General features: G+C 60.8%; 436 protein-coding genes, 1 tRNA gene, 1 other RNA gene, 7 pseudogenes and 1 riboswitch (2 of these 446 only partly in view). Of the genes and pseudogenes, 187 read left to right on the top strand and 258 right to left on the bottom strand.

What is annotated here, in order from left to right:
* The 6 genes from ACXADQ_RS12390 to ACXADQ_RS12365 all read right to left on the bottom strand — a co-directional run.
* On the bottom strand, window positions 1–249 hold the start of the coding sequence (locus ACXADQ_RS12390; protein ID WP_475320677.1) for a nickel-dependent hydrogenase large subunit. 1,542 nt of this gene lie to the left of the window's left edge; the window shows 249 of its 1,791 coding nt (coding positions 1–249); its start codon is at window positions 247–249; the stop codon falls past the left edge of the window.
* Between the two features lie 3 nt (window positions 250–252).
* Window positions 253–1,341 carry a hydrogenase small subunit gene (locus ACXADQ_RS12385; protein WP_475320675.1) on the bottom strand — a complete coding sequence of 363 codons (1,089 nt, stop codon included), beginning with the start codon at window positions 1,339–1,341 and terminating at the stop codon, window positions 253–255.
* 213 nt (window positions 1,342–1,554) lie between these two features.
* On the bottom strand, window positions 1,555–3,792 hold the full coding sequence (gene hypF / locus ACXADQ_RS12380) for a carbamoyltransferase HypF (RefSeq protein WP_475320671.1): 2,238 nt from the start codon (window positions 3,790–3,792) through the stop codon (window positions 1,555–1,557).
* A 2-nt stretch (window positions 3,793–3,794) separates the two neighbouring features.
* Window positions 3,795–5,225 carry a nickel-dependent hydrogenase large subunit gene (locus ACXADQ_RS12375; protein WP_475320667.1) on the bottom strand — a complete coding sequence of 477 codons (1,431 nt, stop codon included), beginning with the start codon at window positions 5,223–5,225 and terminating at the stop codon, window positions 3,795–3,797.
* Window positions 5,222–6,214 carry an NADH-quinone oxidoreductase subunit B family protein gene (locus ACXADQ_RS12370; RefSeq protein WP_475320662.1) on the bottom strand — a complete coding sequence of 331 codons (993 nt, stop codon included), beginning with the start codon at window positions 6,212–6,214 and terminating at the stop codon, window positions 5,222–5,224. The genes ACXADQ_RS12375 and ACXADQ_RS12370 overlap by 4 nt, the downstream gene beginning before the upstream one ends.
* Window positions 6,211–7,518 carry a PAS domain-containing sensor histidine kinase gene (locus tag ACXADQ_RS12365; RefSeq protein ID WP_475320658.1) on the bottom strand — a complete coding sequence of 436 codons (1,308 nt, stop codon included), beginning with the start codon at window positions 7,516–7,518 and terminating at the stop codon, window positions 6,211–6,213. Before ACXADQ_RS12365 ends, ACXADQ_RS12370 begins: the two co-directional genes overlap by 4 nt.
* A 236-nt stretch (window positions 7,519–7,754) precedes the next feature.
* On the opposite strand from ACXADQ_RS12365, the gene ACXADQ_RS12360 reads away from it, so the two are divergent.
* Window positions 7,755–8,990, top strand: a complete 1,236-nt coding sequence (locus ACXADQ_RS12360) for a Tm-1-like ATP-binding domain-containing protein (protein WP_475320653.1) — start codon at window positions 7,755–7,757, stop codon at window positions 8,988–8,990.
* 10 nt (window positions 8,991–9,000) lie between these two features.
* Here ACXADQ_RS12360 and ACXADQ_RS12355 read toward each other — a convergent pair whose 3' ends face one another.
* Window positions 9,001–10,614: an ABC transporter permease gene (locus tag ACXADQ_RS12355; protein ID WP_475326075.1), complete on the bottom strand. Its 1,614-nt coding sequence runs from the start codon at window positions 10,612–10,614 to the stop codon at window positions 9,001–9,003.
* Window positions 10,615–10,767: 153 nt separating this feature from the next.
* Between ACXADQ_RS12355 and ACXADQ_RS12350 the strand changes: the two genes are divergently transcribed.
* Window positions 10,768–11,643 carry a hypothetical protein gene (locus tag ACXADQ_RS12350; RefSeq protein ID WP_475320649.1) on the top strand — a complete coding sequence of 292 codons (876 nt, stop codon included), beginning with the start codon at window positions 10,768–10,770 and terminating at the stop codon, window positions 11,641–11,643.
* A gap of 16 nt (window positions 11,644–11,659) precedes the next feature.
* Here the strand turns inward: ACXADQ_RS12350 and ACXADQ_RS12345 are convergent, their stop codons facing one another.
* Window positions 11,660–11,920: a DUF2312 domain-containing protein gene (locus ACXADQ_RS12345; protein ID WP_475320644.1), complete on the bottom strand. Its 261-nt coding sequence runs from the start codon at window positions 11,918–11,920 to the stop codon at window positions 11,660–11,662.
* 165 nt (window positions 11,921–12,085) lie between these two features.
* Between ACXADQ_RS12345 and ACXADQ_RS12340 the strand changes: the two genes are divergently transcribed.
* Window positions 12,086–12,301, top strand: coding sequence for a hypothetical protein (locus ACXADQ_RS12340; protein WP_475320640.1), 216 nt, complete (start codon window positions 12,086–12,088; stop codon window positions 12,299–12,301).
* A gap of 8 nt (window positions 12,302–12,309) precedes the next feature.
* Here the strand turns inward: ACXADQ_RS12340 and ACXADQ_RS12335 are convergent, their stop codons facing one another.
* From ACXADQ_RS12335 to ACXADQ_RS12325, 3 genes are all read right to left on the bottom strand, one after another.
* Window positions 12,310–14,382, bottom strand: a complete 2,073-nt coding sequence (locus ACXADQ_RS12335; protein ID WP_475320637.1) for an enoyl-CoA hydratase-related protein — start codon at window positions 14,380–14,382, stop codon at window positions 12,310–12,312.
* A 124-nt stretch (window positions 14,383–14,506) separates the two neighbouring features.
* A complete protein-coding gene (locus ACXADQ_RS12330) occupies window positions 14,507–14,722 on the bottom strand; it encodes a hypothetical protein (RefSeq protein WP_475320634.1) in 216 nt (71 codons plus the stop codon).
* 25 nt (window positions 14,723–14,747) lie between these two features.
* Window positions 14,748–15,161, bottom strand: a complete 414-nt coding sequence (locus ACXADQ_RS12325; protein WP_475320629.1) for a TraR/DksA family transcriptional regulator — start codon at window positions 15,159–15,161, stop codon at window positions 14,748–14,750.
* Between the two features lie 61 nt (window positions 15,162–15,222).
* Between ACXADQ_RS12325 and ACXADQ_RS12320 the strand changes: the two genes are divergently transcribed.
* From ACXADQ_RS12320 to ACXADQ_RS12305, 4 genes are all read left to right on the top strand, one after another.
* Window positions 15,223–16,086: an MBL fold metallo-hydrolase gene (locus ACXADQ_RS12320; RefSeq protein WP_475320625.1), complete on the top strand. Its 864-nt coding sequence runs from the start codon at window positions 15,223–15,225 to the stop codon at window positions 16,084–16,086.
* A 94-nt stretch (window positions 16,087–16,180) separates the two neighbouring features.
* Window positions 16,181–16,606: a YeeE/YedE family protein gene (locus ACXADQ_RS12315; protein ID WP_475326074.1), complete on the top strand. Its 426-nt coding sequence runs from the start codon at window positions 16,181–16,183 to the stop codon at window positions 16,604–16,606.
* The gene (locus ACXADQ_RS12310; RefSeq protein ID WP_475320621.1) at window positions 16,606–17,040 is read left to right on the top strand and encodes a DUF6691 family protein; all 435 of its coding nucleotides are present in this window, start codon (window positions 16,606–16,608) and stop codon (window positions 17,038–17,040) included. Before ACXADQ_RS12315 ends, ACXADQ_RS12310 begins: the two co-directional genes overlap by 1 nt.
* 9 nt (window positions 17,041–17,049) lie before the next feature.
* Window positions 17,050–17,466, top strand: a complete 417-nt coding sequence (locus ACXADQ_RS12305; RefSeq protein ID WP_475320616.1) for a protein tyrosine phosphatase family protein — start codon at window positions 17,050–17,052, stop codon at window positions 17,464–17,466.
* 16 nt (window positions 17,467–17,482) lie between these two features.
* On the opposite strand, the gene ACXADQ_RS12300 is transcribed toward ACXADQ_RS12305, so the two are convergent.
* The 5 genes and pseudogenes from ACXADQ_RS12300 to ACXADQ_RS12280 all read right to left on the bottom strand — a co-directional run bounded on the left by ACXADQ_RS12300 (window position 17,483) and on the right by ACXADQ_RS12280 (window position 23,425).
* On the bottom strand, window positions 17,483–18,589 hold the full coding sequence (locus ACXADQ_RS12300) for a FliM/FliN family flagellar motor switch protein (RefSeq protein WP_475320614.1): 1,107 nt from the start codon (window positions 18,587–18,589) through the stop codon (window positions 17,483–17,485).
* A 104-nt stretch (window positions 18,590–18,693) separates the two neighbouring features.
* Window positions 18,694–21,382: pseudogene (locus ACXADQ_RS12295) on the bottom strand (ATP-binding protein).
* A 12-nt stretch (window positions 21,383–21,394) separates the two neighbouring features.
* On the bottom strand, window positions 21,395–21,661 hold the full coding sequence (locus ACXADQ_RS12290) for a hypothetical protein (RefSeq protein ID WP_475320612.1): 267 nt from the start codon (window positions 21,659–21,661) through the stop codon (window positions 21,395–21,397).
* Complete coding sequence (locus tag ACXADQ_RS12285; protein WP_475320610.1) at window positions 21,661–22,026, bottom strand: response regulator transcription factor; 366 nt, start codon at window positions 22,024–22,026, stop codon at window positions 21,661–21,663. Before ACXADQ_RS12285 ends, ACXADQ_RS12290 begins: the two co-directional genes overlap by 1 nt.
* Before the next feature lie 79 nt (window positions 22,027–22,105).
* Window positions 22,106–23,425 (bottom strand): annotated as a pseudogene (locus tag ACXADQ_RS12280) (short-chain fatty acyl-CoA regulator family protein).
* Window positions 23,426–23,646: 221 nt separating this feature from the next.
* Here ACXADQ_RS12280 and ACXADQ_RS12275 point away from each other — a divergent pair.
* The 6 genes from ACXADQ_RS12275 (at window position 23,647) to acs (ending at window position 30,893) form a co-directional block, all read left to right on the top strand.
* Window positions 23,647–24,984, top strand: a complete 1,338-nt coding sequence (locus ACXADQ_RS12275; RefSeq protein ID WP_475320607.1) for a substrate-binding protein — start codon at window positions 23,647–23,649, stop codon at window positions 24,982–24,984.
* A 106-nt stretch (window positions 24,985–25,090) separates the two neighbouring features.
* Entirely contained in the window at window positions 25,091–26,122 is a 1,032-nt protein-coding gene (locus ACXADQ_RS12270) for a branched-chain amino acid ABC transporter permease (RefSeq protein WP_475320603.1), read from the top strand.
* Between the two features lie 3 nt (window positions 26,123–26,125).
* Window positions 26,126–27,328, top strand: a complete 1,203-nt coding sequence (locus ACXADQ_RS12265) for a branched-chain amino acid ABC transporter permease (RefSeq protein ID WP_475320597.1) — start codon at window positions 26,126–26,128, stop codon at window positions 27,326–27,328.
* A 13-nt stretch (window positions 27,329–27,341) separates the two neighbouring features.
* Window positions 27,342–28,097, top strand: coding sequence for an ABC transporter ATP-binding protein (locus tag ACXADQ_RS12260; RefSeq protein ID WP_475320593.1), 756 nt, complete (start codon window positions 27,342–27,344; stop codon window positions 28,095–28,097).
* Window positions 28,098–28,109: 12 nt separating this feature from the next.
* Window positions 28,110–28,865 (top strand): ABC transporter ATP-binding protein, encoded by a 756-nt coding sequence (locus ACXADQ_RS12255; protein ID WP_475320589.1) that lies wholly within the window; start codon window positions 28,110–28,112, stop codon window positions 28,863–28,865.
* 78 nt (window positions 28,866–28,943) lie between these two features.
* Window positions 28,944–30,893: an acetate--CoA ligase gene (acs, locus tag ACXADQ_RS12250; RefSeq protein WP_475320585.1), complete on the top strand. Its 1,950-nt coding sequence runs from the start codon at window positions 28,944–28,946 to the stop codon at window positions 30,891–30,893.
* Between the two features lie 66 nt (window positions 30,894–30,959).
* Here the strand turns inward: acs and ACXADQ_RS12245 are convergent, their stop codons facing one another.
* Window positions 30,960–31,730 (bottom strand): helix-hairpin-helix domain-containing protein, encoded by a 771-nt coding sequence (locus tag ACXADQ_RS12245; protein WP_475320582.1) that lies wholly within the window; start codon window positions 31,728–31,730, stop codon window positions 30,960–30,962.
* A 29-nt stretch (window positions 31,731–31,759) separates the two neighbouring features.
* Here ACXADQ_RS12245 and ACXADQ_RS12240 point away from each other — a divergent pair, with 29 nt between their 5' ends.
* From ACXADQ_RS12240 to aat, 4 genes are all read left to right on the top strand, one after another.
* On the top strand, window positions 31,760–32,302 hold the full coding sequence (locus ACXADQ_RS12240) for a LuxR C-terminal-related transcriptional regulator (RefSeq protein ID WP_475320579.1): 543 nt from the start codon (window positions 31,760–31,762) through the stop codon (window positions 32,300–32,302).
* A 170-nt stretch (window positions 32,303–32,472) separates the two neighbouring features.
* Window positions 32,473–32,973: an acetyl-CoA carboxylase biotin carboxyl carrier protein gene (gene accB, locus ACXADQ_RS12235; RefSeq protein WP_475320577.1), complete on the top strand. Its 501-nt coding sequence runs from the start codon at window positions 32,473–32,475 to the stop codon at window positions 32,971–32,973.
* A gap of 10 nt (window positions 32,974–32,983) precedes the next feature.
* Window positions 32,984–34,333 (top strand): acetyl-CoA carboxylase biotin carboxylase subunit, encoded by a 1,350-nt coding sequence (gene accC, locus ACXADQ_RS12230; protein WP_475320575.1) that lies wholly within the window; start codon window positions 32,984–32,986, stop codon window positions 34,331–34,333.
* A 48-nt stretch (window positions 34,334–34,381) separates the two neighbouring features.
* The gene (aat, locus tag ACXADQ_RS12225; protein ID WP_475320573.1) at window positions 34,382–35,032 is read left to right on the top strand and encodes a leucyl/phenylalanyl-tRNA--protein transferase; all 651 of its coding nucleotides are present in this window, start codon (window positions 34,382–34,384) and stop codon (window positions 35,030–35,032) included.
* On the opposite strand, the gene ACXADQ_RS12220 is transcribed toward aat, so the two are convergent.
* The 18 genes from ACXADQ_RS12220 to ACXADQ_RS12135 form a co-directional block, all read right to left on the bottom strand.
* Entirely contained in the window at window positions 34,996–35,382 is a 387-nt protein-coding gene (locus tag ACXADQ_RS12220; RefSeq protein WP_475320570.1) for a DUF2155 domain-containing protein, read from the bottom strand. The two genes, aat and ACXADQ_RS12220, sit on opposite strands and share 37 nt — an antisense overlap.
* Window positions 35,379–35,825, bottom strand: coding sequence for an outer membrane lipid asymmetry maintenance protein MlaD (mlaD, locus tag ACXADQ_RS12215; RefSeq protein WP_475320565.1), 447 nt, complete (start codon window positions 35,823–35,825; stop codon window positions 35,379–35,381). Before mlaD ends, ACXADQ_RS12220 begins: the two co-directional genes overlap by 4 nt.
* A 10-nt stretch (window positions 35,826–35,835) precedes the next feature.
* Entirely contained in the window at window positions 35,836–36,219 is a 384-nt protein-coding gene (locus ACXADQ_RS12210; protein WP_475320562.1) for an NADH:ubiquinone oxidoreductase subunit NDUFA12, read from the bottom strand.
* 113 nt (window positions 36,220–36,332) lie between these two features.
* Window positions 36,333–36,692 (bottom strand): RidA family protein, encoded by a 360-nt coding sequence (locus ACXADQ_RS12205; protein WP_475320561.1) that lies wholly within the window; start codon window positions 36,690–36,692, stop codon window positions 36,333–36,335.
* Between the two features lie 110 nt (window positions 36,693–36,802).
* The gene (gene clpX / locus ACXADQ_RS12200) at window positions 36,803–38,068 is read right to left on the bottom strand and encodes an ATP-dependent Clp protease ATP-binding subunit ClpX (protein ID WP_475320560.1); all 1,266 of its coding nucleotides are present in this window, start codon (window positions 38,066–38,068) and stop codon (window positions 36,803–36,805) included.
* Window positions 38,069–38,205: 137 nt separating this feature from the next.
* Entirely contained in the window at window positions 38,206–38,838 is a 633-nt protein-coding gene (locus tag ACXADQ_RS12195) for an ATP-dependent Clp protease proteolytic subunit (RefSeq protein ID WP_475320559.1), read from the bottom strand.
* Between the two features lie 223 nt (window positions 38,839–39,061).
* Window positions 39,062–40,285 carry a 5-aminolevulinate synthase gene (gene hemA / locus ACXADQ_RS12190; protein ID WP_475320558.1) on the bottom strand — a complete coding sequence of 408 codons (1,224 nt, stop codon included), beginning with the start codon at window positions 40,283–40,285 and terminating at the stop codon, window positions 39,062–39,064.
* 77 nt (window positions 40,286–40,362) lie between these two features.
* Window positions 40,363–41,631 (bottom strand): FCSD flavin-binding domain-containing protein, encoded by a 1,269-nt coding sequence (locus ACXADQ_RS12185; protein WP_475320557.1) that lies wholly within the window; start codon window positions 41,629–41,631, stop codon window positions 40,363–40,365.
* Window positions 41,632–41,664: 33 nt separating this feature from the next.
* Entirely contained in the window at window positions 41,665–42,381 is a 717-nt protein-coding gene (locus tag ACXADQ_RS12180) for a c-type cytochrome (protein ID WP_475326073.1), read from the bottom strand.
* A 218-nt stretch (window positions 42,382–42,599) separates the two neighbouring features.
* Window positions 42,600–43,661, bottom strand: a complete 1,062-nt coding sequence (locus ACXADQ_RS12175; protein ID WP_475320556.1) for a c-type cytochrome — start codon at window positions 43,659–43,661, stop codon at window positions 42,600–42,602.
* A complete protein-coding gene (gene soxC, locus ACXADQ_RS12170) occupies window positions 43,645–44,931 on the bottom strand; it encodes a sulfite dehydrogenase (RefSeq protein WP_475320555.1) in 1,287 nt (428 codons plus the stop codon). Before soxC ends, ACXADQ_RS12175 begins: the two co-directional genes overlap by 17 nt.
* A 79-nt stretch (window positions 44,932–45,010) precedes the next feature.
* Window positions 45,011–46,708, bottom strand: coding sequence for a thiosulfohydrolase SoxB (gene soxB, locus ACXADQ_RS12165; RefSeq protein WP_475320554.1), 1,698 nt, complete (start codon window positions 46,706–46,708; stop codon window positions 45,011–45,013).
* Between the two features lie 149 nt (window positions 46,709–46,857).
* Window positions 46,858–47,712: a sulfur oxidation c-type cytochrome SoxA gene (gene soxA / locus ACXADQ_RS12160; protein WP_475320553.1), complete on the bottom strand. Its 855-nt coding sequence runs from the start codon at window positions 47,710–47,712 to the stop codon at window positions 46,858–46,860.
* Between the two features lie 66 nt (window positions 47,713–47,778).
* Window positions 47,779–48,108, bottom strand: coding sequence for a thiosulfate oxidation carrier complex protein SoxZ (soxZ, locus tag ACXADQ_RS12155; RefSeq protein ID WP_475320552.1), 330 nt, complete (start codon window positions 48,106–48,108; stop codon window positions 47,779–47,781).
* A 21-nt stretch (window positions 48,109–48,129) separates the two neighbouring features.
* Window positions 48,130–48,546 (bottom strand): thiosulfate oxidation carrier protein SoxY, encoded by a 417-nt coding sequence (soxY, locus tag ACXADQ_RS12150; RefSeq protein ID WP_475320551.1) that lies wholly within the window; start codon window positions 48,544–48,546, stop codon window positions 48,130–48,132.
* A 29-nt stretch (window positions 48,547–48,575) separates the two neighbouring features.
* Window positions 48,576–49,049: a sulfur oxidation c-type cytochrome SoxX gene (gene soxX, locus ACXADQ_RS12145; protein WP_475320550.1), complete on the bottom strand. Its 474-nt coding sequence runs from the start codon at window positions 49,047–49,049 to the stop codon at window positions 48,576–48,578.
* A 116-nt stretch (window positions 49,050–49,165) separates the two neighbouring features.
* On the bottom strand, window positions 49,166–49,744 hold the full coding sequence (locus tag ACXADQ_RS12140; RefSeq protein WP_475320549.1) for a thioredoxin family protein: 579 nt from the start codon (window positions 49,742–49,744) through the stop codon (window positions 49,166–49,168).
* A gap of 21 nt (window positions 49,745–49,765) precedes the next feature.
* The gene (locus ACXADQ_RS12135) at window positions 49,766–50,503 is read right to left on the bottom strand and encodes a cytochrome c biogenesis CcdA family protein (protein ID WP_475320548.1); all 738 of its coding nucleotides are present in this window, start codon (window positions 50,501–50,503) and stop codon (window positions 49,766–49,768) included.
* Window positions 50,504–50,575: 72 nt separating this feature from the next.
* On the opposite strand from ACXADQ_RS12135, the gene ACXADQ_RS12130 reads away from it, so the two are divergent.
* The 3 genes from ACXADQ_RS12130 to ACXADQ_RS12120 all read left to right on the top strand — a co-directional run bounded on the left by ACXADQ_RS12130 (window position 50,576) and on the right by ACXADQ_RS12120 (window position 52,509).
* A complete protein-coding gene (locus ACXADQ_RS12130) occupies window positions 50,576–50,947 on the top strand; it encodes a thioredoxin family protein (RefSeq protein ID WP_475320547.1) in 372 nt (123 codons plus the stop codon).
* Window positions 50,948–51,041: 94 nt separating this feature from the next.
* A complete protein-coding gene (locus ACXADQ_RS12125; RefSeq protein ID WP_475320546.1) occupies window positions 51,042–51,380 on the top strand; it encodes an ArsR/SmtB family transcription factor in 339 nt (112 codons plus the stop codon).
* A 70-nt stretch (window positions 51,381–51,450) separates the two neighbouring features.
* Window positions 51,451–52,509, top strand: a complete 1,059-nt coding sequence (locus tag ACXADQ_RS12120; protein ID WP_475320545.1) for a YeeE/YedE family protein — start codon at window positions 51,451–51,453, stop codon at window positions 52,507–52,509.
* Between the two features lie 94 nt (window positions 52,510–52,603).
* Here ACXADQ_RS12120 and ACXADQ_RS12115 read toward each other — a convergent pair whose 3' ends face one another.
* The 4 genes from ACXADQ_RS12115 to ACXADQ_RS12100 form a co-directional block, all read right to left on the bottom strand.
* Entirely contained in the window at window positions 52,604–53,833 is a 1,230-nt protein-coding gene (locus ACXADQ_RS12115) for an acyl-CoA dehydrogenase family protein (RefSeq protein WP_475320544.1), read from the bottom strand.
* 106 nt (window positions 53,834–53,939) lie between these two features.
* On the bottom strand, window positions 53,940–55,250 hold the full coding sequence (locus tag ACXADQ_RS12110; RefSeq protein ID WP_475320543.1) for an O-antigen ligase domain-containing protein: 1,311 nt from the start codon (window positions 55,248–55,250) through the stop codon (window positions 53,940–53,942).
* Window positions 55,247–56,716: a GumC family protein gene (locus ACXADQ_RS12105; protein WP_475320542.1), complete on the bottom strand. Its 1,470-nt coding sequence runs from the start codon at window positions 56,714–56,716 to the stop codon at window positions 55,247–55,249. The genes ACXADQ_RS12110 and ACXADQ_RS12105 overlap by 4 nt, the downstream gene beginning before the upstream one ends.
* Before the next feature lie 113 nt (window positions 56,717–56,829).
* Window positions 56,830–57,444 carry a response regulator transcription factor gene (locus ACXADQ_RS12100; RefSeq protein ID WP_475326072.1) on the bottom strand — a complete coding sequence of 205 codons (615 nt, stop codon included), beginning with the start codon at window positions 57,442–57,444 and terminating at the stop codon, window positions 56,830–56,832.
* A 259-nt stretch (window positions 57,445–57,703) separates the two neighbouring features.
* On the opposite strand from ACXADQ_RS12100, the gene ACXADQ_RS12095 reads away from it, so the two are divergent.
* From ACXADQ_RS12095 to ACXADQ_RS12080, 4 genes are all read left to right on the top strand, one after another.
* Window positions 57,704–59,137: a WecB/TagA/CpsF family glycosyltransferase gene (locus tag ACXADQ_RS12095; RefSeq protein ID WP_475320541.1), complete on the top strand. Its 1,434-nt coding sequence runs from the start codon at window positions 57,704–57,706 to the stop codon at window positions 59,135–59,137.
* Between the two features lie 19 nt (window positions 59,138–59,156).
* Window positions 59,157–60,044: a UTP--glucose-1-phosphate uridylyltransferase gene (locus ACXADQ_RS12090; RefSeq protein ID WP_475320540.1), complete on the top strand. Its 888-nt coding sequence runs from the start codon at window positions 59,157–59,159 to the stop codon at window positions 60,042–60,044.
* Between the two features lie 124 nt (window positions 60,045–60,168).
* Window positions 60,169–60,675: a putative pterin-binding protein gene (locus ACXADQ_RS12085; protein WP_475320539.1), complete on the top strand. Its 507-nt coding sequence runs from the start codon at window positions 60,169–60,171 to the stop codon at window positions 60,673–60,675.
* A gap of 21 nt (window positions 60,676–60,696) precedes the next feature.
* A complete protein-coding gene (locus ACXADQ_RS12080; protein ID WP_475320538.1) occupies window positions 60,697–63,213 on the top strand; it encodes a hybrid sensor histidine kinase/response regulator in 2,517 nt (838 codons plus the stop codon).
* A gap of 274 nt (window positions 63,214–63,487) precedes the next feature.
* On the opposite strand, the gene ACXADQ_RS12075 is transcribed toward ACXADQ_RS12080, so the two are convergent.
* Complete coding sequence (locus ACXADQ_RS12075; RefSeq protein ID WP_475320537.1) at window positions 63,488–64,699, bottom strand: polysaccharide biosynthesis/export family protein; 1,212 nt, start codon at window positions 64,697–64,699, stop codon at window positions 63,488–63,490.
* Window positions 64,700–64,941: 242 nt separating this feature from the next.
* Between ACXADQ_RS12075 and ACXADQ_RS12070 the strand changes: the two genes are divergently transcribed.
* From ACXADQ_RS12070 to ACXADQ_RS12055, 4 genes are read left to right on the top strand one after another with little or no spacing between them, the layout of a single operon-like run.
* Window positions 64,942–66,180, top strand: coding sequence for an oligosaccharide flippase family protein (locus ACXADQ_RS12070; RefSeq protein ID WP_475320536.1), 1,239 nt, complete (start codon window positions 64,942–64,944; stop codon window positions 66,178–66,180).
* Between the two features lie 2 nt (window positions 66,181–66,182).
* Window positions 66,183–67,106, top strand: a complete 924-nt coding sequence (locus tag ACXADQ_RS12065; protein ID WP_475320535.1) for a glycosyltransferase family 2 protein — start codon at window positions 66,183–66,185, stop codon at window positions 67,104–67,106.
* A 12-nt stretch (window positions 67,107–67,118) separates the two neighbouring features.
* Window positions 67,119–68,102 carry a glycosyltransferase family 2 protein gene (locus ACXADQ_RS12060; RefSeq protein ID WP_475320534.1) on the top strand — a complete coding sequence of 328 codons (984 nt, stop codon included), beginning with the start codon at window positions 67,119–67,121 and terminating at the stop codon, window positions 68,100–68,102.
* Window positions 68,103–68,116: 14 nt separating this feature from the next.
* Complete coding sequence (locus tag ACXADQ_RS12055) at window positions 68,117–69,157, top strand: glycosyltransferase (RefSeq protein ID WP_475320533.1); 1,041 nt, start codon at window positions 68,117–68,119, stop codon at window positions 69,155–69,157.
* On the opposite strand, the gene arsJ is transcribed toward ACXADQ_RS12055, so the two are convergent.
* From arsJ to ACXADQ_RS12040, 3 genes are read right to left on the bottom strand one after another with little or no spacing between them, the layout of a single operon-like run.
* Window positions 69,154–70,419: an organoarsenical effux MFS transporter ArsJ gene (gene arsJ, locus ACXADQ_RS12050; protein WP_475320532.1), complete on the bottom strand. Its 1,266-nt coding sequence runs from the start codon at window positions 70,417–70,419 to the stop codon at window positions 69,154–69,156. The genes ACXADQ_RS12055 and arsJ overlap by 4 nt on opposite strands.
* Window positions 70,416–71,414: an ArsJ-associated glyceraldehyde-3-phosphate dehydrogenase gene (locus ACXADQ_RS12045; protein ID WP_475320531.1), complete on the bottom strand. Its 999-nt coding sequence runs from the start codon at window positions 71,412–71,414 to the stop codon at window positions 70,416–70,418. Before ACXADQ_RS12045 ends, arsJ begins: the two co-directional genes overlap by 4 nt.
* Window positions 71,411–72,250, bottom strand: coding sequence for an arsenate reductase/protein-tyrosine-phosphatase family protein (locus tag ACXADQ_RS12040; protein WP_475320530.1), 840 nt, complete (start codon window positions 72,248–72,250; stop codon window positions 71,411–71,413). Before ACXADQ_RS12040 ends, ACXADQ_RS12045 begins: the two co-directional genes overlap by 4 nt.
* Window positions 72,251–72,399: 149 nt before the next feature.
* Between ACXADQ_RS12040 and ACXADQ_RS12035 the strand changes: the two genes are divergently transcribed.
* The 5 genes from ACXADQ_RS12035 (at window position 72,400) to ACXADQ_RS12015 (ending at window position 79,594) form a co-directional block, all read left to right on the top strand.
* The gene (locus ACXADQ_RS12035) at window positions 72,400–73,320 is read left to right on the top strand and encodes a LysR substrate-binding domain-containing protein (RefSeq protein ID WP_475320529.1); all 921 of its coding nucleotides are present in this window, start codon (window positions 72,400–72,402) and stop codon (window positions 73,318–73,320) included.
* 165 nt (window positions 73,321–73,485) lie between these two features.
* A complete protein-coding gene (locus ACXADQ_RS12030) occupies window positions 73,486–75,159 on the top strand; it encodes a sulfatase-like hydrolase/transferase (RefSeq protein WP_475320528.1) in 1,674 nt (557 codons plus the stop codon).
* Window positions 75,160–75,183: 24 nt separating this feature from the next.
* Window positions 75,184–76,233 (top strand): TAXI family TRAP transporter solute-binding subunit, encoded by a 1,050-nt coding sequence (locus ACXADQ_RS12025; protein ID WP_475320527.1) that lies wholly within the window; start codon window positions 75,184–75,186, stop codon window positions 76,231–76,233.
* Window positions 76,234–76,316: 83 nt separating this feature from the next.
* Window positions 76,317–78,653, top strand: coding sequence for a TRAP transporter permease (locus ACXADQ_RS12020; protein WP_475320526.1), 2,337 nt, complete (start codon window positions 76,317–76,319; stop codon window positions 78,651–78,653).
* 194 nt (window positions 78,654–78,847) lie between these two features.
* Entirely contained in the window at window positions 78,848–79,594 is a 747-nt protein-coding gene (locus ACXADQ_RS12015; protein ID WP_475320525.1) for an SDR family NAD(P)-dependent oxidoreductase, read from the top strand.
* 69 nt (window positions 79,595–79,663) lie between these two features.
* Here the strand turns inward: ACXADQ_RS12015 and ACXADQ_RS12010 are convergent, their stop codons facing one another.
* From ACXADQ_RS12010 to ACXADQ_RS12000, 3 genes are all read right to left on the bottom strand, one after another.
* Window positions 79,664–80,773, bottom strand: coding sequence for a hypothetical protein (locus ACXADQ_RS12010; protein ID WP_475320524.1), 1,110 nt, complete (start codon window positions 80,771–80,773; stop codon window positions 79,664–79,666).
* Between the two features lie 102 nt (window positions 80,774–80,875).
* Window positions 80,876–82,474, bottom strand: coding sequence for a hypothetical protein (locus ACXADQ_RS12005; protein WP_475320523.1), 1,599 nt, complete (start codon window positions 82,472–82,474; stop codon window positions 80,876–80,878).
* 143 nt (window positions 82,475–82,617) lie between these two features.
* Window positions 82,618–83,400, bottom strand: a complete 783-nt coding sequence (locus ACXADQ_RS12000) for an SDR family NAD(P)-dependent oxidoreductase (RefSeq protein ID WP_475320522.1) — start codon at window positions 83,398–83,400, stop codon at window positions 82,618–82,620.
* 116 nt (window positions 83,401–83,516) lie between these two features.
* Between ACXADQ_RS12000 and ACXADQ_RS11995 the strand changes: the two genes are divergently transcribed.
* The 4 genes from ACXADQ_RS11995 to ACXADQ_RS11980 all read left to right on the top strand — a co-directional run bounded on the left by ACXADQ_RS11995 (window position 83,517) and on the right by ACXADQ_RS11980 (window position 87,553).
* The gene (locus tag ACXADQ_RS11995; RefSeq protein WP_475320521.1) at window positions 83,517–84,455 is read left to right on the top strand and encodes a LysR family transcriptional regulator; all 939 of its coding nucleotides are present in this window, start codon (window positions 83,517–83,519) and stop codon (window positions 84,453–84,455) included.
* 67 nt (window positions 84,456–84,522) lie between these two features.
* A complete protein-coding gene (locus ACXADQ_RS11990; protein WP_475320520.1) occupies window positions 84,523–85,407 on the top strand; it encodes a fumarylacetoacetate hydrolase family protein in 885 nt (294 codons plus the stop codon).
* Window position 85,408: 1 nt separating this feature from the next.
* Window positions 85,409–86,404: a VOC family protein gene (locus ACXADQ_RS11985; RefSeq protein WP_475320519.1), complete on the top strand. Its 996-nt coding sequence runs from the start codon at window positions 85,409–85,411 to the stop codon at window positions 86,402–86,404.
* Window positions 86,405–86,416: 12 nt separating this feature from the next.
* Entirely contained in the window at window positions 86,417–87,553 is a 1,137-nt protein-coding gene (locus ACXADQ_RS11980; protein ID WP_475320518.1) for an FAD-dependent oxidoreductase, read from the top strand.
* A gap of 110 nt (window positions 87,554–87,663) precedes the next feature.
* On the opposite strand, the gene ACXADQ_RS11975 is transcribed toward ACXADQ_RS11980, so the two are convergent.
* On the bottom strand, window positions 87,664–88,626 hold the full coding sequence (locus ACXADQ_RS11975; RefSeq protein WP_475320517.1) for a fumarylacetoacetate hydrolase family protein: 963 nt from the start codon (window positions 88,624–88,626) through the stop codon (window positions 87,664–87,666).
* 10 nt (window positions 88,627–88,636) lie between these two features.
* Window positions 88,637–89,551 carry an NAD-dependent epimerase/dehydratase family protein gene (locus ACXADQ_RS11970; protein ID WP_475320516.1) on the bottom strand — a complete coding sequence of 305 codons (915 nt, stop codon included), beginning with the start codon at window positions 89,549–89,551 and terminating at the stop codon, window positions 88,637–88,639.
* A gap of 224 nt (window positions 89,552–89,775) precedes the next feature.
* On the opposite strand from ACXADQ_RS11970, the gene hisD reads away from it, so the two are divergent.
* Genes hisD through ACXADQ_RS11950 form a run of 4 tightly spaced genes read left to right on the top strand, consistent with a single transcriptional unit; the run spans window position 89,776 to window position 94,064 of the window.
* A complete protein-coding gene (hisD, locus tag ACXADQ_RS11965) occupies window positions 89,776–91,113 on the top strand; it encodes a histidinol dehydrogenase (protein ID WP_475320515.1) in 1,338 nt (445 codons plus the stop codon).
* A 3-nt stretch (window positions 91,114–91,116) separates the two neighbouring features.
* A complete protein-coding gene (locus ACXADQ_RS11960) occupies window positions 91,117–91,881 on the top strand; it encodes an SDR family NAD(P)-dependent oxidoreductase (protein WP_475320514.1) in 765 nt (254 codons plus the stop codon).
* A gap of 15 nt (window positions 91,882–91,896) precedes the next feature.
* Window positions 91,897–93,051 carry an alpha/beta hydrolase family protein gene (locus ACXADQ_RS11955; RefSeq protein WP_475320513.1) on the top strand — a complete coding sequence of 385 codons (1,155 nt, stop codon included), beginning with the start codon at window positions 91,897–91,899 and terminating at the stop codon, window positions 93,049–93,051.
* Window positions 93,048–94,064, top strand: a complete 1,017-nt coding sequence (locus ACXADQ_RS11950) for an SMP-30/gluconolactonase/LRE family protein (RefSeq protein ID WP_475320512.1) — start codon at window positions 93,048–93,050, stop codon at window positions 94,062–94,064. The genes ACXADQ_RS11955 and ACXADQ_RS11950 overlap by 4 nt, the downstream gene beginning before the upstream one ends.
* 10 nt (window positions 94,065–94,074) lie before the next feature.
* On the opposite strand, the gene ACXADQ_RS11945 is transcribed toward ACXADQ_RS11950, so the two are convergent.
* Window positions 94,075–94,482: a hypothetical protein gene (locus ACXADQ_RS11945; protein ID WP_475320511.1), complete on the bottom strand. Its 408-nt coding sequence runs from the start codon at window positions 94,480–94,482 to the stop codon at window positions 94,075–94,077.
* 103 nt (window positions 94,483–94,585) lie between these two features.
* Between ACXADQ_RS11945 and ACXADQ_RS11940 the strand changes: the two genes are divergently transcribed.
* Complete coding sequence (locus ACXADQ_RS11940; protein ID WP_475320510.1) at window positions 94,586–95,179, top strand: TetR/AcrR family transcriptional regulator; 594 nt, start codon at window positions 94,586–94,588, stop codon at window positions 95,177–95,179.
* 52 nt (window positions 95,180–95,231) lie between these two features.
* Here the strand turns inward: ACXADQ_RS11940 and ACXADQ_RS11935 are convergent, their stop codons facing one another.
* The 5 genes from ACXADQ_RS11935 to ACXADQ_RS11915 all read right to left on the bottom strand — a co-directional run bounded on the left by ACXADQ_RS11935 (window position 95,232) and on the right by ACXADQ_RS11915 (window position 99,898).
* The gene (locus ACXADQ_RS11935) at window positions 95,232–96,194 is read right to left on the bottom strand and encodes a branched-chain amino acid ABC transporter permease (RefSeq protein ID WP_475320509.1); all 963 of its coding nucleotides are present in this window, start codon (window positions 96,192–96,194) and stop codon (window positions 95,232–95,234) included.
* Window positions 96,195–97,058 (bottom strand): branched-chain amino acid ABC transporter permease, encoded by an 864-nt coding sequence (locus tag ACXADQ_RS11930; protein WP_475320508.1) that lies wholly within the window; start codon window positions 97,056–97,058, stop codon window positions 96,195–96,197.
* A gap of 4 nt (window positions 97,059–97,062) precedes the next feature.
* The gene (locus ACXADQ_RS11925; protein ID WP_475320507.1) at window positions 97,063–97,764 is read right to left on the bottom strand and encodes an ABC transporter ATP-binding protein; all 702 of its coding nucleotides are present in this window, start codon (window positions 97,762–97,764) and stop codon (window positions 97,063–97,065) included.
* An 18-nt stretch (window positions 97,765–97,782) separates the two neighbouring features.
* Entirely contained in the window at window positions 97,783–98,508 is a 726-nt protein-coding gene (locus ACXADQ_RS11920; RefSeq protein WP_475320506.1) for an ABC transporter ATP-binding protein, read from the bottom strand.
* An 85-nt stretch (window positions 98,509–98,593) separates the two neighbouring features.
* Window positions 98,594–99,898: an ABC transporter substrate-binding protein gene (locus ACXADQ_RS11915; RefSeq protein WP_475320505.1), complete on the bottom strand. Its 1,305-nt coding sequence runs from the start codon at window positions 99,896–99,898 to the stop codon at window positions 98,594–98,596.
* Window positions 99,899–100,089: 191 nt separating this feature from the next.
* Here ACXADQ_RS11915 and ACXADQ_RS11910 point away from each other — a divergent pair, with 191 nt between their 5' ends.
* A complete protein-coding gene (locus ACXADQ_RS11910; protein ID WP_475320504.1) occupies window positions 100,090–100,728 on the top strand; it encodes a TetR/AcrR family transcriptional regulator in 639 nt (212 codons plus the stop codon).
* Here ACXADQ_RS11910 and ACXADQ_RS11905 read toward each other — a convergent pair.
* From ACXADQ_RS11905 to ACXADQ_RS11895, 3 genes are all read right to left on the bottom strand, one after another.
* Window positions 100,694–101,188: a winged helix-turn-helix transcriptional regulator gene (locus ACXADQ_RS11905; RefSeq protein ID WP_475320503.1), complete on the bottom strand. Its 495-nt coding sequence runs from the start codon at window positions 101,186–101,188 to the stop codon at window positions 100,694–100,696. The two genes, ACXADQ_RS11910 and ACXADQ_RS11905, sit on opposite strands and share 35 nt — an antisense overlap.
* A gap of 118 nt (window positions 101,189–101,306) precedes the next feature.
* Entirely contained in the window at window positions 101,307–101,549 is a 243-nt protein-coding gene (locus ACXADQ_RS11900) for a hypothetical protein (protein ID WP_475320502.1), read from the bottom strand.
* On the bottom strand, window positions 101,549–103,129 hold the full coding sequence (locus tag ACXADQ_RS11895; protein ID WP_475320501.1) for a phytoene desaturase family protein: 1,581 nt from the start codon (window positions 103,127–103,129) through the stop codon (window positions 101,549–101,551). The genes ACXADQ_RS11900 and ACXADQ_RS11895 overlap by 1 nt, the downstream gene beginning before the upstream one ends.
* 216 nt (window positions 103,130–103,345) lie before the next feature.
* Between ACXADQ_RS11895 and ACXADQ_RS11890 the strand changes: the two genes are divergently transcribed.
* From ACXADQ_RS11890 to ACXADQ_RS11875, 4 genes are all read left to right on the top strand, one after another.
* Window positions 103,346–103,957 carry a cupin domain-containing protein gene (locus ACXADQ_RS11890; RefSeq protein WP_475320500.1) on the top strand — a complete coding sequence of 204 codons (612 nt, stop codon included), beginning with the start codon at window positions 103,346–103,348 and terminating at the stop codon, window positions 103,955–103,957.
* Window positions 103,950–104,438, top strand: coding sequence for a VOC family protein (locus ACXADQ_RS11885; protein ID WP_475320499.1), 489 nt, complete (start codon window positions 103,950–103,952; stop codon window positions 104,436–104,438). The genes ACXADQ_RS11890 and ACXADQ_RS11885 overlap by 8 nt, the downstream gene beginning before the upstream one ends.
* Window positions 104,439–104,559: 121 nt before the next feature.
* Window positions 104,560–105,366, top strand: a complete 807-nt coding sequence (locus ACXADQ_RS11880; RefSeq protein ID WP_475320498.1) for an SDR family NAD(P)-dependent oxidoreductase — start codon at window positions 104,560–104,562, stop codon at window positions 105,364–105,366.
* Window positions 105,336–105,644 (top strand): antibiotic biosynthesis monooxygenase family protein, encoded by a 309-nt coding sequence (locus ACXADQ_RS11875; protein WP_475320497.1) that lies wholly within the window; start codon window positions 105,336–105,338, stop codon window positions 105,642–105,644. The genes ACXADQ_RS11880 and ACXADQ_RS11875 overlap by 31 nt, the downstream gene beginning before the upstream one ends.
* Before the next feature lie 61 nt (window positions 105,645–105,705).
* On the opposite strand, the gene ACXADQ_RS11870 is transcribed toward ACXADQ_RS11875, so the two are convergent.
* The 8 genes from ACXADQ_RS11870 to ACXADQ_RS11835 form a co-directional block, all read right to left on the bottom strand.
* Complete coding sequence (locus tag ACXADQ_RS11870; RefSeq protein WP_475320496.1) at window positions 105,706–106,038, bottom strand: cupin domain-containing protein; 333 nt, start codon at window positions 106,036–106,038, stop codon at window positions 105,706–105,708.
* On the bottom strand, window positions 106,028–106,696 hold the full coding sequence (locus ACXADQ_RS11865; RefSeq protein WP_475320495.1) for a cysteine hydrolase family protein: 669 nt from the start codon (window positions 106,694–106,696) through the stop codon (window positions 106,028–106,030). Before ACXADQ_RS11865 ends, ACXADQ_RS11870 begins: the two co-directional genes overlap by 11 nt.
* Window positions 106,696–108,228, bottom strand: coding sequence for an ABC transporter ATP-binding protein (locus ACXADQ_RS11860; protein ID WP_475320494.1), 1,533 nt, complete (start codon window positions 108,226–108,228; stop codon window positions 106,696–106,698). Before ACXADQ_RS11860 ends, ACXADQ_RS11865 begins: the two co-directional genes overlap by 1 nt.
* A complete protein-coding gene (biuH, locus tag ACXADQ_RS11855; RefSeq protein WP_475320493.1) occupies window positions 108,225–108,902 on the bottom strand; it encodes a biuret amidohydrolase in 678 nt (225 codons plus the stop codon). The genes ACXADQ_RS11860 and biuH overlap by 4 nt, the downstream gene beginning before the upstream one ends.
* Before the next feature lie 9 nt (window positions 108,903–108,911).
* Window positions 108,912–109,841, bottom strand: a complete 930-nt coding sequence (locus ACXADQ_RS11850; RefSeq protein WP_475320492.1) for an ABC transporter permease — start codon at window positions 109,839–109,841, stop codon at window positions 108,912–108,914.
* Window positions 109,838–110,944, bottom strand: coding sequence for an ABC transporter permease (locus ACXADQ_RS11845; protein WP_475320491.1), 1,107 nt, complete (start codon window positions 110,942–110,944; stop codon window positions 109,838–109,840). Before ACXADQ_RS11845 ends, ACXADQ_RS11850 begins: the two co-directional genes overlap by 4 nt.
* Before the next feature lie 2 nt (window positions 110,945–110,946).
* Complete coding sequence (locus ACXADQ_RS11840; RefSeq protein WP_475320490.1) at window positions 110,947–112,071, bottom strand: BMP family ABC transporter substrate-binding protein; 1,125 nt, start codon at window positions 112,069–112,071, stop codon at window positions 110,947–110,949.
* Window positions 112,072–112,225: 154 nt separating this feature from the next.
* Entirely contained in the window at window positions 112,226–113,128 is a 903-nt protein-coding gene (locus ACXADQ_RS11835) for a LysR family transcriptional regulator (RefSeq protein ID WP_475320489.1), read from the bottom strand.
* 136 nt (window positions 113,129–113,264) lie between these two features.
* Between ACXADQ_RS11835 and atzF the strand changes: the two genes are divergently transcribed.
* The 4 genes from atzF to ACXADQ_RS11815 all read left to right on the top strand — a co-directional run bounded on the left by atzF (window position 113,265) and on the right by ACXADQ_RS11815 (window position 120,617).
* Complete coding sequence (atzF, locus tag ACXADQ_RS11830) at window positions 113,265–115,055, top strand: allophanate hydrolase (RefSeq protein ID WP_475320488.1); 1,791 nt, start codon at window positions 113,265–113,267, stop codon at window positions 115,053–115,055.
* A gap of 164 nt (window positions 115,056–115,219) precedes the next feature.
* A complete protein-coding gene (locus ACXADQ_RS11825) occupies window positions 115,220–117,160 on the top strand; it encodes a DEAD/DEAH box helicase (protein ID WP_475320487.1) in 1,941 nt (646 codons plus the stop codon).
* A 164-nt stretch (window positions 117,161–117,324) separates the two neighbouring features.
* Window positions 117,325–119,193 (top strand): cation:proton antiporter domain-containing protein, encoded by a 1,869-nt coding sequence (locus tag ACXADQ_RS11820; RefSeq protein WP_475320486.1) that lies wholly within the window; start codon window positions 117,325–117,327, stop codon window positions 119,191–119,193.
* Window positions 119,190–120,617 carry an MATE family efflux transporter gene (locus tag ACXADQ_RS11815; RefSeq protein WP_475320485.1) on the top strand — a complete coding sequence of 476 codons (1,428 nt, stop codon included), beginning with the start codon at window positions 119,190–119,192 and terminating at the stop codon, window positions 120,615–120,617. The genes ACXADQ_RS11820 and ACXADQ_RS11815 overlap by 4 nt, the downstream gene beginning before the upstream one ends.
* A 23-nt stretch (window positions 120,618–120,640) precedes the next feature.
* Here the strand turns inward: ACXADQ_RS11815 and ACXADQ_RS11810 are convergent, their stop codons facing one another.
* The 14 genes from ACXADQ_RS11810 to ACXADQ_RS11745 all read right to left on the bottom strand — a co-directional run bounded on the left by ACXADQ_RS11810 (window position 120,641) and on the right by ACXADQ_RS11745 (window position 136,323).
* Window positions 120,641–121,690, bottom strand: coding sequence for a phosphotransferase family protein (locus ACXADQ_RS11810; protein WP_475320484.1), 1,050 nt, complete (start codon window positions 121,688–121,690; stop codon window positions 120,641–120,643).
* Window positions 121,687–123,297: an AMP-binding protein gene (locus ACXADQ_RS11805; RefSeq protein ID WP_475320483.1), complete on the bottom strand. Its 1,611-nt coding sequence runs from the start codon at window positions 123,295–123,297 to the stop codon at window positions 121,687–121,689. Before ACXADQ_RS11805 ends, ACXADQ_RS11810 begins: the two co-directional genes overlap by 4 nt.
* On the bottom strand, window positions 123,290–124,498 hold the full coding sequence (locus tag ACXADQ_RS11800) for an acyl-CoA dehydrogenase family protein (RefSeq protein WP_475320482.1): 1,209 nt from the start codon (window positions 124,496–124,498) through the stop codon (window positions 123,290–123,292). The genes ACXADQ_RS11805 and ACXADQ_RS11800 overlap by 8 nt, the downstream gene beginning before the upstream one ends.
* A 9-nt stretch (window positions 124,499–124,507) precedes the next feature.
* Window positions 124,508–125,251 (bottom strand): SDR family NAD(P)-dependent oxidoreductase, encoded by a 744-nt coding sequence (locus ACXADQ_RS11795; RefSeq protein WP_475320481.1) that lies wholly within the window; start codon window positions 125,249–125,251, stop codon window positions 124,508–124,510.
* 84 nt (window positions 125,252–125,335) lie between these two features.
* A complete protein-coding gene (locus ACXADQ_RS11790; protein ID WP_475320480.1) occupies window positions 125,336–126,826 on the bottom strand; it encodes a flavin-containing monooxygenase in 1,491 nt (496 codons plus the stop codon).
* 18 nt (window positions 126,827–126,844) lie between these two features.
* A complete protein-coding gene (locus ACXADQ_RS11785) occupies window positions 126,845–127,714 on the bottom strand; it encodes an alpha/beta fold hydrolase (protein ID WP_475320479.1) in 870 nt (289 codons plus the stop codon).
* Between the two features lie 196 nt (window positions 127,715–127,910).
* Window positions 127,911–128,681, bottom strand: coding sequence for an SDR family oxidoreductase (locus tag ACXADQ_RS11780; protein ID WP_475320478.1), 771 nt, complete (start codon window positions 128,679–128,681; stop codon window positions 127,911–127,913).
* A gap of 16 nt (window positions 128,682–128,697) precedes the next feature.
* Window positions 128,698–129,453 carry an SDR family NAD(P)-dependent oxidoreductase gene (locus ACXADQ_RS11775; RefSeq protein WP_475320477.1) on the bottom strand — a complete coding sequence of 252 codons (756 nt, stop codon included), beginning with the start codon at window positions 129,451–129,453 and terminating at the stop codon, window positions 128,698–128,700.
* A gap of 183 nt (window positions 129,454–129,636) precedes the next feature.
* Window positions 129,637–130,353, bottom strand: a complete 717-nt coding sequence (locus tag ACXADQ_RS11770) for an ABC transporter ATP-binding protein (RefSeq protein ID WP_475320476.1) — start codon at window positions 130,351–130,353, stop codon at window positions 129,637–129,639.
* Window positions 130,350–132,077, bottom strand: coding sequence for a branched-chain amino acid ABC transporter ATP-binding protein/permease (locus ACXADQ_RS11765; RefSeq protein WP_475320475.1), 1,728 nt, complete (start codon window positions 132,075–132,077; stop codon window positions 130,350–130,352). The genes ACXADQ_RS11770 and ACXADQ_RS11765 overlap by 4 nt, the downstream gene beginning before the upstream one ends.
* Window positions 132,064–132,933, bottom strand: coding sequence for a branched-chain amino acid ABC transporter permease (locus ACXADQ_RS11760; RefSeq protein ID WP_475320474.1), 870 nt, complete (start codon window positions 132,931–132,933; stop codon window positions 132,064–132,066). Before ACXADQ_RS11760 ends, ACXADQ_RS11765 begins: the two co-directional genes overlap by 14 nt.
* Before the next feature lie 67 nt (window positions 132,934–133,000).
* Window positions 133,001–134,182, bottom strand: a complete 1,182-nt coding sequence (locus tag ACXADQ_RS11755) for an ABC transporter substrate-binding protein (protein WP_475320473.1) — start codon at window positions 134,180–134,182, stop codon at window positions 133,001–133,003.
* Window positions 134,183–134,230: 48 nt separating this feature from the next.
* Window positions 134,231–135,019: a 3-ketoacyl-ACP reductase gene (locus ACXADQ_RS11750; RefSeq protein WP_475320472.1), complete on the bottom strand. Its 789-nt coding sequence runs from the start codon at window positions 135,017–135,019 to the stop codon at window positions 134,231–134,233.
* A 320-nt stretch (window positions 135,020–135,339) separates the two neighbouring features.
* Window positions 135,340–136,323 carry a helix-turn-helix domain-containing protein gene (locus ACXADQ_RS11745; protein ID WP_475320471.1) on the bottom strand — a complete coding sequence of 328 codons (984 nt, stop codon included), beginning with the start codon at window positions 136,321–136,323 and terminating at the stop codon, window positions 135,340–135,342.
* Between the two features lie 414 nt (window positions 136,324–136,737).
* Here ACXADQ_RS11745 and ACXADQ_RS11740 point away from each other — a divergent pair, with 414 nt between their 5' ends.
* From ACXADQ_RS11740 to ACXADQ_RS11725, 4 genes are all read left to right on the top strand, one after another.
* The gene (locus tag ACXADQ_RS11740; RefSeq protein ID WP_475320470.1) at window positions 136,738–137,541 is read left to right on the top strand and encodes a FadR/GntR family transcriptional regulator; all 804 of its coding nucleotides are present in this window, start codon (window positions 136,738–136,740) and stop codon (window positions 137,539–137,541) included.
* 482 nt (window positions 137,542–138,023) lie between these two features.
* On the top strand, window positions 138,024–138,524 hold the full coding sequence (locus ACXADQ_RS11735; protein ID WP_475320469.1) for a flavin reductase family protein: 501 nt from the start codon (window positions 138,024–138,026) through the stop codon (window positions 138,522–138,524).
* Window positions 138,525–138,620: 96 nt separating this feature from the next.
* Entirely contained in the window at window positions 138,621–139,778 is a 1,158-nt protein-coding gene (locus ACXADQ_RS11730; RefSeq protein WP_475320468.1) for an ANL family adenylate-forming protein, read from the top strand.
* Window positions 139,775–140,875, top strand: coding sequence for a thiolase family protein (locus tag ACXADQ_RS11725; protein WP_475320467.1), 1,101 nt, complete (start codon window positions 139,775–139,777; stop codon window positions 140,873–140,875). The genes ACXADQ_RS11730 and ACXADQ_RS11725 overlap by 4 nt, the downstream gene beginning before the upstream one ends.
* Here the strand turns inward: ACXADQ_RS11725 and ACXADQ_RS11720 are convergent.
* Entirely contained in the window at window positions 140,872–141,546 is a 675-nt protein-coding gene (locus ACXADQ_RS11720; RefSeq protein ID WP_475320466.1) for a nitroreductase, read from the bottom strand. The two genes, ACXADQ_RS11725 and ACXADQ_RS11720, sit on opposite strands and share 4 nt — an antisense overlap.
* 273 nt (window positions 141,547–141,819) lie before the next feature.
* Here ACXADQ_RS11720 and ACXADQ_RS11715 point away from each other — a divergent pair, with 273 nt between their 5' ends.
* The 3 genes from ACXADQ_RS11715 (at window position 141,820) to ACXADQ_RS11705 (ending at window position 144,794) form a co-directional block, all read left to right on the top strand.
* Entirely contained in the window at window positions 141,820–142,827 is a 1,008-nt protein-coding gene (locus ACXADQ_RS11715; protein ID WP_475320465.1) for an ABC transporter substrate-binding protein, read from the top strand.
* Between the two features lie 67 nt (window positions 142,828–142,894).
* Window positions 142,895–143,782 (top strand): ABC transporter permease, encoded by an 888-nt coding sequence (locus ACXADQ_RS11710; RefSeq protein WP_475320464.1) that lies wholly within the window; start codon window positions 142,895–142,897, stop codon window positions 143,780–143,782.
* Window positions 143,739–144,794, top strand: a complete 1,056-nt coding sequence (locus ACXADQ_RS11705; protein WP_475320463.1) for a quaternary amine ABC transporter ATP-binding protein — start codon at window positions 143,739–143,741, stop codon at window positions 144,792–144,794. The genes ACXADQ_RS11710 and ACXADQ_RS11705 overlap by 44 nt, the downstream gene beginning before the upstream one ends.
* Before the next feature lie 55 nt (window positions 144,795–144,849).
* Here ACXADQ_RS11705 and ACXADQ_RS11700 read toward each other — a convergent pair whose 3' ends face one another.
* Complete coding sequence (locus ACXADQ_RS11700; RefSeq protein ID WP_475320462.1) at window positions 144,850–145,635, bottom strand: IclR family transcriptional regulator; 786 nt, start codon at window positions 145,633–145,635, stop codon at window positions 144,850–144,852.
* 141 nt (window positions 145,636–145,776) lie between these two features.
* Here ACXADQ_RS11700 and ACXADQ_RS11695 point away from each other — a divergent pair, with 141 nt between their 5' ends.
* The 7 genes from ACXADQ_RS11695 (at window position 145,777) to ACXADQ_RS11665 (ending at window position 152,099) form a co-directional block, all read left to right on the top strand.
* Window positions 145,777–146,565 (top strand): HpcH/HpaI aldolase family protein, encoded by a 789-nt coding sequence (locus ACXADQ_RS11695; protein ID WP_475320461.1) that lies wholly within the window; start codon window positions 145,777–145,779, stop codon window positions 146,563–146,565.
* Window positions 146,558–147,475 carry a cupin domain-containing protein gene (locus ACXADQ_RS11690; RefSeq protein ID WP_475320460.1) on the top strand — a complete coding sequence of 306 codons (918 nt, stop codon included), beginning with the start codon at window positions 146,558–146,560 and terminating at the stop codon, window positions 147,473–147,475. The genes ACXADQ_RS11695 and ACXADQ_RS11690 overlap by 8 nt, the downstream gene beginning before the upstream one ends.
* A 3-nt stretch (window positions 147,476–147,478) precedes the next feature.
* Window positions 147,479–148,390 carry a DUF6282 family protein gene (locus ACXADQ_RS11685; RefSeq protein ID WP_475320459.1) on the top strand — a complete coding sequence of 304 codons (912 nt, stop codon included), beginning with the start codon at window positions 147,479–147,481 and terminating at the stop codon, window positions 148,388–148,390.
* A gap of 62 nt (window positions 148,391–148,452) precedes the next feature.
* Window positions 148,453–149,448, top strand: coding sequence for a TRAP transporter substrate-binding protein (locus tag ACXADQ_RS11680; protein ID WP_475320458.1), 996 nt, complete (start codon window positions 148,453–148,455; stop codon window positions 149,446–149,448).
* Window positions 149,449–149,504: 56 nt separating this feature from the next.
* On the top strand, window positions 149,505–150,089 hold the full coding sequence (locus ACXADQ_RS11675; protein WP_475320457.1) for a TRAP transporter small permease: 585 nt from the start codon (window positions 149,505–149,507) through the stop codon (window positions 150,087–150,089).
* A complete protein-coding gene (locus ACXADQ_RS11670) occupies window positions 150,089–151,360 on the top strand; it encodes a TRAP transporter large permease (RefSeq protein WP_475320456.1) in 1,272 nt (423 codons plus the stop codon). The genes ACXADQ_RS11675 and ACXADQ_RS11670 overlap by 1 nt, the downstream gene beginning before the upstream one ends.
* Before the next feature lie 10 nt (window positions 151,361–151,370).
* Entirely contained in the window at window positions 151,371–152,099 is a 729-nt protein-coding gene (locus tag ACXADQ_RS11665; RefSeq protein WP_475320455.1) for an NAD(P)H-dependent oxidoreductase, read from the top strand.
* 17 nt (window positions 152,100–152,116) lie between these two features.
* Here the strand turns inward: ACXADQ_RS11665 and ACXADQ_RS11660 are convergent, their stop codons facing one another.
* The 8 genes from ACXADQ_RS11660 to ACXADQ_RS11625 form a co-directional block, all read right to left on the bottom strand.
* Entirely contained in the window at window positions 152,117–153,169 is a 1,053-nt protein-coding gene (locus tag ACXADQ_RS11660; protein WP_475320454.1) for a heme-dependent oxidative N-demethylase family protein, read from the bottom strand.
* A gap of 9 nt (window positions 153,170–153,178) precedes the next feature.
* A complete protein-coding gene (locus tag ACXADQ_RS11655; RefSeq protein ID WP_475320453.1) occupies window positions 153,179–154,126 on the bottom strand; it encodes a PDR/VanB family oxidoreductase in 948 nt (315 codons plus the stop codon).
* Window positions 154,123–154,725 (bottom strand): dimethylamine monooxygenase subunit DmmA family protein, encoded by a 603-nt coding sequence (locus ACXADQ_RS11650; protein WP_475320452.1) that lies wholly within the window; start codon window positions 154,723–154,725, stop codon window positions 154,123–154,125. Before ACXADQ_RS11650 ends, ACXADQ_RS11655 begins: the two co-directional genes overlap by 4 nt.
* An 88-nt stretch (window positions 154,726–154,813) precedes the next feature.
* Complete coding sequence (locus tag ACXADQ_RS11645) at window positions 154,814–155,947, bottom strand: aminomethyl transferase family protein (protein ID WP_475320451.1); 1,134 nt, start codon at window positions 155,945–155,947, stop codon at window positions 154,814–154,816.
* A 69-nt stretch (window positions 155,948–156,016) separates the two neighbouring features.
* Window positions 156,017–156,193, bottom strand: a complete 177-nt coding sequence (locus tag ACXADQ_RS11640; protein WP_475320450.1) for a hypothetical protein — start codon at window positions 156,191–156,193, stop codon at window positions 156,017–156,019.
* Window positions 156,194–156,219: 26 nt separating this feature from the next.
* The gene (locus tag ACXADQ_RS11635) at window positions 156,220–157,599 is read right to left on the bottom strand and encodes an ammonium transporter (protein ID WP_475320449.1); all 1,380 of its coding nucleotides are present in this window, start codon (window positions 157,597–157,599) and stop codon (window positions 156,220–156,222) included.
* 69 nt (window positions 157,600–157,668) lie between these two features.
* Window positions 157,669–160,023, bottom strand: coding sequence for a DUF1989 domain-containing protein (locus ACXADQ_RS11630; protein WP_475320448.1), 2,355 nt, complete (start codon window positions 160,021–160,023; stop codon window positions 157,669–157,671).
* A 62-nt stretch (window positions 160,024–160,085) separates the two neighbouring features.
* Window positions 160,086–161,429, bottom strand: coding sequence for an NAD(P)-binding domain-containing protein (locus ACXADQ_RS11625; protein ID WP_475320447.1), 1,344 nt, complete (start codon window positions 161,427–161,429; stop codon window positions 160,086–160,088).
* A gap of 171 nt (window positions 161,430–161,600) precedes the next feature.
* Between ACXADQ_RS11625 and ACXADQ_RS11620 the strand changes: the two genes are divergently transcribed.
* Complete coding sequence (locus tag ACXADQ_RS11620; RefSeq protein ID WP_475320446.1) at window positions 161,601–162,908, top strand: ABC transporter substrate-binding protein; 1,308 nt, start codon at window positions 161,601–161,603, stop codon at window positions 162,906–162,908.
* Here ACXADQ_RS11620 and ACXADQ_RS11615 read toward each other — a convergent pair.
* From ACXADQ_RS11615 to ACXADQ_RS11520, 20 genes are all read right to left on the bottom strand, one after another.
* Window positions 162,856–163,518 carry a FadR/GntR family transcriptional regulator gene (locus ACXADQ_RS11615; protein WP_475320445.1) on the bottom strand — a complete coding sequence of 221 codons (663 nt, stop codon included), beginning with the start codon at window positions 163,516–163,518 and terminating at the stop codon, window positions 162,856–162,858. The genes ACXADQ_RS11620 and ACXADQ_RS11615 overlap by 53 nt on opposite strands.
* A gap of 159 nt (window positions 163,519–163,677) precedes the next feature.
* Window positions 163,678–164,562 carry a formyltetrahydrofolate deformylase gene (gene purU, locus ACXADQ_RS11610; RefSeq protein WP_475320444.1) on the bottom strand — a complete coding sequence of 295 codons (885 nt, stop codon included), beginning with the start codon at window positions 164,560–164,562 and terminating at the stop codon, window positions 163,678–163,680.
* Between the two features lie 79 nt (window positions 164,563–164,641).
* The gene (gene folD / locus ACXADQ_RS11605) at window positions 164,642–165,544 is read right to left on the bottom strand and encodes a bifunctional methylenetetrahydrofolate dehydrogenase/methenyltetrahydrofolate cyclohydrolase FolD (RefSeq protein ID WP_475320443.1); all 903 of its coding nucleotides are present in this window, start codon (window positions 165,542–165,544) and stop codon (window positions 164,642–164,644) included.
* The gene (locus ACXADQ_RS11600) at window positions 165,541–166,098 is read right to left on the bottom strand and encodes a sarcosine oxidase subunit gamma (protein ID WP_475320442.1); all 558 of its coding nucleotides are present in this window, start codon (window positions 166,096–166,098) and stop codon (window positions 165,541–165,543) included. Before ACXADQ_RS11600 ends, folD begins: the two co-directional genes overlap by 4 nt.
* Complete coding sequence (locus ACXADQ_RS11595; protein ID WP_475320441.1) at window positions 166,091–169,024, bottom strand: sarcosine oxidase subunit alpha family protein; 2,934 nt, start codon at window positions 169,022–169,024, stop codon at window positions 166,091–166,093. Before ACXADQ_RS11595 ends, ACXADQ_RS11600 begins: the two co-directional genes overlap by 8 nt.
* Window positions 169,021–169,311 carry a sarcosine oxidase subunit delta gene (locus tag ACXADQ_RS11590; protein WP_475320440.1) on the bottom strand — a complete coding sequence of 97 codons (291 nt, stop codon included), beginning with the start codon at window positions 169,309–169,311 and terminating at the stop codon, window positions 169,021–169,023. Before ACXADQ_RS11590 ends, ACXADQ_RS11595 begins: the two co-directional genes overlap by 4 nt.
* Window positions 169,312–169,320: 9 nt before the next feature.
* Entirely contained in the window at window positions 169,321–170,571 is a 1,251-nt protein-coding gene (locus ACXADQ_RS11585; protein WP_475320439.1) for a sarcosine oxidase subunit beta family protein, read from the bottom strand.
* A gap of 33 nt (window positions 170,572–170,604) precedes the next feature.
* Window positions 170,605–171,921: a type III glutamate--ammonia ligase gene (glnT, locus tag ACXADQ_RS11580; RefSeq protein WP_475320438.1), complete on the bottom strand. Its 1,317-nt coding sequence runs from the start codon at window positions 171,919–171,921 to the stop codon at window positions 170,605–170,607.
* Between the two features lie 56 nt (window positions 171,922–171,977).
* The gene (locus ACXADQ_RS11575; RefSeq protein ID WP_475320437.1) at window positions 171,978–173,303 is read right to left on the bottom strand and encodes an FMN-binding glutamate synthase family protein; all 1,326 of its coding nucleotides are present in this window, start codon (window positions 173,301–173,303) and stop codon (window positions 171,978–171,980) included.
* Window positions 173,304–173,313: 10 nt separating this feature from the next.
* Window positions 173,314–173,997 (bottom strand): protein GlxC, encoded by a 684-nt coding sequence (locus ACXADQ_RS11570; protein WP_475320436.1) that lies wholly within the window; start codon window positions 173,995–173,997, stop codon window positions 173,314–173,316.
* Between the two features lie 3 nt (window positions 173,998–174,000).
* The gene (locus tag ACXADQ_RS11565; RefSeq protein WP_475320435.1) at window positions 174,001–174,891 is read right to left on the bottom strand and encodes a class II glutamine amidotransferase; all 891 of its coding nucleotides are present in this window, start codon (window positions 174,889–174,891) and stop codon (window positions 174,001–174,003) included.
* A gap of 161 nt (window positions 174,892–175,052) precedes the next feature.
* Window positions 175,053–175,709, bottom strand: coding sequence for a helix-turn-helix domain-containing protein (locus ACXADQ_RS11560; RefSeq protein ID WP_475320434.1), 657 nt, complete (start codon window positions 175,707–175,709; stop codon window positions 175,053–175,055).
* 158 nt (window positions 175,710–175,867) lie between these two features.
* Window positions 175,868–177,313, bottom strand: coding sequence for an aldehyde dehydrogenase (locus ACXADQ_RS11555; RefSeq protein WP_475320433.1), 1,446 nt, complete (start codon window positions 177,311–177,313; stop codon window positions 175,868–175,870).
* A gap of 15 nt (window positions 177,314–177,328) precedes the next feature.
* Window positions 177,329–178,108, bottom strand: coding sequence for a coniferyl-alcohol dehydrogenase (locus ACXADQ_RS11550; RefSeq protein ID WP_475320432.1), 780 nt, complete (start codon window positions 178,106–178,108; stop codon window positions 177,329–177,331).
* A 22-nt stretch (window positions 178,109–178,130) separates the two neighbouring features.
* Window positions 178,131–178,859, bottom strand: coding sequence for an ABC transporter ATP-binding protein (locus ACXADQ_RS11545; RefSeq protein WP_475320431.1), 729 nt, complete (start codon window positions 178,857–178,859; stop codon window positions 178,131–178,133).
* Window positions 178,859–179,590 carry an ABC transporter ATP-binding protein gene (locus ACXADQ_RS11540; RefSeq protein ID WP_475320430.1) on the bottom strand — a complete coding sequence of 244 codons (732 nt, stop codon included), beginning with the start codon at window positions 179,588–179,590 and terminating at the stop codon, window positions 178,859–178,861. The genes ACXADQ_RS11545 and ACXADQ_RS11540 overlap by 1 nt, the downstream gene beginning before the upstream one ends.
* On the bottom strand, window positions 179,587–180,513 hold the full coding sequence (locus ACXADQ_RS11535; protein ID WP_475320429.1) for a branched-chain amino acid ABC transporter permease: 927 nt from the start codon (window positions 180,511–180,513) through the stop codon (window positions 179,587–179,589). The genes ACXADQ_RS11540 and ACXADQ_RS11535 overlap by 4 nt, the downstream gene beginning before the upstream one ends.
* On the bottom strand, window positions 180,510–181,370 hold the full coding sequence (locus ACXADQ_RS11530) for a branched-chain amino acid ABC transporter permease (protein WP_475320428.1): 861 nt from the start codon (window positions 181,368–181,370) through the stop codon (window positions 180,510–180,512). The genes ACXADQ_RS11535 and ACXADQ_RS11530 overlap by 4 nt, the downstream gene beginning before the upstream one ends.
* Before the next feature lie 65 nt (window positions 181,371–181,435).
* Window positions 181,436–182,653: an amino acid ABC transporter substrate-binding protein gene (locus tag ACXADQ_RS11525; RefSeq protein WP_475320427.1), complete on the bottom strand. Its 1,218-nt coding sequence runs from the start codon at window positions 182,651–182,653 to the stop codon at window positions 181,436–181,438.
* A 34-nt stretch (window positions 182,654–182,687) separates the two neighbouring features.
* The gene (locus ACXADQ_RS11520; RefSeq protein ID WP_475320426.1) at window positions 182,688–184,109 is read right to left on the bottom strand and encodes an aldehyde dehydrogenase family protein; all 1,422 of its coding nucleotides are present in this window, start codon (window positions 184,107–184,109) and stop codon (window positions 182,688–182,690) included.
* Window positions 184,110–184,216: 107 nt separating this feature from the next.
* On the opposite strand from ACXADQ_RS11520, the gene ACXADQ_RS11515 reads away from it, so the two are divergent.
* Window positions 184,217–185,080 carry a helix-turn-helix transcriptional regulator gene (locus ACXADQ_RS11515; protein ID WP_475320425.1) on the top strand — a complete coding sequence of 288 codons (864 nt, stop codon included), beginning with the start codon at window positions 184,217–184,219 and terminating at the stop codon, window positions 185,078–185,080.
* Window positions 185,081–185,096: 16 nt separating this feature from the next.
* On the opposite strand, the gene ACXADQ_RS11510 is transcribed toward ACXADQ_RS11515, so the two are convergent.
* From ACXADQ_RS11510 to urtA, 7 genes are all read right to left on the bottom strand, one after another.
* Complete coding sequence (locus tag ACXADQ_RS11510) at window positions 185,097–185,426, bottom strand: FmdB family zinc ribbon protein (RefSeq protein WP_475320424.1); 330 nt, start codon at window positions 185,424–185,426, stop codon at window positions 185,097–185,099.
* A 52-nt stretch (window positions 185,427–185,478) separates the two neighbouring features.
* On the bottom strand, window positions 185,479–186,711 hold the full coding sequence (gene fmdA / locus ACXADQ_RS11505; RefSeq protein ID WP_475320423.1) for a formamidase: 1,233 nt from the start codon (window positions 186,709–186,711) through the stop codon (window positions 185,479–185,481).
* A gap of 20 nt (window positions 186,712–186,731) precedes the next feature.
* Window positions 186,732–187,421, bottom strand: a complete 690-nt coding sequence (urtE, locus tag ACXADQ_RS11500; protein ID WP_475320422.1) for an urea ABC transporter ATP-binding subunit UrtE — start codon at window positions 187,419–187,421, stop codon at window positions 186,732–186,734.
* Between the two features lie 11 nt (window positions 187,422–187,432).
* A complete protein-coding gene (gene urtD / locus ACXADQ_RS11495; RefSeq protein ID WP_475320421.1) occupies window positions 187,433–188,182 on the bottom strand; it encodes an urea ABC transporter ATP-binding protein UrtD in 750 nt (249 codons plus the stop codon).
* A gap of 11 nt (window positions 188,183–188,193) precedes the next feature.
* Entirely contained in the window at window positions 188,194–189,324 is a 1,131-nt protein-coding gene (gene urtC / locus ACXADQ_RS11490) for an urea ABC transporter permease subunit UrtC (RefSeq protein ID WP_475320420.1), read from the bottom strand.
* A 12-nt stretch (window positions 189,325–189,336) separates the two neighbouring features.
* Window positions 189,337–190,263: an urea ABC transporter permease subunit UrtB gene (gene urtB / locus ACXADQ_RS11485; RefSeq protein ID WP_475320419.1), complete on the bottom strand. Its 927-nt coding sequence runs from the start codon at window positions 190,261–190,263 to the stop codon at window positions 189,337–189,339.
* 88 nt (window positions 190,264–190,351) lie between these two features.
* A complete protein-coding gene (gene urtA / locus ACXADQ_RS11480) occupies window positions 190,352–191,626 on the bottom strand; it encodes an urea ABC transporter substrate-binding protein (protein WP_475320418.1) in 1,275 nt (424 codons plus the stop codon).
* A gap of 236 nt (window positions 191,627–191,862) precedes the next feature.
* On the opposite strand from urtA, the gene ACXADQ_RS11475 reads away from it, so the two are divergent.
* Together ACXADQ_RS11475 and ACXADQ_RS11470 are read left to right on the top strand one after the other, a co-directional pair.
* On the top strand, window positions 191,863–195,201 hold the full coding sequence (locus ACXADQ_RS11475) for an ATP-binding protein (RefSeq protein WP_475320417.1): 3,339 nt from the start codon (window positions 191,863–191,865) through the stop codon (window positions 195,199–195,201).
* Window positions 195,191–196,102, top strand: coding sequence for a response regulator (locus ACXADQ_RS11470; protein ID WP_475320416.1), 912 nt, complete (start codon window positions 195,191–195,193; stop codon window positions 196,100–196,102). The genes ACXADQ_RS11475 and ACXADQ_RS11470 overlap by 11 nt, the downstream gene beginning before the upstream one ends.
* Window positions 196,103–196,108: 6 nt before the next feature.
* Here the strand turns inward: ACXADQ_RS11470 and ACXADQ_RS11465 are convergent, their stop codons facing one another.
* Window positions 196,109–197,740, bottom strand: a complete 1,632-nt coding sequence (locus ACXADQ_RS11465) for a thiamine pyrophosphate-binding protein (RefSeq protein WP_475320415.1) — start codon at window positions 197,738–197,740, stop codon at window positions 196,109–196,111.
* A 162-nt stretch (window positions 197,741–197,902) separates the two neighbouring features.
* Here ACXADQ_RS11465 and ACXADQ_RS11460 point away from each other — a divergent pair, with 162 nt between their 5' ends.
* Window positions 197,903–198,370, top strand: a complete 468-nt coding sequence (locus tag ACXADQ_RS11460) for an Lrp/AsnC family transcriptional regulator (RefSeq protein WP_475320414.1) — start codon at window positions 197,903–197,905, stop codon at window positions 198,368–198,370.
* Between the two features lie 38 nt (window positions 198,371–198,408).
* On the opposite strand, the gene ACXADQ_RS11455 is transcribed toward ACXADQ_RS11460, so the two are convergent.
* The 3 genes from ACXADQ_RS11455 to nhaA form a co-directional block, all read right to left on the bottom strand.
* The gene (locus ACXADQ_RS11455) at window positions 198,409–198,771 is read right to left on the bottom strand and encodes a DUF5368 domain-containing protein (protein WP_475320413.1); all 363 of its coding nucleotides are present in this window, start codon (window positions 198,769–198,771) and stop codon (window positions 198,409–198,411) included.
* Window positions 198,772–198,782: 11 nt separating this feature from the next.
* On the bottom strand, window positions 198,783–200,093 hold the full coding sequence (locus ACXADQ_RS11450) for an FAD-dependent oxidoreductase (RefSeq protein ID WP_475320412.1): 1,311 nt from the start codon (window positions 200,091–200,093) through the stop codon (window positions 198,783–198,785).
* A gap of 318 nt (window positions 200,094–200,411) precedes the next feature.
* Complete coding sequence (gene nhaA, locus ACXADQ_RS11445; RefSeq protein WP_475320411.1) at window positions 200,412–201,605, bottom strand: Na+/H+ antiporter NhaA; 1,194 nt, start codon at window positions 201,603–201,605, stop codon at window positions 200,412–200,414.
* A 98-nt stretch (window positions 201,606–201,703) separates the two neighbouring features.
* Between nhaA and ACXADQ_RS11440 the strand changes: the two genes are divergently transcribed.
* The 5 genes from ACXADQ_RS11440 (at window position 201,704) to ACXADQ_RS11420 (ending at window position 204,871) form a co-directional block, all read left to right on the top strand.
* Window positions 201,704–202,609 (top strand): hydrogen peroxide-inducible genes activator, encoded by a 906-nt coding sequence (locus ACXADQ_RS11440; protein WP_475320410.1) that lies wholly within the window; start codon window positions 201,704–201,706, stop codon window positions 202,607–202,609.
* Window positions 202,610–202,878: 269 nt separating this feature from the next.
* Window positions 202,879–203,097: a translation initiation factor IF-1 gene (gene infA, locus ACXADQ_RS11435; protein ID WP_224826370.1), complete on the top strand. Its 219-nt coding sequence runs from the start codon at window positions 202,879–202,881 to the stop codon at window positions 203,095–203,097.
* A complete protein-coding gene (locus ACXADQ_RS11430) occupies window positions 203,098–203,673 on the top strand; it encodes a Maf family protein (protein WP_475320409.1) in 576 nt (191 codons plus the stop codon).
* Window positions 203,670–204,692, top strand: a complete 1,023-nt coding sequence (locus ACXADQ_RS11425; RefSeq protein WP_475320408.1) for a ribonuclease E/G — start codon at window positions 203,670–203,672, stop codon at window positions 204,690–204,692. The genes ACXADQ_RS11430 and ACXADQ_RS11425 overlap by 4 nt, the downstream gene beginning before the upstream one ends.
* Window positions 204,689–204,871, top strand: coding sequence for a DNA gyrase inhibitor YacG (locus ACXADQ_RS11420; protein ID WP_475320407.1), 183 nt, complete (start codon window positions 204,689–204,691; stop codon window positions 204,869–204,871). The genes ACXADQ_RS11425 and ACXADQ_RS11420 overlap by 4 nt, the downstream gene beginning before the upstream one ends.
* A gap of 50 nt (window positions 204,872–204,921) precedes the next feature.
* Here the strand turns inward: ACXADQ_RS11420 and ACXADQ_RS11415 are convergent, their stop codons facing one another.
* The 6 genes from ACXADQ_RS11415 to ACXADQ_RS11390 form a co-directional block, all read right to left on the bottom strand.
* Window positions 204,922–205,074 (bottom strand): hypothetical protein, encoded by a 153-nt coding sequence (locus ACXADQ_RS11415; protein WP_475320406.1) that lies wholly within the window; start codon window positions 205,072–205,074, stop codon window positions 204,922–204,924.
* Window positions 205,071–205,529 carry a hypothetical protein gene (locus tag ACXADQ_RS11410; protein WP_475320405.1) on the bottom strand — a complete coding sequence of 153 codons (459 nt, stop codon included), beginning with the start codon at window positions 205,527–205,529 and terminating at the stop codon, window positions 205,071–205,073. The genes ACXADQ_RS11415 and ACXADQ_RS11410 overlap by 4 nt, the downstream gene beginning before the upstream one ends.
* A complete protein-coding gene (locus ACXADQ_RS11405; protein WP_475320404.1) occupies window positions 205,529–206,743 on the bottom strand; it encodes an agmatinase family protein in 1,215 nt (404 codons plus the stop codon). The genes ACXADQ_RS11410 and ACXADQ_RS11405 overlap by 1 nt, the downstream gene beginning before the upstream one ends.
* A 156-nt stretch (window positions 206,744–206,899) precedes the next feature.
* A complete protein-coding gene (locus tag ACXADQ_RS11400) occupies window positions 206,900–207,667 on the bottom strand; it encodes an ABC transporter ATP-binding protein (RefSeq protein ID WP_475320403.1) in 768 nt (255 codons plus the stop codon).
* Window positions 207,664–208,476 carry an ABC transporter permease gene (locus tag ACXADQ_RS11395; protein WP_475320402.1) on the bottom strand — a complete coding sequence of 271 codons (813 nt, stop codon included), beginning with the start codon at window positions 208,474–208,476 and terminating at the stop codon, window positions 207,664–207,666. Before ACXADQ_RS11395 ends, ACXADQ_RS11400 begins: the two co-directional genes overlap by 4 nt.
* A gap of 64 nt (window positions 208,477–208,540) precedes the next feature.
* Window positions 208,541–209,608, bottom strand: coding sequence for a putative urea ABC transporter substrate-binding protein (locus tag ACXADQ_RS11390; RefSeq protein WP_475320401.1), 1,068 nt, complete (start codon window positions 209,606–209,608; stop codon window positions 208,541–208,543).
* Between the two features lie 95 nt (window positions 209,609–209,703).
* Window positions 209,704–209,814: riboswitch (guanidine-I (ykkC/yxkD leader) on the bottom strand.
* A 379-nt stretch (window positions 209,815–210,193) separates the two neighbouring features.
* Here ACXADQ_RS11390 and ACXADQ_RS11385 point away from each other — a divergent pair.
* The 10 genes from ACXADQ_RS11385 to ACXADQ_RS11340 all read left to right on the top strand — a co-directional run bounded on the left by ACXADQ_RS11385 (window position 210,194) and on the right by ACXADQ_RS11340 (window position 219,846).
* A complete protein-coding gene (locus tag ACXADQ_RS11385) occupies window positions 210,194–210,985 on the top strand; it encodes an enoyl-CoA hydratase/isomerase family protein (RefSeq protein WP_475320400.1) in 792 nt (263 codons plus the stop codon).
* 11 nt (window positions 210,986–210,996) lie between these two features.
* Complete coding sequence (locus tag ACXADQ_RS11380; protein WP_475320399.1) at window positions 210,997–212,163, top strand: thiolase family protein; 1,167 nt, start codon at window positions 210,997–210,999, stop codon at window positions 212,161–212,163.
* 1 nt (window position 212,164) lies between these two features.
* Window positions 212,165–212,584, top strand: coding sequence for a Zn-ribbon domain-containing OB-fold protein (locus ACXADQ_RS11375; RefSeq protein WP_475320398.1), 420 nt, complete (start codon window positions 212,165–212,167; stop codon window positions 212,582–212,584).
* 236 nt (window positions 212,585–212,820) lie between these two features.
* On the top strand, window positions 212,821–213,873 hold the full coding sequence (locus ACXADQ_RS11370; RefSeq protein WP_475320397.1) for a TRAP transporter substrate-binding protein: 1,053 nt from the start codon (window positions 212,821–212,823) through the stop codon (window positions 213,871–213,873).
* A 5-nt stretch (window positions 213,874–213,878) separates the two neighbouring features.
* Window positions 213,879–214,412: a TRAP transporter small permease gene (locus ACXADQ_RS11365; RefSeq protein ID WP_475320396.1), complete on the top strand. Its 534-nt coding sequence runs from the start codon at window positions 213,879–213,881 to the stop codon at window positions 214,410–214,412.
* Window positions 214,412–215,731 (top strand): TRAP transporter large permease, encoded by a 1,320-nt coding sequence (locus ACXADQ_RS11360; RefSeq protein WP_475320395.1) that lies wholly within the window; start codon window positions 214,412–214,414, stop codon window positions 215,729–215,731. Before ACXADQ_RS11365 ends, ACXADQ_RS11360 begins: the two co-directional genes overlap by 1 nt.
* Window positions 215,732–215,825: 94 nt before the next feature.
* Window positions 215,826–216,428 (top strand): TetR/AcrR family transcriptional regulator, encoded by a 603-nt coding sequence (locus ACXADQ_RS11355; RefSeq protein ID WP_475320394.1) that lies wholly within the window; start codon window positions 215,826–215,828, stop codon window positions 216,426–216,428.
* A 98-nt stretch (window positions 216,429–216,526) separates the two neighbouring features.
* A complete protein-coding gene (locus tag ACXADQ_RS11350) occupies window positions 216,527–217,741 on the top strand; it encodes a cytochrome P450 (RefSeq protein ID WP_475320393.1) in 1,215 nt (404 codons plus the stop codon).
* Between the two features lie 115 nt (window positions 217,742–217,856).
* Window positions 217,857–219,419, top strand: a complete 1,563-nt coding sequence (locus ACXADQ_RS11345; RefSeq protein WP_475320392.1) for a class I adenylate-forming enzyme family protein — start codon at window positions 217,857–217,859, stop codon at window positions 219,417–219,419.
* A complete protein-coding gene (locus tag ACXADQ_RS11340) occupies window positions 219,412–219,846 on the top strand; it encodes a GFA family protein (protein WP_475320391.1) in 435 nt (144 codons plus the stop codon). The genes ACXADQ_RS11345 and ACXADQ_RS11340 overlap by 8 nt, the downstream gene beginning before the upstream one ends.
* On the opposite strand, the gene ACXADQ_RS11335 is transcribed toward ACXADQ_RS11340, so the two are convergent.
* On the bottom strand, window positions 219,847–220,731 hold the full coding sequence (locus ACXADQ_RS11335; protein ID WP_475320390.1) for a LysR family transcriptional regulator: 885 nt from the start codon (window positions 220,729–220,731) through the stop codon (window positions 219,847–219,849). It lies immediately after the preceding gene.
* Window positions 220,732–220,831: 100 nt separating this feature from the next.
* Here ACXADQ_RS11335 and ACXADQ_RS11330 point away from each other — a divergent pair, with 100 nt between their 5' ends.
* Genes ACXADQ_RS11330 through ACXADQ_RS11320 form a run of 3 tightly spaced genes read left to right on the top strand, consistent with a single transcriptional unit; the run spans window position 220,832 to window position 222,771 of the window.
* Entirely contained in the window at window positions 220,832–221,194 is a 363-nt protein-coding gene (locus tag ACXADQ_RS11330; RefSeq protein ID WP_475320389.1) for a Rieske (2Fe-2S) protein, read from the top strand.
* A complete protein-coding gene (locus tag ACXADQ_RS11325) occupies window positions 221,181–221,543 on the top strand; it encodes a hypothetical protein (protein ID WP_475320388.1) in 363 nt (120 codons plus the stop codon). Before ACXADQ_RS11330 ends, ACXADQ_RS11325 begins: the two co-directional genes overlap by 14 nt.
* The gene (locus tag ACXADQ_RS11320; RefSeq protein ID WP_475320387.1) at window positions 221,533–222,771 is read left to right on the top strand and encodes an amidohydrolase family protein; all 1,239 of its coding nucleotides are present in this window, start codon (window positions 221,533–221,535) and stop codon (window positions 222,769–222,771) included. Before ACXADQ_RS11325 ends, ACXADQ_RS11320 begins: the two co-directional genes overlap by 11 nt.
* A 136-nt stretch (window positions 222,772–222,907) precedes the next feature.
* Here the strand turns inward: ACXADQ_RS11320 and ACXADQ_RS11315 are convergent, their stop codons facing one another.
* The 10 genes from ACXADQ_RS11315 to ACXADQ_RS11270 all read right to left on the bottom strand — a co-directional run bounded on the left by ACXADQ_RS11315 (window position 222,908) and on the right by ACXADQ_RS11270 (window position 232,402).
* Entirely contained in the window at window positions 222,908–223,231 is a 324-nt protein-coding gene (locus tag ACXADQ_RS11315) for a 2Fe-2S iron-sulfur cluster-binding protein (protein WP_475320386.1), read from the bottom strand.
* 3 nt (window positions 223,232–223,234) lie between these two features.
* Window positions 223,235–224,668: an NAD-dependent succinate-semialdehyde dehydrogenase gene (locus tag ACXADQ_RS11310; RefSeq protein ID WP_475320385.1), complete on the bottom strand. Its 1,434-nt coding sequence runs from the start codon at window positions 224,666–224,668 to the stop codon at window positions 223,235–223,237.
* Window positions 224,668–225,489, bottom strand: a complete 822-nt coding sequence (locus tag ACXADQ_RS11305) for an alpha/beta fold hydrolase (protein WP_475320384.1) — start codon at window positions 225,487–225,489, stop codon at window positions 224,668–224,670. Before ACXADQ_RS11305 ends, ACXADQ_RS11310 begins: the two co-directional genes overlap by 1 nt.
* Window position 225,490: 1 nt before the next feature.
* The gene (locus ACXADQ_RS11300) at window positions 225,491–225,940 is read right to left on the bottom strand and encodes a CoxG family protein (RefSeq protein ID WP_475320383.1); all 450 of its coding nucleotides are present in this window, start codon (window positions 225,938–225,940) and stop codon (window positions 225,491–225,493) included.
* A gap of 1 nt (window position 225,941) precedes the next feature.
* Window positions 225,942–226,925 (bottom strand): amidohydrolase family protein, encoded by a 984-nt coding sequence (locus tag ACXADQ_RS11295; protein ID WP_475320382.1) that lies wholly within the window; start codon window positions 226,923–226,925, stop codon window positions 225,942–225,944.
* Entirely contained in the window at window positions 226,922–229,315 is a 2,394-nt protein-coding gene (locus ACXADQ_RS11290) for a xanthine dehydrogenase family protein molybdopterin-binding subunit (RefSeq protein WP_475320381.1), read from the bottom strand. The genes ACXADQ_RS11295 and ACXADQ_RS11290 overlap by 4 nt, the downstream gene beginning before the upstream one ends.
* Window positions 229,308–229,799 carry a (2Fe-2S)-binding protein gene (locus ACXADQ_RS11285; RefSeq protein WP_475320380.1) on the bottom strand — a complete coding sequence of 164 codons (492 nt, stop codon included), beginning with the start codon at window positions 229,797–229,799 and terminating at the stop codon, window positions 229,308–229,310. Before ACXADQ_RS11285 ends, ACXADQ_RS11290 begins: the two co-directional genes overlap by 8 nt.
* The gene (locus tag ACXADQ_RS11280; protein WP_475320379.1) at window positions 229,796–230,731 is read right to left on the bottom strand and encodes an FAD binding domain-containing protein; all 936 of its coding nucleotides are present in this window, start codon (window positions 230,729–230,731) and stop codon (window positions 229,796–229,798) included. Before ACXADQ_RS11280 ends, ACXADQ_RS11285 begins: the two co-directional genes overlap by 4 nt.
* The gene (locus tag ACXADQ_RS11275; protein ID WP_475320378.1) at window positions 230,728–231,204 is read right to left on the bottom strand and encodes an NIPSNAP family protein; all 477 of its coding nucleotides are present in this window, start codon (window positions 231,202–231,204) and stop codon (window positions 230,728–230,730) included. The genes ACXADQ_RS11280 and ACXADQ_RS11275 overlap by 4 nt, the downstream gene beginning before the upstream one ends.
* Before the next feature lie 151 nt (window positions 231,205–231,355).
* Entirely contained in the window at window positions 231,356–232,402 is a 1,047-nt protein-coding gene (locus tag ACXADQ_RS11270; RefSeq protein WP_475320377.1) for a hypothetical protein, read from the bottom strand.
* A gap of 143 nt (window positions 232,403–232,545) precedes the next feature.
* Here ACXADQ_RS11270 and ACXADQ_RS11265 point away from each other — a divergent pair, with 143 nt between their 5' ends.
* From ACXADQ_RS11265 to ACXADQ_RS11245, 5 genes are all read left to right on the top strand, one after another.
* Window positions 232,546–233,322, top strand: a complete 777-nt coding sequence (locus ACXADQ_RS11265; protein ID WP_475320376.1) for a response regulator transcription factor — start codon at window positions 232,546–232,548, stop codon at window positions 233,320–233,322.
* 342 nt (window positions 233,323–233,664) lie between these two features.
* Window positions 233,665–233,946, top strand: coding sequence for a hypothetical protein (locus ACXADQ_RS11260; RefSeq protein ID WP_475320375.1), 282 nt, complete (start codon window positions 233,665–233,667; stop codon window positions 233,944–233,946).
* A gap of 1 nt (window position 233,947) precedes the next feature.
* Window positions 233,948–235,588: an FAD-binding oxidoreductase gene (locus ACXADQ_RS11255; RefSeq protein WP_475320374.1), complete on the top strand. Its 1,641-nt coding sequence runs from the start codon at window positions 233,948–233,950 to the stop codon at window positions 235,586–235,588.
* Window positions 235,589–235,592: 4 nt separating this feature from the next.
* Complete coding sequence (locus ACXADQ_RS11250; RefSeq protein WP_475320373.1) at window positions 235,593–235,949, top strand: c-type cytochrome; 357 nt, start codon at window positions 235,593–235,595, stop codon at window positions 235,947–235,949.
* A 161-nt stretch (window positions 235,950–236,110) separates the two neighbouring features.
* Window positions 236,111–237,223, top strand: coding sequence for an NAD(P)-dependent alcohol dehydrogenase (locus tag ACXADQ_RS11245; RefSeq protein WP_475320372.1), 1,113 nt, complete (start codon window positions 236,111–236,113; stop codon window positions 237,221–237,223).
* 4 nt (window positions 237,224–237,227) lie between these two features.
* On the opposite strand, the gene ACXADQ_RS11240 is transcribed toward ACXADQ_RS11245, so the two are convergent.
* The 15 genes and pseudogenes from ACXADQ_RS11240 to dctP all read right to left on the bottom strand — a co-directional run bounded on the left by ACXADQ_RS11240 (window position 237,228) and on the right by dctP (window position 253,071).
* Window positions 237,228–238,367 carry a CaiB/BaiF CoA transferase family protein gene (locus tag ACXADQ_RS11240; RefSeq protein ID WP_475320371.1) on the bottom strand — a complete coding sequence of 380 codons (1,140 nt, stop codon included), beginning with the start codon at window positions 238,365–238,367 and terminating at the stop codon, window positions 237,228–237,230.
* 63 nt (window positions 238,368–238,430) lie between these two features.
* Window positions 238,431–239,231 carry an enoyl-CoA hydratase/isomerase family protein gene (locus ACXADQ_RS11235; RefSeq protein ID WP_475320370.1) on the bottom strand — a complete coding sequence of 267 codons (801 nt, stop codon included), beginning with the start codon at window positions 239,229–239,231 and terminating at the stop codon, window positions 238,431–238,433.
* Window positions 239,232–239,252: 21 nt separating this feature from the next.
* Window positions 239,253–240,401: an acyl-CoA dehydrogenase family protein gene (locus tag ACXADQ_RS11230; protein WP_475320369.1), complete on the bottom strand. Its 1,149-nt coding sequence runs from the start codon at window positions 240,399–240,401 to the stop codon at window positions 239,253–239,255.
* A 20-nt stretch (window positions 240,402–240,421) separates the two neighbouring features.
* Window positions 240,422–241,684, bottom strand: a pseudogene (locus tag ACXADQ_RS11225) (TRAP transporter large permease).
* Between the two features lie 37 nt (window positions 241,685–241,721).
* Window positions 241,722–242,192 carry a TRAP transporter small permease gene (locus ACXADQ_RS11220; protein WP_475320368.1) on the bottom strand — a complete coding sequence of 157 codons (471 nt, stop codon included), beginning with the start codon at window positions 242,190–242,192 and terminating at the stop codon, window positions 241,722–241,724.
* 216 nt (window positions 242,193–242,408) lie between these two features.
* Entirely contained in the window at window positions 242,409–243,194 is a 786-nt protein-coding gene (locus tag ACXADQ_RS11215) for a helix-turn-helix domain-containing protein (protein ID WP_475320367.1), read from the bottom strand.
* 64 nt (window positions 243,195–243,258) lie between these two features.
* The gene (locus tag ACXADQ_RS11210) at window positions 243,259–243,810 is read right to left on the bottom strand and encodes a MarR family transcriptional regulator (RefSeq protein WP_475320366.1); all 552 of its coding nucleotides are present in this window, start codon (window positions 243,808–243,810) and stop codon (window positions 243,259–243,261) included.
* A gap of 38 nt (window positions 243,811–243,848) precedes the next feature.
* Window positions 243,849–245,750 (bottom strand): TRAP transporter permease, encoded by a 1,902-nt coding sequence (locus ACXADQ_RS11205; RefSeq protein WP_475320365.1) that lies wholly within the window; start codon window positions 245,748–245,750, stop codon window positions 243,849–243,851.
* Between the two features lie 94 nt (window positions 245,751–245,844).
* On the bottom strand, window positions 245,845–246,837 hold the full coding sequence (locus ACXADQ_RS11200) for a TAXI family TRAP transporter solute-binding subunit (protein ID WP_475320364.1): 993 nt from the start codon (window positions 246,835–246,837) through the stop codon (window positions 245,845–245,847).
* A gap of 239 nt (window positions 246,838–247,076) precedes the next feature.
* Window positions 247,077–248,603, bottom strand: a complete 1,527-nt coding sequence (locus tag ACXADQ_RS11195) for an AMP-binding protein (protein ID WP_475320363.1) — start codon at window positions 248,601–248,603, stop codon at window positions 247,077–247,079.
* Window positions 248,603–249,751, bottom strand: coding sequence for a thiolase C-terminal domain-containing protein (locus ACXADQ_RS11190; RefSeq protein WP_475320362.1), 1,149 nt, complete (start codon window positions 249,749–249,751; stop codon window positions 248,603–248,605). The genes ACXADQ_RS11195 and ACXADQ_RS11190 overlap by 1 nt, the downstream gene beginning before the upstream one ends.
* Complete coding sequence (locus ACXADQ_RS11185; RefSeq protein WP_475320361.1) at window positions 249,748–250,176, bottom strand: Zn-ribbon domain-containing OB-fold protein; 429 nt, start codon at window positions 250,174–250,176, stop codon at window positions 249,748–249,750. Before ACXADQ_RS11185 ends, ACXADQ_RS11190 begins: the two co-directional genes overlap by 4 nt.
* On the bottom strand, window positions 250,173–251,033 hold the full coding sequence (locus ACXADQ_RS11180; protein ID WP_475320360.1) for a MaoC family dehydratase: 861 nt from the start codon (window positions 251,031–251,033) through the stop codon (window positions 250,173–250,175). The genes ACXADQ_RS11185 and ACXADQ_RS11180 overlap by 4 nt, the downstream gene beginning before the upstream one ends.
* A complete protein-coding gene (locus ACXADQ_RS11175) occupies window positions 251,030–251,953 on the bottom strand; it encodes an SDR family oxidoreductase (RefSeq protein WP_475320359.1) in 924 nt (307 codons plus the stop codon). Before ACXADQ_RS11175 ends, ACXADQ_RS11180 begins: the two co-directional genes overlap by 4 nt.
* 89 nt (window positions 251,954–252,042) lie before the next feature.
* Window positions 252,043–253,071: a TRAP transporter substrate-binding protein DctP gene (gene dctP, locus ACXADQ_RS11170; RefSeq protein ID WP_475320358.1), complete on the bottom strand. Its 1,029-nt coding sequence runs from the start codon at window positions 253,069–253,071 to the stop codon at window positions 252,043–252,045.
* 379 nt (window positions 253,072–253,450) lie between these two features.
* On the opposite strand from dctP, the gene ACXADQ_RS11165 reads away from it, so the two are divergent.
* From ACXADQ_RS11165 to ACXADQ_RS11150, 4 genes are all read left to right on the top strand, one after another.
* Window positions 253,451–255,082 (top strand): FAD-dependent monooxygenase, encoded by a 1,632-nt coding sequence (locus tag ACXADQ_RS11165; RefSeq protein ID WP_475320357.1) that lies wholly within the window; start codon window positions 253,451–253,453, stop codon window positions 255,080–255,082.
* Between the two features lie 61 nt (window positions 255,083–255,143).
* Window positions 255,144–255,926 (top strand): IclR family transcriptional regulator, encoded by a 783-nt coding sequence (locus ACXADQ_RS11160; protein ID WP_475320356.1) that lies wholly within the window; start codon window positions 255,144–255,146, stop codon window positions 255,924–255,926.
* A 15-nt stretch (window positions 255,927–255,941) separates the two neighbouring features.
* A complete protein-coding gene (locus ACXADQ_RS11155; RefSeq protein ID WP_475320355.1) occupies window positions 255,942–256,808 on the top strand; it encodes a fumarylacetoacetate hydrolase family protein in 867 nt (288 codons plus the stop codon).
* Between the two features lie 12 nt (window positions 256,809–256,820).
* Complete coding sequence (locus tag ACXADQ_RS11150) at window positions 256,821–257,777, top strand: cupin domain-containing protein (protein ID WP_475320354.1); 957 nt, start codon at window positions 256,821–256,823, stop codon at window positions 257,775–257,777.
* Window positions 257,778–257,867: 90 nt separating this feature from the next.
* On the opposite strand, the gene ACXADQ_RS11145 is transcribed toward ACXADQ_RS11150, so the two are convergent.
* Genes ACXADQ_RS11145 through ACXADQ_RS11125 form a run of 5 tightly spaced genes read right to left on the bottom strand, consistent with a single transcriptional unit; the run spans window position 257,868 to window position 264,771 of the window.
* Window positions 257,868–258,581: an SDR family NAD(P)-dependent oxidoreductase gene (locus tag ACXADQ_RS11145; RefSeq protein ID WP_475320352.1), complete on the bottom strand. Its 714-nt coding sequence runs from the start codon at window positions 258,579–258,581 to the stop codon at window positions 257,868–257,870.
* 43 nt (window positions 258,582–258,624) lie between these two features.
* Window positions 258,625–260,109, bottom strand: a complete 1,485-nt coding sequence (locus ACXADQ_RS11140) for an aldehyde dehydrogenase family protein (RefSeq protein ID WP_475326071.1) — start codon at window positions 260,107–260,109, stop codon at window positions 258,625–258,627.
* Between the two features lie 55 nt (window positions 260,110–260,164).
* Window positions 260,165–261,790, bottom strand: coding sequence for a flavin-containing monooxygenase (locus ACXADQ_RS11135; protein ID WP_475320350.1), 1,626 nt, complete (start codon window positions 261,788–261,790; stop codon window positions 260,165–260,167).
* A 47-nt stretch (window positions 261,791–261,837) separates the two neighbouring features.
* The gene (locus tag ACXADQ_RS11130; protein ID WP_475320346.1) at window positions 261,838–263,730 is read right to left on the bottom strand and encodes a TRAP transporter permease; all 1,893 of its coding nucleotides are present in this window, start codon (window positions 263,728–263,730) and stop codon (window positions 261,838–261,840) included.
* A 36-nt stretch (window positions 263,731–263,766) separates the two neighbouring features.
* Window positions 263,767–264,771, bottom strand: coding sequence for a TAXI family TRAP transporter solute-binding subunit (locus tag ACXADQ_RS11125; protein ID WP_475320343.1), 1,005 nt, complete (start codon window positions 264,769–264,771; stop codon window positions 263,767–263,769).
* Between the two features lie 278 nt (window positions 264,772–265,049).
* On the opposite strand from ACXADQ_RS11125, the gene ACXADQ_RS11120 reads away from it, so the two are divergent.
* The 3 genes from ACXADQ_RS11120 to ACXADQ_RS11110 are packed head-to-tail and all read left to right on the top strand — an operon-like array spanning window position 265,050 to window position 268,465.
* Window positions 265,050–265,871, top strand: a complete 822-nt coding sequence (locus ACXADQ_RS11120) for an IclR family transcriptional regulator (protein ID WP_475320339.1) — start codon at window positions 265,050–265,052, stop codon at window positions 265,869–265,871.
* Window positions 265,868–266,854, top strand: a complete 987-nt coding sequence (locus tag ACXADQ_RS11115; protein WP_475320336.1) for an alpha/beta hydrolase — start codon at window positions 265,868–265,870, stop codon at window positions 266,852–266,854. Before ACXADQ_RS11120 ends, ACXADQ_RS11115 begins: the two co-directional genes overlap by 4 nt.
* An 18-nt stretch (window positions 266,855–266,872) precedes the next feature.
* Window positions 266,873–268,465 (top strand): GMC family oxidoreductase, encoded by a 1,593-nt coding sequence (locus ACXADQ_RS11110; RefSeq protein ID WP_475320333.1) that lies wholly within the window; start codon window positions 266,873–266,875, stop codon window positions 268,463–268,465.
* Between the two features lie 21 nt (window positions 268,466–268,486).
* Here the strand turns inward: ACXADQ_RS11110 and ACXADQ_RS11105 are convergent, their stop codons facing one another.
* Both ACXADQ_RS11105 and ACXADQ_RS11100 read right to left on the bottom strand, forming a co-directional pair.
* Window positions 268,487–270,145, bottom strand: a complete 1,659-nt coding sequence (locus ACXADQ_RS11105; RefSeq protein WP_475320330.1) for an amidohydrolase — start codon at window positions 270,143–270,145, stop codon at window positions 268,487–268,489.
* A 4-nt stretch (window positions 270,146–270,149) separates the two neighbouring features.
* Window positions 270,150–270,830, bottom strand: coding sequence for a TetR/AcrR family transcriptional regulator (locus tag ACXADQ_RS11100; RefSeq protein ID WP_475320326.1), 681 nt, complete (start codon window positions 270,828–270,830; stop codon window positions 270,150–270,152).
* A gap of 224 nt (window positions 270,831–271,054) precedes the next feature.
* Here ACXADQ_RS11100 and ACXADQ_RS11095 point away from each other — a divergent pair, with 224 nt between their 5' ends.
* Genes ACXADQ_RS11095 through ACXADQ_RS11065 form a run of 7 tightly spaced genes read left to right on the top strand, consistent with a single transcriptional unit; the run spans window position 271,055 to window position 276,878 of the window.
* Window positions 271,055–272,173, top strand: coding sequence for a class II histone deacetylase (locus ACXADQ_RS11095; RefSeq protein WP_475320323.1), 1,119 nt, complete (start codon window positions 271,055–271,057; stop codon window positions 272,171–272,173).
* Between the two features lie 16 nt (window positions 272,174–272,189).
* On the top strand, window positions 272,190–272,828 hold the full coding sequence (locus tag ACXADQ_RS11090; RefSeq protein WP_475320320.1) for an ABC transporter substrate-binding protein: 639 nt from the start codon (window positions 272,190–272,192) through the stop codon (window positions 272,826–272,828).
* Window positions 272,829–272,873: 45 nt separating this feature from the next.
* Entirely contained in the window at window positions 272,874–273,509 is a 636-nt protein-coding gene (locus tag ACXADQ_RS11085; protein WP_475320317.1) for a hypothetical protein, read from the top strand.
* 8 nt (window positions 273,510–273,517) lie between these two features.
* The gene (locus tag ACXADQ_RS11080; protein ID WP_475320313.1) at window positions 273,518–274,285 is read left to right on the top strand and encodes an ABC transporter ATP-binding protein; all 768 of its coding nucleotides are present in this window, start codon (window positions 273,518–273,520) and stop codon (window positions 274,283–274,285) included.
* A complete protein-coding gene (locus ACXADQ_RS11075) occupies window positions 274,282–274,995 on the top strand; it encodes an ABC transporter ATP-binding protein (protein ID WP_475320308.1) in 714 nt (237 codons plus the stop codon). The genes ACXADQ_RS11080 and ACXADQ_RS11075 overlap by 4 nt, the downstream gene beginning before the upstream one ends.
* Before the next feature lie 3 nt (window positions 274,996–274,998).
* Window positions 274,999–275,877: a branched-chain amino acid ABC transporter permease gene (locus ACXADQ_RS11070; protein WP_475320304.1), complete on the top strand. Its 879-nt coding sequence runs from the start codon at window positions 274,999–275,001 to the stop codon at window positions 275,875–275,877.
* Window positions 275,874–276,878: a branched-chain amino acid ABC transporter permease gene (locus ACXADQ_RS11065; RefSeq protein WP_475320301.1), complete on the top strand. Its 1,005-nt coding sequence runs from the start codon at window positions 275,874–275,876 to the stop codon at window positions 276,876–276,878. The genes ACXADQ_RS11070 and ACXADQ_RS11065 overlap by 4 nt, the downstream gene beginning before the upstream one ends.
* A 102-nt stretch (window positions 276,879–276,980) precedes the next feature.
* On the opposite strand, the gene ACXADQ_RS11060 is transcribed toward ACXADQ_RS11065, so the two are convergent.
* From ACXADQ_RS11060 to ACXADQ_RS11045, 4 genes are all read right to left on the bottom strand, one after another.
* Window positions 276,981–277,997, bottom strand: coding sequence for an AbrB family transcriptional regulator (locus tag ACXADQ_RS11060; RefSeq protein ID WP_475320297.1), 1,017 nt, complete (start codon window positions 277,995–277,997; stop codon window positions 276,981–276,983).
* 33 nt (window positions 277,998–278,030) lie between these two features.
* Window positions 278,031–279,545, bottom strand: coding sequence for a tripartite tricarboxylate transporter permease (locus tag ACXADQ_RS11055; protein WP_475320294.1), 1,515 nt, complete (start codon window positions 279,543–279,545; stop codon window positions 278,031–278,033).
* An 11-nt stretch (window positions 279,546–279,556) separates the two neighbouring features.
* Window positions 279,557–280,039, bottom strand: coding sequence for a tripartite tricarboxylate transporter TctB family protein (locus ACXADQ_RS11050; protein ID WP_475320290.1), 483 nt, complete (start codon window positions 280,037–280,039; stop codon window positions 279,557–279,559).
* Window positions 280,040–280,301: 262 nt separating this feature from the next.
* The gene (locus ACXADQ_RS11045) at window positions 280,302–281,273 is read right to left on the bottom strand and encodes a tripartite tricarboxylate transporter substrate binding protein (RefSeq protein WP_475320286.1); all 972 of its coding nucleotides are present in this window, start codon (window positions 281,271–281,273) and stop codon (window positions 280,302–280,304) included.
* Between the two features lie 118 nt (window positions 281,274–281,391).
* On the opposite strand from ACXADQ_RS11045, the gene ACXADQ_RS11040 reads away from it, so the two are divergent.
* The 3 genes from ACXADQ_RS11040 to ACXADQ_RS11030 are packed head-to-tail and all read left to right on the top strand — an operon-like array spanning window position 281,392 to window position 284,416.
* On the top strand, window positions 281,392–282,057 hold the full coding sequence (locus ACXADQ_RS11040) for a response regulator transcription factor (protein WP_475320283.1): 666 nt from the start codon (window positions 281,392–281,394) through the stop codon (window positions 282,055–282,057).
* Entirely contained in the window at window positions 282,054–283,430 is a 1,377-nt protein-coding gene (locus ACXADQ_RS11035; protein ID WP_475320280.1) for a sensor histidine kinase, read from the top strand. The genes ACXADQ_RS11040 and ACXADQ_RS11035 overlap by 4 nt, the downstream gene beginning before the upstream one ends.
* A complete protein-coding gene (locus ACXADQ_RS11030; protein ID WP_475320277.1) occupies window positions 283,400–284,416 on the top strand; it encodes an ABC transporter substrate-binding protein in 1,017 nt (338 codons plus the stop codon). The genes ACXADQ_RS11035 and ACXADQ_RS11030 overlap by 31 nt, the downstream gene beginning before the upstream one ends.
* 86 nt (window positions 284,417–284,502) lie before the next feature.
* On the opposite strand, the gene ACXADQ_RS11025 is transcribed toward ACXADQ_RS11030, so the two are convergent.
* From ACXADQ_RS11025 to ACXADQ_RS10990, 8 genes are all read right to left on the bottom strand, one after another.
* Window positions 284,503–284,910 carry a hypothetical protein gene (locus ACXADQ_RS11025; protein WP_475320276.1) on the bottom strand — a complete coding sequence of 136 codons (408 nt, stop codon included), beginning with the start codon at window positions 284,908–284,910 and terminating at the stop codon, window positions 284,503–284,505.
* A 63-nt stretch (window positions 284,911–284,973) separates the two neighbouring features.
* Window positions 284,974–285,111: a hypothetical protein gene (locus tag ACXADQ_RS11020; RefSeq protein WP_475320273.1), complete on the bottom strand. Its 138-nt coding sequence runs from the start codon at window positions 285,109–285,111 to the stop codon at window positions 284,974–284,976.
* A 44-nt stretch (window positions 285,112–285,155) separates the two neighbouring features.
* Complete coding sequence (locus tag ACXADQ_RS11015) at window positions 285,156–286,130, bottom strand: TAXI family TRAP transporter solute-binding subunit (protein WP_475320270.1); 975 nt, start codon at window positions 286,128–286,130, stop codon at window positions 285,156–285,158.
* A gap of 38 nt (window positions 286,131–286,168) precedes the next feature.
* Window positions 286,169–288,079, bottom strand: coding sequence for a TRAP transporter permease (locus ACXADQ_RS11010; RefSeq protein ID WP_475320267.1), 1,911 nt, complete (start codon window positions 288,077–288,079; stop codon window positions 286,169–286,171).
* Window positions 288,080–288,264: 185 nt separating this feature from the next.
* Entirely contained in the window at window positions 288,265–289,059 is a 795-nt protein-coding gene (locus ACXADQ_RS11005; RefSeq protein WP_475320264.1) for a transporter substrate-binding domain-containing protein, read from the bottom strand.
* A gap of 35 nt (window positions 289,060–289,094) precedes the next feature.
* On the bottom strand, window positions 289,095–289,784 hold the full coding sequence (locus ACXADQ_RS11000; RefSeq protein WP_475320260.1) for an amino acid ABC transporter permease: 690 nt from the start codon (window positions 289,782–289,784) through the stop codon (window positions 289,095–289,097).
* On the bottom strand, window positions 289,781–290,467 hold the full coding sequence (locus ACXADQ_RS10995) for an amino acid ABC transporter permease (protein WP_475320256.1): 687 nt from the start codon (window positions 290,465–290,467) through the stop codon (window positions 289,781–289,783). Before ACXADQ_RS10995 ends, ACXADQ_RS11000 begins: the two co-directional genes overlap by 4 nt.
* Before the next feature lie 9 nt (window positions 290,468–290,476).
* Complete coding sequence (locus ACXADQ_RS10990) at window positions 290,477–291,247, bottom strand: amino acid ABC transporter ATP-binding protein (protein WP_475320251.1); 771 nt, start codon at window positions 291,245–291,247, stop codon at window positions 290,477–290,479.
* A 208-nt stretch (window positions 291,248–291,455) separates the two neighbouring features.
* Between ACXADQ_RS10990 and ACXADQ_RS10985 the strand changes: the two genes are divergently transcribed.
* The gene (locus tag ACXADQ_RS10985; RefSeq protein WP_475320247.1) at window positions 291,456–292,292 is read left to right on the top strand and encodes a MurR/RpiR family transcriptional regulator; all 837 of its coding nucleotides are present in this window, start codon (window positions 291,456–291,458) and stop codon (window positions 292,290–292,292) included.
* Between the two features lie 58 nt (window positions 292,293–292,350).
* Here ACXADQ_RS10985 and ACXADQ_RS10980 read toward each other — a convergent pair whose 3' ends face one another.
* The 4 genes and pseudogenes from ACXADQ_RS10980 to ACXADQ_RS10965 all read right to left on the bottom strand — a co-directional run bounded on the left by ACXADQ_RS10980 (window position 292,351) and on the right by ACXADQ_RS10965 (window position 298,534).
* Window positions 292,351–293,331: a DUF1214 domain-containing protein gene (locus tag ACXADQ_RS10980; RefSeq protein WP_475320245.1), complete on the bottom strand. Its 981-nt coding sequence runs from the start codon at window positions 293,329–293,331 to the stop codon at window positions 292,351–292,353.
* Window positions 293,328–295,469 (bottom strand): annotated as a pseudogene (locus ACXADQ_RS10975) (acetate--CoA ligase family protein). The gene ACXADQ_RS10980 and the pseudogene ACXADQ_RS10975 overlap by 4 nt, the downstream one beginning before the upstream one ends.
* Window positions 295,470–295,540: 71 nt before the next feature.
* Complete coding sequence (locus tag ACXADQ_RS10970; protein ID WP_475320242.1) at window positions 295,541–296,569, bottom strand: TAXI family TRAP transporter solute-binding subunit; 1,029 nt, start codon at window positions 296,567–296,569, stop codon at window positions 295,541–295,543.
* Window positions 296,570–296,614: 45 nt separating this feature from the next.
* The gene (locus ACXADQ_RS10965; RefSeq protein WP_475320237.1) at window positions 296,615–298,534 is read right to left on the bottom strand and encodes a TRAP transporter permease; all 1,920 of its coding nucleotides are present in this window, start codon (window positions 298,532–298,534) and stop codon (window positions 296,615–296,617) included.
* A 152-nt stretch (window positions 298,535–298,686) separates the two neighbouring features.
* On the opposite strand from ACXADQ_RS10965, the gene ACXADQ_RS10960 reads away from it, so the two are divergent.
* Window positions 298,687–299,331 carry a TetR/AcrR family transcriptional regulator gene (locus ACXADQ_RS10960; protein ID WP_475320232.1) on the top strand — a complete coding sequence of 215 codons (645 nt, stop codon included), beginning with the start codon at window positions 298,687–298,689 and terminating at the stop codon, window positions 299,329–299,331.
* Between the two features lie 8 nt (window positions 299,332–299,339).
* On the opposite strand, the gene ACXADQ_RS10955 is transcribed toward ACXADQ_RS10960, so the two are convergent.
* The 5 genes from ACXADQ_RS10955 to ACXADQ_RS10935 form a co-directional block, all read right to left on the bottom strand.
* Entirely contained in the window at window positions 299,340–299,774 is a 435-nt protein-coding gene (locus tag ACXADQ_RS10955; protein ID WP_475320229.1) for a DUF1254 domain-containing protein, read from the bottom strand.
* Between the two features lie 94 nt (window positions 299,775–299,868).
* The gene (locus tag ACXADQ_RS10950) at window positions 299,869–300,477 is read right to left on the bottom strand and encodes a DUF1214 domain-containing protein (RefSeq protein ID WP_475320226.1); all 609 of its coding nucleotides are present in this window, start codon (window positions 300,475–300,477) and stop codon (window positions 299,869–299,871) included.
* Window positions 300,478–300,503: 26 nt separating this feature from the next.
* Window positions 300,504–301,367 (bottom strand): SDR family NAD(P)-dependent oxidoreductase, encoded by an 864-nt coding sequence (locus ACXADQ_RS10945; RefSeq protein ID WP_475320224.1) that lies wholly within the window; start codon window positions 301,365–301,367, stop codon window positions 300,504–300,506.
* Window position 301,368: 1 nt separating this feature from the next.
* Entirely contained in the window at window positions 301,369–302,298 is a 930-nt protein-coding gene (locus ACXADQ_RS10940) for an alpha/beta fold hydrolase (RefSeq protein ID WP_475320220.1), read from the bottom strand.
* Window positions 302,295–303,806: a flavin-containing monooxygenase gene (locus tag ACXADQ_RS10935; RefSeq protein WP_475320218.1), complete on the bottom strand. Its 1,512-nt coding sequence runs from the start codon at window positions 303,804–303,806 to the stop codon at window positions 302,295–302,297. The genes ACXADQ_RS10940 and ACXADQ_RS10935 overlap by 4 nt, the downstream gene beginning before the upstream one ends.
* A 74-nt stretch (window positions 303,807–303,880) precedes the next feature.
* Between ACXADQ_RS10935 and ACXADQ_RS10930 the strand changes: the two genes are divergently transcribed.
* Entirely contained in the window at window positions 303,881–305,083 is a 1,203-nt protein-coding gene (locus ACXADQ_RS10930) for a PucR family transcriptional regulator (protein WP_475320214.1), read from the top strand.
* A 115-nt stretch (window positions 305,084–305,198) separates the two neighbouring features.
* Here ACXADQ_RS10930 and ACXADQ_RS10925 read toward each other — a convergent pair whose 3' ends face one another.
* A complete protein-coding gene (locus tag ACXADQ_RS10925) occupies window positions 305,199–305,888 on the bottom strand; it encodes a TetR/AcrR family transcriptional regulator (protein WP_475320211.1) in 690 nt (229 codons plus the stop codon).
* Window positions 305,889–306,000: 112 nt separating this feature from the next.
* Here ACXADQ_RS10925 and ACXADQ_RS10920 point away from each other — a divergent pair, with 112 nt between their 5' ends.
* Window positions 306,001–307,209 (top strand): serine hydrolase domain-containing protein, encoded by a 1,209-nt coding sequence (locus ACXADQ_RS10920; protein ID WP_475320207.1) that lies wholly within the window; start codon window positions 306,001–306,003, stop codon window positions 307,207–307,209.
* Between the two features lie 147 nt (window positions 307,210–307,356).
* Here the strand turns inward: ACXADQ_RS10920 and ACXADQ_RS10915 are convergent, their stop codons facing one another.
* Both ACXADQ_RS10915 and ACXADQ_RS10910 read right to left on the bottom strand, forming a co-directional pair.
* Entirely contained in the window at window positions 307,357–307,809 is a 453-nt protein-coding gene (locus tag ACXADQ_RS10915) for an MAPEG family protein (RefSeq protein WP_475320203.1), read from the bottom strand.
* A gap of 10 nt (window positions 307,810–307,819) precedes the next feature.
* Window positions 307,820–308,137: a YciI family protein gene (locus ACXADQ_RS10910; RefSeq protein WP_475320201.1), complete on the bottom strand. Its 318-nt coding sequence runs from the start codon at window positions 308,135–308,137 to the stop codon at window positions 307,820–307,822.
* Between the two features lie 105 nt (window positions 308,138–308,242).
* Between ACXADQ_RS10910 and ACXADQ_RS10905 the strand changes: the two genes are divergently transcribed.
* Window positions 308,243–308,863 (top strand): TetR/AcrR family transcriptional regulator, encoded by a 621-nt coding sequence (locus ACXADQ_RS10905; RefSeq protein ID WP_475320200.1) that lies wholly within the window; start codon window positions 308,243–308,245, stop codon window positions 308,861–308,863.
* A gap of 35 nt (window positions 308,864–308,898) precedes the next feature.
* Here ACXADQ_RS10905 and ACXADQ_RS10900 read toward each other — a convergent pair whose 3' ends face one another.
* From ACXADQ_RS10900 to ACXADQ_RS10890, 3 genes are all read right to left on the bottom strand, one after another.
* Window positions 308,899–309,765, bottom strand: coding sequence for a beta-keto acid cleavage family enzyme (locus ACXADQ_RS10900; protein ID WP_475320197.1), 867 nt, complete (start codon window positions 309,763–309,765; stop codon window positions 308,899–308,901).
* 80 nt (window positions 309,766–309,845) lie between these two features.
* The gene (locus ACXADQ_RS10895; protein ID WP_475320194.1) at window positions 309,846–310,652 is read right to left on the bottom strand and encodes a TIGR03084 family metal-binding protein; all 807 of its coding nucleotides are present in this window, start codon (window positions 310,650–310,652) and stop codon (window positions 309,846–309,848) included.
* Window positions 310,653–310,806: 154 nt separating this feature from the next.
* A complete protein-coding gene (locus tag ACXADQ_RS10890; protein ID WP_475320191.1) occupies window positions 310,807–311,616 on the bottom strand; it encodes an enoyl-CoA hydratase/isomerase family protein in 810 nt (269 codons plus the stop codon).
* Window positions 311,617–311,961: 345 nt separating this feature from the next.
* Here ACXADQ_RS10890 and ACXADQ_RS10885 point away from each other — a divergent pair, with 345 nt between their 5' ends.
* The 9 genes from ACXADQ_RS10885 to ACXADQ_RS10845 all read left to right on the top strand — a co-directional run bounded on the left by ACXADQ_RS10885 (window position 311,962) and on the right by ACXADQ_RS10845 (window position 320,463).
* Complete coding sequence (locus tag ACXADQ_RS10885) at window positions 311,962–312,600, top strand: TetR/AcrR family transcriptional regulator (RefSeq protein WP_475320186.1); 639 nt, start codon at window positions 311,962–311,964, stop codon at window positions 312,598–312,600.
* 54 nt (window positions 312,601–312,654) lie between these two features.
* Complete coding sequence (locus tag ACXADQ_RS10880) at window positions 312,655–312,816, top strand: hypothetical protein (protein WP_475320184.1); 162 nt, start codon at window positions 312,655–312,657, stop codon at window positions 312,814–312,816.
* 12 nt (window positions 312,817–312,828) lie between these two features.
* The gene (locus ACXADQ_RS10875; RefSeq protein WP_475320182.1) at window positions 312,829–313,236 is read left to right on the top strand and encodes an SCP2 sterol-binding domain-containing protein; all 408 of its coding nucleotides are present in this window, start codon (window positions 312,829–312,831) and stop codon (window positions 313,234–313,236) included.
* Window positions 313,233–314,768, top strand: coding sequence for an aldehyde dehydrogenase family protein (locus ACXADQ_RS10870; protein ID WP_475320180.1), 1,536 nt, complete (start codon window positions 313,233–313,235; stop codon window positions 314,766–314,768). Before ACXADQ_RS10875 ends, ACXADQ_RS10870 begins: the two co-directional genes overlap by 4 nt.
* A complete protein-coding gene (locus ACXADQ_RS10865; protein WP_475320178.1) occupies window positions 314,761–315,861 on the top strand; it encodes an NAD(P)-dependent alcohol dehydrogenase in 1,101 nt (366 codons plus the stop codon). Before ACXADQ_RS10870 ends, ACXADQ_RS10865 begins: the two co-directional genes overlap by 8 nt.
* A 23-nt stretch (window positions 315,862–315,884) precedes the next feature.
* Entirely contained in the window at window positions 315,885–317,462 is a 1,578-nt protein-coding gene (locus ACXADQ_RS10860; protein ID WP_475320174.1) for a long-chain-fatty-acid--CoA ligase, read from the top strand.
* A gap of 309 nt (window positions 317,463–317,771) precedes the next feature.
* Window positions 317,772–318,404 (top strand): TetR/AcrR family transcriptional regulator, encoded by a 633-nt coding sequence (locus ACXADQ_RS10855; RefSeq protein WP_475320170.1) that lies wholly within the window; start codon window positions 317,772–317,774, stop codon window positions 318,402–318,404.
* A 44-nt stretch (window positions 318,405–318,448) separates the two neighbouring features.
* Complete coding sequence (locus ACXADQ_RS10850; protein WP_475320169.1) at window positions 318,449–319,291, top strand: CPBP family intramembrane glutamic endopeptidase; 843 nt, start codon at window positions 318,449–318,451, stop codon at window positions 319,289–319,291.
* Entirely contained in the window at window positions 319,288–320,463 is a 1,176-nt protein-coding gene (locus tag ACXADQ_RS10845) for a serine hydrolase domain-containing protein (RefSeq protein WP_475320167.1), read from the top strand. The genes ACXADQ_RS10850 and ACXADQ_RS10845 overlap by 4 nt, the downstream gene beginning before the upstream one ends.
* Window positions 320,464–320,615: 152 nt before the next feature.
* Here the strand turns inward: ACXADQ_RS10845 and ACXADQ_RS10840 are convergent, their stop codons facing one another.
* On the bottom strand, window positions 320,616–322,004 hold the full coding sequence (locus tag ACXADQ_RS10840; RefSeq protein ID WP_475320164.1) for a calcium-binding protein: 1,389 nt from the start codon (window positions 322,002–322,004) through the stop codon (window positions 320,616–320,618).
* Between the two features lie 283 nt (window positions 322,005–322,287).
* Here ACXADQ_RS10840 and ACXADQ_RS10835 point away from each other — a divergent pair, with 283 nt between their 5' ends.
* The 7 genes from ACXADQ_RS10835 to ACXADQ_RS10805 all read left to right on the top strand — a co-directional run bounded on the left by ACXADQ_RS10835 (window position 322,288) and on the right by ACXADQ_RS10805 (window position 330,299).
* The gene (locus ACXADQ_RS10835; protein WP_475320162.1) at window positions 322,288–322,851 is read left to right on the top strand and encodes an ImuA family protein; all 564 of its coding nucleotides are present in this window, start codon (window positions 322,288–322,290) and stop codon (window positions 322,849–322,851) included.
* Entirely contained in the window at window positions 322,793–324,271 is a 1,479-nt protein-coding gene (locus ACXADQ_RS10830) for a Y-family DNA polymerase (protein ID WP_475326070.1), read from the top strand. The genes ACXADQ_RS10835 and ACXADQ_RS10830 overlap by 59 nt, the downstream gene beginning before the upstream one ends.
* Window positions 324,268–327,651, top strand: coding sequence for an error-prone DNA polymerase (locus tag ACXADQ_RS10825; RefSeq protein ID WP_475320160.1), 3,384 nt, complete (start codon window positions 324,268–324,270; stop codon window positions 327,649–327,651). Before ACXADQ_RS10830 ends, ACXADQ_RS10825 begins: the two co-directional genes overlap by 4 nt.
* Window positions 327,652–327,861: 210 nt before the next feature.
* Window positions 327,862–328,746 (top strand): MotA/TolQ/ExbB proton channel family protein, encoded by an 885-nt coding sequence (locus ACXADQ_RS10820; protein ID WP_475320158.1) that lies wholly within the window; start codon window positions 327,862–327,864, stop codon window positions 328,744–328,746.
* A 4-nt stretch (window positions 328,747–328,750) separates the two neighbouring features.
* On the top strand, window positions 328,751–329,122 hold the full coding sequence (locus ACXADQ_RS10815) for an ExbD/TolR family protein (RefSeq protein WP_475320155.1): 372 nt from the start codon (window positions 328,751–328,753) through the stop codon (window positions 329,120–329,122).
* A 2-nt stretch (window positions 329,123–329,124) separates the two neighbouring features.
* Complete coding sequence (locus ACXADQ_RS10810; protein WP_475320152.1) at window positions 329,125–329,508, top strand: ExbD/TolR family protein; 384 nt, start codon at window positions 329,125–329,127, stop codon at window positions 329,506–329,508.
* Window positions 329,505–330,299, top strand: coding sequence for an energy transducer TonB (locus ACXADQ_RS10805; RefSeq protein ID WP_475320151.1), 795 nt, complete (start codon window positions 329,505–329,507; stop codon window positions 330,297–330,299). The genes ACXADQ_RS10810 and ACXADQ_RS10805 overlap by 4 nt, the downstream gene beginning before the upstream one ends.
* A 108-nt stretch (window positions 330,300–330,407) precedes the next feature.
* Here ACXADQ_RS10805 and thyX read toward each other — a convergent pair whose 3' ends face one another.
* Window positions 330,408–331,313 carry an FAD-dependent thymidylate synthase gene (thyX, locus tag ACXADQ_RS10800; protein ID WP_475320147.1) on the bottom strand — a complete coding sequence of 302 codons (906 nt, stop codon included), beginning with the start codon at window positions 331,311–331,313 and terminating at the stop codon, window positions 330,408–330,410.
* Window positions 331,314–331,515: 202 nt separating this feature from the next.
* Here thyX and ACXADQ_RS10795 point away from each other — a divergent pair, with 202 nt between their 5' ends.
* The 3 genes from ACXADQ_RS10795 (at window position 331,516) to ACXADQ_RS10785 (ending at window position 334,445) form a co-directional block, all read left to right on the top strand.
* Window positions 331,516–332,541 carry a hypothetical protein gene (locus tag ACXADQ_RS10795; protein ID WP_475320145.1) on the top strand — a complete coding sequence of 342 codons (1,026 nt, stop codon included), beginning with the start codon at window positions 331,516–331,518 and terminating at the stop codon, window positions 332,539–332,541.
* Between the two features lie 53 nt (window positions 332,542–332,594).
* Window positions 332,595–333,929 carry a tetratricopeptide repeat protein gene (locus ACXADQ_RS10790; protein ID WP_475320141.1) on the top strand — a complete coding sequence of 445 codons (1,335 nt, stop codon included), beginning with the start codon at window positions 332,595–332,597 and terminating at the stop codon, window positions 333,927–333,929.
* Window positions 333,930–334,016: 87 nt separating this feature from the next.
* A complete protein-coding gene (locus ACXADQ_RS10785) occupies window positions 334,017–334,445 on the top strand; it encodes a VOC family protein (protein ID WP_475320138.1) in 429 nt (142 codons plus the stop codon).
* 3 nt (window positions 334,446–334,448) lie between these two features.
* Here ACXADQ_RS10785 and ACXADQ_RS10780 read toward each other — a convergent pair whose 3' ends face one another.
* From ACXADQ_RS10780 to ACXADQ_RS10770, 3 genes are all read right to left on the bottom strand, one after another.
* Window positions 334,449–334,946 carry a MarR family winged helix-turn-helix transcriptional regulator gene (locus tag ACXADQ_RS10780; RefSeq protein ID WP_475320137.1) on the bottom strand — a complete coding sequence of 166 codons (498 nt, stop codon included), beginning with the start codon at window positions 334,944–334,946 and terminating at the stop codon, window positions 334,449–334,451.
* 90 nt (window positions 334,947–335,036) lie between these two features.
* Window positions 335,037–335,339: an FAD assembly factor SdhE gene (locus tag ACXADQ_RS10775; RefSeq protein WP_475320132.1), complete on the bottom strand. Its 303-nt coding sequence runs from the start codon at window positions 335,337–335,339 to the stop codon at window positions 335,037–335,039.
* Window positions 335,336–335,728 carry a helix-turn-helix domain-containing protein gene (locus tag ACXADQ_RS10770; RefSeq protein WP_475320128.1) on the bottom strand — a complete coding sequence of 131 codons (393 nt, stop codon included), beginning with the start codon at window positions 335,726–335,728 and terminating at the stop codon, window positions 335,336–335,338. The genes ACXADQ_RS10775 and ACXADQ_RS10770 overlap by 4 nt, the downstream gene beginning before the upstream one ends.
* A 91-nt stretch (window positions 335,729–335,819) precedes the next feature.
* Between ACXADQ_RS10770 and ACXADQ_RS10765 the strand changes: the two genes are divergently transcribed.
* The 3 genes from ACXADQ_RS10765 to ACXADQ_RS10755 all read left to right on the top strand — a co-directional run bounded on the left by ACXADQ_RS10765 (window position 335,820) and on the right by ACXADQ_RS10755 (window position 338,265).
* Complete coding sequence (locus tag ACXADQ_RS10765; RefSeq protein ID WP_475320124.1) at window positions 335,820–337,022, top strand: pyridoxal phosphate-dependent aminotransferase; 1,203 nt, start codon at window positions 335,820–335,822, stop codon at window positions 337,020–337,022.
* Between the two features lie 74 nt (window positions 337,023–337,096).
* Window positions 337,097–337,861 (top strand): DUF4344 domain-containing metallopeptidase, encoded by a 765-nt coding sequence (locus ACXADQ_RS10760; RefSeq protein ID WP_475320121.1) that lies wholly within the window; start codon window positions 337,097–337,099, stop codon window positions 337,859–337,861.
* The gene (locus tag ACXADQ_RS10755; RefSeq protein ID WP_475320118.1) at window positions 337,861–338,265 is read left to right on the top strand and encodes a hypothetical protein; all 405 of its coding nucleotides are present in this window, start codon (window positions 337,861–337,863) and stop codon (window positions 338,263–338,265) included. The genes ACXADQ_RS10760 and ACXADQ_RS10755 overlap by 1 nt, the downstream gene beginning before the upstream one ends.
* On the opposite strand, the gene ACXADQ_RS10750 is transcribed toward ACXADQ_RS10755, so the two are convergent.
* The 3 genes from ACXADQ_RS10750 to ACXADQ_RS10740 form a co-directional block, all read right to left on the bottom strand.
* Entirely contained in the window at window positions 338,262–339,620 is a 1,359-nt protein-coding gene (locus tag ACXADQ_RS10750) for an MATE family efflux transporter (protein ID WP_475320117.1), read from the bottom strand. The two genes, ACXADQ_RS10755 and ACXADQ_RS10750, sit on opposite strands and share 4 nt — an antisense overlap.
* A 72-nt stretch (window positions 339,621–339,692) precedes the next feature.
* Entirely contained in the window at window positions 339,693–340,634 is a 942-nt protein-coding gene (locus ACXADQ_RS10745; RefSeq protein ID WP_475320113.1) for a nickel/cobalt transporter, read from the bottom strand.
* Window positions 340,616–341,248, bottom strand: coding sequence for a DUF1007 family protein (locus ACXADQ_RS10740; RefSeq protein WP_475320109.1), 633 nt, complete (start codon window positions 341,246–341,248; stop codon window positions 340,616–340,618). Before ACXADQ_RS10740 ends, ACXADQ_RS10745 begins: the two co-directional genes overlap by 19 nt.
* 145 nt (window positions 341,249–341,393) lie before the next feature.
* Between ACXADQ_RS10740 and ACXADQ_RS10735 the strand changes: the two are divergent.
* Window positions 341,394–342,035, top strand: a pseudogene (locus ACXADQ_RS10735) (DUF2461 domain-containing protein).
* A gap of 3 nt (window positions 342,036–342,038) precedes the next feature.
* On the opposite strand, the gene ppk2 reads toward ACXADQ_RS10735, so the two are convergent.
* Window positions 342,039–343,043, bottom strand: a complete 1,005-nt coding sequence (gene ppk2 / locus ACXADQ_RS10730) for a polyphosphate kinase 2 (protein ID WP_475320105.1) — start codon at window positions 343,041–343,043, stop codon at window positions 342,039–342,041.
* Window positions 343,044–343,235: 192 nt separating this feature from the next.
* Here ppk2 and ACXADQ_RS10725 point away from each other — a divergent pair, with 192 nt between their 5' ends.
* On the top strand, window positions 343,236–344,120 hold the full coding sequence (locus tag ACXADQ_RS10725; protein WP_475320101.1) for an alpha/beta fold hydrolase: 885 nt from the start codon (window positions 343,236–343,238) through the stop codon (window positions 344,118–344,120).
* Between the two features lie 15 nt (window positions 344,121–344,135).
* Here the strand turns inward: ACXADQ_RS10725 and ACXADQ_RS10720 are convergent, their stop codons facing one another.
* Complete coding sequence (locus ACXADQ_RS10720) at window positions 344,136–344,840, bottom strand: redoxin domain-containing protein (protein ID WP_475320097.1); 705 nt, start codon at window positions 344,838–344,840, stop codon at window positions 344,136–344,138.
* Window positions 344,841–345,082: 242 nt separating this feature from the next.
* Here ACXADQ_RS10720 and ACXADQ_RS10715 point away from each other — a divergent pair, with 242 nt between their 5' ends.
* The 6 genes from ACXADQ_RS10715 (at window position 345,083) to ACXADQ_RS10690 (ending at window position 351,706) form a co-directional block, all read left to right on the top strand.
* A complete protein-coding gene (locus ACXADQ_RS10715; RefSeq protein ID WP_475320094.1) occupies window positions 345,083–345,367 on the top strand; it encodes a DUF2218 domain-containing protein in 285 nt (94 codons plus the stop codon).
* A gap of 104 nt (window positions 345,368–345,471) precedes the next feature.
* A complete protein-coding gene (parE, locus tag ACXADQ_RS10710) occupies window positions 345,472–347,430 on the top strand; it encodes a DNA topoisomerase IV subunit B (RefSeq protein ID WP_475320090.1) in 1,959 nt (652 codons plus the stop codon).
* A 24-nt stretch (window positions 347,431–347,454) separates the two neighbouring features.
* Window positions 347,455–348,186 (top strand): hypothetical protein, encoded by a 732-nt coding sequence (locus ACXADQ_RS10705; protein ID WP_475320086.1) that lies wholly within the window; start codon window positions 347,455–347,457, stop codon window positions 348,184–348,186.
* Between the two features lie 116 nt (window positions 348,187–348,302).
* Complete coding sequence (locus ACXADQ_RS10700) at window positions 348,303–348,446, top strand: hypothetical protein (protein WP_475320083.1); 144 nt, start codon at window positions 348,303–348,305, stop codon at window positions 348,444–348,446.
* 263 nt (window positions 348,447–348,709) lie between these two features.
* Window positions 348,710–350,923, top strand: a complete 2,214-nt coding sequence (locus ACXADQ_RS10695; RefSeq protein ID WP_475320080.1) for an NADP-dependent isocitrate dehydrogenase — start codon at window positions 348,710–348,712, stop codon at window positions 350,921–350,923.
* A gap of 96 nt (window positions 350,924–351,019) precedes the next feature.
* A complete protein-coding gene (locus ACXADQ_RS10690; protein ID WP_475320076.1) occupies window positions 351,020–351,706 on the top strand; it encodes a hypothetical protein in 687 nt (228 codons plus the stop codon).
* Between the two features lies 1 nt (window position 351,707).
* On the opposite strand, the gene ACXADQ_RS10685 is transcribed toward ACXADQ_RS10690, so the two are convergent.
* Both ACXADQ_RS10685 and ACXADQ_RS10680 read right to left on the bottom strand, forming a co-directional pair.
* The gene (locus ACXADQ_RS10685) at window positions 351,708–352,127 is read right to left on the bottom strand and encodes a c-type cytochrome (protein ID WP_475320073.1); all 420 of its coding nucleotides are present in this window, start codon (window positions 352,125–352,127) and stop codon (window positions 351,708–351,710) included.
* 16 nt (window positions 352,128–352,143) lie between these two features.
* Window positions 352,144–352,539 carry a c-type cytochrome gene (locus ACXADQ_RS10680; protein WP_475320070.1) on the bottom strand — a complete coding sequence of 132 codons (396 nt, stop codon included), beginning with the start codon at window positions 352,537–352,539 and terminating at the stop codon, window positions 352,144–352,146.
* A 153-nt stretch (window positions 352,540–352,692) separates the two neighbouring features.
* Here ACXADQ_RS10680 and ACXADQ_RS10675 point away from each other — a divergent pair, with 153 nt between their 5' ends.
* Window positions 352,693–353,103 carry a PaaI family thioesterase gene (locus tag ACXADQ_RS10675; protein WP_475320066.1) on the top strand — a complete coding sequence of 137 codons (411 nt, stop codon included), beginning with the start codon at window positions 352,693–352,695 and terminating at the stop codon, window positions 353,101–353,103.
* Window positions 353,104–353,112: 9 nt separating this feature from the next.
* The gene (locus ACXADQ_RS10670) at window positions 353,113–353,556 is read left to right on the top strand and encodes a DMT family transporter (RefSeq protein ID WP_475320064.1); all 444 of its coding nucleotides are present in this window, start codon (window positions 353,113–353,115) and stop codon (window positions 353,554–353,556) included.
* Here ACXADQ_RS10670 and ACXADQ_RS10665 read toward each other — a convergent pair.
* The 5 genes from ACXADQ_RS10665 to ACXADQ_RS10645 all read right to left on the bottom strand — a co-directional run bounded on the left by ACXADQ_RS10665 (window position 353,553) and on the right by ACXADQ_RS10645 (window position 358,628).
* Entirely contained in the window at window positions 353,553–354,236 is a 684-nt protein-coding gene (locus ACXADQ_RS10665) for an ABC transporter ATP-binding protein (protein ID WP_475320060.1), read from the bottom strand. The genes ACXADQ_RS10670 and ACXADQ_RS10665 overlap by 4 nt on opposite strands.
* Window positions 354,229–355,515, bottom strand: a complete 1,287-nt coding sequence (locus ACXADQ_RS10660) for a lipoprotein-releasing ABC transporter permease subunit (protein ID WP_475320057.1) — start codon at window positions 355,513–355,515, stop codon at window positions 354,229–354,231. The genes ACXADQ_RS10665 and ACXADQ_RS10660 overlap by 8 nt, the downstream gene beginning before the upstream one ends.
* A gap of 51 nt (window positions 355,516–355,566) precedes the next feature.
* Window positions 355,567–356,076 (bottom strand): DUF2937 family protein, encoded by a 510-nt coding sequence (locus ACXADQ_RS10655; RefSeq protein WP_475320055.1) that lies wholly within the window; start codon window positions 356,074–356,076, stop codon window positions 355,567–355,569.
* Window positions 356,077–356,197: 121 nt separating this feature from the next.
* Window positions 356,198–357,550: a proline--tRNA ligase gene (gene proS, locus ACXADQ_RS10650; protein WP_475320053.1), complete on the bottom strand. Its 1,353-nt coding sequence runs from the start codon at window positions 357,548–357,550 to the stop codon at window positions 356,198–356,200.
* Window positions 357,551–357,815: 265 nt separating this feature from the next.
* A complete protein-coding gene (locus ACXADQ_RS10645; RefSeq protein ID WP_475320050.1) occupies window positions 357,816–358,628 on the bottom strand; it encodes a helix-turn-helix transcriptional regulator in 813 nt (270 codons plus the stop codon).
* A 137-nt stretch (window positions 358,629–358,765) separates the two neighbouring features.
* On the opposite strand from ACXADQ_RS10645, the gene ACXADQ_RS10640 reads away from it, so the two are divergent.
* The 4 genes from ACXADQ_RS10640 (at window position 358,766) to ACXADQ_RS10625 (ending at window position 364,389) form a co-directional block, all read left to right on the top strand.
* Window positions 358,766–359,842 (top strand): AI-2E family transporter, encoded by a 1,077-nt coding sequence (locus tag ACXADQ_RS10640; protein WP_475320048.1) that lies wholly within the window; start codon window positions 358,766–358,768, stop codon window positions 359,840–359,842.
* Window positions 359,842–360,513 (top strand): P-loop NTPase family protein, encoded by a 672-nt coding sequence (locus ACXADQ_RS10635; protein ID WP_475320045.1) that lies wholly within the window; start codon window positions 359,842–359,844, stop codon window positions 360,511–360,513. The genes ACXADQ_RS10640 and ACXADQ_RS10635 overlap by 1 nt, the downstream gene beginning before the upstream one ends.
* Before the next feature lie 104 nt (window positions 360,514–360,617).
* Complete coding sequence (locus tag ACXADQ_RS10630) at window positions 360,618–362,792, top strand: RNA degradosome polyphosphate kinase (protein WP_475320042.1); 2,175 nt, start codon at window positions 360,618–360,620, stop codon at window positions 362,790–362,792.
* Between the two features lie 52 nt (window positions 362,793–362,844).
* Window positions 362,845–364,389 carry a Ppx/GppA family phosphatase gene (locus ACXADQ_RS10625; protein ID WP_475320039.1) on the top strand — a complete coding sequence of 515 codons (1,545 nt, stop codon included), beginning with the start codon at window positions 362,845–362,847 and terminating at the stop codon, window positions 364,387–364,389.
* On the opposite strand, the gene ACXADQ_RS10620 is transcribed toward ACXADQ_RS10625, so the two are convergent.
* The 4 genes from ACXADQ_RS10620 to scpA form a co-directional block, all read right to left on the bottom strand.
* The gene (locus ACXADQ_RS10620; RefSeq protein WP_475320037.1) at window positions 364,390–364,782 is read right to left on the bottom strand and encodes a hypothetical protein; all 393 of its coding nucleotides are present in this window, start codon (window positions 364,780–364,782) and stop codon (window positions 364,390–364,392) included.
* Between the two features lie 31 nt (window positions 364,783–364,813).
* Window positions 364,814–365,842, bottom strand: coding sequence for an endonuclease/exonuclease/phosphatase family protein (locus ACXADQ_RS10615; protein ID WP_475320036.1), 1,029 nt, complete (start codon window positions 365,840–365,842; stop codon window positions 364,814–364,816).
* Window positions 365,842–366,522, bottom strand: a complete 681-nt coding sequence (locus ACXADQ_RS10610; RefSeq protein ID WP_475320034.1) for a TerB family tellurite resistance protein — start codon at window positions 366,520–366,522, stop codon at window positions 365,842–365,844. Before ACXADQ_RS10610 ends, ACXADQ_RS10615 begins: the two co-directional genes overlap by 1 nt.
* A 233-nt stretch (window positions 366,523–366,755) precedes the next feature.
* Window positions 366,756–368,885 (bottom strand): methylmalonyl-CoA mutase, encoded by a 2,130-nt coding sequence (scpA, locus tag ACXADQ_RS10605; protein WP_475320032.1) that lies wholly within the window; start codon window positions 368,883–368,885, stop codon window positions 366,756–366,758.
* Window positions 368,886–369,038: 153 nt separating this feature from the next.
* On the opposite strand from scpA, the gene ACXADQ_RS10600 reads away from it, so the two are divergent.
* Entirely contained in the window at window positions 369,039–369,497 is a 459-nt protein-coding gene (locus ACXADQ_RS10600) for a DUF4174 domain-containing protein (protein WP_475320028.1), read from the top strand.
* A gap of 7 nt (window positions 369,498–369,504) precedes the next feature.
* On the opposite strand, the gene ACXADQ_RS10595 is transcribed toward ACXADQ_RS10600, so the two are convergent.
* From ACXADQ_RS10595 to ACXADQ_RS10565, 7 genes are all read right to left on the bottom strand, one after another.
* Entirely contained in the window at window positions 369,505–370,023 is a 519-nt protein-coding gene (locus tag ACXADQ_RS10595) for a hypothetical protein (protein WP_475320024.1), read from the bottom strand.
* A gap of 3 nt (window positions 370,024–370,026) precedes the next feature.
* Complete coding sequence (locus tag ACXADQ_RS10590) at window positions 370,027–372,075, bottom strand: acetyl-CoA carboxylase biotin carboxylase subunit (RefSeq protein WP_475320021.1); 2,049 nt, start codon at window positions 372,073–372,075, stop codon at window positions 370,027–370,029.
* 390 nt (window positions 372,076–372,465) lie between these two features.
* On the bottom strand, window positions 372,466–372,822 hold the full coding sequence (locus tag ACXADQ_RS10585) for a hypothetical protein (protein WP_475320017.1): 357 nt from the start codon (window positions 372,820–372,822) through the stop codon (window positions 372,466–372,468).
* A 78-nt stretch (window positions 372,823–372,900) separates the two neighbouring features.
* Window positions 372,901–373,041, bottom strand: coding sequence for a hypothetical protein (locus ACXADQ_RS10580; RefSeq protein ID WP_475320014.1), 141 nt, complete (start codon window positions 373,039–373,041; stop codon window positions 372,901–372,903).
* A 208-nt stretch (window positions 373,042–373,249) separates the two neighbouring features.
* Window positions 373,250–373,660: a DUF6497 family protein gene (locus tag ACXADQ_RS10575; protein ID WP_475320012.1), complete on the bottom strand. Its 411-nt coding sequence runs from the start codon at window positions 373,658–373,660 to the stop codon at window positions 373,250–373,252.
* A 7-nt stretch (window positions 373,661–373,667) separates the two neighbouring features.
* Window positions 373,668–374,021 carry a hypothetical protein gene (locus tag ACXADQ_RS10570; protein WP_475320010.1) on the bottom strand — a complete coding sequence of 118 codons (354 nt, stop codon included), beginning with the start codon at window positions 374,019–374,021 and terminating at the stop codon, window positions 373,668–373,670.
* Between the two features lie 100 nt (window positions 374,022–374,121).
* Window positions 374,122–375,654 (bottom strand): acyl-CoA carboxylase subunit beta, encoded by a 1,533-nt coding sequence (locus ACXADQ_RS10565; protein ID WP_475320009.1) that lies wholly within the window; start codon window positions 375,652–375,654, stop codon window positions 374,122–374,124.
* 190 nt (window positions 375,655–375,844) lie between these two features.
* Here ACXADQ_RS10565 and ACXADQ_RS10560 point away from each other — a divergent pair, with 190 nt between their 5' ends.
* The 3 genes from ACXADQ_RS10560 (at window position 375,845) to ACXADQ_RS10550 (ending at window position 379,335) form a co-directional block, all read left to right on the top strand.
* Window positions 375,845–377,062, top strand: coding sequence for a multidrug effflux MFS transporter (locus ACXADQ_RS10560; protein ID WP_475320008.1), 1,218 nt, complete (start codon window positions 375,845–375,847; stop codon window positions 377,060–377,062).
* Window positions 377,063–377,134: 72 nt separating this feature from the next.
* Complete coding sequence (locus tag ACXADQ_RS10555; RefSeq protein WP_475320004.1) at window positions 377,135–378,532, top strand: helix-turn-helix domain-containing protein; 1,398 nt, start codon at window positions 377,135–377,137, stop codon at window positions 378,530–378,532.
* Window positions 378,532–379,335, top strand: a complete 804-nt coding sequence (locus ACXADQ_RS10550; RefSeq protein WP_475320000.1) for an alpha/beta hydrolase — start codon at window positions 378,532–378,534, stop codon at window positions 379,333–379,335. Before ACXADQ_RS10555 ends, ACXADQ_RS10550 begins: the two co-directional genes overlap by 1 nt.
* Before the next feature lie 5 nt (window positions 379,336–379,340).
* On the opposite strand, the gene ACXADQ_RS10545 is transcribed toward ACXADQ_RS10550, so the two are convergent.
* The 5 genes from ACXADQ_RS10545 to betI all read right to left on the bottom strand — a co-directional run bounded on the left by ACXADQ_RS10545 (window position 379,341) and on the right by betI (window position 384,196).
* Window positions 379,341–379,583, bottom strand: a complete 243-nt coding sequence (locus tag ACXADQ_RS10545) for an HP1242/YdcH family protein (protein ID WP_475319998.1) — start codon at window positions 379,581–379,583, stop codon at window positions 379,341–379,343.
* A gap of 101 nt (window positions 379,584–379,684) precedes the next feature.
* Window positions 379,685–380,242 carry a hemerythrin domain-containing protein gene (locus ACXADQ_RS10540; protein WP_475319997.1) on the bottom strand — a complete coding sequence of 186 codons (558 nt, stop codon included), beginning with the start codon at window positions 380,240–380,242 and terminating at the stop codon, window positions 379,685–379,687.
* A gap of 84 nt (window positions 380,243–380,326) precedes the next feature.
* On the bottom strand, window positions 380,327–381,973 hold the full coding sequence (gene betA / locus ACXADQ_RS10535; RefSeq protein ID WP_475319993.1) for a choline dehydrogenase: 1,647 nt from the start codon (window positions 381,971–381,973) through the stop codon (window positions 380,327–380,329).
* Between the two features lie 91 nt (window positions 381,974–382,064).
* On the bottom strand, window positions 382,065–383,525 hold the full coding sequence (betB, locus tag ACXADQ_RS10530) for a betaine-aldehyde dehydrogenase (protein ID WP_475319990.1): 1,461 nt from the start codon (window positions 383,523–383,525) through the stop codon (window positions 382,065–382,067).
* Window positions 383,526–383,608: 83 nt separating this feature from the next.
* Complete coding sequence (betI, locus tag ACXADQ_RS10525; RefSeq protein ID WP_475319987.1) at window positions 383,609–384,196, bottom strand: choline-binding transcriptional repressor BetI; 588 nt, start codon at window positions 384,194–384,196, stop codon at window positions 383,609–383,611.
* Window positions 384,197–384,269: 73 nt separating this feature from the next.
* Here betI and ACXADQ_RS10520 point away from each other — a divergent pair, with 73 nt between their 5' ends.
* The 3 genes from ACXADQ_RS10520 (at window position 384,270) to choV (ending at window position 387,224) form a co-directional block, all read left to right on the top strand.
* Entirely contained in the window at window positions 384,270–385,193 is a 924-nt protein-coding gene (locus ACXADQ_RS10520; RefSeq protein WP_475319985.1) for a choline ABC transporter substrate-binding protein, read from the top strand.
* A gap of 169 nt (window positions 385,194–385,362) precedes the next feature.
* A complete protein-coding gene (gene choW / locus ACXADQ_RS10515; RefSeq protein WP_475319983.1) occupies window positions 385,363–386,199 on the top strand; it encodes a choline ABC transporter permease subunit in 837 nt (278 codons plus the stop codon).
* Window positions 386,196–387,224: a choline ABC transporter ATP-binding protein gene (choV, locus tag ACXADQ_RS10510; protein WP_475319979.1), complete on the top strand. Its 1,029-nt coding sequence runs from the start codon at window positions 386,196–386,198 to the stop codon at window positions 387,222–387,224. The genes choW and choV overlap by 4 nt, the downstream gene beginning before the upstream one ends.
* Here choV and ACXADQ_RS10505 read toward each other — a convergent pair.
* From ACXADQ_RS10505 to ACXADQ_RS10495, 3 genes are all read right to left on the bottom strand, one after another.
* Window positions 387,221–388,126: a DMT family transporter gene (locus tag ACXADQ_RS10505; protein ID WP_475319975.1), complete on the bottom strand. Its 906-nt coding sequence runs from the start codon at window positions 388,124–388,126 to the stop codon at window positions 387,221–387,223. The two genes, choV and ACXADQ_RS10505, sit on opposite strands and share 4 nt — an antisense overlap.
* Before the next feature lie 39 nt (window positions 388,127–388,165).
* The gene (locus tag ACXADQ_RS10500) at window positions 388,166–388,759 is read right to left on the bottom strand and encodes a LysE/ArgO family amino acid transporter (protein ID WP_475319972.1); all 594 of its coding nucleotides are present in this window, start codon (window positions 388,757–388,759) and stop codon (window positions 388,166–388,168) included.
* A gap of 156 nt (window positions 388,760–388,915) precedes the next feature.
* Window positions 388,916–389,656: a YebC/PmpR family DNA-binding transcriptional regulator gene (locus ACXADQ_RS10495; protein WP_475326069.1), complete on the bottom strand. Its 741-nt coding sequence runs from the start codon at window positions 389,654–389,656 to the stop codon at window positions 388,916–388,918.
* A 121-nt stretch (window positions 389,657–389,777) separates the two neighbouring features.
* On the opposite strand from ACXADQ_RS10495, the gene ACXADQ_RS10490 reads away from it, so the two are divergent.
* Window positions 389,778–391,550 carry an SLC13 family permease gene (locus ACXADQ_RS10490; protein ID WP_475319970.1) on the top strand — a complete coding sequence of 591 codons (1,773 nt, stop codon included), beginning with the start codon at window positions 389,778–389,780 and terminating at the stop codon, window positions 391,548–391,550.
* A gap of 4 nt (window positions 391,551–391,554) precedes the next feature.
* Here the strand turns inward: ACXADQ_RS10490 and ACXADQ_RS10485 are convergent, their stop codons facing one another.
* From ACXADQ_RS10485 to mgtE, 4 genes are all read right to left on the bottom strand, one after another.
* The gene (locus tag ACXADQ_RS10485) at window positions 391,555–393,333 is read right to left on the bottom strand and encodes an SLC13 family permease (protein ID WP_475319968.1); all 1,779 of its coding nucleotides are present in this window, start codon (window positions 393,331–393,333) and stop codon (window positions 391,555–391,557) included.
* Between the two features lie 109 nt (window positions 393,334–393,442).
* A complete protein-coding gene (locus tag ACXADQ_RS10480) occupies window positions 393,443–394,255 on the bottom strand; it encodes a TIGR00282 family metallophosphoesterase (RefSeq protein WP_475319965.1) in 813 nt (270 codons plus the stop codon).
* A 120-nt stretch (window positions 394,256–394,375) separates the two neighbouring features.
* Entirely contained in the window at window positions 394,376–394,936 is a 561-nt protein-coding gene (locus tag ACXADQ_RS10475) for a 5-formyltetrahydrofolate cyclo-ligase (RefSeq protein WP_475319961.1), read from the bottom strand.
* On the bottom strand, window positions 394,933–396,330 hold the full coding sequence (gene mgtE / locus ACXADQ_RS10470; protein WP_475319957.1) for a magnesium transporter: 1,398 nt from the start codon (window positions 396,328–396,330) through the stop codon (window positions 394,933–394,935). Before mgtE ends, ACXADQ_RS10475 begins: the two co-directional genes overlap by 4 nt.
* A gap of 128 nt (window positions 396,331–396,458) precedes the next feature.
* Between mgtE and guaD the strand changes: the two genes are divergently transcribed.
* The gene (gene guaD, locus ACXADQ_RS10465) at window positions 396,459–397,757 is read left to right on the top strand and encodes a guanine deaminase (RefSeq protein WP_475319955.1); all 1,299 of its coding nucleotides are present in this window, start codon (window positions 396,459–396,461) and stop codon (window positions 397,755–397,757) included.
* 65 nt (window positions 397,758–397,822) lie between these two features.
* On the opposite strand, the gene ACXADQ_RS10460 is transcribed toward guaD, so the two are convergent.
* The 3 genes from ACXADQ_RS10460 to ACXADQ_RS10450 form a co-directional block, all read right to left on the bottom strand.
* Window positions 397,823–399,184 (bottom strand): 8-oxoguanine deaminase, encoded by a 1,362-nt coding sequence (locus ACXADQ_RS10460; RefSeq protein ID WP_475319952.1) that lies wholly within the window; start codon window positions 399,182–399,184, stop codon window positions 397,823–397,825.
* Between the two features lie 105 nt (window positions 399,185–399,289).
* Window positions 399,290–400,081, bottom strand: coding sequence for an inositol monophosphatase family protein (locus ACXADQ_RS10455; RefSeq protein ID WP_475319948.1), 792 nt, complete (start codon window positions 400,079–400,081; stop codon window positions 399,290–399,292).
* A 57-nt stretch (window positions 400,082–400,138) separates the two neighbouring features.
* A complete protein-coding gene (locus ACXADQ_RS10450; RefSeq protein ID WP_475319944.1) occupies window positions 400,139–400,510 on the bottom strand; it encodes a helix-turn-helix domain-containing protein in 372 nt (123 codons plus the stop codon).
* Between the two features lie 255 nt (window positions 400,511–400,765).
* Here ACXADQ_RS10450 and ACXADQ_RS10445 point away from each other — a divergent pair.
* A pseudogene (locus tag ACXADQ_RS10445) lies at window positions 400,766–401,726 on the top strand (NADPH:quinone oxidoreductase family protein).
* Between the two features lie 6 nt (window positions 401,727–401,732).
* Here the strand turns inward: ACXADQ_RS10445 and ACXADQ_RS10440 are convergent.
* Window positions 401,733–402,605 carry a LysR family transcriptional regulator gene (locus ACXADQ_RS10440; protein ID WP_475319941.1) on the bottom strand — a complete coding sequence of 291 codons (873 nt, stop codon included), beginning with the start codon at window positions 402,603–402,605 and terminating at the stop codon, window positions 401,733–401,735.
* Between the two features lie 122 nt (window positions 402,606–402,727).
* On the opposite strand from ACXADQ_RS10440, the gene ACXADQ_RS10435 reads away from it, so the two are divergent.
* Both ACXADQ_RS10435 and ACXADQ_RS10430 read left to right on the top strand, forming a co-directional pair.
* Complete coding sequence (locus ACXADQ_RS10435) at window positions 402,728–402,949, top strand: DUF1127 domain-containing protein (protein ID WP_475319937.1); 222 nt, start codon at window positions 402,728–402,730, stop codon at window positions 402,947–402,949.
* A gap of 122 nt (window positions 402,950–403,071) precedes the next feature.
* The gene (locus ACXADQ_RS10430) at window positions 403,072–403,809 is read left to right on the top strand and encodes a Bax inhibitor-1/YccA family protein (RefSeq protein WP_475319935.1); all 738 of its coding nucleotides are present in this window, start codon (window positions 403,072–403,074) and stop codon (window positions 403,807–403,809) included.
* Between the two features lie 82 nt (window positions 403,810–403,891).
* On the opposite strand, the gene ACXADQ_RS10425 is transcribed toward ACXADQ_RS10430, so the two are convergent.
* From ACXADQ_RS10425 to ACXADQ_RS10385, 9 genes are all read right to left on the bottom strand, one after another.
* Window positions 403,892–404,578, bottom strand: coding sequence for a VIT1/CCC1 transporter family protein (locus tag ACXADQ_RS10425; protein ID WP_475319932.1), 687 nt, complete (start codon window positions 404,576–404,578; stop codon window positions 403,892–403,894).
* Window positions 404,579–404,673: 95 nt separating this feature from the next.
* Window positions 404,674–404,841 carry a 50S ribosomal protein L33 gene (rpmG, locus tag ACXADQ_RS10420; RefSeq protein WP_037309480.1) on the bottom strand — a complete coding sequence of 56 codons (168 nt, stop codon included), beginning with the start codon at window positions 404,839–404,841 and terminating at the stop codon, window positions 404,674–404,676.
* A 143-nt stretch (window positions 404,842–404,984) separates the two neighbouring features.
* Window positions 404,985–405,710 (bottom strand): DUF533 domain-containing protein, encoded by a 726-nt coding sequence (locus ACXADQ_RS10415; RefSeq protein ID WP_475319928.1) that lies wholly within the window; start codon window positions 405,708–405,710, stop codon window positions 404,985–404,987.
* Window positions 405,711–405,800: 90 nt separating this feature from the next.
* Window positions 405,801–406,197: RNase P RNA component class A (gene rnpB, locus ACXADQ_RS10410), an RNA gene on the bottom strand.
* A 33-nt stretch (window positions 406,198–406,230) separates the two neighbouring features.
* On the bottom strand, window positions 406,231–406,878 hold the full coding sequence (locus ACXADQ_RS10405) for an N-acetylmuramoyl-L-alanine amidase (RefSeq protein WP_475326068.1): 648 nt from the start codon (window positions 406,876–406,878) through the stop codon (window positions 406,231–406,233).
* Window positions 406,879–406,959: 81 nt separating this feature from the next.
* Window positions 406,960–407,733, bottom strand: a complete 774-nt coding sequence (locus ACXADQ_RS10400; RefSeq protein WP_475319926.1) for a hypothetical protein — start codon at window positions 407,731–407,733, stop codon at window positions 406,960–406,962.
* Window positions 407,734–407,768: 35 nt separating this feature from the next.
* The gene (gene gatA, locus ACXADQ_RS10395) at window positions 407,769–409,256 is read right to left on the bottom strand and encodes an Asp-tRNA(Asn)/Glu-tRNA(Gln) amidotransferase subunit GatA (RefSeq protein WP_475319923.1); all 1,488 of its coding nucleotides are present in this window, start codon (window positions 409,254–409,256) and stop codon (window positions 407,769–407,771) included.
* Complete coding sequence (gene gatC, locus ACXADQ_RS10390; RefSeq protein ID WP_475319920.1) at window positions 409,256–409,543, bottom strand: Asp-tRNA(Asn)/Glu-tRNA(Gln) amidotransferase subunit GatC; 288 nt, start codon at window positions 409,541–409,543, stop codon at window positions 409,256–409,258. The genes gatA and gatC overlap by 1 nt, the downstream gene beginning before the upstream one ends.
* Window positions 409,544–409,626: 83 nt before the next feature.
* Window positions 409,627–410,271 (bottom strand): hypothetical protein, encoded by a 645-nt coding sequence (locus tag ACXADQ_RS10385; RefSeq protein ID WP_475319918.1) that lies wholly within the window; start codon window positions 410,269–410,271, stop codon window positions 409,627–409,629.
* 104 nt (window positions 410,272–410,375) lie between these two features.
* On the opposite strand from ACXADQ_RS10385, the gene ACXADQ_RS10380 reads away from it, so the two are divergent.
* Window positions 410,376–411,068 carry a metal-dependent hydrolase gene (locus tag ACXADQ_RS10380; RefSeq protein WP_475319915.1) on the top strand — a complete coding sequence of 231 codons (693 nt, stop codon included), beginning with the start codon at window positions 410,376–410,378 and terminating at the stop codon, window positions 411,066–411,068.
* A gap of 25 nt (window positions 411,069–411,093) precedes the next feature.
* On the opposite strand, the gene ACXADQ_RS10375 is transcribed toward ACXADQ_RS10380, so the two are convergent.
* Window positions 411,094–413,055, bottom strand: a complete 1,962-nt coding sequence (locus tag ACXADQ_RS10375; RefSeq protein WP_475319912.1) for an AMP-binding protein — start codon at window positions 413,053–413,055, stop codon at window positions 411,094–411,096.
* Entirely contained in the window at window positions 412,962–413,825 is an 864-nt protein-coding gene (locus tag ACXADQ_RS10370) for an AMP-binding protein (RefSeq protein ID WP_475319908.1), read from the bottom strand. Before ACXADQ_RS10370 ends, ACXADQ_RS10375 begins: the two co-directional genes overlap by 94 nt.
* Window positions 413,826–413,937: 112 nt before the next feature.
* Here ACXADQ_RS10370 and ACXADQ_RS10365 point away from each other — a divergent pair, with 112 nt between their 5' ends.
* A complete protein-coding gene (locus ACXADQ_RS10365) occupies window positions 413,938–415,059 on the top strand; it encodes an amidohydrolase family protein (protein ID WP_475319905.1) in 1,122 nt (373 codons plus the stop codon).
* A complete protein-coding gene (locus ACXADQ_RS10360; protein WP_475319903.1) occupies window positions 415,013–416,215 on the top strand; it encodes a cytochrome P450 in 1,203 nt (400 codons plus the stop codon). The genes ACXADQ_RS10365 and ACXADQ_RS10360 overlap by 47 nt, the downstream gene beginning before the upstream one ends.
* Here ACXADQ_RS10360 and ACXADQ_RS10355 read toward each other — a convergent pair.
* Window positions 416,212–416,661, bottom strand: coding sequence for a nucleoside deaminase (locus ACXADQ_RS10355; protein WP_475319901.1), 450 nt, complete (start codon window positions 416,659–416,661; stop codon window positions 416,212–416,214). The genes ACXADQ_RS10360 and ACXADQ_RS10355 overlap by 4 nt on opposite strands.
* Before the next feature lie 84 nt (window positions 416,662–416,745).
* Between ACXADQ_RS10355 and ACXADQ_RS10350 the strand changes: the two genes are divergently transcribed.
* The 10 genes from ACXADQ_RS10350 (at window position 416,746) to ACXADQ_RS10305 (ending at window position 426,473) form a co-directional block, all read left to right on the top strand.
* Window positions 416,746–417,720 carry a pseudouridine synthase gene (locus ACXADQ_RS10350; RefSeq protein WP_475319899.1) on the top strand — a complete coding sequence of 325 codons (975 nt, stop codon included), beginning with the start codon at window positions 416,746–416,748 and terminating at the stop codon, window positions 417,718–417,720.
* A 163-nt stretch (window positions 417,721–417,883) separates the two neighbouring features.
* Window positions 417,884–418,765, top strand: coding sequence for a 5-bromo-4-chloroindolyl phosphate hydrolysis family protein (locus tag ACXADQ_RS10345; protein WP_475319895.1), 882 nt, complete (start codon window positions 417,884–417,886; stop codon window positions 418,763–418,765).
* Window positions 418,766–418,792: 27 nt separating this feature from the next.
* On the top strand, window positions 418,793–419,992 hold the full coding sequence (locus ACXADQ_RS10340; protein ID WP_475319890.1) for a toxic anion resistance protein: 1,200 nt from the start codon (window positions 418,793–418,795) through the stop codon (window positions 419,990–419,992).
* 6 nt (window positions 419,993–419,998) lie between these two features.
* Window positions 419,999–420,925, top strand: coding sequence for a DUF2927 domain-containing protein (locus tag ACXADQ_RS10335; protein WP_475319887.1), 927 nt, complete (start codon window positions 419,999–420,001; stop codon window positions 420,923–420,925).
* Between the two features lie 17 nt (window positions 420,926–420,942).
* A complete protein-coding gene (locus ACXADQ_RS10330) occupies window positions 420,943–422,064 on the top strand; it encodes an SPFH domain-containing protein (protein ID WP_475319884.1) in 1,122 nt (373 codons plus the stop codon).
* A 97-nt stretch (window positions 422,065–422,161) separates the two neighbouring features.
* Window positions 422,162–423,034, top strand: coding sequence for a sulfotransferase family protein (locus ACXADQ_RS10325; protein ID WP_475319880.1), 873 nt, complete (start codon window positions 422,162–422,164; stop codon window positions 423,032–423,034).
* Between the two features lie 451 nt (window positions 423,035–423,485).
* On the top strand, window positions 423,486–424,601 hold the full coding sequence (locus ACXADQ_RS10320) for a TFIIB-type zinc ribbon-containing protein (RefSeq protein ID WP_475319876.1): 1,116 nt from the start codon (window positions 423,486–423,488) through the stop codon (window positions 424,599–424,601).
* Between the two features lie 20 nt (window positions 424,602–424,621).
* Window positions 424,622–425,182 carry a nitroreductase family protein gene (locus ACXADQ_RS10315; protein WP_475319875.1) on the top strand — a complete coding sequence of 187 codons (561 nt, stop codon included), beginning with the start codon at window positions 424,622–424,624 and terminating at the stop codon, window positions 425,180–425,182.
* 132 nt (window positions 425,183–425,314) lie between these two features.
* A complete protein-coding gene (dtd, locus tag ACXADQ_RS10310; protein WP_475319872.1) occupies window positions 425,315–425,752 on the top strand; it encodes a D-aminoacyl-tRNA deacylase in 438 nt (145 codons plus the stop codon).
* A 578-nt stretch (window positions 425,753–426,330) separates the two neighbouring features.
* Window positions 426,331–426,473, top strand: a tRNA-OTHER gene (locus ACXADQ_RS10305).
* A 109-nt stretch (window positions 426,474–426,582) separates the two neighbouring features.
* On the opposite strand, the gene ACXADQ_RS10300 is transcribed toward ACXADQ_RS10305, so the two are convergent.
* From ACXADQ_RS10300 to ACXADQ_RS10275, 6 genes are all read right to left on the bottom strand, one after another.
* The gene (locus ACXADQ_RS10300; RefSeq protein WP_475319867.1) at window positions 426,583–426,993 is read right to left on the bottom strand and encodes a globin family protein; all 411 of its coding nucleotides are present in this window, start codon (window positions 426,991–426,993) and stop codon (window positions 426,583–426,585) included.
* The gene (locus ACXADQ_RS10295) at window positions 426,983–427,393 is read right to left on the bottom strand and encodes a c-type cytochrome (protein ID WP_475319866.1); all 411 of its coding nucleotides are present in this window, start codon (window positions 427,391–427,393) and stop codon (window positions 426,983–426,985) included. The genes ACXADQ_RS10300 and ACXADQ_RS10295 overlap by 11 nt, the downstream gene beginning before the upstream one ends.
* Before the next feature lie 68 nt (window positions 427,394–427,461).
* Window positions 427,462–428,037: a Tll0287-like domain-containing protein gene (locus ACXADQ_RS10290; RefSeq protein ID WP_475319862.1), complete on the bottom strand. Its 576-nt coding sequence runs from the start codon at window positions 428,035–428,037 to the stop codon at window positions 427,462–427,464.
* A 50-nt stretch (window positions 428,038–428,087) separates the two neighbouring features.
* On the bottom strand, window positions 428,088–429,581 hold the full coding sequence (locus ACXADQ_RS10285) for an ammonia-forming cytochrome c nitrite reductase subunit c552 (protein WP_475319858.1): 1,494 nt from the start codon (window positions 429,579–429,581) through the stop codon (window positions 428,088–428,090).
* A 9-nt stretch (window positions 429,582–429,590) separates the two neighbouring features.
* The gene (locus tag ACXADQ_RS10280) at window positions 429,591–431,585 is read right to left on the bottom strand and encodes an FAD-dependent oxidoreductase (protein WP_475319855.1); all 1,995 of its coding nucleotides are present in this window, start codon (window positions 431,583–431,585) and stop codon (window positions 429,591–429,593) included.
* 411 nt (window positions 431,586–431,996) lie between these two features.
* Window positions 431,997–432,503, bottom strand: a complete 507-nt coding sequence (locus ACXADQ_RS10275; protein ID WP_475319852.1) for a tetratricopeptide repeat protein — start codon at window positions 432,501–432,503, stop codon at window positions 431,997–431,999.
* Between the two features lie 116 nt (window positions 432,504–432,619).
* Here ACXADQ_RS10275 and ACXADQ_RS10270 point away from each other — a divergent pair, with 116 nt between their 5' ends.
* The gene (locus ACXADQ_RS10270; protein ID WP_475319849.1) at window positions 432,620–433,369 is read left to right on the top strand and encodes a rhomboid family intramembrane serine protease; all 750 of its coding nucleotides are present in this window, start codon (window positions 432,620–432,622) and stop codon (window positions 433,367–433,369) included.
* A gap of 126 nt (window positions 433,370–433,495) precedes the next feature.
* Here the strand turns inward: ACXADQ_RS10270 and ACXADQ_RS10265 are convergent, their stop codons facing one another.
* Together ACXADQ_RS10265 and ACXADQ_RS10260 are read right to left on the bottom strand one after the other, a co-directional pair.
* The gene (locus tag ACXADQ_RS10265) at window positions 433,496–434,290 is read right to left on the bottom strand and encodes an inositol monophosphatase family protein (RefSeq protein WP_475319847.1); all 795 of its coding nucleotides are present in this window, start codon (window positions 434,288–434,290) and stop codon (window positions 433,496–433,498) included.
* Window positions 434,291–434,371: 81 nt separating this feature from the next.
* Window positions 434,372–435,277, bottom strand: a complete 906-nt coding sequence (locus ACXADQ_RS10260; protein WP_475319844.1) for a LysR family transcriptional regulator — start codon at window positions 435,275–435,277, stop codon at window positions 434,372–434,374.
* A gap of 95 nt (window positions 435,278–435,372) precedes the next feature.
* Here ACXADQ_RS10260 and metF point away from each other — a divergent pair, with 95 nt between their 5' ends.
* Together metF and ACXADQ_RS10250 are read left to right on the top strand one after the other, a co-directional pair.
* Window positions 435,373–436,239, top strand: coding sequence for a methylenetetrahydrofolate reductase [NAD(P)H] (metF, locus tag ACXADQ_RS10255; RefSeq protein ID WP_475319841.1), 867 nt, complete (start codon window positions 435,373–435,375; stop codon window positions 436,237–436,239).
* Between the two features lie 66 nt (window positions 436,240–436,305).
* Window positions 436,306–436,794 carry a PaaI family thioesterase gene (locus tag ACXADQ_RS10250; protein WP_475319838.1) on the top strand — a complete coding sequence of 163 codons (489 nt, stop codon included), beginning with the start codon at window positions 436,306–436,308 and terminating at the stop codon, window positions 436,792–436,794.
* Here the strand turns inward: ACXADQ_RS10250 and ACXADQ_RS10245 are convergent.
* The 3 genes from ACXADQ_RS10245 to ACXADQ_RS10235 form a co-directional block, all read right to left on the bottom strand.
* The gene (locus tag ACXADQ_RS10245) at window positions 436,791–437,846 is read right to left on the bottom strand and encodes a DUF2235 domain-containing protein (protein ID WP_475319835.1); all 1,056 of its coding nucleotides are present in this window, start codon (window positions 437,844–437,846) and stop codon (window positions 436,791–436,793) included. The two genes, ACXADQ_RS10250 and ACXADQ_RS10245, sit on opposite strands and share 4 nt — an antisense overlap.
* Window positions 437,827–440,121 carry a xanthine dehydrogenase family protein molybdopterin-binding subunit gene (locus tag ACXADQ_RS10240; protein ID WP_475319831.1) on the bottom strand — a complete coding sequence of 765 codons (2,295 nt, stop codon included), beginning with the start codon at window positions 440,119–440,121 and terminating at the stop codon, window positions 437,827–437,829. The genes ACXADQ_RS10245 and ACXADQ_RS10240 overlap by 20 nt, the downstream gene beginning before the upstream one ends.
* Window positions 440,122–440,189: 68 nt before the next feature.
* Window positions 440,190–441,311, bottom strand: a complete 1,122-nt coding sequence (locus ACXADQ_RS10235) for a type III PLP-dependent enzyme (protein ID WP_475319828.1) — start codon at window positions 441,309–441,311, stop codon at window positions 440,190–440,192.
* Between the two features lie 123 nt (window positions 441,312–441,434).
* Between ACXADQ_RS10235 and ACXADQ_RS10230 the strand changes: the two genes are divergently transcribed.
* Together ACXADQ_RS10230 and ACXADQ_RS10225 are read left to right on the top strand one after the other, a co-directional pair.
* Window positions 441,435–441,863, top strand: coding sequence for an Lrp/AsnC family transcriptional regulator (locus tag ACXADQ_RS10230; protein WP_475319825.1), 429 nt, complete (start codon window positions 441,435–441,437; stop codon window positions 441,861–441,863).
* A 153-nt stretch (window positions 441,864–442,016) separates the two neighbouring features.
* Complete coding sequence (locus ACXADQ_RS10225) at window positions 442,017–444,914, top strand: valine--tRNA ligase (RefSeq protein ID WP_475319822.1); 2,898 nt, start codon at window positions 442,017–442,019, stop codon at window positions 444,912–444,914.
* A gap of 160 nt (window positions 444,915–445,074) precedes the next feature.
* Here ACXADQ_RS10225 and ACXADQ_RS10220 read toward each other — a convergent pair whose 3' ends face one another.
* Complete coding sequence (locus ACXADQ_RS10220; protein ID WP_475319817.1) at window positions 445,075–445,872, bottom strand: crotonase/enoyl-CoA hydratase family protein; 798 nt, start codon at window positions 445,870–445,872, stop codon at window positions 445,075–445,077.
* Window positions 445,873–445,996: 124 nt separating this feature from the next.
* Here ACXADQ_RS10220 and ACXADQ_RS10215 point away from each other — a divergent pair, with 124 nt between their 5' ends.
* Entirely contained in the window at window positions 445,997–447,106 is a 1,110-nt protein-coding gene (locus tag ACXADQ_RS10215) for a pyridoxal phosphate-dependent aminotransferase (protein WP_475319813.1), read from the top strand.
* Window positions 447,107–447,155: 49 nt separating this feature from the next.
* Window positions 447,156–447,314 carry a hypothetical protein gene (locus tag ACXADQ_RS10210; RefSeq protein ID WP_475319809.1) on the top strand — a complete coding sequence of 53 codons (159 nt, stop codon included), beginning with the start codon at window positions 447,156–447,158 and terminating at the stop codon, window positions 447,312–447,314.
* On the opposite strand, the gene ACXADQ_RS10205 is transcribed toward ACXADQ_RS10210, so the two are convergent.
* On the bottom strand, window positions 447,311–448,516 hold the full coding sequence (locus ACXADQ_RS10205) for a pyridoxal-phosphate-dependent aminotransferase family protein (protein ID WP_475319805.1): 1,206 nt from the start codon (window positions 448,514–448,516) through the stop codon (window positions 447,311–447,313). The two genes, ACXADQ_RS10210 and ACXADQ_RS10205, sit on opposite strands and share 4 nt — an antisense overlap.
* 184 nt (window positions 448,517–448,700) lie before the next feature.
* Between ACXADQ_RS10205 and ACXADQ_RS10200 the strand changes: the two genes are divergently transcribed.
* A complete protein-coding gene (locus ACXADQ_RS10200; protein ID WP_475319801.1) occupies window positions 448,701–450,593 on the top strand; it encodes an ABC transporter ATP-binding protein in 1,893 nt (630 codons plus the stop codon).
* On the opposite strand, the pseudogene ACXADQ_RS10195 reads toward ACXADQ_RS10200, so the two are convergent.
* Window positions 450,529–451,137, bottom strand: a pseudogene (locus tag ACXADQ_RS10195) (glycosyltransferase); the annotation flags it as partial. The gene ACXADQ_RS10200 and the pseudogene ACXADQ_RS10195 overlap by 65 nt on opposite strands.
* A 68-nt stretch (window positions 451,138–451,205) precedes the next feature.
* Here ACXADQ_RS10195 and ygfZ point away from each other — a divergent pair.
* Window positions 451,206–451,943: a CAF17-like 4Fe-4S cluster assembly/insertion protein YgfZ gene (gene ygfZ, locus ACXADQ_RS10190; protein WP_475319798.1), complete on the top strand. Its 738-nt coding sequence runs from the start codon at window positions 451,206–451,208 to the stop codon at window positions 451,941–451,943.
* Between the two features lie 92 nt (window positions 451,944–452,035).
* Here ygfZ and efp read toward each other — a convergent pair whose 3' ends face one another.
* Window positions 452,036–452,599, bottom strand: coding sequence for an elongation factor P (gene efp / locus ACXADQ_RS10185; protein WP_475319795.1), 564 nt, complete (start codon window positions 452,597–452,599; stop codon window positions 452,036–452,038).
* Between the two features lie 216 nt (window positions 452,600–452,815).
* Between efp and ACXADQ_RS10180 the strand changes: the two genes are divergently transcribed.
* Together ACXADQ_RS10180 and ACXADQ_RS10175 are read left to right on the top strand one after the other, a co-directional pair.
* Window positions 452,816–453,136, top strand: a complete 321-nt coding sequence (locus tag ACXADQ_RS10180) for a DUF6280 family protein (RefSeq protein ID WP_420568247.1) — start codon at window positions 452,816–452,818, stop codon at window positions 453,134–453,136.
* A 115-nt stretch (window positions 453,137–453,251) separates the two neighbouring features.
* A complete protein-coding gene (locus ACXADQ_RS10175) occupies window positions 453,252–454,709 on the top strand; it encodes a cobyric acid synthase (protein ID WP_475319789.1) in 1,458 nt (485 codons plus the stop codon).
* Here ACXADQ_RS10175 and ACXADQ_RS10170 read toward each other — a convergent pair.
* Window positions 454,694–454,921, bottom strand: partial view of a hypothetical protein gene (locus ACXADQ_RS10170; protein WP_475319787.1) — the final stretch only. The gene runs 681 nt beyond the window's last position; only the last 228 of its 909 coding nucleotides appear in the window; the start codon falls outside the window, past its right edge — the gene reads right to left on this strand; the stop codon is at window positions 454,694–454,696. The two genes, ACXADQ_RS10175 and ACXADQ_RS10170, sit on opposite strands and share 16 nt — an antisense overlap.

The following is a 454,921-nucleotide window of genomic DNA, read 5'->3' as shown; positions in this document are numbered from 1 at the left end:
CAGCGCGTGAGTCCCGGTGCAGACCCCGCAGATGCGTTCGGTAAAGGCCCAGGCGTCGCGCGGATCGCGACCTTTCAGGATGACTTCCAGCCCCCGCCACATGGTGCCGGTGCTGACGGCGTTGCGAATGACGCCTTCGTCATCCACGTTCACTTCGCAACGCATATGGCCTTCGATGCGGGTGACCGGATCCACCACGATGCGGCGGCCGGAATTGTCTAGGTCGAAACCGTTCGGAGTCGTTACCATCTATCAGGCCTCCTCTTTCCTGGATTGAGTTTTCTTCTGTGCTGCCTTGAGCGCGGTGATCGCGGCATGTGCTGCCACACCCGCCCCCACAACACCCGCAGCGGCCATCCCGACCTTGTCGGCATTCGCTTCGACACCGAACTGGGTCAGATCTGTCACACGGTCATAGAAACTGCCCTGATCCCAGAACCCGTCCTCGGAACAGCCAATACAGCCGTGACCGGACTGGATCGGAAAGCTGACACCATCGTTCCAGCGCATGGTCGAACAGGCGTTATAGGTGGTCGGGCCCTTGCAGCCCATTTTGTACAGGCAATAGCCTTTGCGCGCGTTCTCATCGTCCCAGGCCTCAACAAACTGACCGGCATCAAAATGCGGACGGCGGTAACATTTGTCATGGATACGCTGGCCATAGAACATCGCCGGGCGGCCTTGTCGATCCAGCTCGGGCATACGGTCGAAGGTCAGCATATAGGTGATTACCCCGGTCATGACCTCGGCGATGGGCGGGCAGCCCGGCACCTTGATGATCGGCTTGTCAGTGATGACCTTGTGCACGGGCGTGGCCTGCGTTGGGTTCGGCTTGGCAGCCTGCACACAGCCATACGAGGCGCAAGCCCCCCAACTGATCACGGCCTTGGCGTCTTTGGCCGCGTATTTCAGCTTTTCCACAAAGGGCTTACCGCCCGAAATGCAGAACATACCGTCTTCGTTCAGCGGCGGATTGCCCTCGACCGCAAGAATATAGTTGCCCTTGTACTTCTGGATCGTGTCCTCGAACGCGGCCTCGGCGGCGTGCCCCGCGGCAGCCATCAGCGTGTCGTCATAATCCAAAGAGATCATCGACAGCACCACATCCTTGGCCAGCGGGTGGGCCGAGCGGATGAAGCTTTCCGAGCAGCAGGTGCATTCCAGCCCGTGCACCCAGATCACCGGGGTGCGCGGCTTGGTTTCCATGGCCTGGGCAATCTTGGGCACCATTGCGGGGCTAAGACCCAGCGCGGCCGCCGTCAGCGAGCAATATTTCATAAAGCTGCGCCGGGTAATCCCCTGCCGACGCATCACGTCATAGAAGGTTTCGATTTGGCTCAAGGCTGGTCCTCCCGAAGGTCTGTCCTGTCCGGGGCGGCGACATGCACACCCGTTCATTTTCAGACAATCAGGGGGAGGAGCGGAAAGAAAGCAATCCTCGGCGGATTTTCAAATTCTATTTTTACTGTTCTATTTCAATAGGATACGGATACTCCCAGACATCCCAGGCCGCTCCATACCGGCCACTGGTTAACCGGCTGGCAATCGGGGCGGTCAGCGACTTACCGCCCGGGCCGCTGCAACAACAGCCTGCCCCAGCGCCAGCCCACCATCATTGGCGGGGGTTTTCGTGTGGATCAAAACCGGCGTGTCGCCAAGTGCATCGCATGTCAGTTCCAGCAGCAAGGCGTTCTGAAAACAGCCCCCTGAAAGAACCACCGCTTTTGCCGCGTCAGAGGCAACAAGCTCTTGGGCGGCCTTGGCAAAGGCCGTGGCAAGAAAGCGGTGAAAGCGCATCGCGATGTCCGGGCGGGCGGCCTGACGGGCCACGTCCCTGGCGATGGCCTGAAACATGGGCGCCGGGTCCAGCGCTGCACCGTCCCATCGACAGGGATAGGCGTCTGTGGATTGCGCGCGCCGCGCCAGGGTTTCCAGGCGCATAGCGGCCTCGCCTTCGAAACTCTGGCGGTCCGGACACAGCCCCAGACACGCCGCCACCGCATCAAACAAGCGTCCGGCGCTGGAGGAGTGCGGAGAATTGATCCCCTTGATCCCGGCTTGGCGCGCCATCGACAGCGGCTTGGCCCCAAACAGGGCCTCGGCCCAGTCGGTCAGACCGGCCTGATCCAGACGGGCCAAGGCATTCCGCCATGGCTCGCGCGAGGCCATGTCAGCCCCGATCAAAGGGGCGGATTTCAACCAGGCCCGCCGCTCGAATCCGCCATAATCGCCCAGCAGCACCTCGCCGCCCCAGACGGTGCCATCAGGACCAAGACCAAGGCCGTCGAGAATAATCCCGGCAACCTTACCGCCGTCCAACGGCCAACCATTCTCTGCCAGGCAAGACGCTAAATGCGCATGGTGATGCTGAACGCGCTCGACCGGCACGCCCTTGGTTTCAGCGTGCTGAGAGGCCCGGAAATCCGGATGCAGATCGCAGGCCACCAAGTCGGGTGACTGATCAAACAACTGGGCATAGTCCTGGTCGGCCTTGCAGAAGGCCTCCCAGGTCAGCGCCTCGTCCAGCTCTCCCAGATGATGCCCCAGCAGCGCTTGACCATTCTTGATCAGGCAAATAGCGGCCTTCATCTGCCCACCATAGGCGGTGATCTGCGGCGCCTTTTCAAACCCCAGCGGCAAAGGCAACGTCCCCGGCACCCGCCCCCGGGCGCGCCGCAGGATCATCGGCCCAAAACGCGTGATCCGCTCCACACTGTCATCCAGACGGCGGGCGATTTCTCGGTCGTGCAACACAAAAGCATCTGCAAAAGCGCCCAGCTTCTGGCGCGCTTCGTCATTTCCGATCACCTGCGGCTCACCCGAGAGATTGCCGCTGGTCATCACCAGGGGCTTATTAATCCGGTCCAACAGCAGATGATGCAGCGGAGTATAGGGCAACATCCAGCCCAGCGTGGATTGCCCGGGCGCCAGGCTGTTTGGCAGATCGCTATTGCGCCGCTCCAACAGCACAATGGGGGCAGCCGCATCTTGTAGCAGCGCGATCTCGTCCTCGGACGGATCAGAGAAGGTGCGTATCATGTCCAGCGTGCCCATCACCGCGAAGGGCTTGGCAGGGCGATGCTTGCGCTGGCGCAACAGGTTCACGGCACTGTCATTGGTGGCTTCCACGGCCAGATGAAAACCGCCCAAGCCCTTAACGGCCAGCACCCTGCCCCGGGCGAGGCACGTCGTCGCCTGATCCAACGGATCCCCCCCTTGATCGGGTTCGATCCACAGACGCGGGCCGCATTCGGGGCAGGCAACTGGCTGTGCATGAAACCGGCGATCGGCGGGGTTTTCATACTCGGCCCGGCACAGCGGGCACATTTCAAACGCGGCCATCGTCGTTTGCGCACGATCATACGGCAAACCACGCAGGATGGTATAGCGCGGCCCGCAATGGGTGCAGTTCGCAAAAGCATAGCCATAGCGCCGGTCATTCGGGTCGCGGATCTCGGCCAGACAGTCCGGGCAGGTGGCGGCGTCGGGTGTCACGCGGGTCTCGGCCCCCGCCCCTTGCGAGGTCACGATCTGGAAATCGCGCCCGGCTTCGACAAGTGTCGCGCAAGGCTCTACCGCATCAATCCGGGCCAGCGGTGGCGCTTCGTCCTGAAGGGCGGACAGAAACGCCGGGATATCGCCCCCCACCGCAAGGATCAGCACGCCTTCGGGATCGTTCAGCACCTGCCCGCGCACACCAAACCGGGTCGCCAGTTGCCAGACATGAGGCCGGAACCCAACCCCCTGCACCTGACCGCGCACACGTATTTTGAAGCCGTCCTCCATGCCCATCACTAGTGTACGGTGCAGACCATGCAAGGATCGTAGCTACGCACGATGTGCTGCACGCTCAGCGGAGTTTCCTCGCCAGCGGCAACTGGGGCACCGATCAGGGCCGCCTCGACCGGGCCGGGCACACCCTGCGCATCCCGCGGGCTGAAGTTCCATGTCGTAGGCGCGATAATCTGGTACGAGGCGATTTCACCTTTTTCGATGCGCAGCCAGTGTCCTAACGAGCCCCGCGCGGCCTCGACCAATCCCACGCCCTCTGCGCTGTCGGGAAGGTTGACCACATCCATGAAGGACTGAGTTGGATCGATCCCTTCCAGCAGGGTTTCCAACGCGATCAGCGTTCGCGCGATTTCCAGCACCCGCCCGACGATGCGCGCCCTGACGCTTGCCTCGTTGGCCAGGGCAACCGCCAGCGGATGCCCATCAATGACCTGACGCGCAAAGGCTCCGGTTTCAAACACCTCTCCGGCCAGTCGCGGCGCTTTGCACCAGCTATAGGCGTCCTCGCGCATCAACTCGTCCGGCGCGGTCTGGCCGACCGATGGATGTGCCGCGTGCCCAAGCATCCAGGCATGGCTCAGGTCTTCTGTGATCGCGCTGGGATCAAAACTGCCACGGGATTGGTTTTGCCAGGTGCCCCGCTTGAAGATCTCGCCCTCGGCGCTGGGATAGGCCCCGTATGAAAGATAGCGCCCTTGCCCGCGCCCCAATTGATGCAGGCTCAGGCTGCGGGAAATTTCCAGGAACAGCCCGACATCGCCACTGTGCCAGTTTTCAAGCTGCTCAACCGTTTCGATTTCGGCAAAGGATTCCAGCGAGCCGCCGAACATCTCGGTTTCCAGATGGCGTCGGAAGGCCCGAAGGTCCGCCCCGATCCGGATTTTATCGCGCGCGGTGGGTGCGCGCGTGACACCACCGGGTTGGATCGCCAGCGTATGCGGCCACTTTCCGCCCAGAAGCCCCACAATGTGAAACAGCTTGGCGCGTGCCTCGGTCGCAGCGCGTAACCCTGATCCTTTCATAGCCGTAAAACGTGCCACGGCGCGGTCATGCCAAACCTGCCCGGCATAGTCCGGACGCGCAAAATCGGGCATGAAGAACAGGTTGAAATGGGTAACGTGATCGGCAAGGTTTTCGACTGCGTGCAGCAGCGTGGCCACCTTTTCGCCCTGCACCGAGGGCGAGACCCCGGCCGCATTCGCCAAGGCCCGCGCCGCCGCCGCCGACTGGCTGATCGAGCAGATCCCACAGATACGCGGCGTGATCGTCAGCGCCTCGGTCGGGGCTTTGCCCAGCAAGATCCGTTCGAAACCACGAAACAAGGGCGAGTTGGCATAGGCCGCGCTGACCCGTCCGTCTGAAATGTCCAGCCGGATTTCCAGATCGCCTTCGACGCGGTTGAACGGCCCAACAAGAAGTGACGTCTGGGTCATTCCTTGGGCTCCTTCAGGCTGGGCGGCACCGTGATGCGGTCGGATACGGCGTTCACACCGATGCGGCGCGGCGTGGCCGCCTTGGACAGGCTGGCCAGCGCCATGAACCAGGCCTTGGGCATGTCCGAGGGCAATCCGACCGGAATGCCCGCAAATTTGGGTGTTTCGGTGAATTGATGGCCGGGCTCTTCAAATTCGGGGGCGGTGCAGTTGATGCAGGGATATCCGGCGCGGGTACAGCTGCCTTCGCCGTTCCAGCTGCGGATATTGCAATCGCCGACGGCCTGCGTGCCAATACAGCCCAGATGCTCCATCATGCATCCAATCTCGGACAGTTTGGTGGCGCTGGCCTTGTATTCGTAGAACTCATTCTTTGGACAGGCATGATGGACCAGATGATCCGCATAGAATTTGGGGCGCCCATAGCCATCCAGCGCGCCCTGCGTCAACTCGCCGGCCGCCATCAGCAGCAAGGTTTCGGTCACCCAGTCCGGATGGGTCGGACAGCCGGCAATGTTGATCACGGGCAGTCCTGCTTTGCTTTGAAAATCGGCCGGCAGGACCCCGCCACGATGCGATCCCTCGTATTGCACACCACTGGCATCCGAGGGGTTCTCTCCGGCCGAGGTCACGCCGCCGTAGGTCGCGCAGGTGCCAACGGCGACGACATAGCGTGCCTTGGTCGCCAGGCTTTGCGTCCAGTCGAGCATCGAGCGACCAGTGCCCGCCAGCATGTGATATTTGCCGGTGCCGTTGGGACCGCGCACGATCGAGCCCTCGATACACAGCACGTCCAGCTCTTGCATGCCGCTTTCCACCGCGTTCAGCAGCTTGCGCACCTCGGCCCCGGTTTCGATGCTAAGGGAGGGATGCCACAGAAACGAGATCCCCGCCCCCTCCAGCAGATCCAGCACATTCGGGCTTTCGGCGCATAGGGTGGACATCGTGCAACCTCCGCACCCTGCGGATTGCAGCCAGAGAACATTCATGAGGTTTCCCTCACCGGCAATTCCAGACGAAAGCAAGTTCTGTCTTGTTCAGACGGCTCCAATGTCAGCGATCCCCCGTGTTCTTCGGCAATTTTCAACGAGATCGACAGGCCCAACCCCGTGCCCTCGCCAACATCCTTGGTGGTAAAGAACGGATCGAAAACCTTGCTGCTGATCTCGTCGGGTATACCTGGGCCATTGTCGCAGACCTTCAAGATGGCGCGGTCATCCTCGCGCGCCAGGCGCACAACAACGGTGGCGTCTGGCGCATCGGAAACAGCATCCACTGCGTTTTGGATCAGATTCATGGTCACCTGTTGGATATGGCCCGGACGCCCATAGGCCATACAGCGATCCGGCCCGTCAATCTGTATGTCGATTTTCGACTTGGCGCCGCGCTTAACCCAATCGGCCGAAATCTGCGCCGTTTCCGCCAGATCGAACAGGCTAAAGGCCCCGGACCCATCGGCGGACAATCTGCGCAGGTCTTCGACAATACTGCGGACACGCTCGGAACCATCCCGGGCGCCCTCGATCGCGGTCCGCAGGTTTTTGAGATCCCGGTTCAGCTTGAGCTCTTGGCGCAGCTCAATCAGTTCCTGACGCGAGGCGCCCGCCTGCACCTTTTCAAAGTAGGTTTCGAACCGATCCAGGTATTTTTCCAGCGCATGGGTATTGGCATACACAAAGCTGATCGGATTGTTCAGCTCGTGTGCCACCCCGGCCAGCAACCGCCCCAAAGACGCAAGCTTTTCGTTGCGCACCAGCTGGCCTTGCGCGTGTTTCAGTTCCTCGTGGCTTTCCTCCAGATCGGAAAAGGCGCGCCTCAGCTGCCCGAGGGTCCGGCCCGTCAGAACCACCCCGCTGACACGTTTGCGCCGATCCAGCCGTGGCGCCACTTTGAATTCCACCGGATCCGGGCCCTCGGTGGTTTGCAGGTCAGCCTCGACCGTTGCGCCGGACTTGGCGCTGATCGTCAGCTGAATTTTGTCCAGAAGCTTTGGCCGGTCCGGCGCGCAGATGAAATCTGTGACCTCTCGCCCGATCAGCGCATCGATCTTTACGCCAACAGCCGCACAAAACGAGGCGCTGGCATCGGTGATGCGGCAATCGCGCCCGGTCACCACCAGGAAATCATGGATCGAAGACATCACAGACGACAGAAACGAGCGCAGAATAAGAAGCTCGGAGTTGCGGGATTCCAACTGCTCTTGGTAGTCAACGAGCTCCGCATAGGTTTTATCGACGGCCTCAAGAACGTCTACCCAGGCTTCCTCTCCGAATTTTGCAGCTTCTTCAGCCACTTTGCCTCCTGACGTGGTTCTGGACGGACGATGATTTCAGAAAGACTAGGACAAAGGTTGCGAATTGTAAAAACGTATCCGGTCCAAGAGGTTCAGAGCCGCCAGTTCATCGAAAATCAGATGGCGCCGGCGCGAACGCAGGTCCGTTGGGCGGACCAAAGCCCGGCATCCACTTGACAAAACCCACGGCCTGAAAACAGCTTGGCCAAACAATACCCACCAGGAAAGGACATGTGATGGCGGATCGAACCATTCTGGTTGTGGGGACCTATGACACCAAAGAGGACGAGCTGAGCTTTCTCGCGAATATCATTCGTGACCAGGGCGGCGCGGTGAAAACCATGGATGTCAGCGTGCTTGGCGATCCCGGCTCCCCAACGGATTATTCCAAACACCAGGTCGCCCAAGAGGGCGGGCATACCATCCAGGACGCCATTGACTGCGGGGATGAAAACACCGCCATGCAGATCATGGCCAAGGGCTCGGCGCTGTTGGCGGCGCGGCTACACCAAGAGGGCGCGTTTGACGGTGTGCTTGTGCTTGGGGGCTCGATGGGAACGGATCTGGCGCTGGATCTGTACCTGGCGCTGCCGATTGGCGTGCCGAAATATATCGTCTCGACGGTTTCGTTTTCCCCGATGATCCCGCCCGAGCGTCTGCCCGCCGATGTTCAGATGATCCTGTGGGCGGGGGGGCTGTATGGCCTGAATTCGGTCTGCGAGGCCTCTTTGGCGCAGGCAGCGGGTGCGGTTCTGGGGGCGGCGCGCGCCGCAAGGCCTGTCACGCGCGACCGTCCTGTGATCGGTATGACCTCCTTTGGCAAAACCGTTCTGCGCTATATGGTGCATTTGAAACCCGCACTCGAGGCACGCGGTTTCGAGCTGGCGGTGTTTCACGCCACCGGCATGGGCGGACGGGCCTTTGAAAGCCTCGCCTCAAAGGGGGAATTCGCCGCCGTGCTGGACTTTGCCCCCCAGGAGGTCGGCAATCACCTGATGGGCTCGGCGATCAGCGCGGGCGAGGACCGGATGACCAATGCCGGCAAGGCTGGCGTTCCCCAGATCGTGTCCATTGGTTGCTATGATCTGGTCGATCTGGTGGGCTGGCATCCCATCCCCCCCAAACTGGCGGGTCAGGACCTGCATGCCCATAACAGGCTGTTGACCTCGGTCAGCATGACCCACCCGCAGCGGCGAGAAATGGCACGAGCCATGGGCGCGAAACTGGCCGCCGCCACTGGCCCCAGCGTATGCCTGCTGCCGCTGCTGGGTGGCAACGAGTGGGACCGCCCCGGAGGGCTGTTGGAGGATGCCGAGGGGCTCGCTGCCTTTATTGACGAACTGCGCGCCGCCTGCCCTGCGCATGTTCCCCTGATCGAGCTAAACGCCCATATCAACGACACGGCCTTTGCCGAGAGGGCGCTTGAGATTCTGGACGGATGGATCGCCGATGGGGTGGTGGCCACCCCATAGAGCGCGGCCCCTAGCGACTGGCGCGCGCCAAAAAGGCAACCGCCGTCAGCCCGACCAGAATCACCAGCACTGCCGCGGGCGAGGCATCGCCCAGATTCTCGAGGCTGGCCTGATCATGCACGCGCGTGGCCAGCGTATTGAAATTGAACGGGCGCAGCAGCAGTGTCGCCGGCAGCTCTTTCACGCAATCCACAAAGACCAGCAACAGCGCCGAGCCCACCGAGCCCCGGATCAACGGGAAATAGATCTGGCGCAGCACCTGTCCGCGCGTGCGCCCCAACGAGCGCGCCGCCAAGGGCAGGCTGGGCGCTATACGCCCCATCGCGGCATCTGCGGCGCCCTGGGCAATCGCAAAGAACCGCACCCCATAGGCCAGGATCAGCGCAAAGGCCGAGCCCGTCAGCACCAGGCCGATATCTATGCCGGTCGCGGCCTCGATGCCATCGGCAAGGAAATTGTCAAACGTTGCCAACGGGATCAGAATACCAACCCCCAAAACCGCCCCCGGCGCTGCATAGCCGATGGTGGTCAGGGGCAACAGCAATCTGGGCAATTGGCGCCCGGACAGACGCACGCCATACACCATAAAGATCGCGGCCAGCACGGTGACGACAGCAGCGATCCCGCCCACCATCAACGTATTCAGCAAGGATTGCACCAGACCGTCATCGGCCCAGCGCTCGGCATTGGCCAGAGCATGCGATAGGATCACGCCGGCCGGCAACAAAAACCCCACGACAAACGGCAGCGCACAGGCAAAGGTCGCCAGCCCGCCTGCCAGCCCCGACAGGCGTGTGCGCTCGGTCGCACGTTTACGTCCCGAGAGATTGAAAAACCGATGGCGGCGGCGGCTGCTGCGCTCGAGCATGACCAGCAGGATCACGATCATCAACACCACACAGGCGATCTGTGCCGCGCCCCCGGCGTTGTTGCTTTCCAGCCAGACGCTGAAAATCCCCGTCGTCAGAGTCTGCACCGCAAAGTAGTCCACCGTACCGAAATCATTTACCGTCTCCATCATGACCACCGCCATACCGGCGGCGATGGCCGGTCGCGCCAGAGGCAGGCCAACGCGGCGGAACCGGGCAAAGGCCCCAGCCCCCAGTGACATGGCCACCTCTTCTGTGGCGCTGGATTGCTCGCGAAAGGCAGCGCGCGCCAACAGGTAGACATAGGGGTACAGCGCCGCCGTCAGCACGATAATCGCCGCCCCCAGAGATCGGATCTCGGGGAACCAATAGTCGCGCGCACTTTGCCAGCCCATCAGCCCGCGCAAGGCGGTCTGCACCGGGCCGCTATACTCCAGCAGATCCACCAGCGCATAGGCGCCCACATAGGCCGGAATGGCCAGCGGCAACAACAACAGCCATTCCAACCACCCCGAAAGAGGAAAGCGATAGCGCGTAATGATCCAGGCAGCCCCCGTCCCGACCATGCCAGACAAGATCCCAACGCTAAGCATCAACACAAGCGTTGTTCCCAGATAGCGCGGCAAGGTGGTGGCCATCAGATGCGGCCAGATATTGTCGGTCGGGTTCAGCGCAATCCAGACCACCGCCAGAATCGGCAACAGAACCACAGCCGCAATCAACGCTGCCCCAACGGACCAAAGGTTGGCAGGCATCACACGCGCGGGCGTGGGTTTGTCGGGCGTCTGGACTGTGTCGCTCATGGCGTTTCCTTGCCTGAATGCGGTCAAACTGTCCAGAAAAGACCCTATTTTTGTGACCACTGTCGCGCTATGACAGGGAAAACACCCGAGCAGGCACAAAACGAAATGAAAATCATTCTCCATGCGGGCGCACATGCAACCGACGAAGACCGGTTGATGAAATGCCTGTTGAAAAACGCCGACGACCTGAAGTCGAACGATGTGGCTGTTCCGGGCCCGTCCAATTATCGCACGCTAATCCGCGATACGCTAAAGGCAATGGGCCAAGGCGAGCCAGCAGCAGATGGACGCGATGTTCTGCTTGATGCGATTCTGCCCGGGGACATGCCGCAACGATTGATCCTGTCCAACGAGGGCTTCTTTGCCCATGCCAGGCACGCGATCGAGGGCGGCGCCATTTATCCGGACGCAGAAACCAAACTGAAACGCTTTTGCACCCTGTTTCACGAAGACGAGGTCGAGCTGTTCATCGGTCTGCGTAATCCCGCAGGGTTTCTGACCCAGCTACATGGCCGCCTGTCGAACGTGCCGTTTGACGAATTTCTGGCCGGGTCCGTCCCCAGCCAGCTGCGTTGGTCCGAATTGATCAAACGTATCCGCACTGCCTTGCCTGACCTGCCCACTACCGTGTGGGCCAACGAGGATACCCCGCTGCTGTGGTCACAAATCCTGCGCGAAATGATGGGCTTTCCCGATGAGCAGAAGATCAAGGGCGGGTTCGATCTGATCACCGATTTGATGACCCAGGAAGGTATGCGCCGTTTTCGCGCCTATCTAAAGGCGCACCCGGTGATGTCCGAGGATCAGAAACGGCGCGTTGTCTCGGCATTTCTTGCCAAATTCGCGCGCCCTGAGCTGTTGGAAGAAGAAGTCGGCGCCCCCGGCTGGTCCGCCCAAGAGGCTGATCAGATGGCGCTCCAATATGAAAGGGATGTGGCCGAGCTGGCCAACATCCCCGGTGTGCGTGTGTTGATGCCGTAACCCGTTTCGGGTGCGCTCAGGACATGCCCAGCGCTTCTTTGTACATTTCCAGAACGGCTTCTTCCTCGGCGATATCGTTCTGATCGCGTTTGCGCAGGGCGATGATTTTGCGCATGACCTTGGTGTCGTATCCGCGGCCCTTGGCCTCGGCCATCACCTCTTTTTGCTGATCCGCGATGTCTTTCTTTTCCATTTCCAGACGCTCGAACCGCTCGACAAACTGGCGCAGCTCGTCTGCGGTGACGCGGTAGGTGGCATCGGGGTTCATGTCGCTCATTATCTTGCCTCCGGAGTTGGTTTCCCTCTCCCCTACCCGGCCATGTGCGCCGCTGCAAGCCCGCCCAGACCCGCGATGCGAAAATGCGCCGCGTTGCGCCCGCCGGAGCAAGCTGCTAGGCGCGTGCCCAGGATCAAACACGCGGGCGCGGCCCGGAGGACGAGTATGGAAATTCTGGTCTGGGGCGGCGCGGCTGTCTCGGTTGCGGGTCTGCTGGGCCTGATGTGGTGCATTTTCCGCGTGGCCAAGGCCAAGCGCGCGGGCCTGAGCGACGAGGAGCTGCGCGACGCCGTCAAACGCGTGGTCCCCATCAATCTGGGCGCGCTGTTCATGTCGGTCATCGGCCTGATGATGGTGATCTTGGGCGTGTTCCTGGGATAGCCACCGGTCTAAGCGTCGAAACTGCGCTTTTTGGGGCCCGTGCCATTCAGGGCGTCAAAACCTTCGCCGTTGCGTATCAGCGCCTCGATCCCCGGATCGGCTGCGAACAGACGCGGTTCGGCCTCGCCGTGGGGTTTCATCGCGCGTTGCAGCGTGAACAGCCCCATCTGGTCGGCCGCATTCATCACCCCGCCGCGCCAGGCCGCAAATCCATGATTGCGCACCATCACCAGATCAATGTCTGACGGGCGCAGAGCAACGCCTTCGCGCAACAAACGCGCACCCTCGTTGATCATCGCCCCCAGGCACAGCCGGGTGATCGTTTCCGTATCCGGGGTCTGCGTGCCATCCGCATCCCGCGCACGATCGACCGGCGCCTCGTCGACCCAATCGTAATAGCCCTTGCCCGCAGCCTGACCGGTGCGCTGCTCGGCGATCAAGTCGCGTAGCCGCGCCAGATGTCTGCGCGGATAGTGATCGGCATGGTGCAACTGTGAGGCCTGCGCCAACTCGGTTTCAAGCCCGTTCATATCCATCGGTGCAAAGACCCCATTGGCCTTGCCAAACTGCATCAGCACTCCGTCCACCTGTCCACAGCTAGCCCCAAGGTCCAGAAGATAGTCCGCCGCGTCCCGCAGTGCCGCCATCATGCGCATACCGATCGTTCCGCCATGGCTGCCACAGCGCAGCGCTGAAACGCCCATTCTTTGCAAGAGGTTATGCAGCGTCAGGACGGCCACGGGCGAGGTTTTGTCCCCGGGGATGATCTCGGCCAGACGCAGGCGTGGCGCACCGGGTGCGACGGCCATGCCAACCACCTGTCCGGCGCGCCCCGAGGCCTCGGCCGTGGGGCCCACCGCAAGGGTCGCGCTATGCGTCGCCAGAATCGTGGCCGCAGGAACCAGGTCGGCCAGCCATCTCATGACCTGCTGTTTGGTCTCGGCCGCGTCGGCCACCGCTTCAGTCACCAGATCGGACTCGACCAACTGGGCGGGATCATAGGTCACGCTCACGTGTTGCATCGCGGCTGGCCATCCGCCCACCGGAGCCTTGCGGGTCGTCAAAGCCGCCTCGAGCCGCTCTTGCGCCACCTTGGCCGCGCGCGCGTCTCGTTCAAACAGGATCGTGGGCAGCGCATTTTCGGCCGCAGCAATGACCAGCGAAATCGCGGCCGGTCCGCTTCCGACAATCCCCAACCGGTTCACCTTCTGCGGTTTGGCCGTGGCCAACTCGGGGAGCTTCAGAATACGCCGTTGCGCCAGAAGCAGATGCAGATTTCCCTGTGCGTCTTCTGAACTCAGGCTCTCTTGATACAGGTCCTCTTCCATCGCCTGCCCGGCCAGGAACGGCAACACCAGAGCATTTTCAACCGACCGAATGATCGCATGCTGAGCAGGGCGTGTCTGAGGGCCCATCGCCATCCGACAGGCTTTGATGGCCTCTTGGTAAGCCACGGGCTGCCGAAATCCGTCGTCACGATCCCGGGTCTTGCGTGGCCCCCGTGTGCGGCCCGCCAACTCCTTGGCAAAGGCAATCGCGACCTGTTCAACATTCTCAGGCGCAATCTGATCAATCACGGATGCCAGGCGCGGGTCTGAAACCTCGACCACCTCACCGGACAACAACAATGACAGCGCTGTCTGCGCCCCGACCAGCCTGGGCAGGCGCTGAGTTCCCCCCGCGCCTGGAATGATCCCCAAAGCAATGTCCGTCATGCCCAGTCGCGTTCCGCTTTGCGCCACACGGGCATGGGCCGACAGCGCCAGTTCGACCCCGGCCCCCAGCACAGAGCCCGTCAGACTGGCGATCACCGGCGTCGCGCAATCCTCGATCTGCAAACAGAGATCCGCCAGACTGACGCGCCCGTCGCGCAGTTCCGGGCGCACTTGAAAATAGCCTTCGGAAAACCCCAAGGGATGTCCGCTGAGTACGATGGCGCTGACCCCCGGGTCAGCGTCCAGTTCCCGCAATTTCTTGGACAGCTGAGACCTGACAAGCGGCCCCAGGAAATTTCTTGGGGGATTGGCCAGGCGCAGCACCGCAACCTGATCAACTCGCTCAATAGTTACCTTTTCTCCCACACAAATCGCCTTATTTTCTTAATACGGGCATAAAAAAGCTTCTGCACGACCAAGGTGCAGAAGCTCTGCTTTCGATGCAAGCCCTTTTCAGCGCTCGTTTATTTTTCCTGGAACCGCCGCCGCACTAGAGCGGCATATTGTCAAACCGGTCTTCCATCTCTTCGTCGATGGCCTGGTTATCCAGTTCGCGCAGGCGCGCGGGGACAGCAATGCCCTGCGAGCGCATCTTCTCGACCGTTTTATGCAACTCGGCCTGAATTTCGTGACGGGTTTCATCCGTGGCCTGCGCGATTTCGGTTTCAAGCTGCGCAATCAGGTCCATGAATTTCTGTTCAGGCATTGGGTCTCTCCTCTCCCTTGCTGCCTCAGGCAGCGCAATTTCGACATAGAGGCGTGGCTGGCAATACGGACAACCGCTCTGGTGAAATCTCCTCGCCGCATTTTGCGCAGAAACCGTATTCTCCGTCACGGATTCTTTGCAGCGCGGCTTGGATTCCTTGAATTTCGGCCTGACCAGCTTGACCGAGGGCCTCCAGCACCTCATCCCCTTCCCGTTCCACGGCGGACTCCTCCCAGTCCTTCGAGTGCGGAACGTCCAGTTCAGCTTCAATGGCGTGAAGGCGGCTGTCCAGTTCAGACAGACGTTTCAACAGCGCCGCTTTGTAATTTGCCACATTTTTCATCGCGCATCCTCCGAAGTTGATAATAACTCGCATGAATTCCGGCCAAAATCCTTGACCCAAATCAATCCTTTCGCGCGGGGCGTCATCCCGTTGCATCTGGGGTCTTGCAACATATGCGCAAATTTCTATATGATATGTGAAACGGAGGGACCCCCTTATGAAACCTGAAGTCACTGCATTCTTCGACGACGCCACCAACACCATTTCCTATGTGGTGCGCGACCCCGCTGGCAGCTCTTGCGCCATCATCGATTCGGTTCTGGATTTCGACTATTCCTCGGGCCGCACGGACACGCGCTCGGCCGATGCCGTCATCAAATATGTCCAGGACAACGACCTGAAGGTCGAATGGCTGCTGGAAAGCCATGTGCACGCCGACCACCTGTCCGCCGCGCCCTATATCCAGGAACGCGTCGGCGGCAAAATCGGTATCGGCGATCGCATCAAGATCGTGCAGGACACCTTTGGCAAAGTCTTTAACGAAGGCACCGAATTCCAGCGCGACGGCAGCCAATTCGATCAACTGTTCCAAGAAGGCGACAGCTTTCATATCGGTCAGCTGCGCGGCGACGTGCTGCATACGCCCGGCCACACCCCGGCCTGCCTGACCTACGTTATCGGCGACGCGGCCTTTGTGGGCGACACGCTGTTCATGCCCGATTTCGGCACGGCGCGCTGCGATTTCCCGGGGGGCTCGGCGGAAACGCTGTATGCCTCGATCCAGAAAATCCTGTCGCTGCCGGACGAAACCCGCATCTTCGTGGGCCACGATTACAAGGCACCGGGCCGCGAGGAATACGCTTGGGAAACCACTGTGGCCGAACAGAAAGCCGCGAACATCCACGTCGCCAGCGACAAGGACCGCGACGATTTCGTCCGCATGCGGACCGAGCGCGACGCGACCCTGGACATGCCCAAGCTGATCATCCCCTCGTTGCAGGTGAACATGCGCGCAGGCCAGATGCCCGAACCTGACGAAAAGGGCGACGTGTTCCTTAAGGTGCCCGTCAACAAGCTGTAATCTCAATATAAATCGCCTTTGGCCCCGCGCGAACGGGGCCCTGGGCGTATCTGACATCTCATCATTCAGGGAAGGAAACGTGATGATGAACTCTATCCCGGTCGATTGGATCTGGGGCCTGATCGGCGGTTTGCTGATCGGCACCGGTGGCGCCGTCTATCTGCTGGCCAATGGCCGCATCATGGGAGCCAGCGGCATTTTGGGCGGTCTGGTGGACCGCAGCGGTTGGAACTCATGGGCCGAGCGCGCCGTGTTCCTGGCCGGTGTCTTTCTGCTGCCGATCGTGATCCACCCGGTCTATCGCGAGGTCGACACCCATATCACCGACAACTGGCTCGTTATCATTGCCGCCGGACTGTTGGTCGGCATCGGCACCCGGTTGGCCAATGGCTGCACCTCGGGGCACGGCGTTTGCGGCATCTCACGCTTTTCGCTGCGCGGCATGGTCGCCACCGTGTTTTATATCATGGCCGGTGGTATCGCTGTGGTCATCTTCCGTCACATTCTGGGGATCGTCTGATGCAACGTTTGATTTTCGCTTTCATCGCGGGCGGTCTGTTTGGGGCTGGCCTGTTCATTTCAGGCATGACCGACACCACAAAGGTACAAGGCTGGCTGGACGTGTTCGGCAACTGGGATCCCACGCTGGCCTTTGTGATGGGGGGCGCAATCATCCCCATGGCCATAGCCTGGCTGTTCGTTCCGGGTCGTAAACCCCTGGTCGGAGGCGACTTTCCGACGCCGCCAGAACCCAAAATCGGGCGCAACCTGGTGCTGGGATCGGTCATGTTCGGCTTTGGCTGGGGCTTGGCAGGTCTGTGCCCGGGGCCCTCGATCGCCTCGCTGTCCTATGGCGGTGCGGGCCACTGGGTGTTCCTGGTCGCCATGATTGCCGGCATGATCATCACGCCTGCCCTGCGCGTCAGGCTGGACAGGGCGGTTCCGGCGGAATAAATCGATCTCATGGATATCCGTGAGATCACCCCCCGCTACTCTGTCAGCCCGCAGATCAACCCCGAGGATCTGGCCGCCATCAAAGCGGCCGGATTCACCAAAGTCATCTGCAACCGACCCGACGTTGAAATTCCGCCCAGCCATCATGCCGAGGTCATGGCCGCCGCCGCCCAAGCTGCCGGGCTGGAGTTCTTTGTCCTGCCGTTGACCCATCAGACGATGACCCCCGAGAACGTAGCCGCGCAGATGGCTGCGGCAGACGAATCCGAGGGGCCGGTTCTGGCCTATTGCGCCTCGGGGACGAGGTGCAGCGTGGTCTGGTCCCTGGGTCAGAAGGGCAAATTGCCAACTGACGAGATTCTGGCCGCAACGGCGCGCGCGGGCTATGATCTTGCCGGGTTGCGCCCTGCACTTGAACAACCCTGACCGACCCTATCGCAGTCTATCCCTCGGCCAAGGGCTTTCCCGGCGCGGTCGCGACTGGCAAGGCCGGCACATTTACCGGATCCGTGAGGGTTTTGTTTGCGGGGACTCCTTCGCTTAGGCCGAGGTCCCGAAGGATATCATCCGCGTTTTCAGTGATCACCTCGGCCGGGGCTGCAGCGGGCAACTCCGGCGTCGGCGCCGCACCTGACAACAGACCAGGATCGGCAAGGTCCACCTCGGACATGGCCTGCGCCTGCTCGGCCGGTGAATTCACAGATTTGGCGCGCGCGCCATTGATGTTCTTCAGGCACACGGCGCGCTGACCCGACAGTTGCCCCAGAACCCCAACAGCGACCGACTTGCGTTCGCCTGCGTGCAACGTCACCTCGGACAACGCGCGCACCGGCAGGGTCAACACATCTCCGGGCTTGAGCGCCCCGATTGCGCCAAGCGGCATTTCCAACCGGTGCAAGATCACGTCCAGGCGGGCCGAGGCTTCGAGGATCTCGTGACTAAGGCTGTCGCGCCCCTCGCTTGCGGCGGGTTCGGGCGCGGCCGGGGCTGGCGCGGGGGGGACTGGCAGGGCCAGAAACAAACGCCCGATCCGCTCCCCGGCACCAATGCTGACCGACAGCCCGAACGTCTCATACAAACCATCGGGAAGCTGCGCGGCCAACAGTCCGGGATCGCGCACCCAGGCCCCGAAATGGAACCCAGGCGCCATGCTGTTTTCGTCTGCCGTCAGCGATTCAAACCCGCTGAGTGTGCCGTCAATCAATGGCATGGCCACCGCCGCGTCAGTGCTGGTGACGGCGCGCGCCGCGGCCGGATTGTTCATGACGGTGCCAAGGGTCTGCACCTCGACCAGGGCAGAGACCAGATCCAGATCCAGTGCCATCACACCCGGTCCTTCGGCCTCCTGCTCGAGCCGAACAATCAGATCGGTTGGCATCACCTGTTCCAGCACACCATCCCGGCCCAGCGTGTCGCAACGCAACTCAGCAATATCCAGCGTCAGCCCCAATCCCAGATGCGCGGCGCGATACAGCGCGCGTTGCAACGCGGTTTCGGGCGTCATGGCCGCACAGTCGCGCACCGGCTGCGATGCGGTCTTGAGCTGCATGATATTCCTGATGTCCTTCATAAACCGCCAAAATTCTGTCTGGAGTTCACATCTCTTGTGACACCTAATCTTGCAACGGTTACCAAACACTTACGTCAGGGCGATTATTCTGCGGCCTTCGCGATTTTCATGGGCAGGCTGACGCGGAAGGCCGCACCGCCCTGGCCGGGCAAATAGGTAATGCCCCCGCCCAGACGCAGCATGATCTCGCGGCAGATGGCCAGGCCCAACCCTGCCCCACCCGCACGCTTGGTGTCGCTGACGCGGCTGAATTTTTCAAAGATCAGGGCCTGCGCCTCGGAAGGAATACCGGATCCGTTGTCGACAAAATCCACCACCAGATGACCATCGCGTTGCGAGACCCGGATCGCCAGCCGGGGGGCCTGGGCATCGCAATATTTCTGCGCATTGGCGATGAGATTGATGAACACCTGCGCCAGACGATCCAGATCGGACTCGATCCAGATATCCTCCAGCACCTCGGCCCGCACCACGCGCAGCCCTTTGGGCTGCACGCCAGTCGCGTCCAGCGCCTGGTTGATCACGTCATGCAACACCCCGCGCTGCACGTTCAGGCTGACCTGGCCGTTTTCAAGCACCGACAGATCCAGCAAATCATCCAGCAATCGAGTCAGACGGATGGCTTCGGAATGGATGATCGTGGCGTATTTGGTCAGCTCTTTTTCACTCAGTCCATCCGCATCCCTTAGGATCTCGGAAAAAGACCGGATCGAGGTCATCGGCGTGCGCAGCTCGTGGCTGATCTGGGACAGGAAGGCGTCTTTTTGGACCGACAGCTGTGTCAGCTTTTCGTTGGCCGTGCGCAACTGGCGGGCCGTGCGGGTCAACTCGGCTGACTTCGCCTCCAGCTGGCTGGAGTATTCCATCATCTGCGCGGTTTCGTCGGCCACGGCCAGCAGATCCTCGACCGAGACCGTGGCCCGCCCCATGATCTGCCCCACCATCGCATGCGCCGTGGCGGCGCCCACGGAACCGGACAGTTCGCGCTCGAGCCGTTGCAGAAAATCAGGCGTGGGTTCTGGCAGGAACCCGGCCAGCCCCTGATTCGCGGCCTCCTGATGGAAGAAAGTCTGGGCCTCGACAGCGCCCAGAATGCGCTGCGCCATGATCATCAGGTCTTCGGATTGCGCCACGCCGCCCGACCAGCCCTGCGGATTGCCCGAATGCTGGAACACGTTCACGAATTGCGCGCCTTGCAGCCGCTCGACCGGCTCGGGGAATGTAATCAGGGACACAAAGACAAAAACCACCGAGTTCAGCAGCAGTGACCACATCACCGAATGCACCAGCGGATCCAGCCCGCCGATTCCAAACAGGGATTGCGGGCGCAGCCAACCAAGACCAAAGGGGCCTTCGACCAGCAGGCTGGCAGACATCACCACATCGGGGCCAAAACTGGGTAGAAGCGACGTATAGAGCCAGATCACGAACCCGACCCCCAGCCCGACCAACGCCCCAACCCGTGTGGCTCCGCGCCAGAAAATCCCCCCCATCAGGGGCGGCAGGAACTGCGCCACACCGGTAAAGGCGATCAGGCCGATGGCAGCCAGGGCCTCGCCGCCGCCCGAGAATTGATAGTACAGATAGCCCAGTGCCAGCACACCCGCGATTGACAAGCGCCGCGCCAACAACACCACGTGGCGCACATCACCCGAGATCATCGCACCGCCCCCGGTCAGGGACAGCCAGATCGGCATCACGATATGGTTCGACACCATAGTGGACAGCGCAATCGCCGCCACGATCACCATCGACGTGGCCGAGCTGAATTCCCCCAAGGAAAGACAGCATCGCCAGTCCGTCGCGGCCCTGGCTCAGCGGGATCGTCAAAACAAACTGGTCCGGGTTTGAACCTTCCGGCAGCAGCTCGAGCCCCATCACGGCAATAGGTACCACGAACAGGCTCATCATCATCAGATAGGTCGGAAAGGCCCACGAGGCCGTGCGCAGGTGGTTCTCGTCTTCGTTCTCGACGACCAGCACCTGAAACATGCGCGGCAGGGTCAAAAAAGCCGCAGCCGACAGCATGATCAACGTGGCCCAGCGGCCGTTATGCATCTGCCATTGTCCGATGTCGGAATTGTCGATGCGGGCAAAGGTTTCCGACACGCCACCGCCCACGCCCCAGACCACGAACACCCCCACGGCCACCAGCGCAAACAGCTTGACCACGGCCTCCATGGCGATGGCCATGACCACGCCGTGATGGCGTTCGTTCGCATCCAGATTGCGGGTGCCAAACAGCACCGTGAACAGCGCCAAACCCACAGCAACCCACAGCGCTGTCCCATCGCTGTCACCCAGGCGCGACACCGAGGTGTCATATAATGCAAAGCTTGAAAAAGACGACGTAACTGATTGCAATTGCAGCGCAATATAAGGCGTCGTGCCAATCACCGCGACCACGGTCACGAACACCGCCAACGCGTTCGATTTGCCATAGCGTGACGAGATCAAATCCGCGATCGAGGTGATCCTTTGCGTCCGCCCGATCCGCACCAGCTTGCGCAGGCCCCACCACCAGCCCATCATCACCAGGGTCGGACCGATATAGATCGTCAGGTACTCTAGCCCCGAGCGCGCGGCATAGCCAACCGCGCCATAGAACGTCCACGCAGTACAATAGATCGACAGCGACAAGGTATACACAACCGGAGAACGCAGCCATCCGCCCCGCCCGCGTTGCGCGGCGCGCTCGGCGATGAAAGCCACGAAAAACAGCAGCGCCACATAGCCCAGACAGACGGCGATCAGCAGGTTCAGTGCGCCCATTCCCTGTACCCTTTAATGTCCATCGCCCGGATCGGCGTCCGCGTCCGGGTCCAGCCAGCGGGTCACGCCCAGCGTGATCACCACCAGCGCGATCCAGACGCCAAAAATGTACAGAATAGCGCGCGAGGTCGAGATCCCGAACTCACCCGGTTCAGCCCACAGTACCGGCACGCCCCACAGGATCGCTCCCACAAACGGCATCAGTCGGGCCATGTCGCGCACCCGGCGCTGACGATAGCCCTTGCGTTCCAGAAACAATGAGGGGCGCGGCTTGGCCATTACGGCACCAGCTGGCGGACGACCTCCAGCACCTCGGCATTCGAGAAGGGTTTGGTCATAAAGTGACTGGCGCCGATCTTCTCGGCCATCTCGCGGTCTTTGCTCTGGCCCCGGGCCGTCAGCATCAGCACCGGCAAGTCGCGGGTCACGTCCTTGGCGCGCAGCTCGGTCAGGATCTCGTATCCACTGGCGCCGGGCAGCATCACATCCAGGATCAACAGGTCGGGGGATTTGGCCCAAACCACGTCTGCAGCGTCATGCCCATTGGAATGCGTATCCACCTGCCAGCCATCACGGGACAGAATGAAACTGATGGCCTCAATGATATTGGGCTCATCTTCGATCACAAGGACATGTTTCCCCATGCATCCTCCCCTTGAAGCATGTGTTACCTGACGGCTTTTGCTTTTATCGGCAAAGTCAGCGCCTAAGTCAAAAGCATCCTTAGAATCGATCCGTCAAAATCGAGGGCTCGCGCCGCCCTGCGCAGTTTTCTTTCGGGCAAATCCGACAGGTCACGCCGATCTCACCCACCTTTTCATCCGTCTTTTGGCCAGCCCCCAGCGGGATGATCAACATATAGGCCTCGAACAGGGTAGGTTCGTCGAAATTGACCTCACCGACCGGTTGGGCGATCGAGTAGGTGCGAAACAGCCCCCCGCCCCGCCCGACCTGTCGCACGGTTTCCTAAATCGGTGTCATCGGACGCGAGAGCGCACGAAATAAGGGCCAGAGCGGACAGGCCGCCCCAAAACGTGGCAGGGTAAACCCGTCCAGCGCCTTGCGAAACGTCATCGTGCCCGAGGCGTCGCAACTCACCAGCCCCACCGGGCCACCGGTCACGGATTCGGGTACTTCGGACAGACGGCGCATCACCGTGGCCAGGTCGGTTTGAAAATGGCGCGCCAGCGCAGACAGGTCCGGCCCAAGCTGCGCCAGGGCCTCGACCGTGGCGCGTAGGGGCATGGTTTGCGCATCTTGGGCATAACGCCGCATATAGCTGCGCGCCATCGCCCGCGCGGCCGAAGATTGCAGGACCTCTTGTTGTTCGACCAGCCCGTCGATATCCACTTCCTCTGGATGCCCGCCTTCGAGCAGCGGAATATGGAACCCGCTATCGCCCAGAAAGGCATCCAGTTCATCCTGCGGCGAGCTGAGTTCGCGGTCATCCTCGCTCTCGGCGCCGTCCAGATACCCCACCAAGGCCTTGGCACTGTGGGCAAGCCGCCCAGCATCCTCGTTGACATTTCGATGGAAGCGGTCGCGCCATTCGGGTTCCAGTTCCCGTGTTTCCGCCAGGATCCCGGCGGTGGAACGGATCGCGGTGATGGTCGAGATCATCTCGTGCAGGGCAGCCGCCAGATGTGGATCGTGGGTCAGGCGGTCCGTCAGGGTTTCAACCGTGCGCTCCAGCTCGGAAACGCGCCGGTGACGTCGCTCTAGCAACTGCGCCCAGCCGGGAAACCGGCCTGCGAAATCCTCGAGCGCATCCTGTTCGGCCCCGGCGGCGGGATCGGCCGCACGTGCCTCGCGCAGGACCGCGATCAGCGCCGCCTCGGCCCCTTCGGTCAGCGCCGAGGGCTCGACCCCCAGGGATCGCGCGATGGACAACAGTAATTTACCGCCAATTCTGCGCCGGTTGTGCTCGATCAGGTTGAGATACGAGGCCGAGATCCCCACCTCTTTGGCCAATTCGGCCTGCCGCTGCCCCAACATCATACGTCGTTCGCGTATCCGGGACCCTGTCAGCTGACGTTGCGCCATGTCAATTTCCCATCCAAATCAATCACCTTCTGCGTCGCAGAATTAAGTTCTTTACAATGCATACTATGGCATTGTGATGTTTTTTACAAAAAAATTGTTTCATTAAAAGACCTTGTTGCGAAGTTTTCTTTCGACCCCTGATAATGAATTTGCACAGAAACGTGCCCGTGAACGACGCTTGAGGAGGCGCGCGTTCACATTTCACGAAACGGGAGGATTATATGTCCAATAGCAAACTGACTCGCCGCGGCGTTCTGAAGTCGGGTGCAGTGGCCGGCGCTGGCGTCGCTCTGCCCACCATCTTTACCGCGTCTTCGGCGGCAGCTTACACAAACGAACCCATGGGCGGGAACGTGACCCTTGGTTTCAACGTGCCCCAGACCGGTCCCTATGCGGACGAGGGTGCAGACGAACTGCGCGCCTATGAACTGGCGGTCGAGCACCTGAACGGTGGCGGCGACGGCGGTATGCTGAACACGTTCAGCTCGAAAGCGCTGCAAGGCAACGGCATCCTGGGCAAGAAGGTCGACTTTGTGACCGGCGACACCCAGACCAAATCGGACGCGGCCCGTGCCTCGGCCAAATCGATGATCGAAAAAGACGGCGCGGTGATGATCACCGGCGGCTCGTCCTCGGGCGTGGCTGTGGCCGTGCAGGCGCTGTGCCAAGAGGCCGGCGTGATCTTCATGGCGGGTCTGACCCACTCGAACGACACCACGGGTAAGGACAAGCGGGCCAACGGTTTCCGCCACTTCTTTAACTCGTACATGTCGGGCGCGGCCCTGGCGCCGATCCTGGCCAACAACTATGGCAAGGACCGCAAGGCCTATCACCTGACCGCAGACTACAACTGGGGTTACACCACCGAAGAAGCCGTGCGTACCTCGACCGAGGCCATGGGCTGGGAAACCGTCGCTGCTGTGCGCACCCCCCTGACGCAGACCGACTTCAGCTCTTATATCGCACCGGTTCTGCAGTCGGGCGCAGACGTTCTGGTTCTGAACCACTACGGCGGCAACATGGTGAACTCGCTGACCAACGCGGTTCAGTTCGGCCTGCGTGAAAAGCAGGTGAACGGCAAGAACTTTGAAATCATCGTTCCGCTGTTCTCGCGTCTGATGGCCCGTGGTGCGGGTGAGAACATCAAAGGCATCTTTGGCTCGGCCAACTGGCACTGGTCGCTGCAGGACGAAGGGTCCAAAGCCTTCGTGAAATCCTTCGGCACCAAGTACGGCTTCCCGCCGTCGCAGGCCGCGCACACCTGCTATGTGCAGACCCTGCTGTACGCAGACGCGTGTCAGCGTGCCGGCACCTTCAACCCGTGCGGCGTTGTCGAAGCTCTGGAGGACTTCGAGTTCGACGGTCTGGGCAACGGCAAGACCCTGTATCGCGGGTCGGACCACCAGTGCTTCAAGGACGTGCTGGTCGTGAAAGGGAAAGAAAACCCGACTTCGGAATTCGACCTGCTCGAAATCGTCGAAGTCACGCCGCGTGGCCAGGTCGAGTATGATGCCTCGATCTTCGGCGGCGAGCTGGGCGCCTGTAACGGCGGCGCCTAAGCGCTTGGGAGGATGGGGTACGCCCCATCCTCCACCCCAATCACATTCCCTGTCGGCCCCATAATGGGGCTTCGCTCTTTCCACACTCCGACACAAGGGTGGGACAATGGACGCTATAGTTCTGCAAATCCTAAACGGGCTCGACAAGGGCTCGGCCTATGCGCTGATTGCGCTGGGGCTTACACTCATCTTCGGCACGCTGGGCGTCGTGAACTTTGCGCATGGTGCGCTGTTCATGATCGGCGCGTTCTGTGCTGTGACCCTCAACAAAATTCTGACCCTCAGCCACATCGTCATTGACGAGACCAAGACGGACTTTCTGGGCAACCCTGCCAAGATCAAGGTCCCTTATGTCTATGATATTTTTGGTGAATCCACGGGGGCCGCGATCATTGACTGGTCGGTGCCGCTGGCCATCCTGTTCGCCATTCCGGTCATGATCGGCATCGGTGTGATCATGGAGCGCGGGCTGATCAAGCACTTCTACAAGCGCCCGCATGCCGACCAGATCCTGGTGACTTTCGGCTTGGCGATCGTGCTGCAAGAGATCATCAAATACTACTACGGCGCCAACCCGATCCCCACCCCGGCGCCTGATGCCTTTAAAGGGTCGTTCGATTTCGGGGCCGCGATTGGGTTTGATCCGAACACGATCATCTATCCCTACTGGCGCCTTGTGTATTTTGCCTTTGCCGCGATCATCATCGGCGCTGTCTTTGCCTTCCTGCAGTTCACCACCTTTGGGATGGTTGTCCGGGCTGGCATGGCCGACCGCGAGACCGTGGGCCTGCTGGGCATCAACATCGACAAGCGTTTCACCATCATGTTCGGGATCGCCGCGGCTGTGGCCGGTCTGGCGGGTGTGATGTACACGCCGATCAACTCGCCGAACTACCATATGGGCATGGACTTCCTGGTGCTGTCCTTCGTTGTGGTGGTTGTGGGCGGCATGGGCTCTCTGCCCGGCGCGGTGCTGGCAGGGTTCCTGCTGGGTATCCTCGAAAGCTTTGCCTCGATGCGCGAGATCATCGACATCATCCCCGGCATCAACCAGGTCATCATTTATCTGGTCGCCGTAATCATTCTGTTGACACGTCCCCGTGGCCTTATGGGTCGCAAAGGCGTGATGGAGGACTGATCCATGTTCGGTCTTGAAAAGAAAGACGCGCGTCTGCTGCTGCTGGTCATCGGCCTGACGCTGTTCGCACCGTTCATCCTGAACCCCTTCCCCGAGGGCTCGGCCCTGGCGCAGTTCAACGCGGGCTATCCCGACCTGATGCAGCGTTTCGTGATCTTCGGGATCTTTGCCATCGGCTTTAACATCCTGTTTGGTCTGACCGGGTACCTGTCCTTTGGTCACGCGGCCTTCCTGGGTGTGGGGTCTTATGCGGCCGTGTGGATGTTCAAGCTGCTCAGCATGAACGTCATCCCCGCGATCATCCTGTCGGTCATCATCTCCGGCCTGTTTGCCCTGCTGATCGGCTATGTGTCGCTGCGCCGGTCGGGGATTTACTTCTCGATCCTGACGCTGGCCTTTGCCCAGATGATGTTCGCCCTGGCCTACTCGGTTCTGACGCCCATCACCGGCGGCGAGACCGGCCTGCAACTGGCGCTAGACGATCCCCGCATCCTGGGCATCAGCCAAACCGCCGAGGGCAACATCCCCGTTCCCGGACTGTTCGGGCTGGAAATGCGCGACAGTGTGAACCTGGAACTGGGCGCCTGGGTGTTCACCTTCAACGCGGGTTACTATTTCTGTGCCGCGATCATGCTGGTGGCCTTTTACCTGGCGATCCGTATCTTCCGCTCGCCCTTTGGGATGATGCTGCGTGCGATCAAATCGAACCAGCAGCGCCTGAACTACACGGGTCTCAGCCCGCGTCCCTATACGCTGGCCGCCTTTGTGATCTCGGGTATGTATGCTGGTCTGGCCGGTGGTCTGATGGCCTCGATGGACCCGCTGGCTGGCGCCGAGCGGATGTTCTGGACGGCCTCGGGCGAGGTGGTTCTGATGACCATCCTGGGCGGTGCCGGGACCCTGATCGGTCCGGTTCTGGGCGCAGGTATCATCAAGTACATGGAAAATATCCTGTCCAAGATCAACAGCGACATCCTGCACAGCTGGTTCGCGTTCCTGCCCGACGGGCTGGAGGATTTCGTGGTCACCATCCTGTACCCGTTCATCGGCAAAGGCTGGCACCTGACCCTGGGCATCATCTTCATGCTGGTCGTGATCTTCCTGCCGGGTGGTCTGGTCGAAGGTGGACAACGTTTGGGCCGTCTGCTGCGCCGTAAAAAAGCCGCTGACGACACCAAGTCCTCGTCCACTGAACCTGCAGAATAAGGAGACCTGAGAAATGGGAATTCTTGAAGTCAAAGACGTCAACAAACGTTTCGGCGGGTTGCAGGCTCTGGGGGATGTGAACCTGAGCGTGAAAGAAAACTCGGTTCACGCCATCATCGGCCCGAACGGCGCTGGCAAATCCACCCTGCTAAACTGTCTGGTGGGCAAGCTGATCCCCGACACCGGTTCCGTCATGTTCGACGGCCAGTCGGTGCTGGGGCGCCAGCCGCATGAAATCAACCAGATGGGCATCTCCCGCGTGTTCCAGACCCCCGAGATTTTCGGGGATCTGACGGTGATCGAGAACATGATGATCCCGATCTTCGCCAAGCGCGACGGGGCCTTCCGCATGCATGCGATCGAAAACATGATGTCCGAAAAGGAAATCGTGGATGCGGCCGAGCACATGCTGGAAGACATGAACATGGCCGACAAGCGGCACATGCACACGGCCTCGATGTCGCGCGGTGACAAACGCCGGCTGGAAATCGGGATGTGTCTAGCGCAGCAGCCGCGTCTGTTGCTGCTCGATGAACCCACCGCCGGGATGGCGCGGGCTGATACCAACAACACGATCGACCTGCTGAAACAGATCAGCGACGAGCGTGACATCACCATCGCCATCATCGAACACGACATGCATGTGGTGTTCAGTCTGGCCAACCGGATCACCGTTCTGGCGCAGGGCACCCCCCTGGTCGAGGACGACCCGGAAAACATCAAAGGTAATCCTAAAGTACGGGAAGCCTATCTGGGCGAAACCGCGTAAGGAGAGTGCACCATGAACGTCAAACCTGATTTCTCTAAGGGTCACAACCTTGCCGAAACCGCCCCGGCCTATCTGTCGGTCTGGGACATTCACGCCTATTACGGCGAGAGCTACATCGTGCAAGGCGTCAGCTTCAACGTCCACGAAGGCGAGATTCTCGCACTTCTGGGGCGCAACGGCGCTGGCAAAACCTCGACCCTGCGCGCGATTGCCCGTCTGGATGATCCGCAAATCAACAAAGGAGAGGTCTGGCTGGACCACCAGCCGTTGCACACCATGGCCAGCTATCAGGCCAGCCAGAAAGGCATGGCCCTGGTGCCCGAAGACCGCCGGATCATTCCGGGCCTGACGGTCGAGGAAAACCTGAAGCTGGCCCAGATCGCCCCGCCCCTGGGCTGGTCGATCGATCGCCTGTACGAACTGTTCCCCCGTCTGGGTGAGCGGCGCAATCAGGAAGGTGTGACTCTGTCGGGCGGCGAACAGCAAATGCTGGCCATCGCCCGGGCCCTGGCGCGGGACATCAAGGTCCTGTTGCTGGACGAACCCTACGAGGGCCTGGCCCCCGTGATCGTCGACGAGATCGAACGCACCCTGCGCAAGATCAAGGAACAGGGCATCACCACCGTGATCGTCGAACAGAACGCCGTGCGCGCTCTGGAACTGGCGGATCGCGCGGTGATCCTGGACACCGGCACTGTGGTTTATGACGGTTCTGCCGCCGAAGTACTTGAAAACAAGGAACTGCGCGAAGAGTATCTGGCTATCTAGGCCAGTGAGGCCCGCCCCAATGCGCTGCTTGCGGGGGCGGGCCGCTGAAATTCAAAACCACAGATCGAGGTACCCCAAATGACCGACCCCATTATACCAGTTCCCGCGTCTTTTGCGGCTGGTGCGCATGTTGATGGTGCGAAATATGATGCGATGTACGAGGCCTCGATGGCCGATCCCGAAGCGTTTTGGGGCGAGCATGGCAAGCGTCTGGAGTGGATCAAGCCTTATACGAAGGTCAAGAACACCAGCTTTGCGCCGGGGAATGTCTCGATCAAGTGGTACGAGGATGGCACGCTGAACGTTGCGGCCAACTGTATCGACCGCCATTTGGAAACCCGCGGCGATCAGACGGCGATCATTTTTGAACCCGATGATCCGAACGAGGCTGCCCAGCACATCACCTACAAACAGCTGCATGCCAGCGTTTGCAAGATGGCCAACATCCTGGAAGACATGGGCGTGCGCAAGGGCGACCGCGTCATCATTTACCTGCCGATGATCCCCGAGGCGGCCTATGCGATGCTGGCCTGTGCGCGCATCGGTGCGATCCACTCGATCGTGTTTGCCGGCTTTAGCCCCGACGCGCTGGCGGCGCGTGTGAATGGCTGTGACGCCAAGGTGGTGATCACCGCCGACCACGCCCCCCGTGGCGGCCGCAAGACCCCGCTGAAATCCAACTGCGACGAGGCGCTGCTGCACTGTAAAGACACTGTTAAGTGCCTGGTGGTAAAACGCACCGGAGAGCAGACCACCTGGATCGACGGGCGGGACTTTGATTACAACGAACTGGCGCTGGAAGCGGATGATTATTCCAAACCGGCCGAGATGAACGCCGAGGATCCGCTGTTCATCCTGTATACCTCGGGCTCGACCGGTCAGCCCAAGGGCGTGGTGCATTGCACCGGCGGCTATCTGGTGTATGCCGCGATGACCCACGAGATCGTCTTTGACTATCACGAGGGCGATATCTTCTGGTGTACCGCCGATGTGGGCTGGGTCACCGGGCACAGCTATATCGTCTATGGTCCGCTGGCCAATGGCGCGACCACGGTGATGTTCGAAGGCGTGCCGACCTATCCGGATGCGGGCCGGTTCTGGGCCGTGTGTGAAAAGCACAAGGTGAACCAGTTCTACACCGCCCCCACCGCGATCCGCGCCCTGATGGGCCAGGGCACCGAGTGGGTGGAAAAATACGACCTGAGCGACCTCAAGGTGCTGGGCTCGGTGGGTGAACCGATCAACCCCGAGGCCTGGAACTGGTACAATGACAATGTCGGCAAGGGCAACTGCCCGATCGTTGACACCTGGTGGCAGACCGAAACCGGCGGCCACATGATGACCCCGCTGCCGGGCGCGCATGCGCTGAAACCCGGCTCGGCGATGAAGCCGTTCTTTGGCGTCAAACCCGTGGTTCTGGACCCGCATTCGGGCGAACAGATCGATGGCAATGGCGTCGAGGGCGTGCTGTGTATCGCCGACAGCTGGCCCAGCCAGATGCGCACGGTCTGGGGCGATCATGAACGCTTCGAGAAGACCTATTTCAGCGACTACAAGGGCTATTACTTTGCCGGGGATGGCTGCCGGCGCGACCCGGATGGCGATTACTGGATCACCGGGCGCGTGGATGACGTGATCAACGTGTCGGGCCACCGCATGGGCACCGCCGAGGTGGAAAGCGCCCTGGTCGCCCACGCCAAAGTGGCCGAGGCCGCCGTGGTCGGCTACCCCCACGAGGTCAAGGGTCAGGGCATCTATTGCTACGTGACGCTGATGAACGGGGTCGAGCCCACCGAGGAGCTCTACAAAGAGCTGCGCACCTGGGTGCGTACTGAAATCGGCCCGATCGCCAGCCCCGACCTGATCCAATGGTCCCCCGGCCTGCCCAAAACCCGCTCGGGCAAAATCATGCGCCGCATCCTGCGCAAAATCGCCGAAAACGACTACGGATCCCTGGGCGACACCTCAACTCTCGCCGACCCCAGCGTCGTCGACGATCTTATCCAAAACAGAATGAATAAGGGGTAAGCGGCGCGCCGGTGTGTGGCCATGTTGACTTGATCCGAAACCGCTCCGCGATTGTGGGGCGGTTTCCTATTTTTTACCCGCTTTTTTCTTACCAGCTTTTTTCTTGTCAGCCTTTTTCGGGGGCTTTGAGGGCGATTTCTTGGCATTCTCCTTTGCCTTTTTCTCGATCGCCTTTTTCACCGACTTCTTCGCCGCGGATTTCTTGGGCGCAGATTTCTGGGCCGGTTTGTTCTTGGCCTTCGCCGGCTTCTTTTTGGCTTTCTTCACCTTTGAGGTCATGGCCGTTTCCGTCTTGGCTGCTGTCTTCGGCTTGGCCTTGGCTTTGGCGGTTTTCTTGGCCTTCTTCTTTTTCTCGGACGCGTTGGCCTTTTTCTCTTTGTCTGGCTTGGATTTCTTGGCCGCTTTCTTCTTTGCATCCGGTTTTTTCGGCTTTTTGTCGCGTTTGACTTTGGCCTTGGGCTGCTCTTTTGCGGGCTTCGGGGGAACCGAGACCGGTTCGGTGATCGGAGCCTTCGTTTCGGGTTCTGCCATCACCAATTGCTGCGCCGAGGCGATCAGTTGAGCCGCCCGCAGGGCGCCCACACCGCGCACCCCCATCAGGATCGCCGGCTCTGCTTTGGCGATGGCTGCGACGCTGCTCAAGCCGAGGTCCAGCAACTGACGCGCCATCGCTGGTCCCACGCCTTTGACTTGTTCAATATCCATTCTTCGCACCCCTCTTCCGGATTTGCCTACACAATGTATATACAATCGCGATACATTTACAAGCGACAGCTGATCGGCAAATCCAACAGGCACAGGCATTTCTGACCGGATCGATCGACCAGTGCTTTGCATCACCGCCTGAATCCGGGCATACCTGCTGCATGGAACTCAGCGATCTTGGCTTTGAATACGCGCCCGTGGGGCTGTGCATGTTGGAAAACCGCATCATATCAGGGTGCAATCGCGCCTTTGCCGAGATCTTTGGGGGCGAGATGTCGGAATTTCAGAACGTGCCCTTCGCGCATTTCTATGCCTCGATGGAGGACTACGAAAAGATCGGTGCGCGCAGTTTGGCGCAGATGCAGAAAACTGGGCGCTACGCGGACGAACGGGTTATGCGCCGCCGCTCGGGCGAACTGTTCTGGTGCCGGGTGCGCGGCCAATCCCTGACCCCCGAGGATCCGTTTCGCCAAGGCATCTGGTCGCTTTCGGACCTGTCTGATGAACGCCCCCTTGTGGAACTGACCCAACGCGAACGCGAGGTGGCGATTCTGACCTGTCGCGGCATGACCAGCAAGGAAGTAGGCCAGGAGCTGAACCTGTCCTATCGCACAATCGAATTGTATCGCGCCCGTCTGCTGGACAAATTCCAGGCCCGCAAACTGGCAGAACTGGTGGCCAAATTGTCTGGAATGCCGCTTTGATCGCAGGAAATGAGACTTTCCTGTCATTTTCCCCTCGAATTTTCCCGACAAAACCCCCACATTCCCCGCCAGAAGAACGCTTTCCGTGCAACAAAACTTGCCCTATAAGGCGCGCGGAATGGCAAAAGGCTGCAGACACAAGCAGCCACCCGTAATCGGTCGAGGATACAATGACTAAGAAAAATCAAGACGCAGACGTAGCCTTCATCCAGGCGCTTGCCGAGCTTCTGGCCACCAACGAGCTTACCGAACTGGAAGTGATGCGCGAATATGGTGACAATGACAGCCTGAACGTCCGCGTCAGCCGCGCACAGGAAATCGTGACCCAAGTGGCCGCCCCTGTCGCCGCAGCGCCTGTCGCAGCCCCGGCCCCCGCAGCGGCCCCGGCCGCAGCGCCGGCCCCCGCTGCCGCTGCGTCCGAAGATCCCGCCAGCCACCCCGGTGCGGTGACCTCGCCCATGGTTGGCACCGCTTATTTGCAGGCTGAGCCCGGGTCGCCATCCTTTGTCAGCGTTGGCTCGCAGGTCAAAGAGGGCGACACCCTGCTGATCATCGAAGCGATGAAAACCATGAACCACATCCCGGCGCCCAAAGCTGGCACCGTGAAGCGTATCCTGGTCGAGGATTCCAGCGCTGTCGAATTCGGCGCACCGCTGATGATCATCGAATAAGGGCCGCGCCATGTTCGATAAAATCCTGATCGCAAACCGAGGCGAGATCGCACTGCGCGTGATCCGTGCCTGCCGTGAAATGGGCATTCAATCCGTCGCCGTGCACTCGACCGCCGATTCCGACGCGATGCATGTGCGCATGGCGGACGAGGCCGTGTGCATTGGCCCGCCCTCCTCGGCGCAAAGCTATCTGTCGATCCCGGCAATCATCTCGGCCTGTGAAATCACCGGCGCGCAGGCGATCCATCCGGGCTATGGTTTCCTGTCCGAAAACGCCAATTTCGTGCAGATTCTAGAAGACCACGACATCGCCTTTATCGGCCCGACCGCGGAACATATCCGCATCATGGGCGACAAGATCACTGCCAAGGAAACCGCCGCAGCGCTGGGTATTCCTGTTGTTCCGGGCTCGGCTGGAGGGGTTCCCACCGTCGAAGACGCCAAGAAAATCGGCAAGGAATTCGGCTATCCGGTGATCATCAAGGCCACAGCTGGCGGCGGCGGTCGCGGCATGAAAGTGGCCAATGACGAATCCGAGATGGAGACGGCCTTCCGCACCGCCCGGTCCGAGGCCAAGGCTGCGTTTGGCAATGACGAAGTCTATATCGAGAAGTACCTGACCACCCCGCGCCACATCGAGATCCAGGTCTTTGGCGATGGTAAGGGCAAGGGCGTGCATCTGGGCGAGCGTGATTGCTCGTTGCAGCGTCGCCACCAGAAGGTCTTCGAAGAGGCCCCCGGCCCCTGCATCACCCCCGAAGAGCGCGCCAAGATCGGCAAGATCTGTGCGGATGCCATCGGTGAAATGGGCTATCGCGGCGCAGGCACCATCGAATTCCTGTACGAAAAGGGCGAGTTCTATTTCATCGAAATGAACACCCGTCTGCAGGTGGAACACCCGGTGACCGAGGGCATTTTTGGCGTCGATTTGGTGCGCGAACAGATCCGTGTGGCCGAAGGGCTGCCGATGTCCTTTACCCAGGATGATCTGGAAATCAACGGCCACGCCATCGAGGTGCGGATCAACGCAGAAAAGCTGCCGAACTTCGCCCCCTGCCCTGGCAAAATCTCGCATTTCCATGCCCCCGGCGGGCTGGGCGTGCGGATGGATTCGGCGCTCTATGATGGGTACTCGATCCCGCCCTATTACAACTCGCTGATCGGCAAGCTGATCGTGCATGGCCGTGACCGGCCCGAGGCGTTGGCGCGTCTGAACCGCGCCCTGGGCGAGCTGATCATCGACGGCATCGACACCACCGTCCCGCTGTTCCACGCGCTTCTGCAAGAAGACGACATCCACAGCGGCAACTACAACATCCACTGGCTGGAACACTGGTTGGAAACCAATCTGGCCGAGTGATCACATGGCCGGGCCCACCAGTGGCCCGGCCTTTTTTACGGACGAGGCATGGCCAAGGACGACACGATCCTGACCCCGGAACTCTTGCTGAACGCCTATGCCTCGGGCGTGTTTCCCATGGCTGAAAACCGGGATGACCCCGAGATTTTCTGGGTCGATCCGCGCCGCCGGGGCATCTTTCCGCTGGACCAGTTTCACATCTCGCGCAGCCTGGCGCGACGCATCCGGCGCGCCGAGTTTTCGATCCGTATCAACAGTGATTTTGCGGGGGTCGTACAGGGTTGCGCTGATCGCAGCGAAACCTGGATCAATGACGAGATTTTCTTTCTTTACAACCAGTTGCATGCGCTCGGGTTCGCTCATTCGCTCGAGGTTTACGAAGACGACGCACTGATTGGCGGGGTCTACGGCGTTACCTTGGGCGGGGCATTTTTTGGGGAAAGCATGTTTTCCCGCCGCACAGATGCGTCAAAAATCGCGCTGACTTTTCTGGTGGATCGGCTGAATCTGGCGGGCTTTTCCCTGTTTGACACGCAGTTCATCACGCCGCATCTGGCCTCTCTGGGGGCGGTCGAAATCCCGCGGGCGCAGTATCATCAACTGTTGGAAAAGGCGCTAGAGATCGAGGCCGATTTCACCGCGCCGCCGCTTCCCGCCTCCTCTTACGAGGTTTTACAGCGCAACACCCACACGTCATAACGCGCGTGGTCCAGCGCGTTCAGCGCGGGCGACGAGGCCAGCATCCAGCCCTGGAAAACGGGCTCGGCGGCCCCTTGATCGCGGATGGTCAGAAAGGCATAGGCGTCGCCAGCCGGGTTATTTTCAGGATAGCGGCATTCGCCCAGATCGATCACCAGGCGTTCAAAACGAACGCTGGAGCCGTTCAGAATTTCGATGTCCTGAAATTCGGCGTTAACCTTGTCCAAACCACGCAGCACAGCGCCCGAACCGGTTTCGATCCCATCGACATTTTCAATCGTCAATACGCCGTCGTCTTGCGCCAGCGCCGGCGTAGCGCAGAGCGCCAAGAGGGTCAGCAGGCGCTTCATTCGCTGCTCCCAGAGACGAACTTCATCAGCAGGCCGACCAGCGAAACCGCCCCTTGGGTGTCTTCGATCTCGTCACCGGGCGCGAAGTTGAAGGGCGATCCCCCGGGCACGATTTCTACGAAGTTTCCGCCCAGCAGCCCCTCGGAGGCAACAACAACGGCGCTGTCATCGGGAATTTCGATCCCTTCGGCGACGCTGAAATCAGTATCCGCGCGGAAGGTCTGTGGGTTCAGGGTGATGTCCGTGACGGTGCCGATCTTGACCCCAGCCAGACGCACATCGGTGCCCACGGTCACCCCCTCGGCCGAGCGGAACGACGCGCTTAGCTCATAGCCCGAGCTTTGCTGCGCGAAACCAGTGATTTGCCCGGCATAGGCAACGAACCCAACGGCAATGGCCAGCACCGCGGCCCCGACGACAACTTCGGTTTTGTGATCAGACATCCAGAGCCCCTTATTCGGGCGTCCACGCCTCGTAATCGGCGCGCGGCGCGGGTTCACTGCGACGGATCGAGCCCTTGGGCGCATAAGCCAGCGCCGAGCCAGTCAGGTTTTCCTGATGCGGCTTTTCCCAGTCCTTGTGGACCAGAGGCTTGTCGCTGGGCGCATCTTTGAAGGTGTGGTGCAGCCAGCCATGCCAGTCGGGGCTGATGCGGCTGGCTTCGATTTCACCGTTATACATGACCCAACGGCGCTTGCCGTCCACGCTGCGATAGTAGGTGTTGCCCTGCTCGTCCTCGCCGACTTTCACGCCTTTGCGGGCGGTGTACAGACGGGTGTTGATCGTGCCGCCGTTCCACCAGGTAACCGCGCTGAGGATGGTGTTCAGAATACCCATGGGTCTCTCCAAAATGCCTTGGTTCTGATATGACCGAATTTGTGCCAAAGGTCCAGTGGCAGGGCCCGCCGCCAATGCCGCAGATGCGCAAGTTTTCGCGACGGGCCGTGATCTTAGTGCGCCAGAGCGGTGACTTCGATCTCGATCCGGTACTTGGGGTCGATCAGGTTGCATTCAATCATGGTCGCCGCCGGGGGATGGGCCCCGAAAACCTCGGACAGAATTGGCCAGCAGGGTTCGAATTCAGCCGCATCGGGCAGGTAGTAGTTCACCCGCACCACATCCGACAGGGAGGAGCCCGCCTGCTCCAGTGCCCCCTTGATCGTGTCCAGCGCGGCGCGGCACTGGTCCTGCACGCTATCGCCCTGTCCCACGGTGCCCGCCACATGGACGAACCCGCCCGCGACAACAGCGCGGCAATAGCCGATCTTGGGCTCAAACTCGCCGCCAGAATGAATGCGTTTGATGGTCATGATTGCTCTCCTTGATCTTGGCATTGCGATACGATTGACGGGCGCGGGCAGCAAGAAAAAAGCCCGGCATCCGCTTGGGATACCGGGCTTTTATTCAATATGCCGGAAGATCAGCTGGCGCTGGCCTCTTCGGCTTGGCCTTCGGCAAAGATCATCAGAGGTTTCGCGGCCGAGGTCGCGGCCTCTTCGTTCACCACCACCTCGGTGACGTTTTCCATGCTGGGCAGATCGAACATCGTGTCCAGAAGGATATCTTCGAGGATCGAGCGCAGACCGCGCGCGCCGGTTTTCCGCTCGATCGCGCGTTTGGCGATGGCCGCCAGCGCGTCGTCGGTAAAGGTCAGCTGCGCGTCTTCCAGCTCGAACAGGCGCTGGTACTGTTTGACCAGGGCGTTCTTGGGCTGGGTCAGGATGGTGACCAGCGCGTCCTGATCCAGATCCTCCAGCGTGGCGATCACGGGCAGACGGCCAACGAATTCAGGGATCAGACCGAATTTCAGCAGGTCTTCGGGCTCCAGATCCTGGAAAATCTCGCCAACGCCGCGATCATCATTGTCCCGCACATCCGCGCCAAAGCCCATGGCCGAGCCCTTGCCGCGCTGCGCGATGATCCGGTCCAGACCGGCGAATGCACCGCCACAGATGAACAGGATGTTGGTGGTGTCCACCTGCAGAAACTCCTGTTGCGGATGCTTGCGCCCACCCTGGGGCGGCACGGACGCAACGGTGCCTTCCATCAGTTTCAGCAGCGCCTGCTGCACGCCCTCGCCCGACACGTCGCGGGTGATCGAGGGGTTTTCCGACTTGCGGGTGATCTTGTCGACCTCGTCAATATAGACGATGCCGCGCTGCGCGCGTTCGACATTGTATTCAGACGCCTGCAGCAGTTTGAGGATGATGTTTTCCACGTCCTCGCCCACATACCCGGCCTCGGTCAGGGTGGTCGCGTCGGCCATGGTGAAGGGCACATCCAGAATCCGCGCCAGCGTCTGCGCCAGCAGGGTCTTACCACAGCCGGTGGGACCGATCAGCAGGATGTTGGATTTGCTCAGCTCGATCTCGCCGGTTTTTTGCGAGTGATTCAGGCGTTTATAGTGGTTGTGCACGGCCACGGACAGCACGCGCTTGGCCATCGCTTGCCCGATCACATAGTCATCCAGCACCGTGCAGATGTCTTGCGGCGTGGGAACGCCTTCGCCAGATTTCAGACCAGCGGTTTTGGTTTCTTCGCGGATGATGTCCATGCAAAGTTCAACGCATTCATCACAGATGAACACAGTGGGGCCTGCAATCAGCTTGCGGACCTCGTGCTGGCTTTTGCCGCAGAAGCTGCAATACAGTGTATTCTTGCTGTCGCCGCCAGAGTTGTTCGCCATTTCGTCCCTTCCAGGCCTCGTCTTTGCATCAATCGCGAACAGTATGTCCGCCTATGGTAGTCAAGCTTATGGCAGCCGGTCAGCAGCCACAATGTCAAAAACGCCCGAGGAATGGGATCCTCGGGCGGAATGCTATGTTACGCGTCTTCGCCGTCAGCCTTGGCACGGTTGGTCACGATCTCGTCGATCAGACCCCACTCCTTGGCCTCTTCGGGGGACATGAAGTTGTCCCGCTCCAGCCCGGCTTCGACCTCTTCATAGGTGCGGCCGGTGTGTTTGACGTAAATCTCGTTCAGGCGCTTTTTCAGCTTCAGCGTCTCTTCGGCGTGGATCATGATATCCGTCGCTTGCCCCTGATACCCGCCCGAGGGCTGGTGCACCATCACGCGGCTGTTGGGCAGGCTGAAACGCATCCCGGCCTCGCCCGCGGTCAGCAGCAGCGACCCCATCGAGGCCGCCTGGCCGATCACCAGCGTCGACACTTTGGGTTTGATGTACTGCATGGTGTCATAGATCGACAGGCCCGAGGTCACAACGCCACCGGGGCTGTTGATATACATGCTGATTTCCTTGGACGGATTCTCGGCCTCAAGGTGCAGCAGCTGGGCTACGATCAGGCTGGACATGCCGTCATGCACGGGCCCGTTCAGGAAGATGATCCGCTCCTTCAACAGGCGCGAGAAAATGTCATAGGCACGTTCGCCCCGGCTGGTTTGTTCCACAACCATCGGGACCAGAGTGTTCATATATGTCTCAAAAGGGTCTTTCATATCCGCTCGCCTGCTGTTGATACCGCACCTTTACGCACCCGGTGCTAACAGAGTCTTAGTGTTGCGCCGGGGGGGCTGCAAGGCCTGACCCCTGAATTAGTTCCTGCGACCATGGCACAAGCCCAGCCCAGATACAGCCGGGCACAGCCCAAGCGCGGCGCATGAAAAAACCGAGGGCGCAATGGGCACCCTCGGTCCTCTGAGAATTCAGATGGTTCGGAATTTACTGCGCGGCCATCGGACGACGGGCCAGATGGCATTCGGCCCACAGCGATTCCAGCGCGCCGACCAGACGATCCATATCCTCGGCCGAATGCACGGGCGACGGGGTGATCCGCAGACGCTCGGTGCCTTTGGGGACGGTGGGATAGTTGATCGGCTGAATATAGATGCCGTGATCCGCCATCAGCCGATCCGAGATAAACTTGCATTTCACCGGATCGCCCACCATCACCGGAATGATGTGGCTGGGGTTGGGGATATGCGGAATGCCGATGCCATCCAGACGGGTGCGCAGCTCGGCCACGCGATCCTGTTGGCCCTGGCGTTCCTGATCCGAGGCTTTCAGATGCCGGATCGAGGCCACGGCGCCCGCGGCCACATGCGGCGGCAGCGCGGTGGTGAAAATAAACCCGCTGGCAAAGCTGCGGATGAAATCGACCAGCTCCTTAGTGCCGGTGATATAGCCGCCGACCACGCCGAACGCCTTGCCCAGCGTGCCTTCGATGATGTCGATGCGGTCCATCAAGCCTTCGCGTTCGGCCACACCACCACCACGCGGGCCGTACATGCCCACCGCGTGGACCTCGTCGATATAGGTCATGGCGTTGTATTTGTCGGCCAGATCGCAGATCGCCTCGATCGGGGCGATGTCACCATCCATCGAGTAGACGGATTCAAAAGCGATCAGCTTGGGTTGCTCCAAAGGCAGCGATTGCAGATGCGCCTCGAGGTCCTCAAGATCATTGTGTTTCCAGACAATACGCTGCGCCTTGGAATGGCGAATACCTTCGATCATCGAGGCGTGGTTCAGCGCGTCCGACAGGATCACCAGACCGGGGATTTTGGCGCCCAGCGTGCCCAGCGTCGCCCAGTTCGAGACATAGCCGCTGGTGAACAGCAGCGCGGCCTCTTTGCCGTGCAGGTCAGCCAGCTCGGCCTCCAGCTCGACATGGTCATGGGTGGTGCCGCTGATATTGCGGGTGCCGCCTGCGCCTGCACCGCTGCGATCCAGCGCGGCATGCATAGCCGACAGCACGTCAGGATGCTGCCCCATGCCCAGATAATCGTTGGAACACCAGATGGTGACGTCTTTTGCGTCGCCCTCGTTGCGGAAGGTCGCCTTTGGGAACGCGCCCAAATGCCGTTCCAGATCGGCGAACACGCGATAGTTGCCTTCTTCGCGCAGCTTCGTGAGCGACTCGGTAAAAAATCCCTGGTAGTCCATGCCGTCTAGGTCTTCCTTAGTTCCTGTTCGTCGGAGCCCCTGGCCCCCGAAGGGACCAGAAACAGATCTTTTGGCGTTCAGCCGAACATATCATTAGTGATACCAGCGTACCAGCCTACCAATTCCTCGTATGTGGCCTTGCGCAGTGCGGCATCTTCGCCCGTTTTGCTGATAAAACCATCAACTTTGGCGATTTTCTCATCCGTGGCCTGGTAGGACGCGCCCACTTTGATGCCATCATCGGTGTCGATCAATGACCAACAAGTATTAGAGAACTTCGCCGGGAACACCTTGGAACCGGTCAGCGCACCGCGCACGGCCATAGCGGCAACCTTGGCTTGCGAATTGGCCGAGAAACCCGATTTGGGCATGTCACCCTGGTTCGTCGCATCGCCCAAAACGTGAATATTGGGGTCAATACGGCTCTGCATGGTGTGGCCGGACACGGGCGCCCAGTTGCCTTCGGTGATGCCGGCCATGTCGCAGATCTTGCCAGCCTTCATCGCCGGGATCACGTTACATGCGTCGACCTTGGTCACCTCGCCGTCAATGCTGACGGTCATCTCGTCGGCATTCACCTCGACCACGTCGCCCCCGAAATCGGGGCCCACCCATTCGATCATCCCGTCATAGTGGTTCGCCCAGCCTTCCTGGAACAGCGCCATCTTCGAGAATTTCGGTTTGGGATCGGCAATCAGGATTTTCGCCGTCGGGTTAATGTTTTTCAGCAGATGCGCGACCATGCTGACCCGTTCATACGGTCCGGGCGGGCAGCGGAAGGGGTTCGGCGGCGCGATCATCGCATAGGTGCCCCCCTGCGGCATCGCCTCGATCTGGGCCTTCAGCAGCTCGGTTTGCGAACCCGCCTTATAGGCATGAGGCATCTTGTTTTGCTTGGTCAGGTCCCAACCGGGCACCGCGCCATCCACAAAATCAATGCCAGGCGACAGGATCAGACGGTCATAAGGCAGCTTGGCCCCACCTGCCAGCGACACAGTTTTGGCATCGTTATCAATACCCACGGCCCAGTCATGCACCACGTTAATGCCATACTGGCTGGCCAGGGTGCCATAGCTGTGCCCGATCGAGCTCAGCTGACGGAACCCGCCAATATACAGGTTCGAGAAGAAGCAGGTGTAATACATCCGCGTCGGTTCAACCAAGGTCACGTCAATCGCGCCTTTGCTGTCCTTTGCGATATAGCGCGCGGCCGTGGCCCCGCCAGCGCCCCCACCGACAACCACCACACGCGGCTTGCCATGGCTGCCTGCACGAACGGCAGGCGCCGACAGCGCGGCCGCGGCGGCAACGCCGGTCCCGATAAAGGCTCTTCTGTTGAGTGTCATAAGTCTTCCTCCCTTATGAGTGACGGACCTTGATCATCCTTCAAGGTCCTTAAAGTACGCGGCCAGGGCCGCAATCTCTTCGTCCGACAAACGCCCGGCCATCATCTGCATCACCGGATGCGGACGGATCTTGCGTTTGTAGGCGTGCATGGCGATGACGAAATCTTCGACCGGCCAATGCGTGATCGAGGGAATGCCCTCGTCGGCTCCGCTGCGCTGATGGCAGGTGGTGCATTCGCTGGCCAGGTATTCGCCATAGTCCGGGTCCCCGACGATCGCTAGGATTTCCGGCGGCAGGTCAACCTCGGGCGGAACCTGCGTGGGCTGAGCTTCGGGGATGTTGGCCGGATCGTCCGAGAATTGGCGCAGATAGGCCAAAACGTCGTTGCGATCCTGCTTTTTCTTCAACCCGCGAAAGCTCATCCGGGTGCCAGTGACCAGCGCCTTCGGGTTTTCCAGATAGGCATCCAGCTTGTCCAACGACCAAACCAGCCCATCTGCCCCCGCGCGGCGCAGACCCTTGGAGTATTTGAAATCCTCGCTGACGGTGGCGGCTTTACGGCCGAAAATGCCGTTCAGATGCGGCCCGACCCGGTTCTTGGCCCCCTGCCCGACCTGATGACAGCCAGAACATTTCTTGAAAACCTTGGCCCCGTTTTCCGCATCGCCGATCTGGTCGGCCATGGCGGCAGGGCTGGCAAAGATCAATCCGGCAATCAACCCGGCGGACTTGATCCAATTGGTGAACATACGCGCGTCTCCGTTGCGCGGCTCCAAATGCGAACCGCTATCTTTCAAATATCCGGGAGAGCGAAGGGCCAACAGATCCCACAGCCGCGCCATGCGCCGCCCCAAGATCGTTTCTGCAAATGCTGGCATGGCCTCCTCCCGGTCTTACCAACGTTTTGGACCATGCCCCTCAACATGGTCTTAAGGGGGGCCGGAACCCCGCCCCCCTTACCCGGCGCTTATTGCGACAGGGATTTCAGGTATTCCGTGATCGCCACGATGTCTTTTTCCTTCTTCAGACCGGCAAAGGACATCTTGGTTTTCTTCACGTATTTCTTGGGCTTGGCCAGGAACGCGGCCATGGTTTCCTCGTTCCAGATGGTGCCTTCTTCGCCCATGGCAACCATGGTTTTCGAGTATTTGAAACCATCGATGCTGCCCAGCGTCCGCCCCATCACGTTGTTCAGATGCGGGCCGGTCTTGTTCTTGGCACCGTCACCGACCTGGTGGCAGGATTTACACTTCTTAAAGACCTTCTCACCGGCTTTCACCAGTTCGGGGTCCAGCGCAGCCATGGCCGGTTCAGGTTTGGCTTCTGGCTCGGGCGCAGGCGCAGGTTCGGCCTTGGCCTCTTCCATCGGTTCTTCGGCCTTGGCTTCGGTGGGCTTGTCCTCTTCTGGGGTCACGTCCAGAACGGCGGCGCGCATGGTGATTTTCACCTCGCCCTCCTTGCAGTTCTCCATGCAAGGTTCGGTCCAGAAATGCTTCTCGGTGGTTTCGCGGTCATCCACGATGAACCCGCCAGCATTGGGCATTTCCACGTCCATGAAGTTCTCGTTCGACAGGACGAAATCATCTTCGACCAGATAGTTCGAGTACAGGATATACGCGGTAATCGCATAGACGTCGTCGTCGCTCATGGTCTGAGCAGCGCCAAACGGCATCGAGCGGCGGACATAGTCATAGACGGTCGACAGGTATGGCCAGTAGGACCCCACGGTCTTCAGCGGATCCTTGTCGGCCAAGCTGTCCTCGCCCCCGGCCAGCTTGGGCCAGTTGCCCGCGCCCTCGGCGAACTCACCGTGACAGACGGCACAGTTGTCCACGAATACGACCTCACCATCCTCAACCGAGCCCGACCCAACAGGCAACCCGGTTCCATCAGGCGCGATGTCCATATCCCAGGCGGCGATTTCCTCGGGCAGCGCGGGACGGCCCAGGCCCATCTTGTCGGCATAGGCCGGAACGGCAGCCATGGCAGCGATCGCAGAGCCGATCAACAGATTACGATACTTCGACATTCTCTGCCTCCCCGTCCGCTTTGACCCACCAGGTCTGAATGCAGTTGTTGTGGTAGATGGAGTTTTCACCGCGCACGTCGCGCAGCATGTGTTTGGTTGGCTGAACGTACCCGGTGTCATCCATGCAGCGGCTTTGCAGCAGCATTTCCTCGCCGTTCCATTCGGTGTCCAGATAGAAGCGGGTCAGCGCCATGGGCTGACCGGGGTTGGCCAGACGAGCGGTTTCCCAGGTCTTGCCACCGTCCTTGGACACATCCACACGGGTGATCGCACCACGGCCCGACCAGGCCAGACCGGTGATGACCAGCGGGCCGTGGCCGTGCTTGATCGGCGACTGAGGGCTGGGGCTGGTGACAACCGATTTGGCGTCCATGACCCAGGTCCATTTGCGGCTTGTGCCGTCTTCCAGCGTGTCCGTATATTTGCTGGTTTCCTCGCGGCTTTCGATGGCCTGATCGGTCACTTCGATGCGGCGGATCCACTTGACCCACATGTTGCCTTCCCAACCGGGAACGACCAGACGGGCGGGATAGCCGTGCTCTTTGCGCAGCGCCTCGCCATTGGCCTTGAAGGCGATCATGCAGTCGTCCAGCGCTTTTTCCAGCGGGATCGAGCGGCCATTCGAGGACGCATCCGCACCTTCGACATAGACCCATTTGTCCTTGAAATCGCCCGCAGCACCCAGACCGGCCTCTTCCAGCAGCGCCCGCAGCGAGATGCCGGAATATTCCATGTTGTGGATCATCCCGTGGGTGAACTGCGCGCCGTTCAGCTGCGAGCCCGCCCATTCCATGCCGGTGTTGGCCGCGCATTCCAGGAAGAAGGTCTTATTCTCGCGCGGGAAGCGCTCCAGATCCTCGTAGGTGAACACCAGCGGCGTATCCACCAACCCGTTGATCATCAGGCGGAAGTCTTCCTTCTTCATGTCGATCGCGCCCGAGTGGTGGCGTTCAAACGCACAGCCCTGCGGGGTGATCGTGCCGTCCAGCGCGTGGATCGGCGTGAAGTTGATCGAGCTGATCGTATCAGCCGTCAGCCATTCCACATTGCGGCGGATCACGTCGCCTTCGTATTGGATCGGCAGACCATAGGGGGTGGCGTCCACGCCATCGCCCAGGCCCATCGCCCATTCCTGTTTCTCGGTGATCAGCGGGTCCGGCGTGGCCGCACCGGCGGCCCCTGCCCCGGCAACCGCACCTGCGGTCGACGCCAGCGTGCCTTTTAGGAACGCGCGCCGCGAGGGCTGTTTACCTTTGAAGCGGACTGTCATTTGTCTTTGCCTCCTTTGAAATTCTTAAATTCATCTGTGTGAATGATGCGGGCGCAACATAGCCCGGTGACACGAGCCCTTAGGCCCCCACCACTTTCACGTTGTCATGCGGGTTCACGGTGACGGTGCCCATTTTCTTGATGTGGCTTTCGACCACATCCCAGATCTGCGGGCCCTCGGTGCCTTCGTTAACGCTGGCCCAGCCGGCCACCTGATAGGTCTTGGCCGGGTCGATCAGTTCGCCGGTCTTCAGCAAGGTCATGTCGCTGATCCGCTCGCCCTGAGGCTTGCTGACGTCGATTTTGTAGCCCATGCCGCCGATGCGCACCATGTCGCCGCCCTGTTGGTAATAGGGGTCCGTGTTGAACAGGTTGTCGGCCACGTCTTCCATGATCACTCCGATAAATTCACCCGTCATTTCAGTGCGGTAAGCCTGACCATAGGTCATCGAAGTGGCGTTCCAGATATCCTCGCGGGTGATGTCCTGACCCGGCAGGATCGACGGGCCCCAGCGTACACCGGGCGACATGGCGATGTCGGCCTCGCGTTCAGACAGCAGAGCATCACAGATCAGGTCATCCCAGGTCCCATTGAAGTTACCGCGGCGATACAACAGGCTGTCGGTCTTACCGATCACCTCGGACATGGCGGCCTCGTAGGGGGCGCGCTGTTCGTCGATCACGGCGGTCACGGCGGCATCGGGTTCAATCACGTCGCTGAAGATCGGGATCAGCTTGTGGCGGAAGCCCATCATACGGCCGTCGCGCACGTCCAGATCAACGCGGCTGACGAATTTCCCGTTCGAGCCAGAGGCGATGATGATTGTGTCGCCCACCAGAACCGGCTCGGGCAGTGCGTCATGGGTGTGGCCAGACAGGATCACGTCGATACCCTGCACACGGCCCGCCATCTTCTTGTCCACGTCGAAACCGTTATGCGACAGCAGCACGACCAGCTCGGCGCCCTCGGCGCGCACTTCCTCGACCACTTCCTGCATCCGTTCGTCGCGGATCCCAAAGCTGTATTCCGGGAACATCCAGCGCGGGTTGGCGATGGGCATATAGGGGAAGGCCTGACCGATCACGGCGATCTTCACACCGCCACGTTCAAACATACGGTAAGGTTCGAAGTTCTCGCTCGGTTCGTCCCACTCGGCATCAAAGATATTCGCGCCCAGGGCCGCGAAGGGCAGATCGGCGACGATTTCCTCGACCCGGGCCGAGCCCAGCGTGAATTCCCAGTGGAAGGTCATCGCATCGGGTTTCAGCGCGTTCATCACGTTGACCATGTCCTGGCCTTCGGTGTGATAGCAAGTGTAGCTGCCGTGCCAGGTGTCACCGCCGTCCAGCAGCAACGCATCAGGGCGCTCGGCGCGGATGGCGTTGATCACGGTCGACACGCGATCCAAGCCGCCAACCTTGCCATAGGCCTGCGCCAGCGAAGAGAAATCGTTATAGGTCAGCGCATAGGCCGAGGGAGAGCCATCGTTGATCCCATACATCTTACGGAAATCCGCGCCGGTGACGTGGGGCACCTGCCCCTTGGCGGCCCCAACACCCAGGTTGATCTCGGGCTCGCGGAAATAGATCGGCTTCAGCTGAGCGTGAATGTCGGTGACGTGGATCAGCGACACATTGCCAAAGGTGTCGAATTGCAGCAACTCGTCCTGGGTCAGTTTTTGCTGTGCGGCCAGACGGGCCCAATTGCCAAAGCCCGACGCGCCATACATCGCGGACGCGGCCATCGAAACCTGAAGAAAATCGCGGCGAGAGATCATAGCTCATAACTCCGAGCGGTTAGGTGTTCCTATGCCCCTGGCGGGAGGAACCAGAGGTCAGGCCGAAATGGCCCTGAATATCAATGTTTTGCGATCTTTAAGTGGGGTCTTCAGAGCGGCCAGGCACACCGGCCGCTCTGAACGAAAGATCAGTTCCGAACCGAGGGTGCCTCGACCGACAGGCCGTTGCCACGGCTGGCGACATACAGTTCCAGCGCGACGAAATCGGCGCTGCCGGGTTTGTAGGTCTCGGCACGGGTGTCACGTACGCAGCCTTTGAAACGCGCGTGAACCGAGTTCAGCTTGGCGTTTTTCAGGCGATACACCGGGAAGCCGTTGATCTGACCCTGGCTCAGGTGGTCGGCGCGGATCATGTTGCCATAGTTGTCTTCATGACAGTTCGCGCAGGACAGTTCCAGCTGACCGGTGCGGGTATAGTACATGTCTTTGCCCTGCTCCCACATCGCTTCGGCGGGGCCATCAATGGCGACATTTACCGGCATCCCACGCGATTGCAGGCTGATCAGCGCGACCATGTTGGTCAACTTGCCCGAAGTGTATTTCAGCTTGTCAGCGCCCATACGGTTTTCGCGGCAGTCATTGACCTGCATTTCCAGGGTGCGGACCTCTTCGGCCCCGTCGTTCCATTTGGGATAGACGGCGCGCACGCCTTTCATGCTGTCCTCGACATCGCCGTGACAGGACGCGCAGGATTTGCCCTCGGAGCCCTCAACAGTGTCCCAGTCTTCCATACCGGCCTCGACGGCCAGCATACCGGGGTTGTCAAAGTCGTCCGCCTGCATCACCTGTGTGTTGTCCGACCGGAAATGCCAGCCCGAGATCACCTCGTCCAGCACGTCCGACAGATGCGCTGGGGCGGCGGTCTTTGTGACCATTTCCAGCTCATCATTCACGACCAGTTTGTCATCATCCGCATCGGCCATCGCCATTACGGGCAAAGCAAACGCCAAAGCTGTGACGGCAGTCAGTTGCTTGAATTTCATCTAGCTTCCTCCCTGTGGTGAACCTGTCCCGGCCATGCAACGTACCGGAACAGGTCACCGGTATTATTATGCGATTGCGACCTTCTTCGAGGTCTCGTAAACCGACCCGTCATCATCGTACCAGGTGAATTTCAGCTCGCCCGCTTCGGGGATCACAGCTTCGAATTCGAAATATGGGTTGGTCGAGATCGCGGGCTCCAGCGTGACGTCAACAACGGACTTGCCGTTGAATTCGCAGGTGAAGCGGTTGATGATCGAACGCGGGATGACCGAGCCATCCTTGTTCTTGCGCTGACCCAATTCCATCTTGTGGCTGATCAGGGTCTTCAGCGTGACGGTATCGCCAGCCGCGGCCTTTTTGGGGGCCTTGACGCGGGGTTTTACACCAGATGCCATTGTCTTGTCTCCTTGTCCTGATTAGCCGCCGCAGCCGCCGATGGTGACCTTGACGGTCGAGCTGGCCTTGGCAAACGAGCCATCGGCCATCTTGGCGATTGCCACGACGTCCTGGGTGCCTGCCAGACGGATCCGGGTCGAGGCCGATTGCGAGCCCGCCAGTTCACCGAAATTGAAGGTCGCAACGCCTGGAGTCGGGTTGCCGGTGGCCAGCAGCATGATCGAGGTCGCGCCCGCAGCGTCGACCGAAATCGGTACCGTGTTGCCGTTTTCCGCGATTTCAGGCGCGGTCAGGTTGACGCCGCCCTCGGCCACGTCGGCACCCCCCGTGAAGGCGGCGATTGCGTCTTCGGCTGCTGCGTTGACCTGGATCGGCAGAACGGTCAGAGCCGCTGCCCCCAGCCCAAGCGCCAGCGTGTCGCGTCTTGAGAATTCCATGTTCATCTCCTTAAGTCTTTCGCCCCTGATCACTCTTTCAGAGTGGACAGGAAGGCAATCACGTCTTCAATTTGTGTCGCGGACAGCAGTGGATCCAGGGCACCATCGGGCGCTTTGCCGGTATAGGCGTTGCCCGGGCGGATGAACCCATCAACCTTATAGTAGGCAGGCATAACCGTGCCTTCGAAGGTCTTCTTAGAGTTCACGAGGATGCCACGCAGTTCTGCGACAGAGCGGTTTTCGCCCACGCCGTCCAACATCGGTCCGACATTGCCGGGGAAGGTCAACTCTGGGCGCGCTTCGATCTGATGACAGGCAACACAGTTGCCTTTTTTCTTGTTCGAAAACACGTCATAGCCTGCTTCGGCATTGCCAGGCGCACCGGTCAGGGACTTCTCGACGGCCCCGTCTTCAGTGAATACTACATCAGCGGGCGCAACCGGATTGGCGAATGCCGCCCCGGCAGCAAAACTCGCCACCAGTGTCAGTGTTGTAAGCCGCATGATTCCTCCCATGGATTATTTTTGGCTGTGCTAGCTTGGTATACCGTAGTTCACCGTCCTCGATGAACGCAACAACAAATTCACAGTTGTGAATTTTTTAGATGTTGCGCAATAGGTCAGTCAAATTTACCATTGTTTCGCTCTTGGATGCGTCGCGCATGGTACCGTTGAAAATCTTCCCCGTTATCAAGCAGGTACCGCTTTTCAGCGACCCAGGTATACATGTCGGTGGTGGTGCCTTTGGCGAAGGCCCCGGGCATGATCGCGACCGACGCCTGGGGGGCCGGAACGCCCTCTGGCACCTCTTCGGGAAAGAAAATCACCGTCGGCGTAAACAGAATCCCCCATTTGCGCATGAGGTCCGATTGGGCCATTTCCTGCCCGTCAAAATCGGTCGCGGTGTCGCTGCCATGCAGGTTCATTTGCACCATAAAGAAGTTGTCATCGATGAATTGAGACAGCTCCGGATCGATATAGACCTCTTCGTGCATTTTCCGGCAATAGATGCAGCCGCGTTGCTCGATAATCACGGCAAATCGTTTGCCTTCGGCGTTGGCCTCGTCCAGATCCTCGCGCAGGTCCTTGAAGGTGTCGCGCATCCAGGGTTCCTTGTGCAGCCCGTCATCGCCAACCTCGGCGGACACGGGCAGCGCCAGCGCGATCACCGCGCTGATTGTCATCAATAGTCGTTTCATAGTCTCCTCCCTCTTGAACGTTTATCCCAGTCCGGCAAACCCCGGGACCCAGCGGATCATGGCGTCGGCAATCAGGTTGACCGCATTGGTCGCGATCAGCACCGCAAAGAGGATCAGCATCACCCCCATCACCTTTTCTACATGGCCCAGATATTTGCGGTTGCGCTGCATCCAGCGCAGGAATGGTTTTGCGAACAGTGCCGCCACGATGAAGGGCGCGGTCATGGACAGACCATACACCAACAGCAACAGCCCACCGCGCCAGATATCCCCCATCCCACTGGCGATCATCAGGATCGAGGCCAGCGCCGGCCCCACGCAGGGTGTCCAGCCAAAGCCAAAGGCCAGCCCCATCACATAGGCACCGATGATGGTCGTGGGCTCGGCTTTGCTCTCCAGCTTGGCCTCGCGATACAGCAGCGGGATGCGCAGGACGCCCAGAAAATGAAGGCCAAACAGCAGCAGGATCGCCGCGGCCACATAGCTGAGCGGCTTGTTCCACTGCGCAAAGGCCTGTCCCAGTGCGGTCGCCCCCATGCCCAGCAGTACAAAAATGGTGCTGACCCCCAGGGCGAAAAACACCGCCGAGATCACCAACCGTCGCTGTGCACCCGGGGCGATCTCGCCGTCGTCTTGCAGCTCGGACATGGAAATTCCGGCCATGTAGCACAGGTAAAACGGTACCATCGGCAGGATGCAGGGGGTAAAGAAGCTCAGAAGCCCCGCAACCGCAGCCCCGGCAAAGGAAATATCCAACATCGGAGCAACTCCTTGAACAATTCACATATTCATATTATGTTGTACGATAACATTCCGTCAATCAGGTGCCTCATGAGCCTGCGTCTTTTTCTTGCCCCCCTCCTGTTTATCGTGGCTCAGGCCCTGCCCGCGCAAGCGGCCGAGCTGATCATGGTGGAACGAAAGGGCTGCCATTATTGCATCGAGTGGAAAGACGATCTGGGCCCCATCTATCCCAACACGGCCGAGGGCAAATACGCCCCGCTGCGGATCATCGACATCAACGATGGCGCGCCCGATGGCGTGACTTTTGCACGCAAGGTCATCTACACCCCGACCTTCGTGCTGGTGGAAAACAATACCGAGATCGGTAGGATCGAAGGCTATCCGGGCGAAGACTTCTTTTGGGGTCTTCTGGACATGATGCTGAAGGCCAAGACCGATTTCGCACGATCCTCGGGCTAAGGGCTGGTGCTGCGATGCGGCGCCCGTCTGGACAGAACCGAATTAATAGTTGATAAGATCAAAAATCAAAGGGCCAACGCCAAAGGGACAGATCATGGCACTGCCGGTGTTCACAGACACCATCACCGAACCGGAGATGGACCGTATCGTGGAAAACGCCACGAATGCGTCTAATTTTCTGAAGGCAGTCAGCCACGAAGGCCGGATGATGATCCTGTGCCATCTTGTTACCGGCGAAAAATCCGTCACCGAACTGGAAGAGCTGCTGTCCGCCCGTCAGGCGGCTGTGTCCCAGCAGCTGTCGCGCCTGCGCCTCGAGGGTCTGGTGATCCCCCGCCGCGAGGGCAAGGCGATCTATTACCGTTTGGCGGATGACAAACCTCGGCGTATACTCGAACTGGTCTACGACCTGTTCTGCGCGGATGAGGACTGAACAGGCCCTCTTGACATGAAAATCTGAATACGACGCGGGACGCCGCGGCGATCCTAGGGAGGAGAGGATCATGCCGGAGTTTCTGACGGAAGAAGTACTTGTCGCCCTGTTTGGCATGGGCGGAGGCCTGTTGCTGGGTCTGGCCGCGCGGTTGGGCCGGTTCTGCACCATGGGCGCAATCGAGGACCTGCTGTATGGCGGCTCGGACACGCGCATGCGGATGTGGGCGCTGGCGATTGGTGTGGCCGTTCTGGGCAGTTTCACCCTGGCTGCCTCTGGACTGCTGCAAACCGAAAGCTCTTATTACCTGTCGATCCGGTGGATGCCTTTTGCCTCGGTTCTGGGCGGGCTGATCTTCGGGTATGGCATGGCGCTGGCGGGCAACTGCGGCTACGGATCCATCGCGCGTCTGGGTGGCGGCGATATGCGCGCCTTTGTGATCGTGCTGGTGATGGGCGTGTCGGCCTATGCAGTCCTGTCGGGGCCCTTGGCGCCGTTGCGCGTGATGTTGTTTCCGCAAGAGGACGTGGTGAATGACCTGCCGCCGGGCATCGCGCATTTGCTGGGCAGCTGGACCGGAGCGTCAGTCAACGCCATCGGCATTGCGATCGGCGCGGTGATCATCCTGGGAGCCCTGGCCAACAAGGCCTTTGTCACCGAAGCCAAAGCGATCTTCTGGTCCGTCGTTGTGGGTGTCGCCATCGTGTCCGGCTGGGCGGGTAGCCATTGGGTTGCGACCACGGGGTTTGCAGATATCCAGGTCGTGTCGCACAGTTTCTCGGCCCCTGTCGGGGAAAGCTTGCTGTATTTCATGACGGCGTCCGCGCGGGTGCCCTCTTTTGCGGTGGGCTCGGTTGCGGGGGTCATCCTAGGCGCCTTTATCGGGTCCTTGATCAAGGGTCATTTCAGGTGGGAAGCCTGTGAGGATCCGCGTGAGCTGCGCCGTCAGATCACCGGGGCCGCACTGATGGGCGCCGGGGCTGTGCTGGCCCTTGGCTGCACTGTGGGCCAGGGGCTGAGCGCGTTTTCCATGCTGGCCTTTTCGGCGCCAGTGACGTTTCTGGCGATTTTTGCGGGGGCGGCTTTGGGGCTGCGCCAGTTGATCGAGGGGTTCCAGCCTGCCGAGTGATAAAAGGGGCGCTGCCCCTCTGCGCTGCGCGCATTCACCCCGGAGTATTTTGGGAACAAAGAAAGGAAAGGGGCCGCGCGGCCCCCTTTTCTGTTCAGACTTTTTGCTGGGTGTATTTGCGGATTTCAGTCCGGGCGATTTGCCGGCGGTGGACGGCGTCGGGACCGTCGGCCAGGCGGAGGGTCCGCACATGGGTCCAGGCATGGGCGAGCGGAGTGTCCTGACTGACACCCTGGGCACCGAACATCTGGCTGGCCTCGTCGATCACTTTGAGCGCCATACGCGGGGCGACCGTTTTGATCATGGAGATCCAGGGGGCGGCGGCGCGGGCATCGCCCTGATCCATGTACCACGCGGCTTTGAGGCAGAGCAGGCGGGCCTGTTCAATCTCCATCCGGCATTCGGCGATGATGTCGTAGTTGGCGCCCAGGTGGGCCAGGGGTTTGCCGAAAGCCTCGCGTTCCAGCGAGCGTTTGCACAGCAATTCCAGTGCTGCCTCGGCCTGGCCAATGGCGCGCATGCAGTGGTGGATGCGACCCGGCCCCAGGCGGCCTTGCGAGATTTCGAAGCCGCGCCCTTCGCCCAGCAGCAGGTTTTCTGCCGGGATGCGCACATTGGTAAAGCGCATATGCATGTGGCCGTGGGGCGCGTCATCGTCGCCGTACACCTGCATCGGGCGGAGGATCTCGATCCCCTCGGCGTTTGCGGGCACGATGACCATCGAGTGCTGCTTGTGCTTAGGGTGATCGTCGCCGCCGGTTTTCACCATCACGACGTAGACGGCACAGCGCGGATCCCCTGCCCCCGAGGCCCACCATTTTTCACCGTTCAGGACGTATTCATCACCATCGCGCACACAGGACATCGAGATATTGGTGGCGTCCGACGAGGCCACGTTGGGTTCGGTCATACAATAGGCCGAGCGGATTTCACCCGCCAGAAGCGGTTCAAGCCATTGTTTTTTCAGCGCTTCGGTGCCGTAGCGTTCGAACACCTCCATATTGCCCGTATCAGGGGCCGAACAGTTGAAGACCTCGGCGCCCAGCGGGGTTTTGCCCATCTCTTCGGCGAAGTAAGCGTATTCCACCGTGGTCAGGCCAAAGCCCTTGTCACTGTCGGTCAGAAAGAAATTCCACAGGCCTTCGGCCTTGGCCTTGGCTTTCAACCCTTCCAGAATTTCCGTCTGACGATCGGTATATTGCCAGCGATCCCCCTTGGCGACCTCGGCCTCGTACTCTTCGGCCAGCGGTGCGATTTCGTCCCGAACCATGGCTGCAACGCGATCCAGCAGCTTGCGGTTCTCCTCTCTGATTCCGAAATCCATGTCTCCCCCCTTTTCTCTATGCGAAATATCATTCCGCCCAAGTACAGCATGAGGATGGCATAATTGATAGACAAAATCGTCATACGATTTGAGGAGCGACGCGGGGTCATTCCGTTGGGACAAGCGTGGAGTTCCTGACGTCCCGGCCAGAATTCCGGGTCTTTTCATCGGCCAGTTCGCGTGCGTGGATGCCCAGAATCAACAAGCCCGGCCACAGCATGTAGGCCTCGATCTCCAGGTTTTCGCCAAAGGACAACAACACGATTGTCATCACGATCCCCAGCGGCAGCCAACCGCGTGGACCGCGCGCCGCATCCAGCAACGACACCCCGATTTGCCAAAACAGTGGCACCAGCAGCGCCAGGAAACCGACCAGACCTTTGACGAACAACAGCCCGTACCAAGTATGGTGACTGCCGATGGGCATGTATTCCACCAAATGCGGGCCGGGCTGCACGGTGCCGTGACCAAACCACGGCGCCTCGGTGCGCCAGCGTTCCTCGGCGATGCGTTGCAATGTGGCGCGCACGCGGGTGCTGTCGGCGCGGGCGCCTTTGAAGGCCGCGATCCCCGTTTCGATGCTTTGCAGCAGCCACGTGCCCAGCACCGCCAACGAGGCCGTCAGCCCCGCCACCACCTGCCAGGCCCAGCCCTTCAGGATCAGCGGCACCATGCGCGGGCCGATGGTGCAGGCCACCAGCCCCACCAGCCCCATACGCGATTTCGAGGCCAGGATCATCAGCACACCGGCCGCGATCCCAACGGCCATCCAACGGCGGTCTTTTTCCTCGAGCGCGAACAGCACCATGATCACGCCCAGCAACGCGGCAAAGGGGGACCACGGGGCATAGAACTGCCAGCGCGGGGTCCAACTAGCCGGATCGAATGTGAAGAAATAGACCGAGAAATACTCGGGGCCCGGCCCTCCGATAGCCTTAAGCGGCGAGGTGAAAATGCGCTCGGGCAGACCAATATAGGGCGCCATCAGCAGGATCGGCGCCAGGGCCAGCGTCCACGCCCCCACGATGCATTGCCCGCGGATCAGGATCTCGCGCCGGATCGGCAGGACTGCCCCGGCAAAGATGAACAGCGCCAGCAGCGCCCAGCCCTTGGCCCAACCGATCGAGGATTTGATGGTCTTCTTCAGCCCCAACCCCCAGTCCAGATGGCCGACCCAAAGGGCAACCAGCATCACCAACATTCCAGCGATCCAAGCCCAAACGATAGGAGGCACGGGGCCGGTGGCGCGCAGATCTTCGCGGATCGCGGGGCCCAGATACAGCGCCAATACCCCCAGCATCGCCAACAGCCAGGCCAGCACGGGCCCCACCACATACAGCGCGCCCAGGGCATAAAACGGCCAGGTCCAGACCAGCGCGCGATAGACAATGGCCTCGGCCGGGTTGGCGGGGGTCATCGTTTGGCGCCTTTGTGCAGCAAGCGCGCGATCAGTGCCGCGCGGACCCAGCCCAAGGCCAAGCCAATCAGCATCATAAAGGTCGCTGCGACCCCGGCGGCAATCGCGATTTTGCGACGCGGCGAGGAGGGAGCGTCCGCCAATGTCGGGTTCTCCAGCACCTGCACCAGCGGGTACGAGGCATAGATGTCCGATTTGCTGGATTGCGTGCGGGCGATGGCCGATGCGAACACCGCCTCGGCCACGGCGAAATCGCGCTGCATATCCTCGAGCCGCGCCGCCATGGGGGCCATGCGCTCGAGCCGCTTGGATTCCCGCTCGAACCGGGTGGACATCTCGCGCCATTGCGCGGCCAGACCAGCCCGATCCGTTTCCTGGCGCACCAGTTCGGCCAGCAATTCAGCGCGCGCACCATCCGGGGCCACGTCGATCCGGCCCAGCACTTGCGGCGTCAGCCCGGTCAACGCCATGGCGCGCGCCAGTGCATTGCGCCGCTCGGTCTGATAGGTCCCCTGCGCTCGGCTGACCGACGGATGCTGCGCCCCAAACCGCGAGTTCAGATCCGCCAGATCCGCTGCGCGCGCCGACATCTGTTGCACCATGGCCAGATACTCGGCATCTGCATACAGTTTCAGCGCGGCGGCCGCCTGATCGGGGCTTAGCCCCAGCTTGGCCTGCAACATCTGCACCGCGCCGGTGCGTTGCTGCAATGACGCGGCCAGTTGATCCACGTCGCCACGCAGTAACTCGTTCGCCGAGACCTGATCCTGATACTGCTGCGCCGAGAAAAGCCCCGTCTGGCGCTGCAACTCAGCGATACCGTCCCGCGTGGCCTGGATCGAGTTACGATACTCCCGGATCGCCTCCAGCCCGCCATCCTCGCGGGTGACTTGCTCGTCACGACGCAACCGGTCCAGCTCGGCGAAAAAGGCAGACAGGACCGCCTCGCCGCGTGCCTGTGCGTCCTCGGGGGAGTTGCCCACCATCTGCAAATGGATCAGCCCGGTCTGGTCCACCAGATTGATGCGCGGGGTACCAAAGTCGCGCCGTTGCATCCCCATCAAGTCGGCGGCGTCGATCAGGATACGCTCGGCCCCGATCAAACGCTTATAGGTTTCGGTCGGGCTGATGGAGTTGCTGGAAAACGCCGAATTCGCATAAGAAGACGCCTGCCCGATATCATTCAGATTGACCGAGGCCGATGCCCCCGACCCCGGCAGGATCAGCGACATATAAGAGGTATAGCGCAACGGCGCAGTTTGTAGATACCCCGTGATAGGCGCCCAGATCGCGGCCGCGCCAATCAGGAAGACACCGGCATAACGCGGCAAGCGCCCAGCATCCGCGATGCGCCCCCCCTTTAGCAGCCGCGCCGAAGACAACTGGCGCAACGGGCTGCGCCACAACGCCAAACGGCCGGTCGGGTTATCAGAAGGGGCAGCAGAAACACGCGAGGCAAACAACATGGGCAAAACTCCTTTGCCCCAGGAATACCGTGTTTGCCGCAGCGATGCCCTTGCGCCGCAGGATGGTAGAAGGGCGCAGCCGGATGCGCGCCTATCCGTTCGGATGGGTCAGATCAGAACAGGCCCGCGTCGCGCGCGATAATGGCGGCCTGAGTCCGATTGCCGACCTCTAGCTTGCGATACAGCGTTTTCATATGCAGCTTGATCGTTGGCTCGGTCAGATCCAGATCGCGGGCGATTTCCTTGTTGGATTTGCCCTCGGTCAGGCCCTTGAGCACCTGCATTTCCCGCTGGGTCAGCTTTTCCGCCAGCGGGTGGGTTTCGGCCTCGTCCGCCGCCGTCATGAAATCGATCGGAGCGTATTGTTCACCCATCGCCATGAATTTGATGGCATTGACCAGCGATTTCGCAGGCAGCGTTTTGGGAACAAACCCGGCGGCCCCGGCCTCGAGTGCGTCTTCGGCGATGGCCTTGGTCGCCTCGCCCGAGATCAGCGCCACACGTTGCCCGCCCGCCATGCCCATCGCTTCCTTCAGGCTGTCGATCCCGCGCATCCCCGGCATCTTGTAGTCCAGCAGCACCAGATCATAGGGACCATTCGCCTCGATCATCTGGCAAGCCTTGTCAAAGCTGGGGGCAGTGTCGGTTTGCAACCCATCCTCAGAGGATAGAAACGCGACCAGCGTGTCGCGCAGCAATTCGTGGTCATCGGCGATCAGGATACGCAAGTCACTCACTCATCTCTTGTTATACGCGATTATCTAGGGCGGGTTCGCCAAACTCAAGCTCTAATCCAGCCCCATCTGGTCAGGGGACCTATCCGAAGGGGTGGCATTCGATCCATTGGGCCGCAAAGCCCTGTTCCGATTGCATAAATCATGCCCTCTAACGCCCCGACACCCTGTCCGCCCGCTCGCTTGAGAGCCCCCCAGACGATCGGTCATGACTAAGGAAAGTCTGACAAATTCGAACGAACGGAGGTTCCCAATGCTGCACGACACCGCATTCATTCCCGACGGTCAGGGCGTTCCGGCCCGCGTCTCTGACAGCCAAGTTGCCCCCAGTGTGTCCCGCCACTTCACCCGGGATACACGCCTGCCGACGCTTCCCATTCTGGGACTTCCCGTGGTTGACGCCACCACTCACGACACGGCGGAGGCGCTGCTGGACGGCGCAGCGCGGCAGGTCTTTTTCATCAATGCCCATTGCCTGAATGTCCGCGCGGCCCATCGGGGGTACGCCGCGGCGCTGGCACGGGCGGATTATGTTCTTCCCGACGGGATCGGGGTCGAGCTGGCCGCAAAGATGACCGGCCATCGCCTGACCCAGAACCTGAACGGCACCGATTTCGTGCCCGAGCTGTTGGCCCGCGCGGCCAAACGCGGCCTGTCGGTGTTTCTGGTGGGGGGGCGGCCGGGGACGGCGCAGGCAGCGGCTGGGAGGCTGGCTGTGAACATCCCCGGCCTGCGCATTGCCGGCACTTTGGATGGCTATGCGCAAGCTCAGGACGAGGCCAAGGCCGTGGCGCAGATCAATGCCTCGGGCGCGGATATCCTGCTGGTCGCGATGGGCGTGCCCCTGCAAGAGCTGTGGCTGGATCGCAACCTGCCCCAGCTGAACACCCGGCTGAACCTGGGCGTCGGCGCGCTGTTTGATTTTCTGGCCGGGACCGTGCAGCGCGCCCCTGTCAAAATCCGCCGAATGCGGGCCGAGTGGGCCTGGCGTCTGGCGATGGAGCCCCGCCGCATGGCCCGCCGCTACTTGATCGGGAATGTCACGTTTCTGGCCCGCGCCGCCCGTCACGCCTTGCAAAATCGCGACCGCACCGCCACCCGCAAACGGGTGCTGGACCTGACGCTGACCGGCCTGGGCCTGATCCCCTTGCTGCCGGTTTTCGCGACAATTGCGCTGGCCATCAAGCTGGACAGTCGCGGCCCCGTGTTTTTCAGCCAGGAACGGGTCGGCAAGGACGGTCGCAAATTCCGAATGTTGAAATTCCGCTCGATGGTGCAGGATGCCGGGGCGCAACGAGCGGCATTGCTGGACAGCTCGGACCGCGATGGCATTTGCTTTAAATCCCGCCATGATCCGCGCGTCACCCGGGTGGGGCGCCTGCTGCGCCGCACCTCGTTGGACGAGTTGCCCCAGATCCTGAACGTGCTGAAGGGGCAGATGTCTCTGGTTGGCCCGCGTCCCGCCCTGCCCGAGGAAACCAGCGCCTATCCCACCCGCGCGCTAGAACGCCTGTCGGTCAAACCTGGCCTGACCGGGCTGTGGCAGGTGTCGGGCCGCGCCGATATCAGCTTTGACAAGATGGTGGACATGGACGTCGCCTATGCCCGCTCGCGCTCGGTTCTGCTGGACCTGATTTTGATCGCCCTGACCTTCCGCGCCGTTGTCACTGGCCGCGGCGCCTATTGATCCCAGAAAGGACACCGACATGACCCATATTCGCAAAGCCGTCTTTCCCGTCGCTGGCATGGGCACGCGTTTTCTGCCCGCCACCAAATCCATCCCCAAAGAGATGCTGCCGCTGGTGGATCGCCCGCTGATCCAATACGCCGTGGACGAGGCCCGCGCCGCCGGGATCGAAGAGTTCATTTTCGTCAGCGCCCCCGGGAAATCCGCGCTCGAGGACTATTTCTGCGCCCATGCCGCGCTGGAATCCGATCTGGAGCGCAAGGGCAAAACCGACCTTCTGAACCGCCTGGCCACCACCCGCATGAGCGAGGGAGCGATGACCATTCTGCGTCAGGACCGCCCGCGTGGGCTGGGCCATGCTGTCAGCCTGGCGCGTAAATTGGTGGGGGATGACCCCTTTGCCGTGATCCTGCCCGATGACGTGATCCGCGCGCCGGTTCCTGCCATGGCCCAGATGGTCACCGCCCATGCCAAAACCGGCGGGCATATGGTGGCCACGATGCAGGTGCCCCGCGCGCAAGTCAGCAGCTATGGCGTGCTGGATTGCGACACTGCGGACGGCCCGATCTTGCGCGCCCGCGGTTTGGTGGAAAAACCCCGCCCGGAGGTCGCGCCCTCGACCCAGGCCGTGATTGGCCGCTATATCCTGACCCCGGCGATCTTTGACCGGCTGGCCGATCAGGGCCCCGGCGCGGGCGGAGAAATCCAGCTAACCGACGCGATCAACGCCGATGTCGACAGCGTCGGCGTGTCGGGCCTGGCCTTCGAGGGCCAGCGCTATGATTGCGGATCGGTGCGCGGCTATGTCGAGGCAACGGTCGCCTTTGCCCTGGATCGGCCCGAGCTGGCAGCAGGCGTCACCCCTGCCCTGCGCAGCCTGTTGGCCCCTCAAAACGCTGTCGCTTAGGTCCAACCCTGCCCAAAGGATAGCGCACCTACCCGTTCGGGTAGGGGCCTATCCCACGGCGCGGATGCGTGCCTGCGCTGTCCGTGCCATAACAAATACAACCGAAACCTGACCCCGAGTACCCATGCTTGCCCATATCCGTTTGACCGCCGCCGCCCTGATAACCTCTCTCGCCTTGCCTGCCTGGGCAGAACTGGCCGTGCCTCAGGGCGAGGTCATCCTGACCGTGTCGGGCAATATCGCCGAAACCAATGCCAAGGATACAGCCCTATTTGATCTGGATATGCTGCGCGCCCTGCCCTCGCAGGCATTTGAAACCAGCACGATCTGGACCAACGGCCCGCAGCAATTCAAAGGCGTGCCGCTGAATTCGTTGCTGGCCGCGCTTGGGGCCCAGGGCAGCGCGCTGCGCGCTATCGCGATCAACGCCTACGAGGTCCAGATCCCCACCAGCGACGCTCAGGATGGCGGGCCGATCATCGCATATGAACTGAACGGCGACACCATGTCGGTGCGCGACAAAGGGCCACTTTGGGTTGTTTACCCTTATGATTCCGACCCTCGATTTCGCACCGAAGTGGTGTACTCTCGCAGTATCTGGCAGCTGGACCAGATCGAGATCATAGACTGACCTGTCCAAAACGAGGCATAGATGAGCATCGCATTCAAAGGTGTCCGCACCTTGCGGCGGCAAGGCTTTACCGTTCTGCTGACCGTCGCGGCGCTGTGCATCCTGGCAATCATTTCGCTTAGCCAGGCGGTGACCCGAGACCTGCGCCTGCTGGAAACTGCGAATTCGGACAACGTGCAATGGACTCTGGCCCAGGCCGAGGTCGAGTTCATGGAATTCCACCACGTGTTGGAAGAGAACCTGCTCGGCCCCGACATTCAGGCCCGCGCGGTGCGCCGGGCCTTTGATGTGTTCTATAGCCGTATCGTCACGCTGGAATCCGGTCGGCTGTATGACGGGCTTCGCCAGAACCCTGATTTCACCCGATCGCTCAGCGCCGCCCGACAGTTTCTGGACCGGCATGTGGGGCTGATCGACTCGATGGAGACGGCGGACCGCGCGCAGGTCATCGCGTTCGAGCAAGACGCCGAAACCCTGCGCGATACCGTGCGGCGCATCGCTAATTCCGGCCTGTATTACTTTGCTTCGCAATCGGATGCCCGCCGGGAATCCATCGCGATATCGCTGAAACGTCTGGCGCTGGTGACGACCTCTTTGATCGCGGCGCTGGCGCTGTTGGCCTATTATTCGCACCGGGTGGGCAAACAAAGCCATCGCAGCCGGATGGAGCTGCAAAACGCCCACACCCGGCTGAATTCAATCGTGACGGCCTCGTTGGATGCGGTGATCGTGTCGGATCGACACGGGCGGATCGTCGAATTCAATGCCTCGGCGGAAAAAGTGTTCGGCTATACCCCGCACGAGGTACTGGGCAAGCCCCTGGCCGAGGTGATCATTCCTCCACATCTGCGACAGGCCCACTCGGCCGGAATGAAACGCATGATCGCAGGCGGCGCGCATCGCGTGGTCGGCCATGGCCGCGTGAAGCTGGAAGGCATGCGTAAATCCGGCGAGGTGTTCCCGGTGGAATTGGCGCTCGAGGCCGCGGGCGAAGGCGAAGACATGATCGTGATCGGGTTCCTGCGCGATATTTCGGCTCAGGTCGCCGCCGAGCAAGAACTGGTCGAAGCCCGTGACCGTGCCCTGGCCGGGGAAAAGGCCAAAGCCGATTTCCTGGCCGTGATGACCCATGAAATCCGCACGCCGCTGAATGGGGTTCTGGGCAATCTGTCCTTGCTGGAAGACACCCGCCTGAGCCGCCAACAGGAACGCTATGCCGCGAATATGTCGATCTCGGCGAAACAACTGATGCGCCACGTGGATACGGTGCTGGATATCGCCCGGTTCGAATCTGGCCAGATCGCCCCGGACGAAAGCCCCACCCATCTGGGCACATTGATGCAGGACATCGTGGATGGGCAATCCGGCTATGCCGAGGCCAACGGAAACCGTCTGGAACGTGGCTGGATCGGCGCACCCGTTGACTGGGTGATGACCGATGCCGCGCGGCTGCAACAGATCCTGCTGAACCTCGTCGGCAACGCGATCAAGTTCACCGAAAACGGCAAGATCTCTCTCGAGGCGGAACGGCTGTACCGCAATGCCGGCGACAATTCGGTCGAGGTCGAATTCCGCATCATCGACACCGGCCTTGGCATCTCGCCCGACGACCAAGACCGGATTTTCGAGGATTTTCAAACGGTTGACACTTCGTTCCAGCGCGCAGCAGGCGGCACCGGATTGGGGCTGGGCATCGTGCGCCGATTGGTGCAGGCGATGGGGGGCTCGCTGGGTGTCGAAAGCACGCTGGACGAGGGCAGCGTTTTCTGGGTGCGCTTGCCCTTTGTCGAAACCGCCCGCCCAGCGCCCGATCAGGTGGCCAAACACGCCGCCACGCGCTCTGAACCGCTGGATATCCTTGTGGTCGAAGACAACGAGATCAACCAGCATCTGGTGTGCGAACTTTTGCAACGCAAAGGTCACAAGGTCAGCACGGCGGCCAATGGTCTGGACGGCGTGCAAACCGCTGCCAAACATGGCTTTGACCTGATCCTGATGGATATCAGCATGCCCGTGATGGACGGGCTGGAAGCCACCCGGCGCATCCGCTCCGAGGGCGGACCCTCGGCCCATAGCGCCATCGTCGCGTTGTCCGCCAATGTCTTGCCCGAGGTACGCGACCAGATCGTCGAAGCCGGGATGACCGGGTTTCTGGGCAAGCCCTTGCAGCGCGAGGAACTGGACACCGTCCTGACCGCCGCCCGGCGCGCCAGCGCGCCGCCCTCGCCTGCCCCAAGACCGGCACCGCAAAACGATGTGATGGCCAGCCTGAAACAGCGTTTCATCGATGAAACCGATGCGCTGATGGCCTGGCTTGCCACCGCCCCCACCGACACCCAAGAATTGGCCGCACGGTGCCACAAAGTGGCCGGCAGCGCCGCCGCCTTCAGTCAGCTTGGGCTGCGCGACGCCCTGGTGCAGATCGAACACGCCTCCAGCTCGGAGGAGCTGCAGGCCACCCTTGCCGACAAAATCAAGACCGCTCGGGACATCTGGGCCGCTCACGACCCAAGCACAATTTCCCCGGGCCAAGACTAGCGAATATCCGCGACGACCAGCCGATCCCCGCCGCGCGCCATCTCGAAATAGGCGACCTTGTTGCCACTTGCAGCAAACGCCAAAGGCGGCCATGGTCGCCCGGACACGATCTTGTCCCATGTGGGGCCATCCGCCCTGTGGCTCAAGTGGGAAATCAATCCGGAAACGGGTCGTCCTAAACCTGTTTTCACCGCCCGGCTTGGTGATATTCCCGGTACCTAGCCGACACCGACAAAACCCTTGCCCAGATCAGAATCCATTTGGAAACAACACGTTAGTCCAACAACAACGCCGCGCCGACAATACCCAAAACCCGGCCCACCTCGGCCAGGTTGGTGACCGTACTGTCATAGCAGGCCACCGCATCCCCCGGCAGCACATACGGATCAAAATCGTCCCGATCCGCGCGGCGCAGCAGGGGCTCGATCTCGCGTTCAATCACGGTCGAGATCCCGCTGATCGGATTGCGCGAAACCAGAATGGCCGAGCGATGCGCACTGGTCGCCCGCGCCCCGCCAACACAGTTGGTATCCACGACCGCCTGTATATAGCGCGTCCCATAGGGCACCTCGCGCACCTCACGCCCAATCGCCGAGGGCGCATTCCCCGTCGCCGGTTGCGTCAGATTGGACAGGAACAGACTGACGCCAGGCGGGCTCAGCGGTCCGGGGCGCATCAAGTCGTCCTGGAAGCATTCGCGACTGGGCACAAAGATCCTGTCCCCTGCCAGCAACATCACATCCGCACTGTCCGCCCCCTCAAACAAGTCGCGCAAATCCAACACGTGCCGCGCGTCCCCGCGCCGCAGCTCGACCGCCGACAAATCCGCATCCGGGCGTATCCCTCCGGCCGCACGCACCGCCGCCGACAGGTTTCGCGCCTCGGTCGACGCCCCCAACGCGCCCTGGCGGCGGCTGTCCACCTGATCCCCCGGTGTCCCCCCGATTTCAACCGCATGGGCCTCGAACACGGCCCCCGAAACCCCGACCGAGACCGAGGCAAAATCCGTCACCCGCACCGACAGGCGCGGCAGCACATCATAAAACCCCTCTTCAAGCAGCGCATGCCCCAGCTCGGCCTCCACCTCGTCGACCCGGCGCCCCTGTGCCGGAATCGGATCCAGAAATGGCAATTTCAGCGTCCCATCACGCGAAATCACGTATTGGCCGTTCAGCACCTCATCGTCATCGACCCGCACATCCACCAGATCATTGCGCGACAAGCGCTCGCCCAACAAGGGCTGCCAACCGGCCCCCTTGCCCCGCCCCGCACGATCCCCCAGCGCAGGGCGACACCGCGCTGCGTTCATTCTCGCAGATACAAGCACAGGTGGTTGTGCCACCTTGGCCGACGGCGCCCGATACTGCGCCTGATAGGCCCGCCCTTGGGCAACGGGTTCGATATTCTCCGGCTCAACACTGGCCGCACAGCCCCCAAGCCCCAGAACCGTCGCACCTAACAAGGCTCGCATCACGCGGCTGCTCATGATCGCCCAACTCTTTCTTTGCTCTTCAAATACTCACTGCACCTTACGCCCGCCCCGCGCGCGAAGGCAACTAGCTGCGCGCAGCCTTGCCTCCAGCCCTCACACGCAGGCGCATAGCCCGCCTACCCACACGGATAGGCCCCCATGCCAACGCCCGCTTCGCCCCTCCATCGGCGCCCCACACCCCGGCGGCCCTTCTTCTATCTTAAGGAGAACGAAACCCTTTCTGGATGAGATTCCCTATGACCCAGCACTCCGCAACCTTTGGCACCCTGCTGCGCAACCTGGCCGCCTATGGCGCGTCCGAGGCCGCGGCCAAGGGCTCGCGCCTGTTTGTGGTCGTGGTGATCGCACACCGCTTAGATCCGCTGCAAATCGGGCTGGCCGCAACCGCTTTGGCGGCCGCCGACATCCTGAAGGCACTGACTGAAAACGGCGTGATCCAACGGATCATTGCCGCAAGCGAGCGCGATTTGCCCGCCACTTGCGCCACGGCGCACCGGATATTCTGGGCCTGGTGCCTGGGGTTGTTCACCCTGCAAAGCCTGATCGCCCTGGCCTTCTGGCTGGGCGGCGCAGACCCCATCGTTCCGATCCTGATCCTGCTGCTGGCCGGGGAATACCTGTTCATGCCCGGCGGGTTGGTACAGGCCGGTCTGGCCATGCGGAACGGCAAGTTGCGCCAGACCGCAGCCATAGCCGGCAGCCAGGTGGTGATCGCAAATCTCCTGTCAGCGGGTCTGGCGCTGATCTGGCCCTCGGCGCTGGCGTTGATCCTGCCACGACTGCTGACCGCGCCATATTGGCTGCTGGCCATGCGCCGACTGGCGCCCTGGCGCAGGAACCGCCTGGTCACCCCCGCCCCCATCGCTCCGTTCCTCCGCTTCGGCTGGGCCATTCTTGGGGTCGAGATCGTCAAGGCCCTGCGGATGCAGGCAGACAAGCTGATCGTTGGCATGCTGCTGGGCGCCGAGGCCTTGGGCATCTACTTCATGGCCTTTAACGCCGGGCTCAGCATCGCCAGTTCCTTCTCGGTCGCTTTTGCCACCGTGCTGTTTCCGCATCTGTGCGCCGCACCGGATCGCGCCACGGCCCTGCGCCAGTCCATTGTCCTCAGCATGGCCGTCATTACCCCGATTGTGCTGCTGCAAGCCGCCCTGGCCCCGATCTATGTCCCGCTGTTGCTTGGGGACGGCTGGGCCCAGCACGCCGAGGTGGTGTCGATCCTGTGCCTGGCCGCGATCCCGGCACTGCTGTGGACCGCCGCTGCCGGATGGCTGCGCGCCAATGGCGAGCCGCAAAAAGAGTTCACCGTCACCGCGATCCTGACTGTGGCGCTGATGCTGAACACGGTGCTGATGGCCCCCCATGGCCTGACCGCCATCGCCACTGGCTATACGCTGGTCAGCTTTGTGATCCTGCTGATCGCAGCGCGCCCGGCCCTGTCCTTTGCCTTTCTGTCCCCAACCCAACGAGCGTAATCATGACCAAGTTTTCCATCATCATTCCCGCCTATAACGCCGCTGATACCATCGGGGACACGCTGGCCTCGATCACCGCGCAGGTGCATGCCGACTGGGAGGCCTTCGTGATCGACGATGGATCCACTGACGGAACCCGCGACGTGGTCGACTGCTGGGAGCGCAACGACCCTCGCATTCGTCTGGTCCGCAATCCGGGCAAGGGCCCCTCGGAGGCACGCAATCACGGCGCCATCGACCTGGCCACCGGTGAAATCCTGGCCTTTTGCGATGCCGATGACCTGTGGTCGCATCCCAAGCTGGCCGAGCTGAACGAGACATTGGCCGATCCCCGCGTGGATGCCTGTTTTGGACGGATCGCGTTTTTCCGTCATGCCTCGAACGACGCACGCACGTTTTCGACGGTGCCGCAACAGCCCGTCACGGTGGACATGCTGATGGGCGAAAATCCGATCTGCACCCTGTCGAACCTGACCATCCGCCGCCATGTCTTTGCCCGCGCGGGGGGGTTCGACCCGGACATGAGCCACAACGAGGATCTGGAGTTTCTGATTCGCATCGTCGGCGGTGGGGCCCGCCTGCAAGGGCTGGACCGTTTGCAGGTCTGGTACCGCAGCTCGGGCGGTGGGCTGTCCTCGGATCTGCCGGCGATGCAGGCCAGCCGAACCCGCGCACTGCGCACCGCCGAGCGCTTTGGCTATCGCCCAACCCGTGCGGTCGAGGCCGTTTATCTGCGCTATCTGGCGCGGCGCGCGCTGCGGTTGGACCTGGGCAAGACCGAACCCGCCCGCCTGGCCCTGCGCGGCCTCAGCCTGGATGCCCGCGCCTTTTGTTCGCCCGCGAAACGCGGGGTTCTGACGGCGCTGGGGGCCGGGGCCGCGCTGGTTCTGCCCACCCCAATGCGCCGCGCGCTTTTCAGCCATTGAAGGAGACGTAAGATGCCCAAAGCCTCGATCATCGTGCCCGCCTATAACGCCGCACGCACCCTGCCTCAGACCATGGCAACGCTTTGCTCGCAAAGTTTCCGCGATATGGAGATCATCATCGTCGATGATGGCTCGACCGACCACACCGGCGATATGGCGCGCAAATACGCCCGCCACCCCGGTATTCGATTGGTCCAGCAGGCAAACCGCGGTCTGGCCGGGGCGCGCAATTCTGGCATCCACGCCGCAACCGGTGAATTCATCGGTTTCTGCGATGCTGACGATCTGTGGCAACAGGACAAGCTGGCCACGCATGTCGCCCATCTGGAGGCAAACCCCTCGATTGGCCTGAGCTTTTCAGGGTCTCAGCTGATCACCGCGAACGGCACCCTCACACGGCACGCCCAGCGCCCCCGCCTGACCGACATCACCGCCGACCACGTGATGAAGCGCAACCCGGTTGGCAATGGCTCGGCCGCGGTGATGCGGCGCGGCGCGCTGGATCAGATCGCCTATCGCCCGGCCTCAGAAACGCAACGCGACTGGGTGTTTGACGAAACCTTTCGCCAGTCCGAGGATATCGAATGCTGGCTGCGCCTGGCCCTGACCACCGATTGGCAGATCGAGGGCGTACCCGGCGCGCTGACACACTACCGCGTCAATCCCGGCGGTCTGTCCGCAAACACAGATCGCCAATTGGCCAGTTGGGAACGCGTCATGGACAAGCTGCGCCCGCTGAACCCGGCCCTGTTCGCGCGCCATGAACCTGCGGCGCGGGCCTATCAGCTGCGCTATCTGGCGCGGCGCGCGGTCAGCGATCTGGACGGTGCCAACGCCCGGAAACTGGCACACGCCAGCCTGAGCCTGTCGAAAATCCCCCTGATCGAGGAACCAGCCAAGACGCTGATCACGCTTGTCGCCGCCCATGCGGTGGGCGCGATGGGCGTGGCCCGTTTGCGCCGCTTGTCGAAACTTCTGTCTGCCCCTCAATCCTAATGCCGGAGCTCACCATGACCCGACCGACTGTTGTTCACCTGATTGACGATACCACCGCTGGCGGCGTGATGCGCCTGCTAGAGCATATCACCCACAGCCCCGACATGGCGCTGTCTGGTCACCACCAAATGCGCGTGGTGCGGCGCGGCAGCCTAGCAATGCGGCGGATCAAGGCGGATGTTATCGTCTCGCATCTGGTGGTCAGCTGGCGCACCCTGCCCGCGCTTTTGTCGCTGCGGGCAGTGAATGCGGGCACACCGCTGATCCATGTCGAACACAGCTATACGCAAGGGTTTGCCGCCCATAACGTGCCCAACAAGAAGCGGTTCCTGAACCTGTTGCGGATTGGCTATTCCGTGTTTGATCACCTTGTGGCCGTCAGCCATGCTCAGGCGCGGTGGATGTTCCGCCATCGGCTGGCCGATCTGGGGGCGCTGACGGTGATCTCGCCCGTTGTTGGGCTTTTGCCCTTCGCCCGGCTGGCCGATCCAGCGCCCCAGGCCCGCGTCTTTGGCGCCATTGGGCGGCTGGATCGGCAGAAAGGCTTCGATCTGTTGATCCAGGCGTTTCGCACCTTGCCCGACCCGGATTTGCGCCTGAATATCTATGGGGACGGCCCCGAGCGCCCGGCCCTACGGGCGTTGGCACAGGGGGATGCGCGCATCCGGTTTCTGGGGCACAGCCCCAACCCTGCCGCGGCCATGCAGGCGGTAGATGCGGTGGTGATGCCCTCGCGTTGGGAGGCCTATGGCCTGGTCGCCATCGAGGCCCGCGCGGCCGGACGGCCCGTTCTGGTATCGGGCGAGGATGGGCTGGACGATCAGGCCCAGGACGGTGCGATCCGCGTGCATATGTATAACAAAACCGCTTGGGCCAACGCGATGTCGACCTTGGCGACCGAGCCCCATCCCCGGATCCCGCGCCCCGATCCGCGCCAAAGCGAGCGCGACTTTGCTGTCCGTTGGTCAGACGTGATGCAGCGCGTCTTGACCCCAGGCACGTCTGGGGCGCCGGTGCATAAGGCGCCCCGTGGGGATCAGAGCCGTGTGAGTTAAGCCCGCGCCGGGCTGGGCGCATGCAGACGCCCCGCGCCAACCCAGCTGAGCCCCACGAACACAGCCGCCACCCCCAAGCACCATGGCAAGCCGCCAATCTGATAGCTCAGCCCGCTCATCAACGTGCCTAGCAGGCGCCCGGCCGCGTTGGCCATATAGTAAAACCCGACATCCATAGTGACCCGCTCGGACTTGGTGAAGGCCAGGATCAGGTAAGAATGCAGCGATGAATTCACCGCGAAAATCGCGCCGAAGACCAGCAACCCCAGGGTCAGCATTATGGTGAACCACATGGTCGGGCCGTCCGAGACCTCGCACAGAACCGCCAAAACCGCAGGCACCACGAACAGCGCCGCGACCCAGCCCTTTGCGGCGTGAACCAGCTCGCCCACCGGGCGGGTTTTGGCGCGCAGCAACTTGGGCGCATAGGCCTGCACCGCGCCATACAGGATCGTCCAAACGGCCATGAAGCTGCCAATCAGGAAAAACGCGCAGCGATTACCCTCTTCGCTGCCATCGGACAGAACGGCATAGAAAAAGATCGGGATGCCGACCACGAACCACACGTCCCGCGCGCCGAACAGGAACAAGCGCGCACCGGATAACCAGTTGATATTTCGATCTTTCGAGAACACCTCGGAGAATTTCGCGCCCTTTTTGCCCTGCGGCAGACCGCCCGGCATTTTCAGCGCGATCACCGCCAGGATCACCGCCAGCACGCCCGCCATCCCCAAAACCGAGGGCACAAACCCGAACAGCCCCAACATGGCCGCGCCCAGCAGGAATCCGAACCCTTTGACCGCGTTTTTTGATCCCGTCAGCACGGCAACCCAGCGAAACAGCCCCCCGTCGCCCGACGGCGCCAGCAGCTTTACCGCGCTTTTGGCGCTCATCTTGGACAGGTCCTTGGCCACGCCCGAGGCTCCCTGCACCGCCATCACAAAAGCGACGGAAGTCCACAGCGCCCATTCCGGATCAAGCTGCGCCAAGGCCAGCAACGCCAACACCTGCAACCCCAATCCCGCATACAGCGTCGAGGTCAGCCCGAACCGCGCGGCGATCCAACCGGCGGACAGGTTGGTGATGATGCCCGCGATCTCGTACAGGATGAACAGATAGGCCAGCTGCACGGGCGAAAACCCCAGCGTGTGAAAGTGCAGCAGCACCAGCATCCGCAGCGCGCCATCCGTCAGCATGAACGCCCAATAGGCGGCCGTGACGGCGATATACGCCGCCAAGCCCTCTGGTTTTGCCTGGCTCACAGCGACTTACCAACCATCAGCGCCACGTCGACCAGACGCTGGGCATAGCCCCATTCGTTATCGTACCAGGCATAGACTTTCACCTGCGTGCCATTGACCACCATGGTCGAGGGCGCATCGATGATCGAGCTACGGTCGTCATTGGTATAGTCACACGACACCAGCGGACGGGTTTCATAGCCCAGAATGCCCTTCAGCGGGCCATTGGCGGCGGCCTCGAACAGGGCGTTGACCTCTTCGACGGTGGTTTCGCGCTCGACCTCGAACACGCAATCGGTCAGCGAGGCATTCAGCAGCGGCACCCGCACTGCGTGGCCGTTCAGCTTGCCTTGCAGTTCCGGGAAAATCAGCATGATCGCCGTGGCCGAGCCCGAGGTCGTCGGGATCAGCGAATTCAGCGCCGAGCGCGCCCGGCGCAGATCCTTGGCGGGGCGGTCCACGATGGTTTGCGTGTTGGTCACGTCATGGATCGTGGTCATCGAGCCATGCTTGATCCCCAACCCTTCGTGCAGAACCTTGACCACGGGCGCCAGACAGTTGGTGGTGCAGCTGGCCGCGGTCACGATCTGGTGCTGGGCAGGGTCATAGTCATCGGTGTTGATGCCATAAACGATATTGGCGGTGGGGCCGTCCTTGACGGGGGCCGAAACCACGACCTTTTTCACACCAGCGGCGAAATACGGGGCCAGCTTGGCCTCGGTCTTGAAGACGCCGGTACAGTCGATCACCACATCCACGCCCTCCAGCGGCAGATCCTCGATTTTCGAGGTGCCGATGAACGGAATACGCGTGCCGTCGATGGTGACGCTGTCCGCGTCCGACGAGAAATCCGCATCCCAGCGGCCGTGCACCGTGTCGAATTCCAGCAGATGCGCCTGCATCGCGGCGTCGCCCACGGCGTCGTTGATCCAGGCCACCTTGGCCCCGCTGTCCAGCAAAGGTTTCAGCGCCAGTTTTCCCATCCGGCCCAGGCCGTTCAGTGCGTAAGTTGTCATTGGTCTTCCATATCCATGGCCAGATCGTCCACGCGCTGTTGCAGCGACACGCGATCCAGGCTTTCAAAAGGCAGCGCCGCAAAGGCGATGATGCGGTTGCGCAGAACAGCATAGGCTTGTTGGAACGCCAGCCGTTTTTCCGCGTCGGTCCCGGTGGCCTTGACCGGATCAGGCAGGCCCCAATGGGCGCTAATCGGCTGTCCGGGCCAGGCGGGGCATTCTTCGTTCGCGGCTTGATCGCAAACAGTGAAAACGAAATCCATCACGGGCGCGTCGGGGCCCTGAAACTCGGTCAGGTGCTTGGCCCGCAGGGGCGTGATATCGTGCCCCTTGTCCTGCAACATCTCGACCGCAAAGGGATTCAGCACCGAGGCAGGGTTCACCCCGACCGAGTAGGCATTGAACCGCTCGCCGGCCTCGGTCCGCAGGATCGATTCTGCGAAAATCGACCGCGCCGAGTTTCCGACGCAGATGAAAAGCACGTTGTATTTCTGATCAGGCATGGTTCGCTCTTTGCTTGTTTGCACGTTCAAAGGGGCGCGGCATTGATCCGGACGACCCCGACAGCAATCGTCCACAAGGAAGGACACCAGCCCGTTGCTTTCCTCGAGCGCCACGCGATACCGCAGCGAACGCCCGTCTCGGGTTTGGGTTATCAGCCCTGCTTGACGCAAAGATGACAGATAGGCCGACAGGGTATTGGCACGGGCCTGCAGGACGGTCGCGATCTCCCCTGCGGGCACCGCATCCGGATAGCGACGCATCAACAGGCGAAAGATCGCCAGACGTTGGGGATGGGCCAAGGCGGCCAGTTGATCGACTCGATTCACTTCCATATTTCGCGAAATATCGAAATGTAGGCCGTGCAGCAAACAGTTTCCCGCCCCGTCGCAAAAGTTTCACATATCTTGGCGTTGGACGCCTCGCGACAGCTGGTCTAGGGTGAGCGATACAGTCGAATTCACCCGATCCGAAGGCCCCGCCCATGGTTTACAAACGCATCCGTATGCGCCACCTGCGTTGTTTCATTGCCGTTGCGGATCTGGGCTCGGTCACACGCGCTGCCGAGCGGATGGGGACGGTGCAGCCTTCTGTCTCGCGCTCGATCCGCGAACTCGAAGAAGAGCTGGGCACGTCTCTGTTCGAGCGCACGGCCTCGGGGTTGGCGATGAATGCTGCGGGGCGCTTGCTGTATTCCTATGTAGATGGCGGGCTGGAACAGGTTGATCTGGGCCTGAAAACCATGCGCGGCCAGATCGTCGAGCAGCGCGTCAGCGCCTATGTCCTGCCCAACGTGGTGCGGATGGTGATGCCCGGGGCGACGGCGCGGTTCAAATCGCTGTATCCCTCGATCGACGTGGAATTCAAGGCCACCACGGGCGGCGGGCTGCACCATCATCTGCGGATTGGGGATGCTGATTTCAGCTTTGGCCGCATTCAATCCGCCGAAGAAATGCAGGGGTTGAACTTTGAACATCTGTTCAGCGAGCCCCTGGTTTTCTTTGCCCGCAGCGGCCACCCATTGGACGGGGCCTCGGATCTGAGCATCCACGACATCAACGAATTCCCGGTGGTCATCCCCCTGTCCAACACGATCATCCGCGCCGAACTGGACCGGTTTATCATCGGCAAGGGTTTGGGACGGTTCACCAATCAGATCGAGACGATTTCCTTCGAGTTCGCCCGCAACTTCAGCCTGGTGTCCGACGCGATTGTGTTCCTGCCGCTGGGTGGGATGAAGCGAGAATTGCGCGACGGCACGGTCACGACACTGAACTATGGGCGTGACGAGCTGATGGGTGGGGTCGGGCTGACCACACCAACCGCGCGGAAGGTATCGGAACCCGCGCAGCTGTTGATGCAGGTGATCCGCGAAGAAGTGCAAAACCTCGGACTGGCGAACTGATCCGGCCCCAGCATTATAACGATTCCGTTATGGTGTTTTCCAAATGACTATTTCTCTTAGCAACGCCGAATCGCTACCTTTGTAAAAAAACAAAGGGAGGAAACGCCAAAACGTCGCAGAAACAGGCGACGTGATCGGTTCATTGAGCCGAGGCGGTAGACATATATGACCAAGCCCAAGAATATCCTGTTCATCATGTTCGACCAGCTGCGCTGGGATTACCTGAGTTGTTATGGTCACAAGACCCTGCACACGCCTCATATCGACCGTCTGGCCCAGATGGGGGTGCGCTTTGATCGGTGCTATATCCAGTCGCCGATCTGTGGCAGCTCGCGCATGTCCACCTATACCGGGCGCTATGTGCACAGCCATGGCGCCAGCTGGAACAACATCCCCCTGAAGGTCGGCGAAAAGACCATGGGCGATCATCTGCGCAAGCTGGGCATGGGCTGCTGGCTGGTGGGCAAGACCCACATGAGCGTGGACGCCGAAGGCATGGAGCGCCTGGGCCTTGAGCGCGACAGCGTGATCGGCGCGCGCGTGGCCGAATGCGGCTTTGACGTATTCGAGCGCGACGACGGGATGCTGCCCGAGGGGCCGGATGGCTCTTATGATCCGGATGGGGCCAAGGAATATAACAAATGGCTGAAGGCCAAAGGATACGAATCCGACAACCCCTGGCATGACTTTGCCAACTCGGGTCTGGACGAAGATGGCAACGTGCTGTCCGGCTGGTTTCTGAAAAACTCGTCCGAGGCGGCCAATATCGCCGAAGAGGACAGCGAAACCCCCTATCTGACCGGCCGCGGCATGGAGTTTATCGAGCAAGCCGAAGGCCCGTGGTGCATGCACCTGTCCTTTATCAAGCCGCACTGGCCCTATGTGGTGCCCGAACCCTATGCCAGCATGTACGGCCCTGAAGATGTGCAGGACGTCATCCGCTCGGACGACGAATACGACACCGCGCACCCGGTGCTGAAGGCCTTTATGGACAGCGGCGTGGGCAAAGCATTTTCCCGCAAAGAGGTCCGCGAGGCCGTGATCCCCGCCTATATGGGCCTGATCAAGCAATGTGACGACCAGATGGGCCGCCTATTCGACTGGCTGGAAGAAACCGGCCGGATGGACGACACGATGATCGTGCTGACCTCGGATCACGGGGATTTCCTGGGCGATCACTGGATGGGGGAAAAGACCTTCTTCCACGACAATTCCGCCAAGGTGCCGCTGATCATCTATGACCCCTCGCCCGAGGCCGACGCCACGCGCGGCACCGTCAGCGATGCCCTGGTCGAAGCGATCGATCTGGCCCCCACCTTTGTCGAGGTCGCGGGTGGCGAACCGGAATACCATATCCTTGAGGGCGAAAGCCTGCTGCCGCTGCTGCGGGGCGAACGCAGCGAAACCCTGCGGGACTATGCGATCTGCGAATATGATTACTCGGCCACGCCCACGGCCACGCAGCTGGACCATGACGTCCGCGAGGCAGTGATGTTCATGGTCGCCACCAAGGACTGGAAAATGGTCCATTGCGAGGGCGAACATCGCCCGATCCTGTTCGACCTGAAAAACGACCCGCTGGAACTGCGGGATCTGGGCGACAGCGAGGACCATCAGGACATCATCGATCAGATGTATGACAAACTGTTCGCCTGGGCACGGCGACAGTCGCAGCGCACCACGCGCAGCAAATCACAACTGGAGGAGATGCGGACCAAAACGCGCCGTCGCGGCGTGATGATCGGCATCTATGACGAAAACGAAGCACCACTGGAGCTGACAGTGAAATATCGCGACCGCAAGGCGCCCAACATGAAAAAAGGCGTCGCGGCCGAATAACTTTCCAAGGGAGGAACTGAAAGAATGAAACACGTAACCAAGACGCTAGTGGCGGCTGCGGCTGCACTGGGGCTGAGCGCAGCCGCAGCGCAGGCGCAAGCCAACCTGACCTATGAAACCACCACGCCAGGTGCGGCCACCCATGCCACCGCCATGCACATGGCAGAGGTCAGCTCGCGCGCTGGAATCGCCAATCTGCAAGTGCTGGAAGGTCAGACGCTGACCAACTCGTTGATGAACATCGCCGAAGGGCGTTCGGACATCTCGAACATGCCGCTGATCCTGGTGTTCCTGTTGGACAAGGGCCGTGGCCCTTACTCGAAAACCGGTGCTGAAAAGGGCGCCGAGCTGGCCTCGAATGTGCGCGCCCTGTACCCGTTTAACTCGGGCGCATACGGCCTGATCGCGCTGGAAAGCGAAGGCATCGACAGCTGGGAAAAAATCGAAGGCAAGAACGTCTGGAATGGCCCGCCCCGTGGCGCAGCGCTGGTGAACGCCCGTCAGGCCGCGCAAATGGCGGCTGGCATGAAAGACGGCGAAAACTACACCGGGCACCAGACCAACTGGGGCCAGTTGCCCTCGGTTCTGGTGGATGGCTCGATGGATGCATTCATCCTGCCGCTGACCTTCCCCTCGCAGCGCGTGACCACGATGCAGGCCGCAGGTGACGTGGTGATCGTTTCGACCCCCAAGGACGTGTTCGAAAGCGATGCCTATCGCAAGATTTTCAACGCGCCGGGCAACGTGCCGGTTGTCGTTCACTGGGATGCAATGGGTTATGGCGACGGCGTGCGCATGGTGTCCGTGGATGGCAACTTCCGCGGGATCGGCACGGCGTTCGCAGATATCGTGAACAAGGACATGCCGTTTGATCTGGCCAAGGCACTGGTGGCCGAGCACATCAAGACCCTGGAAGAGATGAAAAACCGCACGGCCTTCATGAAGAATACCAACCTGGGCATCCTGGACGCCGAGACCACCGGCTTCTGCGGACCTCTGTCCCTGAAATACCACCCCGGCGCAGTCGCCGCCTGGGAAGAGGCCGGATACACCGTCCCTGAGTGCGCCAAATAAGCAGCGCATGCTCGGTCTGGGCGGCGTGACATCGCACGCCCAGACCCCTACACTTCACAAACCCCTACAGACTGGAGCCCCCCATGAACACCGACGTCGTTCGGCCCCCCAGCCTATTCACTCGTTTGTCCCTGGTGCTTGGGCTTGTCCTGGTCATCATCGGTCTGCTCAACACACTACCCTCGTTTCCGGGGCTGGATGATTGGGTGTCCGACACCTTCGGCAAAGAAGTCAAAATTCGCCAATTCAGCTTTGAATACCTCGCCCCCCTGTGTTTCCTGATCATGATGAGCACCGTGGCGCTGGATCAATCCATGGCGCGTCTGTGGCGCAACAAAGGTCCGCTGAAATACGCCTTTGGCCTTGGCATGGACATCGCCCTGGTGATCATGGCGCTGGTGGTTTCGGCCTCGTACCTGATCGAGATCGACAGCGTGTGCATGATCGACCAATTCACCGGCGAGCGCGCCGAGCTGATCGCCCGCGCCCTGCAAGAAGAGATCGAGTTCAACGAATCCATGGGCCTGCCGCCGCCAACCTCGGTGGATGATCCTTCGTGTATCAACACGCTGGGTCTGGGCATTTTCCCGATCATGGCTTTGGCGATCATTGTGTTCCTTGGCTATAACGTGCGCGTCTGGGGTTTCCCGCTGGTCGCCGTGGCCATCGCGATTGCCACCTACACCATGCTGACCGTGTTCATTTGGTACTTCTTCGGTTCCGAAGACATGAACAAATACCTGGTCACCAAACTGGGTGGCGAGCCGCGCATGCTGCTGGATGGCCGTCCCAATATGCAGGACATCCTGGTCAACAACGCCCAAGGCATTCTGGGCCGGTTCATGGCCATCCTGATGAACACCGTCTTCCCCTATATCGTGCTGGGCGCCTTGTTTGGCGTGTCGGCGGGTGGGCAGTCGCTGATCAAGCTGGCCTTCCTGTGGACCCGCCGTTTGCGCGGTGGCCCGGCCCATGCGGCGATCGTCAGCTCGGCCATGTTCGGCACCATCTCGGGTGGGCCCGTGGTGAACGTGCTGTCAACCGGCGTGCTGACCATCCCGATGATGCTGAAACGTGGCTTCCAACGCACGTTCTCGGGCGGGATCGAGGCTGCGGCCTCGTCCGGTGGGCAGATCATGCCGCCGGTGATGGGGGTTGCTGCCTTCGTTCTGTCGGCCATGACCGTTGTCCCCTACCGCGAAGTGATCATCGCTGCATCCTTGCCTGCACTGGCCTATTTCGGCTGCCTGTTCCTGACCGTGGTCTTCCAGGCCCGCAAACAGGGCATCGAGGCCGTAGGCGAAGTCACTGATGACATGCGTCTGACCGGCGAGGACAAGCTGCATCTGGTGATGATCTTTGCCCCGATCCTGCTGATTCTGGTGCTGCTGCTGACCCCGAAAGAGGCCGTGGGCTGTGGCCCGCTTGCGGGCCTGTGGGGTGTCGAGCAGATCATCAGCGCCAACGGATGCCGCGCGGCAAACCTGCCCTGGCTGCTGCAACTATTCCAGAACTCGGCTGGGGATGCTGGCTCGGCCGGTTGGTGGGCCACAGCCCTGCTGATCGCGCTGTTCTTTCTGGATAAGAAGATCCGCCAGTCCCCGCAGAAAATCCTGGCCGCTCTGGCCGATGCGGGCCTGCTGGTCAGCCGCCTGTACCTGATGTTCCTGGCCGTGTCGGTGATCGACTTCTGCCTGAACTTCACCGGGCTTTCGAACTATATCGCGATCGATATCGTTGGCTGGCTGCGTGAAAGCGGCGGTATCATCGGCGAGAACGCCTTCTTCCTGTTGCTGGCGCTGATGGCGACCATGTTGATGGCGATCCTGCTGGGCATGGGGATGCCCACGGTGCCCGCCTATATCAACGTGGCGCTGCTGATGGGGCCGATGCTGGTGGGGCTGGGCATTGCGACCTTTACCGCGCATATGTTCATCTTCTACTTCGCGGTGGCCTCGGCGATCACTCCACCCGTGGCGATCGCGGCCTTTGCGGCGGCGTCCATCACCAAGGCTGACCCAATGCGAACGGGCGTGGCTGCGGTGCGCGCGGGCGTGGTGATCTTTGTGGTGCCCTTCATCTTTGCCTTCTACCCCGAGCTGCTGCTGATCGAAGCGGCCCAGCTGAACCCCGTGGGTGGCGGAGATCGCTATCTGGCCGGTCTGGACGGAGAGGTCCATCCGATGCACCTGGCCTGGATCGCGGTGCGCATCGCGCTGGGTCTGTATCTGCTGGCCAGCGTCCTGGCCCGGTTCGAAGCGCGTCCCATGGGCCAGATCGAGATGGGCATTCGTCTGGTCCTGTGCGTGCTGGTGCTGATGAAAAGCGTAACCATCGCCGGGCCCGCCATCGTGGTCGCCCTGGGTGTGATCGCCTGGCACTGGCGCAGCAAGAAACCGGCAGGGATGGCTGCGGCCTGACCCAACCTGACCGAAACAAAAAGGCGCGAGGGAAACTTCGCGCCTTTTTGCATGTTCGGGGCCGGATCCAAGCCTTCTGGCGCTGCGGATTCACACCCATTGGGCAAAGCGCAGATACCCGCTATCGAATAAACCGATTTTAGTTCACCCGCGCGCAGGTATAGCCTTGCCGCGCAAAACACAGGAGGAAACGGGTGGAGCGACTAAAGGGAAAACGGGCCGTTGTAACGGGCGCAGGACGGGGCATCGGGCGCCGCATCGCCCTGATGATGGCCAAACAGGGGGCCTCGGTTCTGGCCAGCGATATCAATGGCGACGCCTTGCAGGCCCTGACCGCTGAGGCACCGCAAATCCGGGTGCACCAGGCCGACCTGACCGACGAAAACAGCGCCGGGTCGCTTGCGGATGCGGCCTCGGGCGCGTTTGACGGGGCCGTGGATATTCTGGTGAACGCGGCAGCCATCGTGAAGTTCGGCCCCGTGGACGAGCTGAGCAAAGCCGATTGGGACATCACCCTGCGCGGCGAGATCGACACGGTGTTTCTGGTCACCCGCAAGATGTGGCCGCTGCTCCAGGCATCGGGCAAGGGCTCGATCATCAACTTTTCGTCCGCCAATGCCCATGTGGCGCTGGACGGGCTGCCGGCGCTGGCGCATACGGCGGGCAAAGGTGCGGTGCTGGCGATGACCCGGCAACTGGCGATGGAGGGCGGGCCCCATAACATCCGCGCCAACACCATCGCGCCGGGCTTTACCGTGACCGAAGAAACCGAGCAGCACCTGGATTTACCGCTGATGAAAAACGTCCGGGCCAAGATCATGCTGGACGGTCTGGGACAACCCGAAGATATCGGCTGGCTGGCGATCTATCTGGGTTCGGACGAAAGCCGCTTTGTCACCGGGTCCGATTTCCGTATCGATGGCGGCGCAACAGCCTGGTAAAAACCTGAACTGACACAAAAAAACGGCCCGGATCGCTCCGGGCCGTTCGCATGTTGACCACCCGAGGGATCAGAAGGTCAACTTGACACCAATCTCGTAGCTGTCGCCGCGACCGGGCACCGAGGTCGCCGGACCAAAGGCACCGGACCAGCCGTCGCCCGTGTCAAAGCCGCTGTCATAGCCCGCAACGATCGACAGGTTGTCCCGCAGCTTGTACGCGCCTTCCATGGCAAAGTTGCCCTGTCCTTCGTAGGCGACGCCCAGTTCCCAATCCTTGTGGCCGAAACGCGCGTCGATCATCCAGTTTTCAAACGAGGCGCCACCCGCGGCTTCAACCAGCCAATAGGTTGCACGCACGTTGCGCAGGATGCTGGGCGAAGTCGGACGGTAATCGACATTGACGATTTGACCGGTCATCTCGGTTGCGGCGTCCAGGTGGTTGTACTCGTAGCCGACGGTGAACCCGCTTTGGCCCAGCGGCACCATGATACCCGCTTTGCGATCACCAACATCGTTGCCACCCAGCATGAACATGGCGAACTTGGCGTCATAGCCCAGCTCGAGTTCGAATTCGGGGGCCAGTTCGCCATCAATGGTGATGCCAGCCGACTGATCGGTATGGGCATAGTTCAGATCGTGGTCGTACCACGCGTTGATGCGCAGACCACCGATCTGGTTGCGATAGAAGAAGTGGTCATCCGCATCCAGTGCGCCTTGGGGCAGATAGACCTGCAGACCACCGGCACAGCGATAGGTCGGCGGCACCCAGGGGTGGATGTTGGCCGAGCCCAGGTTGCCCACGTCGCCATCCGTCCAGGGGAACCCAACGCCCGCACAGCGGTGATAGGTCGAATAGCCAAAGGTGCCCAAAGCACCGGTTTCCAGCGCGATTTCCAGGTTATAGACGTCGTCCATATCCGTGGGCAGATCGTCGGTGTCGGTCCGCAGAACCAACTCGCCACGAACGGTCGCACGCATGTCGCCAACCGCCGTCGCGCCGTTGAAAAACAGTTTGCTTTGCACCAGGAAATCGTTGGTGCCGTAGTGGGTGTTGCCGTAGGTCGCCAGAACTTCGCCGTTTACGTGGAACCCATCCTGGATGGGGGGCGGCGGAAAGCCTTGGGCATGGCTTGCTGAGGCCAGTGCCACCAGGGCACCAGCAGAAAGGAGATGTTTCATCGTTTTTCCCTCTAGAGTGAATGCGCGGGGCCGGTGGGGTCAGTTCGCACCGGCCCGCGCAGATCTTTGATTGTTTTCTGACCCTTGATGTATTGGCCGGGCTTAGTTGGCCGCCGGAACCGCCGAGGCAACGCCGCCCTCGCGTGAGGGCAGCTCAACCAGGGCTTGCCCCTCTTCCCAGATGTGGCCGTCGATGGTTTCGATCCACCAGATCAGCTCGACCTCGAATTTGCCGTTGACCACACGTTTGTCGGTGACTTGCGATTTCACCAGCGCCACGTCCTTGGTCAGACCATGGGTGGAGACAAAGGCGTTTTCCATGCCCGGCACGCGGTTCACATAGCGCTGCGCGACGGGGTTCGGCACGATTGGCACGCCGTGTTCCCAGCCCGCGCGGGGATCCATGATCGACCACGAGATGTTCTTGATCCAGCCCGCGTCGCCCATCCAGTTGGTGATGTGGCGGATGGCGTAGTCACGTCCGGTAAAGTTCACCAGGATACCGCGGCCCACTTCGGTTGTGTGGATATTGGCCACGTCCACGGCACCCGGACGGGGCGGAGGCGGAGGCGCATCCTTGTATTCCGGCAGCGGCGGCATCTGCGGGCGTTGCAGGTTGGGGTCCGCCAGACGATAGATACCGTCATTGGGGTTGCGCACCAGATCGGCAAAGCCGTCTTCATCCATGATCTCGGGGCGCAGGTTGCGCGACCCGCCCGAGCCCATGCCCATGCCCCAGGTCGGGGTCGGGCCTTCGGAGATGGGGCCGTCCAGCGTCTGCGTCGGCTGATCGCCAATGGTGACGTCTTCCCAATAGCGCGGGGTGGCGCCACGGATGTCTTCGTTGGCCCAGATATCCTTGATCTTGTCCCAATCGGCGTCGGTATAGACATGCTCGGCGCGCGACAGCCAGTCAGCGCTTTCCCAGACCAACGGGAAGATCGGCACCTCGGGCGCATCCGCGCGGTCCTTATAGACCGACAGCTGCTCGGTCACGCGGAAGGTCATGTCGGTGACCTTGTCGCCATCCTGATTATAGATCGAGGCCTGCGAGATGATCGCAATCGCGCGGCGGGTCGAGCCCTCGGGCGGGGTCAGGTCCAGCACATCCCGTTGATTTACAACGATATACAGCGTGTCCCCGGCATAGACCGGCGCGTAGTTGGTGATCGAGTGGTTCAGGTCGCTGACCAGCAGTTTATCGCGCACATGCACGGGCCACGGGATCATCGAGCTGTCATCATGCGCGGCAAAGCTGGGATAGGCGGGCACGCCCTTGTATCCGGCCTTGCGCGCAACCTCGGCGTCGTGACGCAGCGGGTTTTGCGGGTCGAATTTCTCGTGCTGATACCGCACCCATTCTTCGGTGACGTGGATGATAGGACCCAGGCCCGGAGTGCCCGCCGGAAGCGTGCCGCTGACCAGCGCATCAATGTCGATCTCACCGCGCAGGCGGATGGCTTCGTTTTCGGCCAGATAGGCCGCAACCGCGCCTTTTTCGAACTCCGTATACACGCCCGGCTTCAGCATCTCGAACTTCTCGCGCTCGGCCGAGGCCACGTTCTGATCCGCCGGAATCGCCCCGGCCGAGTTTGCGTGCCGCAGACCAGGCGCCGCCGAGATATCCGCCATCGCAGGCGCCAGGGCAGCCGAAGCCAGCAGGCTGGCCAGCAGGCCAACCCGGAATGAGTTTTTGAACATGATGTCCTCCCGTTATCGGCCCGGCGCATCCTCCGTCGCGCACCGGTGCCGTGTTTCTGGGGGTCAACATATCAAGTCAGTTAGTTACAAAAAAATTGTGAGTTTCGATCTCATCTATCTTCCAAAACGATCCCGTTTCGGCGCTAGCTTCCATCGGTGATCACGGTACCTCCGTCCACAACCAGCGTGTGCCCGGTGGTGAACGCCCCGCCTTTTCCGGCCAGGAACAGGGCCGCAGCTGCGATCTCTTCTGGCTGGCCCACACGGCGCAACGGGGTCATGCCCTCGATCCGTTTGGCCACGAAATCAGGGTTGCCCAGCAACGGACGCGAGAACGGCGTTTCGATCAGGCCGGGCGCAATCGCGTTGGTGCGAATGTTCAGCGGGCCGAACTCGACCGCCAAATTTCGGGCCATCGCGGCCAGCGCGGCCTTGGACATGGAATAAGGGCCAATCATACGGTTTCCGCGCAGCGCAGACAGGCTGGCCATCAGGATGATCGCGCCGCCCCCTTGGGCCGCCATGCCGTCTTTGCACGCCGAGGCCAGCCAGTAGGCACTGTGCAGGTTCACATCAAAGACCTTTAGATACCGCGCTTCCTCGCCCGCGCCCGTGTCGCCCACCGGGCCTTCGATTCCGGCATTCGAGACCAGAATATCAATCGGTCCACCCAATGCCTCGACGGACTGGGCGATCAAAGCCTCCGCTTCGGCCCGGCCATTCAGGCGACATTGAATACCAACGGCCTTGGCCCCGGTCGCGCAAAGAGCGCTAACGGTTTCATCGATATCATCCTGCCGGTCCGAGGCGATGGCCACATCAGCCCCAGCCGCCGCAAAGGCCTCGGCCACGGCGCGCCCAATACCCGAGCTTCCCCCGGTGATCAGGGCCCGTTTGCCCTGCAACCCAAACAATTCCTGAAGCATCTCTGTCTCCTATTCCGCTTACCTATTAGCTGCACAATTTCGTTGCATTTGAAAAAGCGATTGTTCAACATCATGCAATCGGTGCTATCGATACATGTCATTCAAAAGGAGTGAGCATGCGTTTTAAAGGTCTGGATCTGAATTTGCTGGTAGCACTGGATGTGCTACTGACCGAGGCAAATGTCAGCCGTGCTGCTGACAAGCTGTGCCTCAGCCAATCTGCCACATCGGGCGCTTTGGCGCGATTGCGCGATTATTTTGGGGATGACCTGTTGGTGCAGGTTGGGCGCAAAATGGTGCTGACTCCGCGCGCCAAGGAATTGTCGGGCAAGGTCCGGGCCTCGTTGGCGCAGATCGACGGCACGATCATCCAGGCGCCTGAATTCGACCCGCGGACCGTCAAGCGCGAGGTGCGGATCATCGCCTCGGACTCGGTACTGATATCCGCCCTGCAAGGGCCGATGCATGCGATTTCCGAGCTGGCGCCGGGGCTGGTTCTCAGCATCGAGGCCCCCGGCAACAGCCCGCGCGACCGGTTGGAGCGCGGCGAGATCGACATGCTGGCCATGCCAGAACTGTACCTGTCGCCGGATCATCCGTTCCAACCCTATTATCAGGATGAATATGTTGTAGCCGCCTGGGAGCAAAACTCTTGGCTTGGCGACAGCATCACCGAAGAGCAATTCTACGAGGCGCGCCACGCGGCTGTGCAATTCGCCACCTTTACGCCCAGCTACGAGGACTGGTTCATGCGCAACCGGGCCGAAGATCGCGAGATCGCCGTGCAAGCGGGCAGCTTTTCATCCCTGCCCTTCTTGTTGCTGAACACCGATCTGATCGGGTTGATGCACCGGCGCCTGGCCGAGCGGTTCCGGGAAATCCTGCCGCTGAAGTTTGTCCCCTCGCCCATCGAGATGCCCGCTGTGAACCAGTGCATCCAGTGGCACAGCTATGCCGAGCGCGACGAATGCCTGGCCTGGGTCCGGGCGCGCTTGATGGAAGCCTTCGAAGGCGAGACCTCCATGATTATCCGCGAAACCGATGATTTGGATTAGAACAATCGATTTCACGGATTGATCAAGGGCTGTTAGCGTCTTTCCCAGAACGGCCCTGGGAGGAGACATGACCAAGCCACAAATACCCTTTGCGCTGGCGCAGTTGCGGATCTCGTCCAGCCCGGCATTTCCGGCCATCGTGCTGGATGATGCAGCGGTGATTCCCGTGGATGCGGTGCTGCCTTTGGCGGCGCGTCTGGGCCTGGCCCTGACCGAAGCCGACAGCCTGGACGGGCTGCTGCGCAACTGGGATCACAACTTTCAGGCCCTGTGCGCCGTGGTGATGGCGCTGGATGATGCCGAGGCGGGGAAATACTTCCGCTCGGCGGTTTCGTCCCTGGAATTCTTTACCCAAGATGCGCCGCTGTCGGCCCCGCGCCAGATCCTTAGCCAGAACACCTTGGCGGACGGGAATTTCATCCCGCGTCTGGCCTCGACCCTGGTTGGGCCCAGCGCCAAGGTGCTGATCCCCCCGCAGTCCGACGGGCTGTGGGCCGAGGCCAAGCTGGGCGCCGTGATCGCCCGCCCGCTGCACCGCGCCACCCTGCAAGAGGCCGAAGACGCGATCGCCGGATACGTCACACTGTCGGACTACACCGTCGCCGCAGACTGGGAGGCCAGAAACACCCTCGCGGCCAAACAAGGCCCCACGCTGCTGGCCGCTGGCCCCTATCTGCTGCCCGCGGCCTTTGCCGATGACCAGCAAAACCTGCAATGCGTGATCTCGTTCAACGGGGAAAGCCGCCTGGAATGGTCCGGCCCCCAGATCGCCCCGATCGCGCGCACCCTATCCGAGCTGAGCCAGCAGGTTCAGCTGTTCCCCGGTGACCTGGTCGCCGTGGGCCCCAAACACTCGCCCACCGGCCAGACCCGTCTGGAAGATGGCGACATCATCGAAGCGGCTGTCTCGGGACTGGGCCGCCAAACCACCAACACCATAAGAGAGAGCTGACATGCCCATTCTTGGAATTGAAACCCTGATGTTCGGGGTCGATGACATCGAGGAATGCACCCGCTTCTTCGACGATTTCGGCCTGCCCCGCTTTGACAGCGGCGAAGACTTTACTCATTACCGCCTGGACGAAGGATCGAACGTGATCCTGCGCCATATCGACGATCCTGTGCTGCCCAAATCGGTGCTGCGCGACAAAGGCGTCAAGGAAACCATCTGGGGCGTGGACACCCAGGAAAGCCTGGACAAGCTGGCCGCACGGCTGGAAGCCAAGCAAGACATCACCCGCGACGAAGACGGCACCGTGCACACGCTGACCGCCTGTGGCCATCCCATCGCCCTGCGCGTCTTCAACCGCAAAAAGGTGGTCTATGCCCCCGATCCGGTGAACGCTCCGGGCCACATCAACCGCCTGAACGTCCAGCGCAAATGGAAAACCCGCGCGCAGCCCAAGGTGATCACCCACACCGTCTATGCCTGCGAAAGCCCGCGCAAGGAATTCGAATGGTATCGCGACATGCTGGATTTCCGCATGTCCGAAGAACAGGTCGGCATGGGGTTCTACCTGCGATGCGATGGCGCGAACGAGCACCACAACCTGTTCCTGATCGACATGACCTTTGGCCCGCTGCCCGGCTATCCGCTGTATCACCACACCAATTTCGGGGTCGAGGACATCGACGAGCTGATGATCGGCACCAACTACATGACCCGTCGCGGCTGGACCACCGGCGCTTTGGGCTCGGGGCGTCACCGGATTGCCTCGGCGTTGTTTTCCTATCTGGAATGCCCGGCGGGCGGCGAGGCCGAGTACGGCGCGGACAGCGACTATATCGACGACAACTGGATCCCGCGCGAATGGAACCAGGTCTTTGGCACCTATAGCTGGATGCACAAGATCCCCGAATTCCTGGGCACGGACCAGCGCTGGGAATACCGCCTGCATCCGGATCACGTACCGCAAAACGACACGCAAGCCGAAGGCGATTGGGACTAAGGGGACAGACTGATGAGCCATTTGAAAACACATATGAACAAGGTTCTGATCGTCGGTGGCGGCATCGCGGGCATGTCCGCAGCCATCCGCCTGCGCGAAGAAGGCATCGAGGTCGACCTGCTGGACAAGGATCCGAACTGGTCGGTCTATGGCACGGGTCTGACCCTGTCGGTTCTGACCTTCCGCGCCCTGTGCGATCTGGGTCTGGGCAAAGAGCTGCTGAAACACGGGCACGGCCATGACGGCGTGACGCTGAACGACAAAGACGGCAACCTGATCCGCGAAGTCCGCTCGGAACGCCTGTTCGCGCCGGATGTCCCGGCCGAGGGCGGCGTACTGCGCCCCGTCCTGCACCAGATCATGGCTGCGCGCGTCAAAGAGCTGAACACCAATGTCAAACTGGGCGTCACCGTCGAAAGCTACACCCAGGACGCCGAGGGCGTGGACGTCACGCTGACCGACAGCAGCACCGGCCGCTATGATTTCGTGATCGGGGCGGATGGGCTGTTCTCGACCATGCGCGACATGACCTTGGACAACGCGCCTGCGCCGCGCTTTACCGGTCAGGCGTGCTGGCGCATCCTGTTCGACACGCCCAAGGACTGGGTGCAGGGTCAAATGTACCTGTCCAAAGACATCAAAGTCGGCTTTACCCCGTGCTCGCCCACGCAGATGTACATGTACCTGCTCGAGGCCGTGCCCGGAAACCCCTGGCGCGAACCCGAAGAGCTGCCGGGCCTGATCAAAGGCCTGCTGGAAGGGTTCGGCGGCGTGGTTGCCAAGCTGCGCGACACCATCGATGCGGACACCGAGATCGTCTATCGCCCATTGGAATCCATCCTGATTGATGGCGATTGGTACGATGGCCGCGTGGCTCTGATCGGCGACACGGTGCACGCCACCACGCCGCATCTGGGCTCGGGTGCGGGTATGGCGGTCGAGGACGCTATCGTGCTGGTGGACGAGCTGAAGAAGGCTCCGGTGCTCGAGGACGCCCTGCATGCCTTTATGCAGCGCCGCCTGCCCCGAGGCCGCCTGGTTGTTGGCAACTCGTTGAAACTGGGCGAGCTGGAAATGGCCGGCGCCCCCAGCGAACAGCAAGGCAAGCTGATGCAAGACAGCATGCACGCCATCGCCGAGCCCTACTAAGCTGCGGCGATCAACCACCGAACAAACAAAGGGGTGCCCACGGGCACCCCTTTTTCGTGACTTGGCCAAAGAAAAACCCGGTCAGGCAGGTGCCAGACCGGGCGTTTGGATCAGGCTTTGGCGACCTTCTGATCAATCGCCCCGAACAGCGGGCTGCCATCAGCGGCCACGCATTCCATGCGGACCGTATCGCCAAAGGACATGAAGGGGGTCTTGGCCTCGCCCTCGTCAATGGTTTCGATGCCGCGCCGCTCCGCGATACAGGCCGATCCGACCACGCGGTAGCTTTCGTTGGACACGGTGCCCGACCCGATCACGGTACCCGGCACCAGATCCCGCGAATAGGCCCCATGTGCCACCAGATCGGCCAGGCTGAACGCCATGTCATAGCCGCCCGGCGCACCGAAACGCTCGCCATTCCAGAACACGTTCAGCGGCAGGTCCACGCGGGCATCGCGCCAGGCGTCGCCCAGTTCGTCAATCGTGATCGCAACCGGCGCCATCGAGCAAGCCGGTTTCGCCTGCACCCAGCCAAAGCCGGTTTTCATCTCGACCGGGGCCAGTTTGCGCAGCGACCAGTCGTTGATCTGCACCAGCAGCGCGATGTGGTCCTCGGCGGTTTCCTTGGTGCCCATCGGGGTCGCCTTGGTGATCACGCCGAACTCGCCCTCAAAATCGATGCCATCGTCTTCGGAGCGGAAGGGCACGTCGCCCGTCGGGGCAATGAACCGGTCCGACATGCCCTGATACATCAGCGGGCGCCCGGTTTTTTCTTTGGGCGGCATTTTGAACACGGCATCCATCAGGTCGCCATGGCTTTCATAGGCCGAGCCATCCAACCACTGCCAGGCGCGCGGCAGGGGCGCCAGCGCCTGCGCCGCATCAAAAGCCTCGCCGCCACCGGCGTTCAGCTCGGCGTATTCGGCCTCCAGCGCGGGGCGCAGATCGTCCCAGCTTTCCAGCGCTGACTGCATCGTTTCGGCCGCCTTGGCCGGGGTGCAGCGGGCGTTGTCCCGGCTGACAATATGCAGACGCCCATCCAGGGTGCCGTTGGGAAGTGTTGCAAGCCTCATGATGTCCTCCTCAGACCATCGCGTTCGCCACCAGCGCATCGGCATCCGCATCGCGCAGAAAGCCCAGCTGATCGGCTGTTTCAGTTTCTAATTCAGGATAGCTGCCAAACAGCGCCACGATCTCGGGGTCCGGTTCGAACCGGATCCGAGAGGGGCTGTCGGGATAGGCCCGACGCAGCGCCGCGACCAGATCGCCGTAGCGCAGCGGCAGGGCAGGCAGGGTAAAGGCGCGGTTCGCACCCAAATCGGGCAGCATTGCCCCGTGGACAAAGTTGCGAGCGACCACGTCCACTGACGTCAGCCAGGTTTTGCTGTCTTCGGCCACGGGCAGGGTGATATCCTCGCCCCGTTTCACGCACCAGAACAGGCGCGACATGAAGGCGGTTTTCAGCGCCGCATCCGCGCCATCGCGCGCCATCACCCCCGAGGGCCGCAGCGACACCGCGTCCAGCCAGCCGCGCGCTGCGAAATTGGACAGGGCGACCTCCATCATCACCTTTTGCGCGCCATAAACCATCGTGGGGGCCAGCGGCGTGGCATCGGTCACCGGATCGGGCAGCGGCTTGGCATAGGCCGCGATGGTCGAGGCGAAAACGAACCGGGTTTGGGGGGCTCGGTCCCGCAGATCCTCGATCAGGTCCAGCGTCGCATCCACATTCACCCGGCGGGCCAGCGCATAGTTCTGCTCGGCCCCGCCGCCAAGGATCGCAGCCAGGCAAATCACGGCGTCAGCCCCCTCCAGGGCCTCTTGGCGCAGCACTGATTCGGAGAAATCGCCCTCGAAAAACGTCGCTTTGGGCAGATCGACACCCACTGGCGCCACGCGATCCAACATCGAGATCGAAGAAATTTCCGGCATTTCCCCAAGGATTTTGCAGACTTGAGTGCCGACAAATCCCCCTGCCCCGATCACCGCGATCTTCATGTCAAAAAACCTATCTTTTATTTGGTTGTACGACCAATTAGTATAGCAGACACACCAATGAAACAAGACATTCCAGGGGGGCGGAACGGATGGGGGATATCGTTTTTGGGGGATGCACCCATCGATACAAACAATAGGACAATGCGCTCTATATCGGTTTTACCGAGGGAAAGGGCAGACTGTGAAATCCGCCCGTCAGGTTTAGGAAACGAAGGGAGAGCCCAATGGCAAAGTGGCTGAAAGAGGGAGCGGAGCCGTCCGCCGTTGCAGCAATCAACAAATCCGTGCGCGAAACGGTCGAGGCCACGCTGGCCGATATCGAAACGCGCGGCGATGCCGCCATCCGCGAGCTGTCGGTCAAATTCGATGGCTGGGATCGCGACGATTATCGGCTGACGCAAAAAGAGATCGACGATTGCATGGCGCAGCTGTCCAAACAGGACATCGCCGACATTGAATTCGCGCAGGCTCAGGTGCGCAACTTTGCCGAAGTGCAAAAAGCCGCTCTGCAAGACGTCGAAGTAGAAACCATGCCCGGCGTCATTCTGGGACACAAGAACATCCCGATCCAGAACGCCGGCTGCTATGTGCCCGGTGGCAAATACCCGATGCTGGCCTCGGCGCATATGTCCGTGCTGACGGCCAAGGTAGCGGGCGTGCCGCGGATCATCACCTGTGCCCCGCCCTATCAGGGCAAACCGGCCGCCGCGATTGTGGCTGCGCAGCACATGGCGGGCGCGGATACGATCTATGCCCTGGGTGGCATCCAGGCCATCGGCGCCATGGCCATCGGCACGGAAACCATTGATCCTGTTGATATTCTGGTTGGCCCCGGCAACGCCTTTGTGGCCGAAGCCAAGCGCCAGCTTTACGGCCGCGTCGGTATCGACCTGTTCGCGGGCCCAACTGAAACCATGGTGATCGCGGATGAAACCGTGGACGCCGAAATCTGCGCCACCGACATTCTGGGCCAGGCCGAACACGGCCCCGACAGCCCCTGTGTGCTGCTGACGACCTCGGAAAAACTGGCGCGCGAAACCATGGACGAGATTGAACGCCTGCTGGGCATCCTGCCCACCGCTGGCCATGCCCGCACCAGCTGGGAAACCTATGGTCAGGTGATCGTGGCCGACGACCATGACGAGATGCTGAAGATCGCCAATGACATCGCCTCGGAGCACGTGCAGATCATGACCGACCGCGATGATTGGTATCTGGACAACATGGTGAACTATGGCGCCCTGTTCCTGGGTCCGCGCACCAACGTGGCCTATGGCGACAAGGCGATCGGTACCAACCACACGCTGCCCACCAAAAAGGCCGGGCGCTATACCGGTGGTCTGTGGGTCGGCAAGTTCATCAAAACCCATACCTATCAGAAGGTAACCACGGACGAGGCCTCGGCCAAGGTGGGGCGCTACTGCTCGCGCCTGTGTATGCTGGAAGGGTTCCAGGGCCACGCCGAGCAGGCCAACGTGCGCGTGCGCCGCTATGGTCAGCAGAACGTCCCCTATGCCGAAGGTGCAGCGCCGCAGCCCGGCCTGGACCTAGTCGAGGGCTGAGGCATGGAACTGCCGACCTCTCCTGGATTCTCGCTAGCAGGGAAAACGGCACTGGTGACGGGCGCAGGCCGGGGCATTGGCCTCGCCTGCGCCGCAGCGCTTGCCGAGATGGGCGCCGACGTGGTTCTGGCCGCTCGCACCGAAACCGAGATCACCGAGGCCGCCAATGCCATTGTTGCGCGCGGTCAGAAAGCCCGCGCCATGGTGCTGGATGTCAGCGATCTGGCAGGGGCCAAAGCGGCAATCGCGCAGGCTGGCCCCTTTGACGTACTGATCAACAACGCGGGCACCAATCGCCCCATGCCCATGCAGGACGTGGCCGAGGATGACTATGACGCGGTGCTGGACCTGAACCTGAAATCCGCCTTCTTTGTTGCCCAGGCCGTGGCGCAGGGGTTGATCGCGGCGGGCAAGCCCGGATCCCTGATCCACATGAGCAGCCAGATGGGCCATGTTGGCGGGCCGAACCGGTCGCTGTATTGCGCTTCGAAATGGGCGGTCGAAGGCATGTCCAAAAGCTTTGCGCTGGACCTGGCCACCCATGGCATCCGGTCCAACACCATCGCCCCGACCTTTATCGAAACCCCTATGACCAAACCGTTTTTCCAGGATCAGGCGTTTCTGGACAGCGTGTTGGCCAAGATCAAGCTGGGCCGACTGGGCCAGGTGCAGGACCTGATGGGCGCCGTGCAATATCTGGCCTCGGATGCCTCGGCGCTGGTCACTGGCACCTCGCTGGTCGTGGATGGCGGCTGGACCGTCGAATAAGAAAAGGAACATCCCATGTTCGAACCCTTTCCCGGAAACTATATCTGGAACCTGTCGACCAACCTGGCCCTGATGTGTGGAGGCAATATCGGCGAGATCGACGAAGCCTGCCGTCCCATCCGCGAAGCCGCCGCCAAGGGCGAGGACGCGGGCACTGCGCAGTTCTTTGACAGCTGGCTGGACGTCGCCAACAAGGTGCTGGCCTCGGCCAAAGCGGACGAAGACAAGGGCCGCGATCTGTCGGCGGGCATCAAGTATCAGCGCGCGGCGGGCTATCTGCTGGCGGCCGAACGGATGCAATCGCGCGACTATGCCCCGCGCTGGCAGGCCTATAACGACGGTCTGAAATACTTCCGCAAAGGGATGGAGCTGCAAGGCGCCCCGGTGGAATTCGTGCAGATCCCGTATGAGGACAGCTATTTCACTGCGCTGTTCGTGCCCGCGCAGGGTGTGGATGGCCCTGCCCCCTGTGTCGTGTCCTGCAACGGTCTGGATTCGATGAAGGAACAGATCTATGGCGCCGGCAACCCCGAGGCCAACCGCGTGCGCGGCGTGGCCACGCTGGTGGTGGATCAGCCCGGCACCGGCGAGGCTCTGCGCAACCTGGGTCATGTGGGGCGCTATGACGCCGAGGCCTGGGGCTCGGCCGCCTATGACTATCTGCTGACGCGTGATGACGTGGATCACGACCGGATCGGCATGTTCGGCCTGAGCCTGGGCGGCTATTACGCCCCGCGCGTGGCCTCGATGGACACACGATACAAACTGTGCTGCGTCATGGGCGCAAACCACAACTGGGGTGAAATGCAGGTCCGCCGCCTGAAACGCGAGGGCGACAACCCGGTGCCCCACTATTGGGACCACGTGATGTGGGTGTTCGGTAAGGACACGATGGACGACTTCATGGATTGGGCCCCCAATATGGACCTGACCCCGGTGATCGCGAACATGGAATGCCCGTTCTTCATCATGCATGGCTCGGGTGATCGTCAAATCCCGGTCGAGTATGCCGAGCAAAGCCGCGATCAGGCCGTGAACGCCAAGGTCGATTACTTCATCACCATGCCCGAACATTTCGAGATTGAGCATTGCGGCGCGGATAACGGCACCTTCTCGCGCGATATGATCGCCGATTGGATGGCCGAAACCTTTGCCGAGATGAAAGCATGACCAATCCGCTGATTGGGTTTCAGATTGACCCGGCAGAGCTCAGCTTTGTCGGGCAGGATCTGGAGCGGCCAGAATGCATTCTGGCCGAAAAGGACGGCACCCTGTGGTCCGCAGATGGGCGTGGCGGGGTGATGCGGATCGACCCGGACGGCACACAAGAGCTGATCCTGCAACAGGGGCTGGCGGCCAACACGGCCTCGTCCTTCGAGGATCGGCTGGTGAACACCATGGGTTCGCTGCCCAACGGGCTGACCTTTGATACGAATGGTGATTTCCTGATCGCCAATTTCGGCACTGATCAGGTCGAGCGCATGACCCGCGACGGCGCCACAAGCGTGATCATCGACAACGTGGATGGCCAGCCTTTTGGCAAGGCCAACTTCGTTACGCGCGACAGCAAGGGCCGGCTGTGGCTGACCGTGACCACCACGATAAATCCCTGGACGGATCACGTGAAAACCAACTCGCGCGACGGGTATATTGCGCTGATCGACGAACGCGGCGCCCGGATCGTGGCCGACAATCTGTGCGGCACGAACGAACTGCGCTTTGACGCCAACGAAGAGTGGCTGTACGTCGCCGAAACCACCGCGCGCAACATGACCCGGTTCCGGGTCGAAGGCGACACGCTGGTCGATCGCGAAATCTATGGCCCCTCGAATCTGGGTGGGTTTAACGACGGGATCGCCTTTGATGCCTATGGCAACCTGTGGACGACCCTGATCATGGCGGACCGACTGGTGGCCATCACACCGCAGGGGGATCTGCTGACGATCCTGGATGCGGGTGGCGACGCGCAGGCCCTGGCCGAGCTGGACAAGGCTTGGGAAGAGGGCCGCGTCACGCCCGAGCTGATGGGCGCGTGTGGCGGAACCGCCTGCCCCTGGATGGCGTCGCTGACCTTTGGCGGGCCGGACCTGAAAACCGTCTATCTGGGGTCGCTGCGCGGCACCAATATTCCCTATTTCCAAAGCCCGGTTGCCGGTCTGCCGCTGATCTATTGGAACGAATAAGCCTGCGGGGTCAGGCCGCCTGACCCCCTCTCGCCGCGATGACGGCAAACCCGACGGCCAGCAAGGCGTGCACCACGACTGCGCCAATTGCCAGCGCGCTGTCATAGGCCTGAAACCCCGGCGCGGCCGTGTAGAGGCTGCCCAGTGCGCCCAACCCGTGAAACACCACGAACCCTGCCGCGACAACCCGTGCCGTGGGCGACTGCACGCCCGGGCCAAAGATCACCAACGCCCCCAATACGCCCAAGGACAGCAGCGCCGCGCCCATGAAGCGGAAGGCGATCGACAGGGATGTCGATTGGGCCGCGATCTGTTCCGCCGTTTGCGAGGACGACGCGCCGCTAAGGTAGGCGCTGGCGCCGAAGACCAGCTCGAACAAGGTGTGGATGACAAAAACACTGAGGGCGAAAACTTTCATGGCGCGGTCCTTTCCTGCTGATATTTACGCTGTAAATATTAAAGCGCCCCGCCCTGAGTTAAGAAATATTTACACCGTAAATATTTCCGGCAATACTGCCCGCATGACCGAAGAACGACACTATCACCACGGCAACCTGCGCGAATCCCTGATCCAGGCCGGGATCGAGCTGCTAGAGGAAAAGGGCCTGTCCGGTCTAACCCTGCGCGCCTGCGCCGTGCGCGCGGGCGTCAGCCACACGGCCCCGCAGAACCACTTCAAAAACATGGCCGGATTGCAAACCGCAATTGCCGCGCGGGGCTATGCGCAGATGCTAGAGGCGCTGACAAAGGAGACCTCCGCCGAGGCCACCCGCGACACGGCGCGCCAGAATGCCTTTGCGGGCTATGTGACGTTCGCCACCCAGCATCCGGGTCTGTTCGAGCTGATGTTTTCCCGCCACCGCACCAACAGCGACGATCCAGACTTGTTGGAACAAGCGGGCAAATGCTTTGCTGTGCTCGCGCAGAACGCGGCCGGGTTCGAGTGGGAGGACGCTGCGCCCGCCGACCCAACGCTCAGCGCCCAGATCCTGCATTGGAGCCTTGTGCACGGATTTGCCCAGCTAAAGGTGGCGGGCAAGCTGGACAAGGGCCCGATGAAGGACCTGACCCTGTTCGATATCCTGCCCGCGTTTCACTACGCCGATCCCAAATAAAAAGGGGCCGCAGCTTGCGCCGCAGCCCTTATCGCTCCGTGAGTATGAGCGGTTAGTTCGGATAGCTGCGCCGCACCGACAGCCAATCCACGCCCAGACGGTCACGAATGACGGGCCACAGCCCCTTGGGGGCGACCAGCATGGTCAGGATCGCAACGGCGCCCAGCGCCACCAGGTACCAGCTGCCGTCCAGACCCAGGCCGTTGGTCACGCCCTGGCGGATGATGAAGTACAGGATGGTGCCCAGGATCGGGCCCTCTAGCGTGCCGATGCCGCCGATCACCACAACAAAGGTCATGACCACCGTCCATTCGGCCGAGAACGCGGTGCCCGGCTGAATGAAATAGTTCGGCAGCAAATAGATCGCACCGGCCAAGCCCACACCAGCGGCCGAAACCACATAGGCAAAGCGACGGTTGCGGGTGACATCCACCCCAATCGAGGCCGCGGCGACCTCGTTGTCACGCACCGACATCAGCCCCAGCCCAAAGCCCGAACGCAGCAGCAGATAGGCGCCAACCGTCAGCACCAGCGCCACGCCGCCCGACAGCCAGAACACGTTGCGATAGACATCAGCGCCCAGCATCCCGCCGGTAAACAGCGGCATCCCGGTGATCCCGCCCAGCGTGTCCGAACGCTGCACGACGATGAAAATCACCTCGGCCAGAACCCAGGACCCAATGGCGAAATAAGCGTCTTTCAGGCGGAACATCAGTGGCGTCAGGATCAGCGCAATGATCCCCGGGGCCAGCGCGGCCATGGGCAGCGTCAGGAAAGGATGGATATCCAGGCTGTTGGAAATCAGGAAGGTCGCATAGCCCCCGATCCCGAAATAGGCCTGGTGCCCCAGCGAAACCAACCCGCCATAGCCGGCCAGAAAGTTCCACATCGAGCAGATGATCAGCACCGTGAACATCTCCATGCCCAGGGCCATCTGGCCATCATTCATAAAGCCCGGGGCAATCGCCAGCAGCAACGCGGCCAGGCTCAGCGGAAGAAGTCGGATCATGGTCATTTATTTGCTCCCGAAGATGCCGTTGGGACGGACGATAAGGAAGAACAGGAACAGCAGATGCGCATAGAGCAGCCCCGAGTTTGCATCAAAGCGGAAACCGATCAGCTGCGTCACACCCAGTGCGATCCCGGCCAGCAATGCCCCCCAGAACGAGCCCAAGCCACCCAGAACCACCACCTCGAAGGCGATCAGGATCCGGTCGATCCCGGAATTCGGCGTGAACGAGGTCCGCATCGCCAGGAACATGCCCGCGATCGCCGCCAGCGCCAGCGCCAAGGCCATCACCAGCGCATAGATCCGCTTGGGCCGCACCCCCATGATCCGCGCGATCTGAGGGTTGTCCGACGTGGCGCGCACAACGCGGCCAAACTCGGTATGGCCAATCACCCAATGCAGGCTGCCAAACAGCACCACCGACACGGCCAGCGTCAGCACGGGCAGCACGCCCACGTTCAGTTCGCCCAGGGCAATCGAGGCCCGGCTGAGCGCGCCAGCATCCAGCGTCACAGGGTTCGCCCCCACGGTTTCCAGCAGGATATTGCGCATCACAAAACTGAACCCAAAGGTCAGCAACATCGGCACCAGCATGTCCTGCGTCTCGATCACGCGGTTCATCAACACGGTCTGGAACAGCCAGCCAATCAGAGCCGACACGACCACCACCGGCACGATGATCAGCAAGGGCGGGATGCCCGGTACAGTGGCCGCGGTGAACACGCCCAGAAAGGCCGACAGCACGATGAAATCCCCATGGGCAACGTTGATCACCCGCATGACGCCAAAGACCAGTGCCAGGCCCAGACCCAGGATGCCGTAAAGCGCGCCCAGGAACACGCCGTTCAATATGGTTTCTACCCAGATCATGGTTTTACTCTCCGAAATAGGCTGCGCTAAGCTGGTCCAGATCCACGCGCGAGGTGTCATCCACCCGCATCGTGACCTGCCCGTGCAGCAGGCACACCATCCGGTCCGAAACCGAAATGGCGCGCTCGATATCTTGCTCGACCAGAATGATCGACAGGCCGTCCTGCCGGATTTTGGCAAAGCTTTCATAGATTTGATTGACGATCACCGGGGCCAGACCCAGGGACAGCTCGTCACATAGCAGAACGCGCGGGTTCGACATCAGCGCGCGGCCAATGGCCACCATCTGCTGCTGGCCGCCCGACAGGGTCGTCACCATCTGCTTGCGCCGCTCGGCCAGAATGGGGAACAGGTCATAGACCCGCTGTAGCGTCCACTGCCCCTTGCGGCGGTTCATAGCGCCCATCATCAGGTTTTCCTCGACATTCAACGAGGCAAACAGCATCCGGCCCTCGGGCACCAATGCGATCCCCTGCTGAGCGATGTCTTCGGCCTGCATGTTGGTGATGTCATCTCCGCCCAGACGGATATGGCCGCGCCGGTCCTTCACCAGCCCCACCATCGAGCGCAACAGGGTCGATTTGCCCGCCCCGTTGGCGCCCACCAGGCCAAAGGCCTCGCCCGGGCGCAGATCCAGATCCACGCCGAACAGCGCCTGCATGTCCCCGTAATAGGCCTCTAAACTGTCGATTTCGATGAGTTTCATCTGCCTGATCCCCTGCCCTCAGGCATCCTCTTTCAGGCCCATGTAGATCTCGCGCACGATGGGCGAGGACATGACCGTTTCAAATTCGCCATCAGCGACTTTTTCGCCGAAGTTCAGCACAAGGATGCGGTCCGCGACCTGTTTCAGTGCATGGGCAATGTGTTCGATCCAGATGATCGCGTGATCCTCTTTCAGCGAGGCGATCCGTTCCACCAACCGGGCCACTTCGCGCTCGGTCAGGCCCGCGCCGATTTCGTCCAGCATCAGCAGTTCCGCCTTGGTGGCCACGGCCTTGGCAACCTCGAGGTTCTTGCGATCCAGCAGTGTCAGCGACCCGGCCAGCGTGTCGGCCTTTTCGCTTAGCCCGGTGCGTTCAATCACGTCGCAGGCCCAGTCTTCGGCCTCGCGCCCCTTCAGCCCCGCCCCCGAGGACGCCGCCGACAGCACGTTTTCGAACACGGTCAGACCGACAAAAGGCTGCGGAATCTGGAAGGCGCGACCAATGCCGGCATGCACGCGCTTGTGCCCCGGCAACGACGTGATATCGCGGCCCATCAGCTCCACCCGGCCGCTATCGGCCTTCAAAACGCCCGCGATCAACGAGAACAACGAGGATTTCCCCGCGCCGTTCGGCCCGATCACGCCGACGCATTCTCCTTTGTCGATGCCAAAGCTGACATCCTTGGCCACCACGATGGCGCCGAAGGCCTTGTTCAGCCCCGAGACCTGAAGCACTTGGCTCATGATTGAATTCCCCCTGGGGCCCTGCTCTGCCCCGACTGTTTGCAAGACCCGGCAGCGTTGACAGGCCGCCGGGCCTTGCCCGAGTTTAGTAGGCCAACGCCTTGAAGTCAGCCGTCGCGTTTACTGCTGGGTTGGTCGAGTTGTCGACGATTTCCAGGTTGTACTTGAACGGACCATCGCTGGCTTTCTGCCACTGACCACCGACCGTGTGGGTCAGTCCCACCGATTTCAGCGGCGAGTTGCCAAAGTCCACGGCACCGATCACCGTTTCCGTCCGCGAGGCGGCCAGCGCATCACGCACAGCGTCGCGATCCTTGGGATTGCCCGAGGATTTCAGCGCGTTCACGCCAATTTCGAACAGCGCGTGTTCGTAACCCAGCGGCTGAGTCCACTGCGCGCCCGATGCGGCGGTATAGGCGCCAGCCACATCCGCAGCCGACTGACCGGTCAGCGACGAGGCAAAGGGCATATCCGGGGTCCACCAGACCTCGGTCGACATGCCGTCGCCGCGATCCCCAAGGTTGTTCACCGAGGACGGGAACAGCAGACCGGCTGCAATGGTGCAGATCTTGGGCTGGAAGCCCATCTGCGCGGCCTGGTTCCAGAAGGTCGCCATGTGGTTCTCGAACGCGGTGCCCGCGATGATGTCCACGCCCGCACGTTTGAATTCGGAAATCTGGGTCGAGAAATCATCGGTATCCAGACGGAACAGCCCGGTATCAGCCGCGAATTCATAGCCCGCCTCTTTGAATGCCGGCGGGAAGCCGATTTTCGGGTGCGACATCACGCGACCCGCGTCATTGTCTGCAAACAGCGCGCCGATCTTGTGGTTGTTGCCCAGCTGGTTCCACATGGACGGGAAGATCCGGCCCAGCTCGTCCGCGCCCCAGAAGAAGTGGAACGTGTAGGGGAAGCCCTTGGCCGGGTCATATTTGCGCGAGAAGGCCCAGGCCTGCCACGGCCCCATGGTCGACAGCGTGGGGATGCCACGTGCATCTGCGATCGGGCCGATCGCGGTGGCGCCCTCTGCATCTGCGCACAGGATGATGTCGGGGTTTTCTTTCAGGATCAGCTCGTTGCCGACCTGCACCGAACGGGTCGGGGTGGACTGGTTGTCCTTGACCACGATATCCACGTTATAGGTGGTGCCGCCAATGGTCAGCCCGTCTTTCAGGGACTCGCGCACGGTGGCCAGGGTGTGCTCGGTGGTGGCGGTAAAGCTGGAGCGAATGCCCGACAGCGGCGCCATGAAGCCGACCTTGATCGTATCGTTCGCCGCCCAGGCGGTGTTCACCATCGGCGCGCTCAGCACCGAGCTGGCCGCAGCCAGGCGCACGCCCGAGCGCAGCACGGATCGGCGCGATACCTTTTGTTTCATCGAGTTGGTCATGTTGTCCTCCCTTCGCCATGTCATGGCGGTGTTTTTCGCTGCGCGGTCTTGTCCCGACCCAAGCGGGTTTTCCTTTCCGCGCGTATCTCTTATTTATACACTCAACCAAGTAACGGAAAAATCGACAATTCACACACAACCTATCGACCCAACCGATACATCAATTCCGGACGCATCCCCAAGGTAAATCCATGCCCAAAACAGCCCAAACTCGCGCAAATGGCAATAAAACCAAGCAGTTGATCCTTGACGCAGCGGAACAGCTGATTGGGGATCGCGGGTTCGATGCGGTATCTTTGCGTGACATCACCGAGCAAGCCGGAGTCACTTTGGCGCTAGCCAGCTATCATTTCGGCACCAAACAGAACCTTTTCGAATTGGTCGTGGCGCGCCGGGCCAGCGTGTTGTGTGAACTGCGCGAGGCCAATCTGGCCGCCCTGCCCGAGGATGCAGACGTGCAGGCAGTGCTGGACGCGTTCATGTCGCCTTTGTTTCAACAGGTGCAAACCGGAGACGCGGGTTGGGTCAGCTATATGCAGGTGCTGTCGCGCCTGACGGATGGCGATCGTTGGCTGTATCTGCTGGCCGAGCATTTCGACGCCACAGCGCGAACCTTCATGGACCGTCTGTACAAAATCCTGCCCACGGTCGAGCGCTCGGCATTGGCGCGCGCCTTTACCATGTCGCTGCAATTGATGCTGGTGACAGTGGCCAAGCATCGCCGTTTGGACAGTTTGACCGACAATGACGTGCAGGCGGGCGATTTGGCGGCGGCCTATGCGGCCTTGCTCAAATTCACCACGGCCGGGGTGACGACTCTGCGTCCGTGAAACTGTCGCGCGCCTGTCGGATCTCGGCGTCGTGGCGTTCGATCCATTCGATCAAACGAGTCAGTTGCTGTTCCAGATCCTGACCCAGCGTGGTCAGCGCATAGTGCACGCGCGGAGGCACCGTGTCTTCGGTGCGCCGGCTGACAAATCCGTCCCTTTCCAGGGCGCGCAGCCGCAAGGTCAGCATCCGTTGCGAGATATCCGACTCGGCCGCCATCGCGCTGATCACCCGTTTCAAGGTGGCATGACGGAACTCGCCCGTGGCCAGAACCTTCAGGATCAAGGCCGACCAGTTATCGCCCAGACGGGCCACGACCTCGCGCACGGGGGCATCCTTGTCTGGCGCGACGGGGCCCATGCCCTGCACCAGATGATGCAGGCCGACAACCCGCTGATCCGCCTGGTCCACCGGCTGGCCTTCGCCGATGCTCAGCAATTCTGCGATATCAAGTGAATCCATGATGTCCCTGCCCTTCGGGCCAAGCATATCCCGGCAACGCGGATCAGGAAAGCAGCAGAGCAAAAGGAAAACCGCGCGCAATCCCTTGCGCGCGGTTTAATGTCGTCACCGTCCTGCCTTAGGCCCGGCGTTTTTTCTTGTCCTTGGCCGGTTTGGACTTACGCAGCAGGATCGTCAGGATGAACCAGATGGTTTTCAGATCCAGCATCTTCAGGGCCGCGCGGGCCTCTTCGGGGGACAGTTTCGCCGTCATCGGCATCGCCCCAAAAATCTTGCCCTTGATGACCAGGAAGTTCCGTTCGTCCGCTTCCAGCTTGGACACGGTCATCAGCTCTTTGCCGGTATTATCCAGAAGTTTCATTACGCGATCACCCTTTCGAAATCGATATCCATGTCATCGAACATACGCAGCGCCGTGGCGCGGCCCGCGCCATAGACGCCCCCGCCCGGATGCATGAACGGCCCCACCAGATACAGGCCCTCGATACCGGGCACGGTGTACTGGCCCAGATCGGGGGTCGGGCGGTGGCCCATGGTTTGGTACATGTACGGCGCACAGCCATGCATGTCGCCTTTGACGAACGAGTTGGGCGACGAGCGCTCCATATCCAGCGGCGACCAGTGCGAGGCGCCGATGATGTTGTCATCCGTCAGGTTCGGAATGAAGGGCTGATACTGTTTCAGGGTCTCGGCCGCGTATTCCTCTTTGTAGTCGTCCCAGTATTCGGGGGTTTTGCCCTCGATGCAGTAGGGCGCCATGGTGATCGAGTGGAAGATCCCCGCCCCTTCGGGGGCACGCGTGGGATCGCCGTGGGTTTCATCCCCACCGCCCAACAGACGGCGCGGCGTGATCCGGCCCTGACGCAGCCAGGCGAAATCATCCATGAACGAGGTCATGTCCTCGTAGGGGAAATATTCCAGCATGGTCGCGGTGGTGATCTCTTCGCCCGCCGCGTATTTGGTGCGCTCTTTCAGGTCATAGTGCGACACGAACAGCGATTGGGGCGACGGGTTCACTGCCTTGGCGCGGCGATCCACGGCCTCGTCGATGCCTTCGACGAATTTCGACAGAACATGCGGGTGCAGCGCGGCGACCACGCCCTCTTTGCCGCGAATTTCTTCGCCATCGTTCAGACGCAGGCCGACGGCCTCGCCGCTTTCGATCAGCACTTTGTCGACTTCGGCGTTATAGCGGATTTCCCCGCCCTGATCTTCGAAGCAACGCACCAGGGCATCCGTCAGACCGCCCGAGCCACCGATGGGCTGCGAGACGCCCCATTTGTGGATGATGCCGGGCATCAGGAAAATGCCCATGCCGGTGCCCAGATCATCGGGCAGCTGCAGGTTTTCCGACACCAGCTTCAGCAGGTGGATCTTGATGTGATCGCCTTCGAAATACTGGTTCACCAGATCCAGCGAGGACCGGCTCATGGCATCCAGCAACAGGCGGCCTTCGTCCGAGCTGTCCAGCATGGCCATGAAGGGACCAAACGGGATGGGCGGCGAATACAGACCCGAGGTGATGATCGGCAGCATCTCCATCGAGCGGGTCGCAAAGGCGCGATAGGTTTCGGCGTCCTTGGCGTTGAACTTGGCGATCTCCTGGCAGGTTTTATCCAGATCCTTGTAGGTGATCAGCGTCTTGTTATCGGGAAAGATCGAGGCGTAAGGCACGTCCGAGTAGCGATAGTTCAGACCGTACTTGGATTTCAGCTCCAGCTCGTCCTCGGTCAGCATCGGGTTGCCCTGGATCATGATATGGCACGAGCTGTGCAGATCATGACGGTAGCCCGGGTTGTTCAGCTCTTGCGTGACAACCCCACCCCCGGGAAAGCTTTGACGTTCCAGGATCAGGACCTTCTTGCCGGCGCGGGCAAGGTAACAGCCCGCTGTCAGGCCGTTATGCCCCGCGCCCATTATCACAACATCATAATTCGACATGTTTTCCTCCCGTCGGTTCTGATTTGCCCTTCAGTCATACGCAGAATCAGGACTCCGAAAAGAAGGCACATTGATGTGCCCGAGCATTTCGCCCTTATCTATCGACGCAACCGATACCCCACATCGAAGGAAACGGATTGCCTGCGGCCCCGCCACAGTTAATTGTACGGTTGATCAAACAACGCGCTGCGGGCGCTCTGACAAGCAGGAATAAAGATGACTAAACGAACCGTCAGACGTGTGGTGACCGGCCATGACCAGACCGGTAAGGCGATTGTCCTCAGCGACGGCGAACCGCCCCATGTGACACGGTCCGACGTCCAGCCCGGCCTGGCCTTCTACGAGCTGTGGAACACGCGCCAGATGCCCGCAGACGTGACGGCCGAAGAGCCCGAGCCCACCGACCTGCACCGCGATACCGAACCGCCCAGCAATGGCGTGGTCGTGCGCTTTGTCGACATCCCGCCCGAGGGTCAGGACGGCCCCGATTTCGACAAGGACGCCGCGCGCAAGCTGTTCGATGCGGTCGGTCTGGCCGAAAACGCCGAACACGTGATCCCGGGTCGTCATCCGCTGATGCACCGCACCGAAAGTGTGGACTACGGCATCGTCCTTGAGGGCCAGATCGTGCTGCTGCTGGACGATTCCGAGGTCGTTCTGGAAGAGGGTGAATTCGTCGTGCAACGCGGCACGATCCACGCCTGGACCAACCGCACCGATCGCATCTGCCGCATGGCCTTTATCCTGACCGACGGCCGCTTTGACCCAGAACTGGTGCGCCAACAACAAGGCCATGACGACCGTCTGAAAGAGGCGCACAATGGCTGAGGGCCTTTTTCCCGATCTGAAATGGCACCATGTGGGGTTCTCGGTCAACGATATCGAGGCCGCGATCGCCTTCTATGGCGAGGTCTTCGGGATGGAGGTCGAAGACCGCAAATACATCCCGCCCATCGACACGCATCTGGCCTTTTTGCGCCGCGATGACTTCCGGTTTGAGATCTTTCAGAAACCCGGCTCGGCCCCGGTGCCCGCGCATCGCCAGGCCCCCAATACCGATCTGGCCGAACAGGGCACAAAACATCCGTGTTTTTCCGTGACCGACTGCCAGCGCGCGCTGGATGTCCTGCATGCGCGGCCCGACGTTCATATCATAGGCATCATTCGCAAACCCGGAGACCCGATGGTTTCCGAGGAAAATCCAACACTTAGCCCCGACGATCCGCGCCCACCCGCGGCTGCGTTCTTTTTCAGGGACCCCTGCGATCTAATCGTCGAGATCGTGGACGCGCGGAACTTTCCCGCCTAGGGCGCGGCCCCACAGGTACAGAAATGTGCCTAATTGCGTGGTCCCGTCCCTTGCGGCACAACAAATCAAAAGGGAGGCATCATGCACTACGATCTAGAAAACAAAGCCGCCATCGTCACCGGTGGCGCAGGCGGTATCGGCGGGGCTGTCAGACTCGATTCTGGCCGCCAGTGGCGCCAAGGTTCTGGTCGCCGATATCTCGGGCGACGGCGCCGAGGCAAAGGTCGCCGAAATCCGCGCAGCCGGAGGCGAGGCCACCAGCTTTCAGATGGATCTGGAACAGGAATCCGACATCAAAGCGATGTTCGAAAAGGTCATGGACACCTATGGCCGTCTGGATTTCCTGGACAATAACGCGGCCCTTCTGACACCCGAAGTGGCCCATAATGACGGCAATATCGAGGACATGGATACCCAGATCTGGGACCGCACCTTTGCCGTGAACACCCGTGGCACCATGCTGTGTTGCCGCGAAGCATTGCGGATCATGGGCCCTCAGGGCGGCGGATCGATCGTCAACACGGCCTCGAACCTGGCGCTGCAAGGCCATGTGATCCAGGCGGCGTATTCCTCGTCCAAGGCGGCCGTGATCCAGATGACCCGCGCCATTGCCACCAGCCACGGGCACAAGGGCATTCGCTGTAACGCCGTGTTGCCCGGCCTGACCGGCACCAAGGCAGCGCTGGAAAACCTGCCTCACGAGCTGCACTCGGCCGTGCTGAGCGAAACTCCGGTCGGGTTCCTGGGCGTCCCCGAAGACATCGCGCATCTGGTGGTGTTCCTGGCCTCGGACGCTGCGCGCAACATCACCGGTCAGACCATGGCCTCGGACGGGGGGACCTCGATCCACGTGCCCGGCTATGCCCGCCTGAAACCATTCTTCGAAGGAGCCAAAGCATGTTCATCGAAGTCGCTCATGTCACCGTGACCCCCGGCGCGGGTCCGGCCTTTGAAACGGCCGTCGCCAAGGCCGTCAACGTGTTCCGTCAGGCCAAGGGGTGCCAGGGTCTGCACCTGCAAAAATGTATCGAATCCCCGGATGAATACGAGGTGATCATCCGCTGGGACACGCTTGAGAACCACACCATCGATTTCCGCGAGGGCCCTCTGTTTCAGGACTGGCGCGGATTGGTGGGCGAGTTCTTTGCGAAACCGCCCGAGGTAAAGCACTACGAAGTTGCTGTGCCGCGGGCGACGTTCACCTGAGTCCTCCCAACAGGTGAACCACGCGGGGCATTCTGCGGTCTGAATGCCCCGCGTCAAAACCCTATAGAAACTGGACAGGCTTGGCCCATTGCAGCAGGGCAACACAGCCGTTTTCGCTCCAGACTTCGTGCTGCGTCCCCCTGAAATTCAACACGAAATCCCCGGCGCGATAGGTGCCATGCGCATCTGACTGCGCACCCTCCAGGATCAGCACGGATTCCGTTGCCGGGTGAAAATGCAGCGGCGCCCGCGCACCGGGTTCGTATTTCAACAGGGCGATTGCGGGCTCGCCCTGTTCCAGCCAATGAATGGTGATGCCGGGCTTGAACGGCTCGAAGGGCAGATCCGCCCAGCCCCCGGCCAGAATCTCTGACAGAACATAGTTATCCGGCATCCAAGGCTCCGACGATGGTGTCCACGTCCGCTGCCCAGCCCACGATCCCGCCCTGCGCGGTGATCATCTGGATGGCCGCGGATTTGAACGACGGGAAGTAGCTTTCGGTCGCATCCGTCGCCAGCAGGCAGTCATATCCCCGGTCATTGGCCTCGCGCATGGTGGTTTGAACGCAGACCTCGGTGGTGACGCCGGCAAAGACCAGCTGTTTCAGACCAAGCCCTTGTAAAATCGCACCAAATTCGGTGCCATAGAAGGCCCCTTTGCCCGGCTTGTCGATCACGTGCTCGTCCTGGGCGGGATAGAGCTCGGGGATGATATCCGCCCCCGGTTGGTCCGCGATCAGGATGCGCCCCATCGGCCCGTCATCCCCGATCCGAAGGCTGGGATTGCCCCGGTCGCGCTTGGCCCTGGGCAGATCGGACAGGTCAGGTTTGTGGCATTCACGCGTGTGGATCACGGGCAGGCCCGCCGCGCGAAACGCCTGCAACAAGCGCTGCGCCGGTGGGATCGCCGCACGCAGCAGGCTGACGTCATTGCCCAGTGTTTCGCCAAAGCCTCCGGGCTCCATAAAGTCGCGCTGAAAGTCGATCATGACCAGCCCGATGGCCCTGGGATCATAGGGAAAATCAAAAGGTTGCGCCGATATCACCGCCATCACGCATGCCCCGCCATATAGGTGCCGATTTGGGCCGTGTCGGCCTGCGCGGCTGTGGTTTCAAAGGCGATTTTGCCCTCACTCATCACCAGGATTCTGTCGCTCAACTCAAGGATTTCGTCCAGATCCTCGCTGATCAGCAACACCGCGACGCCGTGGTTGCGCGCGTTCAGAATCCGTTCGCGAATGGCAGCCACGGCAGCGAAATCCAGACCAAAACAGGGGTTGGCCACGATCAGCAGGTCCACGTCTCCGGTCAACTCGCGCGCCAAGACCGCCCGTTGCACATTGCCCCCCGAAAGAGCCGAAATCGGGCTGTGCGCCGAGGTCGTTTTGACTTTGAATTCCGCGATCCGGTCGTGGGCATTCTCGATCATCTGGCGGGTGTTTTTCCAGAACTTTGGCCGCGCGCCCTGCCCCGTATCAAACAACCGAAAGGCCAGGTTCTCCGCCACGCTCATCGTGGGCGCACAGGCGTTTTGCAGGGGTTCTTCGGGCAGATAGCGCACCTTGAGCGCCGCCGCCTCGCGCCGGGTGGCACCATAATCGGTGTCTTTGACCCGGATCGCCCCGCCGGTCAGTTTGCGCTGGCCGGTCAGCATCTCCATCAACTCGGTCTGGCCATTGCCAGAGACCCCCGCGATGCCCAGAATCTCGCCCGCTTTGACCTGAAGCGCGTCGATCTGAATGGATTTCAACCCGCTGCGATCACGCGCCGTCGCCCCCTCCAGCGACAGCACCACCGCGCCATCGGTTTCGGTGCGCTGCGTATCACGGCCTTCGGGTTGGCCACCCATCATCATACGGGCCATATCGTCCTGACCAAGGTCCGCAACCCGCCCAGATCCAGCCAGCCGACCCCGCCGCAGCACCGAGACGTCATCGGCAAATTGCGTCACCTCGCGGAATTTATGCGTGATCATCAGCACCGAGATCTGCCCCGCCTCGCACAACGCGCGCACATGCCCCAGAACCTCGTCGGCCTCGGCCGGGGTCAGAACCGAGGTCGGCTCGTCCAGGATCAGGAACCTGCTACCCAGGTAGAGCTGTTTCAGGATCTCCAGTTTTTGCTTTTCCCCAGCGGCCAGGGTGCTGACGGGCCGGTCCAGCGGAACCTTGAAGGGCATCTGATCCAGAAACGCCGCCAGCGCCGCGCGTTCCTGTCGCCAGGAAATCACCGCAGGGGCATCAGCGCGGCTGATCAGCAGGTTTTCCGCCCCGGTCAGCGACGGCACCAGCGTGAAATGCTGATAAACCATACCCAAACCCAGCCGCTGAGCATCCACGGGGTCGCGAACGCGGGCCTCGTGGCCGTCGACCAACAGCCCGCCCTGGGTCGCGTGGTAAAACCCCATGATGCATTTCACCAAGGTGGATTTCCCCGCGCCGTTTTCCCCCAAAAGCGCATGAAACGTCCCCGGGCGAACGTTCAGCGTGACGTCATCCAACGCCGTGAAATCGCCGAAACGCATGGTCATCGCCACGGCCTCGACCCCAATGGCGCCGGTGGGCAAAGCGGGTTCGTGGCTCATGGCAGTTGCGCGATCAAGGTCGCGCTGTCCGAGACCGAGCCAAACACCCCGCCCTGCATTTTCACCATCTTGATGGCCGCATCATGGTTGCCCTTGTCCGTGGCGCCGCAGCAATCCTGAACCAGCAAGCATTCAAAGCCCCGGTCGTTGGCCTCGCGCATGGTGGTGTGCACGCAAACGTCAGTGGTGATGCCGGTCAGCAGCAGGTTTTCGATGCCCCGCGTGCGCAGCAGCAGCTCCAGGTCGGTCGCGCAAAAGCTGCCTTTGCCGGGTTTGTCGATGATCGGCTCGCCCTCCAGCGGGTAGAGCTCGGGGATGATATCCCAGCCCGGCTCGCCCCGGATCAGGATCTTGCCGCAGGGGCCCGGATCCCCGATCCCCGCCCCGATCTGTTGCGAGCGCCAGCGTTTGTTAGCCGGCAAATCGGTCAGATCAGGCCGGTGCCCTTCGCGGGTGTGGATGATGTGATAGCCCTTGGCGCGCATATCGGCCAGCAGCGCCTTGATCGGCTCGATCGGGGCCTGGGTCAGCGACAGATCATAGCCCATCGCATCCACATAGCCGCCCTTGCCACAAAAATCGGTCTGCATGTCGATGATGATCAGAGCGGTGTTTTCGGGCCGCAAATCGCCGTTATAGGGCCAAAGATAGGGATCAGCGTCGATGGTACTCATAGTTGGCTCCTATTTGGTGATGCTCAGCTCGCCGGGGGCGCCGTCCATGGCCTTGTCCGGAGAGGAAGTGAGGATAAGCAGGCCCAGCGTCAGCACGTAGGGGGCCGCGAAAAACAGGTAATATCCGCTGGTTACGCCCACGGATTGCAGCGCCGGCCCCAGGGCCCCAGCCCCGCCAAACAGCAGCGCCGCCCAGAAACAATTGACCGGATTCCAGCGAGCGAAGATCACCAGCGCGACCGCCATCAGGCCCTGGCCCGAGCTCACTCCCTCGTTCCAGCTGCCGGGATAATAGAGCGACAGATACGCCCCGCCGATCCCGGCCAGCGCCCCGCCCGCAGCGGTGGCCAGCAAGCGTACGGTGTTGGGATTCAGGCCAATGGCGCGGGCCGCATCGGTGCTGTCGCCCACAACGCGGATCGTCAGACCCACGCGGGTCGAGCGGAACATCCAGGCCAGCCCCACGGCCAGCGCGGCGCCGATGATGAACAGCGCATTCACCTGCAATGCGGCCTGAACCTGCGGGATATCGGACCACCAGCCCAGCGAAATGGCGGGCAAATCGGGCGCAACGGGCTGGATATAGGGTTTGCCAAAGAAAAAGGCCAAACCCATCCCCAACAGCATCAACGCGATTCCGATCGCGATGTCGTTGACGCCCTTGAACTTACAGATCCAGCCGTGGAACAGGCCGAATATTGCCCCGGCCAGGGCTGCGGCCAGAACGCCCATCCAGGCAGATCCTGTTTCAAAAGCAATGGCATAGCCGGACATGGCTCCGAAGACCAAAATCCCCTCGAGGCCCAGATTGATGCGGCCCGAACGCTCGGTCAGACATTCGCCCAGCGACACGAACAAAAACGGCGTGGACACCCGGATCGCGCCTCCGATGATGGCCAGCGGAACGCCCCAAAGCCCAATATCTGCGGCGGTGCTCATGTGCGTGCCTCCCAGGTTTTGGGATCAAAGATCGCCAGTTTCCCGTACAGGGTTTCGCTGAACAACAGCACCACGAACACGATGCCTTGCATCACCAGAATGGTCGCATCAGGCAGGTCCATGCGGCGCTGCACAAGACCCGAAGAGGCCTCGAACCCCGCCAGCAGGATGGCCACCGGAATGATCGCCAGCGGGTTATGGCGCGCCAGAAATGCGACCAGAATGCCGGTATAGCCATAGCCCGAAATCAACGAGCCATTGGCCGAACCATGGATGGCCGTGACCTCGAAAAATCCGGCCAGCCCGGCCATGGCGCCGCCCAGCGCGGTGAAGCCCACGATCAGCTTGCCCACGGGCAAGCCCTGCACCTGCGCGGCGCGGACATTGTCGCCCGCGATACGCGCCGCGAAGCCAACCGTCGTGCGATCCATCAGCACCCAGGCGGTGATGCAAGCGATCACCCCCACGGCAAATCCCCAATGCACGTCGATCCCGATGGGCATGTCCCCGACCCTTAGTGCATCAGGCAGCGGCAGGGTTGAGGGCTTGTTCAAGCTGGCCGGATCACGGAACGGGCCCTCGACCAGGTGGTTCATCAACGCAATCGCGATATAGGCCATCAGCAGCGAGGCGATGGTCTCGTTCACGCCACGTGCATAGCGCAGCCAGCCCACGGCCCCGATCCATGCGCCTCCGGCCAGCGCGGCGCCCAGCACCATCACGGCAAACCCCTGAATGGCGGGCGCCGGGGTCATCAATGTGCCCAGAACGGCGGCGGCCAGACCACCCAGAACGATGGCCCCCTCGCCACCGATCACGACAAGTCCCAGCCGCGCTGGCAAGGCCACGCAGAGCCCCGCGAATAACAAAGGGGCCACGCGCGACAGGGTGTTTTGCCAGGAAAACCCCGAGCTGAACCCGGCCTTGTAGATCAGCCCATAGAATTGAAACGGTGATTTACCGACGAACAGCAAGAACACCGAAAACACCAGCAGCCCCATGAACAGGGCTGCCAGCGGGATGACGACAGACTCGGCCCTTGGCAACCATTTCGCCAAAGAGGACTGCATCCACGACGGGTCGGCTGTCGCCATATCGCTCATGCTCAGCTCGTCGATCCGATCACGCCGTCGACCAGATAGCCCATGCTTTCCAGTGCGATGTCGGTTTCGACAAAGCTCTCGCCCGCCGCGGCAATCACGTTGCCCTTGTTATCCTTCAGCGGACCTTTGAAGACGGAATAGCCACCTTTCATGATCTCGGCCTTTGTGGCCTCGAACTGGTTGCGGGCGGCGTCCGATACGGCCGGGCCCAGCGGGGACATCTTGATGAACCCATCCGACAGCCCGCCCCGAACAAAGTTACCCACGGTGCCGCCATCCAGCACGGTTTGCACCATCTCGGTATAGACCCCGGCCCAGTTCCACTCGGCTCCGGTCAGGTATTTTTCGGGGGCCAGGGGCGACTGGTTGGCGTGATAGCCACAGACATAGGCCCCGCGCCCGGCGGCCGTTTCCATCACCACCTTGGGGCCATCCACATGGCAGGTGATCACGTCGCAGCCCTGATCACACAGGGCGTTCGTGGCTTCGGCCTCTTTCACGGCCAGCGACCATTCTCCGGTAAAGATAACCTGACAGGTGATCGACGGATCCACCGCGCGGGCGCCCAGCAGGAACGAGTTGATATTCTGTAAGACCTGCGGAATGGGCTTGGCGGCGACAAAGCCGATCTTCTTGGATTTACTGGCATACCCGGCGGTGATGCCGTTCAGATATTGCCCCATGCCGATATAGCCGAAATAACTGCCGATATTGGTGGGCATACCCTCGGACCACAGGCCCGCAGCGTGTTCAAACCTGACATCAGGGTATTTCGGGGCGGTTTCCAGCACGTGGGGGTCGAAATATCCAAACGAGGTGGGGAACAGCAGGCTGGCCCCGTCAAAGTTAATCATCAATTCCATCGTGTTCTGAACATCGACGGTTTCGGGGACGTTTTCCTCTTCGACGACGGTGACGCCGGCCATGGCTTTCACGGCTGCGGCGCCCTCGGCATGGGCCTGGTTGTAGCCAAAGTCATCCTTGGGCCCCACATAGATGAAGCCGACGGTCAGATCCTTGGCCGCCTGCGCCTGCCCGGGCAGCATCGAGCCAGCCATCGCGGCGCCCCCAAAGGCCATGGTGGTGTTCAGAAAATGACGACGAGTTAGTGCAGTCTTGTGTTTCACGGTGTGCGCTCCTGTTGGTCCCATGCGATCCTGACGACGGGTGCCGGAGCGCTGTGGTTGAGTGACGACTCGGAGCGTAAGAGGCCAAAGCGGTTCTGTCTTATGCTAGTTTTTTCCAATAGCGGTGCGAAAAATGCACCGCTTGGCGGGCGAGCTAAACAAACGGCCGCTGCAAGGCCTGGGTCAATTGTTGCACAAACCGCGCCGAGGCCACAGGCAACGCCCGGCCTTTCAGCTGTCCCATCAACAGGTTGCCCGGCTCCACATCGCGATCAGACAGGGGGCGGACAACATAATCGGCGCTCGCGGATAGATTGAGCCCCACCGGAAACTGAAACGAAAGCGCGTTTTCCCGCAGCACATAGTGGCGCATGAAATCAAAGCTTTCGGACTCGGCGATGGGGTTCAGGCGCTCGAAATTCGTGCGTTTCACGGCGGTATCCAGCAAAACCCGCACCGCAAATTGCGAAGAGGGCGCCACATAGGGATGTTCCAGACAATCGCGCAGGCGCAGTTCGCCCTCGCCCGCCAGCGGGTGATCGCGGCGCATCAACACGCAAATCGGCTGGGTGATGCTCAGCAGCACCTCGAAATCTACCAGGTGACGCGGCTCAAACACCAACGCGATGTCGGATCGAAACGTGGACAGTTCGCGCTCGGCCTCCAGCCGGTCACGCGCGTTGACGGTGAAGGTCACGCCCGGATGCTCGCCCCGATACTGGGCAATCTGTTCGGGCAGAAAATACGGCAGCAGGGCCTGCGAACAGGCAATCGAGACATGCCCCCGCCGCACCCCGGACAGATCAGCCACCTGCGATTGCAGCCGCGCAAAATCCGATTGTTGCGAACGGATATGGTGCAAGACCAGTTCACCCGCCGGGTTCAGGCGCACCCCGCGCGGCAGGCGCTCGAAAATCTCGTATCCGAACTCGTCCTCGAACCGATTGATCCGCCGGTTCAGCGCCGAAGCGGTGATGTTCATGTCTTCTGCGGCGCGCCGAATTGACCCGGCGCGGATCACGGCCTCGATGAAGGCATAGTCCTGTAGATGTTTCATGGCGCCCCTGACTGGTGCAAAATTTGCACCGCTTTTGTGAATTCTTAGCATTTGTGGCATCCCGCCGAAAGCCAGATGCTGGACCGACAGGCCCGATTGCGGCCCCTTGCCCAATTTCGCGACAGGAGAGCCCCGCGTGACCGACATTCCGCTGACCATTTCGTCTTTGCATCAGGCCTATCAGTCCGGCACCACGCCCGCGCAGATTGTCGAGCAGGTCTTTGCCAAGATTGACGCCGTGGGTGATCCGAATATCTTTCTGTATTTATTCGATAAATCCGAGGTTCTGGCCGCAGCCGAGGCCCTGGGCCCCTTTGATCCGGCCAAACCTCTGTGGGGTATTCCTTTCGCGATCAAGGACAATATTGATGCGGCAGGCAAGCCGACCACCGCCGCCTGTCCGGCCTATGAATACACCGCAGAGGCCGATGCGTTTGTTGTCACCCAGCTACAGCAAGCTGGCGCGTTGCTGATCGGCAAAACCAACCTGGATCAGTTCGCCACGGGTTTGGTGGGCGTGCGCACGCCGTATGGGGCGCCGCTGAATTCGATTGATCCGCAGATCGTGCCGGGGGGGTCCTCGGGCGGGTCTGGCGTGGCTGTGGGGCATGGGATCGTTACCTTTTCACTGGGGACAGACACCGCCGGATCTGGGCGCGTGCCCGCCGCGCTGAACAATATCGTTGGGCTAAAGCCCAGCCTGGGCAGCCTGTCGGCCACTGGCCTCGTTCCGGCCTGTCGCTCGCTGGACACGATCTCGGTCTTCGCGCTGACGGTCGAGGACGCGTATACCGCCTTTCAGGCCGCAGCCGTTTTCGACCCCGCTGACAGCTATGCCCGCGCGTTCGACCTGCCTGCCCTGACGGCCCCGGCCGAGAAACTGACCATCGGCATCCCCTCGCCCGAGACCATCCAGTTCTTTGGGGATTTGGTGCAGCAATCCGCCTTTGATACGACGATCGAGACGCTGGAACGCCAAGGCTATACGATCGAAGAGGTCGATTTTTCGCCGCTCTATGCGGTGGCCGAGATGCTGTATTACGGCGCCTGGGTGGCCGAGCGCTATGTTGTGATCGAGGACCTATTGAAATCCGACCCCGACGCCGTGTTCCCGGTGACGCGCCAGATAATCTCGGCCGGGGAAACCCTGACAGCGGGGGATGCGTTCAAGGGGATTTACCGCCTGAAAGAGCTGATCCGCCAAGCCGAACCCGCGCTGTCTGGGCTGGATATGCTATGCGTGCCGACGATCCCGACCTTCTATTCCGTTGCGGATCTTGAGGCTGATCCGGTGACGCCCAACAGCAATTTCGGCACCTATACCAACTTCGTGAACCTGATGGATATGTGCGGCATCGCCGTGCCCACCCCCGCCCGCAGCGATGGGCGCCCCGGCAGCGTCACCCTGCTGGCTCCGGCGGGTCAGGACGCAAAGGTGGCCGCGCTGGCCACCCGGATCGAGGCCTTTGGGCAGCGCACGCTTGGGGCCACCAGCTGGAGCCTGCCCCCAGCCGATCTGCCCGCCGCCCAAGCGCCCGATATGATCCGTATCGCGGTGTGTGGCGCGCATATGGCCGGGCTGGCGCTGAACACCCAGCTAACCGAGCGCGGTGCGGTATTGGAACAGGCCACGACCACCGCACCAGAGTATCAATTCTATGCCCTGCCCGGTGATATCCCCCGCCCCGGCCTGATCCGCGTCGCCCCCGGCACCGGCCACGAAATCGCGGTCGAGGTCTGGCAAATGCCGCTGGCCGCGTTTGGATCCTTTATGCAACTGATCCCCGCGCCGTTGGGCATTGGCTCGGTGACGCTGGCGGGAGGCGATATCGTGAACGGTTTCATCTGCGAGGGCGCAGCGGCGGAAACGGGCACGGATATCTCGGCCTTGGGCAGCTGGCGCGCCTATCTGGCCGCGCAAACCTAGCGCGACCGGCCCAAAGCACAGAAAAACCGCGATATCGCCTGTACAAACGCCTGCGAATGCCGTAAGCGCGCCTCTTCACGTCGCGATACATTAGGGTGTGGCTTGCATGGGGCAGGCACTGGTCCTTGATTCCAAAGCGACCCCCCTATGAAAAGAACTCTTCCGTGAAACAAGCACTTCGTGACGCACTCGACGACCGTGGGTATGATACTCTGACCCCGGTGCAACAGGCCGTTCTGGCCGAAGAATACCAAGGCAAAGACCTGCTGGTGTCGGCCCAGACGGGCTCGGGCAAGACGCTGGGCTTCGGCCTGGCCATCGCCCCAACCCTGCTGGCCGAAGACGAACAGTTCAGCCCCGCCGAGGCCCCCCTGGCGCTGGTGATCGCCCCCACGCGCGAGCTGGCCCTGCAGGTCAAACGCGAGCTTAGCTGGCTGTTTGCCAAGGCGGGCGCCGTTCTGGCCTCGACCGTGGGCGGGATGGACATGCGCGACGAACGCCGTGCTCTGGCCCGTGGCGCGCATATTGTTGTGGCCACCCCCGGCCGTCTGCGCGACCACATCATGCGCGGCTCGATTGATCTGTCGGGCTTGCGCTCGGTCGTTCTGGACGAAGCCGACGAGATGCTGGACCTGGGCTTTCGCGAGGATCTGGAATTCATCCTGGGGGAATCCCCTGACGACCGGCAGACCCTGCTGTTTTCGGCCACGGTGCCCAACTCCATCGCTCAACTGGCGCAAAACTATCAAAAAGACGCGATCCGCGTGGTGACCAAATCGGAAACCACCCAGCACGCCGACATTGAATACATCGCGCAGAACGTGGCCGATCATGACACCGAAAAGGCCGTGATCAACACGCTGCTGTATTATCGCGCGCCCAATGCCATCGTTTTTGCCAACACCCGCGCAACCGTGAACCGGCTGACCACGCGCTTGTCCAACCGGGGCTTCAACGTGGTGGCCCTGTCCGGCGAGCTGAGCCAATCTGAACGCACCCACGCGCTGCAAGCGATGCGCGACGGGCGGGCGCAGGTTTGCGTGGCCACCGATGTGGCCGCACGCGGGATCGACCTGCCGAAACTGGACCTTGTGGTCCATGCCGAGCTGCCCTCGAACCACGAAACCATGCTGCACCGCTCGGGTCGGACGGGTCGTGCGGGCCGCAAAGGCGTCAGCGCGCTGATCGTGACCAAGCGCAACCAGAAAAAAGCGCACCGCATTCTGGGCTGGGCCAAGGTCAAGGCCGACTGGACCAGCGCCCCTTCGGCCGATGCGGTGAACCAGCGTGAAGAAGAGCGCATGCTGGGCGATGACACCTGGCAAACCGGAACCGCGGATTCCGAACGCGAAACCGTAGACAAGCTGGCCGAGGCCTATTCGCCCGAACAACTGGCGGCGGCTTACCTGCGGCTCTATCGCTCGGTCCGCTCGGCTCCCGAGGAGCTGACCGACGTGAATGCCAAACCCGCTCCGCGCCAAGACTTTGGCCCCAGCGTGTGGTTTGCCGTTACGGGCGGGCGCAATGCCGGTGCCGAACCGCGCCGCCTGCTGCCGATGATGTGCAAGGCGACCAACCTGACCCGCGACGACATTGGCGCGATCCGCGTGCAACAGGATCAGTCCTTTGTGCAGATCAAAGAAGCCAGCATTCACACGTTCCTGAACGCCTTGGGCAGCGACATGACGCTGGAGCCCGGTGCCGTTGTCTCGCAATTGGCCGAGCCGCCAGTGCTGGAACGCGCGCCCCGGCGCGTCTCCAAACCACCGCATCGGGGCAAACGCCCGGCGCGGGATGGCGAGACCTATGCCAAACCCAAATCCTCGGGTCCGATCGACTGGAACGACGATCCGACCCCGCGCAAACGCAAGCCAAAACCCGAAGAGCGCGCTAAACCGCGCAAGCCTCGGCACGAAATGCGCGACCACGAAGGCGCGCACGGCCCCGCAAAACGCGGTGCCTCGGAGGGCAAGAAACCCTTTGGCAAATCAGGCGGGAAACCCAAAGGCCCGCCCCCACCCAAGGGCAAGCCCAGCAGTAAGAAAAACCGCGCTCGTGCGGCTGCGGCCAAAGCAGCGAAATCGGGCAAACGGCCCGCCAAGTAGTTCTCGATCAACCCCGCCCTGTTCGCAAGGCGGGGTTTTTCTTTGCCCGGGACGCCCATGCAGGTGGTTCCGTTGATTGGCAAGTTGTGTCATGGCTAAGGGAACGCGCGTCGCCATGGCCCTGACCAAACAGAAGCAACGCCGCCCCAACCCGGAGAGACCCCATGACCGATTTCCTGTTACTGGCCTTTATTTTTCTAATCGCGGGCGTTGTCTCGGTGCCGATTGCCTCGCGGTTGGGGTTGGGGTCTGTGCTGGGCTATCTGATCGCGGGGATCGTGATCAGCCCGATCCTGAGCTGGCTGCATGTGGACGTGGTCTCGATCCAGCATTTCGCGGAATTCGGCGTGGTGATGATGCTGTTCCTTGTTGGGCTGGAGCTGGAGCCCAAACTGCTATGGTCCATGCGCGCCAAGCTGCTGGGGCTGGGGGGCGGCCAGGTCGGCCTGACCGCGGCGGCCGTGATGGGTGTTGCGCTGATCTTTGGCCAACCCTGGACCGTGGCGCTGGCCATCGGGCTGGTGCTGGCGCTCAGCTCGACTGCGATCGTGCTGCAAACGCTGGGTGAAAAGGGCCTGATGAAGAGCGACGGCGGGCAGTCCAGTTTCTCGGTGCTGCTGTTCCAGGACATCGCGGTGATCCCAATGCTGGCGCTGATCCCGCTGTTGGCCCTGCCCGAATTGAGCGAGGCCATGTCGCACGGCGCAGGTCATGGCGATGACGGGCATGGCCCCTCGCTGAGCCTGGTGGACGGGCTGCCCGGCTGGGGCGTGGCGCTGGTGACGCTGGGCGCGATTGCCGCCGTGGTGGGCATCGGATCCTACCTGACCAGCCCGATTTTCCGGTTCATCGCGGGGGCGCAACTGCGCGAGCTGTTCGTGGCCACGGCCCTGATGATCGTGATCGGTATTGCGCTGCTGATGTCTTTGGTCGGGCTGTCGCCTGCGCTGGGGACGTTCTTGGCCGGTGTGGTTCTGGCCAACAGCGAATACCGGCACGAGCTGGAAAGCGATATCGACCCGTTCAAGGGCCTGCTGTTGGGCCTGTTCTTCATGACTGTCGGCGCGGGTATCAACTTTGGCCTGCTGTTTGACAATTTCGCGGTGATCCTGGCGCTGACCCTTGGGCTGATGGTGCTGAAAATGGCGGTGCTGTTTGTGCTGGCGGTGGTGTTCAAACTGGGCGGCGCGGATCGCTGGCTGTTTAGTCTGGGCCTGGCACAGGCGGGCGAGTTCGGCTTTGTCCTGCTGTCCTTTACCGTCGCCAACGCCGTCATCCCCGGCGATCTGGCGGACCGGTTGCTGTTGATCGTGGCCTTGTCGATGCTGCTGACGCCCGCGCTGTTCATCCTGTATGACCGCGTGATCGCGCCGCGCTTTTCCGCCGCGGAAGAGCGCGAAATGGACGCCATCGAGGAAAAAGGCGACATCATCATTGCCGGGCATGGCCGTGTGGGCGGGATCGTCGCGCGGATGCTGCGCAGTGCCGGGATGTCGCCGACCGTAATGGATTTCAGCTCGAAACAGCTGGAGATGCTCAAGGCGTTCGACGTGCAGGCCTATTACGGTGATGCCACGCGCCCCGACCTGCTGCATGCGGCCGGGATTGCCGAGGCCAAGCTGTTTGTCGTGGCCATTGATGACCGCGACCAGATCACGGAATTGGTGCACTATCTGCACAGCACCTATCCTGACCTGCATATCGTGGCCCGCGCGGTGGATCGCAACCATGTCTATGATCTGTGGCACGCGGGCTGTCGCGACATCATCCGTGAAAGCTATGACAGCTCGATCCGGATGGGCCGCTCTGCCATCGAGGCCCTGGGATACACCCGCGATCAGGCCGACCGCATGGCTGATGCCTTCAACGAGATGGACCGACGCTCGATGCTGATCGTCGCCGAGCATTATGATCCCGCGATCCCCGCCTATGAAAACGAGGCCTATCTGGCCAGCATCCGCGAGAACCGCGATGACTGGAACGCCGAGATCGAAGAGCGCATGAAATCCATCATGGCCGAGAAATCCGCGTGAGCCCGCCCACCGACAAACAGCCCCCCGACGCGAAGGCCAAGTTCCTGACCGGCAGCCTGACGCGGCACATCATCACCATGTCGCTGACCTCGGCGGTGGGATTCGTGGCGCTGTTCGTGGTTGATCTGGTGGACATGTTGTTCATCTCGATGCTGGGCGTGGACGAGCTGGCCGCGGCTGTTGGCTTTGCCGGGACGATCTTGTTCATGACCACCTCGGTCAGCATCGGGCTGGGCATCACCGGCGGGGCCATGGTGGCCAAGTCGCTGGGCCAGGGCAGCCCCGAACGCGCAACCGAGCAGCTGACTCATGTGCTTATCGTCGGCGTCAGCTTTGCCATTGCCTTTGCCACGCTGCTGTATACGCATCTGTTTGAACTCACGGGCCTGATCGGCGCCAGCGGGCAGACGCAGGTACTGGCCGTGTCCTATCTGAAGATCCTCATCCCCACGATGCCTGTCCTGCTGATCGGGATCGTCTGTTCCGCGGCCCTGCGCAGCCACGGCGCGGCACGTCTGTCGATGATCGTGACCATCGTGGCCGGAGTCGTGAACGCGGTGCTGGACCCGATCTTCATCTTTGTGCTGGAGATGGGGCTGGACGGAGCCGCCTGGGCCTCGGTGGCCTCGCGTATTTCAGTGGCTGCGACGGGCCTGTGGTATATCACCCGTCGGTTCGGAGGCTTCAGCGGTCTGAACCTGCCCGCCCTAGCGCGTGATCTGCGCCCGATCGCGGCCATTGCAATCCCTGCGATGCTGGCCAATGTCGCGGCCCCCGTGGGGGGCGCCTATGTCACGCGTGCAGCTGCCGAGTTCGGCGAGGCCGCCGTGGCAGGCATGGCCATTATCGGGCGTCTGACACCGATTGCCTTTGCGCTGATCTTTGCCATGTCGGGCTCGATCGGGCCGATTATCGGACAGAATTTCGGGGCCGGGCGTCATGACCGTGTGCGCCAAGCCTTCAATCGCAGCATTTTCCTGATCGTGATCTATGTGTTCCCCGTCATCGCCGTGCTGTTCCTGCTGCGCGGCACCATCGCGGACATGTTCAATGCCCAAGGCATCGCACGCGATCTGATCTATCTGTTCTGCGGACCGCTGTCGCTGGCGTGGATCTTTACGGGCATCATTTTTCTGGGCAACGCGGCCTATAACAACCTGGGCCACCCGTTCTATTCCACCTGGGTGAACTGGGGGCGCAATACGCTGGGGATCGTGCCCTTTGTCTATCTGGGTGCGCGTCTTTGGGGGGCCGAGGGCGTGCTGATCGGACAAATGGCGGGCAGCGTGTTCATCGCCATCGCCTCGTTTATTCTGGCCGAACGGCTGATGCGCTCGGCCGAGCGCGATCAGCTGAAATCAGAGGAAGAGGCGAATTTCATCGCTCACCGTCGCGCCTTTAACATCGCACACACGCGACGGTGATACCTGGTTATACCGGGCCGACCTTATGCCTCGGCGGCGTCCAGCACCTCTAGCGCGCGGATGGCAAAACGACGGGCCAAGGGCGCCAGATCCGCCGCGTTGTCGCTGGAGGCCACGCCCGCCAGGGCGCGCTCGGCAATGCCCACAAAGATCACCGCAAAACGGAACAGCGCAAAGGCCTTGTGGAAGGGCTGCAGCGGGCCAACACTGGGCAGATGCGCGTGGTAATGGGCCACGAACTCTTCTTCGGTCGGGATGCCCAAGGCGGCGCGATCCAGATCCAAAACCCCGCCATATTCATCCGAGCTGGTGTTCCAGGGCATGCAGCAAAAGCCCAGATCCGCCAGCGGGTGACCAATCGTGGACAGTTCCCAATCCAGCACCGCGATCACGCGCGGTTCGGTCGGATGGAACATCATGTTGCCAACCCGGAAATCACCATGCGCAATCGAGACGAACCCGTCATCCTCGGGCAGCGTGGCCTCGATCCGTTTGCGCAATGCGCGCAGCTCGTCCAGACCGTCCAGGGTGGAATTGTCCAACTGCCCCGACCAGCGGCGCACCTGCCGTTCGAAATACCCGCCCGGGCGACCGAAATCGCCAAGCCCGATCTGATCAGGGCGTACCGCGTGCATTTTGGCCATGGTTTCGGCAATCGACAGATACATCGCGTGGCGATCCTGGGGCGAGACATCCGGGATGTCCGCCGTATCGAAAACACGCCCCTCCAGGAACTCCATCAGATAGAACGGGGTCCCAATCAGCGCCGGATCGTCATGAAACAGCACCGGCTGAGGCACCGGCACATCGGTCGGGCCCAGGGCTTCTTGGACTCGGTATTCACGGTCGATCGCATGGGCGCCTTTGGCCACAATACTGGGCGGCTGTTTGCGCAGGATCATGTGACGGTCGCCCAGCGACACCTTGTAGGTCGGGTTGGACTGTCCACCGCTGATCCGATCAAAGGTGATCGGGGCGTCGGGCGCATCCAGCTGGTCCCGCAGATAGTCACATAGCGCGGCCGGATCGAAATCCAAAGAGCCATTAACGGTGATGGTCGTGTCCAGGGTCATGTGCGGGCCTCTTGAGGTTGCGCGGCCAGCTCAGACGCGGTCTGGCGCAGTTCGAATTTCTGGATCTTGCCAGTCGCGGTCTTGGGCAGCTCGGCCACAACAAAGCGTTTGGGCACCTTGAAACCTGCCAGTTTCGCGCGGCAATGGGCTTTGAGATCGGCCTCGGCCAGCGCGGCGCCCGGGCGGGTTTCGACAAAGGCATACGGCACCTCGCCCCATTTGGGATCAGGCGCTGCAACCACGGCCGCCAGCGTTACATCCGGGTGGCTGTGCAGGGCGTCTTCGACTTCGAGGCTAGAGATATTCTCGCCGCCCGAGATGATCAGATCCTTGGAGCGATCCCGAATTTCGATCTGATTATCGGGGTGGCGCACGGCCAGATCACCCGAGTGGAACACCCCGCCGGAGAACGCTTTCTCGGTGGCATCGGGGTCCTTGTGATAGCCGCTCATCAGCGTGTTGCCCTGCAGGACGATCTCGCCCAGGGTTTCGCCATCCGCAGGCACATCCTGGCCCTGATCATCCACAACGCGCAGCAAATTGGCCGCCACATGGCGCGTGCCCTGACGGGCCAGCATCTGCGCGCGATCCTGGGTGCTGGCGCTTTGCTCGGACACATCCAGACGCCGCATCGTGGTGGGGCCGAAACACTCGGTCAGGCCATAAAGGTGAATGAATTCAAAGCCCAGTGTCTCCATCTCTTCGATCAGAGCACTGGTGGGTGCCGCGCCGCCACTGGCCACGCGCAACGGTTTGGACGGGTCGCGTTCGGCACGAGCCGGATCGTTCAGCAGCATGTACAGAACCACCGGCGCACAGGCCATATGGGTGACGCCATGCTCCTTGATCAGCGCGAAAATGTCGGCGGGAATAACTTTGTCCAGACAGATATGCACACCGCCAACTGCGGTCACCGCCCAGGTGTGGCTCCAGCCGTTCACATGGAACATCGGCAGGGTCCACAGATAGGCCGTTTGTGCGTCAAACCCCAGCGAGATCACGTTGCCCAACGAATTCAAATACGCACCACGATGGTTCAGCAGAACACCCTTGGGGCGCCCCGTCGTGCCCGAGGTATAGTTCAGCGCGATCGGCTGGAATTCATCCGACACCCCCGCCGCAAACGAGCAATCCGTGACAGGCGCGGCATCAAGCAGGTTCAGACCCTCCGAAGAAGTGTCGGTAGGAGGAAAGACAAAACTCTTGAGCCCAACCTTAGCGGCGGCCTCGCCTGTCACGGCAGCTCCGGCCGGGTCAGCCAGAACCAGTTTCGCCCCGGAATGGGACAGGATGTACTCGACCACGGACGGATCCAGCCGAGTGTTCAGCGCGTTCAGCGCCGCCCCCACGGCAGGGATCGCATAATGCGCGGCCAGCATTTCAGGGCGGTTGCCCGACATGACGGCAACGGTATCCCCCGGACCCACCCCGTTTTCGCGCAGCAGGTCCGCCATCGCGGCGACCAGCCCGGCGAATTCGGCATAGCTCCAGGTTCGGCCCTGCCAGATGACAGCGGGACGATCAGGGAACCCTTCGACCGCGCGATCCAGGAAATCCAGCGGAGTCAGCGGGCGGTGATTGGCGGCATAGGTTGCGATCTCAGCCATCGGCCGCATCCCACGACCAGAAATCACGCCCCAGGTTGTTCAGGTGGCGCGACAGCACCATCTTGTGCACCTCGTCCGCACCATCCACCAGACGGGCCTGGCGGGCATAGCGATAGATCCACTCCAGCGGCGTATCGGTGGAATAGCCCCGCGCGCCGTTCAGCTGGATCGCCACGTCAGCGGCCTGATGCAGCAGGTTGGCCACGTGGATTTTCGCCATCGAGACCTCTTTTTGCCCATACCGGCCCTGATCAATTTCGTAGGCGGCTTTCATCACCAACAGGCGACCCACTTCGATGTCCATCGCCAGCTTGCCCAGCATTATCTGCACGCTTTCGCGCTCGATCAGTTTGACACCAAAGCCCATGCGCGACGTGGCATAGTCGGTGGCAATCTCAACACAGCGTTTGGACAGGCCTAGCCAGCGCATGCAGTGGGTCAGACGCGCCGGGCCCAGACGGGCCTGCGTGACCTTCAGGCCGCGGCCTTCGCCCATCAGCACGTCCTCGTCCGGGACACGCAGCCCGTCAAAGATCAGTTCGCAATGACCGCCATGTTCCTCGGGGCCCATGATCGGGATGCGACGTTCGATATGCCAGCCGGGGGTGTCTTTGTGGAATTGGAATGCAGTCAGCCCGCGGCGCGCATCATCCGAGGTCCGCGCCATCAGGGTGAAATGCGCAGCGCCCTCGGCACCGGTGATGAACCATTTGCGGCCCTCGATCACCCAGCCATCGCCATCGCGCGTAGCTTTGGTCAGCATCATCCCCGGATCCGAGCCCCCACCGGGATGCGGTTCCGTCATCGCAAAGGCCGAGCGCACATCACCATTCACAATCGGAGTCAGCCAGCGTTTTTTCTGGTCCTCGGTGGCCAACGTGTCCAGCATCATCATGTTGCCGTCATCCGGCGCGGCCGAGTTGAACACGACGGGGCCAAAGATGGAGCGGTTCATTTCCTCATAGCAAACAGCCATGCCCATTTTGCCCAGGCCCTGCCCGCCCCATTCACGGGACACTTGCAGCGCCCACAGGCCTTGGGATTTGGCCTTGGCGCGCAGCGGTTCCAGCGCGGCCTCGGAAATGTTGCCATGTTCGTCAAAATTGCTGCGATCTGCCTCAACGGGCAGAATCTCGGCCTCGACAAAGGCGGCGATACGGGCGCGGTAGTCTTCGACCGCAGGCGATAGGGTGAAATCCATCAGGAACCTCTACAGGCTGGAAACAAGGTGGCCGCCATCCACAGGCAGGGCGCAGCCGGTCACATAGGCGGCCCCGTCGGACAGAAGCATGAGAAGGGGCGCATCAAGGTCGCTTAGCTGACCCAAACGGCGCTGCGGGATGCGCCGGATCAGCGCCTTGCCGGCCTCGGTTTCGAAAAATTCGCGGTTCAAAGGCGTTTCGATATAGCCCGGGCACAGCGCATTCACGCGGATGCCATAGCGCGCCCATTCCAGCGCGTGGGCCTTGGTCAGCTGTACCAGCCCGGCCTTCGAGGCAGTATAAGCCGACACGCCCCCTGCCACCCGCAGCCCCAGGATCGAGGCAATGTTCACGATCGCCCCGCCCTGCCCGCGCGATTGCATACCGCGCGCGGCGGCTTGCGAGACCAGAAACACCCCTTTCAGGTTGGTATCCATGACCATGTCAAAGACCTCTTCGGTCATGTCCATGGCCAAACCGTCCCCGGCGACACCTGCGTTATTGATCACCACGTCCGGTGGGCGGATCATGGTTTCAAACGCGGTGTCGACCGAGGCAGCATTGGTGACATCCATCTTCAACGGCTCTGCACTGCCCCCGTCCATGGCGATTTCGCCAGCCAGATCCGCAACTTTGTCCAATCGGCGCGCGGCCAGCAGGACATGATATCCCTGCGCAGCCAAAACACGCCCAAAATGCGCGCCCAGCCCGCTGGAGGCCCCAGTGACCAGGGCAGTTTTTGGTGACGTCATATTCACGCTCGTTTTCAGATGGATGTCAGTTGACAGGCGCCCGGAACAACAGAGGGGAGCGAGCCCCAGGCACCTGCCAATTGCTTACTCGGCAGCCGTCGCGGGCTGACCGACATAGCCTTCGGGATGGAACGTGCCGTTCTCATCACGGAAGGCATAGGCGAAGTCGGGCCACAGAACCGTCAGGCGATCGCTTTCGGGATCGCGGTACCAGAACTTACAGCCACCCTCCATCCAGACGGTGCCAGAAGCGCGATCCTCGATCCCGTCCAGATAGCCAGCCTCGGCTTCGGGCGTGGTTTCCAGAACTTCGAAGCCCTTGTCCTTGGCGTAATCCAGCGCCCCCAGGATATAGTCAACCTGAGCCTCGATCATGAAGACCATCGTGTGGTGGCCCAGACCGGTGTTCGGCCCCAGAACCATGAACATGTTGGGATAGCCCGGCACAGCAATCGAGTCATAGGCCTGCATGCCGCGATCCCACTGATCGGCCAGCTTCTTGCCGCCTTTGCCATAGACCACATGGGCCACGGGCGGTTGCGGTGCCTCGAACCCGGTCGCAAAGACCAGAACGTCAACATCGTATTCGTTGCCGCTGACGGCGACAGCAGTGCCGTCCTTCACGCTGGCCAGTGCCGATGTCTCCAGTGTCACGTTGTCCTGATTGAACGACGGGAAGTAGTTGTTGGCGATCAGAACACGTTTACAGCCGATCTCGTAATCGGGGGTCAGCTTGGCGCGCAGCTCGGGGTCAGAGACCTGATCCGCCAGGTGGCCCAGGGCCATATCCCGTGCTTCGGCCAGGGCCGTGGGCACGTTGCGGCGCTGTGCAAACATGGTTTCACCGAACCAGAAGATATCCTCGCGCAGCTTGTCCATGGTTTCGGGCAGGCGCTCAAAGGTACGCTTCTCGGCCTCGGTATAGGCGCGGTCCGGACGCGGCACCACATAGGGCGCGCTGCGCTGGAACATCACCACCTCGCCGGCGGTTTTGGCCAGTTCCGGCAGGATTTGCAGGGCCGAAGCGCCCGAGCCGACGATGCCGACGCGTTTGCCTTCGATCGCAACCGAGTGATCCCATTTCGACGAATGGAACGAATCCCCGGTAAAGCCGTCCAGACCCGGAATGTCGGGCAAAACCGCATCGGCCAGAACACCGGTCGCGGTGATCATGTAGCGCGCGCGCCAGGTGCCCAGCGGGGTTTCGACGGTCCAGCGTTGGGTCGCTTCGTCCCAGGTGGCTTTTTCCAGGTTCGCGCCGAAATGGATGTGCGGCACCAGGCCCGATTTGCGGGCGCAATCGCGCAGGTATTCCCAGATCTCACCACCGGGCGAGAACACGCGGGTCCAGTCCGGTTTCGGCATGTACGAGAACGAGTACAGATGCGAAGGCACGTCACAGGCCACACCCGGATAGGTGTTGTCGCGCCAGGCGCCGCCCACGTCGTCGGCCCGCTCGAGGATAACGAAATCGTCCTCGCCGTGCTCTTTCAGTTTCATCGCCATGCCCAGCCCGCCAAAGCCAGCGCCAACGATGATGATGGATGTCTCGTGAATGATATTTGTATCGGTCATCTTAGTCTCCTCCGGGCCTTAGGGTTTCACAGCGGGTATGGTTTCACCGGCCGCGTATTCGTCGGGGTTCATGTTGAACCGGTCGACAAGGCGCGTGACCTCGGCGGCGCGTTCAAACACCACCGCGTGACCCGAGCCCACCTCGGCATAGCGGGCATCATCAATCATCCCGAACAGCCCACGGCAGTGGTGCACGGCGACCATCTGGTCATAGGTCCCGGCGATCACCAGCGTCTTGGCCTTGATCTGCGGCACCAGATCCGAGATGTCGATACGGGCGTTCAACTCCATCTGGGCGTCCACGAAGGCATCCAGCGGCATTGCGCCTGCGGTCATCATTTCCACCGTTTTGTCGGCCAGGAACGGCGCGCCAAAGGCAGCATAGATCGTGTAATCGTTGATCTCGGGGACACCGGCATTGCGCAGGGCAAACCAGGTGCGGTTAAAGAAGGTCATCATCGTGTCCGTCTTGGCCCAACCGGCCAAAAGCACAAGATTTTCAACCGTTTCAGGGTTCTGAGCCGCCAACGACGCCGCAACCACGGCCCCCAGCGAGAAGCCCAGCAGCGTCACGGGCGTGTCGCCACAGCTGTCCTTGATAACGGCCATCACCTGGGCTTCCAGATGCGCCAGTTCCAGCTTTTCGCCCTCGGCGATGGGCATCGCCAAATCCAGCGAGATCACCCGGTGGCGCACGGCCAGCATCGGGAACAGGAATCCGAAATGGCCCATGGTGGACCCTGACGAGCCGTGCACCAGCACGATCGGTGCGGTGTCGGTGTTGGCCTGACCTGCCTCGTGATAGGTGACCGAAACGCCGTTGACGTCGATCTGGCGGGATTCCACCCCGACGGCCATGTCTGGCATCATGTTCTCTGAATCTTTCACTCTAGCTCCTCCTTTGCCTAATCCGCTCTCTCCGGCAGCGGGCAAATGTCTGGTTTACGGCCCCGGTCACCATTCAGGCGGTTCGGGGCGGGGTCTGCGCGTCCTTGCAATGATGCTAGACCACGGTCTTGGGTGGTTTTGGCAGCACCGGCACCATTGCTTTGCAAAGCGGGAAGGTGTCGGTGCGCCGTTTTGGTCAATACCCGGTCGACGGGCGCATGAGGTCGCGCCGTTCGGCCATGGGGGTCTGATCGAAAAAGTCCTGCGCGCCCTTATCATCCTCGCGGACGAACCAGTGCACCTGACGATCCTTCAGGGCCTGTTGCACCGTCGCGGCGACCATTTCGGGGGTCACGTGGATGCCGGCCAGTTCAACCGATTTGGCGGCGTGGTCGGCCTGAGACAGCATTGGTGTGTCGACATAGCCGACCATCACGTCACTGACCCAAACGCCCAGCTTTTCAAATTCGATATTCAAGGCTTCGGTCAGCCCGCGAATGGCGAATTTGCTGGCTGAATAGACGGCCAGATCGGGCACGCCATAGATCGCAGCGGCCGAGCTCATGGTCACGATCCGCGCATCGCCATGGGCATGCAGATAGGGCAAGGCCTGTTGAATGCAGTTGATCACGCCCGTCACATTCACATCCATCACGGCCTGCATCCGATCCAACGAGGCTTCGGCAAAGGGGCGCATGTCCAGCAACCCGGCCGAGTTGAACAGGGCCGCGATTTGGCCAGAGGATCCGGCGAAATCGGTCAGGGCCGCGCGAAAACCGGCGCGATCCAGCACGTCCACTGTGTAGGGCGCGGCCCCCGCGCCCAATTCTTCGGCCAATGCCTGCACCGCCTGACCATCGCGATCGGCCAGACCAACGCGCCAGCCCTCGGCCGCCAGCAACCGGGCCGTTGCCGCCCCGATGCCCGATCCTGCGCCGGTGATGAAAATGGATTTCTCTTTGCTCATCGTCATTCTGCCCGGATCAATCGACGAACTGACCGCCGGCCGAATACAGCGTCTGCCCGGTGGTATAGCTGCTGTCTTCGGAGGCCAGGAACAGCGCGGCTTCGGCCTGTTCGCGGGCGGTGCCATTGCGCCCCATCGGGGTCAGGCTCATGGCCCACTGATCCTCTTCGCTGCCTTTGGGCACGTCCCACATCGGGGTCTCGGTAAAGCCCGGCGCCAAAGCGTTCACGCGGATGCCGGTTTGTGCCAGCTCCAGCGCCATCACTTTGGTCATCATGATCACACCCGCCTTGGCCACGCAGTAGGGACCCGAGCCGGGGATCGGAATTTTACCGGCGGTCGAGGCGATGTTGACGATCGTGCCGCCGGTGCCCTGCGCCATCAGTTGATTGGCAAAGGCACGGGCCGAGCGCAGAACGCCCTTCATGTTGATGTCGATCATCAGATCAAAGGCCGACATCTCCATTTCCAGCATCGACATCGGGTCCTGACGGATCCCCGCCGCAAAAACGCCCGTGTCCACCTGCCCGAATTCGGCAACCGCGGCTGCAACCATGGCCTGGCATTCCGCGTCCGAGGTCGTGTTGACCTTCACCTGCATGGCGGTGCCGCCCATGTCCTGGATCAGCTTTTGCGTCGCGTCGCTGGGATTCAGGTCGGCCAGAACCAGCTTGGCGCCCTCTTCGGCAAAACGCAGCGCAACGGCCTGTCCAATGCCGCTGGCGGCCCCCGTTACGATGGCAACCTTGCCCTCTAGTTTCCTGTCGCTCATGGTCTCACTCCCATTAAAATTTGTCGTTTGAGAGAAATGTTAGGCCAGCACGTCCAGTGAAATTGCTGCGCCAAGCGCGATGATTTTGCGCTGCGGGCACAGAGCGCAGAAGACTATGCAAAAACGGCAAACAGGCGCCTTGTTGCCAAGACGCCTGCCCGCTGACCACAGCCACGGAAGGGATTACGCTGCGGTGTCTTCGTCGCCCAGATCTCCAAGGTACAGATGGTGCAACATCTCGGGATCATTCAACAAAGTCGGGCAATCGCCTTCGTAGACGATCGAGCCACGGCGCATCACATAGGCCCGATCCCCGATTTCCAGCGCCAGGTTGGCGAACTGTTCCACCAGCACCACGGCCAAGCCCTGATCGGCCAGACGGCGCACGCCTTTCATCAGTCGGCTGACAACCACGGGGGCCAGACCGGCGGACATTTCGTCGATCAGAACCACGCGCGGACGGCCCACCAGGGCGCGGCCGATCACGACCATCTGTTGCTCGCCGCCCGACAGCATCATCGATTGCACATCGCGACGCGCCAAGAGTTCGGGGAACAACTCATAGACCTCTTCCAGGCTGCTGTCCTCGTGCATGCCGACGCGCAGGTTTTCTTCGGTCGTCATCGAGCCAAAGATCGTCCGGCCCTGTTCCACATGCGCGATGCCAGACAGGGCCCGGGTGCCCGGTTTCAGCTTGCCCATGTCGTTGCCCGCCAGGATGATCTTGCCCGCCGAGACTGGCGCCACGCCCGAGATTCCCTCGAGCAGAGTGGTCTTCCCGGCCCCGTTGGCGCCCAGCAGAACGCTGATTTCGCCTGCGCGCGCGATGATACTGAGATCCCGAACGACGGGGATGCCGACACGTTTGATTTCCAGCTCTTGGGTTTCCAGAACGTTCATTCTGCGGCCTCCTCGTGTTCGAAATCGATGCCCATATAGGCCTTTTTCACCACCGGCAGATCCAGCACTTCTTCGGTCGCGCCTGCGGCCAGAACGGTGCCAAAGTCCAGAACGGTGACCTGCGAACAGGCGGTGCGGACCAGGTCCATATCGTGTTCAATCAGCAGCACGGACGAGCCAAAGCGTTCCGGGATTTCCGCGATGCGTTTGCCCAGCATGACGGCCTCGGCATAGGACTGACCGGCGGCCGGTTCGTCCAGCAGAATGACCGGAGGCCGCGCAGCGACAACACCCGCCACATCCAGCAGGCGACGCGCGCCCGAGTCCACCGAAGAGATCAGCACATCCGCCGAGGGACAATCCAGCCAGGCCAGAACCGCGTCGATTTCCTGATCGCTCAGACCACCGCCCGAGGCCAGGTTGACATAGTCGCCCACGGTCAGCTCGGGTGCGATCCGGGTGGTCTGCCAGGTGCGGCGCAAACCAGCACGCGCACGCTGCGTGGCCTGCAAATCGTTCACCGATTTGCCTTGGAACACCACGTCGCCCTCGTAGCCGTGGATGAACCCGGTCAGGGCATCCACGCAGGTGGATTTCCCAGCGCCATTCGGGCCGATCAGACCCACGACCGTCGCCTTGCGCACCACGATATTGGCGCTGTTCAGCGCGACCACGTTGCCATAACGGACTGTCAGATCACGGGCCTCGAGCACGATTTCGGCAGGTGTGTCGGTGCGGGTCGCAGGCAAGGCATCATCCCCAGCACGCGGACCATCCTTGATCTTGCGCGGCATGATTTTGCGCCCCAGGCGGGCAAAGGTTTCGCTGATGGTTTCCCCGGTGCTCAGCGCCTGCACGGCGCCCAGACCAAAGAACACGCTGCCCAGATCCTGCGGCAGCGACAGACGGCGCAGCAGCTCGGGGAACAGGGCAACCAGAACACCGCCCAGAATTGCCCCCATCGGGAAATGCGCGCCAACCATGATGGCCACGGCAAACAGCACCAGCGACTGCATCATCGAGAAGTTATCGGCCAGCAAAGTGCCCATATACCCGGCCAGCAAACCACCCGAGATCCCGGCGATAAAGGCGCTCAGCGCAAAAGCACTCAGCTTGGCGCGAGGGATCGAAACGCCCAAAGAAGCAGCGGCGCGTTCAGAATGGCTGACGGCCAGCCATGACGCTCCGAGGCGCGAGCGCGACACGAATTCCAGCGCGATCGCAACGATACCATAGATGGCCAGCACCAGGATAAAGTAACCCTGGTCGCTTTCGAACCCGGCCGGGCGCGCAACCATCTTGAACGAGGTCTGACCCGGATAGGTGATCGTGCCCAGCACCACGCCAAAGGCAACGGCGAAGCCCAGCGTCACAATGGCCAGGTTGATCCCGCGCAAACGCAGCGCCGGAAGGCCGATGATCAGGCCAAAGGGCAAGGCCGCAAAGCCACCGATCAGCAGCCAGACGAACAGCCCACCAGGGAAGTTCATCACGTTCAGATAGCCCACGGTCCAGGCCCCAACGCCGGCAAAGCTCATTTGGCACAACGAGATCATGCCCGCACGGCCCACAACCAGGCCAAGGCTTTGCAGCGACATGCCGATGATGAACACGGCCGTCAGAAGGAAAATCCAGTAGTTCGGCAACAGCGTCAGGCACAATGCACCGACAACGATTACCATGGCCGCCGTTTTCAGGGCGGCGTGAATGCTATCGCGCTTCATCCCAACGCGCTCCTCTTTGTGACCACATAAGTACGGTCAGAATGACCAGGAAAGGCACGGCGGCCCGATATTGCGCCAGGCTGACAAAGCCACTGGCAAGACCCTCGACAACACCGATCAGGATGCCGCCGATCAGCGCCGCGCGGAAACTGTTGAACGACCCGACCAGCGCAGCGGCAAAGGCAGGCACGACCAGCAGGCTGAGCGACCCGAAATCAGGCGAGCGCAGCGGAGCCACCAGCATCAGCGCGATGGTGGTCATCGCGCCGGACAGGGCCCAGACCCCAATGGCCAGGCGGCGCACCGGAATGCCCAGCAGCTCGGCTGCCATGGGTTTTTCGGACAGGGCGCGCAGCTGCAGGCCTGTCCGGGTGCGGCCCAGGAATTGTTCGACCGCGATGGTCAGCAGCACGGCCAAACCAATCGCCACCAACGAGGCGGCGGTGATGGTAACGCCAGCCAATTGCATCCCGGCACCGCCAACCAGATCGGGGAAGGCGCGCGGATGCTGACCGCCCGTCAGGCGCAGACCCAGCGCGATGATGCAAACCAGCAGCGCCGCCGTAACAGCGGCCTTCACGGTTTGAGTAGACCCGGAAAACCAGATGGTCGTCACGAATCCGACCAGAACCGAGGCCAAAGTCCCAGCAACGACACCGGTCAGGACGGCGGGGAACATGGGATAGCCAAGCTCGGTCAGCATGACCATGACGAAGGCTCCGACAGCGCCCAAGGCCGTCGCGGTAAAGTTCACAACGGCCACCAGCCGATACGTGAACACCACACAGACCCCCAGGATCGCATAGGCGCCACCGGCAGACAGGCCGGCTACTGCGGATGTAAGAAGTGAATCCATAAGATTTTCCTTGCCAAATGCAAAACCGGAGGCAGGCGCGATTGCCTGCCCCCGGCCCAGCGTTGATTTAGTTGGCGGCGGGAACGTCCAGCCACTCGGGCGTTACAACTTCCCAGGCACCAGCGTTCAGCTTGACCACTTTGGTGGCACGCATCGGACCATCCGTGGCACCTTTACCGAACAGGTAGGGACCTGCTGCGATCGAATAGGTGACGGGGTCCATCTTGCGCAGCGCGCTTGCAACGGCGTCGCGGGTGACTTCACCGTCGATGCCTGCGATCACATCGGTGATCACACGACCGGCCAGATACCCACCTTGCGAGAAGGCGCTGGGGGCCAGACCTGCTTTGGTCACCAGGTTCAACCAGTCAGCGTTGGCTTCGTTTTGCAGGGTGTAGGGCTCCCACTCGGTTCCGACATAGATCGGCTGGGGCGAGTCCTTGAGGGCCGAGGCCACACCTTCGGTATAGCCCGAGGCCAGGAACACCCAGTCGATGCCCGAAATGCCCTGCGCGTCCGCGGTGTTGATCCACTGCACGATGCCCGGCTCGACCTGGTTGGTGAACACGGCGTCACAGCCTTCGTCACGCGCTCGGATCAGATAGGGGGTCAGGTCGCCCTGAACCGGCAGGGTCATGTCCAGAACCTTCAGCTTGCCGCCGGTGATTTTCTCCCAGTCGGTCAGCGCGTTTTCCATGGCTTCACGCCAGCCACCGATCACATAGTTGAAGGCACAGACGTTTTTCGCGCCCAGTTCTTCGCTTGCGTAATACAGCATCGCAGTGGACAGCGCGTAGGGTCCAGGGTGGACGGGCGCAACCGAGGGCGAGCTGTAGCAAACCGGATCAACACCCAGGCCCGAAACGCTCAGCACGTTCGAGCGCTGGTACAGGGCGGCGTTCACACCGCAATCCAGCAGGCTGGCGCTGCCGACCATGGCCACAACTTCGTTGTTATCGATCAGGTTCCGCGCGGCCTGGGTGGCCACCAGCGGATCACCGCGGTCGTCGGCCATTTCATAGGCGATCTGACAGCCGTTGATGCCGCCCGATTCATTCAGCATATCGAAATAAGCTGCGGTGGTTTTCGGGCCGGCCGAGAAATCGACAGGGCCGGTCACGGTCGAAACCGAGCCGATCTGGATCGGGCCGTCGGCACAGGTGGGGCCTGCTTGGGCTGCGCCCGCCATGGCCATCAGGCCAAGACCGGCAACCGCGCCGTAGCCGATGTTTTTCTTAATGTTTTTCATAGGTTTCCTCTCCCTTATTGGTGATTTTCAGGTGTTCAACTCGTTCGGTCAAGCCGTCCGAATGCCATAACCGCCGTCGACATAGACGGGGTGTGCGACGGTGAAGGGCAGCTCTCCGGCGGCCAGAGTGGCCACGCTGCGCCCGACATCTTGTTCCTCGCCCCAGCGGTTCTGGGGAACGTGCCCGGCGGCGATATGGGCCTCGATGGCCTCGGTGGGCGAGCCCTCGCCCTCGGTCGTCATCGCGGTCCGGATAAAGCCCGGGCGGACCTCGTGGACATGGATGCCCTGCTCGGCCAAAGTCAGGGCGAACAGGCTCGACACCATCGAAAGTGCCGCCTTGGAAATGCAGTATTCGGGGATCGCAACCGACACGTGGTTCGCGGCAATCGAGGTGATAAAGATCATCGAGCGATAGGCATCCGTCTTGCCCGCTGCGACCATCAGACGGGCCACGGCCTGCGCCAGGAAAAATGTGCCCCGCAGGTTGATTCCAGTATTGAAATCATAGGCTTCGGGGCTGATGGTCAGCACATCACTCAGCGCCAACGGGGCCACACCAGCGTTATTCACCAGGCAATCAATGCCCCCGAACGCGTCCCAGGCGGCCTGCGCCAGATCTGCATGACCGTCGATATTTGACACGTCGCCTTGCAGGAACTTCGCCTGAGCACCGGCAGCCTGCAAATCGGCCATGGTCTGCTGGGCGGTTTCGTCTTCATGCAGGTCAATTACGACCAGATCAAAGCCGCGCTCGGCCAAGGCCATCGCACATCCGCGCCCCAGCCCCTGACGTCCGCCGGTCACCACCGCTACGGGCCGTTTATTCGTTTCCATTGCCGCACCCTCCCTTCGGTAATCGCGACGGGCAGGACCGCGCGGCCCGCCCTATCGCAAAGGGTCTGGCGCCGGGGCATTTGTCTGGCTTCGCAACATCCCGCAGGACACATACAAAGGCTTTGGCGCGTTTCCCTAAATGAACCTTACGCAAGCCAGACTGCGGGCTTTGACACTGCGGGCACTAATAATTTGCAAGACCGGCGCAGCGAAAACACCGTTTTTGCACAGTTGCGCAAACGCCGAGTGGCAGGACGCACAAAAGAAAACGGGCCCGCTGGAAGGGCCCGTTTTTGTTCGCTTTTTCAGAAGGTCTTCGGTCAATTGATCCGCTTCTGACCTGCGCCTTTTTGCGATAGCAGATCCCGGGGCGAATGCCCGAAATGCGCTTTGAACGCACGATTGAAGCTGGAGATGTTGGTGAAGCCGACGGAATAGGCGATCTCGCAGATCAGTTGCTGGCCACCATTCTGGCGCTCCAGTTCCATGCGGCACAGCTCCAGGCGGCGCTGGCGGACCCACCGCATAGGCGACGTGCCCTCGGCGGCGAAAATCTCGGACAGATAGCGAGCGCTGATCCCGATGCCTTGTGCAATCCGGGCGGGGTTCAGTTCATCATCATGGATGTGCTCTTCGATGAATTCCTGCGCGCGTTCCAGGATCTTGCGCCGCCCACGGGTCGAGGACAGACGCTCTTCGCCCAGGTTGGTGTTCACGACCTCGCCCAGAAAGCTCAGCAGGGAATGCGAGAAGATCCGCGCGCTGCGCTCAGTCAGGTCGTTTTTGTTCGAAATTGCCCCGTACATCATTTGTTTGGCGACCTGGCCCAGGCCGCTTTTGGCATCCAATGCGCGCCCCAAAACATCGTCCACGGAAATCGCATGCGCCGTCAGCAGTTTGGTCGGCATCCGCAGCCACAGCGCGTCCAGAGTATCGGACATCGCGATTTCGTATTCTTCATTGGTGTTCAGCAGGGTCAACTGGTTGGGCTTGATTTCAAACCCCTGCCCGAATCGGCGCACCTCAACCCCCCCGACCAGCGGCAAGCACGCAAAATAATGACCGTCATCCTCAGAGGACATGTGGCGCTCCAGACGGCGCGACACGCTTTCGTTGGCGGTGTGTTTCGAGCGGATCAGCGACAGATCCCCCAGCGGGGTGAACACAAACTGCGCTCTGGCCTCTTTCGACCAGTTCAGATCCACACGCGTAAAGATCGACCCAACGATATCGGGGTCAAACGAGCGCATGTTGACAACAGAGGTCGCGATTTTTCCTTCGGCTCTACCGACGTGAACGTTCATGGCCTCTCCTCCCTGGCACGATGTCTTTCCGATACGACCCGATGGCGTCCTCCACGCCGACTGATCGCCACTTACAATCTTAGCCTTCTGCATCCGATCCGATTTTCGGCGCTCTGCCAAGAGCCCCCTCGCGATTCCGACAAGATTTCACGAGAAGAGCTTGACCTTATCTATATCATGTAGGATTGTCGGACAATAGGAAAACGTGAAGCTGTTTTGCAGAGGAGGGCAAAGGGGCGCACGCGCGAGGAGAGGTTTTTCCAATTTAAATTCAGATAGTTATCTGCATTTTACCTGTTTCGCGCCCGAAAACCCCCTTGCCTGACCTGGCCGACGGCTTCATTCAAGATGACGAAAATGGGCCCTTATGGCGGATCAATAATTCGGCGGGGCCACAAGAGAAAGTGAACGATCGTGGCCGCCACGCCCCCAAAATCTGCGTCGACTCTGACCAATCTCAAGCTGGAGCCCGGCTATAAGCGTGTGGCCAACGCCATCGAGGCGCAGATCATCGCCGGACAGCTGAAAGCTGGCGAGCTGCTGCCGACCGAAACCGATCTGGCCGAGATCCTGGGGGTGCACCGCTCGACCGTGCGCGAGGGCATCCGATCCCTGGAAAACGCTGGGCTGGTGCAGCGCGGTGCAGGCAAACGTCTGCGGGTTTCCACGCCGGATATGTCCGCCGTGGGCGCGGATGTGACCCGGGCGCTTGGGCTGAAACAGGTCAGTTTCTTCGAGCTGTGGGAAATGCAGATGTTGCTGGAGCCCTATGCGGCGAACCTGGCGGCGCAACGCATTTCCCGATCGCTTTTGTCCGACCTTCAGGACAACGTCGCCAATCTGCGCGCCAATCTGCATGACGATGACTATGTTGTTAGAAATGATACAGAATTTCACCAGATGATCGCCGAAGCCGCACAGAATGCGGCCCTGTCGATCTCGTCCGCACCGATCAGTGCTTTGCTGTTTTCGGCCACGGTGAACCTGTATTCCAGCGTGCCCCAGGCGCGCCACCGTTTGCTGGAATCGCACGAAGCCATTCTGTCCGCGATCAGCGAAAAAGACGCCGAAACCGCCGAGGAATGGATGGCCCGCCACATCCGAGATTTCCACCGCGGATATGTGATCTCGGGCGTGGGTGTGCATGAACCGATCGCGCTGGATCCGCGCGCGATGGGCTTTGTAAAGGTTGATCAGGGGCGCACGGTGGCGCCCTGACGCCCGCATCGGTGATAAACCTAACCGATATCCGCCCCGCGCACCGAATGGGTCCCGCTACCTGCGGTGCTGCCGGTCTTGCCCACCCCGGCAACGATCAAATCATTGGGGGTCCGTGAGTGATGGGCACTCCGGGGTGGGCCGTTCGGCGCAGTGCACCTGATTGTGTTACGCAGCAGCGCGGCGGTTCCGTCGCACGCCATCCGTTTTTTCTGAAGAAAGTGCAAAACCCGCTATGACGGCTGAGTTCTTTTTGCCCGGCCAGAGGTTAATGTTCCGTTTATGGACACGGACCTCACCCGTTGTTTGGCCCCTAGAACAGTTCCGCCGAACCCTGTCAAAATCAGGGCACAATGCTTCCATGCTTCGGCCCTGAAAACCGTGTAGGGCTAGGGCGAGACGGGCCATGCCACGGCGGTTTTCGATGTCGCGGCAGGCCCACTGCAACGCAAAACCCGACGCTGAATGGAAAGACCCCTCAGATGCCCAAGCAGACCAAGCCCCTAAATCCGCGCGCTTTTCGCGACGCCTGTGGGACCTTTGCAACGGGTGTCACGGTGATCACGACCCGGACAGAGGATGGCGACCACGGGATGACGGCGAACGCGTTCATGTCTGTTTCGCTGGACCCCGCCCTGGTGACGGTCTCGATCGACAAGCAAAGCCGTATGCTAAGCAAACTGCGCCAGTCGGGCCAGTACGCGGTGAATATCTTGTCCGAGACAATGCAGGCCACAGCGTTGCATTTCGCCGGACGCCCGAGCCCTGGTTTTCGTCCGATCCTGGGCCAGCGTTCGGGTCAACCCGTCTTAGCAGACTGTGCGGCCGTGTTCCTAACCGAGGTGGTGCAAGAGGTCGAGGTCGGCGATCATGTCCTGTTCATCGGGCAGGTGAGCGAATTCGAATGCGACGCCACCCAATCGCCCTTGTTGTTCAGCGCCGGTCAGTTTCGCCATCTGCCAACGCAAGCCGCGGCCGAGTAGTACCAAACCGATTGGCCGCATGTGCAAATCAATGGTACGACAGGGGCGCTGGCCCATGGCCAGAGCGAATACTTCCCAATGGCAAGGCTGACCTGCGTGGCGACTGAAACCGCAACTTTTCAAATAGATCCGCGCAGCCGGGTGCGAGGCCCCAGGGCCGAGTCGCTGGCCCCGTTGCTCGAGGGTTTGCAACAGGGACATTCGATCCTGACCCGCCTGGGCAAACCCATCCAAACGCGCGCCGAACCGGTGCAACGCCTGTATGTACAAACCTCGGGCAGCAGCGGCGCTCCGAAAACCATCCGCCGCCAGCCGCACAGCTGGATCCGCAGCTTTCAGCTGGCGGCTAGCCATTTTGGAAGCCTCCCCACCGATACCTATGCGATTTTGGGGGATATTGGCCATTCCCTGACCCTGTTTGCCGCGATGGAGGCCCTGCATCTGGGCGCGGATCTGGTCTGTCTGTCTGGTCTGCACCCGCGCGCGCAGCTGCGAGGCCTGCAAACGCACGGGGTCACAACAGTTTATGCAACGCCCACCCAATTGCGGCTGCTCCTAGGCTCCGGTGAGGCCGATCCGATCCTGCCAGAGCTTACGCGGGTGTTCGTCGGGGGCGGGTCGTTGGACGCGCCCCTGCGCGCGGCGCTTGCAGCGGCAATCCCCAGTGCCTCGATTCGGGAATTCTTCGGGGCCAGCGAAACCAGCTTTATTACGATGGCGGATGCCACGACCCCGGCCGGATCGGTGGGCAAGGCCTATCCCGGTGTCTCTCTGCGGGTCGCCGCCCCGTTTGAAACCTCCGAGATCTGGGTCCGCTCGCCCTACCTGTTCGAGGGGTACGACCAGGGCGAAACACCAGACACGCGTTGGGATCAGGCCTATCTGTCCGTCGGCGAGCTGGGATATCTGGACGACAAAGGCAACCTGTATCTGCGCGGGCGCAAATCGCGGATGGTCACGGTGGCCGATCAAAATGTGTTCCCGGACGCGGTGGAACGCGTGCTTTTGCAGGACCCCTCGGTTCTGCATGCCGCGGTTCTGACAGTACCGGACGCCCAGCGCGGGCACGCATTGGTGGCGTTTGTCCAGCCCAAGGGCAGCTTGACTCTTGGGGACCTGCGCCGAAGGTGCCGCGCGGAATTGGGACATGCCGCAGTCCCCCGTCACATTGTCGAGCTCGCGCAAATGCCCCTGTTGCCTGCCGGGAAACCCGATCTTCAGGCGCTGGCATCCCGCCTGTCGGAGTCGACATGACCTGCTCGGTGCTGATCGCCGCCCGACGCAGCCCGATTGCGCCGCGCAATGGGGCGTTGTCACATTTGCTCGCGCACGAACTGGCCGCGCCGGTGATCCAGGCCGCGCTGGCCGATTGCGGCGTCGCACCGGATCAGGTCGACGAACTGATCCTGTCCAATGCTTTGGGCGCCGGAGGCAACCCGGCGCGGGTCTCGGCCCTGGCCGCCGGTTTGCCGGATCGTGTTGCAGGCCTGACGATCGACCGACAATGCGCGGGCGGGCTGGATGCGCTGATGCTGGCGGATGCGTTGGTGCGGTCAGGCCAGCACCAGATCGTGATCGCTGGCGGCGTCGAAAGCTATTCCCGCCGCCCCCTTCGCGCCCACACTTTTGCCGATGGACGCGCCCCCGAACCCTATGATCAGGCGCCGTTCACCCCCTGGCCTGACCGCGATCCGAACATGGCCGATGCAGCGGACCGGCTGGCGCAATCGCAGAACATTGATCGCGAAACCCAAGACGCCTGGGCCATCCGAAGCCATCAAAAGGCGATGCAGTCCAAGCGCGATCTGGGCATCCTTCCCCTTTGCGGCGTGAACTCCGATCCGTTCACCCGAAACCTGACCCCGCGCCATTGCGCGCGCGTGCCGCAGGTATCAGGCTCGATCACAGCGGCAAATATGGCGGTTGCAGCGGATGCGGCTGCGGTCGTTGTTGTGGCCTCGGCGCAGACCGCAAATGCCCTGGGCCTAAAGGGCGTTCGGATCCTTGGCGGGCAAACCATCGGCGGCGACCCTAAACTGCCCGGTCTGGCGCCCGTGGCGGCGGTACAGTCGGTCTTGCAACAGACCAACCTGCGCGCAACCGACATCCAAACCGCTGAAATCATGGAGGCTTTTGCCGTTCAGACCATTGCCTGTCAGCGTGGTGCGGGCTTGTCGCCCGATATCGTCAATCCCGACGGAGGCGCCCTGGCGCGCGGTCACCCAATTGGGGCCTCGGGCGCGGTTCTGGCCGTGCATTTGTTCCATCAGCTGTCGCAAAACGCGGGCCATGGGTTGGCCGCCATCGCCGCCGCCGGAGGGCTGGGCACCGCCCTATTGTTGCGTGGCTAATCGAAACCGCGAAAGCTGGTGAATTCCGAAAGCTCGGCCCGTTCGGTGCGAAACTGGTTCACTGGCGCGTCCCGGTCCGGGTGCCCCAAAGCCACGCCACACACGACCAGTTCGTTCTTGGGCAGCGCCAGATGTTGATGCACGACTGAACCATAATTCGCCAGAGCCCCAATCCCCGTCGCGCCCAAACCCTTGCTTTGGGCGGCCAGCAATAGCGACATCAACGCCATGCCCAGATCCATGAAACATCCCTTGCCCATCGACCGCTCGATGGTCACCACAATCCCGACGGGCGCGCCGAAAAACGCATAGTTTCGGGCAAACTGGTCGCGTCGGCCCTGCACGTCGCGCCGCGCGATCCCCAAGGCCTGATACAACGCATATCCCGCCGCACGCTGGCGGGATTTCAGCGTCGAGGGCATCGGACGCGGGAAATAGGAATACTCGGATTCGATCGCAGCGCCCTCTTGAACTGCCTGCATCAAACGCCCGCTCAGCCCCGCCAAGGCCGCACCAGCAAGCACATGGAATTTGCCTGGTTGCAGGTTCGCCCCGCTGGGCGCGCGGCGCGCAAGGGTGCAGATTTCTTCGATCTGCTGGCGGCTTACCGGCTGATCTGTGAACGCCCGGACAGAGTGGCGTTGCGCGGTCAGTGTATCAAAATCGATCATGCCCGCGCTATATCACGCAAACAGATGGCGGTGAATGGTGCCCGCCAAGCCCTTGCCAAACAATTGCAAATTTTCGCCTTCCCCTAGGTAAGCCCGGGGTTGTCCTTTACATCTGCTTCCTCGCATGTTGTCCTTCTCTCGCAGCTCGGAGCAGTGACGCTTACACTCAAAAGTCGATACATCCGGGAAATCAGCCGCGAGGGCTGGTGACTGGCCGTGACCCCGAAGATCCGCGGCCCGCAAAGTCGAAAAGATCTGGGAGGAAATCCTCTGATGAATACGAAACTGAAATGCGCCCTCGGCGCCAGCGTTTTTGCCTTGATGGGTGGGCAAGCGATGGCCTCGGATTGTGGGTCGATTTCGATTGCTGAAATGAACTGGGCCTCGGCCGAGATGATGGCCAATGTGGATGCCATTATCCTGGAAGAGGGCTATGGCTGTGATGTCGAACTGGTGCCCGGCGCCACGCAGACCACCTTTGCCTCGATGTCGGAAAAAGGTCAGCCCGATGTTGCGCCCGAGCTGTGGATCAACGCCGTGCGCGTGCCCCTGGATGCCGCCATGAAAGAAGGCACCATGCTGTCGCTGAACAGCGGCCCGATCACCGATCTGGGCGAGGGTTGGTGGATCACCCCCGCGTTCGCGGCCGAACACCCCGAGCTGAACACCGTTGAAAAGGTTCTGGAACGCCCCGATCTGTTCCCTCACACCGAAGACGCCAGCAAAGGCGCCTTTGTCGGCTGTCCGGCGGGCTGGGGTTGTCAGCTGTCCAACGCCAACCTGTTCCGCGCCTTCGACATGGAGGCCAAGGGCTGGATTCTGGTCGATCCCGGCTCGGCTGCAGGTCTGGACGGGTCCATGGCCAAAGCCGCAGAACGGGGTGAGCCCTGGTTTGGTTATTACTGGTCGCCGACCTCGATGATCGGCAAATACGACATGGTCAAACTGCCATGGGAAGCAGCCTGGGGCGGATCGGATAACTGGGACAACTGCATCGTGAAGCCTGAGCAAGACTGCGCCGACCCGCAGCCGACCTCGTACACAGAATCCGAGGTCCACAGCATCGTGACGGACGATTTCGTCGCCAAAGCAGGCCCCGCCAAGGCCTATTTTGAAAAGCGCGTGTTCCCCGGCGCCGTGATGAACACGATGTTGGTCTTCATGACGGAAAACCAGGCGACAGGCGAAGATGCGGCCTTTGAATTCCTGGCCCAGCACCCGGATGTCTGGACCCAATGGGTTCCGGCGGATGTGGCGGCCAAGATCAAAGACGCCCTGTAAGTCTCTTACCTTCGCAAAGGCCCGCGCTCTACCGCGCGGGCCTTTCGCATAACAAAAGGAGAGAACCATGTCGTTCTTTACCGAATTCCCGTCTTTGGGCCGCGCCGATCTAAGTGCGCTGCGCCGCGGGATCGATGGCAGCTTTCGCGAATTCACCCGCAGCTGGGGCGAGGCGATCGAAGCCTTCTTTGACCCTCTTTTGAAATTCCTGGTCTGGTTTGAAAAGGTGCTGCAAGCCACCCCCTGGCCGATCATCATCCTGGTCATCGCGGGCCTGGCCTGGGCCGGATCGCGCTCGTGGAAAATCACCCTGGGCAGCGTTCTGGCCTTTCTGGCCATCGGCTATCTGGGCATGTGGGAGGACACGATGTCCACCCTGGCGATCATATCCGTGGCAACGCTGGTCTGTATCGTAGTCGGCATCCCGCTGGGCATCCTGATGGCACGGTTTGACCGCGCCCAATCCATCATCACGCCAATACTGGACGTGATGCAGACCATCCCAAGTTTCGTCTATCTGATCCCGGTGGTGATGCTGCTGGGCATCGGCAAGGTGCCCGGTCTGCTGGCCGTGTGCATCTATGCGCTGCCACCGCTGGTGCGCCTGACCAATCTGGGCATCCGGCTGGTCGACAAATCGGTGATGGAGGCCGCCGAGGCCTTTGGCGCCTCGAACCGTGAAAAACTGTTCGGCGTTCAGATTCCCCTGGCTCTGCCCAACATCTTTGCGGGCATCAACCAGACGATCATGATGGCGCTGTCCATGGTGGTTATCGCCTCGATGATCGGTGTTCAGGGTCTGGGCGTGCCGGTGCTGCGCGCGATTTCCAACCAGTATCTGGCGCTGGGTCTGATGAACGGTTTGGCCATCGTGGCACTGGCCATCATCTTTGACCGGGTCAGCCAAACCTATGGCAAACGCCTGCAATCTTACCGGGAGGTCGGACGTGACTGAGACGAAGATCGCAATCAAAAACCTGTACAAGATCTTTGGCCCCTCGCCCAAATCCGCTCTGAAAAAGGTGCAGGGCGGCATGGGCAAAGAGGAGCTGCTGGATCAAACCGGCCATGTGTTGGGCCTGTCCGACATCACGCTGGACATCCCTGCCAACAAGCTTCAGGTGATCATGGGTTTGTCCGGGTCCGGCAAATCCACGCTGATCCGGCACCTCAACCGCCTGATCGAACCCACCGCGGGCGAAATCTGGGTGGATGGCGAGGATGTGATGGCCATGGGCCAAAACAGCCTGCGCGACCTGCGCCGGTTCAAGATGTCGATGGTGTTCCAGAACTTCGCCCTGTTGCCGCACCGCAAGGTGTTGGAAAACGTGGTCTACGGGCTGGGCATTCAGGGCGTTGATGAGGCCGAAGCATCAAAACGCGCGGCCCATTGGCTGGAACGCGTGGGGCTGGCGGGCTACGAGGATTACTATCCCGGTCAATTGTCAGGCGGCATGCAACAACGTGTGGGGCTGGCCCGCGCGCTGGCCACGGATGCGGATATCCTGCTGATGGACGAGGCATTCTCGGCGCTTGATCCGCTGATCCGCACGGACATGCAATCCATCCTGCTGGAGCTGCAAACCGAGCTGCACAAAACCATCGTCTTCATCACCCACGATCTGGACGAGGCCATGCGGATTGGCGATTCCATTGCCATTCTGCGCGACGGCAAGCTGGTGCAATCGGGCGACGGACAGGACATCGTGCTGCACCCGGCCGATGACTACATCACCGAATTCACCCGCGAAATCAATCGCGGCAAGGTGATCCGAATGCGCGCGCTGCAACAGCCCTGCAACGGGCAGACCCCAACCGGAGAGCCCCTCAGCGCCGCGACCGTGCTGGCCGACGCATTGCCGAAACTGGCCGCCTCGGAAGAGGGCGAATTACCGGTGGTGTGCGAAGAGGGAAAAGTGACCGGCAAGGTCTGTCTGGATGATGCCGTCGCCGCGCTAAGCGCCTAAGCCGGACAGCCGACCTCATACCAAGGGGCGTCGCGGCATCGCGGCGCCCTTTTTGTCAGCCCATATACCCCAATGCCGCCGAGACCTCGGCCGCGGCCAGTTTCACCGCGGCGACCTGATCCGCATCAGGGGGCGTGCCGATGAACTGGGTCAGGCTGACAATGGCCAGGGTGCCCGCCAATTCGCCCTCGGCGCCGTAAATCGGACAGGCCAGCGCATTCAGCCCCAACATCGCCTCGTTTGGGGCCGTGGCCCAGCCCTGTCGAGAAATCTGCGCAATGTGGTCTCGTAATTCGTCGGCATCCGCAATCGAATGCGCGGTCGGCACGGGCAGGTTTTGCGACAGGATTTGCTCGCGTTTCGAGGCCTCCATTGTGGCCAACGCCACCTTGCCCTGCGCTGAATTGGTAAAGCCCAGCAATGACCCGGGGCGCACGCCAACCTCGATCTGCATAGTGCCCGGAACGGTTTGCAGGATCCGGATACCCTCGTCTTCGATTTGCGCCAGGCTGGCCGCCTGCCCGGTCGTGTCCCGCAGCTTGCGCATCGGTTCCTGCGCGACCCCGGCCAGATCCGCAGAATCCGAGGCAGCCTTGCCCAGAGCGATCAACCGACTGCCGATCCTGTATCGCTCTGTGATCGGGGATTGCTGGATATAGCCCATATTCACCAGCGTCCGCAGATGGCGATAGATTCGGCTTTTCGTCGTCCCCAATGCCGCAGCCAGCGCAGTCACACCCATGTCGGCCTGGGCACCCGCCAGGGTTTCCAGAACATTCAGGGCCAGCTCAACGCTTTGAATATTATCTGTTTTTTCTTGGGCTTGGCTCACTTTGGGCACCTCATCACTCCTTGAACTATTAGCCGGTTTTGGGGGCTGAAACAAGCAATCCAGCCGGTGCTTGACAGGCCCCACTATATCCGCTTACGTTTCGTTAGCAAGAAAGTTGTTTCATTCTACGAAACACTTAGGGAGAAGAAAGTGACCAACCCCACGCCCAGCTTCCGAGACAAATTCCTGGCCCAAGATCGTCTGTTCGGGACCTTCCTGAAGATCCCCGCCAGCATGCCCGCCGAGATTCTGGGTAGCCTGGGCTATGATTTCGTGGTGGTGGATGAAGAGCATTCCCCCTTTAATCGCGAGACCACCGATCTGATCGTTCTGGCCTGCCGCGCTGTGGGGATCGGCGCGGTTGTGCGGGTCCAAAGCGCGGACCCGGCGGGCATTCTGTCGGTGCTGGACTGTGGGGCCGATGGCATTCTGGTGCCCCATGTGACCGACGCCGACACGGCCCGCGCCATTGTGGCCGCTGCGCGCTATCGCGGCGGAAACCGCGGTTTTGCCCCGACCACCCGGGCTGGCACTTTCGGCGCGGATGACACCACCACTCACATCACCAAGCAAGACGCCCGCGCCACCGTCATCGCCATGATCGAGGACCCCAAGGCCGTCGAGAATATCGACGACATCCTGTCCGTCGACGGGCTGGACGGAGTGTTCATCGGGCGCGGAGACCTTTCGGTGGCCTATGGCGATTACGACGGTTCGACCGGAGTCGTCGCCAAGGTCACCGCCCGTGTGCAGGCCGCCGCAAAAGCCAAGGGCAAGACTGTCGCAATCCTCCCCGGGGGGCCAGAAGACGCGGCCGCTCGGGCGGCAGACGGTGCCTCGGTCTTCATCCTCTCCTCGGACCAGGGCTTTTTGCGCGCGGCCGCCAAGGGCGCCCGAGATTCCATTTCCAAAGCCGTGAAAGGACACGCCGATGTATGACAAATCCGATCCGCGTGCTGCGTTGGCCACGGCCTCGAAATCCATGTTGGGCGTGCCCGGATTGGTGGCCGAACCGCAAGAGGCGTATTTCTATAAAGAGCCCCCTCAGATCGACGACGAAACCGGCCAGACCTGGTTGACGCGCAGCCATAACTTCATCGTTGCACTGACCCAGGCCACTCCCGGCGCGCAGTTCATCCGGCAAGATCAGCCTGACGAATATGCTGTGCTGTTGCCTGAATACGGCGCCACGATCGAATGGAATGGCACCCGGACCGAGGCCGCTGGAAACTCGCTGACCTTTGTACCACCCGGCGACAGCACTGTGACCTTGCCCTCTGGCGGGCAACTGGTCCGGCTGTTTTCCGTGAACTCAACCGATCTGGCCGAGGCCTGCGCCAATGCCCGAGGATACGACGCCCCGCGCACGCATATCCCCGATTTCCAGCCCTGGCCTGCCCCCAAGGACGGATGGAAAATTCGCACCTATGATCTGGACATCGCCCCCCAAGAGGGCCGCTTTGGCCGGATCTTCCGCTGCACGACATTGATGGTGAACGTGTTGTACCCGTTTGACGGGCCACGGGATCCGTCCAAAATGTCGCCGCATCACCATGACGATTTTGAACAAGTGTCGCTGGCGCTGAGCGGCGCGTTCACTCATTACCTGCGCTGGCACTGGACGCCCGACATGGCCGACTGGCGCCCGGACGCGGCGATCGAGATGGGCGCGCCCTCGGTCCTGGTGATCCCGCCCCCCGTTATCCACACCACCCGCGCCACCGGCGAAGGATCGAACCTGCTGGTCGATATCTTTGGACCGCCGCGCGAGGATTTCTCGCTCAAACCCGGCTGGGTGCTGAACGCAGACGATTACCCCATGCCGCAACCGGCAGATCAGGAGGCCTAACCCATGAACGATATGACCGATACCAGCCGCGCCGCCGAGGTGGCCGAACTGCTGAAGGGCGCGATTGACCTGCATTGCCATTCCGGCCCCGCAGCGATGCCGCGCATTCTGGACCACCACGAGGCCCTGCTGGACGCCGCCGAGGCGGGCTTTCGCGCGGTGCTGTATAAGGACCACTTCTATCTGGGCGTGGCCCATTGCGTGATGCTGGAAAAACTGGTGCCGGACACCGGCGTGAACCTGTATTCGGGCGTCGCGCTGAACAACGCCAGCGGCGGCATTAACCCCTATGCGGTAGAGCACGCGGCGGCCATTGGCGGCAAAATCGTCTGGCTACCCACCCTGTCCGCGCAAAACCATCTGGATCAGGCCTCGGGGGCGGCGGCGACCTTCCCCAAAACGGCGATGAAGATGATGGACCCGATCGGCCTGTCCGGTCTGGACGCCAATGGCGAGGTTCTGGACGATCTGAAGAAGTGTCTGGATATCATCGCGGGCGCTGACATGATCCTGGCCGGGGGCCACCTGCCCGCCCACGAGCTGATCAAGGTCTTTGAAGAGGCCCGCGCGCGCGGGGTCACCAAGATGCTGGTGAACCATCCGACCTATGTGGTGAACGCCACCGATGACGACATCCGCGCCATGGTCGAACTGGGCGCAGTGATGGAGCATTCAATCTGCATGTTCATCGAAGGCGGCGCTAAGTGTTTCGATGAAAACGACCTGCAACATGTCATCGAGGTTGCGGGCGTGGACAACACCATTCTGTCCTCGGATCTGGGCCTGCGCGGCTCGCCCCGCCCGATCGAGGGCTTCCGCCAAATCGTGTCGATGCTGCTGGATCTACAGGTCAGCCAAGACGACATCCGCAAACTGATTTCCACCAATGCAGCAAAAATGCTGAACCTGGAGTAAACTGTTCCCGGGCTTGGGTCCGGGATCCAACACCACCTGAGATCTCAAGGGAGGAGACTCGCATGATCACTCGTAGAACCCTGTTGCAAACCACCGCCGCCATGGGCGCGACCCTGGCGATGCCCCACGTGGCCCGCGCCGCCAGCAAGCGCATTCGCATGGCCCATGGTGCCAATGAAATCCACCCCGGCCACCGTTTGGCCACCAGCTTTGCCGAGAACCTGGAAAAGCTGATGCCGGGCGCCTTTAACGTGCAGATTTTCCCCAACCGCCAGCTGGGCGGGGACAAACAGGTGCTCGAGGCCACCGTTGCGGGCAGCCTGGACATGTCCGCCGTGTCGGGCGTGCTGTTCCCGTTGGTTACGGGCCGTCAGGCGATGAATGCCTGGCAATTGCCCTTCCTGGTGAAGGACTATGACCACTTTGGCGAACTGGCCCTGGGGCCCGTTGGACAGAAGATCCTAGACGATCTGGCCCCTGCTGGCATCAAAGGTCTGGCCACTGCGGACACCGGCCAGCGTCACTTCTTGTCGGTGAAAAAGCCCGTCCACTCGATCCCCGATCTGGCCGGTCTGAAAACCCGCATCGTGCCCGTGCCGCTGCACAAGCAAATCTGGGAAACCCTGGGCACCGCCCCCGCTGGCCTGCCTTACGGCGAGATTTACGGCGCGCTGGAAACCGGTGTGATTGACGCGGTCGAGATCAACATCTCGTCCATGCTGGGCGAAAACCTGTGGGAGGTGGGCAAGAACTTTACCCTGACCGGCCACTATCCGTGGCACATGGCCACCATCATGTCCGAAGCCTACTGGAACGGCCTGAATGCCGAAGAACAGGCCGCCGTCACCGAAGCGGGCCGCCTGTCGGTGTCCGACACGCTGGCCTATGCCAAGGAACAGGATGCCTCGGGGCGGGCCGAGCTGGCCGCCAAGGGTGTCGAGGTGATCGAGCTGGACGATCTGGACGCGATGCGCGCCAAGGTCGCGGGCGTGACCACCGAATGGTCGGCCAAGGATCCGCTGATCGCGGAACTCGTTTCAGCCGCCACCATGGCCTAAGCTGACAGGGGCAGCGCGTCGCCCACCGGCGCGGGGCCCCATCCATAGGAGCGCGCATGTCCACCCTATCCACATTCCTGACCCCTTTTGCCCGGGCCTATCTGGCGGTGATCCGCATCGGGGCGGGGCTGAGCATGGCGCTGATCACCGTCATCATGGTGGTGCAGGTCTTTGCCCGCTACGTGCTGGGTGACAGTCTGATCTGGGCCGAAGAGCTGTGCCGTTACCTGTTGATATGGCAGACTTTTCTGGTTCTGGGCGTGGCCTACAGCCGTGGCGACTTCGTGTCGCTGGACTTCGTGCCCGACATGTTGAACGCCCGCGGCGAATGGGTTTTGCGCGCGGTGATGGCCGTTCCGATCCTGGTATTTCTGTGGCTGATGGCGATGCTGGGGGCCGACTATGCCGCGCGCTTTGATCGCCAGACCATCCCCGCCGTTGATTTCATCTGGGAATCCCTGTTCGGCCAGCCTTTGGGCCTGTCGATCAAGTATGTCTACTATGCCGTTACCGTGGGTTTGTTGCTGATGGCGGTGCATGTGGTGGCTGACGTGGTCCTGCGGTTCCGCCCCCAATTCCTGGGTCAGGGCGACGTGGCCCCGTTCCGCCTGTTCCAAAACGACGAAGGGCCCGACGCCTGATGGGAAGCTTTTTCACCTTATTCGCGCTGCTGCTGGCCAGTGGTATCCCGATTGCCTTGGCGCTGGGTCTGGGCGGCACGGCCTATCTGTACCTGTCTGACAATGCGATGATGGCGCCGATGCTGCCGCAACGGATGATCGCGGGGATTGACCAGTTCGTGCTGTTGACGATCCCGTTGTTCCTGTTGGCCGGCGCGCTGATGAATGTAGGCGGTGTGACCGACCGGATCGTGAATTTCGCCCGCGCCATGGTTGGCCATCGCCGAGGCGGCATGTCCTCGGTCTCGATCCTGTCATCGGGGTTCTTTGCGGGCATTTCCGGCAGTGCCACCGCCGAGGCCTCGGCGCTTGGCACCATCCTGATCCCCACCATGTCGCGCCAGGGGATGCCCCCGGCCTATGCGGCGGCGCTGATCGCGGTCAGCTCGGTCATGGGGCCGATCATTCCGCCCTCGATCACAATGATCATCTATGGCGTGCTGTCCGGGGCCTCGATCGGGCAGCTATTCCTGGCGGGGGTCGTTCCCGGCATCGCCATCGCAACCGGCTTGCTGACCTATGGCACCTGGCGCGCCAAGCGCGAAGGCTTTCCAGTGACGCCGAAAATGACCGGTCGCGAGCGTCTGGCCGCCACTCGGCGCACCCTGCCCGCGCTGATTCTGCCGCTGATCATCCTGGTTGGAATCAAGGCCGGGATCTTCACCCCGACCGAGGCCGCCGCCGTGGCCGTGGCCTATGCGCTGCTGATCGGCTTTATCTACCGCGATCTCACGGCCGAGCGCGTTTGGAAAGCGCTGATTGCCACCGCGCTGGTGTCGGCCTCGATCCTGTTCATCACCTCGATGGCCAGCATCGTCAGCTTTGTTTTCACGCTGGAACAGGTCCCCACCCGCATCGCCGAGCTGATGCTGGCAATCACCGACGAACCTCTGCTGATCCTGTTGTTGTTGAACATCTTTCTGCTGATACTGGGCATGTTCCTGGAGCCGATCTCGATCCTGATCCTGACCATGCCAATCCTGTTGAAAATGCAGGCGTTGATCGGGATGGACCCGGTGCATTTCGGCACGGTGGTGGTGCTGAACGTGGTGATCGGCATGGCCACACCGCCCGTGGGGATACTGCTGTTCATCGCCTCGGCCATATCCGGCGAGCCAGTCACCCGCGTGATCCGCGAGGCGCTGCCGCTGGTGGCGATCTGCCTGGGCGTGTTGGCCCTGATCGCGCTGATCCCGCAGCTGACGCTGTTCATTCCGCGCTCTGTTTTCTGAGGACCGACTGATGACCGATAAACGCAATGTGCTGATCGTCTTGGCCCATCCGGATAAGGCCTCGTTCAACCACGCGATGGCCGGGGCCGCTGCGGATGCCCTGCGCGCGGCGGGGCATGAGGTGACGATCTCGGATCTGGCAAGCGAGGGATTTCGCGCGGATCTGGGCCCGCAGGACATGACCCCGATCGAGGGCGCGGACGAGTTTCACATTCAGGCCGAGCAAGCCAACGCCGCCCGCACCCACGGCTTCGCCCCCGATATTGCCCGCGAACAGGCCCGCGTGGCCGCCGCCGACAACATCATCCTGCAATTTCCCATGTGGTGGGGCGGTCCCCCTGCCCTGTTGAAAGGCTGGGCGGACCGGGTTTTGGCCTATGGCTTTGCTTATGTGGATGGACGGCGTTTTGACACCGGGCTGTTTCAGGGGCGCCGCGCCATGCTGAGCGTCACAACCGGCGGAACGCCCGAACGGTTCTCGCCCCAAGGCGTCTATGGCCCCATCGGCCCGCTGTTGATGCCTATGCAGCGGCTGACGCTGGAATATATGGGCTTTGCGGTGGACCAACCCTATATCGCCCATGGCGTTCCGCGCACCGATGACTCGGACCGGCGCGCCCATATGGAGCGCTTTGCCCAGGCCGCGCTGGACATGGCCGCGAAACCCGTCGCCCCGACGGACGCGTGGCGCACCGCGCTGGACGAGGTGCCCGAGGGCGCCTGGGCACGCAAGGCCTGACGCCACCGGACTGTTGGTTACTTTCCGTTCGCGTCGGGATAGATGCCCTTGGACGTTTCGACCCCGTCATCAAAGCCGGACAGATAGTCAAGGATCATGGGGCGGTTGACGGCAAAGCCCTTGTACTCGGCCAGTTCGTCCGGCAGATCGCGGATCACCCGGTGGAACCGGCGCGCCCATTTGGGCACGCTAACCAGATCCTCGAGCGAGATCAGATAACAGCGGATCGGAAAGGCCAACCCGTTCGAGCGCGGCAAGCGCCAGAAGGTTTGCAGCTCGACCCGCAGATACTGTTTCTGGCCCACGTTTTCCGGCGTCACCGTCCGTTTCTCGGGCCCCCATTTGTGATAGTTTTCCGGGCTGGTATCCAGGCGCGGGTTCACCGTCATGGTCCAGTTCAGGCGGCGCATCGGGTTGCCCTGCTGCATGGCCAGCAGGAACTTCAGCGCACGTTGGAACACGCCCATTTCATGCGCCTTGGGCACCGGCGCGTGCCATTCAAAGAAGTTCATGCCGATGTCGAAATCCAGGCTCCAGTCCGCCTGGCTGGTCACCATCCCCGCATCCAGCCACAGGTTGCCATCGCGTTGATCCAGCACCGCGAAATCGCCCTGAGCCTGACGCGTGATATATTCCATCGGGCCGCACGGCAGCGTGGTCGGATCCAGAAAGGTGAACCGCTGATCAATGCCCAAGGGTTTGTTGATCCAGTGCCAGCGATTACCGTCTTTGTGCAGCTCGAACAGGTCGGGATAATCCTCGGCCTTGCAGGTCATGATCAGCTCCAACAGGTCCCAGCCCGCCAGATCCATATGCGGCAGCGACTGACACCGAAGCGGGTCCTCGGTCAGGGTGATCTCGCGATCGCGCATTTCGCTGACATAGTGTTCATCCACGTCAAAGCGCACGTCAAACGGGGTGCCGCCGGGGCCACCTGCATGGGGCTCCATGTTGACCGAGTACATATAATCGTCGCGATCAAACGGGAACGGAAACCGCGCCACGGCGGCGGGCGTGTTGTGATAGGTGTAGTCGTCGCGAAAGGTTTCGTCGTTGAATTGCAGGGTCATCTGGGCCTCTTATTTCTCAAGGATCAGCTCTTGCCCGACAAAGCGGGACACGCAGGGCATGATTTTCTGTTGGGCTGATTTTTCGGAGTCTTCCAGCCAGTGATCGTGGTGTTCGATACGTCCGTGGCAGGATTTCACCCCGGTTTCGCAGCGCCCGCAGGCACCCCCGCGACAGGACCAGTCAATGTCAATCTCGGCGCGTTCCAGGGCCTCTAGCAGGCTTTCATGCGCGCCCACGGTGATGGTCTGGCCGGTGCTGGCGAGGGTCACGTCAAAGGGCTGACCGGGTGGCGGGGCCAGAAACGCCTCGGCATGCAACATGTCCCCCGGCCAGTTCAGCCGCGCGGCGGTTTCATCCACGGCGGCGATCAGACCTTCGGGGCCGCAGGTGTAGACATGGGTGCCGACGGGTTGCCCAGACAGGATCGCGCCCAGGTCCATCCGGTTGCCCTCGTCCGAGATATGGACGTTGATCTGCGGCAGATCGGGCAACATCGACAGGCCGGCCGCCTCGGCACGCGAGCGCGCGGCATAGTGCAGCTCGAACGGGATTTGCAGGCGCAGAATTTGTTTCAGCTGCGCGACAAAGGGCGTGATGCCGATCCCGCCCGCGATCAGCACATGTTTGCGCGCCCGCAGGTCCAGCGCGAACAGGTTCAGCGGAGTAGAAACGCGCATCACATCACCCGCAGCCACCTGCGTGTGCATGAATTTTGACCCGCCGCGCCCGCCATCCTCGCGCCGAACGGCGATTTCATATCCCGACCCGTCCAGCGGGTCCGAGATCAGGGAATAAGCGTTGCGGCGCAGGGTTTCGCCATCGGGCATCTCCACCACCACATGGGCACCGCCAGAAAACAGCGGCAGGGGCTTGCCCTCGGGGTCTTCGAACCGGAACCGGGTGACAAGCGGGGTCAGCTGGTCAACGGCGGCAACGCGCAGCATTTGGCTGATCATGGTTGAATCTCCTCTGTTGCGGGGATGACGCCGGGGGTTTCAGCATCCACGCAGACGCCCTGAAACACGCCCAAACGGCGGGAAAAATGATCGCGTACGAACAGGGTCAGCCCGCAATGAGAACAGATGAAAGGATCCGTGGTGACGTTTTCGGTGATGCCTTTGCAATGCACGCATTGCATGGGACGCGCGATCGAGCCGTGATGCTCGGCCTGAATGGCCCCGGTCGGAAACCCCAACGAGGCCGCAAGCGCGCTGGCCCGCCCGATCATGCCTTCGGTGCCCGCCAGGTACAGCTGCGTGCCCATTTGTGCGTCACTTAGCGCCTTGGTCAGGCGTTCCTGCGCGGCGTCCAGCGTGGGGGCCTGATGGAAAAACCGGGGCTGCAAATCCTGCAGCGCGGCCCCGTGATCGCAGCCCGCAGGCACGTAAATCACATGCGCCTTGTCCATGACCGAGGCATCGCGCCCCGCAAGGTCAATCAAGGCCTCGGCCCCAGGGCCCTGGGCCAGCATGATCGCGGGCGTGGCCCCATGAGATTGCAGCTCGGTATAGACCGGGCGGCTGAGGATCGAGGGTGAGAATTCGGTTCTTGGCATATCGCGTCCCTGTCTTTCCCTGTCGGCGGGGTTGAATTGGAGGGCGAGGCAAGCACCTGCCTCGCCCGGGTTTGGCCAAGGTAAGGGGTCAACCCTTGGCCGTGCGGCGCAGCTTGTCCACGTCGTAGAACGGCATGGGATGGGCAATGGCCGCGATCTCGCCGTCCGGATTCTGGACGGTCAGGGCGGTGCCTTCGACGGCGCAATCCACCGGCATGCGGGCGATCCCGACGTTGTGCTCGTTCAGCGGAGAATACATGCCCACGGTCACGACACCGACCTGAACGCCGTCTTTCAACAGCGGCGCGCCCTCGGCAGCGGGGTCCGTGCCCTCTAGTTTGACGCCGTAGATCTTGAAGCGTTCCTTGCCCTTCAGACGGTAATGTTCCTCGGCGCCGCGGAACCCGGTTTTGCCGGGGGACACGGTGAAATCCAGACCCAGTTCCCACAGCGTGTCGCCGCAGGCTTCGTCCTCGAACGGGTACATTTCCGAGTTGTCATAGGGGAAGAACAGCAGATAGCTTTCGGCGCGCAGCAGGTCCAGCGTGGTAAAGCGGGTGGGCAGGATGCCCATCTCGGCGCCCTCGGCCACGATCTGATCCCAGATTTCAACAACGTCCTGACGGCGGCAGAAAATTTCATACCCACGCTCGCCGGTATACCCGGTGCGCGAGATCATCACCGGCTTGCCAAACAGCGTGGTCTGGATGTGGCTGAAATAGACCACGTCGCGGATGCCCGGCACGTGCTTTTCCAGATAATCCACGGCCAGCGGACCCTGCAACGAGATATCATGCAGATCATCGTCAAACAGGATGGTGACATTGCGCCCGGTCGCGGCCATGGTCAGCTGTTCATGCCCCGCGCCCGAGCCATGCACGACCATAAAGCTGTGCGGCCCCATGCGATAGATCACGCAGTCATCCACGAACTTGCCCGCGTCGTTCAGCATGCAGGCATAGGTGGACCGGCCGGGTTTCAGCTTTTCGATGTTGCGCGTGGTGGCGCGGTCGATGACGTGGCTGGCATGCGGGCCAATGATGTGGACCTTTTTCAGGCCCGACACGTCCATGATGCCGGCCTTGGTGCGGATGGCCAGGTATTCCTCGGTCTGGTCCTTGTCGTAGGACCACGCGGTGCCCATGCCGCTCCAGTCCTCAAGATCCGAGCCCATGGCCCGGTGCCGGTCGGCCAGTGCCGAAAATCTCCATGATGCGGTCATTGCGTTTCCTTCGCGTTTCTTTGGATGTCTTGGGAGCGCGGGCGATACAGGCCGCCCGCGCCGGTTGGCTTAGCTGTCTTTGGACACAGCGTCGTAGGCGTGTTTTTCGTGTTTCCACCCGCCGACGACGGCCGCGATTACCAGGGCCAGCGACACGAGGATCCACAGCCATTCCGCGCTGCCATAGCCGGTGTAAACCGCGCCTGTGATCCCGTCCCAGGTTGTTGCTTCAAAAGGGGCTTCCATTGGATATTCCTTTCTTTTTCAGTAAGTTACTCAGCGGGCGAAACGCTGGGATGCAGGGCTTCGGGATAGGCCGAGGCAGGCACTTTGGCCTTGTCCAGACCCAGGATTTCGGCCTCGGCAGGGACACGCAGCTGGCCGGTGACTTTCAACAGCAGCGACACCAGGTAGCCGGGAACAAAGCCCAGCAAGCCCATCACGATGGCGCCAACCAGCTGGCCGACGAACGAAATCGTCACAACGTCTTCGCCAAACAGTGCGGGATAGCCCTGGGCGGCGATGCCCACAGCGATCAGGCCCCACATGCCTAGGAAACCGTGCACTGCAAAGGCGCCAACCGCGTCGTCGATCCCGGCTTTTTCAACCAGCGAGGCGACGAAGGGCATCATCACAGCGCCCAGGAAACCGATGGCAAAGGCCATGGGCGGGTACCACAGGTCCAGACCGGCGGCGCAGGAAATGATCCCGCCCAGCGCGCCCGACATCATCCAGAACGGATCGCGGGTCACCATCCAGGCACCAATGATGCCACCGGCAAAGCCCATCAGGGTATTGAAGGTCATGCCCGAGATGGTCATTGGCGTGCCATAGATGGTGGCCTCGGCGGTGGCCGACCAGCTCCAGGCTTCGCCCGGAACGATGACGCAGCCCATCAGGAAGCCCCAGAACCCGGCGATGATCAGCATCAGGCCAATCAGGGTCATCGGCATCGAGTGGCCCGCGATCTGGTTGGCGCTGCCATCGGCGTTGAACTTGCCGACCCTCGGCCCCAGGTTGATCAGAACACCCAAGGTGAAGAAACCCGCGATCATGTGCACAACACCAGCTGCGCCGAAGTCATGATAGCCGAACTTGGTGACCAGCCAGCCATCGGCATGCCAGCCCCAGGCGCCTGCCAGGATCCAGACGAAAGCGCCCAGAATGACGGCCAGCACGATAAAGCCGGTCAGCTTGATCCGTTCGATCACACCGCCCGACATGATGGATGCGGTGGTGGCCGCGAACAGCACGAACGCGCCCCAGAACACGCCCGAGGCGCGGTCATCCAGGTTGGGACCCATATACTGGCTGCTGGGCAGGGCGACGTCATTGGCATAGGCCAGACCGGAAATGCCCATGGCGCCCTCGGACAGGCTCAGGCCCGTGGGGAAGGCCCAGTAGATCCACCAGCCGACATAGTAGAAAAACGGGATGATCATGGCGAAGGCCAGGATGTTCTTGATCCCCGAGGCCAGCGCGTTTTTCGATCGCGAAGCCCCCATTTCATAGGCCAGGAATCCCGCATGGATCAGCACCATGAGGGGGATGGTTAAGTAATAGAAAGTTTCGGAAAAGGTCGTGCCGGTGCCGGCCGCCTTTGCCTTGAGTTCAGCGACTGTCGCCGCCAGGTTTGCAAGCTCCTGTTCCACGTCTTGACTCCTTGTTGGGTTAAAATTTGGCGTTTCCCGCCTTTTGTTGTTGCCTCCCGTCGCGGTCCATCAGGACCGCGGACGTTCCTTTTTCGGGTCGTAATGAGGGAAGGGTGAAATCCGGGCGGACAAGCGTTTCAGATGTCCGTCCAGCTGGCCCACCTCCAGGGCCGTTCCCACCTGAGCATGGGCCACGTCGACCCGCGCCAAAGCGATCACCTTGTTCAATCCGGGCGAGCGCATGGCCGAGCACACCTCGCCCACCTGCGCGCGTCCGATCCGCAGACAATCGCCATGAACGGGGACCGTCTGGCCCTCGATCTCTAGCCCCACGAATTTGCGCGCGGGCGTGTCCTTGCGCCGTTGCAGCGCCTCGCGCCCGACGAAATCGGCCGTTTTGGATTTCAGCGGGACGGTGAAACCGATCCCGGCTTCCCATGGGTCGGTCTGATCGCTGAAATCATAGCCAGCAAAGATCAGCCCGGCCTCGATCCGCACCAGGTCCAGCCCCGCCAGCCCCATGGGCTTGATCCCCATCGGTTCCCCGGCGGCGAACACGGCGTCGAACACGGCCGCGCCATCCTTGGGGTGGCAGAAAATCTCGTATCCCAGCTCACCGGTGTAGCCCGTGCGCGACAGCACCACCGGCGCGCCTTCGGGTCCGCCCAGACGGCCCACGGTGAAACGGAACCAACCCAGATCGGCCACGGCGGGCTGATGCGGCGGGGTCCAGATGATCTGATCAACCAGCTCGCGCGATTTGGGGCCCTGAACGGCTAGGTTGTGCATCTGATCCGTGGACGAGCGGATCATCACATTCAGGCCTAAACGCTCGGCCTCTTCGCGCATCCAGGCGCCGCCTTCATCGCTGCCCCCGATCCAACGGAAATTCTGATCGCCCAGACGGAACAGCGTGCCATCATCAATCATGCCCCCATGCGGATAGCACATGGCCGAATAAACCACCTGCCCATGCCCCAGCGTCGAGACGTTGCGCGTCAGCACCCAGTTCATCAGGGCCTCGGCATCGGGGCCGGTGACCTCGAATTTGCGCAGGGCGGACAGATCGCAGGCGATCACGTCCTGACGGCAGGCCCAGTAACTTTCGACCGGGTCGCATTCAGGAAAGGAATTAGGCAGCCAGAAGCCTTTATACTCCACGAAATCGCGGGTCAGTTCGGCGAATTTGGTATGAAAGGCGCTTTGACGGGTCATTACGGGCTCTGCGTCTGGGGTGGCACGCCAGGCCGCCGCGCGTTGGAACCGCTCGGCGCCGTCATAGGTGCGCACGTGAATGTCGGAAAGGTGCCAGCCATTGGCAGCCGAGGTGTCATCGGGACAGGCCGAGCTGACGCAGACCAGATCGGTCATCGCGCGCAGCAGCACATAATCGCCGGGGCGGGACCATGGCTCGTCGGCATACATCACGCCGTGCTCGTCGATCCCGGTGTTGAAAAAGAAGTTCGCGGCCATCCAACCGGCACGCGCAGGCACGCCATGCTGGGCCAGCGCTATGTTGAAGTTGTCGCTGCAATTGGCATGACCGGGATAGCCCAGATCGTCGTAGTATTTCGCCGCGCAGGCCATGGCAAAGGCATCGTGACGCCCGCAAGTGTCCTGAATGACCTCGACCAGCGGGGTGAAGTCCTGATCGAAGTATTTCGCGTGCAGACCCGGCATCGGATAGGCGTGACCCTGGATGGTCCGCGTGGTGGTCACGTCCAGCGGATGGGAGATGCCCTTGTCCAGCTTGCGCGCGTCGAAACATTGAAAATCGGTGCATTGGCGGCCATCCACGTCCAGCACCTGGATATAGTCGCCCGCCTTGACGCGATAGGCCTGCGCCGTGGCCGATTTCACCCGCAGATCCAACACCGGATCGGCCAGCGGGTCGGGCAAGGCGTACTGCCCCACCTCGCGCGGGGTTTCGCGGGTGATCAGCACGCTCAGCGGGGTCGCGGTGTCTTGCCGTTCGAAATCCATCGGCGCACCGGGGGCCGAGATCACGGCCCAGCCTGCGCCTTGGGCGGTAAAGAACACCGCCTCGCCCGCACGGCTGGAGGGCCCGAACAGGCCAATGGCCCGTGCGCCGTCCAAAGTGATCCCGTGGGTCGCCAACGAGCGCTGCACCTTAGCGGTAAGCGTGGCGCGCAACCCGTCGGCGGCGCAATCTGCCTGCCAGCCCAGCAGCCCGCAATCCACGCGCCCATCCGGATGCGTAGCCAACAGCTCGCATCGCTGGCCGCCTTCGTCGTTGATCAGCTCGATCCGGTCACCCGGCGCGATCTGCACCACGATCAGCCCCGCACCGGGCACGCAATAGCGCTCTTGATTGCGCGCCAGAGCATAGGCCGCCGCCCGGCGGGACCGGGTCGGGCTGGGCGCACCGGGGCGAAACAGGGCAAGTGAGGATTCCAGAGGCATCGTCAGTCCTTGAAAAGCAGAAAAACCGGGGGACGGCGCACCGCCCCCCAAGTCGGGGATGATCAGTTCTGCAGGTAAGCTTCGAGCGAGTTGTCCAGCGCATCCTTCCACGGGGTATGGTGCACGGGCGCCATGGTCCCGGTGATGACGGATTTGTAGCTGTGGTTGCGGAAGGCCATGATGTCCTGGGCCTTGTGCGCCTTCCATTCAAAGAACGCCTCGCAGGCCCCATCCACGTCAAAACTGGGATAATCGGTGTCTGCGATCAGCTCTTTGACATACGCGCCCTGATACTTGATGGCGTATTTGACGTCATCGCTGGCCTCTTCGCGGGTTTCACGCTCGGACACATCGGCCATCAAAGCCTGCTTGTCGGCGGGCACCTCGATCTTGCCCATGATGATGTCGCGGACATACCAGGCCTGGGCGTCGAACATGTTGAAGGTGAACCACTGGTCCTGCATGCCCAGATAGAACATCTTGGGATTGTGGACATAGACCACGCCTTTATACAGGTCCGCCGTGGCCAGTCGGTTGGCGGTTTTCAGGCGCAGATCGTCGGGCAGGAACGGGAAATAGTGCTTGTAGCCCGTGCACAGGATCACCGCGTCGATGTCCTTGGTGGTGCCATCCGCGAAAAAGGCGGTCTTTCCGTCCAGTTTTTCCAGCGCGGGTTTTTCTTCCCAATTGTCCGGCCACTTAAAGCCCATGGGCGCCGAGCGATACGAGGTCGTCACGGTCTTGGCGCCGTATTTCCAGCATTGCGAACCGATATCTTCGGCCGAGTAGGACGAGCCCACCAGCAGCACGTCTTTGCCCTCGAACTCGCGCGCATCGCGGAAATCGTGGGCGTGGACGATCCGGCCGTTGAACTGCTCGAAACCGGGGTATTCGGGAACGTTGGGCGACGAGAAATGGCCCGAGGCGCAGATCACGTGGTCAAAGCGTTCTTTGTAGACCTCGTCCTTGACCATGTCGTGGACGGTAACGGTGAAATCGCCCGCGGCCTGATCATATTCAACCCAGCGGATCACCGAGGAGAACCGAATCCAATCGCGCACACCGGCTTTGTTCACGCGGCCTTCGATATAGTCAACCATCACGGCGCGCGGCGGATACGAGGCGATCTGTTTGCCGAAATGCTCTTCGAAGGAATAGTCGGCGAATTCCAGACCTTCCTTGGGGCCATTGGTCCACAGATAGCGATACATCGAGCAATGCACGGGCTCGCCGTTTTCATCAACACCCGTGCGCCAGGTGTAATTCCACAGCCCGCCCCAATCGGATTGCTTTTCGAAACAGACGACTTCGGGGATGTCCGCACCCTTCTGGGCGGCGGATTGAAAGGCTCGCAATTGGGCCAGACCAGAGGGGCCAGCACCAATGACCGCAACGCGTTTCACCATCTTCAGTTCTCCTAGTTATCGGTATGGACCAATTATACAAACTGGTTCCTTTTCATGGACCAATAACGGGGAATCAAAACCGCTTCGGTCAACGGTTTTTCTTGTCAGGAATAAATATTTCCTAATTTTTGACCCTGCCATCCCTGCAAATAAGGCGATATAGATGAAAATATGAGCAACAGTTCCTTTGCACAGCGCCTGGCGGTAACTGGTTCAATGCCCCGGATACGGGTTCAGAATCAGGCACCAATCCGAATTGGCTTTCTGACGCCCCTTACAGGACCCGAGGCAGATTGGGGCCGACCGGGCTTGGAAGGCTGCCGAATCTGGGCCGATTGGCTGAACGGTCGCGGGGGCCTGATGGTGGCCGGGCGCCGTCATAAGGTCGAGATCGTGGCCCATGACAGCGCGCTGGATTCGCAGGCCACCCTGGAGGCCGCGCGCGACATGGTAGATCACCGTCAGGTCCGGCTGATCCTGACGCTGGGCGGGGACAGTTTCGCGCCCGCCCTGCCCTTTTTGATGCAGCGGCGCGCGCTGGTGGCGACGCTCTTGCCCTCGGACCTGTCCCCGGACACGCCCTATCTGATCGCGCCTGCCGAGGTGCATCCGCTGTTCAACGTCACCGGGGTGGAGTATCTGGCGCGCACCCAGCCCCAGGCCCGCAAGATCGCCATGTGCAGCCAAAGCGACAGCCTGGGCCTGCCCTCGTTGGCGGTCTATCGCGCGGCGTTTCAGGCGGCCGGGCGGAGCGTGGTCAAAGAGCTGCGCTATGCCCCCGATAACACCGACGCTGAGGGGATCGTCGCAGCACTGTTGGCCGAGGACCCGGATGTTCTGTGCTGGTGTTCTTCTGCGCCGCCGATGATGCAGGCGCTGACCGAGGCCGCCTATCAACAGGGGTTCACCGGCCAGATTCTGGCCTGTACCGCCGATAATTACCAAAGCATGATTGCGCGCACGTCAGCCGTATTCATGTCGCGCTATACCTTCCAGTTTCCCGATTTCGACGATCCCGAACTGGCGGACACAGCGTTCTTCTTTCGCCGCCCCAAGGCCTTTTTCGACACCTATAATGACCGGTTTCCGGGGCTGTGGACCGCCGTCAGCTGGGAATATGCCTCGATTTTGGACCTGTGGCACAACGCAGTCGAAACGGCTGAAACGGTCGAGCCCATTTCGGTTTTGGCCGCGATGAAGCGGGCACAGCAGATGCCGCATGCTTTTGGCATGGCGCAATGGTGGGGCAAAGAGGTGTTCGGGATCGACAACGCGCTGGTTGGCGATTGGCCCGTTGTCACCATCCGCGACGGGCGCGCGCGGATTGTCGAGTTCGGCTCGGTCATCGACTGGCTGGCACGCCATGAAGACCTGCTCAAAACGCAGATGGAGGCCCTGGGTCAGATGTGGCACCAGCGGTTGGCGCCTAATCCTCTTGCAGCAACAGCTTCTGGTCCTCGACCAGAGACAGCTTCATGAATTCGGTCGCCTCTTCGATATCGCGCGCGGCGATGGCGTTGAACAAGGCGTTATAGCTGCGTTGATAGGCGGCAATACGCGTGGGTGTCAGGTGGCGGCGATACATGGCCGCGCGAAAGGCCTGACGGCGCGCATCGATCACCAGATTATAACAGGCGATCAGCAAGGGGTTACCGGTGCCCTCGGCCAGTTGACGGTGGAAATCTTCCTCGAGCCGGACAAAGGCGGAAATATCGGCCTGCACGGCCTCCATCTTGGACAGGGTTTCGCCCAAAGCCTCGATCTGGCGGGGCGGCATCGAGATAATGGCCAGACGAACCATCTCGGGTTCCAGAATACCGCGAACAACCTGCAATTGCAGCGGCCCCGTATCCGCCGCCACTGGCGCGGCCGAGGACGTGGCGCCGCTGGGATCATAGGTCACAAACGAGCCCGAGCCCGCCCGACGCCGGATCATGTCGCGATCTTCCAACTGGTCCAACGCCTCGCGCACCGTGTTGCGCGCAACCCCAAGGTCCTGCGCCAATTGCCGCTCGGATGGCAGGCGTTCATCCAACCCATATTCCTGCGCCACGATCCGGCTGCTGAGCGTGTCGATGACATATTGCACCGTCGCCCCAACGGCAGGAGCATCAGGCGTTTGATGAGCGGGTCGGCGGCTGGAAACTGTCACGGGTAAGGCATTCTCTGACACGGGCGCACAGCGCGCCCGGCCAGAGAATAACGCGAAACCGCCGGGGGTTTCCAGATGCCCCGTTTGGAATGTGGCTCAGCCCATCCGTTCGGACGAATAGCTGCCGGGCGAGGCCGGGAAGACCACGGTTTTATTGCCATTCAGGAACACGCGGTGATTGGCATGGGCATGAATGGCGCGGGCCAGCACCTGGCTTTCGACATCCCGACCCAAAGAGACATAATCGCTGGACGATTGGGCGTGGGTGATGCGCACGATGTCCTGCTCGATGATCGGACCTTCATCCAGATCGGCCGTCACATAGTGCGAGGTCGCCCCGATCAGCTTTACCCCACGCTCGTAGGCCTGTTTGTAGGGGTTTGCCCCTTTGAAACTGGGCAGGAACGAGTGGTGGATATTGATGATCTTGCCGCTCATTTTCTGGCACATCTCATCGCTGAGAATTTGCATATAGCGCGCCAGAACGATCAGGTCGGCCTCGGTATCCTCGACCACTTGCATGATCGCGGCTTCGGCCTGGGGTTTGTTTTCCTTGGTCACCTTGATGCAGTGGAACGGGATGTCCGAGTTCACGACAACCTTTTGATAATCCATGTGATTGCTGATCACAGCGACGATATCCACCGGCAATGCGCCGATGCGGACACGGTACAGAAGGTCGTTCAGGCAGTGGCCAAAACGGCTGACCATGATCACGACTTTCATCTTTTCGCTGTCGTCATGGAAGCTGTAGGTCATGTCCATTTCAGCCGCGGTTTCGGCAAAACCGGTTTGCAGCTCGTCCAGCCCCGCGCCCTTTTCCGAGGCAAAGCTGACGCGCATGAAAAACATGCCGGTTTCAGGGTCGTCATATTGCGAACTGTCCGTGATATTACAGCCATTGTCGGCCATATAATTGGCAATCGCGGCCACGATCCCACGTTGGGACAGGCAGGTGACGGTCAGGGTATAAGTGCTCATGTGTCGCTCCCATCAGGTTGCAAGGTTGGGTCCCGGCTCTGAGGTCCGGTGTCAAGTGAATTTCGGTTTTCGGGGTATCTCAGGCGGTCAGCCCTTCTGGTTCAGAGAGGTCGTTTGCGCGGCAGCAGGCGGTGAGGGTGTTGGCCAGCAGGCAGGCGATGGTCATCGGGCCGACGCCGCCGGGCACCGGGGTGATGGCTCCGGCCACGGCTGCGCAGCTGTCGAACTCGACATCGCCCACAAGGCGGGTTTTGCCCGCGCCGCGCTCGGGTGCGTCGATGCGGTTGATGCCCACGTCGATAACCGTGGCGCCCGGTTTGATCCAGTCGCCCGGCACCATTTGGGGCCGGCCCACGGCCGCCACCACGATATCCGCCCCGCGCACCACGCCCGGCAGATCCTGCGTGCGGCTATGCGCGATCGTCACCGTGCAGCTGTCGCCCAGCAGCAGCTGCGCCATGGGCTTGCCCACGATATTGCTGCGCCCGATCACCACGGCGTTCATCCCCGACAGGCTGCCGTGATGGTCGCGCAGCATCATCAGACAGCCCAGCGGCGTGCAGGGCACCATGGATTTCTGGCCGGTACCCAAAAGCCCGACATTCGAGATATGAAACCCGTCCACATCCTTGGCCGGATCGATCGCGTTGATCACCAGATCCTCGTTCAGATGATCCGGCAGGGGCAGCTGCACCAGAATCCCATGTACCGCAGGATCGGTATTCAATTGGTTAATCAGCGCCAAAAGATCCGCCTCGGGCGTGTCGGCGGGCAGCTTGTGTTCATACGAATTCATGCCGACCTCGACGGTCATCTTGCCCTTGGAGCGCACGTAAACCTGGCTCGCCGGGTCCTCGCCGACCAGCACAACCGCCAGCCCGGGCGTGAGCCCCTGCTCTTCTTTCAAGCGCGCCACATGCTGCGCCACACGCCCCCGAACATCCGCCGCAAACGCCTTGCCGTCTATGATGGTTGCGGTCATTTCTGTGTCTCCTTCGTCAGTCGGGCCGCGGCCGTGCTCAGCGCATGCCAGAGGCTGTGCGCCGAGGATCGCATCCCCATTATCCTAGCTTGGCCAGGGGCGCCATGGATCAAATAGACGCCCATATGGTCGATCACCGTGCGGGTGGCCGAGCCCGGGCCAAATGCGCTCAGATCGACATTGACCAGTCGTTCCAGCAATGCCGTCAGATCCGGCCCCGAGATATCAAACGCCACCCAGCCATCCGTCTGTTCGGTGACCGAGCAATCCGGCGCCTGGCTCTGCACTTCGGGAACGATGTCCGCCTCAGCCCGGCCTTCGAAGGCCAGCATCCATTGCTGCGGGCCGATCCAGACCGCCATTGCGGTTTCGCTACTGATGCAGCCGCCAGGTTGGGGCAAGGTCAGGCCAAAGGGCGCGGGCTGGCTGGCGCCGCGCCGCATGGCCAACGAAGCCAATCCAAGGCCGGTGTTTTCGCGCAGCTCCAGATCGCCGAAGCGGGCGATTTCTGGCGCGGCTTGGCCCAGGGCCGTGATCGGGGTCAGGTCAGTCACGCAGGCGCCCTCCGTCCGGGTCCACGAAATGCGGCGAGACAACCCGCACGCGGAACGTTATGTTTTCCAAGGGGTTGGCGGCGACTATGACCTCGCCCTGGCGCGCGTCTCCGCGTTCCAGATAGCCCAGCCCGATGCCAGCGCCGACATGTGGCGAATGGCAGGCGGAGGTGATCCACCCCTGATCGGTTTCGGTTTTCTGGTCGTCCCCTTCGGTGAACAGATGCGCGCCAGCTATTACCAGATCGTCTGCATTCAGCGCTTGCAGACCAACCAGCACGCGCTCGTCCTGCTGCATCCCTGTCCGGCGCGACAGGACGGCCCCGATACTGTCTTTTTTCGAGGACACCATCCGCCCCATGCCCAGCATCTGAGCGGTGGTCTGGCCGTTCAGCTCGTTGCCCGCGGCGTGGCCCTTTTCGATCCGCAAAACGCTCAGGGCTTCGGTGCCATACGGGGTCGCGCCCAGATCGGCGCCGACCTCGAGCATCCGCGCCATCAGTGCGCCGCCATAGCGCGCGGGCACAGCAATTTCATAGGCCAGCTCGCCCGAGAACGAGATCCGGAACAGCCGCGCGCGCAGCCCTTTGCAGACCGTCAGCTCGGCGCAGGCCATGAAGGGGAAGGCCTCGTTCGAGATATTGCGATCATCCACGATCCGTTGCAGCAATCTGCGCGCATTCGGCCCGGCCACCGAAATCTGCGCCCAGGCATCAGTGGTCGAGATCAGTTGTACGTCCAGCTCGGGCCACAGGCATTGGCGTGCGAACTCCATATGGCGATACACCGGCCCGGCCTGCGCGGTGGTGGTGGTGACCACATAATGATGCTCGGCCAGCCGCGCGCAGGTGCCATCATCCATGGCAAACCCGTCCTCGCGCAGCATCAAGCCATAGCGGACCATGCCAACCTTCAGCGTTTTGAAGCCGTTGCAATAGAGGCGATTGATGAACTCAGCCGCATCCGCGCCCTGCACGTCCACCTTGCCCAGCGTGGTCACGTCGCACAGGCCAACGCCTGAGCGGGTCGCCAGCACCTCGCGATCAACGGATTGACGCCAGTGGGTTTCTCCCGGCTGCGGAAAATATTGCGCCCGCATCCATTGGCCGACCTCGGTGAACTCCGCGCCTTGATCCTTGGCCCACTGATGCGTGGGCGTCAGACGGCGGGGGCGGAAATTGGCACCGGTGTCGCCCCCACCCAGCACCGACAGCGACACGCCAGTATAGGGCGGGCGAAAGATCGTGGTGCCGGTTTCCGGGATAGTTTTGCCCGTCAGTTCGGCCATCACGGCCAGCGCCGTCACATTGGCGGTTTTCCCCTGATCCGTGGCCATGCCCAACGTTGTCCAGCGTTTCAGATGCTCGACCGGGCGCATGTTTTCCTGATGGGCCAGCGTTATGTCTTTGACGGTGACGTCGTTCTGGAAATCGACCCAAGCGCGTTTCTTGCCCGGCACATGCCAGATCGGCGCGGGGGGCGTTGCGGTGTCCTCGGCGGTCGGCACATCGAGGGGTTTCGCGGTGATGTCCAACGCGGCCAGGGCCGCTTGCGCGACCTCTGCACCCGAGCGCAAGGCGGCGCCGGTCGTGCCCTGCCCTGCGGCCGCGCCAGCAATATGCAGGCCTGGAATGGCGCCGGGGCTGGGCAGGAAGGCTTGTAGATCGTCGTTCCATACCGGTCGGCCGCGATGATGCGAGGCCAAGGCCACATTTGGGTTCCACCCGCCCGACACGGCCAAAGTGCCCGCGTTGATCCAGCGCGTACTGCCATCCTTGGTGATTTGCACGCGAGTCAGGCCCAAGCGCCCCTTGGTGTCGGTGATCAGCGCGCCGGTCTCCAGCGGGTAATCGCCCAAGGCCTCGGCGTCGGCGCGGGCATCCACGACCGCCTCGATCCGGGCGCCCTTGGCGATCAGATCCAGCGCGGTGCGGTGGCCATCGTCGTTATTGGTGAACACCACCACCCCGTCCGCACCCAGAGCGGCCTGGCGATTGGCAAAGCTGCGCACGGCCCCCGCCAGCATGATGCCGGGAAGGTCGTTATTGGCGAAAGGAATGTGCCGCTCGGTCGCGCCGGCGGCCAGAACGGTGCGTTTGGCAGTGATGCGCCACAGGGTTTGGCGCACCTGCCCCATGGGATCAGCCACGTGGTCCGAGACCCGCTCGACCGCGCCATAAACCCCGTGATCAAACGCCCCGAACACCGTGGTGCGGCGCAGGAGGCGGACATTTGGCAGGCTGGCCAGCTCGGCTTCCACCTGCGCGACCCAATCGGTTGCGGGGGCATCGTTCAGCGGATGGGTTTCCGACAACAGCCGCCCGCCAAAGCGAAAATCTTCATCTGCCAGAATGACTTGCGCCCCGGTGCGCCCAGCCGTCAGCGCCGCCGCCAAACCAGCAGCCCCGCCACCGACAATCAACAGATCACAGTGCAGGAACCCCCGATCATAGCTGTCGGGATCAGGTTCCATCGACAAGCGACCCAGACCAGCGGCATTGCGGATCAGCGGCTCGTACAGCTTTTCCCAGAACGCTTTGGGCCACATAAACGTCTTATAGTAAAACCCGGCCGCAAAGAACGGCGCGAACAGATCGTTCACCGCCAGCAGGTCGCGGTTCAGCGGGCCCAGACGGTTCTGGCTGTTGGCCTCCAGCCCGTCAAACAGCTCGATCATGGTGGCGCGGGTGTTGGGTTCGCGCCGCGCGCCGGTGCGCAGCTCGACCATGGCGTTGGGCTCTTCCGAGCCAGCGGCGAACACACCACGCGGGCGGTGATATTTGAAGCTGCGCCCCATCAGGCGCACCCCGTTGGCCAGCAGGGCCGAGGCCAGCGAGTCCCCCGGATGGCCGGTATATCCTTTGCCATCAAAGGTGAAATTCACGGTTTGCGAGCGATCAATCAGCCCGCCGGACAGCCGGGTCATTGTGCCTCTCCTTTGCGGGCGATGGCGACATCTCGGGCCAGCTCGGCCCCCAGGATTTCATGGGTGGTGGTGTCCCGGGTCACGACCAGCCACGACCGGTCGCCCTGTTCGTGGAACCATAGCTCGCGGTGCACGCCAGCCGGGTTGTCGCGCAGGTAGACATAGTCGTGAAACTGCGCCGCCGCGTCCGGGGCCATGCCATCGGGACGGTCCAGCAGGCTGGCATCACCCAAATAGGTGAACTCGGACGCATCGCGCAGGCCAAGAAGGGGATGAGGGATCAGCATCGCGGGGCCTCAGTGCAGGTTCGGCGTGGCACCCACGCCCTTTTCGTCGATGATATGGCCGGTTTCGAACCGGTTCAGGCGATAGGCCGCAGCAGTGGGGTGCGGCGTGTCATTGGCCAGCAGGTGGGCAAAGACAAACCCGCTGGCAGGCGTGGCCTTGAACCCGCCATAGCACCAGCCGCCATTCAGATAGAGCCCCTCGATCGGGGTGCGGTCGATGATCGGGGACCCGTCCATCGACATGTCCATCACCCCGCCCCAGGCCCGCAGCAGACGGGCGCGACCAATCATCGGCATCAGGGCCATACCGCCCTCGGCCACATCCTCGATCACCGGCAGGTTGCCGCGTTGGGCATAGGAGTTATACCCGTCCAGATCGCCGCCAAAGACCAGCCCGCCCTTGTCCGACTGACTGACATAGAAATGACCCGCGCCAAAGGTGATGACGCCCGGAATCGTGGGTTTCAGCCCCTCGGACACGAAAGCCTGCAGCGCGTGGCTTTCGATCGGCAGGCGCATCCCGGCCATCTGCATCACCCGGCTGGAGGACCCCGCCACGGCGACGCCGACCTTTTTCGCGCCAATATACCCGCGCGAGGTTTCAACCCCGTCGACCCGGCCATTCTGGATGCGAAAGCCCGTGACCTCGCAATTCTGGATCAGATCAACCCCGGCCATATCAGCCCCGCGGGCATAGCCCCAGGCCACGCCATCATGGCGCGCAGTCCCGGCCCGGCGTTGCAGCAGGCCGCCCTTGATCGGGAAGCGCGCGTTGTCGAAGTTCAGAAACGGCGCCATGTCACGCACCTGCGCGGCGTCCAACAGCTCGGCATCTGCGCCCGCCAGCAGCATCGCATTGCCCCGGCGGCGGAACGCATCGCGCTGCCCGTCAGTGTGGCACAGGTTCAGGATTCCGCGTTGGCTGACCATCGCATTGAAGTTGAACGCCTGCTCCATGCCTTCCCACAGTTTCATCGAAAACTCGTAGAACGGTTCGTTCCCCGGCAGCAGGTAGTTCGAGCGGATGATGGTCGTGTTGCGCCCGATATTGCCCGACCCCAGCCAGCCTTTTTCCAGCACGGCAATCCGGGCCTGACGGAATTCGGTCGCCAGGTAATAGGCCGTGGCCAGCCCGTGCCCGCCCCCGCCGACGATCACGAAATCATAGGCAGGTTTCGGGTCAGGATCACGCCACAGGGGTTTCCAGCCCCCATGGCCAGTCAGCGCCTCTTTGAGGACGCGAAAACCAGAGAAACGCATGGTTCAGGTCTTTCAGTTGCCAAGGTACGAGGATCAGATGTCCAGCGTGTTGTCCTTTTCCCACTTCGAGAAATGCGACACGAAGGCATTCCATTCCTGGTGCTTCATCTTCACGAACGAGGCCGAGAAACTGTCGCCCAGTTTCGATTTCAGCTCGGTATCGGCGTCATAGGCGCGGATCGCGTCCAGCATGTTCAGCGGCAGCTTGGGCGCATCTTTGACGGTGTGGCCTTCGGCGTACATGTCGATGTCATAGCGCGGGCCCGGATCTGCTTTGGACCCAATCCCGGACAAGCCCGCCGCGATGATCACGGCCTGCAGCAGATAGGGGTTCACGGCCCCATCGGGCAGGCGCAGCTCGAACCGGCCAGGGCCAGGCACGCGGACCATGTGGGTACGGTTGTTGCCGGTCCAGGTGACGGTGTTAGGCGCCCATGTCGCGCCCGACATGGTGCGCGGCGCGTTGATCCGCTTATAGCTGTTGACGGTGGGGTTGGTGATCGCGGCCAGGGCCTCGGCGTGTTTCATGATACCGCCCAGGAAATACCCGCCCTGATCGGACAGGCCGACCTCGCCGATCTGGCCGCCCGCATCACCCGCAAAGGCGTTGGTTTTGCCGTCCAGATCCCAAACCGAGATATGGGCGTGACACCCGTTGCCGGTCAGACCCTCGACAGGTTTGGGCATGAAGGTGGCGCGCAGACCGTGCTTTTCAGCCACCGATTTGACCATGAACTTAAAGAAGCTGTGGCGGTCGGCGGTCACCAACGCGTCGTCGAATTCCCAGTTCATTTCGAACTGGCCGTTCGCGTCCTCGTGGTCGTTCTGATACGGACCCCAGCCCAGATCCAGCATGTAGTCGCAAATCTCGGCGATCACGTCATAGCGGCGCATGACGGCCTGTTGGTCATAGCAGGGCTTTTCGGCCGTATCGAACGGGTCCGAGATTTTGTCGCCCTCGGGGGTCAGCAGGAAGAACTCGGCCTCGATCCCGGTTTTGACGCGCAGACCGGCTTCAGCGGCCTCAACAATCAGCTTTTTCAGCACGTTACGCGGGGCCTGTTCGACCGGAGAGCCCTCCATCACGCAATCCGCGGGGACCCAGGCGACATCGGGTTTCCACGGCAGCTGGATCACCGCGTCCGGGTCCGGCACGGCCAGCATGTCGGGATGCGCAGGCGTCATGTCGAACCAGGTGGCGAAACCGGCAAAGCCTGCGCCCTCTTCTTCCATATCCGCGATGGCGGCGGCGGGCACCAGCTTGGCGCGCTGTCCACCGAACAGATCGGTATACGAGACCATGAAGTATTTTACGCCATTGTCCTCGGCGAATTTGGCAAGTTTGCTCATTTGTCTAACCTATTCCCTGTGGGTTTAAGGGGGCCATCAGCCCCCCTTGTTGGCGTTTAGAAACCGGGTTTGCCGGGGTACCAGTTGGTGCCTGCCAGCGGGACCTGCGCCATGGCGGCGGCCTCCATGGTCAGGGCGCACAGGTCCTCGGGTTCCAGGTTGTGAACATGGTTGTGGCCGCAGGCACGGGCCAGAGTTTGACACTCCAGCGTCAACACGTTCAGATAGTTGCGCAGACGACGGCCCGCTTCGACCGGGTCCAGGCGCTTCATCAGCTCGGGGTCTTGTGTGGTGATACCCGCCGGGTCCTGACCTTCATGCCAGTCGTCATAGGCGCCGGTAGTGCTGCCCAGTTTCTGATACTCGGCCTCCCATTTGGGATCGTTGTCGCCCAGCGCGATCAGCGCGGCCGAGCCGATAGAGACCGCATCCGCGCCCAGCGCCAGCGCCTTGGCCACATCCGCACCGGTGCGGATCCCGCCCGAGACGACCAGTTGTACCTCGCGGTGCATACCCAGGTCCTGAAGCGCCTGAACGGCGGGGCGGATACAGGCCAAAGTGGGCTGACCGACATGTTCGATGAACACGTCCTGCGTGGCCGCGGTGCCGCCCTGCATCCCGTCCAGCACGATCACGTCCGCGCCAGCCTTGACCGCCAGAGCGGTGTCGTAATAGGGACGCGCGCCGCCGACCTTGATGTAGATGGGTTTTTCCCAATTGGTGATCTCGCGCAGCTCCAGGATCTTGATTTCCAGATCATCCGGCCCGGTCCAGTCGGGGTGACGACAGGCTGAACGCTGGTCGATCCCTTCGGGCAGATCGCGCATTCCGGCGACCCGTTCAGTGATCTTCTGACCCAGCAACATCCCACCGCCGCCCGGTTTGGCACCCTGGCCCACGACCACTTCGATCGCATCCGCGCGGCGCAGATCGTCGGGGTTCATGCCATAGCGGCTGGGCAGGTATTGATAGACCAGCTTTTCGCTGTGGCCGCGTTCCTCTTCGGTCATACCCCCATCGCCCGTGGTGGTCGAGGTCCCGGCCATGGTCGCGCCGCGGCCCAAGGCTTCCTTAGCGGGGCCCGACAGAGAGCCAAAGGACATGCCCGCAATGGTGATCGGGATATCCAGCTCGATCGGTTTCTTGGCAAACCGAGTGCCCAGCGTCACCTTGGTTTCGCATTTCTCGCGATAGCCTTCCAGCGGGTAGCGGCTCATCGAGGCGCCAAGGAACAGCAAGTCGTCGAAATGCGGCACCTTGCGTTTGGCGCCACCGCCGCGAATGTCGTAAATACCGGTGGCGGCTGCGCGACGAATTTCCGAGTTGGTCTCGTTCGAGAAGGTCCAGGATTGCCGTGGCATCGTGTTGGGTGTCTTGTCCATTGGGCTTTCCTCAGTATTCGCCAGCGTGGTCGATGTTGAAGTTGTAAAGCTTGCGGGCCGAGCCGTAGCGTTTGAACTCTTCGGGCTTGGCATCCGCGCCGGCCTTGGCCAGCAGATCGGTCAGGATCTCGATATGCTCGGGGCGCATTTCCTTTTCGATGCAGTCCGCGCCCAACGATTTCACATTGCCGCGCACGAACAGGCGGGCCTCGTACAGGCTGTCGCCCAGCGCATCGCCAGCATCCCCCAGCACGACCAGATTGCCCTTTTGCGCCATGAACGCGGACATGTGGCCGATATTGCCATGCACCACGATGTCGATCCCCTTCATGGAAATCCCGCAGCGCGAGGACGCGTTGCCCTTGATGTTCAGCAGCCCGCCATGGCCCGTGGCCCCGGCATATTGGCTGGCGTCACCTTCGATGGTGACCACGCCCGACATCATGTTTTCCGCGACACCCGGCCCGGCCGAACCTTCGACTGTCACCGAGGCCTCTTTGTTCATGCCCGCGCAGTAGTACCCGGTCGAGCCCTTGACGGTCACCGACAGCGGGCCATCCAGGCCACACGCCACCGCATGAGAACCACGCGGGTTCTCGATCACGTATTCCGCATTCGCGCCCGATTTTGCCTGCGCTTGCAGAACCGTGTTCAGGTCGCGCAGCGGGGTTTGGGCCATATCAATCGTTTCCATGTCTTAGCGCTCCCAGAAATAGACGGTGGCAGGTTCGGGTTCCCAGACTTTCGCGTCCTCGATCCCCGGAAGATCGGCAAAAGCCCGGTATTCGCTTGCAAAAGCGACATAATCCTCGGTTTCGGCCATGACGGCGGGCTTGCAGGCGATGGGGTCCCGTACCACGCCAAAGCCATTCTTGGTGCCGGTCACGAAGGTGAAAAAGCCGTCCAGATCCTCGATCGTGCCTTCCAGAGCCTCGCCCAGCGACGCGCCGTCAGCGATACGCGAGCTGATATAGGCGGCGCCGACCTCGGTGTCGTTTTCGCTGCGGGTGAACACGCCCTTTTTGGCCAGAACACGGCGCATCTGGTTGTGATTGGACAGAGAGCCATTGTGCACCAGGCACTGGTCATCGGCGGTGGAAAACGGATGCGCGCCCATGGTGGTCACGGCGCTTTCGGTGGCCATGCGGGTGTGGCCGATGCCGTGGCTGCCCCCCATGTCGCGCAGGCCAAACCGAGCAGCGACATCCTTGGGCAGGCCGACCTCTTTGTAGATCTCCATCGACACGCCCGAGCCCATGATACGCAGGCCTTTTTCTTCCAGCGCGGCGATGGCCTTGTCTTCGACCTCGGCGGGTACGGTCAGTACGGCGTGGGTGTCCACGACCCGCATCGTTACCGGCGCATGGATGGCCGAGGTCAGCGCGCCGTCCAGTTCAGCAAACGCGGTCTTGGGTGCATCCGATTGCACCGTGATTTTCACGCTTCCGTCCAGTTCATCCCCATAGATGGCGATGCCCGCGCTGTCAGGGCCGCGATCCGTCATGGTGATAAGCATATCCGTCAGCAGGTTTCCCAGCTGCGGGCGCATGTCTTCCTTTTTCAGGAACAGGCCAACAATGCCGCACATAGTTTTCTCCATCTCTTCTCGACTGCTTGTCGTCGAGACTTGCCTATCAGGAAATAAATTTGCCCTTCAAGACAATTTCTTTCCCGTGGAGAATATTTTTTGCCCAAGCGGCGGGTTGCCCATTTTCTGGGCAAAACCTTGGTCAAACTGGGGTCTGCGGGCTATTTCTGCTGAGGGTAGCTGATGATCGACAGGTATTTGGCGGGCAATTCCAGCAGTTCTTCGGGGCCATGCGGGGAATCGGCGTCGAACAGCAGGCTGTCGCCCGGCGCCATGTCATAGATCTGATCCCCGTGCCGATAGCTGACGCGACCTTCGAGCATATACAGCATCTCCATCCCTTCGTGCTGGAAGGCGGGAAAGCGGTCGCTGGCGTCGGTCAGTTCGATCAGATAGGGCTCGACCACCACGCCCGAGTTGTTCGACCCGATATGCCCCAACAGCTGGTACTGGTGGCCCGCGCGCGTCCCGGCGCGTTCGATCTCGACCCCCTCGCCCGCTTTCACATGCATGGCGCCGCGCGGTTCTTCGAAGCCGGAAAACAACTGGATCAGGGGCACACGCAGCGCATCGGCCAGCACTTGCAATGTATTCAGCGAGGGCGAGGTCACACCGTTTTCAATCTTGGACAGCATCCCGACAGACAAACCCGTCTGCGTCGCCAGGTCCGAGCCCGTCATCCGCTGCCGTTTGCGCAATTCGCGCACCTGTCGCCCGATCGCCACCTCCAGGTTCTTTTCGCGCGGCTCTTTCACCGCATGGGGGTTTTGGGACAGCTTGGCCTTGGGATTTGCGGCCTCTGCGGATTTCGTCGGCATTCAACGCACCTTTCACTGATCACCCTGAAACCGGGTGAATTCTTTCCTCTCAGGAAAATCCCGCGATTTCACAGCCGGGTCAAGATGCGCACACCCCGGGAAAACAAAGCCGCCCCGGTGACAGGACGGCTTTGCGATTGTTTCATGGAGCAATCAGATCAGAACGGGAAGTGCTGGTGAGGATCTTCGATCGTGACCCAGCGCACCGAGGTGAACGAGTCGATCCCCGCCTTGCCGCCAAAGCGGCCATAGCCCGAATCCTTAACGCCGCCAAAGGGCATCTGAGCCTCGTCCGCGACCGTGGGGCCGTTGATGTGGCAGATACCGCTTTCGATCCGGTCGGCAACAGACATCGCGCGTTGGATATCCTGGCTGTAAACCGCTGCGGACAGGCCGTATTCGGTGTCATTGGCCACGCGGATCGCTTCTTCGTCGTCCTTCACGCGGATGATCGGCTTGACCGGACCAAAGCTTTCCTCGGCATAGATGGTCATGTCGGGCGAGGCATTGTCGATCAGCGTTGCCTCGACCACGGCGCCATCGCGCTTGCCACCGGCGATGACTTTGCCGCCCTTGGCGGTTGCGTCGGCGATGATCTTGTCCATCTTCTCGGCCGCTTCGGGCGTGACCAGCGCGCCCAGCACGACCTGCTCGCGCGGGTTGCCAGCGGGCAAGGCGTTGGCCTTGGCAGCGAAGGCGGCGATAAATTCGTCCGCGATGCCTTCGTGCACGATGATCCGTTCGGTGGACATGCAGATCTGGCCCTGGTTCATGAAGGCCCCGAAGGCCGCACCGTTCACTGCTGCCTCGACATCCGCGTCATCCAGAATGACCAGAGGTGCCTTGCCACCCAGTTCCAGTAGGACCGGCTTCAGATGGGTCGCAGCGGTTTGCGCGATGATCTTGCCGACCCCGGTCGAACCGGTGAAGTTGATGTGACGCACCTCAGGGGCCGCGATCAGCGCGCCGACCACTTCGGCAGCATCCTCGGGGGCATTGGTCACTACGTTCATCACCCCGTCAGGGGCACCAGCGCGGCGGAAGGCCTCGCCAATGGCCAGGTGGGTGGCCGGGCACATTTCCGAGGCTTTCAGGATCGCGGTGTTGCCACAAGCAATCGCGGTCGCCACGGCACGAGTGCCCAGAATGATGGGCGCGTTCCACGGCGCGATGCCCAGACACACGCCCAACGGCTTGCGCTGCGCCATGGCCAGCGTGCCGGGCTTGTTGGCCGGGATGATCTCGCCGGTGATCTGGGTGGTGATGGCACCCGCCTCGCGCAGCATCCCGGCGGCCAGCATGCAGTTGAACCCGGTCCAGGGCGCGGTGGCCCCCGTTTCATTGGTGGTGATGGCGATGATTTCAGGTGTCATCGCCTCCAGCTCGTCCGCGGCTTTGTTCAGCACCGCGCGCCGTTCTGCCGGGCTGGTTTTCGACCACGCCGGGAACGCCGCTGCCGCTGCTTTGGCCGCGGCCTGGGCGTCGGCGGCCTTGGCGGCGGGGGCGGTGGTGGCGACCTCGCCGGTCACTGGGTCGCGGCGATCAAACGTGGCGCCGTCCTGTGCGGCCACGTCCTGACCGCCGATTAGCATGGAAATGCTCATGAACTTGTCTCCCTATCAGTTCAAACCATTCGAGGTCGCATCAATATGCGCGCGCATGCCGCCATCGGTGGCGATGTTCACACCGCGCAGCCAGACCGAACCTTCGCTCAGCAGGAACACCACGACGGGTGCGATATCGGTGGGGGTGCCGGGGCGATCCATGATCTTCATGTCTTCCTCGGCGCGCTCGCCCAGGGTTTCCAGGAAATCCTTCAGGATCGGCGTTTCGACCGGCCCGGGGCTGACAGCGTTCATGCGGATGCCGCGATCTCGCCAGGTCCAGCGGTTTTCGTGGGTCCAGGCCACAAGCGCTTGTTTCGTATAGAAATAGCTGATCTCGGCGGTGATGCCCTGCGCGGCGCAGAAGGCCGGAACACCGGCGTGATCCAGGCTTTCGGCGGCCTTGATCTTGGCGATCTCGCCTTCCCAGCCGATCCCGGCCAGCGAGGCCAGGTTCACGATCGAGGCGCCATCGGCCAGGCTGTCGACCAGACCCAGGGTCAGACGTTTCAGCGCGACCAGGTTCACGGTCACAACGGTTTCAACCGGAGCCGTCGGCGGTACACCGGCGATATTGGCCAGGCCGTCGGCTTTGACAGCTTTCAGCTCTTCGATCAGAGCGTCCAGCGCGGCTTCGTCCATCAGGTCAACCTGGTGAAACGCGTCCAGTTCAACGCTGGGCGGGTTGCGGTCCACGCCGATCACGGTGGCCCCTTGCGCCTTGAGTTGCTTGGCCGTTTCCTGGCCAATCCCCGAAGACACCCCAGTGACAATAATCTTCTTGCCTTCAAACATCTGTTTGCTCCTTCTAAACGTTCTAAGTTGGTTGAGCCTGCGCGCCGCCACCCAGATAGGCCGCTTGCACGGCCGGATCGTTCAGCATTGCGTCGGCTGCGTTTTCTCCGGTGATTTCACCGTTTTCGATCAGATAGCCCCGGTCCGCGATGGCCAGGCTTTGTTTGGCGTTCTGTTCCACCAGCAACACGCCCATCCCCGTTTCGCGGATCTTGGACAGGTTGCCGAACAGCTCTTTGCACAGCAGCGGGGACAGGCCCAACGAGGGTTCGTCCAACATCAGGATTTCGGGATTGGACATCATCGCCCGCCCGATCGCCACCATCTGCTGTTCGCCCCCAGACATGGTGCGCGCGATCTGCGTTTTGCGCTCGATCAGCTTGGGGAACAGCTCCAGGACCCATTTCAGGTTCTCGTCCTTGGCGCGGCGCGCCCGCTGCGAATAGGCGCCCAGCATCAGGTTGTCCCACACCGACAGGTCCCCGAAAATGCCCCGTCCCTCGGGGACAAAGGCAACGCCAGCCTCGACGATCTCGTCGGACTTGCGGCTCAGCAGATTTTTGCCGCTGAGGTCAATCCGCCCGCCTACATCGCCTTCGCAGATCCCGGCAACCGCCCGCAAAAGCGAGCTTTTGCCAGCCCCGTTGGCGCCCAGCATGACCACGATTTCACCCGGAGCGACGGTCAGGCTGACCCCGCCCAGCGCCCGGTGCAGGCCGTATGACACAGAGAGATTTTCAATCGTCAGCATCACTCATCCCCCAGATAGGCGCGGATAACTTCGGGATCAGACAGCACATCGGCCGGGGTCCCTTCGGCGATTTTCACGCCCGAGTTCATCACAACGCAGCGGTCGCACAGCGACCGGATCGCATCCATCACATGTTCCACCAGGATGATCGTGCGGCCCTCGTGGCGCAGGTTCGCGATCAGTTCGATCCCGATCTGCAACTCGGACGGGTTCAGCCCCGCCAGCCATTCATCCAACAGCAGGATTTCCGGTTCCGCCGCCAGGGCGCGGGCCAGTTCCAGCCGTTTTTGGTCGATATAGGTCAGGCTATCGATCCCCAGGTTTTTCTTTTCTCCCAATTCCAGCCTGTCCAGTAGATCACTGGCGAATCCCTCGGCTTCGCTTCCCCAGCGGGGTTTATGTGCAAAGGCGGCACCGGCGACGACGTTTTCGATGACGCTCATCCCCGGCAGAATGCGCACCAGCTGGAACGTCCGCGCCACGCCGAAACGGGCGATCTTGTGCGGAGGCAGCGGGGTCAGGTCGTGGCCCTCCAGCATGATGCTGCCCGCCGTGGGCTTTAGCGCCCCCGAGATCAGGTTCATCGTGGTCGATTTGCCCGACCCATTGGGCCCGATGATGCCCATGACCTCGTGCTCTTTGACGTCGAACGACACGTCGTTCACGGCCACCAGCCCACCAAAGCGTTTTGTCAGGTTGCTGACCTCAAGGATTGTTTGCTTGCTGGTCATTTCGCCGCCCTCCGTTTGAGCTGTTCAAACAGGCCGACAAAACCGTTCGGGATCAGGTAGACGATCAACAGGAACGACAGCCCCAGGAACAAGGTGGTCGAGTTGGGGAACGAGATCGAGATCGCCTCCCACAAGAGGGTGAAGGGAATGACGCCCACAAGCGGCCCCCACAGGCGATGCACACCGCCCAGCAGCGCCATGATCACCACCAAGAAGCTAAGCTCGGGCGAGAACACCACATTGGGTTCGATATACGAATAGCGCGGCGCGACAATGGCCCCGACCAGCGCGGCAAAGAACCCGGTGGTCATGAACAGGATCACCTTGGACCATGCGGTGTTGATGCCGACATGGCGGGCGACTTCTTCGTCATTGCCGATGATGCGCAGCGCAAAGCCCAGACGCGAGCGGTTGATCCACCAGCCCAGCAAGAACACCACAACGGCCACGGCCAGCAGCATCCAATAGATGTGTTCCTCGCCAAAATCGGTCAGCACATACAGGCCCCGCGATCCAAGGAAGTTGTTCTGCACCCAGCTGACCAGGTTGCGGATCATCTCGGCCAGGCCCAGCGTGAAGATCACGAAATAGACGCCCGACAAGCGCAGCGTGGCCAGCCCGATCAGCAGCGCCAGAACGGTCGCCACGATCGGCGCGATCAGGGCCATGGTCCAGAAGCTTTGGTAGTAATCGCTCATGCCCGAACCAACCAGATACCCCCCAACACCAAAGAAGGCGCCGGTCGACAGGGCGATCAGATGCGTGGGGCCGGAAAACAGCGCCCAGCTGGTGGACAGGGCGATATACATCATCGCCGTGGTGGCAATCGACAGCCAATAGCCATCGGTGATCAGGGGCAAGGCGGCAGCCAGCGCGGCCAACACGACCCCCAGGCCCAGATTTCTTAGCTCGGCAGGTTTCATGTGCGCCTCCCGAACAGGCCCTGCGGACGGAACAGCAGGATGCCAAGAAAGATCACATAGGCCGCCACCAGCGTCAGGCCGGGGTCCACGACCGTGGCCACGGTGGTCTCCACCAGCCCCAGGATCAGCGCGGCGATGATGGCGCCTCGGATGTCGCCGACGCCGCCCATGATGATGATGATCAGCGCTTTCATCGTGAAGATCACCCCAACCGAGGCATCCAGCGTGATGAAGGTGGAAATCAGCGTGCCGCCCATCGCGGTCACGGCCCCACCCAAGGCAAAGGCCAGCGCGGACACTTTATCGACATTGATGCCGACCAGACCCGCAGCCTCGGTGCTGACAGACACGGCACGCACGGCGGTGCCCGGATAGGTGTGGTTCAGCCAGTAATACAGCGCCCCACCGATCAGAACGGCCAGCCCAAAGGCCACCAGCCGGTTCAGCGCGACGGTGCTGCCCAGCACGGAAAACGGCTCGGCCAGATAGGAATAGGTGAAGTACTCGCCATGCAGCGACACCATGATGCCGACCAGCGCAAAGCTCATGCCGAAGGTCGCGAGGATCGAGTCGACCTCAAGCTGACCGGTGGATTTCGCGCGCCGCACCAGCGGCAGCAGAAGATAGCGGTACAGCAGCCAGTTCCCGGCAAAAGCCAGGGGCGCGATGATCACCGCAGTCAGAATGGGGCTGAAGGCGGACGCGGTGAACAGCCAGAACGCGGCCAGCCCACCCAGGACCAGCATCTCGCCATTGGCAAGGTTCATGATGCGCGCGACGCCATATTGCAGGTTCAGCCCCAACGCCATAAGCGCATAGGTGCCGCCCAGCAGCAGCCCGGATATGAGGATATCCATAATATTTTCGCCTGATTAGAGGGGGCTGCCCGGCCAGACACGGCCGGGCAGCAAGAGTTGCGGAGTTAGTTCCAGCCGTCCTTGGGCGTGGCCGCGACCGAGTCGCCCATGCCGGTGTCAGCCACAGCGCGGAACACGCCGTTTTCCCACTGACCCACGGACCAATAGCGTTCCGAGTTGTTGTTCTCGTCAAAGCTGATGGTGCCGATCACGGTGTCAAAGCTGTTGTTCTTGATGTAGTCCACGGTCGCCTCGCGGTCGACCGTGCCCACGGCTTCGATCGCCTGTTCCAACACTTGCAGGCTGGAATAATAGGTCGCCGAGGCCCAGTAATCGGCCTCTTTGCCGGTCACCTCTTTGTGGGCCATGCGGTATTCTTTCATGGCCGGGGTCTCGGGGTTCACCCCGCCTGCGCCCAGGTTGCCGTTGATCTTGGATCCGAACTTGCCCGCATAGGCCGGAAAGGCCGTCGCAACGGCGGTGTAGAACGCCTTGACACTGAAATCTTCGATGATCGCCTGTTCGGTCAGCGCGAAGGTATCCGGCGGATAGGACCAGGCCACGAAGGCATCGGGCTCGGACGCTTTGGCGCCTTTCACCACGGGCGAGATATCGGGCGTGCCCAGCGGATAGGATTTGTCATAGACGATCTCGAACCCGGCTTCGGTCAGGATGGGGCGGGCTTTGTCGGCCAGCTCGATCCCGAAGGCATCGGCCACGTTCACCATGGCAATCTTGTTGCCGATGGTGCCGGCATCCCGCATCTTGGTCAGCGTATCACGCACGCCCTCGACGAACCCGGTGGTCGAGCCCAGCGTGAAGAACATGTTGGGGAAGCGTTTGGACAGCTCGGGCTGTTTGTCGGTGATCGCGCTGACAGCAATCAGCGGGAAGTCATACTTGGCATAGATCGGGGCCGCTGCGATGTTGAACCCGGTGCCATAGGGCGACAGCATGAAATCAACCTTGTCCTGGGTCGCCAGGCGCTGCACGGCCTTGATATGCTCGGCCGGGTTGGTTTTGTCGTCATAGGTGATCACCTCGATCGGGCGCATTTCGCCGTCAACCTTCAGGCCACCGCGGTCGTTCACCTGCTTGGCCCAGAGTTCGATATTCGGGGTGTGGGTCACGGCCTCGCCCCCGGCCAGCGGGCCGGTCAGGTGGGCAACAACACCAAATTTGAGCGGTTCCTGGGCCAGAGCGGTCGTGGCCATCAGGGTCGACAGCCCCAGGGCAGCCCCGGTGCCAATCACCATCGTGCGGCGCAACTTGTCAAAGGTCATAGTTTCCTCCCGTTTTTCCTTTGAGGACCTGCGTTCAGGTCGGTGCTGCGCTGGTCATCCAGCGCAATTCTGTGAATTCGTGCATGCCCCAGCGGCCACCAAACCGGCCGTAGCCGCTGGATTTCACGCCGCCAAACGGCGCGTGGGGCGTATCGTCGAAGGTGCAGCGATTGATGTGGCAGATGCCGCTGTGCAGCTGATGCGCAACCTTCTCGGCGCGTTCAGGGTTGCGGCTGAAGACCGAGCACACCAGCCCATATTCGCTGTCATTGGCGACCGTCACGGCCTCGAGGTCATTGATCACCCGCGTGATCGAGGCCAGCGGACCGAAGACCTCTTCGTGGTAAATCCGCATTCCCGGTTCGACGTGATCCAGCAGGGTTGGCTCGACCAGATTGTTCCGCATCCCGCCGCCACCAACCAGCCGGGCGCCCTTGGACACCGCATCGCTGACCAACCCGGCAAAGCGTTCGGCCGCAGCGTGGCTGATCACCGGCCCCACATCCGTCGCCGGGTCGGCCGGATCGCCGACGATCAGCTTGGCGCGCAGGGCTTCGACCTTGCTGGCAAACTTGTCCGCCACCTTGTCGGCCACGATCAGGCGCTCGGTCGACATGCAGATTTGGCCCTGATTCAGATAAGCGCCCCGGGCCGCCTCGGCGGCGGCCAGATCCAGATCGGCATCGTCCAGAACCACCATGGTAGACTGTCCGCCCAGTTCCAGAAGCGGTCGTTTTAGGTATTTGGCGCACAGTTCGGCCACACGCTGCCCAACACGAGTTGATCCGGTGAAATTCACACGCCGTACCACCGGCGAGGCGATCAGCGCCTCGACAATCTCTTCGCTGTCCTCGGCGCGGGTCAGAATGGGGCGCATGACGCCCTCGGGCAGACCGGCCTCGGCAAAGACCTCTCCGATCAGGCGCAGGGTGCGCGGGGCGAAATCACTGCCTTTCAGCAGCACCGTATTTCCGCATAGCAACGGCGCGGCCACGGCGCGAAAGCCCAGGACCAAAGGCGCATTCCACGGCGCGATGCCCAGACACACACCGCAGGGTTCACGCACCGCCTTGCTAGTGATACCGCGCGCATCCGGGATGATTTCGACCTTTTCGGCCTCGTCGGCATAGGTGCCGACCTCGCGCAGAATTTCGGCGGCGAAACTGATGTTCAAATGGGTCCACTTGGCCGGGGCGCCGATCTCTTCGGACATTGCCAGGCGGAAATCTTCGCGCCGGGATTCCAGCACGTCCGCAGCCTTGGCCAGGAATTCCGCGCGCTGCGCCGCAGGCAGGGCAGACCACGCCGGATAGGCCGCAGCAGCCTGCGCAACCATATCCAGGGCCTGCGCCCGATCCATGGCCGGTTCGACACTGACAACCCGTCCATTGACCGGACTGGTCCGTTCGACAAACCGCGGATGCGGGTCTTTTGACTTCAACTGAGTAAGCGCCATGTCTTGTGCGGGCTGGGCCCGTCCTCCCTTGAGAAATCGTAACCTCCATGTATATTGTCATGAAATGCTCATTTCTGGGCATTTATTGTGAATTTCTGGAATTCAGCATGAAAGACGGTTACGCATCTTTGTTGGTTGAACGCGAGGCCCTGCACGATCAGGTGCTGCGTGCCACCCTGCCAGACGGGTATGCCCGCCTGCTGTTTCTGGAGATGGGAACCTTGGTGATCGGTGATTCTGAAACCACGATCACGGGGCCGGCCTTGTGCTATTGGCCGCCGCAGCAAAGCCCGGTTTTGTGCCTGCGCGCCGGGTCTCGGGCGACGGTTCTGGGGCTAAGCGATACGATTGTTCTGGATGCGATTGGCGCGCGCGCCGAGTCGGTGCATCTGCGAATGCTGGCCGAGCAACCGTTCAACGCCGCGCTGACCCAGCCCCCCGAGCAAGAGCAAGTCCAAGCTTTGGTCACCTGGTTTGGGGCGGAACTGGCCACGGCCGAACGGCAATCGCCGATGTCGCTGGCGGCGTATTTGCGGCTGATGTTCATCTGTGCACTGCGCTCTCATCAGCCCGATGGCGCTGACAAACGGGTCGAGCAAACCAGCATCCTGCGCCGGTTTCGCCATCTGGTCGAGCTGCACTATCGCGACCACTGGCAGATCGCGCGCTACGCAGACGAGCTGGGGGTCGATTACGACCGGCTACATCGCATCTGCAAACGCGAAACAGGGCGCAGCGCCGCCGAGCTGGTGCATGAACGCCTGACGGCCGAGGCCAAGGCGCGGCTGGAAAACTCGGGCTCGCCGCTGAAAAAGATCGCCTCGGATCTGGGATTTGCCGACGCGACGCGGTTCAGCCATTTCTTCAAGCGCCGGACCGACATGTCGCCCGGTGCCTATCGGGCCATTGTCTCGCGCCCGGACGGGGATGACCTGTCTGAACTGCGCCGGGGCTTTTCCGACTGGCCCTAGCGGCGCATTCACGTCATCAGTGGGAAATCATCCAGGGCCGCTTGGTTGGGAAGCTTTTGGACCCATCGGGGCGATACAAGGTTTTCGAGTTCTTCTTGTCCCCGCCCCCACAGCAGCTGCATCCCGGCCCATGCGAGGATTTACGCGGGCTGTCAGCGCTGCGTTCGTTGGTTTCATGCGCGTGCCGGCGGTTGGAATCCATCACGGACAGTTTGGGCGCGGTCATCATCACGCGCGGCGCGGGCGTGGCGCAAACCGGACAGGCGCAGGGTTCCGAGTATTTCGACATCGGCACCAGGGATTCAAATGGGCCGCAATCATCGCACCAGTATTCATAGACGGGCATTGGGGTGTCCTTTGTTCGTGACGGGGCGGCGACAGGCGCCGCCCCGATTGGTTTACAGATCAGGGGCCAGCGGGATGTCGATCGAGCCATCCAGGAACTTGGTCGGACCATCCGGGTTGGGCATCATGCCGTCGAATTCAAAGATGTCCGTGGGCAGCCACAGCGTGGCACAGGCGTTCGGAATATCCACCACGCCCGAGATATGCCCCTGTACCGGGGCCGTGCCCAAAATCGCATAGGCCTGCGCACCGGAATAGCCGAACTTCTTCAGATACTCGATCGCGTTCAGACAGGCCTGACGATAGGCAATGTGGACGTCCAGATAGTGCTGCTCGCCTGCCTCATCGACGCTGATGCCTTCGAAGATCAGGTAGTCATCGTATTTCGGCGTGATCGGCGAGGGCTTGAAGATCGGGTTTTTCACGCCGTATTTGGACATGCCTTCTTTGATCAGGCTGACCTTCAGGTGCAGCCAACCGGCCATTTCGATGGCCCCGCAGAAGGTGATCTCGCCATCGCCCTGGCTGAAGTGCAGATCCCCCATCGAAAGGCCTGCACCATCCACATAGACCGGGAAATAGATCTTAGAGCCGCGGCTCAGGTCCTTGATGTCACAGTTGCCGCCATGTTCGCGCGGCGGCACGGTGCGCGCGCCCTCGGCAGCGGCGGCATCGCGTTCTTCGCCCTTCATCGCGCCCATATGCGCGCTTTGGGTGTTGGGCAGCGCAGCCAGAGGCGGCGTGCGGTCCGGGTTGGTGTTGAACAGCGCGGTTTCGCGTTCATTCCACATGTCCAGCATCTTGCGATCGGGCAAACAGCCGATCAGACCGGGGTGGATCAGACCGGCATATTTCACGCCGGGCACGTGGCGCGACTTGGTGAACATGCCTTCGAAATCCCAGATGGATTTCTGTGCCTCGGGGAAATGCTCGGTCAGGAAACCGCCGCCGTTTTGCTTGGAAAAGAAGCCGTTAAAGCCCCACTGGCTTTCTTCCTTGGCACCGATGTCCAGGATTTCCACGACCAGCAAGTCGCCCGGTTCAGCCCCTTTGACGCCGATGGGACCGGACAGATAGTGCACCTGCTCCAGTTCCACGTCGCGCACATCGCTGGCGTCATCGTCGTTTTTGATCTGACCACCGGTCCAGTCGTAGGTCTCGATCTTGAAGTCGTCGCCAGGTTCGACCCAGACGTTGATCGGGATATCGGGGTGCCACCTATTGTGCACGTTTTCGTTGGTATGCGGGCTTTCGCTCAGGTCCACCGAAATCAGCGTATCAGCCATGTTACTGTCCTTTCTTTGATTTAAACGGAGAGGAATTTCGAGACCTTGGCCTCGTCGATGCCGTCGCGCGGGCTGTCGTGTACAAATTCGCCATTCTCGATCACCATGACCCGGTCCGCCACATCCAGAGCAAAGCTAAGCACTTGTTCTGAAACGATGATCGACAGGCCTTTCTGATCGCGGATCTTGCGCAGGGTGCGGGCCATTTCGCGAATAATAGAGGGCTGGATGCCCTCGGTTGGTTCATCCAGCAGCAGCACCTTGGGGTTGCTGGCCAGCGCGCGGGCAATCGCCAGCTGTTGCTGCTGACCACCCGACAGGTTGCCACCCCGGCGCGATTTCATTTCCAGCAGAACGGGGAACAGCTCGTAGATGTCGTCAGGCACCTTTTTGCTGCCAGTGACGGTCAGCCCCGTTTCCACGTTTTCCTGCACCGTCATGGCCGAGAAAATCATCCGCCCTTGCGGCACATAGGCGATGCCCTTAGCGACGCGCTGATGGGATTTCAGCCCCGTCACCGGGTCCGTCCCCACCGACACGGCCCCCGATTTTTCCGGCACGATACCCATCAGGGTTTTCATCAGCGTGGTTTTGCCCATGCCGTTGCGCCCCATGATGGCGACGATTTCACCGGGTTTGACCTTCAGATCCAGCCCGTGCAGCACCTCGGATTCGCCATAGGCCGCGCGCAGTTCGCTTACATCCAGCATGTGATTTCTCCTTAGTGGCCCAGATAGACTTCGATGACTTTGGGATCGTTCTGGACCCGGTCCATCGAGCCCTCGGACAGGGTTTTGCCCTGGTGCAGAACGGTGACGCGGGTGGCGATATCCTCGACGAAACCCATGTCGTGCTCGATCACGATGACCGAGCGATCCTTGATGATGCGGTTCAGCAGCTCGGCGGTTTTCTTGCGCTCGGCCACGGACATGCCGGCGACCGGTTCGTCCAGCATCAGCAGTTCGGGGTCCTGGATCAGCAGCATGCCGATTTCCAGCCACTGTTTCTGGCCATGGCTCAGATAAGCGGCTTTTTCGTCCAGCTGATCGTCCAGGAAAATCGTCTCGGCGATCTCTTTGATCCGGGTTTTCACCGGGTCATCCCGGCGGAAGGTCAACGCGCCGAACACGCCGTGCCCCTTGGGATAGCTGAGTTCCAGGTTCTCGAACACGGTCAGATCTTCGTAGACCGAGGGCGTCTGGAATTTGCGCCCCACCCCGGCATGCACGATTTGGTCTTCGCGCATGGACAGCAGCTCGTGGCCCTTGAAATTGACCGAGCCCGAGGTGGCCTTGGTCCGGCCGCAGATCAGATCCAACACGGTGGTTTTGCCCGCCCCGTTGGGGCCGATGATCACGCGGCATTCGTTGGGTTCGACGTAAAAGCTTAGGTCATTCACCGCCTTGAACCCGTCAAAGGACACCGTCAGCCCCTCGACCGCCAACACGAAATTTGGATTGTTTACAGACATGTAGGATCTCCTTATTCGGCTGGCGACTTGGCGCTGCCGGGCAGATCAACGCCCGAGGACTTGTTGAACAACTTGGCGATGCGCGGAGCGACGTAATCGGCGTAGATCCCTGCCAGACCATTGGGGAAGATCATCACGACCGCGATGAACAGCCCGCCCAGGCCCAGCAGCCACAGCTCGGGGAAGCTTTCGGAGAAGGTGGTTTTTGCCCAGTTCACCAAAAGCGCGCCATAGACCGCACCCAGGATCGAAATCCGCCCACCAACAGCGCAGAAGATCACCATCTCGATCGAGGGCACGATGCCGACCAGCGTGGGTGACATGAAGCCGACCTGCAGGGTGAACATCGCCCCGCCGATGCCAGCGAAAGCAGCGCCCAGACAGAAGACAAAGATCTTGAAATTCGCGACGTTATAGCCGGAAAAGCGCACCCGGTCCTCTTGATCGCGCATGGCGATCAGCAGACGGCCCAGCTTGGATTTGCGCACGAATTGCGCCGCCAGCAGCACCGCGAACAGCAGCACGCCGTTGACGAAATACAGGATCTCTTTGGCCTCGTCCGTGCGGATGTCCCAGCCCAGCAGCGTGCGCAGGTCGGTGATGCCGTTGACGCCCCCGGTATAGCCCTGCTGGCCGATGATTAGGATGGTCAGGATCGCGGCAAAGGCCTGGGTGATGATGGCGAAATACACGCCCCCCACACGCCGGGTGAACATGGCCACCCCGATGATGAAGGCAAAGATCACCGGCACCATGACCACGGCCAACAGAGCAAAGGCCAGGCTGTTGAACGGTTGCCACCAAGACGGCAGCGCGGTCAGCTGGTTCCAGTCCATGAAGTCGGGAATGCCGGGGGTAGATTGGATCGCGGTGTTTTCAGGCGTCGAGGCTTCGAGCTTGAGGAACATCGCCATGCAATAGCCCCCCAGCCCGAAAAACACGCCCTGCCCCAGGCTGAGGATCCCCCCAGCCCCCCAGCACAGCACCAGCCCGATGGCGACAAAGGCATAGGTCAGATACTTGCCAAACAGGTTCAGGCGAAAGGTATCCAGCGCCACGGGCAAGACAACAAAGATGACGACGGCGAGGACGGCAAAGCCAATCAGCTCGGAACGGGAAAGAAAGCGGTTGGACGTTTCCATTGCGGCCTCCGGTTATTTGCGCAGTTTCATGGCGAACAGGCCTTGCGGGCGGATCATCAGGATGCCCACGACGGTCAGCAGCGTCAGAACCTTGGCCATCGAGCCGGACAGGAAGAACTCCATGATCGACTGGGCTTGGCTGATCGAGAAGGCGCTGGCGATGGTGCCCAGCAGGCTGGCGGCGCCGCCGAAAACGACCACAAGGAAGGTATCAACGATATAGAGCTGCCCTGCCGTCGGGCCGGTGGACCCGATCATCGTAAAGGCAGATCCAGCCACCCCCGCGACCCCGCAGCCGATGCCAAAGGTCAGACGGTCGGTCCATTCGGTGTTGATGCCCACAGCACCCGCCATCACCCGGTTCTGGTTGATCGCGCGGACCTGACGGCCCCAGGTGGATTTGAACATCAGGATATAAACGGCGGCCGAAATACTGACGGCCAGCACCATCACAAAAATCCCGTTGATCGGGATCTCGATCAGGTCGGTCAACGGCAGCGACCCCATCATCCAGTCAGGAATGGTCACGCCGACCTCGCGCGCGCCGAACACGCTGCGATAGACCTGTTGCAGAATCAGGCTGAGGCCCCAAGTGGCCAACAAGGTATCCAGCGGGCGTTTATACAGGTGCCGGATCATCGCCCATTCGACAAGCAGCCCTAAGGCCCCTGACACAATGAAGGCGAGTATCATGGCCACAAAGAAATAGGCGCCAAACAGCGCCGGCATGTAGGTCGAAAACAGGTTCGACATCAAATAGGTGACATAGGCGCCCAGGATCATGAACTCGCCATGGGCCATGTTGATCACGCCCATCTGGCCGAAGATAATTGCCAGTCCCAGCGCCATGAGGACAAAGACGGAAAAGAGGATGAGCCCCGCGAAGCCTTGCATGGCAAAAATCGCGCCCAGCTCGCTCATCGAATAGTCGGAAAACATCTGTTTCGCTCCTGTGGCCAGTCAGTGATGTCATGAAAAAGGGGTGGCCCGCTTATGCGAGCCGGGCCACCCAGGTGAGGATGACGACTTACTGGTAACCCTCGGGGAAGGGATCGGGCTCGACCAGATCAGCGGTTTCGAACACCACTTCGTACTGGCCGTCCGGCTTGGCCAGACCGACGCGGGTTTTGGACCACAGGTGATGGTTTTCATGCACTTTGACATAGCCTTCGGGGGCCGAGGTCAGCTCGATACCCGGTGTGGCAGCGCGCACCTTGTCCACATCGAACGAGCCTGCGGCTTCGACAGCGGCTTTCCACAGCCACGGGCCCAGATACGCAGCCTGGGTCACGTCGCCGATCACCATGTCTTCGCCCCACATCTCTTTGAAGGCTTTGACGAATTCCATGTTGTTGTCGTTGGTCAGCGACTGGAAATACTTCATGCAGGCATAGGCGCCATCGATGTTTTCGCCGCCAATACCGCGGATCTCGTCCTCGGTGACCGAGATGGTCAGGACCAGCGGTTTTTCCTTGGTCATGTCGATGCCAGCGGCCTTGAGCTGCTTGTAGAACGCAACGTTCGAGCCCCCCACAACGATCGCATAGATCACGTCGGGTTTCTTCAGGCGGATCTTGTTGATGACCGAGTTGAACTGGGTGTGGCCCAGCGGATAGTATTCCTCGCCCACGACCTTGGCGCCGTCCAGGAAGTTCTCGATATGCTTGCGCGCAATCTTGTTCGAGGTACGCGGCCAGATGTAATCGGACCCCAGCAGATAGAAGGTTTTCGCGCCTTTTTCCTTGGACACCCAATCCAGGCCGGCGATGATCTGCTGCGTGGCCTCTTGGCCGGTGTAGATCACGTTGGGCGACTGCTCGAGACCTTCATAGAAGGTGGGATAGTAGAGGAAGCCGTTATACTGTTCAAAGACCGGCAGAACCGCCTTGCGGCTGGCCGAGGTCCAGCAGCCCATGACCGAGGCAACCTTGTCGTTCACCAGCAGCTTCTTGGCTTTTTCCGCGAAAGTCGGCCAATCGGATGCGCCGTCTTCCTGGATGTATTCGATCTTGCGGCCCAGAATACCGCCTTGGGCGTTGATCTGTTCAATCGCCAGTTTTTCTGCCTGCACCGACCCGGTTTCCGAAATCGCCATGGTGCCGGTGATCGAGTGCAGAATACCGATGGTCACGGTGTCATCGGTGACAGCCAGACCGGTGGTGTTGACGGCGGACGTGGGATAGTCAGCAGCCATCAGATGTTTGGGCGCGAACAGGGATGCAGTCAGTGCTGCCGCCCCACCTGCAAGAACGCTGCGGCGGCTGACGCCGGACGAGAGTTCATTGAGTTTTTTCTTGGACATATCGCCTCCTGAAACTTTGCGAGAAGTGACCCTGGGCGATTTGCTTTCCGCCCTCACCTCGTCAGGTTTGCGGAAAATGCTGCGGTGCAGTATACGTCAAATGACGTATGTGAGTGCGCGTTTTTCCACCCCATAGTGATTTCAGAACAGGGTGATGGACTCTTGAGGGAGGACGCGGGCGCAAACGCGCGTGCCCGCGCAAGAGGCTGTATCACACACACAAGCGGGGGCTCCCGATGGTGACAGCCTTGAAAGCGACCAAAGAACGGCGACGCTATAATCGCTGGGTCGCGAACGAAACGATGGAAGACTTCGCGCTGCGTTTCACCGCTCGGCGGGCGCGCAGATGGAGCTATGGCCGCGTGGCTAACACCGCGATCGGCTCGATCTCTTTCCTTGCGCTCGAGGCCATCGGTGGCACCATCACCTTGCTGTATGGTTTCGACATTGCCGTGGCCGCGATCATGCTGGTCGGGCTGCTGCTGTTTTTGACCGGATTGCCGATCAGCTACTATGCAGCCAAGCACGGTGTGGACATTGACCTGCTGACGCGCGGGGCTGGGTTTGGCTATATCGGCTCAACCGTCACCTCGCTGATTTATGCCAGTTTTACCTTTATTTTCTTTGCGTTAGAAGCCGCCATCCTGGCCCTGGCGATGGAGTTTTGTTTCGGCTTACCGCTGATGCTGGGCTATCTGATCGCGGCTGTGGTGGTCATCCCGATGGTCGCCAAGGGGTTCACTAAAATCTCGGCCTTTCAGACCTGGACACAGCCCCTTTGGGTGATTTTACACATCCTGCCTTTCGTTTTGCTGGCCTTTGTTGGCTACGATTTTGACACCTGGACCAGCTATCCGGGCCATGAATCCGAGGTCAAAGAACGCTCGACCATCCTGATGGTGGGCGCGGCAGCGGGGGTGGTGTTTTCGCTGATCGCACAGATCGGCGAACAGGTCGATTTCCTGCGTTTTTTGCCCGAACCCAAGACCCGCGCGGACCGGCGCAAATGGTGGGCCGCCCTGATTGCTGCGGGGCCGGGCTGGTCAATTCTGGGCGTTCTGAAAATGCTGGCCGGGTCCTATCTGGTGACCCTGGCGATCCGCGAATTTGTCCCCCTGGCCGAGGCCGCAGATCCGACTCGCATGTACTTTACCGCGTTTAATCAAGTGATTAACACGCCCTGGTTGGTTTTGGCCCTGACCGGGATCTTCGTCATTCTGTCTCAGTTAAAAATTAACATCACCAATGCCTATGCCGGGTCCATCGCCTGGTCGAACTTCTTTTCGCGGCTGACACACAGCCATCCGGGCCGGGTTGTCTGGCTGGTGTTCAACGTGGCCATCGCGCTGATCCTGATGGAGCTGGGGGTCTTTGCCGCACTGGAAAGCATCCTGGCGCTGTATTCACATGTCGCGCTGTCGTGGATTGGGGCGCTGGTGGCCGATTTGGTGATCAACAAACCGCTGGGTCTCAGCCCTCGCGGGATCGAGTTCCGCCGCGCTCATCTGCATGATGTGAACCCGGTGGGGATTGGCGCCATGATCGCCGCTTGCGTGATCTCTCTGGTGGCGTATGCGGGTGCCCTGGGCGAGCTGGCCGAGGCCCTGTCGACCGTGATCGCGCTGGGTACGGCCTTTGTGATGGCCCCGGTGATCGCCTATTGGACCAAGGGCAAATATTACATCGCGCGCGACCCGATCAGCGCCGAGCCGGGCCTGCACGAATGCTCGGTCTGTGAATACAAATTCGACGCCGAGGACATGACCCACTGCCCCTTCCATTCGGGGCCGATCTGTTCGCTATGCTGCACGTTGGACAGCGCCTGCCGCGACGCCTGCAAACCCGAGGCACGCCTGGACAATACCCTTGCCGCCCTGACCCTGCGGACCTTCCCCGCACCGATTGCGCAAATGCTGATGTCGCGCCTGTCCATGTTCGCCATCGCCACGACCGGGCTGGCGCTGGGGTTTGGCGGGCTGCTGCTGATGATCCGGGGCTTTCGCGACCAGACCAATTTCGACGCGGCGCTGACGATCATTTTCTGTGTGATGCTGATCATCATTGGCATCTGCGTGTGGATGTTCATTCTGGCCCATGAAAGCCAGGCCAAAGCCCGCGAAGAAGCCACCCGCCAAACCGAAAGCCTGCTGCGTGAAATCCGCGCCCACGAACGCACCGACCGCGCCCTGCAAGAGGCCAAGGAAAAGGCCGAGGCCGCCAACACCGCCAAGACCCGGTATATGAGCGGGCTCAGTCACGAGCTGCGCACGCCGCTGAACTCGATTTACGGCTTTGCGCAGATACTGGAAAAAGACCCCCGCATCCCCGAAGAACGGCGCGGCGCGGTGACCACGATCCGCCGGTCCTCGGAGCATCTGGCGGGGCTGATCGAGGGGTTGCTGGATATCAGCCGGATCGAGGCCGGCCGGCTGGAATTGACCCGCGACCGCATCAACCTGCGCACTTTCCTGCATCAGGTCGCCTCGATCTTTGAAGAAACCGCGCGCGAAAAGGGGCTGGAATTCAGCATCAAAACCCACGGCGTGCTGCCCGACTGGATCGCCTGCGATGAAAAACGCCTGCGCCAGATCATCATCAACCTAATGTCCAACGCGATCCGATATACGCAGCAGGGCGCGGTGCAACTGACGCTCAGCTATCGCAACGAGGTCGCCGTGATCGAGGTATCAGACACGGGCACCGGCATCCCCGCGCATGAGATCGACCGCATCTGGCGCCCGTTTGAACGAGGGCGCGGCGCGATTGCCAGTGGCTCGGGTCTGGGGCTGACGATCACCAAGCTGCTGGTTGAAATTCTGGGCGGCGAGATCGAGGTCGAAAGCACCCCGGGCCAGGGCAGCCTGTTTCGGGTGCGGATGATGCTGCCCTCGGTCGCCTATGCCAAAACCGCCCCCGCAGATGTGATCCGCACCTCGGCTGCGGGCTATGTCGGGCCGCGCCGCACGCTGATGGTGGTGGACGATGACCTGAATCACCTGTCGCTGGTCGAAAACTATCTGACGCCGGTCGGATTCTCGGTTCTACAGGCCCCCAACGCCGAAATCGCGCTGGACATGCTGCATGACATCCGCCCCGAGCTGTTCATTCTGGACATCGACATGCCCGGTATGGACGGCTGGGAACTGGCGCATGAGCTGCGCAAGGGGATGCATGCGACCACGCCGATCATCATGATCTCGGGCCATGCCTCGGACGCGCAAAAACCGGATGCGGGCTCGGCCCTGTGCGATGCGTTCATCGCCAAGCCCTATAATCTGGACGATCTGTTGCTGCGCATCTGTGCGCTGCTCAAGGTCGAGCTGGTGCCCGAAAACCGCCCCACCGTTACCCCGGTCAGCGCCAGGGGCCAGGCGCTCAAGCGTTCGGATGCGCTGTATATCCTGGAAATGGCCGATATCGGCCACACCAAAGCCATCCGCGACAAGATCACCGCGCTGGAGCTTGCCAACGCGATTCCGCCCGACCTCAGCCTGTCCTTGCGCCGCCGGATCGACCAGTTCGACATGGTCGGTGTCCGCAACCTAATTGAAAAGGCCGATCAACATGCTGCTTGATCCCAACACCCACAATATTGCTCTGGTCGTGGATGACAGCCCCGAAGCCCTGGAGTTCGTTTCGACGGCCTTGTCTGATATTGGCATGACCGTTCTGACCGCGCGCGACGGGTCCGCTGCGATCGAGCTGGTCAAACGCGTGCAGCCCGACGTGATCATGATGGATGCAATGATGCCCGGCATGGATGGGTTCGAGGCCTGCCAAACCCTGAAATCCGCCCCCCATGCCACCGATGCGCCGATCATCTTTATGACCGGGTTGAACGACCGCGACAGCATCGTGCGCGGGCTAAGCAGTGGCGGGGTCGACTATATTACCAAACCGGTCGAGCTGGAGGAGATGATCGCGCGGGTGACGATCCATATGTTGAACTCGAAAATGATGCGCAGCGCGCGTGAGGCACTGGACAGCTTTGGCCGCGCCGTTCTGGCGATTGACCCAAGCGGCGCGGTTCTGTGGGGCTCTCCGCGCGCGTATGAGCTGCTGGATCAGGCCGGGCTGGCCAATTCTGATCAGCTGGGGGGGCACACCCAGTTAATGACCTGGCTGGAACTGACGCATTCGCAGCCCGTATCCGGCATGACGCCGTTGGAATGGTCGGGGCTGCGCTTTACCTATATTGGCCGGTCGTCCTCGGGCGAGCTGCTGGTGCGGCTGGACCCGACCACGGATGACCGCCCCCACGATATTCTGGCCAAGGAGCTGAACCTGACCGACCGCGAAGGCGAAGTGCTGTATTGGCTGTCACAAGGCAAATCCAACCGGGACATCGCCGAGATCCTGTCGCTGAGCGCCCGCACGGTAAACAAGCATCTGGAAACGATTTTCCAGAAGCTTGGCGTCGAGAACCGGACCTCGGCCGCGATCATCGCGGATCGGCGCCTCAACGGGCTGCGCTAGCCCGGATCAGATACGCATCGGCGGGATATCATCGGGATCCAGGCGAAGTTCGATCAGCAGCGGACGGTCCTGCCCGGCGATGGCTTCTAGGGCGGCGGCCAGATCGTCCTCGGTTTCCACCACCAGCCCATGCGCGCCCATTGCGCTGGCAACCTGGGCAAAGCTGGGCCAGTTGAACTCGGTCATCGAGGGGTCCATGTCGCGATTGCGCATCTGGATATGCTCGGCGCCATAGGCGCTGTCATTGCAGATAATCACGATCAGATTCTGTTGCAGATTGACGGCCGTGCGCAGCTCGCCCAGGCCGCTCATCATGAAACCGCCATCCCCGGCAAACAGCACGACCGGGCGATCAGGTGCGGCAACACCCGCACCGATTGCCTCGGCCAAGCCCAACCCGATCGAGCCGAAATTCGCTGTCATCACAAAGCTTTGCGGATCCTGAACCGACACGCGACACCAGACTTCGGTCATGAACCGGCCCCCGTCGGTGACCAGAACGCGATCCTGGGGCAGAGCCTGTTCGATCTGTTCCAGCGCGGGCACATAGTTGATGCATCCCTCTTTCACCTGCGCGCGTTTCTGGATCGGATGATGGCGCAGGGTGTCCGGATCCAGGTCATTCGTAGAGCCGCTGGCGGGGATCTCGGCCTCGTTCAGCCAATACAGAAAGTTATCGGCCGTCAGCCCCGAATCCGCGATCAGCGCCACGTCCGGATGCACGCTGCGCCCAATGGCGGTGGGGTTGGTATCGATCTGCACCAGCCGCTTGCCCGCCATCAGCTTGCCCTTGTCGGTGGTGAAATCATGCAAGCCCGCACCAAAACAGACGATGCAATCGGATTGCGCGATCACATCATAGGCCGCCGGAGAGCTGAGCGTGCCAAAGATATCAATGTCATAGGGGTGCCCCTGAAACAGCCCCTTGGCCTTGAGCGTGGTGGCAACGGGCGCCTGCAACCGCTCGGCCAGCGCCAGGATCTGCGCGCGAGCCCCCACGGCCCCGGCCCCGGCCAAAATCAGCGGACGGCGGGCCGAGGCGATCATCCCCACCGCCTGATCCACCGCGTCACCCTCGGGGACCAGCGCCTTGGTTTCAAACACATCCAGGGCTTTGTGCGCGCCATCGGCCTCGGCCCACATGAAATCTGCGGGCATGTTCAGCACGATGGGACGGCGTTCGACCTTGGCCCGGTAGAACGCCCGGGACACGTCGCGCGCCGCCAGGTCAGGGCTGCGGACCTGCTCGAACCCGGCCCCGGTGGATTTCACGAATTCGCGCTGATCCAGGCTTTGCAGATGGCGGGGCTCGGACACGGGTGTGTCCCCGGCCAACAGCACCAGGGGAATCTTGCCACGCACGCCTTCGGTTAGGGCTGTGGCGCAGTTGGTCAGGGCCGGCCCATGGGTGATCGTTGCGACCCCGACCTCGCCCGAGACATGCGCCCAGGCCAGCGCCATCAGAACCGAGCTGCCCTCGTGCGCGGCGGGCACATACCGCCCCCCGCAATGCCGCACAAAGTGATCGGTCATGAACAGGTTGGCATCCCCAACAAGGCCGAACATGGTGCTGACATTGTTGTCGCGAACTGCATTGGCGATGGTCTGGTGAGTCGTGGTCTTGGTCTGGGTGGACATGGCGCGCTCCGGTTTTGATGCTGCAATCTTAACGCAGACCGGATGCATGATGTGCGCGAAGGTGGCATTCTATTGACGCTGAAGCGCGAATTTCTTGCATCATATAAACATTCAACGCATGCTTTCTCCGCAAACCCACAGAATCGCGCACACGAGGATCCCATGAGCCTGGACCGATTTGACAAGCTGTTGCTGGATGCGCTGCAAAAGGACGGCGCGCTGACCAATGCGGAGCTATCGCAAAAAGTGAACCTATCCGCCTCGCAATGCTCGCGCCGTCGCTCTGCGCTCGAGGAGGCGGGCTATATTGATGGCTACGCCGCCCGTCTGAATGCGCTACAACTGGGGTTCCGGTTCCGCGCAATCGTGCGGGTCAACCTGCAAGGACACGGCAAGGGCACCGAAACCCAGTTCGCGCGCTGGGTCGAGCGCCAGCCCGAAATCCAGTCGGCGTTTTCAGTGTCCGGGGATGCGGATTACGTGTTGCAGGTGCGAACCCACGATCTGGACAGCTTCTCGGAATTCATGCACGAAAAACTGCTGATCCAGCCGCAGGTCGCGCAGGTGCGCTCGGATATCATTCTGCGCTCGACCAAAGACAGTGCTCTGCTGGATATTGAGGGGCTGTAAGCCAAAGGCCGGGCAGATCCACCGCCCGGCCTGATGGGTTAGGACAGATCGTCAGACCCGCGCCGCATCAACAGCGATTGCGCGGTGTAAACCAGGATCGCAATGCCGATGGCCCCGGCCACGGCGATACCCAGGAACACGATCACATCGACTGGTCCCCCCAGATCGCTAAGCCGCGAGCTAGTCATCGCCAGCACAAACCAAACCGCCGCGATGGCCCCAATGGGCATGGACAGCTGCGCCAGCAGGAACTTGCGCCACGAGATACTGTGATCCCGGATCAGCACATAGAGATAGGCCAGCGTCACCAATCCCGCGATCACAACCATCGCCCAGAACAGACCCCGACCAAAGATTTCCTCGAACACGGCCAGAATGGTGCTGAATGTCATATCTTTCATGAGATCTCTCCTTAGGCGCGGCCACGCAGCATGGCGTTATAGGTGGCTTTCAGCGCCACTTCCTTCATCAGCCAGCTGATCCACAGCTCTTCCAGCGGGGCGATCACGCCAGGGAACGAGGGGGTCAGGTTGTTGTTATAGTCGAACTCGATCAGCATGGCGCGGCCGACGCGGGTGATCATCGGGCACGAGGTATAGCCGTTGTAGCTTTCGGTTGGATCGCGCCCTTCGATGGCGGCGACCAGCCCGTCCTCGACCACCGGAACCTGCCATTTGACCGAGGCCGCGGTTTTGCCCTTGGGCACGCCCGCCACGTCACCCAGCGCCCAGATCGTATCATAACGCAGGTGGCGCAGGCTGTGTTTGTCGCACTCCACCCAGCCCTGATCCGTCCATTTATTGGCCCAACTCAGGCCCGAGTTTCGGATCACGTCGGGCGCACGCTGAGGCGGGATCACGTGGATATAGTCATACTCCATCTCCAGATCGATCCCGTCCGCATCCACGAAGGTCGCGCGTTTCTTGCCCGCATCCAAAGATTTTAGCGTGTGCTTCATCGAGGTTTCAATACCGCGCTGGCCAAACAGCATCCGCACCTTTTCCGCGACGATCGGCACGCCGAACAGCCCGCCTTGTGGCGCGGCATAGCGGATTTCCATCTTGCTGCGCGTACCGGCGGTGCGGGCGATATCCTCGATCAGAAAAGTGTGCTTCAACGGCGCACCCGCGCATTTCATCTCGGTCGCGGGGCGGGTGAACAGGCCTACGCCACCGGTTTCGGTAAAGGTCTTTGCGGCCTTCCAGGTGGCGGCGGCATATTTCGGCCCGGCATACAGCGCGCCGATGCCGTTTTCGCCGACCATATCCAGCGAAAACCCCTCGATCGCGTCGTGATCCAGCACCAGCCCCGGCGCGACGACCAGAAAATCATAGGCAACGGTTTTGCCACCACTGGTCGAAACGGTCTTGGCTTCGGGGTCGATGGCAGCGGCGGCCTCTTGGATCAGCGTCAGGCCCTTGGGCAGCCAATCGGTGGTCTTCGAGACCACATAGTCGGCGGGTTTCAGCCCCGCAGCCACCAGCGACAGACCGGGCTGGTACAGGTGGTCGATCCGCGGGTCGATGATGGTGATCTGCGCCCCGTCCAACCGCGAGACCAGACGATTGGCCAGGGCTGTGCCCCCTGCCCCGGCCCCGATGATCACGATACGCGCCTTGGTGGCGACCTGAGCCTGCGCACGCTCGAACGATCCCGCAGTGGCAAGCGCCGCGCCTCCGGCGGCAAGCCATAGGATCTGCCGCCTGTTCAGTTTGATATCCATATTGGTCCCCCTTCAAGTTTGTGGACAGAGGACGCACCCAGCAGCGGATGGCATGCAGTTCGGGCGCGACAACCTTGCCGGCGCGATCTGCGCCGGTGGGCTCCACGATGATTAATATTCAGCATCCAAGATGCGTCTTTGCGCCTTCATATGCTGATTTCATTATGTGTAATTTGATTTAGGTCAAACCCAGGCCGCTTCGGTGGGTTTGTTCGGTCTGGCCCCATGCGACCAACAAAGCCGGGCGCATATATTCACCCGGCTTCGAAAGGCCAGCCATACGCCGACCACCTGCGTTTCACAGCGCAGAAAGATCCGTTAGCCAGTGGGCGCCGCCACGACCGCCGGTCGTTCAGCAGAGATGCGCAACACGGCATACCCGACCAGCCCCGACAAAACCGAGCCAAAGATCACGCCCAGGCGCACCGCGTTCATGGTCTCGTCTGCGCCAAAGGCCAACGAGCCGATAAACAGGCTCATGGTGAACCCAACACCGGTCAGGCAGGCCACGCCATAGACATGGCGCCACGACACCCCCTGGGGCAGCTTTGCCAACCCGGTTTTCACGCCGATCCAGGTGAAAGCGAACACGCCCAGCTGTTTGCCAAAAAACAGACCCGCAGCAATGCCCAGCGGCAGCGGTTGCAGCAGATCCGCGGCCGAGACGCCTTGCAGACTGACCCCAGCATTGGCGAAGGCAAAGACCGGCAGGATCAGGAAGGCGACCCAATAGTGCAGCCCCTTTTCCATGCGATGCAGCAGTGTGTCGTCGTGCTTGGAGGCTTTCTTCGGAATGGTGAGCGCAATCAACACCCCTGCCAGCGTGGCGTGTACACCGGATTTCAGAACACAGACCCACATAAAGATGCCGATCAAGACATAGGGCGCAGCCGAGCGAACCCCCAAACGGTTCAGCATCACCGCCAGCGCAAATCCCAGCATCGACAGGGTCAACGCATTGGTCGACAGCTCAGAGGTATAAAACACCGCGATGATGATGATGGCGCCAAGGTCGTCGATGATCGCGATGGCCAGCAAAAAAATCTTGAGCGTCACCGGAACGCGATTGCCCAGCAGCGCCAGGATACCCAGCGCAAAAGCAATGTCCGTGGCCGTGGGAATGGCCCAGCCATTCAGAGTGTCAGGTGTGCCAGCATTGATCGCAAAGAACACCAGCCCGGGCACGATCATCCCCCCAATCGCTGCCAAAACCGGCAGCACCGCTTTGTCGAAACTGGACAGCTCGCCGGACAGGACTTCGCGTTTGATTTCGAGCCCCACAAGAAAGAAGAAGATCGCCATCAGCCCGTCATTGATCCACAAAAGCGCAGGCTTGGCGATGTCAAAACTGCCGACGCCAATCGTGATATAGGTGTTCAGAAAGCCCTCGTAATAAGGGGCCAGCGCTGTATTGGCGGCAATCACGGCCAGAGCGGCCACCCCCATCAACACAAGGCCGGCACTGGCCTCGAGCTTCATAAAGGCTTGGACACGGGACAGGGTCTTTTCCATGGGGGCTCCGAAGGTTTCGACGTGTACCTGCCATATCGGTTGCGCGTTCCATACTTTCAAATATAAGATAACTTTGTATTGCATAGTCTGAGGCTATAATGCGTCCAACCCTGCGCCAGCTTGAATATATCGTTGCCGTCGCGGATACCGGCCAGGTGGGGCTTGCGGCGACACAGCTGAATGTCAGCCAGCCAAGCCTGTCCGCGCAATTGGCCGAGGTCGAGTCAGATCTGGGCGCAACCCTGTTTCATCGGGGCCGCGCCGGGGCCAAGATCACTCCGGTCGGAGAAGAGATCGTGCGCCGCGCCCGACAGATCCTGCACGAGATCGAGGATCTGCGCGCCGCCGCCGTGGGAGGTGGCATTTTCCAGGGCCGTCTGCGCCTGGGGGTGGTGCCCTCGATCGGGCCCTACCTTTTGCCCGGAGTCGTCCAGCGGCTGCACAAGGAGCATCCCAGTTTCCGCCTGATCATTCGCGAAGAAAGCACCCGCGATTTGGACGAAGGTCTGCGCAGCGGGCGGCTGGATATGATCATCTCGACTCCCGAGGATCACCCGGGCACAAGGATGGCGCATTTGTTTTCGGAAACGCTTTGGGCGGCGGTTGCTCTGGACTTCGCCAAGGCTTCGGATCGCCCAGATTTCACGCTGACCGATCTAAAAGGGCACACCCTGCTGACGCTGGGCTCGACCCACCGCTTGTCGCATATCGTTGCCGGGCTGGCGGCGCGGGCCGGTGGGCGCGTTTCGGACGAATATGAAGGCACCAGCCTGGATTCCGTGCGGCTGATGGCGGCCACCGGGGCCGGAATTGCGATCCTGCCCAGCATCTATGCCGCCACCGAAGCGCGCCGCGGAACTGATGTGCGCCTGCATGCGATCTCCGATCCCACCGCTTGCCGAGACGTGGCCCTGATCCAGCCGCAACTGCCCGAACCGCGCCCGGGCAGCGATGTCCTGGCCGAGATCCTGATCAGCGAAGCCAGGCGCATTCTGGGCACTTAGCAGTCCACGCGAGATCCTTGCGCCGGTGCCTGCTCGGGGCTGGTTCAGCCCAACGGAAACGCTTGTGGATCTGGAATTGCACGCAGGACCCCAAACAGCCCCTTTATCCCCAGCGTGATGCTGACAGACCATGCACCCGCACATATCCTGGGCCTGGCGAACCGCGTCGGGTTGTCCTGCCCCAGAGATTCCCCTTGAAAATCCACGCGAATGGGCTCATTTAACGCCCGTCCCGTAAATATGGCGGGAAATCAAACTCAGGAGACAACATGGCCAAGGAAGAACTGCTCGAATTCCCCGGTGTCGTGAAGGAACTCCTGCCGAATGCGACATTCCTGGTCGAGCTGGAAAACGGCCATACCATCATCGCACACACGGCAGGCAAGATGCGCAAGAACCGCATCCGTGTTCTGGCTGGCGACAAGGTTCAGGTGGAAATGACCCCCTACGATCTGTCCAAGGGGCGGATCAACTATCGCTTTAAATAAGTGCGGCTGATCCTCGGGTCAGGAAGCCCGCGCCGCAAGGAATTGCTGGCGCAGATCGGGGTTGTGGCGGATGACATCCGCCCGCCCGATATCGACGAGACCCCCCATAAAAACGAATTGCCGCGCCCTTATTGCGCGCGCATGGCCCGTGAAAAGGTTCAGGCCGTTGTGGCCGATGCGGATGACGTGGTGCTGTGCGCCGATACCACCGTGGCCCTGGGTCGCCGGATCATGGGCAAGCCCGCAGATGCGGGCGAAGCGGCCCAGTTTCTGCTGGCCATGTCTGGGCGCCGTCACCGGGTGATCACCGCCGTGGCCGTGCGCCGGGGCGATCAGCTGTGGGAACGCGACGTGGTGACGGACGTCAAAATGAAACGCCTGTCCGATGAAGAACTGAACGCCTATCTGGCCACCAATGATTGGCAGGGCAAGGCGGGCGGCTATGGTATTCAGGGGCCGGCCGGGGCGTTGATCCCGTGGATACAGGGCTCGTTCACCGCTGTTGTGGGTCTGCCCGTGGCGGAAACCGCCGGGCTGCTGCAGGCTGCGGGCTATCCGGTATGGAGACAGACATGAAGGGTCGTCAGATCATCTTGGACCACATTCAGGGGCGCGAGGCCGCGGCCCTTTTGGTGGATGGACGGCTGGAGGATCTGCTGATCGACAGCGATCAGCCCCGCGTCGGAGCCATCTATCGTGCGGTCGCGGAACGCCCGATGAAGGGTCAGGGGGGGCTGTTCGTGTCCACTCCTGACGGCAAGGCGTTCCTGCGGCAGGTCAAGGGCATCGCCCCCGGTGATCGGCTGTTGGTGCAGGTGACCGGCTATGCGGAACCGGGCAAGGCCATCCCCGTCACCACCCGCATTCTGTTCAAAAGCCGCTATGCCATCATCACCCCCGGCGCACCGGGGTTGAATATCAGCCGTCAGATCAAGGATGACGACCTGCGCGACGAGTTGACCGGCATCGCCCGCGCCGTGTTTGAGGGCGAGGAAACCGGGCTGATCCTGCGCTCGTCCTGCGCCGATGCCGACCCCGAGGAAATCGCCGAGGATGTCGCCGCCATGGCCGATCTGGCCACCGCAGTGATGGCCGATACCGAAGGCGAGATTGAAAAACTGACCGATGGCGACGGCCCGCATGATCAGGCCTGGCGCGAATGGACCGATCCGGCGGATATCATCACGGATCCCGGCGGGTTCGAGGATCATGGCGTACTGGAACGGATCGACGCACTGCAATCTGCGCTGGCGACACTGTCTGGCGGGGCCTCGATGTATGTCGAACCCACCCGCGCGCTGGTGGCCGTGGACGTGAACACGGGGCGCGATACTTCGCCTGCCGCAGCACTGAAGGCCAATATTGCCGCCGCGCGGGACCTGCCGCGCCAGCTGCGTCTGCGGGGCCTTGGTGGACAGATCACACTGGACGTGGCGCCCATGCCGAAAAAGGACCGTCGCGCGTTCGAACTGGCCGTAAAATCCGCCTTTCGCGCCGATTCCATCGATACGGTTCTGGCCGGCTGGACGCCCTTGGGTCATTACGAGCTGCAACGCAAACGCGATCGCCTGCCCCTGTCCGAGGTGCTGACATGACCTGCCCGATTTGCCGCAAAGACACTGTGCAGGCCTACCGTCCTTTCTGCTCAAAACGCTGTGCGGATGTGGATCTGGCCAAATGGCTGGGCGGGGATTATGCCGTGCCTTCGAACGATCCCGAGGATATTGAAAAAGCCCTCGACGCCACCCAAGAGGCTCTTCGTAAACCTCACTAACGGCCATGGGCCGGGAAATTGTGGCGCCCTGTCGGCGCCACAACCTGTGTTTATTTGCTGGAAAAACGCATCCAGGCGGCGATCGCTGCTATGGTAATCAGCGCCAGGAACAGCTCTGCGCCGTGCGTGTGGAAACTCCCATCTGCATGCGCAAAAGCGGGGGCCGCTGCCAAGGCAAAAAGGGTGGTCAGTGCAGTTTTCATTTTTCGATCTCTTGTTTGCGTTGGTGTAGAAAGTCGCGAATGTCGAGCTGGGATTTCTCGGTCATCGACACATAGATCAGCGACATATTGGTGCGTTCCTGAACCATCTGGCCGGGGAATGGCAGATAGCTCAGATCGCGCGACCCAAACGATGGCGAGGCCGTGCCCACTTGCCAGTCTGTCTTGAGCTCCACGTCAATCAACTTAAGCGCCTTGGCCCCGTCTTTCGAGGGGCGCTCGAACGGCACGCCCGCCAGCTTCAGATAGCTGGTTTTGTCCGACGCTTGCAAAAACCCTTCGATGAACTGTGTGGCCAGAACCTGAAGGTCTGCGGCCTCGTCTTCGTCATGCATATGGCTGTGCAGGTGATCGCCATGGGGGTGATTGTGACCATGCCCGTGGTGGGCATGATCGTCATGGTGATGATGGTGGTGATGCGGGTGATCGTGCGGCATCAGACACCTACCTTATGCGGTCCGTCATTGGACCAGCGCTTACCCTCGAATTCGCCGTGGGGCGTGGTGACGGGCTTGTCGATGAACTTCTTATGTGCGCCAAGCTTGCCATTTGAGACCAGCGCACCCAGCACGTCCACGATCACGCGGGTGCCCATCAACGCGGTGATGTCACTGGTGTCATAGGGCGGGCTGACTTCGACCAGCTCCATCCCGCAGATGCCTTCGGCTGCAATGCCCGAGGCCAGCGCCAGCGCCTCACGCGGGAGGAACCCGCCAGGTTCAGGCCAGCCGGTGCCGGGGACGAAACCGCAATCGATCGAGTCGATGTCAAAGGACATATAGACCATGTCCACGCCATCCCAGGCCATCTCCAGCGCCATCTCGATGGTCTTGTCGACGCCCATTTTCTCCATGTCGCCCATGGTGATGATGTTGGTTTCGCGTTCGCGGGCGACCTTTACGGCCTCGCGCGGGACCTGCCAGCCGCCGATCCCGATTTGCACCAGGTTCTTGGCGGGCACATTGGGCAGGTTTGTCGAATGGAACCAAGGCGTTGTGTGCATACGCTCATCCAGGTCCTTTTCCTGGATGTCGGCATGGCGGTCAAAATGCACGATCCCGATTTTCTTGGAGGTACACTCGGCAATCCCGCGCACACAGGGGAAGCCAATCGAGTGGTCGCCCCCGATCATGATCGGCAAGGAACCGCTTGAAAACACATGAGAAACCGCGCGGCTGATCTGGTCAAACGACTTTTCAATATTGGCGGGGATGGTGAACACATCGCCTGCATCACACAGCGTCATCTGTTCGCGCAGGTCGACGCCGATTTCATAGTTATAGGGCGTGTACAGCGCGCTGATTTTCCGCACTCCTTGCGGGCCAAACCGCGTGCCGGGGCGATAGGTGGTGCCGCCGTCAAACGGGATGCCCAGCACCGTGGCGTCGTAATTGGCGACCTCCAGCACGTCCTCGGCATAGGGCGCCTTGAGGAAGGTATTGATGCCCGCAAAGTGCGGCAGTTCCCCGCGCGCAAAGGTCGGAATCGACTTGTCATCGATGCTATCCGCCCCTGTCAGCCCCATACGCAGGGCCCAGCGGCGTTCTTCGTCAGCGCGGCCTTCGGGCAGATCGGCCTCTTTCTGCATGGCTTTCCAGCCGGCCAGCTTGGACAGATCCGGGTGGTGTTGGCGCTTTTCGCGCTGCGCCATCTGGTCCCTCAGGTCCGTTGGATGGTGTGAGCGTCTGCGATTTGGTTCCGTAAACACGGTGTCGTCTCCCAATTCAGTTTCCCGCGATATGCGGGGGGCCTCCGAGCTTTGGTGATCCTCCCCTGCGGAGCCCGGGGGCGCAGGAAAGGTAGAGGGTTAAACCCTTGCAAGTGAAGGGTATTTATCCAGGATGTCTTGGAACGGTATGCCGGTGTTGCGCGCATCGAAATCGTAGGTGATCGTCGCGCCAAACAGGCCCGGATCCTGTGGATCCCAGCGCGGTTTGTCAAAGACCAGCACCCGGTCGCCCAGCTTGAACGCCTCGTCCAGATCATGGGTGACCATGAAGACCGTCATGTTGGTTTCATCCCGCAATTCCAAAAGAAAATCATGCATTTGCAGGCGAGTGCCCGGATCCAGCGCCCCAAAGGGTTCGTCCAGCAACAGGATGCGTGGCTTGGCGGTCATCGCCTGTCCGATCGCAAGGCGCTGCTGCATCCCCCCCGACATCGAGGCGGGATACTGATGGGACACATGGTTCAGCCCGATGCGCTCTAACATGGCGTCCGCGCGCTGCTCGGCCTCTTTGCGTGCAGCCCCCCGCAGGCGACCGAAGCGCTTTTCAAAGCTCTCGGCCGCGATCAGGTTTTCGCGCACGGTCAGATGCGGAAACACCGAGTATTTCTGGAAAACAACACCACGTTCGCGGTTGGGCTCTACGGCGGTCTCGCCGCCCTCGATGCTGATCGCCCCCTTAAAGGGACGTTCCTCGGCCAAAAGCATCCGCAAAAAGGTCGATTTGCCACAGCCCGACGCCCCGACGATCGAGATGAACTCTCCTTCGTCGACCGACACGTTCACCCGTTCCAGGATCGAGCGATCTCCATAGCGTTGCCAAACATCAGTGACACTTACAAAGCTCATAGTCCTGCCTCCATCCATGGGAAGGCGCGGCGCGACAGCGTCTTCAACAACCAGTCGATTACAAAGGCCAACAAGGTGATCCAGATGACGTAGGTCAGGATCACGTCCATGGCCAGATAGCGGCGCACCAGGAAAATCCGGTAGCCAAGGCCCACATTTGAGGCCACGGCCTCGGCCGCGATCAGGAACAGCCATGCCGAGCCCAGCGACAGGCGCACATTCGAGATCAATCGCGGCAGGATCTGCGGCAGCGCCACCCGGCGGGCGATCACCCAACTGGATGCGCCCAAGGTCTGCGCCTTGACGATCTGTTCCTTGGGGATTTCCATCACCCGCTGCGCCAGATCGCGGGTCATGAAGGGTGTGATGCCAATGACGATCAGCACGACCTTGGACACTTCGCCCAATCCGAAAACGATGAACAGGATCGGCAGCAGCGCCAGCGGCGGCACCATAGACAAAACAGAGATGAAACTGGAAAACAACGAGCGCGCATAGGGCAACAATCCGATGGAAACGCCCAGCACCAGTGACAAGGCGGCCGAAATCACAACACCACCGGTCAAACGTGCCAGACTGGCAAAGGTGTCATTCCACAGCAGTATGGCCTTGGAGCGTTTGTCAGGCACCGTGAACAGGCGCTCTGCGGTGTCGATGATTGTTGACGGCGCGGGCAGTAGTTTGTCCTGGGGGTTGGCCGTCAGGCGAATATCAGAGGCAATCGAATATGCCAGGAAGATCAGGACAAAGGGCAGCGCAGCAAATAGTAGGGCACCGGGCCGACCAGGTATTTGATTTATCAGTCGCATGTCAGTCGTGTCCTTGGATGAGGGAGCGACAGGGCGACGTCACAAACGCCGCCCGGCCCATGCCTTACAGCGCACCGTCGGCGGCCATCTGCATATAGGTGGTGTCAAAGCGGAACTTGACGTTGGCCTCGGACCCCGAGATGGACCCGTCCGGATATTCGATACCTACGAAATCCGCGCTGGGGGCGCCCTCGCCAAGGATGCCCTTGTCGAACAGGAACTCGGCGACGTTGGTCATCGTGGTTGGCAGCGCTTCCGAGCTGGCCTGAGCAACGGCCGCAGCTGGATCAAAGAACATCTCGGTCGCAGCCATCTGGGCCTTGTAGCCCGCCAGATCCGTCCCCGAGGCCTCGGCCATGGCGGTCAGGGCGGCTTCGTCGCCTGCGGCCATCAGGCTCATGACCTCATACCAGGCCCCTGCGACGGCCTTGCCGAAATTCGGATTGGCGGCCAGCGTTTCGGTGTTCACAACCATCAGGTCCAGAATCTCGCCAGGGATCTTAGAGCTGTCAAACAGGTTCACAGCGTCCGGGTTGGACCCCAGGATTTCCGACACCAGCGGGTTCCAGGTGACCACGGCCTCGACGTCATTGGTCGCATAGGCAGCGATCATGTCGGCATCAGAGGTGTTGATCACGGCCTCCAGATCGGATTCTTCCAGCCCGACCGAGTCCAGCCCCCGCGCCAGCAAATAGTGCGACACAGACAGTTCGACCAGATTCACCGGCTTGCCTTTCAGGTCTTCCAGGCCGGTGATGCCTTTGGCGATCACCGCATCGTTCCCGTTGGAATAGTCGCCGATGATCAGCGCCGTGGTATCGACACCGCCCCCCGAGGGAATGGACAGCGTGTCCATATTGGTGGCCGAGACACCGTCAAACGCGCCGGCCGTGTATTGGTTGATCAATTCCACATAGTCGTTGAACTGCACGATCTCGACATCGATGCCGTACTTGTCGGCCCATTTGTCCATGATGCCACTGTCTTCTAGATAGCCCCACGGCATCCAGCCCACATAGATGGACCAGGCCAGTTTGAATTCAGTTTTTTCCTGCGCGATGATCGGCGCACCAGTCGCGGTGAGGAATCCAACGGCCAGAGCGGTCGCGGACATCAGCTGCTTAATTTTCATGTTATTCCCCGTTGTCACGTCCCGCCGATGTCAAGGTCGGTTTTCGGTCCGCTGGCGGAACATTGAGATCTTGCGCGGACTGAACCAGCGCAGTAACCTCCCGGGATTTTGGCCCGCCGTGTGCCCATCCGGAATTTGCCAGATAGGTGGCGCTTCTTGGACCAGACCTGTCATTCAGTGACAACGGAACCCTAAGCACCCTGCACCTTCAGCAAAGTGCAAGGCCGCCGCTTCGGGCAAGTTTTTGGGGCCAGAGCAACAAAACTCGAGCGGTTTTGAGCAGAAATCGGGCAAAAACCCCAATAAATGCGCCTTTTCGCGCCGGAGTCTGAACACTTTCGCGCCCCCAAGACCTCTCTGATCTCGGAAAATCCTCTCGGTAAAAACCGTCCCAACCCCGGATTCTGGCCGAAAAACGCCCTCGGATCGGGTGTTTTCCCGGGGCTTGAATACCGTCGGACCACTGACTCGAATGCCCCTGCCCAGATCCCGAACGCTGCTTCAACCTGCGCAAGTCGCTTGACGTTTGTCGCACATTTGTGCGAATAACCATGCTACCGATTCATTATACCCCAGGGAGGGAACATGCCTACGGACAGCAAGGTTGAATACATCAACGGGTGGGCCGAGTTCACAATTGACCGTCCACAAACCATGAACGCCATTCGCGAACAGACCGCCGAAGAGCTGCTGGAGGTACTGGACAAGGTCGAGGCCGACCGCAGCCTGTTCGGGGTCATCATTCGCGGCAGCGAAAAGGCGTTTTGCACCGGCGTGGACACGAGTGAACAAAAGAACGTGCCCGAGGAACGCTACGAACACTGGCGCCGCCGCAAACGGACCCGCAAGGTCAATCAGATGTTCCGCGCCCTGCCCGAGTTTTCTAAACCCGTCATTGCCTCGGTCGAGGGGTTCGCCCTGGGTGGCGGTTTCGAACTGGCCCTGCTGTGCGACATCATTGTTGCCGGTGAAGGCGCCAAATTCGCCCTGCCCGAGGCCAAACTGGGCCTGATGCCGGGCGGTGCGGGCACCCAAACCTTGCCGCGGGTCGTGGGCAAAGCGCTGGCCAAGGAAATGATGTGGACCGGACGCCGCCTGTCGGGCACCGAGGCGGCCTCTTTGGGTGTCGTCAACCATGTCACCGAGACCGGCAAAGCCATCGAAAAGGCGCGAGAACTGGCCGAGAAGATCAGCCAGCAGGCGCCTCTGTCGATCATGTTTACCAAATCCGTGGTCGAGCGCGGCTATGACGCTTCGATGTCCGAAGGCATGGCCGCCGAGGCCGACTGCTTCTTCGCGATTGGCCTGTCCGAGGACAAGAACGAAGGGATCGCCGCCTTCAAAGAGAAACGCAAACCTGTCTTCACAGGCAACTGAGGAATAGTGACGTGAGCAAGAATGATATTGCCATCGTAGGATACGGCGAGACACCGGTGACCATGCGAGGCGGCCGCAGCTCTTATGATCTGGCCGGGGATGTCTTTGCCCAGATCATCGAAAGCACCGGCATCGACAAATCCGAAATCGACGGGATTTGCGTGTCGGAAACCATGTCGGAAACCTCGAACCCGTTCTGGGCTGTTTTCGTTGCCGAAATGCTGGGCATGTCCCCGGAATGGTGTCAGGTGAACGGCCTGGGTGGCGCTTCGATGATCGGAGGTATCGCCCGCGCAGCCTCGGCTATTCGCGATGGGCTGTGCAAGGCTGTGGTTGTGATTTCGTCGGATGCGCAGTCGTCTTTTCCTCCGACGGAACAGGGCGCGTATCGGTACGAATTCCAATATCCGCACGGGCTGCGGGGCCCGGTTGGGGTCTTTGGCCTGCTGCAAAAACGCTATGACCTGCAATACGGGTTGAAAGACGAGGCCCTGGCCAAACTGGCTGTCACGCAGCGCAACCACGCGCTTATGAACCCAAACGCGGTGTCCAAACTGCAAAAACCGATCACGCAAGAGGATTACCTGAAATCCCGCGTGGTATCGGATCCGCTGCGGATGCTGGACAGCGTGATGGTGTGTGACGGTGCGAATGGCGTGCTGGTGACCTCGGATGAAAATGCGGAACGTCTAGGCCTGAAGAAGCGGGTCTATGTGACGGGCTACGGTGAGAAGACCAACTTCAACAATGATCAGGCGCTTGGTGACATCACCGAGACCGGCTTTACCGTCGCAGCCCCCAAAGCGCTGGAACGTGCGGGCAAAACGACTGACGATATCGACCTGTTTGCGCCGTATGACGATTTCTTGATCGCCCTTATCCTGCAAATGGAACAGATCGGGTTCTGCGGGCGCGGCGAAGGATCGGATTTCGTACTGAACACCGACTTGACCTATAAAGGCGACCTGCCAACCAACACTTCGGGCGGCCAGATCTCAGCCGGGCAACCTGGCCTGGCCGGGGGCGGCCTGAACTGCGTCGAAGCGGTTCGCCAGATGTTTGGTGAGGCCGGCGAGCGGCAAGTCGAAAACCTGAGCACGGCCATGGTGACCGGCATCGGCTCGATTCCCTATGCCCGGAACTGGGGCGTCTCTAACGTCATGATCCTGGAGCACTGACATGAGCGATAAACCTAAATCCAAACGCCCTCTGCCGCGTCCGAACGCCTATATGGAAACCGAACCGTTCTGGGCGGCCACGCGCGACGGCAAGATGATGCTGCAATACTGCCTGGACAGCGGCAGATACCAATGGCAACCGCGCCCGGTCTCGATCTTTACCGGCAAGCGCAACCTGGAATGGCGCGAGGCCTCGGGCAAGGCGACGCTGTATTCCTGGACCGAAGCGCTGGCCCCCTGGCCCGGCCACGAAGACCGGGTGCCGTATATGTGCGCAACGGTTGAATTGGCCGAAGGGGTGCGAATTGTCACCAACCTGGTGAATTTTGACCCCAAGGATCTGCGCGACGGGATGCCGCTGAAACTGACCTGGGATCAACTAAGCGACGACTTCGCCTTTCCAGTGTTTGAACCCGCATAGCCGCGGGCGGGAAACGACCCGCACCTCGCTCAGCACAAGACCAAGCACGCGCCCCACCCGGCGCGTGCTTTCGTATTTGGACGAATAGATTCAATTTGATTTCCGCACACTTGTGCGATAAACAATAATAACGTGCTGCTATGAAGTTGCGAATCCGTCAAACAAATAAGGCTTATACAGGAAGCGGACCGCAATGGATCAGTACAAAACCGCTGAATGGATTGGGAGGAATTTCCATGCGGAAGACCAATGACTTCACTCGTCTGACACGACGCGGAGCGATGGCCACAATGGGCGCGGCCCTGGCTATGCCGCTCTATGCGCGCTACGCAGGTGCTGCTGAAACAACGCTGCGCATGCATCACTTCATGCCGCCGGTGTCGACGACACATACGAAGATGTTCGTGCCCTGGGCCGATACAATTCGAGAAAAAACCGACGGCAAGGTCGAGGTGCAGGTTTTCCCCTCGATGCAGATGGGCGGACGCCCACCCGAGCTGTTTGACCAGGCCCGCAATGGCGTAGTCGACATTTCCTTTACTGTTGCTGGGTATACTCCGGGGCGTTTTGCCGTCGCCGAAGCGATCGGCCTGCCGTTCAACATCACCACGGCCGAGCGCGCCTCGGTGGCGATGCAAACCGTCATGGAAAAGCACGGCCTGCCCGAATACAGCGAGGTCAAACCTCTGGGTTTCTGGGTGCACAGCCCGGGCATTCTGCACATGCGCAATGCGGTTATCACCGATCAGGCTGGCATCGCCGGCAAGAAGATCCGCGTCCCCAGTCAGCAGATGGCCGAACTTGTACGCAACCTGGGCGGCGAGCCCGTCTTTATGCCAATCACCGAAATCGCGGTCAGCATCTCTAATGGCGTGGTGGACGGCGCGTGCCTGCCCTATGAAACCATCCGTGCCTTCAAACTGGACGAACTGGCCCCGCACCATAGCGGCGTCGCATCGGGTGGGCGCGGCATCTATACCACCGCATTTGCCCTTGCGATGAACAAGCGCAAGTTCGATTCTCTGTCGCCCGACGTTCAGGATGTTCTGAATGCCGAAACGGGTATGGGCCTGTCTCAGCGCTTTGGGGCCATGTACGATGGCTTTGGCGCGGCGGGATTGGAGAACGCCAAGAACCGCGGCAATGAGATCGGTGAGATTTCGCTTGAGGAAGCCGCGCGTTGGCGCGAAGCCGCAGCACCGATCCGCGAGAACTACATCAAAACGCTCAACGAAAAAGGTGTCGATGGGCAGGACGTCTTTGCGACGATTGACGACATTCTCGGCTGAGTCAGATGGAGCAAGACATCAACACAAAGCGCGGCGGCCCTGTGGTCGCCGCCCACCGCCTGGTCAATTCCATCAGTCACGTTTTGACCTTGCTCGGGGGCTTGGTTCTTTTCGGAATGGCGCTGACCGTCACGCTTTCTGTTTGTCTAAGCGCCTTGGGTTTCGAAGGAATTCCCGGTGATTTTGAACTGGTGGGCATCGGCTGTGTGATCGCGATTTCGCTGTTCATGCCGCAATGCCAAATCCAGAAAAGCCACATCATGGTGGACCTGTTCACCAACTGGCTGCCTCTCCACAAACGCCGCATCCTCGAAGCCTTCTGGCAGCTGGTTTTTGCGGCCGCCTGGATCGCATTGCTGTGGCTGACGACCCGCGGAATGCTTGAAAAGCTGCATTATGACGACCGGTCTATGCTGTTGGGATTCCCGGTCTGGCTGGCCTATGTGCCCGCTGTTTTGGGCCTCGCCTTTTCGGCCATTGCCGCAATTGTTCTTTCTATCGGGCTTGTGACCCGCGCCCCCAGCATGGAGCATCTGTAATGACGCCGCTGACCATAGCCTTTGTCATGATCGCCGTTCAGTTTTCGCTGATCATTCTTCGTGCGCCGATCGCCTTGGCCATGGGGCTGGTGGGGGTCTATGCCTACGTCTCGATCCTGGGGTGGGTGCCGCTGAGCTTCTATTTGCAGACCATGGTGGTCGACAAATTCATGAGCTACGAGCTGGCCGTCGTGCCCCTGTTCGTTCTGATGGGCCAGATGGCCACGAAAACCGGGATCAGCCAAAACATTTTTCGCGCCGCCAACGCCTGGATCGGCCATTTCCGGGGCGGTCTTGCCATGGCTTCGGTCGCGGGATGCGGGTTGTTTGGGGCCATCTGCGGCTCGTCCATTGCGACTGCATCAACGATGACCCGCGTGGCGTTGCCCGAGATGCACAAACGCGGGTATTCCGGGGCGCTTAGCACAGGATCTTTGGCCGCTGGTGGCACATTGGGCATCCTGATCCCCCCGTCGATCATCCTGATTATCTTTGCGATCCTGACCGAGCAGAACATCGTCAAACTGTTTCTGGCGGCCACCGTTCCGGGCCTGCTGGCGATTGTTGGATTTATCATCGCGATCAGCATCTACGTCCGCTTTTTCCCGGATGAGGCCCCGACCTCAGACGCCAGCAGCCTGAAGGACCGCATAGTGTCGCTTGGGGGGATCTGGCACATCGTTGCACTGTTCGTGATCGTGCTTGGGGGCATCTACGGGGGCTTCATGACCCCGTCCGAGGCCGCCTCGGTGGGTGTGGTACTGATCGCCGGATATGGTGTGGTCGCACGCCGCCTGACCGTAAACGACATCGGACAATGCCTGCTGGAAACTGCCGGAACCAGCGCAATGATTTTCGTGATCATCCTGGGTGCGGACATGTTTAACGTGGCGCTTGCCCTGACCCGCCTGCCGGACGAAGCCTCGAGCTGGGTGGCCGGGCTGGACATGGCACCGATGACCATCCTGCTGGTCGTGTTGCTGGTCTATATGGTGCTGGGCTGCATCATGGACAGCCTCAGCATGATCCTGCTGACGGTGCCCGTGGTCTTTCCTGCCTTGATGGCGCTGGACTTTGGACTGCTTGCGCAGCAGCAGGTGCTGTGGTTCGGCATTCTGGTGCTGATCGTGGTCGAGCTGGGCCTGATTACCCCGCCTGTGGGCATCATCCTTTTCGTGATCTCTTCGATGGCGCCGGATGTGGAAACCCGCAAGGTGTTCCGGGGCGTGCTGCCCTTCATCGGATCTGAACTGGTTCGTGTCGGCGTGATCCTGGCCTTTCCGGTGCTGACCTATTGGCTTGTGGAAATGGTTGGGTAGAAACATGCGCCCCCCTCGTCAGGCTTTTTCCACACTTTCAACCGATCTTGGAATTGGTAAGGTATCCCGGTCACAAAAATCCGGGGTTAACCAAATGCCAAAAACCGAGAACCGCTCTTCCAACGAACGCGCAGGCACCAAGGAGCTAAGGAAGTTCCTGCTGGGCGTTGTCTACGAGCTCGTGTCGGAAAATGGGATCGAGGGTACGGGGATGCGCGCCGTTGCAGAGCGCGCAGAGCTGAGCACAGGGACGATCAACTATCACTTTGGCAACAAGCAAACGCTTTTGCTGAAGGCGTATGATGCGGCGTTCGAGCTTCCGGAGGATTGGGAGGATTACTCTGGGTCGGCATTCCGCAATCTCAAACGCCTGATCCGGGGCTATGCGTTCCGGTCTCGCAATGATCGGTTCTGGTGCTTCTGGGCGAACTTTACCGCACGCAGCACCCGAGACGAGGAAATGCGCGAACGCCAAGGCAAACGCTATGCCCGTCAGCAGGAGTTCTGGGAACGCCTGCTGCGGGACGGCATTGAAGAAGGCACCGTGGCCCCTAATACCGATTGCGCCGTCGAGGCCGAGCGCCTGATGGTTTTTGCCTATGGTCTGGTGGTGCGCCAGATCATGGACCCATCCGTTGCAACCCGAGAGCGTTGCAAGGAACTGATTGAAATGGAGCTGGACAGGCTTTCTACGTGACGCTCCGTGCCGGGCTTGGGTGAGCTCGGCCGATACAGCGGTGGTGTCACGGGGGTCGTCCGGCAAGGCGAATGTCTAAAAGGAGGAATTAGACAGTGATGACCACCGAGAACACCTATACAACGATCACGCTGGATCCATTCAGCGATCCGTTCATCGAAAACCCCTATGCAGATCAGGGCAAGCTGCGCGACGCAGGCGATGTGGTTTGGGTCGAATCCCTGGGGTGCTGGGGCACAGGCAAGGCCAGCATCGTCAAACAGGTTTTGGCCGACCACGACACCTTTGTGTCCAGCGGTGGTGTGGGTCTGGACAACTTTCTGACCGACGGAACCTCGTGGCGCACGCTGAGCCTGTTGCTCGAGGCGGACCAGCCGGACCATACAGTTGCGCGCAACATCATCATGTCCGTGATGTCCCCCAAAGCCCTGCGCGAATTGCGCGAACGCATGGAAACCGAAGCCGCAAAACATGCGCACACCCTGGTGGCACAAGACCAGGTCGAGGCCGTCACAGAACTGGCCGAACCCTTCCCGCTGAAGGTTTTCGCGGATTCAGTGGGTATTCGCGAGGACGGGCGCCGGTTTCTGATCGACTGGGGCAATATGATCTTCAACACGCTGGGCCCCAAAAACAAATACTATGACAAGGCAATGGCCAACGCCGCCGAAGTGGCGCAATGGGTCGCCGAGGCCTGCCAGCGCGAAAACATGTCCCCGGATGGATTGGGCGCGCAGGTTCACGCCATGGCGGCAGAACAAGGCTTTGATGCCGCATATGGCGCCCGTCTGGTGCGCATCTTCCTTTCGGCGGGCATTGATACCACGGTGCATATGATCACCAACGCGTTGTGGCTGTTCGCCACCTACCCCGATCAATGGACGATCCTGCGCAACAATCCCAAACTGGTGAAACCCGCCCTGGAAGAGGTCCTGCGCTTTGAATCTCCGTTCCAGGGGTATTTTCGAACTGCCCTGCAAGACACCGAGGTCGCCGGCGTTCCCATTAAGAAGCATCAGAAATTCTATGTTAACATTGCCTCGGCCAACCGCGACCCCGAGGCCTGGGACAACCCCGACCAGTTCGATGTAACACGCAAACCCGTGGGGCATGTCGCCTTTGGTCATGGCATTCATACCTGCGTCGGTCAGATGATGGCCCGGCTTGAGGGCGAAGTGCTTTTCAACGCTCTGCTGCCCATCGTGGAGCGGATCGAGTTCGCCGACGAACCCGTGCGCCAGATGCACAACAATTTGCGCGGTTTCGAACGTTTGCCCATCCGGTTCGTCCGCGACACCCAGGCCAAAGGGTAAAGCCGGGCTGACGACAACAAGCGCAACAGGCGGGTGCAACCAGAACGCACCCGTCTGTTTCCTGTGAGGTGGCAGGCACCCCACAGGGAATACGATTGAGAAAAGGAGAAAACGGGTGAGCGACCCTATCTTCAGCGGTGGCGACGCCACCGAAATGCTGGCCCGTCTGCCAGCGCGCTTTAGCGGATATCTGGAACACTGGGGCACCAAAACCCCGGACGCCCCGGCGCTGTTTTCGGCCGGGCGCACCTATACCTATGGCCATATGTGGGACCAGGTCCAAGCCGCTGTTGCGGTTCTTGGTGAAATCGGACTTCGCCCCGGTGACCGGCTGTCGATTGTTGCCGAGAACGGTCCCCAGGCTGTGATCGTGATGTTTGCGGCTTCGGAAATCGGAGCCTGGGCGATCCCCATCAATGCGCGCAGCACAGATCGCGAAGTGCGCTCGATCTCCGAGTTTTCCGACAGCGCCGCCGTCGTGTTCTGCCTGGAGGGATCCGTGGAAACCGGCAAGCGCGCCGCCGCGATGCAGGCGAACCCCATGGAAACGCCGGTTGGGCCGCTGTCGGTTTTTCATGCCGCCAATACGATTGACCCAGCCCCCGTGACCGGAAACAGCGCGCAGGATGTGGCGACGCTGGTCTTCACCTCCGGGTCGACAGGCAATCCAAAGGCGGTGATGCTCAGCCATCAAGCCATCATGTATATGGGGGCGAATATGGCTGAAATCCGAGGCGTCACACAAAGCGATTGTTTTTACAATTGCGCCCCGATCAGCCATGTTATCGGCCTGGGCGTGGTGCTGATCACCGCCTTCTCGCGCGGGGCCTCGGTCGAGCTGGCCGCTGTGTTCGACCCGGCAGAAATAGCCCAGGCGATCAGAACCCGCGTCACCTGCATCACGGGCGTTCCCACGCTGTTTTCGCGGTTTTTGGACTACCTCTCGGATTCAGGGGACGATCTGGGGGAACACAACCTTCGGGTGGTTGGGACCGCGGGCGCGCCCCTAAGTCTGGGCCTGAAAGCACGGATCGAAAAAGAGCTGAACGTGCGGGTCTATAACTCGTATGGCCTGACGGAATGCACCCCGGTGGCGCGCTCGGCCATCCCTGTCGAAGATGTGGAGGTCGGCGTCCTGCAACCCGGCATTCAGGTCAAAATGAAGGGTATGAACAACGACATCGGTGAAATCTGGGCCAAAGGGCCGCCGGTGATGCTGGGATACTACAAGGATCAGGGCGCGACCCTTGTGGCCACCGACCGCGAGGGCTTTGTGAACACGGGTGACCTGGGAACGTTTGATGATCTGGGGCGCCTGCGCATCGTGGGGCGTAGCAAGGATGTGATCATCCGCAGCGGATTTAACGTCTACCCCATCGAGGTCGAGGCGGTTCTGAACTCGGCCGATGGCGTTGCGCAATCGGCCGTGATCGGCCGCGCGACAGATGACAACGAAGAGGTCGTGGCCTTCGTGCAGGTGCAAGCCACAAGCCAGCTGGATGCCAATACTCTAAAGGCCCATTGCCGCGACAACCTTGCCCCCTACAAACAGCCCTCGACCTTTTTCTTTGTCGACGAATTCCCCATGAACGCGACCGGCAAAATTGACAAAATCACACTGCGCGAAACCCTGAAATCTCGTGACAAGACATCACAAGGAACCAAGAGCGATGCCTGATCAGCCCAAGAAGACGCGCACCGGAGCCTGCCTGTGCGGCTCTATTCGATACGCGTTCGAGGCCGCGCCTCTGGCAACGGCCGTGTGTCACTGCAAGGCCTGCCAGCGGCAGACCGGCTCAAGCTTTTCCAGCGTCGTCTGCCTGGCCGAAGACGACCTGATCCTGTCAAACCGGGACACGCTGCGGACGTTTCATGGCACCGCGGACAGCGGGCTGCCCGTGCAACGCAATTTTTGTGGCGCCTGCGGGTCGCCCATTTACTCGACCATCGCAGCGCGCCCGGGGCTTGCGTTTCTAAAAGCGGGCACCCTGGACGACACCACATGGTTGGCGCCGACGACGCATTTGTGGTGCGAAACCAAACAGAATTGGGTCGATATCCCGGACGAGGTGACCTCCCTTGCGCGTGGGCGGCCAGCGACGTGATCACTCCACAGCTTGCAGACAATCCGCAAAGGCCTGCGCATGAACGGAATTCGGGCGATAGAGCACCTCGAGCGAATTGTTGACCGGCGTGCCTACCCCCGAGATCTGCGCAAAGCTCACCCCGGAATACACGGCATTCGACAGGTTCTGCGACACCAGTGTCACTCCCAAACCGGCCGACACCAAACCCAGCATGGATTGCATCTGATGCGCCTGCTGCGTCACCCGAGGAGAAAACCCAGCCTGCTGGCAGCCCTCGGTGATGCTGTCATGCAGCCCCGGACCATGCTGTGGCGGGCACATGATCCAATCATCCTGCGCAAGGTCTGACAGCTTGATCACAGAGTGCCCGGCCAACCGGTGATGTTCGGGCAACGCCGCCACCATGGCTTGGCTCTGCAAAATGCGGCGTGGCCATTTTGTTTGAAACGTCGCCGGCGGCATCAGGATCGACAGGTCCGTCATGTCGTCGCGCAGGGCTTGCATCTGCTGGCGCGTGGTTGCCTCGGTCAGAGTGACCTCGACATCCGGAAATTCGGCGCGAAAAGCTTGCAAGGCATGTGGGATCAGCCGGTGCACGACGCTGGACAGGAAAACCACCCGCAGCTCGCCGTAATAGCCCCGCCCGGCCCGGCGCGTTCGTTCCAGGGCGCGCTCGGCACGCTGCAAGGTGGCGCGGCTTTCCTCTTCGAACACCCGCCCGGCATCTGTCAGGCGCAATTTTCGGGTCTGGCGGTCGATCAGCGTCACGCCCAGATCGGCCTCGAGCTTTTGGATCGACACGCTGAGCGGCGGCTGAGACATGTTCAGAAATTTCGCCGCGGCGCGAAAGCTGCCTTTGTCCGCGATGGCCAGGAACTGTCGCATTTGTCGAAGGTCAATCATATGATACCAATTCCCTATCATATCAGTATTTACATAGTATTGGAGTATCACAAGCGCCGCAAGATACACTCTTGGAACGTTATCGAACAGGAGCGTATCAATGCCAAAATACCTTATTTGCCAGGAGAACGAGCTTGCCGAAGGAGACCGCAAGGTCGTGTCCTGTGACGGAAAAGAAGTGGGCGTTTTCCGGGTTCAGGATCAGGTCGTCGCCTGGTTCAACAATTGCCCCCACATGCGCGGCCCTGTGTGTCAGGGACGCATATTCAAACGGGTTCTGGAACCTCTGAGCGCCGAGAAAACCACAAGCATTCAAGAACATAGCCCAGACCAGACTCATATCGTCTGCCCCTGGCATGGCTATGAGTTTGATCTGTTGACGGGCGAACATCCGGGGGGCGCTGCGCGCCTGCGCCCGGTCAAGGTTCTGCAAGAAGACGGAGCGATCTATGTCACACTCTGACACCCTGGTGAATGATCCCTATGCCTGGATCGACAAAATCAGCCCTCAGATCCTGCACTCGTCGGCGGAACTGACCGAAATGGGCGAGGCCGGCCGGGTCTCGGACGAGGCCGTCGCCCAATTGCTGACGGCCGCGATCCGCTTGTACGTCGCCAAAGCCGACGGCGAAGAGCGCACATTCCGCCCGATCATCGGCGGAAAAGGCGAAGAGCTGAGCGCAACGGAAATGCTGTCTGCGGTGTCCGAGCTGCTGCGCGCCCTGCATCTGGGCCCGATGGAGCTGTCGCTGTGGTATCGCCGTCGTCCCGAAGAAGACCGCCTGGTCCAGGAGCTGCAAAATGAACATTGAATCCCCCAAAACCGTTGAAGAGCTGCGCTGGCAAGAGGCCGACGCCGCAACCGACACCCGAGACCTGCTGGACCATGCCAAACGGGATGCGATCTCGCGCGGGTTGAATGACTGGTTCGTCGTCGATGTCGATGCGCACCACATGGAAACCGTCAGCTGGGCCGAGATCATCACCTATATCGAAGACCCGGTGATCCGCGAACAAGCCATGCACTTTCACTCGGACAGGGTCGGCGCAGCCCCATATGGCCTAAACGGCGATTTCGGCCTGCGCTATCAAAGCGCCGGGGGCCGCATCCCGCATCAGGACATCCAGATGGAGCCTGTCGATGACAAAACCGTGCACCGCGACGTGACCCTGACCCGTCGGGCGATGGATGGCCTGGGCGTGGACTATATGGTCGTCTTTCCAACGCCGATGCTGTTCATGGGCATGCATCCACAGCCCGAAATGGAGGTCGCCCTGGCACGCGCCTATTCGCTGTGGATCATCGACCGCATCACAAGCGTTGACCCGCGGATCAAAACGCTGATCTATCTGCCCTTCAACACGCCCAAAGAATGCGAACGGATGGTCGAGGATTTCGCCGATAAGCCCGGTGTGATCGGTTTCAGCGTCACCAGCGTGCGGCACAAACCAGTGCACAGCAACGACTATATGCGCCTCTATGCGATGCTGGAAGAGCGCGGTTTGCCGATCGCGTTTCATGCCGGCTACAACTGGAATGACCAATCGCTGGCGACAGTGAACCGGTTTCTGGGGATGCATGCCTTGGGGTTTGTGTGGTGCAATATGATCCATTTGACCAACTGGATTCTGAACGGGATTCCGGAACGCTTTCCCAAGCTCAAAAGCATCTGGATCGAAAGCGGGCTGGCCTGGATTCCGTTCCTGATGCAGCGCCTGGATGATCAGTTCCTGATGCGGCCCTCAGAAGCTCCGCAGCTAAAGCGGTTGCCCAGCGACTATATCCGCGATCATTGCTGGTACACGACCCAACCAATGGAGACCCACGACAAGAAGGCGTTGGAATTCACACTGGGCATGATCAATGCCGAAACGCAGCTGCTTTATGCGTCGGACTGGCCACATTTTGACTTTGATCTGCCCTCGTCCATCATCGATCAGCCGTTTTTGTCGACCGAGGCCAAGAAGAATATCCTCGGCCTGAACGCCGCGCGTGTCTTTGGCCTGGATCCCACACCGGTGAAACAGCTGATCCGGTAAAGCAACAGCGCAGGGGCAAAGCTCGCGTTCGATGCAGCGCCCTGCGCGTCGATTTTCCATGTGGGGTATGGCAGGAACGCCAATCCGCAAAAGCCTCCGGGTCGCTTTTGCAATGCAAAGCGGCCCGGAGTTCGTTTCAGGCTTGTTCCTTGGGCAGGCGCAGGATCACCCCGTCCAAAGCAGCGCTCATCGTGATCTGACAGGACAGGCGGCTGGTCTTGTCGGCCTCGTCCATCGTGCTTTCCAGCATGATCTCTTCGGTTTCCGAGGGCGGCCCCACTTTTTCCAGCCACGCCTCGTCGACAAACACATGGCAGGTAGCGCAGGCCATCGCCCCGCCGCACTGCCCCACGATCCCGTCCACTCCAGCGTCCAGCGCCGCGCGCATCAGGGTTTCACCCTGAGGCACGTCCAGAACCGTGGCAACACCTTGATGGGTGATATAGGTCACTTTGGGCATTGATTACTCCGGTGCCAGCGTCAACAATTTCTGAACCTGATAGGCCTTGATCGCGTCCGATCCGCCCTCCGAGCCGTAGCCGGAATCCTGAACACCGCCCAAGAAGAGCTCGGCCAGACCGATCCCGAAATGGTTGACCGACAGCATGCCGACCTCCATGTCGCCTGCCAGCCGTTCCACATTGGCCGTCGATGTGGTGAACGCATATGCCGCCAGCCCATAACTGTTGCGGTTGGCCTCGGTAACGACCTGATCAATATGGGAAAACCGGTTGATCATGGACAGCGGGCCAAAGGGCTCTTCCGTCATGGCGCGCGCGGCGATGGGCACATCGGTCATAACCGTCGGCTTGAAGAAATAGCCCTTGTTTCCGACCCGGTCACCGCCCGAGCGCAGCTGACCACCTGCGGCCACCGCATCCTCGACAAACCCTTGCAGCGCCGGAAGGCGGCGTTCATTGGCCAGCGGCCCCATGGTGGTGCCCGCCTGTGTGCCATCGCCAACCTTGATCGACTGAGACTTGGCCACGTAAAGTTCAACGAAATCCTCGAACACGGCTTCTTCGACCATGAACCGCGTCGGCGCCAGGCAGATCTGAGCGGCGTTGCGATATTTGATGGCCGTCAATGCGGTCGCAGCCTTTTCCAGGTCCGCATCTTTGAAGACGATGGTGGGGGCATGGCCGCCCAGCTCCATAGTCGCGCGTTTCATATGCTGGCCCGCCATCGCGGCCAGATGCTTGCCGACAGCCGTGGACCCGGTAAAAGAGATCTTGCGGATCACCGGATGCGCAATCAGGTATTCCGAGATCTCGGCGGGCACGCCATAGACCATGTTCAGCACCCCGGCGGGCAGCCCGGCGTCTTCGAAGGCCTTGATCATGGCCGCTACGCAGGCCGGGGTTTCCTCGGGGGGTTTGATGATCATGGAACAGCCTGCGGCCAGCGCAGCACCGATTTTCCGGGCGGCTTGGCTCATGGGGAAGTTCCACGGCGTGAAGGCTGCAACCGGACCGATAGGTTCATTGCGCAATTGCTGAGACACGCCGAATATCCGCGGCGGGATGATCTGGCCATAGGTGCGCCGGCCCTCTTCGGCATTCCATTCGATGATCTCGGCCGAAGAGTTGATCTCGACGGCGGCCTCGTGCAGCGGTTTGCCCTGCTCCAGGGTCATCAGCTGGCAGATTTCGTCGCTTCGTTCGCGCATCAAGCCCGCAGCACGGCGCAAGATATCCGAGCGCTCCAGCGGCGAGGTTTTACGCCAGACATGAAAGGCGCGCTCGGCAGCGCCCAGCGCCTTGTCCAGATCATCGCGACCCGCTTTGGCGACCCGGCCGATTTCTTCTTCGGTGGCCGGATTGATGACCGACAGCGTGTCGCCTGAGGCCGCAGCCTGCCATACGCCATCAATATAGAGTTCTGTATCCTTATACATCAGCTTCCTCCCTGCTGATTTCGCGAGCGCCAGACATGCCCGACGAGTGTTCGTGAAAATTCTCTGTCCGCTTCGATGGCCGAAATATGGGCCGCATCCAGAACTGTCAGTTCGGCGCCCGGTATCTGATCAGCCATCGCTTTGTGTGTTTCGACGGGTGTAGATGGATCGTGCTGTCCGGCGATGATGTCCGTTGGCAGCGAGATTTGCCCCAGCTGCGCCGACAGATCGGATTGGGCCAACACCTCGCAGCCACAGGCATAGCCCTCGGGGGACATCTCGACCAACTCGTTTGACAGGGCCATCAGCGCCTTGGGATGCGCGTCCTGGAACGCGGGGGTAAACCAGCGCTCCAGGCTTGGGGCCACAAACTGCGCCATGCCCCCATCGCGCGCGGCCGCGGCGCGATCCGTCCACATCTGGGCTGGCGGAAACACCGGGGCCGAGTTGGCGATGACCACGCTATGCAATAGATCCGGCCGGTTCAGCGCCATCCATTGCGCGGTCAACCCCCCAAGGGACAATCCGCACATATGCACCCCCTCGGGCGCGAATGTCTCGATCAGCTCTGCTGCATCCTGCCCCAAATCATCAAGCGTGGCCGGCGCCAAATCCGAGCCCCCATGCCCCCGGGTGTCATACAGAATGATCCCCCAGGTCTGGGGCAGTCCTGCCACCACGCGGGCCCACATGCCATGCGTCGTCGCCAGCGAGTTGCTGAACATAACGACAGGACGGTCCGGCCATGCGGCCGGTCGCCACAAGACGTTTAGGCTGAGGCCCGAGGCCAGCAAGATCTTCTGAGCGGTAAACCCATCCATATCAGTTGACCGGGACCAGCTGCGCGTCCAGCGCTTTGAAAAACCGTTTTACAAGGTGCTTGGAAACACTGCCCAAAACCCGCTGGCCAACCCCGGCGACAAGGCCACCGATCTCGCCGCTGCCATTGTAGACCAGCGCGCTGCCGTCTCCATCCGCCGAGATGCTAAACTCAGCGGTTCCGGTGCCATGCCCCAGCGTGCCCTCGCCAGAGACCGTGATCCGGCACGTCTGTGGCTCGACTTTATCGGTCAGGGCGATCGCGCCTTCAAACGATCCGCCGACGGCGGCCACTTTCAGCTCTAGGATCACGCGATATTGGTCCGGTCCGGTTTCAACCATTTCCTTACAGCCCGGGATGCAGGCCGCCAAAACCTTGGGGTCATTCAAGGCGTCCCAAAGGGTCTGGACGGGAACCGAGAAGATGCGATCCCCTTTGATTTCCAGTTTCATGTCAGTCCTCCATTCCCAGAAGCCTGGCCATCAGGCCGCCGTTGATGCTGGCGGTCGCGGCCTCGTCAAATCCGGCGTCTTGTACGATTTGCATTGGGTCTGGATCGCCAATCGGGAACGGCGCGTCCGAGCCCATCATGATCCGGTCGGTGCCTACAATCTGGGCCAGGAACTGCAACGCGCGGGCGTCTTGCAGGATGGAATTGTAGTAAAGCGCTGCCAGGGCCTCGTCCGGGTCGCCCAAGCTGCTATCCAGCGAGGCGTTCCGGCGCAGGCGCCCCACCACATAGGGCAGAGCCGAACCGCCGATGCCAGCGATGATCTTGGCATCCTTGTAGCGCGTGACATGGCCCGCATAGATCAGGCGCGACACGGCGATCAACGTGTCGGTCACCCGTCCGACCGCATTGGACATGCCGTAATCCTTCACGCGGGCGTCGCCGCTTTCGAAAACCGGGTGGATGGCAACGGACATGCCCAGATCATCTGCGGCCTCCCAAAAGGGGATCAGGTCAGGGTCATCCAGAACCCCACCGGCGCCTTTGGGCTGAGTGCCGATCATGGTGCCTTTGAACCCCATCGCCGCGGCATCGCGCAGCACCTGGGCGGCGCGCTTGCCATCCTGCAACGGCACCGTGGCCAGGGTCACCAGTTCGGGGTGATCTTTCGAGGCCTGCGCCAGGTGTTCGTTGGTCATACGCGACCAGGCCTCGCCTTCCTGGGCGGGCAGATCGTTGCCAAACATGTCCAGCCAACCGCCGCAAACCTGCTTGTCGATGCCGCGCTCGGCCAGCCAGGCCTTGCGGGCCGGGATGTCCCGCAACAGGCCCTTGACGGGACGGGTGGGGTTCTTGCCCGCGAAGGAAAACGCCAGCGATCCGCCGTCTGCCTCGATCAGGTCAACCGAGGGAAACTTGGTCGCATTGGCGCGGATGTCCTCCAGCAGCGAGGGCGGCACCAGATGTGCGTGAGAGTCAATAATCATGTCGGCTCCTTGGTCTGTTGGGCTGCGTCGATTGCATCGCCCAGCCACGTGATGCGAATAGGGAGTTTTTCGGCCGCAATCCCCAGCGGCGCGAGCGCATCATTGATGGCCCCGGAAACAGCTGCCGGAGACCCCAGATAGCCGCTTTCGCCCGATCCTTTTTGCCCGAACGAGGTCAGCGGGGACGGCGTACAGTGATGCACGATTTCGACCTGCGGCACCTCGTGGCTGGACGGCATCAGGTAGTCCATGAAGCTTTGGGTCATCAGGTGGCCTTCGTCGTCATAGACGAACTCTTCCAGCAGAGCGGCGCCGATCCCGTGCGCGATGCCTCCTAGCGTCATGCCCTTGACGATATGCGGGTTGATGACCGTGCCACAGTCATGCCCGATGACGTATCGCTTGATCTCGGGCTTGGCCAAAACCGGGTCCATTGCAACCAGAACCAAATGGAACTCGAAAGAGTGACAAGGGTACATCTGCACCCTGTCATCCTTGGGCAGGTCAGTGCCCGTGGGGACCTGCAACACATGGCTGGCCTCCAGCCCCGGCATCATGCCTTCGGGCAGATTGTGGAACTCGCGATGGCAAATATGAACGATCTGTTGCCAGCTGAGCGATTGTCCCTCTGGCCCTGTCACCGTGCCGTCGGCATAGGTCACCTGGCCGGTTGAACAACCAAAATTGTGGGCCGCGATCATCTGGGCCTTTTCTTTGATCTTCAGCGCTGCCTCGAAGGCCGCGCCCCCCATCATAATGGCCATGCGGCTGCCAACCGGAGAGTTCCCCGGCATCGACGACAGGCTGTCAGGGCGCATGACCCGCACCTTGGCCGGATCAATTTCCAGCGCCTCGCCAACCACGGTGGACACCAAGGTTTCATGCCCCTGCCCCGACGAGGTGGTATGAATATTCGCGGTGATGCCGCCATGCGTATCAACATTCAGGCGCACCGATTCCATCCAGGTCGAGGTGGTATTCGCCGGATTCAGCAGCGGTTCAAAGGAAGAGTTCCCGCCCGAGGGTTCCAGACAGGCCGCAACCCCGATCCCGGCCAGCAGACCCTCGGCGCGCAGCGCATCCCGGCGAGCGATCAGATCCTTGTAGTCCGCATGCGCCAGCACCTTTTCCACGACGGTATGATAGTCGCCACTGTCGTATTTCGTGCCTGACGGAATGAGGTAGGGAAACTCGTCCGAGCGAATGAAATTGCGCCGACGCAGCTCGATCCGGTCCAGCCCGATGGCCTGGGCGACCTTGTCCATGGCGGTCTCGATCGCATAGTTCGTCGGCGCCTGGCCAAAGCCCCGCACGGCCTCTTGTGCGGCCTTGTTCGTGGTTACCGAAACCGCCTGATACCGCACCGATCCGATCTTGTAGGGGCCGACAATGGCACCAATCGGTTTGCCCAACTGGAACGGCGCGCGCCCCGCATAGGCCCCGGCATTGTCCAGCGCCCGCATCTTCATCGAGGTCACGATCCCGTCGTCCTCGTAGGCAACGCTGACGTCAAAAATCCGGTTGGGACCATGTGCATCCCCGGCCCGCATGTTCTCGAGCCGGTCCTCGATCAGGCGCACCGGCCGGTTCAGCTGACGCGACAGATATCCCGCCAGAACCGTGTGTTTGATCCCGCGTTTGACGCCATAGCTACCGCCCACATCCACGTCGTAGTGAACCCGAACCGAGTTCTGCGGAATGCGCAGCGCCCCGGCGATCTGATCCGCGTATTTCGGCATCTGGATCGACGCCCAGACATCCAGCATTTCCGTGGCGGCATTCCACGAGGCGGTCACACCAAAGGTTTCGATGGGAACGGTCGAGTTGCGCCCCCATTCCACGCGAAAGGTCAGCTCGTTCGTGGCCTCTTTGAAATCCGCATCGACTTCGCCCCAGTTAAAGGTCTTATCCAACAGGATATTCGATCCGTGACCGGGATGAACCGGGGGGCTTTGGGGCGTGTAGGCCTCCTCGGGGTCCAGCACAAACCGCAAGGGGTCATAGTCAACCCGCACCAGCTCGGCGGCATCCTCGGCCAACGCCCGGTTGTCGGCCACCACGGCCGCAACCCATTCCCCGGCATAACGCACCTGGCCAACAGCCATGGGGAAACGCCGGACTTCGGGTGTGTCCAGGCCGTTCATCAACGGGTTGGTGGCTTTGGCCAGATCCTCGCCCGTGACAACCATGTGCACGCCGTCCAATTGCAGCGCAGCCTGGGTATCGATGGCCAGGATACGCGCAGCGGGGTGGCGGGAAGCTACCATAGCCACATGCAACGTTCCTGGCACATCGATATCGGCGGCATACCGTCCTTTGCCCACCACGAACCGGCGGTCTTCGCGCACGGGGCGGCTTTTGGAGATATACCGAAACTTCTGATCAGACATCTGCGGACTCCTGCGTGTTTTGGGTCAACCGATCCGAGGCCAGTTCGATGGCTTCGATGATCTGGCCATAGCCGGTGCAGCGACAGATATTCCCCGAGATCGCTTCGAGGATGTCATCGCGCGTCGGACGCGGGTTTTCCTTCAGCAGATGCTCGGCGGACAGCACCATACCCGGAGTGCAGAATCCGCATTGCATGGCGTGGGCATCACAAAAGGCCTCTTGCACAATGCTCAGTTGTCCGGGTTCGGGGGCGACCCCTTCGATGGTCGTAATCTCTTGCCCCTCGGCCTGAACGGCCAGCATCAGGCAGGACCGTCCCGGCGCGCCGTTGATCAAAACGGTGCACGCGCCGCAGACGCCGTGTTCGCATCCGGTATGAGACCCTTTCAACCCCAGCTCGTCACGCAGCGCATCCAACAAGGTCGTACGCGGCTCAACGTCCAGCTGGTGCTGCGTCCCGTTGATCGTGGTCGTTACTTTCATTGGGTCGCTCCTTGGGCCTGGGTTTGGGCCGGGGTTTGGGCCGAATTTTGGGCCTGGGTTTGGGCCGAATTCTGGGCCTGGGCAATCGCATCACTCAGGGCGCGCAGGGCCAGTTCTTTGCCGGCGCGCATGCGATAGCCCTCGCTGGCGTGCAGATCCGAAAAGGACTCGATGTCCTGAAAACCGTCCTCGATCACCTTTTGCAGTAGGGGCTTGTTTGGCACCTGCCCCGTCAGCGCCTCCACGTCCAACGCGATGGGGAAATCACCGACCCCGCCCACACCCAACGCAACGCGCAGCACCTTGCCGTCCGGGCCAAGCGCGACCTGCGCGGCGGCCGAGGCATAGGCAAAATCCGATCCACGGCTAGAGATTTCGTGGAATCCACATCCCAATGCGGCCTCTCGCCAGATCGGAAAGCGGACCGCGATCAGCAATCCCTCTTCGGGGATCGTGGTCAGCATCGGGCCGATAAACAGGTCCTCGGCCTCGATGTCTTCTGCTGGTTCGCCCGCTTCGGCGACCTGAACAGATCCACCCAACGTGGCCAGAACCAGCCCGATTTCCGCCGAGGGGTCCGCGTTCGCGACCGAGCCGCCGACCGTTCCGCGGCTGCGGGTTGGGGGATGCCCGACAAACGTCAGCGCCTTGGCTAATAGCGGCACGAAGCGCTGCACAAGCGGTGACGAAAGCGCATTGGCCTGGCGCGTCATCGCCCCAATTATCAGCGCATCATTCTGGTCGCGGATGCCTTGCAACGCCGGGATTTCGCTAAGATCAACCAGAAGCGCAGGCCGCGCCAAACGCATCGCCAGCATGGGCACAAGGGTCTGCCCCCCCGCAATTGCGCGCGCGTTATCGGACCCTGCCAGAGCCTCTAGGGCGCTGTCCAGATCGGTGGGACGGATATAGTCAAACCGTGCCGGCTTCATGCGCCCAGACCCTGGAACAAATCAGCCGTCCGCGCGGTCGCCGGGGACAACGTCAACGAGCTCTGCGTGGCCAACAAGGGACCATCGACTTCACTCTCGCGTTTGATTTTCAGCCAACCCTCGTTGGCGCCAAACGCAGCCCATCCCTGTTTGAGCGCATCCTCGCTGGCGGCTTGCACCAGGTACACCAGCGTGTCGGCGGAATCCGTGCTGTCAAAGCAAGCCACAACCGTCAGGCCATGGCGCGCCAACCTGGGCGCGGCTTCTTCGATGAACCGCGTTTTCATCGCTTCAAACCTCCCAGAGGCCGCGATGTATGTCTTAAGCTGATATATCAATTCTTCCCTTCGGAGACAGGCGTCTCCGATCCTCCCGCAAAGTGCCTGGCCAAGACTGGAATCGTCGAATCTCTTTCGCCAATCAGTCGTCCATGTGACATCTTTTTTGCACAGTCGTGCGAATTTTGTCAACACGGAAGACGGCGCCAGATTTCCCGCATGCGGAACACAGGCTTTGCCCCTAGAAGGCGTCCTTCCCAGAAGACATCCTAAAATCGGCCCGGCCTGACCTTTGTCAAACCGGGCCGATCCCTAGGCAAACAACACCAAAATCTGAATGAAACGCCTATTCCGCGGCCTCTGTTTTGTCGGCGGGAATATGCACCACGGGGCACATGCTGACAGCGTTTTCGTTGATCGGGCTGACCTTATCGGCATGGCCGACAGCAGCGTGTCCACCTTTGCTCCAACCGAATTTGTCCGCTCGTTTCGTCGAGACCTTATCGAGGTCGCGCAGGTCCGGCTTGCTGAGCTGTTCGCGCGCTTTGTAGGCGGACACCTTGTTGTCCGGCTTGAAATGGATACTGGCATACATCATCGCCTTGAGCGTCAGATGCGTGATCCCCTTGGCAAACCAGGGCATCGGCTTTAGCCGGAAGTGTTCAGCCACGGGATCGACGATCTGATAACGGATCAACCAGCGCCCCAGAAAGCGCAGCCGTTTGGGGAGGTTCTTCTCGGCGAACTGGTCGATCAGGGCGTTTGCCAGGTCGGTTTGCACCGGCGTATACGCGTGATCCCAATGCTCCCAATCTTCGACATAGGCTTCCATACCTTCAAAGGTTTCGGGCATGCCCTCAAGGCGCAGATCCCCCTCGCGCCACCAGTTCGAGGCGAAGGTGTGATACCAGTTCGCAGTCGCGCGCTTGATGTGATCGGGCTCTTCGCCCAGCCCCAGCCTTTTGCGCAAACGGTTGCGAAAGGTGGCCAGCAGGCACAGCGGATACACATAGTCAGAGCTCAACGAGAAATGCCCCGGCAGATGTTTGGCAACGCCCATGTGGTGATTGTACAACTGGCGCAGCGCGTCCTTGGTTTCCTGGCTGTCCGAGCCAGTCGTGACCCAGGTCCAAAAATAGTCCGTCGTATCCTGCATCCGCAAATTGGGCTTGCGCAGGGCCTTGTTGGTGAACACCTGAGCCTCTGCGCCATGGGCGGGCATGACAAAGTGCAAATTCGCCGACGAGATCACCATGCGCAGCGCGAAATCATCCATTTGATATTCGGCCATGACTCCGATGATCCGGTCATACTCTGTGTCGGGATCCAGCGTCGCGACATAGTCATCAACCCACCGACGTTTCTTTTTCACCTCTTCGGGCACATCCCACATGTTGCTACCTCCTCTGAGCGGTCATGAACGTTCAGAAACGGTAACTTTGGTTCGATGGTCAGGTCTGTCCCTTGATTGAATGACAGACTTTGAGCGCAAGATATGGCAGATTTGTCCGGCACAAACGGGAGGGGAGGACCGTTATGCAATGGATACAGACGCCTTCGAACGTGTCGATTGATATCGATACGTTCACGGAGGCCCTCAGCCATATCGGGGCGATCAGCTTTGATATAAAGCTGCGCGCCTTTGTCAGTGCCATCCTTCCGGTGGCGGAAATCAGCGGGTATCAGCTTCTGCTGGACGGCACCCCCTGGGCCCCCGGTTGGAGCGGCGAGCGCGTCGATACGGCCTTGCGCACCCAAGCCTATGTTGACGGGATGTATGCGCATGACCCGATCATCCGAAACCTGCCCAAGGACGCGGTGCCGAACACGAATTATCACCGGTCGATGTCTGTGCGCTCGGTCACAAATGACGATTATCGCTGGACCTTTTTTGACGAACCCGGCTTTCGCACCGAGGTCGCCAGCGCATTTCGCGACGAAGACGGTTGGAGTATTGTCAAATTCTACCTCGAGGAGGCGGACCCGCCGCGCGCCGCCCTTGAACTGTTGGGCATGAACGGCGCCTTGGCCTTTGCCTTGGGCAAAAGGCATGTCCTGAATGCCAACGGAGACTTCAACATGAACTCCCGCCCCATGGCTCATCAAAGGCTGAGCGCTCGCCTGGCCCGACGGTTCCCCCAACTGACAGAGCGCGAGCGCGAAGTCTGCACTTACACGATGCTTGGAACATCGGCGCCTGCCATCGCCAATGCGCTGGAGGTGTCGACCAATACCGTGATGACCTATCGCAGACGCGCCTACAAAAGACTGGGCGTCAGCAACGCCGGATCGTTGCTGAAAGAGGTCTTCTAGCCCTCGCGCCATGCTGGCCTGCGCCGTCAACCTGCTGGCGCAGCCAAGGGCGAACAAGGGGCATTTCCCTGAAATCTTTGTCATCACTTCATGTGACAGACGCCCTGTCCTCGCAAATCTAGGCTTTGATTCTAGCGCGATTCCCGGCACCGGGCGGCGCGCGAAAGCAAAAAGGAAACGCGGCCAGCAGGTCGCTGGGAGGACATCGTGAGACGTAGAACCTTTGTGGGAGGCCTGGCGGCCAGTCCCCTCATAGCCAGTCCCTTGCCAAGTTTGGCAAATACAGAAAAACCGCAATTTGACGACCTTGGGGTGATGGATCCACGCTGGTCCGGCGCGCCGATGCCGAGCGCCAGACAGACTGTGACTCTGGCCCTTGATCCCGCGCAAACCTGGTTCTCGGCGCTGGCTCCGCGCCTGGACGATCCCAAGGCCCGCATTTCGGGCGCGACACTGGGGGACGCGGTGTTTTGTCTGCGCGTTCTGGCGGCCGACAAGGGCTGGCACCTGATCGCCCGCGACAGCGCTGGACGGCTGGTGCCTTCGGCCACCGAGGACCTGACCGCGGGCTACACCTGGTCCCTGGCTCCCAACAGTCACCCATCGAACAAGGGGATTGTCTGACATGGTTTACATGATCCCGCCCGGCATGACCGAGGCTGATTTTTCCACCGCACTGGATCGTTTTGCCGCCGTGGTCGGCCCGGAATGGCTGTTCTCGTCCGAGGACGACATGGACACCTATCGCGACAGCTATTCCCCGTTCTGGGGCGCAGAGGACGAGCGCCTGGCTGCCGCCGCAGTCGCCCCCGCCAACGTGGACGAGGTGCAAGAGATCGTGCGCATCGCCAACGAATTCAAAGTGCCGATCTACCCGATCTCGACCGGGAAGAATCTGGGCTATGGTGGCTCGGCGCCGAACCTGTCTGGCTCGGTCGTTGTCGATCTCAAGCGGATGAACAAAATCATCGAGATCGACCCCGTGCGGAACTTTGCTGTTGTGGAACCCGGCGTCAGCTATTTCGATCTGTACAACTACATCCAGGAAAACAACCTGCCGCTTTGGATCGACTGCCCTGAACCCGGGTGGGGCTCGGTGCTTGGCAATGCCGTCGATCGCGGGCTGGGCTATACCCATCAGAAATATCGCGACCATTTTGGTGCGCATTCTGGCTTCGAGGTGGTGCTGCCCAACGGCGAGTTGATGCGCACCGGCATGGGCGCCCTGCCCGGCGCAACGACCTGGCAAGACTACAAATACGGGTTCGGCCCCTATCTGGATGGCATGTTCACCCAGGGCAACTATGGCATCGTCACCAAGATGGGAATTCAGCTGATGCCCCAACCCGAGGCCCTGTCGGTCCTGGTGGTCGAGGGGCGAAAATACTCGGACATCATCCCGCTGGTCGAGGTGCTGAACAAGCTTGAAGCCGAGGGCATTTGTGACGGGCTATCGCAAATCTCCAGCCCGGTCTCGGGCCCGTTTGGCACGCCGCAAAATGCGGACCTGACAAAGACCCTGGCCAAACCGGGCGGCCCGACCGACGACGAGATCGAGGCGCTTTCCGGTGACAAGAACTTTTGGGCGATCCGGCTGTTGTGCTATGGCCCCAAAGCGGTTGCTGCCGCGAAGCTAGAGCATGCTCGTGCCAAGTTTCTCAAGGCGCTGCCGACCGCAGAGTTTCCCTTCGAAACTCAGTACAGCATCCCACTGAGCCCGGAAGAATCCGATAAGCTGGACCCAATTACCTTCCACGAAGACCGGAAAGTGAACTTTGGAATTCCAAACCTTTCGACCTTCCTGATGGGGGCGCGATCTCCGGTATTCCCGACGCCCAGTGACGGGCATATCTGGTTCTCTCCGGTGATCGAACGGACCGGCCAAGGCATCATGAAAGCGCAGAACATCTTCTGCGGTGTCTTCAGCCAGCTGCCGGTTTACAACGGTCTGAATGCGCCTTTGCCGCTGTGCTATTATGATCGGGCCTTCATCATGATCTTCCCGGTGATGTTGGACAAATCTGACATCGATGCGAACCGGGCACGGCTGGGGTATCTGCAAAGCCTCGTGCAACTTTCCGCTGCGAACGGATGGGGCGAATACCGCGCCGCACCAGCGTTGCAGGACTTCATCATGGACACCTACAGCTTCAACGACCACGCCTATCGCAAGCTGTGCGAAACCATCAAGGACGCCGTTGATCCCAATGGGATCATTGCGGCCGGACGATATGGCATCTGGCCCAAAGACATGCGGGAGGCATAAAGCAATGAGAACTCTACTGACATGTGCAACCTTGATGGCAACCCCGCTGGCCGCACAGGACATGGCGCAAATCGGCCAGGGCCAACAGGTCTATCAGCACTGGTGCGCGCCCTGCCATGCCAACAGCACGCACGCCCCGGGAACCGTCGCTCTCTACTTCAAATATCAAGGGGACGTGATCCCGGTCTTGGAAGCCCGCGACGACATGGATGAGGACATGCTACGGCATTTCATCCGCGAAGGTGTTTCGGTCATGCCAAGCTTTCGCAAGACCGAGATCAGCGATGCCGACATCACGGCAATCGCGGCCTATCTGCAAGCCAGCTCGGCCGCGTTCAAGGCGCAACAGGCGGCCAAGTAGATCTCTCAAAGGCGCGCGGATTTTCGCGCGCCTGAATGAGCAACTGTTCCAGATTGTTTCCCTCTGACGCCGGGGGCCCCCTTCATCCCGGCACGACAACAGCACTTGCATTGGATGCGTATTTGCACGACTGTGCGAATATTAGGAGCTGGGAGGAACAGATGACCTATCGCATAACCGCTGCTGTGGCACACAGCCATGATCGCCCACTGACCCTGGAAGAGCTGGAGCTTGCAGATCTGCAAGATGACGAAATTCTTGTGCGGATCGTGGCCACCGGGATTTGCCATACAGATATCGTTGCGATGCAGGGGCGCATGTTGACCCCTCTGCCAGCTGTCCTTGGGCACGAAGGCGCGGGCATCGTCGAAGCCGTTGGCGCGAAGGTGCACACGCTTGGGCAAGGTGATCAGGTGGTTCTCAGCTATGACAGCTGTGCGCAATGTCCGTCCTGCAAGGGAAACCACGCATCGTTCTGTCAGGACTTCGGACCTCGCAATTTCGGCGCGACGCGGCCGGATGGCTCGGCCACAATCCTTCGCCCTGGGAAACAGCCTTTGGCCGCGACATTCTTTGGCCAGTCTTCCTTTGCCACACATGCGATCGCGCGGGAACGCAACGCGGTGAAGGTCGATGTCGGGGACGACCTGCATTTGATGGGGCCGTTGGGATGCGGTCTCCAAACCGGCGCGGGCGCGGTCATCAACGCTCTGAAGGTTACCCCCGGCAGCAGCTTTGCGGTCTATGGCTCTGGCGCCGTTGGGTTTGCGGCCATTCTGGCGGCCCTGGCCCAGGGCGCAAAGACCGTCATTGCCGTCGACCTGAACGATCAAAGGCTCGAGTTCGCGAAAACTCTGGGGGCAACCCACACGTTCAACGGCGCCCTGCCCGACCTGGTGGATCAGGTGAAGGCCGCAACCGACGGGCGTGGAACCGAGTATGCGCTGGATACCACCGGGGCGCCCCCTGTTATCCGAAACGCGGTGTCGGCGCTGGCACCAATGGGGGCCTGCGCAATTCTCGGCGCGGCCCCGCCCGGCGCTGAATTATCTTTTGATTACAGGGATATCATGGTGAACGGCAAACGGCTTCAAGGCGTGATGATGGGCAACGCTGATCCCGAAACCTTCATCCCCTATTTGATCGATCTCTGGCGACAGGGGCGCTTTCCCTTCGACAGGCTGTTGTCGTTCTATCCGTTTCACGACATCAACGCAGCCATCGCCGCAGCCGAAGACGGAAGCGCGATAAAGCCCGTGCTGCGCATGAGCTGAGCTCTCATGACGATGGAGCAAAGACGACCCCGGTCTTTTGCAGGGTCTGGATTGTCTGTTCGTCCCGCTCCAATTGCCTGAGAATGTCGACTGTCCCTGCACCTGCTGGCATCGCAGGACGCGGATCAGCGACCTGAGAGCGGCTAAAGCGCGGGGATGGCGAAGGCTGCAAGCCCCCGTCCACCTCTGTATAGGTGGCGCGCGCTTGCGTATGGGCATGTGTCTCGGCCTCTTGCGGCGTCAGGACAGGCACAACACAGGCGTCAGATTGGGCGAAAATCTCTTCCCATTGCGCCCGCGTCTTCGAGGCAAATATCGCTGCGTATTCGGCCCGTTGTTGGGGCCAGGACAGGCGATCCTCGCGGTTTGCTGCCAATTCAGCGGGGATCTGAGCCTTTGCCACAAGCTCGGCAAAAAACGGGGGTTCGATCGCGGCAACCGAGATGAACTTGCCATCTTTGGTTTCGTATACACGATAATAGGGCGCCCCCCCGTCCAGCAGGTTGGCCTCGCGGGTTTGCGTCCATCTGTCGTTCGCAGCGAGTGTCCGGAAAACGCCGGAAAAGGCTGTGACGCCTTCGACCATGGCCGCATCCACCACCTGGCCCGCCCCGGATATCGATCGTTCAAAAAGCGCTGAAAGCACCCCAAAGATCAGAAACATGGCCCCGCCCCCATAATCCGCCACCAGATTCAACGGCGGCATCGGAGGACGGTCAGCTCCGCCCATCATGTGCAGCAATCCGGTCAGGGCCAGATAGTTCAGATCATGCCCAGCCTGTCTGGACAAGGGCCCCTGCTGCCCCCATCCAGTGATCCGTCCGAAAACCAAACGGGGGTTTCGCGCCATTGCGGCCTCGGGCCCCAGGCCAAGCTTCTCCATCACGCCGGGGCGGTACCCCTCGATCAGCACATCTGCGTGTTCAATCAGATCAAGCACAAGCGCAACTCCGTCGGGCGTTTTCAGGTTCAGCGCCAGGCTTTGTTTGTTGCGATTGTTGATGTCGGCCGGTCGCGGACCCCCGGCCGCGCGTTCGATCACGATCACCTCTGCGCCCAGATCCGCCATCAGTTGGCCCGCCAACGGGCAAGGCCCCAAACCCGCCATTTCAATGATCTTCAAACCGTGCAGTGGACCCGCCATATCCAGGCTCCTTTGTCGTATGTATACCCAATGCCCATGCGCGACCCTGGCCCCAAAGTCGGCCTATTGCCCCCCTTGGCGACGCGCGGCAAACACCTGCAGAGAATTCAGGTGGAACTGGGTGGAAAAACACGCCGCCTGGGCAGAGGCCTCCAGCTCGGACATGCCATCAACCCCTGTTTCGAACGCGCAATGAACCATTTGGCGGGTCAGTGACAGGGCAAGCTCGGACGTGCGTGGCAAGGACGCCGCAAAGGCACAGGCAGCGTCAAGGAACCCATCGCCCGAATGCTCCTCCAGAACCAGTCCAAGCCGAACAGCTTCGGCCGTGCGAACCCGGCGACCTGTCAGCAAAATCTCTTTGGCGCGCTGCTGGCCGACGCTGCGCGTCAGGCTCCAGGCCAGATTGCAATCGGGAACGGCGCCCAGGCTCAGGAACGGCGCACAAAAATACGAACGTCCCGTGGCCAGCAGAAAATCACCCGCCAGCGCCAAGCCAAACCCCGCCCCGATGGCCGGGCCATCAACAGCCATAACGACGGGAAAGGGCAATCTTCGCACTTGATCCAGCAGTTGCTGCAATACCTGCATCCGCGCATAGGTGCGCGCCGAGCGATTGTCTGGATCGTCCTGATGCCGTTTCAAAATGGCCCCAAGATCGCCGCCCGCGCAAAAGGCTTCGCCGCTCCCGGTCAGCACAAGCGCTTGTGTCCGTTCGGACATCCGGACTTGGTCCAGCGCCCCCTCTATCGCCCCAAGCATGTCTTGCGACAGGGCATTTTTGCGGTTTGGGTCGTTCAACCTGAGAACCGCAACGGCGCCGGATATGTCCAGCTCGACCAGGTCGCTCTTGGTTTCAGGCATTAATCCTCCTCCCCAATGAGCTTACTTTCGGGCGTTGATCATGGCCCGGCCTACGATCTCTCTCATGATTTCCGAGGACCCGCCCGCAATGCGGCTGGCGCGTGCGTCGACCCAGGCTTTGCCGATCGGGTACTCGGTCGTGTAGCAGTAGCCGCCAAAAAACTGCATGAGCGTGTCCAGGCCGCGGCCCAGCCGCTCGGTTGAGAACATCTTGGCCAGGGCCGCATCGGCGCTTTCCAGCTTGGCGTTCAGGTGCAGCTCAATGCATTTGTCCACCAACACCCGCATGGCCACGGCCTCGGCCTGAACCTCGGCAAGCTTAAAGCGCGTGTTCTGGAAATCGGCCACCGTTCGCCCGAAGGCCTTGCGATCGGTGACATAATCCAGGGTCCATTCCACTGCGGCCTCCAGCGTGGCGGCGGACCTGACACAGGTCAGCAATCGTTCCTGTGCCAATTCCTGCATCAGATATTGAAATCCACGCCCTTCTTCGCCCAGCAGATTGCCCGCAGGGACCCGAACGTCATCAAAGAACAGCTCGGCCGTGTCCTGCGCTTTGCCGCCCAGTTTGCTTAGGACATTGCGGCTGAACCCCTTGCTGTCGGCTGGCACAAGGATCAGCGACAGGCCCGCCGCGCCGGACTCGGGCCCGGTCCGGCAGGCCAGCACCAGAAGATCGCAGGACCCGCCGTTCGAGATGAACACCTTTTGGCCATTGATGACATAATCGTCGCCGTCCCGGCGCGCTGTTGTGCGGATGTTTTGCACGTCCGAGCCCCCGCCCGGCTCGGTCATCCCGACGGCGCCGATGGCCTGACCGCTGGCCATTTTGGGCAACCAGTGATCCCGCACCGAGTCCGTGGCGAACTTCAAAATATAGGGGGCCACAATATCCGAATGCAGCCAGAACCCCGGCCCCGATGCATTTGCGCGCGCCAACTCTTCGGTCACGATCAGGGAATAGCGCAGATCGGCCCCTGCCCCGCCATATTTCTCGGGCAAGGTCGCACACAGCAGCCCAGCCTCGCCCGCCAGCAACCACGCCTGGCGATCTACGGCGCATTCTTGTTCCCACCGGTCGTGGTGCGGCGTTATGTGGTCCTGAATAAAGCGGCGCACCGAGGTTCGGAAAATCTCGTGCTCGTCTTCGAAAACGGTCCGGGTGAACATGCGTCGGACTCCTTTGGGTGTTAGCTCAATAGGTTAGGCAAGAAGGTCGCGATTGCCGGAAAGGCCAGCAGCAGGCACAGCCGCACGGCATCCGCCGCCAGAAAGGGCAGAATCCCGCGAAAGATCACCGGCAATCCCAGATGCGGAGCCGAGGCATGCATAACGAAAACATTCAGCCCGATCGGAGGCGTGATCGCGGCGATCTCGATGATCATGACGTTGACGATGCCCCACCAGATCGGATCAAAGCCCAGGTTCAGGATCAGCGGAAAAACAAACGGCATCGTCAGCACCATGGCCGCCACCGCATCAAACACCGCGCCCAGAAACAGATAGACCAGCAGGATCAGCATGACCGCCATCATGGGCGACAGCTGCGCGTCGATGATGGCCCCTACGATGACATTGGGCGCATCCGTCAGGGTCACGAAATAGCTAAGGATCCCGGCCCCGATCACCATCAGGTAAATCATGCCCGTCACGGCCGCTGAATCGCGCAGAATGGTCAAAAGCGCGGGAACCGATGCGCCTTTGGAAAACAGCTACAAAACGAAGGTTGCCATCACGCCCACCGCTGCGGCCTCGAGCACGGTTACGATCCCGGCGTAAATGCCGATTGTGACGATCAAAAAAATCAGGAATGCGCGCCAGGCCTGAAAAATCGACGCAAGGCGCTGGCCCCAGGGGGCTTGTTCTCCGCGTGGGGCGGCCTTGGGGTAAATCGCCCCGTAAATCCCGATCGTGACCATATACAGCCCCGCCGAAATCAATCCCGGAATGATCCCGGCAAAGAACAGATCGATCACGAATTGCTCGGTCAGGACGGCATAGATAACCATGATGATCGACGGAGGGATCAGGATCGCCAGACTGCCACCCGCGGCGATGCTGCCCGCAGACAGGCTTTGGCCGTATCCTCTGCGTTCCATCTCGGGCAGCGCAATTTTCGCCATCGCCGCCGTGGTCGCAACAGAGGATCCGCTGATGGCGCCAAAGCCCGCCGACCCGCAGACCGTTGCCGCCGCCAGACCGCCGCGCCAGTGCCCGACGAAGCGCGCCGCAACATTGTAGAGATCACTGGTAATGCCCGCCGAGGACGCGAACGAGCCCATCATCAGAAACAGCGGGATCGTCGCCAGATCCGCATTTGACAGCACCGTCACGGGCTCGATGGACAGGATCGATACCGCGGGGCCGGTCCCCAGCATCAACGAGGTTCCGACAAACCCGACAACCGCCATCGCAACCCCGATGGGCATCTGCAACGCGATCAGCGCGAACATGCCAGCCATGCCCGTCAGGAACCACAGGATCGAGTGATCAATCATGGCCACCCCCATGGGGCGCGCCCCGGACCGTCAGCGTCAGGGCCCCGGCCAACAGAAAAGAAACCGCTGTAAAGCCCCAAACCGGCCAAAGCGGCACCGAATAAAACACGGTCAGCGCGTTCAGTTCGTGGGCCTCGAGCGTATAGCGAAACTGCTGCCAGGCGACCGCGCCAAGGAAGGCCGTCAACGCCAGACGCCCGAATAGATCCAGCGGTGTTTCCAGAAACCGAAACACCCGCCCCAAAAAGCGCAGCGACAAGTGCGACTGGTGCAATGAGGCCAGCGGAAAGACCAGAACAAGCGCCGAAGGCAGCAGCAGCTCGGATGCGTCTGACAAGAAAAGGATAGAAAATCCTAGGACATAGCGGCAGAACACATTCACACCCACCAACAGAACATAGCTGCCCAACAGAATGCCCGAGGCAAGCGCGATGCCATTTCCCAATCGGGGACCTATGCGCATCTTTGCTCTCCTTGAGGGTGTGGGATGCGGACCAACCTGCGCCGATACCCGTTCATTTGCTCTGTGCCTTGCACCTTGCCTCTCCTCCCTTTGGGGGTCTCAGGTCTGCGCCTGACACCGTGCAACCAAGTATGAAAGAGAGCGCCAGCACACGGAACGGATACTCGGGATGCGTCCAAATCTTGGACGCTGCGCCGGGGCACCGGGCATCTGTCCCTAGTTATAGACAGGGGGCATTTCCCGGCGACATCCCTGCTCTAACTGGCGTTCGATCATCGCGACGGTGTCGGAAACTTTGGGCAAGTTTTGGTCCACAGCGCGGGCCAAAGTCGTGACCGCAAGCATCACCTGAACGGTCAGATACACCCCTGTTTGGCCTTCTTCCCCGATCGGCACGGAAAACGATCCTGTTCGAGGCACCATGCCGTTTTCGCGAAACCCAAAGCCCAGGCTTTGGGATTGTTTCACAATGGCCTTGATCGCATCCGGTGTTTCCAGCCGGCAATCTTTGCGCGTCGTCTTGCGACACAGACGGTCAATAATGGTGTCGCGGGTGGCTCGCTCCATCCGGGATAAAAACGCCCGTCCGGCGGAAAAATGGGCCATCGATAAATGGCTGCCCTGGCGCGCATATCCCAAGGACCGGTTCGATTTGCAGACCACCCGTGTGACCATGGCGTCCTCGCCGACCGAGTGCAGATAGCACGGCCAATCGATCTGTTTGCTCAGCTCGCGCGTCAGCGGCTCCGCGGCCTCCAGGGCTTCGATTGCGGGGTCGTATCCTTTGCACAGGTTCGTGACCCTTTTGGACGGGCTGAAATACGAACCGCCCCCGATCTGAACGGCGAAGCCCTCTTCGACCAGGGTCATCAGGAACCGGTGCGCCGAGGGGCGCGGCATATTCAGGTGCTCGGCCACCTCGAGCGCCGTTGCAAATTTCAACGCATTCAATACCTCGAGAACATGCAACCCTTTGATGTGACCCTTTACCAGCGTACCCATCGAAACTCCTCCCTCGTCGTCAACGAACACGGTCTATCCAAGCGGCGTTCCCCCGCGCAGCAGCCTATATTTTCGCCAGCTTGTTCAACAACTTAAGCAAATGGATATAGTCCTCGCGGCCGAAGTCCGAGGCAATCTGTTGATGAATTTTCTGGGCTTCTTCGACCAGCGGCCCCATCAGGGTAATGCCTTCCTCGGTCAGGCCGACAATCCGGGCGCGGGCGTCGGTTTCGCACAGGCGGCGCTCGGTCAACCCGCGCTTTTCCAGCGCGCTGAGAATCCGGCCGACGCTGACCTTGTGAATACAGGCGCGGGCGGCCAAATCCACCGAGGTCAACTGAACGCCATGCCCAGAGCGATGCTCGTCATACAGAATGCGCAGCAACCGCCATTGTTGTTCCGAGAAATCCTCGCGGTGCAGGATCGGTCGGAACCGAGACACAATCGCCTCGCGTCCACGCGAACAGGCAATGGCCAGCGAGCGGTCAAAGAATTTCAATCCGCGCAGATTGAAGTTGGCGCTTTCCAATTCGGCAAACAGGTCTGCGGTTGACGGCACGCCGTCTTCTTCGGCGGCCAGATCGGCATTCGCCTGTGTCTGCTGGTCTGTTGTCATACCGAATCCTCCTTTGCCACTCTGGTGGTGTTGCGGGCTCAGCCCTGCGTGGGCGCCGTCCGGGCCTGGGCCTGCCCCGTGCCGATGCGCGACAGCACAAACACCAACGCCCCGATCGCCGCAGCGCTGATCGCTTGCCCAAGCAGATTGTCGGCAAACCAGGCCGGGGCGCTCATCACGATCAACCCGAAGGCCGTCATTCCCAGTGCGTACAGGCGTTGCGGGACCGCCTTCCAGGGGGTCGCGACCATGGACATTTTCAACGCAAACGCCGCCGCGATCACCGTGACAACGGCCAGCACGATTTGCGCGGGGCTGCCCTCTAGAACCAGGGCCGGATTGTAGATCCACACGAAAGGCAGAATATAGGCCGTCACCCCGATGCGCATGCCCAGGAACCCGGTTTCCCACATCCCGGCCCCCGCCAAGCGCGAGGCCACGATGCTGCCAATCGCAATAGGAGGCGTCACCATGCTCATCAATCCGAAATACAGCAGGAACATATGTGCCGCGATCGGTTTGACCCCGAAATCGACCATCGACGGTGCCACCACCGTCACCAGCACCACATAGACAGCGGTTGTCGGCATCCCCATCCCCAGGATCACCGCGACAATTCCCGCCAGCAGCAGCAGGGCAAACAGCCCGAACTCGACCGCCACATGCGTCAGCGCCAGCGACAGCTGGAAGGCAAAACCAGTCGAGCTCATCAACCCGATGATGATACCCGCCGCGCCACCAATCAGCAGAAGCGGCGCAAATTGCTGACCCAGGGACAGGCCGGCGTTCAGTAACCCTCGGAAATCGAAACGGGTGCGGACTTTCAGCGCGTGGATCACCAGCATCAGGCCCGATGCCATCAGCGCCGACAGCCCCGCATTAAAGCCCGTTCCGAACAGCAGGTACAAAAGAAAGCCCAGCGAAATCAATACCTCCCACCCGTCGCGCAGCGTTCCCACGAACGAGGGGATTTCGTCTTTTGGCATTCCGACAAGGCCGTTCTTGATGGCCATAGCGTCCACTTTCATGAACAGGACCAAAAAATACAGCAGGGCCGGGATCGCAGCGGCTGCCACAATTTCCGAGTACGGGACCTGTAGCATCTCGGCCATGATAAAGGCCGTCGCCCCCATGATTGGGGGGGCGATTTGTCCTCCGTTGGACGCGACCGTTTCCACCGCCGCCGCCTGAGCGCGCGACAGGCCCGTGCGGATCATCAGCGGGATGGTGAAGACGCCCGTCGACATGATGTTGGCCACGGTTGAGCCGGACATCGATCCAAAAAAGGCCGAGGCTACGATGGCCACTTTGGCCGGTCCGCCACGACGGCCACCAACGGCCGCCAGCGCCAGGTTGTTGAAAAAGGTCATCCCGTTGGCAAATTCCAGAACCTTGCCAAAAACCATGAAGGGCAGAACGATGGTGACGATCACCCTCAGCACCAACCCCGGCACGCCGTTGCTGTCCGCATACAGGTATAGAACGGTGCGGGTTGGGGCCAGAACCGAGGCTTTCAGCGTGCCCGGCAGGGCGTCTCCGAACAGCCCATAGGCCACAAAGACCCAGACCAGACAGGCAATAACCAGACCCATGGATTTGCGCAGAGCCTCGGCCAGCAAAACCAGGCCGACCAGCCCCGGAATCCACATATCCGGCGTCCGAAAAGCCAGCGTGACCATCCATTCCTTGAAGTTCCACGCATACCAGAACCAAGCCGCCGCGCCCGCCAGGGCCAGCAGGATGTCCAAAGCAATGAAACGTTCAGAATAAGGGTTGGACAGCAAGCCAGCGGCCACGCCCAGCCCCAGCACCACCGCGATGACCTGTTGCGTGACCAGTGGCGCGCCATAGATCTGCGGCAGGTTCAGCGCCCAGATCACGCCGATCAGGGGCGCAAGCACCCAACAGATTGTCAACAAAAGGGTCTTCACAGAGTGCATAGGGTGTCCTGAGAAAGTAGGGTCAATTTAGCTGGTCAGATTGCCCCTGCCAATTTCACGGCAGGGGCGTTGGTGCGTGGTCCAAGACGTGGTCTTAGAAACCGTCTTGGTTGGCCTGGTGGGCGTCGCTCCACAGCCCGATTTCTTTGAAGAAGCGAATGGAACCCGGGTGATACGGGATCGGCGGGTTCTGAATCGCCAGGGCCTCTTGGGCGACACCGCGAATGGGGCCGATATCGCCTTGCAGCTCTTTCCAGTTTTCATACAGGGTCTTGGTCAGCTCATAGGCATCCTCGTCCGACAGGGCGTCGCTGCCGACCAGCATCGCGTCATAGGACAGAACCTTGGTGTCGCCGATGATATGCGGGCGTTTCTTGGTTTCCTTGGCGACGCCAGCCGACAGCCCCGCCACACGATCCGAGAAGAATTCAGCCGAGCCGTCCTTGCCATAGCCAACGATCCGCAGGCCGCCATCCACCGAGGCATTGGCCTCGACCAGAACAGGCATGGTGGTGGCCACAGGGGCGGCATCCGCGCGTCCTTCGACAACGGCCTTGATCCCATCCATCAGCCCGCCACTGGTCAGAAAGGTCACGTCATCGCGCGACAATCCCCCCGAGGCCAGTAGCGCCTCGTTGATGATAGTCAGGGATTGCGCAGCGGGGATTTCCCCCATGATCCGTTTGCCCGCCAGGTCATCGGCCGTCATGATCCCCGAGTCCGCCTGCGTGACAAACGAATAGGAAATATTCCAGACCTTGGCCAACACCCGCAGGTTGTCCAGCTCTTTTGGAAAGGCGGCTTTCCCGGCATAGGCCAGACCAGCGTCAACGGTGGTCGAAATCCCCAGCGTCACCTCGCCAACCGCGATGGAGGGCAGATAGACCGAGGACCCAGAATAGGGCTGGGCGTTCGAGCGAATGCCCAACTCTTCCTGGAAGAGTTTGGAAAACCCGCTGCTGAGCATATAGGCCACCGAGCCCGAAGGGTTCGACCCGATGGTGATTTCCTTTAGGTCAGCCTGGGCCGGCGCAGACAGAAGACAGGCCGTGGCTGCACCGATAAAGGCGGTTTTGATGGTGTTCATTTCTTCCTCCCGTACGATCTGTTTCCTCAACCAGATCGTAAACAAGTTTACTAAGTTTGGTGATTCTCACAAATACTTTTTTGTTCACCTCCTAAGTTTCTGTATTTGCGAATTTTTCAGAATGGCCTTGTCAGTGGCCACTCAGACTTGGCGAATGCTGCCCGTGTCGGGCGCTTCCGATGATTCTGGCGCTGTGCACGCAGCATCAGCGACCCGCCCGTTGGCAGAATGGAGCCGCCCTAGGTCCAATAGGCGGCCCGAAGTTCACGTTTCATCAACTTGCCCGAGGCGGTGCGCGGCAACGCCTCTGAAAAGTCCAGCGATCTGGGCAGCATGTAGGCGGCGATCTTCTGGGTCAGAAAGTCCTGAATTTGCTGCGCCAGATCGGCCCCCGGCTGCTGGCCCTCGACCAGTTCGACCACGGCTTTGACCTCTTCCCCCATGTCCTGATTGGGCACTCCGAACACCGCCGCGTCTGCGACCGCAGGGTGTAGGACCAGGGCGTTTTCGATGATCTGAGGGTAAATATTCACCCCGCCGGAAATGATCGTATGGGCTTTGCGATCCGTCAGAAACAAGAACCCATCCGCGTCCACATACCCCACATCGCCAGCGCTGACCCAGGTGTCGTGGACCGGATGCCGGGCGGCGCGGGTCTTGTCGGGATCATTGCGATACTGGGCGGGTGCTCCCTTGCTGACAAAATAGATCAATCCCTCTTCGCCAGCGGGCATTTCGGTGCCATCCTCGGCGCAGATCCGAACCCTGTCTGGCGCGGCCAAGGCGGCCGCACCGGGGCGGCGCAGCCAATCCTCGCACCGGATGGGCAACAGCCCGCCGTCCGTTGCGCCATAGAATTCGTGGATGATCGGCCCCCACCAGTCGATCATCGCCTCTTTGATCTCGCGCGGGCACGGGGCCGCGGAATGCACGATGCTGCGCAGGCTGGACAGATCATAAGCAGTGCGATCCGCCTCGGGCAGCTTCAGCATCCGAACAAACATCGTGGGGACCATGAAGGAATGGGTGATCTGGTAGGTCTCGATATCCTGCAACGTGCGCAAAGCATCGAATTTCCGGGTCTGAACGATGGTGGCACCCAGACTATGCGCCGCCCGCAAAAACAGCATCGGGCCGCCGTGATACATCGGGGCGGGCATATACAAGACCATGTCCTGCGACAGATCAAACGCGGGCGCCATCAGGGGCAAGAAGTCCCATTCAGCCTTGATGCTTTGATCGGGCAATGCCCGCATCACGCCCTTAGGGCGGCCGGTCGTCCCCGAGGTATACATCATCGTCGCCCCGGCTCCGACATCGGGCAGCGGCGTGGCCTGAAAGGCGGTCAGGATGTCGCCATAGTCCAACCATCCTTGCGGCGCCCGCCCCACCATCACCCGGTTTGGGCAAATGTCCTGAAGGTTTGGAATGGCCAACACGGTCTGGCGCAGCGCCTGAGACACGAACAACGCACGGCATTGGCTGTCTTTAAGAACATAGGCCACATCATCCGCGGTCGCGTAGCGATTGATGGTGGTCACGTAATACCCGGACCGCAGCGCCGCCCAGATGACATCCATATAGTTGATATGGTTCTCCATCAGGATGGCGATCGTGTCCCCGCGCTTCAGCCCTGCGACCGACAGGAACTGGGCGATTTTCAACGCGTTGTCATTGACCTGCGCATAGGTGGCCATCTCGCCCGTTTCGGCGATGATCAGCGCGGGTTTGTCGGGCGTGCGCTCGGCATGGGTTCCAAGAAACATCAGGGGGCCTCGTTGCTGAAAATGATCGTGCCGGCAGCGGCGAACATGCCACCGACTCCATGCGCCACGGATATCCGCGCGCCCTCGACCTGGGCGTCTGCTGTGCCCCGCAATTGCCGGACGCTTTCTTGTAGGGCGTACATGCCGTACATGCCCGAATGCATGTAGCACAGCCCCCCGCCATTGGTGTTCACCGGCAGCGATCCCCCAGGGGCGGTTTGCCTGCTGGCGATGAAATCACCCGCCTCGCCCGGGGCGCAGAACCCAAGGTCCTGCAAGCCATACAGCGGCAAATGCGCAAAGGCGTCGTAGATCATCAGGTGATCCACATCGCGGTGCGCGATCCCCGCCTGGGCAAAGGCCAGCTGTCCGGATCGGCGAAAGGCACGGCTGCTGCTGAAATCGGCCATCTGGCTGATCATCGGCGCCTCGCTGCTTTCACCGGTTCCGATCACATAGACAGGTTTGGTCGGGAAATCCCTGGCGCGTTCGGCCGAGGTCAGGACCAGCGCTCCGCCCCCGTCGGTCAGGGGGCAACACATCGGCCTGGTAAAGGGATAGGCGATGGGGCGGGCCGACAGGACCTCTTGCGGGCTCAGTTGTTCTTTGTATTGCGCGCGGGCGTTCATCGCGGCCCATTCCCGTTGGACGGATACCACCTGTGCCAGCGCTTCGGGCGTCAGGCCGTTTTCTTTCAGGAACCGCAACACCGGCACAGTGAACATCGTGGGCGAGCTGATGGCACCAAAGGGTGCCTCGAACTGCCCGCCCAGTGACCCGGGATTGGGCGGCCACGGCAGACCGGAATTGGCGACCTGACTGCGCCCGCTTTCGCCATGAACCACCAGAACCGTATGGCACAGCCCCGCGCTGATCGCGGCGGCGGCATGGCGGACATGCAGCAGGAACGAGCATCCCCCAACGCCGGTGCCATCGATCCAGTCCGGCTTGACCCCCAGATAATGCGCCAGCTGTACCGGGCTGGCACCTGCGGTGGCAATTCCGTCCACATCCTCCACGCCAAGCCCCGCATCCGTCAGGGCTCGCAGGGCCGCATTCGCGCACAGGCCCAGCTGCGACAGACCCGGCACAACCCCGTATTGATCGGATTCAGCGGCTCCGACGACCGCGATAGCTGCTTGCGTCATATGAGATCCTCGGGCTGAAAGAACGGCAGAGCAATCTCGTCATTCTGCTCTACGAACTGCACACGAACCGGCATGTCCAATGGCAGATTTTCAGGGGTGATGTCGGTGCCGATGATGTTGCTCATCATCCTTGGCCCTTCGGCCAGTTCGACCACCGCCACGCAGTATGGCGGCGCAATCCCCGGCGTGGGCTTGTGGCTGATCACATAAGAATGCAAAGTCCCCCGCCCCGAGGCCACAATCACCTCAACATCCCCGGAGGTGCAGGACGGGCAAAACGGTTGCGGCGGAAAATAGGTCGTTTCACAGGCGCAGCAGCGCTGAAGCCGCAGCTCGCCGTGCTTTGCGCCCTCCCAGAAATGTTGGGTTTCCGGGGTCGGTTTGGGCAGCAGACGCCCTTGTTTCTTGGCTGGCTCAGTGGTCATGCGCGCACCTCTACCAAGCCGTTTTTCAGCACGATCACATCCCGGCCAACCGAGCGCGCCGTCAGCGCATAGCGGCCCGACCCCTGGTGATAGAACGCGAATTCCAGGGTCTCGCCGGGATAAACCGGCGCCGCATAGCGCAAATCCAGACGCTGGAACCGTGTCGCGTCATAGTCACACAAAGTGCGCAACACGGCATGACCCGCGACCCCAAACGTGCCCAGCCCGTGATAGATAGGCCGGTCGAACCCGGCGCGCGCAGCGATGGCCGGATCGATGTGCAAGGGGTTCAGATCTCCGCTTTGACGATAGATCAGCGCCGCCTGCGCGGGGATGGCCAAACTGCAGGTCAGATCGGGCGCACGTCTGGGGACCGGATGGGCTTTGCGCGGTTCTGCATCCTCGCCCCCAAATCCCCCATTGCCCCGCAGGATGAAACAGCCCGTGCTGGTGGCCAGATGCTTGCCCGTATCCTGATCGAAAATCTCGTTCGAAAAGTAGCAGGCCGCGCCCTTGTCTTGGCCGCGATCCACCAGCTGATCGATCTTGGCCTCGGCGCGCAAATGCCCGTCCACGGGCAGAACATCGTGCATCACCAGGCCGGATTCACCATGCAGCATCCGCGCGAAATCAATCCCGATCTCGGGGTCGCGCAGAAATTCCAGCGGGGCGCCCAGAACCATCGCCATGGTCGGCAGAACCCTGAGGTTTCTTTCGAAAACATAGCTCAGCTGGTCTTCGTCGGTTGGCTCTTGGCCCAGGCCGACACCCAGCGCGTACAGGATGCTGCGCCGGTCCGAGTTCTGCGAAACCCCCTGCCCGCGCCAGGCCTGCAGTTTTGTTGCGTTCAAGCTCATGGCGTGGGGTTCCAGCTGATGACGTCGCGGTGATGTTTCAGTTCGCTAAAGGCATCCCTGAACATCGGCAGCATCTTGTCCGAGAGCGCCTGCTCGCTCCATTCCTCGGCTCCGCTGTGCATCATCCGGTTTGGGCGAGGCTGATCGAACAGATACACCTCTTTGCCGCGCGCCCCGAAAATCTGGCCGTTCACGTTGCTGGCCAGATCGCTGAGCAAGAAGGTCACGATCGGCGCGATCTGTTCTGCGCGCGAATATTTGCGCAGCGCCTCCATGCGTTTCGCCATTTCTTCGGTCTTGATCGGAACGGTGGCAACCAGATCGCTCCAGGCCCAGGGGGCCACGACATTCGAGCGCACGTTAAAACGCATCATGTCCAGCGCGATTGAATTGGACAGGCCGACGATCCCCATTTTGGCTGCCGCATAGTTGGCCTGCCCGACACTGCCGATCAGCCCCGAGGCCGAGCTGAAATGCACAAAGGCGCCGTGGCCTTGCTCTTTGAACAGACCCGCAGCCGCGCGCGAAACGTTGAAATACCCCCTCAGATGCACCGCAATCACGGCGTCCCAGTCCGCGTCCGACATCTTGTGAAAAATCTTGTCGCGCAGGATACCGGCATTGTTCACGACCCCGTTCAGCCCGCCAAAGGCCTTGGTCGCGGTTTCGATGATCTGATCCCCTGCGCCGGTCTCTGCGATGTTGGTGCGATCGGCGATGGCATTGCCGCCGGCCTGTGTGATTTGCTCGACCGCCAGATCGGCCGAATACTTCGTCACGCCGGTCGCGTCCGTTTTCGACCCCAGATCGTTGACGACGACGTTGGCCCCCAACAGGGCCGCGCGTTTGGCGATCCCCAGACCAATGCCCTGCCCGGCCCCGGTCACAACGATTGTCTTGCCTTCCAGTATCTGTTCCATCTCAAGCTTTCTCTGGTCCGGGCACCCATGTCAGGCACCCGGTTGTTTGATGTATCAAAGTGAAAACGGTTGGATCCGTGTCGCGCAGATCAGTTCATGGAGGCGCGGATTTCGCTCAGAATTCGGGTGAACCCGTCAAACTGAGCTTGCCGCGTGGCGTCCCCTTCGACCCAGGCGGCCTCGACACCGTCCAGGGCGGCCGCATAGGCATCCTGATCGGCCTGATCCAATGCAACCAGCACATTGCCCTCGGCACCCAAGGCGGCCTCGCGCAGGGCAAGGTTGGCGTCATACATGACCGTCCCGAACTTTTCAGCAAAAGCCGCACCGCTGTGGGTGTTGAAGGCCTGCTTGGCCGCATCCGACAGCTTGTTCCAGGTGGCGGAGTTGATCGGCAGGATCAACCCGACTGCCCCCATGGGGATTTCCATGTGGTTGGGCCCAACCTCGTCGATCCGGAACGCTTTGTAGCCGGAGTAATCGAACAAGGCAGCATCCATCGTGCCCCGGCTGATGCCTTCGGCCACGGCTGGTCCGCGCACATTGGGGACAGGCACGGCGCCCAAACGCACCAGGGCTTCGAGCTGCGCCTTGGCCACACCGCGGACGCGCAATCCTTTTAGTCCGGCCAACCCTTCAAGCGGCTTGGACGAATGGATCGAGTAGACATCGGTCGAAAACACGCCCAGCACCTTCACGCCATCGGGTGTTTCAATCAGGCCTTCGCGCATCGCGCGTTCCAACGCCAACGAGGCCTCTTTGGCGTTCAGCACCAGATTGGGGATGCTGGTGACGCCCCAGCCCGGCATGACACCCGCGGTATAGTCCGGCACGACAAAGGCGATATCGGCCACGCCGTCACGCACCAGTTTATATTGCTCGGCCGGGTTTCGCCCCAGCGTGCCGCCCTCGTACAGCTTGTAATCCAGCGTACCCTGACTGTCGGCGACAACGGCATCCAGCCAGGGGCGAATGACCCCCCGAACGACCGGAGCGTTCGGCGCGGCGAAATAGGCCACGCGCAACGTCACCTTGTCCGCCATCGCAGTGGTCGCGGTGAAAACACATAGCGCAGCAACCAGCGTCAGCATGCGCGAAAAGAGCCTTGAATGAACCATGGACTTTCCTCCCTCCATATTGGCTGAACGCGCTGCGCGCTCGGTCGGTCTTCTTTGGACCGGCAGCTTGGCGAACACGGACTTTGGTGGCCGTTGCAGCGTCGTTCACACCGAGCTTCGACCCTGTTTGCGAAAAAATCTTCGCTAATCTGAGCGACGTCCAAATTCTGGACGCGCCCAAATTAGATTTATTGAAATTATATTTCATAATTTGTTGTACCATTGCGAGTTTTCCCGTGCCATTCCCTGCACTTACCGACAGAAAAGCAAAAATCCGTAGCCCCTCCAGTCCTACTAATTCATCGATACCCTAATTTCACCACTGTTGACTTTTTTAAAACGCGATTCCATTTTTTGACAAAATCACTGGAGAGGAAGCATGTCTGAATTTGATGTTGTCATCGTTGGCGCGGGGCCGGCCGGTCTGGCTATCGCCGCGGATTTGGGGAAACGGGGGCGCCGATGTCTGGTGCTGGAACGGCGCACAGAGCCCACGAAACACCCGCGCGCCACGCTGCTGGGATCGCGCTCGATGGAGTATTACCGGCGCTTTGGATTGCAGGATAAGATCCTCGAGGCCGGCCTGCCGCTGGACTTTGACTATGACGTGATCTTTGCCACCACGATGAGCGGCCACGTCCTGCACCACTACAGTTCACCTTCGCCGAATGATCACTTTGCCATGGCGCGCGGCGACATGCCCGCAACCGAAGATTCCAAGGTCACCCCCTATTTCAAGGTTCAGGTCGGCCAGCATGCGGTTGAACCGGTCGTGCGGGATTTCGTGAAAAAGCTGCCAAACGTCGATCTGCGCTATGGCTGGGAAATGCGTGACTACGAGGACCACGGCGATCACGTTTCCGTCGAGGTCGGCGGCGTCGAAGCCATGGGCTCGACAACGGTCAAGGCCAAGTATCTGATCGCCTGTGACGGTGGCCGCAGCGCCGTGCGCACCAAGCTGGGCATCCCCTATACCGGGCGCGGCGCCATGCGGCGCAACATCAGCTTTCTGTTCCGGTCCAAGGATTTCCTGAAACACGCCAAAGTCGGACGCGGGAACCTGTATTTCCTGTTCACCCAGGGCAATTTCGGGGTGTTCACGATGATCGACGACAAGGATCTGTGGAACTACCAGCACTATGTTCTGGATGACGACGAAGACCTGGACAACATCAACCCCGAAGAAGAAATTCGCGCCGCGATGGGCTGTGATTTCGAGTTCGAAGTCCTGCGCACCATGCATTGGGCCCACCACCAGGCGGTCGCCAATGAATACCGGCGCGGCAATGTCTTCTTGGTGGGGGATTCAGCCCACCTGTTCTGCCCGACCGGCGGCGTTGGCATGAACACGGCGATCGGCGATGCCTTTGATCTTTCGTGGAAAATTGATGCGGTTCTGTCCGGTTGGGGCGGTGACACCCTGCTGGACAGCTACGAGGCGGAACGACGCCCGATTGCCTTCCGCAACACGATGACGGCCGCGTCGAACGCCGACCGGATCGACAGCATGATGCGCATGGCCCCCGAGGACATTGATGCGCCCGAAGCCGAGGAGAAACGCAAGGCACTGGAACCGCGCTTCAAATGGCTGTCCAAGCAGTTCCGCACGACCGGTCTGCATATCGGGTATCGCTATGCGGACTCGCCCATTGTTATCGCCGATGGTACCCCAGAGCCGCCGGATGATCCACGCATCGCCATCCAGACCACCTGGCCCGGCTTTCGCGCTCCGCATGCCTGGATCACCCAGGATCGCACCACGCTGGACAGCTTTGATGGCGACGGTTTCACCATCGTGACCACCGACACGGAGGCGGATGCGACTCCGCTGATCGAGGCGGCGGAATCAATGGGGATTCCGATCAAAAGCGAGGCCTTCACCGACACCTCTCTGCAAGAGCTGTACGAGCGCCGTTTCGTGCTGGTGCGGCCGGATGGGCACGTGTGTTGGCGCGGAAACGAGCTGCCAGAGGACCTGACCAAGGTGCTGGCAACTGTAACCGGCAATTGACATGGCCGGGACGAGCCTTCACGCAACTTCCATGACCAAACACAACAAAGGAGTCTTCCCCATGGGTCGCGGAACGCAAGAAGGGCAAAAAGACGACAGCGGCGCACAAGGTGGTGCCATCACGCTTAATCGAGGACTGACAGTTCTGTCCGCATTCACGCGCGAACAGCCTGACCTGTCCCTGATCGAGCTGGCCGAGCGCACAGGCATCAACAAGCCTACGCTGCTGCGGTTTCTCTCGTCCCTGCAATCTGTCAATCTGGTCTCGCAAAACGAGGCGGGCCTGTATCACATCGGGTCGTTCGCGCTGACACTGGCGGGGTTGTACCATGCCTCGGTCAGCGAGGACGATCTGATCCTAAGCGCCCTGACCAATCTTGCCAGCACAACAGGCGAGAGCGCGTCCTTCTCGATCCTGGAAGGGAAAAATCGTGTCGTCGCCTATCGGGTCCCGTCCAAGCACCGGATCCGTGACAATGTCGAAGTCGGCGACACTTTCCCCCTGGGGATCGGGGCACCGGGCCGGGTGCTGCAAGCCTTTACCTCTGATGCCTCCACCCCCCTGCTGGATGCCATCCGCACCGACATGTTTGCCCTGTCCAAAGACGAGGTCGAACTGGGTGCGGCGGCCGTTGCTGTTCCCGTTTTCAAGGGTCGCAAGATCGAAGCCGCCCTGGCGGTCACGGGCCCGACCAGCAGGATCAATGATGAACGCACCCCCGAGATCGCGTTGCTGTTGCTGGCCCAGGCCCGCGAGCTGACGCGGCGTATGGGGGGGGACTACACGATCATCCAAACCGCAATCACCCGTCTTGAAAACGCGCGGACGGTGAAAATCGAATAGACTCAGGAAAACACAATGAAAATAGCACGATACGACAACGGCCGGATTGGTCTGGTCGACGACAACATGGTCCGCGACGTGACAGACGCCGCTGGCATTGATCCCAAGGCATGGCCCCCGATGGGCCCGGTTGAACTGATCGCCGATTTTGAGGCACGCAAAGACGCCATTCTGGCAGCTGCGGCGGCTGCCCAGCCCGTGCCTTTGTCCTCGGTCAAGCTGATCACGCCTGTGCCCTGGCCCAACAAACTGATCGCGATCCCGGTGAACTATCACGCCCATGCGGTCGAAATGTCGTCCCCTGCTATTTCCAAGAACGCGGGTTTCTTTATCCTGAGCAGCTCTAGCCTGTCTGGTGCGGATGAACCCATCGAGCTGCCCGATCTGCCGGGCCGCAGCATGCATCACGAGGCCGAACTGGCCATCATCATTGGTAAACGTGGCCGCCATATTCCGCGCGAAGAGGCCCTGGACTATGTCTTTGGCTATTCTTGCCTTCTGGACATCACAGTGCGCGGCAAACAAGAGCGCGCCATCCGCAAATCCTATGACACGTTCACGCCGGTCGGTCCCTATATCGTCACCGCAGACGAGGTTGGGAATCCCGACAATCTGGACATTCGCCTGTGGGTGAATGACGAACTGCGCCAGGAAGCCAACACAGACGCCATGATCGTAGACGTGGCCGAAACCATTTCGATGTGTTCCTCGGTCATGACGCTGGAACCCGGCGACGTGATTGCCACCGGCACCTGCGAAGGCGTTGGCCCCGTCGTGCCCGGTGACACCGTTTCCATCGACATCGAACGCGTCGCGAGCATGTCCGTGCCGGTCACGCAAGGATCGGGCGGGCACAATATCGCGATCCCCAAAGAGGTTTAAAAGGAGGCCGTGATGACCAGACCAACCCCGCAAGATCTTGAAAAAATTGTCGAGCTGGACGTTCTGAACGACTCGCTGGACCCGTTGAATTTCCGTGCTGGCTGGAACAAGACCGAAGCGTCGCTTTGGCCCGAGCCCCGCACAGGATTCCTGCCCAACTTCTGGAGCTGGGACGAGGCCAAGGCGGGTCTCGACGCCGCCGGCCGACTGATCAGCGCCGAAAAAGCAGAGCGCAGAAACCTGTTCATGGTGAACCCAAAAGAGGGCAACACATACTCGACCGTGCGCACCCTGGTGACAGCGCATCAGATGATCCTTCCGGGCGAAACCGCGCGCTCGCATCGGCATTCGCCAAACGCGCTGCGTTTGGTTCTGGATGTTCCCGAGGGCGCCTACACGACCGTGAACGGAATCCGCGTGGACATGAAACAGAATGACGTGCTGCTGACGCCAGGAATGGCCTGGCACGGGCACGGAAACGAAGGGGATCGCCCTGGCTATTGGATTGATTTCCTGGATGTTCCCCTGGTGCACCTGCTGGAACCCATGTTCCTGGAAAACTGGAACGGCCTGCAACCGGCTGAATCGGTCGCCCGCCCGTCCGAGTTTGTGTTCAACTGGCAAGACACGCGCGCCAATCTGGATCTGGCCGCATGGGACAGCGCGGGCACGCGGAGTGTCGAGCTGGGTGCGCCTGCACTGCCCACGGTCAAGCTGGAGATGCTCGAGCTCAAACCCGGCGCAAGACCGACTGTAAAATCGACCTGCAACCAGATTTTTGTGGGCATCGAAGGCTCCGGCACTGCCACTGTCGACGGACAGCAATTCAACTGGGCCCGTGGCGACGTCTTCTGTGTGCCAAGCTGGAAAACGCTGTCTCATGGCAAATCCGATCAAGGGATCCTGTTCCGCGTTTCAGACACGCCCGTGTTCGAAAAGCTTGGGTTTGATCGGCACGAGGTTGAATAACCCGCTGGCCTGAAACACCAAAGCCGTGCCGCATTTCCACCTGCGGCACGGCTTTGGTCCTTTTGGGCCTCTGATTGGGCGCGGGCGGCCTCAGACCGCGCTGAACCCGCCATCGACCGTGTAGACCGATCCGGTCACGAATGTCGCCCGATCGCTCAGCATCCAGCTCACGACTTCGGCCACCTCGTCGGGCTGGCCCCAGCGGCTTAGGGGAACCCGATCTATAATCTTTTGATTCCGTTGTGTTTCTTTCCGAATTCCGCCCGTCATTTCGGTTTCGATCAGGCCAGGCGCCACGGCGTTTACCCGCACCCCATCCTCGGCCCAGGCCGCCGCCAAGGCGCGCGTCAACTGCGCAACGCCCCCCTTCGAGGCACAATAGGCCGGCAGATGCCCGCCTCCGACAAAGCTAAAGACCGAGGCCAAATTCACCACAACGCCCGTGCCCGCAGGAAACCCGCGTTTTGCGGCCAGACAGCACCGCATCGTACCGCTCAGGTTGACATCAATCACCCGTTCGAACGCGTCCATCGCCTGTTCTTGGTTTGGCAGCGCGATACCGGCACAATTCACCAGCGCCTCTATGGGGCCGATGTCGTCGAATACGGCATCAACATTGACCGTATCACTGACATCGATCTGCCGGGCCTCTATCCCCGGGGTCAGATCAAGGTCCCACGCCTCGATGGGCTGCAAATCCGCTGCGATAACGTGCCAGCCCTCGTCCCGGAGCATCCCACAGACCGCAGCGCCGATCCCTCTTGCGGCGCCCGTTACGACCACGCGTTTCTTGCCATTGTTCATGTCATATTCTTTCGTTTTCTGTGACTTACGCGATTTTTTGGGCTCAGAGTTTGATCCACGCGGACTTGAGATTGGTGAACTTGTCGAGCGCGTGCAAAGACCGATCGTACCCGTTTCCGGACTGGCCGTGCCCCCCAAGCGGCACCGTCAGATCCGCGCCCCCATAGGTGTTCACATGAACCACGCCAGCCCGGATCTGGCGGACCATTCGGTGTGCTTTGGACAGGTCCGCCGTCCAGACCGCCGAGGCCAGGCCGAACTCTGTGCTATTCGCGATGCGAACGGCGTCTTCCTCGTTCTTGAATGGGATGACGGACAGAATGGGACCAAAGACTTCGTCACAGGCCAACCTGCTGCTGGGCGCAACATTGTCGAAAATCGTCGGCGCCATGTAGTATCCGCCGCTTTTGGCATTGGTCTGCGCCCCTCCGGTTCGCAAGTCCGCGCCATCCGCAACGGCTCCGGCGGCATATGCCAGGTTTTTTGACAGCTGCGCCGCTGAATTCACCGCCCCCATCTGAGTGGTCAAATCCAGGGGATCCCCCAGTTTCAACCCTTGCGCACAGGCCACAAGTTTTTCGACAAACGCGGCCTGGATGCTTTCCTGAACCAGCAATCGCGACCCAGAGACACAGACCTGCCCGGAATTGCGAAAAATCCCCAAACACGACACCATGGCAGCGGCGTCCAGATCGGCGGCGTCTGAGAACACGATATTTGGCGACTTGCCCCCCAGCTCAAGATACACGCGTTTCAGGTTCGAGGCGGCCGAGTATTCCAGCAGACGCCGCCCAACGCCCCCCGAGCCGGTGAAGGTCAAGACATCGACATCCATATGCAGGCCCAACGCCTCGCCCGATTTCCCGCCCTGTCCGGTCACGACGTTCAGCACGCCCTCGGGCAGGCCGGCCTCAAGACAGATCGCAGCCAGCTTCAGCAAGGTCAGCGATGCGGTTTCTGCGGGTTTCAAAACCACGGAATTGCCCACAGAAAGGGCCGCTGCCAGCTTCCAAGCACCTATCATCAAAGGAAAATTCCAAGGCACGATTGCCCCGACCACGCCGATGGCTTCTCGGTGAACAAGGGCCAGGACGTCCTCAGATGTTGGGGCGATTTGCCCATACATCTTATCGATCGCCTCGGCGTAATATCGGAACGTTGCGGCGGCTGATCCTGGTTCTGCATTATAGGAAAACGCAATCTCGGTGCCGTTGTCCCTGGATCCAAGAACCGCAAGATCAACCTGATCACGCTCGATCAGATCAGCGATGCGGTTCAAAACCTTCTTTCTATGCAAGGGGGCCGCGCGCGACCAGACACCCGAGTCAAAGGCCGCCCGGGCAGAGGTCACCGCCAGGTCCACATCTGCCGCACCAGCGTCGGCGATGGTTGTCAGGGCGTGTCCATTGATGGGAGATTCAACATCCAAAGTCGCCCCATCGCGCGACGAGACCCAGTCGCCGCCGATCAACAGGCTCCCTTTCGCGACCGGATCGTTTCGGATCAAATCGACTTGTTCTTGCGTTATCACTTTGTCCGCTCCGTATGGCACTCGGTTGGGGTTTCGGGGGCTGCACGCCAGATTATTTGCGGATGTCGAACCCCTCATAACCGGCGGCGACGATCTTCTCGCAATGGGCTTTGAAGGCCGGGAATCCGCCGACATAAGGCAGGAAGACGCGTGGTTTTCCGGGAACATTCGACCCGTTGTACCAGCTGTCCGAGTTGTTATAGAGCGCAGCATCGGCCAGTTCGTTCACGTGCTCGACCCAATCATTTTCAGCCTTTTGCGTGGCTTCGATCGAGCTCGCACCCTGCCCAGTCATGTCCTCAATGCAATCGCTGAGCCATTCCACATGCTGCTCGATCGAGCGCAACACATTGGTAAAGACCGAAGGGCTGCCGGGCCCGGTCACGATGAACATATTCGGGAACCCCGCGCTCATCACGCCCAGATAGGCGCGCGCTCCGTCTTCCCATTTGTCTTTCAGCTTCAGCCCGTTGCGACCTTGTATATCAATCTTGGCAATTGCACCGGTGATGGCGTCAAAACCGGTGGCACAGACAACGGCGTCCAGCGGGTAAGTCGCATTCTCGGTCTCGATCCCGTCTTCGTTGAACCGTTTGATCGGGTCGGATTTCACATCAATCAACGATACATTCTGTTGATTGAACGTGTCGTAATACCCGGTGTCCAGACAGAGCCGTTTGGTGGCGATCATATGAGAAGGCGTCAGCCGTTCGGCCACATCCGGATCGGTGACCAGTTCGCCAATCTTGGTGCGCACGAACCGGGCAAGAACCTCGTTGGACTGGGCATTGTACAGCGCATCATTGAATGCATATTGGAACTGAAACGCGCCGCCATGTTGCCAGCGTGCCTCTAGGATATCCTCTTGTTCTTCGGGGCTAAATTCCATCGCGGACTTGCCCGTTGCGGCATCTACGGTCAGCGCCCCACGCGATTCCAGGGCGCGTTTGCGCACGTCCTTGTAGCCAGCTTTGATCTGCGCCTTTTCCTCTGGGCTGTAGGGCCGGTTTCGGGCTGGAATCGAATAGCTGGGGGTGCGCTGAAAAACGCTCAGGTGCTCGGCTTGCTGCGCCAGGATCGGGATGGCCTGAATGCCCGACGACCCGGTTCCGATGACCCCGACATGTTTCCCGGCCAGATTTACCTCTTCATGGGGCCAAAAGCCCGTGTGATAGAGGTCACCCTTGAACTGATCCAGACCCTCAAACTCGGGCAACTTGGCCGCTGACAGGCATCCGGTCGCCAGAACCATGTAAGTGCTTGTCACGCTTTCGGATGTCGGGGTGTCGCCGTTCTGGCCGGTTTCAACCTCGATGGTCCAGATGCTGAGGGTTTCGTCATAGCGGGCCGCGCAGACTTTCGTTGCGAACTGAATGTCCGCGCGCAGATCAAACCGATCCGCGACGTGCTTTGCATAGTCCAGAATCTCGGGCTGCGTCGCATATCGCTCGGACCAGTCCCAATCCTGCTCCAGCTCTGGCGAAAACGAGTAGCTGTATTCGTAGCTTTCGACATCGCAGCGGCAACCGGGGTATCGGTTCCAGTACCACGTGCCTCCGACATCCTCGCCGGTTTCGAACACGCGCACGCGCAGGCCCAGGGCGCGTAGTTTGTGCAGGGCGTACATGCCAGCGAACCCGGCCCCTACCACAACGACATCGTAGTCAGTTGACGACATTCAACTTTCTCCTTGAATTGGTATTCAGTTACGCGTTGGATTGCGCGCTAAGCTTCGGTTTCGGCTTGGTGTGTCGCGTGCTGAAAGGGTGTCATCCCCCTCACCAGAACGATCAGATACCCGGCGGCCACACAGGCCACGGCGCCGCAGATCATCGAGTTTTCAGTGAACCAGATCGACACCAGCGCAACGATCACGCTGGCCACAAGCGAGGGCACGGCCTTCCAAGAGACGAACCCATGCACCAAGCCCAGATGGCAGATCGCGTGCGACAGCAGCAGCCCCGACAGGGACATCAGGACAATCGAATTCAGGATCTCGGAAAAACTGCCCTGCATCAGCAAGGCGGGGTTCACGGCAAAAACAAAAGGAAGCAGGAAGGATGATGATCCCAGTGCCAATCCCGCAAACCCCGACTTCCACATAGAGGCCCGCGCAATACCCGCCGCCACATAGGATGCAATCGCCACGGGAGGTGTCAGCATCGAGGCAAGGCCGAAATACAGCACGAACATATGTGCCGACAAAGCGGATACGCCCATCCGCTCAAGTGCAGGCGCCAACAGCACAGACACAACGACATAGACCGCCGCCGTCGGCATCCCCAATCCCAGCAAAATGGCCAGCAGCGCCGTGGTGATCAGCATGGGCAACAGCCCAAGAGTTTCGCCGATGCCGCCCAGCGACAGGGTGATATTGAACCCAAGCCCGGACAGGTTCATCACGCCGATGACGATTCCGGCAGCCGCGCCGATCAGCATCAGTGGCAACAGCGACCGGCCCGCGCCGACGAAGAACTCGATCACAAAGGCCGGTTTCAGCGCGGCCCGATTCACGATCAGCACCGGAATGACATTGGAAAACGCCGCGATGAGCGCACTTTTCGAGGCGTTGTATTGCAGCCCAAACAGCAGGAATACCAGCACGACGATGGGCAAAACGAAAACCCACCCGGTTTTGAATACGCTCAGCAGGCGGGGCTGCGCTTCGTCGCTGGGCCGAATATTGGGCGACAGGCGAGCATAGAAATCCACCTGTGCAAACACCGTAAGGTAATACAGAAAGGCCGGAAGCGCCGCAGCAAGCGCAACCTCGCTATAGGGGATCTGCAAGAATTCGGCGATCAGGAAAGCGGTCGCCCCCATTACCGGTGGCGCCAGCTGCCCCCCGTTCGAGGCCACGGCCTCGACTCCGGCGGCCACATGCGGCGGAAAGCCGATCCGCTTCATCAACGGGATGGTCATCACCCCGGTCGAGAGGATGTTTCCAACCGCCGTTCCGTTGATCATCCCCATCAGCGAACTGGCCGTCACCGCGACCTTGGCGGGGCCACCGCGTTTGCGCCCGAAAAGCGCCAGGCTGATATCGTTGAAAAACTGCGTTGCACCGCTTTGACCCATCAATTGGCCCAGGGCGATGAATGCCAGAACCATGCCCCCGACGACTTGCAGGACGATCCCCAGCACCGCGTTGGTGTCAGAGAACAGATACATCAACAGCCGGTCCGGCTTGACATAGGTGCCCTCGAATTGCCCGGGGGCGTGATGGCCGAAAACACCGTACAGGCCCACCAGACCGATCAAGACGGCGATCCCCATACCGGCGGCCCGACGCAGGGAATCCCATAACAGCACCAGTCCGATCGCCGCTGGGATCAGCTTGTCCAGGCCGCGCGTCCCGGCGGTGTACATCCAGGCCTCGACATTGATCGCGCAGACAAACCAAGCCCACATCGCCAGGCCACCCAAGGCAATTTCAAGGGCGCCCGGTTTTTCCCTGAAAGGATAGACCAGATAGGCCGCCGCGATGCTCAGCCCGACCACAACCGCCAGATAGGACGGTTGCAGAATGGGCCAGCCCAGGTGAATCGGAACATCAAAGACCCACAAGAGCCCAAGTATCATTGGCGCGGCCAACAGCATGTCGCGGTACGCGAGCATCAAGCGGTTCATTCCGGAGATACCTTTTAACGTAGGTTACTTGAGACGCGACAGGAGCTCTTGCTGACGGGCTTCGGCCTCGTCGCTCCATTGCCCGACCGATTTGAAATGCGCGACCGCACCCTCGTGATAGGGCGCAGACATCGCTGCCGCATCCACGAACTGATCTGCCTGAACGGTGCGCAGAAATCCGAACTGCTCTTGCAGTTTGGGCCAGTTTTTCTGAAGCGCGTTCAGCATTTCGGCGACATGTTCGGGCGTTTCATGCGTGCTGGAATACAAAACCAGCTCCAGAGCGAAGACCGTTTTGTCCACGTCCACACCCGGCATGGTGCCCGCCTTGACGCGTACCAGCGTCAACCCAGGGGCTTTGCTGCTGAGAAATTCCTGATTGGCGTTGGGACCGGTGATTTCCAGAAAGTTCACGCCGCCCGGGACGGTCGCGTTTGCTTCTTGCATCATCGCGACGGGCAAGGCCATCGGGGCTGAATCCACGGTGCCATCTACGGCCGCTTTCACGCCCTGAGGCAACGCGGCAACATCGACCTGCTCGACCTCGTCCACGGACACGCCCCCGGCTTCCAGAAGAAATTCGTTGGTTTCTTTCAGCGAAACCGCGGCGCGAATATCGACAACCACGCGTTTGCCCTTGAGATCAGAAACGGTTTTCAGGCCTGAATTCTTGTGAACGAAATAGCCATAGGGCAGACGCCACAGCCGCGCCACGGTGCGCAGCTCTTGCATCGGAGCGGTGTTTTCAGTGCCAGCAAGATCCAGACCCAACGCATAGGTCGTGGTCATGGCCAGCGTCAGATCTCCGCTGTTCAGCAAGGGCGAGTAGACCGCGTTCCCGGCATAAGGCTGCGCGGTTGTGCGCGCGCCCAACTCGCTAACGAATACTTCTGCCATCGCGTTCCCGACAGCATTCATCGCCGTGCCAACCGGCTGTGTCGCGATGGTGATTTGCTTTGGGCCAGCCACAGCAACGACAGGCAGCAAGCAACATGCCAGCGCCGCACCTACTAGTTTCTTGCTCAGCATTTGCAGTCCCCTCCCTCGGATTGTCTCATTATGCGAACTTCTGTCTTACTATTCTAGCATCCCTTCACCTGTCAACCGCGAACAAAAACCCAAATCAACAGCCCAATATAACTCCATTTATTCCTATTTTTTATCATATACGCGAGAATCACCGCGATTTTCGGAAATGAATCCGATCTTTCCCGAAAATGTCTTTGTCTCATTTTTCGAATCTTTGTCACTCTTTTGTTGACCACCCTGAGACCCTATTCTATGAAAATCACCCAACGGAGATTCTTATGGCCCTCACCGCATCCACACCCGCAGCCCCCGCTGAAGAGCAAAACTCAAAAGTCAGCTCCGTCGCGCGTGCCTGCTCAATTCTCCGCGCGTTCACCCCCGACCAGAGCGCGTTGACCGCCGCCGAACTGATCGAAAAGACGCGCATCAATCGGGCCACCCTGTATCGGCTGCTCAGCACGCTTGAGGATTGTGGGTTCGTCGTATCTGACGGAGACCCGCTGCAATTCCGGCTAGGCACTGCGGTCGCAGGCATGGCGGACGCCTGGAACTCCAGCTTTGATATTGTCGACTTTGCCCGCAATCCGATGCACGACCTGTGGCAGAGAACCCAGGAAACCATCGTGCTGTTCGCGCCTGATGGGATGGAGCGTGTCTGCCTTCTTGAAATGGCAAGCCCGCAGGCGCTGACGTTCCGGCGAAAGGTCGGGCACCGGGATTCGATGATCCTTGGGGCCACTGGGCGCGCGATCCTGGCCTATTCGAACGTCAGCCTTGAAAGAATCGCCCAGGAATGCGCCACCGTTGGCCGCTCCTATGCCGAGATCACCAGCGATCTGGAGAAGATTACCGAACAGGGATTTGCGGCCAGCTCGAACGAGCTGATCATCGGCGCGACGGCGATTTCGGCGCCCGTGTTTCGACGGGGTGGGGTCGTTGTTGGCTCGGTCGGCATTCTGGCCCCGGAAGCACGCCAAACCGGCGGCGTCTTTAAAGCCAACCTGAAGATGCTCCGCCAGACGGCCCTGGAAATTTCCGACGCGCTTGGCTGCGGGCGCGACGAATACCTGGCCCGCACGACCGAAGGACAAAGGCCGTGACAGTAAAACAGGCAGGTTCCACACACCGCGCCCGGACATCGCAGGGCCTTGACCCGTCCGCGCGGGCGTTGCTGGACACCCTAGCCGAGCTGGGGCGCCCACCCGTTGAGACTCAGACCCCCGAAGACGCCCGCGCGGCGATGATTGCCGGTCAGCAGTTTCTCAGCCCGGATGGCCCCGATCTGGCGCGTGTCACAGACGACACTGTTCAAATCGATGATCACGAAGTGCGGTTTCGCCACTATATCGGCGGGGACCAACGGGCCGAATTGGCCCCGGCGGTTCTGTTCTTTCACGGCGGCGGTTGGGTTCTGGGCAACCTGGATACGCATGACTGGATTTGCAAACAGATTGCCCATCAGGCGCGGTGCCATGTCATAGCGCTTGATTACCGATGCGCGCCAGAAGCCAAGTTTCCCGCAGCGCTGAATGACTGCGCCGCGTTTGCGGATTGGCTGTTCAGCCATGCCCGTGCGCGGGGGATTGACGCAACCAAGCTGGTCGTCGCCGGGGACAGCGCGGGCGGGAACCTGGCGGCGGTCGTCAGCCAGCTTAGGGCGGACAAATCTGAAACTGGTTTCTGCGCGCAGATGCTGTTCTATCCGGTTGTGGATATCAGCCACGAGCATCCGTCGTATCAACGCAATGCCGAGGGATATTTTCTGACCGCCCAGACCATGCGCTGGTTCATTTCTCAGTATGTCAGCCCGGATTGCGAGCGCAGCGATCCTCGAGTGTCGCCCCTCTGCGCGCCGGATTTGTCGGACTCGCCCCGGACATTGATTGTGACCGCAGGGTTTGACCCGTTGTGTGACGAAGGTCTGGCCTATGCCACCAAGCTTGCCCAATCCGGCGTGGACGTCACGCATCGTCATCTGCCGCATCAGATTCACGCCTTTCTCAGCATGAGCAGGCATCTGCCCGATGCCTCTGCCGTTTTGGCAGAGGTCGCCGATTTCTTACGACACACTTGGGAATTGTAACAAAAGGACCAACTCAAAATGGACTTTGACTATATCGTCGTCGGTTCCGGTTCCGCCGGAAGCGTTCTTGCCGCTCGTCTTAGTGAACGGCCGCGCACAAAGGTTTTGCTGCTCGAGGCAGGCCCGAAAGACAATGACATCTGGGTCCATATTCCCATTGGTTTTGGCAAACGGTTTAACTCGGACAAGGTCAACTGGACCTTCAGCAGCGAACCGACGCAGGCCACGGCAGGCCGGCGCGTCGCGTTGCCTCGGGGGCGGGTGCTTGGCGGTTCCAGCTCGGTCAACGGGCATATGGTGACCCGTGGCCTTCCGCAGGATTATGATGACTGGGCCGCATTGGGAAATCCCGGCTGGTCCTACCAAGACCTGCTGCCCAGCTTTCGCAAAATCGAAAGCGCAGCAGGGTTTGACCACCCAAGCCGGGGTCATTCGGGACCGATCCCGGTCGAGATCAGCCCCGACCTGCCCGAGCTGTCGCAAACGGTGATCGACGCCAGCGCCGCCTGCGGCATTCCCTTCAATCAGGATTACAATGATGGCGAGATGTCCGGCATCGGCTATGTGCAGCGCGCTATTTTAAAGGGTTTGCGCTTCAGCACTGCCAAAGCCTATCTGAAACCCGCGCTTAAACGCTCAAACCTAACCGTCGTGACCTCGGCTCAGGTCGAACGGGTATGTTTTCAAGGCACCCGAGCCACTGGCGTCGAATATACCCACAAAGGGCAGAAATGCGTCGCCAATGCCGCAGCCGAGGTGATCCTGAGCGCGGGGGCGATTGGCTCGCCTCAGCTGCTGGAACTCTCGGGGATCGGGCAGGCACAGCGCCTTCAGAACCTGGGGATCGACGTCGTCCTGAATAGCCCCGGTGTGGGTGAGAACCTGCAGGATCACTATCTTGGCAGATGCGCCTGGCATCTTTCCAAACCGGTCACCTTCAACGAACGCTCGCGCGGGGTGCGGCTGGTGCAGGAAGTCTTGAAATACGGGTTAAGGCGGCGCGGCCTTATGACAGCGGCTGCGGGTCATCTGGTCATTTTCACCAAGACGAACCCCGATCTGGATCGCCCGGATCTCGAGCTCATCATGACGCCGTTCAGCATCACCCAGGACGACGCCCAAGAGAAACTGGACGATCGTCCCGGCTTTATGATGACATCGATCCCGCTGCGACCCGAAAGCCGTGGGGACTCGCATATTCAGTCGGCTGATCCTCGGCAGGCCCCCGCCATACAGCCCAACTTTCTGCTGGACGAGCGCGACCAACAGGTCACGATCCAGGGCATGCGCCTGGCGCGAAAGATTGCTCAGGCCGCCCCCTTTGCCCCGCTGGCCAGCACCGAAGTCTGGCCCGGCAATGAGGCGCAGACAGACCTTGAGCTACTGCAATATATCAAGCGAACGGGCCGCAGCGTGCACCATGCGTGCGGCACGTGCCGGATGGGACCGGCCAGCGAGGTCGGCAAAGCGGTCGTTGACGCCGATCTTAGGGTTTACGGCGTGCAGGGCCTACGGGTCGTGGATGCCTCGATCATGCCGAACCTCATGTCCGGCCACACCAATTTCCCGACAATCGCCATTGCAGAACACGCGGTGCAGAAGATCAGATAGCCCGGGGGGCCAGTCCTGCCCCTAGGCTTTCCAGGTTTCAACACCCCCCTGCAAGGTCAGTACAACCGCGACATCGCCGATTTGCTCGGCCTCCAGTGTTTCCAGATCGGCATCCAGTACAACGACGTCGGCCTGGTATCCGGGGGCCAGCTGGCCGCGGATGTTCTCTTCGAAACCGGTATAGGCGCCAGCCGAGGTGTAGCTTTCAAGCGCCTCCATCAACGAGCAGCGATTGTCCGGGCAGGACGGCGAGAACCCCTTGCGCGTTAGGGCGGCCTGAATGTTGCGCATCGGATTGAGGTCGGCCACGGGCCAGTCGGACGCGAACGGGATCGGCGCCCCGACACCGCGCAGCGCGCGCGCAGGAAAGGCGTTGACCCAGCGATCCGGCCCCACGCGTGAACGCCAGGGTTCCTCGGGGAAATCCATCGATCCGGGCGGATGCGAGGGCTGCATCGAGGCGATCACCCCCAGGCTATGCACACGGTCAATATCCTGCGGGTGCACCAGCTCCAGATGTTCGATCCGGTGGCGGCTGTCACGCGCGCCATTTTCTTTGCGCGCAGCCTCGTAGCCATCCAGCACCTGGCGCACTGCGGCATCCCCGATGGCATGCACTGCGATCTGGAATCCGTTTCGATCAGCCTCGATCGCGATCTGGTTGAACCGTTCGGCGTCGTGCAAGGGTTCGCCGCGCGTGCCCGGAATATCCGCGTAATCCTCAAGCAAATAGGCCGTTCCGCTGTCGATCACCCCATCCATGAAGACTTTGACCCGCTTCGAAGACAAAAGATCCGAGCTGAAATCCGCGCGCATCTGGATCGCGTCTTGCAGGGCCGAGATCGGTTTGTCCGGGGTCATATGAAACGGAACATCAACGCGGCACAGCAACCGGCCCTGTGTTTCCAGCTCTTGCAGCAGTTCCAGCTGATAGCGATTGCCATCCATGTTGTGCAACGAGGTAAATCCAAAGGACGCGCAGTATTCCAGCCCGCGCTGCATGACCTCAAGATCGCTGGCCCACTGCGCCGGGGTGGGTTTGGTCGCCGGCTCCAGCCCTTGCATCCCAAGCGTTTCCCGACCGCCTGACGTGCGCAGATCAAACACCGGCGCCATGGCCTGGCTTTCCTGCAATTCACCACTGGCCAGCCCGTCGGCGCCCATGACGATTTCATTCCCCACCGGCAAAGCGCGTCCGTGCAAAATCCCTGCCTTTTCCAACCCAATAGAATTGGTCCAGGCCGTGTGGTGATCCGGTGCGATCAACATCACCGGGCGATCCGCCAGCGCGGCATCCAGAATCTTACGCGGAGGCACATCGCCCGCGAACAGGTTATAGTCCGCCGCCTTGCAGATCAGCAGCCCTTCGGCGGGATTTGCTTCGGCATAGGCGCGCAGCTTTTGCGCCAGTTGATCCGCGGTTTGCACCTCGTCCAGCTGCAACAGTTGCAGCCCATAGGCCCCGGCAAACAGATGCAGATGAGATTCCACGAAGCCCGGCAAAACGGTGTTGCCCTGCGCATCAAATCGGCGGGTTTCTGGCCCGGCCAGTTCCTGGATGTCGGCCAAATCGCCGACGGCTGCGATTTTGCCATCCAGAATAGCCACGGCTTGCGCGGTTGGCGCGGCCGGGTTCATCGTCAGAACCCTGGCGTTCTCGAGTATCAGGTCTGGGGCCATCGGATCAGTCCTTTGGCGTTGGTTTGCGCGTGACCGAGCCATCCGCAAATATCAGGTTGCACATGACAGTGAATTTCTCGGTCAGTTCAGCGCGCAGATCCTCCAGGCCCAGATCTTCGTTTTTGATCAAGGTAAAGAAGGACATGTTCCAGCAGGAATGAAAGATGCGCACCAGGTCGGTCATGTCGGGGGCCTGCGGCGCCAGGAACCGGAACTCGTAGCGGCCCAGCAAATTGGCGAGCGCCGCGATCAAGCGCGCCTCCATCGCCATATAGTCCTTGGCCAGTTGGGTGTCTGGATGACGGATGGTGGCGGCCTCGGCAAAGCGCCAGATACGGCGCGGGGCAATCGCCAGCGTCGCGGTCGTGACCTGACAGAATATGTCGACCATGTTGTCCACCAACGGGGCGTCCAGGCGCATTTCAGCCAGTACAGCGCGGTCATCATAGGCCTTGGACACGCCCTCGCTGATGATCGCCAGCAGGATCGCCTCTTTCGAGCCGAAATAATTCACCACCGTAGGGACTGACACACCGACCTCTCCGGCGATATCCGCCATCGTTGTCGATTCGATCCCCCTTGATCCGAACAGCTGTTTAGAGGCCTCCAGCAGCTCTTGGCGCCGCTTCAGCTTCTTACGTTCACGTAGTCCCGTTTCTTCGGGTTTCAGTTCTTGAGCATCCATGCCGTGTGCCGTATCCAAATTTTTGTATGGCTATAATTTTTGCTTGACTATAATTTTTTGTCAACACCAATATTAACGAAATCGCACGGCAATTGATGGCCGCGACTCGGGCAATAGGTCGTAAAAACAATGACTTGCGAATCTGTTGCTGCATTGCCGGACATCGGCAATGGCGCGCGCTTGAAAGCCGGGTTGGGATAACAACAAGGAAAACAGGGGTGAACATGCACCACAAAACAACAACATGTGCCCGAAAAACGGGCATGATTTCGTCAGAGCTGTATTACTGGCACGACACGCAGAATTGGTGCGGATTGGTGCCGCCTTCGCTGGTGCTGCAACCCGGCGAGCATTTCGAAAATGCCGAGACCAAGCGCCGGATGCAGAACCTGATGCAAGCCACCGGCCTGTGGCCCCATCTGACCCATATCGAGCCCTTCGCAGCCACGGACGACATCATCGGCATGGTGCACCCGCAGAGCCATATCGATCACCTGCAATCCGTCTGCGCCGCTGGCGGGGGCGATGCGGGGCAGCTGACCCCGGTGGGCGGTGCCAGTTTGGATATCGCGCGCCTGGCGGTTGGCGGGGTGATCAACGCTTTTGATGCGGTGATGCAGGGCGAGGTAGACAATGCCTATGTGCTGTGCCGTCCGCCGGGGCACCACGCCCTGCCCGACCTGGCCATGGGTTTCTGCCTGTTCGCCAATGCCGCCATCGGGATCAAGCACGTCCAGAAAACCTATGGGCTGGAACGCATCGCCGTGGTGGATTGGGACGTGCACCATGGCAATGGCACCGAGGCGATTTTCCTGGACGATGACTCGGTCCTGACCATTTCGCTGCACCAGACGAACCTGTTCCCGCCGGCCTCTGGCGGGACCGAGGTTAAAGGTGCCGGCAATTCAAATCTGAACATCCCGTTGCCTCCCGGCAGTGGATCAGGGGCTTACCGCGCTGCCTTCGAGACCCTCGTGATGCCCGCGCTGAATGACTTCCAGCCCGAGCTGATCGTGATCCCCTCGGGGTTTGACGCCTCGGCCCTTGATCCACTTGGGATGCAGATGCTGTGCTCTGAGGACTATCGCTGGATGACCCGGCAATTGCTGAGCATTGCCGATACCCACGCCAAGGGCCGGATCGTGGCAACGCACGAGGGCGGATATTCCGCTGTCTACGTCCCCTATTGCGGGCAGGCGGTGGTCGAGGAACTGGCGGGCGTATCCACCCCCTTCCCCGATGAATTCTGCGAACACATCAACAACTACGGCGGGCAAGACCTAAGCCGAGATCAGGCGGACGCCATCGAGCACGCGCGCGCTGCGTATTTCGACACAAAATAAAACAGGGAGAGACGTAATGTCTAAACACACCAACCAAACCCCCACCCGGCGTGGGTTTCTAAAGGGCGTCGGGATGACGGCCGGATCGGCGGCCATGCTGACCGGTCTGAACCAAAGCGCCCAGGCGCAATCCTCGGATCCGGTGGTCATCGGCTGCCCGGCCCCGCTGACCGGCATCGTCGCGGCGGATGGCATCGAATTTCAGCGCGGACTGCAAATGGCGGCGGATGAAATCAACCAGATGGGCGGCATTCTGGGGCGCCCGATCGAGCTGGTCTTTGTGGATACAGAAAGCAAGGGCGATGACGTGGTCATCCAGGCGGCGCAACGTCTGATCGACAAGGACAACGCCAGCGCTCTGATCACCGGGTATAACCTGGAAACCGGCACCGCGCTGCATGATGTGGCCGCCGATGCGGGCATCATCGCGATGCACTCGAACACGGGCGTGATCCATGACGAGCTGATCAAATCCGATCCCGACCGGTTCTGGGGCACCATCCAATATGACCCGCCCGAGACCATGTATGGCGACGGTGTCCTGAAATTTGTTGCTGATCTGGAAGCGGCCGGAGATTTCACCCGCCCCAACAACAAGATCGCGCTGATCACCAGCCCCGGCACCTATTCGGTCAACATCGCGAACGCGATTTAGGCCGGGGCTGCGGCCTATGGCTATGAGGTATCGCTGTATGAAACCGTGACGGCCCCGGTCTCGGATTGGGGACCGACGCTGGCAAAACTGCGGGCCGATGCGCCTGCTCTGATCGCGATCACGCATTTTTATCCGCAGGATCAGGCGCAGTTCATGAACCAGTTCATGACCAACCCCACCAACAGCCTGGTCTATCTGCAATATGGCGCGTCGCTGGCGGCGTTCCGTGACATTGCGGGCGATAACTCGGTTGGGGCGATCTATGCCACCGTCATCGGGGCCCTGCAGGACGAGATCGGCACCAACTTCGCCGAGGCCTATAAGGCACGGTTTGGTGACACGGCCTCGCCCAATGGCGGCGGGCAAACCTATCAGGCGTTGCAAGCCTATGCACTGGCCGCGGCCTTGGCTGGTGGTCCCGGTGCCCCCTACGAAGAGGAGCAGAACCGCGCCGTTGCGGATCGTCTGAAATCGCTGATTTATCGCGGGCCAATGGGCACCATGCGCATCCGTCCGGACACACAATCGGCCTATAGCTATCCAACCGAGACCAACGACCCAAGCCTGGGCATGCCGCATATCTTTAGCCAGATCCATGACAAGACCAAGGACGGCGTTCTGGTCGCTCCGGATCCCTACAAGAAGGCCGCGTTCAAAATGCCCCCATGGATGAAGGCCTAAATCACAAAATGAGCAATGATTCAGAAATCATTCTCGAGTGCCGTAGCGTGACCAAACGCTACGGCGCTCTTGCGGCTGTGGACACGATGGATTTCGATGTCCAGCAAGGCGAGGTGATCGGCATCGGCGGCCCGAACGGGGCCGGCAAGACCACGTTCTTTGATCTGATCACCGGGCTGACCCCGGTCACCGAGGGCACGATCAGGTTTCGTGATCAGGATGTCGTGGGCACTGCACCGCATCAGCTGTGTCATCTGGGCATGGCGCGGACGTTTCAGCTAAACTCGGGGTTTGACCAGATGAGCGTGTTTGAAAACGTGTTGGCGGCGCGGGTCTTTGGCCGTCACAGCGCGGGCGGTTGGGTGCTGACCCGGCGCGCCGACAAACAGGCGGCGATGCAGGTACTGGACGACATCGGCCTGGCAGACATCGCACAAGACCCCGTGGCGGGCATTCCGGTGCTGGCCCGTAAAAAGCTGATGGTGGCCACGGCGCTGGTCAACCAACCCGAGATCTTGCTGCTGGACGAACCCGTGGGCGGGCTAACCCCGCCTGAAATTGACGAATTCATCGCGCTGATGCTGGACCTGAAATCGCGCGGCATGACCCTGATATTCATCGAGCACGTCATGCGCTTTGTCACCTCGGTCGCCGACCGGGCGCTGATCATGCACCAGGGCAAGACGATTTATGACGCAACCCCTGCCGGATTGGCCTCGGATAAGATGGTGTCCGAAGTCTACCTTGGCAGCTCGGGCCTGGGAGGCGCAGCATGAGCCTGTTGACATGTGAAAACCTGGTCTCTGGCTATCTGAACCGCCCGGTGCTGCATGGCATTTCGCTGGACGTGCCGGAAAAGGGGGTGGTCGCGCTGATTGGCCCGAACGGTCATGGCAAAACCACGCTTTTGCGGACGCTGTCGGGGCTGCTGCCCACACGCGACGGGGCCCTGCAATTTGACGGGCAGGACATCTCCAAAGCCTCGGTTTTCAAACGCGTCCAAAGTGGCCTGATCCATGTCCCGCAGGGCGATCAGCTGTTCACGGAAATGACGGTCGAAGAGAACCTGCTGATGGGGGCGTATCTGTGTGCGGATACCGCCGAGGTCGCCCGCCGTCTGGCAGAGGTATACCAGCTGTTCCCCAAACTGGGCGAGCGACGCAATCAATTGGCCAGCGGCCTGTCTGGCGGCGAGCGGCGCATGGTCGGCATCGGGCGCGGCCTGATGGCGAACGTGAAACTGCTGATGCTGGATGAACCCTCGCTGGGGCTGGCGCCGCTGGTGATCGAACAGATCTACGCCGCCCTGCAACAACTGCGCGAGCGCGGCCTGTCCATTCTGATCATCGAGGAAAACCCGGGCCGCCTGCTGCATTTCGCGGACAGCCTGTGCCTGATGGATGCCGGGCACATCGTCTGGAGCGGCGCCACCGCCGAAGCCGCGAATTCCGCGGATATCCTGAAAACCTATCTAGGAGGACACTGAAGCATGGATGCTCTTGTCCAGATACTTGTGACGGGCCTGACCATGGGGGCCATGTATGCGCTGGCCTCGGTCGGCTTGTCGCTGATTTTCGGAACCCTGGGCATGTTCAACATGGCCCATGGGTTGTTCATGACGCTGGGGGGCTATGTTGCCTACTCGGTTGCGACGGCCTTTGGCATTCCGCTGGTGATCGGCATTCTGGTGGCCATGCTGGCCGGTGCCGTAGTGGGGATCGTGACCCATCTGGTGATCGTGCGCTTTATGCTGGGAACGGCCGATTTTGGCACGAATGTCATGGTGGCCACGGCCGGGCTGGGCATTCTGATCGAGGATCTGCTGCTGAAAACCTATGGCGGCTACCCCTACCCGCAACCGCTAAAGCTGGACGGCTTTACCAGCGTTGCGGGCATCACGGTGACCTATCAGGCGATGGTGATCTTTGTGGTGGCGCTGGTTCTGATCCTTGCGCTGGCCTGGCTGCTGATGAAAACCCGCTTTGGCCGCGCCATCCGCGCCACCGCACTGAACCGAGAAGCCGCGATGCTGATGGGCGTCAAGGCTGACACGGTGTTCCTGCAAGTCATGGCCCTGGCCGGGGCGCTGGCGGGCGCGGCAGGCTTGATGATCTCGACCATGACAACGCTGTCGCCACAAATGGGCGGAGACCCGTTGCTCAAGGCCTTCGTGATCTGTGTGGTCGCCGGTCTGGGCAATATCTGGGGCGCGGGCCTCAGCGCCTTTGCCCTGGCCCTGATGGAGGCCGGCTTTGCCTATTATTTCGGGGTGCGTTTTGCATTCCCGACCATGTTGATGCTGGTGGTTCTGGTGCTGATCTGGCGCCCGCAAGGCCTGTTTGGCAAAGAAAGAGTGGTGCGCCTATGAAACGGTATGACGAACTGACCAAGCATTTGCTGATCGGGGTCCTGATCATCGTCAGCTTTGCGATTTTGCCGCTGTTTATCACGCAGCGCTATCTTCTGGGCGAGGTCATCGTGTTCTTTATCTGGGCGATGGTGGCGCTGAACTGGAACCTGCTGATGGGGCATGCGGGCGTGTTTTCGCTGGCGCAGATGCTGTTCTTTGCCGTGGGGGCCTACGGCGTCGCGATGGGGGCGACATTCGCGCAGATGTCGGTGTGGGCGGCGATCCCGATTGCGGCGGTTGCCTCGGCCGCGCTGGCATTGATCATCGGTATGGCCTGTTTGCGCCTGACCGGCGCCTATGTCGCGCTGCTGACCTATGCCATCGCCGAAATGATCCACGTGCTGATTATCACCGAAACCGAGTGCTTCACCCAGGTGCGCGGCGCCTGTCAGCAGCTGTTCGGCGGGGCCACCGGGTTCTCGCGGTTCCAGGATTTCGGGTTCCGCCCCTTGCTGAAGGGCCAGTGGGTTCTGGGGCATTATTTCGTAGTTCTGGGCGCCTTTGCGGTGACGATCCTGGCCTCGGTGGTGATCATCCACGGGCGTCTGGGTCTGGCGTTTCGCGCGATCCGAGACAACGTAGGCTATGCCAGCAGCCGCGGGATTGACCGGCGCAAATACCAGACCGCCGCCTTCGCCCTGTCGGCCTTGCTGACCGGATTGGCGGGCGGTGTCTACGCGGCGCATTTCCGCTTTGCCGGGCCCAGCCTGTTCGAGTTTTCAACGCTGATGTACATTCTGGCGATGGTCGTCGTGGGCGGCGCGGGCTCGACCTGGGGGCCGATCATCGGCGCAGGCGTGATGATGGTGGTTGTCGAACTTTCCAAGGAAATGGGCGACGCGCGCAACCTGGTCCTGGGCGTCTCGCTGATCGTCTTTGTGGTCATCCTGCCCAAGGGCTTGGCCCAGCTTCCGGCAAAGTTGCGAAAAACCAGCCTGCGGCTTCCGTCTCGGACGTGAAATGACCTTGGCCGAGGGTCGCCGCCATCGCGCCCCTCGGCTCTCCTCTGAAATCTGTTTGCCGGGCGGACGACCGGCCGGCGAACCACAGGCTTTGCAAGATCAGTTCTTAGGAAAGCGGCGCCCGATGATCGGGGCGAACAGGACGACTATGACAATCCTTAGAATGTGATGGGTCACGACATAGGCCAGGTCCGAACCCGCCATGATCGCGATGACAACCATCTCGGCCTGACCGCCAGGCAAGAAGGCCATCAATGCATCCAGAGACGGCGCCAGCTCCAGGCGCGTGATAATCAGAAAGAACCCAAACGAGACGACGCCCAGCAAGACCGAATAGAGGATCCCCGCCACCACATGAACGCGGATCTCGCGGCTGGTAATCCCGACATATTTCACGCCAACTGCGATACCGATAAAGAATTGCGAGGCCTGGATAATTTCGGCTGGTGGCCGGGTTTGCACCACCCCAGCCAGGGACAATGCGGTGGTCAGAATCATCGGCCCCAGGATCGACGCCCCGAACAGGCCGATGCGCTCAAAGATCTTCCATCCGAACAAGCCCGCTGCCACCAGGATCACGATTTGCCAGGGCGAGATCGCCGACATCGGCTGCCCGGGCGCGGCGCTCAGATCCAACCCCCACACGACCTGGATCAAAACGGGCGCACAGCTGACCAGAACGACGACTCGGGTTGCGTGGATCAGCGACAACGCACGCGGGTCACCGCCGGATTCCTCGCCAAAGATCAACATGTCCTGCAACCCGCCTGGCATGGCGCTGTACCAGGAGGTGACTCGGTCCAACCCGAAAACATAGCGCAGCAAGGGATACCCCACCGCTGCAATTGACGCGATGAACAGCGGAACGAAAATCAGCGAACTTGCGATGTCAGGCATGCGCCCCAGCAGCTCTGGGGTAATCGAGCTGCCGACCGCGACCCCAAGAAACGTGCGCATGAACATGCCGAACTGCCCGGCACCTTTCAGCGTTGCTCCTCCAAGTGCCGCGATCAGACAGGCAAACATGGGTCCAAGAAGAAACGGCAAAGGCAGCCCAAGGAGATAAAACCCCAGGCTGCCAACACCGGCGATCAGAAAGGTCAGTACACGCGACATGTCACTAGCCTTTCGCATTACTCGGCATGCACATCAATCACCTTCTGCTGTCCCCTCCTGTCGCGCCTTTGCACGGCGGGCACGGTAACTTGGGATGACGACCAACAGGACAGCGATGACCAACAAACCAAGCGTCATTGGGCGGTCGAAGATGAACCCAATTCCGTCATACAACTGCATGGAACGAGAGAAGTTGTCCTCGAGCATGCCGCCAAGAATAAAGCCGATCAACAGCGGGGCCAGCGGGTAATCCGCGAACTTCAGAATTGTCGCGCAGATCCCCATACCCACAAGAAGCAACAGCTCGGTCGCGTTGTTCTGCCCGATGTAGCTGCCCATCAGGGTGAAGAACAAAATGAACGGGATCAGATAGTTGCGCGGAATGGCCAGAACCTTGGCGATATAGGGGATCAGCGGCAGATTCAGGATCAGCAGGACCAGGTTCCCGATATACATCGAGATGATCACCGCCCAGAAAATCTGAGGCTCGTCGATCATCAGGCGCGGGCCTGGCGTGACATTCAGCGCAATCAGCGCCCCCAACAGGATCGCCGTAGTGCCCGACCCGGGAATACCCAAGGTTAGCAGGGGCACGAATGACCCGGTACAGGCGGCGTTATTGGCGGTTTCCGGAGCAGCCAAGCCCTTGATGGCCCCCTTGCCGAACTCCGCTTGCTCTTCCTTCGAAGCAATGTTGCGTTCCACCGCATAGCCAAGGAACGATGCAATGGTCGCGCCCGCCCCCGGCAACACCCCGATAAAGAAGCCCTGGATCGACTGGCGTCCAATAACCGGCGCGATCTTGCGCCCTTCCTCTTTGGTGATGCGCAGGTTTTCAATCTTGCCGCTACTGCCCTGGGCCGAACGCTCGGGCTTGAGCACCAGAAACAGCGCCTCGGGTAAGGCAAACATCGCCATGGCCAGCGTGATGAAGCTGAACCCTGATTGCAGGTCCATCAACCCCATGGTGAAGCGCGGCATGTTGAACAACGCGCCTTCTCCGACCGTTGCCATGACCAATCCCAGCAAGGTCATCAAAATGGCCTTGCCAACATTGCCGGTGCCCGCAAAGGCCGCGATGGCCGACAGGCCGACAACCATCAGCGCGAAATACTCGGCCGAGTGGAACAGCAACGCGACGGTCGACAGCATCGGGGCGAAAATCATCAACAGAAGCGCGCCAATGCTGCCCCCCGCGAACGAGGCAATCGCCGCAATGGTCAGCGCCTTGCCGGCCTGGCCTTTGCGTGCCATCGGATAGCCATCAAAACTGGAAGCCACCGTGCCTGCGACGCCCGGAGCGTTCAACAGGATCGACGAGGTCGAGCCACCAAAAATGGCACCGTAATACACACCGGCCAACAGGATGATGGCGGCCGAGGGATCTCCGATCGTGATGGCAACGGGAATCATGATGGCGATGATCGACATCGGCCCCAGCCCCGGCAGCATGCCGATAAATGTGCCAATCAGACAGCCGGCGATCACCATAGCCAGGTTTTGAATGGAAAGTGCGGCGCCAAGGCCGATCATAAGTCCTTCGATCATGTCTCAGCTCCTCAGATAAAAAACGGCCAGGGGCGCAAGAAGATGCCCAGCACCTCGTCCACCAGATACCAGACAACAAAGCTGGCCAGGGCAGCGACGGGCAGCAGAATATGGAATTTGCGTTCGCCCAGCACAAAGGACCCACAGCTCAAGAATGCGAAGGTCGCGAACAAAAATCCCCCGGGGCGCAAAAGCAGCGCATACGCCACCATCAACCCCAACAAGGCCAGCGCCTGCCACAGATGATACTCCCCAAGACGGCGGTAATCGATGTCTGGTTCTTTGTCGCTTTCAGCAGATTTTTCCAATCCCAACAGAATGAACATCGAGGTCAAAATAGTCAGCACGGCCAGAACCTTGGGAAAGGTGCTTGGCCAGATCGGATTGCGCTGCATGAACGGCGGCAAAGACGCGTCCATCGTGAAGAACGCCGCATAGCCATACGCCAGCGCCGCGCATAGAATGATAAATGAAACCCAGCGATCCAAAGCCATCAGGATTCTCCTTTTTCCAGAATAGGGAAGGGGCGTTGCCCCTCTTGAGCCTGCGGCTCAATTCACCCCAAGGTATTTTGGGCAAGAGGAAAGATGTTGTTAACCGTTCTCTTGCTAGGTTGTCCGCACGGTACAGGCTGAGGAGCCGATGGCCGTGCAAGGGGAAGGTTCTTCCTTCTATTGGGGAGGGTTCGCGCTCTCCCCTTCCTCTTGCCTGAAATACCTCGGGGAGCGCGAGGGGCTGGCCCCTCGCACCTGATTTTCAGAGGAAGCCCAATTTCTTCATCAGATCGCCAATTACCTGTTCCTGATCTTCCAGGAAGGCTTTGAAATCATCGCCCGAATTGTGGATGTTGACCCAGCCGTTGCGGGCACGCACGGTTTCCCATTCTGGCGCCTCATACATCTTCGCGATCGCCTCCTGGTATGTGGCCAACTTATCGGCAGGCAGGCCAGGGGCCGCGAAGAACCCACGCCAGTTGACGAAGGTGGTGTCGATTCCCTGTTCTTTCATGGTGGGTGCGTCATAGGCCGAGACACGTTCATCTGCGGTTACACCCAGGATTTTGACTTCGCCTGCTTCGGCCAGGGCCACTGCTTCTGAGAACCCGGTCGACAGGGCTGCGATTTCGCCAGACAGCAGCGCTGCCATGGCTTTCCCGCCGGCATCATAGGGAATGTATTTTACTGCCAGCGCGTCCTTGCCGGCGGCCTCCATCACCATGGCTGCGACCAGGTGGTCCATGCCGCCCGGCACCGAACCGCCGCCGATGGCTGTACGAGAGGCATCCGTATCAAACGCGGTCAGCAGGTCCTGCATCGAGTTCAGAGGACTGTTCTTGCCGACGACGATGGCCGCATAGTCACCAATGGTGCCTGCGACCAGCGTCAGGTCACGGAAGTTGTGTGGGAAAACGCCGGTCAGCGAGCGGATCACGATCGGGGTCGAGTTGACCATCAGCGTGCCGTGCTGGCTGTCCGCGTTTTCGATCAGATAGCCGATGGCCTTGCCACCTCCGCCACCGGACATGTTTTCGTAGGACGCTGTGCCGACCAGCCCTGCTCCGGTCAGAGCTTCACCGGTTCCGCGTGCCGTACCGTCCCAGCCGCCGCCTGCGCCACCTGGGATCAGGAAATGGATGCTGCCGACAACTGGCTCTGCCGCAACAGGCCCGGCAAAAGTGAACGCTGCTGCCGCAGCGAGAAGAGCCCGGCGGCCGATATTGAATGTCATGTCTTGGTCCTCCCATTTGACATTGGCGGCGCTTGCCGCTCATGTCGGGAGAAGCTGACAATCTAAGCTGACACAAAGCTGACACGGTATAAAAAGTAGCGAAAAGAGAAAAACCTTCATGCGGTTCCTGCTGATCGAAGACAATATGCAACTGGCCGAGGCCGTCGTCGACAGGCTGATGCTGGATGGTCATGTTGTTGACCATGCGCCCGACATTCAGACCGCACATGAATTCACGGCCACCACCACTTATGACTTGATTTTATTGGATATTATGCTTCCTGATGGCGACGGCAGGACCTTTCTGGCGCAGCATCGCAAGCAAGAGGAGAGCACGCCGGTTATCGTCCTGACCGCGCGCTCAGAGATCGCCGACCGGGTTGGGCTGCTGGATCTGGGCGCGGATGACTACATGGTCAAACCCATCGACTTTTCCGAGCTCGAAGCACGGTGCCGTGCGGTGTTGCGCCGCCGCGGAGGTGCTGCGCAGAATCTTCTGACCCTTGGGAATCTTCGTTTCAATTCGTTGTCTGGGACGCTCAAACTACCTGATCAGGACATCCAGTTGCGCACGCGCGAGCTGCGTTTGTTCGAGGTACTGGCCAATGCGCCCGGGCGGGTATTTTCGAAATCAACGCTGGTGGACCGGCTGTTTTCCTATGATGAAGACGTCACGGAAAATGCGATCGAGGTCTATATCGGGCGACTGCGGCGCCACCTGGACTCCTCGACGGTAAAAATCACCACCATTCGCGGGCTTGGCTACAAGCTCGAAATCTCATGACCCCGCCCGTCGCTCAGGGTTCTATCCACCGAAGGCTGTTGCTGTCGCTGCTGGCCAGTGCGGCTGTGCTGGCGATCGTTGTCTATTTCGTCGTGCAGTCCGTGGCCCGGCAAGTGGCCCAGGAAAGTCAGGATAATGTACTGACCGCCTCGGCCCTGTCCATTCTGGATAGCGCGCGTCTGAGCGGCCGGGACATCAGCATCGACCTTCCCTACTCTGCCCTGTCGATGCTGGACAGTCTCTCGGACGAGCGCGTGTTCTATGCCATTCGTCTGGAGGACAGGTTTCTGAGCGGCTACGCCGATTTGCCCAAGGCCCGGGGAAACGGCAACGGTGCTCCGGCCTATCTGTCCACCACATTTCTGGGCGAGGATGTCCGCGTGGCCACACTCAGACGCCGGGTATCGACAGCAGAAGGTCAGCGATACCTTCACGTTTCGGTCGCGCAAACGCTTTCGGGGCAGAAACAGGCGCTGGCAAGAATTTCGCAGACCTCGATGGGGATCGGGGCAAGTTTCTTTCTGGTTTCGGTGTTGCTGGCCGGGGTCATCTCGCGCAGCACCATCCGCCCGTTGGATCGGCTGACAGAGTCGGTCTCGCGCCGGGGCCCCAAAGACCTGCGCCCGGTCGCGGCCCCGGTGCCCTCGGAAATGGTGCCGCTGGTTGCCTCGTTGAATTCATTCATGCGCCGTTTGCAACATTCCCTGGCGCGGTCCGAGGATTTCATTGCCGAAGCCGCACACCGGGTCCGCACACCATTGGCCGTGGTGCGCACCAAGGCCGAGGTTGCCCAGCGCAAATCCGACGATCCAGAGACCCGCAAAGCGTTAAAAGAGATGATCCGCGCCATTGATGACAGCTCGCGCACGGCCGGGCAGCTGTTGGATCACGCCATGGTGACTTTTCGGCTGGACCATCTGGCCCGCGAAGAGATCAGCCTGGATCGCCTGGTGCAGGACACAGTCGAAAGAATGCGACCGACCTCCGAGCTCAAGGATATCATCCTGGAAACTACCACCGTCGAGACTGCCGAGATCAAAGGCGATCCGATCCTGGTGCAAAACGCGCTGCACAACCTGTTGGACAACGCCGTGAAATACGCGCCCGCCGGTGCCGATATTCTGGTCGCGCTGGACGTTGCGGAACACGGTGCCCGCATCAGCGTCCGGGATACGGGCCCCGGCTTTCTGACCGAAGAACTGGGCGATCTGCCCAAGCGCTTTGCGCGTGGGACGAACACGCATTCGATCGTCGGATCCGGCCTGGGGTTGACCATCGCCAAAGAGGTGGTCGAGGCCCATGGCGGCTCTTTGCAAATCAGCAACAACCCCGGAGGCGGCGCATGCGTCAGTTTGCTCTTTCCCTTGTCCTGATCGGTTTGGCCGGGTGGGCCAGCGCGTTTCAGGCTGAACAGGTCGCGCGCTTTGGTCCTTCTGACAGCGACCGGAAATTGCGGATCATCTCGACCGCCGACATCGCGTTTTTTGAACCAATGATCACGTCTTTTCTGGCCTCCGAGCCTGACACGTCCATCGAGTATACGGTTGTCAGCTCTGCCGAGCTGCAAAAAGCCATTGTCCAGGAAGGTCACGCCTTTGACGTGGCCGTTTCCAGCGCGATGGATCTGCAAACCAAACTGGCCAATGATGGATGGGCCCAACGCCATGCGTCAGAGGCCACGGGGGCGCTGCCGGATTGGGCCGTGTGGAACAATATGCTGTTCGCCTTCACGCAGGAACCAGCCGCGATCGTCGTCTCCAAATCTGGTTTTGGCGACCTTCCCCTTCCCGAAAGCCGGAACGATCTGATCAACCTTTTGCGCCAATACCCCGAGGTTTTTCGCGGCCGTGTGGGGACCTATGACGTGCGCCAGTCTGGCCTGGGATATCTGTTCGCAACCCAAGACACGCGGGCCTCGGAAATCTATTGGCGTCTGACCGAGGTGATGGGCGGGCTGGATGCGCAGCTGTATTGCTGTTCCTCTGATATGATTGACGCGGTGAAATCCGGTGACCTGCTGATCGCGTATAACGTGCTTGGAAGCTATGCGATCAACCGCCAGGATCGCGACGAGTTCGCCATCATTCTGCCCTCAGATTTCACCACAGTCATGCTGCGGACCGCGCTGATCCCTAAGAACGCGCCCTCTTCTGATATTGCCTCTGTGTTTCTGGACCACCTGATGACCAGATCACACGGCCCCGATGCGCGCCCGCTGACCCATCCTGCGCTGGATCTCAGCCAATACGAAGCGGCCTTGAACCGCATCCGGATCGGCCCTGGTCTTTTGGTGTTTCTGGATCAACTTAAGAAACGCGCCTTCCTGTCGGAATGGGAAAGCGCCATTTTGCAGAAGTAAGGGCCACCCCAACGCTGTCGTGTCAAAAGGCCGGTATCCTCGGGGGTTTGGGGGCAGACAGCCCCCAACGGCGGCGTAAGCCGCCATTATTTTTCATCGGCAGATGGGCTGACACAGAAGAAGATTCCAGCCCCAACACAAGCCCATAGAAAATGAGCGCCGAGCGAGAGCATTTCGATGCTGGTTCCTAGATTGGAATTTGTGAACGAAGCTACGAGCACAGGGAGGAACAGGTAACCGAAGGCAAAACCGCCTGCCGTTATTCGTTTGCCCATGTCCTGGGAGGTTTTGAGGAGGTGAGTGGCAACGAAGTGAGCGAACTTACCGCCTAGGGCGATTCCCACCCACGTGCTGGCAAAGAATGCGAGTATGCCAGCCCCTCGGGACACCTCACCGCCAAACATGACTGCGATAGGAATGAGAATGAATGGTGCAGTGCCGACCCATGGCAACCACTTCGACTTTTCCAGCTTCTTAAAAAACTCAATCAACATATGTTCTTGTTGCCATCGGGTTTGACAGCAGACAACCCCTAATGGCGGCGTAAGCCGTCATTGTTAAAGCCCTTGGGCTTTCTTCCAATCGAGATATTGGCCGTATGTGCCGCCGCTGTTTTCGCGTTGCCAGTTTTGCCAGCGTTCGCGTTCTTCAACCTTGGCCGCATCGTCGTCGGTTACTGTCAGGCGCAGGACCAACAATTGCGGTCCTGCGCAGCATTTTAAGGCGTATGCCTCACTGCTCAGTTGCCAACGTCAACCCCGGCTTCGGCGAAGTATTTCAATGCACCGGGATGGTAGGGCGTCTTGTTGGCAGGGGCCATGGTTTCGACCTTGGCGTTCCGGAACAGACCGAATGAATTTGTCAGGGCCTGTTTGTTCTCGGCGATGGCCTTGACCATTTTGTAGACCAGCTCGTCGCTGACATCAGCATTGGTCAGCATCATCCACGGAATGCGCATGATGTTGGCACCGTAATCGCCCAGACCGTTCAGTTTTTCGTTCTGTTTGAACGACGCAATCACCCCTTCGGGCAAAAAGTCCTTGAAGGCCGCCTGCCCCGCCTCGGAGTTGTCCAGGCTGATATAGCACAGCCCACCGCGGTTTTGCAGCTTGACCGCTGCTTGTTTGCCCGCACCATTGTTCAGCGACACAAGGGCGATATCGACCAGACCATCCCCCAACGCGTTGATCCCGGCTACAAAACTGGCCACGGGGACCTGCTGGAAATCGTCATAGGTCATGCCACCATTCGCCAGCCCTCCGGCGATGTAATAGGGAATGATCGTCGACGAGGCATATTCGGACGCGATGCGCAGATCGCCCGCCTTGGCCTTTACATCCGCGATGGTTTTCAGGCCCAGATCACACGGCGCCATCAGGCCCGTTGTCAGAGGAAACATCACCCCAACCAGGCGCATATTCGGGTGCGCTCGGTCGTAATTCCCCGTCCCGGAATAGGCAAAGGCCGCTTCGACCCCGTTCGAGAACCCGAAATCGACCTCGCCATTGTTGATCAGAGGCAAATACCCCACCAAGGGCTGAGCCCGCGCGGTGATCCCCGCCTCGTTCGCGACCTTGGCAACAGCCTGTCCCGAGTTATACGCCAAAGAGCCTTGCGCCCCGGTGGCGATCGTCACCACCTGCGCCGAGACCGCAGCAGCCGCCAGGCAGGTCGAAATGACCCCTGTCGCCAGCAGTGTTTTCATCCGTTTCATGTCTTCCTCCCATAATGGTTCTTTTTATCTGTCAGCAATCAGGCCTGTGCCTTGCCATGACTGCGGGTCAGCACGGACAGGCTGATGACCATGGCCACCACGCCAGCAGCCGCAGCGATATGCACCCAATCTGCAATCGGTAGAAATCCCATGGGCAAAGCCAAGAAGCCCAGGATAAAGGCCGCTAGGCGCATCACCATGCCCAGATGGCGCGCCCAAAAGCCCACAATAGCGATGGTCACCCCGACGATACCCAGCGCAGACATCACGATTGCGCCAGCGATCTCCCCGCCCGTGCCCAGCATCAACGTGGCGGGCGTGGCGATAAATACGAAGGGTATGATGAACGCCGCCCAGCCCGTTCGCATCGCCGCCAGACCGGTGGCCAAGGGATCTGCCTTGGTGATGGTTGCGGCGGCAAAAGCAGCCAGGGCAACAGGCGGTGTGATCATCGACATCATGCCAAAATACAGGATGAACAAGTGTGCCGCGATCTGCTGTACTCCGGCCTCGACCAATGCAGGCGCCACCAGCGCGGCAAGTAAAACATACACCCCCGAGGTCGGCATCCCCATCCCCAGCACGATACAAACCAGCGCCGCGATCAGCAGCAACAGGATCGGGCTGGAACCAACAGCGTTCACCAGCACCAATGTCAGCGCAAACCCCAGACCGGTGATGTTCAAAACACCGATCACAAACCCCGCAGCGGCCACCACCAGGATCAGGTCCACCATCGAAATGGCCGTGTCCACGAACACCGCGCGCAACTTGGCGAAGGTCAGACGTTCTTTTCTGTAGCCGCGTCCAAACCCGACGATCAGGATCGCAACCGAGGCCATAATGGCCGAGTCCTCGGGATCGAAACGCCAAACGAAAAGGGCCGCCAGCAATACGCCCAGCGGCAGAATAAAGTGCCAGCCATCGGACAGCACCCGCCGAACGGTCATGTCGTCCTCTAACGTGTTCGAGATACCGTCACGCCCGGCGATCAGATCCACCTGCAAAAAGACGCTGAGGTAATACAGGACCGCGGGGATCAACGCGGCCGAGGCAACCGTCAGATAGGAAATCTCCAGAAACTCGGCCATCAGAAACGCCGCAGCCCCCATGATCGGGGGCGTCAACTGCCCCCCGGTCGAGGCGACCGCCTCGATCGCGCCGGCATCCTTGCGCGAATAGCCACCCTTTTGCATCAGCGGAATCGTGATGACACCGGTGGTTACCACATTGGACACGGCGCTGCCCGAGATCGATCCGAACATGGCCGACCCAACCACCGCGATCTTGGCGCTCCCCCCTCGCGAACGACCCGTCGCGGCCATGGCCAAATCGGTCAGAAAGGCGCCTCCGCCTGCCGCGAACAACAACTGGCCAAAGAACACGAACAGCAAAACGATGATCGTTCCCACTGCCAGCGGAGTTGAGAATACGGCACTGGGATCAAAGCCCACATATTGCACCAGGCGCACCGGGCTGACTGCCTTGCCAATCAACTGGCCAGGCACCTTGTCGGCGAACAAAGCGTAAATCAGGAACACGCCAACGATGCTGAATAACATCCAGCCAGCGCGGCGACGTATGCCCTCCATCACTGCGAACACGATGACAGTGCCGATGACCGTGATCTGCCAGGGGCGATAGTTCTGTTCGCGCAACAGCCATGTGTAATCCCACGCGGTATACATCAGCACAGCAAAAACAATGGCCGCCACAGCCCCGTCAATCAGACCGGGACGCGCCTTTTTCGAACCAGCAAAGCCATAGTGAAGATACGCGATCGTCAGCGCCAACCCCAATTGCAGGGCCATGTATTGTTGCTTGAGGATCGCAATTCCCAACCGTGTGGGCGCCTCGAGGTTCCACAGAAAACACGCCAGACACATAACCGCGGCCAAGAGGCCGATCAGGAATTTCGTGACGCGGGTCTGTTCGATCTCGTCGGTCATGGGGCTTGGATTCTCCGCTGATACACTTGTTAAGAATCTTTTCGCCACCCGACCTTAGCCCCGTGATTGACGCTGGGCAAACCTTAGTTGCACGATCGACCAATTTTACGAATGACCGCAGAGATCTCCTTAAAACACATCGAGCGGCCCAAAAGAGCCGCTCGATTTCCTTGAAGACGAAGCGCTTACAGGGTGGGCAGATCCGGCAGTTCCTGGCCCAGCCACTTGATCGACAGCTCGTTCAGAACGCCGCCCAGTTTCTTGTGCAGAACGAACACGTTGACCCACTGCAGCATGTTGCTTTCGCCCGCCTTCACACCGATGAAGGCCGGGGATTGGCGCACGACAAACTTGGTTTCCAGCGCTTTGTCCGGGTTGTCCGCCGCCATTTTTGCAGCAACCGTGTTGCCTGTCACCAGCACGTCCACCTGACCGGCCAGATAGGCCGACAGCGTCGCGGCGTTGTCGCCAAAGCGGATCAGCTCGGCCCCTTCGGGCAGCGCTTTGGACAGTTCCAGATCTTCAATGGTGCCGCCGGTGACGCCAGCCTTCAAACCCACCAGATCATCGGGCGACGACACGTCGATGTCAGGCGATGCAAACGCACCCGAGAAGAACGGCGCATAGGCTGCCGAGAACCAGATCGACTTGGCGCGCTCGGGGTTAGCCCCCATCGACGAGACCACCAGATCCACGGTGCCCGAGGTCAGGAAGGGGATCCGCTGCTTCGAGGTGATGGGCTTCAACTCCAGCTCGACGCCCAGGTCTTTGGCGATCAGCTTGGCCACGTCGACGTCATAACCTTCGTGTTCAAAGGTCGCGCCAACCGAACCGAAGGGCGGGAAGTTTTCGGGCACGCCAATGACGATTTTGCCTTTGTCCAGGATCTCGGTCAGCTGGTCCGCAGCGGCGTGCTGGGGCAGCAGAGCCAAGGCACCGACGGCACCGGCAAGCAATGTGGATTTGAGTTTTTCAAACATTGGTTTTCCTTTCTGTTGGACTGTATTTTCTTGATTTATCTGGATTTTCCCAAGGCCTGCTTGCGCTCCATGGACTTGGACCATTGAGACAGAGGAAAGCAGAGCGCAAAGTAGATCAGCGCGACGATGGGAAAGACGATGAAGGGTTCGGCCCCGGCCACCTGGCTGTTGGCGATCTTCTTGCCCCAGCGCATCAGGTCGGTGAAGTCGATGATATAGGCCATGGATGTGCCCTTGATCACCTGCACCATAAAGCCGACCGTCGGCGGAATTGCGATGCGCAGCGCTTGCGGGGCGATGATGTCTGTCAGCGTCTGGCGAAAGGTCATTCCCAGGGCTTTGCCGCCCTCCCACTGGCCATTGGGCACGCTTTCCAAGGCACCGCGCCAAACCTCGGACATATAGGCGCTGGTAAACAGGGTCAGCGACACACCGGCGGCCATCCAGGGCGACACATCGACCTGAAAGAACGAGGGCACGCCCAGCCCGATCAGGAACAGCAGCATCAGCAGCGGGATCGATTGAAAGAGCCAGATATAGGAGGTCGCGAAAACCCGCGCCGCCTTGTTCGGCAGGATTTTCAGAACCGTCATCACCAGGCCGATCAGACCACCCCCGATGAAGGCCACCAAGGACAGGTAGATCGTGTATTGGGTGGCATCCAGTAGGATGAAGATCATCTTGCCGTAGAAGTCACCGAATATGGATTGCAAGAACGCGGTCATCGGCTTTTCCCCCACCACGGAAAGGCGGTTTTAAACAGGATCGCGAACCCACCTTTGAATGCGTAAACCATCAGCATGTAGAGGATGGTCAGGACGATGAAGACCTCGAAGTCGCGGAAGGTCCTGTCGGCGACAAAGCGGCCCGCCCAGGTCAGATCTTTGACCCCGATTTCAGACACCAGGCCTGTGGTCAGGAATAGAAAGACAAACTGGCTGGTCATTGAGGGAAAGACCTTGGCGATGGCCTGCGGCAGGATCACGTCAAAGATCGTCTGCCAGCGCGTCATCCCCAGCGCGACTGCGCCTTCCAGCTGTCCCTTGGGCACGGATTGGATCCCCGCTCGGATCACCTCGCCAAAATAGGCCGAGAAGTTGAGCGAAATGGCCAGCACGACAGAGGCTTCCAGCGACCAGGCATAGCCCAGGAGCAAGGGCAGCCCGAAGACCACAAAGAACAGCTGCACGATAAAGGGCGTGTTGCGCACAAATTCCACGTAAGACACGCTGGGAATGCGCAGCCAGAGGGGCATCTCGCGGCCCTGCGCCAGCGCCAGAAGCACCCCAAGCGCAATGCCAAAGATGGAGCCTACAACGGTCAGCCAAAAGCTGTTGAACACACCCATCAGAAGCGTGTCGATATACTCTTGCGACCTCCAGATTTCATAGAAACGAAAATCAAACATGGCCGCGCCTCAAAGGATCTGCTTGAGGAACGTCTGAGTGCGCTCGTTCTGGGGATTGTCGAAAAAGGCATCGGGCGTGTTCTCTTCAACAATTTGCCCGGCATCCATAAAGATCACCCGGTCCGCGACTTCGCGGGCAAAGCCCATTTCATGGGTGACGCACAGCATGGTCATCCCGGTGCCCGCAAGCTCCACCATAGTGTCCAACACTTCGCCCACCATTTCGGGATCCAGCGCAGATGTCGGCTCGTCAAAGAGCATCAGGCTGGGTTCCATGCAAAGGGCCCGCGCAATCGCGACGCGCTGTTGTTGGCCTCCCGATAGCTGTCCGGGGAACTTGTCCGCCTGCTCGGGGATCTTTACGCGGGCCAGGAATTTCATGCCGATCTCGCGCGCGTCTTCCTTGCTGCGCTTCAACACGCGCCGTTGCGGCAGGATGCAGTTGTCGATCACGGTCAGGTGCGGAAAGAGGTTGAAGTTCTGGAACACCATGCCGGCATCCTGACGCAGCTTTTCCGCGTTTTTCATGCCTTCTGAAAGCTCGATCCCATCCACATTGATCGAGCCTTCTTGATGAGACTCCAAGTGATTGATGCACCGAATAAGTGTGGACTTGCCAGAACCCGACGGACCGCAAATCACGATGCGTTCGCCCCGTTTCACGGTCAGATTCACGTCGCGCAGGACATGAAAATCACCATACCATTTGTTGACACCAGAAAGGGTGACGGCGACGTCATCCGCCCCGGCGTCGGTGCCGGCGACTGTTGCTGCATTCATTCGCTAGTTACCTCTCGTGTTGAACTTCTCAAGGCATAGCGGTCGCTCATTTGCGTCGAAAAGGATCTTCCAAATGGAATGATTAATTGGAAATTCATTTTTCCAGTTTTCGAGCATCTTTGGAAAAGGCTGACCAAATAATCAGCGAGATGAAAATCGGCTACCGCTTCGACTTGACACTCCGGGCCAAGAATGGTGCCCATGGGGCATGACCAACTTTCGACAACACCTGATCAATGCCTATGATGGCTTGACCCGCCGGGAACGGCAGGTGGCTGATATCTTGCTTGAAAACCCCGAGGTGACGCTCTTGAATTCTGCGTCAGATCTGGCGCAAATGGCCAAAGTGTCCAATTCGACGGTGACGCGGTTTGTAAAGAATTTGGGATTTGAAACCTACGATGCGATGCGCCGGAAGATGCGCAGCCAATTTGGCCAGGGCTCACCTCTTAGCCTTGTAAAACAGCCCGGCGCCCAATCCTCTTCAGACATGATCACACGCTTCGCACAGCAAGAAGCTGAGATCCTTGAAGGCACTTTTGCCCATCTTGATCGCGAGATTTTAGACCAAGCCGCCGAAGCACTGATCAAGGCCCCACAAATCGGTTTTCTGGGGATGCGGAACAGTCATTTTTTTGCCTCATACGCGCATTGGCAGTTTGTCCAGTTCCGCCCTGGCACCCGACTGATTTCGGGCGCGGGCGAGACCAGCGCCGAGCATCTGGCGGGCTTCAAAAAAGGTGATTTGGTGGTCATTGTCGGAGTTCGTCGCATCGTAGGAAAGCTGCGTGCCTGCATCGACATTCTGTCAGACGCCGATGTCGAAATCCTGTTGATTGCAGACGCCAGCTCGTTGCATCTGGCGCAGCGCGCGCGCTGGACCATCGTTTGCCCCGTTGAAAACGAGCATGTATTTGACAGTTATTCAGGCGTACTGGGGGTTCTGCGCTTGTTGGCGTTCACTGCATTGCAAAAAGCCGGGAAGGACGGGCTTGCCTATATGGCTTCGATCGAAGACCACCATCACCGCCTGAACGAGCTGTGAACACCTGAAACACTAGTGCAGCGCGGGGCCTCGCCCCCCACCTCTGCTATTTGCGCCCCTAAGAAACTGGCTGTGCTTCGGGGAAACGCCAGTTACCATTCAACGCCACCTCTTGTGGGCGATACAGCCGGACCAGATAGTTCCACCCCTCGCCGGGGCTGGGCAGATAGTTGGGATAATTCGCTCGGGCGCCATCATCCGGCCCAAGGTGAATGGTCACTGATCCATCCGGGTTCTTCTGGGCGGACTCGTTGTTGAAGGACTGCGAGTTCTGCGCATTGGCCTCCATGAACCCCAGTTTATTGTACATGGTGACCGACCAAAACGCATCTGCGGGCACGTCTTTTATGGTCAACGCGTGCACCTTGTCCGCGTTTTCGGGTTTGGGCTCGTAGGTGGTGTAGATCGTTTCAATCGGAGGCAAGCCCCCCCATCCCACCGCTGCACCAACCAGATGGGTGATCGGAGTCACGTCCTCGGGGCGACCAAACATGTTCTTGATGCCGCGCACATGGCGCACCAAGGGCTGAAGCGCATTGCGTACCCGCTCGAAACCCTCGTAACTCCAGTCCGGAACATCGAACGCGCCTGTCGAGTCCTGTTCGATCAGAAACTGATCTTGCAGCGCGTGAACCGCCTTCAGATCCTCGGGGTCGCGAATATTGACGAACAATCGGATATTGATCGCAGCATAGCGAGCACCGGCGCGCTCTTGCGTGATTTCGTGGAATCCAGGCGTGTGCAGGAATTCCATCGAATAGTGATCCTGATTGATAATCTGCGCCGACACATAGCGATCCCCGCAATCGGGAATGTACAATCGGGCCGGTGTCGACAGATCAATAATCGCCATAGAATACAGCGTGTCCTGATTCATGCGGATCACTGGCTGATTGTCCATGCGCGGTGCGTTGCGATGGTGATTGAACGCGGCCAAACCGACCTCGCGCACGATGCGCGAAAAGGTGATATCTGTAACGGCACGCACGAAATTCTCGGCGGTGACGCGTTCTGTCCCTGTGGGATAATGCTCGTTCATTGAATGTCTCCGATATCTGTCTGGTTGAGGTTTGCGTGTTGCGCCATGGCGATAAAAACCGCGTCCAATCCCAAAACACCTTGGCCTTTTGGCAAAACGCGGACGGGATTTGTGTCGAAGGTTTCAATCTGGTCCCGGTGTGCGGCGGCAAAGACCGACAGGTCGCTGATGGCTTGGGCCAGTGCCACCCGATCCGAAGGCACCGCGCCCCGCACGCCCTGCAACAGCTGTGCGCCTTTCACCTCTTGGATCATCCGATCGGCCTCGTCTGGTGCGATAGGTGCGATCCGAAAACTGACATCTTCGAACACCTCGACAAAAACGCCGCCCAGGCCGAACATGATAACGGGGCCAAAAACTTCGTCGCGGGTGACCCCCAGGATCACATCGACGCCATCCGGCGCCATCGGAGCAACCAGACAACCCTAAATCCTGGCGTGAGGCGCATAGAGCCGCCCGTTTTCCAGACAGGTTTCGAAGGCGTCGCGCACCTCTTGGGCGGATCTGAGCCCGATCTGAACGCCCCCGATATCGGTCTTGTGCGCGATGTCCGCCGACAGGATTTTCACAACGACAGGGCCGGGAATATTGGCGGCGCAGGCCTCGGCATCATCGGCCGTTTTGGCGACAAAAACCTGTGTCGTGGCAATCCCGGCTTTGGACAAAAGCTTTAGACTGTCCACCTCGTTCAAGGCCCCTTTGGGCAGTTGCGCACCTTTGGTCAACTTGGGCCGGATCAGCGGTCGCGCCTGCGCCTCGGCAACCCCAGCAAGAGCCGCAGCAGCGCGCGTTGCGTGGGTCGGTTCGGCAAAGGTAGGAATCCCTGCCGCGTCCAGTTGGCGTTGCACATCCGCATCCATCAAACCGGCCAGCGCGAACCAGATATCCGGATGGCGTTCCCGGATATCCAGCCAGGCGGGCAATATCTGGGCGGCCGCCTTGGGATTTGCCAGCGCCGCGCCCATGAACATTAGGACGATGCCGAAATCCCCGGGATCTTGCGCGATTGCGTCAACGGACTTGTTGAGCAGACTTAGGTCATTGATCACCTGACCGGTAACATCCAGAGGATTGCGTGTGCCGGCAAACGGAACCCAATCGCGTATCTTGGCTTGTGTCTCATCTGCGAGAACCGGAAGGGTCAGCCCCCGGATCGAGGCATCGTCAGCCATCAGAACGCCAACACCGCCCGATACCGTTACAATGCCGGTGTCGCGGTTTCGGGGCAGGCCACCAATCGCCGCGACACATCCCAGCTCAAAGAACTCCTCGATGGAATACGCGCGGTGCGCACCGTATTGCCTAAGCACCGCATCAAAAACGGCGTCGGATCCCGCCAATGCCGCTGTGTGCGACGCTGCGGCTGACTCGCCCACGTCTGTACGCCCCAGCTTGACGGCAATAACGGTTTTCTTGTTCCTGTGGGCCAGCTCCAGCCCCTGGATCAGCCGGGCCCCATCCCGCACACCTTCGATATAGAGCAAGATCACATCGACATGCGGCTGGCTGGCCAGATAGATCAGCCCGTCCGACACCTGAATATCCGCCTCGTTTCCGGTGGTGATGACATGGGCAAGCGGGAGTTGCCGACGTTGCGCCATCATCATCACCTGGCCCCCGAACGCGCCGGATTGCGACACGATCCCGATCCGACCGTCGCGCGACATTGGGGTGGCAAATGCGGGATGGAACGAGGCGATCGCTCCTGTTTTCAGGTTGGCCATGCCCATGCAATTCGGCCCTGCCAGACGCATTTTCGCATCACGTGCGATATCTGCCAGCCGCGATTGCGCTTTTCGCCCGCCGTCGTCGACCTCGGCAAACCCGGCCGAGAACATGATGACCGAGCCCACACCTGTCTCGGCGCAACCGATCAGCGCCTGTTCGGCCTGCGCCCGTGGCACCGCACAAATGGCCAGATCAACCGGGCCGTCGACGTCTCGGATATCTGGGACAGTCGGGTAGCCCTGAATTTCCGAAGCATTCGGATTCACCGGAAGAACCCTGCCCCCGAAGCCCGAATTTTTCAGGAATGACACGGGTAGACCGCCAATCTTATTTGGCGAGGTCGATGCCCCAATCACAGCAATTGACGCAGGATCAAAGAGCGCTGAAAGCGCTGTTTCAGACGAAGTCATTTTCGAAGACCGTTTTTTGAAGAGATTGCGCCGAGCGCCCTGACAGACGCTCGGCAAGGGTCATAAGGGGCCTAGCCCGCGCCAGGAGGAACAAGCGCCTCGGGCACCTTCAGACCGATTTCTGTGTAGTAGCGGTAAGCGCCCCTGTGCAAAGGCACGTTCATTTCCGAGAAAGCCGTATCCAGTGTGATCACCTTCATCCAGTCAGCGGTGGCGTGGATGTCGGCGATATTTTCCCAGAAGGTCCGCGTCAGATCATAGATCACCTGCTCGTCTAGACCCACATGCGTGCCCAACCCACCCCAGGACCCAAGGGTCCGGATCGGCGTCTGGTTAACCATGTTTTCATAGGCACCCGCCGGAATCGTATCGATCGTGCGCCCCGGCAAGCGCAGAACCGACTTTACCCCTTCAAGCGCAAAGTCCTGATCGCTTAGGCCAAGCAGCCGGATCGGAGAGATCAGCGAGAACTGCTGAATTGTGCCCGAAGGCAATGACGTCGGCGAGATATAGACATCCATCTGCCGGTCCACAAAGGCCGTGTTGGCCGATTTCCAATCGAACTTCATCGCTTCGAAATCGACTCCGGGTTCCAACCCGGTGACCCCCGTGACGACCTTGGTGATGGTCGAGGTCGCTGCCCCGCCAGGTGGGCCCAGGAAAACCTTCTTTCCCTTGATGTCATGCAGTGTTTCGATACCGGAATCCGCGTAGGTCACGATCTGGTAAGGCCCCAGAGGATAGGCAAGGATTCCGCGCAGGTTCTGGGCCAGTTCCGGTGCGTTATCGATCTTGCTGAACATGGCCTTTTTGTTTGCCATCATGTAGTTGATCACCGGAAAAATCGACACCAGATCCACCTTGCCAAGCGCTGCATCCAGCTCGGCCTTGGTGCCCGGTTTGCCGACCGAGAGCTGAATCTCGATCGGCAGGTTCTTCTTGATGACCTGCGAAAAGGCGACATCAAACTGACCGGGGCCGCTGGTCGCCGGAAAGCTGTCTTGGGTCAGGAAAGTCTTGTTCGCGGACAGCACCTGGCCAGGACAGACCAGCCCTGCGGCGGCAAGCGCACCACTGGCTAGAAGATCACGTCGTTTCATTTCAATTCTCCTCCTGATTGTCGGCATTTGGCGCATTGATCTGCGCTAGATGGTTTTTCGTTGAGGTTGGTAGAGACGTTCCCAAGCGACCTGTGCCACCCCACCGATCAGGCCCACGACCTGAAAGCCCGGGACCGGAACCAGCATCATCCCAGCCGCCAGAACACGCAGGATGCGTTTGCCCAAAGACAGTGGCACGACATCGATCCCACTGAGGGCGGTGGTCAAAATCCAGATGGCGAAACCGAGCCGGACAAGAACCGAGGCCAGCGCGGCATAGCTGAAGCCCTCCACCACCAGCAGCAGACTGGGCTCGAAAACAAAGACAAAGGGGACGATGAAACCGACCGCTGACAGGCGCAAAGCGGTCACACCGGTGCGGACAGGATCTGCGCCTGCAATGGGCGCCGCAGCCACAGCCGCCAGCGCAACTGGGGGTGTGATCGCCGACAGAACGCCGAAATAGAAGACGAACATATGGACCGACAGCTCGGGCAGACCCATTTTCCGCAGCGCCAAGCCCAGAACCATGATGATCACCAGATAGGCTGGCAAAGTGGGCATCCCCATTCCCAGCACCAGACAGGCCAGCGCGGCAAAGACCAAGGCCAGCAACACGTTGCCCTGCGCAATCAGCGACACTTCGGAGGCAAACTTAATGCCCAGACCTGTCAGATCGAATACGCCGATGATCAGGCCAATTGCTCCAACGGCCATCATGATGCTGGCCCCTGCGACACCTCCTTTGGCCAGGGCCCTGAGCAAAATAACCGGGTTGCGTCGCAACTGAGGATTGACCAAAAGCCCCGTCACAATCGTTGCGATGACCGCCCAAAACCCGGCCATTGACGCAGACCGACCCATCGCCAACGTCCCCACCACGGCCAGCAAAGGCACGAAGAACATCAATGACTTAAGGCCGTCTCCTGGCAGCATTCTTTTGCGTGCATCACCGGTTTGCGGCTTTAGCCCCAGCCGCTTGGCCTCGTAATCCACGGACAGAAACAAGCTGGCGTAGTACAGCAAGGCCGGCAGCAGCGCGGCAATGCAGATTGTTTGATAGGACGTCCCCGTCAACTGCGACATCAGAAAGGCGGCAGCGCCCATCACTGGGGGCATCAATTGCCCGCCCGTGGACGCCGCGGCCTCGACCCCGCCAGCAAAGTTGCCGCGAAACCCGCGTTCCTTGATCAAGGGGATGGTCACCGCGCCCGTCCCAACTACATTGGCTGTGACGCTGCCCGATGACATACCGAAAATGCTGGATGCGATGATCGCCGCATGCGCAGGCCCGCCCCGTGTCCGTCCGGTCGCCGACAGCGCCATGCGGATCATCACCTCGCCCGCGCCTGTCGCCTCGAGAAGCGCCCCGAAGACAACAAAGATGAACACAAGCAGCACGACCAGCCCAGTCGGAAAGCCGAACACACCCTGGAAGCCGAACCAGATCACTTCGAGCGTTTGCTCGAGAGAAAAACCGGAATGATGAAACACCCAAGGCAAATTGCTGCCGAACAGACAATAGGCAAGACAAAGCCCCGCAAAGACCGACAGCGCCAAGCCAAACACCCGCCGCGACAGCTCTAGCAACGTCAAAAGCGCCAACAGAACCGAGGCCAGTTCATACCAGGCATAGCTGGCCACAAGGAACTCTATGTCTTCCATCTTGGCCAGAAACGTCCAGCACGCAAAGGCCATGTTTGCGATCAAGGCAAGGTCGAACACCAGGCACACCTGCCGTAGCCAACCAACACGCGAGTGAACCCCCAGCGGCAGCGGATACGCGCACGTAACCACGACCGTACTGGCAAAAACAGCGGCCGCCCGGATGTATTCGGGGCGCGTATACTGGCCAAGCCAAGCAATCAAAATCGCATGCAGCGACATGACCACCGCCAACGCCGCGCCAATCATAAACAACGGTCTGGCCCCTCGCCTTTCGGCAAGCTCCGCTTCTTGCGACATGTAATTCCCTCCCAAGGTGGCCGATACGCATCGCGGATGCCTATTTGCCAAGTGCGTCTCCAATCACACAGCTAAAGTAAAAGTGAATTTACTTTTACCTGTCAAGAAGTTTTTCCCTTGCTACCCGGCGGAACAGTTGGTCGTATGTCCACATGCAGCAACACATTCACGAACCGAAACAAAAGCGCGGACAAGAACGGCAAGAGGCCGTTATCCAGGCTGGATTGCGTCTCTTGAAATCCGAGACATTGGAGTCCCTGACGATGACTCAGCTAGCAAAGGAATCCGGGTGTTCTGTCGGAAACATCTACAAGAGGTTTTCGGGAAAAAAGGGCTTTCTAGAAGTACTTATCGCCTCGGCGGACGTGGATATGATGCAGGTCACGACCCAGCAACTTTCGGATGCGGCACAACAGGCCACAACACTGCGCGAGGCCATTGATGCCATCATCACGACCATGGTCACAACCTGCCGCGAGTATCGCGGTTTGATCCGCGCAATTCGCCTGTACCGGTTGAAACATTACCCGAACGATACGCCCAACCTCGCGCAGACCCGGAAAAACATAGCCAAAATGGAGATGGATCTGCTGCGCACATTCCTTCCTCCGGAGCTGGATTTCGACAAAAACGAGCGGGCCATTCGGTTCGCGATTCAGGCCGTTTTTTCCAACGTTGTGCAGGTCGCGATGCTGCCTGTGGGCTTTGTCGAGATCGATGACGAAGATTTCATAGATCTATCAGCGGACATGCTTGCCGTCAGCATCGACAGCATCATCGCGCGGGACCGGACCTAGCCCACCTCTCAGAGCAGCTTGCACTCGGCCTCCTCGCTGAGGGTCGCCGCAGCCGAGAAATCGGCCGCATTGGGGGCTAGTCGGCGGATCAATGCAATACCCGTCGTGGAATTCAGCACGACATCCGGGGCCGCGCCGGTCGCTGGAATAACGGCCTGCTCTCGCGAGACAATGACATCCACTCCGTCGCCCTCCCCCTGAAGCGGAACGTTGAAAACATTGTCTGTATTGCGCTGAAAAATCGACAAGGACCCATAGGTTTCCCCCCGGGGAACCGTGATGCGCATGGGGCCATCAGAAAGATCCAACAGACAAATCGAATAGGCCAGATCCGGTGAAGGCCGCACGATCGCCCGCATGTGCGGATCAATGCGTGGGGCCATGGTCCACTTGTTTTCCTGAACGCCAAAGGCCGAAACCAGCTGCCCTCTTGCGCGGTCCATGATGAGCCCCGGAAGGTTCTCCAGGGTCAAAAGGTGCCCAACCCAATGCGCGCCTGACAGGACCAGACCAGCAAAAATCAACTTGTATCGCATCTTATGCATTCTGCTTACATCCAATCTTGGTGATGGTCGGCGGCACCATGTGATCCATGGGGGTCTCGATGAAGGCCGTGTCCGGCAAGTACAGCCGCATGGTAACGTCAAATCGTCCGCCCGCTTTTGTGGACACCCAGTTTTCAGATGAATCCGCTGGCGGGTCCGATGACAGGACAACCGACCACGACTGCCCGGCCCGAACCTCTGTCGCATCAAAGGACAGATGCCCATCGTCGTTTAGCGGCAAAAAGCCCTCGGGGTCGTAGACGGTAAACGACCACCATTGCGCAGGCAGTGCCCCCCCGGATAGGCGATACTCGCACTCTTCGGTCAACCGGTCCCCGTCATCGTCTCGGTTCTTGATGAAATAGACCGCCTCGGAGCGACGCAACGCCAGCAGACCATAGCGCGCAACCCAGGCCGTCGTGTAGGGGTCGCTGGCCTTGGTGCCGATGGTCCAGTTGCTGACCCAGTTGTTCAAGAAAATCTGTTCGCCCAAGGGGTTTTTCAGCGTTCCCAAACCGGACAGATAGATCGCCGAGATCGCCCCCGCCACCAGCCCGACAACGCTGCATGTCGCGCCAATGGTATAATAGCCTAATCGCATTGGTTTTCTTCCTCCCTACTATACCGCTAAAGACCCAGCAGGCGGGATCCATATCGCGCCAGAATTCCCGGGTACGACGCCGGGAGGCATCGAACCATCAGGTCGGTCACATAGGCCTCTTTGGTGATCAAAATGCGGCCCTTGCCGCGACGCACGCCGTTCAGAATGCGGTCCGCCGCCCGTTCGGCGGGCATCCGCAGCAATCGCGCGTTATAGAGCTCCGCCCGCCGTTTGGCCTCGCGCCTCTCGTCATCGCTCAGGCTTGCATCCTCGGGAATGGCCGCATTGGCAATGTTCGTGGCGACTCCTCCGGGATGCACCACGGTGACCCGTACCGGATGCCCGGCTTCTTGCATTTCAACGCGCAGCGTGTCAGTCAGGCCGCGCACCGCAAATTTGCTGGCGCAATAGGCCGACAAGCCCTGCTGCGCCATGACACCGTTCAAGCTGGAGATATTCACCAGGGCTCCGTCTCCGCTGGCAATCAAATGCGGCAGAAAGGCCTTGCTGGTCCACAAAACCCCCATCAGATTCACCTGTAGAATGGTCTCGATATGGGTGTCTGCCATTTCCAGGAACTCGCGCGATCCCAGAGTCGTGCCCGCGTTGTTGTACAGCTGATGCACAGCCCCGAACCGATCTTGGACGCGGGTGGCGTAGGGTGTGATCGCGGTTTTGTCGGCAACATCCAGAGGGCAAATGTCGACCTCGGCGCCAGTCTGGCGCAGCAGATTTTCCGTTTCAGCCAAGCCCGCAGCATTGATGTCTGACAGCGCCAGCCGAGCACCGCGCTTGGCCAAGCCCAATGCCAAGGCCCGCCCGATACCCGAGCCCGCTCCGGTGACAACGGCGACTTTGTCTTGAAAATCGGTCTTGTGTGAAAACAGCATATCAGGCCCTCTGTCGCCTTGGCGCGTGCTGGTGCTTGCGGGCAATGGCCTCCACAAGGGTCGACACCAAGCCGTCTGCCAGGTCATGCCCAGCGCCCTTTAGGATTACCAATTCGGCATTGGGGATCACCCTGACCAGGTCCTGCCCACCGCTTGGGGCCACCAACTTGTCGCGATCCGCATGCACGACCAATGTCGGCGCCAGAACCGAGCGCAGACGCTGCGTTCGGTTGCCGGATTTCTTGATCGCCCCCAACTGACGGCGCAGACGTGCGCTGGCGCTGCCCAGCGGGGTCTGTGCGGTCGGACCGATACCACGCGCCCAGGCCCGTCTCGCATATGCCTCGGCCTGGGCCTCGTTCAGCGGATAGTCCCGCCCCGCGATCAAACGCATCACACGCAGATAGAACGCGACATAGCTTTCGCAGCTGTCTGGCGGCCTGCGCAACAACGCAATCACCGCAGCGATCGAAGGATGCCCAACCAGAGGCGCTCCGGTCGTTGTCGATAGACAGGTAAGACCCAACACGCGTTCCGGGAATCTGATACCGATTTCCTGTGCGATCATGCCGCCCATCGAAAACCCCAGAACATGAAACTGCGCGTGGCCCAGGTGATCCATGACGGCGATGGTATCGTCTGCCATGTCAGACAGCGCATAATCGTCCGAGCGCAACTGGTTCATCGCAAGGCGCCACAGGCTGGGTTGATCCTTGGTTCCCAGCATCGAACGCCCGGCATCTCGGTTGTCCAGCAAGATCAGTTGAAACCCGGCTTTCTGCAACCCCTCGAGCAAGCCCCCAGGCCAATAGGTCATATCCAATCCGATACCGGCCAGCAGCACCATCGGCGTGCCCTCTCCGAGACTACGAAAGCAGATCCGCCCGCCGGTCGCCAGCGTCACAAACTGGTCTGGATCAGGCGCGCTCATGCAGCCGAGCTTTCGCTGGGGGCACGGGGCACAGATGAAAACTGCAATTCGGGTGCGTCGACGCGACCACGCCGAAATAGCTTGGCATCCGAGAAGTAGCTAAAGGTCATTTGCCACGGGTACCTGTCCCCTTGCTTTGGCAAGAACGGTATGGCCCGTTTCACATAGCCAGCCCCGAAATCCAGCAAGGGACGGCTGGGCATTGGCGCGGTCGGTTTCCGGGGGACGCAAACGTTCAAATCGCGATCCTGCATATGGCGCAGCACCCGGCAGAAATGATCGTTCAGCAGGCCTACTTTCAATGTCCAGGATGAATTTGTGTATCCGACGGCGAAACAGAAGTTTGGCACACCGTCCAACATCAAACCCTTATAGACATACCGACCGGCCGTGTTGATCTGGTCCCCATCGATGCGCAGATCAATCCCGCCAAACAGCCGCAATTTCAGCCCCGTCGCGGTAATAATGATGTCGGCCTCAAGCGTCTGACCATTGCTCAGGCGGACTCCGTCTTTGGTAAAGCTATCCACGCCAGCGGTGCAGATCGACGCAGACCCGTTTGAAATCGCGTCGAAAAAGTCTCCGTCGGGTGCCGCGCACAACCGCTGATCCCACGGATCGTAAGGCGGGTTAAAGTCAACATCGACCGGATACGCCGCGGGAAGGTGCTTGCGCGTGTGGCTGCGGATCAAGCGCCGTGCCAATTTGGGAAACCGCTGACAAAACAGGTAGGTATAGCGTTGAAACAGAATATAGCGATACCGGTTCAGCCGATGCGCCCACGCCGCAGGCAACAGCCTGTTCGTCAACAGGGCCAGTTTGTCTGACTTCGGCCGCGCCACAACATAGGTCGGGCTGCGCTGCACCTGAACCACATGCGCGGCTCTTTGTGCGAGTTCGGGCAACAGGGTCACGGCCGTCGCGCCACTGCCAATCATCACAATGCGCCTGCCCGCGTAGTCCAGGTCTTGGGGCCAATGCTGCGGATGGACGATCTGACCGGCAAAATCGTTCTGGTTCTTGAAGGTGGGGGAAAATCCCTCGTCATAGTCATAATACCCCGAGGCACCGTACAACCAGCGACACCGCAATTTTTGGGGCTGCGCCTCGGGATCGAGGGTGCTCTGGACGCTGACCTCCCACATGGCCTCGGCGCTGTTCCAGTTCGCGCCAACCACCCGGTGCGAGAACGTTATCTTTTGTTGCAGGTCGTATTCCGCAACGGTTTCGTCCAAATAGTCCAGAATGTCCCCACCCGACGCAATCGCATCGTGCTTGGTCCAGGGTTTGAAATCATAGCTGAACGTATAGAGATCCGAGTCCGAGCGGATGCCTGGATACCGAAAGAGATCCCAGGTACCACCGATCCTGTTGCGGGCTTCTATCAATCCGATACGCAGATCCGGGAAGCTCTGCGTCAGAGCGCAGGCACATCCAATTCCGGACAGGCCGGCACCAACAATCAGAACATCGAAATGCTCGGTTTCTAAGTTTAGGGCGCGTTTCATAGGCCAAGTAAGCCCTCTTGCCCAACCAATTGATATATGCAGAATGCATAAAAGATTGGAAAGGTTTCAGCATAATGCACAAAATCTCTGCCGATGCGGCTGCGCTTCTTCAAAAAGGAGCCACGTTCATTCTGGAACACTTCGACCTTTTCATTGTCGAGCTGGATGCTGCCGTTCTGGACTCCGTTCAGTTGCCCGACACCGAATTGCAACGATTGATCTACAGCGCCAACCGGATGAACGTGCGCCACTGGACGCAACAAACACTGGCCGCGCCGCATCAACCTGTTCCGGCCAACCTGTCGCCCGAGTTGCAGCAGATCACCCGAGAACAGGCGCGTCTGGGCATCGATCAACTGGCAGAAAAAGCCTATCGCGTCGGACAACACGTAGCCTGGACCAATTGGATGCAGGTTCTGTTTCAGATGTCTGACGACAAGGACATCCTGAAAGAGGCCCTTTCCTTTTCATCGCGCTCGATCAACAACTTTGTTGACGTGACATTGGAGGGGCTTCGTCGGCAAATCGAGCGCGAACAGATGATGCTGACGCAAAGCCGTCACGCCCAAAGGCGCCAGCTTGTCTTCGACTTTCTCGAAGGCCGCGCGACGCATCCGGCGACTGTTGGACAGCAGCTGAGCTACCGATTGGATCGCACCCATTGCGCCCACATTATCTGGAGCCGCTCCGACGCTGCGGACACAGCACATATCGAGGATGTCGCCCAGTCTCTGATCGAGATGGCTGGCTCGCGGGATGCTTTGATGATCATGGTCGATCCCGAGACATGCTGGTTGTGGTTGCCCAAATCGCTGCCAGACAATGTGCTAAGCGCCCAGAGCGGGCCTGAAATCCGCATTGCGGTTGGCGCACCCCTTGCTGGGCCCGAAGGATTTAAACGCAGCTTGAAACAGGCCCAAACCACGCGTCGCATCCTGTCCGATGCGAACCCCGAATACGCAATGGCGCGCTATGACACCATTCGCAGCGTGGCGACCTTCACCGCTGATCCAAGTGCACGGGCGCGATATGCCCTGGAATGCTTGGGGGCGCTGCTGGACGCCCCTCCTCCGTTGCGCCGCGCGCTGCGTATCTATCTGCGCGAAGGGTCAAATGCGGCGGAAACCGCCAAGGCTCTGGGCATCCATCGAAATACTTTGTCGCAACAATTGGCGCGCGCGCAGGACCTGCTGCCATCGGCGCTGAACGGTGAAACGCGTCTGGATGTCATGATGGCGCTAGAGCTGGACCATTGGACAAACCACACACCTCATTGATCAGATCCCCGCCCCGTTTCTGGTTCTTTGGCGCAAGGTCTCTGACGATCAGAATGTGGATATTCTGTTGGCCAGCTCGACTGGCAAAGCGACCTTGTGCCACCCACCAGAGATGCTAGGGCTGACCGCTGGGTGGCTCCAGCAGTTTAAGCCGTTCTTCTTCGCTGGGTGGATGCTTTAGCACGGCGATAAGACAAAGTGCGCTGGCTTGGACCTCGGAGGGGAAAATGTCATTTGGCACATCGATCGGGCGAACAGAAAAGGTTTTCATTCCTGCCAACCCGTGGGGTGCCAAGGTCAAATAGGCCGCAATTCTCTCTGGCGGCCCATCAATCACGTAATCAATGGCCTGACATTCCTGCACCACAGACACCAAAGTCTGAAAAGCCCGAGCCGACGCGATTCGCGTCAGGTTTTGGCCTGTCGAGGTCTCGGTGGAATGGGAAAAGACCAGCGTATAGAGGCTTTGGTGGTGCTGGGTAAACCGCATGAACGCCTTCGAGAGCGCGAACAGCCTCTCTGGCGGAGCGGAGCCGGTTTTGGCCAGCTCTTGCTCTTGGATTTGAGCGAAGGTGTCATAGCCATGGGCCACCAAGGCATCCAATAGCGCCGCCTTGTTTGCAAAATGTTTGTAGGCGGCAGCGTGAGTTACGCCATTCAGCTTAGCCAACTCTCGCATCGTAAAATCAGGCCGCCCCCTTTCCTGAAGGAGCTTCAGAGCCGTTTCCAACAGGGCCTTTGGCAGGTTCTGATGGTGATAGGTTTTCTTGGACTGATTTTTTTTTGATTCCATAGGGTTGATCATACCAACCTTCGCTGACCCAGCGCTAGTCTTGACAGCAGCGGGGATTTTCCTGAATAAAGTAACCATTGGTAACTTTAAGATCAAAAACGCCAAACCAACAGAGGAAAATCTCATGAAACACCTGTTTACAGCAGCGCTCTTGTGCTCTGGCGCGACAATGGCCAGCGCCGATCAGATCGACTGGCGCTCGCCAACACTGATGGAAGCGCGCGCGCAAATGTTCCATCCGTCGTTCAACTATCTCGCCAATCAGCATATGGATCAGCTGTTTGCCTCGCGCGATGTTCCAGCCGGAGACAATAGCTGGGCTCTGGCCTCGTCCCCCGTGGATCTGAGCGGCGCGTATATGATCGGTGGCGAAATGCGCGCGCTTGACGATGCGCTTGAATGGCTCGACACCAACGCGTTGGTGGTGCTCAAAGACGGGGCCATCGCGTATGAAACCTATCGCAATGGCAGCGACGAAGACACGCAATTCATGACCTTCTCGGTCGCGAAGTCCTATGTCGCATCGCTTGTTGGTTTCGCTTTGCAAGATGGGTTGATCGAGGATCTTTCAGACCCGATTACCAAGTACCTGCCGGAAATGAAGGGAACCGGATATGATGGCCCCACGATTGATGACGTCCTGCGGATGCGCTCTGGGGCGGATTGGCTTGAAGTCTACGAATTTGGCTCTGAAACCCAGCTGACCAAAGTGCATGACGGCGCTAATGTCGGCTATGCCTTCCGTTGGTGCGACTATGCGGCCAATGAAAGCGTACCTGGGAAAAATGCCCCGGGGGCGGCGTTCAACTACAGTACGCTGGATACCTCAGTCTTGGGATGTCTGGTGGAACGCGTCGTCGGCAAGACGGGCGCGGACTACATGTCCGAGAAACTGTGGAAACCGGCCGGTATGACCTCGGACGCCTATTGGATCATGGATGGTCCCGAGGGCGAAGGTCGTGAATTCTTTGGTGCAGGTTTCGCTGCCACAGCCCGTGACCACGCGCGCTATGGACAGTTGATCCTGCAACAGGGGGCCCGCGAAGACGGCACTCAGATCATCCCGGCCGATTGGGTCAAAGCCATGACAACCGCCGGCGGAATCTATGATGAAACATTCCCCGGTCTGCCCTATGGGTATGGGTACCAATGGTGGACATTGCGCGGGACACCCCTGTTCGCTGCTCAGGGCCTGCACAACCAATACATCTATGTGGACCCGGTCAACAGCATCGTGATTTTCAAGGCCAGCTACACCCCCGAACCGATCGGTCGCGGCGAGGAAATGTATGCTCTGTTCGGCCAGATTACCGAACGCCTGCTCGCCAAGTAAGCAGCCAAACCTCATCCCGCAGCGCGTGATCGCTGCGGGGACATCTCTGAGCGTCAATCCTGGTCCGAAAATGCGAGCGAGCGTCTGCTCGCCTCTTGTATGGACTGCGCGGCCGAACCAAGTCGTTGTGCGTTGCGGCCCGTCGCGTCACCCTGCCCCCGGCCAAAGCGCCCAGATGGCTGTGACGGCCAGCCCGATGTTGCACAGCAATCCCACGACAAAAACCATCGTTCTGGGGCCACCGGCCGGTTTGCCGATACCGGAATAATACAGCGCCCAGAACGCCAAGCGACTGACGAAGTATCCCCCCGCCAATCCGTTCACCAGAAGGGGCGCGGCACCGGCCAGGATCGCCATCAGCAAGGCCCAGCCAAAGGCAGGAAAACTCTCGGCAGAGTTGGCATAGGTCCGCAACGCACGAAAGCTCAGCTTCGAATGATCAAATCGAACCGGCATCCCGGGAACCTGTTCCTGATGCACAAAGGACAACGGCGCGGTCGCGAAATTCTGCAACAGGGTGATCAGCGCATTTCCAGCCAGCACAAGAAATGCCAAACGGTAGCCGGCCAGATAGGGCACTGCGTCAAAAATTGTTTCCATTTTGGGCTCCTCACATATCCAGATCCATCGCCTCGGCGATTTCGATTGTACCGCTGCCACTGAGATGAGGACAGTCACGCGCAAGGTCGATCGCCGCGTCCATGGTGTCGGCTTGGATCACGGTCATGCCAGAGGCGGGATTGGGGCCCCCGTGGTCTTCGATTCCATTGGGCGTGATCGTCTTGGAGATGCCGACAGGAAGCCCCGGGTCAACGAAAGCGGCCCCCAAACTGGCATTCCATGCCTTCCAGGCCGCCATATGCTTTGCCCCGTCCTCGGGGGTCTGAATGTCTGGTTGTCCGTGATAAATCAGCAAGAATTTGGGCATATCGGCTCCTGTTCTGAAGGTTTGGCCCATTTCATGACATCATTCTATTTATGTTAAAGAACATATTTTGAGACGCGCTAAAGTGGGTCTCAGAAAGGAATTGCCATGCCCTACAGCCCAGAACACCGAGAAGCGACGCGCGCAAAGATTGTCGAGGCCGCCCGGATCCTGTTCAATCAGCACGGATTTCAGAACGTCACGATTGATCAGGTGATGCAGCAGGCCGGTTTGACCCGAGGCGGGTTCTATAACCATTTCAAGAACAAGGAGGCGCTGTTCAGCGCTGCCGTTTCCAGTTTCTTGATGGGGCGCGGGGCGCAGTGGCGTCAAGAGGCCGGGATCGACCTCAGTGATCTCAAACCCGAGATGGCGGTACAGATGGTGGATGCGTATTTGTCGAACGAACATCTGGGCGATGTCGCCGGGCAATGCCCGATGATCGCGCTGCCCTCGGATGTGGCGCGGGCGGATACGGAAACACAAGAGGCGTTCCAGCATCTTCTCACGGCAATGGTCTGGCTGTTCGAGAATGCCATGCCCGACGACAAAACCAACCGTCACCAGGACGCGCTGGTCAGCGCGGCGTTGTGCGTCGGGGGGATGGTGCTGGCGCGCACGCTGCCCAGCTCTCAACTGGCAGAAGAGATCAGATCCGCCGCGCATAGCGCTGCGACACAGGCTGTATCCTCCCTGCCAAACCAGCCCACCCCATCACGGGAATTGTGACCAAGTGTGCGAGGCGCCGACAAAACCGCTTGTGCTCAATTGGCCCCACTGAGCTGCAGCAAATCTCTGGCCTCTTGCGGGGATGCGATCTCTCGCCCTGCATTCCTTGCACAATTTGCCAGTGCTTCAATCAGTTGCCCATTGGACAGCGTTTTATCGCCATTGGGCAGATAGAACGTATCCTCGACCCCGGTGCGCAGCATCCCGCCCAGATCGGCGGCCTTTTGATGGGTTTCCCAAATCTCGGACCGCCCGATCAGGGTGGCCTGCCAGAATGCACCGGGCAGCAGGTACTCCTGCAAGAACTCCAAAAGAACCGGGCTAACGGGCATCCCCGAGGCAACCCCCATCACCAGATTGTACTGAGCACGCGCGGTCATGCCATTTTTCACATACATCGCAACCGAGCGGACGATACCGGTATCGAAACACTCGAATTCGGGCAGAGTCCCGGATTTCGCCATCACGTCGATGAAATCCTGCACTTTCTCCGGAGTGTTATCGAACAGCATAGGCGGCCAGGCCCAATCGCCGTTTGAGCGGATTTTCAGATAGTTGAGGCTGCCCGCATTACAGGCCGCGATTTCGGGGCGCAGGGCCTCGACACAGGCCAGCGCGCCTTTGTAATCCGGTCCAACCGTCCCGGTGGTCGCATTTATGATAATCCCCGGGCAGGCCTGCCGGATCGCGTCGACAATTTCGATGGCCACGCTCGGCTCCCAAGAGGGCAAATGCCCTTTGCCTTCGGCTTGCTGACGAAAATGGATATGGATGATCGACGCCCCGGCCTCCATGGCTTGGCGCGCACTTGTGGCGCACTCGTGGGGCGTGACCGGAACCGGATGTCGCGTGGGATCGGTCAAAACGCCGTTTAGGGCACAGGTGAGAATAGCTTTGTCCATGATCTGCTCCTATTGCGCCGCAGCCAAGCGGGCGGGGGACATATGTTGAGATGACAGGGTGTCGAGCGCCAGCGCAGGTTTCAGCATGTCGCGGCCTTCGCCACATATCGGCTGCCGGGGCGCGGAGGCGTTTCTGCCCCGCCCGCAAAACACTGCGCGGTGGACATCCAGCCAAGCGCAACCGGGCCTTCAGCCACCAGATCAGTGTCTGCGAACGCGCGGGTCTGGGTGACAACGGCGGCAAAATCCACGGCAGGTCCAACAATGCGCCCAGCGTCTTCTTCTCCGGCTTCGAAAACCGTTCCAGACGGTAGGGTCAGGGTCAGGCGTGGCATTTTTTCGGGCACCGGCAGCCCCTGAACCTGATGCGACCAGGCGAATGTGTTCACGCCCAGAACCACGATATTCTTGATCCGGTCTGTCTGAGGGCGCGGCTGTCCAAGCACGTCGAAGATCTCGGACCCATGCGCCCAGGTCTCCATTTGTCGCGCTGTCATGGACGAACGCGCAGACATGGACGGCCCAGCCCAGGGCAATCGCGTCTTGGGGTCCATCGTGCTCCAACGCTGCGCCATGGCCTGCGCATTTTCGTGCCAGATGTCGCGCAGAGCTGTGCCGCGCGGCCCGACCTCTTCGTTCTCGATCTCACGGAATCCGCGGCCAGAGATCGCTGGCAAAACACGGCCAATCAGCGCCTGAAATGCAGGCTCGTCCCGGGCAGACAGATCCGCAGCAAGGTTCCAGAAATGCAGATGGATCAGCACCTCTTCGATGGTCCAGCCTTTGAACTGGGTCGGTGTCTTGAAGGCCTCATCGCCCAGCCCGGCAAGCACATCAAAAAGGGCTTCGGATTCGGCGCCGAAATCGGCAGCTTCGCTCAGGGTCATTGTGTTGTCTCCAGACTGGTACAGATAGGGCCGGGGTGAATCGCGTCGGCATCTGAACCGACAGCAACCCTGCGCAAACCCGGCCATTTTGCGGATCGAAAGACACGGCGGGCGATCGGGCGACGGTTGGGAATGCGCAAGGTCTTACACAGCATCAGCTTGGTTTCTCCGTCCATCCTGCGGGTCGTTTTTCGGCAAAGCTTGCCAGCCCTTCGCGCCCGTCCTCTGAGTGAGCCGCCGCAACGAAGACTTCGGTCGCCAGCGCAATCTGGCCGGTCCGATCCAACCCCGGCAACTCGCGCAACAGCGATTTCGTGGCCGCAAGTGCCATCGGCGACACCTTGGCCAGGCGAGCCCTGAGACTGGTGATCTCGGCCTCAAGCATTTCCGAGCTGCACATCGTATCGGCAAGGCCAGCGGCCACCGCAGCCTGGCCGTCACACCAGTCGCCCAGCAACATCATGGATCGGGTTCCCACCGGCCCCACCCGGTCGAGCACAAACGGGGCGATCTGCGCCGCCACCAAGCCTATTCTCACCTCTGACAAAGAGAACTTTGCATCAGGCAAGGTGATCACCCGGTCGCAGGCGCACAACAACCCAAGCCCCCCGGCAACTGCAGCACCTTCCACGATTGCGACGGTAAACTGGGGCAGCGCCCGTATCCGATCGAGCATTTGCGCGACAGCTTCACTCGACCGAGCGAGTGTCCGGCCCGAGTCACCCGCCATGGACAGGAACGCCTTGAGATCTCCGCCGGCACAGAAAACGCCGCCTCGGCCGCGAAAGGCCACGCCCCGGATCTCGGGGGCATTGTCAAGCCAATCGGCCAATCGCAGGATTTCGGTGACACGCTGCGATGTCAAAGGGTTGCGCCGCTCTGGTTCGTTGAACCAGACGGTAAGCCATCCGCCCTGTCGTTCGAGATCGAGATGCTGAAAATCCTGTTCCAAATGATGGAGCATCAGCTACGTCCTCCTTCCACCAAAACTGATCGTGCACAGTGTGTGCGATTGGGCTTCCAAACAGGGTTGCAAGCAGATGGCCCGAACCCTGCCGTGTTGCTCTGGGCGGCGGCAAATCTTGAATTCGCCCAGCATCGTGATTCGGTGTGTCTGAGAAACCTCCACCCCCGACGAAAGCTTTGATGTGACCTGCATACTCCCCCCCCGAAAATAACAAACCTTATGGTCGGTTTTTGATACTTTAAACTCCCCAATGCGACTTTAATAATGTGTTTATTATCGGGTGTTCAATAAAAATATTGAAAAAGACCGAACGTTCTGTATGTTGGCGACAAGGAGACAAGCATGGCGCAACCAGAAACCAAGCCCAAGCGGCGCAGCCAAGAGGACAGAGTCAAAGAGACCCGGGATGCGGTCTATGAGGCGATTCTGACCAGCCTGGACGAAAGAGGGTATTCGGCGACGACATTCTCGGCCGTCCAGCAGCTCTCTGGCCTGTCTCGTGGCGCCCTCACCTATCACTTTGCTTCGAAACTAGAGATGATCACCTTCGCGTGCCGCCGATTGCTCGAGGCTGCGATCCGCCCCACGCAGGCAGGCGCTGGCACGGCCCGCGCGGCAGCGTCCGGCAATGTCGCGGATTTCTTGATGTTTCACTGGCGCCACGTTGTGAACACACGCGAGGGGCGCGCCTTTATCGAAATCATCGTCGCCAGCCGCACGGATTTAGAGCTCGATTCCGAAATCGGTCCGATGCTTGAAGATTGGGACGCCAAGATTTGCCGTTCAGCAGTCCAACGCTTCACCGCGGTCAGCGGCTCTGAAGAAGACGCCGCGCTTTTGTGGAGCATGGCACGGACCTTTTTGCGGGGGCTGATCATTCACGGTCGCTTCCTGAACGATCCCGCGCAATTGGAGCAAATGGTCAATCGTTTCGGACAGATGCTCGCAGAGGAAGTGCGCCTGAAAGGGGTCGAAAGATGAACCTGGCGCAGCAGAGACTGATCTTCACCTGCGATCATGGCCTAAGCGGCCCACGTGGTCCTCAGCAAAGAGCCGGCCAAAATGACAGGGCGAGCGCTGAAGGACGAACAGAATCTACGACGCGTTGGCGAGACGGACTTTGCGCGTTTCACCCGCGTCCCGGAAGAGCACGATTTGCATCTCGAAATTTTCGTCGATGCAGAAGCCAACATGTAGGGAGGAAATGTCATGGCTTACTTCAAAGATACGGCGGAGCTTTATCATTATCTGGGTGGGATTTTTCGCCAGGCTGATGGGGATCCGGAAGTGGGGCCAGCGCTCAAGGCATCGGGCATCACCCTGCGCCTGGAATACAACGGCCCGTCCGCGATTCTGACCATTGAAATGAAGCCGGACGGCATTGTCGTCCACGAGGGTGAAAGTGACATCAAGCCAGATGTACGGATGCAGATGTCGGCCGATGACGCCAATAAATATTGGCGTGGTGAATACAACGTCGCCGTCAATCTGGCCCGTGGCAAGGTGAAGGCCAAAGGGCCGGTTACCAAAATCCTCAAGTTGATCCCTGCGACCAAGCCATTGTTTCCAAAGTACAAAGCCATGATGGCCGAAAAAGATGCGGAGATGACGGCGTGAAAGACTCTGCAAATGATGCCCTGCATTTGCCGCTCTATATTGACGGCAAATGGGTGGACACGCCTGATCGAACCGAGATCCTGTCGCCCATTGATGGGCAACTTGTAGGAACCGCCGCCGCAGGGGGCGAAGACGAGATGGCGCAAGCCATTGCGGCCGCCAAATCCGCCCACGAGCGCGGGGACTGGCGCAATATGGACCCCGAAGAGCGCGCCGATATTCTTGAAGCGATCTCGGATCGTATGAATGAGCAGCTTGACGAGCTTTGCGAACTACACGTGCGTGAAAACGGGGTGACGATCCGGGCCGCGATCGCGTTCCACGTGGGCTATGCGATCGCGCATCTGCGATACTTTGCAGACAGCGCGCGCAGCTATGAGTTCGAGAAGTCCGGGCCGATGCTCGAATATCCGACGCTGGCCGCCGGATTGATCCGGAAAGAGCCCGTCGGCGTGTGCGGCGCAATCGTGCCGTGGAACTTCCCGCTGTTGCTGGCGATCTGGAAAATCGGACCCGCCCTGGCAGCCGGGAACACAATCGTGGTGAAGGCGGATGAAAAGACGCCTTTGATCCTGTTGAAATTTGCCGAAATCGCCCATGAATGCGGGCTGCCTGCCGGGGTTCTAAACGTGGTGACCGGGCTTGGGCAAGTTGTCGGCGCCCAACTGGCCGCGCATCCAGATGTCCGCAAAATCGCCTTCACCGGCTCGACAGCCGTGGGCAAGCTTGTTCAGCAGGCCGCCAGCGACAACCTGAAGAAGGTCACGCTGGAATTGGGCGGCAAGGGTCCGAATATCGTTCTGGAAGACGCGGACCTGCGCGAAGCTGTGGACGGGACGCTGTTCGCCTTTCTTGTCTATTCGGGACAGGCCTGTGAAAGCGGCACAAGGTTGCTGTTGCACGATGCGATCTATGACAGGTTCATGGAGGCCCTGATTGCCCGCGCCAAAACCGTGGTCATGGGCGACCCGATGGATTTTGACACCGATATGGGGCCGATCATCTCGGCCCGGCAAAAAGCGCGCATTCAATCCTATATCGAAGCGGGCAAGGCCGAGGGCGCGACGCTTGCGCTTGGGGGCGGTGATCCCACGGCCGTCGAGGGCGGATATTGGATCGAGCCGACGATTTTCACTGACGTCACCAACGATATGAAAATCGCCCGTGAAGAGATCTTTGGCCCGGTTCTGTCGGTGATCCGCATTCACTCGGACGAAGAAGCCATCGCCATTGCAAATGACACTGAATATGGGCTGTCCGCAGGGGTCTGGACGCAGGATACCGAGCGCGGTGTAGCAATTGCACGGCAGATCGAATCCGGGACCGTTTGGGTGAATGATTGGCACATGGTCAATCACCTTTATCCCTTTGGTGGCTATAAACAATCTGGCCTTGGGCGCGAGCTGGGTCCGCAAGCGCTGGACGAGTATACCGAAACCAAGTTCATCCACGCGGACATGACCCGCAGCCTCGACGCTCATATCTTTGATGTCGTGGTTTCGACCCCGTGGGAGGACATGTCCGATGGCTAAGGCAGCGGTTCTTCACGAAGCCGGGCAAGCGCTGTCTCTTGAAGAGATGACGCTGACGGATCTGGCCCCGAACGAGGTGCACATCAAAGTGCATGGCGTCGGAATTTGCCACACAGACCTCAGCGCACTCGAGGGGATGGTGCCCCTGCCGACCCCTGTCGTTCTGGGGCATGAAGGCGCAGGCGTGGTTGTGAATGTCGGGTCCGAGGTTTCGCATCTTGTCCCGGGTGATCATGTGGTGGTGAGCTTTGACACCTGCGGCGAATGCGAGTTTTGCCTGGATGGGCGCCCCGCCTATTGCGAGGTCTTCGCCGCGCTGAACTATTTCGGCACCCGGATGGATGGCTCCCCGACCCTGTGTGGATGCAACGGAGGAGAGCTCCACGGCAGCTGGTTTGGCCAGTCCACCTTTGCGACCGAGGCGATTGTCAGCCAGCGCAACGCGGTCAAGGTCGACAAATCCCTGCCGCTTGAAATCCTTGGTCCGCTGGGGTGTGGCTTCATGACGGGCGCCGGGACCGTGTTGAACGTTCTGAAACCAAAACCGGGCCAGTCGATCGCCATTTTCGGCATGGGCAGCGTCGGATTGGCAGCCCTGATGGCGGCCAAAGCCGCAAGGTGCGACACCATCATGGCCGTGGATCCGAACGCTCAACGGTTGGAACTGGCCACAGAGCTTGGGGCGACACACGTGTTCAACCCAACAGAAACGGATGATTTGGTTTGGGATGTGATGGAGGTCGCCAGCCCGGGGCTGGACTTCAGCATCGACTGCGTGGGCGTGGGACCTGTCGTGCGTCAGGCGCTCGAGGTTCTGCGCACCCCGGGCAGCTGTGCCACCGTCGGCCTGGCCGGCTTGGAAAACGAAATCATGATTGATCAGGGGCACCTCTTGTTGGGGCGCAATTTGCTTGGCGTGATCGAGGGCGATGCAGACCCGCACCGCTTCATTCCCCAACTTCTGGAGATGTGGCAGGCAGGGGACTTTCCCTTTGACCGGCTGATCGAGAAATTCGATTTCTCGGAGATCGCGACCGCCATCGCCGCCGCGAAGGCAGGCACGGTCGTCAAACCAGTCGTCATCATGAATTGAAGCATCGCGTTAGGGAGGAAGCAATGCTGAACTATTCCGTCATTATGGAGGATACCGCACGCCGTCGGCCGGATCATCCAGCGTTCAAGTTTATGGACACCACTTTGACCTATTCGCAGGTCAACGCGGCCGCAAATCAGGTTGCGAACGGGTTGGTGGCCAAGGGCATTCGCCCCGGGGACAAGGTGGCGGTCAGCTGCCTGAGCGTTCCCTATTTTCCGATGATCCTGTTTGGCATTCTGAAGGCGGGCGCGGTTTTGGTACCGCTGAACGTGCTGCTGAAGCCAGGCGAGATCGAGTATCACCTCAAGGATTGCAAGGCCAAGGCCTATTTCTGTTTCGAGGGAAATGAGGTTCTGCCGATGGGGGGGTGGGGTTTTGAAGCCTTCGAAAATGCCCCGGATTGCGACCACTTCTTTATGGTCACGGCGGATCCGGCTGCGGCTTCTCCGATTGAAGGCACGCAGACGCTTGGCCGTTTGATGCAGGGGCAATCGGTGGAGTTTGACCCTGTTCAAACGCAGGCCGACGACACGGCAATCATCATCTACACCTCTGGCACCACGGGTGCGCCCAAAGGGGCCGAACTGACCAACTCGAACCTGATGATGAACACCGTGTTGCTGCGCGACCTGATGCAGTATCAAGACAGTGATGTGTCGTTGTTGGTCCTGCCCTTGTTCCATGTCTTTGGTTTGATCGTGCAAATGGCCTCGGGCATCTACCACGGCGTGACCCATGTCCTGGTTCCCAAGTTTGAACCTGGCCCAGTGATGCAACTACTGGATCGCGAAAACGTCTCGGTGTTTTGCGGGGTTCCGACCATGTATTGGGCGCTTCTGAACACCGAAACAGACGCGAACCTGGACAATATTTCCAAGCATCTGCGCTGTTGTATTTCTGCTGGCCAATCGATCCCCGGCGCGACGCTGACTGCGTTTGAGGAAAAGTTCCATACCACCATTATCGAGGGGTACGGCATGTCCGAAACCTCGCCTGGGATCACGTTCAACCGGTTGGATATGGATCGCAAGATCGGGTCGGTGGGCACCCCGTTTTGGGGGGTGAATGTGCGCGTGGTCGATCCGGAAGGCAAAGATGTAGCGCCGGGCGACCGGGGCGAGATCATCTGCCGGGGGCACAACGTGATGAAGGGCTATTTCGGCGCCCCCGAAAAGACCGCAGATGCGATCAGAGACGGCTGGATGCATACCGGCGATGTGGGCACATTCGACGAGGACGGGTATCTGTATATTCTCGACCGGATCAAGGAAATGATCATTCGCGGCGGTGAAAACATCTATCCCGCCGAAGTCGAGGCCATGCTGACGGAACACGAGGCCATCAGCCTTGTTGCGGTGATCGGAACCCCCGATGACCGGCTGGGCGAAGAGATCAAGGCCTGTGTGGTTCTGGCCGAAGGGGCCAAGATCAACGAGGCAGAGCTCATTTCCTGGGCTAAGAACCGGATGGCGGCGCAAAAATATCCGCGCGCCATCGAATTCATGGACGCACTGCCCATGACGGCAACAGGCAAGATCCGGAAGAAGGAACTGAAGGCGCGCGAAGAACGCCAGCTAGCAGTGGCGAGCGGCTCATAAAACGGCCTCCGTACCAGGCTGCGCCGATATATGTCGGCGCGGCCATTCCATCATTTGCGCCGGGCAGGGCCGAACTCTCGACTGGCCATTTTGGGGCCGATGCGCATTCAACGACCCGCCCCACTTTGATGGACTTTGCGATCACACGCCCGCCGAGCAGGAATTGCCGTACCACTCACGATGAACCTCCAGGCCGAATTGGACAAGGATGATGCCGCGCCCAAAGCCATTTGTCGGGCAGGCAAGTGTTTTACGCATATTGACTGACTGACCGTCAGTCAATAAAAGAGCCACAAATCGGAGACAGCCTTGGCACGAATCATCAAAGCCCCAGAAGAACGGCGCGCAGAGATCGTCGAAACAGCAGAGCGGCTGTTTCGTCAGCATGGATATGCCAAGTGCTCGGTCGAGATGATCATTCGCGAAATCGGGGTCGCGAAGGGCACGTTCTATTACTATTTCAAATCCAAGCCCGACATTCTGGAAGCCATTGCAGACAAGACGCTGAACCAGATCGTCGAGATGGCCAATGGCGTGGCCGATGCCCCCTCACTCTCTGCGATGCAGAAGATGGAGGCGCTGCTGGGAAACAGCCATATCGGCAATGACGGCAGCCTTGAAGTCGCTGAAATGCTGCATCTTCCCGAGAACCGGGAGCTACACGAACTCATCAACATTCAGACGGTCCTACAGCTGTCACCAATCCTTGCCCAGATCGTCGAGCAAGGCATTGACGAAGGCGTCTTCGACGTCGCGCGCCCCCTGGAAACCATCCAGTTTCTCTTCACGGGCACTCAGTTCCTGACGGATGGCGATCTGTTCGGATTTACAGACGCAGAACTGCGCACTCGGCGCCTGGTGGCGCAGACAATCATAGAAAAAGCACTCGGCGCCGCGCCGGGAAGCTTTGGCTTCATGAACCCCATTCGGGCGATGGAGTAGAGGCATGAGCAGGGACACACCTCTCAACCTTAGGAAGTATTTCCATGACAGATGTTGCTGCACCAACACGGGCCTTTCAGGTCCCCTCCTCTGCTTTGATCGGCTTCTTCCTTCTGACCTTCGCCCTCACATGGGGCGTTGTCGGAATGTATATTGTGGCGCCTGACTGGTCGTTTTCGACATTCGGAGAGATCAGCGGATCGCATCCGTTATTCTTTTTGGCGACCTGGGCGCCAGCGATCTCGGCGTTTGGGCTTGTGCTTTTCTATGGCGGAGTCGCCGGGCTCAAAGCCTTTCTGTCCCGGCTTTTTATCGGGCGCTTATCGACCTTCTGGCTGGTCTTCATCCTGGTCGGCATCCCGCTTGTCTATATGCTCGGGTCTGTCCTGAAATCGGGACCTCTCCTTGCGCCCATGCCACCCGAAAGCGCCAGCGCGATGATCGCCCTTTCCTTTATGATGCTCTTCCTGGGCCCGATCGAAGAGTTCGGCTGGCGCGGCGTCGCACAGCCCCTCTTGCAACGGCATGTGGCGCCTCTTTGGGCGGGCATGACCATCGGGACCGTCTGGGGCATCTGGCATCTTCCTGCGTTCTTCTTGTCCGGTACGGTCTTCGCGGGCTGGAGTTTCTTTCCATTCCTCCTTGGCAACATCACCCTGGCCGTGCTTGTGACACCCATTTTCAATTCGGGGCGTGGCAGCCTGCTGTGGCCGATGCTGTTTCACTGGCAGTTGATCCTGCCACTTTGGCCGGATGCGCAGCCATACGACACCTGGATTCTGGTCGCTGTGGCGGTGGTCGTGGTGTGGTGGAACCAAGACACCATGCTGTCGCGGACCGGCGCGGTGACACAGGTCATCCCCGAACGTCGCCGAGCACATCCATGATATCGCTTTGTCGTGCGGTAGTCTTCGTTCCCGCCTGGCTAATCTTCTCGAGCTTGGCCGCCCATGCCGACCCGTCAGATCTCAGGGTCGAAATGCAGGCGCTGCTGGGCTCTTTTCACGAAACCTACGGGTTCCCGGGGGCGACGGTCGCCTTTAAGACCCCTGACACAGAGGTCCAGAGCTTTGCCGTGGGTCTTGCGGATGTCGAGGCCGGTCACCCGATGACACCAAAGACCCGGATGTTGGCCGCAAGCATCGGCAAGTCGATTTGGGGCGCGCTTGTGCTGTCCCTTGAAGCCGAGGGACTGCTGAGCCGGACCGATCTGGTGTCGAAATACCTTGGGGATCAGCCGTGGTTCGCACGCGTACCAAACGCGAAGGACTTGACGATTGCTCATCTTCTCACCCACACATCGGGGGTGCCGGACCACGTTCACATCGAGGGCGTGGCGCCCAGGTTGATGTCCATGGGGCAGTCAGAGCGGTTCGATCCTGTGGAATTGGTGTCTTTCGTGTTGGACACACCTGCGCTTTTCGAGGCTGGGTCGTCCTGGAGCTATTCCGACACGGGCTATATTTTACTGGGCCTGACCCTGGAGGCCGCGACCGGGACACGCGTGTTTGAACTGGCCGCCGAGCACCTTCTGAATCCGTTGGGCCTGTCCGCCACAGCCCCATCCAACAGCCCCACACTCCAAGACCTTGCGGTTGGATATACCATCAATGACAATCCTTTTGGCCTCGCGCCCCGCACGATGGATGACGACGGCCGCCTGACCTGGAACCCGGTCATCGAATGGACAGGTGGTGGATTTGTGTCCACCTCGGCCGAGCTCGCAATTTGGGGGCAGGCTTTGTTCTCGGGCATGGCGATGGAGACAGAGTATCTGGGCGCTTTGCTGGATGGAGTCGCCGTCCACCCGGATGCACCGGACATTTTCTACGGCGCAGGGGTGGCGATCCATCAGAACACGCCAAACGGACCCGTATATGGCCACGGTGGTTGGATTCCCGGCTACGTTTCCAGCCTAAGACACTATGCGGATCACAACCTTACGATTGCGTTTCAAATCAATAGTGACGTCGGCATCGTGGATGATACCACCGATCTCGTCCCGGCGCTGGAGGCAGCTCTTGCGGATTTGCTTCTCCGCCCGCAAGACCAAAGGTAGGTGCAATCGACCCTTCAGCAGCACATTTTGCCCCGACGAAAACCCTTGCCTTTTCCTCACGTACTCCAGCTTTTCCAAGGCTGTGCGACGCGACATCTGCCCGGTTTTGAAAAGACGATGATGATCGCGGAAACGAGCGGCTGAGGTCTGCGTCAATGAGATCCAAGCAGGGACAATTCCAGGCTTTGGGCAATCATCAAATCCGCAACGCGCAGCGATTGTCCGCCCGTCACCCGAGCGATAACCTGGTCGCCTGCCAAGATGTCCGCCCCCAACCCGTCTGTCCACACCTCGATCGATAGGGTGGCCTCTGGCTCGTCGGCTCTGCCCCCCTCTTGCGTGATAAAACCGCTCTCGATGTAGATAACGTCCTCAGCAGGATTGAAATCGGTGATGACAGACTTGGTTAGATCAAAGCCAGCCCCGGTTCCGGCCGCGTTATATTGCGTCAGGGACAGCCCAAAGATGTCCGCGCCCTCTCCTCCGGCAAGCTCGTTTCCGTTGCTGGACAGGATGATATCATCGCCCAAGCCCCCCTGAACTGTGCTCATGTCGCTCGGGTTCGAAACGTCTTGCGAGAACTGGCCATGGACCGCGACCTGGTCATTTCCGTCTCCTGCATCGACAAGGTCCCCGGGACCGCCACTAACCGTATCATCCCCTCCACCAGCAGAAATCGTCTCGGGTGAAAAGTAATCGCCGTCAATAAGGTGACCCGTTTCATCATCCGTGAACGCCCCACCATCAAGACTGATACGGACCGGAATATCCATAAGGTCATCGACCGAGGCGCCGAAAACCTCGGCGAGTACACGATCACCAAACATCAGATTGGCACCGTCCCCTGCCTCGCGGGCGACAGCGGTCACGTCGTAAGTATCCCCATCCGAAACCAAAAGATGTATCCCACTCAGCAGGTCCGTCTCGGGATCATAGTCCAGCACTTGCAGGGGGTTTTCAGCGTTTGAGGACAGGGTCAGCTCAAATTCATCCGCGCCCTCACCGCCCACAAGCGTCGATCCGCTGGAGCCGCGAATGAAGTCGTCACCCTCGCCTCCAAAAAGGATGTTTTCGCCCTCGGTATCCACCAGAACATCATCCCCACCACCCCCATACAGGCTGTCATCGCCGCCCTCGCCGCGCATCACATCGCGCAGGTCTCCGCCCCAGGCCGCATCATCGCCATCCCCCAGGAACACAGTGCCAAGCACACTTCCGTCGACGACCAGGGTGTCGTCGCCGCGACCAGTTTCGATGTCATAATTGTCGTCGCTCACGTGGTAAGCGCGGCCTTCGGATTGCGTGCTATCGTCAATGGCCCCAACTGCATCTGTGACCTCAATGGCATCCGTCCCAAGCGATGGCGGTTCCGGGGCCAAGAGGTCGGTTGTCTCTTCTGTGGGCGTAGAATCCGCAGTGTCCGTGGGATCAGAGGCGTCCGGATCGGCGTCTTGTCCGCTTTGTGGCTCGGGGGTGTCGCCATCCATCAGGGCAACGGCAAATATCCCAATCCCCAACAAAGACATGAGCAGAAATTCCATAGCACTCTTCCTTAAAAACCAAATACCAATGCTCGTCGAGCCTTGGGCACCAGTTTCGCCCAAAATCGCAATCCTTTCAACGCTTAGTATCCTCGGCGCGTCTGCCCAGCGCCGGGGGGATGCACCTGAAACACTGTACAGGATTGATGGATACGGACCGTTTCACAGACAGAACCCGCGTGTTCGCGCAGCTGCGCGACCGCCTGGGCACGGGTGATTTTCTGCGCATCCGTGTCGCTCGCCGGTATTGTTTGGGTTTGGTGTTTTCCCCTACATTCTCTTTATGCCTGCCAAGATTCCCTTCTTTCCGCCTGTCGCGTCTCGGACACACGAAGTCTGCGGTGCCGGGGCCTATGCGTTTGCCTTTGCGGTCATGGCGCAGCGGCCGGGCAATGTAATCTGGGTGCGCGAAGCGTGGGAGAACAGACAGATCAACCCCACGGGCTTTGCCGATTTTGTGGACCCATCCCGCATGGCGATCTGCGCCACCAAAGACCAGACCGAAACGCTGGCCGTCGCAGAAGAGGCCCTGCGTTCAGGCGCCGTGTCATTGGTTGTCCTGCAGCTTGGCAAACCCATTGGCCTGACCGAGGGACGCCGGTTGCAGCTGGCCGCCCGCGACGGAAAATCCACCGGCGTGGCGATCATCCCCGAAGGCATGGGCAGCAACGCCGTGGAAACGCGCTGGCGCTGTGCGCCGGTTTTCGATCCAGCCACACCGACCGGGGACTCAACTCTGCAACGGTGGGAGCTTATTAAGAACAAATCAGGAACATTGGGTGTTTGGTATGTTCGATGGGACCGGACGGCGCGTCGTATCACTATGGTTCCCCCGGCTGGCAAGTGACCGGGTTCTGCGGTTGCATACCTATAACGGCCCCTTTGCCCTGACCCTGAAAGAACAAAACGCCAATCGGATTTACTGCCTGAACAGAGCAGCCACACAGGCCGGGCTGCATCCGGGGATGCCCTATGCGGATGCCCGTGCCTTTTGCCCTGATCTGCAAAGCCGCGCAGCCGAGCCCGCCCAGGATCAGCGGTTTCTACATATGCTTTGTCGGTGGGCCACGCGGTATTGCCCCTGGGTCGGTCTTGAAGGTGCGGATGGTCTGGTGCTGGATATCACCGGGTCGGCTCATCTGTTGGGCGGCGAAGAGAGGTTGCTCGCCGATCTGCGCAGCCGCCTTACGCGTGCCGGTGTGTCGGTCCAGATTGGTCTGGCCGATACGCGCGGCGCGGCCTGGGCCCTGGCCCATCATGGCGAAGGCATAGCCCCAAGCGGCGATATGCTGTCTGCGCTGAAAGACCTGCCCGTTGCCGGGTTGCGGATCGCGCAAGAGACCTCTGTTGCCCTGCAACGCCTGGGGCTGCGCACCATTGGTGATCTGAGCAGGGTGGCACGCGCGCCGCTGACACGCCGGTTCGGGCCGGGCCTTGTATTGCGGCTGGATCAGGCCTTGGGCACACAGCCCGAAGAAATCTCTCCGCAAGCTGCTCCACCCCATTACGCGGTCCGCATGAGCCTACCAGACCCCATTGGGCTTTTGCCCGATGTCATGGCCGGAACAGAACGATTGCTGTCCAAGCTGTGTGCCAAGTTGAAGGCACAAGAGATGGGCGCACGACAGCTTTGCCTGAGCCTGCGGCGCATTGATCAAGACCAGCAGCAGGTCGAGCTGCGCCTGGCCCGCCCCCTGCGCGAACCCGGCCGGATTCTGGCCCTGTTCGAGCGCGGCCTGGCCGAGATTGACGCCGGATACGGCATTGATCAGCTACGGCTGGAGGCAACACAAGTCGAAAACCTGCCAATACGTCAGATCAGCCATGTCTCGAGTGGCGGACAAGAGAAGCTGGACGATCTGATCAGCCGGCTTGGCACACGGATCGGGCTGGAGAATATCCAGCGTTTTCTTCCCGCTGACAGCCATATCCCCGAGCGCAGCTTCATCATGGCCCCAACGGCATATTCTGACCCCGCAAGCGGTTGGAGCACTGTGCAACCTCGCCCGGTGTGCCTGTTCCCCCCCGAGCCCATAGCCGGCGATGGGCCCCGGCCTCCAAGATATTTTCGTTGGCGGCGCATGTCCCTGACCACAGGGCGCGCCACCGGCCCCGAGCGCATCGCCCCCGAATGGTGGCTCGAGGATGACCAGTGGCGCTCGGGTCTGCGCGATTACTGGCGGGTGGAAACGCGCGAAGGGCGCAGGCTGTGGCTGTTTTATACACCGCAAAATCCAGGCTGGTTCGTGCAGGGGGAACTCGCATGACCAAGGCCAATTCCCCCCTGCAACCTGGCAAGACCCAGCGACAACAGCCCCCAAACAGCCCGGTGGCAGTGCAGGGCTATGCCGAGCTTTGCGTGACCACGAACTTTACCTTTCTGACGGGGGCCTCTCATCCCGAGGAACTGATGCTGCGCGCCGCCGAACTGGGCCTGTCCGCCATCGCCATCACGGATCACAATTCGCTGGCCGGGGTGGTGCGGGCCTGGTCCGCGCTCAAAGAGCTGAAACGCGAAACACAGGACACGGTGCAGATCCGGTCTCAGCAACGGATGGACAGCTCGTCCCGGCAGGTCACACATCATGGAGATGCCCTAGACAAGCCCGACATCATCGCCTTGCCCAAACTGATCGTCGGATGCCGGTTGGTGCTGCAAGACAGCGCGGTGGACTGGATTGCCCTACCCCAAGACCGGGCCGCATATCACCGTCTGTCGCGTCTTCTGACCTTGGGCAAACGCCGCGCCGAGAAAGGCGACTGCATTCTATACAGCAAAGATCTGTTTGTGGCCTGCAAGGGCATGATCCTTATCGCCCTGCCGCAAGGCGATTTGACCCAGGCCATCCCGGATATCAGCACCCTGCGGCGGCACTTTCCAGGGCATGTCTTTCTGGGGGCCGCCCCGCGGTATGATGGCAGTGATCAAACCTATCTGAATCGCTGCGCACAGGCCGCGGGGCGGGCCTCGGCCCCGATGGTCGCTGTGGGGGATGTGCTGATGCACCGGGCCAGCCGACGACAATTGGCGGATGTGCTGACCTGCCTGCGCGAGCATCTTACAATCGACGAGATCGGAACCCGCGCGCTGCCCAATGGCGAACGTCGTCTGAAGGCAGGGGCGGACATGGCTCGCGTTTTCTGCAATCACCCCGCCGCACTGCGCCGCACACTCGAGATAGCGGACAAGTGCAGCTTTGATCTGAGCGAGCTGTCCTATGAATACCCGCACGAGGAAACCGATGGGGAAACCCCGCAGAACCGGCTGGAGCGACTTGCGAACGAGGGCTTGAAACGCCGCTATCCGAATGGCCCGCCCGCACGGGCGCTGGAGCTGCTGCACAAAGAGCTCACCGTGGTCAAAGAGCTGAAATTTCCGGCCTATTTCCTGACCGTCCATGACATCGTGCAATTCGCCAAGTCGCAGGGCATTTTGTGCCAGGGGCGTGGGTCTGCGGCCAATTCGATCCTCTGCTATCTTTTGGGCATCACCGATGTCAGCCCCGATATGATTGCCATGGTCTTTGAGCGGTTCGTGTCAAAATACCGGGGCGAACCGCCCGATATTGACGTCGATTTCGAACATGAGCGGCGCGAAGAGGTGATCCAGTGGATTTACCGCAAATACGGCCGTCACCGTGCCGGACTGTGCGCCACTGTCATCCATTTTCGCTCTCGTGCTGCGATCCGCGAAGTGGGCAAGGTCATGGGGCTCAGCCAGGACGTGACGGCCGGGCTGTCTGGTCAGATCTGGGGCAGCGGCAATGGCGGCGTGGACCTGGATCGGCTCCGAGAGCTTGGCCTTGACCCAGCCGACCGCCGCCTGATGCAGACCATCCACCTGATCGGCGAAATCATCGGCTTTCCCCGGCACCTGTCGCAACATGTGGGCGGGTTTGTCATCACCGCCGGGCGGTTGGATGAACTGGCCCCGATTGAAAACGCCGCGATGGAGGACCGCACCGTCATTTGCTGGGACAAGGATGACATCGACGCCCTAGGCATCCTCAAGGTCGATGTGCTGGGATTGGGGATGTTGTCCTGTATCCGCAAGTCCTTTGAGCTGCTGCAAAGCCACAACAATATCACCCACAGCATTGCAACGGTGCCCCAGGCCGACACGCCCACCTATGACATGCTGTGCCAAGCCGATGCGATTGGCGTGTTTCAGGTCGAAAGCCGCGCGCAGATGAACTTTCTGCCCCGCATGCGCCCGCGTGAATTTTATGACCTGGTGATCGAGGTCGCCATCGTCCGCCCCGGTCCGATCCAGGGCGACATGGTGCAGCCCTATATCCGGCGACGCAATGGGCAGGAAAAATCCGAACCGTTCGGCCCAGAACTGGAAGAGGTCACAGCCCGCACGCTGGGGGTGCCCTTGTTTCAGGAACAGGCCCTTCAAATCGCGGTGGTCGGCGCGGGGTTTTCCGCCGAAGAGGCCGATCATTTGCGCCGCTCGCTTGCCTCGTTCCGGCGGATGGGCACGATTGGCGCCTATCGCGACAAGTTCATCACCGGGATGCTGAACAATGGCTACTCCCAAGAGGTCGCCGAGCGTTGTTTCGGCCAGATCGAAGGTTTCGCCGACTATGGCTTCCCCGAAAGCCACGCCGCGGCCTTTGCCATGTTGGCCTATGTCTCGGCCTGGCTGAAATGCCATCATCCGGCGATCTTTGCCTGCGCCTTGCTGAATTCGCAGCCGATGGGGTTTTACGCCCCCGCCCAGATCGTGCGGGATGTGCGCGAACATGGGGTCGAGGTCCGCCCGATCTGCGTGAACCATTCAGACTGGGACAACACACTCGAACGCCGCCCGGATGGTGCTTTGGCGTTGCGGCTTGGGTTTCGCCAGATCAAAGGCTTCAAAGAGGACGACGCCGGCTGGATCACCGCTGCGCGCGGCAATGGCTACCCGGACCCACAGGCCCTGTGGCTGCGCGCGGGGATCCGGCCCGATGTGCTGACCCGCCTGGCCGAGGCAGACGGGTTTTCCGACATGGGACTGACAAGGCGCGATGCCTTGTGGCAGGTCAAATCGATCCAAAGCCCCCGCCCCTTGCCGCTGTTCAACGACCCGATCGACGGTGAGGTCAGCAACGAACCCTCTGTCGATCTGCCCAACATGCATCTGGGCGAGGAAGTCGTAGAAGATTACGTTTCCACACGGCTGACCCTACGCGCCCACCCGATGGAGCTGCTGCGGCCCTCGCTGCCCGGTCTTGTCACCCATGCCGCCCTGAAAGAAGTCCCCCTGGGGCGGTACAGTGTCTGCGGCCTGGTGATCACCCGGCAACGCCCGGGCACCGCCTCTGGGGTGATTTTCCTGACACTGGAAGACGAAACCGATGTCAGCAACGTGGTGGTCTGGCCCAAGGTCTATGAACAGTTCCGGCGGGTTGTCATGGGCGGGCGGCTGTTGCGCGTCACCGGCTATCTGCAACGCGAGGGCATCGTTGTGCATCTGATCGCCCAGCAGATCGAGGACCTGTCCCATAAACTGTCCCAGTTGGGCCACCCTCAACCCGAGGCGCTGACCACCGAAGGTCCTCGCGCCGATGACACCCCGAAAAACGCTCGGTATCCCAGGCGGGCCATGCACCCGCGTGATCAGGCGAAACGGCTATTCCCAAGCCGGGATTTTCACTAAGCCCCCCAGGGCTTGGGCCACTTGCCGCGTCTATTTCGTTGACAGAAACACTCTGCGACCCTACTCGCACTGACACAGCATGGCGCGGATGCACTCTCTCGACGTCTTGATCGCGGGATCAAGGTCGTGGTTTTATTTGCAGCGCAGGACCTGATAAGAGGATCCTCGACGCCGCGCATCGGTTAAAACCACGATCATATGGGGCTCGACATGGTCCGAACTCTACTTCTTTCTGTATTGCTGCTTTGCCCGGTCGGCGCCGGTGCACAAGACGGTGCTCAAGACGGCGCTGCCCCCCTGGTCGAGACAGACGTTTCGTCCTTTTCAGCGCCTGAATTGCAAGCCAACGAGCTGAGCTCGGCGCAGCCTGGCACCCCATCCGTGCCAGCGCCCTCCCAACCGGCGACCGAAACCGCACTATCCGCCGCCCCCCTGTCCGCCCGCACCGAGCACGCCGCGAACCAAGCCCTCACATTCCTCACCAATGGTGGCCCCGCCCTGTGGGCGATCGCGGGGTTGTCGGTGATCACCCTGGCCCTGATCCTGTGGAAAATCTGGCGCTTGGTGCTGATCGGCGCTTGGTCCTATCGCACGTCACAAAAGGCGGTTGCCCTATACGAAAACGGTGACGCTGTCGGGGCGATGGCCATGGTAAAGGGGCGTCGCAGCGTCCGGTCGCGGGTTGTCACCGCGGCCCTGCAAGCCATTGAAACGATGCCCGATTCCATCGCCCGCGAAGAAACCGCACGCACCGCCAAGGCGCAGATCGCCCGGGCGCGCACCGGGCTGGGTGCGCTTGAGCTGATCTCGACTATCGCACCGCTTCTGGGCCTTTTGGGCACCGTTTTGGGCATGATTGCCGCGTTTCAGGCGCTTCAGGCCGCAGGCTCGCGCGCTGATCCCGCATTGCTGGCGGGCGGCATCTGGGAGGCCCTTCTGACCACCGCCGCCGGCATGGCCGTAGCCATCCCGGCCTCGGCCGCGCTGACCTGGTTTGAATCCGTGATCGACAAGGTCCGCCGCGACCTAGAGGACAGCGCCACACGCCTGTTCGTCGCCGAAAAACCCAAGAAAATCAAACTGGCCGCCGAGTAATCCGATGCAGTTCGCACCGCCCGCCAGACCCAGACGCAAGCCCAGCCTGACCCCGATGATCGACGTGGTGTTCCTGCTGTTGGTCTTCTTCATGCTGGCCTCGCGCTTTGGTGTGGAATTGGTGCTGCCCCTGCCGCTCGCGACCGGAGGAAGCGAGTATTCCGGCCCGCCACGGTTAATCGATGTCGCACCCGAAACTCTCAGCGTGAACGGTGTTGTGACCACCGATCTGGTCGCCGCGATAACTCCGCTGACAAATGCCCCCACCGACATGCTGATCCTGCGCGGCAAGGATGGCGCCACGCTGCAACGTCTCGTTGCTGTAACAGAAGAGCTGCGCGCAGCGGGGTTTACCTCGGTTGTGTTGGTGGAATAGCGATGGATTTCCAGGAACCCACCCGGCGCCCGCGCGGCGAAAGCATCGTCCCGATGATCAACGTGGTGTTCCTGCTGTTGATCTTCTTCCTCATGACCGCGCAAATCGCCCCGCCCGACCCCTTCGAGGTGACGCCCCCCACAGCGGCCAGCGAAACCGAGCCCGAGTCCGAGCCGGTTGTCTATGTCGACACCACAGGGCAATTGGCGTTTGAAGATCAGCGTGGCGCGGCGGCGCTCGCGGCTCTTGCCATCCGCAGTGCAACAGCACATGTGATCCAGCTGCGCGCGGATGCCGAGCTGGAGGCCACAGTCCTGGCGCGCATCCTGCGCCAACTGGCCGAGGCCGGGCTGTCTCGTGTCGAACTGGTGGTGTCCACGAAATGATGCGCTGGGTCGAAATCGGGGTCTTCACGGCCATCGCCATCGCTGCGCATATGGCATTTTTCGCCCTGCGCCCCGAAGGAGGGGCCGACGCAGGCGGCGCCGGCGGCGAGACCCTGTTGTCCATCCAGGCGGCCACCCCAAGCGTAATAAAAATGGTCGAAACCTGGGAACGCCCGGTCGACGTGCAAAATGCCATCGACCCACCGGCCACGCCCAGGGATCAAGCCACCGCACCGCCCGCGCCCCTATCCCCGATTGCCCCGGCACCGCGGGCAGAGTTGCGCGTGGCAGATCTCTCCGCGCCCCACTCAGACCCGGTGCAGGTGGACACGACCCCCGCCAAACCGACGCCGCCCAAACCCGCACCCAAATCCACACCTAAACCCAAGGCGAAACCCAAGCCAACCTCCGACGGGCGCACCGGCCAGAAGGCCGCGGGCAGCGGCGGCTCGGCCCAGGCGGGCAACAGCAAAACCGCTGCTGTGGCCACTGTTTCCAAGGGTAAGCAAGCTAAGTTGAAACAGATCTGGGGCGCCAAGATCCGCAGCAAGATCGCCCGCGCAAAACGCTATCCGCATAACAGCCGCGCGACCGGCACCAGCGTGGTGCGCCTGACCGTCCGGCGCGATGGGGCGCTGCTGGGGGTTTCGCTGGTCCGCTCGTCCGGAGATGCAACGCTGGATCAGGCGGCGATCGCCTCGGTCAAACGGGCCAAACGCTTTGCTAAAGCCCCCAAAGAACTGCCCGGATCAAGCTTTCACTTCGTGTTGCCAATCGAGAAACGCCGCTGAGATCACCCCAACAAGGGCAACTCCAACGCAACGTGAAGGGCGGTTTTCGCACAGATGTTTCACTACACGCAGAGCCGCACCCTTCCATAGGGGGGCGGATTATTACCTTTACCCCAATACCTCTTGCAACTCCCGCCACTCGCGGGCGGACATGCCCGAATTCTCTTTCGTGACCTCTTCACCTTTCAGCATTCGGCGGACGCAATCAAGGGCTGCGGCGGATAGGGTTTCGCCACCCATGCGATAATCCTCGAAGGCTTTGTAGGCGAAGGGCACCCAGTCGGCGACGATCTTGCAGATCTCGTCGGCATAGACGCGGATTTCGTATTGGGCGTGGCTGTCGGCGCGCAGGCGCAAGAAGTGGAACAGGTTGTGCAGGTCCACTTTCCAGTACCATTGGGTGTAGATGTTGGCGGGCAGGTTCATGCGGGCCAGTTCGCGGGCAAGGCCTTGTTTGCCCTCATCCGAGATCATTTCCTCGTAATGGTCATAGGCGCGGGTGCTGTCGGATTTGAGGATGTCCAGCACGCGGGCGGCCTCTTCGCCGGTCAGGGCCTCGCCGCGGCCCTGGTTGTTGATCACCGATTGTGCGGCCAGCTGTTCAGGGCCGGGGATGTAGAATTCGCGGTCCAGGATCGAATAGCGGGCGGAGTATTCGTTGACGTTGGCGGTGCGGTGGCGGATCCACTGGCGGGCGACGAAAACGGGCAGTTTGACGTGCAGCTTGACCTCGCACATCTCGAACGGGGTCGAATGCCAGTGGCGCATGAGGTAACGGATCAGGCCTTCGTCATTCTGCACCGATTTGGTGCCCTTGCCATAGGACACGCGGGCGGCCTGACAGATGGCTGCATCATCGCCCATGTAATCCACCACGCGAACGAAACCATGATCCAGAACGGGATAGGCGGTGTACAGGTGGCTCTCCATGCCCTCGGACACGGCGCGCAAAGTCTGGCGAGGCTGGCTGCGCAGGGTGTCGATCTCGGCCTGTTGTTCGGACGTCACGGGCATGGGAGTTTCCTTATTCTGAATTTGTGAGTCGCAGGCCACTATATCTGGGGTGCGGCTTTGGAAAAACAGCTATATGGGCGCGCTCACGCAGGTGCAACAGTTCAGAGAATTTCGCACCCGTCACCGGCTTCTTTCGTTGACTTTTTCCCGGCCATAGCGGATTTTTAAAGAAAAAGAGCAGAATTCATAAGGAAACAGGCAGATGACCAGGACAGCATGGGCCCTGCTGTGCGCGGTGGCCTTGGTTGCCGGGTGCACAGATGGCACCGAAGGCGACGAAGAAACCACAAGCGACAATTCCAGCGGCATCACCAGCGACAGAACCTTGCCGCCTGGTTCGACCAGTCCCACTGCCGCAAGTGGCATCTACCGCAGCGAGCCCACAGATGGGAACGACGGCGACGGCTATGCCGCGAATATCAGCTATGACAGCAGCACCGATACCTTCTATGTCGAAGGCTTGGGCTTTGACGGGGACCAGGATACAGGCCTGCCCTTCAACCGCGCGACGCCCGGCTCTTTGAATGGGTTTGCGTTATACGAGGCCCCGGCAACGCATCCTGACAGCCTGACTGGCAACCCGATCACCCAGATGGATCACCGCGCCCTGTATGGCGTCAGCACGTCCGGGGAGGTGGAATTCGCCATTGTCCGTACCGGCAGCTACACTGGCTATGGATTTGGTGGCTTCGTCTATCAGCGCAACGGCAGCGTGGTCCTGCCGACCAGCGGCCAGGCGCTTTATACCGGCCAATACGCTGCACTGCGTGACTTTGATGGCGCGGGCGGGCTGCAATACGCCTCGGGTGACATGGAAGTCGCGATCGACTTCAACGGGTTCAGCTCGCAATGCTCGGGTGGCTGTGCCGGTGCCGTGCGCGGCTATGTCACCAATCGCCGCTACTTTGATACAAACGGAAACGACATCACGGACGCCTATCTGACGGCTCTGGGCAGCGTAAACAGTTCGACCTATACCGAGCTCCCGACGTTGGTCTTTACTGTCGGGCCTGGCGTGTTGGATGACAATGGTGAAATCACCGGCACTGTGACCAGCACGATCACGACCTCATCAGGCGTGGAAACCCACGAAAGCGGCACTTATTATGCCATTCTGTCGGGCGACAACTCCGAAGAAATGGTCGGCGTTCTGGTCGTCGAAAGCGACTACCCCGTCGATGGCAGCGTCACCGTGCGCGAAACCGGCGGCTTTATTCTGGACCGATAGGCATCGTGGTTTCCTCGGCGCTCAACCGATGGCGCAGGCTGGTGATGGTGTGCGTGACCTTGGGACTGATGCCCGCCCCCGCCCTGTCAGAACAGCTGAGCCCGGCGCAGATGCGGCAGGCGGCCATCGTGGCGCTGGATCAGGGGCGCGCTGAAACGGCCCTGGCGATCAGCGATGCCTTGCTAAGGCGCGATCCTTCCGATGTGATGGCCCTGCAAATGAAGGCCCGGGCCGCGCGGGATCTGGGGCAATACGATTTGGCCCGCAAAGCCGCCAAGCAAGCCTGGGACCTGTCCGATACCGACGGGGAAAAATTCGACAGCGCGCGCGTGATGGCGCAAACCCTGGCCACCAGCGGCCGCCATACCCAGGCGCAGCTGTGGCTGCGCCGAGCTGTGCAGAACGCCCCCGATGACAACACGCGCCAAATGGCCATTCGCGATTTTTCCTATGTACGCGCGCGCAACCCGCTAAAGCTGACCTTCAACGCCTCGATCTCGCCCGAGTCGAACATCAACAATGGGTCCATTCGGGATGAAACCCAGGTGTTCGATTTTTTTTCGCATGGTTACATCGTCGCTCAGTTGCGGGGCGCGTCTCAGGCACTGTCGGGAACGCGCTCGGAATTGAAGATGGAACTGCGCTATACCCTGTCCGAGGACACCCGCCACCGCACCGATTTCGTTCTAAGCGGCGGGCTGCGGCGATACCGGCTCTCTGACAGCGCCAGGCGCGCCGCGCCCGGCGTGTCGGGCCATGACTTTTCCTATGACAACCTGGATGTCGGCCTTCAGGCGCGCTGGAAACACGGCCCCACCTCCGAGCTGCGCCTGGGCGGATTGATTGGGGGGGCGCAATATGGCGGACAGGCCTATTCACAAAAGTTGCGACTTGATGGAGGCTTTAGCCAGGTGTTGCGCAATCGTGACAAGCTGAACCTGAAGCTGGGCGCCGAAGCAACACGTGGCCCGCGCGCGCCACACGCCAACCAGCTGCGTTTGGGGGCGGACGTGACCCGCAACACCAAGGCGGGGGGCGCGGTCATAAGCCATGTCAGCCTGCTCAGCAGCCATTCCGACAGCGAAGCGGCCCATTTCACCGAGGCCGTGTTGGGCATTGATGCCCGACCCACCTGGGAATTGCTTGGCGCGCAGGCCCGTTTCGGCCTGTCGTTGCGGTGGCGTGACTATGACAGCTTTGTGCGTTTCTCTCCTGATGGGCGCCAGGACCGCGAGGCCAGCGCCTATGTGACGCTACGTTTCTCGCAGATTGACTATATGGGCTTCACCCCTACCCTTACCTTCAACATCAGCCGCACCGAGTCATCCATTGGCCTGTTCGACGTCCACAGCAGCGGCGTGGCAGTCGGGATCGAGACAGCTTTCTGAGCTCGCCCTGCGTGTCCGCCCGCATGTCACCGATGTCGCCCCCAAGCCCAACGTGATCTCGTCAGCGCCGCAAACAGGGAGACAGATGTGAAAGTGCGATACCTGCATACCATGGTCCGGGTGAAGGACCTGGAGGCCAGCATGGCCTTCTATAAATTGTTGGGATTAAAAGAAATTCGACGCAAAGATTTTGAAAGCGCCCGGTTTTCCCTGATTTTCCTCGCGCCAGAGGGCCAGGAGGACGCGCAGGTCGAGCTGACCTATAACTGGGACGGGGACGAGGCCCTGCCCTCGGACAGCCGGCATTTCGGGCATCTGGCCTATGCGGTCGAGGATATCTATGCGCTGTGTCAGCACCTGATGGACAATGGCGTGCTGATCAACCGGCCTCCGCGTGATGGGCATATGGCCTTTGTCCGCTCGCCCGACAATATCTCGATCGAACTGCTGCAAATGGGGGACGCGTTGCCCCCGCAGGAACCCTGGGCCAGCATGGAAAATACCGGCCACTGGTAGGGGTCAGTAAATATAGCGGATCTGATCGGTCCAGTACCGTTCCACGCGGCGCAGAGCCGAGGTGATTTCGGTAATCCCGTCGGGGCCAAGCACGCCCTTGGCCTCCAGCCCGTCGGCATGGCGCGAGAACAGTTCGGCGATCAGATCCCGGATCTCGCGCCCTTTTTGCGTCAGGCGCACCCGGACCGAGCGGCGGTCAATCTCGCAGCGTTGATGGTGCATATAGCCCATTTCAACCATCTTTTTCAGGTTATAGCTGACGTTCGAGCCCTGGTAATAGCCGCGCGTTTTCAGCTCGCCTGCCGTTACCTCGTTGTCGCCGATATTGAACAGCAGCAACGCCTGCACCGGGTTGATCTCCAGCACACCGACTCGTTCGAATTCATCTTTGATGACGTCCAACAGCAATCGGTGCAGCCGTTCAACCAGCGCCAGCGCCTCCAGGTAACTGCCCATGAAGGCCGCGCTGTCACCGGTGCTGATTTGGTTATGTATGCTCATCCTGATCTCCGTCCGGGAAATTTCCAGACGAGGATTGGAGTGCAAAAGCCAACATTCAGTTAAATCAAACGCGAATAGATAAAATCCGAGTTATTCAGCGTAGCCCAGCATCTGGCGAATGCGACCGATCAGAGCGGCAAATTCGGCCTTGGGGTCAGCCTGGCCGGACACCCACTGATACAGGTCCTGATCGTTTTCCGACAGCATGGCGTCATATTCCAGCAGCTCGGCCTCGGACATGGTTTCCAGGTTGGCATCAGCATAGCGGGTCAGGATGATGTCCATTTCCTTGATCCCGCGCCGCATCGAGCGCATGGACAGGCGCTTGATCCGGTTTTCGCGGCTTTCGCCGGGCAGTTCGCCATGGGTCTCGGTGGGAATCTGTGCGCTCATGCGTCTTCACCCTTCAGTTTCATCCGCAATTGCAGCTCCAGACGGCCCAGCCGGTCGGCCGCATCGGTGATCTGGCCTTTCAGCTCGCGGATCTCGGTCAACAGACCGTCGATATCGGACGAAAGCGGCGCATCGTCAAGCGGCGCATTGACGCCGTCGCCCTCGCCGGTCAGCAACCACATCACCGAAACGTTCAACAGGCCAGCCAACATGGACATGCGGTTGGCCCGTGGTTCGGACAGGTCTTGCTCCCAATCCTCCAGCGTGCCCTGCTTGACCCCCAGCCGTTTCGCCAGCTGTTTCTGGGTCATGCCCCCCTGTTCGCGCGCGGCGGCCAACCGGTCGCCAAATGTCGCCGTTTCGGGGCCAAACCAGTCATCCTCAGCCATTCCTCTTCCCTTTCCGCCGATCCCGCTTGATCGACTTCGGCCCGCAACCTATGACAGGACCGCAGTCAACACAAATCACCGAGGTCCGCGCATGTCTTTCCTGTCTCAGACGCTTTCCCGCGTAAAACCGTCGCCGACCATGGCGATCACTGGTCTGGCCATGGAGCTGAAGGCACAGGGGCGCGACGTGATCGGCCTAAGCGCGGGCGAGCCGGATTTCGACACCCCCGAAAACATCCGCGCCGCCGGTATCCGCGCGATCGAAGAGGGCAAGACCCGCTATACCGCCGTCGACGGCATCCCCGAGCTGAAGCAGGCCGTTTGCGACAAGTTCAAGCGCGACAACGGGCTGGACTATGTCCCGGCACAAGTCACCATTGGCACGGGCGGCAAGCAAGTGCTGTACAACGCGCTGATGGCCACGCTGAACCATGATGACGAGGTGATCATCCCCGCGCCTTACTGGGTCAGCTATCCGGATATGGTGCTGCTGGCGGGCGGCACCCCGGTATTCATCGAGGCCGCGCTGGAAAACAACTTCAAGATCACGGCTGAACAGCTGGAGGCCGCAATCACCCGCAACACCAAATGGTTCATGTTCAACTCGCCCAGCAACCCCACCGGCGCGGGCTATACCCATGACGAGCTGAAAGCGCTGACCGATGTGCTGATGCGCCATCCGCATGTCTGGGTGCTGACGGACGATATGTACGAACATCTGGCCTATGACGATTTCAAATTCTGCACCCCCGCGCAGGTCGAACCGGGCCTGTATGACCGCACGCTGACAGTGAACGGCGTGTCCAAGGCCTATGCCATGACCGGCTGGCGCATCGGCTATGCCGCTGGCCCCGAAGAGGTGATCAAAGGCATCCGCAAGGTGCAGTCGCAAAGCACCTCGAACCCCTGCTCGATCAGCCAATGGGCGGCGGTCGAGGCCCTGAACGGCACACAGGATTTCCTGCCCCGCCATAACGAGATTTTCGTGCGCCGCCGCGACATGGTGGTGGCGATGCTGAACCAGATCGACGGTGTGACCTGCCCCACGCCAGAGGGCGCGTTCTATGTCTATCCGTCCATCGCGGGCCTGATCGGCAAGACCACCCCCAACGGCGTCACCATCACCAGCGACGAGGTATTCGTGACCGAGTTGCTGAACGATACCGGCGTGGCCGTGGTGTTTGGCGCCGCGTTCGGTCTGTCGCCGAACTTCCGGATTTCCTACGCAACCTCGGACGAAAACCTGCAAGAGGCCTGCACCAGAATTCAAAACTTCTGCGCCTCGCTGAAGTAGGGCTTGGCGCCTCAGCTGTCTGGACGGATGACCGCCACGGTGGCAAGCTGAGTATTCTGGATAGGGGGACTGATATGAATGCTCTTTTCGCACCGCTCAGACGTTTCGTCTTTGGCACCGCTGCGCTTACGATGCTTAGCGCCCCCAGCGCTGCCGACACGCTGGATCCCGACACACAGGCCTTTGTCCAAGGCAACATTCTGGGGATTTTCTATCACGAGCTGGGCCACGCGCTGATCGATCTGGAAGACGTCCCGATTTTCGGCCAAGAGGAAGACGCCGCCGACGTGTTCTCGGTGATCATGACAGTCGCCGTGTTCGAGCCCGAGCACGCGTTGGAACTGGCCTATGACTATGCGCTGGGGTTCGACGCCGAGGCCCGCCTGCGCGAGGACGCGGGCGAAGACATCGCCTGGTGGGACGTACATGGCCCGGATGAGCAGCGTTTCTATAACACCGTCTGCCTGTTTGTCGGGTCTGACCCCGAGACCTTTGATTACTATGCCGAGGATATGGGCCTGCCCGAAGAGCGCGCGGAATACTGCCCTGACGAATATGCCCAGGCCGAAGACGCTTGGTGGGACGTCCTGGATCGGGTCATCGACCGCAAGGGCGGGGACACCATCACGTATTCCGGCCCCACCAAAGGCCTGATCGGCGAAACCCTGTTCGAAGAGGTTGCGGCCCTGAACGCCGAAATGGTGCTGTCCTACCCGCTGGAGGTGACTGTGGAACGCTGCGGAGAAGCCAACGCCTTTTATGATCCGCAAGACGCCCGCATCATCTTTTGTACTGAATTTGTGGATCATTTGATCTATCTGGCCGAGGAGAGCCTTTAATGTCCAACAGCCTTCCCCGGTATTATTTCCGCACGCGCGATAACGGTGCGCATGTCTTTCGTGTCGACGCGGAAAACAGGCAACGGCGCATCGACATGGATCAGATCGCCACCGTCAATATCCGCAACGGCGAGGTGAAGCCTCAGGGCGACCGAAACCTGTCCGAGGACGATAAGGCGGCGATCACCGAATGGATGGACGAGCGCAAAAAGCTGCTTCAAAAACGCGAGGTTGACGACATCCTGCGGACCGTCGATCACCTGAACCAAACGACACAGTGGGTGCAATCCCGCGCCAGTGACCGACAGTTGGACAAGGTCACCGATGCGCTGCTGTTGGCCATGCACGACCTGCGCAGCGTGCTGATCCGACGCAAGGCCAGCCAGTTAGACAAAGACGATTAACGCGCGCCGTCGTCGATTGGCAATTGCTTGACGGAAAAACCCCAGAACCGGCCCATCAGCAGAGCCGAGGCGATGAACAGGCCCACGGTCAGCCCGATCCAAACTCCGGGTCCCTGCCAATCCAACACGAAGCCCAGCCCATAGCTAATCGGGACCCCGATCACCCAATACGACACGGCCGCGATCACCATCGGCACCCGGGTGTCCTGCACCCCGCGCAACAAGCCCAGCGCCAGCACTTGTGCGCCATCCGCAAGCTGGAATGCTGCGGCGGCGGCCAACAAGGGCACGCCCAGCGCGATCACAGCCTCGCGGGCCGGATCCCCGGGCGAGATGAATGCCCCCAGCAACAACTCGGGGATGCTCAGGAACAGAACAATGGTCAGCACTGCCACGACGACAGACAGGATCATCACGGCAATGGCCCCCTGACGCAGCCCCTGTAAATCACGCTGCCCCAGCGCCCGACCCGCGCGCACCGTCGCCGCATTGGACAGCCCCAAATGCACCATAAAAGTCAACGAGGCGACCTGCAGCGCAATCCCATGCGCCGCCAGCGGAATCTCCCCCAACCACCCCATCATGGTCGAGGCCGCGGCGAACAGAGCGACCTCGGCCAGGCTGGTCAATCCGATCGGCCAGCCAAGCCGAAAGACTTCAAAGAACGCCTCCCAATCGGGGCGCCAGAACCGCACAAACAGCTGGTGTTCCACCGTGGCCACGGCGGCATAGATCGCCAGCAGCACCATCGAAACGACCTGCACAGCAACCGAGGCCACAGCCGCCCCGCGAATGCCCATTTCAGGCAGGCCCCAATTCCCAAAAATCAGCCCGTAATTCACCACCGCATTCACGGCGACAGCCCCCAGCGTGACCCACAATACGATGCGCGTGCGCTCCAAGGCGGCCAGATAGGACTTGAGCACCATGACCAACAATGCCGGAAAGATACCCCAGCCAGCGATCATCAGATACTCTGACGCGATCCGGGAAATCTGCGGTGTCTGCCCCAACATCAGCAGTACGGGCTCGGACCAGATCATCACCGGCATCACCGCCACGCCAAACAAAAGCGACATCCACAAGGCCATGCGGGTGAACCGGCGCACCTGACCCTGATTGCCAGCCGCCTCGGCCTCGGCCACCATTGGCATCACCGCCCAGGCAAACCCCGATCCCATGATGAACAGAACGAAAAACAGCATTCCACCCATGACCTGCGCGGCCAGGGCCTCGACGTCGTACCAGCCCAACATCACCGAATCGATCAGAGAAATCGCGAATTGCGCGACATTGCTGCCGATCAGAGGCAAGCCCAGCACCAGAATGGCGCGCATATGCTGAAACGTGGTCATGCCCCGGCCTATCGCCGCGCGCAAGCAAGAGCAAGGCGGCGCGGCAGCCACCGGAATACTACGGTCCCCGGATTACAGCGCCGCCAGCATCAGCTGCACCGACAGAACCGCCACTCCGGCCCCGGCCAGCAGCTCTAGCATCGGCGCGGCATAGGCCAGCATCCCCGGCGCGCGCAGCTGCGACAGCGACAACTCGCGCAGCAGGATGGCGCCAATCGCCACCGCAACCGTCACCGTCGCCGTCCCCAACCCCATCGCAAAGGCCCCCGCGATGCCGACCCATTCCAGCCCCATCCGCCAAGTCAGGATCAGTACGAACAGGGCGCCCGTGCAGGGGCGGATCGCAATGGTACCGATCAACAAAAGCGCTTGTCCAAGGCTGCGGACCTCTTGGGCCTGCTCGAGTGTCGGGCCATGGGCGTGGCCGCACCCGCAATCGTGATCATGGTGATGGTCATGCTGATGGTCATGGTCATTGGGCGCCTGCCCTTCGCGAGGTTTCTTGTGCACCCGGCGCAGGTTCCGCAGCCCTCGGATCAACAACCACAGGCCCACCAGCGCGACCATGGCATAGCTCGCCGGGGCCAAGAGGTTCTCGGCGGTGTCGACCATGAACTGACGCGACCAGTTCAGCAGCAACACCCCGGCATAGACCAACACCACCGCCGAGGCGGCTTGCGCCAGGGACGAGGCCACCGCCAAGACCGACAGGCGCAGCACTGGCACGCGCCGCCCCAGGCCGTAGCCTCCGATCAGAACCTTGCCATGGCCCGGTCCGGCCGCGTGAAAAAACCCATAGGCAAAGCACAGCCCCAGCAACCCCAGCAGGGACGCCTGATCGCCGCGCTTGAGCCCGCGCAAGGCCCCCGCCATGGCCGTTTGCATCTCACGTTGGCCCTCGGCGGCCCAGCGCTGGACGTCACTTGCGCCTCCAAGGCCCCACAGCCACAGGCCCAGCCCCCCAAGGAAGGTCAACGCCACCAGCGGCAAAAGAATTACGATCCGCTCGCGCATGTCACCGTCACTGTATCCGCGAACGCATCCCCCACCGCCGGGTAGTCATCCGCCGCATAGTCGTCTTCATCCATCTTACTGGCCACCAGCGCAAAGGCCGCATCCAGATCAGCAATTTCGGTCTGTACCGAGCATCCCTCGGGGGCGAGCACCCCCCCCGTCAGATCATAGCCGGTATAGAAACTCGGATCATACGCCCTAAGTACCACCGCCTTTTGAGGTTGAGGAAACTGCCGAATGTGACGCGTCAGAATCCGCGCGTTTTCCAGCTGTGTCTCAACGGGTTGCGGGGGGCTTAGGATCAGCGCCCCCCCCGGGCCTGAAACATACAGGTCCCCCTCAAATCCGGCGTCCCAGTTCATGTCGAACCTGTGCAGCTTTTCCAGCTCGGCCGCGGTCAGGACACCATCATAATCGGTGTCCAGGGCCATATCCTCGAGGATCAGCAGAGAATACAGATCGTCGTAAACCCAGGTGACCTCGACCCCGGTCGCCAGACCCTGATCATCCGTCAGAATCCGCAACGTGGTGTCCACGAATATGTGGGGATGCGCCTGCGCCATCAGGGGCAGGCTTGCAGCCGCACAGATCAATATGGAACGCAGGGCACTCATGCGGCGTGTGTACCCCGCACGCCCCGCAAGGGAAAGAGCGCACCGCCCCCACGCGCGGATGCCTGCCAAGCCCGGCTGGCAAAACACCCTTGGCCCATCGCCCCGGCCCGGCTAGCCTGCCGGCACGCAATTGCCCGAGGCCCCGATGACCCAAGATCCATTTCAATCGTTGATTTCAGAGACCCAGGACTTTCTGGCCGAGCTGTCCCAGAACAACACCCGCGATTGGTTCCACGCGCAGAAATCCCGCTATGACTCGGCGCTCAAGGCTCCGGCGATGGGGTTGCTGGATGTCCTGAGCGCGGATCTGGAGCGGTTAACCGGCGCGCCAGTGACGCCCAAGCTGTTCCGACCGCAACGTGATATCCGCTTTTCCAAGGACAAGACCCCTTATCATCTGCATCTGCACTAGCTGTGGGGCGTCGCCGGATCGGCGGGCACCGGGTTTTTCTTTGGGATCGAGCCCGACCATGTGGTGCTGGGGGCGGGCTGCATGGGGATGCAAAGCGCTGCTTTGACCCGGTTCCGGGAACGCGTGGACTCGGGGGATGGCGCAGCGTTGGCCTTGGTGCTGGATACGCTGCGGGCCGAAGGGTTCCGCCAAAGCGAACCCGAGCTGAAACGCGTGCCCAGCGCCTATGGCAAAGACCACCCGCGGGGCGATCTGTTGCGGCACAAATCGCTGACCTGCTGGCAAGACATAACAAAGCCGCCCGCAGACCTGCGAACGGCTTTGTCGGATGGGTTCGCCCCCCTTGAGCCACTGATCCGGTGGCTTCAGGGCTAGCGCTTAGGCGTCGTCGCGCGGCTTGCGCTGATCAGGATGCAATGCCGTGCCCAGGATGTGATCCGAACGATGGATCACGTGGTTCGCACCGCCCACAATCAGCGGGTCGGGCCCAGAGGCAATGTCCAGATCCTTGCCGGGATAATCCAGGGTCGACAGGAAGTGCAGCATGCAGTTTAGGCGCGCGCGCTTCTTGTCGTTTGACTTGATCACTGTCCAGGGCGCATCGGCCGTATCGGTATAGAAGAACATCGCCTCTTTGGCCTCGGTATAGTCGTCCCACTTGTCCAGCGAGGCCTTATCAATCGGCGACAGTTTCCACTGTTTCAGCGGATCGGTTTCACGCGATTTAAAGCGGCGCAGCTGCTCTTCGCGGGTGACCGAGAACCAGTATTTGTAGAACCGGATCCCCGAGCGCACCAGCATCCGCTCCAGATCCGGTGTCTGGCGCATGAATTCCAGATATTCGTTGGGTTCACAGAACCCCATCACGCGTTCAACACCCGCGCGGTTGTACCAGGACCGGTCATACAAAACGATCTCGCCCTCGGTGGGCAGATGATCAATATAGCGTTGGAAATACCACTGGCCGCGCTCTTCGTCGGTGGGCTTGTTCAGCGCCACAACGCGCGCGTTCCGTGGGTTCAGGTGTTCGGTAAACCGTTTGATGGTGCCGCCCTTGCCGGCTGCATCGCGCCCTTCGAACAGCAGCACGAATTTCTGACCTGTTTCCTGCGCCCACAGCTGTACCTTCAGCAACTCAGCCTGCAGCTTGGCTTTCTGAGCCTCATACGACCGGCGCGACAGCTTGGTGTCATAGGGGTATTCGCCGGTTTCAAACGCGTGACGCACCTGATCAGGGGTCGGTTTGGGGCTGCTGATTGGCGAGGCTGTCTTGGCCTCGACCGCCTTGGCCGCAGCGGCGGTTTTGGGGGCTGCGGGCTTGGTGGCTGGTTTCGCGGAATTGGAAACAGAATTCGCCTTCGCGGCGGTGGGCGTCACGGTCATGCGTTTCTCCTTGATTGGTATGAGCGCTGCATAATCCGGCAGGAAAAAATGCGCTTTGATGGATATCAAAAACATGTTGAATCGCGCACGAATTTTTCGATTTTTTCGAATGAGCCAAAGGGGTCTGACGCAGCGACGCGCTTTGCGGTCCGGGTTGGGCTTGGTAAACATTGAAACAGGAGGACCCAAGCCATGCTGAGCCATCATATCGAGCTGAACGGGCAGCCGTTTCACTATCTTGGATGGGGGACAGCAGGGGCGCCGGTGATGCTGTTTCTGCACGGTTTTCCCGAGTATTCCGGGGCCTGGGCCGAGTTCGCACCGCGCTTTGCCGATCAATACCACTGTATTGCCCCGGATCAGCGCGGCTATGGCCAGAGCTGGGCCCCTGAGGCGGTCAGCGAATACCAGGTGAGCAAACTGGTCAGCGACATGACCGCCCTGCTGGATCACGTCGGCGCAGAGCAGGCCGTTGTGATCGGGCATGACTGGGGCGCCGCGGTGGCCTATGCGATGGGATTCATGGCGCCCGACCGGGTGTCGCGCCTGATCATCCTGAACGGCGTGCATCCTGCGCCTTTCCAGAGCTCCATGGCCGCAGGTGGCGCGCAGACGGATGCCTCGCAATACATCCACACGCTCAAACGCGATGGCTCCGAGGATTGGCTGGCCCAGGACGATTTCAACAGGCTGCTGCAGGTGTTTTCGGCCAACATGGATCAATCCTGGCTGACCCCGACCAAACTGGCGGCCTATAAGCACGAATGGGCCCGTCCCGGGCGGATGCGGGGCATGGTGAACTGGTATCGCGCCTCGGCTTTGCAATTGGGGGGACCGGGCGAGCAGCTGAACGACCTGCCCCCGTTCCCGCCAGAGCGCGTGTATATTCCGATGCCGCATTTGCTGGTCTGGGGCACCGGCGATACCGCCCTGCTGCCCGAAGCCACCGAGGGGTTGGAAACCTACTGCGCCGACCTGACCCGCCATGAAATTGACGATGCGGATCACTGGATCATCCATCAGCAGCCCGACCTTGCGGCCAAAGCGATGCGGGATTGGCTGGCCTCCAAGTCCTGAGTGGCGCGTTGGGGCTTACCCCTTCACGTGCGCCACCAGTAAATACTCCGAGATCTTGCTCCAGTCGTCGCCAAATACCTGCTGCAATTCTTCCGAGGCAACCCCTTTGGGTGCCACCAGATCATCGCCCGGCCCCCAGTCGGCGGGGATGGCCAGCCCCGAGTAATCCATGTCTTTCATCCCCTCTATGCAGCGGATCACTTCGTCCGTCGAGCGCCCCATCCGCGCGGGATAGTTGGTGAACATGCGCAGCTCGTATGCCGGATCAATGAACATCCCCGGCCGAGATTTTAGCCCGCCCTTTTCTTCGGGTGCGTTCATGCCCAGATGCCGCAGGATCTTGCCCTTTTCATCTGCGATGATGGGAAAAAACACATCCAGCCCGAACAGTCGTTCCAGATCCATCACCCAATCATGCACCTCGCTCAGCCCGGCGGGGGTGATTCCAAGCAGCTTCAGACCAATTTTTTCGCATTCCTCGCGCTTGGCCGCGAACGCGATCAGCTCGGTCGAACAGACCGAAGCAAAAGTCGACGGAAAGCCGAAAATGTAGACCCATTTACCTGCTGCCCAAGGGCGAAACGACAGGGTACCGCGCGTGGTTTCCGCACGAAAATCGGGCACCTGCGCGCCCAGCTCCAGCGGCATGGGGCGACTTGCCGGCCCTCGAAACTTGGCGCGCGGAGTGTTTGTTGACGTCGGGATTTCAGCGTCCCGCATGACACACCTCAAACTTGATACAGGATGAACTTACTACTTTAGGAGGCAGAAATTTGCCCACCAATCAGCCTACACACGCATCGGGCAAAATTATGTCATTGCGCCACATTTCAATCAAATTCCCAGCAATCGCCCAAGCCGTCGCTGCGCAATGCGGCCCGCCTGCGATCTCAAAAATGAATTGATTAATGGTCAAAGGCACTTATGTTTCCTCGGATCGCCAAAAGGAACCCGGATCTACGATGCCTCAAACTGCCTCTGCCACCGCCACCACCGAAAATGCCAGCCGCTATTTGCAGCAATTGTGCAAACATTGGAGCCACAAGGCCACGGTGGAATTCACCCCCGAGGCCGGAGATATCCGATTCGAGTCAGGCAATGTGCTGACCCTGCAGGCCAAGCCCGATCAGCTGGAGATGCAGGTTTCTGTGCCCGATGACGGGGATCTGGCGCATTTCAAGGACGTGGTCGACCGCCACATCCTGCGTTTTGCCTTTCGCGAAGATCTGCAAATCGTCTGGGCCTGAACCCGAGGTTGAACAGGGGCGCTGAGGCCGATAACCGATTGCACCTCCCCCCCTGTCTTGGTCTATAGTTGGCGTCAACGAACACCAACAAGAGCAGCCCGCGCATGTCCAACGACCTTCTGGCCGAGACCCAAGACCAAAGCTATGACGCCTCTTCCATCGAGGTGCTGGAAGGGCTGGAACCTGTCCGCAAACGCCCCGGCATGTATATCGGCGGCACGGATGAACGCGCGCTGCACCACATGGTGGCTGAAATCCTGGACAACTCGATGGACGAGGCCGTCGCGGGCCACGCCACCCGGATCGAGGTCGAATTGCACGAGGACTACAGCCTGACTGTGCGAGACAACGGCCGCGGCATCCCGATTGATCCGCACCCCAAATTCCCCGACAAATCCGCACTGGAGGTCATCCTGTGCACCCTGCATGCGGGCGGCAAGTTCAGCGGCAAAGCCTATCAGACCTCGGGCGGTTTGCACGGGGTCGGCGCCTCGGTGGTGAACGCGTTGTCGGATTCCATGGTCGTGCAGGTGGCGCGCAACAAGGAACTCTATGAACAGCGCTTCAGCCGTGGCCTGCCCCTGGGACCCGTCGAAAAGGTGGGCGCTGCCCCCAACCGGCGCGGTACCATGGTAACGTTCCACGCGGACGATCAGATCTTCGGCCATCACCGGTTCAAACCCGCGCGCCTGTTCAAATCCATCCGCTCCAAGGCGTACCTGTTCAGCGGTGTCGAAATCCGTTGGAAAACCGCGATTGATGACAAGGAAACCCCGACTGAGGCGACGTTCCATTTCCCCGGCGGTCTGGCAGATTACCTGACCGAGTCCATGAACGGCTCGACCACCTATGCCGACCAGCCCTTCGCGGGCACCGTGGATTTCACCGAAAAATTCAAAACCCCGGGCAAGGTTGAATGGGCCATCAACTGGACCCCCTCGCGCGATGGGTTCATCCAGTCCTACTGTAACACCGTCCCCACCCCCGAAGGCGGCACTCACGAGGCCGGATTCTGGGCCGCCATCCTGAAAGGCATCCGCGCCTATGGCGAGCTGGTCGGCAACAAAAAGGCCACCCAGATCACCCGCGACGACCTGACCACGGGCGGCTGCGCTCTGGTCAGCTGTTTCATCCGCGAGCCCGAATTCGTCGGCCAGACCAAAGATCGCCTGGCCACGGTCGAAGCGCAGCGGCTTGTGGAAAACTCGGTGCGTGACCATTTCGACAACTGGCTGGCGGCCGACACGAAATCCGCAGGCGCCATCCTGGACTTCTTGATCCTACGCGCCGAGGAACGCCTGCGCCGTCGTCAGGAAAAGGAAACCGCCCGGAAAACCGCCACCAAGAAGCTCCGCCTGCCCGGCAAGCTGGTGGATTGCTCGGCCACGAACCGGGACGGCACCGAGCTGTTCATCGTCGAGGGCGACTCGGCCGGCGGCAGCGCCAAAATGGCCCGGAACCGGAAAAATCAGGCCCTGCTGCCCCTGCGCGGTAAAATCCTCAACGTGCTGGGCGCGGCCAGCTCCAAACTGGGCTCGAACCAGGAAATCAACGACCTAACGCAGGCTTTGGGCGTCGGTCTGGGCACGAAATTCAACGTTGATGACCTGCGCTATGACAAGGTCATCATCATGACCGACGCGGACGTGGACGGCGCCCATATCGCGGCGCTCTTGATGACGTTCTTCTTTACTCAGATGCGCCCGATGATCGACCAGGGCCACCTGTACCTGGCCTGCCCACCGCTGTTCCGCCTGACCCAAGGCGCCAAACGCGTCTATTGCCTGGACGAGGCCGAGCGTGACGAATGGCTGGCCAAGGGTCTGGGCGGCAAGGGAAAAATCGACGTTAGCCGCTTCAAAGGCCTGGGTGAGATGGACGCCAAGGACCTGAAAGAAACCACGATGGACCCCGGCTCGCGCCAACTGATCCGCGTCACCATCGACGAAGACGAACCCGGAGAGACCGGCGACCTAGTCGAACGCCTGATGGGCAAAAAACCCGAACTGCGGTTCCAGTATATTCAGGAAAATGCCCGGTTCGTGGAGGAGTTGGATGTTTGAGGGGTTATTAAATAGGAGAGTACGTTGACCCATTCTCTTTATGACGAAGTAGACAATAAACTACCAACTGCGAGAGATGTGCTATCTGAAATCCAAGCTATTATCTTAGAAGGAGGGCGAACCAGTACCAATGCCGCGAGAAAATTCTATTCGACGAGACAACTTCCCGAGCTACTGAACGGGTACTTTCTTCGAAGGCGCTTCAAAACACAGACACAAGCGGCCACGTTTTTGGAAATGAGCACGACCACTGTACAAAAAATAATTAACGGAAGTGATATTTCTGAGAATATGCTGTTTAGGCTAAGTGTAGCTTTCAAACGAGAAGTCTTGATCACCGACGTCGGAGAAAAAAGCGCCCTCGGTATTATGCGTTTTTCGCTAAGGTCGACCTCCGGAAGTAGTACCCAATCGAAAATTTCTACAATCACGCAAACGCTCTCAAGTTTAATTTCAGATATTAAAGCTTCCACTTCGTTGGGAGATACAAAATCAGCTATCAGTGAACTGGAATGTGCACAATTACTAGCCGTTCTCGAGACAGCGATTGCAAGCTTGCGTGCACCAATTGTAAACGTTGAAGAAACGGCCTCTGCAATTGGGTGGTTCAAACGCATTTTCCGGAAAAGCGCGGAAAAAGAGCTCGAGGGAAAAATACGTACTGGTTTAGAGAATGCGATCTCAGAAGGGCAAGACCTCGTTGGCGAGCTTGTGAAAAATGAGGGCATTAGCGATATCGGCAGCTTTTTCTCTTAGCCAAATTTCGCACCCCCCCTCCAATTCCATACAGGTCAGGAATCCCAGACTGCCCCTGCCCCATCCGAACGTATAGTCTGTCCTCATCAACACCTTTCGTTTCCAAGAGTTCAGACATGCGTTTTACCACCATCATTTTGGGCTGGGCCCTGGCCGTGACGGCGATCTCGGCGATTGCGGCGGGCTCGGACGGACAGAGCGGCCCGATGCCGGCCCCGGTGAATGATCCTGTTGCGACACAGGTCGGGTTGCTTCGCTAGCAGTGCAGTATTTGGAACCTCCCTGGACTGGGCGGGGCGTGGCCTCGCCCTTTTTTGGTGCGCGGGGGGCTGCGGGGCGGCCTCCGTGGCATCATGTCCACAAGAATCCTGTGCAGAAGAATTGATCTTTGGGCCTGTCTGATCTATTGCAGACCCGGAAATGCGTGCCCTGCCGCACCGATGCGGGCCGGGCCACCCTTAGGAAATGCAGCATTGCTGCTGTTCGTCACATCACGGCTACCCAAAAAACGAAAGGTAGAAACATGGCTGAAAAATCGACCGCCGATATATTGTATACCATTGTAGACGAAGCGCCCGAACTGGCGAGCGCCTCGTTCCTGCCGATCATTCGCAAGTTCGCTTCGGCCGCCGGTGTGACCGTTGGCACCAAGGATATTTCGCTGGCCGGTCGAATCATCGCGACCTTCCCCGAGAACCTGACCGACGCGCAGCGTCAGTCGGATGACCTGGCCGAACTGGGCCAGCTGGTGAAGACCCCCGACGCCAACGTGATCAAGCTGCCCAACATCTCGGCATCCGTGCCCCAGCTGGTCGCCGCCGTGACCGAGCTGCAGGCCAAAGGCTATGACATCCCGTCCTACCCCGAAGCGCCCGCCACCGACGAAGAAAAGGCCATCCGCGCCCGTTTCGACGCCATCAAAGGCTCGGCTGTGAACCCGGTTCTGCGCGAAGGCAACTCGGACCGTCGCGCCGCCAAGGCCGTGAAAAACTATGCCCAGTCGAACCCGCACCGCATGGGTGTCTGGGAATTGACCTCGAAGACCAAAGTGTCCTCGATGCCCGGCAACGATTTCTTTGCCAACGAAGTGTCGGCAACCCTGACCGCCGCCCAGGCCGGTGACGCGAAAATCGAATTCGTCGCCAAAGACGGGTCGGTGACCACGCTGAAAGACGCCTGGCCGCTGATCGAAGGCGAAGTCGTTGACGCGACCTTTATGTCCGTCAAAGCGCTGAGCGCCTTCCTGGTCGACGCCATCGAAGACACCAAGAAAGACGGCACCCTGTTCTCGTTGCACATGAAAGCAACGATGATGAAGGTTTCCGACCCGATCATCTTTGGCCACGCCGTCAAAGCCTGGCTGGCCCCTGTGTTCGAGAAATTCGCCGACGAACTGGCCGCGCTGGGTGTGAACCCGAACTCGGGCATGGGTGACGTTCTGGCCCGTGTGGCCGACAACGCCGAGATCATGGCCGCTATCGAAGAAGTCACCGCATCGCGTCCGCCGATGTACATGGTGAACTCGGACAAAGGCATCACCAACCTGCACGTGCCTTCGGACGTGATCATCGACGCCTCGATGCCCGCGCTGATCCGCGCCGGTGGTAAGGGCTGGGGCCCCGATGGCAACGAGGGCGACAGCAACTGCGTCATCCCCGACAACTGCTATGCCCCTGTCTATGACGAGTTGATCAACTTCTTCAAAGCCAATGGCGCGCTGAACCCGGCCACCGCCGGCACCGTGCAAAACCTGGGCCTGATGGCGCAGAAAGCCGAAGAATACGGCTCGCACCCCACCACGTTTGAAGCCCCCGCAGATGGGGCCATCCGCATCGTTCTGGCCAACGGCGAAACGCTGCACAGCCACGACGTGGAAACCGGCGACATCTGGCGTTCGTGCACCGTGAAAAAGGCTCCGATCGAAAACTGGATCCAGCTGGCCATCGACCGTCAGCGCATCACCGGCTTCCGCTCGATCTTCTGGCTGGACGCAAACCGTGGCCACGACGCGCAACTGATCGAATATGTCAAACCCGCGCTGGAAGCAGCCGGTGTTGCCGACAAGTTCGAGATCATGGCCCCCCGCGAAGCCACCCGCGCCTCGTTGGAAACCATCACCGCAGGCGACAACACCATCGCCATCACCGGCAACGTGCTGCGTGACTATCTGACCGACCTGTTCCCGATCCTGGAGCTGGGCACCTCGGCCAAGATGCTGTCGATCGTTGGTCTGATGCAGGGCGGTGGCCTGTTCGAAACCGGTGCTGGTGGCTCGGCCCCCAAGCACGTTGAACAGCTGGTCAACGAAAACCACCTGCGTTGGGACTCGATGGGTGAGTTCTGTGCACTGGGCGAGTCGCTGAACTTCCTGGCCGACGCCAAGGGCAACGCCAAAGCCGGTGTGCTGGGTCGCGCCGCCGAAGCAGCCACCCAAGGCATCCTGGACAACAACAACTCGCCTTCGCGCAAAGTCGGCGAGCCCGACAACCGCGCCAGCCACTACTGGTTCGCCCGCTACTGGGCCGAAGCACTGGCAGCCCAGGGTGACGACGCCGATCTGGCCGCTGAATTCGCCCCCATCGCCACGGCCCTGGCCGACGGCGAAGAGGCGATCCTGACCGAGCTGGCCGAGGTTCAGGGCCCCGCAGCTGAAATCGGCGGCTACTACCTGCCGTCGGTCGAGCTGAAAGCCAAAGTGATGCGCCCCAGCGCCACGCTGAACGCCATCATCGGCTAAGCGCTGCCTGACAAATCTTGAAACGCCCGCGCAATGTCGCGGGCGTTTTGCTTTCGGTGCTTGCCCTAAGTTCGCATTTCAGGCCCTATGGGGGGCATGGTGCGTTTGGTTCTTTTGCTCTTTCTGATGCTGTCTGCCTGCGGGCGACCGCTAACGCAGAACGAGCGCGCCTTTGCCGATACCCTGTTTGGACCGCAGATCGACGTGACCCGTGTGCGGTTCGTCGACGGGCATTTCGCGCAATCCTATACGTTCGAATTCAAAACCCGTCCGCGCGTGACATGTTCGGAACGTATTTTTCCGCCGCCCAAAACGGACAGCGGCACGTTCACCACCACGCCGGGCGCTATCGCCTTGTTCAACAAGGTGTTTTACCGCGACGACATGTTTCTGGAGGATTACGCCTATGCCTCTGAGGGGCGCGGCAACCTGTATGCGCTGATGCTGTTCGCGCATGAAATGACCCATGTCTGGCAATGGCAAAATCGCGACCGGACGGGCTATCATCCGCTGCGGGCGGCGCGGGAACACAAACCCGGCCATGATCCCTATCTGTTCAAGCTGGGCGCCCAGCCCGATTTCCTGTCATTTCCCTATGAACAACAGGCCTCGATCGTCGAGGAATACGTCTGCTGTCGCGCCCTGGCGCCCAAGGCCGCGCGCACGAAACGACTGCATGATATGCTGTCACAAGCGATGCCTGTCGCGCAGCTGTCGCGGATCGCGCCCGATCACGCCTTTGTTCCGTGGAAGGGCGTGCAGACCCGCGGGATCTGCGACTAGGTCAGCCCTGCCGCTGAATATCCTGTAAATAGGCCACAATGGCCGCCAAGGGGCGCGGCACCGGCGAGAATTCCTCGGGCGCCAGCTCGACCGGAACCGTGTCGCCCTCCAGCAGCGCGCCATATTCGGGCATGACCTGATCCCGCCCCTGCATCCGCGTATAGCCATCAATCTGCGACAGAACCTGTGCCATCGGGAACGTGCCGCCATTGCGCGCAGCGATCAGTGTCAGATCAGGCGGAGCAGTTGCCAGATCCCCCGCCGCAGGGCCATCCCCCTGCCCGCCTGCCCCGTGGCACCCGGCACAGTTCTCGGCAAACAAAGGCGCGCCCTCATAGGGTTCGGGCATCCAGTTCGGCGCCCACATGGCACAGGCGGTCAGCAGGGCCAGGCCCGAGATCGCGACAACAGGTTTACGCATAAGAAGCCCTTTCGGTTCAGCGTTGGATCGTCAGAAAATACGCGACCAAATCAGCGATCGCACGTCCCACCAGCATCGGCTGGCCGCTGTCGGTTTTCAAGGCGGTATCGTCGCCTTCGAAGAACTCGCCATAGACCGGCATTGCACTGCCGTGGCTGATCAGCGGATCGCGGCCATCGATCCGGCGCACCACCCGCAACATGGGAAATTCGCCGTCATTGCCCTGCGCCAGAACCGTCAGGTCCGCCGGCTGCACCACCAGCGCCGCCGCCATCGGCCCGTGGCCCGTTGCCTCTAGCCCATGACAGGTGGCGCAATGTTTCAAGTACAGCTCTTCACCGATTTCGGCATCCTGCGCCTGGGCGACCGAGCCAAGGCACAAGGTCAGGAAAAATCCGGCAAGTTTTTGCATCGTCTTTGTCTCCGTTCACGGCCCCACTGGCGACAGGCTGACATGTTTGCGCCATCGCGGCTTTGATCAAGGTCATGGTCCGCAACGCTGCGTTCCGTGGTGACATAGCTGCGCCGCTGCGCCATGCTGCCCCAAGCGAGATGGAGGAAGCGCATGACATTAACCACTGCTGACGCGCAGGACATCCTGGTCAAGGGCTTTGCCCCCTGGGTTCTGGCCTTGGATCTAACGGTCGAGGATATCAGCCCAGAAGGCGCGGTTTTGTCGATGCCTATCACCGATGATCTGGCGCGGCTGGGGGGCATTATCTCGGGTCAGGCGCTGGCGGCAATTGCCGACACGTCGATGGTGATCGCCTGCATGGGGCATTTCAACGAATTAAAGCCCGTCGCCACCACCAATCTGGACACGCAGTTCCTGCGCCCCGGCACCGGAGATCGCATCCGTTGCGACGCTCAGATCGTGCGGGCGGGCAAGGCCCTGATCTTTGCACAGGCCACGATGGTCGCACTGCCCAGCGACAAGGCCGTCGCCACTGCCACCGCCACGTTTTTCTGCCCCTAAGGAGCCCGCATGCCCCCGACAACCGCATACGCCCTGACCATGATGGCCGCCGGGATCGGCATTCCGCTGCTGGCCGCGCTGAACGCTGCTTTGGGTACCCGGATCGGCTCGCCCGTTGCGGCCGCTTCGGTCCTGTTTTTCGTGGCCTTCACGGGCAGCGTCATCATCCTGTTGCTGCACGGAACCGAGCCTCTGGCCAAGGCATGGGATGCACCCAAGCATTTGTTCCTGGGCGGCGCTTTCGTGCTTTTCTATGTGTTATCCGTCACCTTCGTGGCCCCGAAATTCGGAGTCGGAAACGCCGTGTTCTTCGTGCTGCTGGGGCAGTTGATCAGCGCTGCTGTGATCGACCATTTCGGCCTGTTCGGCGCGCGTGTGAACCCGCTCAGCCTGAACCGCGCCATTGGAATCGCGCTGATGTCGGCAGGGGTCTACATGGCGCAAAAGGCCTAGGCCGGGGTCAGAACGCCCTTTTCCATGCGCAGCACCCGGTCCATCCGCGCGGCCAGGTCCAAGTTATGGGTGGCGATTACGGCGCTCAGGCCTGTGCCGCGCACCAGCTCCATCAAGGCATCGAATACCTGATCCGAGGTCTCGGGGTCCAGATTGCCGGTGGGTTCATCCGCCAGCAACAGTTTGGGTTCATTCGCCAGCGCCCGGCACAGGGCGACGCGCTGTTGTTCACCACCTGACAGGGCAGCGGGGCGATGATCGGCCCGCGCCTCGACACCCACGCGGGTCAGCAATTCAGCCGCCCGCGCCTGCGCCTGCGCGCGACCGATACCATTGGCCAGCTGCGGCAGCACCACGTTTTCCAAGGCGGTGAATTCAGGCAGCAAATGGTGGAACTGATAGACAAACCCGACATCCTGGCGCCGCACCGCAGTTCGCTTGCGGTCCGAACGGCCCTGCATATCCACGCCGCAAATCCGCACCTCGCCCGCATCGGGCACATCCAGTAACCCGGCGATATGCAGCAGCGTGGATTTGCCCGCCCCCGAGGGTGCGACCAAAGCCACGGCCTCGCCCGGTTCTACAGTCAGATCAATGGCTTGCAGCACTTGCACCGCATTGGCCTGACCCTTGTTATAGGTCTTGGCGACACCCGAAAGATCCAGCACGGGATTACTCATAGCGCAGCGCCTCCACCGGGTTCATCCGAGCCGCACGACGGGCCGGAAAAATCGTCACAACAAAGCTGAGCGAGAGCGACAACGCCACGGCCGAGACCACATCCCCCAGCCGCAATTGCGCCGGCAAGTTGTAGATCCCGCGCACCGAGGGATCCCACACGCCGCCGCCCGCGACATAGTTCACAAAGCTGAAAATCGGGTCGATATAAATCGCAAACAGGCAGCCCAGAATGACGCCCATCACCGTCCCGATGACGCCCGTGAACGCTCCGCAAATGAAAAAAACGCGCAGCACCGCGCCCTCGGTCAGGCCCATGGTGCGCAGGATTCCGATGTCGCGACCCTTGTTTTTCACCAGCATGATCAGCCCCGAAACGATGTTCATCGACGCGATCAGCACCAGGATCGACAGGATCACGAACATCACGTTGTCCTCGATTTCAAGCGCGCGCAGGAACCCTCCGCTGGCATCCCGCCACGTCCAAATCTGCCCGCGATCCCCGCTGGCACGCAGCAAATCCAACGCCAGATTGTCCACGTTTTCGGGGTCGGCGACCATCACCTCCAGCTCGTCCGCGGTGCCCTCGCGATTGAAGAAACTCTGCGCAGCCTCGAAGGGCATATAGACCCGCGTCCGGTCGATGTCATAGCGCCCGGCCGTGAAGATATAGGTCACGTCATAGGCCACGACCCGCGGGCTGGTGCCAAAGGCGGTTTTCACCCCGTTGGGCGAGATCAGCTTGACCTTGTCCCCCACCGCAACGCCCAGTTCGCGCGCCACACCTGAACCGATGGCGATGCCCTCGGGGAATTGCTGGATCGAGCCAGACGCGGCCTCGGGGCGGGCCACACGCGGGATGGTCAGCAGGTCCTTATGCGCGATCCCAAACACCTCGACCCCCGCATTCCGGCCGCGCGCGCTGGCCATGACCTGACCTTTGACCAGAGGCGCCACACGGGTCACACCGGGCACCGCGCGCACATCTTCGGCCATCTGCGCGTAGTCGGGCAGAGTGCGATCAATCTGGCCGGTGCGAGGGTCAACTTTGCCGATGCTATAGACCGTCACATGCGCGTTGGCGCCCAGGATCGTGTCCACGAATTCCGTCCGAAAGCCCGAGCGCACCGCCAGCGTGGCAATCAGCGCGAACACGGCCAGGGTGATCCCGATCAGGCTGATCCAGGTCATCACGCTGACACCGCCCTCGGCCCGTCGGGCACGCAGATAGCGCCAGGCGATCATCCATTCGAAACGCGCGAAGGGGGCGGTGGTGCTCATGTCGGGTCCTTTGACTGGCTCACATCTAACTGGGCGAGCAGCGCGCGAAGGTCAAGCCGCCTGTTCGCGCCCTTTGCGCAACAGGCCGAAGGGCCAGCGCAGCACAGCGACCAACAGGGCGATGGCGATCAGCCCGGTCAGGAACCCCACGCCGCCAAAGGCAGCCCCAGCGAAATTGGTCGGAATGGCCGGTTGATAGGCCTGCCAGGTGCGCGCGGCGGTCTCGCTATCGCTGAAACGGGTTGCGTGATAGGCCCGCATGAACGGCCCCGCAGATTGCAACGCCGCCAGGTCGGCCGAAAGCTGCGCATGACGGGTGAACACATGTTCCATATCGGTGCGGCGGCGCTCGACAAACTCGGAGCCGGTCATCTGTTCCAGCGCCTGATCGCGCGTCAATCCGCTGGCCCGGGCCGAGGCGTCAAAATCCTGAACAACAACGCCAAGCGCATCCACCGCCCCGCCCAAACGCTGCGTATATTGTTGAGAAAACTCGGGAAATTGCGAGGCAGCACCCGCGCCAGCCAGCCCCCCGATCAATGTAAGTGCCCTGAGGATCATGCTCGGCCCCCTTGTTGTTTGGTCCAGTATAGCACCGGAATTAAACCGCCCCCAGCGGTGCGTGGACCGAGGGGGCGGAATTGGGTATTTTTACCAAGAAAAAGCAGAAGGGCGGCGCGGTTTACAGCCCGCGCACCATGTGACCGGCATAGATTTTCGCGACTTTTTCGACGGCCTGTTCGGGCGGCAGCTCCTCGGAGGTGCCGGTGCGGCGACAGGTCAGTTCGACCACACCGTTTTTCAGCCCGCGTGGGCCGACGGTGATGCGCCAGGGCAGGCCGATCAGGTCCATCGTGGCGAATTTGCCGCCCGCGCGTTCCTTACGGTCGTCATAGAGCGGTTCCAGACCCAAAGCGGTGAAGCTGCTGTACAACGCATCACAGGCGGCGTCTGCTTCGGCGTCGCCTTGTTTCAGGTTCACGATGCCCACGTGATAGGGGGTGACGCCCTCGGGCCAGATGATGCCGTTGTCGTCATGGCTGGCCTCGATGATGGCGCCGATCAGACGAGACACACCGATCCCGTGGCTGCCCATATGAACGGGTACGGGTTTGCCATCGGGGCCCTGAACGGTGGCGCCCATAGGCTCGGAATATTTGGTCCCGAAATAGAAGATCTGACCCACCTCGATCCCGCGTGCGGTTCGGCGGCGGTCCTCGGGGATTTCGTTGAACAGCGCCTCGTCATGGGTTTCGTCGGTGCGGGCGTATTTGGTGGTGAATTCTTCGAGGATCGACTGGCACTGGGCCTGGTCGTCATAGTCGATCTCGCGATCGCCAAAGGTCAGGTCGGTGACGGCGCTGTCATAGAAGACCTCGGATTTGCCGGTTTCGGCCAGCACCAGGAATTCATGGGTGTAATCCCCGCCGATCGGGCCCCCATCGGCGCGCATCGGGATTGCTTGCAGGCCCATGCGTTCATAGGTGCGCAGGTAGCTGACCAGATGACGGTTATAGGCGTGCAGCGCGTCCTCTTTGGTGAGGTCGAAGTTATAGCCATCCTTCATCAGGAATTCGCGGCCGCGCATCACGCCGAAACGGGGGCGGATCTCGTCGCGGAATTTCCATTGGATGTGATACAGCGTCATCGGCAGGTCTTTGTAGCTGCCCACATGGCTGCGGAAAATGTCGGTGATCATTTCCTCGTTGGTGGGTCCGTACAGCATATCGCGGCCATGACGGTCGGTGATCCGCAGCATTTCCTCGCCGTAATCATCATAGCGGCCGGATTCACGCCACAGATCCGCGCCTTGCAGAGTGGGCATCAGCATCGGAATATGGCCCGCGCGGACCTGTTCCTCGTGTACGATGTTTTCCAGCTTGCGCAGTACCTTAAAGCCCATGGGCAGCCAGGAATAGATCCCGGCGGACTGTTGCTTGATCATACCCGCGCGCAGCATCAGGCGGTGGCTGACGATCTGCGCCTCGGACGGGTTCTCTTTCAGGACAGGCAGGAAATGGCGCGACAAACGCATGAAGTGGCCCCTTTGGGATATGGCGGTTTTTTAGGGGTTTAGTGAAGGATCATCGCTTAGACAAGTCACTCGCGCCCGGAACCACCCGGAACAAAAGGGGCGAGGCACCAAGGCCTCGCCCTTCCCAAAAGGGAGCGCGGCCAGATGGGGACGGGCCGCCATTCCTCCCGCCGGACGCTGCCAGCATTGGCGGGGCACTCACGGAACAGCACTGGTATTCCTGTTGCGAAGCGGCGAGGACAGTGCGGTTTTCCGCAATTGTATGTTATCCTTTGGTTCCGGTCGCCACGGCGGGGGGGTCGGTCACATAAAGCTGGTTGAAGAATGACACCTTGGCCACGGCCTGTGCTGTGGTTTCCACCCCCAGCTCGTCGCGCGCACGGCGCAGGTATTTTTCGACCGTGCTCAGCGACAGCCCGGTCAGAACACAGACATCCTGAAGCGTTTTTCCATCCGCAACCCATTCCAATATCTCGCGCTGGCGCCCGGTCAGGCACATGCCGGGAATGTCCAGCGGCAGCTGAGACAGATGGCAATGCCCCATATTGGCAATGGCGTTGATACGAGGCGCATACCGCGCCCAATGGGCATCCAGTTCGGATTGCGACACCCCCTCGAAGGCGCCCAAGCCCATGGCGCCTTTGGAACGGGGCACCCCCACCGGAAAGCTGATCGTATACCCGGCGCGGGTTCGCGCGGCGCCCAGTTCATCCATCGCCTTGCATTCAGATTCGCTTAGCCGTCCGGCGGCGCGTTCGCGTGTGGTCCAATCCCAGGGGCAGGCACCGACGTTTTCACGCACCCAACGAAAATCCGCCGAGCGCACGTATAGACCAGATTTGTGGAACTCTTTCACCCGGTCCAACGAATGGGTGGACAGAAAAAACGCATCTTCGGGCGGGCCGATAGTGATGCCGACACGATACCGCGTGTAGCCATAATTCACCCGTTCAAACCCAAAGTCTGCCAGCGCCCGAACGATTCGCGCCCACACGGCCTGAACCGTGTCAGCTGTCGCGATCTCGTTGATCGCGGCAATCGTGTCGCTCTCGGTCAAATGAGGCAAATGGCCGGACATACTCCCCCCGTGAATTACTTTACTAAATGGTCAGGATATGTCCGAACCGGCCATTTGTCGATGAAAAGAAGCCAGTTTAGGCTTGCACAAACTGTTGAGAATCCCGACATAATGTCCACGCAAAAACAGGAGCGCGCATGGCACTGCCCGTCCGGGATCAGGTAAAGTACTGGGGGATCGCCGCGGCGGTCTTTATGGTTGTTCTGTGGTATCTGGGTGATGTGATCCTGCCCTTTGTTCTGGGGGGCGCGGTCGCCTATTTCCTGGACCCTGTCGCTGACCGGCTGGAAAAAATGGGGGCGTCACGCGCCGCGGCCACCGCCATCATCACCGTCGTCGCTGTTGTCGTCTTTGTGCTGCTGGTCCTGCTGGTTGTGCCCTCGTTGATCGAGCAGTCTCTGGCGCTGTTCAACGTCATTCCCAACGTGTTCGAAGATCTGCGCGCCTTTTTGACCACGCGGTTCCCATCGCTGCTGGATAGTTCTTCGACCCTGCACCAATCGCTTAAAACCGTCGGTGAAACCATTCAGGACAAGGGCGGAGAGCTGCTGCAAGCGATCTTCAGCTCGGCCATGTCGATTATCAACGTGGTCATGCTGCTGGTGATCGTGCCCGTGGTGGCCTTCTATCTGCTGTACGATTGGGACAACATGGTCGCCAAGATCGACGGGATGCTGCCGCGCGATCATGCGCCTGTGATCCGCCGTTTGGCCTCGGAGATCGACGTCACCCTGGCCAGTTTCATCCGCGGCATGGGCACCGTCTGTCTGATACTGGGCACATATTACGCGGTCACGCTGATGCTGGTGGGGCTGCAATTCGGGCTGGTCGTGGGGTTCGTCGCGGGCGCGCTGACCTTTATTCCCTATGTGGGAGCTTTTGTGGGCGGAGCGCTGGCCATCGGGCTAGGCCTGTTCCAGTTCTGGGGCGAGTGGGTCTCGCTTGGGCTGGTCGCGGGCATTTTCGTGCTGGGCCAGGTGATCGAGGGCAACGTGCTGACCCCCAAACTGGTGGGCAGCTCGGTCGGGCTGCACCCGGTATGGCTGATCTTTGCGCTGTCGGTCTTTGGCACGCTGTTCGGCTTTGTCGGGATGCTGGTGGCCGTGCCGGTCGCCGCAGCCCTGGGGGTTATCGCCCGCTTCCTGATCGGCAATTATAAGGACAGCCGCCTGTACAAGGGCCTGGAACAACAGGCTGACGAGGCGCAAGAGTAATGACCCAACAGCTGAGCTTTGATTTGCCCGTGCGTCCGGCACTGGGGCGCGAGGCGTTTTTCGTCTCGCCTGCCAATGCGATGGCCGTGGTGATGATCGAAAACTGGGATCAATGGGCGGGCCGCAAACTGGCTTTGATCGGCCCTGCCGGGGCGGGCAAAACCCATCTGGCGCATGTCTGGGCGGCGGCCAGTGGGGCGCAGATTATTCCCGCCCGTGATCTGGTCAGTGCTGACATCCCCGCCCTGGCGCATACCCCCGTCGCGGTCGAGGACGTGCCCGCCATCGCTGGGGATCGCGCGGCCGAAGAAGCTTTGTTTCACCTTCACAACCTGGTTCTGGCCGAGGGGCGGCATCTGCTGGTCACGGCCGACAAGCCCGTGCTGACCTGGGGACTGACCTTGCCGGATCTGCTGTCGCGGATGCAGGGCACGCAATCGGTGACGCTGGAACAGCCCGACGATCAGCTTCTGACCGCCGTGGTGGCCAAGATGTTCGCCGATCGCCAACTGATGCCCTCGCCGGAAACCATCGCTTATATGGTGTCGCATATGGATCGCAGCTTTGATGTGGCCGGCGATCTGGTGGCCCGCATCGACCGCGCCGCGCTGGAGCAAAAACGCCCCGTCAATCGCGGCCTCGCCATTGAGGTGATGAAGGCGGCAGACTGACGCGTCATAGCTGCTCAATCGGGCCGCATGCTCTGGACATTCCCGCCGCAGAGGCGCAAATTTGCTGTCATTCCCGCGTCACAAGAAAAAAGCATAAGCCGCGCATGACCCAAGCAGATTTCCTGAAGGCCCCGTTCGCCGACCCCGTTGATATTCCCGATCTGGACATTGCCGGTCCGGGCCGTTTCTATAACCGAGAGCTCAGCTGGTTGGGCTTCAACTGGCGTGTTCTGGAAGAGGCCGAAAACCAGCGCGTTCCCCTGCTGGAACGGGTACGGTTTGTGTCCATCTCGGCCACCAACCTGGACGAATTCTATACCGTGCGCGTCGCTGGCCTGCGCGAGCTGGCCCATGCGGGCAACCACACCCCGGCCCAGGACGGGCTGACCCCGGCAGAACAGCTGGTTTTGATCGACGAGGACGCACGCCGTCTGATGCAGGCGCAACAACGTGTCTTTGATGAGCTGCGCCGCGAAATGGCCGCCGAGAATATTCAAATTCTCACCCGCGCTGACATCCCCGACGGCGAAAAACCCTTCCTTCAGGACGTGTTCCTCAACAAGGTGTTCCCGGTTCTGTCCCCGCTGGCCGTCGACCCGGCGCACCCCTTCCCGTTCATCCCCAACACCGGGTTCAGCCTGGCGCTGCAACTGGAACGTCGGCGCGACAAGCGGATGCTGATGGCGCTGCTGCCCATCCCGCACCAGATTGACCGCTTTATCGAACTGCCCGAAACCGATGGCGGGCATCGCTTTGTTCCGCTGGAAGAGCTGCTGCTGCTGTTCATCGACAAGATGTTCCCCGGTTACAAGATGCTGGGGCAATGTACCTTCCGCGTGCTGCGCGACAGCGATCTTGAGGTCGAGGAAGAGGCCGAAGACCTGGTCCGCGAATTCGAGGTGGCGCTGAAACGCCGCCGCCGGGGCGAAGTCGTGCGGATGAAGATCTCGGCCGGGGCGCCCGAGGCGCTGAAATCGGTGATCATGCAAGAACTGCAAGTCACCCCTGCTGAAATGGTGGAAATCGACGGCATGATCGGCATCGCCGACGTCAAGGAACTGGTGCTGGATGCCCGCCCTGACCTGCTGTGGCCCAGCTTTACCCCGCGTGTGCCCGAACGGGTGCAGGACCACGACGGCGACATGTTCGAAGCGATCAAGCAAAAGGACATGCTGCTGCACCACCCCTATGAAACCTTCGACATGGTGGTGCGGTTCCTGGCTCAGGCCGCGCGCGACCCGGACGTGGTGGCGATCAAGCAGACGCTGTACCGGACCTCGAAAAAATCCCCCATCGTCGAGGCCCTGTGCGAAGCTGCCGAGGATGGCAAATCCGTCACGGCCCTTGTGGAACTGAAGGCCCGCTTCGACGAAGCCGCCAACATCCGCCAGTCGCGCCGCCTGGAACGCGCGGGCGCACATGTGGTCTATGGCTTTGTGGATTGGAAAACCCACGCGAAAATTTCAACCGTGGTGCGGCGCGAGGGCGACCGGCTGGTGACCTATACCCACTATGGCACCGGGAACTACCACCCGATCACGGCCAAGATTTATACCGATTTGTCCTTCTTTACCTGCGACGATGACCTGGGCCGTGATGCGACCAAGGTGTTCAACTATCTGTCCGGTTACGTTGAACCTGAAGGGCTGGAAAACCTCGCGATCTCGCCCAGCGGGTTGAAACAGCGCCTGCTGGAAGGCTTCGCCGCCGAGGCCGAGCACGCCCGCAACGGCAAACCCGCTGAAATCTGGGCCAAGATGAACTCGCTCATCGACCCGGAAATCATCGATGGGCTGTACAAGGCCAGCCAGGCCGGTGTGAAGATCAGCCTGGTGATCCGCGGCATCTGTGGCATTCGTCCGGGCATCAAGGGATTGTCGGAAAACATCAGGGTGAAATCCATCGTGGGCCGTTATCTGGAACATTCGCGGATCGTCTGCTTCGGCAACGGTCATGGCCTGCCCAGCAAAAAGGCGCAAGTCTATATCAGCTCGGCTGACTGGATGGGGCGCAACCTGAACCGGCGCGTGGAAACCCTGGTGGAAATCATGAACCCCACGGTAAAGGCACAGATCGTCAGCCAGATCATGGCCGCGAATATGGCCGATGTCGCCCAAAGCTGGGTGATGAACCCCGATGGCAGCTTTGATCGCGCCACATGGGAGGAAGGCGAGTTCGCCTTCAACTGTCACCGCTTCTTCATGGAATACCCCTCTCTGTCCGGGCGCGGATCCGCCGGGGCCAAGGACGTTCCTAAGTTGACGCACACGGACGATTGACCTAACCGCTACGCCTGACGCATCCTCGGGTTGGAAGTACAGGAAGGCTCTTATGGACGACACGCCCCGCATTGCTGCAAAAGATTGGGGACCGTTCGGCCGTCCCTTGTTCAACGATCCCTCGGCCAAGGCGTTGTCCCGGGTTGGCGTGGTGGATGTCGGATCGAACTCGGTGCGTTTGGTGGTGTTTGACGGGGCCGCCCGCAGCCCTGCGTATTTCTACAACGAAAAAATCATGTGTGCCCTGGGCGAAGGCCTGTCCGATACCGGCCTTTTGAACCCCGAAGGCCGCCGCCGCGCGCTGGCGGCGATCCGGCGGTTCCAGAAACTGTCGGACGGGCTGGGCATCCAGCCGCTGACCGCCGTGGCCACAGCCGCCGTGCGCGAGGCCGAGGATGGCCCCGATTTCGTGGCCGAGGTGGAACGCGAAACCGGGCTGAAAATCCACGTGATTGATGGCGAGGAAGAGGCCCGCCTGTCCGCTCAGGGCGTGTTGCTGGGCTGGCCGGGGTCCTATGGGCTGGTCTGCGATATTGGTGGCTCCTCGATGGAGCTGGCCGAGATCGGCGGCGGCTCGGTCGGAAAGAAAATCACCTCGGCCCTGGGCCCGCTGAAGCTGCGCAACCTGCCCGGCGGCAAGAAGGCGCGCAAACAATATATCAAGGAAACCGTCGCCGAACTGGCCGAGTTCATGGGCGAGCAGCGCAACCGTCTGTTCCTGGTGGGGGGCTCGTGGCGCGCGATCGCCCGGATCGACATGGAGCGGCGGGGCTACCCCCTGCATGTGCTGCACGAATACCGGATGAGCGCGAAATCCATCGACGCCACCATCCGCCACATCCAGGAAAACGATCCGACCGAGCTGCGCCAGCGCTGTGGTGTGTCCTCGAACCGGATGGAGCTGGTGCCTTTTGCCGCCGAGGTGCTGCGCGAAGTGGTCCGCGCCTTTCGCCCGCACGATATCGCCGTGTCCAGCTATGGCATCCGCGAAGGCATGCTGTATGAACAAATGCCGCAAAAGCTGCGGGATCGGGACCCGCTGATCGAATCCTGCTTCTTTGCCGAAGACAAGGACGCGCGCATTCCCGGCTTTGGCACCACGCTGTTCAACTTCATCCAGCCACTGTTCAGCAACGCGCCGCTGGATCGCAAACGCCTGATCAAGGCCGCCTGTCTGCTGCATGACGTCAGCTGGCGCGCCCACCCTGATTATCGTGCCGAGGTCTGTTTCGACAACGCCACCCGCGCCAACCTGGGCGGGTTGAAACATTCCGAGCGCGTCTTTTTGGGTCTGGCGCTGCTGCATCGGTACAAGAACAACCGTTCGGGCACCTCGTTCGAACCGATTTTCCATCTGATCGACGAAAAGATGCAAAAACAGGCCGAGATTCTGGGCAAAGCGATGCGGTTTGGCGCCATGCTGTGGCTGCACCACGAAAAACCCATGGGCGAGTTGGTCTGGCAGCCCAAGAAGAAGGCGCTGACGCTGGTTCTGTCCTCGGATGCGGCGCCGCTCTTTGGCGAGGTCGCCGCGTCGCGCTTTCAATCGCTGGCCCGCTCTTTGGAAGCCACGACCGAGGTGCGCGTCAAAGGCTGATCAAAGCTCGATCTCGGGATTGTCCGGGAGGGGCGTTTCGATCGGGGCCTTGGGGTCCTTGCGCCGCATGATGATGTCGCCATTGGGCAGCATCTCGGGCGGGTGGTACAGGGTCAGGTCATCGACCTTTTTCAACACCTCTGCCAATGCAGGGCCCATTTCACGAACAAACTGGCGCATCGCGGGTTCCATCGTATCGGCAAAGGCCTTCAGATCGTCCATCGCGGGCTCCATTTCCTGCAGAATGCCCTGGAAAAACAGCTTAGCCCCCTCCTCCATCAGCGACAGGCCTTCATCGGGCTTGTCTTCGGCAAGAACGGGCGCGGCGCACAGGGCCAGCACGGTGGCAGAGGGAATGATCTGTTTCATGAGCCCAATATAGGGGATTTCCATGACAGTTTCAGCCCGGCCCGCTGAAAACCGCCTAGGGCAGGTCAATATCCAGCGTCACCGGAAAATGGTCCGAGGCCGTGATAAGGGCCTGGCACAGCTCGGGCACGGCCAGGCATTCGGCGTCATCATGGGGGTGCCAAATGCGCCACTCGCCATTGCGGGCGCGCAGATCATCGGACACCATGATGTAATCCAACAGAGCCTGCAAAAACCGTTTGCGTTTGGGGATATAGAAGCGCGCGGTGCTGGGCTGCGCCCCGATGCGCCGGTGCAGCGCCATCTGAGCGTGAGGATCGTAGAGCTTCAGAGGCTCGTCCTCGCCCATCACAATTTCCACCGAGGAACGCCCAAAAAGATCCTCGTATTCATCCAGACCGGGGCCGTCGTTCAGATCCCCTAACACCATCAGGGGTTCGCCGACTTGCAGATGTTCCTCGATGCGGCGGCGCAACCATATCGCCTGCGCCAGCTGCTTGCGGCGGTTGGCGATGCTCATCTTCATCGCCTCTTGCCGATTGCGCGCCCCATGCGGCGCCTTGGATTTCAGATGCACGCCCATCATGCGGAAATTGAATCCCGCTTGCGTTTTGACCCCCAGTTCCAGCGGTGGCTTGGAAAACCGCACCAGATCCTCGGTGTCGTCCACGTCCAGATCAATCCGGAACACCCCGTCAAAACGCGGACATTGTTCCGAGCCCTTCTTGCCCGTCGGATCGCCCAGAGGGTCGTGCCAAACCGTCACCTTATCCGGGTCATAGAGCAGCGCGATTTCCTGCTGCGTGTCATTTTCAAAGCCAATTACAGCGCGGCGGGCACGGATATCAAAGGCTTTGGCAAAGGTCTCTAACGCGGTCACGGTGCCGCGGCGGCCGTTCTGATCCGGCGCCTCGATCACCATCACCATATCCGCATCCAACGCTGTAAATACGATGCCCAGAGCCTCGATCTGTTCAACGCGCGTCACGTCCTGTCGGCCCGACCAGCGATCATCGGCCAGCAAGTTTCCATGGTCGTCGAACAGGTTGTTGAACCATTCGACGTTATAGGTGGCGATGCGCATCAGGCGCGGGCCTCTTGGATGTCTTCCCAGGCACGGTTGATGTCGACCATACGTTTTTCAGCCATTTTCACCGCTTCTTCGGGCACACCGCGCGCCATCATGGCGTCGGGATGCGATTCACGGATCATGCGTTTCCACACAGAGCGAATCTCGGCCAGGGCCATATCCGGCGTCACCCCCAGAACCGAGTAAGGATCAGGCGCCGCGTCCGGTACAAAACGGCTGCGCAAAGCGCTGAACTCGGCCTCGGGCAGGCCAAGGATTTCGGCGACACGGTGCAGGAAAACATCCTCCGAGGGATGGTATACGCCATCCGCCATGGCAATGTGAAACAAGCCCTCCATCAGGTCACAAAAACACGCGCTTTCGGCCCCGAACATGGCTTTGATCCGGCGCGCATAGTCCTCGAACCCAGCTACGTCCTGGCGGGCCAGGTTGAACACGCGCGCAGCCCCGGCCTCGTCTTCCTGCGCAATCTGGAAAACTTCGCGCATCGCGGTGACCTCGTCGCGCGTCACCAACCCATCGGCCTTGGCCATCTTGGCGGACAGGGCGATCACGGCAATGGTAAAGGCCACGCTGCGTTCGGGCGGCGTGCGCAAACGTTCGAACACGGTGGCCAGGCTTTCGCCCTTGGTCAGCGCAGACAGCGCGTCAGAGATACGGTTCCAAATCGACATGCGCGTACCCTATCGCGCCTCTGCGACGCTGTCATGGCACGAATGATCAGATGCGGCGTCAGAGCGGTTTTGCCCAACACCTGGACCACTCAGCGCTCGTATCTGCACAAAGGAGAGCACCAATTGAAAACAGTCTGATGGCGCAGACCATAGAAGCCAAACACGAAAAACGCCCCCGTTTCGGGGGCGTTTTTGTACAAAATGTATCGGAAACCTTTTGGTTTCTGGCGCGATCAGGCGCGGGCTTCGCCGATCAGGCGCAGGATGTCGCGCGCGGCCTCGGGGATGTTGGTGCCGGGGCCAAAGATCGCTTTCACGCCTGCATTTTGCAGGAACTCATAGTCCTGCTGCGGGATCACACCGCCACAAATCACGATGATATCCTCGGCGTCCTTATTCTTCAGCGCCTCGATCAGCTGGGGCGCCAGGGTCTTGTGACCCGCCGCCTGAGAGCTGATGCCAACCACGTGCACGTCATTGTCCACGGCGTCCTGCGCGGCCTCGTCCGGGGTTTGGAACAGCGGGCCCACATCCACGTCAAAGCCAATATCGGCAAAGGCGGTTGCGATCACCTTGGCGCCGCGGTCATGCCCGTCCTGGCCCATTTTCACCACCAACATACGCGGGCGGCGGCCTTCTTTTTCGGCGAAAGCATCCACGTCCGACTGGATCGCGGCAAAGCCCTCGTCCCCTTCATAAGCGGCGCCATAGACACCGGCCAAGGTTTTGACTTCGGCGCGGTGGCGGCCAAATTCTTTTTCCATTGCCATGCTGATTTCCCCGACAGATGCCCGAGCACGCGCTGCCTCCACAGCGGCCTCCAGCAGGTTGCCTCCCTCGTTGGCGCGGCGCGTCAGCTCGGCCAGGGCAGCCTGGCAGGCCTCTTCGTCACGCTCGGCGCGCATTTTCTCCAGTCGAGCGATCTGGCTTTCGCGCACTTTCTGGTTATCGACCTCAAGGATGTCGATCGTGTCTTCTTTCTCGAGCTTGTACTTGTTGACGCCCACCACGACCTCGTCGCCGCGGTCAATCATGGCCTGACGCTTGGCGGCCAATTCCTCGATCCGCAGCTTGGGCATGCCGCTGGCAACGGCCTTGGTCATGCCGCCCATTTCCTCGACTTCCTCGATCAGTTTCCAGGCCTCTTCGGCCAGTTGCGAGGTCAGGCTTTCGACGTAATAGGACCCGGCCAGCGGATCGACCACGTTGGTCACGCCGGTTTCTTCCTGCAGGATGATCTGGGTGTTGCGGGCAATCCGCGCGCTGAATTCGGTGGGCAGCGCGATGGCTTCGTCCAGCGCGTTGGTGTGCAGCGACTGGGTGCCGCCCAAAACGGCCGACATGGCCTCGTAGGCGGTGCGGATCACATTGTTATATGGATCCTGTTCCTGCAGGCTGACGCCCGAGGTCTGACAGTGGGTCCGCAGCATTTTCGAGCGTTCAGATTTCGCGCCGAACTCGGTCATGATGCGATGCCACAGCATCCGCGCGGCGCGCAGTTTCGCCGATTCCATGAAGAAGTTCATGCCGATCGCAAAGAAGAACGACAGGCGGCCCGCGAATTTATCGACGTCCATGCCGGCATCCATTGCGGCGCGCACATATTCACGGCCATCGGCCAGCGTATAGGCCAGCTCTTGCACCAGGTTCGCCCCGGCCTCTTGCATGTGATAGCCCGAGATCGAGATCGAGTTGAATTTCGGCATCTCGTTCGAGGTGTATTCGATAATATCCGAGATGATCCGCATCGACGGTTCAGGCGGATAGATATAGGTGTTGCGGACCATGAATTCCTTCAGAATGTCGTTCTGAATGGTGCCCGCCAGCAACGAACGGTCATGCCCCTGCTCTTCACCGGTGACGATGAAGTTCGCCAGGATCGGGATCACCGCGCCGTTCATGGTCATCGACACCGAGACCTTGTCCAGCGGGATGCCATCGAACAGAACCTTCATGTCCTCGACACTGTCGATGGCCACACCGGCCTTGCCGACGTCGCCCACAACGCGCGGATGATCGCTGTCATAGCCGCGGTGCGTGGCCAGGTCGAAGGCCACCGAAACACCCTGCTGACCGGCGGCCAGGTTCTTGCGGTAGAACGCGTTGGATTCCTCGGCGGTCGAGAACCCGGCATACTGGCGGATCGTCCAGGGACGGCCCGCATACATGGTGGCCTTCACGCCGCGCGTGAACGGGCCGAAACCGGGCAGTTCCCCCATCTGAGGCAGGTCTGCGGTGTCCTCGGCGGTGTAGAGCGGCTTGACCGGGATGCCTTCCAGCGTGTCCCAGGTCAGATCGTCCAGCGGACGCCCGCGCAGTTCTTTTTCGGCAAGCTTACGCCACTCGTCCTTCGTATTGGTCATGAGCGTGTCCTTCTTTCGCTTCCGCCCCGGCGGGCGGTCAGTCTGGCTGATGGTGGTGTCTCGGCCCCGTCCAAATGGCTGGGGATGAATTCTGTGTGTTTTGTGGTCGCAATCGCGGCTTGGCTTCCTATATCATTCAGGACAGGAGGCCTCATGCTCACGCGTTTACTATTTGGAATCACTTTGGTTTTGGCGTCGCCAGCCATCGCGCAGGACGCCGACGTCGGGGCGGACCCCGACACGCCCGCGCTGGTGATCATCGAAGACCCCGAGGTCACGCTGGAGCAATTCCAGTGGACCGCGCGGCCCATCGTCGTGTTTGCCGACGCCCAGGCCGATCCGCGTTTTGATGAACAGATGCGGTTCTTGCTGGCGGACGAGGCCGAGCTGCTGGAACGCGACGTGGTGATCCTGGTGGATACAACGCCCCGGCCCCGCTCGGCGTTGCGCGATGCGCTGCGCCCGCGCGGGTTCATGCTGGCGCTGATCGACAAGGATGGCGACGTGAAGCTGCGCAAACCCGCGCCCTGGACGGTACGCGAAATCACGCGATCCATCGACAAATGGCCGTCGCGACAACAGGAAATCCGGGTCGAGCTGGGCAAGGAATAGGGCTGCATCACACATCCCCCCGCGAAAAATACACGCGTTGCGCTGCGCGATCGACAATCGCCAGTGCGTTCCCGTCTCGCTGGAAAATCAGGATGCCGCCCTTGGCCTGCAAAGCGGTCAGATAGTCCGCCCGCCACGGGTCTTTCAGGCAATCGCGCGCCCCCAGACCCGACGACAGGATGCCATTGCCAACCCCCATATTCACCGAGTTAATCTGCGCCGAAATATCCGACGGGCTAAGATCAGGTGTCTGGAAACTGGCGGTGCCGACCTGATCCAGCAGGGTCAGACCTTCGCGGATGGTCACGGCATGGGGCGCGGGGGATTTCACCTCGGCCGAGGCAAGCTCGAACACCCCCGCCGTACATCCGATCTGCGAGGCGAATTGCAACGTGGCGCCGATGTCGATCCATTTGTCGACCTGGGCGCGCACGTCCGTTTCTTTGTCCTGCGCGCAGCCCGCCAGCGTGGCCAGAGCCAAAGCTCCGGCCAGCATGGAAAGGGGGATGGGCTGCGCCATGGCCATGGGTTATTCGAACTCCATGATCACTTCGTCGACGGCCAGGCTGTCGCCTGCGCCTGCGTTGATCTTGGACACGGTGCCCTTCTTCTCGGCGCGCAGGATGTTTTCCATCTTCATCGCCTCGATGGTGCACAGGGCCTGGCCCTCTTGGACTTCGTCGCCCACTTCGACATCGACTTTGACCACCAGGCCCGGCATCGGGCACAGCAGCATTTTCGAGGTGTCGGGCGGCAGTTTTTCCGGCATCAGCTTGGCCAGTTCGGCCTGACGCGGGCTGCGCACGCGGACCTTAAGATCAGCACCACGGCTGCGGATGCGGAAACCTTGGGTGATCTTGTCCACCTTCAGCACCAAACCGTCATCCTCGCCCAAAGCGATCTTGGCCAGGCTGTCGCCCGGCGTCCAATCCGAGGACACGCGCAGCGCAGTGCCGTCAGCAAAGCTTACGGTCGAGCCGTCTTGGTCAGCGTCAATGCTGACGGTGAAATCTTCGCCCTGCAGCGACACGACCCAATCCGAGCCCACGTGACGTTCGTGGTTGTCCATGCGGCCCGACACGCGGGTGCGGCGGATTTCGGCGACACGGTGCATGGCCGCTGCCGAGGCTGCGATCTTGCGCAGGGTGTCCTCGGGCAGTTCAACACCTTCGAACCCTTCGGGGTACTGTTCCTCGATAAAGGCGGTGGTCATGTCACCAGCGATGAAGATCGGGTGATCCATCACAGCGCTGACAAACGGCAGGTTGTGACCGATGCCTTCCAGTTCAAACCCGTCGAGCGCGTTGCGCATCGCCTCGATGGCTTCGTCACGGGTGGGCGCCCAGGTACACAGCTTGGCGATCATCGGATCATAGTACATGCTGATCTCGCCGCCTTCATAGACGCCGGTATCGTTGCGCACTGCGGTGGCACCTTCGACGGCGTCATCAGCCCATTTGCCGTTGATCTGCATCGGACCTGCCGATACTTCGGCCGGGGGACGATAGCGGGTCAGGCGACCGATCGAGGGCAGGAAGTTCCGATAGGGATCTTCGGCATAAACGCGGTTTTCGATGGCCCAGCCGTTCAGCTGCACGTCGTCCTGAGTGATGCTCAGCGGCTCGCCATTGGCGACGCGGATCATCTGTTCCACAAGGTCGACACCGGTGATCAGCTCGGTCACGGGGTGTTCCACCTGTAGGCGGGTGTTCATTTCCAGGAAGTAGAAGTTCTTCTGACCATCAACGATGAATTCCACGGTGCCCGCGCTGGTGTATCCCACGGCCTGCGCCAGGGCGACGGCCTGTTCACCCATCGCTTTGCGGGTTTCGGGGTCCAGGAAGGGGCTGGGGGCCTCTTCGACAACTTTCTGGTTGCGGCGCTGGATCGAGCATTCGCGCTCGCCCAGGTAAACCCCGTTGCCATGCGCATCGCACAGAACCTGGATTTCGATGTGACGGGGCTGGGTCACGAATTTTTCGATGAAGATACGGTCATCCCCGAACGAGTTCGCAGCTTCGTTCTTGGACGATTGGAACCCTTCGCGGCATTCGTCATCGTTCCAGGCGATCCGCATGCCCTTACCGCCGCCACCGGCCGAGGCTTTGATCATCACCGGATAGCCGATCTCGTTCGAGATTTTCACGGCCTCTTCGGCATCTTCGATCAGGCCCATATAGCCGGGAACGGTGGAAACCTTGGCCTCTTGGGCGATTTTCTTCGAGGTGATCTTGTCCCCCATCGACACGATCGCGCCTTTGGGCGGGCCAACGAAGGCAACACCAGCGTCTTCCAGGGCTTCGGCGAATTTGCTGTTTTCCGACAGGAAGCCATAGCCCGGATGCACGGCCTCGGCGCCGGACTGTTTGATCGCATCCATCACCTTGTCGATGACGATATAGGACTGGTTGGCGGGCGGCGGGCCGATATGGACGGCCTCGTCTGCCATCTGTACGTGCAGCGCTTGTTTGTCCGCGTCCGAATAGATGGCCACCGTCTGAATACCCATCTTACGGGCGGTCTTGATCACCCGGCAGGCAATCTCGCCCCGGTTCGCAATCAGGATCTTATTGAACATGTATCGTCCCTTCCGGTCTTGGCCCCGTTTGTGTCCAAGGGGCAATGGCAGTGAAATCCCCGATCCGGCGGCGCACCGCTACGGGGATCTGGGTCTGGTTCGGCTGGGGTGCAGCCGGCCGGTCTTGCACAGGCAAGGCTCGGCGAAAACTGTGGGGAATGGCGCGCGATGCGCCAAAAAAGACGGGCGGGCAAGCCATAGCATGGCTGCGCCGCCCAACAGGGGAAGGGTAACGGTAAAGACAAATCGTCCTGACCCGCTCATCTCGGGTCTCCACTACGCTTTCCACGTTGGGGGAATCGCCGCACCCTGCCAAGCAGGCGGCTGTTAGCGCGCCCATTTGGGCCGCTTCCCGCTCAATCTGCTGTGGGTTGCGCGAAAACATGCCGATCACCACTCCTGATCTTCAAAGGCCTCGGGAAACGAGGCGCGGGCGACGGCTTCGTCGATCACCAGCAGCGCGTCATAGCTGGCCGGATCAAAGGGCTCTTCTGCGGCGATCACCTCGCGGCCGAACAACCAGCTCAGGCGGCCCGCATCCAGGTTGCCCCGCTCAAAGGGCTGGTCCCCGAAATGCTGCCACAACGCGGCCATAAAGGCCGTGTCCGCGCGCCGATCCGCCGGACGGCGGTCGCGAAAACGCTCGCGCTTGGTCAGCGGGGTCACACCCTTGGGATTGGCGCGACGGATGGTGAATTGGAAATCGGTGCTGGGCATCCGCCCAGGAAATCCTCGGTGCTTCAGCATGGGGTCTCTCCCAGGCCGGAACCGAGGCGAATCAGGCTGGGCGCGACCGCCCAACCTGTTTGCGTCAGGGGCTGGCCCTTATTTGTATTTACCGGTGTATACGGGTTCTGCGCTGATGGGCTCGGGTTCAACGACCACGAACTCTTCTTGCGGCTGGGCGCAAGCGGCCACGAAGGACGCGGCGCACAGAGCCACGACGATCTGGAATTTCTTCGACATTTGCTTCTCCTGTAATCTTGTTGCGCGGGGGTTTTGCTCCCCGACTGCCTCATGCACGATATACGGGTGGCACGGGGGCCACCGGGGCGAAGCATAGCCGATTTGGCCAGGAAAAGGTATTGCTGAGGGTGCGTGTTGCCGGTCTGTGGCGCGAAAGCCTCAAAACCACAGTTAGGTGAAGAACGATCCGCAAGATGTTGTGTGTACATCAGAAAACCTCCCAGATGCAGGAGCCATTTTCGATGCGGAAAGCTTCGAAATACTGAACAACCGACGGGTCGGTCGCGCCGAACGCCAAGGGTTTTGCCGCCATTGAAATGATGACCTGCGTCACATCCGGGCGTGTTGTCGCCAATGTCGGCACCGCGATATCGGCGCACAGAATGGGGAAATCTAACTCGACCCGAGCAAAGCCCGCGCCCTGCCCCAAACCCGGAGCAACAAAGCGGAATCGCGCCTGATCTGACCCATCCGGCAGCGTATCGACAAAGTGTTCCTGAAGCGTCACGGACAGCCCCGACGGCAGGTCCTGAATGGAGGGCACGGCGGGGGCCTCCTCTTGCACGCCCGCCGTGGCCGCAGATACCCAAAGGCACCCTCCAAACGCGGCTGATATCATCAGGGCTCTACTCATAGCAGAACACCCCGGCATATGTCACCCAGCGAATATTTTTCTGTCTGCCTGCCAGCATGTCGCGCAACTTTTCTTCGGACTTTCCCTTAGGGAAGGCCCGCTGATCCATGCGCCCACCTGCCGTGACACGCAGCATGTCTCCCGCGTCTTCGACGCGTACGATGGGGGAAAATCCGCGCAGGTTCTGCAGCAGGCGCCACATGTCCTGACGGATCTGCATGGCCAGACGGCGCTTGCTACAACGGGGCAGCATCACCTGCGCCGAGACATCAAAGCGCACAGGCAAGGATCGCGCCAAAGTCAGCGCGCCCTCTTCTGTTTGGATATGCCACTTTGATCGGCTCACGTCCGTCCCTTCCAAGACTGCCCAACGGGATCAAGACCCGTTGTGATCCATGCCACTACGCTAGAGCGCGGGGGCGCTGACGCCCCCACCCAGGTATCCCTTACAGCGGGATGTTGTCGTGCTTTTTCCAGGGGTTCTGCAGCTTTTTATTGCGCAGGCTGGCAAAGGCACGCGACACGCGCCGGCGGGTCGATTTGGGCTGGATCACCTCGTCGATGAAGCCACGCTCGGCCGCCACAAACGGGTTGGCGAAACGGTCTTCGTAATCGGCGGTGTGCTGCGCGATCTTGTCCGCGTCACCCAGATCGGCACGGTGGATGATTTCGGTCGCGCCTTTGGCGCCCATCACCGCGATTTCCGCAGTCGGCCAAGCATAGTTGAAATCACCACGCAGGTGCTTGGACGCCATCACGTCATAGGCACCACCGTAGGCTTTACGGGTGATGACGGTGACCTTGGGCACGGTTGCCTCGCCATAGGCGAACAGCAGTTTAGCGCCGTGCTTGATGACGCCGCCGTATTCCTGGCTGGTGCCGGGCAAGAAGCCGGGCACGTCCACCAGGGTCAGGATCGGAATTTCGAACGCATCACAGAAACGGACGAAACGCGCGGCCTTGCGGCTGCTGTCAATGTCCAGACAGCCCGCCAGAACCATCGGCTGGTTGGCGACAACACCCACGGTCTGGCCTTCCATGCGGACAAACCCGGTGATGATGTTCTTGGCGTAGTCTTCCTGAATCTCGTAGAAATCCGCCTCGTCCGCGATTTTCAGGATCAGTTCCTTCATATCGTAGGGCGTGTTGGGGTTCTCAGGGACCAGAGTGTCCAGGCTGTCCTCGACACGGCCGGGCTCGTCAAAGAACGGGCGCACGGGCGGCTTTTCACGGTTGTTCAGCGGCAGGAAGTCGACCAGGCGGCGGACTTCGGCCAGCGCTTCGACGTCGTTTTCAAACGCGCCATCCGCGACCGAGGATTTCTTGGTGTGGGTACTTGCGCCGCCCAGCTCCTCGGCGGTGACGACCTCGTTGGTGACAGTTTTCACAACGTCAGGGCCGGTCACGAACATGTACGAGCTGTCCTTGACCATGAAGATAAAGTCGGTCATCGCGGGCGAATACACGGCACCACCGGCACAGGGCCCCATGATAACCGAGATCTGCGGGATCACGCCCGAGGCCATGATGTTACGCTGGAAAATCTCGGCATAGCCGGCCAGCGCATCCACGCCCTCCTGAATACGGGCCCCGCCCGAGTCGTTCAGGCCGATCACAGGGGCACCATTTTGCATGGCCATGTCCATGATCTTGCAGATCTTCATCGCGTGGGTCGCAGACACCGAGCCCCCCAGAACCGTAAAGTCCTGGCTGAACACATAGACCATGCGGCCATTGATGGTGCCCCAACCGGTGATGACGCCATCACCTGCGGGTTTTTGGTTTTCCATACCGAAATCGGTGCAGCGGTGCGACACGAACATGTCGAACTCTTCAAACGAGTCTTCGTCCAGCAGCAGCTCGATCCGCTCGCGGGCGGTCAGCTTGCCTTTGGCGTGCTGGCTGTCGATACGTTTCTGACCCCCACCCAAGCGGGCGTCAGCGCGGCGGTTTTCCAGTTCCTGGAGGATATCTTTCATGTCGGTCCCCTTCTGAATTGAAACGGGTATAAGGGCACGTGCTGCAAGCGCAAAGACATTTTCGGCAAATTTGCAAATATTTGGCAAGCATCATGCGGCGAATTGCAAATGTGTAAATATTCGTCCATTTGGACAAAATCCACCAGGGATGTGGTGGACAACCTGTCGCACCGAGCCTAATCATTCGCACATGAACAGTAATCTTGTGGTCCGATATCTAGACCGGACGAGTGCACCTCATATCTCGACACTGATTTTATTGGCCGGCATCTCGGCGCTGGTGATGAACATCTTCTTGCCGTCGCTGCCCGCCATGACGCAGCATTTCGGTGTCGAATACGGCTTTATGCAGCTTTCCGTCGCCCTGTATCTGGGGGTGAGCGGGTTCCTGCAACTGTTCATCGGACCGATCTCGGACAAGTTTGGCCGCCGTCGCGTTCTGTTGACCGGCGTGTCGGTGTTCTGCCTCGCAACTCTCGGATGCCTGATGGCCCAAAGCGGCGAGGTCTTCATGATCTTTCGCATGTTACAGGCCGTCGTCGCCGTCGGCCTTGTCCTGTCGCGCGCAGTGATCCGCGACATCGTGCCGGACGCGCAAGCGGCCTCGATGATTGGATATGTCACGATGGGCATGTCACTGGTCCCGATGCTGGGGCCCGTGCTGGGGGGATTTTTGCAAGAACATTTTGGCTGGCAGGCGAATTTCTGGGTGCTGCTGGCTGCGGGCCTGTTCCTGCTGGCGCTGCTTTGGGCCGATCTGGGCGAGACCGCGCCCAAGTCAGACAACTCGCTGATCCAGCAATTCCGCGAATACCCCGAGCTGCTGGCCTCGCCGCGATTCTGGGGCTACTGCGCGGCGGCGGCGTTTGGGTCGGGCGCGTTTTTCGCCTATCTGGGCGGTTCGCCCTTTGTCGGCATGAATGTCTATAACCTGCAACCGGCCGAGCTGGGCACCTATTTCATGGCGCCGGGCATCGGGTATTTCATCGGGAATTTCATATCCGGGCGGTATTCGGCCCGCGTCGGGATCAACAAAATGGTGCTGAGCGGATCGCTTATTGCCTGCCTTGGCCCGCTGATCCCGCTGAGTTTTGCATTGGCCGGTGCAAATGACGTGCTGATCTTTTTTGGCAGCATCGTATTCGTTGGGCTGGGCAATGGTATTTCGCTGCCCAATGCCAATGCGGGGATGTTGTCGGTGCGTCCGCATCTGGCCGGCACGGCCTCGGGCCTGGGCGGAGCGATGATGATCGGCGGTGGCGCGGCCCTGTCGGCGCTGGCCGGGGTGCTGCTGACGCCCGGATCCACCGACCTGCCCCTGCTGACATTGATGATGACGACCTGTGTATTGTCCGTGGTGGCCATTTTGCTGGTCATCCGGCGCGAGCGTCAGCTGGATTCGCTGTAACCGCCCTCTTGTCGCCCCGGGTTTGCAAAGCTACCCTGTGTTTCGGGTTAAGTTGCAAACAATCGAGACACCATGGCCACTCAGAAACTCTATGCCGGTGCGAAGCTGCGCGAGACCCGCACGCGGCTGGCGCTGACGCAGAAAGAATTCGCCGCCAAGCTGGGCGTGTCCTTGCCCTATCTGAACCAGATGGAGAACAACAACCGCCCGGTGTCTACCACCGTGGTTCTGGCGCTGGCGCAGGAATTTGGCTTTGATGTGACCGAGCTCAGCACCGGGGATTCCGAGCGTCTGGTCAGCGACATGCGCGAGGCCATGGCCGACCCGGTTTTTGCCGATGCGGCCCCGCCCCTGGCCGATCTGCGGCTGACGGCCTCGAACGCACCTGCCTTGGCCCGCGCCTTTCTGGATTTGCATCGCGCCTATCGCCAAACCCACGAACGCCTGGCCAGTCTGGACGAGGCTTTGGGGCGCGAAGACAGCCGCACTCAGCCCTCTCCTTGGGACGAGGTGCGCGATTTTTTCCACTACTGCGACAACTATATCGATGCCGTCGACCGCGCGGCCGAACATTTCGCTCAAGGGGCCGGAGATCAGGGCATCCGTCTGCATGCGATGCACACACTGCGGGCCGCCGGGATCACCGTGAAATCGACCGAGGCCCCGGCCACCCGGTACTTTGACCGCGAAAACCGTGTCCTGACCCTGTCGAACCGCGCCGCGCCGGAAACGCAGACCTTCCAATTGCTGCTACAAATCGCCCTGCTGCATCAGGACAAACTGTTAGAGGCCACGCTGGATCTGGCCCGGTTCCAAACCGAAGAGGCGCGCTCGATCGCGAAAATCGGCCTGGCCAATTATTTTGCCGGGGCCAGCCTGATGCCCTATGGCGCCTTTCTGGCCGCGGCCCAGTCCACGCGCCACGATCTGGAGCTGCTGGCCCATCAGTTCGGCGCCTCGATTGAGCAAGTCGCCCATCGCCTGTCTACGCTGCAACGGCCCAGCGCCAAGGGCATCCCGTTCTTTTTCGTGCGTGTCGATCAGGCTGGCACGATCACCAAGCGCCACAGCGCCACGCGCCTGCAATTTGCCCGTTTCGGTGGGGCCTGCCCGCTGTGGAACGTGCACCAAGCCTTTGAAACACCGGGCCGTTTCCTGCGTCAGCTGGCCGAAACCCCCGATGGCGTGCGCTATATCAGCCTGGCGCGCGACGTGTCCAAACCTGCTGGCAGCTTTGGCGCGCCGGTGCGCCGTTTCGCGATCTCTTTGGGCTGCGAGGTGCGTCACGCGCATGATCTGGTCTATGCCGATGATCTGGACCTGACCAACCCCAAGGCCTACGAGCCCATCGGGATTTCCTGCCGCATCTGCGAGCGCAAAGACTGCCATCAACGCTCGGTTCCGCCGCTGGAACGTCGCCTGACCATCGACGCCAACGAACGCGGCGTCCTGCCCTACAGGGTCGATTGATGCGCCGTCTTGTGTTTCGCTTGGTTCTGTTGGCGGGCGTGGTTCTGGCCGTCGCCGCCGCCGCCAGCCAGGCCGAGCGCTGGCTGATCTATCCCTTTGATCCGCGCCATGTCAGCCCGGCCGAGGCAGGCCTGTCAGCGGTGCGCGAAACTCGCCTGAATACCCCCGACGGCGAAAGCCTGGTGGTCTGGTCCGCACCACCCAAACGCGGCAAGCCCGTGATCCTGTATTTCCACGGGAATGCGGGCAACCTGGCCACCCGCGCGGGCCGCTTCCAGCGGATACTGGATCAGGGGTTCGGCTTGATCGCGCCTGCCTATCGAGGCTCGTCCGGCAGCTCGGGCACCCCGACCGAAGAGGCGCTGATCGCCGACGCCCTATTGGTTGCCAATCATCCCGACTGGCCTCAATCCGCGAAACGCGTGGTCTATGGCGAAAGCCTGGGCACGGCTGTTTCGATTGCGCTGATCGCCCAAGGCGCCCATGCAGACGGTTTGTTGCTTGAGGCGCCGTTAAGTTCAATCCATGCCATGGCCGAAACGCACTACCCATCGTTGGTTTCATTGGTCGACAAGCTGTCCAACCAGTGGCCCTCGCTGGAGCGCGCGCAGCACCTGAAGCTGCCACTGATGATCGTTCACGGCACACAGGATACATTGATCCCCATAGAAATGGGGCGGCAGATCCATGCTGCCGCCCCATCCCGGAACAAGACTTTTCTGGCTGTTAAAGGCGCAGGTCACACCGACCTTTGGCGGTCAGACACCCTGCCCAAAATCTGGCAATTCCTGTCCCAGACCTAAGCGCCTCAGGCGGTTTCCTTGATCATGGCGTACAGCTCGTCCTTCAGCAGGGTACGACGCTTGCGCAGATCGTTTTCGGCCAGCTGTTCGATGGGTTCCACATTGGTTTCGGCCCGATGTACGGCGCGGTTAACCTCGTGATACTCGTCGGCCAGCTTGGCGAAATGAGCATTGCTCTGCTTCAGTTCGCTGATGGCTGCGGCGTGCTCGGGGAACTCTTCATGCAGCTCGTGGGGGGTGTTCGACATCGCGCGATCTCCTTCCTGTCGTAAGTTTCAACAGAGCCTACCCAAGCCCCCCGGCGCCAACCTTGATACGGATCAATCGGTCACAAAAACCACGCGAATTCTCACGCCATATCGGCCCCATATTCCAGGATCAGCGGCACAATCAGATCCTCTTCGTCCTCTAGATGCCGCGTCAGGAAATGATCAAAGGCCTCTTGTACCTGCAACAACCGGGCCACGTCGTCGCGCGGGACGTCTCCGGCCACGATCGCCCGGCGTACCGCGTTGGATTGAACGGCCAGCTGCTCCATATGATCGTGCAGCGCGTGGTGGTCCGCATCCAGCAAATCAAAGCCACCCTGCAAGCGCGCATCCAGCCCGCGAAACATTGGAAAATAGTGATCGTCCTCGATCCCATGATGCCCGTGCAACTGATCCAGCAGGAACCCGGTCAAGCGGGGCATCTCGGCCCCATAGCGCGGCGCGCGCGCGTCCAGCATCGCCTGCGTATCGCCCACCAGCCGCGTCATCACCTGCCGGAACATGCCGTGCCTCTCCAACCAGAAGGCTGTTAGTCCATTGAAATGCGCGTGCCCTGTCCACATCTCGCGCGGGTACAGCGCCCGCAACACCCGCAGATGTTCCGGAAGGCCTTCACGCGCCTCTAACCAATTCGACATAACCATCGCCCTAAAACGTCCAATCTAAAGTATCGCGGCCAGCATCCAAGAAAATCCCCGATTTTCGTCGCAATCCGCACGAGTTTAACGCTGTGCAGATTGCCAATCTGGATGCATCCACGGCGCCAGGTTTTCCGGAGCCAAAGGCGCGCGTCCCAGCAACAAATCGCTGACCTTCTCGCCCACCATGATCGAGGGCGCGTTCAGGTTGCCATTGGTGATCCGCGGGAAAATCGAGCTGTCGGCCACCCGCAGCCCCTCGACCCCGATTACCCGCGCCTGTGGATCGACCACGGCCAGCGGATCATCCGCCCGCGCCATCCGGCAGGTGCCGCACGGGTGATAGGCGCTTTCGGCGTGTTCGCGGATAAAGCTGTCCAGCTCGTCATCGGTTTGCAGGTCTGCACCGGGCTGGATCTCGTGTTTCACAAAGGGCTTGAACGCGTCCTGCCCGAACACCTCGCGCGTCAATCGGATGCATTGCCGGAAATCCCGCCAATCGCTTTCCTCAGACATGTAGTTAAACCGGATCACCGGCGCATCCTTGGGATCGGCCGAGCGCAAGGTCACCGCCCCGCGCGATTCACTGCGCATCGGGCCGACATGGGCCTGGAAACCATGCCCCTCGGCCGCAGCTTTACCATCATAGCGCACCGCGATCGGCAGAAAGTGATACTGGATATCCGGGTAATCTACGCCCGCCGCAGACCGAATAAACCCTGCGCTTTCAAACTGGTTGCTCGCGCCCAGCCCCTTGCCGGTGAACAGCCACTGCGCGCCGATCAAACCTTTCCACACCAGGTTCCAATACTTGTAGAGCGTCACCGGCTGGCTGGCCGCCATCTGCATGTAGATCTCAAGGTGATCCTGCAGGTTCGCACCCACGCCGGGCCGGTCCGCGACCAAGTCAATTCCGTGCTCGGCCAAGTGCGCGCCCGCCCCGATCCCAGATTGCATCAGCAGCTTGGGCGAGTTGATCGACGAGGCCGCCAGCACCACCTCGCGCCGCGCACGGATGATCTGCCGCTGGCCACCACGTTCAATCTCGACCCCCACGGCGCGATCCTCTTCGATCACCACCCTACACGCCAAACCGCGCACCACATCCACGTTAAAACGCTTCTTTGCGGGCTTCAGATAGGCATTTGCCGCCGACCAGCGCCGCCCCCGATACACTGTCTGCTCCATCGGGCCGAAACCCTCTTGCTGCTGACCGTTATAGTCCTGCGTCACCGGGTATCCGGCTTGTTTTCCGGCCTCGACAAATGCGTGAAACAGCGGGTTCTTGCGCGGCCCGCGTGTCACATGCAACGGCCCATCGGTGCCCCGAAATTCCGACGTTCCGCCGTGCCAGGTCTCCATCCGTTTGAAATAGGGCAACACATCGGCATAGCCCCAACCCTCGGCACCTGCCTCGGCCCAATGGTCGAAATCACGGGCATGGCCGCGCACGAACACCATCCCGTTGATCGAGGACGACCCCCCAATCACCTTGCCCCGCGGCGTCGCCAATCGGCGGTTCCCCAAATGCGGCTCTGGCTCGGACTGATAACCCCAATCATAGATCCCCATGTTCATGGGATAGGACAAAGCCGCAGGCATCTGGATGAAGGGTCCGGCATCCGTGCCACCATATTCGATCACCAGAACACTGGCGCCCGATTCACCCAACCGATACGCCATGGCGCAGCCAGCACTGCCTGCGCCCACAATCACGAAATCCGCTTCCATTTTCATTGCTCCGCTTGGCCACCCAGTGACCCGCGCCTCTCGGGACGGGGGTGGGCGGGCGGGCCGGCCCGAAAGGCGCGGCCCAAAGGTGTCAGAAAGGCGCTTCGACAGCATCCATGCGCACGAAAACCGATTTCAGCTGCGAATAATGCTCGATGGCCGCCTTGGAATTCTCACGCCCCACGCCCGAAGCTTTCACACCTCCGAACGGCACCTCCACGGGCGCGTCGTTATAGGAATTGATGAAACAAGTGCCCGCCTCGAACCCCGCCACCATCCGATGAGCACGCGCCAGATCGCGGGTAAACACCCCCGCAGCCAGCCCGAACTCGGTCTCATTGGCCCGCGCCAGAACTTCGCCTTCCTCTTCGAAGTCCAACACGCACATCACCGGGCCAAAAATCTCTTCGCGGGCGATCACCATGTCGTCGCTGACATCAGCAAACACCGTCGGCTCGATAAAAAATCCTTTTTCTTCCAGCCGCTTACCACCACATACCAGACGCGCTCCTTCATCCTGCCCCTTTGTGATGTAACGCTCTACGATGGCCAGCTGCGCTTCGGACACCATGGGGCCAAAGCTGACCTCCTCGTCCATCGGATCCCCGATCTTTGCCTCCGCCAGCCGTTCAGTCAGCCGCTTCAGAAACGCCTCTTTGATGCCTTTCTGAACGAACACCCGCGTCCCGTTCGAGCACACCTGCCCCGAGGAATAGAAGTTCCCCAGAATGGCGCCCCCCACGGCATCCTCGATGTCCGCATCATCGAAAACCACCAGCGGAGACTTCCCGCCCAGCTCCATCGTCACATGTTTCATCTGGCCCGCTGCGGCGGCATAGACCCTGCGCCCCGTCGGCACCGATCCGGTCAATGACACCTTGTCCACGCGCGGGTCTGTCACCAGGCTGCCGCCGACCTCGCCCATGCCCTGAACCACGTTGAACAGCCCCGCGGGCAGGCCCGCCTCATGCAGGATTTCGGCCACTTTCAACGCGCACAAAGGCGTGGTTTCCGAGGGTTTGAACACCATCGCATTGCCACAGGCCAGCGCTGGCGCGGCCTTCCAGCAGGCAATCTGCGTAGGATAATTCCACGCCCCGATCCCCACACAAACGCCCAACGCCTCGCGCATCGTATAGGCCCAATTGCCGTCGCCCAGCGGGATATGTTCGCCCGTCAACGACGCGGCCAGACCACCGAAATACTCCAGCGCATCCGCGCCCGAGGTCGCATCCGCCACCAGCGTTTCCTGCAAGGGTTTGCCGGTGTCATAGGTCTCGAGCACCGACAAATCCCGATTGCGCGCGCGGATCAAATCAGCAGCGCGGCGCAAGATGCGGCCCCGATCAGTACCCGACATGGCGGCCCATTCAGCCTGAGCCGCCCTGGCCGCGTTCAACGCCGCATCCACCACCGCTGGCGTGGCCGCATAAACGGTCGCGATCACCTCGCCGGTCGCGGGATAGATCACGTCGATCGGGACACCAGCCGTGTCCTCCAGATAGGCACCGTTCACGAAATGGCTGGCAGTCGGTTGAGTTGGATAGCTCATTGTTTTCCCTAAAAATATCGAGGCCTCGCGCGTTTCAGAACCCGCAGCAGAAACCCCATGACATCGTGAATTCCATGGACATGTCAGGCCTGGCCATGGACGTGCTCCAGCCCGGGCAGGCACCCCATGATCATCCGCATAACGCTGTCGGCATCCTCGCGCTCGAGCCCCAAAGATTGACGCAGATAGGCCCCGTCAATCAGGGCTGCGATCCGTTCGGCCAACTCCTCGGCCTGCGCCCCATAAAGCGGCCGCAAGGCGTGTCGCAGGTTCGATCGCAATCGCACCTGATAGACCACCAGCAACCGCCGTGCCTGATCCGATTTTTGCGCCAGAACATAGAAATTCAGCCAGGCGGCCACGACCTCGTGCCGGAAATTCATCTGGCTGAAACTGGCGCGCACGATCGCCTCGACCCGCCCGCGGGCGGTGGTGGCCTGGTGCAAGGCCTCGCGCACCTCGTCCCCATAGACGGTCAGGGTATGGCGCATCGCCGCCAGGAATATCTGCTCTTTGCCGCCAAAGTAATGATGCGCCAGCGCACTGGACATTCCCGCGCGCTTTGCGATCTGGCTGACGGTCACATCCAAGGACCCCGCCGCGCCAATTTCAGCAATTGTCGCTTTTATCAACGATGCCCGTCGAATTGGTTCCATACCCAGCTTTGGCATAACAAACTCCTTGCTATGCTAGGCTAGATGGTTTTTTATTGACTCGTCAATCAATAAAAACCGGGAGGTCACCATGACCCTGAAGTCCACACTTTCTGTCCTGGCCGTGCTGGCCGCCACCCCTGCCCTGGCCGACTGTACCGAGGTCACCTTCTCGGATGTTGGCTGGACCGACATCACCGCCACCACCGCCGCCACCACCGTGGTTCTGGACGCGCTGGGATATGACACCGACATCAAGGTCCTGTCCGTTCCGGTCACCTATACCTCGCTGGCCAAGGGCGACATCGACATCTTCCTGGGCAACTGGATGCCCACGATGGAGGCCGACATCGCCCCCTACCGCGAGGCCGGCACCGTCGACACCGTCCGCGCCAACCTCTACGGCGCGAAATACACCCTGGCCGTGAACAAGGCCGCCGCCGATCTGGGCATCAAGGATTTCGCCGACATCGCCACGCACAAAGACGCGCTGGATGCCGAAATCTTCGGCATCGAGCCCGGCAATGACGGCAACCGCCTGATCATGGACATGATTGCCGCCAACGCCTTTGGTCTGGACGGGTTCGAAGTGGTCGAAAGCAGCGAACAAGGCATGCTGGCCCAGGTGGCCCGCGCCGATCGCAAAGGCGATCCGGTCGTCTTCCTGGGCTGGGAACCCCACCCGATGAACGCCAATTTCGACATGTCCTACCTGACCGGCGGGGATGACTGGTTCGGCCCCGATCTGGGCGGCGCCACTGTCTTTACCAACACCCGCGCAGGCTATGTCAGCGAATGCCCCAATGTTGGCAAACTGCTGACCAACCTGGAATTCACCCTGGCCATGGAAAACGAGATCATGGGCGCCATCCTGAATGACGGCACCGATCCCGAAAAGGCAGCAATGGCGTGGCTCAAATCCAACCCCGCCGCCTTTGCCCCCTGGCTGGACGGGGTGACCACCATCGATGGCGGCGACGCCACCGCCGCTGTCAACGCAGCACTCGGCCTGTAAGTCAGGCCCGGCCTCCTCAGGCTCCCTCCCCCCGGCCACGGGGGGAGGACAGGAGGGGGGCCGAGGCGCAGAGACAGGGCGCAGCCCTGCCCGTTTGGCAACGCGTGTTTGACATTGCCCCCGCGCTCGGTTGGCATACGCCATAGCTTCCCAACAACAGAGAAGAGACATGGACTGGATCACCGAAACCAAAATCCCCATTGGCAAGTTTGCCGCCCGGATCTTCGACTGGCTCCAGTTGCATGGCGCACTGTTTTTTGACGGGCTTTCTGACGCGCTCGAGGCGCTGATCGACGGCATCCTCTGGGTGCTGCAAACGCCTCATCCCCTGATCATCATCGCTCTGTTTGCTGCACTGACCTACGCCATTCAGCGGAACTGGAAACCCGCGCTGATGGTGGCTTTGGGGTTTCTCTTCATCCTCAATCAGGACTATTGGGAAGAGACCACCGAATCCCTCACGCTGGTTCTGTCGGCCTGCGTTGTCTGCATGGGGCTGGGCGTGCCCATCGGCATCGCCGCCGCTCACCGGCCCAAGCTCTATCAGGCCATGCGCCCCGTGCTGGACCTGATGCAGACGCTGCCCACCTTCGTCTATCTGATCCCCGCCATCGTGTTCTTTGGCATCGGCATGGTGCCCGGCCTGATCGCCACGGTGATCTTTGTGCTGCCCGCGCCGATCCGTCTGACGCATTTGGGCGTCACCTCGACACCGAAACCCCTGCTCGAGGCCGCGCAGGCCTTTGGTGCCACCCCGCGCCAAACCCTGCTGAAGGTCGAGCTCCCCTATGCCCTGCCCCAGATCATGACCGGCTTGAACCAGACCATCATGTTGTCGCTGTCCATGGTGGTGATCGCGGCGCTGGTGGGCGCGGATGGGCTGGGCGTGCCGGTGGTGCGCGCACTGAACCGTGTGGACACGGCCCTGGGCTTTGAATTGGGCTTTGTGATCGTGGTTTTGGCCATCCTGCTGGACCGGATGCTGCGCGTGGAGGGCAAGAAATGACCGCCAAGACCGCAGTGAAATTCGACAATGTTTCCATCGTGTTCGGCGACCATCCCGTCCGCGCCCTGCCCCTGATGGACGAAGGGAAATCCCGCGCCGAGGTCCAAGAGGCCACCGGCCAGGTGCTGGGCGTTCACAACTGCTCTTTGGACGTCAAAGAGGGCGAAATTCTGGTGCTGATGGGCCTGTCGGGCTCGGGCAAATCCACACTGTTGCGGGCGGTCAACGGGCTGAACCCCGTCGTGCGCGGCGCCACGTTTGTTGGGGACGGAACCGAGCTGGTCGACGTCACCCATGCCGACAAATCCTCTCTGCGCCGTTTGCGGATGGAACGCGTCGCCATGGTGTTTCAACAATTCGGGCTGCTGCCCTGGCGTTCGGTACGCGAAAACGTCGGGCTGGGGTTGGAACTGGCGGGTGTGCCCAAATCCGAACGGGCCTCTCGCGTTCAAACCCAGCTGGAACTTGTCGGTCTGGCCGATTGGGCCGATCAGCGGGTCAGCGCCCTGTCGGGGGGCATGCAGCAACGGGTTGGCCTGGCCCGCGCCTTTGCGACCGAAGCGCCGATCCTGCTGATGGACGAGCCGTTCTCGGCCTTGGACCCTCTGATCCGCGCGCATTTGCAGGACGAGCTGCTGGACCTGCAACAAAAGCTGAAACGCACCATCATCTTTGTCAGCCATGACCTGGACGAGGCCTTTAAGCTGGGCAACCGCATCGCCATCATGGAAGGCGGCCGGATCGTCCAATGCGGCACTCCGCAAGAGATTTTCACATCCCCCGCAACGGATTACGTGGCCGAATTCGTGGCCCATATGAACCCGTTGGGGGTGCTGAGCGCCGCTGATGTGATGCGCCCAGCCGACGGCGAGGCCAGCGCCAGCATCGCGGCGGACACCCCTGTCAAAGACGTGATGACCATGACAGCGAATGGCCCGGTTGCGGTGGTTGAGGACGGGCAGGTGCTGGGGCATGTGACCTCGGAAACGATCCTGGCCAAGCTTTTGGATCCGCGCGGAGACTAAACCTTGGTGGCCACGGCCACGGGGGTGCGCGTGCGCCGTTTCAAAACAGCCTCGCGCCAGGTGATGAACGTGACCGATCCCAGGATCACCATGCCTCCGACCATGACCCACAGATCCAGGCCCTCGTCGAAGACGAAATACCCCAGCAGGCTGGCCCACAGCAGTTGTAGAAACGTGACCGGCTGCGTCACCGTCACGGGGGCCGAGGCAAAGGCCAGCGTCATGGTGTAGTGCCCCGCCGTCGCCAACAGCGCCACACCAGTCAACAGACCCAACGCACGCAAATCAGGCGTGACCCAATTGGCAATCGCCACAGGCGCCAGCCCGATCGCCACAAAGATGGACAACATCCCCACCACTACGGCGGCGTTGGTCTGATCCGTCAGGCGCTTGGCCAACAGATACGAAACACCAAACACCACCGCCGCCAGCAGCATGGCCATGTGACCGTTGCCGATCTCTCGGAAGCCCGGGCGCAGGATGATCAGCGCCCCCAAGAGCGCGGCCAAAACCGCCAAAACGCGCCTCAGCGCCAGCTTCTCGCCCAGGAAAAGCGCGGCGCCCAAGGTGACATAGATCGGAGACAAGTAGTTCAGCGCGGTGACATCAGCGATCGGAATGCGCGCCATGGCATAGAACCACAGCCCGACCCCTACGGAATGCGCGATCCCTCGCAGGGTAAACAAACCCCACTGGCGGCGCGTCAACCGGCTGCGCAGAATTGGGCGAAGCATGGGCAAGACAAACACCAGCCCAATCGCATAGCGCAAAAATGCGGCCTCGACCGCAGGAATGACAGGTCCCAGGGTTTTGACCAGGGCCGTCACGCCAACGAAAAGCATACCCGTCACCAGCATCCAGAGGATGCCGACGACAGGACGTTGAGGCTGCGAATTGTTCATATGTGTATTATCTGCCGGAACACCCGGGATCGCAAGGTACTAAAACAGCAAACTCGCGGCGATGGACCACATGATACAGCCCACCAGCACGTCCAGAATACGCCAGGCCACCGGGCGCGCGAACAGCGGTGCCAAGCGGCGCGCGCCATAGCCCAGCGAGAAAAAGAAAACAAAGCTGGCTGTCATCGCGCCCAAAGCAAAGTTCAGCTGGTTTTCATATTGCGCCGCGACCGATCCCAGCAGAACAACCGTATCAAGATACACATGCGGGTTGGCCCAGGTCAGCAGCAAGCAGGTCGCCAAAACGCCCTTTAGGCTGGCACGTCCCTGGTCCGCGGCCTCTAGGTTTTCGCCGCCTTTGAAGGCAGACCAAAAGGCGCGCGCGCCATAGACCACCAGAAAGGCAGCGCCACCCCAGCGCATGACGGGCTCGAGCCAGGGCAGTTTCGTTACCAGGGTGCCAAAGCCCGACACCCCAGCCGCAATCAACACGGCATCGGACAAGGCGCAGGTCAGACAGACGGCAAAGACGTGCTCGGATCGCACGCCTTGGCGCAAAACGAACGCGTTCTGTGCCCCAATCGCCAGGATCAGGGACAAGCCCAGCCAAAACCCCGCTGTCAAAGACACCATATCTATCACCCTGCCCGAACTCATAAATGGAGCATTGATCCCCATACCGCAGTTTTCATGGCGCAGGAAGACGCGCAGCGGCAACAGATCCCCCCCGCGCCAAGAAAAAGGCCGGCTGCGAAAAGAGCCGGCCCGTTTCCATCATATCTGTGCTGGTTACAGCTGTTCCATCACCTCGTCCGAGGCCTCGAAGTTGGTGGTGACGCGCTGCACATCGTCGTCATCTTCCAAGGCATCGATCAGCTTCATCAGCTTTTGCATGTCTTCCAGGCCCAGCTCGGTGGTGGTCTGGGGTTTCCACACCAGCTTGGTCGAATCCGACTTGCCCAGTTCGGCCTCAAGCGCATTCGACACCTCATTCAGGTCCGTGTCGGCACACCAGATGATATGGCCATCTTCGCTGCTTTCCACGTCTTCGGCACCCGCTTCGATCGCGGCCATCATCACGGTGTCCGCATCGCCCACTTCGGCAGGGTATGTGACCTCGCCCTTGCGGTCGAACATGAAGCCGACCGAGCCGGTCTCGCCCAGATTGCCACCATTCTTTGTAAAGGTCGACCGCACGACCGAGGCTGTGCGGTTGCGGTTGTCGGTCATCGCTTCGACGATCACCGCCACACCATTAGGGCCATAGCCTTCGTAGCGGATTTCTTCGTAATCGTCGCCATCGCCAGCGGTCGATTTCTTGATCGCGCGTTCGATCACGTCCTTGGGGACCGAGTTCGATTTGGCCTCTTTCACGGCCAGACGCAGGCGCGGGTTCTTGTCGGGATCAGGGTCGCCCATTTTTGCGGCGACGGTGATTTCCTTCGACAGTTTCGAAAACAGCTTCGAGCGCGCCGCGTCCTGGCGCCCCTTGCGGTGCTGGATGTTTGCCCATTTAGAGTGGCCGGCCATCGGTGCCTCCATCATCTGAATACATTTCTTCGGGTCTCTATAAGTCACCCAGGGGGCAAGCCGCAAGGAGGTTGCGTTCATCGCGGCCTTGGGATTGTCTGGCAGGCAGGAGGACCCATCCATGACCACAGACCAGATCATCCTGTTTACCCTGTTCGGCGGTGTCTTCGCCATGTTGCTCTGGGGCCGGTATCGCTATGATCTAGTGGCGTTCAGCGCGCTGATGCTGGGAGTCGTTTTGGGCGTGGTGCCGGTGAAAGACGCGTTCTCGGGCTTTGGCCATTCGGCGACGCTGGTTGTGGCGCTGGTGCTGGTGGTGTCAGCCGGGCTGGTGCGATCAGGCGCGGTCTTCCTGATCACACGCACATTGGTGGACAGCAGCCGCGCGCTGGGGGGGCATATCGCGCTGATGGGCGGAATCGGGGGCATCCTGTCAGCCTTTATGAACAATGTCGCGGCGCTGGCCTTGCTGATGCCGGTGGACATCCAGACCGCGCATAAGGCGGGGCGCAGCCCGGGGCTGAGCCTGATGCCGCTGAGTTTTGCCACCATTCTGGGCGGCATGGCCACGCTGATCGGCACGCCTCCCAATATCATCATCGCCGCGATCCGCGAGGAATCCCTGGGCGAGCCATTTTCCATGTTCGATTTCGCCCCGGTCGGCGGGTTGACGGCCATCGCCGGGCTGATTTTCGTGGCCCTGATCGGCTGGCGGCTGATCCCCAAACGCGAGGATGCCACTGCCCAAGTCGCTGATCTGGGGGATTACATCGCCGAGTTGACCATCCCCGACGGCAGCAAACTGGTCGGTCAGCGGGTCGAGGAACTGTACGAGGAGGCCGAAAAGGCCGACGTGGCCATCATCGGGCTGATCCGGGACGGGAAACGGCGCTATGGCCGCTCGCGCTATACAGTGTTGCAGGCCGGCGACGCGCTGGTGCTGGAGGCCGCCCCCGACCCGTTGGATGAATTCCGCGCGGCCCTGTCGCTGGCCTTTTCGGATGACAAACGCGAAAGCTTGCTGAAGGCCGACGGAGAAGGGCTTGAGGTGATCGAGGCCGTGGTGCCCATCGAATCCCGCCTGAACGGACGCACCGCGCAGGCGGTCGGGCTGGCGTGGCGGCAACGCTCGGTCTTGTTGGGGATTTCGCGCCAGGGCAAATCCATCCGCCAGCAGGTCCGCAAGACCGAGGTCGAGGCCGGGGATATTCTGCTACTGCTGGTCCCGCGCGGCACCGGGGCCGATGTCATGGAATGGCTGGGCGTTCTGCCCCTGGCCGACCGCGGATTGGCAGTCACCGAGGATTCCAAAACCTGGCTGGCCATTGGCCTGTTCGCCGCCGCTGTTCTGGCCGCCAGTGTTGGGCTGATCTATCTGCCCATCGCGCTGGGGCTGGTCGTGGTGGCCTATGTGCTGTCGAAAATTCTGCCGCTTCAGGAACTTTACGATCATATCGAATGGCCCGTGGTGGTTCTGTTGGGCTCGATGATCCCGCTGGGGGCGGCGCTGGAAACCTCGGGCGGGACCGAGCTGATCGCGGGTGGGTTGGTTGGCCTGACCGAGGGCTGGCCCGCCTGGGCGATCCTGACGGTGTTGATGGTGGTGACGATGACCCTGTCGGATGTGCTGAACAACACCGCCACGGCCATTGTCGCGGCCCCAATTGGCATCCAGATGGCGCAGCAACTGGGCGTGAACCCTGATCCGTTCCTGATGGCCGTGGCCATCGCGGCCTCGGCGGCCTTCCTGACCCCGATCGGGCACAAAAACAACACGCTGGTGCTGGGCCCCGGCGGCTATCGCTTTGGCGATTACTGGCGCATGGGCCTGCCGCTCGAGGTGCTGGTGGTCAGCGTCTCGATCCCGTTGATCCTAATCTTCTGGCCGCTGTAACCCCTTACAGAGGAAAGAAAAACGGGATCAGCGCCGAGGCCAGGATGCCCATGCTCAGGTTCAGTGGCACGCCCACCTTCATGAAGTCAGTGAACCGGTATCCACCCGGACCGTAAACCAGCATGTTGGTCTGATACCCGATGGGCGTGGCAAAGCTGCACGAGGCCGCAAGCATCACCGCCACCACCAACGGGCGCGGATCCACCCCCAGCGCCGTCGCCAATCCCATGGCGATCGGCGTCACCACCACGGCCACGGCGTTATTCGACACCATCTCGGTCAGAACCGAGGTCAGCAGGTACACCGCCCAGATCATCAGGAAGGGCGGCATCGCGGACAGGGCGGGTTCGACAAAACCCACCACCAGTTCGACCGCGCCGGTATGTTGCAACGACGCCCCGATGGCCAGCATCGCAAAGATCAGCGCCAGCAAACGACCGTCGATATAGGAAAACGCCTCGTCTAAATCGATGCAACGCGTGATCAGCACCAAGGCCACCGCCAATGTAGACAGCAGCAGGATCGGCGCGACCCCAAACCCGGCCAACACAACCACCCCGGCCAACGCGGCGATCGCAATCGGGGCCTGGCTGCGCCGAAAGGCCTTGGCCGACGGATGGGTCACGTCCACCATGTCCATATCCGAGGCCAGGCGCTGAATGTCATCCGGGCTGCCCTCAAGCAACAACGTGTCCCCGACCCGGACCACAAGGTCCTGCAAATTCGAGCCAATATTCTGGTTCCGACGGTGCACCGCCAGCGGATACACACCATAGCGGCGGCGCAAACGCATCGCGCCCAGGGACCGCCCGACCATTTTACAGCCCGGAGTGATCAGCACCTCAACCGTCTGCGTTTCAACCGCCGAAACCTGATCCACGCGTTTCAGGCTCTTGTTGCGCTGCAAGCTCAGCAGCTCGGTCATTTGGGTTCGCAGAACCACCCGGTCCCCGACCTGCAACTCGACCCCCTGCATCGCATGCCGCAAAGATTGATCCCCGCGGATCACGTCGATCAGGCGCACCCCTTCGCGTTTGAACAGCTGTACGCCCTGCACCTCGCGCCCGATCAGGTTGGAATCAGGGGGAATCACGGCCTCGGTAAAGAACTTCATCCGGCTTTTGTCGGACAGCATACTGGCCATGCTGGTGCGATCTGGCAGCAGGAAACGCCCGAAGATCACCAGATACAGCATCCCCCAGATCACCAGCACAACCGCCAACGGCGTCACCTCGAAAATGGAAAATGCCTCCAGCCCCTGCGCGCGTGCGACACCGTCCACCAACAGGTTGGTCGAGGTCCCCACCAACGTCAGCGTCCCCCCGACGATTGCGGCATAGCTGAGCGGAATCAACAGCTTGCTGGCTCCGACACCCAGCGTGCGGGACAGTTGGACAAAGACCGGGATCATCACAACCACAACCGGCGTGTTGTTCATCACGGCCGAGGCCAGCACCACAAAGGCCAACAGCATCGCAATGGCCAATTTGGGATTTGAGCGCGCTTGCTGATCGGCAAGAACCGTGAACGCGTCCAGGGCCCCCGTCCGCACCAAGGCCCCCATCACGATAAACATCATCGCAATCGTCCAGGGCGCGGGGTTGGACAGCACGCTCAGCGCCGCATCATAGGGCAGCAGCCCGAACACCAACATGAACCCAACGCCAAAGATGGCGACAACTTCGGTGGGAAAAACTTCTTTAATGAATAGGACAAACATGCCCAATACCACCAACAGCGCCAATATCGCCTGCGTGGACTGGGACAGATGGAAAATTTCCATGTAGATACCCTGAGCAATCAATTCGAAACAGTGTCGCCCATGCCGCCATCACGAGCAAGAGGCCATCTGCACACTATCGCGCTTTGTGCGCTAAGTTTGTAAATTCTGATTATAATCCAGACGGTTGCAACCGCCCGCCCTGACGGATCATTCGCACCTCTTTGGCCAGACCGGTCTTGTCGTCAGTTTCGACATAGACCCCGGACAGGGTCGGGTCTCCGTTCGCAGGAGTGAACCGCCCCTTGACCATCCCGGTAACGAACCGACGCATCGGTTCAGCCTTTTCCATGCCGATGACACTGTCGTAATCACCGCACATCCCGGCATCTGACAAGAACCCAGTCCCCTTGGGCAGGATCTGAACATCCCCGGTGGGCACATGCGTATGCGTTCCGACCACCAGGCTGGCGCGCCCGTCACAGAAATGGCCCATCCCCATCTTTTCGCTGGTGGCTTCGCAATGCACATCAACCAGCGTCGCCTGAACCGAGCCCCCCAGCGTGTGCCGCTTCAGCACCTCGTCAATCGTTGAAAACGGATCATCAAAGGCGCGCTTCATGAAGACATTGCCCAGAACCTGCGCCACAAGGATCTTGCGCCCGCGCCGATCCTGAAACACCCGCGCCCCAACACCGGGCGCGCCCTTGGCAAAGTTCAGAGGACGCAGCACGCGCTGCTCACTCTCGATGAATTGCAGCATGTCCTTTTGGTCGAACGCGTGATCGCCCAGCGTCAGCACATCGGCGCCCGCATCCAGCAACAGCTTGGCATGCGCCCCGGTCAACCCCGCCCCGTTGCTGGCGTTTTCGCCGTTCACCACGACGAAATCCAGCTTCCACTCGTCGCGCAAACGCGGCAGATTTTCAGTCACGACCCGCCGTCCGGCGCGCCCCATCACATCACCAAGAAAAAGTATCTTCATAGCTTCTGCCTAGGCCCCGGCGCCGCCACAGGCAAGAGCCAACATCGCCCTTTGTCGCGCAACCAGCTGCTTTTTCTTGGCAAAAATACCCAAATCCCGCCCTTAGCACCGGGCGCAGGACTATCCGAACGAGAGGACCCCCTCCTCCGTCACGATCATGTCCAGCGACTGATCGGTGGGCTCCAACGGCAGCTCTGCGACCTCTTGTGCGACATAAGCGAACCCGATGGCCAGCGTCGCACGGCGGGCCCGTAGCTGTTCCAGCGTGCGGTCATAAAACCCGCCGCCATAGCCCAGCCGCCCCCCGTGGCGATCAAAGGCCACCAGCGGCACGATCACGATCTCAGGCTCGAAAAACTCCTCCACCGCCGGGATTTGAGCGCCGAAGGGGCCGTCTTTCATAGCGCAGCCCGGCTCCCACAGGGAAAACTGCAATGGCTGCCCTTCGCCCATGATCACCGGCACGCCGACAGGCCCGTGAGCAGCGGCCTCCTCCATCGCGGGCAGCGGGTTGATCTCGGACCGGAGGGGCATGTACCCGGCCAGCGGCACGCCACGATAGCCCGCCAATACCTGTGACAGTTGGCCAGCGCGCCCAACCAGACCCGCCCCATGCGCGGCCTTACGTCGGGCAAAAGCAGCCTTGCGCGCGGCGGCCTTCTGTGCGGCCAGATCGATCATAGCAAGACCGACGCAGCCAGCCCGAGGAAGGCGAAAAAGCCCACAACATCCGTGACAGTCGTCACGAACGGCCCCGAAGCCAGCGCCGGGTCGATACCAAAACGGTCCAGCGCCATCGGGATGATGATGCCTCCGATCGCGGCAGCGATCTGGGTCAAGACCATGGCCACGCCAATCACGATTGCCAGCATCGGCACTCCGAACCACAGCGCAGCGACGCCAGCCATGACCACACCAAACAACACGCCATTCAGCGCCCCAACCGAGATTTCGCGCCAGACCACACGCATGGCGTTCTGCGCGGTCAGATCGCGCGTCGCCAGTGCGCGGACAGTCACCGTCATCGTCTGCGTGCCTGCATTGCCCCCCATCGAGGCCACGATGGGCATCAGCACGGCCAGCGCCACCATCTGATCGATGGTTTCTGCAAACATATCAATCACCAACGAGGCAAATATGGCCGTCAGTAGGTTCACAAACAACCATAGCGCGCGGCCCTTGGCGGCTTCGATGATGCTGTCGGACAGGCTGGCTTCGTCGCTGACACCGGCCAGGCGCAGGATGTCTTCTTCGTGTTCTTCGTCCAGAACGGCCATCGCGTCATCAATGGTGATGACCCCGACCAGACGACCGTCCTCGTCCACAACGGGGGCCGAGATCAGGTGATACTGGTTGAACGCATAGGCCACATCGCCTTCGTCCTGCATCACCGGAATGGTCTGGAAAATTTCCTCGACGATCTCGGTCAGGGGGATTTCCCGGCGCGAGGACATGAGCTTGCCCAGGGTCACATTCCCCACCGGATGCATCCGCGGATCGACCAGCGTCACGTGATAAAACTGATCGGGCAAGTCCTTGGCATGGCGCAGGAAATCAATCGCGTCGCCCACCGTCCAGTGTTCGGGCGCGGTGACGACCTCGCGCTGCATCAAACGGCCAGCAGCGAACTCGGGATAGCTGAGCGCCTGTTCAACGGCAACCCGGTCGCTGTCCTCCAGCGCCTCCAGGATCACCTCTTGTTGCGGCTCGTCCAGATCCTCGACCAGATCCACAACATCGTCGGTTTCCAGGTCGCGCACGGCCTCGGCCAGAACGTCCGGATGCAGGACCGCGATGATTTCCTCGCGGATGCCTTCATCCAGTTCCGACAGGATATCGCCTTCGAAGTCCTGGCCGAACAACAGCACCAACCGGCGCCGGTCAAACGTGTTCAGCTGTTCCAGAAGGTCGGCGATGTCGGCCGGGTGCAGCGGATCCAGCAACTGGCGCAGCTTGTCGGCGTCATTCGTGTCGACCGCGTACAGAATCGCCGCGACGTCGCGCTTGCCCAGCTTGTATTCGCCTTTTTCCACGGTTTCCGGCTGGGTGTCGTCGATGTTGGTGTCTTCGCTCATCGCGCGCCCCCGTTTGCCCCGTTTACCGTCACGTTTGTCATAAAGGATGGACGGGGGCGGAAACAATGGGCCGAGGCGATTTACCTTCGATTTCCCGCGCAATACTGTTCTTTGGAAAGGAAACCGCCATGAACAGTGACATTCTTCTTCTGGGGCAGACGCTCGGCTTTGAGGGCGACCCGTTTCAGCAAGGCCCCGATGCCGCGCGGATCGAGGCACGCGGCGGCGTTCTGATCCGCGATGGGCTTATTGTGGACACTGGCACAGCCGACGACCTGCGCGCGGCCTATCCACAGGCGCGTATGACGGACCATGGAGACGGGTTGATCATGGCCGGGTTCATCGACGCGCATGTGCATTATCCCCAGACCGCGATGATCGCCAGTTGGGGCAAACGACTGATCGATTGGCTGAACTCCTATACCTTCCCCGAGGAACGCAAATTCGAAGACCCCGCCTATGCCGCTGAAATCGCCGGGCGATATCTGGATCTGACGCTGGCCCATGGCACCACCAGCGTTGTCAGCTATTGCACCATTCACCCGGCCAGCGTGGACAAGTTTTTTTCCGCCGCCCAAAACCGGGGCCAGAGGGTCGTTGCCGGTAAAACCTGTATGGACCGGGACACCGCACCAGACTTCCTGCGCGACACTGCTCAGACGGCCTATGATGACAGCAAGGCGCTGCTAGAAAAATGGCATGGGCAGGATCGGTTGTCCTATGCAATCACCCCCCGATTTTCGCCGACCTCAACGCCCGAGCAACTGTCGGCACTGGGGGCCTTGTGGGCCGAGCACCCCGATTGCCTGATGCAGACCCACCTATCCGAGCAAGTGGACGAGATCGCCTGGGTCAAGTCCCTGTATCCGGGGGCGCGCGATTATCTGGACACTTACGAGGAACACGGGTTGCTGCGCCCGGGCGGGATGTACGGCCATGCCATTCACCTGGAGGCACGCGAAAAGGATCGCCTGCGCGAGGTTGACGCGGCACTGGTGCATTGCCCGACCTCGAACACCTTTATCGGTTCGGGCCTGTTTGATATGGGCGGATTGATGGCCGATGGGCAGCGCGTCGGGCTGGCCACGGATACCGGCGGCGGCTCGTCCTTTTCCATGCTCAGGACCATGGCCGCAGCCTATGAGATCGGCCAGTTGCGACATCGCCCCCTGCACCCGTCAGAGCTGTTGTGGCTGGCCACCGCCGGATCCGCCCGCGCGCTGCGGATGGAGGACAAGATCGGCAATCTGGCCAAGGGGATGGAGGCCGATATCGTGGTGCTGCATTTAGGATCGACGCCAGCAATCTCGCAACGCAGTTCACGTGCCGAAGACTTGTGGGAAGCGGTGTTCCCAACAATCATGATGGGTGATGATCGCGCGGTGGCCGCGACTTACGTCGCGGGGCGCTTGCAGCGGGCGGGGTAAGGGGGCGTTGCCCCCTCTGCGCCTGCGGCGCATTCACCCCCAGGGTATTTGGGCCAAGAAAAAGCCTAGACCGTTTCCGCCAGGCGTTTGGCCAGGTGGTTTTGCTGTTGGATCGTGCGGGGCAGGTCGATGGTGGTGATGTGGCCATCGCGCACGATTTGGCGGCCTTCGACGAAGAGATGTTTCACTTGGGTTGGGCCGGCAAGCAGCAGTGCGGCGGGATCCCAGCTGCCGGCACTGTCGATGCCGGTGATGTCCCAGAGCGCGATATCGGCGCGTTTGCCCCTGGTGATTTGACCGCAATCGGGGCGGTTCAGGACCTCGGCGCCGCCGCGGGTGGCGATGCGCAGGGCCTCGCGGGCGCTCATGGCGTCGGCGCCGCGGGTGACGCGTTGCAACAGCATGGTCTGGCGGGCTTCGGCGATCAGGTTGGAGGTGTCATTGCTGGCGGAACCATCGACGCCCAGCCCCACGGGGACGCCTGCGTCGCGCATGGTCCGGATGGGAGCGATGCCACTGCCGAGGCGGCAGTTAGAACAGGGGCAATGGGCCACACCGGTGCGGGTGCGGGCGAAAAGGTCGATTTCCGAGCCGTCCAGTTTCACGCAATGAGCGTGCCAGACATCGTCGCCGGTCCAGCCCAGATCTTCGGCGTATTGTCCGGGGCGGCAGCCGAATTTTTCCAGAGAATAGGCGATGTCTTCGTCGTTCTCGGCCAGATGGGTGTGCAGCATCACGCCCTTGTCGCGCGCCAGCAGGGCGGCGTCGCGCATCAGGTCGCGGCTGACAGAGAAGGGCGAGCACGGGGCAAGGCCGATGCGGGTCATGGCGCCCTCGGACGGATCGTGGAAGGCGTCGATCACGCGGATGCTGTCGTTCAGGATGTCCTCTTCGCGCTCGACAAGGCTGTCGGGGGGCAGGCCGCCGTCGCTTTCGCCGATGCTCATGGCGCCGCGCGTGGGATGGAACCGCATCCCCAGTTCTTGGGCGGCGTGGATCGTGTCCTCGAGCCGGGCCCCGTTGGGATAGAGATACAGATGGTCCGAGCTAAGCGTACAGCCGGACAGGGCCAGCTCGGCCAATCCGATCTGGGCCGAGACGAACATTTCCTCGGGACCAAAGCGCGCCCAGATGGGATAGAGCGTTTGCAGCCAGCCGAACAACAGCGCATCTTGCCCGCCTGGCACGGCGCGGGTCAGGGTCTGATACAGATGATGATGCGTGTTCACCAGACCGGGGGTCACGACACAGCCGCGTGCCTCGACCACCTCGCCTGATGTGCTGAGCCCCGGGCCAACAGCGGCGATCACACCGTCGCGGATCAGGATATCGGTGCCGGACAGTTCGGTGCCATCGTCATCCATCGTCAACAGATGGTCCGCGTTGCGGATCAGGATTTCGGTCTTGGGCGATATGTCATTTGGCATCGGGTCACACTCCGGTCTGGCCCCCTTCGGTCAGAGTGTGACATGGCGCGACAGAAAGGGACAAAGGACTCGCGCCGGTATCCCCGTTTTACCACCCAAGTACGGTCAATCAAGAGGCACGTCGCGCAGGATTTCCAATGCAGCGTTGTGCTGCTCGACCCCGGATGCAGCTATAACGCGTCCGCCGTCGTGGGCCGGGCGGCCCTGCCAATCGGTCACGATCCCGCCGGCGGCCTGAATCACCGCGATCGGGGCCTGGATGTCATAGTTGGACAGACCGGCTTCGATCACCAGATCGATATGTCCCGCAGCCAGCAGCGCATAGGCATAGCAATCCATGCCATAGCGGGTTAGGCGGCACTGGTCTGCGACCTGGTGAAACCCCCTGCCCTCGGCCTCAGAGCCGACCTCGGGGAAGGTGGTGAACACGATAGATTGCGACAACGGGCGCGATCCCAAGGTGCGCAATTCACGATCCCCAAAGGGGCCCTGCATGGCGTTTTCCCCCATGCCACCCCAGAACCGTTCCCCGATATAGGGCTGATCAATCATCCCCAGGAAGGGCCCCTTTTCATCCGAGGCCGCGATCAACACGCCCCAGGTCGGGGTGCCCGACAGAAATCCACGCGTCCCATCGATCGGATCCAGCACCCAGGAAATACCGCTGCTGCCGGGGGTCGCGCCGAACTCTTCTCCGATGATCGCGTCGTTGGGCCGCCTCTTGGCCAGGACCGCGCGCATCGCCTGTTCAGCGGCGCGATCCCCTGCCGTGACCGGATCAAACCCAGCGTCCAGTTTGTTGTCCGCTTCCAGGCCAGGCTGGCGAAAAAACGGGCGGATGGCCTCGCGCGCGGCGTCGGCCAGGGCATGGGCCGTCTGGATCAGGTCGTCTTGCATTTCGGGGTCCTTGTCCACGTTTGCACCCCTTGCGCCTACACTAAGGCCCCCGGTCGCTCAAGCCACGTTGGACATCGCCCGCGCCAAGTCCAGCAAATGGCGCCGCTGCGGTTCGGGAATGGCATAGTAGGCCCGCAGCAATTCCTGGGCCTCGCGCTGTTTCAGGTTCGCGGTCTCATCGTGTTCTGATGCTTCCGAGACCCCGTCCTGATCCTCTAACCCGTCAAAGAAATGGCCAACGGCCACGCCCAAGGCCCGCGAGATGCGCCACAGACGCGACGCGCTTACCCGATTGGCCCCGGTTTCATATTTTTGAACCTGTTGAAATCTGATCCCAACCTTCTCGGCCAGCTGCTGCTGGGTCATCCCCACCATCCACCGGCGTTGACGAATGCGACTTCCAACATGCACATCAATTGGATGCGCCATAGCACTCGCTCCTTCTACACATACCACTCGTCCAGAATGTGTCGCCCCCATTCGACACAACCCTGACGTTCCACACTCACGATAGCCATGAAGCTATCACCAATTCCTGAATGAACAACCGTTGCCTGAAAACAAAGGGGAATTCCGCCCCTTTTGCGACATATTTGCCGTGAAATTACGGTATGCTCTGCGACCAAAAGGCCTATTTGATCGTTGCAGAGGGTCTCGCATAACGGCAGAAATCGGAGGGATAAAATGCGCGCTTTTCATATATTTGAGGCTGGGAATGACCCCGAATTGACAATTCTGGACGACCCGTCTCCTGGCCCAGGGCAGACTGCGGTTGCGGATCAAAGCGTGTGGGCTGAACTTTGCCGATTTGCTGATGATCAAAGGCAAATATCAGGACACTCCCGCCGCGCCTTTCACCCTGGGGATGGAAGTTGGCGGCATTGTCGATGCGCTGGGTCCCGATACCGATGGCCCTGCCCCGGGAACGCGCGTGGCGGTTTTTGGGGGTCAGGGGGGGCTGGCTGACTATGGCGTGTTCGACGTGAACCGGTGCGTCGCTATTCCCGACAGCATGAGCTTTGAAGACGCCGCGGCCTTTCAGATCGCCTATGGCACCAGTCACGTCGCGCTGGACCATCGCGCGCAGATGCAGCCGGGGGAAACTCTGCTGGTGACGGGCGCGGCAGGCGGGGTCGGCCTGACCGCTGTGGAAATCGGCAAGCTGATGGGCGCAACTGTGATTGCCTGCGCGCGCGGTGCCGACAAGCTGCAGGTCGCCAAAGCGGCCGGTGCGGACCATCTGATTGATGCCAAGACCGAAGATATTCGTCAGGCGGTGCGCGATTTGGGGGGGGCGGATGTCGTGTACGACGCTGTGGGAGGCGAGCAATGGGAGGCCGCCTTCCGCGCCTGCAAGCCCGAAGCCCGCCTGCTGCCCATCGGTTTTGCCAGCGGAGATGTCCCGCAAATTCCGGCGAACCATTTGCTGGTGAAAAACCTGACCGTGCTGGGGGTCTATTGGGGCGGCTATCTGAAATTCCGCCCCGAAGTGATCACCGACAGTCTGCGCACCATGCTGGGATGGTACGACGAGGGCAAGCTGAAGCCCCATGTCAGCCATGTTCTGCCATTAGAGCAAGCCGCCGAGGGGCTGGAGCTGCTGCGCGCCCGTAAATCCACGGGCAAAGTAGTCATCACTCCCTAAAGGGTCTTACATCATCTGATAGGACCGGCGCAGCTGATCGGTGAGATAGTCCAGAACCTCGCCCTTCAGCCGTTTCGAGCCGCTGCCGCCCCGCTCGGCCACATACATGTTGATATGCTGGGTCTCCAACGGCGGCAGAGCGCCTCCGTGGTCAATGACCTCCAGATGGGCGGGCTCGGTCCCGTCGATCATCGTATGCACCGCCAGGTCCGCGCTGACGGTTGCCTCGATCGTGCGGTCAGATTCGGTTTCGACTGCAACCTCCCAATCGATATCCGTGCCTTCCAGCGCCGCGATTGCCCCGGCGCGGAAAATGCAATGGCGGCTATAGGCCAGGCGCAAAGGTCGTTGTTTCCACGCATGTCCGCCCGGCGCCCCGACCCAGCGCAGCGTTTTGGTGATCAGGGTCTCGGCGCCCGGATCCGTGCCGGTTTCGGTGGTCAGGATCACGTCGCATTCCCCATTCTGGAACTGCGCCTTCAGATCGCGGGTATTGGACGAGATCAAATGCACCTTCATCCGGGGGAACTCGGCGCTGAACCGCTGCAACACCTGTGGCACCGCCGGATAGACGATGTCATGTGGCACGCCCAGGGTCAGCTCGCCCTCGAACACCTGGTCGGTCAGTCGCGACATGATTTCGTCGTTCAGCTCGACCATGCGCCGGGCATAGCTGCACAGCTGCTCGCCTGCGCCGGTCAGCCGAATCGTGCGATTTGATCGATCCAAAAGCTGCACGTTCAGCATTTCCTCCAGCCGCTTCAGCTGCATCGACACGGCCGATTGCGTCAGGTTCAACGCCCCCGCGGCCCGTGTCACCCCGCCCAAATCGGCCACCGCCACGAACGAGCGCAGGGTTGTTACATCCAAATTCCGCATATCATCACCATTCTTGATGGGCCACCGATCAATCATTCATTTCCAATATGGATCATATACCGGCATAAACATCAACAGAAATGATGAACTTGCCACCAAACATCACGAAAGGAAGGTCAGCAATGTTTACTCTGAACCCGTCTCTCCGGTCCACCGTCTCGCGTCCCGGCTACCGTCCCTCGCTGATGAGCCGCATTCTGAGCGCGCTCAGCCTGCATCGTCAGCGCAACCGGCTGGCCAAACTGGACGACGCCCAGCTGGACGATATCGGCATCACCCGCGCTCAGGCGAACAAAGAGGCCGCGCGCCCGTTCTGGGATGCGCCCGACCACTGGCAGGGCTAATCCGATTTTACGCAGTTCCGGCGCGATTTCGCGCCGGAAAACCTTGAAATAGGCCCCAACGTCACCGATATTTGTGCCAAGCCCGCGCGAACGGGCATGAGATTCACCTTTCGGAGGCTTTAATGGCTGAATTCAACACGATGCGAGCGGCGGCCGGAACCCGCACCGCTGAAATCGACGCGGGGCTGCGCGCCCATATGAACAAGGTCTACGGCACCATGTCCATCGGCATGCTGCTGACCTTTGCTGTCGCCTGGGCTGTGGGCACCTCGCCTGCGCTGCTGGGTGTGTTCCGCGATCCCATGACTCTGCAACCCAATATCCTGGGCTGGATCGTCATGTTCGCTCCGCTGATCATGGTGTTTGCCTTCGGTGCCGCCATCAACCGCCTGTCGGCCGCCGGGGCGCAGCTGTTCTTCTATGCCTTCGCCGCCGTGATGGGCCTGTCGATGGCCTGGATCTTTGTGGCTTTCACCGGCTTCTCGATCGCTCAGGTCTTCCTGGTGACCTCGATCGCCTTTGCGGGTCTGTCGCTGGTCGGCTACACCACCAAGAAAGACCTGTCCGGCATGGGCACTTTCCTGATCATGGGTGTGATCGGTCTGATCGTCGCTTCGATCATCAACATCTTCCTGGGCTCGCCCGCGATCATGTTCGCAATCTCGGTTCTGGGTGTGCTGATCTTTGCTGGCCTGACCGCCTATGACACGCAAAACATCAAAAACACCTACCTGCAACACGCCCATAGCGGCGACAGCGAGTGGCTGGGCAAGGCCGCCATCATGGGCGCGCTGAACCTGTACCTGGACTTCATCAACATGTTCATGTTCCTGCTGCAGCTGCTGGGCAACCGCGAATAAGCCTTGTTGCCAGACAAATAGAACGGGCCGGTCACTGCGACCGGCCCTTTTCGTTTTCAGGGATGTTGGATTGGGGGCTGGGCTAGACCATGACCTCGAATATCTCGCCCACCGCCGAGGTCACGGCCATCGCCACGCTGCCCCAGAACAGCACCCGGATCACCGCAGGAACGATGGGCGCGCCGCCCAGCCGTGCGCCGGTCGCCCCCAACAGACCCAGTGCCACAAGCGTCATCACCGCAATCACCCAGACAGTCATCGTACCGGGGGCCAGGACCGCCCCTGATAAGGGAATCGCCGCCCCGATGGCAAAGGCGATCCCCGAGGCCACAGCGGCCTGCAACGGCTGAGAGCTGGCCAGGTCCGTCAGGCCCAGCTCTTCGCGCGCATGGGCGTCCAGAGCGTCATGGGCGGTCATCTGCAAGGCGACCTCGCGCGCGATCTTGGGGTCGACACCCCGCGCCACCAGGCCGTCTGCCAGCTCGCCCAACTCGTAGATCGGATTTTCTTCCAGCGCCTGTCGTTCCCGCTCCAGATCCGCGGCTTCGATATCCGACTGTGCAGACACCGAGACATATTCCCCAGCCGCCATCGAAAACGCGCCCGCCGACAGCCCGGCCAATCCGGTCAGCAACAACCCCGAGCGATCTATCCCCGCCGCTGCGACTCCAACCAACAGGCTGGCGGTGGACAGGATGCCGTCATTCGCGCCCAGAATGGCCGCGCGCAGCCAGGCCGAGCGGTTGATGAAATGTCCCTCTTTTGGCATCTCGAATGGCTCCTGCGATGCATTTGCATAAGTCCTAAGACGCGAAAGGCCACGCAATTGCGTGGCCCAAAGCGTCAGTCGAAAGGGGGGATCAATTACTTGATCTTGCCTTCCTTGTACTCGACGTGCTTGCGCACAACCGGGTCGTACTTACGAATGGTCATCTTCTCGGTCATGGTACGCGCGTTCTTCTTGGTCACGTAGAAGTGGCCCGTGCCTGCGGTCGAGTTCAGACGGATTTTGATCGTCGTCGGCTTCGCCATGTTAAAACTCCGTTTTTCGGTTTACGGGTCAGTCGGGCCGCCCGTGGAATCCTTGAAGCCTGCCTTTTAAGGGTTATCCCACCCGAGTCAACCGCAATTCTGCGCCCCTGCCGGTTTCAGGGGCGCTTGTCCGAAAACAACCGTCACAGCGTCGGTTTGCCCATGGCGTTGTGAATGCCGGTCACCTTGTCTTCGCTCAGCCCCAGGGCGCTGGCAAGACCGGTCAGATACTGTTTTTCCGGCTCGGTATTCACGGTGATGGCCATCAACGCGGCCGAGTAAACCTGCGCCTTGGCGGCCTCGCCGGTGTCCATGGCCAGTGCGTTCACGTCCATCGGCGCGCTCATCTCGGCTTTGACAAAGGCGATCTCTTCTTCGCTGGCATCGGCAAGGTGTTCCAGAATTTTGGCCTGTTCTTCATCGTCGATCTCGCCATCCGCCTTGGCGGCCTGGATCATTGCGCGGATCATCAGACGGGCGTTTTCTTCGGCCATCGCGGCAATCGGTGTGCCAGCGGTCATTGCTTCGAACATCGAGGACATGCCGCCCGCGCCCGCCGTTGCGGCCCCGGTCATCGCCGACATCAGCCCGGCCATACCAGCCGCCGCCGCGTCCGAGGCACCCTTGGTCTGTTCGCCGAACATGCCCATCATGTTTTCCAGCGCGTCCTTGCCGGCGGTAAGGCCCATTTTGCCCGCCATTTCCTCCATCTGGGTGTTCATCTGCGCCATGGGGCCGTCATCGCCCCCGGTCATCTTTTTCATGGCGTCCTGCACGCCTTCCATCCCGCCCATTTGTCGAAACTTGTCCACTCCGCGCGCAGCAGCAAAGCCAACGGCAAGGGTCGCAAGGGTTTTCACAAAGCTCATGAGGGGATCTCCGGTGTTCAGTTACATCGCGCCCATACTGCGGCCAAGCCCCCATCGCGCCAAGCTTTTTCCGAGAATTCAGGGCAAATTATGCGCGGAGAGCCTGTAAGCCGGATTCTGTCCGGGTGCTTGCGCACCCTGGATGACCATTCTTCTGAACGCGCTGTTACCAACGCGCCTCTAGCTGCCAACCCGGGCCTCTGGGTCAAAGCATACCCTGCGGTGATATCGGGCAGACCCGATCAACCCCGCGCGAGGCCCCTATTCGGCATTGCTCCGGGTGGGGCTTGCCGTGCCGGTCCTGTTGCCAGTCCCGCGGTGGGCTCTTACCCCACCGTTTCACCCTGACCCAGCATGCTGGGCGGTCTGTTCTCTGTGGCGCTGTCCCTGGGGTTACCCCCGCCGGGCGTTACCCGGCACCCTTGCCTTGTGGAGTCCGGACTTTCCTCCCACGTCTTGCGACGCAAGCGGCCATCCAGCTCTCCGCGCTGGGATCACTTAGGCGTTGATGGAAGGCGGGTCAACCGTCGCGCCGGACGGGAAAGCGGTTCGCCAAATCATGCGCAGCTGCAATCGCATAGCCGCGGTTTTCTGGCCCTTCGCAGCCAAAACGCGCACAAAAGGCATAATAGACGTGCAACGGCGCCATATCATTGTCTGGCATGACATAGCCAAAGGTCTTCAGCGATTTGCCGATTTCCAGAATCGACAAAGCGTCCCATCCCTCTTGGCCGATGAAATCGGCGCGGCGCACATTGGGCCAGACCGACAAACCCTGACGTGCCAGCCGTTGCCAATCAAAGCGCGGGCCTGGGTCTTGTTTGCGATCGGGCGCCATATCGGAATGGCCAATCACCCGTTCGGGCGGGATGTCCCAGCGCTGCAAGAGTCCCGCCAGCAGGGATTCCAGCGCCGTCATCTGCGCCTCGGGAAAGGGGCAATCGCCCCTATTCGCCAGCTCGATCCCGATCGAGTGCGAGTTCACATCCGTCACCGCCCCCCATTGCCCCGATCCGGCATGCCAGGCGCGTTTTTCCTCGTCCACCATCTGCCAGATCTCGCCCGTTTCCGAGATCAGGTAATGCGCCGAGACCTCGATTTCGGGATCACACAGCCGTTCGAGCGCGGCCTCGGCCGTATGCATCGCCGTGTAATGCAAAACCACCATGTCAGGTTTTGCTCCGTCACGGCGCTCGCCGAAACTGGGGGACGGTCGGGCTTGAATGTCCTGGCAATCACTCACGTCGGCTTAGCCACCCGAGGCTTTGCGGAACGGGCGCGGATCCCAGCTGCAGGCGTATCCGTCGCCATCCGGGTCCAGCCCCTTGCGGTCGCGATTGGGGCCACCACGTTTCAGGAAGTCAGCCTGTGCCAAATCCGGCGAGGCATAAGCCGCACAGTTGCGCGCCGCCCGCGAGGCCGTGCTCAGCGGAGAGCGCTTGTACAGCTGCCGCCCCATCGGGTTGTCGGTGCTCAGCGCGTATTCCACGATGTTGGGCCCACCAGAGCCCGAGCGCGTCGGCACGGCGGTGGGCTGCACCACCTCGTATTGGGCGCGGTTCTGGGCCAGACGGGCGGCATCGCTTTCGATTGAGCGTTCCGCCGACACGGCGTTGAAATCGTTTTCAGACGAGATGCCCGGATGGTTCATCTGCACAGGCGCAGGGTTCGACGGGCTGGCCTCGACCGGTTTTTCCCCCGAATTCAGCGCAGCGGCGGTGGCAGCGGCAATGCGCTCGGCCTCTGACTCGGACTGGTTCGCAGCCGTTGTGCCCGTGGCCGACAGCGGCGCGCCAGTTGTCGGCACGGTCCCGGACACGCCGGTACGGCTGGGCTCCAGCGTTTCTTCCGAGACGGCCAGCGGGGCGGGCAAGGCCTCGCCCGCCAGCGCAGCATCACGCTGCGCCTGCTGTTTCTGGAACTCGGAATAGCTGCCAAAGCCGACCCCGGCCGCGCTGTCGGGAATCGAGGGCTCGCACCCAGCCAGACCCATCAGGGCCACACCACAAAGAAGATACCGCATCGAAAACATCCTGCCTCAGGTCGTTTTGCGAAGGTTTACCACCACTGACCGGGTTTGGCTACAAATCCGGCCGCCTGTTCCAAAGCATAAGCGGTATTTAGCAAATCGCCCTCGTCCCACGGACGTCCGATCAGTTGCAGCCCCAGCGGCAGACCTTGTTTATCCAGACCTGTGGGCACGCTGACGCCCGGCAGACCGGCCAGGTTCACCGTCACGGTGAACACGTCGTTGAGGTACATTTTCACCGGATCGTCCTCGTTCATTTCGCCCAGGCCAAAGGCCGAGGACGGCGTGGCCGGGGTCAGGATCGCATCCACACCGGCGGCAAAGACATCATCGAAGTCTTTCTTGATCAGCGCGCGCACGCGACGGGCCCGGTTGTAATAGGCATCGTAGAAACCAGCCGACAGCACATAAGTGCCCACCATCACGCGGCGCTGGACCTCGTGGCCGAAACCTTCGGCGCGGGTTTTTTCGTACATCTCGGTGATGCCATCCCCTGCAGCCAGGGTCGCGCGGTGGCCGTAACGCACACCATCATAGCGCGCGAGGTTCGAAGACGCCTCGGCCGGGGCAATCACGTAATAGGCAGGCAGCGCGTATTTGGTGTGCGGCAGGCTGATATCGACGATCTCGGCGCCTGCGTCCTTCAGCATCGCGGTGCCGTCGTCCCACAGTTTCACGATCTCTTCGGGGGTGCCGTCCAGACGGTATTCCTTGGGGATACCGATTTTCTTGCCCTTGATGTCACCGGTCAGCATTGCCTCGAAATTCGGGACGGCCAGATCGGCGCTGGTGCTGTCCTTGGGGTCGTGACCCGACATCGCCTCGAGCATGATCGCGGCGTCGCGCACCGATTTGGTCATCGGGCCAGCCTGATCCAACGACGAGGCGAAGGCCACGATCCCCCAGCGCGAGCACCGGCCATAGGTGGGCTTGATCCCCACGGTGCCGGTGAAGGCACAGGGCTGGCGGATCGATCCACCGGTGTCGGTGCCGGTCGCAGCCAGACACAGGTCAGCGGCCACAGCGGACGCGGACCCACCGGACGAGCCACCGGGCGTCAGCGGGGTGTCGTCATTGCCACGGCGCCACGGGTTCACCGCATTGCCATAGACCGAGGTTTCGTTCGAGCTGCCCATGGCGAATTCGTCCATGTTCAGCTTGCCCAGCATGACCGAGCCTGCGTCGAACAGCTTGCTGGTCACGGTGGATTCGTATTCGGGCTTGAACCCGTCCAGGATGGCGCTGGCCGCCTGGCTGGGCACGCCCTTGGTGCAGAACAGATCCTTGATGCCCACGGGCAGGCCGCACATGGCAGGCGCATCCCCAGCGGCCAGACGCGCATCGGCGGCCTTGGCCTGCTCCAGCGCGATTTCGGGGGTTTTGTGCACAAAGGCGTTCAGCTCGCCCGCGTCCTCGATGGCGGACAGGCAGGATTCGGTCAGCTCGACCGAGGTCACATCCTTGGCGCGCAGTTTGTCACGGGCTTCGGCCAGGGTCAGTTTGTTCTGATCAGACATTACTCAACCACCTTCGGAACCGCGAAAAAGCCTTCACGCGCGTCGGGCGCGTTCTTCAGGATCTTGTCTTGATAATCGCCATCGGTGACCACGTCCTCGCGGCGTTTCAGACGCATCGGCGTGACCGAGGTCATCGGCTCCACGCCGTCGACATCCACCTCGTTCAGCTGCTCGATGAAGCCCAGAATGGTGTTGAATTCATTCGCCAGCGCGGGCAGTGCGTCGTCTTCCACCTTGATGCGGGCCAGCTTGGCCACTTTTGCGGCGGTCTGCGTGTCGATCGACATCGGCAAGTCTCCGTTTTCCAATTGGCTAAGCGTTTAGCGCCGTGGCCCGGTAACCGCAAGCATGATGGCCTGTTCCAGCGCCCCTAGCGCCCGCTGATCCGAAAACGACGCCAGGTCTCGATCATCCAGGCCAGCATCAGGGCGTTCAGAATGTGCCACAGGAAATGCGTACCCAGGGGAATCGCGGCGCAAATCGGCATATCCAGGCTGCGGAACAGGATCGACAGGATCAGGATACCCGCCCCGATCGCCAGATTGCGGGATGTCACCGGCAAACGGCGACGCAATCCCACCGCATAGAGCAGGATCAACAGCGGCACTGGCGCGTATCCGGCCGATCCCCCCAGCCCCGGCACCAGTTGAAACAGAGGCACAGTCGCAGCCGCAAACGGCACAAAGCCCAGCGCCGCGACATAGGCCCAGACCGGCCGCATCCCCCAGAAATCCCGGTTCGCCACGGCGATGTAGATCAGGATAAAAGCCAGGATCGGCAGCACATCCGCCACCCCTGCCCAGACCTGCGCGAATGTGTGAAACAGGCCCGACCCGATGCCGATCACCGCCAGCACCCCGGCCAATACCTGCCCCGACCGCATTCCACGCACCCGCGGCCACATCACCGCCGCTGCGATCAGAAAGGCCAGGTTGGTGATCGCATTCACCGGCTCGGCCCAGAACGAGGGGTCCAGGCGCTCGCAATATCCATCGACATGGGCCGTCAAATCCATTGGGGCTCTCCGCTGCTGAGATGCAGGTAGGGGCGAATTGGCATCTGGTCAAACCCCTTCCCCGTGCTAGGCTGTTCCCGAGGTGCAAAAGAGGAGGAGCGATCATGAAAATCACTTGGCTGGGGCATTCGAGTTTCCGTATCGACATCGAAGATCAGGTTCTGCTGATCGACCCGTGGCTGACCGGCAACCCGATGTTCCCCGAAGACAGCCGCGACACCGCGATCAAAGGCGCAACGGCGATCCTGCTAACTCATGGCCACGGCGACCATATCGGGGACACGCTGCCCATCGCCAAAGAGCTGGGGATTCCCGTGCTGGGCATCTATGATCTGATGAGCTTTTGGGAAGGCTCCGAAGGCATTTCGGTCATTGGCTTCAACAAGGGCGGGACCGTCCAGCTGGGCAATGTTTCGGTGACGATGGTGAATGCGGTGCATTCGTCCTCGATGGGTGGGGAAAATGGCCCGATCTATTGCGGTTCCGAGGCGGGATACATGATCTCGGGCGAGGGCCACACGATCTATGTGACCGGCGACACGGATGTGATGGCGGACATGAAGATCTTCAACGACCTTCACAAACCCGATATCGGCATCCTGTGCGCGGGCGGCCATTTCACCATGGATATGAAGCGGGCCTCTTACGCGGCCAAGACCTTCTTTGATTTCACCACGGTGATCCCCTGCCACTACCGCACGTTCCCCCTGTTGGAACAATCGGCCGCGCTGATGAAAGAAGAGCTGCAAGGCGTGAACGTGATCGAGCCGCAGGTGATGGTACCCATCGCACTGTGATTGTGCATTGGCCGAACGGCCAGCCCTAACCAAACAGAGCTGGCCAGACCGTTCGGGACACATACGCGCCGACCCCGCGTTCGAACCTGCATATCCCCGCATCACAGGCCGAGACCCTCAGCTGGATCGGCACTCGCGTTGCAGGCATGTCGACGCTCAGATCGATCTGTACGCTTTCGCCTGGTGCCAGAGGCTGCGTAAACTCGGCAAACCCCACCCCATGCGCGCGGCAATAGCCATCCAGGTTGAACGCATCCGCCACCAGCCCTAGACCGCTGAGCGCAGTGGGCTGCCAGATCTGGCTGCTTTGATTTTGGAGGCGTACCTTTAGCATCAACCGTTGCTGGGGTCGGAAAATGCGCGGGCCGCGCACGGTCAACCTGGCGTGCCACAGCTCTGATCGGTCCTTGGGGCCCGTGTACGGCGCGCCGGCCCCCAAGATGTCCTGCCCGCGCAATAGGGCTTCGATTTTTTGCCCCAGGGCGGGCATATCCGGCCCCCCAAGGGATTCACTGTGACGCCCGCGCAATTTGACCAGATCCGCCCCCCCGCGATTCAGATATGCAAAGCCGGGCAGCGGGTCCTTATAGGCGCGGTAGTCTTCGGATTGCACATGCAGGACGCCGTCGGCCCAAACTCGCGGCCACAGATAGTCCAGACTGACAAAGGGGCCAAACGTGCGCCCGCGCTCGGCCAGAATGTCGCCAACATAGTGCAACAGCCGCGCGCCCTCGCAGAACCCGATGAAGTTCAGCCTCCCATCAGGCTGGACCTGCTCGATTTCATCGGCGTAGATCTTGGCCAGCTCGCGCGTCTTGGCCTCTGACTTGAACTTCAACCCGCGCAGGGTTCGCATCAGATAGACCGGACGATCCTGGTCCAGCACCCGGGTGATCTGATCGTGTTCGCCCTGGGTCGCAACAAAAACCGGAGGCAAAGTGCCGTATTGGCGCTGTCCGACGATAATATTGGACCGCCCCAAACGCTGCCCTTTCCAGGCTGACATCTGTTTTTGCAGAAACCTTACCAGCGCCGAGGTGGGCTCGGGGGTGCCCTGCCCCACCTTTTCCAGGGCCGCCACCAGATCGCCAAACCGCGGTGCCGTGAACAACAGGTTCGCCGCAACCGGCCGGTTCAGACGACGTTCCAGATCCAGCACAAAGGCCGTCGCTGACAAAGAATCTCCGCCCGCATCAAAGAAATCATCCTCGGCGGCCGGTGCACCACCTCCCAACGCCTTTTGCCAGGCCTTTGCGACAGTTCGCCCTGTCGGGGACAATTCAGCCCTGGCGTCCGAGGTGGTCTGGCGCCGCCCTGACAGGGCCAGTCGATCCACCTTGCCACTGCCCAAACGCGGAAACTGATCCAGAACGGCCACACGGCGGGGCAGCTTGTATTCGGCCAGATGGCTGCGAAGATGGTTCAGCACCTCTGCCTCGGATACAGTTGCCCCGGCGGTCCCGGTTGCGGGCACCACAGACAGCCCCACTTGCTCGCCCAGGGTCGGGTGCGGCACGGGATAGCAGGCGGCCTCGGAAACACTTGGCAGCTCTAAGGCAACGCGCTCGATCTCGAGCGGCGAGATCTTTTCGCCTCCACGGTTGATCACGTCTTTGCTGCGGCCGGTCAGCGTCAGAAACCCGTCTAAATCCAGCTGTCCCAGATCCCCTGTCCGCAGCCAATCCCCCCAAAAAGTCGTGCCCCTGTCCATGTTCTCATAGCCCTGCATGACCGTTGGGCCACGGACGCAGACCTCGCCCTCGGCCCCGTCCGGAACCGGAGATCCGACACTGTCAAACAGGCCGAGTTCAATCCCGATGGGTCGACCCACAGTGCCGTATTTACGGTCTTCGGGCGGCGCCGGATTCGAGCAAATCTGCCCAGCCGTTTCCGTCATTCCATACATCTGCACAATGGGTAGACCGCCCAGCGCTTGTTCGGCCTGGTGTTGTTTCTCGGGGGCCAGATCAGCCGAGACCGAGCGCAAGAACCGCAGGTTTCCCCCCAGATCTGCCGATCTAAATCTGGTAGTTCCTCGAGGCAGCGGGCCAGCATCGTTGGCACCATCTGCACCCAGCTGGCCCCGCCCCGCAACACGGCGTCGTTCAGATCTGCCGGTGTCCGGCCCGCGCTGAAAACCACGCTGCCCCCCACGCTGAGCGGCGCCAGGAATAAGTCCACCAACGCCCCGACATGAAACATGGGCAGCGCATGTACGGCCCGGTCATTGGGGCCCAACTTCAATGTCTGCGCGATATTCGTGGCGGACAATTGCAACGCCTCTGATGTCAACGGCACAGCCTTCGGCGTTCCGGTCGATCCGGACGTCATCAACAACAGCCCTGGGGGCCGATTGGACGGAGGCGCCTCGAGTCTGGGCCCGTGAATCGAGACTTCTGGCGAGGCAAAATCGATCTGCCAAACGATCGCCCCCAGATCAGCCTCTGGGGAATCCTGGGGCGTTGTCAGCAACAGATCGGCCCCGGTTTGCTGTATCAGGCGCCGCAACTCGGACGGGGTCGCTTTTGGATCGACCGGAACAACACTGGCCAATCCGCACAGGGTGAGCGCGAAAACCGGATAATCCGGGCAATCCTCCAGGAACAAAAGCACCCGATGACCGGGCTTCAGGCCTTGCTGCACCAGTGCTTTTTGAAACAGCGCCCGCCTGTGCGCCGCTTGCGCATACGTTACGACACGCCCGGTTGGTTCGACCCACGCAATGCGATCCGAAGCCTGATCAAGAAAAGAAAGCAATGAATCCCCCAGCAGCAACAAGTTGCGATCAAACCTTTGGAAATATATACTGTTTGGCTAATAGTTAAACAGATTTTGGCTTGGCGATATCGTATTGAGGGAGAGGACGACCTTGCAGTCACCATATTACACCGACCTTGCGGCTTATGTTGCGCAGTTGGGTGGATATCACAACGCTCACATGCATTTGGATCGCGCCTACACCCTGGAAGACGGCTATGTCGATCAGGGCAAATTACGGGTGCTGGAATCGTCGCATATTTCGTTGCAAAAGAAACACGCCCTGATCCAAACCGTCCACGAGGGGCGGGCCTATGACAGCGACGACCTGGAACGCCGTATCATGATGGCCATAGATCACATGGTCAGCGTCAATACGCGCCTGGCCGACACGATGATCGATGTCACACCTGACCGGGTTGGGCTGGATGCGCTTAACCTGATGCAGTCCATTGCTCAGAAGAATGCGGATCGGATGACCGTGCGTGCGGCCGCCTATACACCGCTGGGATTTCGCAACTCCGAGCCCGAACGTTGGCGCATTTTCGAACAGGGGGCTCGGCAAGCAGAGTTCATAGGCAGCCTACCCGAGGCCGATGACGTGCTGGATTACCCCAACAACATCGGGTTCGAGGAACATTGCGTCCGAATGCTGCATCTGGCCAAGGAAACCGGCAAGATGCTGCATGTTCACACGGATCAGATTAACTCGGCCGGCGAAGATGGCACCGAGCGCCTGCTGGCTGTGATGGCCAAGGAAACCGGCCCGCTTTCGATGCCCAACGGCGAGCCGATGGTCTGGGCCGTTCATATGATCTCGCCCTCGCAATATGACCCCAAGCGCTGGGACCAGTTTGTCGACACTATGAAAGCCTTGAATGTGGGTGTGATCTCGTGCCCGTCTGCGGCGCTGGGGATGCGCCAGCTGCGCTCGGTTCAAAGCTATACCTACAATTCGATCCCCCGCATTCTGGAGCTGGTGGTCGCAGGCATCCCGGTCAGGTTGGGGTCGGACAACGTAGCGGACATGTGCTCGCCCAGCACAACGGCGGATCTGACCGACGAGGTTTTTGCTCTGTCTGCTGCGATCCGATACTACAAACCCGGAATCCTTGCGAAACTGGCAACAGGTCACGACCTGTCAGCGGATGAACGCAGCCTTATCAAAGAACACCTGGATTTGAACGATGCGGAAAGTGCTAAGCTGGTTAAAAGGTTCGGCCCAAAAGCCTGAACCCGACTTTCCGGTTGATCTGATGGCGCCCGCGTTCTTTGCGAACCCCGAGGCGACCTATGCCCCGTTGCGCCGGGACGCACCCATTGCTCCGGTCAAACAGGGCGGGTATTTGCTGACGCGCCATGCCGACATCGTGGCCGCGTTCTCGAACAAAGAACTGGGCAATGCGCCCTCGCGGTTCTCGGTGCTGGCCGAGAAGAACCGCGAGAAGTACCCCGCGGCGGCGTTGAGCGCCAATATCCCTCCGTTTTTGGATGCCCCCAGACATGTCGAGATCCGAAAGGCGGTGTCGCGCGCCTTCTTTGTTGCGATGGAGGGTGTCGAGGACTGGCTGCCAGACCTAGCGCGCCATCACATCCAAGCGGCGCGCGCGCCCGAATGCGAGCTGCTCGGCACCTTCGCCGAACCCTTTGCCTTGGCCGCCATGGCGCGTTTCATCGGTCTGCCCCGGGAACCAGATCGGCTGAAAACCATTTCGAACCAGTTCTTTCATCTGTTCGCGCCAATCCAGGACCCGCAGGTTTTTGCCGCGCTGAACGCCGATCTGGACGAGGGCCGACAGTGGATTCGTTCTGGCCTTGCGCACCAGGAGGCAAATTCAAACAGCTTTGTCGGCGCGCTTCGGGGGCTGGGGCTGGACAAGGCTGAAATTGCGGACAACGCCATTCTTCTGCTGGCGGACGGCACCGAAAACATAGTCGCCGGGATCGCAAAGGTGTTTGACCGGTTGCACCATCAGGGCGTTCGGTTGGCCGATCTTTCCGATCCCCTGCCCCCCGTGGTCGAGGCCATTCGCCTGTCGACCCCCGGCCAGATTATTCCACGAGTCGCGCGTCAGGAGTGCTCCTTGCTGGGGCAGGATATCCCCGCGGGATCGCCGGTCTATCTGGCCTTGGGCAGCGCGAACCTTGATCCTCTGGCCCATCGCGACCCGTTGGAATTTCGCCCGGATCGCCCGGACGAGCGGACCATCATGTTTGGGCTTGGACGGCATTCCTGCATCGGGATGCAGCTGGGTCAGTTGCTGATCGCCACCGGGGTAGAGGCCTTGCAGGGCGCGGGCGCGCAACCGCTGGACACAGGGATCACGGGCTGGCGTCATCGGTTTGGCCATCGCTGGCCCCAAGCCTATCGGGTCGGTTTTCAGCCCTAGCGCCGGTCGGCGAAAAACCGTTTCAGCAAATCCTCGGCCTGAGAGGCGCCAATCCCATCGTAGATTTCAGGGACGTGGTGGCATTGCGCGTGGCTGAAGATGCGCGGACCTTGCGCCACGCCCCCGCTTTTGGGATCTCCTGCCCCGTAATACAGCCGCGCGATCCGGGCCGCTGATATGGCCGTGGCACACATTGGACAGGGTTCAAGCGTCACATACAGATCATGGCCCGGCAAACGTTCCGAGCCCAGCGCAGCGCAGGCCTCTCGGATCACCAAAATCTCGGCATGGGCGGTGGGATCGCTCAGCTCGCGCGTGCGGTTGCCCGCTCGCGCCACGACCGCACCATCGGGGGACACCAACACGGCCCCAACCGGCACCTCGCCCCGCTCGGCAGCGGCGCGCGCTTCCTCCAAGGCCTGATCCATGTAGCTGCGAAACACCATTCCCTGTCTTTGCCTGTCATTGAACGCTTTCGCAATGGGGGGAAATGGTATAGCTGACGGGCTTGCCCACATCCGGAGCCCGCCATGACCCAGAAAACGCCCCCCAAAACGCCCGAAGGCGACCGTATCGCCAAGGTCATCGCCCGCGCAGGCCGTGCCAGCCGCCGCGAAGCTGAGCGCCTGATCGAACAGGGTCGCGTCACCGTCAATGGCAAGAAAATCGACAGCCCCGCGCTGAACGTCACCGCGCGTGATCAGATCGCCGTGGATGGCCAACCCCTGGCCGAGGCCGAGCCCGCGCGGCTGTGGCTGTATCACAAACCCACCGGTCTGGTGACCACCACCAGCGATGAACAGGGGCGCGAAACGATCTTTGATGCGCTGCCCAAAACCCTGCCCCGCGTGATGACCGTGGGGCGGTTGGATTTGAACTCCGAAGGGCTGCTATTGCTAACCAATGATGGTGAGCTGAAGCGCAAACTGGAACTGCCCAGCACCGGATGGCTGCGCAAATACCGCGTCCGCGTCAAAGGGCGCGTGTCCGAGGAATTGCTGGAACCGCTGCGCAAGGGCCTGACCCACGAGGGCATCAAGTACCAGCCCATGGACATCACGCTGGACCGCCAACAGGGCGCAAATGCCTGGCTGACCGTGGGCCTGCGCGAGGGCAAAAACCGCGAAATCCGCCGCACGATGGAGGCCGTGGGCCTGTCCGTGAACCGCCTGATCCGCGTGTCCTATGGCCCCTTCCAACTGGGTCAGCTGAAACAGGGCGAGGTCGAGGAAATCCGCCGCAAGGTGCTGCGTGACCAACTGGGCCTGCCCGTCGCGGATGACACCGGAGAGGCGCGCAAAGCCGCTGGCAAGAAATTCGTGCGTCGCAAGAAACGCTCGGGCGATTTTGGCGGCCCCGGTCAGCCCGGCCGCCCGCAACCCGCGGGCGATAAACGTGGCGCGCCCAAGGGCAAACCCCGCTCGGCCGATCCCAGCGCCCGATTGGGCGACCGGCACAGCCGCAGCACAAAACCCGCGCGAGGACGCCCGACCAAGCGTAAGTGACGCACGCGTCTCAATCTTCCCCCTAGTATCGCATCGCGCGATCTCCTACGTTTCTAAACAAGCAACATGTGGGGAATGATGTCTGATACCGGTCTGCAAAAGCTGGCATTTGTACTGCTTGTCATATTGATCCTCTACGTCTCGATCGCAGGAGGCGTCTGAGATGGCCCAAAGATACGGTGGAAAATTCAGCCCCGACGGCAGCAGCGCCGAGCCCAAACCCGGGGGAACCTTTCGCGCGGCCCGGCGCACCCGTGCGGGCGGACGTGTGAACCTGTTGTTTCTGGCCCCGCTGCCGCTGATCTGGTCGGCCTTTGGCAACGGCCCCACAGCGCTGGTGCTGAACCTTGTGGCGCTTGGGCTGCTGTTGCTGGCGGCCTGGCTGACCCGCGAAGGATTGCTGGCACAAGAGGCCTACGAGGCCCGCACCGTGGCCCGCCGCCCGGCCTTTCCGCGCAAAATCACCGGGTCCTTGCTGACCGGTCTGGGGTTGGCCGTGGCCGGCTTTGCCGCGACGGGCGGGGTGATCGAACCGCTGGTCTATCTGGTGATTGGCGCGGTTCTGCATTTCCTGTCCTTCGGGCCCGACCCGATGAAAAACAAAGGAATGGAGGGCGTCGACACCTTTCAATCCGACCGCGTGGCCCGCGCCGTGGACGAGGCCGAGGATCACCTGACCGCCATGACCGACGCGATGAAACGCGCGGGCGACCGGCAGATGATCACCCGGCTGGAACAGTTCCAGACCACCGCCCGCGATCTGTTTCGCACCGTCGAAAACGACCCCCGCGATCTGACAGCGGCCCGAAAATACCTGTCCGTCTATCTGATGGGCGCCCGCGACGCGACGATCAAGTTCGCAGACATCTATGCCCGCACCGGGGATGCTCAGGCGCGCACCGACTATGCCGCGCTTTTGGATGATCTTGAGCAGAACTTCGCCGCCCGCACGCAAAAACTGTTGCTGGACGACCGCAGTGATCTGAATATCGAGATCGAAGTGCTGCGCGACCGGCTGAAACGCGAAGGTCTGACCTCGCAATAACGATTACACGGAGTGAAAGGGAACATCATGTCCGGAACAATTCAGCAAAAAGCTCAGGAAACTCTGGCCCTGGTCGAAGAGGTCAACGCCGTGATCCTGCCCGACCCCACCAAGGCCGACGACGTGGTGACCATCGAACAGGCCGAACCTGCCACGACCGAGGAAATCCGCGCTCGTATGGACGAGCTGGACATGACCGACACCGGCTCAATCGTGCATTTTGGCTCGGCTGCGCAGGCGGAATTGCAGGAAATCAGCCAGGCCATGTTGCAGGACGTGCGCAACAAGGACGTCGGCCCCGCCGGGGACAGCCTGCGCGAAATCGTGACCACCATCCGGGGCTTTTCGATCAGCGAGCTGGACGTGCGCCGCGAACGCAGCTGGTGGGAAAAACTGATCGGTCGCGCCGCGCCCTTTGCCAAATTCACCGCCCGCTTCGAAACCGTTCAGGGCCAGATCGACAAGGTCACCGACGACCTGTTGAAGCACGAACATGTGCTGCTGAAAGACATCAAATCGCTGGACTTGCTGTACCAGAAAACCCTGGCGTTTTATGACGAACTGGCCCTGTATATCGCCGCCGGGCAGGCCAAGCTGGACGAACTGGACAGCAAAGACATCCCTGCCAAAGAGGCCCAGGTTCAGGCTGCGCCCGAAGGCGAACAGGTGATGCAGGCTCAGGAATTGCGCGATCTGCGCGCCGCCCGCGATGATCTGGAGCGCCGTGTGCATGATCTGAAACTGACCCGTCAGGTCACCATGCAGTCGCTGCCCTCGATCCGCTTGGTGCAGGAAAACGACAAATCGCTGGTGACCAAGATCAACTCGACCCTGGTGAACACCGTGCCGCTTTGGGAAACCCAGCTGGCCCAGGCCGTCACCATCCAGCGCAGCGCCGAAGCCGCCAGCGCCGTGCGCGAGGCCAACGATCTGACCAACGAACTGCTGACCGCGAACGCCGCTAACCTGCGCGAATCCAACAAGATGATCCGCGAAGAAATGGAGCGCGGCGTGTTCGACATCGAGGCGGTCAAGCAGGCCAATGCCGACCTGATCGCCACCATCAACGAAAGCCTGCAAATCGCAGACGAAGGCAAAGCAAAACGCGCCGCCGCCGAAGAGGACCTGAAAAAGATGGAGGCCGAGCTGCGCGACACGCTGGCCGCCGCCAAGGCCCGCAAAGATGGCGTGGGCGACACTGCTGGCACTTCGGTTCCCGAGGCCTGATCACACTTGAAACTGCACACACCCATCAAAATCATCGCTGCGGGGGCCATTCTGGCCCTTGCAGCTTGCGTTGAAACCTCGGGCCCAACTGCACCAGGACGCGGAGCGCAATCTTCGCAACCTTCGGCCCAAAGCCGCGCGCTGAGCACCTATTATGCCCGGCTTCAGGCTGATCTGCTGGTGCAGGGATTGCTGCGCACAGATGGGGGTGGGCCGGACACGCCTTTCTCGGCCGATATGCTGGCACGCAACTTTGAGACCATCGCGTTTTTTGATGAATACGAGCGCGGGGCGGGGCTGCAAGCGTCGCGCTCGGGTGCCGGTGTGTTGCGCCGCTGGAAAGAGCCCGTACGGGTCGCCGTGCAGTTCGGGGCCGATGTGCCAGCTCTGCAACAAGGCCGCGACATGGCCACGATCTCGAACTATGTCACGCGGCTGCAACGCGTCACCGGGCACCCGATTTCGATGCGCGCCCAGAACGCCAATTTTCATGTCCTGATCATGTCCGAGGACGACCGCCCCACCACTGTGGCCCGCGTGCGCCAGATTGTGCCGAATATCAACCCGGCCTCTTTGCAGATCATCCAGAATATTCCACGATCCATTCATTGTCTCGTGCTGGCGTTTTCGGACGCGCAGGCGGATCACCACTATGCCAAAGCGATCGCGATCATCCGCGCCGAACACCCTGATTTGCTGCGCAAATCCTGCGTTCACGAGGAAATCGCGCAGGGCCTGGGCCTGGCCAATGACAGCCCCGCCGCACGGCCCTCGATCTTTAATGACGACGACGAATTCGCCCTGCTGACCACCCATGACGAAATGCTGCTGAAAATCCTCTATGATCGGCGGCTGCACGCGGGTATCAGCGCCGAGGCCGCGCGTCCCATCATCCGCCAAATCGCCCGCGAAGCGACCGGCGGGTCCAGCTGAACCAAGGAGGCCCGACCATGGGTATTTTCGATTTTCTGACCGGAGAATTCATCGACGTCATTCATTGGGTCGATGACACGCGCGACACAATGGTCTGGCGGTTCGAGCGCGAGGACCACGAGATCAAATACGGCGCCAAGCTGACCGTCCGCGAGGGCCAGGCCGCTGTGTTCGTGCACGAAGGCCAGCTGGCCGATGTTTTCACCCCCGGCCTGTACATGTTGGAAACCAACAACATGCCGGTGCTGACGACGTTGCAGCACTGGGATCACGGCTTTAAATCGCCGTTCAAGTCCGAGATCTATTTCGTCAACACCACGCGGTTCAACGACCTGAAATGGGGCACGAAAAACCCCATCATGCTGCGCGATCCCGAATTTGGCCCGACCCGCATCCGCGCCTATGGAACCTATTCCGTGCGCGTCACCGATCCGGCCCGTTTCCTGACCGAGATCGTGGGGACGGATGGCGAATTCACCATGGACGAGATCAGTTTCCAGGTGCGCAACATCATCGTGCAGGAATTCTCGCGCGCCATTGCGGCTTCGGGGATTCCGGTGCTGGACATGGCCGCGAACACGGCTGATCTGGGCAAGCTGATCGCGGCTGAAATCTCGGGCACGGTCGCCGAATACGGCCTGTCCATCCCCGAACTCTATATTGAAAACATCAGCTTGCCCCCCGCCGTTGAGGCGGCGCTGGACAAGCGGACCTCGATGGGTCTGGCCGGGGACTTGGGCAAGTTCACCCAATATTCCGCCGCCGAGGCCATGACCGCCGCCGCGCAGACCCCCAACAGCGGCATGGGGGCCGGATTGGGCGCAGGCATGGGTATGGCGATGGCGCAACAGATGGCCAATATGGGCCCGTGGGGGGCACGCCCGGCGGCGGCCCCAGTGGCGACGGCCCCCGTCGCGCCCCCGCCTCCGCCCGTTGAAAAGGTCTGGCATATTGCCGAGGACGGACAGACCAAGGGCCCGTTCTCCAAAGCCTCGTTGGGTCGCATGGTCAGCTCGGGCGAATTGACCCGTGAAACCCATGTCTGGACCGCCGGACAAGACGGCTGGAAACACGCCGAGGACGTTCCCGAACTCGCTCAACTTTTTACCATTTCGCCGCCTCCTCCGCCCGGTTTTTAGGCGCCGAATAGATTAGGCTGTCTGGATGCAGATCTGAACATCAAGACAGCGAAGAAATAGCCTAGCCTTGAATTTATTTATTGGAGCTTTTCCCCAAATGGCCAAACAAGTATCCCCAAGCAAGTTCGTATTTCTCGGTGGCGTACCACGCAGTGGAACCACCTGGGCGCAAATACTAATTGCAGGACATGAGCAAGTCGCTACCAGCCGCGAAACGCATGCGCTTGGGCGCTATGTAAACTCGATGTTGCGCATTTATGACGAGCAACTGGCAGGGTCGCCGGACGGGATGCATTTGCTAGCCGACCGAGAACACTTCATCAAAGAATACATCGGGCCTTTTCTGAAATCGACGATGAAGGCTATCGCAGCCCAAACTCCCAATGCCAAAGTCGTGCTTGAAAAAACACCCCGCAACATCGTGCACTTTGATGTGGTAAACGAGGTTTACGGTCCCCGCGCGCGCATGCTGCACATTATTCGCGATCCCCGATCAGTCGGCGCCAGTTGGCAAAGTGCGGCCAAAGAAGACTGGGGCAGCTGGGCAGACGCTCCCCAAGCGCAGATAGCCATTAGATGGCAGAACACCATGAAGATGGACGCGCAATATGCGGAAAAATTCGGAAGCCGCTATCGTAGCGTTCGGTATGAAGATCTGCTTGCAAATCCGGCCGAGAACCTCCGAGACATACTCGACTGGATTGGCCTAGACCATGACGATGCCATGATTTCCCAGATGGTTGAAAACGCCAGCCTCGACAAACTTAGAGCTTCTGACAACTCAGCGCTGCCCGCCACTGACCCAAAGCATGAAGAGCGTTCGAATTTTTTCCGACAAGGTGCCTCGGATAGCTGGAAAACAGAACTGACAGAAAAACAAATCAGGAATCTGGAAAAACGAGCTCACGAAGGAATGGAAAAGCATGGGTATGCCCTGTCTTTGTGGGGGAAGAAAACGACCTCAGAATAGAAGATGCTAGGCCTTTGCCAGGTCTATTGTTAGAAAGTGTACCGTGCACATCTAACAAGGAATGAAACACTGGGCAGTGCCGAACAAGAACATCGTTTTCCTTGCAATCAATGCAATCCCAAGGGAAAGCCCCCCCAAAAAAACAAGCGCATCGAGGAAATCACTCGGGCGCTAACCGGAGCGGGTGAGCTGCCAGATCACTATCTTTCAGAGGGCGCTGTATGGGAAAGAACCGAGGGGACCGTTTTGGGGCGCGCAGCCATCCAGGCCACTCGCGCCAATCTGCCCAGATGCGACGTGCTTCACATTGATCAGATAGTTAGCCAAGGTAAGGTCAGCACAGCTTCGGGGTTGGTGACACGGCCCGGTCAGGGCACGCGGCTGTTTTGCCACGTGATCCGGTTTACCTCTCCGTCCGCGCAGACCGTTGCACAGGTGGTCAGCTTTGAACATGCCGAGCGCAAAAATGTCCGATAACCCGATGAATGAACACCGTTTTCCCTGCGATCAATGCGGCGCGGACCTGCGGTTTGACCCTGGGGGATCGCAACTGATCTGCGATCATTGCGGCGCCAGTGAACCCGTGCATGGCGAGGGCCCCTGGCAAGGGGGTGCGATCCGCGAGCTGGATTTCAAACAGGCGCTGAACAACCTGTTGCCCGCGCAGGAAATCGAGGAAACCCGCGTCACCAAATGCCCAAACTGTGGGGCTCAGGTCGAATTTGACGAGGTCGATCACGCGCTGGAATGCCCCTTCTGCGCAACCCCGGTGGTGACGGACACTGGCACGCACCGGCATATCAAGCCGCGTGGCGTGCTGCCCTTTGATCTGGACGAAAAACAAGCGCGCGTCGCCATGACCCGCTGGCTGGGGAAGCTGTGGTTCGCCCCCAACGGGTTGCAGGAATACGCCCGCAAAGGCCGCAAGATGGATGGCATCTATGTGCCCTACTGGACCTTTGATGCGGATACGAAATCGCGCTATCGCGGCGAACGGGGCACCCGGTATCAGGAAACCCGCACGGTGATGCGCGATGGCAAACGCGAGAAAGTCACCGTCACGAAAATCCGCTGGCGCCCGGCCTCGGGGCGCGTTGCGCGGTTCTTTGACGATGTGCTGGTTCTGGCCTCGCGCAGCCTGCCCGCCCGATATACCGACGCGCTGGAACCGTGGGATCTGTCCGCGCTAGAGCCCTATCAGCCGCAATTCCTGGCCGGCTTTCGCGCCGAGGGCTATGCGATCGAACTGGACGAGGGCTTTGACCATGCCCGTGCCAAGATGAACCGGGTGATCGAGCGCGATGTGCGCTTCGACATTGGCGGGGATCAACAGCGTATCCACGATATCCAGACCCAGATCAGCGATGTGACCTTCAAACATGTGCTGCTGCCGGTTTGGCTGGCGGCGTATAAATATCGTGGGAAAACCTATCGCTTTGTGGTGAACGGACAGACCGGCCGGGTGCAGGGGGAACGCCCCTGGTCGGCATGGAAAATCACCTTTGCTGTGATCCTGGGGCTGATCGTTGCCGGGATCGCGGGCTATTTCATCGCACAAAATCAATGACATGACCTTTGGGAGGGGCCATGACCGAAGATTTCGAAACCTTTAACGCGCTCATGCATCGCCGCCATTCCTGCCGCGGCTTCAAACCTGATCCGGTCCCGCAAGAGGTGATCGAAAAGATCACCATCGCGGCCTCACGGGTGCCGACCTGGTGCAATGCGCAACCTTGGCGGATCCATGTAACCTGTGGCGCCGAAACCGACCGCTTTCGGGCCATGCTGCAAGAGGCCGCAGCCGGTTCGGTCAGCCCACCTGATCTGGCCTGGCCCACGAAATACGACGGGGTCTATAAGGACCGGCGCCGCAGATGCGGGTTCCAGCTGTATGACGCTGTGGGCGCTGCCAAGGGCGACCGCGTAGCCACGGCCAAACAGATGAAGCGGAACTATGCGCTGTTCGACGCGCCGCACGTGGCGATTGTGACCTCCGAGGTGGACCTGGGCCCCTATGGTGCCATGGATTTCGGGTGGGTTTATCGCGGCCTTCACCATTGCAGCCGAAGCGGCTGGCGTCGCCAGCATCCCGCAGGCCGCCATCACCGGGTTTCTGCCCACGGTGCGCGCGTTTTTCGATATCCCTGAAACGCGGCATATCCTGTGCGCGATCTCGTTCGGATATGAAGACACAGACCACCCTGCCAACAGCTTTCGCACCGAGCGCGCGGATGTGGACGACGTAATCACCTGGCACAAATAGACCCGGAAGGACGCAAGATGAGAGCATTGCTGCAACGGGTGACGTCGGCCTCGGTCTCAGTCGAGGATCAGGTGATCGGGCAAACCGGGCCGGGCCTCTTGATCCTGGTCTGTGCGATGCAGGGCGATACCGAGGCGCAGGCCGACAAATTGGCCGCCAAGATCGCCAAGCTGCGGATATTCAAGGACGGTGCTGGCAAAATGAACTGCTCGGTGCGCGATATCGGTGGCTCGGCGCTGGTGGTCAGCCAATTCACGCTGGCGGCAGACACCGCGCGCGGGAACCGTCCCGGGTTTTCCGCCGCTGCCCCTCCTGCCGAGGGCGAACGCCTGTATGACTACTTCGCAGCCAAACTTGCACAGGAAGGAATCCCGGTTGAGACCGGAAAATTCGGTGCGGATATGGCCGTGTCGTTGGTCAATGATGGGCCGGTCACGATCTGGATGGATGTCTGACCCCGCAAAAGCTGACGCGGGAACCTCCCAGCTCCCGCGTCGTGCTTTGTCCAACCACAAATGCGGTCGGTAGGCCTGACATCCACGTCCCACCTATGCCATTTCGGGTTTCCCCGACCCTTCGCACCCCTCAATGCGTCGGGTAAGTGGCATCGCGCCCACGGGCGTCACATTCGACAGGATCGATCTTACACCACGGGATCGGACCCTGCCGTGCCTTGATCGTCAGACGATCACATCCCCGCGAGTTGATCAACAGGATTTTTTTCTGACCTTGAAGTTACCTTACGTCCGGCAACCCGCGTTTTGGCGATATTGTTTAATGAGACAACAGTCTAACCCGGTCCCTCCTGTCCCAAGTCATTTCCAGACCGGCAGACGCCGAATTTCCGCTTGGCGCGCTGCAACGCTGCGTCTATACGAGATGAAGCGTGCGGGCGTGGCGGAATGGTAGACGCATCGGACTTAAATGATTGAGTGCGCTGGTTGGAAACTCCAGCGTAGACCTGCTCAAATTCGGGGAAACCTGTCAAATGGCAATCCCGAGCCAAGCCCTTCGGGGAAGGTGTAGAGACTAGACGGGCAGCGCCTAAGGCTTCGGCTAGGGTGAAGGGATAGTCCAGACCACAAACGCCCCTCGGGGCGGCGGCGAAAGCCGTAGATGGTACGAAAATCCGTGGGGCATATGCCCGTGGGGGTTCAAGTCCCCCCGCCCGTACCAAGCCTTTTCAATCAGATATTGTCTGCCAGAATCGCGCAGAAATCGCCGCCCAGATATGACCGGCGTTTCACCAGGCCTTGACCCGGTGAAACAAGATTTCGGCCTGCGCTTAGGCGGCTTTCTGGGCCTCGATCATCACGCCCGCCAGGATGCCATAGGTTTCGGTCCAGGCGGCTTCTGCCTCGGGGGTGAAGTCATCACCTAGCCCCTTGCCAAGGGTATACAGAAGGGCACTGCCGACGACATCATAATGTTCTTCTTTGACGTCATAGGCTTTGTGGCGCGCGCCCAGTTCCTGGACGGCGGGCACGATGGCCTCCAGATCCTTCAGCCCGTTTACGGCCACGCCGATCATGGTCATCAGCTTTTTCTTTTGATCGGACATGTCCTCGGGGAAAAGCGAGCGCACATCCGGTGCGATTTCAAACAAGCGGTCATAAAATATGTCGGCTGCCGCATCCGCGATCGGCGCAACCTTTTTGAACGTGCCTTGGACCAGGTCAATCTGTTCAGGTGTCATTGTCTTCCTCATTGGTTTTTGGGGATCTGGCAGAGATGAAATCCTGGGCCGCATCGGCCCCACCGCTGGCCCAGACCATAAAGGCCAGTGCCAGGGCAAGTTCATCGTCGTCCAGAGTCGTGCCACCCCGCGGCGGCATGATCGAATAGGTCGGGCCGGTAAAGCCTGTCAGCACATTGGCAAACAGAACATCCACCCCTTTGTCGATCCGAGGCGCCCAGGCATCGGTCGATGTGATTTTCGGCGCGCCGATTGCCTTGTTGCCACCATGACACTTGAAACATGTCTTGCCCCAGATCTTGCGCCCTTGGGCAAGCGGTTCACTGGTGGGAACAGGCAACCGGCTTACCCTTACAAACCCTTTCAGGCCCTTCGGCGAAACGACGTCGGACAAGGTCATGTCACCAAGCGCCGCCCCGGGGAGTAGTCCCAAGGCGACACAAAGAGTGGTGGCTTGCCCCAGGCGCATCATCCGTCCATCGGGATGCGAATGACGACACCGCCCATGACATCACCCGCCTCGAAGTCGTTTTTCGGGGTGTCTTTGTGGTCGTTGTGACATTTGTAGCAGGCCGGCGCGACAGCGACGTCCGGATAGACGGCTGTGAAATAGGTTTCACCGCCCAGTTCTTCTTCGCCATAGAAGTTCTCGCCAGGATTTTCGGCGATGTATTCCAGGCCCTCTTTTTCAAGCGGAGTCGTGGGCGCGTTCTGTTTGTTGATCGGCCACAGCGACAGCAGCGAATAGCTGAACGCATCGGTTTCCTCGGCCACCATCTCGGCGCCGAAACGGAACATCTGAGCAGGCAGGACCAGCGCTTTGTCGTCGATGAAATGCTCCGAAGCTTTGATCACGCCTTCTTCGTTCTGAAGACGGTTCACGATCATCTTGGTATAGACCGTACGGTCCGAACTCATCACCAGGTGCAACAGGTCAGATACCGTCTGGTATTCCATCCCTTCAGCCTGAACTGCGCCAGCGGTGGTGCCAGCAAGTGCAAGGCCTGCAACGGCCCCTTTGATTTTCCCTGAAAACTTGGCCATATGTTTATCTCCTGTGCCTTTCTGTGGGTTGCAGGTGCGTGGGCAGCCGGTCAATCGGTGCTAACGGAGGCCGGTTGCTCCACGCGGTTAATAGCCCAATCGATGCTTTCGATATGGGCAATGGGATGTCCCGAGAAGTTGTTGGCGATCAGCGCCGGATCGGCCAGCGCGTCGATGGCAAAGCCAAGCCCATGGCAATCCATACAGACCGCGCGGATCATCTTCTCGTTGGGGCGAAGGGTGTCGTTTTGATTGTGATTGGTCAGAACGTGCTTTTTCTTGATTTCGCTGGGCATGTGGCAGCTGGCGCAAGTAACGCCGGATCCGGCAGGCAGATCGCCGGACAGTTCTTGCTGCCAGAGCTCGAAATGTGGGCTGGACTGATAGGCCAGGCTGTGATCGTCCGCGTGACAGGACAAGCACCCATCAACCTGCGCATAAGTCAGATCCTGCGCGTGCGGTTTGTGGCAGGAATTGCAGGTTACGGTTTGATCCATCAGCTCGGGTGCCAGGGCAACCCGCGCCTTCGCCGTCGACATTTGCGGTGCGGGGGCGGGATCTTCCAGATAGGCCTCGATCGTTTCGACCATCTCTGGCGAGGGTTTCTTGACGCCAAGCTGCTTGAGCATGGTCTTGGTTTTTCGGGGCTTGGCGATATCTGGGTGACGGCTCATGCCATGGCGACCGCGAGCAAAGGTCTTGGCCTGGGCCTTGTGACAAGAGGCACAGGCCTCTTCGCCCGGTTTCTCGATCCAATCTGACAGCACCGCCGAGGCAGTCTCGGCCTTGGGCGCATGGCAGCTTTTGCAGGTCACATCGGCGCTGGCATGGGCCGATCCGGCCCAATGTTCGGCCACAACGGGGTCGTTGGCCTGCTCTGGTGCGTTGACCGAGGCCAGGTAGGTCTGGATCTCGGACATGTTCGGGCGCTCGCGTTCCCGCGACATCGCGCGGGCGGGGGATACCGGAACGGGATGAATGTCTGGCTGGGCTGCGTGTTTCACCAGGTAGTCTTCGTACAAAGCCCGGTTATCGTGATAATTGTGGCACCCCGACGAGGCGCAGGTGTCAAAGGTCAGTTCCGCATGCGAGGGCCGGTTGACGCGCACATCCTGGTCACCCTGGGAATGACAGGCAACGCAATAGTCGCCCGGCAGGGTCAACAACCCGGTCAGCGTGATTTCCGGTTCGTGCTCCGAATGGCATGTGGTGCAGAACCGCGCATCCACCTTATCCCAATAGGCCGCCATACGCGGGTTTTTGAACTTCTTGATCGGATGGCTGTCATTCGCTGCCTTCAGCTCTTCTTTGTGGCAGGTCACACAGGTTTTATTCAGGTTTTTCTTAATCTTAGCCTGGCTTGCAAAGGGTTTTGCGGTGTGGCAGGTCTCGCACGCTATTTCCAGTTGATGATGCACGCCATCCGTCTGACCCGGCAGCAGGCTGGTGCGGTCCCCGGCGATATAGATCCGGGTCACCGCCACGCCTGCGATGGCCAGCGTACCGGCCACCCACAAGATCCAGAGAAGTCTGTTCAAAGTCATTCATCCGCCTCAAAATGCATAGGACGCCAGTACGTGAACCGTGATCAGCACAGGCAACGGCCAAACGACGAGGATATGGAGCCAGACGGGAATCCGGCGAAACGGCTTTCTGGCAGATCCGATCTGGCGGGCGCGCAGCTCGTGATCTCCGCCGGTTGCCAAGCCCGACAGCGCGCCCAGACCGATGGTCGCAAGAAACCCAAACGCAAGCCACAGGTTCAGATTGCTGCCCAGGCTAAACCCGGTATGGGCCGCGAACCCGGCCAGCGCGAGGCCACCGATCACCAGGTGAACCAGCCGCCAGATATCGTAGGATCCCAGCCGGTCAAAGAAGCGGATGCGTTTGCGCAGCCCGATCACAAAGGCGCCCAGCGTCACGGCCAACAGGATAAAGCCGCTCCATTGTTTCACGATATTGTCGCGCCAAAGCCAGACACGCAGGCTTTCGGCGTCATAGCTGCTGGGAAGCGGCACAGCCCCCAGCAATATTGGGATCAACGCCCCCAGAGTCGCCAGACCCGACAGACCTAGCAGGGTTTGCCAATGCCGCACTGGTTTGGGCGGTGCCCCGGAATCCAACAGCTCTTCGAGCAGGGGATGACAGGACCCACACACGGTGCCCGCCCCGGTTTCCAGCCCCAGAGCCGGGACGCTTTTGTGTCCGCAATCGCGCGCCTTGCGCAATTGGCCGCACGAGACCTCGGTGCAGTTGCAAATGATCGAGTCATCCGACATTTCGTCAACCGACACGGGCGCGTCTGACCAGATGTCACCGCTTCGACGGAACCGGTACACCATCCAGGGATACACGGTGGCATTGGCCTGCACCGCGTCCTGAACCCGGTTGGCCTGTTCCCACTTGCCAACAGCCAAAGCGCCGACCAGCTTGCCCCGGTCAATGAACACACGCCGATAGTTGGACCCGTCAGACCACACGTGGCTGCGAATACCGGGGGCGGCCTCTAGGGTCTCGATTTCCCCGGCCGAGAACACATCCGCGCCGATTACCTTCAGTTTTGTGGTCGGGCTGGTTTCTTGAAAAACGGCCGTATCCCCAACGATCTGAGCGGCCGCGACATCAGCCTGCGCGTATCCGGGCCCGACCAGACCATACACCCGCCCGGCGTGCTCGGTGCATTCCCCGACTGCATAAATGTCCGGGTCACTGGTGCGCATCTGGTCGTTCACCACAATTCCACGCGAAAAGGCCAACCCGGCGCCCTTTGCCAATTCGATGTTTGGCCGTACACCAGTGCAGATAATGACGGTGTCCGTGTCCAGGAACGTACCGTCGGCCAGCTCGATCCGTTCAACTTTGTGCGATCCCTGAATGTGACGCACCGCTACGCCGGTGCGCACGTCGACGCCGAGTTCGCGGATTTTCTCTGCCAGGATCTCGCCCGAGGCCAGATCCAACTGCCGCGGCATCAGACGGCTTTCGTGTTCGACAACTGTCACCTTGGCGCCATGCTTGCGCATGCCCCGCGCGGCCTCTAGACCCAGCAGTCCGCCCCCGATCACCACAACATGTCTGGCCGAAATCGAGCGCGCCAAAAGCGCCGAGGTATCGACCGCCGTCCTGAAAGTGAATACGCCCGAAAGGTCTGCGCCCGGAATGGCAGGCACAAAGGCATTCGAACCGATGGCCAGGATCAGCTTGTCATAGGACCAGATACGCCCATCGGCGGTAACGAGGGTCTTGTCTTCCCTGTTTACACGCTTCACCGTTTGACCCACTTGAAGCGAAAATCCTTCGACCTTTGGCGGCGCGATCGCGATCTCTCCGAACTGCACATCCCCGCCCAGCAATGGGGTCAACCGCACCCGGTTATAGGGCTGGTAGGGCTCGGCGCTCAGGACGACGACCGGAATGTTTTGCCGCGAAAGAATGGTCGCACAACGCATCCCGACAGGACCACCACCCACCACTATGACGGGTGCCTGACCTTGCGATTCAAGGCCGGTTGGGGTGTCCAGAACAATGGATGCGTCGGCGTTAGGCATGAGCATATCTCCACAGGAACCACCTCGTTTTCACGAAATGGCAGGTGAGAGCGTCATTGCCCTTTGATGGGTCATCGACCCAGATGCGCGAAGTTGCACCGACATTGCTGCAGTCGCGAAATCTATCGTGCGAGCGCAGAAAAACAGGTCAACCAGATTTGGCGTGCTGACAGAATTTGCCGATTTCTTGACTAAAAATTTTGGTCAGAGGGCGCTGATAGCCCAAAGAATACGCATCGCATGAACGAAAACCGCGACCTTTGCTGGGTGGCGACGGCGCAAAAAGAACCGGGTTCTTTTCGATTCCCCATACCGTCTGAGCCCGAAAAAACACGCAGCGCTTCGCGATGGTGCCGACTTGCCGATCCGACGCCGCGCGCCCATTGGGCACCCCAAGCGATCACTATGTTGCTACAGCTCTTCCCCTTTCAAAGAAGGCAGCAAATGCCGTTCAGGCAACCAAGGGTTCAGCTTCAGGGCTTCTTCCAATACCGCCCGGCCCGCTTCGACCTGCCCTAACCCGATCAGGGTCAACGCCTTGCCGGACAGAGCCCCAATATGGGACGGAGACAGGCGCAACACCTGATCCAGATCGGCCAGCGCCAGCTCATATTCCTGGCGCAGGAACCGAACAAAGGCACGCTGGTTGTACCCTTCGGCATACTCGGGACAATAGCCGATCAACCGGTCAAACTCCTGAATTGCCCCCAGGAAATCATACACCCCCCGCTTGCGCATTCCGCTGTCCAGCAATTCCTGCGCGGCCGCATCTGGCGCCTTGGTCCAAAGGGCCCACATTCTGTCCGAGATCACCCGCCCGTCGGCCTCGCTCGTTGTGGCTTGGGCGTCCGCGATCAAGGCCGCCAACGCCTGCGTATGATCCAAGGCTGGCGGACAGGCCCAAGCGGGCGCCCCCATCAAACTTGCTGCAATGACCAAAGCGTAGCGCATAGCCAAATGATGGGGCGATTCCGATCCCGGTCAAGTCACCCAACGACCTTGACCCGCCCCTCAAAACGATCAATCGTGCGCCCATGTTCCCGATCCGAGACCACAACCCGTCCCAAGGCACTCCGTTCGTCACCTACGCGCTGATCGTGGTGAATGTGGCCGTGTTCCTCAGCTATGTCAGCCTGTTTTCCGAGCCTCGCGCCCTAAACGCCTTCTTTGCCGACTGGTCCCTGATCCCGGCCAATATCGCCCAAGGCTATCGCTATGATACCCTGTTCACCACGATGTTCCTGCACGGAGGCTTCATGCACCTGGCCGGCAACATGCTGTTTCTCTGGATTTTCGGCGACAACATGGAAGAAGAGATGGGCCATGTCGGTTTCCTGCTCTTCTATCTGGCCTCTGGTCTGGGCGCAGCCCTGGCCCATGTGATCTCGGCCCCCTATTCCATGGTCCCCACCGTCGGGGCCTCGGGCGCCATCGCGGGCGTGATGGGGGGCTACCTGCTGCTCTTCCCCAAAGCCAAAATCGACATCCTGCTGATCCTGATTATCTTTTTCCGCATCTTCTCGATCCCTGCCTGGGTAATGCTGGGCCTGTGGTTCGCCCTGCAACTCTTCTCGGGCACCGGGGCCGACCCGGAAACCGGCGGCGTCGCCTATTGGGCCCATGCCGGCGGCTTTGTCATCGGCTTCCTGCTGACCCTGCCTGTCTGGCTGAAACGCGGCGGTCCCGACTACTGGAACCGCACCCAGGGCCATCCGCCCCACCCCGAGGCCGAATACCGCTTTGCCCCGTCTTCAATCCCGACAGTGAAACGCCGTCGCAAATAGCTTTTTCTTGGCCCCAATACCCCGGGGTGAATGCGCGCAGCGCAGAGGGGCAGCGCCCCTCACCCCCGAGGCCGCACGGCCGAGATATCCGCGCGCGCGTCAGCGCGCCCCAATGGATCAGGAAATTCAGTCGCGGGCGCGCACGATCTTGGCGAACCGGTCAAAGATGTCACCGTTCGCGGCAATAATGTTGCCATTCTTCAGCGGGTCATGCCCGTCGCGGATCGGGCCGACCATACCACCGGCCTCTTGCACAATCAGATACCCTGCTGCCAGATCCCAGATGTTCAGCTCGCGTTCCCAATAACCGTCATAGCGCCCAGCCGCGACATAGGCCATGTCCAGCGCGGCCGACCCAAAACGACGCACGCCGGCGCATTCGGGCATGATCCGCGCCAGGTCTTGCAGGGTCGCTGGCAGCGTGTTCTTGCTCGCAAACGGGATACCGGTGGCGAACACCGACTCGATCATGCGGGCACGGCCCGACACGCGCAAACGGTTGCTGTCGTTCAGCCAGGCGCCCATGCCTTTTTCGGCATAGAACATCTCGTCTTTCGCGGCGTCATAGATCACGCCCGAAACGATCTGGCCCTTGTGTTCCAGCGCGATCGAGATCGCCCAATGTGGCAGGCCGTGCAGAAAGTTGGTGGTGCCGTCCAGCGGGTCCACGATCCAGCGGCGGGTCGGGTCCTGGCCCTCGATCTCGCCACCTTCTTCGGCCAGCCAGCCATAGGTCGGACGCGCGCCCAGCAGCTCGTCTTTCAGGATCGCCTCGGCGGCCAGATCAGCCTTGGACACAAAGTCCCCGGCGCCCTTCATCGAGACCTGCAGATTTTCGACTTCGCGGAAGTCCTTGACCAGCGAACGGCCCGCCTTGCGCGCGGCCTTGATCATGATGTTGAGATTCGCACTGCCCTGCATCGGTCGGCTCCTGAGTATCCAAGCCGCGCCTATACCCCCCGACGCCCTGTTTGCCAAGGGCAAAGCGCTGATTGTTCGGTGTTATTGACGTTGTAATTTCACGGCTTCGGTGCGGGCCAGCCTTGTGAAATGCGCGAAATAGGGCCGCGTGGCGTCTTCGGATCGGACAGCGGCATACAGACGCCGGTTGAGCCCGTTCTTGGTGATCGGACGGGTGACATAGTCCGAGTTATATTTCACCTCGCGCACCACCCAATCAGGCAGAACCGCAACGCCCCGGTTCGAGGCAACGAACAGCAACATCATTGGGGTCAGTTCGACCCGGCGGATGGCGGCGGGTTCGATCCCTGCCGGTTCCAGCAACAGTTTGAAAATATCAAGGCGCGAGCGGTCCACCGGATAGGCAAACAGCGTCTCGCCCCGAAAATCCTCGGCCTCGACATAGTCTTTCTGCGCCAGTGGATGCTGCGCCGAGGCGATGAAAACAGGCGAATAATCAAACAGCGGAATGAATTCGACGCCGGGGATATCCTCGGGGTCGGACGAGATCACCAGATCAACCTCTTCCTTGACCAGTGCAGGCAGCGCGTCAAAGGCCAGGTTGGGACGAATGTCGATATCAACGTCCGACCAGGCCTTGCGGAACTGCTCGAGCACGGGGAACAGCCATTCAAAGCAGGCATGACATTCGATGGCGATATGCAGCCGCCCCGCCTTGCCCGAGATGATTCCGTTGAACTCTTCCTCGAGTCGGGCAAGCTCGGGCAGAATGTTATCGGCGGTGCGCAACAGACGCATCCCGGCGGCCGACAGTTTCAGCGGTTTCGAGCGGCGCACGAACAGCTCGACCCCGGTCTGGTCCTCCAGGTGCTTGATCTGATGAGATAAAGCGGACTGGGTGATGTTCAGCTGTTCAGCAGCGCGGGCCATGCCGCCGGCCTCGTGAATGGCTTTGACGGTGCGCAGATGGCGGATTTCGATATGCATTATGAGCGGGACTCAAGTTGACCTTTAGTTTTATGAAGTTGTCTCACAAAGCGGAATCTGCGACAAGGGGGACCACCTTAGATATGGATAGACCGATGACCGTGCCTGCGATTTCTTTCGAATTCTTCCCGCCTCAGAACCTCGAGGCGTCGTTCCGCCTGTGGGATACTGTGCAGGTTCTGGCCCCGATGGCCCCGCGCTTCGTGTCTGTGACTTACGGTGCGGGCGGCACCACCCGTGATCTGACCCGCGATGCCGTGGCCACGATCCACAAGCATTCGGGCCTGAACGTCGCGGCGCACCTGACCTGCGTGAACGCCACCCGCGAAGAAACCCTGGCCATCGCCGATCAGTTCGCCGAGGCCGGTGTGACCGAAATCGTGGCGTTGCGGGGCGATCCGCCCAAGGGCACCGGCGCGTTCCAGCAGCACCCCGATGGGTTCGCCAGCTCGGTCGAGCTGATCGAGGCCCTGGCCGAGACCGGCAAATTCAAGATCCGCGTGGGCGCCTATCCTGAAAAGCACCCCGAGGCCCCCAATGGCGCTGCAGATGTGGACTATCTGAAACGCAAATTCGATGCGGGCGCGGACGAGGCGCTGACTCAGTTCTTCTTCGAGGCCGACACGTTCTTCCGGTTCCGCGATGCCTGTGAAAAGGCCGGGATCGACAAGCCGATCATCCCCGGCATCCTGCCGATCGAGAACTGGAAAGGCGCGCGCAACTTTGCCCGCCGTTGCGGCACTGATGTGCCCGCATGGCTGGACGACGCGTTTGAAAAGGCGGCCCGTGACGGGCGCGAGGATCTGCTGGCCACTGCCTTGGCGACCGAGCTGTGCAGCGACCTGATCGAGGGCGGTGTGGACAGCCTGCATTTCTACACGCTGAACCGCCCCGAGCTGACCCGCGACGTGTGTCACGCCCTGGGTGTTGCGCCCAAATCCAGCCTGGAAAACGTTGCGTAACGCCCTCTTGCCTGTCTGATCGCTCCGCGCCACCATTCACATGCGAATGATGAACGGAGACGCGCGATGCCGGTACGCAAGGTGGCTAAATCAGCAGCGGATTTACCCTCGCAGGACGAAATGCTGTCCATGTCGGGGCTGGAAACCATGCAGAAAATGGTGCGGGGCGAGATCGCAGGCCCAGCCATTGCCCACCTGATGGGATATCGTCTGGCCGAGGTCGAAGATGGCCGCGTGATCTTTCGCGGCATCCCTGAATTTGAGGTTACCAACCCGATGGGCACGGTTCACGGCGGCTGGTATGGCACCCTGCTGGACAGCTGTATGGCATGCGCGGTGATGACCAAGGTGCCCAAGGGAAGTGTCTATACCACGTTGGAATATAAGATAAATATCCTGCGCCCGATCCCCTTGGGCACCGAAATCGAGGCCATTGGCCTGGCCCAACATGTGGGCCGTTCAACCGGGATCGCCAATGGCGAAATCCGAGGGGTGGAGGATGGCAAGCTGTACGCCACAGGCTCGACCACCTGTATCGTGATGAAAATCCGCTAGGCGGGGCGGGCAACACTGGGCCCGTTCACCTCGGGTGCTACGGTTTCATGCAAACGCTCGGAGGGATCAGCCCCGACAATCCGCTTGCGGCGCAGAAGGAACAGTTTCCCCACCCCGCGCCAGGTTCCCATCCGAGGGGCCTGCGCATCGCAGGGGAACTGGGCGCGCCATCCCTCGGGCAGCGGTACATCGCAGGCGGCCAGCTTTTCCAGCATCCAGACCAGTGGAATATTCGACAGGGGACGCGCCTGGGGGAATTTGCCGACCTGTCCGCCGACATCCCCATGGCTGCCCGTGAACCAGACCTGCTCGATATGGCCGGGATAGTCATCACTGCTGTCCCACATCACAGGGGCAAAGGCCTCGCGGGATTCGTTCAGGGCCAGAGCATGAAAACCGTGTTTGATCGAATGCCCCAACGCATGATCATGGAACGAGTGATGCGGCTCGGACCATTTCCACAGCACCGGCAGGCGCAGGCCCAGCGATTTCACCGTGTCCCAGACGCCGACCATCTCAATCTCGACCCGGTCATGACAATAGTGTCGGGTGAAGGTCCGTGACGCGTCGCTACCGCGCGTCACCTGATAGTGGCGATAAGCCTGCGTGACCTGACGTTCCGTGGCATGTTCGGGCCGCAACAGGCCGACGCTGTCAATCACCCCCGCCAACGAGCGCACGGCAAAGGCCCCGCGCGAATAGCCCAGCAGGATGATCCGATCACCGGGGCGATACCGGCTGGCCAGATAGCCATAGGCGCGGCGAATCTGGCGATTAATCCCGCGCCCCATCATTACGTCCAGCGTTTGACGCCAATCCTCCCATTGCAGGCCGGATTCGTAATACAACGAGACGGGCGCCCCGACCTGGGACAGCAAACGATAGGTCAGGCCCGCATTGGTTTCGCACCCGGGCACCAGGGACGAGGCCGTGCCGTCCAGAATGATGACATGGGTCAGCGCCCCGCGCGTGTCGGGGCGGGGGGCCGGTTGCCCCTCGCGCAGGCCGGGCCAGATGCGGCCCAGCAGACGTTTACCCAGTCGTTTTAGCATCCTCCAGATACTCCCAAACTCGAAGTGGGGTCAGTGGCATGTCCACATGATGCACCCCGCGATCCCACAGCGCATCCAGCACAGCGTTGGTTGTTGCGGCCATTGATCCGACCGTTCCGGCCTCGCCGCAGCCCTTCATCCCCATCGGATTCGCGGTCGAGGGCACGGGTTCCGTATCAAACGCGATGAACGGCATGTCCCCCGCGCGCGGCATCGCGTAATCCATGAAGGTCGCGGTCAGCAATTGGCCATCCTCGTCATAGACCGTGTGCTCCATCAGCGCCTGGCCAGCACCTTGAACGACACCGCCATGAACCTGGCCTTCGGCCAGCAAGGGGTTGATCAGATTGCCAAAATCATCGACCACCGAATAGCGCACCAGATCGGTCTTGCCGGTTTCAGGGTCTACCTCGACCTCGGCCACATGGGCGCCATTGGGGAAGGAGCGCGCCGGCAGCGTGGCGCGTTCTTCGTGCACCAACAGATCGTCTCGCCCATCTGCGCGGGCCATCTGCGCCGCCTCCAGCATCGTTGGGGTCATGTTCGACCCCGGCGCGCGGAAGGTTTCATCGTCAAAGCTGACATCTTCGGGCGCGACCCCCATTTTGTCGGCCAGATAGGGCGTGAAAACCTCGATCATTTTACCGACGGTGGCCAGCGTGGCGTTGCTTTGCGTCGTGACCGAGCGGGACCCGCCCGTGCCCCCGCCCTGTTTGATGCGGTCACTGTCGCCCTGCACAACCTGGATCAGATCCAAAGGAATGCCGGTCTGGTCGCTGAGAAACGTGGCATAGACCGTTTCATGGCCCTGCCCGTTCGATTGCGTGCCGACATAGATGGTCACGGTTCCGTCCTTGTTAAACTCAACCTTGGCCCCCTCGGAAGGATCGCCCAGAATACTTTCAATATAGTAACACAGTCCCAGACCACGCAATTTGCCCTGTGCTTCACTTTGCTGTTTGCGCGCCGTGAAGCCGTCGCGATCTGCCAAATCGGCCACGCGGTCCAGCACACGGGCGAAATCGCCCACGTCATAGGTTTCACCTGTCGCGGCCTTATAAGGGAACTGCTGGGGCTGGATGAAGTTGCGCTTACGCAGCTCCCACGGGTCCACACCCAATTCGCGCGCGGCCATGTCCATCAGGCGTTCCAGAACATAGATCGCCTCGGGGCGGCCCGCACCGCGATAGGCATCCACATAGATCGTGTTGGTATAGAACCCTTCCACATGCAGGAACGTGTCCTGCACATCATAAGTACCCATCAACACCCGCGAGAATAGCTGCGTCTGGATGATCTGCCCAAAGTTCGAGTTATACGCCCCAAGGTTACAGAGCGTTTTCACCCGGTAGCCGATGATCTTGTTCGCCTCATCGAAGGCCAGCGCGGCGGTGCTGACCAGATCGCGGCCGTGGTGGTCGGACAGCATGGCCTCGGTCCGGTCCGACATCCAGCGCACAGGGCGCCCCAGCACCATCGCGGCATGGCCCAGCGCATAGTATTCCGGGTAGGCGGGGGATTTCATGCCAAAGCCACCCCCAACATCGGGATGGGTGACACGCAATTTGTCAGGGTCCAGCTTTAGCGCCCGCGCGATCTGCGCCTTGGGTCCCCAGACCCCCTGCCCGTTAAAGCTGATATGCAGGCGATCCCCATCATATTCGGCAAAACACCCCCGAGGCTCCATCGCGTTCACGATGACACGGTTGTCGCCAATCTCCATCTCGACCACACGCGCGGCGCGCTCAAAGGCGGCTTGCGTCGCGGCCTCGTCCCCCATCGACCAGTCGAAGGCCTGATTGTCCGGCACATCGTCATGCAGCGCCTCGCCACCCGGGGCCATGTCCATCTTGGCGGGCAGCTCGTCGAAATCCAGCTCGATCAGTTCGGCCGCATCGCGGGCCTGATCCAGAGTTTCGGCAAAGATCATCGCGATGGGTTCGCCGACAAAGCGTAGCTTGTCCAGCGCCAGAATGGGCCGCGCGGGGCTGGCCGCGTTGGACCCATCGCGGTTTTTCACGGTGATGCCCCAAACCGATCCGGTGATCCCCGCCGCCACCAGATCGGCACCGGTCAGCACCAGATGCACGCCTTCGGCCTCGAGCGCGTCTTCGACATTCAGCGTCGTGATCTTGGCATGCGCCACGGGCGAGCGCAGCACAAAGCAGCGCAACGCTCCGTCTGGCGTCACATCATCTACATAGCCACCATGACCGGTCAGAAATCTGGCATCCTCGACCCGTGTGATTGGCTGGCTTTTCCCGAACTTCTCCATCGCGCGCCCTCTCGCTTCCCTCAAAAACGAGAGTAGCCCCCCAATTCGCCCTGTCCAGAGCCTTGGGCCTAAAGCGACGCAACGGTGATCGGATCCCCCACGCCATATCCGTTGAACCGCGTCGCAATGGCCAGCGAATAGGCCCCCATTCCGGAAAACAGCACATAGTCACCCTCGGCTGTGTCGTCGGGAAAGGCGATGGGATCAGGCAGCTTATCCAGGCTGTCACAAGTGGGTCCGAACGCAACACGTTTGACCGGCTGACCACTGCGCGCCGTCCCGTCCGGTGCCCTCACCTGCACCCGGTCATTGCCGCAAATATCGCGCAATTCAGACAGCGCGCCATAGATGCCATCGTTCAGAAACACTGCTCCGTTGGGCCGCAGCGCCTTGATCCGCGTGGCCAGTGTGAAGGCCTCGGCCACCATTGCGCGCCCCGGTTCGCATACCAAGGCCGGTGACACCCGGAAATGCTGCGCCACAGCCTCGCCGATCCGCTGGAACACGCGTTCCAGATCCGGCGCTGGCCCCTGCCAATGCGAGGCAAATCCACCCCCAACATTCAGCCGGTCCAGATCGACCCCCGCGCGCTGCGCCACCTCGGCCGCGACGCGGATATAGCTCACCCAGGCTTCGGGGTCGCGACATTGCGTGCCCGGATGAAAAGTGATCGCGGGCCGATGCCCCCGGCGCACCACCTCTTGCAGCAACGCAACTGCGCCGTCCGCCCCAACGCCGAATTTCTCACCGAAATCATACGCCGCCCCAGCGACAGGCAAAGCCAGCCGCACGCTTACCTCAATCGGACCAAGCGGCGCCAGCTTTTCAAGCTCGCTTAGGCTGTCGACCGAGGCGGACACGACCCCAAAGCGCCGCGCGGCCTCGACCTCTGCGGGGGTGCGCACCGGGTTGTTGTAGTGCAAGGCCGCGTCCGGGCTAAGGGCACGCACCGCTTCCATCTCGGCGGGCGAGGCCACATCAAACCCCTCGACCCCGGCCGCCAACAGGTTCACCAGCACATCCGCCCGGCTGTTGGCTTTGACCGCATAGGTCACCATCCCCGGAAAACCGGTCAGAAACCGGCGCGCCTGCGCCTGCAAACTGGCCGGGCTGAAATACATCACCGCATGGTCTGGGCGATGCCTGCGCAAATGCGTCAACGGGTCTGGCCATAGGGGGTGCACATGCATGGGGTCTCTCCTGTCTCTGTCGGCCGTCCGCCGCTCTTCTCTATGCTGGCGCAATCTTTGGTCGATTCAGACAGTCACATCGCCTATAATGACGATAGGATTCATCTAAATGACCAAACTAGCATGCAAAACGACAAAACTGATACAGAACTCCTGACCCTTCTGGCCCAAAACGCCCGCACACCCGTGGCCACCCTGGCCCGCAAACTTGGCCTGGCGCGCACGACCGTCCAGGCGCGCCTGGAGCGTCTGGAAAACAACGGCACGATCGCGGGCTACACGCTCAAACTCGGCGCCAGCCAGCACACCCGGTTGCAGGCCACCGTCCTGCTCAGCGTCGAACCCCGCAGCAGCGCCGCCGTCCTGGCCCGCCTGAAACCTCTGCCGCAGATCCGCACCGTCCACACCGCCAGCGGACGCTTTGATCTGATCGTCAACGTCACCGCAAACACAACCGAGGAACTGGACACCGTATTGGATCACATCGGCGATGTTCAGGGCGTGCGCGGCTCCGAAAGCCTGATCCACCTCTCGACGAAACTCGACCGCTGACCCGGGCGCCCACCCGAGGAGAAGGCCAAAGGCCGCCGACGAGATATCCAGCGCGTGCGTCAGCACGCCCCTTTTGGGACAAGCCGCTTTCCCTTCGCGGCCCAATTCGCTAGACGGGTCCGCAAACGGAAAATCTGACGCGAGTTCTGGATCATGGCGATGGAAAAGACCTTCAACGCGGCCGAAGCTGAAAACCGCCTGTACGAGGCATGGGAAAAGGCTGGCTGCTTTACTGCGGGCGCGAATGCAAAGCGCGCGGAAACCTTCTGCATCATGATCCCGCCGCCCAACGTAACGGGCGCCCTGCACGTGGGTCACGCCTTCAACAACACGCTGCAGGACATCCTGATGCGCTGGCACCGGATGCGCGGGTTCGACACCCTGTGGCAGCCCGGTCAGGACCACGCAGGCATCGCCACCCAGTTGCAAGTCGAAAAGATGCTGGCCACCCAGGGCAACGCCGGCCGGCGCGAGCTGGGCCGCGACGCCTTCCTGGAGAAAGTCTGGGAATGGAAGGGCCAGTACGGCGACACGATCATCAACCAGCTCAAACGTCTGGGCTCGTCCTGCGATTGGTCGCGCAACGCCTTCACCATGTCCGGCGCTCCCGGAGCCCCCGAATCCGATCAGCACGGCAACTTCCATGACGCCGTGATCAAGGTCTTCGTGGAAATGTACAACAAGGGCCTGATCTATCGCGGCAAGCGTCTGGTCAACTGGGACCCGCATTTCGAAACCGCCATCTCGGATCTGGAGGTCGAAAACATCGAGACCCCCGGCCACATGTGGCATTTCAAATACCCGCTGGCGGGCGGTCAGACCTATGAATACGTCGAAAAAGACGAAGACGGCAACGTCACCCTGCGCGAGACCCGCGATTATATCTCGATCGCCACCACCCGGCCTGAGACCATGCTGGGCGATGGCGCCGTGGCCGTGCACCCCTCGGACGAACGCTATGCGCCCATCGTGGGCAAGCTGTGCGAAATCCCGGTGGGCCCCAAGGAACACCGTCGCCTGATCCCGATCATCACTGACGAATACCCCGATCCCGATTTCGGCTCGGGCGCGGTGAAAATCACCGGCGCGCATGATTTCAACGACTACCAAGTGGCCAAGCGCGGCGGCATCCCGATGTACCGCCTGATGGACACGCGCGGCCACATGCGCGCGGACGGCAGCGACTATGTCACCTGTGCCACCCGCGCCCAGGAAATCGCAGACGGCGCTGATTTCGCCGAGATGGAAGTCGACGCGCTGAACCTCGTGCCCGAAGAATACCGCGGTCTGGACCGGTTCGAGGCGCGCGAACTGGTCGTCAGCCAGATCACCGACGAAGGTCTGGCCGTCACGACGACCAAGACTCGCAAGGATGTTGAAGGCAACGAGATCGAAGTCATTGTTCCCTATGTGGAAAACAAACCGATCATGCAACCCTTCGGCGACCGTTCCAAGGTGGTGATCGAGCCGATGCTGACCGACCAGTGGTTCGTGGAAACCTCGAAAATCGTGGAACCCGCGCTGGAGGCCGTGCGCACCGGCAAAACCAAGATCATCCCGGAATTGGGCGAGAAAACCTATTACCACTGGCTGGAAAACATCGAGCCTTGGTGCATCTCGCGCCAGCTGTGGTGGGGGCACCAGATCCCGGTTTGGTTTGATGACGAAGGAAACCAATACTGCGCCGTCACCGAGGCCGAAGCCATTGAAATGTCGGGGGGCAAGTCGCTCACCCGCGACCCTGACGTTTTGGACACCTGGTTCTCCTCGGGCCTCTGGCCCATCGGCACGCTGGGCTGGCCCGAACAGACGGACGAACTGGAAAAATACTTCCCCACCGACGTGCTGATCACCGGCTTTGACATCCTGTTCTTCTGGGTCGCCCGGATGATGATGATGCAGCTGGCCGTGGTCGACGAAATTCCCTTCCATACCGTGTACCTGCACCAGCTGGTGCGGGACGAGAAGGGGAAGAAGATGTCGAAAACCACCGGCAACGTCATCGACCCGCTGGAGATCATCGACGAATACGGCGCGGATGCGCTGCGGTTCACCAATGCCTCGATGGCTGCCATCGGCGGCGTGCTGAAATTGTCCGAGGACCGGATCAAGGGCTATCGCAACTTCGGCACCAAGATCTGGAACGCCACCCGTTTCGCCGAAATGAATGGCGTCTACGCCAACGGCGCGCCCTCGTCCGAGCTCCCCACCGCCACTGCGACGGTGAACAAGTGGATCATCGGCGAAACCGCCCGCGTGCGCGAAGTGGTGGACGAGGCGCTGGAGGCCTACCGCTTCAACGACGCGGCCAACGCTTTGTACGCTTTTGTCTGGGGCAAGGTCTGCGATTGGTACGTAGAATTCTCTAAACCCCTGCTGCTGGACGGCTCGGACGCGGAAAAAGCCGAAACCAGCGCCGTCATGGGCTGGGTTCTGGACCAATGCCTGATCTTGCTGCACCCGATCATGCCCTTTGTCACCGAAGAGCTGTGGGGCGTCACTGGTGAACGACCCAAAATGCTAGTGCATGCCGATTGGCCCGAATACAGCGGTGCCGATCTGATCGATGCGGGCGCCGACACTGAAATGAACTGGGTCATCACCCTGATCGAAGAGGTCCGCTCGGCCCGCGCGCAAATGCACGTGCCTGCAGGGCTGTATGTGCCGATGATGGTGACCGGGCTGGACGACGCAGGCAAAGCGGCCTGGGCCAATAACGAGGTGCTGATCAAACGCTTGGCCCGGATCGACAGCCTGACCGAGGCGCAGGACTTCCCCAAAGGCACCGCAACCATCCCCGTGGACGGCGGCACCTTCGGGATACCCCTGGCAGATATCATCGACGTCGACGAAGAAAAAACACGCCTAACCAAAGGCTTAACGAAACTGGCCAAGGAACTGGGTGGCCTGCGCGGACGCCTGAAAAACCCCAAATTCGTCGAAAGCGCGCCCGAGGAAGTCGTAGCCGAAACCCGCGGCAACCTGGCGCTTAAGGAAGCCGAAGAGGAAAAACTGAAACTGGCGCTGGCCCGTCTGGAGGAACTGGGCTGATCAAAGATCAGCCTCGCCTGCGGCGGGCGGGGGGCCGGCCTTCGGCCGGCCGGGCTCAGCTATCTGACCTCACCCTTTCTTTGCTCGTGCAAATACTCCGGGGATGAATTGGCCATAGGCCAAGAAGGGGCAGAGCCCCTTCCCACTCCCCTCCATGCGGCTAGCGTTCCGATCCAAACTTCGGGGTGCGTTTCTGCATATTGGCCATGATCACTTCGACCTGATCCGGCTTGCCCATCAGGTTGGCTTGTTCACGGCTTTCCTCCATCAGCACGGCGGGTTCGTCTGCTCCGCTTTCGGCAAAGGCGATCAGGCGTTTGGCCGCGCGCAGGCCCGAGGGGCTTTTGAGCGCAAGCTGCTCTGCCAACTCCGTCGCTGTGGCCAGCGGGTCCTCGGACAACTCGGTGACCAGACCAATCCGGGCGGCGTCCTCGGCGATGATTTGATCGGCCGTATAGATCAGTTTGCGCACCACGTCCGAGCGCAGCAGGCGTGGCAGCAGCACCATCCCGCCCATATCCGGGACGATGCCCCATTTCATCTCCATCACCGACAGGCGCGTTTCAGGGTGGGCGATGCGTATGTCCGCCCCCAACGCCAATTGCAGCCCGCCTCCAAAGGCCACCCCGTGCAGCGCTGCGATCACGGGCACGGGAACCTGTGTCCAGACCATGGCGACCTGCTGGAACAGGTTGCAGTTCCCATGCGTCCGAGGAACCAGCAGCTCGACCGGGTCAGACCCCGCATGCGCCGTGAAATTCGAGGTATCCAGCCCAGCGCAGAAGCCCGGCCCTTCACCCGTCAGGATCACCACGCGCACATCTGCGTTGTCCACCAGGCTTTCCCCGGCGGCAACGATCGCCTGGATCATCTCGGCATCCAGAGCGTTCATCTTGTCCCCGCGCGTCAATGTCACGCGCGCGATGTGGTTTTCGATCTCGACGGATACGCGGGCCATGGTCTCTCCTCCTGTTTTGCGGTCAGTATCGGCCAAACCCGTTCAAAATCCACCGGAACGTAGGGGCAAGTCCCGGTGCTTGCCACGGCTTGCCACGCTCGCGCAAACGCGCTTATCTGGCCGCATGACCGGACCTCGCTATACCCCGCTTTGTGCCTCTTTGCCCGCCACTGTGCCCTTTGTCGGCCCCGAAACGCAGGAGCGCGCCCGCGCCCAGCCCTTTGTTGCGCGATTGGGGGCGAACGAGAATGTATTCGGCCCCTCGCCGCGGGCAATCGCAGCAATGGCCGAGGCTGCGGCGGATCAATGGATGTATGGCGATCCGGAATCCTATGATCTGAAACAGGCGCTGGCCGCACATCACGGCGTTGCGCCGGAAAATATCGTTGTGGGCGAGGGCATCGACGGGCTGCTGGGATATCTGGTGCGGATGCTGGTCGCCCCCGGCGATGCAGTCGTGACCTCGGCCGGGGCCTATCCAACCTTCAACTATCATGTCGCCGGGTTCGGAGGCGTGCTGCACACCGTGCCCTATGCCGGGGATCACGAGGATCCCACGGCCCTGTTTGCCAAGGCTGCCGAGGTTGACGCCAAGCTGGTCTACCTAGCCAATCCCGACAACCCGATGGGCACCTGGCACCACGGGTCGGATATCGTCGCTGCGATGGAAAACCTGCCCGAGGGCACCCTGTTTGTGTTGGACGAGGCCTATGTGGAATTCGCCCCCCAAGGCACAGCCGCCAAGATTGATATCAACGATCCGCGCGTGATCCGAATGCGCACCTTTTCCAAGGCCTACGGGATGGCGGGCGCGCGTGTGGGCTATGCTTTGGGAGCCGAGCCGCTGATCACCGCCTTCAACAAGATCCGCAATCATTTCGGCATGAACCGCGCCGCGCAGATCGGAGCGCTGGCGGCTTTGGCGGATCAGGATTACCTGTCCCAAACCGTGGCCAATGTGGCGGCGGCGCGCGCGCGTATTGACCAGATCGCCCGGGCGAATGGGCTTAGCACCCTGCCCTCGGCGACCAATTTCGTGGCCATTGATTGCGGACAGGATGGAGATTTTGCCCGAAAGGTCCTGGACGAATTGGTGGCGCGGGGCCTGTTCGTGCGCATGCCCTTTGTCGCGCCCCAAGACCGCTGCATCCGGGTCAGCGCGGGCCGGCCACAGGATCTGGACCAGCTGGAAGTGCTGCTTCCACAGGCACTCGGTGCCGCGCGCGCTGGCTGATCACAGGCTTTTCATTCTTTGCTTACCCGTCTCGTGCTAGGCTGACAGCATGAGAGAAGCACCCAATTATACCAACGCAGCCCTGGTGATGGGCTTCGTCAACCTGCTGTGGTTGCTGGGCCTGATCTGGGTGGTCTGGGGCTTGCCTGCCGTCCTGTTAACCGGTTTGGGCCTGCACACCCTGATCAACCGCCTGTCACCCCACTAGGGTTTCGCACCATCAGCCATCACTGCCGCCGCCGCCGCCAAAGCGCCCGCGCCATGCGGGATTTCCAGCGCGGTCAATCCGGCCTCGATACAGCCCAGCATCCCCATCACCATCTGCGCGTTCACGTGGCCCATATGGCCGATACGAAAGAACCCGTCGCCATTGGGGTCACCCTCTTCGGACATGCCCAGGCCGATGCCCAGGGTCATGCCTGCCTCGTGCTGGACCCATTCGCGCAGCTGCGTCCCCAGCGGCGCCCCCAGCCGCAACGAGGTCACCGCGTGGCTGCGATGCACGGGATCAGCGACGTTCAGGCTCATCGGTCCGCCCTGTCCCCAGGCATCGGCAGCAGCCCAGATCGCACGGGCCAGCGTGGCGTGGCGCAGCCAGACCTGCTCCATCCCTTCGCTGTGCAGCATGTCCAACGCCACGCGCAGACCATAGAGGTGATGCGTCGGCGGAGTGCCGCCGAAATACTGATAGAAAATCTCGGGGGCGGTGCGCGGCCCCCAATCCCAATACCGGCTGACACGCTCCATACCGGCGCGCACGGTCGCTGCGCGGTCGCTGAAGAACACAAAGCTCAGCCCCGGCGGCACCATCAGCCCTTTCTGACTGGCGGCGACCATCACATCGACGCCCCAGGCATCCATTTCGAACACGTCGCAGGCCAACGAGGCAATGCAGTCCACCATCAACAGCGCCGGATGCCCCGCCCCGTCCAGCGCGGCGCGCAACCCGGCGATATCGTTGCGCACCCCCGAGGACGTATCGACATGGGTGGCCAGCACGGCCTTGATCTTGTGGTCGGTATCCGCGCGCAAGGCCGCTTCGATCTGATCCAGGTCGAAGGGCGTCTGACGCCCAAAATCAAGGATCTGCGGGTCAGCGCCCAACCCCACGGCCATATCCGCCCAGCCATGCCCAAACCGGCCCGTTGCGGGCACCAGCACCCGATCACCGGGCGCGATCACGTTGGACAGGGCTGCCTCCCACGCGCCATGACCGTTCGAGATATAGATCGCGACCTCGTGGCGGGTGCGGGCCACGCGTTTCAGATCGGCCACAAGCCCCCCCATCATGTCGACCAGCTCGCCCTCGTAGATATTGGGCGCGGTGCGATGCATCGCCCGCAGCACCGCCTCGGGCATGACCGAGGGGCCGGGAATGGCCAGATAATGCTGTCCGTTTGCAAGGCTCATGGGAACAACTCCGTGATAGTGACCAATCGAGCGTATTCCTCTGCGCGGCAGCGTCAATTCCGCAATTCCACGGTGGCCCCCTAACGTCGCGAAATGCCCATGCTTGCACCCATGGGCCTGCTCACATAAAACTCGGCCGGAACCGTAGCGGGCATCGCGCCCGCCTATCGCCGAAAGGGCCCCCATGGCCGAGACGCCGACACCGAACACTTCCTCGGGATACCTGCTGCGCTGGTTGTGGCGCAATTACCTGCACAAACACCTGTGGCTGCTGATCGCCGCCGTCCTGTTCATGGCGACCGAGGGCGCGATGCTGGGCGCGCTCAGCTATATGATGAACCCGATGTTCGACCAGATTTTCGTGGCGGGTGACTATGGCGCGATCTGGTGGGTCAGCTTTGCCTTTTTCGGCATTTTCTGTGTACGCGCCATCGCGACGATGGGGCAAAAGGGCCTGTTGGCGCTGATTTCGCAACGCTCGGCAGCGGATATGCGGACTTCACTTCTGGATCACCTGATGCGGCTGGATGGGAAATTCCATCAGACCCACCCGCCCGGTTTTCTGATCCAGCGCGTCCAAAGCGATGTCGAAAGCGTGAACCAGGTCTGGAACGCGGTGATCACGGGGGCGGGGCGGGATTTCATCTCGTTGATCATCCTGATGGGCGTCGCCATCTCGGTGGATTGGCAATGGACGCTGGTCGCCTGTATCGCGACCCCGCTGATGGTGGCCCCTGCCGCAGCCATGCAGAAATTCGTGCGACGCCGCGCCCGCGAGGCCCGTGATTCCGGCGCAAAACTGTCCACCCGTCTGGACGAGGTGTTCCACGGGCTGATCCCGGTGAAACTGAACCGTTTGGAAGAGTACCAATCCAGCCGCTACCGGGCGCTGACCCAAAAGCTGATCAAGGCCGAAGTCCGCGCCGTTCTGGGCGCGGCTTCCATGCCTGCGCTGATTGATGTGATGGCCGGGATCGGCTTTATGGGCGTGCTGATCTTTGGCGGCCGCGAGATCATCGCCGGCGAGAAAACCATCGGTGAGTTCATGTCGTTCTTCACCGCTATTGGCTTTGCGTTCCAGCCGCTGCGCCGCCTTGGCTCGGTCTCGGGCGTCTGGCAAAACGCCGCCGCTGCGATCGAACGGATCAAAGAGCTGCTGGACGAACAGCCCACGCTGGTGTCCCCGGCGCAACCGCGCCCCGCGCCTGCGGGTGTCCCCGAGGTGCGGCTGGAAAACGTACAGCTGTCCTATGGCGATACCAAGGTCTTGCAGGGGGCCACGCTGGTCGCGCCTGCGGGCAAGACAACGGCCCTGGTTGGCGCCTCGGGTGCGGGGAAATCCACCGTGTTCAACCTGCTGACCCGGCTGGTGGATCCGCAATTGGGCAAGGTCATGGTTGGTGGAACCGAGGCCAAAGACCTGAGCCTGCCTGACCTGCGCGGGCTGTTCTCGGTTGTCTCGCAAGATGCGGCGCTGTTTGACGAAACCCTGCGGGAAAACATCCTGCTGGGACGCAAAGACGTGCCGATGGACAAACTGCATGCGGTACTGAAATCCGCCCATGTGCAGGATTTCCTGCCCAAGCTTTCAAGCGGGCTGGATACGCCGGTTGGGCCGCGCGGCTCGTCCCTGTCTGGCGGGCAGCGTCAGCGTGTCGCCATCGCCCGTGCCCTGCTGCGCGACACGCCTGTTCTGTTGCTGGACGAGGCCACCAGCGCCCTGGATGCGCAATCGGAACGGGTGGTGCAGGACGCGCTGGACAAGCTGGCCAAGGGCCGCACCACGCTTGTCATCGCCCACCGTCTGTCCACCGTGCGCAACGCCGACAAGATCATCGTGATGGACAAGGGCCGCGTGGTTGACGAAGGCTCCCATGACGAACTGCTGACGCGTGGGGGTATCTATGCCGACCTGCACGCCCTGCAATTCAAGACCGACGGGCCGACCGCAGATAGTCTTGCGCTAGCCGCTCAGGATCAGAGCCGCAAAGGTAACGGCAAAGGGTCCAAAGGTTCCGACGCCCCCGGCGAAACCAGCCTTCTGACTCGTATCTCTCGGCGCTTGTTCGGGCGATAAGCGGCAGCTCGGTCAACTGGCCACGCAAGGCACGCGCCAACGCTACGTCCTCCATCAGGGGGATCTCAGGCACGCCCCCGACGCTGTCCAACATGGTGCGCGTCAGAACCAGGCCCTGATCGCCATACGGCAACCCAAACCGGCGCGAGCGCAGATTGGCCCAACCGGCCACCCATCGCGCGGCCCATCCCCGTGCGCGAAACCCGAGGCGGAAATACCCCGCCCGCCCCGTCTGCATATGGGTCAAAACCACCTCGGACCAGCCGGAATCCAGCACCGTATCGGCATGCAGCAACAGCACCCATTCCCCTTGCGAGGCCGCCACACCACGCCGCAGCTGCCCCCCGCGCGAGGGCGGGCCACTGACAACGATCGCCCCAACCTCGTCAGCGATCTGCAGCGACGTGTCGGTCGAGCCCCCGTCCGAAATCACCAACTCACGGATCACCCCGGCCTCCAGCCCCTCCATCAAGGCGGCCAGACAAGCGGGCAATGCCCGTTCGGCGTTCAACACCGGTATCACCACGCTAAGTGCCGCGCGCATGTTCGCATCCCCTGTTGTCCTCGCGCCTTAAGCCTATATTAAACTCAGGCGCAGGACGGGAGACTAAAATGACACGCAAGATCATCCGCATTCACGGAGCAGACGCCCAGCATTTTCTGCAAGGGCTGGTGACAAATGATGTCAGCGGCCTGTCCGATGGGCCCGTTTACGCCGGACTGCTGACGCCGCAGGGCAAGTATATGGCGGATTTTTTCCTGATTCCCGACGGCGACGACGTGTTGCTGGATATCGATGCGGCCCTGGCCGCGACGATCCTGCCCCGGCTGAACATGTACAAACTGCGCGCCGATGTCAGCCTGGACGAAACCGATCTGAAAGTCGCGCGCGGCACCGGCCAGGCCCCCGACGGCGCTGTGACGGACCCGCGCCATGACGCGATGGGTTGGCGTTTGTACGGCCAGACGGACGCGCAGGACGGCACCGATTGGGATGCTATCCGCGTGGCCCATTGCATCCCCGAAACCGGGATCGAGCTGACACCGGATACCTTTATTCTTGAGGCTGGGTTTGAACGTCTGAATGGCGTCGATTTCCGCAAGGGCTGCTATGTCGGCCAAGAGGTCACCGCCCGGATGAAGCACAAGACCGAGCTGCGCAAAGGCCTGACCCTCGTCGACATCCAGGGCAGCGCCCCCGTTGGCACCAAGATCATGGCCGGTGAAAAAGAGGCCGGGACCCTGTTCACCCAATCGGGCGGCCGCGCCATCGCCTATCTGCGTTTTGACCGCGCAAAGGGGCCGATGACAGCGGGGGACGCGACGCTTCGGTGGACCCCGCTCTCCTAAGCTGCGCCACAGCTATCGCGCATTCATCAGACAGCAAAAAGCCGGGCGATGCCCGGCTCTCCGCTCGACCTCCTCCCAAGAGATCTGTGTAATCAGGCGCGCTCGGAATATTCCATGGTCTCGGTGTTGACCACGATATCTTCGTCCTGGGCCACAAAGGGCGGTACCATCACACGCACGCCGTTGTCCAGCACCGCTGGCTTGAACGAGTTCGCAGCAGTCTGGCCTTTGACGACCGGCTCGGTCTCGACAATCTTGCAGGTCACTTTTTGCGGCAATGTGACGTTCAGCGCCTCGGTGTCATAATATTCGATGACAACGGTCATGCCGTCTTGCAGGAACGGGCGGCGATCGCCCAGCAAATCGGCGGGCAGTTCGACCTGATCAAAGGTCTCGGTGTCCATGAACACCAGCATCCCGTCGTTTTCATACAGGAATTGCTGGTCTTTCTGTTCCAGGCGCACGCGCTCGACTTTGTCGGCGCTGCGGAAGCGTTCGTTCAGCTTGGACCCGTTGCGCAGGTTCTTCATTTCGACCTGAGCAAAGGCACCGCCCTTGCCGGGCTTCACATGATCGACCTTTACCGCGACCCACAGGCCGTTGTCATGTTCCAGCACATTGCCGGGACGGATTTCGTTACCGTTGATTTTGGGCATATTGGCAAAACCTTGCTCAAAGGTTGATTGGATTCTGACCGTTCCTATATCTTGTGTCGGCCCTTGGCGCAAGAAGACGAGATTTAGGTTAAATGATGCACGAGTTATGCAAAATTTGCATGATAGCCATGCAAATAGAGCCTATCCGAATCACATTCAATCCGTCATAAGGAGCGCCACGCCAGAAAACGCAAGAGCAATAACAAAGGACGAATCATGAAAGATTTCGTTGACGGCACCGCCTTCAATAACGAGCAGGGCAACCGTGCACGTAAACTGTTTGCAGCCGTTGTGTTGGCTGCACTTGATGACGCCATCGCCGATGACAAGAAATACGGCAATGGCCCCGAACAGATCGCCCGCTGGGCCCGTTCGCGCGATGGTCGCGAAGTGCTGTCCTGCGCCGGTATCGACCCCAACGAACGTGTTGTGGGCGGGTTGATGGAGTTTGTCTCCAAAGGGGTTCGTACCTCGGTTGCGCTGTCGCGCGAAGAGAGCGAACGCCGCAATGCAGCTCAACAGGCCGAGGCCGCCTAAGGTCTCTGCCCCTTATCTGATGAAAAACGCGCTCCCTTATGGGGGCGCGTTTTCTTTTAGGCTTTTCCACCGGCAAGATGCCCCCTAGACCGGTCGCAAAGGGTTCGGAGGCAAAATGGCACGCGCGATCATGATCCAGGGGGCGGGCTCGAACGTGGGCAAGTCCATGTTCGTTGCGGGTCTGGCGCGCGCATTGGTCAATCGTGGCCTGTCTGTCCGCCCCTTTAAGCCTCAAAACATGTCCAACAATGCGGCCGTGACCAGCGATGGCGGAGAAATCGGCCGCGCCCAGGCGCTTCAGGCCCGTGCCGCACGTGTCGCACCGCATACGGACATGAACCCGGTGCTGCTCAAACCCGAATCCGAACAAGGCGCGCAGGTGATCGTCCAGGGGCAACGGGTTGGCACGCAGCAGGCTCGCGATTTCGGGCAGAACAAACCCAGCCTGATGCCCTATGTCCTGCAAAGCTTTCAGCGTCTGTGCGACCAGGCCGATATCGTGTTGGTCGAGGGCGCGGGCAGCCCGGCCGAGGTCAACCTGCGCAAGGGCGACATCGCCAACATGGGGTTTGCCCGCGCGGCGGGCGTGCCGGTGATCCTGTTGGGGGATATCGACCGGGGCGGTGTGATTGCGCAGCTGATCGGGACCGGCGCAGTGCTGGACCTCGGCGACGCCGCGATGATCCGAGGATTTGGCGTCAACAAATTCCGCGGTGACGTCAGCCTGTTCGACGACGGAATTCAATATATCGAACAGCGCAGCGGCTGGCCCTCGATCGGGGTACTGCCGTGGTTCCACGACGCTTGGAAACTGCCCGCCGAGGATGTTCTGGACATCGCCTCGGGCGGAGACGGCGCGTTCAAGGTTGCCGTTCCGCAGCTGCCACGCATCGCCAATTTCGACGATCTGGATCCTCTGTCAGCCGAGCCAGGGGTCTCGGTCCAGATCATCCAGCCCGGGCACCCCCTGCCCGGAGACGCCAACCTTGTCCTGATCCCCGGGTCGAAATCCACCATCGCGGACTTGGCCTTTTTCCGGGCCCAAGGCTGGGACATCGACCTGACAGCGCATATCCGGCGCGGCGGGTATGTCGTGGGGATTTGCGGGGGATATCAAATGCTTGGCCGCAAGATCCATGACCCCGAGGGGCTGGAGGGCGCCCCTGCCAGCGTTGATGGTCTGGGACATCTGGACATCGAAACCACGATGCAACCGCGCAAGCATCTGGCGCTGACCCCGGCGACCTATCTGCCTACGGGGGACAGATTGGAAGGTTATGAAATTCATCTGGGCGACACCACCGGGCCAGATTGCACGAATGCTTGGCTGTCCGTGCACGGCCAGCCCGCCGGCGCCGCGCGGGGGCGGGTACGCGGGTGCTATTTGCACGGGCTGTTCAGCGCGGACGGATTCCGCAGGGCGGTGTTGGCGGAAATGGGTGGCACGGCTGGGATCAGTTACGAGCACATGGTCGAGGAAACGCTGGACGCGCTTGCACATCACATGGAGCAGCACCTGGACATAGATCGATTGATCGCGCTGGCGTCAGAACCGGATTATTCCAGTTCCTGACTGGTCAGGGCGCGGTGGATCTCGCGGCGCACCAGATTGCGGACATTCCGAGTAATCCGCTCGCCCAGCTTGCCCTGCAATTCCTGATGGACGATTTCGACGACCAGCGCCCGCAACGCCTCTTCATCAACCACGAAATCCTGCCCGTCATAGGGTTCCTCGTTGATGTCCTCGACAACCGGTTCCGCCGCCATTTCAGGCACCGGATCGGG

It is taken from the genome of Thalassovita sp. ABM4_323, from assembly GCF_056158665.1.
Note: the sequence above shows the minus strand (reverse complement) of the source record. Positions and strands in the feature narration are given on the sequence as shown.

Coding starts and splice junctions, on each gene's coding strand:
- ACXADQ_RS11525 (WP_475320427.1), bottom strand. CDS start 182,653: ATGACCTTTGACAAGTTGCGCCGCACGATGGTGATTGGCACCGGGGCT.
- ACXADQ_RS10485 (WP_475319968.1), bottom strand. CDS start 393,333: ATGGAAATTTTCCATCTGTCCCAGTCCACGCAGGCGATATTGGCGCTG.
- ACXADQ_RS11660 (WP_475320454.1), bottom strand. CDS start 153,169: ATGACCCTGCAATTCAACGACGAAACCTTTCGCGACGACTACACCTAT.
- ppk2 (WP_475320105.1), bottom strand. CDS start 343,043: ATGACCGTGACGCCCACCGCCGCGAAGGCGAATTCTGTTTCCAATTCC.
- ACXADQ_RS11780 (WP_475320478.1), bottom strand. CDS start 128,681: ATGAGCAAAGAGAAATCCATTTTCATCACCGGCGCAGGATCGGGCATC.
- ACXADQ_RS12260 (WP_475320593.1), top strand. CDS start 27,342: ATGGGAATTCTTGAAGTCAAAGACGTCAACAAACGTTTCGGCGGGTTG.
- ACXADQ_RS11390 (WP_475320401.1), bottom strand. CDS start 209,608: ATGAAAATTAAGCAGCTGATGTCCGCGACCGCTCTGGCCGTTGGATTC.
- ACXADQ_RS11400 (WP_475320403.1), bottom strand. CDS start 207,667: ATGAGCTTTGTAAGTGTCACTGATGTTTGGCAACGCTATGGAGATCGC.
- ACXADQ_RS11470 (WP_475320416.1), top strand. CDS start 195,191: ATGCTGCTTGATCCCAACACCCACAATATTGCTCTGGTCGTGGATGAC.
- ACXADQ_RS12180 (WP_475326073.1), bottom strand. CDS start 42,381: ATGTTCACCAATTGGATCAAGTCCGCCGGGTTGATTGCCGGATTGATC.
- ACXADQ_RS10860 (WP_475320174.1), top strand. CDS start 315,885: ATGCTGAACTATTCCGTCATTATGGAGGATACCGCACGCCGTCGGCCG.
- ACXADQ_RS12345 (WP_475320644.1), bottom strand. CDS start 11,920: ATGAGCGACATGAACCCCGATGCCACCTACCGCGTCACCGCAGACGAG.
- ACXADQ_RS11280 (WP_475320379.1), bottom strand. CDS start 230,731: ATGAAGCCGGCACGGTTTGACTATATCCGTCCCACCGATCTGGACAGC.
- ACXADQ_RS12070 (WP_475320536.1), top strand. CDS start 64,942: ATGACCCAGCACTCCGCAACCTTTGGCACCCTGCTGCGCAACCTGGCC.
- scpA (WP_475320032.1), bottom strand. CDS start 368,885: ATGACCAATACGAAGGACGAGTGGCGTAAGCTTGCCGAAAAAGAACTG.
- ACXADQ_RS11790 (WP_475320480.1), bottom strand. CDS start 126,826: ATGACCGATACAAATATCATTCACGAGACATCCATCATCATCGTTGGC.
- ACXADQ_RS10450 (WP_475319944.1), bottom strand. CDS start 400,510: ATGGCGCATCCAATTGATGTGCATGTTGGAAGTCGCATTCGTCAACGC.
- ACXADQ_RS10980 (WP_475320245.1), bottom strand. CDS start 293,331: ATGAACGAGCATTATCCCACAGGGACAGAACGCGTCACCGCCGAGAAT.
- ACXADQ_RS11980 (WP_475320518.1), top strand. CDS start 86,417: ATGAGCCATTTGAAAACACATATGAACAAGGTTCTGATCGTCGGTGGC.
- ACXADQ_RS12085 (WP_475320539.1), top strand. CDS start 60,169: ATGCTTGCCCATATCCGTTTGACCGCCGCCGCCCTGATAACCTCTCTC.
- ACXADQ_RS11545 (WP_475320431.1), bottom strand. CDS start 178,859: ATGCTGACGATTGAAAATCTCTCTGTGTCATACGGCCTGCACCGGGCG.
- ACXADQ_RS11655 (WP_475320453.1), bottom strand. CDS start 154,126: ATGATCAGCCAAATGCTGCGCGTTGCCGCCGTTGACCAGCTGACCCCG.
- ACXADQ_RS12255 (WP_475320589.1), top strand. CDS start 28,110: ATGAACGTCAAACCTGATTTCTCTAAGGGTCACAACCTTGCCGAAACC.
- ACXADQ_RS11750 (WP_475320472.1), bottom strand. CDS start 135,019: ATGGAAACGAATAAACGGCCCGTAGCGGTGGTGACCGGCGGACGTCAG.
- ACXADQ_RS10760 (WP_475320121.1), top strand. CDS start 337,097: ATGAATGCTCTTTTCGCACCGCTCAGACGTTTCGTCTTTGGCACCGCT.
- ACXADQ_RS11110 (WP_475320333.1), top strand. CDS start 266,873: ATGGACTTTGACTATATCGTCGTCGGTTCCGGTTCCGCCGGAAGCGTT.
- soxZ (WP_475320552.1), bottom strand. CDS start 48,108: ATGGCATCTGGTGTAAAACCCCGCGTCAAGGCCCCCAAAAAGGCCGCG.
- ACXADQ_RS11940 (WP_475320510.1), top strand. CDS start 94,586: ATGACCGAAGAACGACACTATCACCACGGCAACCTGCGCGAATCCCTG.
- ACXADQ_RS11890 (WP_475320500.1), top strand. CDS start 103,346: ATGACTAAACGAACCGTCAGACGTGTGGTGACCGGCCATGACCAGACC.
- ACXADQ_RS11145 (WP_475320352.1), bottom strand. CDS start 258,581: ATGAACAATGGCAAGAAACGCGTGGTCGTAACGGGCGCCGCAAGAGGG.
- ACXADQ_RS12205 (WP_475320561.1), bottom strand. CDS start 36,692: ATGACCATCAAACGCATTCATTCTGGCGGCGAGTTTGAGCCCAAGATC.
- ACXADQ_RS10950 (WP_475320226.1), bottom strand. CDS start 300,477: ATGCGATTAGGCTATTATACCATTGGCGCGACATGCAGCGTTGTCGGG.
- soxB (WP_475320554.1), bottom strand. CDS start 46,708: ATGATCTCTCGCCGCGATTTTCTTCAGGTTTCGATGGCCGCGTCCGCG.
- ACXADQ_RS11905 (WP_475320503.1), bottom strand. CDS start 101,188: ATGGATTCACTTGATATCGCAGAATTGCTGAGCATCGGCGAAGGCCAG.
- urtE (WP_475320422.1), bottom strand. CDS start 187,421: ATGCTGGATGTAAGCGAACTGCGCGCGGCCTATGGCGAATCCGAGGTG.
- ACXADQ_RS11510 (WP_475320424.1), bottom strand. CDS start 185,426: ATGCCCGTCTATGAATACTGGTGCGATGATTGCGGCCCATTTGAATCC.
- ACXADQ_RS11775 (WP_475320477.1), bottom strand. CDS start 129,453: ATGAGCGACAGGAAACTAGAGGGCAAGGTTGCCATCGTAACGGGGGCC.
- ACXADQ_RS11540 (WP_475320430.1), bottom strand. CDS start 179,590: ATGACCAGCAAGCAAACAATCCTTGAGGTCAGCAACCTGACAAAACGC.
- ACXADQ_RS11955 (WP_475320513.1), top strand. CDS start 91,897: ATGTTCGAACCCTTTCCCGGAAACTATATCTGGAACCTGTCGACCAAC.
- ACXADQ_RS10545 (WP_475319998.1), bottom strand. CDS start 379,583: ATGTCGAACACCCCCCACGAGCTGCATGAAGAGTTCCCCGAGCACGCC.
- ACXADQ_RS10430 (WP_475319935.1), top strand. CDS start 403,072: ATGGCTGAATTCAACACGATGCGAGCGGCGGCCGGAACCCGCACCGCT.
- ACXADQ_RS11405 (WP_475320404.1), bottom strand. CDS start 206,743: ATGGCGCAGCGCGAAAAGCGCCAACACCACCCGGATCTGTCCAAGCTG.
- ACXADQ_RS11570 (WP_475320436.1), bottom strand. CDS start 173,997: ATGGAAACGATTGATATGGCCCAAACCCCGCTGCGCGACCTGAACACG.
- ACXADQ_RS11725 (WP_475320467.1), top strand. CDS start 139,775: ATGACCTGCTCGGTGCTGATCGCCGCCCGACGCAGCCCGATTGCGCCG.
- ACXADQ_RS10665 (WP_475320060.1), bottom strand. CDS start 354,236: ATGAGTAATCCCGTGCTGGATCTTTCGGGTGTCGCCAAGACCTATAAC.
- dctP (WP_475320358.1), bottom strand. CDS start 253,071: ATGGTTCATTCAAGGCTCTTTTCGCGCATGCTGACGCTGGTTGCTGCG.
- gatC (WP_475319920.1), bottom strand. CDS start 409,543: ATGTCGATCGACACGCAGACCGCCGCAAAAGTGGCCAAGCTGGCCCGC.
- ACXADQ_RS11935 (WP_475320509.1), bottom strand. CDS start 96,194: ATGACCATGATCCGACTTCTTCCGCTGAGCCTGGCCGCGTTGCTGCTG.
- ACXADQ_RS10940 (WP_475320220.1), bottom strand. CDS start 302,298: ATGAGCGCGCCTGATCCAGACCAGTTTGTGACGCTGGCGACCGGCGGG.
- ACXADQ_RS11215 (WP_475320367.1), bottom strand. CDS start 243,194: ATGGGTACGCTGGTAAAGGGTCACATCAAAGGGTTGCATGTTCTCGAG.
- ACXADQ_RS10175 (WP_475319789.1), top strand. CDS start 453,252: ATGGCACGCGCGATCATGATCCAGGGGGCGGGCTCGAACGTGGGCAAG.
- ACXADQ_RS11375 (WP_475320398.1), top strand. CDS start 212,165: ATGAGCGATAAACCTAAATCCAAACGCCCTCTGCCGCGTCCGAACGCC.
- ACXADQ_RS11370 (WP_475320397.1), top strand. CDS start 212,821: ATGCGGAAGACCAATGACTTCACTCGTCTGACACGACGCGGAGCGATG.
- ACXADQ_RS10985 (WP_475320247.1), top strand. CDS start 291,456: ATGACCAACTTTCGACAACACCTGATCAATGCCTATGATGGCTTGACC.
- ACXADQ_RS12025 (WP_475320527.1), top strand. CDS start 75,184: ATGAAACACGTAACCAAGACGCTAGTGGCGGCTGCGGCTGCACTGGGG.
- ACXADQ_RS12065 (WP_475320535.1), top strand. CDS start 66,183: ATGACCAAGTTTTCCATCATCATTCCCGCCTATAACGCCGCTGATACC.
- ACXADQ_RS12075 (WP_475320537.1), bottom strand. CDS start 64,699: ATGAGCAGCCGCGTGATGCGAGCCTTGTTAGGTGCGACGGTTCTGGGG.
- urtD (WP_475320421.1), bottom strand. CDS start 188,182: ATGTCTGTAAACAATCCAAATTTCGTGTTGGCGGTCGAGGGGCTGACG.
- ACXADQ_RS10265 (WP_475319847.1), bottom strand. CDS start 434,290: ATGCAGGGCAGTGCGAATCTCAACATCATGATCAAGGCCGCGCGCAAG.
- ACXADQ_RS12290 (WP_475320612.1), bottom strand. CDS start 21,661: ATGGCCAAGCCGCGCCCCTCATTGTTTCTGGAACGCAAGGGCTATCGT.
- ACXADQ_RS10965 (WP_475320237.1), bottom strand. CDS start 298,534: ATGTCGCAAGAAGCGGAGCTTGCCGAAAGGCGAGGGGCCAGACCGTTG.
- ACXADQ_RS10815 (WP_475320155.1), top strand. CDS start 328,751: ATGCAGTTCGCACCGCCCGCCAGACCCAGACGCAAGCCCAGCCTGACC.
- ACXADQ_RS11645 (WP_475320451.1), bottom strand. CDS start 155,947: ATGACCGCATCATGGAGATTTTCGGCACTGGCCGACCGGCACCGGGCC.
- hypF (WP_475320671.1), bottom strand. CDS start 3,792: ATGGGCATGGAGGACGGCTTCAAAATACGTGTGCGCGGTCAGGTGCAG.
- ACXADQ_RS10795 (WP_475320145.1), top strand. CDS start 331,516: ATGACCAGGACAGCATGGGCCCTGCTGTGCGCGGTGGCCTTGGTTGCC.
- ACXADQ_RS10460 (WP_475319952.1), bottom strand. CDS start 399,184: ATGCCAAATGACATATCGCCCAAGACCGAAATCCTGATCCGCAACGCG.
- ACXADQ_RS12340 (WP_475320640.1), top strand. CDS start 12,086: ATGGAAATTCTGGTCTGGGGCGGCGCGGCTGTCTCGGTTGCGGGTCTG.
- ACXADQ_RS11000 (WP_475320260.1), bottom strand. CDS start 289,784: ATGACCGCGTTCTTGCAATCCATATTCGGTGACTTCTACGGCAAGATG.
- ACXADQ_RS12055 (WP_475320533.1), top strand. CDS start 68,117: ATGACCCGACCGACTGTTGTTCACCTGATTGACGATACCACCGCTGGC.
- ACXADQ_RS12375 (WP_475320667.1), bottom strand. CDS start 5,225: ATGACCCAGACGTCACTTCTTGTTGGGCCGTTCAACCGCGTCGAAGGC.
- ACXADQ_RS11650 (WP_475320452.1), bottom strand. CDS start 154,725: ATGCCAAGAACCGAATTCTCACCCTCGATCCTCAGCCGCCCGGTCTAT.
- ACXADQ_RS10900 (WP_475320197.1), bottom strand. CDS start 309,765: ATGGACAAAGCTATTCTCACCTGTGCCCTAAACGGCGTTTTGACCGAT.
- ACXADQ_RS11835 (WP_475320489.1), bottom strand. CDS start 113,128: ATGAAACATCTACAGGACTATGCCTTCATCGAGGCCGTGATCCGCGCC.
- soxC (WP_475320555.1), bottom strand. CDS start 44,931: ATGACAGTCCGCTTCAAAGGTAAACAGCCCTCGCGGCGCGCGTTCCTA.
- ACXADQ_RS11620 (WP_475320446.1), top strand. CDS start 161,601: ATGAGCAACAGTTCCTTTGCACAGCGCCTGGCGGTAACTGGTTCAATG.
- urtC (WP_475320420.1), bottom strand. CDS start 189,324: ATGGAAACGTCCAACCGCTTTCTTTCCCGTTCCGAGCTGATTGGCTTT.
- ACXADQ_RS12320 (WP_475320625.1), top strand. CDS start 15,223: ATGAAACCTGAAGTCACTGCATTCTTCGACGACGCCACCAACACCATT.
- ACXADQ_RS11250 (WP_475320373.1), top strand. CDS start 235,593: ATGAGAACTCTACTGACATGTGCAACCTTGATGGCAACCCCGCTGGCC.
- ACXADQ_RS11385 (WP_475320400.1), top strand. CDS start 210,194: ATGCCTACGGACAGCAAGGTTGAATACATCAACGGGTGGGCCGAGTTC.
- glnT (WP_475320438.1), bottom strand. CDS start 171,921: ATGAGCAAACTTGCCAAATTCGCCGAGGACAATGGCGTAAAATACTTC.
- ACXADQ_RS10405 (WP_475326068.1), bottom strand. CDS start 406,878: ATGGTGGTTTTGCATTACACGGCGATGCATACGGCCGAGGCCGCGCTC.
- ACXADQ_RS11670 (WP_475320456.1), top strand. CDS start 150,089: ATGGGAAGCTTTTTCACCTTATTCGCGCTGCTGCTGGCCAGTGGTATC.
- ACXADQ_RS10380 (WP_475319915.1), top strand. CDS start 410,376: ATGAAAATCACTTGGCTGGGGCATTCGAGTTTCCGTATCGACATCGAA.
- ACXADQ_RS11205 (WP_475320365.1), bottom strand. CDS start 245,750: ATGCACTCTGTGAAGACCCTTTTGTTGACAATCTGTTGGGTGCTTGCG.
- ACXADQ_RS10680 (WP_475320070.1), bottom strand. CDS start 352,539: ATGCAAAAACTTGCCGGATTTTTCCTGACCTTGTGCCTTGGCTCGGTC.
- ACXADQ_RS12105 (WP_475320542.1), bottom strand. CDS start 56,716: ATGTTGTTTGCCTCGCGTGTTTCTGCTGCCCCTTCTGATAACCCGACC.
- ACXADQ_RS10920 (WP_475320207.1), top strand. CDS start 306,001: ATGAAACACCTGTTTACAGCAGCGCTCTTGTGCTCTGGCGCGACAATG.
- ACXADQ_RS11295 (WP_475320382.1), bottom strand. CDS start 226,925: ATGATTATTGACTCTCACGCACATCTGGTGCCGCCCTCGCTGCTGGAG.
- ACXADQ_RS11070 (WP_475320304.1), top strand. CDS start 274,999: ATGGATGCTCTTGTCCAGATACTTGTGACGGGCCTGACCATGGGGGCC.
- ACXADQ_RS10520 (WP_475319985.1), top strand. CDS start 384,270: ATGACCCTGAAGTCCACACTTTCTGTCCTGGCCGTGCTGGCCGCCACC.
- ACXADQ_RS10595 (WP_475320024.1), bottom strand. CDS start 370,023: ATGGCCATGGCGCAGCCCATCCCCCTTTCCATGCTGGCCGGAGCTTTG.
- ACXADQ_RS12350 (WP_475320649.1), top strand. CDS start 10,768: ATGAAAATCATTCTCCATGCGGGCGCACATGCAACCGACGAAGACCGG.
- ACXADQ_RS10455 (WP_475319948.1), bottom strand. CDS start 400,081: ATGCAAGACGACCTGATCCAGACGGCCCATGCCCTGGCCGACGCCGCG.
- ACXADQ_RS10685 (WP_475320073.1), bottom strand. CDS start 352,127: ATGCGTAAACCTGTTGTCGCGATCTCGGGCCTGGCCCTGCTGACCGCC.
- ACXADQ_RS11055 (WP_475320294.1), bottom strand. CDS start 279,545: ATGATCGAAGGACTTATGATCGGCCTTGGCGCCGCACTTTCCATTCAA.
- ACXADQ_RS11315 (WP_475320386.1), bottom strand. CDS start 223,231: ATGCCCAAAGTGACCTATATCACCCATCAAGGTGTTGCCACGGTTCTG.
- ACXADQ_RS11235 (WP_475320370.1), bottom strand. CDS start 239,231: ATGCCTGAAACCAAGAGCGACCTGGTCGAGCTGGACATATCCGGCGCC.
- ACXADQ_RS10805 (WP_475320151.1), top strand. CDS start 329,505: ATGATGCGCTGGGTCGAAATCGGGGTCTTCACGGCCATCGCCATCGCT.
- gatA (WP_475319923.1), bottom strand. CDS start 409,256: ATGTCTGATCAGAACAAACTGACCCTGGCCGAAGCCCGTGACAAACTG.
- ACXADQ_RS10435 (WP_475319937.1), top strand. CDS start 402,728: ATGTTTACTCTGAACCCGTCTCTCCGGTCCACCGTCTCGCGTCCCGGC.
- ACXADQ_RS12195 (WP_475320559.1), bottom strand. CDS start 38,838: ATGAAAGACCCTTTTGAGACATATATGAACACTCTGGTCCCGATGGTT.
- folD (WP_475320443.1), bottom strand. CDS start 165,544: ATGACCGCAACCATCATAGACGGCAAGGCGTTTGCGGCGGATGTTCGG.
- ACXADQ_RS11520 (WP_475320426.1), bottom strand. CDS start 184,109: ATGGCGCTTACTCAGTTGAAGTCAAAAGACCCGCATCCGCGGTTTGTC.
- ACXADQ_RS11705 (WP_475320463.1), top strand. CDS start 143,739: ATGGCAAACGCCTGCAATCTTACCGGGAGGTCGGACGTGACTGAGACG.
- betB (WP_475319990.1), bottom strand. CDS start 383,525: ATGAGCTATCCAACTCAACCGACTGCCAGCCATTTCGTGAACGGTGCC.
- betI (WP_475319987.1), bottom strand. CDS start 384,196: ATGCCAAAGCTGGGTATGGAACCAATTCGACGGGCATCGTTGATAAAA.
- ACXADQ_RS12060 (WP_475320534.1), top strand. CDS start 67,119: ATGCCCAAAGCCTCGATCATCGTGCCCGCCTATAACGCCGCACGCACC.
- ACXADQ_RS11995 (WP_475320521.1), top strand. CDS start 83,517: ATGCGTTTTAAAGGTCTGGATCTGAATTTGCTGGTAGCACTGGATGTG.
- ACXADQ_RS11305 (WP_475320384.1), bottom strand. CDS start 225,489: ATGGATGGGTTTACCGCTCAGAAGATCTTGCTGGCCTCGGGCCTCAGC.
- ACXADQ_RS12020 (WP_475320526.1), top strand. CDS start 76,317: ATGAACACCGACGTCGTTCGGCCCCCCAGCCTATTCACTCGTTTGTCC.
- ACXADQ_RS11260 (WP_475320375.1), top strand. CDS start 233,665: ATGCCGAGCGCCAGACAGACTGTGACTCTGGCCCTTGATCCCGCGCAA.
- ACXADQ_RS11165 (WP_475320357.1), top strand. CDS start 253,451: ATGTCTGAATTTGATGTTGTCATCGTTGGCGCGGGGCCGGCCGGTCTG.
- ACXADQ_RS11885 (WP_475320499.1), top strand. CDS start 103,950: ATGGCTGAGGGCCTTTTTCCCGATCTGAAATGGCACCATGTGGGGTTC.
- ACXADQ_RS10955 (WP_475320229.1), bottom strand. CDS start 299,774: ATGGACCGCGCAAGAGGGCAGCTGGTTTCGGCCTTTGGCGTTCAGGAA.
- ACXADQ_RS12310 (WP_475320621.1), top strand. CDS start 16,606: ATGCAACGTTTGATTTTCGCTTTCATCGCGGGCGGTCTGTTTGGGGCT.
- ACXADQ_RS11945 (WP_475320511.1), bottom strand. CDS start 94,482: ATGAAAGTTTTCGCCCTCAGTGTTTTTGTCATCCACACCTTGTTCGAG.
- accB (WP_475320577.1), top strand. CDS start 32,473: ATGACTAAGAAAAATCAAGACGCAGACGTAGCCTTCATCCAGGCGCTT.
- ACXADQ_RS10865 (WP_475320178.1), top strand. CDS start 314,761: ATGGCTAAGGCAGCGGTTCTTCACGAAGCCGGGCAAGCGCTGTCTCTT.
- ACXADQ_RS10385 (WP_475319918.1), bottom strand. CDS start 410,271: ATGGATTTGACGGCCCATGTCGATGGATATTGCGAGCGCCTGGACCCC.
- ACXADQ_RS12300 (WP_475320614.1), bottom strand. CDS start 18,589: ATGCAGCTCAAGACCGCATCGCAGCCGGTGCGCGACTGTGCGGCCATG.
- ACXADQ_RS10550 (WP_475320000.1), top strand. CDS start 378,532: ATGCGCCGTCTTGTGTTTCGCTTGGTTCTGTTGGCGGGCGTGGTTCTG.
- ygfZ (WP_475319798.1), top strand. CDS start 451,206: ATGACACGCAAGATCATCCGCATTCACGGAGCAGACGCCCAGCATTTT.
- ACXADQ_RS10695 (WP_475320080.1), top strand. CDS start 348,710: ATGGCTGAAAAATCGACCGCCGATATATTGTATACCATTGTAGACGAA.
- infA (WP_224826370.1), top strand. CDS start 202,879: ATGGCCAAGGAAGAACTGCTCGAATTCCCCGGTGTCGTGAAGGAACTC.
- ACXADQ_RS11355 (WP_475320394.1), top strand. CDS start 215,826: ATGCCAAAAACCGAGAACCGCTCTTCCAACGAACGCGCAGGCACCAAG.
- ACXADQ_RS10235 (WP_475319828.1), bottom strand. CDS start 441,311: ATGCATGTGCACCCCCTATGGCCAGACCCGTTGACGCATTTGCGCAGG.
- ACXADQ_RS10295 (WP_475319866.1), bottom strand. CDS start 427,393: ATGACCTTGTCCGACGTCGTTTCGCCGAAGGGCCTGAAAGGGTTTGTA.
- ACXADQ_RS10830 (WP_475326070.1), top strand. CDS start 322,793: ATGTTCGATGGGACCGGACGGCGCGTCGTATCACTATGGTTCCCCCGG.
- ACXADQ_RS12120 (WP_475320545.1), top strand. CDS start 51,451: ATGCCGGAGTTTCTGACGGAAGAAGTACTTGTCGCCCTGTTTGGCATG.
- ACXADQ_RS11515 (WP_475320425.1), top strand. CDS start 184,217: ATGAAAGACGGTTACGCATCTTTGTTGGTTGAACGCGAGGCCCTGCAC.
- ACXADQ_RS11240 (WP_475320371.1), bottom strand. CDS start 238,367: ATGGCGGGTCCACTGCACGGTTTGAAGATCATTGAAATGGCGGGTTTG.
- ACXADQ_RS11255 (WP_475320374.1), top strand. CDS start 233,948: ATGGTTTACATGATCCCGCCCGGCATGACCGAGGCTGATTTTTCCACC.
- soxA (WP_475320553.1), bottom strand. CDS start 47,712: ATGAAATTCAAGCAACTGACTGCCGTCACAGCTTTGGCGTTTGCTTTG.
- ACXADQ_RS10250 (WP_475319838.1), top strand. CDS start 436,306: ATGCCGGTACGCAAGGTGGCTAAATCAGCAGCGGATTTACCCTCGCAG.
- ACXADQ_RS11035 (WP_475320280.1), top strand. CDS start 282,054: ATGACCCCGCCCGTCGCTCAGGGTTCTATCCACCGAAGGCTGTTGCTG.
- ACXADQ_RS12135 (WP_475320548.1), bottom strand. CDS start 50,503: ATGTTGGATATTTCCTTTGCCGGGGCTGCGGTTGCGGGGCTTCTGAGC.
- ACXADQ_RS11870 (WP_475320496.1), bottom strand. CDS start 106,038: ATGCCGGATAACTATGTTCTGTCAGAGATTCTGGCCGGGGGCTGGGCG.
- ACXADQ_RS10890 (WP_475320191.1), bottom strand. CDS start 311,616: ATGCTCCATCATTTGGAACAGGATTTTCAGCATCTCGATCTCGAACGA.
- ACXADQ_RS12175 (WP_475320556.1), bottom strand. CDS start 43,661: ATGTCGAAGTATCGTAATCTGTTGATCGGCTCTGCGATCGCTGCCATG.
- ACXADQ_RS10995 (WP_475320256.1), bottom strand. CDS start 290,467: ATGTTTGATTTTCGTTTCTATGAAATCTGGAGGTCGCAAGAGTATATC.
- ACXADQ_RS10645 (WP_475320050.1), bottom strand. CDS start 358,628: ATGTCCGGCCATTTGCCTCATTTGACCGAGAGCGACACGATTGCCGCG.
- ACXADQ_RS11340 (WP_475320391.1), top strand. CDS start 219,412: ATGCCTGATCAGCCCAAGAAGACGCGCACCGGAGCCTGCCTGTGCGGC.
- ACXADQ_RS11270 (WP_475320377.1), bottom strand. CDS start 232,402: ATGTGGGATGTGCCCGAAGAGGTGAAAAAGAAACGTCGGTGGGTTGAT.
- ACXADQ_RS11190 (WP_475320362.1), bottom strand. CDS start 249,751: ATGACGCAAGCAGCTATCGCGGTCGTCGGAGCCGCTGAATCCGATCAA.
- ACXADQ_RS12030 (WP_475320528.1), top strand. CDS start 73,486: ATGACCAAGCCCAAGAATATCCTGTTCATCATGTTCGACCAGCTGCGC.
- ACXADQ_RS10740 (WP_475320109.1), bottom strand. CDS start 341,248: ATGAGTGCCCTGCGTTCCATATTGATCTGTGCGGCTGCAAGCCTGCCC.
- ACXADQ_RS10575 (WP_475320012.1), bottom strand. CDS start 373,660: ATGATATCAGCCGCGTTTGGAGGGTGCCTTTGGGTATCTGCGGCCACG.
- ACXADQ_RS11680 (WP_475320458.1), top strand. CDS start 148,453: ATGATCACTCGTAGAACCCTGTTGCAAACCACCGCCGCCATGGGCGCG.
- ACXADQ_RS11860 (WP_475320494.1), bottom strand. CDS start 108,228: ATGAGCCACGAACCCGCTTTGCCCACCGGCGCCATTGGGGTCGAGGCC.
- ACXADQ_RS10440 (WP_475319941.1), bottom strand. CDS start 402,605: ATGCGGAATTTGGATGTAACAACCCTGCGCTCGTTCGTGGCGGTGGCC.
- acs (WP_475320585.1), top strand. CDS start 28,944: ATGACCGACCCCATTATACCAGTTCCCGCGTCTTTTGCGGCTGGTGCG.
- thyX (WP_475320147.1), bottom strand. CDS start 331,313: ATGCCCGTGACGTCCGAACAACAGGCCGAGATCGACACCCTGCGCAGC.
- choW (WP_475319983.1), top strand. CDS start 385,363: ATGGACTGGATCACCGAAACCAAAATCCCCATTGGCAAGTTTGCCGCC.
- ACXADQ_RS10240 (WP_475319831.1), bottom strand. CDS start 440,121: ATGGAGAAGTTCGGGAAAAGCCAGCCAATCACACGGGTCGAGGATGCC.
- ACXADQ_RS12095 (WP_475320541.1), top strand. CDS start 57,704: ATGCTGCACGACACCGCATTCATTCCCGACGGTCAGGGCGTTCCGGCC.
- ACXADQ_RS10770 (WP_475320128.1), bottom strand. CDS start 335,728: ATGGCTGAGGATGACTGGTTTGGCCCCGAAACGGCGACATTTGGCGAC.
- ACXADQ_RS11135 (WP_475320350.1), bottom strand. CDS start 261,790: ATGTCGTCAACTGACTACGATGTCGTTGTGGTAGGGGCCGGGTTCGCT.
- ACXADQ_RS10285 (WP_475319858.1), bottom strand. CDS start 429,581: ATGACTTTGAACAGACTTCTCTGGATCTTGTGGGTGGCCGGTACGCTG.
- ACXADQ_RS11960 (WP_475320514.1), top strand. CDS start 91,117: ATGGAACTGCCGACCTCTCCTGGATTCTCGCTAGCAGGGAAAACGGCA.
- ACXADQ_RS11335 (WP_475320390.1), bottom strand. CDS start 220,731: ATGATTGACCTTCGACAAATGCGACAGTTCCTGGCCATCGCGGACAAA.
- rpmG (WP_037309480.1), bottom strand. CDS start 404,841: ATGGCGAAGCCGACGACGATCAAAATCCGTCTGAACTCGACCGCAGGC.
- ACXADQ_RS11455 (WP_475320413.1), bottom strand. CDS start 198,771: ATGAAAGATATGACATTCAGCACCATTCTGGCCGTGTTCGAGGAAATC.
- ACXADQ_RS12080 (WP_475320538.1), top strand. CDS start 60,697: ATGAGCATCGCATTCAAAGGTGTCCGCACCTTGCGGCGGCAAGGCTTT.
- ACXADQ_RS11090 (WP_475320320.1), top strand. CDS start 272,190: ATGTCTAAACACACCAACCAAACCCCCACCCGGCGTGGGTTTCTAAAG.
- ACXADQ_RS11675 (WP_475320457.1), top strand. CDS start 149,505: ATGTCCACCCTATCCACATTCCTGACCCCTTTTGCCCGGGCCTATCTG.
- ACXADQ_RS10655 (WP_475320055.1), bottom strand. CDS start 356,076: ATGATCCTCAGGGCACTTACATTGATCGGGGGGCTGGCTGGCGCGGGT.
- ACXADQ_RS10220 (WP_475319817.1), bottom strand. CDS start 445,872: ATGGCCCGCGTATCCGTCGAGATCGAAAACCACATCGCGCGCGTGACA.
- biuH (WP_475320493.1), bottom strand. CDS start 108,902: ATGAGTACCATCGACGCTGATCCCTATCTTTGGCCCTATAACGGCGAT.
- ACXADQ_RS12210 (WP_475320562.1), bottom strand. CDS start 36,219: ATGGGTATTCTGAACACCATCCTCAGCGCGGTTACCTGGTGGAACGGC.
- ACXADQ_RS10600 (WP_475320028.1), top strand. CDS start 369,039: ATGCTCACGCGTTTACTATTTGGAATCACTTTGGTTTTGGCGTCGCCA.
- ACXADQ_RS11895 (WP_475320501.1), bottom strand. CDS start 103,129: ATGTCGAATTATGATGTTGTGATAATGGGCGCGGGGCATAACGGCCTG.
- ACXADQ_RS10750 (WP_475320117.1), bottom strand. CDS start 339,620: ATGACCACGTTTCAGCATATGCGCGCCATTCTGGTGCTGGGCTTGCCT.
- ACXADQ_RS10990 (WP_475320251.1), bottom strand. CDS start 291,247: ATGAATGCAGCAACAGTCGCCGGCACCGACGCCGGGGCGGATGACGTC.
- ACXADQ_RS12275 (WP_475320607.1), top strand. CDS start 23,647: ATGTCCAATAGCAAACTGACTCGCCGCGGCGTTCTGAAGTCGGGTGCA.
- fmdA (WP_475320423.1), bottom strand. CDS start 186,711: ATGGCTGATACGCTGATTTCGGTGGACCTGAGCGAAAGCCCGCATACC.
- ACXADQ_RS12010 (WP_475320524.1), bottom strand. CDS start 80,773: ATGAAACATCTCCTTTCTGCTGGTGCCCTGGTGGCACTGGCCTCAGCA.
- ACXADQ_RS11665 (WP_475320455.1), top strand. CDS start 151,371: ATGACCGATAAACGCAATGTGCTGATCGTCTTGGCCCATCCGGATAAG.
- proS (WP_475320053.1), bottom strand. CDS start 357,550: ATGCGTTTGTCGCGCCATTTCCTGCCTGTCCTGAAAGAGAACCCGTCC.
- guaD (WP_475319955.1), top strand. CDS start 396,459: ATGAACAGTGACATTCTTCTTCTGGGGCAGACGCTCGGCTTTGAGGGC.
- ACXADQ_RS11155 (WP_475320355.1), top strand. CDS start 255,942: ATGAAAATAGCACGATACGACAACGGCCGGATTGGTCTGGTCGACGAC.
- ACXADQ_RS11100 (WP_475320326.1), bottom strand. CDS start 270,830: ATGGATGCTCAAGAACTGAAACCCGAAGAAACGGGACTACGTGAACGT.
- ACXADQ_RS10925 (WP_475320211.1), bottom strand. CDS start 305,888: ATGATCAACCCTATGGAATCAAAAAAAAATCAGTCCAAGAAAACCTAT.
- ACXADQ_RS10945 (WP_475320224.1), bottom strand. CDS start 301,367: ATGCTGTTTTCACACAAGACCGATTTTCAAGACAAAGTCGCCGTTGTC.
- ACXADQ_RS11920 (WP_475320506.1), bottom strand. CDS start 98,508: ATGAGCCAAGTGCTTCAGGTCTCGGGGCTGAACAAGGCCTTCGGCGCC.
- ACXADQ_RS10330 (WP_475319884.1), top strand. CDS start 420,943: ATGGGTATTTTCGATTTTCTGACCGGAGAATTCATCGACGTCATTCAT.
- ACXADQ_RS11640 (WP_475320450.1), bottom strand. CDS start 156,193: ATGGAAGCCCCTTTTGAAGCAACAACCTGGGACGGGATCACAGGCGCG.
- ACXADQ_RS12185 (WP_475320557.1), bottom strand. CDS start 41,631: ATGACACTCAACAGAAGAGCCTTTATCGGGACCGGCGTTGCCGCCGCG.
- ACXADQ_RS11420 (WP_475320407.1), top strand. CDS start 204,689: ATGACCTGCCCGATTTGCCGCAAAGACACTGTGCAGGCCTACCGTCCT.
- ACXADQ_RS10835 (WP_475320162.1), top strand. CDS start 322,288: ATGCCTGCCAAGATTCCCTTCTTTCCGCCTGTCGCGTCTCGGACACAC.
- ACXADQ_RS10715 (WP_475320094.1), top strand. CDS start 345,083: ATGCCTCAAACTGCCTCTGCCACCGCCACCACCGAAAATGCCAGCCGC.
- ACXADQ_RS11230 (WP_475320369.1), bottom strand. CDS start 240,401: ATGTTCACCCGGACCGTTTTCGAAGACGAGCACGAGATTTTCCGAACC.
- ACXADQ_RS10585 (WP_475320017.1), bottom strand. CDS start 372,822: ATGCTGAAGCACCGAGGATTTCCTGGGCGGATGCCCAGCACCGATTTC.
- ACXADQ_RS10505 (WP_475319975.1), bottom strand. CDS start 388,126: ATGAACAATTCGCAGCCTCAACGTCCTGTCGTCGGCATCCTCTGGATG.
- ACXADQ_RS10720 (WP_475320097.1), bottom strand. CDS start 344,840: ATGCGGGACGCTGAAATCCCGACGTCAACAAACACTCCGCGCGCCAAG.
- aat (WP_475320573.1), top strand. CDS start 34,382: ATGGCCAAGGACGACACGATCCTGACCCCGGAACTCTTGCTGAACGCC.
- ACXADQ_RS11150 (WP_475320354.1), top strand. CDS start 256,821: ATGACCAGACCAACCCCGCAAGATCTTGAAAAAATTGTCGAGCTGGAC.
- ACXADQ_RS10590 (WP_475320021.1), bottom strand. CDS start 372,075: ATGTTCAATAAGATCCTGATTGCGAACCGGGGCGAGATTGCCTGCCGG.
- ACXADQ_RS11220 (WP_475320368.1), bottom strand. CDS start 242,192: ATGCGCATAGGTCCCCGATTGGGAAATGGCATCGCGCTTGCCTCGGGC.
- ACXADQ_RS10290 (WP_475319862.1), bottom strand. CDS start 428,037: ATGGCCAAGTTTTCAGGGAAAATCAAAGGGGCCGTTGCAGGCCTTGCA.
- ACXADQ_RS10765 (WP_475320124.1), top strand. CDS start 335,820: ATGTCTTTCCTGTCTCAGACGCTTTCCCGCGTAAAACCGTCGCCGACC.
- ACXADQ_RS12270 (WP_475320603.1), top strand. CDS start 25,091: ATGGACGCTATAGTTCTGCAAATCCTAAACGGGCTCGACAAGGGCTCG.
- ACXADQ_RS11350 (WP_475320393.1), top strand. CDS start 216,527: ATGACCACCGAGAACACCTATACAACGATCACGCTGGATCCATTCAGC.
- ACXADQ_RS12115 (WP_475320544.1), bottom strand. CDS start 53,833: ATGGATTTCGGAATCAGAGAGGAGAACCGCAAGCTGCTGGATCGCGTT.
- ACXADQ_RS10360 (WP_475319903.1), top strand. CDS start 415,013: ATGCGGAAAGTGCTAAGCTGGTTAAAAGGTTCGGCCCAAAAGCCTGAA.
- ACXADQ_RS11185 (WP_475320361.1), bottom strand. CDS start 250,176: ATGACCACTGAGCCAGCCAAGAAACAAGGGCGTCTGCTGCCCAAACCG.
- ACXADQ_RS12125 (WP_475320546.1), top strand. CDS start 51,042: ATGGCACTGCCGGTGTTCACAGACACCATCACCGAACCGGAGATGGAC.
- ACXADQ_RS10205 (WP_475319805.1), bottom strand. CDS start 448,516: ATGAGCCTTGCAAACGGACAGCATTATCTGGCCATTCCCGGCCCCTCG.
- ACXADQ_RS12355 (WP_475326075.1), bottom strand. CDS start 10,614: ATGCCTGCCAACCTTTGGTCCGTTGGGGCAGCGTTGATTGCGGCTGTG.
- ACXADQ_RS11770 (WP_475320476.1), bottom strand. CDS start 130,353: ATGAACGTTCTGGAAACCCAAGAGCTGGAAATCAAACGTGTCGGCATC.
- ACXADQ_RS10660 (WP_475320057.1), bottom strand. CDS start 355,515: ATGAGCACCACCGCCCCCTTCGCGCGTTTCGAATGGATGATCGCCTGG.
- ACXADQ_RS10845 (WP_475320167.1), top strand. CDS start 319,288: ATGATATCGCTTTGTCGTGCGGTAGTCTTCGTTCCCGCCTGGCTAATC.
- ACXADQ_RS10475 (WP_475319961.1), bottom strand. CDS start 394,936: ATGATCGATCTGGCCGCACAGAAGGCCGCCGCGCGCAAGGCTGCTTTT.
- ACXADQ_RS11180 (WP_475320360.1), bottom strand. CDS start 251,033: ATGAGCTTGAACGCAACAAAACTGCAGGCCTGGCGCGGGCAGGGGGTT.
- ACXADQ_RS11245 (WP_475320372.1), top strand. CDS start 236,111: ATGACCTATCGCATAACCGCTGCTGTGGCACACAGCCATGATCGCCCA.
- ACXADQ_RS10825 (WP_475320160.1), top strand. CDS start 324,268: ATGACCAAGGCCAATTCCCCCCTGCAACCTGGCAAGACCCAGCGACAA.
- ACXADQ_RS10960 (WP_475320232.1), top strand. CDS start 298,687: ATGCAGCAACACATTCACGAACCGAAACAAAAGCGCGGACAAGAACGG.
- ACXADQ_RS11595 (WP_475320441.1), bottom strand. CDS start 169,024: ATGACCCGGCTGTCCGGCGGGCTGATTGATCGCTCGCAAACCGTGAAT.
- ACXADQ_RS11095 (WP_475320323.1), top strand. CDS start 271,055: ATGCACCACAAAACAACAACATGTGCCCGAAAAACGGGCATGATTTCG.
- ACXADQ_RS11550 (WP_475320432.1), bottom strand. CDS start 178,108: ATGTTTGAAGGCAAGAAGATTATTGTCACTGGGGTGTCTTCGGGGATT.
- ACXADQ_RS11440 (WP_475320410.1), top strand. CDS start 201,704: ATGCGTCCAACCCTGCGCCAGCTTGAATATATCGTTGCCGTCGCGGAT.
- urtB (WP_475320419.1), bottom strand. CDS start 190,263: ATGTTTTCCGACTATTCGATGAGCGAGCTGGGCGCGATTTTTGCCATG.
- ACXADQ_RS11535 (WP_475320429.1), bottom strand. CDS start 180,513: ATGAAACCTGCCGAGCTAAGAAATCTGGGCCTGGGGGTCGTGTTGGCC.
- ACXADQ_RS10260 (WP_475319844.1), bottom strand. CDS start 435,277: ATGCATATCGAAATCCGCCATCTGCGCACCGTCAAAGCCATTCACGAG.
- choV (WP_475319979.1), top strand. CDS start 386,196: ATGACCGCCAAGACCGCAGTGAAATTCGACAATGTTTCCATCGTGTTC.
- ACXADQ_RS10425 (WP_475319932.1), bottom strand. CDS start 404,578: ATGCCAAAAGAGGGACATTTCATCAACCGCTCGGCCTGGCTGCGCGCG.
- ACXADQ_RS12130 (WP_475320547.1), top strand. CDS start 50,576: ATGAGCCTGCGTCTTTTTCTTGCCCCCCTCCTGTTTATCGTGGCTCAG.
- ACXADQ_RS12240 (WP_475320579.1), top strand. CDS start 31,760: ATGGAACTCAGCGATCTTGGCTTTGAATACGCGCCCGTGGGGCTGTGC.
- ACXADQ_RS10560 (WP_475320008.1), top strand. CDS start 375,845: ATGAACAGTAATCTTGTGGTCCGATATCTAGACCGGACGAGTGCACCT.
- ACXADQ_RS11410 (WP_475320405.1), bottom strand. CDS start 205,529: ATGCCGCACGATCACCCGCATCACCACCATCATCACCATGACGATCAT.
- ACXADQ_RS11805 (WP_475320483.1), bottom strand. CDS start 123,297: ATGGCTGAGATCGCAACCTATGCCGCCAATCACCGCCCGCTGACTCCG.
- ACXADQ_RS10280 (WP_475319855.1), bottom strand. CDS start 431,585: ATGCCTAACGCCGACGCATCCATTGTTCTGGACACCCCAACCGGCCTT.
- ACXADQ_RS11460 (WP_475320414.1), top strand. CDS start 197,903: ATGAGCCTGGACCGATTTGACAAGCTGTTGCTGGATGCGCTGCAAAAG.
- ACXADQ_RS11975 (WP_475320517.1), bottom strand. CDS start 88,626: ATGAGGCTTGCAACACTTCCCAACGGCACCCTGGATGGGCGTCTGCAT.
- soxY (WP_475320551.1), bottom strand. CDS start 48,546: ATGGAATTCTCAAGACGCGACACGCTGGCGCTTGGGCTGGGGGCAGCG.
- ACXADQ_RS11800 (WP_475320482.1), bottom strand. CDS start 124,498: ATGGATTTCACCCTATCGCCTGCGGTCGAAGACTACCGCGCCCGTATC.
- ACXADQ_RS11365 (WP_475320396.1), top strand. CDS start 213,879: ATGGAGCAAGACATCAACACAAAGCGCGGCGGCCCTGTGGTCGCCGCC.
- ACXADQ_RS10675 (WP_475320066.1), top strand. CDS start 352,693: ATGACATTAACCACTGCTGACGCGCAGGACATCCTGGTCAAGGGCTTT.
- ACXADQ_RS10355 (WP_475319901.1), bottom strand. CDS start 416,661: ATGGTGTTTCGCAGCTACATGGATCAGGCCTTGGAGGAAGCGCGCGCC.
- ACXADQ_RS10810 (WP_475320152.1), top strand. CDS start 329,125: ATGGATTTCCAGGAACCCACCCGGCGCCCGCGCGGCGAAAGCATCGTC.
- ACXADQ_RS10775 (WP_475320132.1), bottom strand. CDS start 335,339: ATGAGCGCACAGATTCCCACCGAGACCCATGGCGAACTGCCCGGCGAA.
- ACXADQ_RS10345 (WP_475319895.1), top strand. CDS start 417,884: ATGGCCCAAAGATACGGTGGAAAATTCAGCCCCGACGGCAGCAGCGCC.
- ACXADQ_RS12220 (WP_475320570.1), bottom strand. CDS start 35,382: ATGAAGCGCCTGCTGACCCTCTTGGCGCTCTGCGCTACGCCGGCGCTG.
- ACXADQ_RS11060 (WP_475320297.1), bottom strand. CDS start 277,997: ATGTCGCGTGTACTGACCTTTCTGATCGCCGGTGTTGGCAGCCTGGGG.
- ACXADQ_RS10325 (WP_475319880.1), top strand. CDS start 422,162: ATGGCCAAACAAGTATCCCCAAGCAAGTTCGTATTTCTCGGTGGCGTA.
- ACXADQ_RS11865 (WP_475320495.1), bottom strand. CDS start 106,696: ATGGCGGTGATATCGGCGCAACCTTTTGATTTTCCCTATGATCCCAGG.
- ACXADQ_RS11465 (WP_475320415.1), bottom strand. CDS start 197,740: ATGTCCACCCAGACCAAGACCACGACTCACCAGACCATCGCCAATGCA.
- ACXADQ_RS11200 (WP_475320364.1), bottom strand. CDS start 246,837: ATGAACACCATCAAAACCGCCTTTATCGGTGCAGCCACGGCCTGTCTT.
- ACXADQ_RS12305 (WP_475320616.1), top strand. CDS start 17,050: ATGGATATCCGTGAGATCACCCCCCGCTACTCTGTCAGCCCGCAGATC.
- nhaA (WP_475320411.1), bottom strand. CDS start 201,605: ATGGAAAAGACCCTGTCCCGTGTCCAAGCCTTTATGAAGCTCGAGGCC.
- ACXADQ_RS11910 (WP_475320504.1), top strand. CDS start 100,090: ATGCCCAAAACAGCCCAAACTCGCGCAAATGGCAATAAAACCAAGCAG.
- ACXADQ_RS10700 (WP_475320083.1), top strand. CDS start 348,303: ATGCGTTTTACCACCATCATTTTGGGCTGGGCCCTGGCCGTGACGGCG.
- ACXADQ_RS10635 (WP_475320045.1), top strand. CDS start 359,842: ATGACCCAACAGCTGAGCTTTGATTTGCCCGTGCGTCCGGCACTGGGG.
- ACXADQ_RS11970 (WP_475320516.1), bottom strand. CDS start 89,551: ATGAAGATCGCGGTGATCGGGGCAGGGGGATTTGTCGGCACTCAAGTC.
- ACXADQ_RS11590 (WP_475320440.1), bottom strand. CDS start 169,311: ATGCTGATCCCTCATCCCCTTCTTGGCCTGCGCGATGCGTCCGAGTTC.
- ACXADQ_RS11585 (WP_475320439.1), bottom strand. CDS start 170,571: ATGCGTTTCTCTGGTTTTCGCGTCCTCAAAGAGGCGCTGACTGGCCAT.
- ACXADQ_RS11930 (WP_475320508.1), bottom strand. CDS start 97,058: ATGATCTGGGTAGAAACCATATTGAACGGCGTGTTCCTGGGCGCGCTT.
- parE (WP_475320090.1), top strand. CDS start 345,472: ATGTCCAACGACCTTCTGGCCGAGACCCAAGACCAAAGCTATGACGCC.
- ACXADQ_RS10875 (WP_475320182.1), top strand. CDS start 312,829: ATGGCTTACTTCAAAGATACGGCGGAGCTTTATCATTATCTGGGTGGG.
- ACXADQ_RS11415 (WP_475320406.1), bottom strand. CDS start 205,074: ATGAAAACTGCACTGACCACCCTTTTTGCCTTGGCAGCGGCCCCCGCT.
- ACXADQ_RS10850 (WP_475320169.1), top strand. CDS start 318,449: ATGACAGATGTTGCTGCACCAACACGGGCCTTTCAGGTCCCCTCCTCT.
- ACXADQ_RS11160 (WP_475320356.1), top strand. CDS start 255,144: ATGGGTCGCGGAACGCAAGAAGGGCAAAAAGACGACAGCGGCGCACAA.
- betA (WP_475319993.1), bottom strand. CDS start 381,973: ATGGAAGCGGATTTCGTGATTGTGGGCGCAGGCAGTGCTGGCTGCGCC.
- ACXADQ_RS11195 (WP_475320363.1), bottom strand. CDS start 248,603: ATGTTTCTTGGAACCCATGCCGAGCGCACGCCCGACAAACCCGCGCTG.
- ACXADQ_RS10895 (WP_475320194.1), bottom strand. CDS start 310,652: ATGACCCTGAGCGAAGCTGCCGATTTCGGCGCCGAATCCGAAGCCCTT.
- accC (WP_475320575.1), top strand. CDS start 32,984: ATGTTCGATAAAATCCTGATCGCAAACCGAGGCGAGATCGCACTGCGC.
- ACXADQ_RS10210 (WP_475319809.1), top strand. CDS start 447,156: ATGAGAGAAGCACCCAATTATACCAACGCAGCCCTGGTGATGGGCTTC.
- ACXADQ_RS10930 (WP_475320214.1), top strand. CDS start 303,881: ATGCACAAAATCTCTGCCGATGCGGCTGCGCTTCTTCAAAAAGGAGCC.
- ACXADQ_RS10780 (WP_475320137.1), bottom strand. CDS start 334,946: ATGAGCATACATAACCAAATCAGCACCGGTGACAGCGCGGCCTTCATG.
- ACXADQ_RS10200 (WP_475319801.1), top strand. CDS start 448,701: ATGGCCGAGACGCCGACACCGAACACTTCCTCGGGATACCTGCTGCGC.
- ACXADQ_RS11875 (WP_475320497.1), top strand. CDS start 105,336: ATGTTCATCGAAGTCGCTCATGTCACCGTGACCCCCGGCGCGGGTCCG.
- hemA (WP_475320558.1), bottom strand. CDS start 40,285: ATGGACTACCAGGGATTTTTTACCGAGTCGCTCACGAAGCTGCGCGAA.
- ACXADQ_RS10840 (WP_475320164.1), bottom strand. CDS start 322,004: ATGGAATTTCTGCTCATGTCTTTGTTGGGGATTGGGATATTTGCCGTT.
- efp (WP_475319795.1), bottom strand. CDS start 452,599: ATGCCCAAAATCAACGGTAACGAAATCCGTCCCGGCAATGTGCTGGAA.
- ACXADQ_RS11475 (WP_475320417.1), top strand. CDS start 191,863: ATGGTGACAGCCTTGAAAGCGACCAAAGAACGGCGACGCTATAATCGC.
- ACXADQ_RS11130 (WP_475320346.1), bottom strand. CDS start 263,730: ATGCTCGCGTACCGCGACATGCTGTTGGCCGCGCCAATGATACTTGGG.
- ACXADQ_RS11120 (WP_475320339.1), top strand. CDS start 265,050: ATGGCCCTCACCGCATCCACACCCGCAGCCCCCGCTGAAGAGCAAAAC.
- ACXADQ_RS11125 (WP_475320343.1), bottom strand. CDS start 264,771: ATGCTGAGCAAGAAACTAGTAGGTGCGGCGCTGGCATGTTGCTTGCTG.
- ACXADQ_RS10415 (WP_475319928.1), bottom strand. CDS start 405,710: ATGAGCTTTGTGAAAACCCTTGCGACCCTTGCCGTTGGCTTTGCTGCT.
- mgtE (WP_475319957.1), bottom strand. CDS start 396,330: ATGAGCGAAGACACCAACATCGACGACACCCAGCCGGAAACCGTGGAA.
- ACXADQ_RS11760 (WP_475320474.1), bottom strand. CDS start 132,933: ATGGATTCACTTCTTACATCCGCAGTAGCCGGCCTGTCTGCCGGTGGC.
- hisD (WP_475320515.1), top strand. CDS start 89,776: ATGGCAAAGTGGCTGAAAGAGGGAGCGGAGCCGTCCGCCGTTGCAGCA.
- ACXADQ_RS11900 (WP_475320502.1), bottom strand. CDS start 101,549: ATGAAACTTCTGGATAATACCGGCAAAGAGCTGATGACCGTGTCCAAG.
- ACXADQ_RS11915 (WP_475320505.1), bottom strand. CDS start 99,898: ATGACCAACTCGATGAAACAAAAGGTATCGCGCCGATCCGTGCTGCGC.
- ACXADQ_RS10500 (WP_475319972.1), bottom strand. CDS start 388,759: ATGGTGTCTTTGACAGCGGGGTTTTGGCTGGGCTTGTCCCTGATCCTG.
- ACXADQ_RS10935 (WP_475320218.1), bottom strand. CDS start 303,806: ATGAAACGCGCCCTAAACTTAGAAACCGAGCATTTCGATGTTCTGATT.
- ACXADQ_RS12265 (WP_475320597.1), top strand. CDS start 26,126: ATGTTCGGTCTTGAAAAGAAAGACGCGCGTCTGCTGCTGCTGGTCATC.
- ACXADQ_RS10225 (WP_475319822.1), top strand. CDS start 442,017: ATGGCGATGGAAAAGACCTTCAACGCGGCCGAAGCTGAAAACCGCCTG.
- ACXADQ_RS11990 (WP_475320520.1), top strand. CDS start 84,523: ATGACCAAGCCACAAATACCCTTTGCGCTGGCGCAGTTGCGGATCTCG.
- ACXADQ_RS11265 (WP_475320376.1), top strand. CDS start 232,546: ATGCAATGGATACAGACGCCTTCGAACGTGTCGATTGATATCGATACG.
- ACXADQ_RS11560 (WP_475320434.1), bottom strand. CDS start 175,709: ATGCCGACGAAATCCGCAGAGGCCGCAAATCCCAAGGCCAAGCTGTCC.
- ACXADQ_RS10910 (WP_475320201.1), bottom strand. CDS start 308,137: ATGCCCAAATTCTTGCTGATTTATCACGGACAACCAGACATTCAGACC.
- ACXADQ_RS12330 (WP_475320634.1), bottom strand. CDS start 14,722: ATGCCTGAACAGAAATTCATGGACCTGATTGCGCAGCTTGAAACCGAA.
- ACXADQ_RS10610 (WP_475320034.1), bottom strand. CDS start 366,522: ATGTCGATTTGGAACCGTATCTCTGACGCGCTGTCTGCGCTGACCAAG.
- clpX (WP_475320560.1), bottom strand. CDS start 38,068: ATGGCGAACAACTCTGGCGGCGACAGCAAGAATACACTGTATTGCAGC.
- ACXADQ_RS11325 (WP_475320388.1), top strand. CDS start 221,181: ATGTCACACTCTGACACCCTGGTGAATGATCCCTATGCCTGGATCGAC.
- ACXADQ_RS10490 (WP_475319970.1), top strand. CDS start 389,778: ATGACCACAGACCAGATCATCCTGTTTACCCTGTTCGGCGGTGTCTTC.
- ACXADQ_RS11065 (WP_475320301.1), top strand. CDS start 275,874: ATGAAACGGTATGACGAACTGACCAAGCATTTGCTGATCGGGGTCCTG.
- ACXADQ_RS11985 (WP_475320519.1), top strand. CDS start 85,409: ATGCCCATTCTTGGAATTGAAACCCTGATGTTCGGGGTCGATGACATC.
- ACXADQ_RS11925 (WP_475320507.1), bottom strand. CDS start 97,764: ATGAAACTCATCGAAATCGACAGTTTAGAGGCCTATTACGGGGACATG.
- ACXADQ_RS10215 (WP_475319813.1), top strand. CDS start 445,997: ATGACCGGACCTCGCTATACCCCGCTTTGTGCCTCTTTGCCCGCCACT.
- ACXADQ_RS10320 (WP_475319876.1), top strand. CDS start 423,486: ATGCCGAGCGCAAAAATGTCCGATAACCCGATGAATGAACACCGTTTT.
- ACXADQ_RS10315 (WP_475319875.1), top strand. CDS start 424,622: ATGACCGAAGATTTCGAAACCTTTAACGCGCTCATGCATCGCCGCCAT.
- ACXADQ_RS11105 (WP_475320330.1), bottom strand. CDS start 270,145: ATGGCCCCAGACCTGATACTCGAGAACGCCAGGGTTCTGACGATGAAC.
- ACXADQ_RS10620 (WP_475320037.1), bottom strand. CDS start 364,782: ATGGAAATCCCCTATATTGGGCTCATGAAACAGATCATTCCCTCTGCC.
- ACXADQ_RS11735 (WP_475320469.1), top strand. CDS start 138,024: ATGCCCAAGCAGACCAAGCCCCTAAATCCGCGCGCTTTTCGCGACGCC.
- ACXADQ_RS10275 (WP_475319852.1), bottom strand. CDS start 432,503: ATGGGGGCGCCCGCTTGGGCCTGTCCGCCAGCCTTGGATCATACGCAG.
- ACXADQ_RS10565 (WP_475320009.1), bottom strand. CDS start 375,654: ATGAAAGATATCCTCCAGGAACTGGAAAACCGCCGCGCTGACGCCCGC.
- ACXADQ_RS11050 (WP_475320290.1), bottom strand. CDS start 280,039: ATGGCTTTGGATCGCTGGGTTTCATTTATCATTCTATGCGCGGCGCTG.
- ACXADQ_RS11030 (WP_475320277.1), top strand. CDS start 283,400: ATGCGTCAGTTTGCTCTTTCCCTTGTCCTGATCGGTTTGGCCGGGTGG.
- ACXADQ_RS11450 (WP_475320412.1), bottom strand. CDS start 200,093: ATGGATATCAAACTGAACAGGCGGCAGATCCTATGGCTTGCCGCCGGA.
- ACXADQ_RS12045 (WP_475320531.1), bottom strand. CDS start 71,414: ATGACAACTTACGCACTGAACGGCCTGGGCCGGATGGGAAAACTGGCG.
- ACXADQ_RS10270 (WP_475319849.1), top strand. CDS start 432,620: ATGTTCCCGATCCGAGACCACAACCCGTCCCAAGGCACTCCGTTCGTC.
- ACXADQ_RS11175 (WP_475320359.1), bottom strand. CDS start 251,953: ATGGAACAGATACTGGAAGGCAAGACAATCGTTGTGACCGGGGCCGGG.
- ACXADQ_RS11330 (WP_475320389.1), top strand. CDS start 220,832: ATGCCAAAATACCTTATTTGCCAGGAGAACGAGCTTGCCGAAGGAGAC.
- ACXADQ_RS11045 (WP_475320286.1), bottom strand. CDS start 281,273: ATGACATTCAATATCGGCCGCCGGGCTCTTCTCGCTGCGGCAGCAGCG.
- soxX (WP_475320550.1), bottom strand. CDS start 49,049: ATGCGGCTTACAACACTGACACTGGTGGCGAGTTTTGCTGCCGGGGCG.
- ACXADQ_RS10340 (WP_475319890.1), top strand. CDS start 418,793: ATGTCCGGAACAATTCAGCAAAAAGCTCAGGAAACTCTGGCCCTGGTC.
- ACXADQ_RS11210 (WP_475320366.1), bottom strand. CDS start 243,810: ATGACAACAGACCAGCAGACACAGGCGAATGCCGATCTGGCCGCCGAA.
- ACXADQ_RS10690 (WP_475320076.1), top strand. CDS start 351,020: ATGGTGCGTTTGGTTCTTTTGCTCTTTCTGATGCTGTCTGCCTGCGGG.
- ACXADQ_RS11710 (WP_475320464.1), top strand. CDS start 142,895: ATGTCGTTCTTTACCGAATTCCCGTCTTTGGGCCGCGCCGATCTAAGT.
- ACXADQ_RS11075 (WP_475320308.1), top strand. CDS start 274,282: ATGAGCCTGTTGACATGTGAAAACCTGGTCTCTGGCTATCTGAACCGC.
- ACXADQ_RS11745 (WP_475320471.1), bottom strand. CDS start 136,323: ATGAACGTTCACGTCGGTAGAGCCGAAGGAAAAATCGCGACCTCTGTT.
- ACXADQ_RS11850 (WP_475320492.1), bottom strand. CDS start 109,841: ATGAGCACCGCCGCAGATATTGGGCTTTGGGGCGTTCCGCTGGCCATC.
- ACXADQ_RS11080 (WP_475320313.1), top strand. CDS start 273,518: ATGAGCAATGATTCAGAAATCATTCTCGAGTGCCGTAGCGTGACCAAA.
- ACXADQ_RS12005 (WP_475320523.1), bottom strand. CDS start 82,474: ATGTTCAAAAACTCATTCCGGGTTGGCCTGCTGGCCAGCCTGCTGGCT.
- ACXADQ_RS11690 (WP_475320460.1), top strand. CDS start 146,558: ATGTATGACAAATCCGATCCGCGTGCTGCGTTGGCCACGGCCTCGAAA.
- ACXADQ_RS10300 (WP_475319867.1), bottom strand. CDS start 426,993: ATGACACCTGAACAGATTGACCTGGTCCAAGGCACGTTCAAAAAGGTT.
- ACXADQ_RS12360 (WP_475320653.1), top strand. CDS start 7,755: ATGGCGGATCGAACCATTCTGGTTGTGGGGACCTATGACACCAAAGAG.
- ACXADQ_RS10350 (WP_475319899.1), top strand. CDS start 416,746: ATGACCCAGAAAACGCCCCCCAAAACGCCCGAAGGCGACCGTATCGCC.
- ACXADQ_RS12000 (WP_475320522.1), bottom strand. CDS start 83,400: ATGCTTCAGGAATTGTTTGGGTTGCAGGGCAAACGGGCCCTGATCACC.
- ACXADQ_RS12370 (WP_475320662.1), bottom strand. CDS start 6,214: ATGAATGTTCTCTGGCTGCAATCCGCAGGGTGCGGAGGTTGCACGATG.
- ACXADQ_RS11820 (WP_475320486.1), top strand. CDS start 117,325: ATGACCGATTTCCTGTTACTGGCCTTTATTTTTCTAATCGCGGGCGTT.
- ACXADQ_RS10725 (WP_475320101.1), top strand. CDS start 343,236: ATGCTGAGCCATCATATCGAGCTGAACGGGCAGCCGTTTCACTATCTT.
- ACXADQ_RS12090 (WP_475320540.1), top strand. CDS start 59,157: ATGACCCATATTCGCAAAGCCGTCTTTCCCGTCGCTGGCATGGGCACG.
- ACXADQ_RS11555 (WP_475320433.1), bottom strand. CDS start 177,313: ATGAGCATTTCCATGCTAATCGGCGGTCAGGACGTGGCCGCACAGGAC.
- purU (WP_475320444.1), bottom strand. CDS start 164,562: ATGAGCACTTATACCCTGACCGTCACCTGCCTGTCCCAACGTGGGATC.
- ACXADQ_RS10555 (WP_475320004.1), top strand. CDS start 377,135: ATGGCCACTCAGAAACTCTATGCCGGTGCGAAGCTGCGCGAGACCCGC.
- ACXADQ_RS11845 (WP_475320491.1), bottom strand. CDS start 110,944: ATGAGCGATATGGCGACAGCCGACCCGTCGTGGATGCAGTCCTCTTTG.
- ACXADQ_RS11715 (WP_475320465.1), top strand. CDS start 141,820: ATGAATACGAAACTGAAATGCGCCCTCGGCGCCAGCGTTTTTGCCTTG.
- ACXADQ_RS10230 (WP_475319825.1), top strand. CDS start 441,435: ATGCAAAACGACAAAACTGATACAGAACTCCTGACCCTTCTGGCCCAA.
- ACXADQ_RS10180 (WP_420568247.1), top strand. CDS start 452,816: ATGAAAGATTTCGTTGACGGCACCGCCTTCAATAACGAGCAGGGCAAC.
- ACXADQ_RS11765 (WP_475320475.1), bottom strand. CDS start 132,077: ATGAAGCGCGATAGCATTCACGCCGCCCTGAAAACGGCGGCCATGGTA.
- ACXADQ_RS12140 (WP_475320549.1), bottom strand. CDS start 49,744: ATGAAACGACTATTGATGACAATCAGCGCGGTGATCGCGCTGGCGCTG.
- ACXADQ_RS11630 (WP_475320448.1), bottom strand. CDS start 160,023: ATGCCTCTGGAATCCTCACTTGCCCTGTTTCGCCCCGGTGCGCCCAGC.
- ACXADQ_RS10915 (WP_475320203.1), bottom strand. CDS start 307,809: ATGGAAACAATTTTTGACGCAGTGCCCTATCTGGCCGGCTACCGTTTG.
- ACXADQ_RS10630 (WP_475320042.1), top strand. CDS start 360,618: ATGACCCAAGCAGATTTCCTGAAGGCCCCGTTCGCCGACCCCGTTGAT.
- ACXADQ_RS11530 (WP_475320428.1), bottom strand. CDS start 181,370: ATGGATATCCTCATATCCGGGCTGCTGCTGGGCGGCACCTATGCGCTT.
- ACXADQ_RS11685 (WP_475320459.1), top strand. CDS start 147,479: ATGAACGATATGACCGATACCAGCCGCGCCGCCGAGGTGGCCGAACTG.
- ACXADQ_RS10495 (WP_475326069.1), bottom strand. CDS start 389,656: ATGGCCGGCCACTCTAAATGGGCAAACATCCAGCACCGCAAGGGGCGC.
- mlaD (WP_475320565.1), bottom strand. CDS start 35,825: ATGTCTGATCACAAAACCGAAGTTGTCGTCGGGGCCGCGGTGCTGGCC.
- ACXADQ_RS11425 (WP_475320408.1), top strand. CDS start 203,670: ATGAAGGGTCGTCAGATCATCTTGGACCACATTCAGGGGCGCGAGGCC.
- ACXADQ_RS11040 (WP_475320283.1), top strand. CDS start 281,392: ATGCGGTTCCTGCTGATCGAAGACAATATGCAACTGGCCGAGGCCGTC.
- ACXADQ_RS11360 (WP_475320395.1), top strand. CDS start 214,412: ATGACGCCGCTGACCATAGCCTTTGTCATGATCGCCGTTCAGTTTTCG.
- ACXADQ_RS10615 (WP_475320036.1), bottom strand. CDS start 365,842: ATGCGCATCGCCACCTATAACGTCGAATGGTTCAACAACCTGTTCGAC.
- ACXADQ_RS12245 (WP_475320582.1), bottom strand. CDS start 31,730: ATGCAAAGCACTGGTCGATCGATCCGGTCAGAAATGCCTGTGCCTGTT.
- ACXADQ_RS11810 (WP_475320484.1), bottom strand. CDS start 121,690: ATGACCCTGGACACGACCATCACCGTTAATGGCTCTTTGGATTTCGAT.
- ACXADQ_RS11395 (WP_475320402.1), bottom strand. CDS start 208,476: ATGCGACTGATAAATCAAATACCTGGTCGGCCCGGTGCCCTACTATTT.
- ACXADQ_RS10755 (WP_475320118.1), top strand. CDS start 337,861: ATGTCCAACAGCCTTCCCCGGTATTATTTCCGCACGCGCGATAACGGT.
- ACXADQ_RS11300 (WP_475320383.1), bottom strand. CDS start 225,940: ATGAAACTGGAAATCAAAGGGGATCGCATCTTCTCGGTTCCCGTCCAG.
- ACXADQ_RS10625 (WP_475320039.1), top strand. CDS start 362,845: ATGGACGACACGCCCCGCATTGCTGCAAAAGATTGGGGACCGTTCGGC.
- ACXADQ_RS10400 (WP_475319926.1), bottom strand. CDS start 407,733: ATGCGGTATCTTCTTTGTGGTGTGGCCCTGATGGGTCTGGCTGGGTGC.
- ACXADQ_RS11005 (WP_475320264.1), bottom strand. CDS start 289,059: ATGTTTGAAAAACTCAAATCCACATTGCTTGCCGGTGCCGTCGGTGCC.
- ACXADQ_RS11320 (WP_475320387.1), top strand. CDS start 221,533: ATGAACATTGAATCCCCCAAAACCGTTGAAGAGCTGCGCTGGCAAGAG.
- ACXADQ_RS10970 (WP_475320242.1), bottom strand. CDS start 296,569: ATGAAACGACGTGATCTTCTAGCCAGTGGTGCGCTTGCCGCCGCAGGG.
- ACXADQ_RS11015 (WP_475320270.1), bottom strand. CDS start 286,130: ATGAAACGGATGAAAACACTGCTGGCGACAGGGGTCATTTCGACCTGC.
- ACXADQ_RS12285 (WP_475320610.1), bottom strand. CDS start 22,026: ATGGGGAAACATGTCCTTGTGATCGAAGATGAGCCCAATATCATTGAG.
- ACXADQ_RS10245 (WP_475319835.1), bottom strand. CDS start 437,846: ATGCTAAAACGACTGGGTAAACGTCTGCTGGGCCGCATCTGGCCCGGC.
- ACXADQ_RS12040 (WP_475320530.1), bottom strand. CDS start 72,250: ATGGAAGTGAATCGAGTCGATCAACTGGCCGCCTTGGCCCATCCCCAA.
- ACXADQ_RS11285 (WP_475320380.1), bottom strand. CDS start 229,799: ATGAAAGTAACGACCACGATCAACGGGACGCAGCACCAGCTGGACGTT.
- ACXADQ_RS11010 (WP_475320267.1), bottom strand. CDS start 288,079: ATGACCGACGAGATCGAACAGACCCGCGTCACGAAATTCCTGATCGGC.
- ACXADQ_RS11755 (WP_475320473.1), bottom strand. CDS start 134,182: ATGAAAAACATTAAGAAAAACATCGGCTACGGCGCGGTTGCCGGTCTT.
- metF (WP_475319841.1), top strand. CDS start 435,373: ATGACCGTGCCTGCGATTTCTTTCGAATTCTTCCCGCCTCAGAACCTC.
- ACXADQ_RS10905 (WP_475320200.1), top strand. CDS start 308,243: ATGCCCTACAGCCCAGAACACCGAGAAGCGACGCGCGCAAAGATTGTC.
- ACXADQ_RS11565 (WP_475320435.1), bottom strand. CDS start 174,891: ATGTGCGGCATTGTTGGCCTGTTCCTGAAAAAGGAAGACATGCGCCCG.
- ACXADQ_RS10640 (WP_475320048.1), top strand. CDS start 358,766: ATGGCACTGCCCGTCCGGGATCAGGTAAAGTACTGGGGGATCGCCGCG.
- urtA (WP_475320418.1), bottom strand. CDS start 191,626: ATGTCCAAGAAAAAACTCAATGAACTCTCGTCCGGCGTCAGCCGCCGC.
- ACXADQ_RS10540 (WP_475319997.1), bottom strand. CDS start 380,242: ATGTCGAATTGGTTAGAGGCGCGTGAAGGCCTTCCGGAACATCTGCGG.
- ACXADQ_RS11795 (WP_475320481.1), bottom strand. CDS start 125,251: ATGACGTCACCAAAAACTGCCCTGGTCACTGGGGCCTCCAGCGGGCTG.
- ACXADQ_RS10580 (WP_475320014.1), bottom strand. CDS start 373,041: ATGTCGAAGAAATTCCAGATCGTCGTGGCTCTGTGCGCCGCGTCCTTC.
- ACXADQ_RS11310 (WP_475320385.1), bottom strand. CDS start 224,668: ATGTATAAGGATACAGAACTCTATATTGATGGCGTATGGCAGGCTGCG.
- ACXADQ_RS10670 (WP_475320064.1), top strand. CDS start 353,113: ATGCCCCCGACAACCGCATACGCCCTGACCATGATGGCCGCCGGGATC.
- ACXADQ_RS11290 (WP_475320381.1), bottom strand. CDS start 229,315: ATGTCTGATCAGAAGTTTCGGTATATCTCCAAAAGCCGCCCCGTGCGC.
- ACXADQ_RS12035 (WP_475320529.1), top strand. CDS start 72,400: ATGGTTTACAAACGCATCCGTATGCGCCACCTGCGTTGTTTCATTGCC.
- ACXADQ_RS11575 (WP_475320437.1), bottom strand. CDS start 173,303: ATGGACAAGACACCCAACACGATGCCACGGCAATCCTGGACCTTCTCG.
- ACXADQ_RS11625 (WP_475320447.1), bottom strand. CDS start 161,429: ATGGTGAAACGCGTTGCGGTCATTGGTGCTGGCCCCTCTGGTCTGGCC.
- ACXADQ_RS10820 (WP_475320158.1), top strand. CDS start 327,862: ATGGTCCGAACTCTACTTCTTTCTGTATTGCTGCTTTGCCCGGTCGGC.
- ACXADQ_RS12325 (WP_475320629.1), bottom strand. CDS start 15,161: ATGCAACGGGATGACGCCCCGCGCGAAAGGATTGATTTGGGTCAAGGA.
- ACXADQ_RS10745 (WP_475320113.1), bottom strand. CDS start 340,634: ATGCGCGAGCGGATCGTAATTCTTTTGCCGCTGGTGGCGTTGACCTTC.
- ACXADQ_RS10480 (WP_475319965.1), bottom strand. CDS start 394,255: ATGAAGATACTTTTTCTTGGTGATGTGATGGGGCGCGCCGGACGGCGG.
- ACXADQ_RS11720 (WP_475320466.1), bottom strand. CDS start 141,546: ATGATCGATTTTGATACACTGACCGCGCAACGCCACTCTGTCCGGGCG.
- ACXADQ_RS11025 (WP_475320276.1), bottom strand. CDS start 284,910: ATGTTGATTGAGTTTTTTAAGAAGCTGGAAAAGTCGAAGTGGTTGCCA.
- dtd (WP_475319872.1), top strand. CDS start 425,315: ATGAGAGCATTGCTGCAACGGGTGACGTCGGCCTCGGTCTCAGTCGAG.
- ACXADQ_RS11950 (WP_475320512.1), top strand. CDS start 93,048: ATGACCAATCCGCTGATTGGGTTTCAGATTGACCCGGCAGAGCTCAGC.
- ACXADQ_RS12110 (WP_475320543.1), bottom strand. CDS start 55,250: ATGACCCCCGCCAACCCGGCCGAGGCCATTGTCTATCGCGCGCTGGTC.
- ACXADQ_RS10885 (WP_475320186.1), top strand. CDS start 311,962: ATGGCGCAACCAGAAACCAAGCCCAAGCGGCGCAGCCAAGAGGACAGA.